The organism is Bartonella sp. B10 (assembly GCF_053794435.1).
The window spans coordinates 288,356-749,728 of the sequence record NZ_CP200030.1; the positions used below are offsets into that span (position 1 = coordinate 288,356).

The following is a 461,373-nucleotide window of genomic DNA, read 5'->3' on the forward strand; positions in this document are numbered from 1 at the left end:
CGATCCCATCACGATCAACACCACGAAGCAACGCACCAATATTATCACCCGCTTGCCCCTGATCTAAAAGTTTGCGAAACATTTCAACTCCTGTGACAGTCGTCTTAGAAGTTGGACGAATTCCGATAATCTCGATTTCTTCACCAACCTTAATAACACCACGCTCAACACGACCTGTAACAACAGTTCCACGACCAGAAATCGAAAAAACATCCTCTATCGGCATCAAAAATGGCTGATCAACTGGACGCTCCGGTGTCGGTATATAATTATCAACTTCACTCATCAAAAGACGAACTGCATCTTCACCAATACTTTTATCTGTATCTTCAAGAGCTGCCAACGCAGAACCCTTAACTATTGGTATATCATCTCCTGGAAAATCATATTTTGACAAAAGCTCACGAACCTCAAGCTCAACAAGCTCCAAAAGCTCAGCATCATCAACCTGATCAACTTTATTTAGAAAAACAACAATCGCTGGAACACCAACCTGACGTGCCAGCAAAATATGCTCACGCGTTTGAGGCATTGGGCCATCAGCTGCAGAAACAACCAAAATAGCACCATCCATCTGAGCAGCACCTGTAATCATGTTTTTAACATAATCCGCATGACCTGGACAATCAACATGCGCATAATGCCGGCTCTCTGTTTCATACTCAACATGCGCCGTAGAAATAGTGATTCCACGTGCACGTTCCTCCGGTGCCGCATCAATCTGGTCATACGCTTTAAATTCACCAAAATATTTTGTAATTGCTGCCGTTAACGAAGTCTTACCATGATCAACATGACCAATCGTACCTATATTAACATGCGGCTTCGTACGTTCAAACTTGCTCTTTGCCATCGCTGTCAGTCTCTTGTTTTGTTAGCACTTAGGAAACAGGCCTACAGAAATAAATCAAAATAGCCTAATACATAAGCCAAATTATTGCAATTATATGACGAAAAAATCTGCCTAATTTATGATAGAAGATTTTTTCCATCACGGTACATAATTAACCATCGAAAGCCACCTGGAGCGGGTAGCGGGAATCGAACCCGCATATTCAGCTTGGAAGGCTGCTGCTCTACCATTGAGCTATACCCGCATATCACGTACTAATTCTTCTTTGATGAATGGTGGAGGGGGTTGGATTCGAACCAACGTAGCATACGCAACGGATTTACAGTCCGCCCCCTTTAACCACTCGGGCACCCCTCCATTACATCAGCATAATTGCACAATGAGGCTTCACAACAACCAAACTTTGACTACCTACTTAATTCAAACTGGCTGCTGGGCGGTTATGACGATTAGTATCGTATCTGTCAACAAAATAAATACAATTCTGTATAAATTTTCTTCCTAAATATTAAAAATCTTTTATCATAGCTTTTTTCTAGCCACTTTTAGCATAAATCAGCTATAAACGAAAATATGAAAGAAAAAATATTTAAAAATTCTCATAATGCTCGTTCACATAAGCGATATCATAATACAAGAAACCTTTTTGCTCCATCTGTGACACATACGAAGCAAAAAATAGCCCCGTTAAAACAGGAAATAATTCGTCTTTATGGTATCCATTCAGTTCATGAAGCTTTGCAAAATCCTCAAAGAGTTTGTGAACGCCTCTATACTACACCAAATGCCTTAAAACGGTTAAATATACGCGAATCAGATTTTCCTTGTTCTGTCGTATTATGCTCACCCAAGCAACTTAATGCACTCGTCGGAAATGATGCAGTGCATCAAGGCGCTGTTTTAGAAACTAAACCTCTAAAACCATGTCAATTATCTGAACTAACAAATACTAATCTCATTGTTGTAATAGATCAAATTACCGATCCACATAATGTTGGTGCTATTATACGTTCCGCGGTCGCATTTCAAGCTGGAGCACTCATCACCACTTATCGTCACTCACCTAAAGAAAGTGGTGTATTTGCGAAAGCAGCTTCTGGGGCTTTAGAATTAATTAATTACATCACTGTTCGAAACCTTACTCAGGCTCTACATGAACTACATGAAGCAGGTTTTATTAGTCTTGGACTCGACTCAGAAGGTGATTTACCTCTAGAAACAGCATTGACAGGAAAAAAAATTGCACTTGTCTTAGGAGCAGAAGGAAAAGGTCTACGCAAAAAAACAAAAGAAACAGTCTCTGCACTAACACGACTTGATGTGCCCGGTGTAATTAAATCACTAAACGTTTCAAATGCTGCAGCAGTAGCACTTTATGCAGCTCATAAATATCTTAGACTATAATTTTTGATTCGCTCCGTTCTATATCAAAAAAACCAACCAATAAAAAACCCGAAAAAAGACCACCCATATGAGCTTCCCATGCTATTGAGATATTAGATATTTCAAACACAGACGAGGAAATACCTACAATAAAATTAACAACCAACCATACACTAAGATAAACAAATATAATCTTTGAGCAAAGCGCTTGTTTGATGGGTAATAAAGGTCCAAAAAGTCTTTTATTTTGCATGCCAATATCAAAATTTATAGGAAAACCATAACGCGCAATAGCTCCCATCATTCCAGAAATTGAACCTGACGCTCCAACAAGAGAGATAGTACTATCTTGATGCAATACAAAATAAGTTAAAGAAGAAACAATCGCCGTTAATACCCAAAAAATTAAAAAACGTAAACCTCCAAAATATCTTACAAAAAGAGACCCAAAAACCAAAAGCCAAACCATATTAATAGCAATATGCTCAAAATTACCATGCATGAATGAATAGCTGACAGTAGTATAGCAAAATGCTAAAGGTTCATTCTTGAATAACACTGGTGTAAATGAAAAAAATTCAAGACTTTTAATATAGAGTGGATTAGAAAAGAAATATGTAGGAATAAAGTAAATACAAAAACAAAACGCTATCAAAATAGTGATAATAAGCGGAACATTCAACAACGTCTCTCTAGGCTTTTCTGGTAACAGTAAAATATTACTGTATTGATTATCAGAACTTTTCATTGCATAAATCTCATACTCTTCATGGATATTGATAATTCTATACGAAAAAAAGATATGTCAGTCTTTATACCCTAAACGTCCCTTCAATCCATCTCATGAATGCTATTTTTTATATAAGTAAACACCTATTATCTTGGATAAAACACCCTATTAAACAAAAATCGATAACATTACCCATAAAATTACCACACAAAGATAAACTTAAATTAAGATTATTAAATTGGATGAAATCTATTTTTATCAATAAGATATCATTAAAACCTATCGACATCCCCCCTAACGAAGCAACAATATCTAATCAAAAGAAGAATAAAAAATAACCATAATCCAGCATATAACTTAATACGAAAGTTACTTATGGTGCAAGAAGTGAAATCTTTACTTGCAGTCCTTTAGCCACACATCATAAACAGGATGCTCAATGGCATTCAAGCCAGGGCTGTCTGCAAACATCCACCCCGTAAAGATACGCCGTACTTTTTTATCCAACGTCACTTCATTTACTTCAATAAAACCAGTTGTATGAGCTGGCTCATCCTTAGAACTTGTATAGCACACTCGCGGCACTACCTCTAAAACACCATACTGGTAAACTTTACCTAAAGAAACTTCAAAACGAGTCGTCCGACCAGTAATTTTATCAAGGCCTGCAAAAACAGCAATCCCATTGCTAACACGCTCGCATTGTACTCCACCAGTTGAAGACAAAATCGCTGCAATCCCTATGAAATAAATACAAAAAAAACGCCGAATGCCTGACAATAAAAGAAACCTCATAATATTAAACCGATTATATCAAAGAGGAATTTTAGCTATAATTCACAGCAAAACACTTCATTTGTTAGGTGACCACGCATCATAATCTTTATGCACACAAGGACGCTCCCTATTGTGAACAATCGATCCTCTTGCCCGATAAGCTTTATTTGTTCCCGTCATATTTGCAACATGAGGCTTTTCCCATTTATATGGTTTATAACATTCCTGCGTAGGTGGTATATCACAACGATGATGTATCCAGCCATGCCAACCTGGCGGGATAAAAGAAGCCTCAGAATAATCTTTATAAATTACCCAACGACGCGGATAACCATCTTTATGGTAACCACCTTCATAATAAACATTTCCAAACTGATCCTCCCCTATGCGCTTACCATTACACCATGTAAAAAAACGCGTATTGATAGTATTACCATTCCACCATGTAAAAACCTGCTTAAAGAAACCAGCCATACCATATTCCATTGTTTAATATTTTTACAGGATAGATCACCGAAACAAATCCACCACGGATTAAAAATAAAAAAACACCTGTAAGCTTAATGCCCACCCAATCTAATGAAAGATATCATATTTGTAACATTTTCTCTACCATATAATATTAATCTATACCAATTTTTATCTTAACCAGTTTATTAACAGTTTGAGGATTTGCTTTACCATCTGTCGCCTTCATTACCTGTCCAACAAACCAGCCTACTAAAGAAGGTTTTTGTTTTGCCTGCATAACTTTATCGTAGTTCTTGGCAACAATTTCATCAACAGCTTCTTCGATAGCTTTGATATCCGTTACCTGCTTCATATTACGCTCTTCAACAATTTGACGTGGATCGCCACCTTCATTCCAAATAATTTCAAAGAGATCTTTGGCAATTTTTCCGGAGATTGTTCCTTCTTTAATAAGATCAATAAGTTGTCCTAATTGATCTGGTAACACTGGAGACTCTTCTATGTCACGATTATCTTTATTTAAAGCACCTAAAAGATCATTAATGACCCAATTTGCAACCATTTTCCCATCACGCCCATGCGCCACTTTTTCAAAATAATCAGCGATTGCTTTTTCTGTTACAAGAATAGAAGCATCATATACAGTCAATCCCATATCCTTGATAAAACGCTCTTTTATATCATCAGGTAATTCTGGCAATTCAGATGCTAAAGCATCTACAAAGTCTTGATCAAATTCCAATGGTACAAGATCAGGATCAGGAAAATAACGATAATCATGTGCTTCTTCTTTTGAACGCATGGATCGCGTTTCACCTTTAGCAGCATCAAAAAGTCGAGTTTCTTGATCTATTACACCACCATCTTCTAAAATTGCAATTTGGCGACGTGCCTCATACTCAATCGCTTGACCAATAAAGCGAATAGAATTAACATTTTTTATCTCACAACGCGTTCCAAAATTTTCACCAGGTCGACGAACTGATACATTGATATCTGCACGCATAGAACCTTCATCCATATTACCATCGCAAGTTCCTAAATAACGAACAATCGTACGTAATTTTGTCATATAGGCTTTTGCTTCATCTGATGAACGCATATCAGGTCTGGAAACAATTTCCATGAGAGCTACACCAGAACGATTGAGATCTACAAAAGACATTGTGGGATGATGATCATGCACCAATTTCCCTGCATCTTGTTCGAGGTGCAGCCTCTCTATCCCAACTTCAACATCCTCAAACTGCCCATTTGAATCTGGACCAATAGATATAATAACTTTCCCCTCACCTACAATTGGATATTGAAATTGAGAAATCTGATATCCCTGTGGCAAATCTGGATAAAAATAATTTTTACGATCGAAAACAGATCTAAGATTAATCTTAGCCTTTAATCCTAAACCAGTTCGAATCGCTTGGCGAACACACTCATGATTAATAACAGGAAGCATACCAGGCATAGCTGCATCAATAAGCGACACATTATTATTTGACTCAGCGCCAAATTTTGTTGATGCACCCGAAAAAAGTTTTGAATTCGATATGACTTGCGCATGAACTTCCATGCCAACAACAACTTCCCAATCACCTGTTACTCCAGAAATAAAACGCTTAGAATCAGATGTACGCGTATCAACGATTTTCATTGCCAATCCATTATCAATATTAAAAGTAAGCTTAATGGCCAGTTTAAAACCACTATCAAGTGCAAGCCTAGAATATAAATTTAATAAAATAACCCTATTTTACCTAGCTTATTTTTTGGCAAAAATATTAACTTTTTTTAGCTGATTTCTTTTTGTCTGAAACTTTTCCCGTGCTTTCTCTTTTGACTGTAGATTTTTTATTAGTTGTTTTTTCTTCAATTAAATCCGATTCATCATATTCTTTCATTAACTCTTCAACCGTTACTTCTTTATCTGTAATTTGTATCTGCGTTAGTAAATAATCAATGACTTTTTCTTCAAAAATTGGAGCACGCAAATTTGCAACGGCTTCTGGTGTATTACGGAAAAAATCCATAACCTCTTTCTCTTGCCCAGGATACTGTCGAACTTGATCAAAAACTGCTGCCTTTAGTTCATCTTCACTTATTTTGATACCAACCTTCATCCCGATCTCAGAAAGCACTAAACCAAGACGAACGCGACGCTGTGCAAGTGTATGGTATTCTTCTCGCGCTTTCTCTTTCGTAACACCCTCATCTTCAAAACTACTACCAGCATTCTTTAAATCATCATTAACCTGAGTCCATATATTATTAAATTCAATTTCCAAAAGCCCTTCAGGAACCTCAAAATTATAATCAGCATCTAAAGAATCAAGAATTTGACGTTTAATTTTCTGACGTGTTACAAAACCATACCGGCTTTCAATTTGTTCCCGAACAGCTTCACGCAAGCGATCCAGAGATTCTAAACCAAGTTTTTTAGCTGCTTCATCATCAATCTTTAATTCATCCGGTTTTTGGATAGCTTTAACAGTAATATCAAATTCGGCCTCCTTACCAGCTAAATGTGCTGCACTATAATTGTCAGGAAATTTAACAGAAATTGTTGCTGTATCACCCGCTTTCATGCCAACTAATTGCTCCTCAAAACCAGGAATAAATTGTTTTGATCCAAGAATGAGTTGCGCATCACTATCTGCTCCACCCTCAAATGGGACACCCTCCAGTTTCCCCAAATAATCTATTATAATACGATCACCTTCTTCAGAAAAACCATCTTTTAGTGAATAACTACGAGTAGAAGAAAGGACATGCTCTATTTGCTCATTAATCTCCTGTTCAGGAACAGATACAATCTCACGGATAACTTCAATATTTCCAAAATCTTTAATTTCAAATTTTGGTAAAACTTCATACTTTAAACTGAAAATAAAATCAGCCTTTCCATCCAAAATTTTTTCATCTTCAACCACATCAATTTGTGGCTGCATTGCTGACCGCTCATTACGATCTGCTAAAACAGAATAGGGAGCATCACTAACAATCTTATTTAGAATTTCTGCCATAAAAGACTTACCGTACATTTTTCGTAAGTATTCAGAAGGCACTTTACCAGGACGAAAACCATTAATCTTTACCTTACTTTTAGTATCATCCAATCGTTCATGTAACTTTTTTTCTAAATCTTTTGCTGGAATCACGATCTTAATTTCGCGCTTCAGTCCTTCATTAATCATCTCAGTAATCTGCATCAAATAACCTTCATTTTCCTGAAGAGAGAGATAAACCCACTCTGATAATAACCACATTTAAACATTTGAGTGTTAAATCACCACGAAGCGGCCTTCCAGACACACAAAAACAATAGTATTCGAGGAATTCTTTTGGTGCGGATGGAGGGACTCGAACCCCCACGGTCTCCCGCCAGAACCTAAATCTGGTGCGTCTACCAATTTCGCCACATCCGCTCAAACCTATAAGCTAACAACCTCATATTAAGCGGCGTTTCTATACCATTAATTAGAGAAAAAAAGCAAACAAATATATTTTAAATATTAAAATACATACTATACTTAAAAAAATCTATGCTTTTCAGATACGATTGATTCTTTTAAAAGTAAATTATGTTAAATAAGTCTAATACTCCTATTCATGTCATTGGCGGTGGTCTTGCAGGCAGTGAAGCAAGCTGGCAAATTGCCCAGTCGGGAATTCCTGTTATTTTACATGAAATGCGGCCAAATAAAAAATCTGATGCCCATAAAACAGATAAACTTGCGGAACTCGTGTGTTCAAATTCGTTCCGTTCTGATGATTCATTAACAAATGCTGTAGGTTTATTACATACAGAATTGCGATTAGCAAAATCCTTAATTATGAAAGCTGCAGATTCCAATAAAGTGCCAGCAGGAAGCGCACTAGCTGTTGATCGTGATGAATTTTCCAAAACCGTTACTGCGGCACTCGAAAACCATCCTCTTATAACTATAGAACGTGCTGAAATTCGTGAACTTCCTGCAGACTGGCACCACATTATTATTGCAACTGGTCCCCTTACCTCTTCAGTTTTTGCTCAAGCAATACAAAAAATAATCGGTATAGAAACGCTATCTTTTTTTGATGCTATCGCGCCTATTATTTATACTGATAGCATTAATATGGAAGTTTGTTGGTATCAATCCCGCTATGATAAAATCGGACCCGAAGGAACAGGAAAAGATTACCTTAATTGTCCTCTTAATAAAGAACAATATGAAACATTTGTTCAAGAATTAAAACATGCAAAAAAAACAGAATTCCGCGACTTTGAAAAAATACCCTATTTTGATGGATGCTTACCAATCGAAATTATGGCCGAACGGGGACTTGAAACCCTGAGGTATGGTCCTATGAAACCAACAGGGTTAACCAACGCTCATCATCCTGCAATGAAAACTTATGCTGTTGCTCAATTACGGCAAGACAACAAGCTTGGAACCCTTTATAATATGGTCGGTTTTCAAACAAAATTAAAATACAGTGAACAAATTCGTATTTTTAGGATGATCCCCGGTCTTGAAAAAGCAGAATTTGCACGCCTTGGAGGACTTCACCGCAATACTTACCTAAACTCACCAACTATTCTCGATAAGACACTCCGTCTAAAACAAAGACCTCAAATACGTTTTGCTGGACAGATAACTGGGTGTGAAGGTTACGTAGAATCATCTGCTACAGGACTTCTGGCTGGACGTTTTGCCGCAGCTGAGTATAATCGCGACCACCCTTCCCTACCACCAAAAACTACAGCTCTTGGATCTCTCTTAAACTATATTACTGGCGGACACATTGTAGTTGAAGACACAAAAAGACAATCTTTTCAACCGATGAATATTAATTTTGGACTTTTCCCACCTATTGATTCTACCGATTACTCAACAAAACACTTATCAAGCAAAGAAAAAAAATTAGCAAAAAAACAATTTATCACCACCAGAGCAATAAACGATTGCATTCAATGGTTAACAAATAACGAGAAAAGCAGTTCTTAAATTAATTATTGTTTACTGAATCCTTACAGGATACACGCTACTTACTTCCAGTTTATCAAAAAGACCTCAACGCGACACACAGAAATAAAAACAATACTAAATTCCTATGACGTTACCTAATTTGATCGACAAGTACAATACAAACCTATCATTTATAATAAAAATCTATGCGTATAGTACTTTATTTGAACTGTAAAAATACCTTTAAAAACATACACTATGACATTTAATGCAAAAAGTAAGTACAAAACACCCCTGAAAAAACCCGCTTATAAATAAGCCGGGTTTTTTTAACATGATTCATATTATTTTTTATTAACAGCCTCTTTAAGACTTTTCCCCGCAGAAAACTTGGGAACAGAACGTGCTGGAATATCAATTTCAGCACCAGTTGAAGGATTACGCCCCTTTGTAGCAGCACGATGAGAAACTTCAAAAGAACCAAAACCTGGAAGACGAACATCACCTCCTGAAGCCAAAGCTTCTGTAACAGAAGCAATAAAAGCATCAACAACAGAGCCAGCTTGCCCCTTCGAAACACCTGCCTTTTCAGCAACAGAGCTTACTAATTCACTTTTATTCATTGAATATTTCCTTTCCCTATATTACTGGGTAACACCATTTACCCCGTTACCAATCAGTTTATTGAAAAGTACAACAAACAGAAGTCTTATTTTTATCCAAAGAATCGTTTTCTCAGCAATAATCACAGTTATTCACGGAATTTTTTATTTTTTTACTAAATAAACAAAACAATATCCATCAAAACAACTCCTATTACCTCTGAAAATGCAACTAAAAATTAAATAATGAATCAGTGTGAAATCTGTATTCCTCCATTATCACCCTCTGTTCTGACCGTTGTCGCGACCGAAGAAGGCTCTGTCCATTCAATAGCATCAGGAAAACGGACTAAAGCATGTTTAAGAACTTCACTTACATGATTTACTGGAATAATTTCCATATTATTTTTAACATCATCGGGAATATCAATCAAATCTTTTGCATTTTCTTCAGGGATAAGAACCTTTTTTATCCCACCGCGAAGAGCTGCAAGGAGTTTTTCTTTCAATCCACCAATAGGCAAAACACGACCACGTAAAGTAATTTCTCCAGTCATCGCAATATCTTTATGCACAGCTATACCTGTTAACACTGAAACAATTGCCGTCACCATCGCAATCCCAGCGGACGGTCCATCCTTTGGCGTAGCACCTTCTGGAACATGAACATGAATATCCCGTTTATCAAAAAGTGGTGGCTCAATACCAAAATCGACAGCACGAAAGCGCACATAAGAAGCTGCAGCAGAAATTGACTCCTTCATGATATCACGCAAATTCCCAGTTACAGTCATCTTACCCTTACCTGACATCATGGCACCTTCAATAGTTAATAATTCTCCACCAACCTCAGTCCATGCAAGCCCAGTAACAATACCAACCTGATTTTCTCCTTCAACTTGACTATAACGATAACGCTTAACACCTAAAAAATCACCAATATTATTTTCTGTAATTTTTACAGATTTTTGATGAGCCTTTACAATTTTTGTAACCGACTTCCGTGCCATTTTCATCAATTCACGCTCAAGATTACGAACACCCGCTTCACGAGTATAAAACTGGATAATTGATCTTATCGCATCATCAGAAACACTAAACTCTCTTTTAGACAGACAATGATCTTTCAACGCCTTTGGTAAAAGATGCCGCTTAACAATCTCCATCTTTTCACACTCAGTATAGCCAGCAATACGAATAATTTCCATGCGATCCATTAACGGACTAGGAATATTAAGCGTATTCGCTGTTGCAACAAACATAACATCAGAAAGATCATATTCCACTTCTAAATAATGATCAATAAATGTGCCATTTTGTTCAGGATCTAAAACTTCTAACAAAGCTGATGAAGGATCTCCACGAAAATCTTGGCCAATTTTATCAATTTCATCAAGCAAAAAAAGTGGATTAGATTTTTTAGCCTTTTTCATAGACTGAATAATTTTTCCAGGCATAGAACCAATATACGTTCGACGATGTCCACGAATCTCCGCTTCATCCCGAACACCACCTAATGAGATACGAACATACTCACGACCCGTTGCTTTTGTAATGGAACGTGCAAGAGACGTTTTTCCAACACCAGGAGGACCAAGTAAACAAATGATGGGACCCTTTATTTTTGATGCTCGACTTTGCACTGCTAAATACTCAACAATTCTCTCCTTAACTTTTTCAAGACCAAAATGCTCATTGTCCATGACCCTCTCAGCAAAATTCAAATCATTCTTAATCTTTGATTTTTTACCCCAGGGTATTGCTAAAAGCCAATCAAGGTAGTTACGTACAACCGTTGCCTCCGCAGACATAGGTGACATATTGCGTAATTTCTTGAGCTCTGCCACAGCCTTTTCATGTGCTTCCTTAGAAAGTTTTGTTTTTGTGATGCGTTCTTCTAATTCTGACAATTCATCACGACTATCATCACCCGCTCCTAACTCTTTTTGAATAGCCTTCATCTGTTCATTGAGATAGTATTCTCTTTGATTCTTTTCCATTTGCCGTTTAACATGTGAACGAATACGCTTCTCAACTTGTAAAACGGAAATCTCTCCTTCCATGAAAGATAAAACACGCTCAAGACGGTCACGGATAGGAAGCAAAGCTAACATTTCTTGTTTTTCTGAAAGTTTAATCACTAAATGTGAAGCAATAGTATCAGCTAATTTAGAAGGATCATCAATCTGACCAATTGCATTAACAACTTCAGGAGAAATTTTCTTATTTAGTTTTACGTAATTCTCAAAATAAGAAATTACGGATCGAGAAAGAGCCTCAATCTCAACCTCATCTTCCCTAAGCTCCTCCGTAACGGTTGCAAAAGCCTGATGATAATCCTCATTTTCAGTAAATTGGCTGATTTTTGCACGTGCAGTACCTTCGACAAGAACCTTTACAGTTCCATCGGGAAGCTTTAAAAGTTGAAGAACATTGGCAAATGTACCAATATCATAAATATCCTCTGATTTTGGATCATCATCAGAAGCGTTTTTTTGCGTGACCAACAGTATTTGCTTATCGGCTGCTATCGCCTTTTCAAGAGCACGAATTGATTTTTCCCGTCCCACAAAAAGTGGAACAATCATATGTGGAAAGACAACAATATCACGAAGAGGTAAGACAGCATAAAGTCCATCCATTACCTCATCTGTTTTTTCATCAATATATTGCATAATTGTCCTTTCTGGAACCTACGATCTATCCACTGCACATACCTGCCTTCAAAGATACACTAATCCCTTACAATGCATGAAATGGTAACTACAAACACGCAAATCAAGCATTATATCCCTAATGATCAAAAATACATACCATCAAATTAAGTTCACTACTAATATTCATACTATAAACAGTCACGCCGATACATTTTCTTTATCTTCTGCACGTTCTGAATAAATGTAAAGAGGACGAGCCTTCCCATCAACAACATCACTTGAGATAACCACTTTTTGAACACCTTCAAGAGCTGGAAGCTCAAACATAGTCTCAAGAAGTATCTTCTCCATAATTGAACGTAAACCGCGCGCACCAGTTTTACGTTCAATCGCCTTCTTGGCGATAACCCGTAAAGCATCTTCATGAAATGCTAACTCAACATTCTCCATCTCAAAAAGGCGCTGATACTGCTTAACCAATGCATTTTTGGGTTTCGATAAAATTTGAACAAGAGCACCAACATCCAAATCTTCCAAAGTAGCCACAATGGGAAGACGGCCAATAAACTCTGGTATCAAACCAAACTTTACAAGATCTTCAGGTTCTAAATCACGAAAAATTTCACCGACACAACGTTCATCAGGCGCTTTAACAGTAGCAGAAAAACCGATAGAAATTCTTTCACCACGTCCTGAAATAATTCGCTCCAAACCAGCAAAAGCGCCTCCGCAAATAAATAAAATATTTGTTGTATCAACCTGAAGAAACTCTTGCTGCGGATGCTTTCGCCCACCTTGCGGAGGAACAGAAGCAACTGTCCCTTCCATAATTTTTAACAATGCCTGCTGAACACCTTCTCCTGAAACATCTCTTGTAATAGAAGGATTCTCAGCTTTACGAGAAATTTTATCAACCTCATCAATATACACGATACCGCGCTGCGCGCGTTCAACATTATAGTCCGCAGATTGAAGAAGCTTCAAGATAATATTTTCAACATCCTCCCCCACATATCCTGCTTCCGTTAAAGTAGTCGCATCTGCCATCGTAAAAGGCACATCAATAATGCGCGCTAATGTTTGTGCTAAATAAGTTTTACCACACCCTGTTGGACCAACAAGAAGAATATTTGACTTTGCTAACTCTATATCATTGCCCTTAGATTGATGCGCAAGCCGTTTATAATGATTATGTACAGCAACGGAAAGAACTCGTTTTGCATGCCGCTGACCAATAACATAATCATCAAGAACTGTTATAATTTCTTGTGGAGTAGGAATACCATCACGAGCCTTAATCCCAGAAGATTTATTTTCTTCACGAATAATATCCATGCAAAGCTCTACACATTCATCACAAATAAATACCGCAGGCCCTGCAATGAGCTTACGCACCTCATGCTGACTTTTGCCACAGAACGAGCAATAGAGAGTATTTTTTGTTTCGCCCCCACTATTGCTAATCTTGCTCATTTTACTTTCCTTTCACCACGATATATTAAGTATTTCATCTTTCCAAATGAAACCTTTCATAATGTCAACCTCAAAGACATACACGAAACTACGCACGTCATAGTATCTCTAGGTGCTTTTTGTTATTTTCGCGATATTTTCTACAAAACTCTCTATTTAAACTATCTGTCTTTTCTATAAAAATTCTTAATCTTTTTCTTCTTCTTCGGTCTCTGCACGATATTGTATAACATCATCAACCAAGCCAAATTGTTTTGCTTCCTCCGCTGTCATAAAATGATCACGATCAAGAGTTCTCTCAATAACATCGTAGTCCTGACCTGTATGCTGAACATAAATTTCATTTAAACGCTGTTTCATCTTTATAATATCTTGTGCATGCCGTTCAATATCTGAAGCTTGACCTTGAAAACCACCTGACGGCTGATGCACCATAATACGGGCATTTGGCAATGTAAAACGATGACCCTTCGCTCCAGCTGTTAAAAGTAATGATCCCATAGATGCTGCCTGCCCCATACAAAGTGTAGAAACAGGAGGGCGAATAAACTGCATAGTATCATAAATAGCCATACCAGAAGTCACTACACCACCGGGTGAATTAATATAAAGGCTAATTTCTTTCTTAGGATTTTCTGCCTCCAAGAAAAGCAATTGTGCACAAACTAGCATTGCCATCCCATCTTCGACAGGACCGTTAATAAAAATAATCCGCTCTTTCAAAAGACGGGAAAAAATATCATAAGCTCGCTCGCCGCGATTAGTCTGTTCAACAACCATAGGAACAAGACTCAATGCTGTTTTCATTAGATCACTCATACTTTTTTCTTTCATTCATATAAGAATCACTCATTACACATTCAATGCTTTTTGTCATAAACCAATACTGTCCTCTTATACAAATTACAACCAACACTCTTCAAACAAGATTAAAATCCTATCAAACGTGAATCCGCAAGCAACCCAATACCAAAGACTAAATCAAAATATATTCAGCCTCTTACCCAATCCAATAACAAAAAATCTTCTTTTCCTTGTGCTTCATGCAAAAAATACACTACTAGCTAATTGCGAAATACTATCACTCCTAAATATTGTAATTTCAAGATTTCTTGGTAAAATCTGTTTTTTTCTTCTTTAACCAAAATGACATTCGAATGCGACGCATTAAATCCTAATCAATCATGGATAATTTCTATACCTGCTCAATAATTCTGAAACATCACTATAATAGGATTATCAAATAGTAAATAAAGTGCAAAAATCCCCATTTTTACAGAATTTCTTACTGTAAATCAAATTCCACTGATATCTGGATGCAAATGCTTAACTAAGCCAACACATGTATCCAACCCAATATCTTACCGATATCTCATCAAGATAATACAAAAAAAATCTAAAACTTTAACAACCATACCCCCCCCTTATTTATAATCAAAAAAAACGAATCAAGACGATAAATCACTAAACGCGGCAAAATTGATTCGTTCTTATACAATTCAACAAAAACAGGAAATTTTTCTATTTCATCATGAATGAAAATCTTAACTTCCTATCTAATCCTAACCATCCAGAACAAATAAAATTAATCTTAATTATCCATTGTACAAAAAGTACAAACAATGAATATATCAAAAATATTCTAAACTAACGCGAAACAATTGTTCAACATCGCGAACACTATCAGCAAGAGCAAAAATCACTATCCGATCACCAGGCAAAATATGCGTAGTTGCCGAAAGCTGTATTATTGTATTATTGCGATAAATTGCACCAATCCTTAAACCATGAGGTAAATTGATATCTGACAATGATTTACCAACCAAAGAAGACGTTTGCATCACTTCAGCCTCAATAATTTCCGCCTGACCATTAAAAACTGAATGAACAGCACGTATACGCCCACGGCGCATGTGTTGTAAAACTTTCGATATAGTAACACTATGGGGATTAAGATACGCATCTACACCAACCGCACGACTAACATCCTGATAAGCAACATTATTAATCAATACCATATTGGATCTGCATCCTAATCTTTTAGCAATAATAGCACTTAAGAGATTAACTTGATCTTGATTAGTCAATGTAATCATTAAATCAGCTTGATCAATACCAGCTTCTTGAAGAATTACTGGATCCAATACATTGCCACATAAAACAGTCGTTTTTTCGAGTTGATCAGCAATTGTAAGCGCTCTTTCTTTATGCGATTCTATAATTTTTAACCTTAATTTATGCAAACGCTTTTCAATGGACTGAGCAACATAGAGACCAATGTGACCGCCCCCTGCAATAATCATACGATGTGCATCCTGTTCTTTATGGCCAAAAAGCCCAACTGCACGACGCATCTGATCTCGAGCTGAAATAAGATAGGTCACATCACCAACGCGTAATTGCGTCTCTGAATGTGCTATCATCAACTCTGATCCACGTTTAATAGCAGTGACTGTTGTTCGAAGGTCTGGAAAAAGCTCTGTCAACTGACGCAAAGGAGTATTAATAACTGGACAATCCTCCATACATTCTAAAGCCAAAGCGACAATATCATCATTACAAAAATAAAGAACATCTATTGCACCAGGCAAAGCAATACGACGCAAAACCATCTCCCCAACTTCAATTTCTGGGGAAATAACCATATCAATAGGAATGTTCTCTCTGGTAAAAAGCGTTTTATAACATGGTTCTAAATAAGATTGCGAACGAATACGTGCTATCTTTGTTGGAATATTGAACAATGAATGCGCTACCTGACAAGTTACCATATTGACTTCATCAAATAAAGTCACTGCAATCAACATATCAGCTTTATCTGCACCAGCAGCTAAAAGTACCTCAGGCCGTGAACCATGACCTACAAAACCCCTAACATCTAACGTATCGCTAATTTTTTCAACTAGTTTTGTTTCAATATCAATAACAGTAACATCATGATTCTCAGCAGCAAGACGCTCCGCTATCCCATAACCTACCTGTCCTGCTCCACAAATAATAACACGCATACTCTAAGAAACTCCAAGCGTTTTTAGCTTACGGTGCAAAGCTGAACGCTCCATACCTATAAATTCAGCTGTGCGCGATATATTCCCACCCAAACGCCCAATCTGTGCCATCAAATACTTTTTCTCAAATAATTCTCGCGCTTCACGCAACGGTAAATCCATTATACTTTCGTCTGTGTTTATCTGAAAGCATGGTAAAGTATCATTTACTTCTTTAGGAAGAAATTCTGCTGTTATTGGCCCATCACCTTCACGCGCAAGAATAAGAAGACGCTCAACATTATTGCGTAGTTGTCGTACATTACCAGGCCAAGCATGCGCTTGCAAAATAGCGATAACATCATCACTAATACTACGCGGCTTAATACCAACTTGCTGTGATATTGTTTTAACAAAATGTCTTACAAGCTCTGGAATATCTTCACGACGCGCTGAGAGTGGTGGAATAACAACAGGAACAACCGAAAGACGATGAAAGAGATCTTCTCTAAAACACCCGTCAGAAATGAGATTTTCAAGATTTTGTGCCGTTGAAGAAATCACACGAACATCTACTTTTACACGTTTCGTACCACCAACCCTTTCAAAAGTCTGACTTGTCAATACTCGAAGAATCTTACTTTGAGTTTCACGTGGCATATCGGCAATTTCATCAATATATAATATACCACCATGAGCTTCTTCTAATGCACCTATCTTACGTTCACCATCATCCCTTTCGTTACCAAATAACTCTATTTCCATTCTTTCTGGAGTAATCATTGCCGCATTTATTACAACAAACGGCCCATTTGAACGCGCTGAAAGCGCATGAATAGCACGCGCTACCATCTCTTTTCCTGCACCTGAGGGGCCAGTGATCATAATACGACTATTGGTAGGTGCTACTTTTTCTATGGTGTGACGTAAATGTCTCATAGCGGAAGATGTTCCTATCAATTCCGGCGTCTCGTTTGAACGCTTTCGTAATTCTGATATCTCGCGTTTTAATTTTGAGTTTTCAAGAGTACGTTCAGCAACCAATATAAGCCGATCAGCTTTAAAAGGCTTTTCAATGAAATCATATGCTCCTCGTTTTATAGCAGAGACAGCAGTTTCAATATTACCATGACCAGATATCATGACCACTGGAAGGGTTGGATATCGTGTTTTAATTTCATCAAGCAACGCTAAACCATCAAGATGACTTCCTTGTAACCAAATATCTAAAAAAATTAACTTTGGAATACGCTCACTAATTTGCGATAATGCTTCATCGGAATTGCATGCAACACGCGTTTCATAGCCTTCATCATCTAGAATACCGGCAACAAGCTCACGAATATCAGCTTCATCATCAACAATCAGGATATCTGATACCATCTTATCCCCCTATCTTATGATTTATAGCTTGTGCAATAATATCTTTTTCAGCCCCATCTGCAGGAAATACCAGACGAATCATTGCGCCACGACCGTAATAAAAACTCTTCGGTGCATCATGCAATTCCATATAACCACCATGATCTTCAATGACTTTTCGTACAATGGCTAATCCAAGCCCTGTACCCTTTTCTCGCGTTGTTATATAAGGTTCCAACAATTTTTGCCTTTGCTCTTTAGGAAGCCCCTTTCCGTTATCAATAATATCCACAATCAAGCATCCTTCTTGGTGATAAGAACGGACAAGAATATGACCGTGAATGCCCCCCTCTCTTGCAACTGAATCAATAGCCTCGCTTGCGTTTTTGATAACATTACAAAAAGCTTGAACAATGAGACGATTATCAAATGCACCGATAAGTGGTATATCTCCCAAATCTTGCTCAAAATAAATATCATGTCGGGTGACTTCTATCAAGAAACATGCTTCACGTAGTAATCCACGTACATCTAAAATACGCATTTTAGGTTTAGGCATGCGAGCAAAAGAAGAAAATTCATCAACCATACGCCCAATATCGCCAACTTGCCGAATAATCGTATCAATACATTGATCAAAAACTTCCCGATCCTTAGTAATAACTTTATTGTAACGTTTACGAATACGTTCAGCCGATAATTGAATAGGTGTAAGTGGATTTTTGATTTCATGCGCAATACGGCGTGCAATATCTGCCCAAGCTGATGAACGCTGTGCTTCAACAAGATCTGTAATATCATCAATCGTTAAAACCCAAGATTGTCCCTGCCCATCATCACCTTCCTTTGTAACTTGCACATTACAAACACGTTCTTGTCCAGCAACACTTAAACTCACCTGTTCACGATGATTTTTCTTACCTAATGAACGCGCAAATTTAAAAACCTGACCAATTTCAGTGCTTAATGATAAAAGACTATGTCCAATAACTTGTTCAGAACGAATACCAAACATGGCTTCAATAGAACGATTAATAATTGTAATATTTCCATTGTTACCGATTCCAGCTACACCCGCTGTTACACCAGACAAAACAGCTTCAGAAAAACGTCGCCTCTCATCAATTTGATCACGAACCGCAATCAATTCATTGCGTCGACTCTTTAATTCATTTACCATATAATTAAAGGTTTTTGACAATTGTCCAATATCACCATCTCTTGCACGCACTGGCACAAAAACTTCCATATTCCCAGAAGCTACATCATCAGCAGCACTAATCAGAAGACGAATAGGACGTACTAAGCGCTCAGCGACGGCAATACCAGACCAGATAGCTGACAAAAACAAACTAAAAAAAAGGCATAAATAAAGCATACCAAATGCAATCTGCATTGGCAAACGATTTTCATTTAAATCGCGATAATGATCGGTATTAGCTTCTGTCAAACGTAAAGCAGATAAAACATCCTTATCAACGTCACGTACCAAATACAAAAAGGTATTTGGAATATTGGTAAATTTTAAAATAATTCCAAAATAATCGTGAATCCCTGGTTGAAAAAAAAACGGCCTAGCTCCTGTTGCTCGTTCAATAAGATTGGATGGTGGAATGGGCAATTTATCCTCATCACCAAGATCGCTCGATATAAAAATAGTTCCGCTCGAACTTAATAAAAACGCACCACGGAGATTACGCCCTGCAGCGTGACGCGTCAATTTTATTTTATATTCTGCAGGATTACGCTCTAAAAGTTTTTTATTATCAAGTACAAACGCCATAGCATAAGATAAATTTTTCAAATTTTGAAGCATTTCATCTGCATAAGCATTCGCTAAATCTATAGAAGAATTAACAATTTGCCGAGTTGTGGTATTAAACCATCTATCAAGACCTAAATTAAGTGCAGGCCCAGATACAAGAGCAATAGCAACAGCGGGTACTGTTGCAACCAACACAAACAAAGAAATAAGACGAACGTGCAGACGTGACCCAGCCCGTTTTGACCGCCACGCACGAATAATGGGAACCATTTCATAAAAGACGATTACTATAAGTCCCAAAACCCAAATGCTATTAATCCCTATAAGAATCAGTGTTACAGTTCTACTAGGAACAACAGGAGTTAATCCAATAAGAATAATAAATGATATAGAAGCTGTTAGCAAAGCTAGTACAATAATTGTGATACCTAAAAATGTATACACTTTACTTAAACGATAAAAATCATCGTTATAAGTTTCTTTATCTATGTCTTTTAAATTTACCACGTATGTCATCTTCATGATTAGCTTACGTTACTTTATTACTATCTCATTATCTCCATATAACTCCTTGTAACAAAAATTGACAATACTGATACTGCATTTAAAATACAGCCAATCTAGCAACTAAAGAAAAAACTTTTATATTTTTCAGAATATCTTTAAACTTAGAGTGTATTCAATGATACCTACATAGGAGGTGAAATGCGATTAACTAGACAGACAAATTATGCCTTCCGGATGCTAATGTACTGTGCAGACAATGAAGAATCTTTAAGCCGTATTCCAGACATTGCTAAGGTTCATGCCATTTCTGAGCTTTTTTTGTTTAAAATTCTTCAACCACTCGTCGAGGCAGGTTTTGTAAAAACTGTACGGGGACGTAATGGTGGCATAAAATTGGCTAAGCCTGCAGCGGAAATTTCGGTAGCAGATGTTGTAAAAGTAACAGAAGATAACTTTTCAATGGCAGAATGTTTTGATACTGAAGAACCTAACTGCCCGCTAATTCATTTCTGTGGCCTAAATTCTACACTGAAAAAAGCATTAAATGCTTTTTTTGATGTGTTATCAATGACATCGATTGCTGATTTGCAACAAACATCCCTTCGAAACCAATTAAAAATTAAAAACCACAAAATAATTAACTAAGATAATATAATTAAGGAGATTAAGTATTTCTATTGCAGCGATAATACTAGCCGCTGGACGTGGTGAAAGGGCGGGATTCCTACAAAAAACTCCTAAACAGTATCAACTTTTAGGCCAAAAGCCGGTTATTTATCATACCGTGCGTTGTTTTTGGCAACATCCGGCCATCACAACTATAATTTTAGTTATTCATCCAGAGGATCATAAAATCTGTGAAAAAGCTATAGCTGATTTCAAAGAGTGTGTCACAATTGTTGAAGGAGGTGATACACGTCAAATATCTGCTTTATGTGGGCTTCATGCACTCAAAGATATAAAGCCAAAATATGTTCATATTCATGATGGTGCACGCCCCTTCGTCGAAAATAAACTTCTTGAACAAATCCACACCACTGTTAACCATAAAGAAGGTGTTCTCCCCACCCTAACCATCCCTGATACCCTCAAACGTGTAAATAATACACACCATGTTTTAGAAACAATTCCACGCACTAATATTTGTAGTGCACAAACTCCACAATGTTTTCCATTTGATCGTATCTTAGCTGCCCATGAAAAAGCGATGCAACTCTGTAAACACGATTTTACTGATGATGCAGCAATTGCCGAATGGTTTGGTATCCCTATGCGTACTGTTCCTGGAAGCCATAACAATATAAAAATTACATGGCAGGAAGATTTTGATACTGCACATTTATATCTCCAGAAAAAAATGCAAATATTTCCCGATATTCGAACCGGAAATGGTTATGATGTTCACTCATTTGAAGAGGGAACTTTCATTACACTATGTGGAATAAAAATTCCTTTTCATAAAAAATTAAACGGACATTCAGATGCTGACGTTGCTATTCATGCACTAACAGATGCCCTTCTTGCTACTCAAGGTGCAGGAGATATTGGCACACATTTTCCTCCTTCTGATCCTCAATGGAAAAATACATCATCAGAAATTTTTCTACGTCATGCTCTCGATATTATTAAACAAGCACGAGGCCGTATTGCCAATATTGATATCACAATTATCGCCGAAAAACCTAAAATTAGTTCTTATCGTTATACAATGATAAATAACCTTATGAATATACTTGCAATTTCATCCGATAGAATCTCCATCAAAGCAACAACGAGTGAAAAGCTTGGATTCATTGGTCGTGAAGAAGGTATTGCTGCTCTTGCAACTGCCTCTGTCCTTTATCCAGGAGAAATTCCCATATGACGTATTTTTGTGAGAAGCAAGCAGATGAAGTTCTTAAAATGTGTCGCCAAAAAGATTTACTTTTAACAACTGTTGAATCTTGTACAGGAGGGCTCATTGCTGCAAATCTTACGAATATTGCAGGATCATCAGATGTTCTGGATTGTGGATTTGTCGTTTATTCAAATGAATCTAAAACACGCCTTGTCGGCGTATGTGTTGAACTTATAAAAACATACGGTGCAGTTTCAAAAGAAGTTGCCATTGCAATGGCTGAGGGAGGATTAAAACATTCTCAAGCACAAATTGCAGTTTCTGTAACAGGAATTGCAGGACCTAGAGGAGAATGTCCTAACAAACCTGTTGGACTTGTACATTTTGCAGTTGCTTACAAAAAACACGATACCGTGCACAAAGAGATGTACTTTGGAAATCTTGATCGCAATGCTATCCGCTATGCAACTGTCGAAAATGCTTTAAAAATGATTCTAATATCTCTTCAATAATTACGTACTACATAAAATTTCTATATCCCACACCATAACAATCACGCTTCATGAAATGGAAATACTTGTCGTGCAACAAAATCATACTATCGGAGAACCATAAATACGACGAGCACGCATTTCAAAAGCATCAGTAAATTTATGAAAAGCGACATCAAACATTGATCCCATCACTAATCCAAGAATTTTGCTTTTAAATTCATAATCAATAAAAAATTCTACATTGCATGTATTTGTATTCCCAATGTGATGAAATACCCAACGATTTTCAAGGTATTTAAATGGACCATCAATATATTTAACCTCTATCACATTTTCTTGCGGCTGGAGAAACACTTGGGTTGTAAAAGTTTCTTTGATAACCTTGTAGCCAACTGTCATATCAGCAATAAGCAGTGTCTTATCCCCACTTTCTTTCCGAGAACGTACTACTAAAGCATCACACATAGGTAAAAATTCAGGATAACGTTCGATATCTGAAACAAGATCGAACATCTCACGAGCACTATGAGCAACTTTCCGATATGTTGTAAAGGCTGGCATAACTATCTCTGCAGTGCAAATTTCTCATCACGCGCTTTTTGCAAAATTTTGAAATCATCTCCTGCATGATGAGACGAACGAGTCAGAGGATTGGAAGCCATATGTAAAAAGCCCTTTGCTTTACCAATCTTAGCAAAAGATTCAAATTCTTCAGGAGAAACAAAACGAACAACAGGATGATGTTTTCGTGTAGGCTGCAAATATTGCCCAATTGTCATAAAATCAACATCAGCTGAACGTAAATCATCCATTAATTGAAGAATTTCATTTCGTTCTTCTCCAAAACCAACCATAATTCCTGATTTTGTGAATATTGTCGGGTCAAGTTCTTTTACGCGCTGCAATAACCGAATGGAATGAAAATAACGAGCTCCTGGACGAACTTTTAAATATTTAGATGGAACCGTTTCTAAATTATGATTGAAAACATCAGGCTTAGCAGCAACAACAATCTCTAAAGCACCATCTTTATGGCGAAAATCAGGAGTAAGAACTTCGATTGTCGTTTTAGGAGACTCCTGACGAATAGCATAAATAACTTTTGCAAAATGCTTGGCACCGCCATCAACAAGATCGTCACGATCAACAGATGTAATTACAACATGTTTCAACCCCATCTGTGCAACAGCATCCGCTACACGTTTTGGCTCATTATCATCAACTGCAAGTGGAATACCTGTTGCAACATTGCAAAACGCACAAGCCCGCGTACATATCTCACCCAAAATCATGAAACTGGCATGCCGCTGGCTCCAACATTCACCAATATTTGGACATCCTGCTTCCTCACACACAGTCACCAATTTATTGGTGCGCACAATATTATGTGTTTCCTTATATATTTGCGATGTTGGTGCTCTTACACGAATCCAATCTGGCTTTTTCTGAACACTTGTATCTGGACGATGTGCCTTTTCAGGATGACGCAAACGTCTGTTAGTAACCCTATCAACGACCGTAACCATTCAAATTCCTACCCTGTAAATACGGAATTCTGGTAAAAAACCACAAAACACAAGATCTTTTATACAACTCAGACGTTAAGCATTTAACACTTGACCATATGCATCTAACACGCTTTCTTTCATCATTTCCGACAACGTCGGATGTGGAAAGACAGTATGCATCAATTCTTTCTCCGTTGTTTCAAGATTCATAGCAATAACAAAACCTTGAATCAGTTCTGTTACCTCTGCTCCTACCATATGCGCACCGAGAAGCTGTCCCGTTTTTTTATCAAAAATAGTTTTAACTAATCCGTAATCTTCACCTAAAGCAATAGCCTTACCATTAGCTGAAAAAGAATAACGACCAATACGTATATCATAACCAGATTCTTTTGCCACTGCTTCTGAAAGTCCTACAGAAGCTACTTGTGGTGTGCAATATGTACATCCTGGAATTTTTTTCTTATCAAGCGGATAAACATTCTTCAAACCTGCAAGATGCTCAATGCATATCACGCCTTCTTCTTCTGCTTTATGTGCCAACATAGGAGGACCAGACACATCACCAATAGCATAAATACCATCCACTCCTGTCCAACTCCATTCATCAGTTACAATACACCCATGATCAGTTTTTATACCTAATGATTCCAATCCAAGATTTTCAATATTACCCTGAACTCCAACAGCTGATATCAGCCGATCGGCTGTGATTGCTTCTATCTTTCCATTAACTTCAATGTATGCAGTAATAGAATTTGAATTTTTTTCAACTTTTGTAATTTTTGCTTCTGTAAGAATGCGAATGCCTTTTTTTTCTAATTGTTTACGAACAAATGTTGAAATTTCAGTATCTTCAGCTGGCATAATGTGAGACATCATTTCAATAACCGTTACATCAGAACCCATATCATGGTAGAAGGAAGCAAATTCAATACCAATTGCCCCAGATCCCATCACCACAAGAGACTTTGGTATTGCGCGTGGAATCATGGCCTCAAAGTAAGTCCAAATAAGCTTTCCATCTGGCTCAATACCAGGAATAACGCGAGGACGTGCACCAGTTGCAATAATTACGTGCTTTGCTTGATAAATTCCCTCTCCTAATGTTCCTTTAGGTACTGAATTTTGTGGCTGCATAATTTCCTTAGATGATGGAGAAACCATAATTTCTGTAAGCTTATCTTCCTTAGTTTTCCCAGTGAATTTTGCCTCTCCCCAAATAATGTCAATTTTGTTTTTTTTCATAAGAAAATTAACACCAGCATTTAGACGCGCTGAAACACCGCGTGAACGAGCTACAACATCTTTAATATCTACTTCAATTGAACCGCTAAGCCTTACTCCATAATCTTTCGCATGCTCTACAAAACACTTTATTTCTGCTGAGCGCAAAAGCGCCTTCGTTGGAATACAACCCCAATTCAAACAAATTCCACCCAAATGTTCACGTTCAATTATCGCAGTCTTGAAACCACACTGCGCTGAACGGATTGCTGTTACATATCCGCCAGGCCCTGAGCCAATCACAATCACATCATAAAGATTTGCCACAGTAACTTCTCCATGAATACAAAAACTCACACTCTCTTCTTTAATCTCAAGATCAACAACTTAAACATATAGAAATCTCTTGTCTCTTACTTAAACTTTACATAAACACCTTTACAAAATAAGAAGAGAGATAACACTGCCGTTTTTCTTATGTTAACATGTTACTTTTACAACATACAGTGATACAGAATATCTCTAAACAGCTTAAATTAGCATTGCTAATGGATTTTCAATCACTTTCTGAAAAGTTCGAGCAAGCTCTGCTGCCAATGCACCATCAATAGCACGATGGTCAACAGAAAGTGTAACGGACATAACCGTTGCAACTGTTAGTGCACCATTCTTAACAACTGCACATTGTTGTCCTGCACCAACTGCAAAAATCGTTGCATGCGGTGGATTAAGAATAGCAGAAAAACTTTTTACACCGTACATCCCCATATTTGACACAGCCGTTGTTCCACCCTGATACTCCTCCATTTTTAACTTATGCTCACGTGCACGCTTTGTATAATCCTTCATCTCACTAGAGATAATTGACAAAGATTTCTCCTCTGCATGACGAATAATGGGCGTAATTAATCCATTCGCAACAGAAACAGCAACACCAACATCACAGTGTTTGTGATGCAGTATTCCACTTTCAAGCCAAGATACGTTAGCATCGGGAACAGATTTCAAAGAAAGAGCTACAGCTTTAATCACCATATCATTAACTGAAATCTTATAAGCAGGCTTTAAGCCTTCCTGCGTTTCAACTGTTGGAACAGCGGCATTCAATTGTGCACGTAACTCCAATAACGCATCAAGTTCACAATCTACTGTCACGTAAAAATGTGGTACTTTTTGCTTTGATTCTATTAAACGTTTGGCAATCGTCTTACGCATACTACCATGAGGTATTATTGTATATTCATTCTCCTTAAAGAGTTTCAACATCTGTGCCTCAGAAATATCTGAATTTGCGGTATGTACATTTTGTGATAAATGAAAATCTCTTGAAATACCACCACTCACAGCTTGCTCTACATCGCGTTTAATAATACGTCCACGCGGACCGCTGCCAGAAATAAATGATAAATCGAGTCCTTCTTGAGCTGCTAATCGCCGTGCCAAAGGAGATGCAAAATGACGTGTATTCCCTTTATCCGGCTGTACTAATTGCTTATCTGATGATAAAGGAACTAGCTGTTCCACTTTCAAATCTGATTCTATCGTACTTTGTAGTTCTTTATTCTCAAAAGAAGAAGCTTCTTCTTCTACAACTTTAACAGCTTCGGCTAAATCCTCCCCCTCTTCTGCTAAAATAACAATTAAAGCATTAACTTTAACTCCCTGTGTTCCCGCAGGAACGACAATTTTAGCAACTATTCCTTCATCCACAGCTTCCACTTCCATTGTTGCCTTATCTGTTTCAATTTCAGCAATAACATCACCGGCGGAAACCTTATCTCCTTCTTGAATATTCCATTTTGATAAATTCCCTTCTTCCATAGTAGGAGAAAGCGCGGGCATTGTAATCTTGATAGGCATAGTGCCTCCTTCCGTCATGCTTTGTAAGTCACAGCCTTAACGGCCTCAACAATTTCACCAATGCTGGGCAAAGCTAACTTTTCAAGATTTGCAGCATATGGAAGAGGAATATCTTTGCTAGCAATTGTAGCAACTGGCGCATCAAGATAATCAAATGCCTGTTGCATAACACGTGTTGCTATTTCAGTACCAACAGATGACTGAGGATATCCCTCCTCAATTGTTACCAAACGACCTGTTTTTTTAACTGAAGCAAGAATTGTTGGAAGATCCATAGGACGAATTGTTCGTAAATCAATCAATTCAACATCAATACTAAGTTTCTCAATTTCTGGCAATGCTTGAACCGCATAGTGCATCCCAATCCCACACGCAACAATCGTCACATCCTTACCAAATTTATGAATACGCGCCTTACCTATAGGTAAAACAAAATCATCTACTTCAGGAACATCAAATTTTTGACCATATAAAATCTCATTTTCGAGGAAAATAATAGGATTATCATCACGAATAGCAGCCTTTAACAAACCTTTTGCATCGGCAGCACTATACGGCATAATGACCTTAAGACCCGGCACATGACTATACCATGCAGCATAACATTGAGAATGCTGAGCACCAACACGCGCAGCCGCGCCATTGGGACCACGAAAAACTATTGGTGTAGACATTTGTCCACCAGACATATAACGGGTTTTTGCTGCTGAATTAATGATCTGATCAATTGCCTGCATAGCAAAATTAAATGTCATAAACTCAACAATAGGACGTAACCCTCCAAACGCAGCACCAACAGCCAACCCAGCAAAACCGTGTTCTGTGATTGGTGTATCAATAACTCGTCGCTCACCAAATTTTTCTAATAAACCTTGGCTAACTTTATAAGCACCTTGATATTGCGCTACCTCTTCCCCTAATAAGAAAACTGTCTCATCACGCTGCATCTCTTCAGCCATAGCTTGATTAAGCGCTTCACGCACCGTCATTGTAACCATTTGCGTTCCCGCTGAAATACCTGAATGAGGAGTAATATCAAAAGAGTGAGATTCCGATATTGAAGAAAAAAGAGAAGTATCATCCTTATCAAATTTTTTATGAAAATTTAAAGAATCAGTAGCGTGTGAAATATCCTCAGCACCTTCACCATCCTCTAACAATACCGCAATAACAGTATTAACTTTTACACCTTCAGAACCTTCAAGAACAAAAATTTTACCAATAGTACCCTCATCAACAGCTTCCACTTCCATCATTGCTTTATCAGTTTCAATTTCAGCAATAACATCACCAATACTAACCTTATCACCTTCTTTTTTGAGCCATTTAGATAATTTTCCTTCTTCCATCGTTGGAGAAAGTGCCGGCATCAAAATATTAATAGACATTGCTTTCCTCGCATCAAACTAAAACATCAGTATAGAGCTCAGAAGCATCTGGCTCTTGATCACTTTGCGCAAAATCCGCCGCATCAGCAACAATCGCACGCACCTCTTTTTCAATAGACTTTAAATCGTCTTCACTTGCCAAATTTTGTTTTAGAATCCGATTCTTTACCTGATCAATAGGATCATGCTCTTCTTTTATTTTCTGAACCTCTTCCTTTGATCGATATCTTGCTGGATCAGACATAGAGTGACCGCGATAGCGATAAGTCTGCATATCAAGAATAATTGGCCCTTTACCAGAACGTGCCCAAGCAATGGCTTCATCAGCAGCTCCTTTAACTGCTCGCACATCCATACCATCCACAACTATACCTGGAATTTCAAAAGAAAGACCACGACGAGAAAAATCAATATCTGCAGACGCACGTGCAACAGATGTCCCCATAGCGTACTGATTATTTTCAATAATGTACACAACCGAAAGTTTCCAAAGCGAAGCCATATTAAAACTTTCGTAAACCTGTCCTTGATTTGCAGCACCATCACCAAAATAAACAAGCGTTACATTATCTTTACCAAGATACTGATTTGAAAATGCTAAACCTGAACCAATTGGAACCTGCGCACCAACAATACCATGCCCACCATAAAAATTTTTTTCTTTAGAAAACATATGCATCGAACCGCCCTTCCCTTTAGAAAAGCCACCTCGACGTCCTGTTAACTCAGCCATAACACCGCGCGGGCTCATACCAACCGCTAACATATGACCATGATCACGATAAGACGTAATAACCTGATCACCTTCTTTTGTTGCCTTCATTGTTCCAACGACGACAGCTTCTTGCCCGATATAAAGATGGCAAAAACCACCAATAAGACCCATACCGTAAAGTTGTCCTGCTTTTTCTTCAAAACGACGAATCAAAAGCATTTCTCGATAAGCATCCATTTCCTCTTTTTTTGTAAAATTAGCTACTTGTGCTATTCTGGCAGCATTTGATAATGTAGGGTGCACCACCGATGAAGATTTTTTTTTTAGCCGTTCTGCCATATTAAACTCCCTTTCACGATTATCTAGGAATAACCCCTACAAACAGAAGTTACAAGCATTATAAATCAACTCAAAAAATACCACAGACAATTGTTTTAGAATGCTTTTTTAAAATTAAATGATTTTAACTAACTTTTAATATCATCGAAAGGAATTAAAATTGTTAATTCATTTGGCATGGAAAAATTCAAATTCCTCCGAACATATTCATCCAGCATATCCTTCTCAATGTGCCCATCACGCAAAAGAGAAATACGCTTTTCAATGAATATCCGTTCAGCTTTTACATTATGAAGCTCTCCTTCCAACTCAGCAATATGCTTATTAACCTCATTGCATGAATACAAACCATATTCACCATGAAAAACATGATACGTGAAATATCCTACAATTCCCACCGTCATGAGTGGAAGCATAAAGCGCACGCTCGCCGACTTTCGTTTTTGCTTTGTCCACATAAAATAGCACAATCCCTCGAATAGCACAGTCTTTAAATTCTAATTAACTGTACAAATCTTCCACTAACACCTCATTACCAAATACCAAAACTAAAATAAATAGATGCCATAATCCAATACCTTTAACTACAACAAAAGTAGACTATGTTATTTATTTGTTTATACTTTATGCTACACTATGCAATAAAATCACTAATTTGTGATTTTATTTCCATTTTTTTCCGAAAATTTTCCAGCTATAATGGTTATAAAATCGACAATTGCCCAAATTCCAGTAACAAGCAATCCAATAACTGATAAAGACAGAACAAGCATTAACGTACCAGTCCAAACTTTACCAACCATAAAGCGATGAATACCAAATACACCAGCAAACCAACAAATAAGCGCCAACATCACTTTTGATTGTTCTGATCCTTGTCGTAACAATGGAAAAACAGAATTGACAGTATCACCTTCACACACAAAATCAATGACATCACCAACTTTTGGTGGATTTTTTCCTAACCAATCCCAAATCGCAAACTGATAACGTTTATCATCATCACCTGAAACAAGATAAGTACCTTGATCTTGACTAATAATTATACCTCTCATCTTCAATCACCTATGAAACAGTCATTTTTTATCTTTAATAAAATAATAAAATTTGATAATTTTAAAAATACATTGTCTATTCTCAACAATCACCCATGATGCAAGCCACCTGCATAACAAGCTTGATCTCCTAACATTTCCTCAATACGAATAAGCTGATTATACTTTGCCAACCTATCAGAACGTGCAAGCGAACCAGTTTTAATTTGCCCACAATTCGTTGCAACTGCTAAGTCTGCAATAAAATCATCCTCAGTTTCACCAGAACGATGAGATATAATGGTACGATAGCCCGCTTTATGAGCTATTTCTACGGTATTTAGCGCCTCACTCAACGTGCCAATTTGGTTAACTTTAACAAGAATAGCGTTAGCAGCACCTCTTTTAATACCATCACATAAACGTGCAGAATTCGTCACAAACAAATCATCACCAACAAGCTGACATTTCTTGCCAATTAAATCTGTAAGAATCTTCCAGCCTTCCCAATCATCCTCAGCCATTCCATCTTCAATCGTAATAATAGGATAATTATCAATAAGCTGATCTAAATATTCTGCCTGTTCTTGCACACTACGACATATTCCCTCACCTTCATAAAAATATGACCCATTTTTATAAAACTCCGTTGCAGCACAATCTAAACCAAGAGCAATTTGCTCACCTGGTTTATATCCACATAAAACTATAGATTCCATAATAAAATCAATTGCTTGCTTAGCATTTTTAAATTGAGGTGCAAACCCACCTTCATCACCAACGCTAGTATTATGACCAGAAGCTTTTAGACGTTCTCTTAATGTATGAAAAATTTCAGCACCGTAACGGACTGCTTCCTTAAACGTGGGTGCCCCAACAGGAATAATCATAAATTCTTGAAAATCAATTGGATTATCGGCATGCACGCCACCATTAATAATATTCATCATTGGTATCGGAAGAATATGTGCTTGCGTACCACCAATATAACGATACAAAGGCAAACAAGATGATTCCGCTGCAGCCTTTGCAACAGCCAACGAAACACCCAAAATGGCATTAGCACCAAGACGTGCCTTATTAGGTGTTCCATCTAAAGCGATCATTGCTTGATCAACATCGATTTGATTTCTTGCATCCCGACCACGAAGTTCTTCGAAAATCTCACCATTTACCGCCGAAACCGCTTTTTCAACCCCCTTACCTTGATAGCGCACACCCCCATCACGACGTTCTACAACTTCATGCGTACCAACCGATGCCCCAGAGGGAACAACAGCACGACCGAAAGCACCGTTTTCCAAATGAACATCAACTTCTACAGTTGGATTCCCACGGCTATCAAGCACTTCACGCCCGATAATATCTACAATTACAGCCATAAAACCTTCTTTACTTAATAAAAATACCCACCCACTTTAAATACCATACGACAAAAATCCTTTATAATTACATATCTAATTTATTTTTTTGACAGATAATAAAATTTTATTAAAACTTTAGAAAATCTTTGTAAATTATCAAACTTAATCATACCACATCTCTAATACGATAAATCATCTAGATCCTCGTGCTTTTTTCAATAAATAATTTATGAATTATAATAATCTACTCTGTTTCACAGCAGCCTCGATAAAAGAAGAAAAGAGAGGATGTGGATTAAATGGACGTGATTTTAATTCTGGATGATACTGAACACCAATAAACCACGGATGATCTGTATATTCTATAACTTCTGGCAAAGCACCATCCGGAGACATCCCAGAAAAAATCAAACCACACTGTTCCAGCTTATCTTTATAATTTATATTCACTTCATAACGATGACGATGACGCTCACAAATCCTTGTCATCCCGTAAATTTGAGCAACATGACTCCCTTCTGTTAATTCAGCAACGAAAGCACCAAGCCTCATTGTCCCACCAAGATCTCCATATTTTTTACGCTCCTCAAGAATACCCTCTCTACACCATTCTTTTATTAAACCTACAATTGGATTATTTGTTTCACAAAATTCACTTGATGAAGCATTCTCGATATGCGCCAGATTACGCGCAGCCTCTATACAAGCCAACTGCATTCCAAGACAAATACCAAAAAATGGAATTTTACGCTCCCTCGCAAATTGAATTGCTTGAATTTTTCCTTCTGCACCACGTGCTCCAAAAGCACCAGGAACCAAGATTCCATGGACTTTTTGTAAATATAACGAAGGATCTTCTCTTTCAAAACACTCAGCTTCAATCCACTCAATATTAACTTTTACTCTATTAGCCAATCCACCATGCACAATCGCTTCAGTAAGGGATTTATAAGCATCTTTTAAGCCCGTATACTTTCCAACGACTGCAATTATCACCTCCTTTTCAGGATGATGAATCCGATACGTAATATCTTCCCAATGATCTAATTTCGGCTTAGGTGCGGAATTAATCCCAAAAGCAGAAAGAACTTCTGAATCTAAACCTTCTTTATGGTATGCTATCGGAGCATCATAAATTGTTGAAACATCTAATGCTTGAATAACTGCACTCGTTCGAACATTACAAAAAAGTGATAATTTGCACCTCTCTGTTTCTGGAATAGGCCGATCTGTACGCACCAACAAAACATCGGGAGCAATACCAATTGACTGCAATTCTTTAACGGAATGCTGTGTCGGTTTGGTTTTTAATTCACCGGCACAAGAAATATAAGGCATCAATGTAAGATGCACATACACAACACTATGCCTCTGTAATTCATTGCGCAACTGGCGAATCGCTTCAAGAAAAGGCATTGCCTCAATATCACCAACTGTTCCACCTATTTCACACAAAACAAAATCAAACTCTTCATTCCCCGTAGTAATGAATCTTTTAATTTCATCCGTAACATGAGGAATAACCTGAACAGTTGCTCCCAAATAATCACCACGTCGTTCTCGTTTAATAATATTGCTATAAATACGTCCCGTCGTAATGCTGTCTTGGCCATTCGCAGAACGCCCGGTAAAACGCTCATAATGACCAAGATCAAGATCTGTTTCTGCACCATCTTCAGTTACAAATACCTCACCATGTTGATAAGGTGACATAGTACCTGGATCAACATTCAAGTAAGGATCAAGCTTACGAAGCCGCACACGATATCCTCGAGCTTGCAACAAAGAAGCCAACGCTGCTGCCGCAATACCTTTTCCGAGAGAAGAAACTACTCCACCAGTAATAAAAATATAACGTACCATGAGGCTAAGGTAATAAGCAGTTTATAATGATTTTTCCAGTAAAAAAATATAAAAAATAGTTTTTCTTTCACAAAATAAAAAAGGTGAAAAATCACCTTTTTTATTTTAAAACCCATACTATTTTGTACTGTCATCAGAAACTTACTTTTTAGGCAAAAGCGGAACTGGACTTTCGATTACCGGAACTGTAGATTTGTTTTCTTCATGAGCTGGAACAGCAATACTATCTGACTGCTCTAAAACAGAAGGGGTAGATTCACTATTTGACAATGGTGCAATTTCTGCATTACCCTGATTTACAGGATCTTTTTCTGAGCTAATTGGAATGCGCTTAAGAATATCAGAATTCGATATATTCCCAACAACAATAAGCCCAATAGACACTGCAAAAAAACAGATTGCTAAGATAGCAGTTAAACGAGTCAATGCATTTTTGCTGCCGCGCGTCTTCATGAGTCCTGAACCACTGCTAACACCAAGACCGCCACCTTCTGAAGGCTGAATCAATACAACACAAACCAAGGAAATAACAATTAAAAAATGAATAACAATGAGTACTGTTTGCATAAATCCTGCTCTTTAAAATAACTAATTGTAATTGTTTACACATAAATTGCACACAATCCAAGGGGGATGAAGAAAGATTCCCCCAATTATAGTTTACGACAAACATCGCAAATAGTTAAAAAATCTACTGCTTTTAAGCTTGCTCCACCTATCAAAGCACCATTAACATGAGCAATACTCAAAAGTTCAAAAACATTGGATGCTTTTACTGATCCACCATAAAGTAAACGTATATTTTTTCCATTATCACCAAAACGAGAGAACATCTTATGACGAATAAAACCATGCACTTCCGCAATATCTTCTAAAGTAGCTGTATTTCCTGTACCTATAGCCCAAACCGGTTCATACGCAACAATTACATTCCTTTCTGTTGTACCATCAGGTAAGGATTTTTCAAGTTGCTGTGTGAGAACATCCAGAACTTTATTATTTTTGCGTTCCCCCAATGTTTCTCCGATACAAACAAGAGCAACAAGGCCTGCTCGCCATGCTGCTTGCACTTTTGCACAAACAACCGCATCACTTTCATGATACACTGTGCGACGTTCCGAATGTCCAATAATGACATAATCCGCCCCTGCTTCTTTAAGCATAAAAGCTGAAATATCTCCAGTATAAGGACCACTATCAGTAAAATGGCAATCTTGCCCTCCCAAAAGAAGATTTTCACCATTCAGTGTATCAAAAGCACGTGACAAAAGCGTTGCTGGAACACAAATAAGTGCTTCAAATAAACGGCCTAAATCAGAACTAACACCAGAAGCAATAGCGCGCAATTCTCCAAGAGAATCACCGGTTCCATTCATTTTCCAATTTCCGGCAATCAAAGGACGACTATTTGGTGCCATATTTCTACTCCCAAAGCTATCATAACATTGTTTTTATCTTTAGGTATCAAATTATAAAACGAAAGCAATCCTTTAAGCTTGCATATTATGGATCTTTATTGCAAATACAAAATCACTGCTTTGATGATAATTATACCAACAAATGGAGTTGAACGATGCTTGACATCATAAGAAATGCCAAAGATTCTTGGATTGCTAGAATTTTTCTTGCTATTTTGCTCCTATGCTTCATCCTTTTATGGGGTGTACCACAGTTACACACAAAAAGTGAAAAAGACCTTATCACTTCTGGAAAATCCACAGTAACTATCGATGATTATCGTCTTGCACTCGCTGATGAAAGTTTACATTTGGCACTTGCTTCTCATCTTGGACGAATGCTCACACCAAATGAAATACAGGAGTACAGGATTCCAGCTTTTGTTTTCAGTAAGTTACAACAAAGTGTACTCCTTGATGAACAAGTACGTAAAATGAAGATTAATCTTTCAAAAGACGAAATAGCTCGTGTTATTGGTGCAGATCATATATTTCAAAAAAATGGAATCTTCAGCAAAGATTTATTTCGTAATTATCTTCAACAATTGAATATCAGTGAAAGTAATTTCCTTAATTATTACACCAAAAAAGAGAAGCGTAGTCAGCTTATTTCAGCTTTACTTTCTGGAATGAAAGCACCTGATTTCTTTTATAAAGCGCTTTCTCTTTACCAAGAAGAAGCCCGTATCGCTGATTATCTTGTTATTGATCTAAAAGAAAAAAATAAAATTGCTGATCCCGATCAAGAAACATTACAAAAATGGTTTAATACTCATAAAAGTGAATTTCGTTCTCCAGAATACCGTACTGTTTCTTTGTTGCCTATAACACCTTCTGAGTTTATAAAATTAAAAGATATCTCAACAGATGAGGCTAAAGCCTACTATACTCAAAACGCTTCACATTTTATAGCTCCTGAAAAGCGCACAATTGAAGAATTGCAATTCCCTACACGTGAAGCCGCTGATAACGCAGCAAAAAAAATAGCTGATGGATTAAGCTTTGATGACTTAGTGAAAGCTGAAAAAAAGACTCTCAAAGATATAAAAAAGGGACCTCTAGCAGAAAATGAACTTCCTAGCTATCTAGCATCTGAAATATTTGAACTTAAACAAGATCAAATCAGTGGTGTAATCAACGATTTAAAAGGTCCTGTTATCGTTCGTGTTACACATATTACACCCCCTAGTTCTATTCCCTTTGAAAGTGTAGAAGAAAATATTCGCCAAACACTTGCTCAAAGCCGTGCTATGGATAATATACGTAATAATTATATGGCAATTGAAAACGCTCGTTTTGAAGGTGCTTCTCTCAAAGAGCTTGCCAACCAATATAAATTGCCTCTACGTACCGTAACAATTGATAAAACAGGAAGAACAATCGAAGGTATAATGCTTACAGATTTACCTCAAAAAGATACTTTACTAAATGCTATCTATCAATCAAAAGAAGGAGTTGATCTTGACCCTCTTTCCCTAGAAACAGGTGGATATCTTTGGTACACAGTAGATACGATAATCCCTGCCCGTGATAAAATCCTTGAAGAAGTCAAGAAAGATGCTATCAACAAATGGAAAAGTGAAGAAATTCAACGTCTTCTTGATGAAAAAGCCAAAAATATTCTCAAACAGCTTACTGATGGAAAGAATCTTGCTTCTCTAGCCCATATGCTTGGCGTAACACAACAAACAACAAAAGCTCTACGGCGCCAAGATTCATATGAAATATTTGGGGATGAGGGTGTTAAAGAACTATTTTCTGGCCCAAAAGGTCATTATGGCATAATAAAAAATTCGACTACAACAAGCCGTATTATTTATCAAGTAAAGGAAGTAACAGCACCAAAAGATATCACCTCTGACATCATTCCACCTAATGTCCGTGCAAATATAGACATGATAATAAGAGAAGATTTAAAGCTAGGAATGCTGCAATTTGCAAACAAAGAACATCCTCTAAAAATTAATGGTGCTAACTATAATCAAATTTTCGATATTCTTCATTAAAAATGTTGTAAATGACTTAGAGAAGTTATTTTATAAATCGTAATCAATACGTTACATAAAAGCTATGATAATAAAGTATTAAGTAAAAGTTCAAATACAATAAAGAAAGTTAGTACAAATTTTATCTAACTTCGTCATAGCTATTTTTAATTTTAATACGAGCAAGTCCATGCATATTTTAAGGATTTCTCTTATTTTTGATAATACTATTTTATTCTTACAATATTTTTGGAATATTACCTCTCATTGCTGCTCTTGTTATCAACCAATAGCGGTAAAGTAACGGTAACGTTGAATTCTCTTGAAAAACTGCAGCACCCAACTGTACTGCTTTCTGGAGAGATGCAGGCATAATTGCTAGCGGCAGAAATGCTGGCTTAAGCAGCTTAGGCAAATTAATGAAATGATCATAAAATTTTATATAATGATCTCGCGATAACGCAACCATAGCTTCAACAATATAGCGCTTTTTTTCATCATTGATACGATTAGACTCCAATTCTTCCCGATTAACCCCTAAAGCCTTTAGCATATCAGTAGGTAAATAATATTGATATCTTGGTTGCATAAATGACAAAAGACGTAATATACCGCTTAGTACTTGAGCAATTCCTCCATGTTCACAAACATTTGTAAAATTTTGTGTAGCTTCAGAAGCACGAGAATCCAATATTTGACAAGAAAGCTGCAAAATTATACCCGCTGTTTCTTTACAATAAGCTTCGAGGTCGTGAATCGTTTCTATAGAATTATGGTAAAGATTTAAAATCTGTGCATCACAATAACGCAAAAAAGAATTCTTAGGTAAATTAAAAAGAGTAATTGCTGTAAATAAATCATTCAAAATCGGATTTCTTCCACTATTTTGCACATCAATATTAATGATAGAATCATACCACCAACGCAATCGGATCTCTCCAATAAGAGGATCATGCACACTCTCTCGAATACGAGAAATTTCCGCATTAAAAGCGTAAAGAGCAGCCAATGCTATGCGCTTTTTTTTAGGTGCAAATAAAACCGATATGTAACGATCACGATCTGTAGCACGTAGAATATCAAGACAATAAGGAAGAAAATTTATCATTCTATTGTACTTATGAACCTCATTTTTAATAATTATTTATTTATATTTTTTAACATAAAGAAAAAAAATAAAACCAAAGAAATGATATTTTGAAACTTCCCATACAGTAGATAATGAATGAAAAATCCTTGTTTAACGATATTGTTATTCCTGACTATTTTCACTTCTAAAAAAGAAAAACCGTTTACAATTTCTTTTATCTCTCATCACAATAATTAAATATCAACACATACTTATATTTAATATCTTTATGAACGCATACTATTAAAAATGCTTATAAATAATAATATGTCTCAGGATACTCCTTGAAAAAGTATGTTGGCTCTCAAAGAATGAACTTTCTTAGACATAAACCAAACCAACCATGCATTCATACGAAAATTTTGAAATTTATATCAAGAAGGTTTTACATATCCCACCTAATTTTCTCTAAAAATTTTTGGATTGACAGAGACTTTTTTTAGAAAAGCTAAAACAATCTAGTCTTTTTTGCTAAAAAAAAACAACATTGCAAAAATGAAAGCTACACATCTTTTTTACTTAGTTAATATCATATCTAAACACTAACTCTGTTACTCAGAAAATACAATTATCCCGATACTGTAAATTGTGAAATTTTACATACCGAACAAATTAGAATTTTTAGTATTAAAAATTATCATATGCGTTTGAGAGATACCAGCGGTTCACTTAAGCATATGAACAATATGCATTAACTTTCAATGCTTCTGTAAAACCTTGTTGTAAACACTAACTTTTTCAAATCATTTCAAAAATAGATGTCAAAAATTTTATTTCGTAGCAATATTCAAGATCCTTATCTTACAGATTCTATAAAATATGCTGTACTATCAGACAGTGCTATAAACAGATTATTTGATCATTTTGACTGCTGCCTTAAAAAATTCAAATTTTCATGAGTGGACAAATTGTTGATATAATAGTTGTTTCTATGTTATATTGGAGAGATAGTAACCATGAGAAGGAAAGTCTAAAAGCGGGTGGAGAATAATCTGAGAAGATCTTTAAAAATATTAAACACGAAAGTGCTCTCTTTATAAGAGACAGTCTAATTGATAAGACTGAAATGAGTGGTATTATCATTCCTCGTTTAATTTGCCAGAAGCAACACGAGAGACAGGTCGTATTCTCCCCGCTGCCATTATTGTACATTTACTATTAAATAGATTTACTCCTGAATCTATAATATAAAGCGCAAATATACATCCATGCATTATTTTTTAATCACTGCCCAAAAAAATCTATAAAATCTAAATATGTTGTACCATTCCATACTTTATAAGTATTCTCATATAAAGATTAGCAACAAGAATATCATAATGCTTGAAGAATGATTTCATCTGTTTTATTCGTGAGTAGATCAATCATAAGAAAAAATACCAATGCCAAACCAGAATCAGTATGCAATTTCATATAAAGAACTCCTAAATTTTTATAAAGAAAGTGGTGCTGATGCCGTATTAACCGATGTACCTATTGACCGCTTCAGTAAAATTTCTTCTTCAGAAAAAAAATTAAAACAGGCCATTAATATTGGCAATCATCAACACATACAATCAGATACAAATCAACTTAATCGTATACTGCATAATCCTGATACCACGCAGCGTTCGCTTTCAACTATAGAGCTATCTGCTATAGAGATGGCAAAAAATGCGAATACACTTGACGAATTAAAATCTGCTCTTCTAGCTTTTAATGGTTGTTCACTAAAACTAACAGCTAAGAATACCTGTTTTGCAGATGGAACGGCAGGAAGTCCGATTATGCTCATTGGCGAAGCACCAGGACGTGAAGAAGATATACAAGGTATTCCCTTCGTAGGAAAAGCAGGTATTCTTCTTAATAAAATACTGGAAGCAATCGGTCTTACAAGACAAAATGTTTATATAACAAACACTATTCCATGGCGTCCGCCAGGAAATCGTACACCAACACCAAGAGAAATAACCTTATGCCGCCCTTTTGTTGAACGACATATTCAATTAGCCAATCCTCGTGTTCTCATAGCATTAGGGGGAGTCGCTACACAATTTCTTACTGGATCTCAGAGTGGAATTATCAGAACAAGAGGAAAATGGTTTATTTATGGACAAGAAGGGGAAGAAAAAATACCCGTTATGCCAACCTTTCACCCTGCATATCTTTTACGAACCCCTAGTCAAAAAAAGCTTACATGGATGGACTTTCTAGAAGTAAAAAACCATCTTAATAACATTTTGTAATTACTTAATTTTTTATTGCTTAAAAATATAAATACTTTTTTAATCATTCATACTCTTACTACAATCAGGAAAAATTATGAAACAACCAACAATACCCATTTATCGTCTAGAAGATTATCAACCCACCCCTTACACTATTCCAGAAACACATCTTCACTTCTGTTTAGAACCGACAAAAACCCGTGTAACAGCAACACTGTTAATTAAAGCACGTCACAATACAAAAGAGATGACACCTCTTGTGCTTTCTGGTGATGATCTTCGATTAATTTCTGTTTCTATTAATGGTGAGACATTGGATAAAAATGCTTATAAAAGCACTCCTTCACTCTTAGAAATTACCACTTTACCAACAGTTCCGTTTACCTTGCAATTGGTTACAGAATTAAACCCTAAAAGTAACCGCCAACTTATGGGGCTTTACCTTTCAAACGGCGTCTATTGCACACAATGCGAAGCGGAAGGCTTTCGTCGTATTACTTATTTTTATGATCGCCCAGATGTTCTTTCTACCTATACAGTAAAAATTGAAGCAGATTCTCAGACAATCCCCAACTTGCTTTCCAATGGTAATCTTGTTGAAACTGGACATCTTGATAATAACCGCCATTTTGCTGTTTGGGAAGATCCTCATCCAAAACCATCCTATCTCTTTGCTTTAGTTGGTGGAAACCTTGATAAATTAGAAGATCAGTTTATCACTAAATCCGGCCGATGTGTCAAACTTGGTATCTATGTTGAAAAAGAGAAAACTAAAAGAGCAATCTATGCAATGGATGCACTCAAACGTTCTATGCAATGGGATGAAAAGTATTTTGGACGCGAATATGATCTTGATATTTTCAATATTGTTGCTGTTTCCGATTTTAATATGGGTGCAATGGAAAATAAAGGACTCAATATCTTTAATGATAAGTATATCCTTGCTGACCATGAAACAGCAACTGATCAGGATTATAGAAATATTGAACGCATCATTGCGCATGAATATTTTCATAATTGGACTGGCAATCGTATTACCTGTCGTGATTGGTTTCAACTTTGTTTAAAAGAGGGATTAACCGTTTATCGTGACCAAGAGTTTTCTTCGGATCACAATGTGCGCAGCCTGCAGAGAATTGAAAATATAAAAGCATTGAAAGCTACACAATTTGTCGAAGATGCAGGCCCTCTTTCCCATCCTGTACGCCCTCGCCAATACAGTCAAATTAATAATTTTTATACCACAACTATTTACGAAAAAGGCGCTGAAATTGTCCGTATGGTACAGACTATTTTAGGCTCTGCTCTGTTTCGCAAAGGTATGGACCTCTATTTTCAACGCCATGATGGAAAAGCTTGCACGATTGAAGACTTTATTGCATGCTTTGCTGAAGTTTCAGGGCAAGATTTCTCACAATTCATGCTGTGGTATGAACAAGCAGGTACACCTCATGTAGAAATCGATACCCACTATAGTGATGGTGTTTTAACAATTCATGCAAAACAATATATTCCTGAAACGCCACAACAAAATATCAAAAAACCTATGGTCATCCCCATTTCTTTTGGGCTTTTAGGACATAATGGAGAGTCATTAACCTATGAGACTGATACAGACATTCAATCAGATATTATGCTTTTATCCAAAGAAACTCAAATTTTCACTCTAAAGAAATTACGCGAAAAACCTGTTTTATCACTTCTGCGAGATTTTTCTGCGCCTATAATTCTGAAAACTCCATTGAGGGAAAGTGAACTTATCTTTCTTGCTAAAAATGATAGTAATCAAGTCAATCGCTGGCAGTCACTTAACCATCTGATGATGCAAGCCATGGTTCAAGTCATTCAAAATACAACACAAACAAAAGAAGCTATGCCCTCTGCTTTGCTAGAATTGATTGAAACCATCATTACAGATGCAAGTCTTGAACCTGAATTTCGTGCATTTTGTTTAAATTTACCGAGCGAAATTGAGCTTGCTCATACACTCGGTGAAAATATTGATCCAGATCGTATCTACTATGTACGAAAGCAATTTTTATCGTCTATCGCAGACACTCATAAAGAACTCTTCACAAAAATTTATGAACAAATGCATATAGAAGAACCTTATTCACCAAACGCTGAACAAATTGGCAAACGAGCATTACGGAATATTGTTTTAGACTATCTTTCTATTGCGGAAAATGAACCAAACCGTGCTGCTACACAATATGCAGTAGCTGATAATATGACTGACAAAATGGCCAGTATAAATACTTTGGTACAGCGCTTTTACAAAAGCAAACAAGCACAAAACGCCTTAAATGATTTTGAAAGCAGATATCGGAATGACCCCTTAATTATGGATAAATGGTTTTCTATTCAAGCAATGGTTGCTGAATCATCAACCCTCGATAACATTAAAAGACTTATGCAACATTCGCTTTTTTCGCAAGATAACCCCAATCGTGTACGTGCCTTAATTGGCGTTTTTGCATCCAACAACTTAACAGGATTTAACAGAGTTGATGGTGCATCATATTATTTTCTTTGCCAACTTATTTTGGAAATTGATAAAAAAAATTCACAGCTTGCTTCGCGATTATTAACAATGATGCGTTCTTGGCGACAATTAGAACCTATTCGGAGACAAAAACTTGAAACTGCATTAAAAACGATTGAATCATCTCCCAAATTGTCAAGCGATGTCGCAGATATCATAAATCGTATACTTGCTTAAAATAAAAAATATTTTGTAATCAATATATTATAGTATTTCTTATAAAATTAACTGTCTTTTTAGAAATAGTAAACTCAGAAACAGAGAATTTAAACCTGTTTCTGAGTTGATCGTTGTAGTGCGTTTTTATTTCCATATTCTACACTCACAAAAGTAAAATTGCTTTTTGTAAAAAAAAGACTGGACAGAAGACTCTCGTTTTGATTCATTACTCTTACGAGGTTATTATGAATACCGAAGCAGTTTTTCAGTCAAATTATTCCATAATTAGAGGAACTAACAATGGCTAAACTGGACGCATACAATGCGCCAACAAAGATGCATACCGCTTCAAAAGCACGCACTAAAAATCATAAAGTGCGGACAACATATATAAATATGCTTTCTGGTTTAATCTATAAAAAGCTTTTATTTGTTGAACCTTGGTTACGACGTTCTATTCCGTTTATCATTGTTATATTCCTTGTTGTTTTAGCAGCAATTCGTTTCATATCGATCTATGATTTGCGCCATACAATTGATAAAAACGCGCGCTCTTCAATTACTCTCCTGAACTCTTATATTACCAATATAATTGATCATAACTTACTTGCCGATGCTCAGCAAAAAAAAGCTTCCATTCTTTCTCATAACTATTTGCAAAATATCATTACAAGTTCCATTAATAAAGGCTTGATCAGTACCAATACCATTATCGCTATAGTAGATCAAAAGGGTAATGTCCTAGCATCATCCAGTTCACAAATAGTTTTAGGAAAACCCTTACAAGATTTTATTTATGATAATATTTCTTTACAGTCTCTAGAGAAATACGCTGAAGTAACACAAATCACGATAGGAAGAGATACTCCTGCTTTCGCTGTATTTAGAAAAACAAAAAATGGACAATACGGGGTATTTATCGGTGAAAAAACGCAACATACCTACACAGAATGGCGTAAAATTTTCTCGTTAAATATGACCCTGTTCCTAGGAACTACTGGTGTTATTTTGGTTCTTCTATATGCCTATTATAATCAAATTATACGAGCGCATAATTCAAACATAATTTCAGAAAAAATTCAAAATCGCATTGATATGGCGATGATGCGTGGACGTTGTGGATTGTGGGATTGGAATATAGCAAATGGACGTGTATACTGGTCACGAGCAATGTACGAAATGCTCGGTTATGTCCCTCAAGATGCATTGCTGTCAATTTCCCAAATCACTGCTATTATCAACCCAAATGATGCTAATTTTTTTGATCTTGCTCAGGAACTAATGAGCGGTAAAAAAAAGCATATTGATATTAATGTCCCCATGCGTCATGCAGATGGCCATTATATATGGATGCGGATTCGTGCTGAAGTTACAGAAGAAGAAGAAGAACCCCATTTAGTTGGTATTTCCTTCGACATTAGTGAACAACGTCAATTTGCTGAGAAAACAGTGCAAGCTGATCTTCGTATTCGTGATGCAATTGAAAATATTTCAGAATCGTTCGTATTGTGGGATTCAGAAGAACGTTTGGTTATGTCTAATAGCAAATTTTGTGAATATGCAGCGATCCCTAAGCAGAATCTACAATCTGGTATTCAACGCGCAACTGTTGAAGCCATGGCTCGCCCTGCTATCAGTGAATATCTCCTAAAAGAAGATGATGGTACTGGTAACATAACAAGTATTCGTAAAATTGCAGATGGTCGTTGGCTTAAAATCAACGAGCGACGCACTCAAGATGGAGGACTAGTCTGTATTGGTACTGACATTTCTGAACTTAAGCAACAACAAGAAAAATTTCAAGATAGTGAAAGGCGCTTCTTTTCCTTCATTCAAGAACTTAAACGTGCACGAGGAAATGCTCAGCAGCGTGCAACAGAGGTTGAAAAACTTAACAAAAGTCTCAAAGCTGAAAAGGAGCGTGCTGAAAGTGCTAACAAAGCTAAATCAGAATTTTTAGCTAACATATCTCATGAATTACGCACTCCACTTAATGCCATTCTTGGATTTTCAGACATCATGTTACAAGCTACTTTTGGTCCTCTCGGTTCACAACGCTATAAGGAATATATGCATGATATTTACAGTTCAGGAACACATCTTCTAGCTCTTATCAATGATATCCTTGATATGTCCAAAATCGAAGCAGGAAGATTTACTCTTAATCTAAAAAATATTAATCTTGAGCCTATCATTCACGAAACAGTACGAACACTTATGCCACAGGCTCAAGAAAAAAATATTTCTGTTACAACCAACATTTCTTCAGAACTGCATACCGAAGTTGATTGCCGTGCCATGAGACAAATTTTTCTTAACCTTATTTCTAATGCTATTAAATTTACACCTTCCGGTGGAAGTGTTAATATTTATGCTGTCCAGAAAAAGAATCATCTTATTTTTAAAATTAAAGATACGGGTGTCGGTATCCCTCAATCAGCAATTAAAAAACTCGGACAACCTTTCGAACAAGTTGAAAATCAATTTACTAAAACTCATACAGGTTCTGGCCTTGGACTGGCTATATCACGCTCTCTGCTAGAACTGCACAAAGGAAAACTTGAGATTACCTCCAAAGAAATGAAGGGTACAACTGTAACAATTACAATGCCAATCCAACAAAACAAATCCTAAAAAAGACATTACCATTCTTATAGCGATAGCCATGTATCGCTATTAACTATCGAAATAAATTAGACTAATTTTACCTATTTTTTCAAACATCATAATTTGTTTTAACTTAACGTAAAAACCATTATTTGCAACGTCAATGTCAATATTGCAAACAGAAGCAGCAGAAGAGTTTTATTGAAATAAAAAAAGTAGTAAATATAACCTTCTATTTTACAATTAATTAAAAATTTTTAAACCACATCGATATATATATCCATTATTTTATAGTTAAAACCTACATAAGGATATCTTGTATACATAAGAACAATACTTTTCATTATCAAAAACTAACTTTTAAAATAAACTACTTATTTTATAATTTTATTGTTATTTTTTAATATTTATATTTTATATACTTTTATTTCTATATATTACTATAGTATTTCTTGATTTTTATCTAGAAACTAAATAGAAATTTTATGATAAACTTATCATAAAATTGTAGTTTGACGCATTTAAATTTTCATAATTTGTACAAAAATTGAACGAACTAACTGTCCTGTTTCCTCAATCAATTGTTCAACACGAAGCAAATCAGGTTCCCCGACACTACTCAACAAAAGATCGCTTAATCCAGGTGGCATATCATCAGGATTAAAAGTATCATTTAAGCAAAGTCTTATGATTTGGCTTAAATTTGTATATAAATCATAGGCATGATGTAAATCAGAAATAGATGATGGACTAAGAAAATTAGAAGGTAAATGCGCCAAGATATCAGCTGTAGTTGCTCCAATTTTGAACTCGATTACATGAGTAATAAGAGCAAATTGGGCAATGAATTCTAGATCCATAATACCCCCAATCATAGTTTTCAAATCCCATAAATTTTCTGGAGGTTTTTCTTTTTCAATCAAAGTACGCATTTTACATACCGCTTTTGCTACGTCCATCTTATTACGAGAAAGAGCAATAATTGCACAAATTTCATTTTCTACCTTTTGTATAAAATCAGGATCTCCAGCAATGCCTCGTGCCCTCGTTAAAGCCAAATGCTCCCATATCCATGCTTCCTTATAATAATATTTTTTAAAAAATTGAAAAGAAACAGCAACAGGTCCCTTATTACCTAATGGCCGTAATCTTAAATCAACCGCATAAAGGATACCTTGATTTGTAGGAGTAGATAAAGCTGCAACAAGACGTTGTGTCAAACGAGTATAATATTGAGAAATATAGAGAGGTTTTTCTCCATCAGATATTTCTGCATCCTCATCATGTTCATAAAGAAAAATAAGATCAACATCCGAACCAGCAGTTAATTCGTGACTTCCAAGTTTACCCATACCTAGAATGCCAACACGTCCTCCTTTAATACAACCATGGAGACGAGAAAACTCTTCTTGAACTGCAGTAAATGTTTTTGCAATCATAAGATCCGCAAGCGCAGTAAATGCAAAACCTGCTTTGTCTCCCCTAATTGCGCCATTTAAAATCCTAATTCCAATCAAGAAACGTTGTTCATCAGCAAAACCCCTTAAATGATTGAGGATTTCTTCATAAGAGACTACACCTTCAAGAAAATATTTTTGTTGATTTTCTAGATAAGTTTTTGTTGGCAATTTTAAGAAAATTGTTGGATCTAGCATTCCATCGAATACGTGTGGTTTACGTGTGATAATTTCTGCAAGACGCGGAGCAGCTCCCATAATAAGCACCAACATATCCAAAAGAGACGGATTAGACTGCAATAGACTAAAAAGCTGAATCCCAGAAGGTAGACCCTGTAAAAAATTATCAAAACACAACATTGCTTCATCTGCTCGTTTAGTCGCGCCAAAAGCTTTTAAAAGTGCAGGTGTCAAAGCTGTTAATCTTTCACGTGCTTCAACAGATTGAGTAGCTTTATAACGCCCACAATGTAGTGTCCGCATAATACGACAAATATCACTTGCCCTTTTAAAGCCTAAACACTCCAATGTTATCAATGTCTCTGGATCATCTTCTTCACCTGTAAAAACTAAATTACCGATCTCTAAGCCAAGTTCTTTCTCATTCTCAAACAACGCTGCATAGTGTTTTTCAACAATCTGCAGCGTTTTCAACAAATCTCTAATAAAGCAACTATTATCGTGATACCCCATTAAATATGCAACACTCATGAATTGAGAAACATCATTTGGCAAAAGATGCGTTTGTTCATCTGCAAGCATTTGAATACGGTGTTCTACATTCCGTAAAAAGGCATAACTTTTTATGAGACTGTCTCTAGTTTCTTTACTTATCCAACCAAGAGTGTGAAGCTCTGCTAACATTGCAACTGTCTTACGCCCGCGTAATTGAGGAAAACGCCCACCAGCAATTAGTTGTTGTGTTTGCACAAAAAACTCAATCTCACGAATACCACCTCGCCCCAATTTTATATTATGACCATAGGCAGAAATTTGATTATAATTTTTATATGCGTGGATTTGTCGCTTGATTGAATGGATATCAGCAATAGCAGCATAATCCAAATACTTGCGCCACACATAAGGAGAAAGCTCTCTGAGAACATTAAAACCAGCTTTTTTATCACCAGCTACTGGACGTGCTTTAATCATAGCTGCACGTTCCCAATTTTGACCACGACCTTCATAATAACGTAATGCAGTTCTAACCGGCAATGCCAAAGGAGTTGAAGCTGGATCTGGCCTAAGACGAAAATCAAGACGAAAAACATACCCATCCACAGTACGTTCTTGAATGATACGAATCAATCGACGTACCATTTTAGAAAATATATCTATGCTCTCATGAATATTATCAATATGTGGTGACATATCATCAATAAAAACAATGAGATCAATATCAGAAGAATAATTCAGTTCCCCTGCCCCTAACTTGCCCATACCCAAAATGATTAAACCACAATCTTTTTCCGGATCATCTCGACTAGATAAACTGATTTTGCCTTGATCATGCGCTTCTCTTAAAAGAAAACGTAAAGCTACACCCAATACCACTTCACCTAAGCGGGTCAACCAAGCACATGAAACTTCATAATTAAAAACACCTCCCAAATCAGCTAACGCAATAAGAGTATGTGCTTCTCGTTTCTTGCATCTTAAAACTGCCATCAATGAAGCTTCATTAATAGAAGCATTTTTATCTATGAGCGCAATATCATTTATAATTTCGCCAAGCCTTGTTTCTATATCAACATTTAATAAAGTATCGAGATACGATGGATTAGCAATCAAAACTTCGCGCAGAAAAGGCGATAAGGTCATGACCGCATTTATGAAATCAATCTGTTCTCCCTTGTCTGCAATATAAGAAGCTAACGATACTAAATTTTCTTTTCTCGCTTGTTCTTCGATGTCTTTAAGCCATCGAAAACCGTTCTCACCAATGGGACGTAAAGGAAGAAGCTTTATTTTTAAAAAGCATTTTTCATTCACACTCCCTTGAAAAGAAATTTCATTTTTTATTTTATTACATTAAAATTCAAAGGAACAAATAATCATTTCGTATACACGTATATAAAATAGAAAAACACACCTTTAGGGAAATAATAAAATAGCTCTAAGACCTGGATTTGCATCTTCAAGAAGTAATTCACCTCCGTGAAGTTTCATAACAGCCTTTGCGATACTTAAACCAATTCCAAAACCTGGCTGTGTACGACTTTCTTCAAGACGAACAAATCGTTCTGTTACTTTTTCACGTTTATCCTCTGCAATTCCTGGACCATTATCACTAACAACAACCAACAAATGTTCACCATAATATTCCATAGATAAGTAAACCTCTGCATTTCTTTCACCTTTAGATGCATATTTAATGGCATTATCAATGAGGTTAAAAATTGATTGCGCAATAAGCTCACGATTGAGCTTAATCTCTTTATCAAATGTATCTCCTAGCTGAAGTAAAACACCTGATTCTTCAGCAAAAGGTTCATAAAGCTCAACTGCATCTTCAAGAATCAACTTCATATTCATAATCTCAAGATTCTCAATGGCTCTGCTGGCTTCAATACGTGAAATCATTAAAATAGCATTAAAAGTACGAATAAGCTGATCTGCCTCAACAATAACACCATCAAGTGCCCGCCGATATTCAAGCACTGTCTTTTTCCCCGAAAGAGCCTCTTCAGCCCGATTTCTAAGACGCGTCAATGGTGTTTTAAGATCATGAGCAATATTATCTGATACCTGATGTAAACCAATATTTAATTCTTCAATCTGGTCTAACATCACATTAAGATTAGCTGATAATCGATCAAATTCATCACCTACTCCGGAAACAGGTAAACGCCCACTAAAATCACCTTCCATCAAGCGCTTTGATGCATCTGTTACATGGTCAATTCTCTGTAATGCCCGTCTGCCGACAAAAAACCATATTAATAAAGCACCTCCAACCATTGCCGCAAGAGCGATCATAATTGCCTTACGAATAACCGCTATAAAACGTTCCGGTTCATCTAGATCACGCCCTATAAGGATTTTCATAGCATTAGGCAAATCAACAATAATTGCTAAAGCACGATGTTCACTTGTTTGCCCATGTTCTCCAAAACGCGAATATAAAAAAGAGCTAGAAAGAAAGCCATTATGATTCAAAAGGCCAAGCTCAATACCTGCAACATTCCCTGCTAAAATACGTCCCATAGGATCAGTAACAAGATACAGAAAAGCACCTGGTTGCCGTGAGCGATAATCAATAGTGCGCATTAATAAAGATAATCCACCATAATGATAAGCGCTTTCAATACGCCCTAGTTCTTCACGTAAAGCCTGTTCGGTTTGTTTGGTTAATAATGAAGCAGAAAATGCCGTTATATAAATAAAAAGCCCTGCTGCAACTAATCCAAATAGCAAAATATAAAGCGCTGAAAGCCTTAACGCTGTTGTGCGCATCATATTAATCAAACGATTCATATTTTATTATCTGGTTCTTTCAGCATATATCCAGCTCCACGTATAGTATGTAAAATTGGTACATCAAAATCTTTTTCAATTTTTGCTCTCAAACGGGATATATGAACATCAATCACATTTGTTTGCGGATCAAAATGATAATCCCAAACATTTTCTAAAAGCATAGTACGTGTCACGACCTGACCAGCATATCTCATCAAATACTCTAATAAACGAAACTCACGTGGTTGTAATAGAATATTCTTATCGCCACGTTTCACCGTATGAGCTAACCGATCAAGCTCAAGATTGCCCACACAATAAATAGTTTCCGCTTCTTTAGGATTTTTACGCCGCTGTAGAACTTCAACACGAGCAAGAAGCTCAGAAAAAGCATAAGGCTTTGTTAAATAATCATCACCCCCTGCACGTAAACCCGCTACACGATCATTAACCTGTCCTAAAGCTGAAAGGATAAGAGCTGGTGTTTCATTACCTTTAGCACGCAACTCAGAAATGATAGAAAGACCATCACGATGCAGAAGCATCCGATCAACAACCATAACATCATAATTTTCCGTATCAGCTAAAGCATATCCTGTATCTCCATCATATGCTACATCTGCTGAATGTCCTGCTTCCCAAAAAGCTTTTTCGAGATAACGCCCTGTCTCATAATCATCTTCGATAACGAGTATCTTCATAAAACGTTTCTCCGTCATTTCGTGAAATTAGGTGGTAAGACAAAGGCCTACAAAACCTCTGTCTTACTATTAACTAAATGTTATTTTTTTACAATTGGAAGAGCAACGAAACGATTCTGATCATCTGTTCGCACTTGCAAGAGTATAGCATTTCGTCCTAACTTTTGTGCATTCTTGATCGTATCAGTAATATCAGATACCTTTTTAATAGGTTTATTATTAACCGTTACAATTACATCACCAGGTCGTATTCCCTTATCTGCAGCATCTGAATTTGAATCTACATCAGTTACAACTAACCCCAAACCATCCTCAGCAAGAGTAACAACTAAACCATAATCTTCCAATGTTTCATCTGAACTGCCGCGCTTGCTTGGATTTTTTGCACCGTCTTTTGTATCTTCATCTTCAGGCATCGGATCAAGTTGAACCTTTATGTTATCTTCTTTACCAGATCTCCAAATACCTATGGTTGCTGTTTCTCCTGGTTTAATCGTTGCAATACGCTTTGCTAAATCACGTACATCATTAATCTTCTCACCATTTACTGAGATAATCACATCACCTGTTTTGATACCAGCCTTTGCTGCTGGTCCCTTCAAATGATCAGTAATCAAAGCACCTTTTGCTTCTTTTAAACCAATTGAGTCAGAAATTTCCTTCGTCACAGACTGAATCTTAACTCCAAGCCAACCTCGTTGAACTGTACCTTTTTCAATAAGCTCGTTTACAACTTGTTTTGCTATCCCAGCTGGAATAGCGAAAGCAATCCCAACATTTCCCCCAGAAGGAGAAAAAATTGCTGTGTTAACCCCTACAACCTTTCCATCAAGATTAAAGGTTGGACCGCCAGAATTTCCTCTATTAACAGCTGCATCAATTTGAATAAAATCATCATAAATCCCAGCACCAATCTCACGTCCACGTGCTGAAACAATACCCGCTGTTACAGTTCCACCAAGACCAAATGGATTACCGATAGCAACAACCCAATCACCAACATGAAGCTTTGAATCATCACCAAACTCAACATATGAAAATTTTCTTTTCTCATTTACTTTTAGTACTGCAAGGTCGGTTCTCTGATCTGTTCCAATAAGTTTTGCATTAAGTTCTGTTCCATCACCTAAAACAACAACGTAACTTGTTCCATCAGAAATAACGTGATTATTGGTAACAATATAACCATCAGACGATATAAAAAATCCCGATCCAAAAGCTACAGGGTTGAGTTTACGTGAACGCGATGAAGGTTTGTTACTCGGCCGACTGCGATCATAAAATTCTTTAAAAAACTTTTTCAAAGGATGTTGCTCTGGTAATTGATCAATACCAGGACTACTAAAGAAATCGCTGAAAAATCGTTCTTCTTTCTTTCTATCACTCTTCACCTGCACTGAAACAACAGCAGGTTTTACTTGAGCAACAACATCTGCAAATCCTGGTTGTTGCACTAATGAAGTAAATGCAGAACTTGCATTAGCCTCTGTTATCAACAAACTTGATCCACATCCACCAAAAAACAGTGCACTTTCTAAAACCGCAGAAAAACTTACTGCGATTAATGTTGTAAAGAAAGTTTTTTTAACCATTTCATATATGCTCCTATTCAGTAATATTTTTATCCCAACTTTACTCAATTATAAAATAGTGGACATTACCGTTTTCTGTCTAAATTATTAAAGTTTTGTAAGGTTAGATAAAAAATTGATAATAATCATAAATAAAAATAGATAACAAATTGAAATATATTAATTTTTATTTATAAATACTTATTTTAATTTTTTCTTCAGCTGTTTTTCTTTATCAGAATTTACCTCGATTATTTTTTGTATCCGTGTCGTTTCGCTTGGAAAAATATGATTGTGAAACCAAGCATTATAATGATCAGGGGTGATAACCATAAAAACCATGTTGTTCTGTTAAATGGCGGTTTCAATAAAATAAATTCACCATATCGCTCAACAAGAAAATCAATAACTTGCTGATTACTATCACCCATTTTTAATCGTTTACGGATTAAAATCCGTAAATCGCGTGCCAATAAAGCATCGGAATCATCAATCAATTGGTTTTGGCAAACTGGACAACGAAAATATGATGAAATATCACGTGCACGAGATTCAAGATCTGGATCTGTCAAAACTTCATCTGGCTCCACTGCTATCGCTAATGGTAAAGAAAAAATAGTGATTAAGATAAATAAAGCCAAAAACAGTACTTTTTTCATCTAAATACCTTTTCAGAAAATTTAAATCGGGAAGCTACATGTTGATGTAACCCAATACGAAACAAATAACTAAAAAGAGAAAAACATCCACCCATAGCCATCATTAACGCACCTAACCAAACACAAATGACATAAGGCTTCCACCATATATGCACAACAAGTCCTTTATCATTTATTCGTCCTGGAACAATATATAATTGGGATAAACCATGACTTTGAATACCCACTTCTGTCGTTGATGTATTCCGACTTAAATAAAGTCTTTTTGATGCTATCATGTTACGCACCACGTTCTTATTTTCATATATTGTAAAGTTAAACTCCATTGTAGAATAATTTGATCCAACACCCTCATGAACCTTGACGAAACAAACAGTCTTATCAGCTATTTTTACCATATCTCCTATCTGCATGGTTAGAATACGCTCTTGCGAAAAAGTCGCAACACAAATAATACCGAATAATGTAACTCCTAACCCCATATGCGCTATTGCAGCACCAAAAAATGGCCATGGCAATCCAATAAATCTCTTAATACGCACCGACAAAGCTGTCTTGTGATATCCACTCTTTCCCCAAAGATCAGCTAAGCTACCTAATACAACAAAAACTGAAAGTCCAATTCCAAAAATTGCAAAAATATCACGTAAAGATGTTGCGTAATATGTTATAAAACAAGCTACAAAGGATAATGCAAAAACAAGCCACAATCGTTCAAAAACAGCAAAAAAATCGCCACGTTTCCATGCCATCATTGATCCAAATGGAGCCAATAACGATAAGAGCATCATCAAAGGCCCACAGGAAAGATTAAAAAATGTGGCACCTACAGAAATTCTTTTTCCAGTTAATATTTCAATAAAATAAGGATAAAGCGTACCAATCAATACTGTTAACGTTATTGTTATAAACAATAAATTATTTAAAATAATAAAACCTTCACGCGAAATTGGCTGAAATAATCTACCTGTTTTCAAAATAGGTACTCGCAAAGCAAAGAGAATAAAAGCCCCTCCCATGAAAAAGAGCAAAATAGCAAGAATTGCCCATCCACGAGCTTGATCAATAGAAAAACTATGAACAGACATTAAAATACCAGAACGAACAAGAAAAGTTCCCATAAGAGAAAGAGAAAACGTAAAAATAGCTAAAAATACAGTCCAATTTTTCAATGTATTTCTCTTTTCAAGAACGAGAGAAGAATGTAAAAGGGCCGTTCCTGATAACCATGGCATAAATGCAACGTTTTCAACTGGATCCCAAAACCAATAACCACCCCATCCTAATTCATAATAAGCCCAATAAGATCCAACAACGATACCCAGTGTTAAAAAAATCCAAGACAAGAGAATCCAAGGACGAACCCAACGTGCCCAAATTTTATCAACATGTCCTGTAATTAACGCAGCTATTGCAAAAGAAAAACAAACCGAAAAACCTACATTTCCTAAATAAAGAAGTGGTGGATGAATTGCTAAAGCAATATCCTGTAAAAGAGGGTTAAGATCATTTCCCTGAAACGCCGGTGGACTAACACGTAAAAACGGGTTGGATACAAAAAGAACAAATAAAAGAAAAGAGCTTATAATCCAACTTTGGCAAATTAAAATTAAGGTTCTAGTCTGTACAGGTAAATGTTGGCTAAACAACGCCAGCAATGTACTAAAAAAAGCTATAATAAAAACCCATAATAACATAGATCCTTCGTGATTACCCCAAATACCAATGATTTTATAAAGCATTGGTTTTTCTGAATGAGAATTCTCAACGACATTCAAAACAGAAAAATCAGATACTATATAGGCATAAACAATAATCACTAAAGATAACAATACCAATATGAAAGTCATATATGTTAAGGGGATCACTGTTTGCATCAATGAACGCTCCCTCAACAAAATACCCACAACAGGTAAAAACGCCTGCAATAAACTCATTGCAAATGCTGCAGCTAAAAAAATATGACCCAATTCAATGAGCACGACCGAATTATTTCTCCACACTGTAATGTTTTTTTAAACGATCAGCTGTTTCTTTAGACATATAAGTTTCATCATGTTTTGCTAAAATACGTGTGCCTATAAAAAAACCCTGCTTATCAAAATATCCTTCAACGACAACACCCTGACCTTCACGAAAAAGATCTGGAAGTATACCACTGAAAATAACTTTTTCATGCTTTATATTATCAGTTACAAAAAATATAACTTCCCTCTCTCCAATGTATTCAACGGTTCCTTTTTTAACAAAACCGCCTAAGCGCAAAGGGCGTCCCATAGAAATATCTTCTCTTGTAATTTCAGATGGCATTCGGAAAAAACTCACTGCATTACGCATTGCATACATGACAAGGCTTGCTGCAATGATCATCACGAAAAAGCACAATAAGATCATGAGAAATTGCTTTTTTTTCCGTTGCCTTAAAATAATTTCCAACGAATAAGAATTTTTTAAAAAATGACTGTTCATAAACTATCTACGAAAACTCTTTATTATAAAGATGTTGTACAAACATTAATTTACCGTTCATATAATTTATTTTTTTAAAAGCTTTGCATATAGGTGAAAACGCTTATCAAATATCTCCACTATCTGCTTGAAACTCCTAGAGTTAACAATCTTAAGCTAAATATCACAACTTTCTAAGCATGCTAATCAGATAAATCACGTAACTGGACTATCATTGCTTTAACCTGCGATCGTCCTGTAAGATTCTCAGGCATTGTATCAAGAAAATTTTGTAAAAATTGCGCTGCTTGCGTAATTTTACCTTCTTGGCGTAATGCATCAGCTAACAATAAACGAGGATAAAAATCGTGTGGAGCCAAATCTGCTGCTTTCTGAAAAGCGCGCTGCGCTTCTTGAGTAATCACTCCCCCTTCATAACCAACCAATGCCAAGCCGTACCCCACAAGTCTTGGAGCTGATTCTCCATTCAAGCGAAGGGCATCCAAATAAATGTTTACTGCATTCTGAAAATAGCCTTCCTCAAGATATCCTACTGCCAATGAATCTGCTAACTTGCCATCATTTGGTGTACGAAAAAAAAGTACTTGCAGACGAACAAGCTGTTCATTTTTGCTAAGCGTATTAGGATCCTTATTCATTAATTCGCTAAAAAAGTAACTTTTAACTCCTACATTTCCTGTTCGATTGTAGATATACAATGTTGTAAAAAAAACGAATAAAACACCAAGAATTTTAAGAGTACGTATATTTTTACAGTGCGTGCCAGACCTGTCATTTTCAACTGAAAATATATGATTTTTGTAAATGTCAATGACCGAAATTTGCTTATCTTTCTTTAATCGACAGCTAAAATATAGAAAAAGCAAAAGTGTAACAAAGATTAACAACAGCATATTACCTTGATACCAATACAAACATCAAAAGACATAGCCAATCATCTGCCTCATTTATTAAAATTACGCTGCAAAATAATAAAAAATTATTTTCATGGCATCATAAAATTGATTGTCAATTTCTCTAATATACCCAAAAGCATACAAAAATTTTACTTTTATATTCTAATTGCGGTCAGATACACTCTCCAAACCCTAGAATTATTTCCTTCTTTGCAAATTGTATGCAAAAATACTACTCATTCTTACAAACTAGAATGTACGCTATGTGTAAAAAGAAAATATCTTTACCGTCTTGGTAACAAAACTTTTGCACATAACCCGCCTAAATTAGAACGCGATAAGAAAAAACTTCCACCATACTCATTAACCATATCTGAAACAATCGCTAGCCCCAAACCTGTCCCCGGTTTACTTTCATCAAACCGACGACCTCTTTGTAAAGCTTCCTCAATTTGTTCTTCCGTTAAACCACAACCATCATCTTCTACAAGGATACTAAAAAATTTTGCTTCTTCAACATTTTCTTCTAAGCAACAGGAAATCAAAATTTTTGTATGAGACCACTGAGCTGCATTCTCAACTAAATTCCCTACAACCTCTTCTAAATCCTCTTTTTCACCAGAAAAAACAATATCATCAACATCCATGACAAATTGAAATTTTTTCCCAAGATGAAGCTTTTCCATAACCCGTACCAAATGATTAATAACCCTACGAACAGGTGTGTGATAAACGATACTGTCACATTGCGCTGCAATCCGAGCGCGCTTTAGGTAATGACTTATCTGTGCCTGCATGATTTCAGTTTGCTCTCTCAATAAAATAGCCTGATCTCCACACATCTTATCAACTTCATTCATAATAACTGATAAGGGTGTCTTCAATGAATGAGCGAGATTACCAACCTGCGTACGAAACCGCTCAATAATACGTTGATTGTTATCAATGAGAGCATTCATTTCTTGTGCCAACGGCATAACTTCACTCACTAAATTCGTATTCACATAATTAACCCTATCCTCACGAATATCATTCAGTGTTTGTCGAATAAGCCTCAATGGTTGAAAACTAAAAAAAATGATAGCAATGTTGATAAGAACACTGCCTATGCCAAAACTCCAAAGAAAAATTTGCAAAGTTCGCTTAAATTCTTGCACTTGTGCATGTGCTTCATCTATATTTCCAATAAGACGGAATCGAGCAATATGATTTTGATTGTCGAGAACAACATCACTCTCAATTACTTGTAGCTTCTGTCCCTTTTTTCCCTTTATTCGATAAGAGCGAAAAAATTTATTATCAAAAGGTACATCGGCATCGCTTGGTGAAAATATTTTCTCAATTCCTAGTGATGGGGATGTAATTCTTCCTTGTATATTAGATGATATAGCAACTACTTCCCAATACCAACCTGATGTTGGATCTGAATAACGAATATCATCAATCCCAGAACTTCCTCTTAAATTCCCCTCAGGTGATACAACTACTGTTGCAATAAGACTATAAAGATGAGCAAAAAGGATACGCTCCAAACTTTGTTCACTTGAGCGCTGATAAAACAAAATACTGACTGCAGAAATCGATGAAAGCGAAATAATGACCCATAATGTCGATAAGATCATAACACGCAAACTAAGAGATCTACCGATGAGAAAAAAAATCTTCCCAAACCGGCTTTTGTTTTTCAAAATTCTCATTGATCACCTGACAATCTCACTCGATAACCCATTCCGCGAATAGTCTCAATCAAATCCACCCCGAGCTTTTTACGCAACCGTCTTACAAAAACTTCAATTGTATTTGAATCCTTATCAAAATCCTGATCATAAAGATGTTCAATTAGCTCTGTTCTTGAAACTACCCTATCACAATGATGCATGAGATACGACAAAAGTCTGAATTCATATGAAGTTAATTTAACCAACTGACCATCAACAAAAACGCGGGAGGTTTTTGTATCCAACAACACTTTACCGCAGCATAATGTACTCGTTGCATGACCTGCAGCTCGACGGATCAACGCACGCAAACGTGCCATCACTTCTTCTAAATGAAACGGTTTAACAACGTAATCATCAGCGCCTGCATCAATACCAAGAACTTTATCAGACCAACGATCTCGCGCTGTCAATATTAAAACAGGCATAAAATATCCTTCTTTACGCCATCTTTCAACAACACGAATTCCATCTAAACGTGGCAAACCAATATCAAGAATCACAGCATCATAAGAATCCGTGCTTCCCAAGAAATAAGCCTCTTCACCATCAAAAGCACTATCCGAAACATATCCAGCACTTTTTACAGCTTCCGCTAATTGATGATTGAGATTCCGATCATCTTCAACAATTAAAATACGCATCACACATCTGCCAAGCACTAATCAGCAGGAACAAAAACTTCAACACGGCTCAATTTTTTACCTTCACGAGCAGGCAATACAACCACAACCAAACACATGTCTTTTCCATCTTGAACAACAGGCGTTGAACGAACCAACACTCCACTCTTTTGAGCAGCAACCTCTTTACCAACTTCAGCACACTCGGAAGCTAATACAGACTCTGCTCCAAAAAAGAGTGATATTATCATAAACAAGGAAACTTTTTTTATCATAGATATTCCATAATCCATTCTATATGAACATAGAGTGAACGACATTTCTATGTCTATTAAACATAGCACACGCAACAAAATTTTTTCTTCGTGGGATAATATAATCAACGGATGGTACCCTAAATTTTAATAATTTCAAAACAAATTTCTTCAGAGATTATACAATAATTTGAAGAGATAATTTTTAAACAAACCATAAAATGAACTTTTTACCTTTCATTACTATAGTCAAAAAGTACTCTTATCCCATATAAGAATTACAGATTCGTTTGGTTGCATCATTTTGCCATAGGCCTCAATTAAATGTTTGATTTTTTTAAAAAAAATAAAGCACAAAACAACAAGCCATTTCAGAGCCCTGCACTCATTGAATTAGATGCACGATTGGACACAGCAATTTATCGTATCCGATCTACTAATAATTGCTTTTGGAAGAAAGCAAAAATTATTTCACAATACTTTCATATACGAGGATGGAAACGATTTATAATCGAAATTCTTAATGAAGCACTAACATTAGGATTGATAGGTTTTACTCTTTTTACCATTGTAGGCATTTCCGTTTTTGAATTAACCAAAAAAGACTGGTATTCACCCCAAAATTTTTCCATTCTTTTTTTAGATCGGTATGGCAATCCCATTGGTCACCGTGGTGCACTACCAGCAATGTCTGTTCCTGTTGAAGAGATGCCAGATTATGTTATTAAAGCAGTTCTCGCAACAGAAGATCGTCGTTTTTTCGATCATTGGGGCATTGATTTGCATGGTCTTGCACGAGCAATTTCACAAAATATGCAAGCTAATAGCGTGGTTCAAGGTGGTTCAACTCTTACACAACAACTAGCTAAAAATTTATTCTTAACAAATGAAAGAACTATAATACGTAAAATAAAAGAAGCTTATCTTGCTCTATGGTTAGAAGCTAACTTAAGCAAAAAGCAAATTTTACAACTTTATCTTGATCGTGTATACATGGGAGGAAATACTTTTGGAATTGCAGCAGCTGCGCAATTTTATTTTGGTAAAAATATACGCAACGTATCTCTTAGCGAATCCGCTATGCTAGCAGGACTATTCAAAGCTCCAACAAAATATGCTCCCCATAATAACTTACTTGCTGCCCAAACACGAGCCAACGTCGTACTTTCTAACCTTGTCAACAGTGGATTCATGACTGATAGCCAAATTATCAACGCTCATCGCCACCCAGCTAGTGCTATTATAAAAATAAAAAATAATCAGCCTGACTATTTTCTTGATTGGGTGTTCGATGAAGTCAAAAAAATTAATAACCAACTTCCAAATCAGACTTTGATTGTTCAAACAACTCTTGATCCAGACATCCAAAAAGTAGCAGAAGAATCAATAGCGTACCATTTACACCAATATGGTCAACAGTATCGTGTCACACAAGCAGCTACCGTCATTATTGATAATAACGGAGCCGTATGTGCAATTGTTGGAGGACTGGATTATAATAAAAGCCAATTCAACAGAGCGACACAAGGTGGACGACAACCTGGTTCTTCATTCAAACCTTATGTTTACGCAGCAGCAATGGAACGCGGTCTATCTCCTTCAACAATAGTTCTAGACACCCCTATTAACTGGGGAGGTTGGTCACCAAGAAATAACTCAGGTCGTTATCTTGGTAAAATAGATTTAGCAACTGCTTTAGCTTTTTCCATCAATACAGTACCTGTTTATATCACATATCAATATCTTAATCGTGATACCCAGCCAATCATAAATCTAATCAAAAATATGGGTATTAGTGCTCATATATTATCGCACAAAACTATGATTTTGGGGACATCCAACATGACTCCAATGGATCAAGCTACTGGTTTTAATGTCTTTGCTAATGGAGGTATGTCTGGAAATCGCCATGGTTTCACACAAATTAGAACAACAAATGGACATGTTGTATGGGATTTAGAATATAATGGAAATAAACCACATCGAGTTATCAGCAAACAATCAGCAGCTTATATGAACCAAATGATGGTTGGTGTTACAACACGGGGTTCTGGAAAACGTGCTTCGTTACCAATGACCCTCGTTGCCGGGAAAACTGGAACATCACAAGCCTATCGTGACGCGTGGTTTGTTGGCTTTACAGGTAATTATACTGGAGCCGTGTGGATGGGTAACGACAACTACTCACCAATGAATCGTGCTTTTGGTGGCGGTGTACCAGCTATGATATGGCATCGTATTATGCTTTATGCACATAAAAATATAATGCTCAAACAGCTCCATGGTGTCAAAGATTCTATTCTCCCTTATCAACCGCCAATATTCTCTTCACATAATGATTCTGACATCATGTCCAAAATATCTCATACACTTTCACCTGAAACAGTAAATGTCGTACAATTAATTAATAAAGACCTGAAAGACCTATCTATAATTTCTTCAAAGATGAAAACTATTAGAACAACACTTTAAATTCAAGATATTCTGTAATGCTCCTTAATATAGTTATCTCCTTTCTAATCTCTATTTTTTCTATTTTATGTGGAATCTTGAGTGTTGATTATATGCTCAACTCCTTTAACAACTTTGGGAAATTTACAATTGGCGAATGGAGCGCTTACCCACAAATAGGAACAACCGATGCTGATCCATACACCAAAGCGCGTACAGCCAAGCGAGGCGACATTTCATTCGGACGAACTGAAGTTCTAATTTTTCAAATCTGGAAAGATAACAACGGACATCCGTTATATTCCGATTGCCACTATTTTCTCAAAGGACACATTCCCGAGGCGCGTCTTTTTACCCTTTACACAGCAGACAAATCCCTTAAACCACATACTGCATCTAATGAAATACCTTTTGAACTCTATACAGACAATATTACCTATGAAAGCGATGGCTCACTACACATAAACATATCACCAACAGCAAAAACCGGCAACTGGCTCGCAACAGGCAGCAAAAAAGAATTTGGACTTATTCTAACTTTATATGATACTTCAATCACTTCCGCAACAGCATTAAAAGAGCTTACTATGCCATCCATAAAACACATTCCATCGGGAAAAAACTGTGACTAGATTCATTTATATTGCGCTTCTTGCAATAATCGGCGCTATTATTGTTCATATTTGTGTTTTATTTTTGATCCCCTATTACGTTCAAAATAATATATGGATACAGCTTAAAAAATCGGGAGATTTTTATCAATTTGTAGACTTGAGTCCTAGTAATCATATTCAAAAAACTCACGATCCATTTTTTCTTCTTAAAGTCTGCAGATTTAATCTCGAAAATGGTCCTGTTCATTTAATGACTTCAAAAACAACACAATTTTGGTCATTGTCAACCTACACACGTGAAGGAATTATTTTTTATAGCCTTAATGATCGAACAGCACCCAATGCTACACTCGATATTATCATTGGAAAGCCTATACAAATAATCGAACTAAAAAAGTCAAAATCCAAAAATGATAATAACTCAGTTTTAGTCGCTAAAAATTTTAATGAAGGTTTCGCTATCTTACGCGTCTTCGCTCCTTCTTTACTTGCAAAAAAAGAGAGCGAAGCTTTTCTTTCATCTGCAACATGTCGCATCTTCAATAGATGAAATAACACTAATTTCTGACTATACAACGAATCTATTTTTATAAAAGCATTCGACAATATATAAAAAGCAATTTTCAATTATTATATACTAAACATAATAACTGAAACAGAACCATTGTTCTAATTTAAAATATTTTAATTATTTCATAAAAATATCATACAATGCTTTTATTAAAATACAAATTTAAGATAAAAGTATTATAGGATAATGAATATATTTATATAACGATAAAATAAAAAGATGACAAATGTTATATAAAAACCATATAATATCCAGTAAAAACCATACATTCATATGAAATATAATAAACAAGAGTAAGCACTATAAATATTTATAGAAAAAAGTTCATACAAACCGCAAATATTATTATTTAAGTTTATTTCTATATAATACAACAACAATCTATGAGATCTTATCCATCACGTTAGTAAATTCATAGAAACATAGCAATCACTCATATCAAGTTAGTGAATAAAATTATCGAAAATTTATATAGCACACAATATCCTTGATACTGCGAATAAGTGCTTTACCTTTGTCATAAAATGAGGAGCTTTTTATCAAATATACAATATAAATAAAATCCTTCTTATAGTTTGTTGTTCAGGAAAAGAGAACGTAATGAAGAAAAAATATATCCAATTAATCTCAAGGGCAGCGGTATGGTCTCCCCGTTTTGGTGGATTGGCATTTTTGATCTTATTATTTTCAGTGCTTTTACAACGCTTTTCTGTAATTAGTGTAGTTGATCTTATGATTTTGATAGCAATATCTGCTTGTTGTGTTGCTGTTTCTCTTTTTCTTTCTGTAAAAGCCCTTTATAGTTTATGGACAGAGGGCGCTAGAGGTGGAATGAAAGCCTTAAAGGGTATTATTTATTCCTTAATAACTGCCGTACCATTAATATTACTTTTGGGATTTTGGTTTGCTTTACCAGCTATTTATGATGTTTCTACTGATACACAGAGACCTCCATCTTTTTTTCGTACTATACGTCCAAGTGATGCTTTACCACTCAAGAGTGTTTTAAACGAACAAGCAACTCTACAAATGTCAGAATGGCCTGAAATATCAGGACGTCGTTATGATGAATCACCTGACAGCATCCACAAATCAGTGCTTAATGTTTTAGCATCTTATGATTGGCCTGTTGTTGCTCAAAGGAAATTTAAAGGTAAAGAAAACGAATTTTATATCGAAGCCATAGCAAAAACTTTTTATCTTGGTTTAATTTCAGATATTGTTATTCGTTTAACTGATGAAGGAGATACGACTTTTGTTGATATGCGTTCTGCTTCACGTTATTTATCAAGGGATTTTGGTACAAATGCTACTTTTATTATCAATTTTATGGATGCGCTTGATACAGAAATAGCATCACTTCCTCTTTCTAAGGATGATAAATAACATACAGAACAGCAAGCAATATTTGGCTAACATATTATTTTAAATAAGTTTTAGGATGTACAAAATAAATAAACCAGCTATAATTATTAAAACCTATGAAGGATCTCTATATAAGAAAAATGTTCGTAAAGGTATTTACACTATCATAGGCTTCAACTGGCATAACTGTTTCCTTTTTATGAGCTTTCCTATAGAAAACAACAAATGCGATGCAAGTAAAAAATTAACACACAAATCTGAAAAGTTAGTAGCACGCGTATAGTGAACACAGAGACGACAATTTTGTGAGTAAAAATACTGTTTATGTTATACCTCGGAAAATATAATACCTCGTATCAAAACAATTGATGAAAAACTGCTAGAAATAGAAGCAATGAAAAAATTATTAATGGAATTGGAATAAATAAAGAAACAATTTGACATAAGCAGGGAAATTTAAAAATCACTTGTATACTTTAATCTTACAAACTTTGGCTGGGGTACCTGGATTCGAACCAGGGAATGCCGGTACCAAAAACCGGTGCCTTACCGCTTGGCTATACCCCAAAAAAGAATACACTAAAAACTTTATTTGCACCTTATAGCGATTCCTACGATTGTGCGCAACATCTGAAAATCAAAGCCTTTACTTTTTTATTACAAATTCTTATTCGTACCACAATGATACAAATTGTAATCAGCACGCAAATTCATGACTCCACTCAAAACAAACTCTCACCCCCAAACAGTTGTTTTGCAATTCTTTGTACTTTGCTATTTCGTTTATTCATTTCAGTAATAATATAGAATGCAGATTCTATTTTTATTTTACTGATGTGTTTCAATGTCTTATCGTTAACTATAACTCAATTATAGATTCTTTATTATACAAATCTAAACTATGCAAACACAATAACGAAAATTTAAAGACTTTATATATTGTTGATTCTTTACCTTCTTTGCTCTCTTATTGTGTAATATACGACAAAAATAACGTAACTATCACTGTGAATTTTATTTACCCGATACGAACAAACCATCAGACATCATTCTCTTTACATAAAGATGCAATAGTCTATGCAAAAATAATCTAACAATTTTTCTAAAAACAGAATTGTGTAAATCAACAATGTTTTATTAATTAAGTGTATTTCAGAAAAGTTACCTCACAAATAGATAATTATTAAAATGAAATTGATCCGAACAGACATTCAATATTTGCTTTTAGATACCATAAATGGCAAATTAAGATTATGGAGTAAGCTTAACAATTAGAATCGAGGAGATTTTTAAATGGCTTTTGAATTAGCTGAATTGCCTTACGATTATGATGCCCTTTCACCTTACATGTCACGTGAAACACTTGAATATCATCATGATAAGCATCATCTCGCTTATCTTACTAATACCAACAATTTTGTAAAAGAATTAGGCTTAGAAAATGATAGCCTTGAAAATATTATTAAAAAAAGTTTTGGGAATAACATTAGTTTATTTAATAATGCATCTCAATGCTACAATCACCACCATTTTTGGAATTGGATGAAAAAAAATGGTGGTAATCAAAAGCTTCCTGAAAAATTAGAAAAGGCTATCAATTCTGATTTAGGCGGATATGATAAATTTCGCACTGACTTTATTGCTACGGCCTGTGCTCAATTTGGTTCGGGATGGGCGTGGGTCGCTGTTAAAAATGGCAAGCTTGAAATTCTAAAAACATCTAACGGTGAAAATCCTTTAATTTATGATGCTCAACCTATTCTTGGAATTGATGTATGGGAACATTCCTATTACATTGATTATCGTAATGCGCGTTTAAAATATGTTGAAGCTTTCGTGGATAATTTAATCAATTGGGATTATGTTTTGAAACTTTACGAAGATTGCGGATTTTAAAATATCTATATAGTCTTTCATAAAAAAATAAGGGCTCCATAATCTAACGATCGTGGAGCCTTATAACTTAATAAGAAGGGAAGATCATATTAACAGCAGTTTTTTCCCGCTATTTTTAAGATATACGCGTAAATATATGCGATCTCTTCCAATTTTGAAAATCGTCCAGCTGCACCTGCATGACCTGAATCCATATTAGTGCGTAATAAGATTTCGTTATCATCCGTTTTTAATTCGCGTAATTTTGCCACCCATTTTGCAGGCTCCCAGTAAGTAACACGAGGATCAGTTAATCCTGCAGTCACAAGAATAGAGGGATATTTTTGAGCTTTAATGTTATCGTAAGGTGAATAAGAGGAAATAAAATTATAATCTTCTTGTGATTCAAGAGGATTCCCCCATTCAGGCCATTCCGGCGGCGTTAATGGCAGCGAAGCATCTAACATTGTTGTTAAAACATCAACAAAAGGTACATTGGCTACTATGCTAGCGAAGTCCTGTGGAGCTATATTCGCAATAACACCCATCAACATTCCTCCCGCTGAGCCACCGTGAGCGATAAGTCTATCATGGGCAGTAAATTTATTATCTACAAGATATCGTCCACAAGCAATAAAATCTGTAAATGTATTGTATTTAAATAGGTGTTTTCCCTTCTCATACCATTCAACTCCTTTTTCTTTTCCTCCACGAATATGAGCAATCGCATAAATAAAACCTCTATTAACTAGAGAAAGTACATTGCTATTGAAGCTGGCAGGAATAGAAATACCATAGGCACCATAACCATAAAGTAAACAAGGTGCACTACCATCAAGAATAGTAGTTTTACGATAAAAAAGTGAAATAGGGATTTTTTCACCATCGTCCGCGACTGCTGAAATACGTCGTGTTACATACTCGTCTTTATTATGCCCTGAAGGAATTGTTTGCGTTTTTAAAAGTATTCGTTTGCGGCTTTTCATCTCATAGTCAAAAACCTGATCAGGTGTTGTCATAGATGAATAAGAAAAACGAAAAGTGTGGCTATTATACTCTGCAGCTCCTTGTAAACCTAAAGAATAAGCTTCTTCTGTAAAAGCAATAGAATGAATTTGTTTCGTGGTGCGATCCATTACGTTTATACGAGGAAGCCCTTCAAAACGTTCAAGCCAAATAAGAAAATCTTGGTAAGCATCATGAGATATTATCAAATGCCCGAGTTGGTGTGGTATACATTCAGACCAATTCTTTGATTGTGGCGATGTATACGGTGCCACCATAATTTTAAAATCTTTCGCATTATCTATATTGGTAAGAATATAAAAAACATCGCCACCTTCTGTAAGTGAATATTCAACACCCTTTTGTCGTTTCCGTACACATTGTGGAGCAGCAAGGGGTAATTCAGCAGGGATAATCCAAATTTCTGACGTTTCATGATCATGAATATTAATATAAATAACGTCATTCAGCTTAGAACCACTTACATATAAGAAAAATCCTGGATTATCTTCATGAAAAATAAGCCTGTCCTGTGATTGATCTGTATTTAATCTATGATAATAGAGTTTAGAAGGTCGATGATTTTCATCCATCTTAGTATAGAAAAAACCTTCAGATTTAGCATCCCATACAATTTGTCCAGATGTATCAGTAATTGTATCAGAACAGTCAGATAATGTTTCTAAATTACGAATTTTAGCTATGTAAAATTCCGATCCTTTATCATCATAGGTCCATACAACATGTGTATGATCAGGAGATTCTTGAACTGAGCCAAAATTGAAATATTCTTTTCCTTCAGCTAAAATATCACCATTAAGGTAAACATTTTTTTCGTCTCCATTCCTTAATGTACGAAAATAATGCGGCTGCTGCCCTCCAGTAACATAAGAGAATCCATAAGCAAAAGGTCCATGTTTTACAGGAACAGAACTGTCATTTTCTTTGATACGATTTTTCATTTCGGAAAAAAGCAAATTTTGTAATATTTTTGTATCAGCCATTTTGGCATCTTGATAAGCATTTTCTTGTTCAAGATAATATCGAATATTTTCGTCAAGACAGCTAGGATTTTTAAGAATATCTTGCCAATTAGATGCACGCAGCCAGTGATATGGATCATCACGACATATGCCATGATGCGTTTCTTTATAAGCAATTTTTAATGCTTTAGGAGGAAGTGATGAAGATCGAGTCATATATAATCCTGTATAATCCTACGTTAAAAGATGTGGATGGTTTCGTTTATATGTTGGAATTATTTCCCTTATGCAATAGGTAAGATTTGCAAGTTTTACTTACTTGCACAAACATAACTGAGGTAATTTTAGCAGTTACACTGTATACTTCTGTTCATCATAAACCGTAAATATTTCGTTATATAAACATCATGCCATCCTAATAAATGGATCAAGTAAATTTAACCTTTTGGTCGCAGAGTTAAATTCTTCTTCTGAACGGAGACATTAGGTATGAAGCATATACAGTAAAATGTATTTAGGATGGTGCTGTTATAGTCTAAGGAGAGAGAGAAACTTTCAATACTGTACTAATATGTGACAGTGTGCCGTTTTAGTATTATTTTTTATGACATTCTATATCTGTAATATACATTATAGTTTTTTGTTCTGCTTGCAACACTTTTACTTGGTTTAAAAAATTTGTCTAAGTGCCTTTTTACATTCAAAAAACATCATTTTCTTGCATCGAAGTTTGAATTTCGTAAAAAAATACTAAAATTATTATATTGTAAATACATAAAATAATTTTTTTTTTTTTGTGTATTACAGTTTTACATTTAATATTTTTATTTATAAGTTATTTATAAAATAACTATTTCTATACTATATTATGTTTTTATACATAATATATATATGAAAAATACTTTTATTTAAAAATAAAGATAGTTTTTTTGTTTATTATATATTATGACAAAAAAGAGGAATTTGTTTGATTTTTTTGTGTTTAAGCGATTTTATAAAATAATTGAATTGACAAAAAAGATTTTTGTACAATATGAAACTTACATGCATTAGCTCTCTTTATAACGAGATGAATGCGGATTATATCTCGATTTTAAATTAAAGGAAACAAGAATGGAACATCATCCAGTCTTAGAGACTGAAAGCAATTTAGTTATTACATTAGTTGCCGATATTGTTGCTGCTTACGTGAGTAATAATTCGATCCGACCGACTGAAGTTCCAAGTTTGATTGCTGATGTTCATGCTGCTTTTCTTAAGGCAGGCAATATGGAATTGACAGAAGTTGAAATTGAAAAGCAAAGACCTGCTGTTAACCCGAAGCGTTCGGTTTTTCCAGATTATTTAATTTGTCTTGAAGATGGAAAGAAATTTAAATCCTTAAAACGTCATCTTATGACACATTATGGGATGTTACCGGATGAGTATCGTGAAAAGTGGCAACTGGACAGTTCTTATCCTATGGTTGCTCCTAATTATGCAAAAGCACGTTCAGCTTTAGCAAAGGAAATGGGACTTGGACGTAAAAGTCAGCGGAAAAAAAACAAATAATTGCATTTACTTTACTTAAAGTACTTATGCTGAGTATATACAAAATATTTTTTTTAATAAGTTTGACGTGTATATTTCTTATGAAGCACTTAGATAATTTTACTGTAAAAGTCTCTGCCGTTCACAAAAAACTCTCGTTACGAATTCGTTCAATAACTGATCTAAGACCGTTTGATCTTTGTGGTGTGAGGTTTTCATTTAAACCGAGTGTTTGAAGAAGCCCCTCTGCATCAGCGCTACGAATTTCAGAGGCTTTTTTACCTGAATAAAAAGTAAAAAGAATATAAATGAGTCCGCGCACAATTTGGGTATCAGAATCACCTTGAAACGTTAATATTGGATTTTCAAAATTATCACGAGAAGATACAAGCCATACTTGGCTAACACAACCGGGTACCTTGTTTTCGTCGTTTCGGGCACTTTCCGGAAAGGGTGGCAGTTCATTTCCAAGTTCAATTACATAACGGTAACGATCTTCCCAATTATCCAAAAGAGAAAAATTTTCTATAATATCATCGATAGTTTCTGCCATAACCCCAGTCCTACCCTGTTTTGCTAGTCATATTAATGCATTTTGTTGACAGATAAACGCTCATTCTTTTCAGTATGAAGCTAATCATAAACTCTTGTTTAAAAATAATGTCATATGATTCTATTTTTTCGCAGCAGCTTTTGTACATTCATTTTAAGAGACATGTTTTCAGGTTGAGCCATATTCTTATTACCAAATATATGACCAAGATACTCGTAAGCTGCTTTCGCACCATGACGAGCACGTTCACCAAGTGAATTTAAGAAAGATTTGCCAATTTTGCAGGTTTTTGTAAGACGTTCACAAAATGTTCCTAATTCATTAATGGTCTCCTTAAAAGCAATAATAACATCATTCACTGCTGTATCATTATCTCTTTGAATAACAGAGTGATCACCACTTGGCATTTCTATAAAAAATGAAATGACAACAAAGATAAAAAATAAAAAAAATGATAATTTAATCGAAAAGCGTATCATAGGTAATCATTGTGCTGTAATTACAAATAAAACAAAAGCGGTAGCCTATGCGTTTCTTCTTTATAAAAGATTTATAAAAGTGAAATTTTTTATAATTAAGCATTATTTTGTCGGATTTGATCATTGCCCATGCTGTAAAAATACACGATGCAATCACCACAGACAGAACATTTTCTCTCTTCATTAGAAACTGGACGTCCTTTAAATACCGCTGTACAATTATATAGATATAATAAGAAAATTGTCTACCATATTATAGATATAAAAAAAACAGCTTCAATTGAAATTTATTGAATATTAATAGCAATACGTGATGATGAATTGTGAGAATTATGTTAAGTATCCCATTACGCAAGAATATAAGGTTATGTATGTAAAATATTTGAGAAAGGTGTAGCTCTCGTTAATTTTGCAGTGCTATAGTCAATTTGACTTCAAATGCATTCCCTGAATATATGCATAAGGAATGGTATAATAAGAATGATATATATACTATCATTTAAATCATCATAAAAATTGATTATATATAATAGTATAAAAGTCCATTTATACGTACTAAAGATGCATAAAAATGCGAGATAAAAAGAAATTAATGAAAGATATTATTGATTTATAACCTTATCTATTAAGGTCAAAGTTTTATTTGTTAGCAATTAAAAAATAGATAACAATGGCGTGATATACCTTTCTTTATACTAAAAATCAGAACAATTTGTGTTAGTTTTTTAGAAAAAAATGTAGTTGAAAAAAAATAATGGCAAAAAAACGAAAAACGCATAAAATCAAAACTGCAAAAAAGCGAACACAGAAGAATATTATTATAGCATTTTTTCTCATCAGTTGTCGTTTACTTTTTTGGATAGCAAAACGAATTTATATTCACACACGTAAAAACGCTTTATTGGTCATTGGATTATTTCTTTTCGCTATTAGTTTTGGGTTAATTTCATTTAACGCTTTATTTTTGCAAACAAAAATATCTCACAATGTATACACTGAAATGGAATCAAAATCCGTTTCTAGCACAGGAAAAAATTCTACTTTACCTCCAAAAGAAGAAAAATTTCAACCAAATACCCATATGGCTTCTTTGCTTATTCCTAACAATTTGCGTAAAAACTCATCTTCAAATTCTTTTTCAGAACATATATTAAAAATACAAAAAAAATTAGCAAAATTAGGGTTTTACGATGGCCCCTTGGATGGAGTGGAAGGACCTAAAACTCGCCGAGCCATAACATTATGGAAAAAACAACATGCTAATGAAATGCAACACAGTATTTTACCCAAAACTACAACAGATGATACCATCATATTAATTCAGCATAGTAAAACAAAAAATGATACAATGAAGACAAACAATCCGCTTCATTCAGAAGAAGACGTTTTAGAACCTCTTGTTGCAGACATTATACAAGTACAAAAGGCCCTACGTGCTTTCGGTAATCCAGAAGTGACTGTCACAGGTATAGAAGACAGAAATACAATATATGCCCTAAAACAGTTTCAAAAAATGTTTAACCTTCCTATAACGGGTAAAATTAATCGTACAGTTTTAATAAAAATGCGCGAAATTGGTTTGTTGAATTGAAGACAACATCTTATCCTATAAAAACTAGATCAGGATATAAACAAAATGCCATTCGTATCTCATCTATCAAACATATACAATCAGCAAGATATCACAAATATCCTTTCCCCTTTAGCCAAATAAATAAAAAAGGGTTAACTTTATTCTACATATTGCAAACACCATATTAGTGAAAATACCTCAAACTCCTGATGTTTTTTTTGCGATTGCTGATTGTGCTGCAGCTAAACGAGCAATCGGAACTCGAAAAGGAGAACATGAAACATAATCTAGATTATTTTCTTCACACAAATTGATGGAAGCAGGATCACCTCCATGTTCACCACAAATTCCTAATTTAATTTTTCTACGCTGTGATCGCCCACGCTGCGCAGCAATAGAAATAAGTTCCCCTACTCCATCACGATCAATTGATACGAAGGGATCTCGTTCTAAAAGTCCTTTTTGAAGATAAGTCGTTAAAAATGAAGCTGCATCATCACGTGAAATACCAAAAGTGGTTTGCGTCAGATCGTTTGTTCCAAATGAGAAAAATTCTGCAGTTTCTGCAATTTCATCTGCCCGAAGAGCTGCCCTTGGGAGCTCAATCATGGTTCCAACCATGTATTGAATATCTCTTCCCTTTTCCTTCATCACCTGATTAGCAACCTGATCAATATGAGATTTTACGAAATCTAATTCGGATTTAAGCGCAACAAGTGGCACCATAATTTCAAGCATAACAGGAGATCCAGATTTTAGAAAAGCTTCAGCAGCAGCTTCAAAAATTGCCCGTGCTTGCATTTCCAAAATTTCAGGATAAGTAATAGCTAAACGGCACCCACGCAAACCAAGCATAGGATTAAATTCATGTAACTGCTGAGCGCGCTCAGCAAGTGTCTCAGAAGAAACCTCCATAGCTGTCGCAACATCAAGAATTTCTGCATCTGTTTTTGGCAAAAATTCATGTAATGGTGGATCTAATAGGCGAATAGTAACAGGTAAACCGCACATAATTTCAAATAATTCGGTAAAATCTGAACGTTGCATAGGTAAAAGCTTATCCAACGCTTTTCTACGTCCGCTCTCATCATTACTTAAAATCATTTCACGCATAGCAGTAATACGTTCACCAGAAAAAAACATATGTTCCGTACGGCAAAGACCAATCCCTTCAGCACCGAAAGAACGCCCCATACGTGCATCAGATGGTGTCTCCGCATTAGCACGAACTTTTATACGCCGTATCCCATCAGCCCACTCCATCAACTTTGAAAAATCTCCACAAAGCTCAGGTTGCAACATGGCAACTTTCCCCTTGAAAACCTCTCCACTTCCACCATCAATCGTAATGATATCACCTTTTTTAAAACTTTCTCCTGAAGCGAACATTGTATTTGTGTTATAATCAATTCGTACACTACCTGCACCAGAAATACACGGTTTTCCCATACCACGTGCAACAACAGCAGCATGACTTGTCATGCCACCACGTGTTGTTAAAATCCCTTCTGCAGCATGCATACCATGAATATCTTCAGGACTCGTCTCTATACGCACTAAAATAACTTTACGTCCGTCTGCAGATGCAGTTTCTGCTTCTTCTGAAGTAAAAACAATTTCACCAGTTGCTGCCCCAGGTGAAGCAGGTAAGCCGTGTGCAACAACGAAACGTGTTGCCTTTGGATCAAGCGTTGGATGTAAAAGCTGATCAAGCGATTTTGGATCAATGCGCATCACCGCCTCCTCAGAACTTATCAATCCTTCCTCAACCATTTCAATCGCTACCTTTAAAGATGCACGTACTGTTCTCTTTCCCGAACGAGTTTGCAAAATCCACAATTTACCCCTTTCAATGGTAAACTCGAGGTCTTGCATATCCCGATAATGCTGTTCAAGATTCTGTGCAACTTGACATAATTTTAAAAAAGCTTCTGGCATAATTTTCTCTAAGGACGGCTTATTTGAATTTGCAATCATGCGTGCCTTTTCCGTAATATTTTGAGGAGTTCGAATACCTGCCACAACATCTTCACCTTGTGCGTTAACCAAAAATTCACCATAAAGCTCTTTTTCCCCTGTCGACGGATTGCGTGTAAAAGCAACACCCGTTGCTGAATCTTCACCCATGTTGCCAAACACCATTGCCTGTACATTAACTGCTGTTCCCCAGCTTTCAGGAATATTATGTAAACGACGATAAGTGACCGCACGTGCTGTCATCCAACTTGAAAAAACTGCTCCAATTGCACCCCACAATTGTTGTTCAGGATCTTGTGGAAAAGGTTTTCCTGATTTTTCTTCGATACAGGACTTATAAGAAACAATAACATCTTTCCAATTATCTGCTGTCATTTCCGTATCGATATCATAACCATTACGCACTTTTATCTCATCAATGATTTCTTCAAAATACGAATGATCCAATCCCAAAACAACATTAGAATACATTTGAATAAAACGACGATAACTATCATAAGCAAAGCGCTCATTATTGGATTGTAAAGCAATTGCTTTCACAGTATCATCATTCATACCAAGATTGAGTACTGTATCCATCATCCCTGGCATAGAAGCTCTAGCTCCTGAGCGCACAGCAAGCAAAAGTGGCTTTTTTTCGTCACCAAATTTACGCCCTGTTTGTTCACCAATATATTGAATTGCTTGTTTAACAGCTTCCTGTAATTCTTTTGGGTATGACTTGTTGTGTGCATAGTAAAAATTACACACTTCTGTTGTAAGAGTAAATCCGGGAGGCACGGGTAAGCCAAGATTACTCATTTCAGCTAAATTAGCTCCCTTTCCGCCAAGAAGATTGCGTTTACTTGCACTCCCTTCGGCATTGCCATCACCAAAACTATAAACCCACTTTATCATCGTATAATGCCTCCCATATCAGTATCAAAGCATCATTTGATCAAAATCAACCATCAAAAAGCGCTAATAACAAAAAGCAATGATCCAATTAAAATTGACTAAGCCAAAGAAAGTATCACTTCATAACACACAAAATGATTCCTCTTCAGAAGGCAAAGTGATAACCACAGATATAAACACCCACCTTCTGAAGAGAGGTTTTAATTTTTAAGAAAACTATCAATTACTGAAAAGAAAGATTCTACAGACATCATACCTTCATATTTATTTCCATTGATAAAAAAGGTAGGAGTTCCTGTAACACCGAGCTCTTTTCCACGCTCAAAAGAAGCATTAACCTCATTTAGAATCGACTGATTTTTCAAGCAAGAATTAAAACTTTCATCTGTAAAGCCTGCCATTAAACCAATTTTTTTCAATGGGGTAAGAACATCTTGCTCCCAAACCCACTCATTTTGTTTTTGAAATAAAACTTCTATTAAAGGGAAATAACGATCTTCTGGTGCACACCGTGCCAACATAAAACCAGCAGTTGCTCGAGGATCAGAAGCAAAATCTCGGAAAATAAATTTTACTTTTCCTGTTTTTATATATTTTTTACGAATTTGAGGAAATACATAATTATAAAAATGCGCACAATGAGCACATGTCAATGAAGCATATTCAATAATTGTTACTGGTGCATTCTCTTCCCCCTCAACCCTATCCTTAACCTTACCTACTCGAAGAAGCTTAGCCATATCAACTGTTGAAATCGTTTTTACTGTAGATAAAGTAGTGGTTGCACCAGTTTGCGTAATCGCCATTAGGAAAAGAATTATCGTAAAAGGCAAAAAAGAGCGAAAATTTATCATAAATAATACTTTTCTTCCGTTTTTTTAAATACAAGAATAAATATTTGCTTAATATACTAATATCTAACAAACATGTAAAATATCTTGCTTTATTTATTATTTTTTTCTGCAAAAATGCAACAACCAAGTTTATAAAGTGAGTGACGCAAACTGTCATTTTCAATTTCTTCAAGCATTTTTCCTATGTATTCCTTATCCTTCTCACTAGGAACTAATTTCATAGGCGGATGATCTGTAAAAACAGATATACACCTTTGCTCAATCTTTATGCGATCGATAGCGATATACCCAAAAAAAACATTAATTCTATGGAGTAACTCACTTGTTTCATGCATCAACTTTAGTGCCGCTCTTCCCTCACAAGCCACAACAAGCGTAGCAGGTTGAAAAGTTTCATATTGATTTGCATAACGATTCCAAATAATTCTAAGAGGGATTGTATATTCACCGATATCATGGCCTATAATTTGTGACCAATACTCTATAAGAGCTACATTAATACCAGTTCTCTTGCGTAAAACAGGATCCAGTATTTCAGATACCATCTCAGAAATATGATAAAATCGCTGCTCTTGAAATTGTTTACCCATACTTGTAGATCATCATCAAATCATTTATCAGATTATAACATTTTTGCCGTTGTAAAAGCTGTTATTCTAGAAAATTACTAAAATATTAACAGAATATGACATTTAGCTAATAAAAGATCTTGCAATTTAAAATTTCAAAACAAACCATAAATCGCAAAATAAATATTTTTCTTTTACATTTTATATCTTCTATGGTTGAGAATGATCATGAATGAAATTTCTTCACGTCTCCTTTCTTGGTATGATCAGAAACATCGAAATTTACCATGGCGTATTACTCCTCAAGAACAAAAGCAAGGTATTCTCCCAGATCCCTATCAAGTGTGGCTATCTGAAGTCATGCTTCAACAAACAACTGTTAAAGCTGTTAAACCTTATTTTAAAAAATTTCTAAAACTTTGGCCTGATCTTTCTTCTTTGGCTAAAGCCTCACAAGATGATATCGTAAAGGCATGGGCTGGACTTGGCTATTATTCACGCGCGCACAACCTTAAAAAGTGTGCTCAAAAGCTTATTGAAGATTATAGAGGACAGTTTCCACAGACCTTAAAACTATTGCAAACTTTACCAGGTATTGGGAATTATACTGCTGCAGCGATAGCTGCAATTGCTTTTAATCACCCTGTAGCTGTTGTTGATAGTAATGTAGAGCGTATTATAACTCGCTTATTTGCTATAACCTCAGCATTACCCAAAGCAAAAGCTGAAATTAAAGAAAAAACACAAAAAATTACCGCACTAGATCGCCCTGGTGACTTTGCCCAAGCTATGATGGACTTAGGAGCCACAATTTGTATACCGCGTAAACCACTTTGTTTACTCTGCCCTCTTCAAAATTTATGTAGGGCAGAAAAAACGAAAACAACAGATTTATTCCCAATCAAAGCTCCTAAAAAAAAGCGCCTTCTAAAAACTGCTGCTGCTTTTGTCGTCCTTAATCAAAATGGACAAATTTATTTAGAAAAACGACAAGGTAAAAAACTACTCGGCGGAATGACCCAAATTCCCAATAATATTGGAATAAATCACGAAAACGGTCTCCAAAATGCACCCTTTTCTGCTAATTGGCAATTTAAAGGACAGATTACGCATATTTTCACACATTTCTCTCTAAAACTTGATATTTACTATATCAATGATGTTCATAAAATTCAGCATAAGAACGGATGGTGGTGTGATATTGAGCGTCTCTCCGAAGAAGCACTCCCAACTGTCATGAAAAAAGCTATATCCATGGTGATACCTAATGCTTTCAGATTCAAATAGCTATCTTTCTGAAAACATGAAATATTCATGTAAATCTGACTTAGTTATCTATCATAAAATGCCAGTTTTTAACATCTGTGAACGTATTACCGTTCTTAAATCATCTATTAACCTCAGTTGTCCATTTTCCTCATAATGCCAAAATGTCCAACCATTACAGCTTTGCGAATTTTGAGCTTTTCGTCCCATTGCATGGATAGAACCAGCTGCACCGTCATACATGAGAGTACCATCAGCTCTCACAATAGCAGATACTTTCTTTTTTCGATCATAAAGAATTTCTCCAGGATAAAGTAAACCTGCTTCAAGCAAACTATTAAATGCTACACGAGGTTCTGATTTTTTTTTGTCCCAAATTGCTAACTCTGGTTGATTCAGAGGCTTAATTGCAGCAATCCTCTCACACGCTGCATCAATGTAGTGTTGCTCACGTTCAATACCCACAAAATCACGCCCAAGAAGTTTGGCAACGGCACCTGTCGTTCCCAAACCAAAAAATGGATCAAGAATAACATCACCTGGTTTACTAGAAGCCATAATAATACGAGCTAACAACGTTTGTGGCTTTTGTGTTGGATGTAACTTACGACCCGCTTCATCTTTTAAACGCTCCGCCCCCGTGCAAAGAGGAAAAAGCCAATCTGAACGCATTTGTACATCATCATTTGCGGCTTTTAAAGCATCATAATTAAATGTATACTTTTTATCCTTTTTATCTCGAACAGCCCAAATAAGCGTCTCATGGGCATTTTGGAACCGACGTCCTCGAAAATTAGGCATCGGATTATTTTTGCGCCAAATGATATCGTTCAGCAACCAAAAACCTAAATCTTGTAATGCCGTACCAACTCGAAAAATATTATGATAAGATCCAATAACCCAAAGAGTGCCGTTAGGCTTCAATACACGACGACAAGCAAGCAGCCACGCACGTGTAAAGGCATCATAAGCAGCAAAACTTTCAAATTGATCCCATTCATCATCAACCCCATCAACAACTGAATGATCTGGACGATATAAAGTACCATCCAATTGCAAATTATAGGGAGGATCCGCAAAAATCATATCAACTGAATGTTTGGGAAGTTTTTCTAATACTGCAACACAATCTCCCTTGAAGATTTTATTGCGCCACGGCATTAATGAAGAAGTATGAACTAAATCTTTTTGGAGCTGAATAACTGTCATAAAATACCCAACAAAATTAACCAAAATACCCTTATAATCGGAATGATTTATAGGTCTGCATTGCTGTTGTATATTTACAAAATAGAGTAAATGTATCGTTAAGCTTATTCAAAATTAATACTTTTTCTGCCTTTTCAGACAAAAATGAAGCAATTTAACACTGATAAATCCTTATTTTTCTTTCCTTCAGTGTATTGTTCACTTATTTTGATTCATTAGATTAGGTTTTAGAATCATTTTCAACGCATATCTTTATGACAATAAAGTTTTCTCTACACTCTCTTCATGCACATTCTTGAACTATAATAATACATAAAGGAATATCTCATGCCTCAAATAGATCTCATTATTTTTGATTGTGATGGAGTTTTGGTAGATTCTGAATATCTTGCAGCAGAAATCGGATCTCAATTACTTAAACAAGTGGGATATGAAATATCACCAGAAGAATTAAGTAAGAGGTATACTGGATTGATTTTTCTTGATATTCTTAAAAAAATTGAACAGGAAATGAAAAAACCAATTTCTGCTCATCTAATCGAGAAAATGTCAGATCTTTTTCGGACAAAAATAAAGACTGATCTGCGTGCCATCAATGGCATAAGAGAAGCAATAGAAATTATTCAATCTCGCTATCCTTACTGTATCTGCTCTAATGCAGCCAGCAAAGACATAAAAGAGATGCTTACAATCGTTGATCTCTATGATCTATTTGATGATAAAAATAAAATATTTTCTGCACCTGAAGTTGCAGCGAAAAAAACTAAGCCTGCCCCTGATGTTTTTCTTTTTGCTGCACAACAATTGCATGCAAAACCAAAAAACACCATTGTCATAGAAGACTCTATTCACGGAGTACATGCCGCAATAGCAGCAGGCATGCGCGTCGTTGGTTTTACAGGAGGATCTCACAGTTACTTTGGTCATTCCAATATACTGGTAGACGCTGGTGCCGAAACATCCATCACCAAACATGCCCATTTACCAGAGGTTATAGAAGCAATGACAGTATGGCAAGATCTATCATAGAAAAATCATCCGAAATATACCTTATCTTAGAAATTTTCTCAGTGATATTTTTACCAAAATGTTTCTATATTGATCAAAGCGTATTTAATAATGGCTAAGATGCGATTGCATCTACTACATACAATAAACAGCCCATATATAGTGTTATTATGATCAGTGAAATTTTCACTTCTATCCAATTTGATCTCTATCTATTATAAGATAACTGCAAAATTTATTTCTAATCAAAAGCACGACTTGTAAGAAAATACCATCTAGACAAAACTATATAAATAAAATTTAAGTATTTTATTAAACCATTAATTAATTAGCATACAACAATTTTCATGTTTTTTCTCAATTAGATATTAAATTTAGTATTCATAAATTAATACTGACAACGTTTTGCAACAAAACTTACAAAACAATTATATATCTGAATATATAAAATAAGATCGTTTGTATTTATTTTTTTACTATCATTAAAATTTATCAAAAATAATATACTACGTACATATTTCGACCTTATAAACAATAATTAACAGATAAAATAATTCAAAATATAGCATAAAAAGGTAACAAATAATCCATTTCAAAATTCCATATAGGATTACACACTATTAACTAATTTGTATAACTTCACTTTGAAAGTTTTTTCATAAATTTTACTCACCATTTATAATAGAAAAATAAATATAATATCATTATGTATTTTTATTATTTACTATTAATACATAATGATATATATAGGTAATGTATGCTGTGAGTACTTTTATATCTTTTTAGTGTATTTACTGAATAAAGTTATACAGTTTCTTATCCACATTAAAAACAAAAAAAATATTTGAGGTTAAACTATGATTAAAATATTTAAAAATTATACATTAAGTGTTTTTATGACAATGACTTTATTTTTCTCACATGTTGTGAGTACTAATGCAAATCATTTAAACAACAGTTATCAACGCGTGGATTCTTTTATTTCTGCAATAAAACAGGAAAGAAGTAGAGCGATGAGTATAGCAGCTCTTTATGTTCCAAGTTTAAATTATGGAGTAGAGAATGAAACTGCCACTGAAGGAAAAATTGAAAAAGTATTTGAGCCTGTAACAATAGGGGCTTTTGGTTTCGGAATTGCTGCTGGATACGGGGCAACTACTGTAGGTGCATTCATAGGATGGGTAATAGCAAAAATAATCCAACTGATCCGTGCTGCCCACGCTTAAGTTTGGAAATCTATAAAATAAGATCTTTTAGTATAAAATATCCAAATACAACACTATTATGTTTTATAAAAAACATAATGAATTAATCTACCGCAAACAACGAGGATCTTGAACAATTCCTCTTTTTTCAATGTGTTCACTGATTCTACTTATGTTATTTGCTCATTCAACTAAATTTAAAAAATATTTTAAGGTAAAATTATGTTTAAAATACTTAAAAACAACGTATTAGCTATTTTTATATCAATCACTTTTTTTCTCTCACAAATTATAAACGTTAATGCAAATTATTCAAAAAATAACACTCATCAAAGTGATATTCTTGCCCTCGTAATGGAACAGAGCAGTAATAAAGCAAAAAATATAGATACTCTCTATGTGCCAAATTTAGATTACGGAGTAGAGAATGAAGCTGCTATTGAAGGAAAAATTGAAAAAGTATTTGAACCTATCACAATAGGAATTTTTAGCACAATGGGAGCGTTTGGTACTGGCTTTTTGACCGGATCTGTTATGGCAGCCGTAAGCGCATTAATCGGATGGGCAATAGGTATAATTAAAAAAGCTCAATCAAAATAATTAAAATCAGGTATTCTTTTATTTTTAGAATAGCACGCTAAACTGCAGCCTACCTCAAATAATTGGGTGGGCTGTTTTTATGCTTTTTATACATAATTTCTTTATACTTCTAACAGCACCATATGACAAAAGACACAATATATTGGCATGATATCAGCATGAAAATTGATAATGTATACTAAGACGCACAGCATACGTGCACAACACTACTAGATCATAAATAAACCGATAACGTAGACATACTGCACATTACATTTGGGAAATAATGGATCACGATGCAGCTATCTAATTACACGAACAATGGAAAATAAGCAGTAAACAAATTAAATTTTGCAAAAAAAATCTTTTAAAAACGCTGCCCCATACACTAATTTCAATACTCATAAAAATAAATTAACAAATTTTTACTCATTTTATAATTTTAATTTTGTTAAAAACATAAAATATACAATTTCATCAATTCGCCAAAAATAAATGAAAGAAAAAATTTATGAAATATATAAGCACTAGAGGTGAAGCCCCTGCATTAGGATTTACTGAAACTATCATGGCTGGATTGGCTAGTGATGGAGGCCTTTATCTTCCAGAAAAGTTTCCTCAATTCTCATTCGATGCATTACGATCGCTCCGCGGACAATCTTACGCGTCAATCGCTAAAACTATCCTTTGGCCTTTTGTAAATAATGAAATTGAATATACACATTTTGAAAATATAATTACTGAATCTTATGCCAATTTCCACCATCCTGCAATTTGTCCATTACAACAGACTGGATTTAATGAATTTATCCTTGAGCTTTTTCATGGTCCTACTTTAGCGTTTAAAGATATCGCAATGCAATTTCTTTCTAGGCTAATGGATTACATTCTTACTCCCCAAAATAAACGCACAACAATTATTGGAGCCACATCAGGTGACACAGGTGGTGCTGCGATACAAGCTTTTGCTGGAAAAGAATACTCAGACGTTTTTATTTTGTTTCCAAAAGGGCGCATATCCTCCATTCAGCAACGGCAAATGACCACCAATCATAGCAATAATATCCACGTAATAGCCATTGAAGGAAATTTTGATGATTGCCAAAAACTTGTAAAGGCAATGTTTAATGATCATAATTTTCGTAAAAAAAGAGCACTTTCAGGAATTAATTCCATAAATTGGGCACGAATCATGGCTCAAATTGTTTATTATTTTTCATCGGCACTTTCTCTAGGCGCCCCTGATAGATCTGTCTCATTTACTGTTCCTACCGGAAATTTCGGTGATATTTTTGCAGGTTATGTTGCTGCCCGTATGGGGTTACCTATTGCACAACTTGTTATTGCAACAAATGATAATGATATCCTAGTCCGTACATTAACCAGCGGAGTTTATGAAACACGACCTATAGCTCATACAACATCACCCTCTATGGACATTCAAGTATCATCTAATTTTGAACGCTTGTTGTTTGAAAGCAGTGATCGCAATCCAGAGTGGATCCGCAATGCTATGAAAAACCTGAAAAAAAAAGGACGTTTTAATCTTTGTGAAAAACAGCTCAAAAATATTCGTTCTCTATTTTCTGCTGGGAAAAGTAGTATAGCTGAAACAGCGCAAATAATTGATGATGTTTACAAGGAAAGTGGCTATATTGCCGACCCACATACAGCTGTTGCCCTTAAAGTAGCTCGTGAAAACAAGAACCAACATATTCCAATGATTATCCTTGCTACAGCTCATCCTGCAAAATTTCCTGATGTAATCAACAGTTCCTATAATATTAATACACCATGGACATCTCATCTGAATAATTTGATGGAATACGAAGAACGCTTTATAAGTCTTGCTAATAATGAAAAAATAGTAAAAGATTATATTTCCTTAAAATCACGTGCATCTTATTAAAATGAGCTATAGTAATTCAAATCAAAAGTATTCCAATACCTTCATAATAAGGCATTGGACTTATTTAATGGAGTCGTAAACAATGGGTGTAGATATCAGTCGCCTTAGTAATGGTTTGACTATCGCCACACATACCATGCAGCAAATTGATAGCGTAGCACTTGGAATATGGATTAAAGTTGGTTCACGCAATGAAACCCCTGCACAACATGGTATAGCCCATCTTCTGGAACATATGGCTTTTAAGGGAACAGAAAACCGTACAGCTTTTCAAATTGCGACTGATATTGAAGATGTTGGCGGTGAAATCAATGCCACAACCAGTACCGAAACAACCGCCTATTTTGCACGTGTACTCAAAAACGATGTACCGCTTGCTATTGATATTCTTGCTGATATTTTGATGTATTCAAAATTTGATGAAGATGAATTAGAAAGAGAAAAGCAGGTAGTTTTTCAGGAAATTAGTGCTATTCGTGATGTTCCTGATGATATTGTTTTTGATCATTTCACTGAAACAGCCTTTCGTCATCAAGCGTTTGGTCGCTCTATTTTAGGAACACCCAAAACAATTCAATCATTCACATCTGATCACCTCTATAATTTCATGAATGAACAATATAGTGCGGATCGTATGATTGTAGTTGCTGTAGGGTCTATACAGCATGAAAGTTTCTTGCAAGAAGTTAAAAACCGCCTTAGCACTTTTCGTCCTCATTCAACAGCACCTCTTGCTAATCTTGCGAATTATGTTGGCGGTGATTTTCGTGAATATCGTGATTTAATGGATACGCAGGTTGTTCTTGGTTTTGAAGGACGCGCTTATCATGCGCGTGATTTTTATGCTGCTCAAATTCTTTCAATTATTCTTGGCGGGGGCATGTCATCACGTCTTTTCCAAGAAGTAAGAGAAAAACGTGGATTATGCTATTCGATTTATGCTTTTCATTGGGGATTTTCAGATACCGGACTTTTTGGAATTCATGCTGCCACTGGACAAGAAAAGCTAATGGAGCTGCTTCCCGTAATTCTTTCTGAACTCTCTAAAATGAGCAAAAACATTCATATCAATGAACTTAAACGAGCACGTGCGCAGTATCGTGCAAACCTTACGATGTTACAGGAAAATCCATCGTCTCAGGCACATCTCATTGCTCGACAAATCCTTCTTTACGGTCGACCGATTCCAATCTCAGAAACAATTGAGCGTTTAGAACTTATCACTCTCGAAAGATTAACTGATTTAGCTGATCGTCTTTTCATCAATTCTACTCCGACATTGGCAGCTATCGGGCCTGTTGGATCCCTTATAAATTTTGATGATTTAACATCAACTCTTTCATCCAACATAAAATAAACTTAAATAAAGTTTTTCAACAACTTTAGCACGTGGTTTTTATATAAAAATGCTTTTCAATAACGATTTTATAATAACATACACATATGATTTGATAACGAGATTTTCCATAACAAATCTTTATTATCAAACAAAATTTTGAAAATATTTCTTAAAGAGGTGCACAAAACTATCCAATTAACGCTTCATGTGATGAAGATTTTTATTCATAAAAATCTGCGAAATCTAAAAGCTAATATTTTAATTTTATCCTACCAGAATGTTAAATCCCATAAATTTCAAATTTTATTGAGATAAACGCATATTTTATCTATCTTTAATATAAAATCGTGTAACTTTTTCAAAAAATCATGATAACCGCTTATGTATATAGAATAAATTATAAAATATAAACGTATTCTTTATTAAAATCTAAATTAAAATTAAACACCCTAAATTGAGAGTGAGACATTGTGACGAGTTTGCGTAAAATAATTAATATAATTTTTATCGTAGCAGTTAGTTCTTTTGTTCACCCTATATCAGCACAGGCAATCGAACCAGTTAAAATTTCTTCTCAGGATGCTGTTCTTGATCTTTCAAAAGCGATCGAAATTCATCATACAAATAATCCTATCTTTCAAACAAGTACAGCACCAAGATCAGATGGTGTTGTATGGCGTATTGAAGTACAGGCAAAAAGTGAAAAATTTTCTGGAAATTGGGCAGTATTTTCTCTTGCAAATCCAACAGACGAACAAATCGATCGCCTTATTGTCGCTCCACATTATCGCATGGTTCGTTCCGGACTTCTTTGGCCTGACTTAGGATCAGCACGTATTCAATCTATCACTCCAAGTGAAGGTTTTTCGCTCGATCGTCAAGCTAGTGCAAACTCGGATATCTTTCGTATTACACTTAATCCCGGTGCTATTGTTACATTTGTTGCCGAGCTTAACTCTGCAAATCTACCACAAATCTATTTATGGCAACCTGAAGCCTATAAAGATGCAATAAATTCTTATACACTGTATCATGGTATTCTTCTTGGTATATCAGGTCTCTTAGCGCTTTTATTAACTGTTCTTTTTGTAGTTCGGGGAACCAGCCTTTTTCCTGCAACAGCTGCTATTGCTTGGGCAGTTCTTTTTTACATTGGTATTGACTTTAACTTTTTAAACAAATTCTTTGCAGTTACATTAACAACGCAACCAATCTGGCGCGCTGGTACAGAAGTAGCGCTTGCTGCTACACTCTTGGTTTTCACTTTTACCTATCTATGTCTTAATCGGTGGCACTATCATTTTAGTTATGGTGCCATAGCATGGATCATGGCTCTTTGTGCTCTGGGCGCATTTTCTATTTATGATCCAACGAAGGCAGCTGGTATCGCCCGTCTATCATTTGGCTTTACTACCATAATTGGCATATTTTTAATCAGCTATTTCTCGGTTCGAAGTTATGATCGTGCAATCATGCTAATCCCAACATGGTTGCTCATTAGCCTTTGGTGTTTCGGAGCCTATGCTTGCATAGAAGGGTATTTAGACAATGATATTACTCAAACGGCCTTAGCAGGTGGATTAGTACTCATTGTTCTTCTCATCAGCTTTACTGTCATGCAACAAACTTTTTCCCATAACTCTTTTCATGAAGGAATCTTTTCTGATCTTGAACAACAAGTCCTTGCAGCAAAGGGAGCTGAAAATATTATTTGGGACTGGAACGTTGAACGTGATCAAATTATTGTTCATCCAGACATAGCAACCACCTTTGGTATTGAATCTAAAAAATTTAATGGCTCCATGCACAATTGGATTTCATCTTTGCACTATGATGATCGTGAGCGTTTTCAAGCCATATTAGATATCATTCTTAAAAATAAAAAAGGACGTATTGATCAAATTTTTCGTCTTGCTTCTGGTGGTGGTTATTATCACTGGTTTTCTCTTCGTGCTCGCCCAGCCATGCAAAAAGATGGGAAGATTACGCGTGTTATTGGAACCATGGTCAATATTACCAATCACAAAAAAGCTGAAGAACGCTTATTGCATGATGCAATTCATGACAGCTTAACTGGTCTTCCTAATCAGCAAATTTTCTTCGATAGACTGCAAAATTATACCTCTTTAGCTAAAGCAAATATCAAAATTAAACCAACCGTCTTTATGATTGATTTTGATAATTTTCGTCAAATTAATCATGAATTAGGCATAGCTGTTGGTGACACTGTACTACTCATAATTGCACGCCGCTTGAGCCGTCTCATTAGCTTTCAAGATACCTTATCTCGCCTGTCTGCAGACCGTTTTGCAATCATTTTACTCAGTGAAAATGAACCACAGAAAATTGCAGCATTTGCAGATCATCTGCATAAAACAATCTCAGCACCTATTTCACTTTCAGAAAAAAAAATAACACTTTCAACATCAATCGGATTAGTTACGTGGAGTGAAAGTAGATTGACTGCTAAAGATATTTTTAATGATAGCGAATTAGCAATGATTCGCGCAAAACAAATGGGTGGCAATCGTATTGAGCCTTTTCGCCCTAATTTTCGCACTTTAGGTCTCGAACATAACAACATGGAGCAAGAAATTCATTATGCTATAAAGCGTAATGAATTAAAAACCCTGTACCATCCTATTCTTAATTTATCAAATGGACAAATTATCGGTTTTGAAACGATTATAGAATGGCATCATCCAAACTATGGAAATTTAAATATCCATGATTTTATAAATATAATCGAAAATGAGAAAATCGTTATAGATTTAGCGCAATTCATCATAGATAATGCTGTTATAAATCTCACAAACATACAGGAAAAATTTTACCAACAATCTTTCTTTATTTCAATTAATTTACCAAGCACAGAAATGATTCATCCCAACTTCATAAGTCAACTGCGCTCTACCCTACTTCGCTATCCACTAAATAAAGGACGCTTGATGATAGAAATATCTGAGTCTGTCCTTAGAAAAAATCCTGAACAATCAGCACATTTTTTTGAACAAATTAAAGCACTAGGAATGAATCTTGCATTAGATAATTTTGGAACAGGTTATTCGGCACTTTCTTATCTTATCCGTTATCCGTTCGACATGGTTAAATTAGATCGTTCACTCATTTCCATCGATTTACCTAAGAAAAAACTTGTTCTCAAATCTATCATAAAAATGGCAACAGATCTTAATTTAGAAATAATCGCGGAGGGTGTTGAAAACGAAAAAGAAGCTATCTTTCTACGTCAAGAAGGCTGTAAATATGTCCAAAGTACACTCGTTACTAAGCCAATTGCTATTGAAGAATTAATCACTCTCGTTCACAATCACTTCCCTTATAAAACTAAAACACAGTAAATTAGACATTTTAGAACATAAACTTTGAAAAATAAGAAAGCTCTTTATGCATGACCCATTTCAGAAACAAGATAGGTTGGATTAATTCCCATTCTGGCTAAGCTTTCATCATATTTATGATTTAAATCACTTTCAAAAAGGAAACTGGGTGACGTCGGGCTAATAAGCCAGCCATTTGTAGAAATTTCTGCCTCAAGCTGTCCTGCTTTCCACCCAGCATAACCCAATGCTACAAGTGCATGTTGAGGACCTTGTTCACAGCTAATAGCTTTTAATACATCAATAGTTGCAGTGAAGTAAATTTTATCTGCAACAGGAACAGTTGCTTCACAAGCATAATCATCTGAATGGAGCACAAAACCGCGTGAAGGATCCACAGGCCCACCATAGCGTACGGGAATTTTCTTTATTGGCTCAGAAAGATATTTTTTTTGAACTCCATCGATTACCCCAAGATGAAGCAAAAACTCTGGAAAATCAATATGATGTAATTGATTAAGAATAATTCCCATAGCACCAGCATCAGAATGTGCACAAACATAAATGACAGAGCGAATAAAGCGCTTATCACTCATCCCAGGCATTGCTATGAGCAATTGTCCACTTAAAAAGCCATCACGCTGCTTCATAAATTTGTTGTTCTCCATAACCTAGATATCAAAACTCAATTTTGCTGATATAAAAAACGCAAATCTTCGTAAATCTACAAAGAATCTCGACTATCTTCCATAAAAAACTTTATTTATTTTAAGCTTAATATTTATAATTTTAAAATTACTCATACTATCTAAGAAAGAACAGAACGAAGTCATATCCTATTGTAATATAAATACAATTATATCAAATTAGATATAAACTATCTATTCCTAGAATAAGAAATGTTCTTACTGAAATTGTACCAAAACGATCCTAAAATGCATATCAACGTAATCCAAAAGATTAAATTTTAGAACCATGTTTAAACTTGAATCAACAGATCCTTTATAAAACTTCTCATTTTACACTACTGTTTTACAAAACCTAAAATAATTAATCATTATATTATAATAACTAAAAATTATATTGCTATTTAGTATTTCTAATTCACAAAAATTTAGATGACTCCTAAATTTTTTGATTATAGAATAGGCATGTTTTTTGTTAACCGTATTTTTCCCATCTGCTTTAACAAAAACAAATACCAAAATTATTCTAGCTTATACAACACATCACGAATTCAAAATAAGTGCTAAAAAAGCTATGAAGGAAAGCTCCCATTTTCACGATATTCAGTAATTGCTCGACGTGCAAGTGCATCCGCACGCTCATTATCTGGGTGGCCAGCATGACCTTTTATCCAATGCCATCTAACAATATGACGAGAACAAGCACTCTCAAGATTTTGCCATAATTCAATGTTTTTAACAGTTTTTTTTGATGTAGTACGCCAATTATTCTCCTTCCAGCCTTTAATCCATAAAGATATTCCGTTGCGTACATAAACTGAATCCGTATAAAGATCGACTAAACAAGATTCTTTCAGTGCTTTTAACGCATAAATGGCTGCCATCAATTCCATTTGATTGTTGGTTGTGCACACTTCTCCACCGTAAAGCTCACGTTCACGACCATTCCAGCGTAAAATCGCACCCCACCCTCCAATTCCTGGATTACCTGAACAAGCACCATCTGTATAAATTTCAACGACTTTTTGTTTATTTAACATAAAATTCAAAAACCAAATTCACTTAGTGAACATATATTACTGAAAAAACAAAGCTTGTGCCAATATTCCCATGGATCTTTTTTCACTACAAAACTATCAGATGGTGTATTAAACCAATCGTAAAGACGTGTAAGTAAAAAGCGTAAAGCAGCACCACGCGCTAACACAACAATCCCATGTAATTCTAAGGGTACTAATGGCCTAATTTTTTGATAACTTTCCAATAATCTACGTGCTTTAGTCAAATTATAGGAATAATCAGACTCAAAACACCAAGCATTCAAACAAATGGCTAAATCGTATGCAAAAAAATCATTACAAGCAAAATAAAAATCTATGATACCAGAAAGACGATTGTTCAAAAAAAATACATTATCAGTAAATAAATCAGCATGAATGACGCCTGTTGGTAAATTTGACGGCCAATTCTTTTCTAAAAAAAATAACTCTGCGTCAATTTTTTTTCCAAACTCATTTAGTAAAGGATTTTTAATTGTTTGGCAACGCTCCCATAATGACTTCCACTCCACAATAGAAAGAGTATTCCTGCGACTAAACCTAAAATCTTGTCCTGCTAGATGCAGTTGTGCCAAACCAGTACCCACTTCACAACAATGATGTACATTTGGTTGACAAACCCACCCCCCTTCCAAAAAACTAATAATAGCCGCAGGACGTCCTCCTAATTCACCAATAATAAGTCCATCATTGCGAATCACAGGTTGAGGGCAAGAAATTCCTCGTTGTCCTAAATGCTGCATAAGTTTACAAAAAAAAGGCAAATCATCCTTCAAAATACGCTTTTCATAAAGCGTTAAAATAAATCTTCCTGCTGTTGTATGAAGCATAAAATTTGAATTTTCGATGCCTTCTGCTATACCTTGATAAGATAGAAGCAAACCTATTGAATAATGCGTTAAAAACACCTTCAAATCATTTTGGTCAATCTCAGTATAAACTGCCATTAATCTGCTTTCATTTTCAGCATTTGTGCATCATGATCCTTGCTCATTACTGTATTAACTTTACCATTAACAAAAGCCATATCTTCAGAAGTTAAAACAGCATCACGTAATTCACGGTTAACTAAAAAACTTTCCGTTTCTACGGCAGTTTCAGCTAATTCTATCTTAACATCATAGCGCATACGAAAAGCCGTAATAATGTCATCAACAATAATTTCAGGAGCAGACGCCCCAGCTGAAAGACTAACAACTGAAATGGAACCCAAATGATCAAAATCAATTTCATTAACATGTTGAACTAAAATAGATCGACGTGCACCGAATCTTTTAGCAACCTCTACCAAGCGTCGTGAATTGGATGAGTTCGGTGCACCAACAATCAAAAATAAATCACTTCCTAATGCTGCAGCTTTAACAGCATTTTGTCTATTCGTGGTAGCATAGCAAATTGATTCAGCAGCCGGTGCTTTCAATGCAGGAAAGCGTCTTTGTAACACATTAAGAATTGCTGCCGTATCTTCAACAGAAAGTGTCGTTTGCGTTACAAAACCCAATTTATTTGGATCATCTGGCTGGTAATGCAAGGCATCTTCTACTGTCTCAATCAACGTAACAGATCCCTTTTCAAGCTGTCCCATTGTTCCTATAACTTCAGGGTGACCAGAATGACCAATCAATATAACATGACAGTCATGGCGCCTGTGTCGTATGGCTTGTTTATGAACCTTAGAAACAAGTGGGCATGTGGCATCAAGATAAAACAAATTATAACGATGCGCTTCTTCTTGTACAGATTTTGGTACACCATGAGCAGAAAATACGACAGGTTGACCCCGGTGCTCTTCTGGAATTTCATCAAGTTCTTCTACAAAAATGGCTCCACGCTGCTGCAATCCCTCAACCACATAGTGATTGTGTACAATCTCATGGCGAACATACACTGGAGCACCATATTTTTTTAATGCAAGAAGAACAATCTGAATAGCGCGATCAACTCCTGCACAAAAACCACGCGGACTACAAAGACGCATTGTTAAAGGAGGAAGCGCAGACATAAATTATCCCTAATATCTATAACTTTGATCACATATTCAAAAAAATTGCAGCCATCCACTACACCTGCGCAAGCAAAACCATTTCAAGTTCGCTCTTTAAATTTGATGTACTAGCGAATAATAAAATGCCAAACAAGAGATTCAACCAAAAGTACCCCAAATATAGCAGCCAAATAAAATAACGAAAAGAAAAAAACCTTTCTTGCCAACACAATAGTTGCTTCCGGTGTATCAGCTTTCCACAAACGATAGACAAAATAAACAAAAACAACACTCAAAATTGTCGAAAAAATACCGTAAAAAATCCCAGCCAATCCGATAATAGAAGGCCCAATAGCACATATTGTCATAAGAATAGTATAAAACAATATTTGCTTTTTTGTTGAATATTCACCTCGTACATTAGGCATCATAGGAATGCCTGCTGCATCATAATCAAGCGATGAAAATAAAGAAAGAGACCAAAAATGCGGTGGAGTCCACATAAAAATAATTAAAAACAACAAAAAGCTATCAATGCTCACTGTACCCGTTGCAGCTGCCCATCCAATCATTGGGGGAAAAGAGCCAGAAGCACCACCAATCACAATATTATGCGGTGTGATACGTTTTAACCAAATCGTGTAAATAACTACATAAAAGAAAATCGTGAAAGCGAGAAAAAACGCCGTAAACCAATTAATAAAAATCCCCATAACAAAAACTGAAAGCAAAGAAAGGGATAAACCAAAAGCAAATGCTCTGCCACGACTAATTTTACCAGTAGGAATAGGACGATTTTTGGTACGCTTCATAACCGCATCAATATCGGCATCATACCACATATTAAGTGCTCCCGCACCACCACCACCCACAGCGATACATAAGATCGCTAAAAAAGCATAAAATGGATTCATAGAAACTGGCGATACAACCAATCCCACTAGCGCTGTAAAGACAACAAGTGACATAACCCGTGGTTTTAATAATATGATATAATCATAAACACTAGATTTTGGTGGGATGGATTTACCATTTACAGCCGACAACTCTCCTGAAACAGACATTCCACTCAAAAACCTTTCCTATTTCTACCATTCACAAGCAAACAACTGCAGCATGAGGGGGAATAACCAACTAATACAATTGAGCTCCTGAAAACAGGCACAATATATCCCTCATACGTATCAACTCAAAATAGACGAAAATTTTTACAACAAAAATATATTTTTTCAACATACATTGTTTTCTGAATTAAAAATGTTTCGTAAAAACAAAATGCACCTCACGGATATATTATAAAAAAATGTTAGAAGATTTATTTTCTATAAAAGGCTATCTTTTTTTACTTTTATCTTTTATTTCATGAGCATAGATTAATGTGTTTTTGTAGATATTGGTTTTATGTTATAGTACCAGTTCAAAAATTCACTTTTAGGAAAAATCTATGCACAAGAGCGCTCTATTTAGAGTAATATTTTCTACAGCACTTTGTGAACTGCTAACAAAATTTTTTTTTATTAGTACAATTTTTTACGCACTTTATCAAGTTCTCATAAATGATGCTGTTGCACAAACATCCAAAACACAAAATATTCCACACCCACAAACATATGGTTCATGGATAAAAATTTGTTCTCTTCCACCAGGTACACCTAACATACAATGTGAAGCCGTGCAAAGCATCAGTATACAAGATCGCCATGATATTAATCTCCGTATTATGTTTTATAAATTACCAAAAAATCAAGGAGCTTTGATGCGAGTTGTTGTTCCAATTCGAGTTGAATTGCGTCTTGGTGTGGGTATTAAAATTGATGATAAAGAGATAGGAAAAATGGAATATCGTCGTTGCCTTGGCGATAATTGCGTTGCTGAAGCTATTCTTAAAGATGATATTCTTAAGTTTTTTTTAGAAGGTAAAATGGCTACTTATTTTATCTTTACAACTCCCGAGCAAGGAATCGGAGGAATCGTCAACCTGCATGGACTCAAGGACGCATATAACGCCTTACCACAATAATAAAAATCATTCTCAAACATTGAATAATGAATACATTAAATAGCTGTCTTTTTGTGATTTATTAAATAAAGTAAATGAAATATTTTCCAAGAATAAGTAAAAATAGGATAACGACTATGAAATCTCTGGTTGATCGTTTTGATATCTCCCCCGCTAAAGTGCAAGCACTTGTAAAAGAAACTCTCCACAAAGCTGATGATGGTGAACTTTACCTAGAATACACAGAAAATGAAGTACTTTTATTTGATAATGGTCAACTAAAAAATGGTTCATTTAATAAAGATATAGGATTTGGTCTACGCGTCGTTGCGGGAGAGGCTACAGGATATGCACACTCTGGAGAACTATCAGCTGCTGCACTCAAACGAGCCAGTGAAGTTGCTAAATCCGTTACCTATAATAGTTATGTAGGATCTTACAGCGCAGCTCCTCAACAAACAAACAAAAAACTCTACAAACCAAACAGTCCTCTCAATGATCCATCATTTGAAGAAAAAAGTATGCTTTTGCAAAAAATTGATGCTTACTTACGTAAAAAAAATGATAAATTACATCAAGTTACTGTTTTTCTTTCTGGTTCACTACAACACGTTGAAATTTTGCGTGCTGATGGATGCCTTATTCGTGATATTCGTCCTCTAGTACGACTTTCTATATCTGTAGTTGTAATTGATGGCAATCGACGCGAAAATGGTTTCTATGGATGTGGTGGACGACAAGAATTTAGCCAATTCATTAGCGAAGAAAATTGGAAAAAAGCTGCAGATGAAGCTTTACGCATGGCTTTAGTCAATTTAGAAGCAGAAAGTGCACCGGCAGGAACCTTCGATGTTGTATTGGCAAATGGATGGCCTGGAATCATGCTTCATGAAGCTGTTGGACATGGCTTAGAAGGTGACTTCAATCGCAAAAAAACATCTACTTTTTCCGGACTTTTAGGTCAACAAGTTGCAGCCAAAGGTGTAACAATCGTTGATGATGGTACCATTCCTGAATGTCGTGGTTCTATCACTGTTGATGATGAAGGAACACCATCAGGTCGAAATATTCTTATTGAAGATGGAAAACTCATTGGTTTTATGCAAGATAGGCTAAATGCTCGACTTATGGGGGTTCATCCAACCGGAAATGGACGACGCGAATCTTATGCGCATATACCAATTCCGCGAATGACGAATACGATGATGCTAGGGGGTGACAAAACACCTGAAGAAATTATATCCTCACTAAAAAATGGCATCTATGCTGTTTCATTCGGTGGAGGACAAGTCGATATAACTTCAGGGAAATTTGTATTTGAATGCACCGAAGCTTATCGAGTCGAAAATGGAAAAATTGTAACACCAATAAAAGGTGCAACCATTATAGGAAACGGACCAGAAGCTATGAAACGTATCACATTAATTGGTAATGACAGCAAACTTGACAATGGTGTGGGCATGTGCGGAAAAGCTGGACAAAATGTCCCTGTTGGAGTAGGACAGCCTCATCTACGAATTAATAATATGACGATTGGTGGAACAGCACTTTCATAAAACTGATCAAACATGCCTAATTAGAAGTTTTTAATATCTTGCGAATAAGCTAAAGTTTCCAGCCTGTTTTTGCTGCATTTTTGCTCAAAACAGAAATAATTTCAACATGTGGTGACCATAAAAATTGATCAATCGGTATAATTTTTTCTATTTGATAACCACCTGCAACGAGAATAGATAAATCACGGGCAAACGTGGCAGGATTGCATGAAATAGCTATTATACGTGGAATTGTTGTCTTAGCTAATTCACGTACCTGTTCTTCTGCACCAGCCCGTGGAGGATCAAAGACAACGCTATCAAAACACTTAAGTTCTTTCACAGAAAGTGGATAACGGAAAAGATCACGTTTTTCACAAGTTACTGTTTTCAAACCAGTGGCAAAACGTGCTGCACGATTTAAATTCGCTAATGCGGCTCCATTACTCTCTATAGCATGAACATTCATCTTTTTAGCCATACGCAAAGTAAAAGTTCCCACACCTGAAAATAAATCAACAGCATTCTTTGCTCTTTTTAAATGATTTAAGATAATATTGCTCATGATCTTCTCTGCTTCAACAGTTGCCTGAAGAAAAGCACCAGAAGGAAGCTCAACACGAACATCTCCGAAGTAAATGAATGGCCTTTTTTGTTCAACTAAGATTTCACCTTCAATAGATAGACGTATAATCCCACAAGAAAGAGCTGCTTTAATCACTTTTTGACGAATAAAATCATCTCGTAAAACACAACCATTCAAAGAAACATCTAAACCATTCTCAACAGACGTTATCGTAACATGAAAACGTTTATCATCATTACTCAAAAGAGCACAAAGCATCCTAATAGCATCTAATTTAGATATAATCTCTGGACACGTAATTGGACATTCCTCAATAGCGACTACATCATGAGATAGATGATTATTGAAACCAAGACTATGTTTTTTCTGAATTCGAGATGATGTTAAGGTAACTCGTCGGCGACTATAATACCCACATTCAACTAAAGGCGAAACAGCAACATTAAGCCTAAACCTTTTCAGCATATCAATGACCAACTGCCGCTTCCAAGAACGGTAAAAATCATCATGCCAATGCTGCAGCATACATCCTCCACATTTCTCAAAATGTTTACAAGCAGCATCAATACGTTCTAATGATTTTTCTTTTAACGCAATAAGTTTCCCATATTTTCCATGAATAACAATGCTAACAACTTCTCTTGGTAAAGTAAAAGGGATATGAACAAAACCATTCAAAGTTTTAGCAACACCATGACCGTTCTCGCCAATATGATCAATGATCACGTCACTGCCCACTCTTTTTTTCTCCGAATAACAAATATTCTAAGTTGCCATCACTACCAGTAATAGGTGAAGGAATTAAACCCTTTGCGGTCCAGTCCATTTGAGTATCCAGCCAATAAAAAAGATCTTCAGCTATTTTTTTGGCCATTGATGGATTTTTCAATATTCCTCTCTTACCAATACCATCTCGACCAATTTCAAATTGAGGTTTTACTAATAAAACTGCTTGAGCCCCTTTTTTAGCGAAAGATAAAGCAGAAGGTAATGCAAGCTTAAGAGAAATAAAACTAACATCAGAAACTATTAAATTAATATCTCGACCACCTAAATGTTCTTGTTTTAAATCTCTAACATTTAAGCCTTCTAATAGTGTTATTGCACTATTATTAGATAAGCACGCATCAAACTGATTATGACCAACATCAATGGCAATAACATGTGCCGCGCCACGTTCCAAGAGTACCTGTGTAAAACCACCCGTTGATGCACCAATATCAAGAGCAGTTATGTTAGCCGTTACAATCGGAAATGCATCAAGCGCACCAATTAATTTTAACGCTGCCCGTGAAACATAATTCTTTACAGGATCGCAAACTGTGATTTCTGCATCATCAGAAATGGTTTGTCCAGCTTTAAAAACTATTTTATCATTAACCTTCACTGTTTGCCGCATAACTGCATCTCGTGCCCGTGAACGAGTAGTAAAAAAATTTTTTTCAACTAAAAGAACATCTAATCTTTTCTTAATAGCCATTTTATACTCGTATTTTTCGTACTGGCCGAATTTTATGTCCTAATGTATTCAAAACAGTATTAATTATACCATTTGCATCAAGTCCAATACATGAAAGAACTTTCTCTGGAGAACCATGATTTAAATATTCGTCAGGAAATTTTAGTGTGCGAACTTTTAAACCATGCTCTAATAGCCCTTCTTGTGCTAAAAATTGTAATAAATGCGCTCCAAATCCACCTATTGCTCCTTCTTCAATCGTCACTAATACTTCATGCTCACGTGCCAGACTACGCATCAAAACCTTATCCAAAGGCTTCGCGAATCGTGCATCTGCAACAGTTGTAGATATTCCCTCTGCCGCTAACTGATCAGCTGCTAACAATACTTCAGATAATCGTGTTCCAAAACAAACTAAAGCAACCTTACTCCCCTCACATAAAACACGTCCTTTACCAATCTCTAGCAAATCACCTCTCTGTGGCAAATTCATTCCAAAACCTTCACCACGTGGGTAACGAAAAGAAATTGGCCCTTGATCATAAGCAGCAGCCGTGCGTACCATATGCATAAGTTCAACTTCATCAGAAGGAGCCATAACAATAAATTCAGGAAGAGCTGTTAAAAAAACAATATCAAAGCTTCCAGCATGCGTTGCGCCATCTGCTCCAACAAAACCAGCTCGATCAATTGCAAAACGTACCGGTAATTTTTGAATCGACACATCGTGAATAATTTGATCGTAAGCACGCTGTAAAAAAGTAGAGTAAATTGCAACAAAAGGCTTATAACCTTCACAAGCAAGACCTGCAGCAAAAGTGACAGCATGCTGCTCAGCAATACCAACATCGAACATCCTATCGGGAAACTTTGCAACAAAAGAATCAAGACCTGTTCCAGTTGGCATAGCGGCTGTTACACCAACAATTTTATTATCATGCATTGCTTCTTCCACTAAAGCTTTGGAAAATACTTTTGTATAAGGAAGAACATTACTTTGTGTCTTAACCTGCTGGCCTGTTACAACATCAAAACGGTTAACACCATGATATTTATCATATGATGCCTCCGCCGGTGCATAACCTTTACCTTTGTGAGTTACCACATGTACTAAAACAGGACCACTGGGATATTCACGAACATTTTTTAAAATAGGCAATAGATACCCTAAATTATGACCATCTATAGGTCCAACATAGTAAAAGCCAAGCTCATCAAATAAGGTTCCCCCTACTAAAAGCCCACGTGCAAATTCCTCTGAACGACGTGCTTTATCAAAAAAGAACTTTGGCAATTTCTGACTTAAGACTTTTATTTGTTCACGCAAATTTCGATAAGAAGGACGGGAAACTAACCGTGCGAGATGAGCGCTCATAGCACCGGTAGGGGGTGCAATAGACATATCATTATCATTAAGGATAACAATTAAACGTGCATCCAAGGCACCAGCATTATTCATTGCTTCATAAGCCATACCAGCAGACATAGCACCATCACCAATCACAGAAATGATGTTACGTTTTGTCTCTGCTTTCAAAGCACTCGCTACTGCCATACCAAGGCCAGCAGAAATAGAAGTAGAAGAATGACCAGCACCAAATGGATCATAAATACTTTCTGAGCGCTTTGTAAAACCGGACAATCCTCCATCTTGTCGTAAAGTACGAATTCTATCTCGACGACCAGTTAAAATTTTATGAGGATAAGTTTGATGCCCAACATCCCAAATAATCCTATCATCTGGTGTGTTAAAAACATAATGCAAAGCAATCGTTAATTCAACAACGCCAAGTCCAGCACCAAGATGCCCCCCTGTTACAGAAACAGCATCAATTGTTTCTGCTCGCAATTCATCAGCCAACAGCATCAAGTCAGATTCAGGCAATGCCCGCAAATCTTGTGGTAAACGAATACGATCAAGCAATGGCGTTAATGGCCGAGACAAAAAAAAACCCCTCGTATTATTAAGATAATGAAATAGTAGGCACAAACTTTATCTTGTTTTCTCCATAGTGTGGTGTATTTTTCATTGAAATACCTACCTCTTTAAAATTGCCTACAGATTTTACCATTTTAAACTCATTTTATAAGAAAAACACTTATAAAATCTATTTTTATAAATGTAATTACCTTACCCTTTTTCACGCTATAAACATAGAGAAATTCTTTAATATTATTCTGGATCAAGCGGTTCTACACCTTCTGGACAACCTGAATCTGAAAGCTGAATTTTTTCAACTTTAGCTTCAGCTGCTTTTAATAGCCTGTCACAATGGTTTTTGAGAGCTTCACCACGCTCATAAATATCAATTGATTTTTCTAATGGAACATCTCCACGTTCTAAATTTTCAACAATTCCCTCCAATTGCTTCAACGCTTCTTCAAAACTCAACGAAGAAATATTCTCCTCTTGCAATCCTTGTTTCATATCATCCTCACAAGATATCTGTTCTAGATATACTAATGCCAAAACCTTCTAAACCGATATAGTGACGTTCTTTAGGAGCATAAACAATAACAGAGCTAATCCCTAAATGTTTTAAAATTTGTGCCCCCAAACCAATTTGACGCCATTCTTCTTCCCGTTCGATCGCCTGCACATGACTTTCTAAATTTTCTGTCACCATTTTCTGATTACTAACATTTAATGAGCAACCAACACCTACAGATCCTTCACGCAAGTAAACAAACACACCACGTTTCTCTTCTTCTACCATACGCCGCATAACAGTTATAATATCTGAAGATTGACCAAAAACATCATTCATAATATTTTCACGATGCAAATGCACGGGGATATTCTCGCCGTCACGAATATCACCAAAAACAATTGCGACATGTTGAACTTTTTCCCAAGGAAGCTGATAACTTTGAACGATGGCTGGCCCTACTGATGTCTTAATACGCATTTCTCCAACATGCCTGATCAACATTTCTTTACGCTGACGATAAGCGATAAGATCCGCAACTGTAATTACATGAAGCTGATGATCTTGTGCAAATTTTATAACCTCATCTCCATGTTTAACAGTGCCATCATCATTAACTAATTCACTAATAACACCAACCGGAGGCAAACCAGATAATTTACATAAATCAACAGCTGCTTCAGTGTGCCCAGAACGCATGAGAACCCCTCCGTCATGCGCAATTAAAGGGAAAATATGTCCTGGACGAATAAAATCATTAGCGTTAGCATTTGAATTAGCAAGATTACGAACTGCCAATGTGCGATCATGTGCAGAAATCCCTGTTGTTATCCCATGTTTAAAATCAACAGTAACAGTAAATTGAGTCTGGTGTATTGAATCATTATCTATCACCATAGGAGAAAGACTAAACCTTTGCGCTTCTTCTTTTGGCATAGGAGCACAAACAATGCCCGTTGTATGGCGAATAATAAACGCCATCTGTTCTTCTGTACAACGAGCAGCTGCAACAGTCAAATCACCCTCATTTTCACGACCATCATCATCCGTGACTACAACAATTTCACCGCATTCAAAAGCCCGAATCGCAGAAACAATTTTTTTTTGATCATACATCATTATTTGCCTTTTGAATCAACCAACCTGACCACGGTGCCTTAAATAATGATCAGCGATAGCACAAGCAACCATCGCTTCACCAACAGGAACAGCCCGAATCCCCACACACGGATCGTGACGCCCCTTCGTTACAACATTTACCTCATTGCCACCAGCATCAACTGAGCGACGAGGAATTAAAATTGATGAAGTTGGCTTAACAGCAAAACGTACAATAATCGGCTGTCCATTTGATATCCCACCTAAAACACCACCAGCATGATTTGACAAAAAAAGTGGTTTCCCATCACTGCCTATCTGCATTTCATCTGCATTTTCTTCACCTTTTAAGCGAGCAACCGCAAACCCATCACCAATTTCAACACCTTTAACCGCATTAATAGACATTAATAACGATGCAATATCCTGATCGAGCTTCGCGTAAATAGGAGCTCCTAAGCCAACTGGAACATTCTCCGCAACAATCTCAACAATAGCTCCAACTGATGAACCCGCCTTACGTACCTCATCTATATAATTAGAAAAAATGGGCACTGTTTCTGGATCAGGTGTAAAAAAAGGATTATTATTAACCTCTGCCCAATCCCAACGATCACGATTGATATTGTGAGGACCAATCGCTATCACAGCTCCACGCACGGTTAAATTAGGAACAACTTTACGCGCAAGAGCGCCTGCTGCGACACGTACAGCAGTCTCACGTGCTGAAGCACGACCTCCTCCACGATAATCACGAATTCCATATTTTGCATTGTAAGTATAATCTGCATGACCTGGGCGATATTGATGAGCTATCGTATCATAATCCTTAGAACGTTGATCTGTGTTGCGAATCAACATTGAAATGGGGGTTCCCGTTGTCACAAACGTCGTCTCATTATCTTGAAGCATAACCCCTGACAGCACCTCTACGTGATCCAGTTCTTGGCGTTGTGTTGTATATTTTGACTGTCCTGGTTTCCGTTTATCAAGATAAAATTGAATTTCTGCAAGAGTGAAAACAATTCCTGGAGGACAACCATCAATAACGCAACCAATAGCGGCGCCATGACTTTCACCCCACGTTGTCACACGAAATAAATGACCAAATGTATTATGCGACATAAAAAGCGACCTATTTTTTCTTCAAATACACGTGATTACAATATATATAAAGTCGCATGTAAAATAATTTTATCCAAAGCTGCGCTGCTATTAACTGTTTTAGCGGCAATCAGATTGTTGTAAATAGGTAAAATCTTACGAACTAAATCCTATTCTTTAACAACAGAAATATCTGGAGCATCAACAGCTTTCATACCTATAATATTATAACCTGAATCTACATGATGCACTTCACCTGTAACAGAACGTGATAGATCTGAAAGAAAGTAAAGAGCAGAATCACCTACCTCTTCAATTGTCACTGTACGACGCAGAGGAGCATTATATTCATTCCATTTTAAAATATAACGAAAATCACCAATACCTGAAGCTGCTAATGTTTTAATCGGTCCTGCGGATACAGCATTAACACGGATATTTTTTGGCCCCAAGTCTACAGCTAGATATTTTACACTAGCCTCAAGGGCTGCTTTAGCGACTCCCATTACATTATAATTAGGAACCACTTTTTCTGCACCATAATAGGTTAGAGTTAAAATTGAACCACCATCTGGCATTAATCTTTCTGCACGCTGAGTAACAGCTGTCAGAGAATAAACAGAGATATTCATTGTCATCATGAAGTTTGATTCACTAACGTCCACATAACGACCACTTAATTCCTCTTTGTCAGAAAAACCAATAGCATGAACTAAAAAATCAAGTTTACCCCATTGTTTCTCTATTGTATTAAAAACTGCATCAATGGATGCACTATCAGAAACATCACAATGACCGCAAACAACACCCTTTACTTCTTCAGCTAAAGGCTCAACACGCCTTTTCATTGCTTCACCTTGATAAGTGAAAGCAAGCTCCGCTCCTGCAGTACTAGCTGCTTTAGCTATACCCCAAGCAATAGAGCGATTATTCGCCAACCCCAAAATTAAACCACGCTTGCCGCACAACAAACCATTACCATTAGCCATTAGCACTAGCCTCACCACCATTAGAAATCAACATCACTTACTTGCCTATGACATAGCTTAACTTTTTCTTCAAGTAATTGGTTTTAAATCAGGTAAAAACTACGATTTTTTATAATCAAAAAGATGTTAACCTTTCTGCATTTGAAAAAACTGTTCTAATGCAATATCACCGCCTTCTGGCAACATGATACGAACATGCACATAAAGGTCATCTCTTGTACCGTTTTTTAAACGAAGACCTTTCCCTTTCAGACGCAAAACACGATCAGAACTCGACCATGCAGGAATAGTTAAAACTACGCGTCCCTCCAAAGTCTCAACCTCTTCTTTTGCTCCTAGAACAGCATGTTTAAGGGGAACTGGCAAATCAAAATGGAGAGCTCTTCCCTCAACTCGAAATCGAGGGTGCTTCTGAATATGAATAGTGACTAACGCATCTCCTGCCTTTGCGTAAGACGACTCTTCTCCTTGACCTTTTAAACGAATAGTTTGTCCATCTTCAATATAATCTGGAAGCTTAATTTTCAATTTTTTTCCGTTCGGAAAAACAGCTTCCACTTTTTCTGCACCAAGCATCTGCTCCAATGTTACTGTGAGATTGGCACGAACATGAGCTCCTTGTGAAGAATGATTATATTGCGAAGAATGTGAAAACCCCCCACTTTTCCCAAATAGATCACGAAAAATATCGCCAGCATCAAAATTTACACCACCTGAAGAACCAAAATCAAATCCTCCTGTCTCTCCTGAAAAAGGATTGTGTCTATTTCTAAAATTTCTACCGGTACCATAAGATTGATAAAGCGGTTTTCCTTCCATATCAATTTCGCCGCGATCAAATTGTGCTCTTTTGTCTTTATCACCTATAATTTCATAGGCTTGATTAATTTCAGAAAACCTTTCTTTAGCCTTTGCATCATCCGTATTGTGATCTGGATGATATTTCTTAGCTAATTTTCTAAATGCAGATTTAATCTCTTGCGGTTTCGCAGTGCGATCCACACCTAGAACCGTATAGGGATCACGCATATTGTCCTCTTTTCAAGCTTTTCGTTTTTTAAATATCAATTGATACGTTTTCCAATATCATCTACATCTTTATCAGTCATTGTGTAGAATAATTTTTCTCCATATTATATTACATGCCTACAAAAGAAATAAAATAGATATTTATACATTTAATATAGTTCATTGCATTCTCTGCTCAAGATAAATTAAAACAATATAGGGATACATGACGACATTTTCTTTTAAAATAAGAAGATACTACCAATTTATTTTTTTATGAAAAAATAAATCACAAAATACATCTGTAACGCTCACTGATATTCGGAGAAATTATGAGCAACAAAATACAAACAGAAAATGATTTCACGCAAATGCAAGAACCTTTTACGCTTTTTGCAAATTGGCTAGAAGAAGCAAAAAATAGCGAAATTAATGACCCAAACGCCATGGCATTAGCAACAGTTGACGAAACAGGCTTACCTAACGTGCGCATAGTTCTCCTGAAAGATTTCAGCCTACAAGGCTTCGTTTTCTACACTAACTATAAAAGCTGCAAAGGACAGGAAATTTTAAAATCAATGAAAGCATCTTTAGGTTTTCACTGGAAATCGCTCCACCGTCAAGTCAGAATTAGAGGAATTGTCAAAAAAGTTAGTGCTCAAGAAGCAGATGCATATTTCCAATCTAGACCACATGGCAGCCAAATCGGTGCGTGGGCATCCCAACAATCTCAACCACTAGAAGATCGTTCTATTCTCGAAAAGTCAATCGCTAAATATACAGCATATTATGCAGATGAAAATATTCCACGCCCACCTTATTGGTCTGGCTTTCGAGTCCAACCCCTTTCTATAGAATTTTGGCGTGACCGTCCATTTCGTTTGCACGATCGTATACTTTTTACACGTAATTCTACTAAACACACCCAATGGAAAAAGCAAAGGCTTTACCCTTAATCCTCAAATTCTAAAATATAAAAACCTTTTCCTTCATAACCATAAAATGATCATCTACCATATAATATTAGATTGTCGTTTCAGTCTAAATCAAAGAAATATATTATTTGCTCAACACTGTGGCTGAACAATAATTTTTTTACTCCTATACCATCCAAATAGAAGCTATAATTATGAAATTATGCGAACGAAAACAAATTCTTTCGCAAAAATTTAGTAAATTGAGAGCAAAATACAGAAGGTTGAAATATATCCTATATATTATGATCCTGCTAAAGTAGATAAAAATCAGACAATTTTGATTTGATCTAGGGTAATATACCAAACAATAGTTTGTTTATAGCAATCTATAACATTCAATAAAAAGGCAATCTAAGATTGTAACAAAAAATTTTAACCATAGAGTGCTAACAGATTTTTTTGGAGTCACGTACACGTGATTTTATCGTTTATGTTATTGTTCCTAAGCTACAGGATGAAGTGCCATCCATATACCACCACACACCAAGCCAGCAAAAATTAAAAAACCAACGACAGAATTAGATTTAAAGAGCTTTAAGCATTGAGAACTGTTATCTATATCAATGACTTTAATTTGAATAAACATGTGGATACTTGCAACAAAAAGACCTAAAAAGCTTAAAATAGGGACCTGCGCCAAATAAAATGCCAAACCGACTAACATCACAAAACCACTATACAAAAATACTAGCGCACGCTTAGTACCCTTACCAAAAAGAAGTGCAGTTGAACGTACACCAACAGTGGCATCATCCTCCCTATCTTGATGCGCATAAATTGTATCATATCCTATTGTCCATAAGATTGATCCTAAATAAAGCAAGACCGGCGCTAAACTCAAACTTCCATAAACAACTGCCCATCCCATTAAAGCTCCCCAATTAAATGCTATACCTAAAAAAAATTGTGGCCAATATGTAACGCGTTTCATAAAAGGATAAACTGCAACCGCTACCAATGACGAGATTCCTAAAAAAAAACTAAATATATTAAATTGCGATAAAATACCTAAGCCAACCAAACATTGTACCAATATAAAGATTTTTGCCTGAAACCGACTCACATGACCTTTCGGTAATGGTCGAGAACGTGTTCGCTCTACCTGAGAATCAATTTTATGATCAATAAGATCATTCCAAGTACACCCTGCACCTCGCATAGCTATAGATCCAAGAAGAAAAAGGAAGATATACCAAAACCAATTAATCAACGCAGATAAAACAGGTAATTGAAGCATTTCATCAGAAAGAAAAGCCATAGTTGTTGACCAAAAACAAGGCCACATTAATAGCTGCCATCCAACGGGCCTATCCCAACGTGCTAATTGAGCATAAAACCACAAAGAACATGGGAGCAAATTATAGACCCATTGTCTAGAAGATGCATCCATAATCTGCCTCTGATTCTCACAGGATTGAATACGTACAGTATTTTTACTTTTTTTCATCAAATGGTTTCACCTTTAGTCTTACGATAAAAGCATTGCATTCTTATGACAATAAAATTAATTTAATCATTTTTGTAATAGGAACAAATATGAATATTCTTCTTATCGGCTCAGGTGGACGAGAACATGCTTTAGCATGGAAAATAGCCACATCACCACTGCTAACAAAATTATATTGTGCTCCTGGAAATCCTGCAACGATGGAATTTGGTGAAAATGTTGATTTAAACATTGATGATCACTCTCTCATTATTGATTTTTGTAAAATACATTCTATCGACCTTGTAATTATTGGACCAGAAGCACCATTAGTTGCAGGTATAACTGACTCCCTTAATAGCGCTAACATCTGTGTATTTGGCCCCACTCAAAAAGCAGCTCGATTAGAAGGTTCAAAAGCTTTTACAAAAGATTTATGCCGTAAAAATAATATCCCTACAGGAAATTACCAATGCTTTAATGATGCTTTAAAAGCAAAAAACTATATTCGTCAACAGGGTGTTCCTATTGTTATCAAAACTGATGGTTTAGCAGCTGGCAAAGGTGTTGTTGTAGCAACAACAACAGAAGAAGCATTTAATGCTGTTGATTCGTGCTTTAAAAACATGTCCGATAATACAGAAAGAAAAATCGTTGTAGAATCCTTTCTCCAAGGTGAGGAAGTAAGCTTTTTTTGTCTTTGTGATGGTAAAATTGCCGTTCCGTTTGGATCTGCACAAGACCATAAACGTGTTGGTGATGGTGATACTGGAGCAAATACCGGTGGCATGGGAGCTTATTCACCAGCTCCTATCATGACTCCAGAAATGGTTGATCGTACTCTAAAAGACATTGTTGAACCGATTCTTTTGAGCATGCGAAAAATGGGAACCCCTTTTAGAGGCATTCTCTTCGTCGGATTAATGATAACGCAAAAAGGACCTGAATTAATTGAACTTAACGTACGATTCGGTGATCCAGAGTGTCAAGTTTTAATGATGCGCCTAAAAGATGACATTTTGCCAATTCTTTTTGCAGCAGCTCAAGGAAATCTTGAAAACAAAACTATTCAATGGTCTGAAAAAACTGCTTTAACTGTTGTTATGGCTGCAAAAGGTTACCCAAATACCCCTCAAAAAGGAACAATTATTCGTAATATCGGTAAAGCAAATGCTCTCCCTGATGTAAAAGTTTTTCAAGCTAGTACAGCATTACGCAATGGAGAATTAGTTGCTCATGGTGGACGAGTTTTAAATATAACAGCGACAGGAAAAAACGTCACACACGCACAAAAACGAGCTTATGAAGCTGTTAATTGTATAGATTGGCCAGAGGGGTTTGTTCGCCATGATATTGGATGGCGAGCCATTGAACGAGAAAAATCAGTTCTTTAAATTCTCTCTTCCATGACTTTACAATTTCACAAGATGGCGTGATGCTCATAAAATTACGCCATTCATAGCAATCACAAAATAGAAAAAAGTGAACTATCCTAGCATAAAATTACGATCACAACTACCTGATCATTTATTGTCAAATCTATCTAAAACGCATTTGTTCATTGCTGTTCATAATTTTTTTTGCTTACTAATCTTAAAAAAATGCGAATAACCTCTAATGAACTATCATCTGTACGATACATAAAAAAACCAATTCGCACAAATATTATTGCAGTACGATTCGATTAGCAATTATCAAACGCAATCCCAATGGATTACCATAACGAAGCAAAAAGTGTTTTCGTTTGGAATATGACGTCATGCAAAAAAAACGACGCAAATCAGCATGATCTTTTACAACTATAACGCTATTATCTTCATTGATCATAAGCATGGGAAGGCTATAAATATCTGCCCATAACCGCCAGTCCAGAAGAACATTATGTAAATCCCTAGAAACTAAAAGTGGAATACAAGCTTCTTTATCTGTATGAAACAACTCTAACGCAACAGCTCTTTCTCCTGCAATAGTTTTCACGGTGCGTGCTGCAATCCCTTTGAAATCATAAGCTGGCACTAAACGCGATAAGCTTGAAGGAGTATCCGTTTTAAAAAGAACACCATGTTCACTTAACAAACAAACCATCTGATTGCCTGTTTTCAGTGAAATATACGTCGTTGTATGTGGCAGATGGCACGGATCTAGCCGAAATTCGATCCCAATTTTTGCTTGATCAACGCATTGATTAGCCATATCAAAGTGTCCCAATTTTATTTTAACAACATATACCCTCTAATAGTTTGTCTCTATTGAATTATTAAAAGATTAAATAAAAAACAACTAGTTTCTTTTTTGATTATTGAAATCTAAACAAAAATACGTAAAAAAGCTTACTGTTCTTTGATTATAATATTTTTCCAGGATTCATAATTCCTAAAGGATCAAGTATCTTCTTAATGTCTTGCATAATGTCTAACGCAACAGGTGATTTGAAAACGCGAAGTTCCTTACGCTTAAGCTGACCAATTCCATGCTCAGCAGAAAATGCACCATGATAACGCATCACTAACCTGTGAATGCAGTAATTCATTCGTGACCTTAGCTGCAAAAACTCCGAAGCATCAGCTTTAATGGGCTGTATAACATTATAATGCAAATTACCATCACCCATATGACCGAAACAGACTACCCGTGCACCTGGAGCAATATCTTCAACAACAAGAGATGCGTCATTGATAAAATTAGGAATGGAAGCAACAGGAACCGCAATGTCATGCTTAATGGACACTCCTGCTAACTTTTGTGCATATGACATACTTTCACGCAATTGCCAAAAAAAATCTTGCTGTTTTAACGATTGAGCAATAACCGCATCTTCTACAATAGCACTCTTTAGAGATTCTTCCAAAATCATCCTTAATACCGATAATGCTTCACTATCACTCCGCAACGATGAAATATCAATCAATACATACCATTCATGCTCACGTTCAAATAAAAATCTCTCATACATTTCATAATTTAACGCAATCTGTAAACTTAGTTTTCCCATAATCTCAAAACCAGTCAACATCTTCTCACTATAGCATTGAGCAAGAGATAAAAACTCTAAAGCTTTGGATGGACTGCGTAAACCTACAAACGCAACAGCTCTTCCTTTTGATTTTGGAAAAATCTTTAAAACTGCTGCAGTTATAATGCCTAAAGTGCCTTCTGCACCAATAAACAGATTTTTCAAATCATAGCCACTATTGTCTTTCTTCACAAAACGTAAATCATCTAAGATACGGCCATCAGGCAAAACAACTTCTAAGCCAAGACAAAGTTCACGCATATTTCCATAAGCTAAAACAGCTGTCCCTCCAGCATTAGAGGAAAGATTTCCTCCTATCTGGCATGATCCTTCAGATCCCAAAGAAAGAGGAAAAAAACGACCTAATTCATCTACCGTTTTCTGTAAATTATGTAAAACAACACCCGCCTCCACTACAGCAAAATTACCTTCAAGATTAATACATCTAATTTTGTTCAATCGTTCCATGGATACAATAATGCTTTTACCATGTTCATCAGGCTGTTGTCCTCCAACAAGACCTGTATTTCCCCCCTGAGGAACAATCGGTGTGCGCGTTTGACTGGCCAATTGCATAATCGATGATACTTCTTCCGTTGAAGATGGTCGTAAAAGCAACGGTGTTTTTCCATGAAAAAGTCCACGCTCTTCGAGTAAATATGGTGCAATCAATACCTGATCAGTTATAGCATGTGCAGCACCGACAATGTTTCTAAAGCGCTTAATCAAATCATGCTCCATTTTTATTTCTCCCTTGGAGCAGCAGCTCGTATTAAACGATCATTAATGGCCTCACCCAATCCATATGAGGGAATAGACTCTACCGCGATACACTTCACTCTAAGTGAATCCAATCGCTTCATATATTGAAATAAATGATATGCGGCCTCCTCCAATTGTCCACGTTCACTGAGATTTAAAACAGAAACAGCGTTTTCAACACCCATAACACGTTTAGGACCAAATGCTAAAAGTGCTTCTCCACTTTCCACCTTTTGTACATTCAAACGAACATCAGTATTTGGTGCATAATGTGACTTTAACATACCAGGTGCTTCAATAGCCGCTATCTGATCTTGCCGTTTCAGCAATTTTCCTGCAATTTTTTCAATTTTTTCAGCAGAGAGTCCTCCAGGACGCAAAAGATAAACATTTTCATCACAAACCTTGATAATCGTTGATTCAAGCCCTATTTTGGAAACACCACCATCAAGAATTAAAGGAACAGATGACCCTAAAGATGCAAAAACAGCATCAGCTGAAGTAGGACTCAAGCGTCCTGATCGATTTGCACTCGGAGCAGCCAAAGGTCGACCTAAACACTGTATAACTTCCACGAAACTACTATCTGGAAAACGAACGGCTAATGTATTAAGACCAGAAGTGGTTAAAGAATGAATATTATGACGTGCCTTTAAAGGTAAAACAAATGTCAAGGGACCTGGCCAAAATATTTCCATTAATCGGCGTGAAAGGCAATCAATTTCAACATAGCATTCAGCCATATTGATGCTGCTTACGTGCACAATAAGAGGATTAAATTCTGGTCTCCTCTTTGTAGAGAAAATAGAAGCTATCGCCTTCCCATTGGTTGCATCTCCTGCTAATCCATAAACAGTTTCTGTTGGCAGAGCTACTAACTTTCCCTGCTCAAGAAGTGTGACTGCCTTTTTTATAGAAACACTATTGAGAGGAAGAATTGTCATGATATATCATTCCTATATCGCTCTCTAATTGGCGCAAAACTATAACGATGCAATCCCATAACTGGCCCATATTTATCAAGAGAAACACGATGCTCTAACGTTGCATAACCTACGTGTTTTTCTAAACCATAACCTTTATAAACCTGCCCAGCACATTCCATCATCCGATCACGCGTTACCTTAGCTATAATGGATGCTGCCGCAATTGAAACTGAACGCTGATCACCTTTAATCAAAGAAATTGCTGGACACGACAGATGAGAGGGAATATCGCGCCCATCAACTAGTGCATATTGAGCTGAAACTGCTAATCCCGTGATACAGCGATACATTGCTTCTAAAGTTGCTTTGCGGATATCAGATTTATCAATCGTATGAGCACAAAGACTAGAAATCGAAACTGCTAACGCATTATGCAAAATCTCACAATAGAGTCTTCTACGTTGTTGTATAGACAGTTTTTTTGAATCATTCAATCCATCCGGAATATGGTCTTTATCTAAAATAACTGCAGCTACTACGACAGGTCCGGCTAAAGAACCACGCCCCACTTCATCCACACCTGCGATGTGAAAGAAGCCTTGTTTCTGTAAATCTAATTCGTACGAAAAATTTGGCTTAAGTGGCAAATTAAACACATTTGAGAAATTATTGATACAACGAGACATAACCCATTGTTGCACCACTGCCTATTTTTCACAAGCCCCACAACAAAAATATCTTATCTAAAGTATATTCATAGCATCCATGAAAACACAAGATTCAAAAAATATCTAACAGAGATAGATTCTTTTGAATTTTATCCAATGTATATTCCATGTTAGCATATAAATAAGATAAAATCTTTTATTTTATACTATCAACTTTATGATCTTCCTAAAGTTATGATAGGCTTAACAAACCAGTCTGGGTGCATTGATTTAATAAAGACAGCTGCCTTCTGTGCTGATTCTTTATCTTTAAAAATACCAAAACAAGTCGCACCAGTCCCAGACATACGAGAAAAAAGAGAGCCACTCTCATCCAATGCATGTAAAACATCGGATATTCGAGGTGCAATTTTTAATGCAGGGACAAAAAGATCATTACGTGTTTCTTGTAATGCTTCAACCAATGAATAAACCGTCTTGAAAGCCGCTGGATCAATTTTCAGAGAAGGATGATCATGTTTCTCCAAGATCCTAAAAACAGATTTTGTTTCAATGTATTGACCATGATTAACCAATACCATTGCAAGCGAGCAAGCCTCTTTTAGCCGCGTTATATCTTGCCCAATTCCTTTAACAAAAAGCGGCTGCTTGTATTCCAAAGCAAAAAGACACATTGGTACGTCAGCACCAAGCACTAAACTCATTTCTGCTAATTTTTCACAAGAACAATCAATATCCCATTGCCGACGCAACATACTTAAAACACCAGCAGCGTTACCAGAACCACCACCTATTCCAGAAGCAATCGGTAAGACTTTAATAAGTTGGAAAAAAGTATGACTAGCATGTTCAGGAAATGTCTTACACATAAAATCATGTGCACGCACAACCAAATTTCTCGTATCAGAAGCTAGCTTATCTGCAAAAGGACCTGTTACAATAAACCGATCACGACAAAAAGGCATACATCTTAAATAATCACCGCTGAGACTAAAATAGACCAAACTTTCTATTAAATGATAACCATCAGAGCGCTGCCCTACAACATGTAAAGCTAAATTCAACTTAATTGGCGTAAATACACAAGAGAAACCTTTGAACGCAGATTGTACATCCAATATCATCTGACGTAATATCTACCAGTAAAAGAATCTTTTACCAATGTTCCTCTCGGATCGACATGCGACCTATCTTTCACATCAACATACTTCAATTGCTTCTTAACCAAACAACAAATGTAATAAATTGTAATACAAATCAAACTAAAGGCAATCACCCGCGTCATCTTAGATCTTGTTCCTTTTAACAACCACTCTTAAGTAAAATCATCAATTAAAATTTAACACACATCAAATCACTATTCCAATCATAAACCATAACGCTGCCAAAGTGCCCGCTCTTCCGCTGCTATTAATGCACTGTTGACAGCTGTATAAGCTGTATTAGCAACAATTCCTGAAGGCATTTTTGGTCCTAAAAGACTCTTTGGAGGAGTAATTAAGCGAAGTTTTGTATCACGACCAAATCGCTCTTTAATAACAGATCGTACATCATTTAACCCATCAATTAAACCAAGTTCAACACCTTTCTTTCCACTCCAAAACATTCCTGTAAAAATATCTGGATCATCTGATAATTTCGCTGCGCGCCTCTCTTTAACTAAATCGATAAAAGTTTGGTGAACCTCAAGTTGTAGAGATTTTAAATGTTCAACACCCATTTTTTGTTCTGGCTGAAATGGATCTAACACAACTTTGTTTTTTCCAGCCGTATAAACACGACGCTCTACGCCAATTTTTTTTAAAAGCTCAGGAAAACCAAAAGAAGCCGAAACAACCCCAATAGAACCAACAATCGAAGCAGGATCAGCAAAAATTTCATCTCCCGCACAAGCAATCATATAACCACCCGATGCAGCTATATCTTCAACAAAGACAAGAACATGTTTCTTTTTTTCCTCTGCCAAACCACGAATACGCTTAAAAATAAAATGTGATTGCACAGGCGAACCACCGGGAGAATTAATAACAATAGCAACAGCCGGCGCTTTTCTATGAGAAAAAGCCCTATCTAAAAGATTTGCACACCTACCCAACGAAAGCGTACGTGTTATCGATGAAGCTGAATCCATAATCGCACCATGAAGGCGTACTACCGGAATTTCAGGTTTACTGGAATAAAAAGAATTTGGAATAAAATTTTTGATAGCGTCAATCAAAATGAAATTTCCTTATAATGTTTTGTAAAATTTAACGAGTAATGGAAACAAAAGAAGAGCATAACTGTATAAAACAGTACCAATGAAAATCTAAATCATAAGCTATAACTTGTCACTAAAAATTAAAACCTCTTTTGAAACAATTAAATGCCTAATTTTAATTTAAATAATAAACTGGAAAACACAAGATATCACTTAAAAAGTTCCCACAAGCTTATACGCCCATTATTAATTGCATCAACCTGTGGAGAAAAAGCATGACCATCACCTTCATGCATAACCAACCGTGGCAATATAGATAACGCTGCTCGACTTCCCCGTTTTGCATAAAACAAAATACGAATTGCGGCCGTTGCAGCGCGCGCATGAATAGGAATGAGGCAAATATTACCAAAACGCCCCTCCAAAGCATGCAAGATATCAGTCAGTGATTGTGGGCGTGCAATTAACCCAAGATATCCACCCGGTTTAACAATTGCTGCTGCACTCCGCAACCAATTGTTAAACATTTCCTCAGGCATAACATGAGCTTCAAACTTTTGCTCATCAGGTGTTTTGCGATCTGTAGGATTGTTGAAAGGCGGATTCATAATCGCAAAATCAAAAACATTATCGGCCAATCCTGCCTCTAGTCGATCCTTACCTCTAAAGGCAACATCTGCTTTTAATAAGCAAATTCGGTTAGAAAGTCTTTCATTTTGTTTTAGCATCAGCGTTTTTTTAGCATAAGATACCATAAAATCTGATCGTTCAACCAATGTTACATGAACATTTGAGCAACGCGAGGCAACCGCTAATCCAGCAGCACCAGCACCAGCACCTAAATCAACAACCTTACCTTGAAAATTACTGGGAACCAAACCCGCTAACAACATAGCATCCATACCAGAACGATGACCACGTAAACGTGGTTGAACTAAATAAAACCCTCCGTGATGAAACCCATCAACTGTTTCATCATTATTATGACTCATTACTTTATCCATTTAAAAGCTTAAAGATCATCTCTATAATTTATACTTTCAACTCATAATCTTAAAAAATTTATTTCAATTTTTTACCATAAGTTCATGATACCGACACCACCTAAGTATAAAAAATACCCCTTATAAATATCATGCAAAATTTACGTTTCAAAGTAATATATCAAGACTTGTATCAAATGTCTCTCCACTTTATGCTACAGAAAAAGTAGAAATTATATATATTATTGCAATACTCTAGGAGTAAACATATTGAATGCTACCACACAATCGGATCAAACGGGAAATGAGCAAATTTCTCTTCAATCCCTTATCAATCTTACCAAAAATGACATGGAGCATGTGAATCAGCTTATCCTCTCTATGGCAAATTCAGACGTTGTAATGATCCCTGAAATTTCCAACCATCTTATTTCATCAGGTGGAAAAAGGTTACGCCCAATGATAACATTAGCGTCTGCTCATATGTTCGGCTACCAAAATGATGGACATATAAAACTCGCAACAGCAGTTGAGTTTATGCATACAGCAACTTTGTTACACGATGATGTAATCGATGAAAGTAATCTACGACGAGGAAAATCTACTGCACGAATGATCTGGGGAAATCAGGCAAGCGTACTTGTTGGTGATTTTTTGTTGGGACAAGCTTTTAAAATGATGGTAGATGTTGGATCTATAGAAGCGCTCTCTGTCTTAGCAAATGCTGCTGCAATAATTGCTGAAGGAGAAGTGATGCAACTTTCTGCTACAAAAAATATAGAAACTAGCATTTCAGATTACCTAAAAATCATCAATGCAAAAACGGCTGCACTTTTTTCAGCGGCTGCAGAAGTTGGACCAATCATTGCTGGTTCTGAACATGAAAAACGTTTTTCATTACGCGAATATGGATCATTATTAGGTTTAGCTTTTCAATTAATTGATGATGCACTAGACTATGGTGGAACTGCTAAAAATCTAGGAAAAAATATAGGTGATGATTTCCGAGAAGGTAAAATTACAATGCCTGTTATTTTAGCATATAAACGAGGAAATACTGTAGAAAAAAAATTCTGGAAACAAGCTATTGAAAACGGTCAAAACAATGATGAAGCCTTTACGCACGCACAACACCTAATAGAAAAATATGAAGGCCTCACAGATACGATAAAACAAGCATGCACCTATGGAAAACGTGCGACTGATGCTCTCTCTTCAATGGAAAAAACCCCTGCCCAAAATGCTTTAATCGAAGCTGTTAACTTTTGTATTTCTCGTGTAAACTAGTTAGTGGCAAGAATAATAGTATTTTGCAAATAAGTGATTGGGTATGATTTATAATCTATACAATCTATTGATTATCTTAAGAAGGATTCGTTCTATGCACAGTACAGCAGTATACCGCTTTTTTACTTTTTTGATAGCGAGCATTGTACTGATGTTACTACCCACCTACAACAAAGTTTATGCTGCCATCAGTACAAATTCATTTACAGGCGCCTATTTAGCTGGAAGAGTAGCAAACCACGAAAATAAAACAGATCTTGCTATAGATTATTTTAAACAGGCGCTCACTTATAAACCTGATCATATTGAAGCACAAATAGAAATCCTTGAAGCTATGCTGTCCACAGGTACCTTTAAAGAAGCTGCCAAGCAAGCCAAAAAACTCAAAGAGCAAGGTATTATAACTCCTTTTGTTTCCTTAACTTTATCAGTAGATAATCTCATTAAAAGAAACTACCAAAATGTTAAGCCTCTTCTACAACTGAAAGCCCCCCTGCTACCAATAACCCAATCTCTGAATTAATCAGTGCTTGGGCCACTTTTGGATCTGGGCACCAATCTCAAGCAATCTCTGATCTTGAAAAAATGCAAAGCTCTGCTTGGTATAATACTTTCTTACATTACCATCTTGCACTCATGAATGACCTAGCAAATCGTAAACAGGATGCACAAAAATATTTCGCTCAGGCATTCAATAACCCACAAAGCCATATTATATCTCCTATCACCTATGAACATATTATCATAGCCTATGCCTCATTCCAATTGCGGCATAAAATGCGTAATCAAGCTATTCAGATTCTCAAGCATGGTGAACAGACTCTCCCAAGAAGAAACCTACTTAAAAATATCAGGGAAAAAGTTGAAAAAGGTGGTTTCCTAGAAAGGACAATTCAAACAGCTCAGCAAGGAGCAGGTGAAGTATTATATAATTTTGGAACAATTCTCAACTATAATAACTCAGAGCAAATTGCACGTATTTTCAATCAATTATCTTTAATCTTAAATCCTAAAAATGATGCGACATTATTTCAATTAGCAAATATTTCCATTAGACTAAATGATCCAAATCGTGCAATTAAATTTTTCCGTTCTTTACCTCCTAGCTCATTTTATTATAAGTTTGGGCAGTTACAGCTAGCACACACTCTCGCAAATAACAGCAATCCCAATGAAGCTATAAAATTACTCACATTATTAAGGAAAAAATTTCCTAATGATCGCCATATTTTGATGGCTTTAGCAGCTATTTATATGCAAGAAAATAAATTTTCTGCCGTTGTCCAAATTATGGATAATGCTATTGCACGTATAAAAAATTTTCAACAAGATGATTGGAAACTCTTTTATCAACGTGGAATTGCCCTTGAGCGTTTGCAGCAATGGCCAAAAGCCGAAATTGACCTACGAAAAGCGCTTGATTTTTTTCCTGATCAGCCACAAGTACTTAATTATCTAGGCTACTCACTTATTGATCGTAATCAAAATCTTGAAGAATCATTCCGTATTCTGCAAAAAGCCTCTGCATTACAACCACAAAATAGCCATATCTTAGATTCTTTAGGATGGGCTTATTATAAACTTAAGCAATACAATAAAGCTGTTCAGATATTGGAAACTGCTATAAAATTACAACCCGAAGATCCAATATTAAATGATCATTTAGGTGATGCCTATTGGAAAATTGGACGAAAACGTGAAGCAATATTTCAATGGAATCATGCAATTGATGAAGAAGCAGAAAATTCTAAAACAATCCAAAAAAAATTGAAATTTGGCTTGCAATAAATAACGATACTTGACCATAATCATACGAAACAATAGACAGTAATGAAATTCTTTTAATCTCCATATGTTGATCAAATATTTTAAAGAGTGCACAAGGTAAAAATGCCTAAATATCTTAACCCTAAACGTTCTTTTCAAGGTCTTATATTGACTTTGCAAAATTATTGGGCTCACTATGGGTGCGCAATTTTACAACCTTATGATATGGAAGTTGGAGCTGGAACTTTTCATCCATCTACAACACTGCGTGCATTAGGACCAAATCCTTGGAAAGCAGCTTATGTACAGCCGTCTCGTCGCCCAATAGATGGACGATATGGTAAAAATCCAAATCGTTTACAGCACTATTATCAATTTCAAGTTCTTATCAAACCTTCTCCTCCAAATTTGCAAGAGCTTTATATAAAATCATTGCAAGCCATCGGCCTTGATGCAAAACTTCATGATATTCGCTTTGTTGAAGATGATTGGGAAAGCCCAACACTCGGGGCTTGGGGACTTGGATGGGAATGCTGGTGTGATGGAATGGAAATCTCTCAATTTACTTATTTTCAGCAAATTTGTGGTATTGATTGCGCTCCAGTTTCAGGAGAAATCACATATGGACTTGAACGTCTAGCCATGTACATCCAAGGTATTGATAATGTCTATGATCTTAACTTTAATGGTTTAGATGGAAAAAATAAAATAAGTTATGGAGATATTTTCCTACAAACAGAACAGGAATATTCATACTATAATTTTGAATTTGCGGATACCAAATTACTGCATCAACATTTTATCGATGCAGAATGCGAATGTATCGCACTTCTTGAAGCTGGAAAACCAAATAATAAAAATAACGTACATCGATGTGTTTTTCCAGCTTATGATCAATGTATTAAAGCCAGTCATATTTTTAATCTTTTACAGTCCCGTAGCGTTATTTCTGTAACAGAACGACAAAGTTACATTCTTCGTGTTCGTGATCTTGCACGCCGCTGTGGTGAAGCATTTTTACTTACTGAAGCTGGTCAAATTTGTAATAAAAGAGAATCTTAATGTCTAATCTCCTTCTTGAACTTTTCAGCGAAGAGATCCCTGCTTGTATACAGAGAAAAGCTGCTGCCGATCTCAAAAAATGTATTACAGATCAACTTGTAAATGCAGGTTTAACCTATGAATTTGCTCGTGAATATTGGACACCTCGTCGTCTTACATTAGACCTACGTGGTCTTTCTATGTTCTCAAAAGATATCTATGAAGAACGTAGAGGTCCCAGTACAAAATCACCACAGCACATGATTGATGGCTTTTTACGTGCAACAGGACTCCATGATATTTCTGAAGCTCACATTGCACATGACAACAAAAAAGGTGACTTTTATATTGCTAAAATCACTAAAAAAGGCCGAAATGCAGAAGAAATTATTGCAGATATTATACCGAATATTATCCGCAACTTTCCATGGCGAAAATCTATGCGTTGGGGTGAAGATTCAGCAAAAAGTGGAGCACTGAAGTGGATTCGATCCTTGCAAAATATTCTCTGTGTCTTCGGACCAGAAATTGGTGAAACACATGTTGTGTCCTTTACAATTGGTTCCCTTAAAAGCAACAATCTGACCTACGGTCATCGTTTTTTAAGTGATGGAAAACCTATACAAATCCGCCGTTTTGATGACTATATCGCCAAGCTGGAAGCCAATAAAGTCATTCTAGATGCAGAAAGGCGCAAGAATATCATATTAGCAGATGCTCAAAATCTCTGCTTTGCAAACAACCTAGAACTGGTTCAAGATGATGCTCTTTTAGAAGAAATTTCGGGACTTGTTGAGTGGCCTGTTGTTCTTATGAGCAGTTTCAACAAATCCTTTCTTGATATGCCACCAGAAATTATTCGCTTAACAATTCGAGCTAACCAAAAATGCTTTGTAACTCGCAAACAAGGCGAAAAAACTAAACTTTCTCATCATTTCATTCTTGTCTCTAATATTCTTGCAAGCGATGATGGCAAAGAAATTTCTAAGGGAAATAGCAGAGTTGTATGTGCTCGCCTTTCTGATGCACTCTATTTTTGGCAAACAGACCAACATAATTTACCAGATATAAAATACTTAAACTCCTCTGCTAAAAAGTTTGATCTGGATTTGAACAAACCTCTTGATCAAAGAATGGCACGACTTGATCATTTGAATGTCATTTTTCATGAAAAATTAGGAACACAAGGTGCAAGAATAGAACGTATAGCTGCTTTAGCGCAAAAAATTGCACCTTTTGTACAAGCAGATCCTCTATTAGCTCGACGGGCAGCAATACTCGCAAAAGCTGATTTACAGACAAAAGTTGTTGGTGAATTTCCTGAATTACAAGGATTAATAGGGCGAAAATATGCACTTCTTCAAGGAGAAGATATTCGCGTAGCTGAAGCAATCGAGGATCATTATAAACCTCGAGGATCTACAGATAGCACCCCACAAGAGCCTATTGCTATAACAGTTGCTCTAGCTGATAAAATCGATACACTCGTTGGTTTTTGGCTCATTAATGAAAAACCAACGGGTTCAAAGGATCCCTATGCATTAAGACGGGCAGCATTAGGAGTTATTAAACTCGTGCTATTGCATGACTGGACAATCAATCTTACACCAATTTTTAACGTAGCAATAAATCTTTTTTTACAGCAAAAAATCAAACACACAACATCCTTAAAAAAAGAACAACAATTGCACAATATATTTCCTGACAAAACAGGACATATTTTATCAGATCTTTTGTGTTTTTTTCATGAACGCCTAAAAATTTACCTTAAAGAGCAAGGTGCTCGTTATGATGCGATTGAAGCAATCTTAAACAAGGATACTGATGATTTTTTATTGGCTGTACGTCGTATCGAATCACTAATCGCCTTTATTAATACAGACGATGGAAACAATTTTTTAGCTGCTATAAAACGTACAGTAAACATTCTTGAGAATGAATTCCAAAAAGGTACAACAATCACAAATGAAGTTGATCCTGAATTATTTATTGAAGCAGAAGAAAAACAACTCTATAAAAAAATTATTGAAGTAGAAGAAAAAGTTGAGAACTACATAAATACAAAAAGTTTATCACTTTTACTAAATACTCTGATACCACTTGGAGAATGCATAAATATATTTTTTGAAAAAATATTAATCAACGATAACAATTACAATGTCCGCACCAACCGGTTGGCTCTTCTTAAGCGTATCTGCAATACAACACAAGCAATCGGAGATTTTTCAAAAATTGTAATCTGAAATCTGACATTCTATCAATAATTAAGAACAATAAAAATTAAGTTTTATATTCTTTAGTTCTCTTGTCATTAATTATATCTAAGAATATTATAGAATAACCTATCCTCGTAATTTAGATAACTCCCAAACATACAACAGCAGTATTAATTATCATTACAAAACAACTAATACAAAAATCTCTATTAGTATTGAAATACAATAAAATTACCTAAAATGATCTTTTTAAACTTACCCAATAATCATTAATTAAGGTATGCTTTCATTTTATTAAGAGACTCTTCAGCAATAGATTCCTTAATGAGCTTGCAAGCTTTTTCAGAATTTAATTCTTGCGCAATAAGCGTACACGCAGCAGAAACTGCTAAATCTATCGCAGATGAAGAAACCATACGTACAGCATCAACTTCTGCCTGAGCAATTTTCTGTTCTGCCAATTTATTGCGATTCCTTACATACTCTTCTGCTTTTATACGAGATTCAGCGATAATAGATTCAACCTCATGTTTAGCTGCAGCAATAATCTCTTGTGCATCCCTTTCTGCTTCTGCATGCTTACGCTGATATTCGGCTAGCATTTCCTGTGCCTCTTCACGAAGACGAAGAGCTTCATCAAGTTCATCCTTTATACGCTTTGCCCGCGCATCAAGATGACTCACAGCCATCTTAGGAATTTTGAAATAAACCAAAAGAGTTATAAAAATAACTAACCCAACGAATGCCCAAAAAGTATCGGTCATCTTTTTAATCCTCGGCAATCTGCAGCTTTAATAGCTGAATTAACAGAATCTTTACCAACATCAACAGCAATTAATTTTTTTACAATTTCAATAGCTAACTCTTCGGCAATTAAGCCAACATTTTGCATAGCTTTATCCCGAATCTTTGTTATTTGTTTTTCAGCATCTGCTAGCTTTTTCTCTAAGCTTGCTTCAATTTCTTTTCGCTCCATTTCGGCTTTTTCTTTTATCTCTTCACTAGCAGTCTGTGCCATAACGTGAGCCTGTAAACGAGCTTCCGCTAATTTCTGCTCGTAAGTTTCAACAACAACACATGCTTCCTGCTTCATACGCATTGCCTGATCTAAATCAGACGCAATCCGGTCTTTGCGTGTTTCAATAACACCACCAATACGCGGCACAATTACACGAGAGATAAAAAGATAAAAAAGCCCAAAAGAAACTGATAACCAAAAAAGATGCGAACCAAAATGCACAAAATCAAAAGGCGGAAATACACGATCTGCACGTCCTGCCACATTAGTTATATGCCCCATAGTTGTTTCAGTGATATTTGCATAAGCGCTGGAAACAAACATCTTCTTTTATCCTTCAAATAACTTATTAAGACCCTCTATTGCCAATGACGACTTAGCTAATATTCTTGTCATCAAAAATTAAAAGGATATATTTATTTTCATGCAGAAAACAAACATACCCTTTTGAAGATGATTAAACTGCAAAAAGAAGTAACAACGCAATCAGTAATGAAAAAATACCCAAAGCTTCTGTAACAGCAAAACCAAAGACTAAACGACCAAATTGACTATCTGCTGCTGATGGATTTCGTAACGCACCAGAAAGATAGTTACCAAAAATATTTCCAAGGCCTAAAGCTGTCCCTGCCATACCAAAACAAGCAAGACCAGCGCCAATATATTTTGCTGCAAGCACCAATTCCATATTATTCTCCTTTGAAGCGAAATTGCACTATTTGGCGGAAAACCGCCAGTTTTATTAATGTCCCGGATGAACTGCATCATTAAGATACATACAAGTCAAAACTGTAAACACATAAGCCTGAAGGAATGCAACCAAAAACTCAAGAGCAGTAATCGCTACAGTCATGATAAGCGGTAAAATTGAACCACCAACGCCCATAATTCCTACTCCGATCATTGAGACAATAAAGCCAGAAAATACTTTAAGGGTAATATGACCAGCAAGCATATTAGCAAAAAGACGAAGTGAAAGACTTATAGGGCGAGAAAAAAAAGAAATAACCTCAATCATAGTAACAAGAGGTAAAATTACAACAGGCACACCACTAGGAACGAACAATTTCAAAAAACTCATCCCATGTTTATAAAAACCATAAACAATCACCGTTAAAATCACCAACATAGCCAATGCAAAAGTAATCATAATTTGAGAAGTAATCGTATAAAAATAAGGGAAAAGACCAATAAAATTAGCAAGCAAAATAAATGTAAACAGAGAAAAAACCAAAGGAAAAAATTGCATGCCCTGCACGCCAGATGATTCCCGCAAAGTTGATGCTACAAACTCATATGCCATCTCTGAAACGGATTGCATCCGTGTCGGAACTAACCCACGACTCGACGAGGAAATAAAGAGAAAGACAGAAGCTACAACAACAGTAACCACTATAAAAAACGATACGTTTGTAAACGACAAATCCATATTTCCTATAGAAATATTAATTAACCGTGAAACCTCAAACTGATGAATAGGATCTGGAGCGTGCGATGTCACTTCAACCTCATTTACCGAACCTCTTATTGGCTCTTTTGATCTTGGCGCGATGCGCCACTTTGTCTAAATTTACTGGGGGCAATGTACCCCACAGAACGAAGAATACTTAATGTGCCAGAAGCAAATCCAAGAAAAAGGAAAAATACCAATCCCCACGGCAATGAACCTACCAGCTTATCGAACCCTAATCCCAACACGACACCAACAATAATGTTCGCAAGAAACTCGCTAGACAGCTTAACAGCACGTGCCATCCCTCCTTTTAACTCTTCCTCCTTCTTTTCAAACCTCTTTTTTTCTAACGCCTCTTTGCGCATCAAAGATGAAACTAAATTCCTACTACAATACCTAAAATCCCCTGAAGAAAAACTATTTCTTTGATTTTTTCCTTCAGTCTTTTTTGGGGGTACGATGGGATCGCTATCCCTTGCCATATATAATTGATTCCTTAATTAAAAAGCAAAGTTAAAACTCATCCAAAAAACTTGCATAGCATATTGTTACAGAATTTATTCGTCAAGTCGCCAAAAGAAATTTATCGCATAAAAATCTGTACTAAAATTTTATTAACTTCAGCTATTAATACATCCAAAGTAACCACTATAACCCGCTAACGATATATTACTGCTTCAATCTTAGACCACTATATATATCTTTATGTTATAACTCTAAAAATATACTAAGAAAATATTCACAACAGCAAATCAGAATCAAGTATAAATTTAAATACCGTATTTTCTGTAATTTAAGATAATAAAAGTTTTCTCTACACAATTAATTAGCAGTAATTCGTGAAAAAGCTTACTAAAAAACTAATCCTAGAATGCAAATTTATGCATTTTTCAAATAGAAAATTCATCTTTTTTTAGAGCGTGCTACAAAAGGATTATCATCTGTTCGTAATGATATACGAATTGGTACACCCAGCATATCAAATGCATTGCGCAATTCATTAGAAAGATAACGTAAATAAGATTGGGGCATGGCTTCTGATCGTGAGCAAGAAATAACAAACCCAGGAGGACGTGTTTTAACCTGTGTCATGTATTTAATCTTAAGCCGACGCCCAGAAACCACAGGAGGTGGATTATGTGCAATCACAGTTTCGAGCCATCGATTCAATCTGCCTGTGGAAATACGACGATTCCATACACGATGCATCATTATAACATTTTCCATAAGCTTATCAATCCCTTGACCATATTGACCTGATAAAGGGACAGCTCTTAAACCACGAACCTGAGGAAGAAGGCGAGCACACTTTTCATGTAAATCAAGTAATTTTATTTGACAATTTTCAACAAGATCCCACTTATTAAAGGCGATAATAGGAACGCGTCCCTCACGAATCACAAGATCAACAATTTGTAAATCCTGCTTTTCAAAAGGTGCCATCGCATCAAAAACAATCACTACTACCTCTGCAAAACGAATTGAACGCAAAGTATCCGCAGCAGAAAGCTTTTCTAATTTTTCTTGAATTTTCGATTTTCGACGCAAACCTGCGGTATCAAAAAGTTTAATGTGACGACCGCGCCATTCCCAATCTACAGAAATGGAATCACGAGTGAGCCCAACTTCAGGCCCCGTTAATAAACGATCTTGTCCCAACATTTTATTTATAAGAGTTGATTTTCCTGTGTTTGGGCGCCCAGCAACCGCAATTTGAACAGGCTTATTTTCATCGTAGATAATTCTTCCTTCTCCCAAATCATCTACATCACCACCATTAGATACAAGCCGCTCTACAATATGTTCATCTTCATTTTTATTCTCAAAAATTCGATCTCCTCCAATAATATTCATAATTGCATCATGAAGATCTGTAAAACCTAAACCATGTTCAGCAGATATTGAGCAAGGCTCACCCAAACCTAATGACCATGCCTCATGTTCATACCCTATTGCTACTTTTGATTCTGATTTATTGGCAACAAGTACAATCGGCTTTCCTGACTTACGAATCAGCGAGGCAAAATTTAAATCACTTGGAGTTATTCCAATCTTTGCGTCAAACATAAATAAAATAATATTAGCTTCATCTATAGCAGCTTTTGTATGAAAACGCATACGACCTTCAAGCGTATTATCGCACGATTCTTCTAATCCAGCAGTATCAATTACATCAAATCGCAGATCTTGCAGCCTGGCTGTATGGACACGTCGATCACGCGTTACACCCGGTTTATTATCAACTAAAGCTAACTTCAGCCCAACCAAACGATTAAACAAAGTTGACTTGCCAACATTAGGGCGACCGACTATAGCAATGGTAAGGCTCATCCATTCATCCCTTATTTGCCTTACCCTCAGCTTGAATAAGCTCAAGCATAATTTGTGCTCGATCGGTTATCTTTGATCCTAAAATACCTTCTGCAGAAATTTTCTGAAAATAAGAAACTGCATCACCAATCTTATTTGCTTTATAAGCCGCTAACCCCAAAGCTTCTCTGGCCAACGCACGCATAGGGCTAACATCATCTGCCATATCTCCAACGCGTTTTCTGACATCTTCTAATGTCCCTTTATCAACCAAAATATAAGCTGCTCGAATTTTTGCAACTTCTCGCAAAATTTGTGGTGCCCTTTCATCAGCTGCAACAGAGTCAAATATCTCCACAGATTTAACAGCATTACCTTGTTCCATTAATAAAGTAGCCTCACGCAAACGAGCAAGGAAAGGGTATCCTCCAAAATTAGTTGCTTTAACATTCTCTAATTGCTTTATCGCTTCATCAAAATTACGTTTATCCGCAAAATTAAGACCTTTTATAAACATATCACCAACATAACCAGCTTTCTTTATTTGCTCATGATGGTAAATTTGATAAATAGCTATTACTGATACAAAAGTTATAACTGCAACAACAACAAAAAGTCCATAACGTCTCCAAAAAGCAAGAGCTTTTTCCTGACGAAACTCCGCATTAACCTCAGCAATAAAACTATCATACGACATATCATCATACCTTAAAGAAAAATCTAATTCTTATACTTTTATTCACAAATGAACAAAAATGGTAGCCCTAATTAGCTAAATATCTTTAAACTGTTAACTTACCAATTTAAAATTAATGTGTATTCACGCAATTAAATTTCTGCAACAACATCAATTAAAAATGATGCAAATACCCTATATAGCTTTTATGTATTTTGAAATTTATCTAAATAAAAATCATCACTTCCTTAATTTTTAATATGGTATAATTATTGACAATTCTGATAATGCTATCTGTAATTTTACAAAAATGTATATACACTTATACGATCGGTAAAGACTTTAAGAACAATTATTACATTGCACTTTTTTTAATTTCCTACTACCTAACCACAATAAATAAGCCAATTTTAAACAAGCTATAATAAAAAATACAGCTAAATTTTCATAACTAAAAATAACCGAAGCCAAATAAGCAATTATGACTATTATGCAAAAATTTTAGATATATTCTGTTATAATGGCCAAATCCACATGAGCATTGGGATAGCAACAATGACTACTAATAATGCTAATGGAGCACCAAAACGTGGATAATCACTAAAACGGTATCCTCCTGGTGCCATCACAAGCATATTACTTTGATGTCCAATCGGTGTAAGAAATTCACATCCAGCACCAATCGCAACAGCCATAAGAAAAGCTTCAGGCTTGTAGTGCAAAGAATGAGCAAAACTTGATGCGATTGGTGCTACCATCATCACTGTTGCTGCATTATTCAAAAATGGCGTTACCAACATCGCTGTAACTAACATGAGTGTTAATGCACCAGATGGAGGCAAAAATACTGCTAATTGACTAAGCCAGTAACCTATAAGATCTGTACATCCCGTTTTCTCTAACGCTTCGCTGACCGGAATAAGAGCTGCTAATAATACCAATATTTTTCCATCTAATGCCTGATACAAATCACGCGCTGGTAAAACCCGAAAAATAACCATAGCAGCAGCTGCAAAAAAGAAAGAAAACGCCACTGGCATAACCTGAAAAGCCGTACAAATAATGGCTACAAATAAAATAGCTAAAGATACAAGACCATGTCGTAAATTACCAAACATAATATTGCGTTTTGCTAAGGGCAGACACTTCAATTCCCGTAACAGATTCGGAATAACTGCATCCTGCCCCTGCAAGACAATTACATCTCCAAGACGGAAAATAATATCGCCAAGCCTCCCTCGTACTCTTTCATGCTGACGACTTAACGCAAGCAAATTTACATCATAACGATCAAATAACAAAAGCCCTTTTGCACTGATACCAATCAGAGGAGAATTATGCGTAATGACCGCCTCAACAATATTAACATCGCTGTCTTTATCGCCAGGAGAAATGGTGCGACCAGTAGAAAATTCTAAACGTGCTGAATTGATGACGCTATCTAGCCCAGTATGTGAACCTTCTAGCAAAATAATATCGTTTTCAGAAAAAACAAAATCTGGTAATGGAGAAATAGATACTTTACTTCTAATTATCTGAATCACCATAACCTCACCACCTGACGGCTTAACGAGATCAATAATAGTTTTTCCTATAATCGGCGAATTCGTTGGAATACGTACTTCCGAAACGTAATTACGAATATCAATAGCATCATCAAATGATACACCTGAACACACACGAACAGGTAAACGCCAAGAAAAAAATACCAAATATAATGCGCCAACAGTAGCAATTGCCGCACCAACCGGCGTAAAATCAAACATGGTAAAAGGAGTTCCTGCTAAACGTTCTTGCATAGCAGAAATAACGACATTAGGAGAAGTTCCTATCTGTGTCATGAGACCACCTAACAAAGAACTAAATGCCATTGGCATCAAAAAGACAGAAGGCGAAACTTGTGAACGACGAGCAAATTGAAAAGCTATTGGAAGCATAATAGCCAAAGCACCAATATTTTTAACAAACATTGATAAAAACATTACAGAAATAACTAAAAAAGCCAATTGAAGACGAACAGATTTCACATCTGGCCATATCCGTTGGATGATAAATTCCATTATACCAGAGCGCGATACAGCCGTACTGACAATAAACACACTCCCCACAATAATAACGATATCGTTGCTAAAACCATTAAATGCCTCTTTCGGACTAACCAGGCCAACAGCGCATGCAATCAATAATGTACAAACAGCAACAAGATCGTAACGGTATCGATCCCAAATGAAAACGATCATCATAAAACCAATGATAGAAAAAGCCATTATTTGATCTTCTGTCATAACACCTATCTCTCCCATTAGCCTGATGAAGAACAACGCACCTTTTGCTTTTTAACCGTTCCTATAAAACTCGACAAGATACAAGAGAATATGGATATATTTTAAAGGGCAGTCTATCAAAGTGATAAACAAAATCATAATTAGATCCTACTTCTCCATTTACCATAGTAATTTTTTTATAGAATATTAAAATCAAAGAAAATTGGTGACTGTTAATAAAAGCATATTGAAAAAAAAAATAAAATGACTCTACATGCAAAAGAAGATAAAAATGGATAGTTTTTGAACTTATGCATGTCATATCTGAGCCTTTGGTGTTGCTTAGAGAAATTTATCTAAACTCTCACATCGAGTTATAAAAATGAAAAAGAAAATGATGATCAAATTTAACGATATGCACCAAAGTAACCTAAAGTATTGGCTAACATATATTGTTGGATTTGTTGCTGTTTTAGGAATCATAATTGTCAGTGGTTTTTACATAGCAAAGCCTCATCTTAATAATTTTGTAAAACGAGAAATAGCCCGCCGTTCTATAAAGGCAGAGACATCTGAAGTCAGCATCGCAGGCAAAATAAACTTGACGAATGTTATTATACAAATTCCTAATAACGTATCTCTAAAAATTGGCGCAATTTCAGCTCGTCCTCCGCTTTACTTTATTCCAGGAACTTTTACACTGTATAACGTTGATTTAAAGTACAATGATACTCATGTACAGATTCCTAAAATTTCTATTAATGGCGTATCTTTAAAAGGAAAAAATAACACTGTTGCATCTAACCTTTTGCAATCAATCATGCGGTTCAGATTCTCATCAATTATTGCACCAAATGTACTGCTTTCTATAGAGAATAAGAATAAACTAACCCAAAAAGTTATAATAAAAGATTTTCATCTTTCTGGCTTTAAAAATGGCCATATTCGTTCCATCGGTTTCAAAAACATGGATCTTAGAATAAGTGCAGCAAATAATACTAAACAAATGTATGTAACAGCAAAAAGCAGTACAGTAAAAGCTTGTGATATTGATATCATGTATGCCTATTCTATCATTTCTGGAAAAAGAGGTACCACCAATAAAGGAGAAACAGTTACTGGTTCTGTTTTTCTAGAAGATGTAATGGTCAATGTTTCTAAAGGAACGGAAAAAATCTCTTTTTCTCTTGGAAAATTTAAAACATCTGGCTTGAAAATGAAGCCATTCAAACAAACACCTGAAAAACTCATTGCAGCTTATCTTAATGCAATAAAAGAAAATGATCAGACCACAAAAAAAATAGCACAAAATGCTATTATCATAAACACTCTGCTTGCCATTACCTCAGCTGATGCACAACTGAATAAAGTTTCCATTAATGCACCACAACTAAATGCAACACTCAATTCATTCCAATTTGAACCAAGGCAATGGGAGCAACTTATACCTAAAAAGATTCTTCTCTCCCTCGATGAGGTTTCAGTTTTTCCCAAAAAAATAGAAAGAAAAGAATTAGATTTTCTCAAAAACATGAACTTGGAACGACTTGATTTTTCAGGAAAACTTGATCTTTTTTACGATGAAAAAAAACGTATACTCTTTCTTAATGGAATATCCTTCAACATAAAAGGTATTGGCTCTGGAGAAATATCAGCTGAAATTATTGATGTTGATCAAAAACTCTTCTCCGGTCAAAAAGATGAGATGATTGCTACCTCTCAAAATGTTGGTATCACAAAAATTGATCTACGCTATACAGATGCTGGTTTCATCGATAAGCTTTTTTCTTATCTTGCACAAAAACTAAACGACGAAAAACATGATCTTAAAAAAGAACTGTATAACAATTTCTATCTTATAATGACACAAAGCCCAAAAATTTTATTGAAAAATCATGATAAAGCTGAAAATATTTCAAAGTCCCTCGGTGAATTTTCTAAAAATCCACAAACATTAATAATTAAAATAATAGCGAAAGATAGCAAAGGTCTTACAATGGCTGATTTCAAAACCATCTTACAAAACGATCTTTCTAATGCTCTTAACAAAGTAAATTTAACCGTCAAGAGTAACTCATCACCCTAAACAATACCTCACACTTTTTACAAAGTGATGATCCTGTCCAATAATCATAATCTTTATTCCTATTTTTTCTTTTATATACGATGTAATAAAGTATCATACGTAGAGGTTTACGTAAAAAATATTATTAGAAAAATTGTCGATACTTGGAGTTGTTTATGTCTAATTCATCCTCAAATCGCGTACCTAATCGAGCTTCTCGTGCTACCAATAAAGCACTTTCTGCTATTGAGCGGTTTCTCCATATCGAAGCTCTCAGCGGTATTATCCTTTTACTAGCAGCAGCTTCTGCACTTACTTTTGCTAATTCTCCATACTCTTCTCTTTATGAAAATTTTTGGCATACACCCCTCGGTTTCAATTTTGGTCAATTTACCCTCTCATGGGACTTACACTTCTGGGTAAATGATGCTCTCATGACCGTTTTTTTCCTTGTAGCAGGAATGGAAATTAGGAGAGAAATTCACGAAGGCGCTCTTGCCAACTTTAAACAAGCAATTTTACCAATTGTAGCCGCAATAGGTGGAGTGTGTCTTCCTGCAATTATTTATCTTAGCTTTAACTTAAATGGTGAACACGCGTATGGTTGGGCAGTACCAACGGCTACAGATATTGCATTTGCTCTAGGTATTCTTGCTCTTCTTGGAAAAAAAATTCCTTCTAACCTCCATATTATTCTCTTATCTCTAGCAATTATCGATGATATCATTGCTGTTCTAATTATTGCGTTCTTCTATTCAACAAACTTTGATCATAACGGTTTAGCTATTGCAGCATCAGGTATTGTATTAGTGTTATTCTTTCAGTGGATTGGACTGGCATCAGCGTGGCTTTACATTTTACCTGGAGCAATCATTTGGTGGGGATTAATGGTAACAGGTGCTCACCCATCACTTGCTGGTGTAATTTTGGGTATGATGACTCCAGTTTTTCCTACCCGTACTCTTGTAGCTCCACTAACAGTACTCAGTAATGCAATGCAAATTCTTCAAGAGAAGAATCCTAAAACGGATATGCATCATATCTCGACAGCATTAAAGAAAATGCGTAGAGGACAACGCGATATAATAGCACCAGTAATACGCATTCAAAAAGCATTGCACCCATGGGTTGCATATATTGTGATGCCAATTTTTGCCTTTGCAAATGCGGGAGTTAGTTTTGCAAACTTTGATCTTTCCTCTGATAAGTCATTCTGGATTGTTCTTGGTATTATTATTGGTCTATTTGTTGGTAAACCTTTAGGTATTATTACAGCTAGCTATCTAGCAGTAAAATCAGGACTATGTCGCTTACCTCCTAATACGACATGGGCAGGTGTATTGCTTATTGGACTTTTAGCGGGAATTGGCTTTACAATGTCCATTTTCGTTTCAATGCTTGCTTTTAAAGACATTATTTTACTTGACTCAGCAAAAATTGGTGTACTTGGTGGATCTGGTTTATCTGCTCTTATAGGCCTTGGATATGGGATCATATATATAAGATGCAGCAAAAGAATACATAAAAATTCCAGCCAGACCTAAAAATAAATTACTTTGACTGTGTTATTTTAACCTTTTAAGGATGATTTAATTTGTTTTATTGTCTATGGCTATTTCATAATTATAGAAATAAATATAAAAGATATTCATACATCTTCATTATTTCATTGATAGACAAATAGAAGAACCTAGCACCTTTAAAAATTTACTAAATTCTCTCTATGGATAAAGATGAACTAGAGTGCTGTATGATTCACATAAAATTCTATTGACCATTATATGCTTACATCATCCATATTTTAATTTGCTAATATAAATGGATGGTGTACATTAAAGTGATCAACAAACAAAAAATACATAGCGAGTTGTCCATAGATAATCAGTTCATCACGATTGTAAGGATGTGACTTAAGGAACCTTAATCTTATCGTGATTCAACCATGCAAATTACCGTTTTCATAACAAAAATATCCAAAATTTGGTGCATTCCCCTTAATTGAGCATATTTTCTTTACTTATAAAAGCCATATACACTCATTAAAAGTACGAAACTAAGCTATGGAACCAAAAAATTCTAAACAATCATTACACGCAAAACACCAATAGAAGACACTTCGATAAATGATACGATGCAGAATTACGCAAATAATTCAATGAAATTAAATATGTGAGACTTTAAAGCTTAGATTCTGCATTCGTAAAACTATCCCTGCGTAACAAGCAAATCTGGATCGACGTAATCAATTTTTATCTTCCCAATAAACACTTATTATGTAAAATTCTTTATTCTCTTTTATCTACTGTATCCCATATCACTTAGAGTAAAAATGCTTACCCCTTATCAAGTCCATAAACAGCGTGTAACGTTCTTACCGCAAGTTCAGTGTAAGCACTATCAATCAAAACAGAAATCTTAATCTCTGAAGTCGTTATTGCCTGAATATTAATACCCTTTTCAGCCAAAGCCTTAAATGCTGTAGCTGCAACGCCTGCGTGGCTGCGCATCCCAATACCAATAACAGAAATCTTTGCAAGACCATTTTCAAATTGAATAACATCAAAACCAATTTCTTTATGATTTTTTTTAAGAAGTGCAACAGCTTTGTCTACATCAATTGATGGTACAGTAAAAGTCATATCAGTTGTTGAACCATCTTCAGATATGTTCTGTACAATCATATCAACATTAATACGCTCTTCAGACAAAGGACCAAAAATCGCTGCTGAAATACCCGGACGATCTGAAAGTCTCCGTAACGAAATCTGCGCTTCATCTTTGGCAAAAGCAATACCAGTAACAGTCTGTTGTTCCACGATTTCATCCTCATTGCAAATAAGTGTTCCAGAAGAATTAATTTGATCATCCATACCTAAAGCATTGGGATCTTCAAAACTTGAGCGTACGAAAGTACGTACTTTATGAACCATAGCTAATTCGACAGAACGAACTTGTAAAACTTTAGCCCCAAGAGAAGCCATTTCAAGCATTTCTTCAAAAGCCACTTTTGGTAAACGGCGTGCCTTAGGTTCTATACGTGGATCAGTTGTATAAACACCATCAACATCTGTATAAATCACGCAGTAATCGGCCTGTATAGCTGCAGCTATTGCAACAGCACTTGTATCAGATCCACCTCGTCCCAAAGTAGAAATCCGATTATCTGGAGATAAACCTTGAAAACCAGCAATAACTGCTACCTGACCTTCTTGAAAACTCCGTATTAAAAAAGATCCATCAATATCTGTAATTCGCGCACCACCATGTGCATTATCAGTATAAATAGGAATTTGCCAACCAAGCCATGAACGAGCATTTACTCCTATTGATTGGAGTGTAAGTGCCAATAAGCCTGATGTAACCTGCTCACCAGAAGAAACAATCACATCATATTCGTAAGCATCCTCATGCATTGATGCAGTATCACGTGTCCACTGAATAAGCTCATTGGTTTTACCAGCCATTGCTGATACGACAACTGCAACCTCATTGCCTGCATCTACTTCCCGCTTGACATGCCGCGCAACATTATGAATACGTTCAATATTTGCCACAGATGTCCCACCAAATTTCATGACAATACGTGCCATCAAAATACTCTTACCTTTATGTTTCTTATCTCAAATGACAATGAAAATAGAACTTTGCTATCATATCAATTAGCTATCTTACCGACATACTCAATATCTATCATTTACGCAAGTCCATCATATTTATCTTAATTTATCCTTGACTTTAGAAAAAATTCGTCTGACTTGATTATTAAAAAATAAAAGGAGAGCGACATGGTAAATGAAATGGATACCACCATTGATCAAAGCGAAATTGATCGTTTTTCACGTATTGCTGCTGAATGGTGGAATCCACAAGGAAAATTTCGGACACTTCATAAATTCAATCCAACACGCATTGCCTACATTAAAGAAAAAATCTGCTTAGTATTTGGTCGCAACCCTGTATTACCCATACCTTTTGAAGGCTTAAGGATCCTAGATATCGGCTGTGGAGGTGGCTTATTATGTGAACCAATGGCGCGTCTTGGTGCTATAGTCGTAGGAGCTGATGCCGCACAAACTAACATTGAAGTTGCAAAAATTCATGCAGCCAAAAGCGGACTTTCAATTGACTACCGTACAACTACGGCAGAAATATTAGCTGACGAAGGAGAACAATTTGATGTAATTCTTAACATGGAAGTTATTGAACATGTTGCCGACGTTAACTTGTTTATATCAGCCACAGCAAAAATGCTCAAACCACAAGGAATCATGTTCGTTGCAACACTTAACCGCACGTGGAAAGCATGGGCATTAGCTATCATAGGTGCTGAGTACATCCTACATTGGCTTCCTAAAGGAACTCACAACTACAAAAAGTTTATAAAACCTCAAGAACTCAAAAACTTCCTATCAAAAAACGCTCTAACTGTCATTGATGAGACTGGTATTACCTACAGCCCATTATATGACAGCTGGAATCGTTCAAAAGACATGGATGTCAACTATCTCATTCTGGCACAACGAACTTGAATGGAATACACGATACCGCGTAACTACTGCATACCTTGTAACAAGGCATTAAGTTTACCCTCAGCATCTAAAGCGTATAGGTCATCACAACCTCCAACATGATAATCACCTATAAAAATTTGTGGAAATGTATTACGCCCATTTGCCTTCTGTACCATTTCTTGACGAAGAGAAGTTGATGCATCAATATCCGTATATTTTACGCCCTTTCTATCAAGTAAATCACGCGCTTTCGTGCAATAAGGACAATCAGGACGTGTATAAAGTGTTATTTCTTTCATAATATTACCCTCCAGTGTTTTTTAAATACAGCAAATCTTCGCATAGCAAACTTTTAATGACTTTTCAAGAATCAGAGGAAATAGGAACTTCTCCTAAAGCCCGTGAAAATGTTAACACATCAACCTGCCGCGCACCTGCATGTTTTAATGTTGCAGCCGCCGCTGTAGCTGTCGCACCTGTTGTGAAAACGTCATCAATTAATAAAATAGAACATCCCTTTAGATATTTTTTAATCTTACAAGGTACCTCAAAAGCATTCAATACATTAATTTTTCGTGCCTTAGCAGATAAACTAGCCTGTGGACATGTATGTCGACAACGTACAAGCCAGCCAGGCTTGAATTTCTTTTTCTGTGTTGCCGCAATATAACGAGAAAGTTCAGCAGATTGGTTATAACGCCGATCCAAAAAACGACGAAAATGCAAAGGAACAGGAATAATCACATCACAATCATAAATAATCTCGCGCCCAGCAAATGCCATCCAATTAGCCATAAAAGATGCACATTCTACATGATCACCATATTTCAATCGTGCTACCAAAGCTTGCGCTACCCCTTTATGAACAACAGCCGAACGAACCCGTGAAAAAGGGAGAGAAGTTTGAATAGCTTCACCACTAAGAAAACCATCTCCCATATCGCAAGCAAAAGGAATCCCCATCACAGGGCAATAAGGTTTTGTGATAAATTGAAGGCTTTTCCAACACTCAGAACACACCGTGCCATAGGCAGAAACCATTTGCTTACATCCAGGACAAACCGATGGATACAGAGCTGCTATCAAGTACTCAATAAACCTACGTAATACATTTCGCCATTTAAAGTCACATATTGAAAACATAACATAATCAATTTAAGTTTTTACAACTTTCCTTTGTAAAAAAATTCCCTTCACATTTTTAAATTTATAAAGTCTAATTCCTTTAAAAGATCTTACCTTTTATAAATCTATTTTTCTCGTCCATCATAAACTTGATATCGCTCACGCAAAAATGAACCTTTTTAAAACATACTACATCATAGATCGAAAGTATTCAACAACATGTCGTATCCTTTAATTTTTGATCATAACCGTATTGAACAATTCCGCAAACGTGCTTTCCAAAAAGCAAGAAAAGGACACGACTTTTTACTGTTCCATACGGCCGAAGATCTTTATAAACGTCTAAGTACTGTTAATCGCCTATTTACCTTAGGCTTAGATTTACACAGTCATACGGAACTTGCTACACAGGCTTTGATGAAATCTGGTAAAGTCAGTTCCATAGAACGCGTTGAAACAGATATACTTTATCAGAGTTGTGAAAAAAAATTTCATTTGCGTCATAGAGAATTTCTTGATTTTCCTCAACACTATTGTGATCTCGTTGTCTCGCTTCTTTCATTACAGCTAACAAATGATACTCCTGGTGTTCTCAGTCAAATAAAAAATATCCTACAACCAGACGGTTTATTCCTTGCAGTTATGGCCGGAGCCGGCACATTGAGAGAATTACGCGAAAGTTTAATACAAGCTGAAAGCGAAATTTATGGTGGAGTTAGTCCAAGGATTTATCCCTTTGCTGATATTCGTGATGTCGGAGCTCTTTTACAGCGCGTTGGCTTTGCTTTACCTGTCGCCGACGTCGAAGAAATCACTGTACGCTACAATACAATGTTTGACCTCATACATGACATTAGAGCTATGGGTATGCAAAACGCACTTATTAATCGTTCACGACGACCTGTATCCAAGCGCTTTTTTCTCCGTGCAGCTGAAATCTACGCAAAACGATTTAGCGACTTTGACGGACGCATTCGCGCACATTTTTCGTTTATATGGCTATCTGGGTGGGCTCCTGACTAAAATCAATAAAAATAAAGGAACTATAGTCTAAACATATAAATCATTTCTTTAAAATATTTTGATCTGTTGTACGCAACATCTGACTCGTCATAGTTCCAGCCAACATGGAATCACTTACGTTCAGAGCTGTGCGTCCCATATCAATTACAGGATCGATAGAAATGAGTACAGCAACCAAAGAAACAGGGAGCCCCATAAGTGGTAATACAAGCAATGCTGCGAAAATAGCACCACCACCAACACCAGCAACACCAATAGAACTCAATGTTACGACACCAACAAGAGTAGCAATCCAAGTAAAATCAAAAGTATTGATACCCAAAGAGGGTGCTATCATAGCAGCAAGCATCGCTGGATAAAGACCTGCACAACCATTCTGCCCAATCGTTGCCCCAAAAGAAGCTGCAAAACTTGCAATTGATTGTGGAACACCAATCCACTGCGTTTGTGCCTCAATATTCAAAGGGATACTCGCAGCACTTGAACGACTACTAAAAGCAAATGTCAGAACAGGTAAAACTTTTTTGAAAAAGCGAAATGGATTAATTCCTGATATGCTTAGTAATATGCCATGAACACAAAATATAAGAATAATACCAACATAAGAAGCAACAATAAAAATAAATAATTTAAAAATATCTTCAACTTTTGAGGTAGCTCCTACCTTCGTCATGAGCGCAAAAATGCCATAAGGTGTCAAAGCAATCACAAGACGTACTAACCGCATAATCCAAGCTTGTATAACCTGAATAAATGACAGAGCTTGATCTCCTTTATCTGGATCATCTTTCTTTAAAAGAGTAACCGCAGCCCCTAAAAATGCCGCAAAAATAACAACGCCAATAACTGATGTAGGCTTAGTCATACTTAACTCAGCAAACGGATTTTGGGGAATGAATGATAAAATTATCTTTGGAACACTCATACTCTCAAGCTGAGAAAAATGAGTTCCAAGAATAGCGGATACATCTTCTCCCTCATGCACCAAACCATTCGCTGTTAATCCAAACAAGTTAACTACTAAAACACCAATCAATGCTGAAAGAGCAGTTGTAAAGAGCAATATTGAAATTGTTATAATACTAATTTTGCCAACAGCATAAACAGAATGCAAATGAGCTACTGCTGAAACGATAGAGATAAACACCAATGGTATAACAACCATTTGCAATAAAAGTATATAGCCATCTCCAACAATGTTAAACCATTCAATGGATTTTAAAATAATGAGTTGATCCTCAGCATAAACAACCTGCAAAACGCTTCCAAAAATAAAGCCAAGAGTAAGACCCAATATAATACGCAGTGAGAGACTCAATTTCATTCTCTCACTTCGAGCAAGCCACAACAAAAAAATAACAAATAAAAATAAATTGATAAAAAAATTAAATGTCATTGTTTATACCTGTTATCGTTATGTGTGATATTTTAAAATAATGTATCATTCAAACTTGATACATAATAGCTGAAAACAAAATATGAAGTTTGCTATACTTTTTTAAAAAATCATTATTTTCTTAAATTATAGGTTAAAATAAAATTTTTTATATATTAAAAAATGTTTTTAAAACATAAACAATGAAATGAAATAATTTTTTTAACAGGAAATAAAATACAAATAACTCTTATTAAATTCAATGCAAAGTGATACAATACAAATGTATTGCAATGATGATTAAGTAGTTAGCTGTGCAGAAATAGGAAAATCTTCAACGATAATTATAATATTTGAAGATTCTGTTTCGAAAAAAATTGCCTAGAACCCTTCTTATCATGAGTATCTAATGAAACACAACTTCTCATCATTTATGAGCAGTATTTCCTTTTTATCGAAAAATTAAAGAAGAAGACTTTTTAATGCCTGAACCAACGGCTTATCAGCACCAAGCATAGGATATTTATCAAGATCACCAATAAAAACCCACTGTAATTTTTGCCCTTCTCGTCCTTGCACAATACCTTCATAATGGTAACAAAGATATAATGGCATTAAAAGATGGAATGTTTCATAAACATGACTCGCGAATGTCAAGGGTTGTAAATTACTCGGTTGCACATGAATGCCAAGTTCTTCCTCTAATTCACGAATCAATGATTCTTCCGGGGTTTCACCTTGCTCAATTTTGCCACCAGGAAATTCCCAAAAACCAGCCAATGATTTTCCTTGCGGCCGTTCAGTAAGCAAAACACTATTATCTTCATTTAACAGTGCACATGCAACGACAAGAAGAAGTGAATTTTTTGTACGCATGCTAACCTCCGAAAGGAATAAAAATCAAACGACTTACCACCACAAAAAAGGACATACAGGTGCTACAGATCAAACCTATAGTATATTGATTAACTTCTGTAATCGCCATTGATAGCAACGTACTCCTTCGTCAAATCACAAGACCAAACTGTTGCCTTACCACTTCCTAAACCGATATCAACACGAATTGTAATATGTTTACCTCGCATATAGGCGCTAATTTCTTCTTCACTATACTTGGGATCACGTTCACCATTTATGGCCAAACAATGTTCACCAAACCAAATCGTTAACAGATCACGATCAACTTCAACACCTGCTTTACCAACTGCCATAACTACCCTTCCCCAATTGGCATCTTCACCAGCAATTGCTGTTTTTACAAGCGGTGAATTCGCAATTGATAGAGCGATAGTCTTAGCATCACTGTCTGTTATAGCACCAATAACGCTAACCTCAATTAAATGACGAGCACCTTCACCATCACAAACGACCTGCAATGCAAGATCATGTAAAAGCCCATTCAATTGCTTTAAAAATACCTCATAACGTAAATCATCTTTATTCGTGAGGTATGGAAGACTACCTTTTGCTTTTCCTGTCGCAAACATCATAAGTGTATCTGATGTTGAAGTATCGCTATCCACAGTAATCGAATTGAAAGACCCCTGAACTGCTTCTGATAACATAGACTGAAGTATGTCTGAAGAAATTGCTGCATCGCTCACCACAAAAGACAGCATTGTTGCCATATCTGGTGCAATCATACCAGCACCTTTCGCAATACCGTTAATGGTAACAGTTACCCCCCCACAATCAAATTTTCGCGTAGCAAGTTTTGGAAATGTATCAGTCGTCATAATGGCCTTTGCAGCCTCCAACCAATTACCTTCTTCTGCTGTCTTCACCATATTTGGTAAAAGATTCACAATACAGGTTGCGTCCATTTGTTCACCAATAACACCTGTAGAAGCTATAAAAATCTCATTTTTTTTAGCATTTAAAATATCCGCTGCAGCGTGTACTATCGTATCTGTTGTTTGCTTTCCTTTTCGTCCTGTAAAAGCATTTGCATTCCCAGAATTAACAACAATACCTCTAGCAGACCCATGAGAAAGCGATATGCGACAATGATCCACAGGAGCAGATGGGCACTTTGAGCGTGTAAAAACACCTGCTACACTTACTAACTCATCAAATACAATTAAAAGAAGATCCGTACGATCTTTATATTTAATCCCAGCTTCAGCAGTAGCCAACCGCACACCAGATAATGGTGGAAGTTCTTGTATTGTTGATGGAAACAAAGGAAATATTTTTAAGTTCACGGTATTTTTTCTATAAAAATGAATAAAATTTATTCCAATTATAAATTACTTTTAACAGGTAATTTCTGGGCTTTTTGAATAAAACTAACATATCAAATAGCCCAGTTTCGAAAGATACTACTCTGTTTCTTCCTCATTGGATGTATCACTTGGAAGCGGCATCTCATTTTTACTCAGAGACTGCATAAGTTTTTCAACGCTAGAATCTGGATATTTTACATCTATATTGCCGCGCAAACCAACAATAAGTGTTTGGTAGCGCTCTTTTATCAGCTGTGTACGCAATATCTCTTTAATATCATCAAAGACAGGAGGTTGTTTCAAACGACGATCTTCAACCTTAATAACATGCCAACCAAAAGGACTTTCCACAGGCTTTTTAGTGTATTCTCCGACTTTCAAACCAAACGCGGCATCTTCAAATGGTTTAACCATTTGACCATGGCTAAAATAACCAAGATCACCTCCAACAGTAGCAGATCCATCTGTTGAACTCTTTTTTGCAACCTCTTCAAATTTATCGCCCTTATTTAGACGTTTAATGATATCCTCCGCCTCTTTTTTGGTTTTGACCAAAATATGACGTGCTTTAATCTCATCCTCTTTTGGTAAGGAAGACACTTCTTTATCATAAAGGGCCACCAAATCAGCATCGATAATTTTATCAACAATCATCTGCTTAAAATAAAGTTGTTGCAGAACATTATCACGCATAACTGCCATACGTTTATCATAAGCTTCTGTTTTATCTATTCCTTTACTAATTGCTGCTTTAGCAAGTACTTGCATATCCAAATAGGCTTTTAAAACCATTATACGACGTTGTTCATCAGAAAGGCGCGCCAAATTAGGATTTATTTCGATCGCTAACTCATCTAATTGCCCTGCTGTTATATCTTTCCCATCAACAATTGCCATAACATGAGAGGGCGAAATTACTTTTTCAGAATTTTTTTCTTCAGTCTTTAAATTATTCGATTCAGGCAACACAGACTTCACACTTTCTTGGCATACAGCCTCCAAACTCGTGCTCACCAATAAAGTTGATGCTAAAAACAGCGTGATAAAGTTGAATTTCATAAATACACTCCTTACAATAAATACATGTACAAGTTTAAAATAAATATATGTTCAAAATTCCAATTTTGTTTACCATAACACTTTAATCTCTAAACATAAGATAAATAATTTGGTAATTTTATTAAAAAACACAAACTTTTCCTGTAATTTTTTATCTATCTTATTTCATGATTCTAAAAAATACGGTAATAATGTTATGGTTATACCCGAGCACTCCATAATATATCAGCTAAACAGCATTACTTAAGTTGACACGACGCACTTAACTCCTTATTTTTACTTTAAAATCGAAATGAAGAATTATGCGCCAACAGGTGTAGTGGCGTCATGTGCATCTCGTTGATTATATAAAACACTCTTGGGAATGCGAAGCATAGGGATAATATATGAAGCATCCAAATGTAGTGATAGCAAATAAAAGAAAGGGCCAGGAATGGTCAATTTAGGTGTCTTTGCACGTAAATTTTTTGGTTCAGCGCATGAGCGATGCCTCAAAGCTCTTTACCGGAAAGTTGTACAAGTTAATGCTTTAGAAGAACAATTTCAAAAGTTCAGTGATGCGCAACTGCATCAAAAAACCGACGAATTTCGTAAACGAATAGCCAAAGGTGAAACGGTCGACTCTCTGCTACCAGAGGCTTTTGCAACTGTCCGTGAAGCAGCAAAGCGTGTTTATGATATGCGTCCTTTTGATGTACAGCTCATTGGTGGAATGGTGCTTCATAATCGAGGTATTGCAGAAATGCGTACCGGAGAAGGTAAAACATTAATGGCCACGCTTCCAGTTTACCTCAACGCATTGGAAGGAAAAGGCGTTCATGTTGTTACAGTAAACGACTATCTTGCTAGCCGTGATGCTGAAACGATGGGAAAAATTTATAATTTTCTAGGATTAACAACCGGTGTGATTCTACATGAGCTCGATAATGATGCTAGACGAGCAGCTTATGCATGTGACATAACTTACGCTACAAATAATGAATTGGGTTTTGATTATTTACGTGACAATATGGCTTTCGATCATAACCAAATGGTTCAGCGTGGGCATCATTACGCGATTGTTGACGAAGTTGATTCCATCCTTATCGATGAAGCGCGTACCCCCCTTATTATTTCTGGTCCGTTAGAAGATCGCACAGACTTTTATAATCTCATTGATACATTTATTCCTTCCTTAACTCCAGAAGATTATGAAATCGACGAAAAACAAAAGACAACCACCTTTACTGAAATTGGCACTGAAAAAATTGAAAAAATGCTTGAACAGGCCGAATATCTAAAAGGTGAAAGTCTTTACGACATAGAAAATGTTGCTATCGTCCATCATGTCAATAATGCACTGAAAGCTCATAAACTATTCGCTCGAGACAAAGATTACATTGTACGAAATGGTGAAATTGTTATTATTGATGAATTTACAGGTCGTATGATGCCAGGAAGACGTTATTCCGAAGGACTTCATCAAGCACTAGAAGCCAAAGAGCATGTTGCTATTCAACCAGAAAGTCAAACATTATCTTCAATCACGTTCCAAAATTATTTTCGTATGTACAACAAATTATCAGGTATGACTGGTACAGCAACAACAGAAGCTGAAGAATTTGGTAATATCTATGGTCTTGATGTTATTGAAATACCAACAAATTTACCAATACAGCGTCGTGATGAAGATGATGAAATCTATCGAACAGCAGAAGAGAAATATCGTGCCATTGTGCGTGATATTCGTCAGGCACACGAAAAAGGACAACCCATTCTTGTTGGAACAACTTCTATTGAAAAATCAGAACAATTAGCAGAACGCTTACGAAAAGAAGGTATCACTGATTTTAGAGTTCTAAATGCACGCTATCATGAACAAGAAGCGTACATTATTGCGCAAGCTGGTGTTCCTGGGTCTTTAACAATTGCAACCAACATGGCTGGTCGCGGTACAGATATACAGCTTGGCGGCAATGTCGAAATGCGTATTAGACAGGAATTACAAGATATTCCTGAAGGAGAAATACGATCTGCAAAAATTGAAGAAATTAAAAAAGATGTTAAACATCTTAAAGAAAAAGCATTAGCTGCTGGTGGTCTTTACGTTATTGCTACTGAACGCCATGAGAGTCGTCGTATTGATAACCAACTCCGTGGACGTTCTGGCCGCCAAGGCGATCCTGGTCGCTCAAAGTTCTTTCTCTCTCTTCAAGATGATCTCATGCGTATTTTTGGCTCCAATCGTATGGATGGCATACTGCAAAAGTTGGGATTGAAAGAAGATGAAGCCATCATCCATCCATGGATCAATAAAGCTATCGAAAAAGCTCAGAAAAAAGTTGAGGCACGAAATTTTGAAATTCGTAAAAATTTATTAAAATACGATGATGTGATGAATGATCAAAGAAAAGTTATTTTTGAACAGCGCATGGAAATCATGAACGCAGACGATTTAACTGAAATGATCTTTGAGATGCGTAATGAGGTAATTGAAAATCTGGTAGAAGCTTATATTCCATCTGGAACATATTCTGAAAAATGGGACGTAAAAACTCTAAAAGAAGAAATTTTCTACCTTTTTAATCTTGATCTTCCAGTAGAAGAATGGGCAAAAGAGGATGGAATTGCTGAAGAACAGATTTTGGAACGTATATCAGATGCTGTTACTGAGCTTGAAAAGGAACGAACTGAGCGTTATTCTCCAGAGATTATGGCTTACTTCCATAAAGCTGTATTACTTGAAACTATTGATGCTTTATGGCGTGAACATTTAGTAAATTTGGACCATTTACGTTCAGTTGTTGGTTTTCGTGGTTATGCACAACGGGATCCTCTTAATGAATATAAGACAGAGTCTTTTGAACTTTTTCAAGCTATGCTCAGAAATCTACGCAGAAATGTTACTTCTAAACTTATGCGTTTCGAAATCATTCAGCAACCGGCAGAGCCATTAATACCAAATCAAACTAGCATTGATCATTCTACCTTTGATGATCAAAATAGAAAAAATAAATCAACTTTGTGGATACAATCACAAGAGAATAATGTCGTGAATCATGAAAATCGTAATCCAAACGATATAAATACATGGGGAAAAGTTGGACGCAATGAACGGTGTCCTTGCGGTTCAGATAAAAAGTATAAACACTGTCATGGAGCCTTCATCTAAAAAGCAAATTAATTAAGATGAATAAAAAACAAAATTATGAGAAAGAATTGCGTATTGCAGGTTTAAGAATAACACGTCAAAGACGTGTTATTCTTGATATTTTGGCTACAACAAATGATCATCCAAACGCATTTGAGATTTTTCAGCGTGCCAACAAAGTAGATTCTAGTATTTCATTATCAACTGTTTATCGAACAATGAAGATATTAGAAGGAAATGGAGCAATTTATCGTCATACCTTTAGCGGCGGCCCATCTCGATTCGAGCAAGCATATGGACAACACCATGACCATCTCATCGACGTGGATACAGGACAAGTTATAGAATTTCAATCTGATGTCATCGAAACCCTACAAGAAGAAATTGCTGAATCTCTTGGCTATGAAATCATTCACCATCGTCTTGAAATTTATGGAAAAAAACGAAATTCTTAAAATGATATCCTTATACATGTAACGAAGAAATCGTTTACAAAAATTAAACCTTGTACAGATTTACCTCAAAATTTTATAGTTTTCATTGGCAAGAGTGCTTTTCTGCTTTATCACCTCTCTTATCACACGATGGTGTAATACCACCAATTACTAATATTATAACAAAATTAGGCCGATATAGTCATGATTTCTTTGCCACAAGATCGTATGAAAAAGCTCGAAAAGCGCTTCAAAATAATTGAAAATCAAATGGCTGGAAGCCCTAATGCTGAAACTTATGTAAAATTAGCTTCTGAATATGCAGAATTAGAAACTATCGTTACACCGATAAAAACATTAAATTCTCTATATAAAGAGAAAGAAGACCTTAAAGCCATCATTCATGATACGCAAACAGATACGGAAATGCGTCATTTTGCCCAAGAAGAATTGCTACTATTATGTCAAAAAGTTGAAAAACTTGAGCAAGAACTTCAAATTCTTCTTTTACCAAAAGATGTGGCTGATGAAAAAAGCGCTATTGTTGAAATTCGAGCGGGAACAGGTGGATCAGAAGCAGCACTTTTTGCTGGAGATCTTTTCCGCATGTACGAACGTTATGCTAATACTCGTAAATGGAAAGTTGAAATTATTTCCATCAGTGATGGTGAAGTTGGCGGATATAAAGAAATTATTGCTACAATTTCAGGAAAAGGTGTATTTTCTAAGCTGAAATTTGAATCAGGCGTTCATCGCGTACAGCGCATCCCTGAAACAGAAACAAATGGACGTATTCATACATCAGCCGCTACAGTTGCAGTTCTTCCAGAAGCAGAAGAAATTGATATTGAAATTCGTCCCGAAGATATCCGTATCGATACAATGCGTGCGTCAGGCGCAGGTGGGCAGCATGTAAATACAACGGATTCAGCTGTACGTATCACCCATATTCCAACGGGAATTATGGTCGTACAAGCAGAAAAGTCACAGCACCAAAATCGAGCACGAGCACTTCAAATTTTGCGAGCACGTTTATTCGATATAGAGCGGCAAAAAGCAGAACGCGAACGCTCAGAATCTCGAAAAACTCAAGTTGGCTCCGGTGATCGATCAGAGCGTATTCGAACTTATAACTTCCCACAAGGACGCGTCACTGACCATCGTATTAACCTTACCTTATACAAACTTGATCGTATCATGGAAGGAGATCTTGATGAACTTATCAATGCACTTGTATCTGATCACCAAACCGCGCTCCTCACTGAAATGGACAGTAATGAATGAATGATTATTCTCTCAACAATATTATTCGAAAAACGCAAGAAAAATTGTACACTCATGGAATCCTTGAAGCCAATGCCAATGCAAAAATACTTGTTGAGTGGATAACAGGTACCAATGCGTCTGACAGACTTCTACGCCCAGATATACGCTTATCTTCTGAGCAAATTGTGCAATTAAAAGAAGCTATTAAAAGGCGCATTTCCGGTGAACCCGTGTACAGAATAATAGGAAAACGGGACTTTTATGGCATATCCTTTGAGTTATCTCAAGATACCTTAGAACCGCGTCCTGATACAGAAACCCTCATAGATCTTGTTTTGCCATTTTTTATCAAACATGTAGAAAAATCTCAAAAAACAACACTGCTTGATATGGGAACAGGAAGCGGTGCAATTGCAATTACAATTTTAAAAAAAATTCCTCAATCCTATGCAGTAGCAGTTGATATTTCTGAAGATGCTCTAAAAACAGCCACAAAAAATGCGAACAATGCGAAAGTCATACATCGCTTTACACCTCTTCTCAGTAATTGGTTTGATTCTGTCACAGATAGGTTTGATTTTATTATTTCAAATCCACCCTATATTCCAGAAGAAGATATTAAATATCTTGCAAAGGAAGTACGTCTATATGATCCATTACGTGCCCTGATCGGTGGAAAAGATGGTCTTGATTTTTATAGAAAGCTTGCTAATGAAGCAGCAAATCACTTAAAAGAAGAAGGATATGTTGCTGTTGAAATAGGCCACTCTCAAGAAAAAGAAGTCCGCAAGCTGTTTGAAAAAAATCACTTTCAGTGTTTAGAAGTTCGTAAAGACCTAAGTGGTATACCTCGTGCCCTTCTTTTTACATACAATCTTTAAAATTCCCAATCATCATCTGTGGTAGCGACTGCCTTGCCAATGACATAAGAAGAACCAGCGCCCGAAAAGAAGTCATGATTCTCATCAGAATTTGGTGACAAAGCTGCTAAGATAGCTGGATTGACCCGACAAACCTCGGGCGGAAAGAGAGATTCAAAACCAAGATTCATCAAAGCCTTATTAGCATTGTAATGAAGAAAGATCTTCACATCTTCTGTCACACCAATAGCATCATAAAGATCTTCAGTATATTTGCACTCGATATTGTAAAGATCAAAGAGCAAATTGAAAGCAAAATCTTTAATTTCTTGCTTTTTTGCTTTATCAAGCTTTGAAAACCCTAATTGAAATTTATAGCCTATATAATAACCATGCACAGCTTCATCACGAATAATAAGTCGAATTAAATCAGCTGTATTGCTTAACTTAGCACGACTCGCCCAATACATGGGTAGATAAAAACCTGAATAAAATAAAAAACTTTCAAGTAAAGTAGAAGCAATTTTTTTCTTTAATGGATCATTTGCTTCATAGCGCTCGAGTATTAGTTTAGCCTTTTTTTGCAAATGAATATTTTCTTCTGACCACCTAAAAGCATCATCAACCTCTACCGTTGAACACAAAGTTGAAAAAATAGAAGAATAAGAACGTGCATGTACTGCTTCCATAAACGCAATATTGGTCAACACCGCTTCTTCATGCTCTGTTATTGCATCAGCCATAAGAGAAATCGCTCCTACAGTATTCTGAATTGTATCCAGAAGAGTTAATCCTGTAAAAACACGAATCGTTAGCTTGCGCTCTTCTTCCGTTAAACTTTCCCATGAAGGGATATCATTGGAAAGTGGAACCTTTTCCGGCAGCCAAAAATTTCCAGTTAAACGATTCCAAACTTCAAGATCTTTTTCATCATGCAATCTATTCCAATTGACAGCACAAACAACAGGATTTTTGGTCGTAATCTTTGTCATACTGGGATCTCCTATAGACTGCACGAAACACAGCCATCCACCTCTGTTCCACTCAACGCCATTTGCCGCAATCGTATATAGTAAATACTCTTTATACCCTTTTTCCAAGCATAAATTTGAGCACGATTAATATCGCGTGTAGTAGCTGTATCAGAAAAAAACAATGTTAATGAAAGACCTTGGTCAACATGTTGTGTAGCTGCGGCATAAGTGTCAATAATTTTTTCAGGACCAATCTCATAAGCATCCTGATAAAAATTTAAATTTGTGTTATTCATGTAGGGAGCGGGATAATAAACACGCCCAATTTTTCCTTCTTTACGAATCTCAATCTTTGAAACAATTGGATGAATAGACGATGTTGCGTGATTAATATAAGAGATAGACCCTGTAGGTGGCACTGCCTGAAGATTACGATTATAAAGCCCGTATTTAACAACCAATTCTTTAAGTTCTTGCCAATCCTTTTGATCAGGTATAATAATATTATTACGTGCAAAAAGCTCTTGCACAATTGAAAATTGTGGTTTCCATTCTTTTTCAATATATTTTGAAAAAAAACTGCCATCCGCGTATGTTGATTTTTCAAATCCTGCAAACATTTCTTGACGTTCGCGTGCAATCAAATTAGAGGCACGTATTGCATGATACGTTACAGTATAAAAATAAATATTTGTGAAATCAATCGCTTCTGGAGACCCATAATAGATCTGTTCGCGCGCCAAAAAGCCATGCAAATTCATTTGTCCTAAACCAATAGCATGACTTTCAGCATTGCCTTTTGCAATAGAAGGAACACAAGCAATATCGCTCATGTCGGAAACAGCAGTAAGAGCACGTACTGCAACTTCCACTGTTCGCCCAAAATTGCTATTTTCCATTGCTTTTGCAATATTCATTGAACCAAGATTACAAGATATATCACTCCCAACAGTACGATAAGTTAAATCCGTTTCTAATTCGCTTGCTTCACTAACTTGCAAAATTTCTGAACATAAATTGCTCATACTAATACGACCAGCTATTGGATTATTTCTGTTAGCGGTATCTTCAAATAAAATATATGGATAACCTGATTCAAATTGAATTTCTGCTAATGTCTGAAAAAAGACACGTGCATTTATTTTCTTTTTACGAATCTTCGCATTATCAACAAAAGATCGATAATGTTCTGTTAAAGAAATATCACTAAAAGGCTTTCCCATGACACGCTCAATATCATAAGGAGAAAACAGATACATATCCTCATTATTGCGTGCAAGCTCGAAGGTAATATCAGGAACGATCACACCAAGAGAAAGAGTTTTAATCCTAACTTTTTCATCAGCATTCTCGCGCTTTGTATCTAAAAACTTCATAATATCCAAATGATGCGCATGCAAATAAACAGCACCTGCACCTTGCCGCGCCCCAAGTTGATTTGCATAAGAAAAAGAATCTTCCAATAGCTTCATTACAGGTAAAACACCTGAGGACTGATTCTCTATTTGCTTTATCGGTGCCCCTGATTCTCGCAAATTAGTTAAACAAAGTGCAACACCTCCACCGCGTTTTGAAAGCTGTAAAGCTGAATTGATAGAACGACCTATTGACTCCATGCTATCTTCAACCCGCAATAAAAAACATGATACCAATTCACCGCGTTGCTTTTTTCCTGCATTCAAAAATGTTGGCGTTGCAGGTTGAAAACGACCTGTAATAATTTCATCTACAATGCTCTCAGCAAAATCCTCATTCCCTCGTGCTAGATACAAAGCCACAAGACAAACACGATCTTCATAACGCTCAAGGTAGCGCTTTCCATCAAAAGTTTTCAGGGTATAACTAGTATAATACTTAAATGCACCTAAAAAAGTAGGAAAGCGAAACTTAAATGCATAAGCACGTTTAAAAAGCTTTTTGATAAAAGAAAAATCATAAAGCTCAAATAAAGCTTTTTCATAATAACCCTCCTCTATCAAGTAATCTATTTTCTCCTTGAGATCATGAAAAAAAACTGTATTTTGATTAACATGCTGGAGAAAATACTGCCGTGCTGCAAGTCGATCCATATCAAACTGAATACAACCATCCTCATCATAAAGATTAAGCATTGCATTCAGCGCATGATAATCTGTAATTTGATCTGGCTTCTTCAACTGTTCTATACTGATTGCTTCCAAAATCTTTCCAATCCATTTTTGACACAGGTAACATCTTCATTGGTTCCGCGTAATTCAAAACGATAAAGGCAAGGAACTAAACATTTTTCAGCAACAATTTTACTAGCTAAATTATAATTGCGACCAAAATTACGATTGCCACCACCGATGACACCACGAATTAATTTTCGATTCTCGACTTCATTAAGAAAATGAATAACTGCTTTTGGTACAGCCATCCTACCTTCACCATCTGCATACGTGGGAATGACCAACACATAAGGCTCATTAACTAGCACAGATGGTTTTCTCTTATCAATCTTGAAAAGTTGTTGACCAAAAAGCCGAGAAACGAAATGTTCAGTATTACCCGTAACACTAGAATAATAAACAATGAGCCCCATTAACCACAAAGACCATTAATTATATCTGGCCTAAAACCAGACCAATGATTTTCACCATAAACAACTACAGGAACTTGACGATATCCAAGAGATTGAACAAAATTATACGCTTGTTCATCACGAGAAATATCAACAACATGATAATCAATACCTCTAACATCAAAGGCACGGCGAGTCGCATCGCATTGGACACAAGATGGCTTGCTATAAATAGTGATAAGCATTCTCTTCAACCTCTAGTTCAAATAACGTATAACTTCCTGAACATAATCCAAATTTTCATGTTCTCAGTTAAATCATCAAAAATCATTACGAAAATAAACAATTATCCTACAATTCATAATGGTAAATTTCCCTCATTATAAAAAATTGCCTACTCGTATTGCACCGCTTTTGCCTTTCATAAAAAAAACTAAAGACCCAAAATAACGACCCAAACAGCCGCTTTCCAATATTTCAATTTTCCGTTTTTTTTGACGAAAGAGCCACCCTCACTCATCTAAAAGAACATCCTTAGTGAGAAGGCCACTTTGCTCTGTATTCAATACAATTATTTTTTCTACTTACATAATGAAAAAAATCTAAACATCAAGCGAAACACACTGTACCCTAAACCTGTGCTTAATCTAGAATCACCAATAACCTCCCCTGATACCGTTCCAACATCTGCCAACTGCTATAGTACTACATGTAGTACTATAGCAGTTGGCAGATGTTGGATTATAGTATATACACACACTATCTCGTCAAGAAAAATTCAATTACTATTTTGAATTTTCCACGGTCTTCTTATTAAGTTTTTTATCCCGAAAACACCCACAAATATATGTAACTGTATAACATTTTATTGACATACGTAATTATATAACATAACTATTCAGAATGGAACGTAGGAGGTAATATAAGTTACATGAGTCTTCATTTTGATAAAGCAATACTAGGCTACATGAGTAAAGTAGTAATAAAGAGCTTTTCGGCAAAATTAACAACTGGCTCGTTAGTCGCAGTAACAGGTGATAATGGCTCTGGAAAATCTACGCTTCTGAAAGCCATTGCTGGCTTAATAAAACCCATTAGTGGTAAAATTATAAAACCAAAGAGGAACCGTATTGCCTATCTTGCTCAGCAATGTGAGATAGACCGCACATTTCCTATTGATGTGCAAACACTCATCAAGACAGGATTGTGGTCTTTTTGTGGATTATGGAAAAATAGGCGTCCTTATGAATACAAAATTCAAAACGCACTCGAAATGGTTGGGCTTACAACACTTGCTACCCAATCACTTGGTATGTTATCAAGCGGGCAATTGCAACGTGCCCTCTTCGCACGGATTATTGTACAAGATGCTGATATTATTTTACTTGATGAACCTTTTAATGGTTTGGATTATAATACCCAAAAAGATCTTCTTGCGTTGATCACTCACTGGCAACAGCAAGGAAAAACAATTTTGACATCATTACATGATTCTTTTATTGTACGAGAACATTTTCCCCAAATGATCCAAATTAACAAACAAAACGCCTTTTATGAAAAAACAACGTGTTTTTTTGATAAAAGTGCTCGTCACATTATGTCATCTTTTGCATACGACTCTTTTCCTGTCAATTCTCCAAACAAATATTTTTCTGTCTGTGATTCTAGCTATATTGGATCGTAATACGTGTACGCATTTTTCTTTGCACCCTTTGTCGATTTTCATTTTATGCAAAATGCTCTCATAGGCTCATTTTTTCTGTCAATTAGCGCCTGTCCCATCGGGGTATTTTTGATGCTACGCGGAATGAGTCTAACGGGAGATGCTATATCCCACGCTATTCTTCCCGGCGTTGCAGTTGCTTTCCTTTTTTACGGTTTTTCTCTCATATTTATGACGCTTGGTGGTATCTTAGCTGGCATCATCGTTGTGATAGCAACTGCCGCGATTTCACGAAATAGTATCCAAAAAGAAGATGCATCAATGACCGTATTCTACCTTATTGCACTTGCAATAGGTGTAACTATTGTTTCGCTTAAACATTCAGCTATTGATATGCTTCATTTTTTATTTGGTTCAGTACTAGCTATTGATACAGGAGCTCTTTATTTAATAACAATTATAATGGTCATCACATTAAGCAGTTTATGTATTTTTTGGCGTGCTCTTGTAGTAGAAAGCTTTGATCCTTTATTTTTTAAATCACTCTCTCCATTAAGCAAATATATTCATATATCATTGCTTAGTCTTGTAGTATTAAACCTAGTCGGCGGTTTTCAATCGTTAGGAACATTACTTTCTGTCGGCATTATGATGATTCCAGCCATTACAGCTCGTTTTTGGCTTTCACGCTTGGGTCCTATTTGCATACTATCCATCTTCTTTGGAATCATTTCTAACATATGTGGCTTACTTCTTTCTTTTCATTTATCACTTCCCTCTGGTCCTTCTATTGTTATTGTCGCAGGACTTATTTACCTTATTTCCTGTATCATAAGTCCACGCGGACTCATTGTAACATGGTTTCCACATCTTCTTTACACTCATCTCTCTATTTTGAGGAAATAATATGCTTAAATTAGTTCAAAAATTTGTTTTTCTAGGAGCTTTTTTATTACTGCCATTTTATACTTCCGCGCATAATGCACATGATAAGCTTAAAGTTATCGCAAGCTTTTCTATCCTTGCAGATTTAATAAAAAATGTAGGAGGAGAGCACATTTCTTTAACCACTCTTGTAGATTCTAATGCTAACACTCATACTTATGAGCCTACTCCACGTGATGTTAAAGATCTTAAAAATGCTCACATTATTTTTATTAACGGACTTCATTTAGAAGGATTCATTAATAGACTCATAACAGCAAGTGATACAAAAGCGCTTCTTGTTGAAGTAAGTAGAAACATTTCCCCCTTAAAATTAAAAATCATGGAAGTGATGTCCAACATTATCACCACCACAGCAATATTGATCCACATGCTTGGCTAACCATCCCTAATATCAAAATTTATGTCAAAAACATCGCTACTGCTTTATGTGAAATTGATCAACAGTCATGTATAAATTATAGTAAAAATGCTGACATTTACATCCAAAAACTCGATAAAATGCAAACAATTATTACCAAACAGATTGCTACTATTCCTCAAGATAAGCGTACGATTATCACATCTCATGATTCTTTTGGCTACTTTGCTCAAGAATATGGATTTACTATACTTGCACCTCAAAGCACTTCAACAGAATCTGAAGCAACAGCAGCCGATATTGCCAAACTTATCAAACAAATTAAAACTAAGAAAGCAGCCGCACTTTTCATTGAAAGTATCTCTAATCCCCGCCTTATAGAACAAATTTCAAAAGAAACAGGTTTAAAAATTGGTGGAACCTTGTATTCTGATTCATTATCAGACGAAACTGGACCCGCAGCAACTTACCTAGATATGATGGAACACAATGTTAACACCATCGTCGATACAATAAAAAACGCTATAGTCTATTAAGTCATTTAGGTGGAATAAAAATAATTTTCTTTAAGATTATCGTTTAAGATCACAAAATAAATCAACAAAAAACTGAACATTTCTTTAAGGAAAACCATAAATTAGAACATTATAATTTTTGCGACTGAATATATCTGCTTTTTGTGTTTTTTAGATTAATTTTTATTCTTACTATTTGAAAAATCTTAATTCTTTTATCAAAGATTTGTTACAAATTTACTAAAATATGATAGCTATCACAAAGGAAACTAACTAAATTTAAACAAATTTGTTTGACCTTTTTGTACATCATGTTTAAATGGATCAGCATACTTCTGAAATAAAACTGTCATGGTATATTTATGTGTAATACTATAAGGAAGAACTCTGCGTTCCATAACTTCAGAAAGGGTGAACCATGAATCGTCTTTACCTTTTTATAGCGATGTCTATAGTCGCTGTTATCATGACAACGCCAAGTTTGGCGCAGACAGAGATCAGCTTTTGGCATTCTATGAGCGGAGAATTAGGAAAACAAACCGTAAGTCTTATTAGTGACTTTAATGCAAGCCAATCTGAATACAAAATTGTTCCTTCGTTTCGTGGTGAATATGAAGAAGGTATGATTTCGCTTATTGCAGCATTTCGTGGCAATCAACATCCGGTTCTTGTCCAAATCTATGAAATTGGTACAGGAACTATGATGGCTGCTAAAAGTGCAGTATATCCGATTTATCAACTTATGGCTGATACAAAGCAAGAATTTGATACTGAAGATTACTTGCCTGCTATTAGTGGTTATTATTCAGATATTCATGGACGTATGTTGTCTATGCCATTTAATGCTTCAACACCAATCCTTTATTATAACAAAGATATCTTTAGAAAAGCAGGACTTGATCCAGAACAACCACCTAAAACATGGCAAGATATTGAAGATTTTTCAAAAAAAATTCTATCGTCTAAAGCAGCAAATTGCGGTTTCACAATGGCTTATGCGTCACAATGGATTGGCATAGAAAATTTTTCAGCGCTACACAATATTCCATTTGGAACAAAAGAAAATGGCTTTGTTGGTCTTGATTCCGAACTTACATTTAATGGACCTTTACAAGTGCGTATGTGGACTGATCTAAAAAAATGGTCTGACCAAGGTATTTTCCGCTATGGCGGACCTTCTGGAGCATTAGACGCAACGCCAATGTTTATGGCACAAAATTGTGCAATTTTTATGCAATCTTCAGGATCCCTAACTGGAATCGTCTCTGAAGCTAAATTTGATGTTGGATTTGGTATGTTGCCCTACTATAGTGATATAGAAGGAGCGCCTCAAAATTCAATTATAGGAGGAGCTTCTATTTGGGCATTAAGAGGTCATACTCCTAAAGAATACGCAGGTGCAGCAGCTTTCCTAAAATTTCTTTCGGAAGCAGATAACCAAGCAAAGTGGCATCAAAAAACAGGCTATCTGCCAATTACAAAATCCGCTTATAAACTGAGTAAAGAACAACATTTCTATGATAAAAATCCAGGTGCAGATATAGCTATCAAACAAATTGATCTCAATCTTCCGACAATTAACTCAAAAGGAATAAGGTTCGGTAATTTACCACAAATTCGTTCTCTTCTCGATCAAGAATTTGAGGCTGTTCTCAGTGGCTCAAAGACGCCATCAAATGGATTGGATGAAACAGTCCAACGTGGTAATAAACTTCTCCGTGAATTTGAAAAAGTGAATAATTAAACTTCCATGATTTCTATTTAAAATTAGAAAACTTAACCTAAAAATTGATTTTTTTCAATTTTTCTCCCGTTTCTTTCCCGATATTTTTTATTAAAGAATCATAAAAATGCAAGAAAAATATGCATATTTTAAAAATAGCCTGCTTCCTTATTGGCTACTTTTTCCTCAGCTTGCAGTCACTTTTCTATTTTTTCTGTTGCCTGCTATCCAAACAATAAAATTGTCTTTTGAGCGCGAAGATCCCTTTGGTTTTACAACAACATTTATCGGATTTGAAAATTATGTAGCCGTGTTTTCTGATTCTGTTTATATAAAATCGTTACTTACAACCGCAATATTTTCCGTCTCCGTTACCGTCGTTGCGATGACAATATCACTTCTTTTAGCTGTCTCTGTTGATCGTGTCATTCGTACACAAAAGTTTTATACAATGCTTTTGCTCTGGCCTTATGCTGTTGCTCCCGTACTATCAGGTATTCTGTGGTTATTTATTTTTCATCCTGCTATTGGAATTTTTCCTTTTCTCCTTGAAAAAATAGGGGTTGTTTGGAATCATCGTATTAGTGGCACTCAAGCAATGATTCTTATTGTAATTGCCGCTAGCTGGCAGCAAATCTCTTACAATTTTCTTTTTTTTCTCGCGGGTCTTCAGTCTATTCCACGCTCTCAAATAGAGGCAGCAGCAATAGATGGTGCTAGTCCTTTTAAACGGTTTTGGACTGTGATCTTCCCGCAAATTTCACCAACAACCTTTTTTCTTCTTATTACTAACATTCATTACGTTATGTTTGATACATTTGGTATTATTGACAACATAACTGCTGGCGGACCAGCGCGTGCGACAAATACACTTGTATATAAAATTTATGACGATGGCTTTAAAAATCAAATAATGGGTATGTCAGCAGCGCAATCAACAATATTAATGCTGATTGTTATTGTCTTAACATTTATCCAATTTCGCTGGATTGAACGTCGCGTACAATATTAGGAGAAAAATCATGGTGGAAAATCGACCGATTTTGAAATTTATGACCCATTTCATCCTAATTGTCGGTATTATCACTATATGTTTTCCAGTTTATGTTGCTGTTATTGCTTCAACACATAGTTCAGCTTCATTTAATGCAGCAACACTCCCTCTCCTACCAGGGAAATATGCCATCGAAAACTATACAATAATCTTTAGTGATAAGCTTGTGCAACTTGGTCTTCCACGATTGGGACCACTTTTAGTAAACTCATTTATTATGGCATTTGGTATTAGTATTGGAAAAATTATTATTTCACTCTTCTCTGCTTATGCAATTGTCTATATGCGCTTTCCTTTCCGAAAAACCGCTTTTGCCCTTATTTTTGTTACATTGATGCTTCCTGTAGAAGTCAGAATTATTCCCACATATGCTGTAGTAGCTAAATTAGGCATGATAAATACCTATAGTGGAATGATTATTCCACTTATAGCTTCAGCAACTGCTACATTTTTGTTTCGTCAATTTTTTCTAACTGTTCCAGATGAACTCTTAGAAGCTGCACGTGTTGATGGAGCAGGACCTTTTAAATTTTTTAAGGATATCCTTCTACCTCTCAGCAAAAGTAATATTGCCGCTTTATTTATTATCATGTTCATTTATGGATGGATACAATATCTCTGGCCTCTTATTGTTACAACAGATCAAAATCATCAAACTATTCTTGTTATTTTAAAACAGCTTATCGTTGAATCACTTCAGCATGATCCTCAGTGGAACATTCTAATGGCAATATCAATCGTTGCCATGATACCCCCTGTTTTAATAGTCATCTTTATGCAGCGGCTTTTTATTAAAGGCCTCATCGAAACGGAGAAATGATTGTGGCCATAATTCAATTATCAAATATAAAAAAGCAATATGAAAACGATGTTTTGATCTTTGATGATTTAAATTTAACTATAGCTGATCGTGAGCTTATTGTACTTGTTGGTCCATCAGGATGTGGAAAATCAACTATATTGCGCATCATTGCCGGACTTGAACAAGTTACCTCAGGTGATCTTTATATTGATAATGAACGCATTAATGATCGTGAACCGGCTGACCGTGATATTGCTATGGTTTTCCAAAATTATGCACTCTACCCACATATGACGGTTCGTGGAAATTTAGAATATGGCTTAAAAAACCGAAAAACTCCAAAAGAGGAAATTAAGAAAAGAGTAACACATGCCGCAAAACTTTTACAAATAGAACCATTTCTAGACCGTAAACCACGGCAATTATCAGGAGGTCAAAGACAGCGTGTTGCAATGGGTCGCGCTATTGTGCGCCAACCACGCGTCTTTCTCTTTGATGAACCACTTTCAAATCTTGATGCAAAATTGCGAGCGCAAATGTGTATTGAGATTAAAACACTACAGCGTTCTTTAGGAACGACTAGTCTCTATGTCACCCATGATCAATTAGAAGCAATGACGCTGGCTGACAGAATAATTGTCATGAATAAAGGACAGATAGAACAAATAGGAACTCCTATGGAAATTTATGATAATCCAGCAACAATCTTTGTAGCTGAATTTATTGGTTCTCCTCAGATGAATTTTATTGATCGTCAAATTCTAGAACAATCTTTGGGTAATTCATTTCCTTATAATAAAGATACTGATATTTTAGCGTTTAGACCAGAAGAAATCCTTTTAGGTGAACATCCAGACAAAGGGCATGTTTTTCATACACAAGTTGAACTTATAGAGCCTGTTGGAAAAAGATGTCATGTCTTAACACGTTGGAATGATACCATCCTTACTATTGAAATCAGAGAGCGCCTTACAGATGGCTGTGGACAAAAATTAAGCTTTACTGTTGCTGATAAGAGCTTTCATACTTTTAATAAAAAAACAGGAAAAAGAACATAGCACTACCGTAAAAGCTTGGATTCAATCAACTTATTTGACCAATGAGCTTTTTACCAATTTTTTAATTTTGTAAAAGAGTATAATCTCCCTACAAACTGGCACAACTTTCATATTTACTAATTTTAGTATTTGATATTACTCTAAAATTTAAGCTGTTTATGAAAATAACATTCTCAATCCCCTTCTCCTTTATTGATCTATCTCAAAACATTTTTTCTAATTTAAAATGAAATTATTTGAGACAAGCGAAGTGCTTCAATATCAAAGATGTACGATTCAGAAAAAAATTATAATTTATATTTAAATATAGACGTACTACCATGTAAGTGTGCAGAAAGATACTGTTACTTCTGTGATCTTAATTGTAAGGCAAGATCCGGCTGATCTGTTGTAATATAATGTACTTGTGTATTAAGCCAATGTGATAATCGAGATATTCCGTTTATTGTCCACACACCCACAGTAAATCCAGAATCAAGTGCACGTTCAATAAAATCCTGTGAAACAGCAGATCCATTTAAGCTTAGATCAGAATATCCTAAGCTCCTCCATTCAGAAAAATGGCGACATATATTATCTTCAAAGCTGTCAATACATGGACCAGATGGTATTCCTGCTTCAATGAAGGGACGGAGACTATTGGGATCAAAACTGATTGCAGAAACCCGTTTTTCTAAATTCCGACTTTTTACTAACGCAAGTGCTTTTTGAGATAAAATATATTCACGCTCAACTTCACCACATGTTTTTATTTCAAGATGCAGTGCAACATTGGTTGGTTCCAATAAATTAAGTACCTCTTCTAATAAAGGTGGAGCCTCCGCACTCCCTTTTACACAAAGTTGTTTACATGTTGTGTTATCAATATCATGAATGTATCCCTTTTTTCCAACCAATTGTTCCATATAAAAATCATGAAAGACAACTACTTCACCGCTTTTAAGAAGATGAACGTCACATTCAATCTCATCAACCCCTAATGCAATTGCATGACGAAATGCAGAAAGTGTATTTTCAGGATAAAGACTAGCCCCACCACGATGGGCAACAATTTTTTGCTTAGACATGTAAAACTTTATACTCTTAAATTATAAATGGTATTAGCCAAGATACGATTAAATAATGGCCCTTAAAAATTGTAACAGATAACAACAATTTTTTAAAAAATTCCATCCATTTAATGATTTCCTCAAAAATTAACTCTAAACTGTATAACACTCTCTAATTTTTGACATAGAATTATTCCCACTCAATAGTCCCAGGAGGCTTTGAAGTTATATCATACACAACGCGATTAATCCCTCTAACTTCATTAATAATACGTGCTGCTGTCTTTCCTAAAAATTCCATATTATACGGATAAAAATCGGCGGTCATGCCATCTACAGATGTTACAGCGCGAAGCGCACACACAAACTCATAGGTGCGTCCATCTCCCATAACACCAACAGTCTGAACAGGAAGCAAGACAACAAAAGCTTGCCAAATTTCATCATAAAGATTCGCTTTACGGATTTCATCAAGATAAATAGCATCAGCTTCACGCAAAATTTCTAATTTTTCACGTGTAACCGCGCCCGGACATCGAATTGCAAGACCTGGGCCTGGAAAAGGATGACGTTTGATAAACTGCTCAGGTAATCCTAACTCTCTTCCTAAAGAACGAACTTCATCTTTAAACAACTCACGCAGTGGCTCTACAAGTTTCATATTCATTCGTTCTGGTAACCCTCCCACATTATGATGGCTTTTGATAGTTACCGACTCACCAATAACCGACACACTCTCAATCACATCTGGATAAAGAGTCCCCTGTGCTAAAAATTCTACACCCCCCATCTTTTTAGTTTCTTCTTCAAAAACTTCAATAAAAAGACGACCTATCGTTTTACGTTTTTTTTCTGGATCTGTTTCACCTGCTAAAGCATCAATAAATATATTGGCAGCATTAACATGAATAAGTTCTATATTATAATGATCTCGGAATAATGTAATAACTTCCTCAGCTTCATTTTTGCGCATCAACCCATGATCTACCAAAATGCATGTTAGCTGATTTCCTATTGCTTCATGAAGGAGAACAGCAACAACCGATGAATCGATACCACCTGAAAGACCGCAGATAACACGATTTTTTCCAACTTTTTTCCGTATATCATCAATAGCTTTATCACGATAAGCAGCCATTGACCAATTACTTTTAAGTCCAGCAATTTTCTGAACAAAATTTTGTAATAACTTTGTACCATCTGGTGTATGTACAACTTCAGGATGAAACTGCACTGCATAAAAATGGCGCTTTTCATCAGCAATAGCAGCATAAGGAGCACCATTTGATGTTCCGATAACGTGAAAACCTTTTGGCAAAGATGTTACACGATCACCATGACTCATCCATACTTGATAACAAGATCCTTTTTCCCAAACTCCACGAAAAAGTGCACTATCCTCCTTCACTTCTAGAACAGAACGACCAAACTCACGTTCATGACCAGCCTCAACTGTTCCTCCAAGTTGAACACACATAACTTGTTCACCATAACAAATTCCAAGAATTGGAATACCAGCCTCAAAAATTTCCATCGGAACACGCGGAGATTCATCATCAAGAGTTGAATGAGGACTACCAGATAAAATAACAGCTTTAGGCTTCATTCGTTTAATACATTCTGAAGCAAATTGAAACGGAATAATTTCAGAATAAATACCCATTGCTCGCACCCGCCGCGCGATTAATTGTGTTACTTGCGAACCAAAATCAATAATAAGAACAGTGTCTAAATGTGATACGCTCATAGAAAACCAATCAGTAATTGCTAAAAATTAATAAATGAGATTTATTATTCAATCTTTCTCTTTTCACAAGCCACTTAGCATGAAAAAAATATTATTTTTATAACATGCGCAATAAAAATAAAAATTAATGCTTTTGTTGCAAAATAGACAAAAAAAATCCATCTGTTTTTGTTGCTGCCGGTGATAAAGTAAGTCCATAATTTGAAAATATGGGGTGTACAGTCGAAGAACTAAAATGTTTTTTCCAAAGTTCTCGCATATTTATTGGATAAAAATTGGAATATTTTTGAAGAAATTGAGAAATTTGCTCTTCATTCTCATTAATAAAAAGAGAACATGTAACATAAACTAAACGCCCATTCGGTTTCAAGTAATCCAATACTGAATTCAAAATAGCACTCTGCTCTGTTTGACGCCGCTTTACCTGTTCCGGTGTCAAACGCCACTTTGCATCTGGACGACGACGCCATATTCCCGTACCACTACATGGAGCATCCAACAAAACGACATCCATCTGACCTATTAAAGATTTTAATTCTTCTATATGCCCACGTATCTGTACATTACGAACACCAGCTCGTCGAAGGCGATCAAAAATAGGAGCCAAGCGAACTTTGTCTAAATCGTAAGCATAAATTTGTCCTCGATTATTCATATCAGCGGCTAACGCTAATGTTTTTCCACCAGCTCCAGCGCAATAATCTAACACCTGCATACTTGCTTTTGCTTCTACAAGGTGAGCAACAATCTGAGATCCCAAATCCTGTATTTCAAAATGTCCCTTTTGAAAAGCAGACTCAACCTGAACATTAGGATGACGACACAACCCTTCAATTGGTGCAATTCTTAAAGCTTTCCGAAACCATGGAAAAGATTGAATTTTAATTTTTGCTAGTTTCCTAAGCACCTTCTCTGGCGTTGCCTTTAAATTATTCACACGCAAATCTAAAGAAGGACGTGTTGCTAATGCAGCAGCTTCAATTACCCAATTATCAGAAAATACAGGACGCAGATAAGCTTGACACCATTGAGGAATATCACCACGAATATAGTCTGGAGCATCAACTAATTGTCGTTTTTGCCATGATTGACGCTGCTTAACTCCTAATAATTGTGGTAAAAATCTATCCCCTTCTAATGCGCCATCAACTTGTTCAAGCGTCATCTCTCCAGTATCTAATAAAGCACCGAAAACAACGTCCTGAATATCATCACTATCCATACGCCATTGTAAAGAATGACGTCGTCTTAAGACGTCATAAACTATTGTACCAATTGCCGAGCGATCACCTGCACCAGCAAAGCGATGAGAAATACCCCAATCTTTCAAAGCTTCACCTGCAGGACGATGCCGAATTTCTATCTCTTTTAAAATATCTATTGCAGCCTGCAAACGACCACCCAATCGCATTTATTTCTCCCATCGAATTTTTAAAAATTCTAAATAATCCTGACCATGCTTTTTTGCACTGTTCAATCTCTTCATCTTATAATTACTACTTTCTACCATTCTACAGCGCATAGGGTTTTATTTTGTATTACAAGGCCAGATACTATCCTCAAAATATCTCTACCATAGTGATTAATCCATAAAATCCCATAACCACCACATACAATAGCCATTCAATGGACTCATAGGATGGCATTCAACATCGAATATCTCAGATTATAAAAATACTGCCTCCCTTAAAATACAGAAAAACACGTTAATCAATGGCTACACAAATTGATCTCGTTACAAAGAAAACATAAAGTAACTTTTTAGAAAATTCTTGGAACTCCTGTTTGTCATAACCGTTTTTACCGCACTGGCTACCTATGCCAGATTATTTAAAAGGAGAAAACAATGAACACTTACAATAATGAAAAAACAATTTCATCTAAAAACCGCTATAATACAATACCCTCACACAATGGAAAGAAATCCGTCCAAGGTGATCCGACTAACACTCGCCAACGTGCGTCAAAAACAGGGCGAAAGACTGTAAAAAGTTAATCTTATTGAATTTCTAACAATTTACAGAAGGAATTGGAACATCAATTTCCAATTCTTTCCTTTTTCATTTTTAAACAATTACAAATAAATTATAAAAAGAAAAAAATGATAATTTTAATACATTTTTTTAGTTTTTGTACTTTGTTTGAAGAAGTTATAAACTTTTACAGTTTTTCATATCAAACAGGACCACGATAGTTTGGACTTTCTCGTGTAATAGCTACATCGTGAGTATGGCTTTCGTGAAGCCCAGCATTAGTAATACGAACAAACGTTGCTTTTTCACGGAATTCCGTTAGATCCTTTGCTCCAACATAACCCATCGAAGCACGTAATCCACCAGCAAGCTGATGCAAAACCGATGCTATCGGCCCCTTATAAGCAACCTGACCTTCAACACCTTCAGGAACCAATTTAAGCATATCACGAACTTCATCTTGAAAATAACGATCCGCAGACCCTCTTGCCATCGCACCAACTGATCCCATGCCACGATATGCTTTAAAAGATCGCCCTTTATACAGGTAAACTTCACCAGGACTCTCCTCTGTACCAGCTAAAAGAGAACCAATCATAGCAGCACAAGCTCCACCTGCTAAAGCTTTAGCAAAATCACCTGAAGCTTTTATGCCACCATCAGCAATCACAGGAATTCCTGCTACATCAGCAACTTCTGCAGCACTCATAATGGCAGCAAGCTGAGGTACACCAACACCTGCAACAATTCGCGTTGTACAAATAGAGCCAGGACCAATACCAACTTTTACTGCATCCGCACCACTATCAATCAAAGCCTGCGTTGCTTGAGAAGTTGCTACATTACCAGCAACAACAGCTGTAGAAGGCGCCATCTTTTTAATACACTCAACTGCTTCTAACACACGCTGAGAATGCCCATGAGCCGTATCAATAACCAACACATCAACGCCTGCCTCAATCAATCGTTCTGCACGCTCAATCCCGTCATTCCCGACACTACTTGCTGCTGCAACACGCAACCGCCCCTGAGAATCTTTAGTAGCATTTGGATTTAATTGTGCCTTTTCAATATCTTTGACCGTCACCAAGCCAACACAGCGATTTTGCTGATCCACAACCAACAATTTTTCAATACGGTGATGATGCAAAAGGTATTTTGCCTCATCTAGTTGAACATTTTCACGCACTGTGATTAAATTTTCATGCGTCATTAATTCATAAATTTTTTGTTTTGGATTTGATGCAAAACGCACATCCCTATTCGTCAAGATACCAACAAGCCGCCCAGCAATCTCACCTTCAGTACCATTTTCAACAACTGGAATACCTGAAATACCATGAGAACGCATCAAGGATTTTGCCTCTTCAAGTGTAGCATCCGGCCCAATCGTTACTGGATTAACAACCATACCAGATTCAAATTTTTTTACTTGACGTACTTCTTCAGCCTGTTCTACAGGAGACATATTACGATGAATAACCCCAAGACCACCAGCTTGAGCCATAGCAATTGCTAAACGTGACTCTGTCACAGTATCCATGGCAGCAGAAAGTAGCGGCAAATTTAGCTCAATATCGGCTGCAATACGTGTCCTGAGATCTACTTGGCTAGGCATAACAAGAGAATGACCAGGCTGCAAAAGCACATCATCAAAAGTCAGTGCTAGCGCACCCGTACTTGTTTCAACAATTTTTGCCATAGCCAAATTCCTTTAACACTAAAACACCGCTAGGCGTTCTCAAATACAACTGCGGTTTTTATAAATTACGAATTGGCGATGAATTATGCCATGCTACGAACAAAATGAAAAGGGAAATTAAGAAGTTTTTTAATTTTTAACATGTAATTCGTCGTCTCTATAATTGCGATTCAATAGGTAACCAACTTATCAATTTTGCAAACGCACGGCGCCAAAAACTGCTATCTGGTTCATGATCAGTGCTATACTGTTTTTGATTTTGGATAAAATCCCAATAGATACGGTTCTTCTCACCAATACGGAGACTATAACTCATTTCACCAGTTGTCTCCTCAGAAAACAGCAAATCCAACCGAGCAATAATCGGTGCACATTCAAAAAGTATACCCATTTCTGTATTTAATGAAGCTGATCGAGGATCAAAGTTAAAAGATCCAACAAAAGCGGTTTTACGATCAACTAAAAAAGCTTTGGTGTGCAAACTAGCCCTACTTGATCTAAATAATCGAATACCGTGAGCATCTCCATTCGATTTTAGCTCATAAAGCTTAACACCACTTTTCAACAAATCTTTACGATATGGTACATAACAACCATGCACAAGTGCCACATCAGTAGCTGATAAGGAATTAGTAAGAATTTTGACGTCAACACCCTTTGCAACCAGATCACCAAAGCCCTGCATTCCAACTTTACCAGGAATAAAGTAAGGTGATGTGATTTGAACTGTTTTTTTAGCATTCATAATAACATGTGAGAGTACTTTCGTAAGCCAGTTTTCTGCTTTTTTACGCAATGCTTTTTCTGGAGGATCAGAAAGAACAACAATCTTATCTGCTAAAAATAACCGCCTTCCTATCTGAATAAAATATTCGAAATTAATATGCGCATTGATATAATCAAGATAAACTTTTGCAGCCTCAGAATTACGAAATTCTTGTAACTTATCCTTCCAATAGAGAAGGTCACTTGCACTTCTAGGAGTAACTAACGTACGAATTGGTAAAGCTACGGCGCTATTCCAAAACTCATCAAAGACGGTTTCCACCTTTTTAACCGAAGGGCCAATTAACATCAAATCCAAATCTCGAAAATGCGATTCTTTACCTGCATCAAAGTAAGAATCTGCAAGATTTCGTCCTCCCACAAAAGCCACTCGACCATCTACAATAAAGGCCTTATTATGCATTCTGCGTGTTACAATAAATGCCCGCAATATCATCTCTAAACCACGACGAAACCCACCCTTACGTGATCGTCTTGGATTAAACATTCTTACCTCAATATTTGGATGTTTATCCAATGCAATATAAGCTGGATCATGTGCCTGAGCATTGATGTCATCCAAGAGAAGGCGCACTCGAACGCCTCGGTCAGCAGCAATAACTACTTCATTTAACAACAAACGACCCGTTAAATCATCGTTCCAAATGTAATACATCAGGTCAAGACTACGCCCAGCTTGCGCGGCTCCTATAGCACGAACACAAAACGCTTCCAGATTACTAGTAATGAGTGAAAGGGCATCTTTATCAACCCCTAATCCATATGCTTTCTTGGCTAATTGACTTACCATACGATCAAAATTGGTTTCATCTTTCTTAATAGCAAGCGCGTAAGAACACTCTCCACGAGCATTTTTAGCAAAACGACCGTATGTATAAACTGCCAACACAGATGCAATAAAAAAGAATATAATAGATACAATAACAATCTGTAACATAATCTCAGAAAATTAATTTTCTATTTTTACACAACCGTACTATCATAAATACGAATTACAATTCTAAGTAAGTTATTCCATCCAAAAAAATACAGAATACTATCATTTGCTTAATATAATACAAAAATAGCATAGCAACCTATAATTTTAGTAATAGTACTAAAAAATATAAAAACATCCCTACTAATTTTACAAAAATTTAGATAAAAGACGTCCTATGATGACTACTTTATGTTTCACTGAATTTACAAAACAACTCCCACCAACAAAGAATCATAATAAATGATACTCTTTGAAATTATTCCAATATCTCTGTTTTTCTATAAAAATCTACTATTCTTTGCCGAATAACCGCACATATCTCAAATGGAAACATGGGAGACATAGTAGATATTCTTATACTCTTAGCTATTTGTCTCCCCTCATTCCCTCCATTTTTCGATAAAGCGTTGAGCGTCCGATACGAAGACGGCGGGCTACTTCACTCATATGCCCTTTATAATGTTTAACTGCTTTCTCAATAATATCACGTTCCATATCAAAAAAAGTACGGACATGCCCATCGGCGCCCAAAAATTGTAAAGACTCTTTCTCATGACGCTCTTGAACATCACTATCTATGATATTTGGAGTACCTACTGATGAATTTCCCATTAATTGTGGAAAATCTCTAACCGTCAATAATGGCCCATTACTAAATAAAACTGCACGAAATAGACAATTCTCCAGCTCAATCCAATTACCAGGCCAATCATACTGCATAAGCAATGAAAGAGCTGATCCTGCTAAGCCATGCACATGCGATCGCCCTGTTTCAGCGATAATGTGATCAATCAAACGCTGTGCAATGTCTGAAAAATCATCCCTCAATTCTCGTAAAGCAGGCACATTAACAGATAATTGAGAAAGCTGTTCAAACAAATTATGTAAAAACAAGTCTTCTTTAACCAAATCTGCAAGCCGTGATGTTGAAATAGCAATGACTCGAAAGGAAGAAACCTTATCTTTTTGAGCATTTTCTCTCTCTTGAAGGTAACGTGAAAAACGTTTTTGCTGTATAGGCTCAAGTCTATCAACATCACACAAACAAAGTGTTCCTTTTTCAAGAGAAGAAGCCAACGGTAAAAATTCTTCAAACCACTGGCGATTTTCTTCTTCTGGATCGACAATAGCCGAACATTGAAAGCGAATAAAATTTCCTCCAGACAATGAACTTTCATGATGGATAATACGAGCTAATGTTTCACGACCAGTTCCAACTTCACCTTCTATCAAAAGATTCCGTACCGAATCTGCAGCTCTCTTCGACTGCTCCAAAACTATCTGCATTGCTTTACTTTTTACATAGAGATCAGAAAATCCTAAAATATTTTTATTTTTGCGCTGCGTATAATAGACCTCTCTCTCTAATGCAGAGATAAAAGCAAGAATATCCAAAGTGACTCTCAATCGTAACGGCGTGACTGGATAAATCCAATAATCAATAGCTCCAGCTGTTAAAGCCTTTTGGAGTAATTCTTGGTTATCTTTTTGTGCTATTAAAACAACAGGAACAGAAACACCAGCAACCCTGATCATTTTAATCAAATCACTCACATTTAAATCACTTAGAACGACATCAAGAAGTGTAAGCATGATATTTTTACGTCTGTGTAAAAGATCAATTGTACGTAATCCATTTTCTGCTTCAATAACACGATAACCAAGGACACGAAGCATAGCAGAAAGCTCTATACGCCTTCCATAGTCCTCACTTGCGACAAGAACGGGACCAACCATAACTTTAACAATCTCCTTTGAGATCATTCAGCTGCTTAATGTAAGAATTGTTGTAAACCATAAGAATATATCTCACCTCTTGTGCTTCACGTACGAGCTTCATCAAGCTGTTAATAAAATACAACATTAAGGCATTTTTTTCTATTTTTTTTGCTTTTTCATTTATTTCAGTTAAAATTCTTATATTGACTAATGAAATAATGTAACAATGTTATGAGAACTAAAAAAGAGTAATCAAAATTAGAGCAAAACGAATGAAACAAACCTACCGTGTTATATGTCTTATTATCACCGCTTTAGCATTAGTCGCTTGTGGCTTCTCACAATATTACGGGCAAAATATACCGACTGGAATTGACGGTGAATGGATCGATGAAAATGGTATTATTTCTTCTTTTCGCGATGGTGTCTTTGAAACAAGAGCAGCGGATACACAAGAAAAGCTATCAGAAGGTACGTATAATTATGTTGGTGTACAACGTGTAGAAATTGAAATACGCTCAATTTTACGTGGAACGATATCTCGGGTGAGTTGTGCAATATCATATAACTCAACGCAGCTTTTATGCACGTCATATGCAGGATCACAGTTCTTCCTTAAAAGGAGAATTTAAATAAAAATCAGATCTGCTGTAAGAGCGTGTAACGTGCATTAATGACGTGAAAAAGAGCATTGTTTGAGATGGCCTTTTTTGTGTGTACAATATCCATCTTTTTCTGGTGATCACACTAACAAATTTCTCTTACAACAAAAATTTCATTCTTAATGTTGGACTCAATATTCAACCAAATAATAAAAATTTTACGCGATAGAGTAACTAATCAGCTCAAATAGCACTCACTCAACCATATTTTCTTAAAACAATACCCATAGACTCATTCATAAACCATACTTTGCGTGATTCGAAGAATCTTATCATCAAAATTATAAATTTATAAATCTGCTGTCATAAAGCCATACGTTGCTAGAAAAAAGGGTTAACGCACCTCTCATTGCCAATTGCATATTTATCGTGTCCAGTAATAAAAATAAAATGCTCAACATCGTCTTCACATTCTTCATCTGCAACCCATCATACTACCTTCTTATAAACGACAATTATCATTTTTTAAAAGATTGTTTTTGTGACAAGAAAAAAATAAGTACAACAACCAGATACGTAAAATACTACCCCCAAAGCTTTATGCACTGTATTAACTCATCATATAACACATTTACTGCATTTATTATATATTTTCACTAAAATGTTTAAAGAGTGTGTTATCATTTTAATTGATCGCAAATATCTCCTTCAAAGCAAATAGTACATCCTAGCGTTTTTTGTGCACTTGACAACATCATAAGATAAACCAAATACAAAAATGAAACAACCACACACTACAACACTTAAACCTTAATGGAATTTTTAAAATGCAACAAATAAAATTTAGGGATTTTCTTTCTTCAAGAAAATTTATAAGTGGAAGATTCTCTATCATTAGTTTGTACACTATTTTTTCCATTTTTTTAGTGTTTTTTATACCACTTTCACACGCTGAAAATGGCTTTCAACTCTGGATTAAAGAGTTTAAAAAAACAGCTATAGCCAACAATATTTCACCATCTACATTCGATGCAGCTTTCCAAACAATCACTACCATTGATCCAGAAGTTTTAAAAAGAGCAGGACATCAACCAGAATTTGTGGATCCTTCGTGGCAATATTTCGACAATCGCATCCATAATACTGCAATTGCAGAAGGACAGCGTCAAGCTCAAAAATGGAAAACATGGCTTGATCAAATTGAAAAACGTTTTGATGTTGACCGCAATATTCTCCTTGCTATTTGGTCAATAGAAAGCAATTATGGAAGAGTTTTAACAAATAAAAACATAATGCGAGATACTATTCGCTCGCTTGCAACCCTAGCTTATGCTGATCAAAAACGTGCAAAATATGCACGCACACAGCTTATTGCTGCTATGAAAATTCTGCAGAGTGGTGAAATTGATCGTTCTCAACTTGTTGGATCTTGGGCAGGTGCACTGGGACATACACAGTTTATTCCAAGTAGTTACCTCACTTATGCTATTGACATGGATGGAGATGGACGACGTGATATCTGGACATCTGTTCCAGATGCTCTTGCTGCTGCTGCTAATCTTCTTCACATAAATGGCTGGCAATCCAATATCCCTTGGGGAGTAGAAGTAACATTACCACAGGAAAAAAATCTTCCAAATGATTGGCTTTCCTTTGAGCAATGGGAAAAATTAGGAGTAAAAAACGCAAATGGATATCCTTTTCCTTCACCATCTGAATTAGCAATGTTAAAATATCCAAGTGATTCAGAAGGACCTGTATTTTTGGTAACAAAAAACTTCTTTGTTATTAAACGCTATAATAATGCAGATCGTTATGCTTTCGCCGTTTCTATTCTAGCTAATTATATTGCTGGGCATCCGAAATTAATTCAAGATTGGAAACGACCATTTAAGCCTCTCACTCTAGCAGAATGTAAAGAACTGCAATCTCGCTTAATCGCACTTGGATATTATGAAGGAAAAGTTGATGGAAAAATCGGCACTGCCTCTAGAAAAGCAATTAAAGCTTTTCAATTGCACCACAATTTAGAAGAAAATGGATATCCAAGCTATGAAATTCTTTCTCTCCTGCGAAAACAATAATCTGGAGTAAAATTCTTGTCTCATCTTTACCAGATTTATTTTATTTTTTTTCTTTTCTCTACTTTTATTCTCATTGTAGTACCCCAAAATCCAAGCAAGGCAGCAAATTTTTTTGAATCATTTTTTAAATTTAAGAAACAAGAACAACAACCGAAAATTACAGAACAAAAAATATACAACCCTAAAAAAAAGATCACAGTACAAAAACCTGCACAACATATCAAAAAAGAAAATGCAAAACGCATTCTCGTTATAGGTGATTTTGTAGCTTACGCTGTCGCTGACGCACTCGAAAAAACTTTTATTTATAATGATAACATTATCATTATAAACGGTACTGTACCGTCTTCTGGCTTAGTTCGGACTGATCACTATTCTTGGAAAAGCAACATTTCTGAACTCATTGATAAGAATAAACCCGACTCTATTATTTTAGTGATAGGTGCCAATGACAATCAACCCATAACAATATCTAATGAAATTCTAAGTACATCTCAACCAGAATGGATAAACACCTATAAACAAAGAATTACAGAAATAACTGAAATCCTTAATAATTCTGGAACACCGTGGATATGGATGGGTCAACCTTCCTTTGAGAATAACAATTTAACACAAAAAATGCGAATCTTTAATGAACTTTACAAAAATGCAACAAAATCAGCAAAAGGATATTTTATCGATATTTGGAGTGGATTTACTGATACACAAGGTAAATTTTCTTTTTCAGGGTATGATATCAATGGAAAACTAGTAAAGCTTCGCACCAATGATGGTATTAACTTTACCTCTGAAGGAAAGAAAAAGCTTGCCTCTTATTTTAACAGTAAATTAAAAATTATGTTAAATTTTCATCTTCTTTCCCATGAAAATGTACATTCCACTAATACAGAAAATAAAAAATTTATACAAAATTTTAATAGTATTGAACGTCAACCTCCAATGAGCCTTGATGATATGGCACAACAAAATACCAGCTTAATAGACAAAGAGGATCTAAGCTTCACAAAAAAACCATGGTCACCATCAAATGGTTACCAAGTAGATCGGGCTGATAATTTTTCTATTCCATAATATTTTTCAAAATTTAGAGTACGACATCTTCGACCAATCAAGAACCAAATGAAATAGAAAATTATTTTCTATATGGCCATGATAAATTGGAAAGGCTTGTGTAAATTTCAATTATAATAACAGAGTATAATGGTATGGTAATAAACCATACCATTCTTATGTTTATAATCCACGTTTTCGAATCATTGCCTCTGGTGAAGGTAAACGTCCTCGAAAATCCTTATAAAGTTCCTCTGGATCACGACTTCCTCCAGCAGAATAAATAAAACGCTTTAGCCGATCAGCAAGCTCTAAATTAAAAACATCATCTGTTTCTTCAAAAGCCTGAAAAGCATCAGCATCAAGAACTTCAGACCACATGTAAGAATAGTAACCAGCAGCATAACCGTCACCCGAAAATATATGCGTAAAATGTGAGGGACGATGACGCATAATAATTGCGTCGGGCATTTTTAACTTTTCTAATTCTTGATGCTCAAACATTACAGGATCAGTTACTTTTTTGCCTTGATGAAAAGCCATATCCACTAAAGCTGATGAAATAAATTCAACCGTAGAAAAGCCTGCATTAAATATCTGTGCTGATATAATCTTATTTATCAATGATTGTGGCATAGGAAGACCGGTTTTAGCATGTGTAGCATAAGATTTTAAGACCTCTGGTACGGTTAACCAATGTTCATACAGTTGGGAAGGTAATTCAACAAAATCACGTGGAACTGATGTTCCAGCAACAGATGGCCATGTTATATCAGAAAGCAAACCATGCAATGCATGCCCAAATTCGTGAAAAAGCGTGCGCGCATCATCAAGTGACAAAAGAGCGATATTTCCTTTAGGAGGTTTAGCAAAATTACAAATATTATAAACGATAGGCTTTTGTTCTGTATCCAATTTATGCTGCGATCGTAAACTGCTCATCCATGCACCAGACCGTTTTGAAGAGCGTGCGAAATAATCACCTATAAAATATCCAAGCAAACTTCCATCAGATTTTTTAACTTCCCATAAACGCGCATCAGAATGCCAAAGTTTGATATCACTTTTCTCTTCAAATGAGATTCCAAAAAGTTTTTTTGCTACTGCAAAAACTGCTTCAATCATGCGCTCAAGCTGAAAATAGTGTTTAACCTCAGACTCATCGAAACAAAACTTTTCAGCTCGCAATTTTTCAGCATAATAACGCCAATCCCAAGCTTCTAGAGATTCATTGCTACCGTAATTTTTTGCAAAATTCTCCAATTCAACCTGTTCGGCAGCAGCTTTAACTCTTGCTCGTTCCCAGACAGGCATAAGCAAATCCATAACTGCATCAACACTCTTTGCCATAGTATTGTCAAGTTTTAAATCCGCGAAAGACTTGTATCCAAGCAGTTTAGATTTTTCATCTCGAAGCGCAATAATCTCTACAATAATTTCTCGATTATCATTATCGTTGTTATTTTCACCACGTTTAGACCAAGCTTTGAATACAACTTCACGCAAATCACGACGATGAGAAAATTTTAAAAAAGGTTCAACAATTGAGCGTGCCAACGTTAATGCATAAGCTTCATCATTACCTCTTTCTTGAGCAATTTCCTTCATTACAGCAATGAGGTCATCAGGCAAACCAGACAAATCTTCTTGTTTTAAAAATAAAACCCATGCAGCTTCATCTTTTAAAACATGTTGAGCAAAAGTAGCGTTTAAAAGGGCAAGCTTTTCATTAATTTCAACAAGCCGTTTTTTGCCTTTTTCATCAAGTTTTGCACCATTGTGAATAAATTTTCTCCACCATAATTCGAGTACGCGCGTTGTTTCTTTATCATACACGCCTTTCTGCGACTGTTTATAGAGAACATCTATTTTTGCAAATATCCGAGCATCCATCATAATTTTTGAATAATAACGAGAAAGCTTCACAACAAATTCTTGCTCTAACTGATGAATTAGCGCATTACTGTGAGCTCCTGAACGCAAGAAAAATATTGAACATACACAATCAAGCGCCTTACCAGCCAGTTCAAATGGTTGCAAAAAATTCTTAATTGTTGGTTGTTCTTTTACTATTGCAATTGCTTCTACTTCTTCTTCTGCTTCTTTAAGTGCTTGTTCAAAAGCGGGTTTAAAGTCGTCATCACTCATTGAAGAAAAATCAGGAAGCCCTGAATATTCTTTCCAATCCAGCATTGCTATTTTTGTCATAATATTTATACAGCTCCATTACGAATTTAAAAGGCAACAACTACCTTCATGATATCAACTGATTATACTGTATAATTATCTAATTTGCTTTAAAATAACCCTTCAAACTTGTATTTTTATAAAAGAAATATAAAAACAACTTTATCGTAGAAAAATAAACAAAAACTCCTACACGTTTAATGCAGAAATTGTTTATAGCCTACAATCTATCCTTGACTTTATTTTCGATATTAACAATTGAAAATATAATTGAGAGGGATTTTTAAGTCTTCCATAATTTTTAATTCACCTGAATTCATAATTATCCAACCCTTTAGAAGGTGCTTTATCATGACTGAAATCAAAACGACCTTCGACTTCAACAGCTTTTCTCCTGAAACTTTCGCTGAAGAATTAAAAAATCGGCATTTTGCTGACTCAATTGATATTATCAATGATCTTGATATTATGGAACGCGTAACTGTTCTTAGTCTCTTACCTCTTGATTATACTATTGAACTTTTCGATAAACCAGAGCTTGAACAACCTGCATCTATTCTTGAACTTCTTCCTGTAAATCGTTCTGTTGACATTCTTGATGGCATGTCTGCAGATGCTGCTGCAGACGTCTTTCAGGAAATGAATAAAGAAACCCGCACACGACTTTATACCTTACTCAAACCTTTAACACGAGCCGAACTTAAAAAACTTACCAGTTACCCCAATCATACAGCTGGTGCATTAATGACAACAGAATTTATTGCCGTTCCAGCAAACTGGACTGTAAAAAAAACTCTAGATCACATCCGCGAAGTCGAACGAACTCGCGAAACAGTTTATACAAGTTATGTTATTGATCCCAAAACAGGTACCCTTCTCAAAGCTGTTTCACTCCGTAACCTTATTCTTGCTTCATCTGATCAACAAATTCTTAATGTTCCTACACATGATGCACCCATCACGATATCACCCTTCACAGATCATGAAGATATTGCTCGTCTTTTCCAACGTCACGACCTTCTCTCTGTACCAGTCGTTGATGAGAGTAACCATGTTATCGGGATTGTCACCGTCGATGACGTCCTGGATGCTATGGTTGATGAAATGAGTGAAGATGCTTATAAATTTGGTGGTATGGAAGCTCTTAATAAACCATATATGCAGATCAACTTTTTTGGAATGATGAAAAAACGCGGTGGCTGGCTTTCTCTTCTCTTTATCGGCGAAATGTTAACAGCCAGCGCCATGCAATATTTTGAAACAGAGCTTGAAAAAGCCATTATTCTTACACTGTTCATCCCTCTTATTATGAGCTCAGGGGGAAATTCTGGCTCACAAGCGACATCTCTTATTATTCGTGCACTGGCTTTACGTGAGCTCACACTCAAAGACTGGTGGAAAGTTATCATTCGTGAAATCCCAACAGGGATATCTTTAGGTCTTTTACTGGGAATTATTGGAGTTATGCGCATTATTATTTGGCAACAGCTAGGCATATATAACTATGGCGAACATTGGGTTGCTGTTTCTATGACAGTAGGTATAGCTTTGGTTGGAATTGTTATATTTGGTTCTTTATCCGGATCTATGCTTCCTTTCATTCTTAAGGGTTTAAAATTTGATCCAGCAAGTGCTTCTGCTCCCCTTGTAGCAACATTAGTGGATGTCATGGGTATTGTAATTTATTTTTCTGTCGCCTCCTTTATTTTGTCTGGAATCTTACTCTAACATACAAAATGAAAACATATATCATGATGATGTAATCAGAGATATTTTCTTCACAAACAGAGATATTTTCTTCACAAAAAAGCAAATTACACTCTTTATTTTATCAATATAACCGCATAAGAAACGTCTTAACTATAAAACTTTCAGGCAATTTTTTTTAAACTAACTAAATATCAGAAACCTTACTTAGATACTTTACCATAAAAACAGCTCTTCCTCTTCCAAAATTGTAAAAAAACATGTACAAGGTTTCTTTTGGTCGGAAGGTAAAGATGAAAAGGCTTTATCTAGTATGGAATTTCGTTAAACAAAAAGAAGAGATTTTATGCAATTGCGTAACATTGCCATCATTGCTCATGTTGATCATGGGAAAACAACACTCGTAGATGAGCTTCTTAAGCAATCAGGAAATTTCCGCGACAATCAGCGTACAAGTGAACGCATGATGGATTCAAACGATATTGAAAAAGAACGCGGAATTACAATTCTAGCAAAAGTAACATCTGTTGTTTGGAAAGATACTCGGATCAATATTGTTGATACGCCAGGTCACGCCGATTTTGGTGGAGAGGTCGAACGTATTTTAAATATGGTAGATGGGGCAATTGTGCTTGTTGATGCAGCTGAAGGTCCCATGCCACAAACAAAATTTGTCGTTGGCAAAGCATTAAAAGTAGGGTTACGTCCTATTGTAGCTATTAATAAAATTGACCGACCTGATGCACGCCCCGATGAAGTCATTAACGAAGTTTTTGATCTTTTCGCTGCCCTTGATGCAACAGATGAACAACTTGATTTTCCTATTCTTTATGGATCAGGCCGCGATGGATGGATGGCCGAAACTCCCGAAGAAAAAAAAGATCAAGGATTGGGTCCTTTGTTTGATCTGGTGCTTCGCCATGTCCCTTCTCCTACCGTAGCTGAAGGACCATTCCGAATGATTGGAACTATTCTTGAAGCAGATCCGTTTCTTGGAAGAATTATTACGGGACGTATTCATTCTGGATCTATTAAACCAAATCAAAATGTCAAAATTCTTGGGCAAGACGGAAAGCTCTTGGAAACTGGACGTATTTCAAAAATTTTGGCGTTTCGTGGACTAGAACGGCAACCAATTGGAGAAAGTGTTGCCGGTGATATCATCGCAATTGCAGGTCTACAAAAAGGTACCGTTGCTGATACTTTTTGTGATCCCTCAGTCAATGAACCGCTTACTGCCCAACCAATTGACCCTCCTACTGTTACTATGAGCTTTCTAGTCAATGATAGCCCCCTTGCTGGAACTGAAGGTGATAAAGTAACAAGCCGTATTATCCGCGATCGCTTATTCAAAGAAGCAGAAGGAAATGTAGCTCTTAAAATTGAAGAATCAGCTGACAAGGATTCTTTTTATGTTTCAGGACGAGGAGAGTTGCAACTTGCAGTCCTCATCGAAAATATGCGTCGTGAGGGATTTGAACTCAGTGTTTCGCGTCCACGAGTTGTTATGCAAAAAGATGAAAATGGGATAACTCTCGAACCAATCGAAGAAGTTATGATCGATGTTGACGAAGAGTACTCAGGGATTGTTGTTCAAAAAATGTCTGAGCGTAAAGGAGAAATGGTTGAACTTCGTTCCTCTGGAGGGAATCGTGTACGCCTTGTTTTTTACACACCAACTCGAGGACTTATTGGATACCAATCTGAGCTTTTAACTGATACACGAGGTACAGCAGTTATGAATCGCCTTTTTCATGCTTACGAACCTTATAAAGGAGACATTAGTGGTCGTGTCAATGGCGTTATGATTTCAAATGATACCGGTGAATCTGTTGCTTATGCTCTTTTTAACCTTGAAGACCGTGGACCTATGATAATCGATGCTGGTGTAAAAGTCTATCAAGGTATGATAATTGGTATACATTCACGTGATAACGACTTAGAAGTAAATGTCTTAAAAGGAAAAAAGCTGACCAATATGCGTGCTTCTGGAAAAGATGAAGCCGTAAAATTAACCCCTCCTATCAAAATGACATTAGAACGCGCCTTATCATGGATACAAGATGATGAACTAGTAGAAGTAACTCCCAAAAATATTCGTTTACGCAAACTCTACCTCGATCCCAATGAACGAAAACGTTTTGAAAAAACACGCTCATCAATTTAATGCTAATTTTGTAATTTCCCCGGTAAACTGTTTCATTGTAACTTTCTTAATCATGCTCCTGAAAGGATATTTATATGAATATTAAGGAAATACCTGTTGGTAAAAATCCACCAGAAGATGTTAATGTCATCATTGAAGTGCCTATTGGTGGTCAACCAATAAAATATGAAATGGACAAAAAATCTGGGGCGCTATTTGTGGATCGTTTTCTTTATACATCGATGGTTTACCCTGGAAATTATGGTTTTGTCCCACATACTCTATCAGAAGACGGTGACCCAGTTGATGTTCTTATTTGTAATACCCGTCCACTCATTCCTGGTTGTGTTATCAATGTCTGTCCCATTGGTGTCCTGATTATGGAAGACGATGGTGGTAAAGATGAAAAAATTATTGCTATCCCTACTCCAAAATTAACGCAACGATATATCAATGTTCACAATTTTACTGATCTTCCTGAAATTACATTAAAGCAAATTGAGCATTTCTTTAAACACTATAAAGATCTTGAACTTGGAAAATGGGTCAAAATTGAAGGTTGGAATGATAAAAATTTTGCACATGAATTGATTAAGAAAGCTATTGAACGCAACAAAGGATTATAACTACTTAGCAAAATAAAGCCTGTTTTCTAAACAGGCTTCGCTCTTATGCTTATTTATGTAAATATACAACACCTATAAAGATTGTAATATATTACTCAGTCTTTCTAAACATCCGGAAAAATGAACTCGTTTGTAACGTGATGTCAAGCCGCTTTTAAGAGAAATATAAGAAGATGGAATTTTCCATTGCTTTGATAAAAATTTAATTAATGCTTTATTGGCTTTCCCATCTTCAGGAACAGTGCGAAGACGTACAATTAAATACTGCCTTCCATCATCCCTGTACTCAATTCCCACTATTTTATCAGTTGAAGACTTAGGAATCAAGTATACAGACAAAACCAAACCACTTGTATAAACTTGATGAAGCATATTAACTTAACCAATGTAATATTCCTATAAGTATATATTCACATAAGTATACCACATAAAAGTACGAATAAAATAAATCAATATGAACACTATAATAGGTGAAATATCAATTGGTCCAAGATCTGGCAAAATCTTTCGAATACGCCCCAAAACTGGCTCTGTAACACGATATAAAAAATTTCCTACCAAAACGATAAAACGATTGCGAACGTTTATAATATTAAATGTATAAAGCCAAGAAAAAACAACACTTATAACTAATACATAAATGTAAATACTGAAAATCAGATCAATTGTCTGAAATAATGCATAAACCATTCTTCTTCCCTCTTTTAAACAATGAAATAGAGGAATACATAAAAGACATTTGTCAAGATGACTATTTTTATCGAATGCTGATTTTATAACCTTACACGTTCGTGTTTTTGTACAAACAGAAAATGCAAGCATCAGATTTTATCTCTATATCGTAATAATAGATGAAATAGCCAAACTGACAAATATCAAAATAAAAAAATAACTTCAAACAAAAGACGGCCTTTTAAGGCCGTCTTTACTTTATTTAAGATCATTTCTGCAAAGCAATTAGACGGTTAAGCGCATTGCTAAAACCAGCTAACTGAACAAACAAATCATTCAAAGCTGGTTCACCTGGAGCAGCAACTGTCATAGCCAATTTCAAATGCTTTCCTGCACGTAGAGCAGCTACAAAATCCTTATCAAAAACTATTGGAACAAGACAACCTGTTGGTGCACAAGTCCGAATACCAGTTTCAATAACAGCTTTACCTTCATCCACTTGTAAACGAACTGGCTTGGAAACCAAAATACCAAAAGGAACCGTCAAACTACCAGATACAACACCATCTGCATTGAGAACAATATTCATAGCCAAAACAACGCGATCTTGGTTATTCACTTCTTGACGATGCATAAAGCAAACCCTTTTATCCTCTTGTATACCACAGTTAATGCTCCATAAACCATAGGTTTCAGTCAAAGAAGAAGCACCATTTGGTAAAGAAGCTGATGCAGACTTTGCCGCAGTCGCGGACTTTGTTGTCGCTGCAGGCTTCGTTGCAGCCAAATTTGAATCTAATGCAAATGCTGAAGAAGACATACCCAAGAGAGTAAAAATTACAATCAAACTGAATAAATTTTTCATTTTATATTCCAATTCTCTATATAGATAACGAGAGCTACCTTTATTTTAACAATCATGCATAAATATTATACACAAACATAAAACATCTTAGTAAAAAAACAGTGTTTTAAAAGTATATATACTTTATAGATTTTTCATGCTACCTCGAAATTCGCTGACAACTTTTATATAAACATTCTTTTTAAAAGAAATAACAATTGAAGGTAAAATTTCCATATCAACCCATTTCCACTGATCAAACTCTGCTGTATTACCATCTGGTGGTGGATTGATTGCAATTTCGGAAAGCTCTCCTGTAAATTGAAAAGAAAACCATTTTTGCATTTGTCCACGATATCTATTCCTCAACACACATCCAATGAGCTCCTGTGGAAAATCATAATAGAACCAATCCCGTGCTTCCTTAATCAGCTTTATTGATCGGATACCTGTCTCTTCATAAAGCTCTCGACGTGCTGCATCCAGTGGCTCTTCATTCTCATCAACTCCTCCCTGAGGGAGCTGCCAAAGAGAAGATGTTTCATTATTCGCAGAATTACACGTTACTAAGCGACGCCCAACCCAAACTTTACCCTTATCATTAAACAAAAGAATCCCTACACCTTTTCGGTAAGGAAGAGTTTCAAAATTAACAGTTGTATCCATTAAATTATTACTCAAAAATCGTAAGCTGTATATCTTTTTCTACTTTAAAATATCTTTGTTAGGATCTGGTGGAAATGCTGCATGTGCCATCTCACCTCGTAAAAGTTTATAAGCCTCATTTAACTGAATATCATCTTTGGGATCTTGTGGAATAAAAGCAGCTGAACCAGATCCTTTATTGTTTTCTCGTTTCCCTTTGATATGACCTTTTAATTCAGATTCACCAAGTTTTACATCATGACTCTTGTATTCTTCAGGTAATGGTTGCTCTACAATAATATCTGGCGTGATCCCAGTCCCTTGAATCGAAGTACCAGCCGGCGTGTAATAAAGTGCGGTTGTTAAACGTAAAGCACCATTTTCACCTAAGGGAATAATTGTCTGAACAGATCCCTTACCAAAGGACTGTGTACCTAAAATCGTAGCACGACGATGATCTTGTAATGCACCTGCAACAATCTCAGATGCACTCGCCGAACCACCATTAATTAGTACGATAAGGGGCTTTCCGTTGATGATATCTCCTGGCTTAGCATCAAATCTCATCACATCATTCTTTTTTCGTCCACGAGTCGATACAATTTCACCCTTATTAAGAAAAGCACTTGAAACACTAATAGCCTGATCTAAAAGCCCACCAGGATTAAGCCGCAAATCAAGAACATACCCCTTTAGCTTAGCCGCAGGAATTTTAGACTGAATATCCTTAATTGCAGACTGAAGATTTCCAAAAGTCTGCTCAGAAAATTGAATGAGTCTTAAATATCCAATATCACCCTCAACACGATATTTAACCGCTTTTACCTTGATGATATCACGAACAACTTTAATCTCAAACGGTTTATCAACACCAGAACGAATAATTGTCAATGTAATCGGTGTTCCAGCAGCACCTCGCATCTTATTGACAGCTTCATTCAGTGTTTGACCATTCGTCTGTACACCATCGATTTTTGAAATGAGATCCCCAGCCAAAATTCCTGCTTTTGAAGCAGGCGTATCATCCATAGGAGAAACAACTTTAATTAAGTTTTTTTCCATAGTCACCTCAATACCAAGACCTCCGAATTCTCCTTTAGTAGAATCTCGCATATCTTTAGCTTCTTCAGCATTCATGTAAGATGAATGTGGATCAAGCGATGCAAGCATACCATTGATAGCACTTTCAATGAGTTTTTTATCATCTGGAACCATCACATACTGCATACGTACCCGCTCAAAAATATCACCAAAAATAGCTAACTGTTTATAAATATTACCTTCGCTATTTGCAGCTACAGACTGCATCGCAATCATTGAACTGGCGCCGAAAAACGCCCCAGCTACCAAAAAAATAACTTTACGAATCATTTTGGTTCCTTCCCAATTTTGCAGTCCTCCACCAAAGATCTGGATTTATAGGTTTACCTTGTTTTCTAAATTCAATGTAAAGAATTGGATTACTTTTGCCTATATCGAGTGCAATACTGTTCGCAACAAATTGCATCCCCATCGTGCCAAGAGGCTCACCTGAAAGAACAAACTGCCCTTGAGTCACATTAATTTTGGACATTCCAATAAGAACAATATGATAACCACTTCCAACCTTGAGAATAATTAACTGTCCGTAAGAACGAAATGGTCCAGCAAAAGCAACAAGAGCATCAGTAGGGGCTATAACAACAGCTTCTGACTCTGTTTCAATCATTTCACCAAAACGTGCAATCTGCGAACTATTATTAAAGTGTCGAACCCTCTTTCCTGAAACAGGAAAAAGTAAAGAACCTCTTTGATTTTCAAAATTGCGCAGTTCTAACAATTGTAAACTTTTCCGTACTTGTATTGATACATCAGAACCAAACTGTGACTGACGGTCAAGTTCCAAAATTAATTCTTCCAAAGACTTAGCTTTTTTAGCGAGAGCAATATTTTTCTGTTGCTGCTCTATAAGCTCTTTTTCTGAGCGTTTTTGTAATTTTGCCTTTTTGTCTAATAAAAGCTCTAAACGCTTTCGCTGTTCCGCTTGATTCTGCATTTTAATCTTTAAAGTCGTATATTCCGTAGTAATTGAGTTGCTCAAATTGGTCAACTCCCTAAAATTAGCTGTCAAATCCTGTGTTTTTTCTTGCATTTCGAGAATGATAGCTCCTAATAAAATAGAACTGCGCACAGATGCCAACACATTCTCAGGACGCACCATAAGAGCAGGAGGCGGATTAAAACCTATACGTTCTAAGATAGCAAGAACCTTCGCAAATTCATCTCTACGTTCTTTTAAACTTTGGTGCACTTGTGCTTGCTTTTTGAGCATTTTTTCAAGATTTTCTTCCCTTTCAGCAATATTATTTGCTATAGTAAGTTCTTCTTTAGCAGCTTTTATTAATGCATCAGTTAAAATGCGTTGATCCTTCTTTAAACGCTCAACTTGATCAGCAAGAAAAGCAACGCGTTCACGCGAAACAGAGATACTTTGGCGAATTTCTGTCAATGCTTTATGTGTTATCCCGAGACCAATTGTATCTTCAGCATGAGATACAGACAAGAAAAAAAACACGCTCAACGCCAGCACAACAATCATCACGCATTTCTCATACGAGCATCGCACTTTATTCATGAAGAAGCTTCTTCATTTTTTCAACCATCAATCTCTATCACATAAATTAAAAATGCTTTAAACTATGTCATTTATCTAAAACTATATTAATAAATAGCATTAATAAAAATAAAAATTATGCAAAAATATTAAACACGATGGTAAGGATGATTACTGGCAATTGTCATAGCCCGATACAATTGCTCTATAAGCAATATACGTGCAATTTGATGTGGCCATGTCATAAAACCAAAAGATAAAACAAAATCAGCGCGGTTTCTTACTCGTTCATCGTGTCCATCAGGCCCTCCCAAAGCCATTACTACGTCACGAACACCTTCATCACGATAAGACCTTAACTTTTCAGAAAAAGCACACGATGAAATCGACTTTCCGCGCTCATCTAATACAATTAATTGACACTTTTCAGGCAAAAACTCTATAAGCCTCTTTCCTTCTTCTTCCATGCGTTTACACGCCGTTTGAGCACGACTTTCTGATATTTCTTGTAATGTTTTAAAATAAAACCCAACAACCCGAGAGCACTTAGAAAAACGATCTAAATAATGGTGAACCAACTTATGTTCAGCTCCACCCTTCATACGACCAACAGCAAAAATAGAAATTTGCATCTTAATGATCCCCAAAGAAAACAGACTTTGTATTATCTAAATCCGGAGCAAAAAACATTTTTTCTAAATTATAAAAGAAACGAATTTCTGGACGAAAAATATGAACTAAAATATCACCAGTATCAATCAATACCCAATCACTATTAGAAAGCCCTTCAACACTAACTCGACCATACCCAACATTCTTCCAAGTGGATAATAAATTATCAGCAACAGCAGATACATGACGCCGCGACTGTGCCGAAGCTATAACAATATAATCAGCTAAGGATGACTTATCCTGAATATTAATGGAAATAATATCTTCCGCTTTTGTATCTTCTAAACTTTTGAGAATAACTTTTAGACCACAAGCTACCGAAAAGACCTTTTTTTCTTCTGAAAATACAACATTATTAGAATATTTTTTTGATAAGTTTTCCAGGTTAGCATCCTTTCTTATTATTTAAAACACAAAAAATTGCTTAAAGAGATTTGCAAAATCTTATAAAATATTCAAGAAAAATTATTCCTCTTCAAACGAAGATCTGTTGAAGACTGAAAAGACAAGAGCCCATGTAAATAAGTCCAAGCCGGTGGTTTCATAAAAGGTAATCGTATACTTTCTCTCTCATCCAAACGAAAATTACGGTATCTATGTGCCATAGGAAAAGAAAACGCTGACATACCCACAGAAGGACGATCAATAACTGCAATAGGGAGCATAAGTACAATGTCACGCCACCTATACCAATGATGAATTGTAGCAAAACTATCTGCACCAATAACCCATACAAAATGCACCCCTCTACAACGCGTAAGAATATAAGAAATCGTATCCACTGATACAGTACTTCCTATAGCACATTCAAAACCCGTTACACGAATCTTTGGATGATCAATGAGTTCAGAACTCAATTGCATTCTTTCATCCAAAGACAGTAATTGTGTACAATTTTTTAAAGGATTCCCTGGAGTAACCATCCACCACAATTGATCAAGACGTAAACACCGAATTGCAATTTTTGCAACAAGAAGATGTCCTGCATGCGGCGGATTAAAAGACCCACCAAAAAGACCAACTACGCTGGACTTTTCAACATAAGGCATACGATGCTTCCATGGAAAAAATGGATTCTTCAAGGCCGAACCTGTCCACTCCCTTTAATATGGTACTGAAACGATGTCAGCTGTTCAACACCTATGGGACCACGCGCATGCATTTTTCCCGTCGCGATACCAATTTCTGCTCCAAAACCAAATTCACCTCCATCAGCAAATTGTGTAGATGCGTTATGAAGCAAAATAGCCGAATCTAAATGATTAAAAAATGTCTTCACCACTCTCATATCCTCAGCAATAATTGATTCAGTATGTCCTGATGAATAACGTTTAATATGAGCAATGGCTCCCTCAATACCGTCAACTGTTTTAACAGAAAGAATTGCATCAAGATATTCATGCGACCAGTCTTCTTCAGATGCTAATTTGACATTTTGCATAAACAAAATAACATCTTCTGTTGCACGAATTTCACACCCCTTTTTCTGTAAAGTCGTCAGTACAGGAAGAAACTTTTTTAGCGCTTGGCGGTCAATTAAAACTGTCTCAACGGCTCCACAAACACCCGTCCTCCGCAACTTTGCATTCACAACAATATTACACGCCATATCTAAATCTGCCGACTGATCAATGTAAATATGGCAAATCCCCTCTAAATGCGCAAAAGTAGGGACACGTGCATCAGACTGAACACGTGCAACAAGATTTTTTCCACCACGAGGTATAATCACATCAATCGTACCATCCAATCCCTTGAGCATCTCTCCAACAGCACCACGATCTGTAGTTTTAACCATTTGAATGGTATCTTTAGGGAAATCGGCCCGCTCTAATCCTTTTACCAATGCTGAATGGAGAGCGTGGGCAGAATGAAAGCTAGCCGAACCACCACGTAAAATTACCGCATTTCCAGCTTTCAAGCATAAGGCACTTGCATCAATTGTAACATTTGGCCGGCTTTCATAAATGACTCCAATTACACCAAGAGGTGTACGCACGCGGCTTATATGAAGCCCATTTGGACGCGTCCATTCGTCTATCACTTGTCCAACGGGATCTGGCAAATAAGAAATTTGGCGAACACTATCTATAATTGCACGCAAACGAAATTCATCTAATTTGAGCCTATCAATCATCGCTGCTCTCAAATTATTTTGAGCAGCATTCTCTAAATCTCGACGATTAGCACATAAAATCTTATCTGAATAAGATTCTAGACTCAGAGCTATCATTTCCAGTGCTTTATTCTTTTGTTCAGAAGAAACAACTGTAAGCCTCGAAGCAGCACTACGTGCCCTTTTTCCCATATCCTTCATTTGTTCTTCTAAAATCATACAACCATCCATTCCCTAAAAGCAGAAAAGAAAATACACGATAACTTTTTAAGCAGAATCGATCAAGCAGCGCAAAACCATATCATTACGATGTACCATAGAAGAACGTGCTCCATACCCAAGTATAGATTCAATTTCCTCGCTTTTACGCCCCATAATGCGTACAGCTTCATCTTTACCATAACCCACAAGTCCACGAGCAATTTCAATCCCATTTTTATCAACAATTGCAACCGTATCCCCACGATTAAAGATCCCATCAATCGCAATAACCCCTGCAGCTAACAATGACTTTCCAGACTTAAGTGCCCTAACTGCTCCCTGATCAATGGTCAAAATACCCGATGGATCTAAATGGCCAGAAATCCAAGTTTTCCAAGCGTTAACAGGCTTTTCACTGGCAGCAAAAAAGCTTCTACGTTCTCCTTTGTCAATCGCCGCAAGAGGATTCATACGCTTGCCAGACGTAATAATCATAGCTGTTCCGGCGGAGTTTGCTATTTTCCCAGCATCAAGTTTGGTCTTCATCCCTCCTCGTGAAATTTCTGAAGTAGACGCATCCGCCATTTTTTCGATATCATTCGTAATTGATGCAATAAAGGGAATAAATTGAGCCGTTGGATCACGATGAGGAGACTTCGTATAAAGACCATCAATATCTGATAAAAGTATCAAAAGATCTGATCCCATCATCGTTGCAACACGTGCTGCCAAACGATCATTATCACCATAGCGAATTTCACTGGTAGCAACAGTATCATTCTCATTAATGACAGGCACCGCTCCAAAACGCAAAAGAACATTAATCGTAGCACGTGCATTGAGATAACGTCGTCGCTCTTCTGTATCAAATAAAGTGAGCAAAATTTGACCAGTTTTTAATCCATATCGAGCAAGTGCATCACCATATGTTTTAGCTAACTCAATTTGCCCCAAAGCAGCACACGCCTGACTCTCTTCTAATTTCAATGCCCCTTTAGGAAGATTTAACAACATCCTCCCTAAAGCAATAGCTCCTGAAGACACCAATAGAACTTCAACACCCTTTTTATACAGCTCAGCAACATCTTTTATTAAACTATCAAGCCATTTATCCCGTAAACCTGTCTGATGATCAATCAAAAGTGCAGATCCAATCTTAATCACAATGCGTTTATAATGTGCAAGCTCTTTTAATCCAACTGCCATCTTAGTCAATCCTGCTCTCTATAGACATCTTCTTTGCGTGCCATTTCAATAACATGTGCACCAGCACGCAGTACATTTTCTAAACCTTCACGACTAAACGCAGAAAACATCATAACAGACTTACCGGTTACTTTTTGCAAAATATTTTGTTTGGCTTTGCGCTCTTCAATCGAGAGAACATCGATCTGACTTAAAGCGACAATTTCAGTCTTATCACTCAGATTATTTCCGTATGCTTCAAGTTCATTACGGATAGTATGGTATGCTTTTTCTACATTCTCCTCTTGAGCAGAAATTAAATGGAGTAGTACACGACAACGTTCTACATGCCCTAAAAAACGATCCCCAATCCCTACACCTTGGTGTGCACCTTCAATCAAACCAGGAATATCAGCAAAAACAAACTCACGAGCATCAATACGTGCAACCCCAAGATGAGGATGTAGAGTGGTAAAAGGATAATCTGCAATTTTTGGTTTTGCAGCTGTTACTGACGCTAAAAAGGTTGACTTTCCAGCATTAGGCAAACCAATAATGCCCCCATCAGCAATTAATTTCAAACGTAACCACAATGTACGTTCCTCCCCAGCTAAACCTGGATTTGCACGGCGGGGCGCCCGATTTGTAGATGTTGTGAAATGAAGATTTCCAAACCCCCCATTACCTCCTTTTGCAAGACGGTAACGTTGTCCAATTTCTGTTAAATCACAAATCAACGTTTCATTATCTTCTTCAAAAATCTGCGTTCCGACAGGAACTTTAAGGATGATATCATCACCCTTTTCACCTGTCATATTACGTCCTTTTCCATGCCCTCCTGTTTTTGCTCTAAAATGCTGCTGATAACGATAATCAATCAATGTATTGAGACCATCCACAACAAGAGCAAAAACATCACCACCACGTCCTCCATTACCCCCATCCGGACCTCCAAATTCTATAAATTTTTCACGACGAAATGATATTGCTCCCGCTCCTCCATTACCAGAACGAATATAGACTTTAGCTTGATCAAGAAATTTCATAAGAACACTCACTGAGGAATCAAATTCCTCTATCTTCATCTATAGATAATACATCCATTGTATTAATTTTTCATCATCTACAAAAGATAAAATAATTATCTTCCTTCTTTTTTTCCTTTAAACTCAAGGGCTAGAAGATAAAGTTCAACTGATTCTGCTCGACTTGCAGCTGGCTTAACATGATGAACTGTTTTAAAATTCTGTTTCAACGTAGTAAGAAGAGTATTTTCTGCTCCTCCTTGAAAAGCCTTTGCTAAAAAATGTCCTCCAAATTTGAGAACTGAAAGAGCAAAATCAGCAGCAGCTTCACATAAATAAATTGTTCTTAAATGATCTGTTTGACGATGACCCGTTGTCGGTGCTGCCATATCAGAAAGAATTACATCTGGTTTTTTTCCTAAAGCATCAATTAATTTCTTTGGTGCATCTATATGCAGAAAATCCATTTCTAACACAACAACTCCAGGTAATGGATCTACATGTAAATAATCAATACCAACCACACTGGGACTTTGAAGATTTGATTCTACTATATGTGAAGCTACCTGACACCATCCACCAGGTGCAGCTCCCAAATCAATAATACTTTGACCTTTTTTAAGAAATTTATAACGTTCATTAATTTCGATAAGCTTATAGGCAGAACGCGAACGATAGCCATCTACTTTTGATCGATGTACGTAAGGATCGTTCAAATGCCTTTCTAACCATCGCCGTGATGACGCTTTAATGGTTCCTGCTTTTTTCTTCACGTGTTGATATAATCTATGTGATCCAGAACCGCCAGTCGGTGTTTTTGTCATTTTTTTCATAATTATTCATTATCTCCATATTCTAGGAAAATACTAACGCTCGAAGCTTTTTCCTTTTTTATGACGAAACCACACACCATCACGCAACATAAGATCTATCAAAATTCCTTCTCTTAATCCACGATCAGCAACTCTTAATCGCTGACTAGGCCAAACTTCTCGAATAGCATCTAAAATAGCACATCCAGCCAAAACTAAATCTGCTCTATCTCGTCCAATACAAGGATTAGTTATTCGTTTTTGTATGTCCCATGATAGTAAACGCTTTGTCATGAGAGTAATGTCTGCATTATTCATCCAAATGCCATCAACCTGATTCCGATCATAACGCTCTAAATTGAGGTATATTCCTGCTAAAGTCGTAATCGTTCCAGAAGTTCCCAAAAGATGGAATCGTGACCCTTGAGCTAAAGCTCCTAGTTTATAACGATCTGAAAAGTTGTTTAAAAACCCCCGCACATAGCTTTTCATCTCTTCAAAGTCATCTAAACTAACATCGTTGCCCCCAAAACGTTCAGCAAGCGTGACAACCCCAACAGGAAGAGAAGTCCAAGCTGTAATTTGTTCTGCTAAACACAAAGAACGTTTTTGAGAAACATCAAGGAGTGCAATTTCTGATGATCCACCCCCAATATCAAACAACACAAGCGCATCAGTATCTGGTTCAATGAGCGTACCACACCCTGAAACAGCAAAACGTGCCTCCGTTTCCCGATCAACAATTTCCAATTCAAGCCCAGTCTCATCTAAAACACGCTGAATAAAATATTTGCCATTTTTAGCTGAGCGACAAGCTTCTGTAGCAACAAAACGATAGCGCCTAATTTGCCTTTGTTTTAGCTTTAAACAGCAAACTTTCAATGCTTCAATTGCTCGATCCATGGCTTGTGTATTAAGAAAACCGCTATTTACTAAACCTTCTCCTAACCGTACAATACGTGAAAAAGTATCAACGACTCGAAAATACCCAGGTTTACTAGGAGATGCAATAAGAAGACGACAGTTATTCGTTCCCAAATCAAGTGCTGCATAAAGAGGTGAAGAAACAGATATTTTGTGACCTTTTATTTTGCTACCTGCTCTTATCCTACAAGTTCTATTCGATCGCATAGGCGCTTGTTTCTTTTTCCAATTTCTTTTGCACAGCTGTTGCTTCACATCAACATGAACCGAATACCCCCCTGTCTGCAATAATGCAGAATGATCATCTTTATTATCATCATGACAATCACATAATTGTTCTATGTTAGTACCATATTCCCTCCCTTGCTTCGGCTCTTTTGAACCATAATCTAACGAAGTCATTTTTCCTTATCCTTTGAGTATTTTTTTCCTCAAATAATCCAAACACAAAAACCATTTTTTAATTATTAAAGCTACACATAACAACCCTGCGTTCAATTAACAATATCAAGAAAATATTATCTATTTTTCTATCATCAAGATTTTTTAAGATATCATCATCCAAGATTAAATTTCTAAAAAAATTTTACTGCGATAGTAGCTCTCTTAAAAGATTTTGAACTATCAATTAGTCGTTTATGGTGACATGTATTTTTATGATCTATCAGCCTTTGTTTGTATAACTTACGTTGAACAAAAATGTGAGAAACTTAATTGTATTTTATATTCACAAAATGTTCATTAAGCGAAACAAACTACTTCTATATTTGATCTCGAAGTCTCTAACCGTTTAGATTTTAAAATACAACACAACGAATTATGTAATAGTAATCTTACTAAAAATTACCTACACATTCTATCTCTGTAAAGAATAAAGTGCTTCACTCAATCCTTTAAACGAAACAACGAAAGACAATACTCCTCCCCCTTTAATCTTATAGGAAATGCGTACATTTTTGCCCTGCTCTATGTATTGGCTTAAAATTGGTTCTACAAGCGATTGCGCTAAGCAAACAGTTTGATTACATTGTGTATAGTCAATTAGAATAGTTTTGCTAACATCATCCACGACCATTTTAATAGGAACACTCGTGTCGGCTTGTGGCAATGTCCGAAAAAGCATCACGGCTTGACCGTTTTTTGTAGCAACAAGAGACCAACTAAAAATAGTATTATCCTCTTGGTCTCGAACAGTCTGCGTTACATTACATATACCTTGCTTAAGTGATTGTTGCTCATCACAAATCAAAGTCCAATTATGAAATTGTGTAATTACTCTACGTACTTCACCAGGAGCTCCACTAGGAACGGATAATCGTGGTGGATGCAATGTGTAAATATTATTTCTTTCACCCGCAAAGCTATCACCATTCCCCAAGAAGACAAGAGTAAAAAGAATCTTTATTAAAAGATTTCGATTTTTTATAATCGTATTACTTTTTTCTATCGTCATTTTAATCTTAGGGTAATTCCTGCACCGACACCTAAGTGACGTCCCGCACTGGTTATAGATAGGTTGGAGCGAAGATTCCCATCTTCAGATGTATAACCAGCACCAAGAGCAAATGCATATTGACCACGCCATAAACCACCACCAACAGAAAGACTCAAAGATCCAGGTTCATCATAATAACGCAAATTAGAAACCGCCAGACTAATTGCTGCTGCTTGTCTTGCTTCCCTCTTACTATCTTCAATACTATAACTGAACTCTTCAAACTTCATATCTGCATATGATTTAACCTCATTAACACTATTCTTAACCTGCGTATCCGTGTACTTTTGGGCATCTTGAAGAACAAAATCCATCTGTTGTTTGGTGTAATCATATAACTGACCACCATTTACTGCTTCTTTCGAACCTGAAGCAATCTGACCGTCAGAAACATTGTCAATTAACACAGGCTCACTTTCATTTCCACCAACTAAAGCGATGCTATTAATCTTATTTCCATGCTCATCTTTATCATAATTAACAACCTCATGCTTAACTGAATTTTCTATATCTTGTACCTGCTTAACAAGAATATCAATCCCGCCTGTAATTTCTTGGTAAAGGCTGGAAATAGAGCTATTCATCCCCGTAAAAGCTTCAGCAACCGTCTTATAATTCTTATCTTCGGTCTTGCCATCGGCATTAACAATTTTAAGATGAAAAGTTGGAGCTATCCATTGGCTATCTTCACCATACCCAGAACCACCACCCAAATATTGGGAAAACTTTTCCGTTAGATCATAAATCTGTGATCCATTAATCGCATCGGTAGAAATTTTACTGAGAGAACCAGCTTCAAGATATGTAATCTTACTATTGCTTTTTTCATCCCCATGACGTGCAACAAAAGCTTCATCAGAACTACTCCACAATACGCTATTCTGATTGATGCTTCCCGTAAGCTTCTTTTCTACATCGGTCAGAGATTTATCAATCCCTGAAAAGGCTGAACCAAAATCATTATATTTTTCACCATTGATTTCATAAGTTGGTGCAACTCCTGTAAGCAAATTGACACCACCACCAAAAAATTGCGATGCATTATCAGAAAGCGTTTTCACCTGATCTGTGACGCTCTTAACATTCTCATTGGTCGTAAAAAGCTGTGATCCATTAATCGCATCTGTGGAATTTTCACTGAGAGAACCAGCTTGGACATTATGCAGAGCAACCGCTCCACTATTTCCTTTACCCAACGTAATACTATTATAATTAACAGCATTACCCTTTTCCGAACTCTTATCGTAATAAACTGCTGCTTCAGTTGCAGTCGTAAGCCCACTAATACGGTTATTGAAACTACTATCAAGACTCTTTATACCAGCATCTAATTGCTGCTTATTAATTGCATCATTGTCAGATGTTGCATCTGCTACACCAGAAAGTCTCCGTGCTTGACCGGACTTATTCGCTATTGTAATTTCATCTCCATCCTGGGACACACCAATTGTGATAGAATTACCGCTAGCATCCTGTTGAATAGGAAGAGATTTAACAGTTTGGGATAGCTTGTGAATACCATCATTAAAATTCTTGGCACTATCATCAAGCTGCTTCTTATTAATAGCGTCATTATCAGATGTTGCGTCTGCTACACCAGAAAGTCTCCGATCTTGACCAGACTTATTCGCTATTGTGATTTCTGTACCTTCTTTCCTATCTCCAATTGCAATAGCTGCAGAACCATCATCAAACTGAATAAAACTACCAATACCATCCTTCGTATCTTGATAAAGATTTACGGCAGAGCTACTCGCGCCCGTAAAAGCATCGGCAACCGTCTTATAAGTCTTATCTTCAGCCTCTCCACCAGCATGAACAATTTTAAGATGGAAAGTTGGAGCTATCCATTGGCTATCTTCACCATACCCAGAACCACCACCCAAATATTGGGAAAACTTTTCCGTTAGATCATAAATCTGTGATCCATTAATCGCATCGGTAGAAATTTTACTGAGAGAACCAGCTTCAAGATATGTAATCTTACTATTGCTTTTTTCATCCCCATGACGTGCAACAAAAGCTTCATCAGAACTACTCCACAATATGCTATTCTGATTGATGCTTCCCGTAAGCTTCTTTTCTACATCGGTCAGAGATTTATCAATCCCTGAAAAGGCTGAACCAAAATCATTATATGTTATACCATTAACTTCATACGTTGGTGCAACTCCTGTAAGCAAATTGACACCACCACCAAAAAATTGCGATGCATTATCAGAAAGCGTTTTTACCTGATCTGTGACGCTCTTAACATTCTCATTGGTCGTAAAAAGCTGTGATCCATTAACAGCATCTGTAGAATTTTCACTGATATCACCAGCTTTGACATTATGCAGAGCAACCGGTCCAGAATCTTTTTTACCCAACGTAATACTATTATAATTAACAACATCACCCTTTTCTGAACTCTTATCATAATAAACTGCTGCTGCTGTGACAGTCTTAAGCTCATCAATATTGCCGCTTACACTGCTATTAAGGCTCTTAATCTGATCATCAAGCTGCTTCTTATTAACTGCATCATTGTCAGATGTTGCATCTGCTACACCAGAAAGTCTCCGTGCTTGACCGGACTTATTCGCTATTGTAATTTCATCTCCATCCTGGGACACACCAATTGTGATAGAATTACCGCTAGCATCCTGTTGAATAGGAAGAGATTTAACAGTTTGGGATAGCTTGTGAATACCATCATTAAAATTCTTGGCACTATCATCAAGCTGCTTCTTATTAATAGCGTCATTATCAGATGTTGCGTCTGCTACACCAGAAAGTCTCCGATCTTGACCAGACTTATTCGCTATTGTGATTTCTGTACCTTCTTTCCTATCTCCAATTGCAATAGCTGCAGAACCATCATCAAACTGAATAAAACTACCAATACCATCCTTCGTATCTTGATAAAGATTTACGGCAGAGCTACTCGCGCCCGTAAAAGCATCGGCAACCGTCTTATAAGTCTTATCTTCAGCCTCTCCACCAGCATGAACAATTTTAAGATGGAAAGTTGGAGCTATCCATTGGCTATCTTCACCATACCCAGAACCACCACCCAAATATTGGGAAAACTTTTCCGTTAGATCATAAATCTGTGATCCATTAATCGCATCGGTAGAAATTTTACTGAGAGAACCAGCTTCAAGATATGTAATCTTACTATTGCTTTTTTCATCCCCATGACGTGCAACAAAAGCTTCATCAGAACTACTCCACAATATGCTATTCTGATTGATGCTTCCCGTAAGCTTCTTTTCTACATCGGTCAGAGATTTATCAATCCCTGAAAAGGCTGAACCAAAATCATTATATGTTATACCATTAACTTCATACGTTGGTGCAACTCCTGTAAGCAAATTGACACCACCACCAAAAAATTGCGATGCATTATCAGAAAGCGTTTTTACCTGATCTGTGACGCTCTTAACATTCTCATTGGTCGTAAAAAGCTGTGATCCATTAATCGCATCTGTGGAATTTTCACTGAGAGAACCAGCTTGGACATTATGCAGAGCAACCGCTCCACTATTTCCTTTACCCAACGTAATACTATTATAATTAACAGCATTACCCTTTTCCGAACTCTTATCGTAATAAACTGCTGCTGCTGTGACAGTCTTAAGCCCACTAATACGGCTATTGAAACTACTATCAAGACTCTTTATACCAGCATCTAATTGCTGCTTATTAATTGCATCATTGTCAGATGTTGCATCTGCTACACCAGAAAGTCTCCGTGCTTGACCGGACTTATTCGCTATTGTAATTTCATCTCCATCCTGGGACACACCAATTGTGATAGAATTACCACTAGCATCCTGTTGAATAGGAAGAGATTTAACAGTTTGGGATAGCTTGTGAATACCATCATTAAAATTCTTGGCACTATCATCAAGCTGCTTCTTATTAATAGCGTCATTATCAGATGTTGCGTCTGCTACACCAGAAAGTCTCCGATCTTGACCAGACTTATTCGCTATTGTGATTTCTGTACCTTCTTTCCTATCTCCAATTGCAATAGCTGCAGAACCATCATCAAACTGAATAAAACTACCAATACCATCCTTCGTATCTTGATAAAGATTTACGGCAGAGCTACTCGCGCCCGTAAAAGCATCGGCAACCGTCTTATAAGTCTTATCTTCAGCCTCTCCACCAGCATGAACAATTTTAAGATGGAAAGTTGGAGCTGTCCATTGACCATCTTCACCATACCCAGAACCACCACCCAAATATTGGGAAAACTTTTCCGTTAGATCATAAATCTGTGATCCATTAATCGCATCGGTAGAAGTTTTACTGAGAGAACCAGCTTCAAGATATGTAATCTTACTATTGCTTTTTTCATCCCCATGACGTGCAACAAAAGCTTCATCAGAACTACTCCACAATATGCTATTCTGATTGATGCTTCCCGTAAGCTTCTTTTCTACATCGGTCAGAGATTTATCAATCCCTGAAAAGGCTGAACCAAAATCATTATATTTTTCACCATTGATTTCATAAGTTGGTGCAACTCCTGTAAGCAAATTGACACCACCACCAAAAAATTGCGATGCATTATCAGAAAGCGTTTTCACCTGATCTGTGACGCTCTTAACATTCTCATTGGTCGTAAAAAGCTGTGATCCATTAATCGCATCTGTGGAATTTTCACTGAGAGAACCAGCTTGGACATTATGCAGAGCAACCGCTCCACTATTTCCTTTACCCAACGTAATACTATTATAATTAACAGCATCACCCTTTTCTGAACTCTTATCGTAATAAACTGCTGCTGCTGTGACAGTCTTAAGCCCACTAATACGGCTATTGAAACTACTATCAAGACTCTTTATACCAGCATCTAATTGCTGCTTATTAATTGCATCATTGTCAGATGTTGCATCTGCTACACCAGAAAGTCTCCGTGCTTGACCGGACTTATTCGCTATTGTAATTTCATCTCCATCCTGGGACACACCAATTGTGATAGAATTACCGCTAGCATCCTGTTGAATAGGAAGAGATTTAACAGTTTGGGATAGCTTGTGAATACCATCATTAAAATTCTTGGCACTATCATCAAGCTGCTTCTTATTAATAGCGTCATTATCAGATGTTGCGTCTGCTACACCAGAAAGTCTCCGATCTTGACCAGACTTATTCGCTATTGTGATTTCTGTACCTTCTTTCCTATCTCCAATTGCAATAGCTGCAGAACCATCATCAAACTGAATAAAACTACCAATACCATCCTTCGTATCTTGATAAAGATTTACGGCAGAGCTACTCGCGCCCGTAAAAGCTTCAGCAACCGTCTTATAAGTCTTATCTTCAGCCTCTCCACCAGCATGAACAATTTTAAGATGGAAAGTTGGAGCTGTCCATTGACCATCTTCACCATACCCAGAACCACCACCCAAATATTGGGAAAACTTTTCCGTTAGATCATAAATCTGTGATCCATTAATCGCATCGGTAGAAGTTTTACTGAGAGAACCAGCTTCAAGATATGTAATCTTACTATTGCTTTTTTCATCCCCATGACGTGCAACAAAAGCTTCATCAGAACTACTCCACAATATGCTATTCTGATTGATGCTTCCCGTAAGCTTCTTTTCTACATCGGTCAGAGATTTATCAATCCCTGAAAAGGCTGAACCAAAATCATTATATGTTATACCATTAACTTCATACGTTGGTGCAACTCCTGTAAGCAAATTGACACCACCACCAAAAAATTGCGATGCATTATCAGAAAGCGTTTTTACCTGATCTGTGACGCTCTTAACATTCTCATTGGTCGTAAAAAGCTGTGATCCATTAATCGCATCTGTGGAATTTTCACTGAGAGAACCAGCTTGGACATTATGCAGAGCAACCGCTCCACTATTTCCTTTACCCAACGTAATACTATTATAATTAACAGCATTACCCTTTTCCGAACTCTTATCGTAATAAACTGCTGCTGCTGTGACAGTCTTAAGCCCACTAATACGGCTATTGAAACTACTATCAAGACTCTTTATACCAGCATCTAATTGCTGCTTATTAATTGCATCATTGTCAGATGTTGCATCTGCTACACCAGAAAGTCTCCGTGCTTGACCGGACTTATTCGCTATTGTAATTTCATCTCCATCCTGGGACACACCAATTGTGATAGAATTACCGCTAGCATCCTGTTGAATAGGAAGAGATTTAACAGTTTGGGATAGCTTGTGAATACCATCATTAAAATTCTTGGCACTATCATCAAGCTGCTTCTTATTAATAGCGTCATTATCAGATGTTGCGTCTGCTACACCAGAAAGTCTCCGATCTTGACCAGACTTATTCGCTATTGTGATTTCTGTACCTTCTTTCCTATCTCCAATTGCAATAGCTGCAGAACCATCATCAAACTGAATAAAACTACCAATACCATCCTTCGTATCTTGATAAAGATTTACGGCAGAGCTACTCGCGCCCGTAAAAGCATCGGCAACCGTCTTATAAGTCTTATCTTCAGCCTCTCCACCAGCATGAACAATTTTAAGATGGAAAGTTGGAGCTGTCCATTGACCATCTTCACCATACCCAGAACCACCACCCAAATATTGGGAAAACTTTTCCGTTAGATCATAAATCTGTGATCCATTAATCGCATCGGTAGAAGTTTTACTGAGAGAACCAGCTTCAAGATATGTAATCTTACTATTGCTTTTTTCATCCCCATGACGTGCAACAAAAGCTTCATCAGAACTACTCCACAATATGCTATTCTGATTGATGCTTCCCGTAAGCTTCTTTTCTACATCGGTCAGAGATTTATCAATCCCTGAAAAGGCTGAACCAAAATCATTATATTTTTCACCATTGATTTCATAAGTTGGTGCAACTCCTGTAAGCAAATTGACACCACCACCAAAAAATTGCGATGCATTATCAGAAAGCGTTTTCACCTGATCTGTGACGCTCTTAACATTCTCATTGGTCGTAAAAAGCTGTGATCCATTAATCGCATCTGTGGAATTTTCACTGAGAGAACCAGCTTGGACATTATGCAGAGCAACCGCTCCACTATTTCCTTTACCCAACGTAATACTATTATAATTAACAGCATTACCCTTTTCCGAACTCTTATCGTAATAAACTGCTGCTTCAGTTGCAGTCGTAAGCCCACTAATACGGTTATTGAAACTACTATCAAGACTCTTTATACCAGCATCTAATTGCTGCTTATTAATTGCATCATTGTCAGATGTTGCGTCTGCTACACCAGAAAGTCTCCGTGCTTGACCGGACTTATTCGCTATTGTAATTTCATCTCCATCCTGGGACACACCAATTGTGATAGAATTACCGCTAGCATCCTGTTGAATAGGAAGAGATTTAACAGTTTGGGATAGCTTGTGAATACCATCATTAAAATTCTTGGCACTATCATCAAGCTGCTTCTTATTAATAGCGTCATTATCAGATGTTGCGTCTGCTACACCAGAAAGTCTCCGATCTTGACCAGACTTATTCGCTATTGTGATTTCTGTACCTTCTTTCCTATCTCCAATTGCAATAGCTGCAGAACCATCATCAAACTGAATAAAACTACCAATACCATCCTTCGTATCTTGATAAAGATTTACGGCAGAGCTACTCGCGCCCGTAAAAGCTTCAGCAACCGTCTTATAAGTCTTATCTTCAGCCTTTCCACCAGCATGAACAATTTTAAGATGGAAAGTTGGAGCTGTCCATTGACCATCTTCACCATACCCAGAACCACCACCCAAATATTGGGAAAACTTTTCCGTTAGATCATAAATCTGTGATCCATTAATCGCATCGGTAGAAGTTTTACTGAGAGAACCAGCTTCAAGATATGTAATCTTACTATTGCTTTTTTCATCCCCATGACGTGCAACAAAAGCTTCATCAGAACTACTCCACAATACGCTATTCTGATTGATGCTTCCCGTAAGCTTCTTTTCTACATCGGTCAGAGATTTATCAATCCCTGAAAAGGCTGAACCAAAATCATTATATGTTATACCATTAACTTCATACGTTGGTGCAACTCCTGTAAGCAAATTGACACCACCACCAAAAAATTGCGATGCATTATCAGAAAGCGTTTTTACCTGATCTGTGACGCTCTTAACATTCTCATTGGTCGTAAAAAGCTGTGATCCATTAATCGCATCTGTGGAATTTTCACTGAGAGAACCAGCTTGGACATTATGCAGAGCAACCGCTCCACTATTTCCTTTACCCAACGTAATACTATTATAATTAACAGCATTACCCTTTTCCGAACTCTTATCGTAATAAACTGCTGCTGCTGTGACAGTCTTAAGCCCACTAATACGGCTATTGAAACTACTATCAAGACTCTTTATACCAGCATCTAATTGCTGCTTATTAATTGCATCATTGTCAGATGTTGCATCTGCTACACCAGAAAGTCTCCGTGCTTGACCGGACTTATTCGCTATTGTAATTTCATCTCCATCCTGGGACACACCAATTGTGATAGAATTACCGCTAGCATCCTGTTGAATAGGAAGAGATTTAACAGTTTGGGATAGCTTGTGAATACCATCATTAAAATTCTTGGCACTATCATCAAGCTGCTTCTTATTAATAGCGTCATTATCAGATGTTGCGTCTGCTACACCAGAAAGTCTCCGATCTTGACCAGACTTATTCGCTATTGTGATTTCTGTACCTTCTTTCCTATCTCCAATTGCAATAGCTGCAGAACCATCATCAAACTGAATAAAACTACCAATACCATCCTTCGTATCTTGATAAAGATTTACGGCAGAGCTACTCGCGCCCGTAAAAGCATCGGCAACCGTCTTATAAGTCTTATCTTCAGCCTCTCCACCAGCATGAACAATTTTAAGATGGAAAGTTGGAGCTGTCCATTGACCATCTTCACCATACCCAGAACCACCACCCAAATATTGGGAAAACTTTTCCGTTAGATCATAAATCTGTGATCCATTAATCGCATCGGTAGAAGTTTTACTGAGAGAACCAGCTTCAAGATATGTAATCTTACTATTGCTTTTTTCATCCCCATGACGTGCAACAAAAGCTTCATCAGAACTACTCCACAATATGCTATTCTGATTGATGCTTCCCGTAAGCTTCTTTTCTACATCGGTCAGAGATTTATCAATCCCTGAAAAGGCTGAACCAAAATCATTATATTTTTCACCATTGATTTCATAAGTTGGTGCAACTCCTGTAAGCAAATTGACACCACCACCAAAAAATTGCGATGCATTATCAGAAAGCGTTTTCACCTGATCTGTGACGCTCTTAACATTCTCATTGGTCGTAAAAAGCTGTGATCCATTAATCGCATCTGTGGAATTTTCACTGAGAGAACCAGCTTGGACATTATGCAGAGCAACCGCTCCACTATTTCCTTTACCCAACGTAATACTATTATAATTAACAGCATTACCCTTTTCCGAACTCTTATCGTAATAAACTGCTGCTTCAGTTGCAGTCGTAAGCCCACTAATACGGTTATTGAAACTACTATCAAGACTCTTTATACCAGCATCTAATTGCTGCTTATTAATTGCATCATTGTCAGATGTTGCGTCTGCTACACCAGAAAGTCTCCGTGCTTGACCGGACTTATTCGCTATTGTAATTTCATCTCCATCCTGGGACACACCAATTGTGATAGAATTACCACTAGCATCCTGTTGAATAGGAAGAGATTTAACAGTTTGGGATAGCTTGTGAATACCATCATTAAAATTCTTGGCACTATCATCAAGCTGCTTCTTATTAATAGCGTCATTATCAGATGTTGCGTCTGCTACACCAGAAAGTCTCCGATCTTGACCAGACTTATTCGCTATTGTGATTTCTGTACCTTCTTTCCTATCTCCAATTGCAATAGCTGCAGAACCATCATCAAACTGAATAAAACTACCAATACCATCCTTCGTATCTTGATAAAGATTTACGGCAGAGCTACTCGCGCCCGTAAAAGCTTCAGCAACCGTCTTATAAGTCTTATCTTCAGCCTTTCCACCAGCATGAACAATTTTAAGATGGAAAGTTGGAGCTGTCCATTGACCATCTTCACCATACCCAGAACCACCACCCAAATATTGGGAAAACTTTTCCGTTAGATCATAAATCTGTGATCCATTAATCGCATCGGTAGAAGTTTTACTGAGAGAACCAGCTTCAAGATATGTAATCTTACTATTGCTTTTTTCATCCCCATGACGTGCAACAAAAGCTTCATCAGAACTACTCCACAATACGCTATTCTGATTGATGCTTCCCGTAAGCTTCTTTTCTACATCGGTCAGAGATTTATCAATCCCTGAAAAGGCTGAACCAAAATCATTATATTTTTCACCATTGATTTCATAAGTTGGTGCAACTCCTGTAAGCAAATTGACACCACCACCAAAAAATTGCGATGCATTATCAGAAAGCGTTTTCACCTGATCTGTGACGCTCTTAACATTCTCATTGGTCGTAAAAAGCTGTGATCCATTAATCGCATCTGTGGAATTTTCACTGAGAGAACCAGCTTGGACATTATGCAGAGCAACCGCTCCACTATTTCCTTTACCCAACGTAATACTATTATAATTAACAGCATTACCCTTTTCCGAACTCTTATCGTAATAAACTGCTGCTTCAGTTGCAGTCGTAAGCCCACTAATACGGTTATTGAAACTACTATCAAGACTCTTTATACCAGCATCTAATTGCTGCTTATTAATTGCATCATTGTCAGATGTTGCATCTGCTACACCAGAAAGTCTCCGTGCTTGACCGGACTTATTCGCTATTGTAATTTCATCTCCATCCTGGGACACACCAATTGTGATAGAATTACCGCTAGCATCCTGTTGAATAGGAAGAGATTTAACAGTTTGGGATAGCTTGTGAATACCATCATTAAAATTCTTGGCACTATCATCAAGCTGCTTCTTATTAATAGCGTCATTATCAGATGTTGCGTCTGCTACACCAGAAAGTCTCCGATCTTGACCAGACTTATTCGCTATTGTGATTTCTGTACCTTCTTTCCTATCTCCAATTGCAATAGCTGCAGAACCATCATCAAACTGAATAAAACTACCAATACCATCCTTCGTATCTTGATAAAGATTTACGGCAGAGCTACTCGCGCCCGTAAAAGCATCGGCAACCGTCTTATAAGTCTTATCTTCAGCCTCTCCACCAGCATGAACAATTTTAAGATGGAAAGTTGGAGCTATCCATTGGCTATCTTCACCATACCCAGAACCACCACCCAAATATTGGGAAAACTTTTCCGTTAGATCATAAATCTGTGATCCATTAATCGCATCGGTAGAAATTTTACTGAGAGAACCAGCTTCAAGATATGTAATCTTACTATTGCTTTTTTCATCCCCATGACGTGCAACAAAAGCTTCATCAGAACTACTCCACAATATGCTATTCTGATTGATGCTTCCCGTAAGCTTCTTTTCTACATCGGTCAGAGATTTATCAATCCCTGAAAAGGCTGAACCAAAATCATTATATGTTATACCATTAACTTCATACGTTGGTGCAACTCCTGTAAGCAAATTGACACCACCACCAAAAAATTGCGATGCATTATCAGAAAGCGTTTTTACCTGATCTGTGACGCTCTTAACATTCTCATTGGTCGTAAAAAGCTGTGATCCATTAATCGCATCTGTGGAATTTTCACTGAGAGAACCAGCTTGGACATTATGCAGAGCAACCGCTCCACTATTTCCTTTACCCAACGTAATACTATTATAATTAACAGCATTACCCTTTTCCGAACTCTTATCGTAATAAACTGCTGCTGCTGTGACAGTCTTAAGCCCACTAATACGGCTATTGAAACTACTATCAAGACTCTTTATACCAGCATCTAATTGCTGCTTATTAATTGCATCATTGTCAGATGTTGCATCTGCTACACCAGAAAGTCTCCGTGCTTGACCGGACTTATTCGCTATTGTAATTTCATCTCCATCCTGGGACACACCAATTGTGATAGAATTACCGCTAGCATCCTGTTGAATAGGAAGAGATTTAACAGTTTGGGATAGCTTGTGAATACCATCATTAAAATTCTTGGCACTATCATCAAGCTGCTTCTTATTAATAGCGTCATTATCAGATGTTGCGTCTGCTACACCAGAAAGTCTCCGATCTTGACCAGACTTATTCGCTATTGTGATTTCTGTACCTTCTTTCCTATCTCCAATTGCAATAGCTGCAGAACCATCATCAAACTGAATAAAACTACCAATACCATCCTTCGTATCTTGATAAAGATTTACGGCAGAGCTACTCGCGCCCGTAAAAGCATCGGCAACCGTCTTATAAGTCTTATCTTCAGCCTCTCCACCAGCATGAACAATTTTAAGATGGAAAGTTGGAGCTGTCCATTGACCATCTTCACCATACCCAGAACCACCACCCAAATATTGGGAAAACTTTTCCGTTAGATCATAAATCTGTGATCCATTAATCGCATCGGTAGAAGTTTTACTGAGAGAACCAGCTTCAAGATATGTAATCTTACTATTGCTTTTTTCATCCCCATGACGTGCAACAAAAGCTTCATCAGAACTACTCCACAATATGCTATTCTGATTGATGCTTCCCGTAAGCTTCTTTTCTACATCGGTCAGAGATTTATCAATCCCTGAAAAGGCTGAACCAAAATCATTATATGTTATACCATTAACTTCATACGTTGGTGCAACTCCTGTAAGCAAATTGACACCACCACCAAAAAATTGCGATGCATTATCAGAAAGCGTTTTTACCTGATCTGTGACGCTCTTAACATTCTCATTGGTCGTAAAAAGCTGTGATCCATTAATCGCATCTGTGGAATTTTCACTGAGAGAACCAGCTTGGACATTATGCAGAGCAACCGCTCCACTATTTCCTTTACCCAACGTAATACTATTATAATTAACAGCATTACCCTTTTCCGAACTCTTATCGTAATAAACTGCTGCTTCAGTTGCAGTCGTAAGCCCACTAATACGGTTATTGAAACTACTATCAAGACTCTTTATACCAGCATCTAATTGCTGCTTATTAATTGCATCATTGTCAGATGTTGCGTCTGCTACACCAGAAAGTCTCCGTGCTTGACCGGACTTATTCGCTATTGTAATTTCATCTCCATCCTGGGACACACCAATTGTGATAGAATTACCACTAGCATCCTGTTGAATAGGAAGAGATTTAACAGTTTGGGATAGCTTGTGAATACCATCATTAAAATTCTTGGCACTATCATCAAGCTGCTTCTTATTAATAGCGTCATTATCAGATGTTGCGTCTGCTACACCAGAAAGTCTCCGATCTTGACCAGACTTATTCGCTATTGTGATTTCTGTACCTTCTTTCCTATCTCCAATTGCAATAGCTGCAGAACCATCATCAAACTGAATAAAACTACCAATACCATCCTTCGTATCTTGATAAAGATTTACGGCAGAGCTACTCGCGCCCGTAAAAGCTTCAGCAACCGTCTTATAAGTCTTATCTTCAGCCTCTCCACCAGCATGAACAATTTTAAGATGGAAAGTTGGAGCTATCCATTGGCTATCTTCACCATACCCAGAACCACCACCCAAATATTGGGAAAACTTTTCCGTTAGATCATAAATCTGTGATCCATTAATCGCATCGGTAGAAGTTTTACTGAGAGAACCAGCTTCAAGATATGTAATCTTACTATTGCTTTTTTCATCCCCATGACGTGCAACAAAAGCTTCATCAGAACTACTCCACAATATGCTATTCTGATTGATGCTTCCCGTAAGCTTCTTTTCTACATCGGTCAGAGATTTATCAATCCCTGAAAAGGCTGAACCAAAATCATTATATTTTTCACCATTGATTTCATAAGTTGGTGCAACTCCTGTAAGCAAATTGACACCACCACCAAAAAATTGCGATGCATTATCAGAAAGCGTTTTCACCTGATCTGTGACGCTCTTAACATTCTCATTGGTCGTAAAAAGCTGTGATCCATTAATCGCATCTGTGGAATTTTCACTGAGAGAACCAGCTTGGACATTATGCAGAGCAACCGCTCCACTATTTCCTTTACCCAACGTAATACTATTATAATTAACAGCATCACCCTTTTCTGAACTCTTATCGTAATAAACTGCTGCTGCTGTGACAGTCTTAAGCCCACTAATACGGCTATTGAAACTACTATCAAGACTCTTTATACCAGCATCTAATTGCTGCTTATTAATTGCATCATTGTCAGATGTTGCATCTGCTACACCAGAAAGTCTCCGTGCTTGACCGGACTTATTCGCTATTGTAATTTCATCTCCATCCTGGGACACACCAATTGTGATAGAATTACCGCTAGCATCCTGTTGAATAGGAAGAGATTTAACAGTTTGGGATAGCTTGTGAATACCATCATTAAAATTCTTGGCACTATCATCAAGCTGCTTCTTATTAATAGCGTCATTATCAGATGTTGCGTCTGCTACACCAGAAAGTCTCCGATCTTGACCAGACTTATTCGCTATTGTGATTTCTGTACCTTCTTTCCTATCTCCAATTGCAATAGCTGCAGAACCATCATCAAACTGAATAAAACTACCAATACCATCCTTCGTATCTTGATAAAGATTTACGGCAGAGCTACTCGCGCCCGTAAAAGCTTCAGCAACCGTCTTATAAGTCTTATCTTCAGCCTCTCCACCAGCATGAACAATTTTAAGATGGAAAGTTGGAGCTGTCCATTGACCATCTTCACCATACCCAGAACCACCACCCAAATATTGGGAAAACTTTTCCGTTAGATCATAAATCTGTGATCCATTAATCGCATCGGTAGAAGTTTTACTGAGAGAACCAGCTTCAAGATATGTAATCTTACTATTGCTTTTTTCATCCCCATGACGTGCAACAAAAGCTTCATCAGAACTACTCCACAATATGCTATTCTGATTGATGCTTCCCGTAAGCTTCTTTTCTACATCGGTCAGAGATTTATCAATCCCTGAAAAGGCTGAACCAAAATCATTATATGTTATACCATTAACTTCATACGTTGGTGCAACTCCTGTAAGCAAATTGACACCACCACCAAAAAATTGCGATGCATTATCAGAAAGCGTTTTTACCTGATCTGTGACGCTCTTAACATTCTCATTGGTCGTAAAAAGCTGTGATCCATTAATCGCATCTGTGGAATTTTCACTGAGAGAACCAGCTTGGACATTATGCAGAGCAACCGCTCCACTATTTCCTTTACCCAACGTAATACTATTATAATTAACAGCATTACCCTTTTCCGAACTCTTATCGTAATAAACTGCTGCTGCTGTGACAGTCTTAAGCCCACTAATACGGCTATTGAAACTACTATCAAGACTCTTTATACCAGCATCTAATTGCTGCTTATTAATTGCATCATTGTCAGATGTTGCATCTGCTACACCAGAAAGTCTCCGTGCTTGACCGGACTTATTCGCTATTGTAATTTCATCTCCATCCTGGGACACACCAATTGTGATAGAATTACCGCTAGCATCCTGTTGAATAGGAAGAGATTTAACAGTTTGGGATAGCTTGTGAATACCATCATTAAAATTCTTGGCACTATCATCAAGCTGCTTCTTATTAATAGCGTCATTATCAGATGTTGCGTCTGCTACACCAGAAAGTCTCCGATCTTGACCAGACTTATTCGCTATTGTGATTTCTGTACCTTCTTTCCTATCTCCAATTGCAATAGCTGCAGAACCATCATCAAACTGAATAAAACTACCAATACCATCCTTCGTATCTTGATAAAGATTTACGGCAGAGCTACTCGCGCCCGTAAAAGCATCGGCAACCGTCTTATAAGTCTTATCTTCAGCCTCTCCACCAGCATGAACAATTTTAAGATGGAAAGTTGGAGCTGTCCATTGACCATCTTCACCATACCCAGAACCACCACCCAAATATTGGGAAAACTTTTCCGTTAGATCATAAATCTGTGATCCATTAATCGCATCTGTGGAATTTTCACTGAGAGAACCAGCTTGGACATTATGCAGAGCAACCGCTCCACTATCTCCTTTACCCAACGTAATACTATTATAATTAACAGCATTACCCTTTTCTGAACTCTTATCGTAATAAACTGCTGCTTCAGTTGCAGTCGTAAGCTCACTAATACGGCTATTGAAACTGCTATCAAGACTCTTTATACGAGCACCTAATTGCTGCTTATTAACTGCATCACTATCACTTTGCGCATCTGCTACACCAGAAAGTCTCCGCGCTTCTCCTGATTTACTAGCGATTCTGATTTCATCGGTTTCTTTCGTATTGCCAATGACGATAACACCAGAATCATCCATTTCAACAAGGTTTTTTGCATCCATATAGCTTTTTAATGATTTTAACTGCGCAACATTGACTGCATCAGTATCTTTACTACCAGCTGCCACCCCCGTAATCTGCCGACTATATTTCTTTGAAACACCACCTACACTAACTGCAGCCAATGTACTTTTCCACACATGATCATCATCTTTTTTCTCAGTACCAGTTACAGGATCATATCCAGACACACCAGCATCAACATCAGCAACAGAGTGAGATCCTATTGCGACACTGTCTTTCTTCAGTGCTTCGGAATAAACACCAAGAGCAGTAGCATTTTCCTCAGATGCGGTTGCAATCCCACCTAAAGCAACTGCAGAATCCTTACTTGCCTCAGACCCTACACCGATGGCAATACTTACCTTACCACTTGCAAGCGCAGAAACACCAAAAGCTTGCGCCCCCCCAGCTTTTGTAGTTGCCCCCGCATTAAATGCTGTTGAATAATTACCTGATGCATAAGCACCACAACCAGTTACAAAAGAATAGATACCAAAGGCTCTAGGCTGAACATTGCTAAAACCACCTGTTTTAATCCCTATATGACCAGCGCCAAATACAGTACCACCATTATCAAACTGACTATCACTCTTATCCATAGTACCATAAGGATGATAGCGAATAATTTCCCCGTTTTCACGAAATCTCTCAACCTCCATGTTTTCAAGAAATCTCTGATATTGCTCTTGCGCAGTTATTGCCGGGTATCTTATCCGACCTCCACCAGTGTTGCGGCGCTCCAAATCATTCTCAGTACTTCCCGATCCACGACCAGCAACATAATCTACACCACAATAAAACGCATGACCATTAAAGACAATACTTCCATGACTCCCATACTCATATCCTGAATCATTTCCGCTTTCACCGATATTCACACTCCACTTTCCATCAGTGAAAACCCACCTTTCACCAATTATAGCAACATTTGCAGCAAAAATAGGAGAAACACTCGATAAGAGCGTGCCCATCACCGTCCCAAATGAAATAGCTTTAGCAAAATTTGACCTAGAAAAAAAATAACAACCCTTTAAACTGCTTCCTTTTAAAGTGTAATATAATTTTTTCATAGTGAATTTCCCCCAATTAAAATACATTTTAAACACGAAAAAGACATATTTTAACTCTAAGCTGCCTTTGTCATGGCTGATTGTGCTTTAATTTTTTTCTTAATTATAATTTTGCATTGCTTCATTGTATGATTTTACGCGGTGAATTTTTAAATCGATGATTAAGAATTAGTTTTCACAAGGACATAAAAAAGACATATTCTTCATTAAGCTGAAGTCATGGAGTTGTTTTACAAGTGGCATGATAAGGTTACTTTTTAAGGTGTTTTATTTTGAAAATGAGTCACAGAAGTTTGTAAATAAAGGCAAAATTCGGTTGTGTTTGTAATATAGAGGGCGGTTATTTAGTATAATCTTAAAATTTCGTGGCTCTCCTCCATGTTAAGGTTAGGTTATTTAATGTTCTCTTATGGTTGAAGAAATCATTTGCTTGTTTTTTAAGATTTTGTTTTCTTTTCAAGATATTTTATAACTATGGCTATTTTCTACCTATAAGGTATTCAGAAAAATAGCAAGAAATAAAAATATAATAGGCATTGTAACAACTTTATAAAAAGTGTTGTATAGAGTAGTGGTGGTTATTTCATTGGGAGTAAATTGTTGGTTGTTTTATGTAAAAAACTTCCACCTTTATTTTGTTAAACGAAGGCGGAAATTTTGTTAAAAAATGGTGCTTTTAATTAATTAATGCAGCGTTAAATTAAATCTCACTCCTGCACCCCAATGTCCTTCTGAACCTGTGACAGATAAGTTAGAACGGATATTTCCATCTTTAGATGTATAACCAACACCAAGAGCAAATGCAAATTGGATGCGGACAAACCAATTGCCGCTGCTTGTCTTGCTTCTCTCTTACTATCTTCAATATTATAACTTAATGCTTTAAATTTTGTATCATTCTCAAATAATCCAAACACAAAAACCATTTTTTAATTATTAAAGCTACACATAACAACCCTGCGTTCAATTAACAATATCAAGAAAATATTATCTATTTTTCTATCATCAAGATTTTTTAAGATATCATCATCCAAGATTAAATTTCTAAAAAAATTTTACTGCGATAGTAGCTCTCTTAAAAGATTTTGAACTATCAATTAGTCGTTTATGGTGACATGTATTTTTATGATCTATCAGCCTTTGTTTGTATAACTTACGTTGAACAAAAATGTGAGAAACTTAATTGTATTTTATATTCACAAAATGTTCATTAAGCGAAACAAACTACTTCTATATTTGATCTCGAAGTCTCTAACCGTTTAGATTTTAAAATACAACACAACGAATTATGTAATAGTAATCTTACTAAAAATTACCTACACATTCTATCTCTGTAAAGAATAAAGTGCTTCACTCAATCCTTTAAACGAAACAACGAAAGACAATACTCCTCCCCCTTAATCTTATAGGAAATGCGTACATTTTTGCCCTGCTCTATGTATTGGCTTAAAATTGGTTCTACAAGCGATTGCGCTAAGCAAACAGTTTGATTACATTGTGTATAGTCAATTAGAATAGTTTTGCTAACATCATCCACGACCATTTTAATAGGAACACTCGTGTCGGCTTGTGGCAATGTCCGAAAAAGCATCACGGCTTGACCGTTTTTTGTAGCAACAAGAGACCAACTAAAAATAGTATTATCCTCTTGGTCTCGAACAGTCTGCGTTACATTACATATACCTTGCTTAAGTGATTGTTGCTCATCACAAATCAAAGTCCAATTATGAAATTGTGTAATTACTCTACGTACTTCACCAGGAGCTCCACTAGGAACGGATAATCGTGGTGGATGCAATGTGTAAATATTATTTCTTTCACCCGCAAAGCTATCACCATTCCCCAAGAAGACAAGAGTAAAAAGAATCTTTATTAAAAGATTTCGATTTTTTATAATCGTATTACTTTTTTCTATCGTCATTTTAATCTTAGGGTAATTCCTGCACCGACACCTAAGTGACGTCCCGCACTGGTTATAGATAGGTTGGAGCGAAGATTCCCATCTTCAGATGTATAACCAGCACCAAGAGCAAATGCAGATTGACTGCGCCATAAACCGCTACCAACAGAAAGACTCAAAGATCCAGGTTCATCATAATAACGCAAATTAGATGCTGCCAAACCAATCGATGCGGCTTGCCTTGCTTCCCTCTTACTATCTTCAATACTATAACTTAACGCTTCAAACTTCATATCTGCATATGATTTAACCTCATTAACACTATTCTTAACCTGCGTATCCGTGTACTTTTGGGCATCTTGAAGAACAGAATCCATCTGTTGTTTGGTGTAATCATATAACTGACCACCATTTACTGCTTCTTTCGAACCTGAAGCAATCTGACCGTCAGAAACATTGTCAATTAACACAGGCTCACTTTCATTTCCACCAACTAAAGCGATGCTATTAATCTTATTTCCATGCTCATCTTTATCATAATTAACAACCTCATGCTTAACTGAATTTTCTATATCTTGTACCTGCTTAACAAGAATATCAATCCCGCCTGTAATTTCTTGGTAAAGACTGGAAATAGAGCTATTCATCCCCGTAAAAGCTTCAGAAACCGTCTTATAAGTCTTATCTTCGGTCTTGCCATCAGCATTAACAATTTTAATCGTGAAGTTTGGAGCTGTCCATTGACCATCTGCACCATATCCCGCACGACCATCCAAATAGTGCACAAATTGTTCAGTTAAATCATAAATCTGCGATCCATTAATCGCATCGGTAGAAGTTTTACTGATAGTACCGGACGCAAGATATGTAATCTTACTATTGCTTTTTTCATCTCCATGGCGTGCAATAAAAGCTTTATCAGCATCACTCCACAATACGCTATTCTGATTGATGCTTCCCGTAAGCTTCTTTTCTACATCGGTCAGAGATTTATCAATCCCTGAAAAGGCTGAACCAAGATCATTATATTTTTCACCATTGATTTCATAAGTTGGTAAAACTCCTGTAAGCAAATCTGCACCACCACCAAAAAATTTGGATATATTGCCAGAAAGACTACTCACATCATCTGTAACAGCCTTAACATTCTTATTGGTCGCAAAAAGCTGTGATCCATTAATCGCATCTGTAGAATTTTCACTGATATCACCAGCTTTGACATTATGCAGAGCAACCGGTCCAGAATCTTTTTTACCCAACGTAATACTATTATAATTAACAACATCACCCTTTTCTGAACTCTTATCATAATAAACTGCTGCTGCTGTGACAGTCTTAAGCTCATCAATATTGCCGCTTACACTGCTATTAAGGCTCTTAATCTGATCATCAAGCTGCTTCTTATTAACTGCATCATTGTCAGATGTTGCGTCTGCTACACCAGAAAGTCTCCGTGCTTGACCGGACTTATTCGCTATTTTGATTTCACTACCATCTTGCTCCCCTCCAATTGCAATAGAATTGCCAGAAGCATTTTGTTGAATAGGAAGAGATTTAACAGTTTGGGATAGCTGATCAAGATTATTTTCAAGTCCCTTAATATTTTCATCAAGCTGCTTCTTATTAACTGCGTCACTGTCACCTGTTGCATCTGCTAAACCAGAAAGCTTCCGTTCTTGTCCGGAATTATTCGCTATTTTGAGTTCAGTGCTATCATGCCCGCTACCAATTGCAATAACAGAAGAATCACCATCAGTCTGAATAAGACTACCAATCCCGCCTGTAATTTCTTGGTAAAGGCTGGAAATAGAGCTATTCATCCCCGTAAAAGCTTCAGCAACCGTCTTATAATTCTTATCTTCGGTCTGTCCATCAGCATGAACAATTTTAATCGTGAAGTTTGGATCTGTCCATTGGCTATCTGCACCATATCCCGCACGACCATCCAAATAGTGCACAAACTTTTCCGTTAAATCATAAATCTGTGATCCATTAATCGCATCGGTAGAAGTTTTACTGATAGTACCGGACGCAAGATATGTAATCTTACTATTGCTTTTTTCATCCCCATGGCGTGCAATAAAAGCTTTATCAGCATCACTCCACAATAAGACATTCTGATTGATGCTTCCCGTAAGCTTACTTTCTACACCAGAAATAGATTTACCAACCCCAGAGAAAGCAGAAACAAGATCATTATATTTTTCGCCATTGATTTCATAAGTTGGTGCAACTCCTGTAAGCAAATTGACACCATTACCAAAAAATTGCGATGCATTATCAGAAAGCGTTTTCACCTGATCTGTGACGCTCTGAACATTCTTATTGGTCGCAAAAAGCTGTGATCCATTAATCGCATCTGTAGAATTTTCACTGATATCACCAGCTTTGACATTATGCAGAGCAACCGGTCCAGAATCTTTTTTACCCAACGTAATACTATTATAATTAACAACATCACCCTTTTCTGAACTCTTATCATAATAAACTGCTGCTGCTGTGACAGTCTTAAGCTCATCAATATTGCCGCTTACACTGCTATTAAGGCTCTTAATCTGATCATCAAGCTGCTTCTTATTAACTGCATCATTGTCAGATGTTGCGTCTGCTACACCAGAAAGTCTCCGTGCTTGACCGGACTTATTCGCTATTTTGATTTCACTACCATCTTGCTCCCCTCCAATTGCAATAGAATTGCCAGAAGCATTTTGTTGAATAGGAAGAGATTTAACAGTTTGGGATAGCTGATCAAGATTATTTTCAAGTCCCTTAATATTTTCATCAAGCTGCTTCTTATTAACTGCGTCACTGTCACCTGTTGCATCTGCTAAACCAGAAAGCTTCCGTTCTTGTCCGGAATTATTCGCTATTTTGAGTTCAGTGCTATCATGCCCGCTACCAATTGCAATAACAGAAGAATCACCATCAGTCTGAATAAGACTACCAATCCCGCCTGTAATTTCTTGGTAAAGGCTGGAAATAGAGCTATTCATCCCCGTAAAAGCTTCAGCAACCGTCTTATAATTCTTATCTTCGGTCTGTCCATCAGCATGAACAATTTTAATCGTGAAGTTTGGATCTGTCCATTGGCTATCTTCACCATATCCCGCATCACCATCTAAATAGCGAACAAACTTTTCCGTCAAATCATAAATCTGTGATCCATTAATCGCATCGGTAGAAGTTTTACTGATAGTACCGGACGCAAGATATGTAATCTTACTATTGCTTTTTTCATCCCCATGGCGTGCAATAAAAGCTTTATCAGCATCACTCCACAATAAGACATTCTGATTGATGCTTCCCGTAAGCTTACTTTCTACACCAGAAATAGATTTACCAACCCCAGAGAAAGCAGAAACAAGATCATTATATTTTTCGCCATTGATTTCATAAGTTGGTGCAACTCCTGTAAGCAAATTGACACCATTACCAAAAAATTGCGATGCATTATCAGAAAGCGTTTTCACCTGATCTGTGACGCTCTGAACATTCTTATTGGTCGCAAAAAGCTGTGATCCATTAATCGCATCTGTAGAATTTTCACTGATATCACCAGCTTTGACATTATGCAGAGCAACCGGTCCAGAATCTTTTTTACCCAACGTAATACTATTATAATTAACAACATCACCCTTTTCTGAACTCTTATCATAATAAACTGCTGCTGCTGTGACAGTCTTAAGCTCATCAATATTGCCGCTTACACTGCTATTAAGGCTCTTAATCTGATCATCAAGCTGCTTCTTATTAACTGCATCATTGTCAGATGTTGCGTCTGCTACACCAGAAAGTCTCCGTGCTTGACCGGACTTATTCGCTATTTTGATTTCACTACCATCTTGCTCCCCTCCAATTGCAATAGAATTGCCAGAAGCATTTTGTTGAATAGGAAGAGATTTAACAGTTTGGGATAGCTGATCAAGATTATTTTCAAGTCCCTTAATATTTTCATCAAGCTGCTTCTTATTAACTGCGTCACTGTCACCTGTTGCATCTGCTAAACCAGAAAGCTTCCGTTCTTGTCCGGAATTATTCGCTATTTTGAGTTCAGTGCTATCATGCCCGCTACCAATTGCAATAACAGAAGAATCACCATCAGTCTGAATAAGACTACCAATCCCGCCTGTAATTTCTTGGTAAAGGCTGGAAATAGAGCTATTCATCCCCGTAAAAGCTTCAGCAACCGTCTTATAATTCTTATCTTCGGTCTGTCCATCAGCATGAACAATTTTAATCGTGAAGTTTGGATCTGTCCATTGGCTATCTTCACCATATCCCGCACGACCATCCAAATAGTGCACAAACTTTTCCGTTAAATCATAAATCTGTGATCCATTAATCGCATCGGTAGAAGTTTTACTGATAGTACCGGACGCAAGATATGTAATCTTACTATTGCTTTTTTCATCCCCATGGCGTGCAATAAAAGCTTTATCAGCATCACTCCACAATAAGACATTCTGATTGATGCTTCCCGTAAGCTTACTTTCTACACCAGAAATAGATTTACCAACCCCAGAGAAAGCAGAAACAAGATCATTATATTTTTCGCCATTGATTTCATAAGTTGGTGCAACTCCTGTAAGCAAATTGACACCATTACCAAAAAATTGCGATGCATTATCAGAAAGCGTTTTCACCTGATCTGTGACGCTCTGAACATTCTTATTGGTCGCAAAAAGCTGTGATCCATTAATCGCATCTGTAGAATTTTCACTGATATCACCAGCTTTGACATTATGCAGAGCAACCGGTCCAGAATCTTTTTTACCCAACGTAATACTATTATAATTAACAACATCACCCTTTTCTGAACTCTTATCATAATAAACTGCTGCTGCTGTGACAGTCTTAAGCTCATCAATATTGCCGCTTACACTGCTATTAAGGCTCTTAATCTGATCATCAAGCTGCTTCTTATTAACTGCATCATTGTCAGATGTTGCGTCTGCTACACCAGAAAGTCTCCGTGCTTGACCGGACTTATTCGCTATTTTGATTTCACTACCATCTTGCTCCCCTCCAATTGCAATAGAATTGCCAGAAGCATTTTGTTGAATAGGAAGAGATTTAACAGTTTGGGATAGCTGATCAAGATTATTTTCAAGTCCCTTAATATTTTCATCAAGCTGCTTCTTATTAACTGCGTCACTGTCACCTGTTGCATCTGCTAAACCAGAAAGCTTCCGTTCTTGTCCGGAATTATTCGCTATTTTGAGTTCAGTGCTATCATGCCCGCTACCAATTGCAATAACAGAAGAATCACCATCAGTCTGAATAAGACTACCAATCCCGCCTGTAATTTCTTGGTAAAGGCTGGAAATAGAGCTATTCATCCCCGTAAAAGCTTCAGCAACCGTCTTATAATTCTTATCTTCGGTCTGTCCATCAGCATGAACAATTTTAATCGTGAAGTTTGGATCTGTCCATTGGCTATCTTCACCATATCCCGCATCACCATCTAAATAGCGAACAAACTTTTCCGTCAAATCATAAATCTGTGATCCATTAATCGCATCGGTAGAAGTTTTACTGATAGTACCGGACGCAAGATATGTAATCTTACTATTGCTTTTTTCATCCCCATGGCGTGCAATAAAAGCTTTATCAGCATCACTCCACAATAAGACATTCTGATTGATGCTTCCCGTAAGCTTACTTTCTACACCAGAAATAGATTTACCAACCCCAGAGAAAGCAGAAACAAGATCATTATATTTTTCGCCATTGATTTCATAAGTTGGTGCAACTCCTGTAAGCAAATTGACACCATTACCAAAAAATTGCGATGCATTATCAGAAAGCGTTTTCACCTGATCTGTGACGCTCTGAACATTCTTATTGGTCGCAAAAAGCTGTGATCCATTAATCGCATCTGTAGAATTTTCACTGATATCACCAGCTTTGACATTATGCAGAGCAACCGGTCCAGAATCTTTTTTACCCAACGTAATACTATTATAATTAACAACATCACCCTTTTCTGAACTCTTATCATAATAAACTGCTGCTGCTGTGACAGTCTTAAGCTCATCAATATTGCCGCTTACACTGCTATTAAGGCTCTTAATCTGATCATCAAGCTGCTTCTTATTAACTGCATCATTGTCAGATGTTGCGTCTGCTACACCAGAAAGTCTCCGTGCTTGACCGGACTTATTCGCTATTTTGATTTCACTACCATCTTGCTCCCCTCCAATTGCAATAGAATTGCCAGAAGCATTTTGTTGAATAGGAAGAGATTTAACAGTTTGGGATAGCTGATCAAGATTATTTTCAAGTCCCTTAATATTTTCATCAAGCTGCTTCTTATTAACTGCGTCACTGTCACCTGTTGCATCTGCTAAACCAGAAAGCTTCCGTTCTTGTCCGGAATTATTCGCTATTTTGAGTTCAGTGCTATCATGCCCGCTACCAATTGCAATAACAGAAGAATCACCATCAGTCTGAATAAGACTACCAATCCCGCCTGTAATTTCTTGGTAAAGGCTGGAAATAGAGCTATTCATCCCCGTAAAAGCTTCAGCAACCGTCTTATAATTCTTATCTTCGGTCTGTCCATCAGCATGAACAATTTTAATCGTGAAGTTTGGATCTGTCCATTGGCTATCTGCACCATATCCCGCACGACCATCCAAATAGTGCACAAACTTTTCCGTTAAATCATAAATCTGTGATCCATTAATCGCATCGGTAGAAGTTTTACTGATAGTACCGGACGCAAGATATGTAATCTTACTATTGCTTTTTTCATCCCCATGGCGTGCAATAAAAGCTTTATCAGCATCACTCCACAATAAGACATTCTGATTGATGCTTCCCGTAAGCTTACTTTCTACACCAGAAATAGATTTACCAACCCCAGAGAAAGCAGAAACAAGATCATTATATTTTTCGCCATTGATTTCATAAGTTGGTGCAACTCCTGTAAGCAAATTGACACCATTACCAAAAAATTGCGATGCATTATCAGAAAGCGTTTTCACCTGATCTGTGACGCTCTGAACATTCTTATTGGTCGCAAAAAGCTGTGATCCATTAATCGCATCTGTAGAATTTTCACTGATATCACCAGCTTTGACATTATGCAGAGCAACCGGTCCAGAATCTTTTTTACCCAACGTAATACTATTATAATTAACAACATCACCCTTTTCTGAACTCTTATCATAATAAACTGCTGCTGCTGTGACAGTCTTAAGCTCATCAATATTGCCGCTTACACTGCTATTAAGGCTCTTAATCTGATCATCAAGCTGCTTCTTATTAACTGCATCATTGTCAGATGTTGCGTCTGCTACACCAGAAAGTCTCCGTGCTTGACCGGACTTATTCGCTATTTTGATTTCACTACCATCTTGCTCCCCTCCAATTGCAATAGAATTGCCAGAAGCATTTTGTTGAATAGGAAGAGATTTAACAGTTTGGGATAGCTGATCAAGATTATTTTCAAGTCCCTTAATATTTTCATCAAGCTGCTTCTTATTAACTGCGTCACTGTCACCTGTTGCATCTGCTAAACCAGAAAGCTTCCGTTCTTGTCCGGAATTATTCGCTATTTTGAGTTCAGTGCTATCATGCCCGCTACCAATTGCAATAACAGAAGAATCACCATCAGTCTGAATAAGACTACCAATCCCGCCTGTAATTTCTTGGTAAAGGCTGGAAATAGAGCTATTCATCCCCGTAAAAGCTTCAGCAACCGTCTTATAATTCTTATCTTCGGTCTGTCCATCAGCATGAACAATTTTAATCGTGAAGTTTGGATCTGTCCATTGGCTATCTGCACCATATCCCGCACGACCATCCAAATAGTGCACAAACTTTTCCGTTAAATCATAAATCTGTGATCCATTAATCGCATCGGTAGAAGTTTTACTGATAGTACCGGACGCAAGATATGTAATCTTACTATTGCTTTTTTCATCCCCATGGCGTGCAATAAAAGCTTTATCAGCATCACTCCACAATAAGACATTCTGATTGATGCTTCCCGTAAGCTTACTTTCTACACCAGAAATAGATTTACCAACCCCAGAGAAAGCAGAAACAAGATCATTATATTTTTCGCCATTGATTTCATAAGTTGGTGCAACTCCTGTAAGCAAATTGACACCATTACCAAAAAATTGCGATGCATTATCAGAAAGCGTTTTCACCTGATCTGTGACGCTCTGAACATTCTTATTGGTCGCAAAAAGCTGTGATCCATTAATCGCATCTGTAGAATTTTCACTGATATCACCAGCTTTGACATTATGCAGAGCAACCGGTCCAGAATCTTTTTTACCCAACGTAATACTATTATAATTAACAACATCACCCTTTTCTGAACTCTTATCATAATAAACTGCTGCTGCTGTGACAGTCTTAAGCTCATCAATATTGCCGCTTACACTGCTATTAAGGCTCTTAATCTGATCATCAAGCTGCTTCTTATTAACTGCATCATTGTCAGATGTTGCGTCTGCTACACCAGAAAGTCTCCGTGCTTGACCGGACTTATTCGCTATTTTGATTTCACTACCATCTTGCTCCCCTCCAATTGCAATAGAATTGCCAGAAGCATTTTGTTGAATAGGAAGAGATTTAACAGTTTGGGATAGCTTGTGAATACCATCATTAAGATTCTTGGCACTATCATCAAGCTGCTTCTTATTAATAGCGTCATTATCAGATGTTGCGTCTGCTACACCAGAAAGTCTCCGTTCTTGTCCGGAATTATTCGCTATTTTGAGTTCAGTGCTATCATGCCCGCTACCAATTGCAATAACAGAAGAATCACCATCAGTCTGAATAAGACTACCAATCCCGCCTGTAATTTCTTGGTAAAGGCTGGAAATAGAGCTATTCATCCCCGTAAAAGCTTCAGCAACCGTCTTATAATTCTTATCTTCGGTCTGTCCATCAGCATGAACAATTTTAATCGTGAAGTTTGGATCTGTCCATTGGCTATCTTCACCATATCCCGCATCACCATCTAAATAGCGAACAAACTTTTCCGTCAAATCATAAATCTGTGATCCATTAATCGCATCGGTAGAAGTTTTACTGATAGTACCGGACGCAAGATATGTAATCTTACTATTGCTTTTTTCATCCCCATGGCGTGCAATAAAAGCTTTATCAGCATCACTCCACAATAAGACATTCTGATTGATGCTTCCCGTAAGCTTACTTTCTACACCAGAAATAGATTTACCAACCCCAGAGAAAGCAGAAACAAGATCATTATATTTTTCGCCATTGATTTCATAAGTTGGTGCAACTCCTGTAAGCAAATTGACACCATTACCAAAAAATTGCGATGCATTATCAGAAAGCGTTTTCACCTGATCTGTGACGCTCTGAACATTCTTATTGGTCGCAAAAAGCTGTGATCCATTAATCGCATCTGTAGAATTTTCACTGATATCACCAGCTTTGACATTATGCAGAGCAACCGGTCCAGAATCTTTTTTACCCAACGTAATACTATTATAATTAACAACATCACCCTTTTCTGAACTCTTATCATAATAAACTGCTGCTGCTGTGACAGTCTTAAGCTCATCAATATTGCCGCTTACACTGCTATTAAGGCTCTTAATCTGATCATCAAGCTGCTTCTTATTAACTGCATCATTGTCAGATGTTGCGTCTGCTACACCAGAAAGTCTCCGTGCTTGACCGGACTTATTCGCTATTTTGATTTCACTACCATCTTGCTCCCCTCCAATTGCAATAGAATTGCCAGAAGCATTTTGTTGAATAGGAAGAGATTTAACAGTTTGGGATAGCTGATCAAGATTATTTTCAAGTCCCTTAATATTTTCATCAAGCTGCTTCTTATTAACTGCGTCACTGTCACCTGTTGCATCTGCTAAACCAGAAAGCTTCCGTTCTTGTCCGGAATTATTCGCTATTTTGAGTTCAGTGCTATCATGCCCGCTACCAATTGCAATAACAGAAGAATCACCATCAGTCTGAATAAGACTACCAATCCCGCCTGTAATTTCTTGGTAAAGGCTGGAAATAGAGCTATTCATCCCCGTAAAAGCTTCAGCAACCGTCTTATAATTCTTATCTTCGGTCTGTCCATCAGCATGAACAATTTTAATCGTGAAGTTTGGATCTGTCCATTGGCTATCTTCACCATATCCCGCATCACCATCTAAATAGCGAACAAACTTTTCCGTCAAATCATAAATCTGTGATCCATTAATCGCATCGGTAGAAGTTTTACTGATAGTACCGGACGCAAGATATGTAATCTTACTATTGCTTTTTTCATCCCCATGGCGTGCAATAAAAGCTTTATCAGCATCACTCCACAATAAGACATTCTGATTGATGCTTCCCGTAAGCTTACTTTCTACACCAGAAATAGATTTACCAACCCCAGAGAAAGCAGAAACAAGATCATTATATTTTTCGCCATTGATTTCATAAGTTGGTGCAACTCCTGTAAGCAAATTGACACCATTACCAAAAAATTGCGATGCATTATCAGAAAGCGTTTTCACCTGATCTGTGACGCTCTGAACATTCTTATTGGTCGCAAAAAGCTGTGATCCATTAATCGCATCTGTAGAATTTTCACTGATATCACCAGCTTTGACATTATGCAGAGCAACCGGTCCAGAATCTTTTTTACCCAACGTAATACTATTATAATTAACAACATCACCCTTTTCTGAACTCTTATCATAATAAACTGCTGCTGCTGTGACAGTCTTAAGCTCATCAATATTGCCGCTTACACTGCTATTAAGGCTCTTAATCTGATCATCAAGCTGCTTCTTATTAACTGCATCATTGTCAGATGTTGCGTCTGCTACACCAGAAAGTCTCCGTGCTTGACCGGACTTATTCGCTATTTTGATTTCACTACCATCTTGCTCCCCTCCAATTGCAATAGAATTGCCAGAAGCATTTTGTTGAATAGGAAGAGATTTAACAGTTTGGGATAGCTGATCAAGATTATTTTCAAGTCCCTTAATATTTTCATCAAGCTGCTTCTTATTAACTGCGTCACTGTCACCTGTTGCATCTGCTAAACCAGAAAGCTTCCGTTCTTGTCCGGAATTATTCGCTATTTTGAGTTCAGTGCTATCATGCCCGCTACCAATTGCAATAACAGAAGAATCACCATCAGTCTGAATAAGACTACCAATCCCGCCTGTAATTTCTTGGTAAAGGCTGGAAATAGAGCTATTCATCCCCGTAAAAGCTTCAGCAACCGTCTTATAATTCTTATCTTCGGTCTGTCCATCAGCATGAACAATTTTAATCGTGAAGTTTGGATCTGTCCATTGGCTATCTGCACCATATCCCGCATCACCATCTAAATAGCGAACAAACTTTTCCGTCAAATCATAAATCTGTGATCCATTAATCGCATCGGTAGAAGTTTTACTGATAGTACCGGACGCAAGATATGTAATCTTACTATTGCTTTTTTCATCCCCATGGCGTGCAATAAAAGCTTTATCAGCATCACTCCACAATAAGACATTCTGATTGATGCTTCCCGTAAGCTTACTTTCTACACCAGAAATAGATTTACCAACCCCAGAGAAAGCAGAAACAAGATCATTATATTTTTCGCCATTGATTTCATAAGTTGGTGCAACTCCTGTAAGCAAATTGACACCATTACCAAAAAATTGCGATGCATTATCAGAAAGCGTTTTCACCTGATCTGTGACGCTCTGAACATTCTTATTGGTCGCAAAAAGCTGTGATCCATTAATCGCATCTGTAGAATTTTCACTGATATCACCAGCTTTGACATTATGCAGAGCAACCGGTCCAGAATCTTTTTTACCCAACGTAATACTATTATAATTAACAACATCACCCTTTTCTGAACTCTTATCATAATAAACTGCTGCTGCTGTGACAGTCTTAAGCTCATCAATATTGCCGCTTACACTGCTATTAAGGCTCTTAATCTGATCATCAAGCTGCTTCTTATTAACTGCATCATTGTCAGATGTTGCGTCTGCTACACCAGAAAGTCTCCGTGCTTGACCGGACTTATTCGCTATTTTGATTTCACTACCATCTTGCTCCCCTCCAATTGCAATAGAATTGCCAGAAGCATTTTGTTGAATAGGAAGAGATTTAACAGTTTGGGATAGCTGATCAAGATTATTTTCAAGTCCCTTAATATTTTCATCAAGCTGCTTCTTATTAACTGCGTCACTGTCACCTGTTGCATCTGCTAAACCAGAAAGCTTCCGTTCTTGTCCGGAATTATTCGCTATTTTGAGTTCAGTGCTATCATGCCCGCTACCAATTGCAATAACAGAAGAATCACCATCAGTCTGAATAAGACTACCAATCCCGCCTGTAATTTCTTGGTAAAGGCTGGAAATAGAGCTATTCATCCCCGTAAAAGCTTCAGCAACCGTCTTATAATTCTTATCTTCGGTCTGTCCATCAGCATGAACAATTTTAATCGTGAAGTTTGGATCTGTCCATTGGCTATCTGCACCATATCCCGCACGACCATCCAAATAGTGCACAAACTTTTCCGTTAAATCATAAATCTGTGATCCATTAATCGCATCGGTAGAAGTTTTACTGATAGTACCGGACGCAAGATATGTAATCTTACTATTGCTTTTTTCATCCCCATGGCGTGCAATAAAAGCTTTATCAGCATCACTCCACAATAAGACATTCTGATTGATGCTTCCCGTAAGCTTACTTTCTACACCAGAAATAGATTTACCAACCCCAGAGAAAGCAGAAACAAGATCATTATATTTTTCGCCATTGATTTCATAAGTTGGTGCAACTCCTGTAAGCAAATTGACACCATTACCAAAAAATTGCGATGCATTATCAGAAAGCGTTTTCACCTGATCTGTGACGCTCTGAACATTCTTATTGGTCGCAAAAAGCTGTGATCCATTAATCGCATCTGTAGAATTTTCACTGATATCACCAGCTTTGACATTATGCAGAGCAACCGGTCCAGAATCTTTTTTACCCAACGTAATACTATTATAATTAACAACATCACCCTTTTCTGAACTCTTATCATAATAAACTGCTGCTGCTGTGACAGTCTTAAGCTCATCAATATTGCCGCTTACACTGCTATTAAGGCTCTTAATCTGATCATCAAGCTGCTTCTTATTAACTGCATCATTGTCAGATGTTGCGTCTGCTACACCAGAAAGTCTCCGTGCTTGACCGGACTTATTCGCTATTTTGATTTCACTACCATCTTGCTCCCCTCCAATTGCAATAGAATTGCCAGAAGCATTTTGTTGAATAGGAAGAGATTTAACAGTTTGGGATAGCTGATCAAGATTATTTTCAAGTCCCTTAATATTTTCATCAAGCTGCTTCTTATTAACTGCGTCACTGTCACCTGTTGCATCTGCTAAACCAGAAAGCTTCCGTTCTTGTCCGGAATTATTCGCTATTTTGAGTTCAGTGCTATCATGCCCGCTACCAATTGCAATAACAGAAGAATCACCATCAGTCTGAATAAGACTACCAATCCCGCCTGTAATTTCTTGGTAAAGGCTGGAAATAGAGCTATTCATCCCCGTAAAAGCTTCAGCAACCGTCTTATAATTCTTATCTTCGGTCTGTCCATCAGCATGAACAATTTTAATCGTGAAGTTTGGATCTGTCCATTGGCTATCTTCACCATATCCCGCACGACCATCCAAATAGTGCACAAACTTTTCCGTTAAATCATAAATCTGTGATCCATTAATCGCATCGGTAGAAGTTTTACTGATAGTACCGGACGCAAGATATGTAATCTTACTATTGCTTTTTTCATCCCCATGGCGTGCAATAAAAGCTTTATCAGCATCACTCCACAATAAGACATTCTGATTGATGCTTCCCGTAAGCTTACTTTCTACACCAGAAATAGATTTACCAACCCCAGAGAAAGCAGAAACAAGATCATTATATTTTTCGCCATTGATTTCATAAGTTGGTGCAACTCCTGTAAGCAAATTGACACCATTACCAAAAAATTGCGATGCATTATCAGAAAGCGTTTTCACCTGATCTGTGACGCTCTGAACATTCTTATTGGTCGCAAAAAGCTGTGATCCATTAATCGCATCTGTAGAATTTTCACTGATATCACCAGCTTTGACATTATGCAGAGCAACCGGTCCAGAATCTTTTTTACCCAACGTAATACTATTATAATTAACAACATCACCCTTTTCTGAACTCTTATCATAATAAACTGCTGCTGCTGTGACAGTCTTAAGCTCATCAATATTGCCGCTTACACTGCTATTAAGGCTCTTAATCTGATCATCAAGCTGCTTCTTATTAACTGCATCATTGTCAGATGTTGCGTCTGCTACACCAGAAAGTCTCCGTGCTTGACCGGACTTATTCGCTATTTTGATTTCACTACCATCTTGCTCCCCTCCAATTGCAATAGAATTGCCAGAAGCATTTTGTTGAATAGGAAGAGATTTAACAGTTTGGGATAGCTGATCAAGATTATTTTCAAGTCCCTTAATATTTTCATCAAGCTGCTTCTTATTAACTGCGTCACTGTCACCTGTTGCATCTGCTAAACCAGAAAGCTTCCGTTCTTGTCCGGAATTATTCGCTATTTTGAGTTCAGTGCTATCATGCCCGCTACCAATTGCAATAACAGAAGAATCACCATCAGTCTGAATAAGACTACCAATCCCGCCTGTAATTTCTTGGTAAAGGCTGGAAATAGAGCTATTCATCCCCGTAAAAGCTTCAGCAACCGTCTTATAATTCTTATCTTCGGTCTGTCCATCAGCATGAACAATTTTAATCGTGAAGTTTGGATCTGTCCATTGGCTATCTGCACCATATCCCGCACGACCATCCAAATAGTGCACAAACTTTTCCGTTAAATCATAAATCTGTGATCCATTAATCGCATCGGTAGAAGTTTTACTGATAGTACCGGACGCAAGATATGTAATCTTACTATTGCTTTTTTCATCCCCATGGCGTGCAATAAAAGCTTTATCAGCATCACTCCACAATAAGACATTCTGATTGATGCTTCCCGTAAGCTTACTTTCTACACCAGAAATAGATTTACCAACCCCAGAGAAAGCAGAAACAAGATCATTATATTTTTCGCCATTGATTTCATAAGTTGGTGCAACTCCTGTAAGCAAATTGACACCATTACCAAAAAATTGCGATGCATTATCAGAAAGCGTTTTCACCTGATCTGTGACGCTCTGAACATTCTTATTGGTCGCAAAAAGCTGTGATCCATTAATCGCATCTGTAGAATTTTCACTGATATCACCAGCTTTGACATTATGCAGAGCAACCGGTCCAGAATCTTTTTTACCCAACGTAATACTATTATAATTAACAACATCACCCTTTTCTGAACTCTTATCATAATAAACTGCTGCTGCTGTGACAGTCTTAAGCTCATCAATATTGCCGCTTACACTGCTATTAAGGCTCTTAATCTGATCATCAAGCTGCTTCTTATTAACTGCATCATTGTCAGATGTTGCGTCTGCTACACCAGAAAGTCTCCGTGCTTGACCGGACTTATTCGCTATTTTGATTTCACTACCATCTTGCTCCCCTCCAATTGCAATAGAATTGCCAGAAGCATTTTGTTGAATAGGAAGAGATTTAACAGTTTGGGATAGCTGATCAAGATTATTTTCAAGTCCCTTAATATTTTCATCAAGCTGCTTCTTATTAACTGCGTCACTGTCACCTGTTGCATCTGCTAAACCAGAAAGCTTCCGTTCTTGTCCGGAATTATTCGCTATTTTGAGTTCAGTGCTATCATGCCCGCTACCAATTGCAATAACAGAAGAATCACCATCAGTCTGAATAAGACTACCAATCCCGCCTGTAATTTCTTGGTAAAGGCTGGAAATAGAGCTATTCATCCCCGTAAAAGCTTCAGCAACCGTCTTATAATTCTTATCTTCGGTCTGTCCATCAGCATGAACAATTTTAATCGTGAAGTTTGGATCTGTCCATTGGCTATCTGCACCATATCCCGCATCACCATCTAAATAGCGAACAAACTTTTCCGTCAAATCATAAATCTGTGATCCATTAATCGCATCGGTAGAAGTTTTACTGATAGTACCAGCTTGGACATTATGCAGAGCAACCAGTCCAGAATCTTTTTTGCCCAACGTAATACTGCTATAGTCAACAGCTCCATCTTCTGAGAGTTTATCGTAAAAAACTGCAGAAACCTTTATTTTTTCAAGTTCATCAATACCGCTATCAATACGATGACTTGTACTCTCATCAAGACTCTTTATACGAGCATCTAATTGCTGCTTATTAACTGCATCACTATCACTTTGCGCATCTGCTACACCAGAAAGTCTCCGTGCTTCTCCTGATTCACTAGAGATTCTGATTTCATCGGTTTCTTTCGTATTGCCAATGACGATAATACCAGAATCATCCATTTCAACAAGGTTTTTTGCATCCATATAGCTTTTTAATGATTTTAACTGCGCAACATTGACTGCATCAGTATCTTTACTACCAGCTGCCACCCCCGTAATCTGCCGACTATATTCCTTTGAAACATCACCTACACTAACTGCAGCCAATGTACTTTTCCACACATAATTACCATCTTTTTTCTCAGTACCAGTTACAGGATCATATCCAGACACACCAGCATCAACATCAGCAACAGAGTGAGATCCTATTGCGACACTGTCTTTCTTCAGTGCTTCGGAATAAACACCAAGAGCAGTAGCATTTTCCTCAGATGCGGTTGCAAGCCCACCTAAAGCAACTGCAGAATCCTTACTTGCTTTAGACCCTACACCGATGGCAATACTTACCTTACCACTTGCAAGCGCAGAAACACCAAAAGCTTGCGCCCCCCCAGCTGTTGTAGTTGCCCCCGCACCAAATGCTGTTGAATAATTACCTGATGCATAAGCACCACAACCAGTTACAAAAGAATAGATACCAAAGGCTCTAGGCATAACATTGCTAAAACCACCTGTCAGCGGCGACATATAACCGCCATCGGGCTGTGTAGTACCATCACCAGTCTTAGATGCCTGCTTATCCATAGTACCATAAGGATTAGAGTTACCAAAACTCTTGTTTTCAAGAAATCTCTGATATTGCTCTTGCGCAGTTATTGCCTCGGGTGATGGATTCACACCTATGTCGTCTTCGGAAAGAGTACCCTTAACAATTTCAGCTCCACGACCTGCAACATAATCTACACCGCAATATTCACTATCGCCAGCAAAGACAATACTTCCATGACTCCCATTTTTATATTTTGAGGTACCCGCACCCCCGCTCTGATCCTCCCCCCCTATTATAGCAACATTTGCAGCAAAAATAGGAGAAACACTCGATAAGAGTGTAGCCATCACCGTCCCAAATGAAATAGCTTTAGCAAAATTTGACCTAGAAAAAAAATAACAACCCTTTAAACTGCTTCCTTTTAAAGTGTAATATAATTTTTTCATAATGAATTTCCCCAATTAAAATACATTTTAAACACGAAAAAGACATACTTTAACTCTAAGCTGCCTTTGTCATGGCTGATTGTGCTTTAATTTTTTTATTAATTATAATTTTGCATTGCTTCATTGTATGATTTTACGCGGTGAATTTTTAAATCGATGATTAAGAATTAGTTTTCACAAGGACATAAAAAAGACATATTCTTCATTAAGCTGAAATCATGGAGTTGTTTTACGAGTGGCATGATAAGGTTACTTTTTAAGGTGTTTTATTTTGAAAATGAGTCACAGAAGTTTGTAAATAAAGGCAAAATTCGGTTGTGTTTGTAATATAGAGGGCGGTTATTTAGTATAATCTTAAAATTTCGTGGCTCTCCTCCATGTTAAGGTTAGGTTATTTAATGTTCTCTTATGGTTGAAGAAATCATTTGCTTGTTTTTTAAGATTTTGTTTTCTTTTCAAGATATTTTATAACTATGGCTATTTTCTACCTATAAGGTATTCAGAAAAATAGCAAGAAAAATATAATAGGCATTGTAACAACTTTATAAAAAGTGTTGTATAAAGTAGTGGTGGTTATTTCATTGGGAGTAAATTGTTGGTTGTTTTACATAAAAAACTTCCACCTTTATTTTGTTAAACGAAGGCGGAAATTTTGTTAAAAAATGGTGCTTTTAATTAATTAATGCAGCGTTAAATTAAATCTCACTCCTGCACCCCAATGTCCTTCTGAACCTGTGACAGATAAGTTAGAACGGATATTTCCATCTTTAGATGTATAACCAACACCAAGAGCAAATGCAAATTGGATGCGGACAAACCAATTGCCGCTGCTTGTCTTGCTTCTCTCTTACTATCTTCAATATTATAACTTAATGCTTTAAATTTTGTATCATTCTCAAATAATCCAAACACAAAAACCATTTTTTAATTATTAAAGCTACACATAACAACCCTGCGTTCAATTAACAATATCAAGAAAATATTATCTATTTTTCTATCATCAAGATTTTTTAAGATATCATCATCCAAGATTAAATTTCTAAAAAAATTTTACTGCGATAGTAGCTCTCTTAAAAGATTTTGAACTATCAATTAGTCGTTTATGGTGACATGTATTTTTATGATCTATCAGCCTTTGTTTGTATAACTTACGTTGAACAAAAATGTGAGAAACTTAATTGTATTTTATATTCACAAAATGTTCATTAAGCGAAACAAACTACTTCTATATTTGATCTCGAAGTCTCTAACCGTTTAGATTTTAAAATACAACACAACGAATTATATAATAGTAATCTTACTAAAAATTACCTACACATTCTATCTCTGTAAAGAATAAAGTGCTTCACTCAATCCTTTAAACGAAACAACGAAAGACAATACTCCTCCCCCTTTAATCTTATAGGAAATGCGTACATTTTTGCCCTGCTCTATGTATTGGCTTAAAATTGGTTCTACAAGCGATTGCGCTAAGCAAACAGTTTGATTACATTGTGTATAGTCAATTAGAATAGTTTTGCTAACATCATCCACGACCATTTTAATAGGAACACTCGTGTCGGCTTGTGGCAATGTCCGAAAAAGCATCACGGCTTGACCGTTTTTTGTAGCAACAAGAGACCAACTAAAAATAGTATTATCCTCTTGGTCTCGAACAGTCTGCGTTACATTACATATACCTTGCTTAAGTGATTGTTGCTCATCACAAATCAAAGTCCAATTATGAAATTGTGTAATTACTCTACGTACTTCACCAGGAGCTCCACTAGGAACGGATAATCGTGGTGGATGCAATGTGTAAATATTATTTCTTTCACCCGCAAAGCTATCACCATTCCCCAAGAAGACAAGAGTAAAAAGAATCTTTATTAAAAGATTTCGATTTTTTATAATCGTATTACTTTTTTCTATCGTCATTTTAATCTTAGGGTAATTCCTGCACCGACACCTAAGTGACGTCCCGCACTGGTTATAGATAGGTTGGAGCGAAGATTCCCATCTTCAGATGTATAACCAGCACCAAGAGCAAATGCATATTGACCACGCCATAAACCACCACCAACAGAAAGACTCAAAGATCCAGGTTCATCATAATAACGCAAATTAGAAACCGCCAGACTAATTGCTGCTGCTTGTCTTGCTTCCCTCTTACTATCTTCAATACTATAACTGAACTCTTCAAACTTCATATCTGCATATGATTTAACCTCATTAACACTATTCTTAACCTGCGTATCCGTGTACTTTTGGGCATCTTGAAGAACAAAATCCATCTGTTGTTTGGTGTAATCATATAACTGACCACCATTTACTGCTTCTTTCGAACCTGAAGCAATCTGACCGTCAGAAACATTGTCAATTAACACAGGCTCACTTTCATTTCCACCAACTAAAGCGATGCTATTAATCTTATTTCCATGCTCATCTTTATCATAATTAACAACCTCATGCTTAACTGAATTTTCTATATCTTGTACCTGCTTAACAAGAATATCAATCCCGCCTGTAATTTCTTGGTAAAGGCTGGAAATAGAGCTATTCATCCCCGTAAAAGCTTCAGCAACCGTCTTATAATTCTTATCTTCGGTCTTGCCATCGGCATTAACAATTTTAAGATGAAAAGTTGGAGCTATCCATTGGCTATCTTCACCATACCCAGAACCACCACCCAAATATTGGGAAAACTTTTCCGTTAGATCATAAATCTGTGATCCATTAATCGCATCGGTAGAAATTTTACTGAGAGAACCAGCTTCAAGATATGTAATCTTACTATTGCTTTTTTCATCCCCATGACGTGCAACAAAAGCTTCATCAGAACTACTCCACAATATGCTATTCTGATTGATGCTTCCCGTAAGCTTCTTTTTTACATCGGTCAGAGATTTATCAATCCCTGAAAAGGCTGAACCAAGATCATTATATTTTTCACCATTGATTTCATAAGTTGGTAAAACTCCTGTAAGCAAATCTGCACCACCACCAAAAAATTTGGATATATTGCCAGAAAGACTACTCACATCATCTGTAACAGCCTTAACATTCTCATTGGTCGCAAAAAGCTGTGATCCATTAACAGCATCTGTAGAATTTTCACTGATATCACCAGCTTTGACATTATGCAGAGCAACCGGTCCAGAATCTTTTTTACCCAACGTAATACTATTATAATTAACAACATCACCCTTTTCTGAACTCTTATCATAATAAACTGCTGCTGCTGTGACAGTCTTAAGCTCATCAATATTGCCGCTTACACTGCTATTAAGGCTCTTAATCTGATCATCAAGCTGCTTCTTATTAACTGCATCATTGTCAGATGTTGCATCTGCTACACCAGAAAGTCTCCGTGCTTGACCGGACTTATTCGCTATTGTAATTTCATCTCCATCCTGGGACACACCAATTGTGATAGAATTACCGCTAGCATCCTGTTGAATAGGAAGAGATTTAACAGTTTGGGATAGCTTGTGAATACCATCATTAAAATTCTTGGCACTATCATCAAGCTGCTTCTTATTAATAGCGTCATTATCAGATGTTGCGTCTGCTACACCAGAAAGTCTCCGATCTTGACCAGACTTATTCGCTATTGTGATTTCTGTACCTTCTTTCCTATCTCCAATTGCAATAGCTGCAGAACCATCATCAAACTGAATAAAACTACCAATACCATCCTTCGTATCTTGATAAAGATTTACGGCAGAGCTACTCGCGCCCGTAAAAGCATCGGCAACCGTCTTATAAGTCTTATCTTCAGCCTCTCCACCAGCATGAACAATTTTAAGATGGAAAGTTGGAGCTATCCATTGGCTATCTTCACCATACCCAGAACCACCACCCAAATATTGGGAAAACTTTTCCGTTAGATCATAAATCTGTGATCCATTAATCGCATCGGTAGAAATTTTACTGAGAGAACCAGCTTCAAGATATGTAATCTTACTATTGCTTTTTTCATCCCCATGACGTGCAACAAAAGCTTCATCAGAACTACTCCACAATATGCTATTCTGATTGATGCTTCCCGTAAGCTTCTTTTCTACATCGGTCAGAGATTTATCAATCCCTGAAAAGGCTGAACCAAAATCATTATATGTTATACCATTAACTTCATACGTTGGTGCAACTCCTGTAAGCAAATTGACACCACCACCAAAAAATTGCGATGCATTATCAGAAAGCGTTTTTACCTGATCTGTGACGCTCTTAACATTCTCATTGGTCGTAAAAAGCTGTGATCCATTAATCGCATCTGTGGAATTTTCACTGAGAGAACCAGCTTGGACATTATGCAGAGCAACCGCTCCACTATTTCCTTTACCCAACGTAATACTATTATAATTAACAGCATTACCCTTTTCCGAACTCTTATCGTAATAAACTGCTGCTGCTGTGACAGTCTTAAGCCCACTAATACGGCTATTGAAACTACTATCAAGACTCTTTATACCAGCATCTAATTGCTGCTTATTAATTGCATCATTGTCAGATGTTGCATCTGCTACACCAGAAAGTCTCCGTGCTTGACCGGACTTATTCGCTATTGTAATTTCATCTCCATCCTGGGACACACCAATTGTGATAGAATTACCGCTAGCATCCTGTTGAATAGGAAGAGATTTAACAGTTTGGGATAGCTTGTGAATACCATCATTAAAATTCTTGGCACTATCATCAAGCTGCTTCTTATTAATAGCGTCATTATCAGATGTTGCGTCTGCTACACCAGAAAGTCTCCGATCTTGACCAGACTTATTCGCTATTGTGATTTCTGTACCTTCTTTCCTATCTCCAATTGCAATAGCTGCAGAACCATCATCAAACTGAATAAAACTACCAATACCATCCTTCGTATCTTGATAAAGATTTACGGCAGAGCTACTCGCGCCCGTAAAAGCATCGGCAACCGTCTTATAAGTCTTATCTTCAGCCTCTCCACCAGCATGAACAATTTTAAGATGGAAAGTTGGAGCTGTCCATTGACCATCTTCACCATACCCAGAACCACCACCCAAATATTGGGAAAACTTTTCCGTTAGATCATAAATCTGTGATCCATTAATCGCATCGGTAGAAGTTTTACTGAGAGAACCAGCTTCAAGATATGTAATCTTACTATTGCTTTTTTCATCCCCATGACGTGCAACAAAAGCTTCATCAGAACTACTCCACAATATGCTATTCTGATTGATGCTTCCCGTAAGCTTCTTTTCTACATCGGTCAGAGATTTATCAATCCCTGAAAAGGCTGAACCAAAATCATTATATGTTATACCATTAACTTCATACGTTGGTGCAACTCCTGTAAGCAAATTGACACCACCACCAAAAAATTGCGATGCATTATCAGAAAGCGTTTTTACCTGATCTGTGACGCTCTTAACATTCTCATTGGTCGTAAAAAGCTGTGATCCATTAATCGCATCTGTGGAATTTTCACTGAGAGAACCAGCTTGGACATTATGCAGAGCAACCGCTCCACTATTTCCTTTACCCAACGTAATACTATTATAATTAACAGCATTACCCTTTTCCGAACTCTTATCGTAATAAACTGCTGCTTCAGTTGCAGTCGTAAGCCCACTAATACGGTTATTGAAACTACTATCAAGACTCTTTATACCAGCATCTAATTGCTGCTTATTAATTGCATCATTGTCAGATGTTGCGTCTGCTACACCAGAAAGTCTCCGTGCTTGACCGGACTTATTCGCTATTGTAATTTCATCTCCATCCTGGGACACACCAATTGTGATAGAATTACCACTAGCATCCTGTTGAATAGGAAGAGATTTAACAGTTTGGGATAGCTTGTGAATACCATCATTAAAATTCTTGGCACTATCATCAAGCTGCTTCTTATTAATAGCGTCATTATCAGATGTTGCGTCTGCTACACCAGAAAGTCTCCGATCTTGACCAGACTTATTCGCTATTGTGATTTCTGTACCTTCTTTCCTATCTCCAATTGCAATAGCTGCAGAACCATCATCAAACTGAATAAAACTACCAATACCATCCTTCGTATCTTGATAAAGATTTACGGCAGAGCTACTCGCGCCCGTAAAAGCTTCAGCAACCGTCTTATAAGTCTTATCTTCAGCCTCTCCACCAGCATGAACAATTTTAAGATGGAAAGTTGGAGCTATCCATTGGCTATCTTCACCATACCCAGAACCACCACCCAAATATTGGGAAAACTTTTCCGTTAGATCATAAATCTGTGATCCATTAATCGCATCGGTAGAAGTTTTACTGAGAGAACCAGCTTCAAGATATGTAATCTTACTATTGCTTTTTTCATCCCCATGACGTGCAACAAAAGCTTCATCAGAACTACTCCACAATATGCTATTCTGATTGATGCTTCCCGTAAGCTTCTTTTCTACATCGGTCAGAGATTTATCAATCCCTGAAAAGGCTGAACCAAAATCATTATATTTTTCACCATTGATTTCATAAGTTGGTGCAACTCCTGTAAGCAAATTGACACCACCACCAAAAAATTGCGATGCATTATCAGAAAGCGTTTTCACCTGATCTGTGACGCTCTTAACATTCTCATTGGTCGTAAAAAGCTGTGATCCATTAATCGCATCTGTGGAATTTTCACTGAGAGAACCAGCTTGGACATTATGCAGAGCAACCGCTCCACTATTTCCTTTACCCAACGTAATACTATTATAATTAACAGCATCACCCTTTTCTGAACTCTTATCGTAATAAACTGCTGCTGCTGTGACAGTCTTAAGCCCACTAATACGGCTATTGAAACTACTATCAAGACTCTTTATACCAGCATCTAATTGCTGCTTATTAATTGCATCATTGTCAGATGTTGCATCTGCTACACCAGAAAGTCTCCGTGCTTGACCGGACTTATTCGCTATTGTAATTTCATCTCCATCCTGGGACACACCAATTGTGATAGAATTACCGCTAGCATCCTGTTGAATAGGAAGAGATTTAACAGTTTGGGATAGCTTGTGAATACCATCATTAAAATTCTTGGCACTATCATCAAGCTGCTTCTTATTAATAGCGTCATTATCAGATGTTGCGTCTGCTACACCAGAAAGTCTCCGATCTTGACCAGACTTATTCGCTATTGTGATTTCTGTACCTTCTTTCCTATCTCCAATTGCAATAGCTGCAGAACCATCATCAAACTGAATAAAACTACCAATACCATCCTTCGTATCTTGATAAAGATTTACGGCAGAGCTACTCGCGCCCGTAAAAGCTTCAGCAACCGTCTTATAAGTCTTATCTTCAGCCTCTCCACCAGCATGAACAATTTTAAGATGGAAAGTTGGAGCTGTCCATTGACCATCTTCACCATACCCAGAACCACCACCCAAATATTGGGAAAACTTTTCCGTTAGATCATAAATCTGTGATCCATTAATCGCATCGGTAGAAGTTTTACTGAGAGAACCAGCTTCAAGATATGTAATCTTACTATTGCTTTTTTCATCCCCATGACGTGCAACAAAAGCTTCATCAGAACTACTCCACAATATGCTATTCTGATTGATGCTTCCCGTAAGCTTCTTTTCTACATCGGTCAGAGATTTATCAATCCCTGAAAAGGCTGAACCAAAATCATTATATGTTATACCATTAACTTCATACGTTGGTGCAACTCCTGTAAGCAAATTGACACCACCACCAAAAAATTGCGATGCATTATCAGAAAGCGTTTTTACCTGATCTGTGACGCTCTTAACATTCTCATTGGTCGTAAAAAGCTGTGATCCATTAATCGCATCTGTGGAATTTTCACTGAGAGAACCAGCTTGGACATTATGCAGAGCAACCGCTCCACTATTTCCTTTACCCAACGTAATACTATTATAATTAACAGCATTACCCTTTTCCGAACTCTTATCGTAATAAACTGCTGCTGCTGTGACAGTCTTAAGCCCACTAATACGGCTATTGAAACTACTATCAAGACTCTTTATACCAGCATCTAATTGCTGCTTATTAATTGCATCATTGTCAGATGTTGCATCTGCTACACCAGAAAGTCTCCGTGCTTGACCGGACTTATTCGCTATTGTAATTTCATCTCCATCCTGGGACACACCAATTGTGATAGAATTACCGCTAGCATCCTGTTGAATAGGAAGAGATTTAACAGTTTGGGATAGCTTGTGAATACCATCATTAAAATTCTTGGCACTATCATCAAGCTGCTTCTTATTAATAGCGTCATTATCAGATGTTGCGTCTGCTACACCAGAAAGTCTCCGATCTTGACCAGACTTATTCGCTATTGTGATTTCTGTACCTTCTTTCCTATCTCCAATTGCAATAGCTGCAGAACCATCATCAAACTGAATAAAACTACCAATACCATCCTTCGTATCTTGATAAAGATTTACGGCAGAGCTACTCGCGCCCGTAAAAGCATCGGCAACCGTCTTATAAGTCTTATCTTCAGCCTCTCCACCAGCATGAACAATTTTAAGATGGAAAGTTGGAGCTGTCCATTGACCATCTTCACCATACCCAGAACCACCACCCAAATATTGGGAAAACTTTTCCGTTAGATCATAAATCTGTGATCCATTAATCGCATCGGTAGAAGTTTTACTGAGAGAACCAGCTTCAAGATATGTAATCTTACTATTGCTTTTTTCATCCCCATGACGTGCAACAAAAGCTTCATCAGAACTACTCCACAATATGCTATTCTGATTGATGCTTCCCGTAAGCTTCTTTTCTACATCGGTCAGAGATTTATCAATCCCTGAAAAGGCTGAACCAAAATCATTATATTTTTCACCATTGATTTCATAAGTTGGTGCAACTCCTGTAAGCAAATTGACACCACCACCAAAAAATTGCGATGCATTATCAGAAAGCGTTTTCACCTGATCTGTGACGCTCTTAACATTCTCATTGGTCGTAAAAAGCTGTGATCCATTAATCGCATCTGTGGAATTTTCACTGAGAGAACCAGCTTGGACATTATGCAGAGCAACCGCTCCACTATTTCCTTTACCCAACGTAATACTATTATAATTAACAGCATTACCCTTTTCCGAACTCTTATCGTAATAAACTGCTGCTTCAGTTGCAGTCGTAAGCCCACTAATACGGTTATTGAAACTACTATCAAGACTCTTTATACCAGCATCTAATTGCTGCTTATTAATTGCATCATTGTCAGATGTTGCGTCTGCTACACCAGAAAGTCTCCGTGCTTGACCGGACTTATTCGCTATTGTAATTTCATCTCCATCCTGGGACACACCAATTGTGATAGAATTACCACTAGCATCCTGTTGAATAGGAAGAGATTTAACAGTTTGGGATAGCTTGTGAATACCATCATTAAAATTCTTGGCACTATCATCAAGCTGCTTCTTATTAATAGCGTCATTATCAGATGTTGCGTCTGCTACACCAGAAAGTCTCCGATCTTGACCAGACTTATTCGCTATTGTGATTTCTGTACCTTCTTTCCTATCTCCAATTGCAATAGCTGCAGAACCATCATCAAACTGAATAAAACTACCAATACCATCCTTCGTATCTTGATAAAGATTTACGGCAGAGCTACTCGCGCCCGTAAAAGCTTCAGCAACCGTCTTATAAGTCTTATCTTCAGCCTTTCCACCAGCATGAACAATTTTAAGATGGAAAGTTGGAGCTGTCCATTGACCATCTTCACCATACCCAGAACCACCACCCAAATATTGGGAAAACTTTTCCGTTAGATCATAAATCTGTGATCCATTAATCGCATCGGTAGAAGTTTTACTGAGAGAACCAGCTTCAAGATATGTAATCTTACTATTGCTTTTTTCATCCCCATGACGTGCAACAAAAGCTTCATCAGAACTACTCCACAATACGCTATTCTGATTGATGCTTCCCGTAAGCTTCTTTTCTACATCGGTCAGAGATTTATCAATCCCTGAAAAGGCTGAACCAAAATCATTATATGTTATACCATTAACTTCATACGTTGGTGCAACTCCTGTAAGCAAATTGACACCACCACCAAAAAATTGCGATGCATTATCAGAAAGCGTTTTTACCTGATCTGTGACGCTCTTAACATTCTCATTGGTCGTAAAAAGCTGTGATCCATTAATCGCATCTGTGGAATTTTCACTGAGAGAACCAGCTTGGACATTATGCAGAGCAACCGCTCCACTATTTCCTTTACCCAACGTAATACTATTATAATTAACAGCATTACCCTTTTCCGAACTCTTATCGTAATAAACTGCTGCTGCTGTGACAGTCTTAAGCCCACTAATACGGCTATTGAAACTACTATCAAGACTCTTTATACCAGCATCTAATTGCTGCTTATTAATTGCATCATTGTCAGATGTTGCATCTGCTACACCAGAAAGTCTCCGTGCTTGACCGGACTTATTCGCTATTGTAATTTCATCTCCATCCTGGGACACACCAATTGTGATAGAATTACCGCTAGCATCCTGTTGAATAGGAAGAGATTTAACAGTTTGGGATAGCTTGTGAATACCATCATTAAAATTCTTGGCACTATCATCAAGCTGCTTCTTATTAATAGCGTCATTATCAGATGTTGCGTCTGCTACACCAGAAAGTCTCCGATCTTGACCAGACTTATTCGCTATTGTGATTTCTGTACCTTCTTTCCTATCTCCAATTGCAATAGCTGCAGAACCATCATCAAACTGAATAAAACTACCAATACCATCCTTCGTATCTTGATAAAGATTTACGGCAGAGCTACTCGCGCCCGTAAAAGCATCGGCAACCGTCTTATAAGTCTTATCTTCAGCCTCTCCACCAGCATGAACAATTTTAAGATGGAAAGTTGGAGCTGTCCATTGACCATCTTCACCATACCCAGAACCACCACCCAAATATTGGGAAAACTTTTCCGTTAGATCATAAATCTGTGATCCATTAATCGCATCGGTAGAAGTTTTACTGAGAGAACCAGCTTCAAGATATGTAATCTTACTATTGCTTTTTTCATCCCCATGACGTGCAACAAAAGCTTCATCAGAACTACTCCACAATATGCTATTCTGATTGATGCTTCCCGTAAGCTTCTTTTCTACATCGGTCAGAGATTTATCAATCCCTGAAAAGGCTGAACCAAAATCATTATATTTTTCACCATTGATTTCATAAGTTGGTGCAACTCCTGTAAGCAAATTGACACCACCACCAAAAAATTGCGATGCATTATCAGAAAGCGTTTTCACCTGATCTGTGACGCTCTTAACATTCTCATTGGTCGTAAAAAGCTGTGATCCATTAATCGCATCTGTGGAATTTTCACTGAGAGAACCAGCTTGGACATTATGCAGAGCAACCGCTCCACTATTTCCTTTACCCAACGTAATACTATTATAATTAACAGCATTACCCTTTTCCGAACTCTTATCGTAATAAACTGCTGCTTCAGTTGCAGTCGTAAGCCCACTAATACGGTTATTGAAACTACTATCAAGACTCTTTATACCAGCATCTAATTGCTGCTTATTAATTGCATCATTGTCAGATGTTGCGTCTGCTACACCAGAAAGTCTCCGTGCTTGACCGGACTTATTCGCTATTGTAATTTCATCTCCATCCTGGGACACACCAATTGTGATAGAATTACCACTAGCATCCTGTTGAATAGGAAGAGATTTAACAGTTTGGGATAGCTTGTGAATACCATCATTAAAATTCTTGGCACTATCATCAAGCTGCTTCTTATTAATAGCGTCATTATCAGATGTTGCGTCTGCTACACCAGAAAGTCTCCGATCTTGACCAGACTTATTCGCTATTGTGATTTCTGTACCTTCTTTCCTATCTCCAATTGCAATAGCTGCAGAACCATCATCAAACTGAATAAAACTACCAATACCATCCTTCGTATCTTGATAAAGATTTACGGCAGAGCTACTCGCGCCCGTAAAAGCTTCAGCAACCGTCTTATAAGTCTTATCTTCAGCCTTTCCACCAGCATGAACAATTTTAAGATGGAAAGTTGGAGCTGTCCATTGACCATCTTCACCATACCCAGAACCACCACCCAAATATTGGGAAAACTTTTCCGTTAGATCATAAATCTGTGATCCATTAATCGCATCGGTAGAAGTTTTACTGAGAGAACCAGCTTCAAGATATGTAATCTTACTATTGCTTTTTTCATCCCCATGACGTGCAACAAAAGCTTCATCAGAACTACTCCACAATACGCTATTCTGATTGATGCTTCCCGTAAGCTTCTTTTCTACATCGGTCAGAGATTTATCAATCCCTGAAAAGGCTGAACCAAAATCATTATATTTTTCACCATTGATTTCATAAGTTGGTGCAACTCCTGTAAGCAAATTGACACCACCACCAAAAAATTGCGATGCATTATCAGAAAGCGTTTTCACCTGATCTGTGACGCTCTTAACATTCTCATTGGTCGTAAAAAGCTGTGATCCATTAATCGCATCTGTGGAATTTTCACTGAGAGAACCAGCTTGGACATTATGCAGAGCAACCGCTCCACTATTTCCTTTACCCAACGTAATACTATTATAATTAACAGCATTACCCTTTTCCGAACTCTTATCGTAATAAACTGCTGCTGCTGTGACAGTCTTAAGCCCACTAATACGGCTATTGAAACTACTATCAAGACTCTTTATACCAGCATCTAATTGCTGCTTATTAATTGCATCATTGTCAGATGTTGCATCTGCTACACCAGAAAGTCTCCGTGCTTGACCGGACTTATTCGCTATTGTAATTTCATCTCCATCCTGGGACACACCAATTGTGATAGAATTACCGCTAGCATCCTGTTGAATAGGAAGAGATTTAACAGTTTGGGATAGCTTGTGAATACCATCATTAAAATTCTTGGCACTATCATCAAGCTGCTTCTTATTAATAGCGTCATTATCAGATGTTGCGTCTGCTACACCAGAAAGTCTCCGATCTTGACCAGACTTATTCGCTATTGTGATTTCTGTACCTTCTTTCCTATCTCCAATTGCAATAGCTGCAGAACCATCATCAAACTGAATAAAACTACCAATACCATCCTTCGTATCTTGATAAAGATTTACGGCAGAGCTACTCGCGCCCGTAAAAGCATCGGCAACCGTCTTATAAGTCTTATCTTCAGCCTCTCCACCAGCATGAACAATTTTAAGATGGAAAGTTGGAGCTGTCCATTGACCATCTTCACCATACCCAGAACCACCACCCAAATATTGGGAAAACTTTTCCGTTAGATCATAAATCTGTGATCCATTAATCGCATCGGTAGAAGTTTTACTGAGAGAACCAGCTTCAAGATATGTAATCTTACTATTGCTTTTTTCATCCCCATGACGTGCAACAAAAGCTTCATCAGAACTACTCCACAATATGCTATTCTGATTGATGCTTCCCGTAAGCTTCTTTTCTACATCGGTCAGAGATTTATCAATCCCTGAAAAGGCTGAACCAAAATCATTATATTTTTCACCATTGATTTCATAAGTTGGTGCAACTCCTGTAAGCAAATTGACACCACCACCAAAAAATTGCGATGCATTATCAGAAAGCGTTTTCACCTGATCTGTGACGCTCTTAACATTCTCATTGGTCGTAAAAAGCTGTGATCCATTAATCGCATCTGTGGAATTTTCACTGAGAGAACCAGCTTGGACATTATGCAGAGCAACCGCTCCACTATTTCCTTTACCCAACGTAATACTATTATAATTAACAGCATTACCCTTTTCCGAACTCTTATCGTAATAAACTGCTGCTTCAGTTGCAGTCGTAAGCCCACTAATACGGTTATTGAAACTACTATCAAGACTCTTTATACCAGCATCTAATTGCTGCTTATTAATTGCATCATTGTCAGATGTTGCGTCTGCTACACCAGAAAGTCTCCGTGCTTGACCGGACTTATTCGCTATTGTAATTTCATCTCCATCCTGGGACACACCAATTGTGATAGAATTACCGCTAGCATCCTGTTGAATAGGAAGAGATTTAACAGTTTGGGATAGCTTGTGAATACCATCATTAAAATTCTTGGCACTATCATCAAGCTGCTTCTTATTAATAGCGTCATTATCAGATGTTGCGTCTGCTACACCAGAAAGTCTCCGATCTTGACCAGACTTATTCGCTATTGTGATTTCTGTACCTTCTTTCCTATCTCCAATTGCAATAGCTGCAGAACCATCATCAAACTGAATAAAACTACCAATACCATCCTTCGTATCTTGATAAAGATTTACGGCAGAGCTACTCGCGCCCGTAAAAGCATCGGCAACCGTCTTATAAGTCTTATCTTCAGCCTCTCCACCAGCATGAACAATTTTAAGATGGAAAGTTGGAGCTGTCCATTGACCATCTTCACCATACCCAGAACCACCACCCAAATATTGGGAAAACTTTTCCGTTAGATCATAAATCTGTGATCCATTAATCGCATCGGTAGAAGTTTTACTGAGAGAACCAGCTTCAAGATATGTAATCTTACTATTGCTTTTTTCATCCCCATGACGTGCAACAAAAGCTTCATCAGAACTACTCCACAATATGCTATTCTGATTGATGCTTCCCGTAAGCTTCTTTTCTACATCGGTCAGAGATTTATCAATCCCTGAAAAGGCTGAACCAAAATCATTATATGTTATACCATTAACTTCATACGTTGGTGCAACTCCTGTAAGCAAATTGACACCACCACCAAAAAATTGCGATGCATTATCAGAAAGCGTTTTTACCTGATCTGTGACGCTCTTAACATTCTCATTGGTCGTAAAAAGCTGTGATCCATTAATCGCATCTGTGGAATTTTCACTGAGAGAACCAGCTTGGACATTATGCAGAGCAACCGCTCCACTATTTCCTTTACCCAACGTAATACTATTATAATTAACAGCATTACCCTTTTCCGAACTCTTATCGTAATAAACTGCTGCTGCTGTGACAGTCTTAAGCCCACTAATACGGCTATTGAAACTACTATCAAGACTCTTTATACCAGCATCTAATTGCTGCTTATTAATTGCATCATTGTCAGATGTTGCATCTGCTACACCAGAAAGTCTCCGTGCTTGACCGGACTTATTCGCTATTGTAATTTCATCTCCATCCTGGGACACACCAATTGTGATAGAATTACCGCTAGCATCCTGTTGAATAGGAAGAGATTTAACAGTTTGGGATAGCTTGTGAATACCATCATTAAAATTCTTGGCACTATCATCAAGCTGCTTCTTATTAATAGCGTCATTATCAGATGTTGCGTCTGCTACACCAGAAAGTCTCCGATCTTGACCAGACTTATTCGCTATTGTGATTTCTGTACCTTCTTTCCTATCTCCAATTGCAATAGCTGCAGAACCATCATCAAACTGAATAAAACTACCAATACCATCCTTCGTATCTTGATAAAGATTTACGGCAGAGCTACTCGCGCCCGTAAAAGCTTCAGCAACCGTCTTATAAGTCTTATCTTCAGCCTCTCCACCAGCATGAACAATTTTAAGATGGAAAGTTGGAGCTATCCATTGGCTATCTTCACCATACCCAGAACCACCACCCAAATATTGGGAAAACTTTTCCGTTAGATCATAAATCTGTGATCCATTAATCGCATCGGTAGAAGTTTTACTGAGAGAACCAGCTTCAAGATATGTAATCTTACTATTGCTTTTTTCATCCCCATGACGTGCAACAAAAGCTTCATCAGAACTACTCCACAATATGCTATTCTGATTGATGCTTCCCGTAAGCTTCTTTTCTACATCGGTCAGAGATTTATCAATCCCTGAAAAGGCTGAACCAAAATCATTATATTTTTCACCATTGATTTCATAAGTTGGTGCAACTCCTGTAAGCAAATTGACACCACCACCAAAAAATTGCGATGCATTATCAGAAAGCGTTTTCACCTGATCTGTGACGCTCTTAACATTCTCATTGGTCGTAAAAAGCTGTGATCCATTAATCGCATCTGTGGAATTTTCACTGAGAGAACCAGCTTGGACATTATGCAGAGCAACCGCTCCACTATTTCCTTTACCCAACGTAATACTATTATAATTAACAGCATCACCCTTTTCTGAACTCTTATCGTAATAAACTGCTGCTGCTGTGACAGTCTTAAGCCCACTAATACGGCTATTGAAACTACTATCAAGACTCTTTATACCAGCATCTAATTGCTGCTTATTAATTGCATCATTGTCAGATGTTGCATCTGCTACACCAGAAAGTCTCCGTGCTTGACCGGACTTATTCGCTATTGTAATTTCATCTCCATCCTGGGACACACCAATTGTGATAGAATTACCGCTAGCATCCTGTTGAATAGGAAGAGATTTAACAGTTTGGGATAGCTTGTGAATACCATCATTAAAATTCTTGGCACTATCATCAAGCTGCTTCTTATTAATAGCGTCATTATCAGATGTTGCGTCTGCTACACCAGAAAGTCTCCGATCTTGACCAGACTTATTCGCTATTGTGATTTCTGTACCTTCTTTCCTATCTCCAATTGCAATAGCTGCAGAACCATCATCAAACTGAATAAAACTACCAATACCATCCTTCGTATCTTGATAAAGATTTACGGCAGAGCTACTCGCGCCCGTAAAAGCTTCAGCAACCGTCTTATAAGTCTTATCTTCAGCCTCTCCACCAGCATGAACAATTTTAAGATGGAAAGTTGGAGCTGTCCATTGACCATCTTCACCATACCCAGAACCACCACCCAAATATTGGGAAAACTTTTCCGTTAGATCATAAATCTGTGATCCATTAATCGCATCGGTAGAAGTTTTACTGAGAGAACCAGCTTCAAGATATGTAATCTTACTATTGCTTTTTTCATCCCCATGACGTGCAACAAAAGCTTCATCAGAACTACTCCACAATATGCTATTCTGATTGATGCTTCCCGTAAGCTTCTTTTCTACATCGGTCAGAGATTTATCAATCCCTGAAAAGGCTGAACCAAAATCATTATATGTTATACCATTAACTTCATACGTTGGTGCAACTCCTGTAAGCAAATTGACACCACCACCAAAAAATTGCGATGCATTATCAGAAAGCGTTTTTACCTGATCTGTGACGCTCTTAACATTCTCATTGGTCGTAAAAAGCTGTGATCCATTAATCGCATCTGTGGAATTTTCACTGAGAGAACCAGCTTGGACATTATGCAGAGCAACCGCTCCACTATTTCCTTTACCCAACGTAATACTATTATAATTAACAGCATTACCCTTTTCTGAACTCTTATCGTAATAAACTGCTGCTGCTGTGACAGTCTTAAGCCCACTAATACGGCTATTGAAACTACTATCAAGACTCTTTATACCAGCATCTAATTGCTGCTTATTAATTGCATCATTGTCAGATGTTGCATCTGCTACACCAGAAAGTCTCCGTGCTTGACCGGACTTATTCGCTATTGTAATTTCATCTCCATCCTGGGACACACCAATTGTGATAGAATTACCGCTAGCATCCTGTTGAATAGGAAGAGATTTAACAGTTTGGGATAGCTTGTGAATACCATCATTAAAATTCTTGGCACTATCATCAAGCTGCTTCTTATTAATAGCGTCATTATCAGATGTTGCGTCTGCTACACCAGAAAGTCTCCGATCTTGACCAGACTTATTCGCTATTGTGATTTCTGTACCTTCTTTCCTATCTCCAATTGCAATAGCTGCAGAACCATCATCAAACTGAATAAAACTACCAATACCATCCTTCGTATCTTGATAAAGATTTACGGCAGAGCTACTCGCGCCCGTAAAAGCTTCAGCAACCGTCTTATAAGTCTTATCTTCAGCCTCTCCACCAGCATGAACAATTTTAAGATGGAAAGTTGGAGCTGTCCATTGACCATCTTCACCATACCCAGAACCACCACCCAAATATTGGGAAAACTTTTCCGTTAGATCATAAATCTGTGATCCATTAATCGCATCTGTGGAATTTTCACTGAGAGAACCAGCTTGGACATTATGCAGAGCAACCGCTCCACTATCTCCTTTACCCAACGTAATACTATTATAATTAACAGCATTACCCTTTTCTGAACTCTTATCGTAATAAACTGCTGCTTCAGTTGCAGTCGTAAGCTCACTAATACGGCTATTGAAACTGCTATCAAGACTCTTTATACGAGCACCTAATTGCTGCTTATTAACTGCATCACTATCACTTTGCGCATCTGCTACACCAGAAAGTCTCCGCGCTTCTCCTGATTTACTAGCGATTCTGATTTCATCGGTTTCTTTCGTATTGCCAATGACGATAACACCAGAATCATCCATTTCAACAAGGTTTTTTGCATCCATATAGCTTTTTAATGATTTTAACTGCGCAACATTGACTGCATCAGTATCTTTACTACCAGCTGCCACCCCCGTAATCTGCCGACTATATTTCTTTGAAACACCACCTACACTAACTGCAGCCAATGTACTTTTCCACACATGATCATCATCTTTTTTCTCAGTACCAGTTACAGGATCATATCCAGACACACCAGCATCAACATCAGCAACAGAGTGAGATCCTATTGCGACACTGTCTTTCTTCAGTGCTTCGGAATAAACACCAAGAGCAGTAGCATTTTCCTCAGATGCGGTTGCAATCCCACCTAAAGCAACTGCAGAATCCTTACTTGCCTCAGACCCTACACCGATGGCAATACTTACCTTACCACTTGCAAGCGCAGAAACACCAAAAGCTTGCGCCCCCCCAGCTTTTGTAGTTGCCCCCGCACCAGATGCTGTTGAATAATTACCTGATGCATAAGCACCACAACCAGTTACAAAAGAATAGATACCAAAGGCTCTAGGCTGAACATTGCTAAAACCACCTGTTGCATACCCAATATGACCAGCGCCAAATATAGTACCACCATTACTAGACTGACGATCACTCTTATCCATAGTACCATAAGGATGATAGCTGATAAACCTCCTGTTTTCAAGAAATCTCTGATATTGCTCTTGCGCAGTTATTGCCGATTGTCTTATCGGACCTCCACCAGTTTTGCCGCGGTCAAGATCATTCTCAGTACTTCCCGATCCACGACCAGCAACATAATCTACACCACAATAATACGCATGACCATTAAAGACAATACTTCCATGACTCCCATACTCATATCCTGAATCATTTCCGCTTTCACTGATATTCACACTCCACTTTCCATCAGCGAAAACCCACCTTTCACCAATTATAGCAACATTTGCAGCAAAAATAGGAGAAACACTCGATAAGAGCGTGCCCATCACCGTCCCAAATGAAATAGCTTTAGCAAAATTTGACCTAGAAAAAAAATAACAACCCTTTAAACTGTTTCCTTTTAAAGTGTAATATAATTTTTTCATAGTGAATTTCCCCAATTAAAATACATTTTAAACACGAAAAAGACATACTTTAACTCTAAGCTGCCTTTGTCATGGCTGATTGTGCTTTAATTTTTTTCTTAATTATAATTTCGTATTGCTTCATTGTATGATTTTGCGCAGTGAATTTTTAAATCGATGATTAAGAATTAGTTTTCACAAGGACATAAAAAAGACATATTCTTCATTAAGCTGAAATCATGGAGTTGTTTTACGAGTGGCATGATAAGGTTACTTTTTAAGGTGTTTTATTTTGAAAATGAGTCACAGAAGTTTGTAAATAAAGGCAAAATTCGGTTGTGTTTGTAATATAGAGGGCGGTTATTTAGTATAATCTTAAAATTTTGTGGCTCTCCTCCATGTTAAGGTTAGGTTATTTAATGTTCTCTTATGGTTGAAGAAATCGTTTGCTTGTTTTTTAAGATTTTGTTTTCTTTTCAAGATATTTTATAACTATGGCTATTTTCTACCTATAAGGTATTCAGAAAAATAGCAAGAAATAAAAATATAATAGGCATTGTAACAACTTTATAAAAAGTGTTGTATAAAGTAGTGGTGGTTATTTCATTGGGAGTAAATTGTTGGTTGTTTTATGTAAAAAACTTCCACCTTTATTTTGTTAAACGAAGGCGGAAGTTTTATTAAAAAATAGCGCTTTTAATTAATTAATGCAGCGTTAAATTAAATCTCACTCCTGCACCCCAATGTCCTTCTGAACCTGTGACAGATAAGTTAGAACGGATATTTCCATCTTTAGATGTATAACCAACACCAAGAGCAAATGCAAATTGACTGCGCCATAAACCGCTACCAAATGCAATACTTAATTTTCCAGGCGTGTCATTATAATGCAAATTGGATGCGGCCAAACCAATTGCCGCTGCTTGTTTAGCTTCTTTTCGTATACTTTCTAAACCATAATTTAAAGCGTTAAACTTCATATCTGCATATGATTTAACCTCATTAACACTATTCTTAACCTGCGTATCCGTGTACTTTTGGGCATCTTGAAGAACAGAATCCATCTGTTGTTTGGTGTAATCATATAACTGACCACCATTTACTGCTTCTTTCGAACCTGAAGCAATCTGACCGTCAGAAACATTGTCAATTAACACAGGCTCACTTTCATTTCCACCAACTAAAGCGATGCTATTAATCTTATTTCCATGCTCATCTTTATCATAATTAACAACCTCATGCTTAACTGAATTTTCTATATCTTGTACCTGCTTAACAAGAATATCAATCCCGCCTGTAATTTCTTGGTAAAGACTGGAAATAGAGCTATTCATCCCCGTAAAAGCTTCAGAAACCGTCTTATAAGTCTTATCTTCGGTCTTGCCATCGGCATTAACAATTTTAATCGTGAAGTTTGGAGCTGTCCATTGGCCATCTGCACCATATCCCGCACGACCATCCAAATAGTGCACAAATTGTTCAGTTAAATCATAAATCTGCGATCCATTAATCGCATCGGTAGAAGTTTTACTGATAGTACCGGACGCAAGATATGTAATCTTACTATTGCTTTTTTCATCTCCATGGCGTGCAATAAAAGCTTTATCAGCATCACTCCACAATACGCTATTCTGATTGATGCTTCCCGTAAGCTTCTTTTCTACATCGGTCAGAGATTTATCAATCCCTGAAAAGGCTGAACCAAGATCATTATATTTTTCACCATTGATTTCATAAGTTGGTAAAACTCCTGTAAGCAAATCTGCACCACCACCAAAAAATTTGGATATATTGCCAGAAAGACTACTCACATCATCTGTAACAGCCTTAACATTCTCATTGGTCGCAAAAAGCTGTGATCCATTAATCGCATCTGTAGAATTTTCACTGATATCACCAGCTTTGACATTATGCAGAGCAACCAGTACAGAATCTCCTTTACCCAACGTAACACTGCTATAGTCAACAGCTCCATCTTCTGAGAGTTTATCGTAAAAAACTGCAGAAGCATTTATTTTTTTAAGTTCATCAATACCGCTATTAATACGATGACTCGTACTCTCATCAAGACTCTTTATACGAGCATCTAATTGCTGCTTATTAACTGCATCACTATCACTTTGCGCATCTGCTACACCAGAAAGTCTCCGCGCTTCTCCTGATTCACTAGAGATTCTGATTTCATCGGTTTCTTTCGTATTACCAATGACGATAACACCAGAATCATCCATTTCAACAAGGTTTTTTGCGTCCATATAGCTTTTTAATGATTTTAACTGCGCAACATTGACTGCATCAGTATCTTTACTACCAGCTGCCACCCCCGTAATCTGCCGACTATATTCCTTTGAAACATCACCTACACTAACTGCAGCCAATGTACTTTTCCACACATGATCATCATCTTTTTTCTCAGTACCAGTTACAGGATCATATCCAGACACACCAGCATCAACATCAGCAACAGAGTGAGATCCTATTGCGACACTGTCTTTCTTCAGTGCTTCGGAATAAAAACCAAGAGCAGTAGCATTTTCCTCAGATGCGGTTGCAAGCCCACCTAAAGCAACTGCAGAATCCTTACTTGCCTCAGACCCTACACCGATGGCAATACTTACCCTACCACTTGCAAGCGCAGAAACACCAAAAGCTTGCGCCCCCCAGCTTTTGTAGTTGCCCCCGCATTAAATGCTGTTGAATAATTACCTGATGCATAAGCACCACAACCAGTTACAAAAGAATAGATACCAAAGGCTCTAGGCTGAACATTGCTAAAACCACCTGTTGCATACCCAATATGACCAGCGCCAAATACAGTACCACCATTACTAGACTGACTATCACTCTTATCCATAGTACCATAAGGATGATTGCGAAGAACTTCCCTGTTTTCAAGAAATCCCTCAACCTTCATGTTTTCAAGAAATCTCTGATATTGCTCTTGCGCAGTTATTGCCGGGTGTATTATCGGACCTCCACCAGTTTTGCGGCGGTCCAAATCATTCTCAGTACTTCCCGATCCACGACCAACAACATAATCTACACCACAATAATACGCATGACCATTAAAGACAATACTTCCATGACTCCCATACTCATATCCTGAATCATTTCCGCTTTCACTGATATTCATAATCCACTTTCCATCAGTGAAAACCCACCTTTCACCAATTATAGCAACATTTGCAGCAAAAATAGGAGAAACACTCGATAAGAGCGTGCCCATCACCGTCCCAAATGAAATAGCTTTAGCAAAATTTGACTTAGAAAAAAAATAACAACCCTTTAAACTGCTTCCTTTTAAAGTGTAATATAATTTTTTCATAATGAATTTCCCCAATTAAAATACATTTTAAACACGAAAAAGACATATTTTAACTCTAAGCTGCCTTTGTCATGGCTGATTGTGCTTTAATTTTTTTCTTAATTATAATTTTGCATTGCTTCATTGTATGATTTTACGCGGTGAATTTTTAAATCGATGATTAAGAATTAGTTTTCACAAGGACATAAAAAAGACATATTCTTCATTAAGCTGAAATCATGGAGTTGTTTTACAAGTGGCATGATAAGGTTACTTTTTAAGGTGTTTTATTTTGAAAATGAGTCACAGAAGTTTGTAAATAAAGGCAAAGTTCGGTTGTGTTTGTAATATAGAGGGCGGTTATTTAGTATAATCTTAAAATTTCGTGGCTCTCCTCCATGTTAAGGTTAGGTTATTTAATGTTCTCTTATGGTTGAAGAAATCATTTGCTTGTTTTTTAAGATTTTGTTTTCTTTTCAAGATATTTTATAACTATGGCTATTTTCTACCTATAAGGTATTCAGAAAAATAGCAAGAAAAATATAATAGGCATTGTAACAACTTTATAAAAAGTGTTGTATAAAGTAGTGGTGGTTATTTCATTGGGAGTAAATTGTTGGTTGTTTTATGTAAAAAACTTCCACCTTTATTTTGTTAAACGAAGGCGGAAGTTTTATTAAAAAATAGCGCTTTCAATTAATTAATTCAGTGTTAAATTAAATCCCGCTCCTGCACCCCAATGTCCTTCTGAACCTGTGACAGATAAGTTGGAACGGATATTCCCATCTTCAGATGTATAACCAACACCAAGAGCAAATGCAAATTGACTGCGCCATAAACCGCTACCAAATGCAATACTTAATTTTCCAGGCGTGTCATTATAATGCAAATTGGATGCGGCCAAACCAATTGCCGCTGCTTGTTTAGCTTCTTTTCGTATACTTTCTAAACCATAATTTAAAGCGTTAAACTTCATATCTGTATATGATTTAACCTCACTAACACTATTCTTAACCTGCGTATCCGTGTACTTTTGGGCATCTTGAAGAACAGAATCCATCTGTTGTTTGGTGTAATCATATAACTGACCACCATTTACTGCTTCTTTCGAACCTGAAGCAATCTGACCGTCAGAAACATTGTCAATTAACACAGGCTCACTTTCATTTCCACCAACTAAAGCGATGCTATTAATCTTATTTCCATGCTCATCTTTATCATAATTAACAACCTCATGCTTAACTGAATTTTCTATATCTTGTACCTGCTTAACAAGAATATCAATCCCGCCTGTAATTTCTTGGTAAAGACTGGAAATAGAGCTATTCATCCCCGTAAAAGCTTCAGAAACCGTCTTATAAGTCTTATCTTCGGTCTTGCCATCAGCATTAACAATTTTAATCGTGAAGTTTGGAGCTGTCCATTGACCATCTGCACCATATCCCGCACGACCATCCAAATAGTGCACAAATTGTTCAGTTAAATCATAAATCTGCGATCCATTAATCGCATCGGTAGAAGTTTTACTGATAGTACCGGACGCAAGATATGTAATCTTACTATTGCTTTTTTCATCTCCATGGCGTGCAATAAAAGCTTTATCAGCATCACTCCACAATACGCTATTCTGATTGATGCTTCCCGTAAGCTTCTTTTCTACATCGGTCAGAGATTTATCAATCCCTGAAAAGGCTGAACCAAGATCATTATATTTTTCACCATTGATTTCATAAGTTGGTAAAACTCCTGTAAGCAAATCTGCACCACCACCAAAAAATTTGGATATATTGCCAGAAAGACTACTCACATCATCTGTAACAGCCTTAACATTCTTATTGGTCGCAAAAAGCTGTGATCCATTAATCGCATCTGTAGAATTTTCACTGATATCACCAGCTTTGACATTATGCAGAGCAACCGGTCCAGAATCTCCTTTACCCAACGTAACACTGCTATAGTCAACAGCTCCATCTTCTGAGAGTTTATCGTAAAAAACTACAGAAGCATTTATTTTTTTAAGTTCATCAATACCGCTATTAATACGACTATCAATACGATGACTTGTACTCTCATCAAGACTCTTTATACGAGCATCTAATTGCTGCTTATTAACTGCATCACTATCACTTTGCGCATCTGCTACACCAGAAAGTCTCCGCGCTTCTCCTGATTCACTAGAGATTCTGATTTCATCGGTTTCTTTCGTATTACCAATGACGATAACACCAGAATCATCCATTTCAACAAGGTTTTTTGCGTCCATATAGCTTTTTAATGATTTTAACTGCGCAACATTGACTGCATCAGTATCTTTACTACCAGCTGCCACCCCCGTAATCTGCCGACTATATTCCTTTGAAACACCACCTACACTAACTGCAGCCAATGTACTTTTCCACACATAATCACCATCTTTTTTCTCAGTACCAGTTACAGGATCATATCCAGACACACCAGCATCAACATCAGCAACAGAGTGAGATCCTATTGCGACACTGTCTTTCTTCAGTGCTTCGGAATAAACACCAAGAGCAGTAGCATTTTCCTCAGATGCGGTTGCAAGCCCACCTAAAGCAACTGCAGAATCCTTACTTGCTTTAGACCCTACACCGATGGCAATACTTACCTTACCACTTGCAAGCGCAGAAACACCAAAAGCTTGCGCCCCCCCAGCTGTTGTAGTTGCCCCCGCACCAAATGCTGTTGAATAATTACCTGATGCATAAGCACCACAACCAGTTACAAAAGAATAGATACCAAAGGCTCTAGGCATAACATTGCTAAAACCACCTGTCAGCGGCGACATATAACCGCCATCGGGCTGTGTAGTACCATCACCAGTCTTAGATGCCTGCTTATCCATAGTACCATAAGGATTAGAGTTACCAAAACTCTTGTTTTCAAGAAATCTCTGATATTGCTCTTGCGCAGTTATTGCCTCGGGTGATGGATTCACACCTATGTCGTCTTCGGAAAGAGTACCCTTAACAATTTCAGCTCCACGACCTGCAACATAATCTACACCGCAATATTCACTATCGCCAGCAAAGACAATACTTCCATGACTCCCATTTTTATATTTTGAGGTACCCAAACCCATACTCTGATCCTCCCCCCCTGTTAGAGCAACATTTGCAGCAAAAATAGGAGAAACACTCGATAAGAGTGTAGCCATCACCGTCCCAAATGAAATAGCTTTAGCAAAATTTGACCTAGAAAAAAAATAACAACCCTTTAAACTGCTTCCTTTGAAAGTGTAATATAATTTTTTCATAATGAATTTCCCCAATTAAAATACATTTTAAACATTAAAAAAACACATTTTAACTCTAAGTTATGTTTATTATAGTGAATTGTGCTTTGATTTTTTACAGTATGGTTTTGTGCGGTGATTTTTTAAAATTGATGATAAGGAATTATTTTTTACAAAGACATATTCTGCGTTAAATTCACGCTATGGTAGTATCTTAAGAATGGCATGGTAAGGCAAATCATGGTTAGGGTGTTTTGTTTCGGAAATAAGTTACACAGCTTGACAAACAAGGTAAGATTTGATCACTTTCGTAGTGTATAAGGTGATTATTTCATAGTTTTTAGTATAATTATTTAAGATCCCACGGTCCTTATCCGTGTTAAGACTAGCTTATTGAGCTTCTTTGTGCAATGCAGAATAAAAGAAGTTGTGTTCTTGCAAACAATGATTTTCTTTTAAAGATACTTCGCAACCACAGTTATTTTCTACGTACAAAATATTTAGTGAAATAGCAAGAAAAATAATAGTGTTCTAGTTTTGAAAAATATACAGATGTTGAAATAACCTCATAAAAAGTGTTGCAAATAACGATGTTACAATGATGGTTATTCTTGTGTATTGAGGTAAATTACCTATTGTTTTACATAAAAAACTTCCACCTTTATTTTTTTAAACAAAGGCGGAAGTTTTATTAAAAAATAGCGTTTTTAATTAATTAATTCAGCGTTAAATTAAATCCTACTCCTGCACCCCAATGTCCCCCTGACGTTGTAACAGATAAGTTAGAACGAATGTTTCCACTTTCAGATGTATAACCAGCACCAAGAGCAAATGCAGATTGACTACGCCATAAACCGCTACCAAATGCAATACTCAATTTTCCAGGTGTGTCGTTATAACGCAAATTAGATGCGGCAAGACCAATCGCTGCTGCTTGTTTAGCTTCTTTTCGTATATTTTCTACACCATAATTTAAAGAATTAAACCTCATGTCTGTATATCTTTTAGACTGATCAACAGCATCATCTATAGCATCAACAACAATATTATTTACACGCCGATCCGTATAATTCTTTGAATTATCAAGAATTATTTGCATCTGCTGTTCAGTATAATCATGTAATTGACCACCATTTACCGCTTCTTTCGAATCTGAAGCAATCTTACCGTCAGCAACATTGTCAATTAATACAGGCTCACCTTCATCACCACCTTTTAAAGTGACTTTATTAGTTTTTTCGCCATCCTCACTTTTGTCGTAGACAACCACCCCATCAACAATACCATTGTATTTATTTTCAATATTATCAACTCTATTACTAATATTAGTAACCGTCGTACCAATATCATGGATCGCGTTTGAAAAAACATCAACTTTTTTGTCAATGTGATTAACCCGCTGTTCAACATTTGTAACACGCTCATTCGTTTTCCAAAGTTGTCCACCATTGACTGCATCCGTAGAATCTCGTTGCACTTTACCATCAGCTACATTGATAATCTTCTTCGCTCTACCGTTACGATTAGCATCGTAGGCTCCTTTGCTCTGATTCCAAAGTAAAACGTCTTCATTATTAACTTTGTTTTTAATCTCAGCAATACGATTATTTACGTGCAATATACTGTTGTTAACACCCTCAAATGCTTCAGCTACGTTAGAATAATTTATCTTCCCACCAACAGCACCACCAACATCAACTTGAACAACCTTAAAATTAGGATTTGTCCATTGTCCATTTTCATATTTGGCACCACCACCAAAATACTGAGCAATCTGATCACCCATAAGATAAAGCTGATTTCCTGTAATAGCATCCATTGAACCAAAAGAAATTTCTCCATCCGAAAGGTATGTAATCTTACTTTTTTTCCTCTCTTCTCTTGTTCCATGAAGCGCGACAAACGCACCACTGTCCTCGTTCCACAATAAAGCATTGTTAGAAAGATGATCAATTTTATCAGTCAAATTATCGTTTACATATTTGGCATAACTGTAAACACTCTTAACACTCAAATCAAGTGTTACCAAAGAATCAGAAACATTATTAATAATCTTCGGAACCATCGTACCATCCGTAGAAATGCTGGTTACATTATATTGCGGATTAAAAAACTTACCCTGCCTAAATTCTGCACCTCCACCAAAATATTGCGCAACATCTTGGAATATTGCATGCATCTGACCACCGTTGATTGCATCATTTGATCGTGCCTCAATCATACCATCTTTTACATTATGGAGAGCAACTGGTTGTACATGATTATTAAGACCTAAAGTTACACTTTCATAATCAACAACACCACCCGCCTTTTTGTCGTATAAAACCGCAAAAGCATTAACACCTTGGATATCTGTAATAATCTCAGTAATATTTGCAATTTCTTCATCAAGTTGTTCTTTATTAACAGCTTCATCATTGTTTTTAGCAGCTTTCACGCCAGAAATTGTACGAGCCTCACTTGAAGAATTTTTGATATTAATTTCAGTTCCATCTGTTGCACTTCCGATTGTAATAGGAGCCGTCTCATCTTTCTGCTCAACAAGTATCAATTTTCTCATAGCTTTCAATTGTGCAACATTTACTGCATCAGTATCCTTACTTCCCGCTGCTACTCCTGTAAGCTGTCGCGTTATATCAAGATCAGCATCACCAATACTAAAAGCACCCGCAGTACTCTTCCACACAATATCAGCATCACCAGCTATTTGTTTTGTATCATTCCTTATAGGATCATAACCCAAAACGCCATGTTCAGTGGTAGAGCGAGATCCCCCTCCCACAGCAACACCATCTTTAGCTGATACCTGAGCACCTGCACCAATCGCAATTGAATTAAATGTTTCAGCATAACTATGAGCACCTATAGCAATTGCATATTCATCCTTTGCTGTTGCTTGTCCACCTCGTTGTCCATTATCTTCGTCGTCTAAAGGAGCAGCACTACCTATTGCAATAGCCCCCTTAGCTTTGGCTGAAGCCTGCAAACCTACAGCAATTGCATAATCCACAGTTGCTGTTGCTTTAGTACCTAAAGCAATACTGCTTTCACCCCTAGCAACCGCAAGCCCTCCGATAGCAACTGTAGAATCTCCTGATGCTTCCGATCCAACACCCATAGCAATACCTGCCTTACCACTTGCAAGGGCAGAAACTCCAAAAGCTTGTGCCCCCCCAGCCTTTGTCGTAGCACCTGCGCCAAACGCGGTAGAATAATTACCCGATGCATAAGCTCCACAACCGGTTACAAAAGAATAAATACCATAAGCTTCTGGCAAAACATCACTTGAACCACTAGTCAGACTTCCCATATAACCACCATTATTAGTCGTTACACCATCACTTTGCCAAGTAGCCTTCTGCATCATCGTTCCATAAGGATTACGTCCACTAAACTCTTTGTTTTCAATAAATCTATTATATTGCTCCTCTGCAGTTATTGGGCTAGCTGTATTCGATGAACCGCCACGATCCACAACTTTATCCACACCACAATAATTATCATCACCGGCAAAAACAATACTTCCATGACTTCCATAAAGATAAACCACATCGGTACCATTTGTACTTTGAGTATTTCCTCCTGTTATAGCAAGATTTGCAGCAAAAATAGGAGAAACATTTGACAAAATAATCGCCATCGCTGTTCCAAAATACATAGCTTTAGTTAAATTTTGTGTTGAATATAATTTTTTCATAAGAACCTCCTCCAACAGAGCTCAACATCATCAAAACGCGCAAAAACACCCGCAGCAAAACTTCATTGTTTGCGCACAAAAAAAACCAATAAATAAAGATAAAACTCATCCCTTACGGATACCGATGCTCACTACGGTATCATCCTAAAATCTCTGTAAAACATTGAATCTAGAAAAGGCCCCAATCCTTTTAACCAAAGGAATCTAAACTAAAAAAACAGACCACTTCAAAAATACTATATAACCCTCATTCAAAAACATCGCTCTTTATTATCCTAACAAGAGCAACTCCTATTACAGGACAATTTGATATTTCAGATAAAGCGCATAAGCAAAAGGGCAAGGGTACAAAAAATAATTTTTTATTAATTCAAAAAATACATCCCAAGAATACTTAAATATGAGTGATATCCTACAGCATCTTACCATAAAGTTTATGGATACTACACGGATCTCTTTATTACTAGATCTGCCCTTACCCACATACCACAGCTCTCAACATTATTTTAATAAGATAATCAGAAACACATAAACCATAACCACGCCTCATCGAACGCATAACAATCCGTGTTGATAAAATATCAATTATCGATTGACGTAAATCATCAATATAAATGACTTCGAAAGTTAAAATGGCTCCATGAAGCGCAAAAACACCATTATCACCAAAGGCCATCGCAATATTCTTTAGCCCACAACTCTCAACCCTATTGTTTAAAGTGGGATTGGCGTGGAAAATTTCTTCAACTTCCCATGCTAAGTGATCAACACAGCGCGCACCACCTTTCTCTGTTGCATAACATTCAACATCAACTGTTAAAATACGCCGCCGCAATCCATGAGCATGCCCATCTTCCAGTGTTTCATTTTGCGTAGACACGTTAATGGCAGGCATGATCTCAATGGAAAAATTAAAATCCCGCATATTGAAAACACGCTCACCAGCTGCCGTCTTCGCTGCCTTTATCAACGCAACAAATATCTCTCTTATCGTCTCTCTCGGCTGCATAAACGCTCCTGTTATTCAACATTTATCCTTTTTTTGAAGTTGGTATCATATTACGATACCAAAAGAACGAATAAAGGTGTTTTGGTGATTGAATCCTTTGCTGATAAGCGGTGTAAAGATCTTTTGAAAGGCAATCCACCAAAAGGCTTTCCCACGAATCTATTGCGGATAGCCCAAAGGAAATTATTTATGCTTGATAAAGCGGTTGATCTCAGAGATTTACGTAGCCCTCCTGGCAATCATCTCGAAGCATCGAAAGGTAGTCGACAAGGACAATATTCTATCCGTATTAATGATCAGTTTCGTATTTGTTTTGAATGGCGTTCTAATGGCGCTTATGAAGTTGAAATCGTAGATTATCATTGATCTATAGGGGATCGAGATGAAAAATTATATAGCTATTCATCCCGGAGAAATTTTACGAGAGGAATATTTAAAAGAATATTCCCTTTCTGCTTATGCTCTTGCAAAAGCATTAAATATTCCACGGACTCGGATAGAACGTATTGTTGCAGAAAATAGTCCAATAACCCCTGATACAGCACTAAGATTAGCCTATTTTTTTGATACAACAGCTGAATTCTGGCTTAATATGCAAGCTGCTTACGACGTCAATGTTTTGCAATCAGAAAAAGCAGAAGAATTTTCTAAAATAGATAAGTTTAAATGTGTGCTTTAATTATCCTCCCGCCTTAATGACGGGAAGATATAAGCTTCGTGATAAGGTTAAGCCACTTTCTTAATCAGACTTTCTAAATTTTGGTTATATGCTTTCAAAAAAGAATCCATACCTCGAGGAAACTCTGAATCTCCAAAGTCTGTGAGAACCACTAAAAGCTTAACAATATGCGCATCTTTCTTGATCTTTGAAACCAGAGCTTTTTCTACTACGTTCATGGTATTGACTATAGCAGTACACTCCTCATCTTCAACACTACCACGATTGCAAAGCTTAAATAACACCAACCACAGATCACATAAAGAGTCGATATCAGTATTCATTGTATATCTCCGTGGATTTGTTCTCTTAAATACGCCAAGCCTTTTGCGGTAATCTTGGTTGAAGGCAGGATCTTTTCTGTTCCATCAGATTTTTGAATCGTGATCGTAGGGCAATCCATGAGGCCTTTCTTGATCTTATCCTGATAAGGCAGTAACGGAGATCCCGGAGCACGACGATAAACCCAATCATTCCCACGCAAATAATTCGTTAGATCTTTTGGTCGTACCTCCAGTACCTTGGCTGCTTCTGTAAGACCAAACAGACCATCAGAGCGGGTTAAACCTTCAAGTGCTTCTGCTTTTGGTTTGAGTGCAGCGATGATTGTATCTTTACGCTCATTTTCATCTTTTAAATGCGTTAAAACACCGAGCATTACTTCAGGACTGGAGTAGTCGATCGATTGGATATGAGATTGCTTTATCTCGCCTCTACGCCATGCAACAAATAGCTTAATAAGCATATAACGGACTTGAGAAGATTTTTCTGTATTCGATTGAGAAGATTTTTCTGTATTCGATAATGTCGCAATCAATAATGCTTGCTCTTCGTTAAGCCAATATTCTGTTACGTTATTGCCTTTTATTACGTGCGCCACGGTGGCGCACGTCCCAAACCTTTCTATTTCTTTCATATTTCTTGCGATTAATTTTCTAACGTCACGTGTACGAACAAACTCTAATTTTTCTGCTAAATCCACATCGCGAACACGGGGCTCGTTTTCGATTTCTCTTAATTTGATTAATTTGTCTTTATTGATAGATAAGTATGTGCTATTGTCTATGGTGATTAACCTCTTTCAGGTTGATTAAATGTGAAGCGTTAGAGCAGGTTTTTGCGGACTTATGCTCTAGCGCTTTTTCTTTTTTGAGAATGTTAATTATTTCAGATGAAAGAGAGCGATCATTCTCTGTCGCCCTATCAAACAACCACTCCTTTAATGTATGTGGCATATTTATTTTATATTGGATCGTTTTCATTTTACCTCCTATGCACATATTTAGTACCAAAAAAGTACCTTGTGTCAAGTGCATTTTAGGTATATTTTAGGTGCATGACAAAAAAAGATCGTGTGCAATTTAAATTTCTCATTCCAGTTGAACTAAAAAATCAATTGGAAGAGTTTGCTGAAGCAAACCACCGTAGCCTTACGGGCGAAATTCTTTCTCGTTTAGAGGAGTCTGTCCGCACTACCCATCTACGGGCAATGGACTCAAAAGATCTCCCAACGCGCATGAGACAATCACGTTGTGAATAAAAAATAATAAAGCTTGATGCCACACATTCCCATCAGAGCGTGTTAAACCTTCAAGCGCTTCTGCTTTTGGTTTGAGTTCAGCGATGATCGTATCTTTACGCTCATTTTCATCTTTTAAATGGTTTAAAACACCAAGCATTACTTCAGGACTGGAGTAGTCTATTGGTACTGATGATACTTGCTTTGCGCGCCGTTCGCATTCAATAAAGTACTGCCGTGCTTGCTTGCCTTTTTCATTACGCTCAACCATGGAAAGCTCTTTCGCCATGTCGAGTGAAAGATGGTATTCTATCGCTCTTCCACCGTTTTCTAAAATTTTAGAAAACGCCATAAAATCCCGATTTTTTCGAAAACCATATTCTTTGATGCGATTTTTAATCCAGTCTGCAAATTTTGATGTAACTTCCAAAAACGCATGCAATTCACGCGCATTCACTGTTTGGACAGTTTCCTGTCCAACCGTTTGTTCTGTGATTTCTATGAGATCGTTCATGATGAACTCCTTGTTGTAAATTGTTTTTGATTGACACTCTAAAGAGAGTGCCGGGTGCTCAAAAACACGGCAACAAGCCCGTCGTTACACTTTTCCCTGAAAAGGGTATTGTATAGCGTAACCACACCCGACAAAGCCATTGTACACGTGCAGTGTATAATGAGTCAAAGCTTTTAATGTGCGAGAAAAGATTGTTTCGGCAACCCATCCGCTTGTTGTTTTAAGGCGTTTTTGAAGCACCTGATTCGAGAATAGACATACTTTTTCTATATTGTCAACAAATAAAGTAAGATTTTTAAGATAGAGATATATTATTATTTTCCCTCCCGCAAAATCAGCTTATACATTCCGGATTCTGAAGCTTTCACATCTGCCACAATGAAATGCTCTTGAAGGGTATTTCCAGTGTTTTCAGAAGACATAACAATGACACTATCCTCAAGCTTTGGCGGCAATCCGCCAATGTCATTGATATAAACATCAAGTTCTTTTCTTGGGATTGTCGTGAATGTTCTACCGCCAGCTTCCGATTCTGAATGCTTGATGCCATAAATCGCTGTAATACGGAAAGATCGCCCTGTTTCCTTTCGTGTATAAATGATGGGCTGCCCAAAGGTATTGCGTACATCTTTCACCATTTGCTTGAGCAGCCCATGCCATAACATCTTATTTTTCCCCTATAACGGCCTTAAAGAGCATTTCAGGACGTGTGCAAATATAAAGAGGATAGCTGTACACTTCAGGCTTGACCCATGCGTTACGATCGTGATCAACTATCAACATAGTGTAAAGAGGCTTCCCAACCGTATTAACAAAGTCTAGACTTTCCCCTGGAGCAAAGGTTTTCTGGAACACACCAGGTGCATCAACGGGAAAGAACTGACATTCATCAGGCTTAATCCCTATTGCACGTTTTGTCCCAGCTTTAGCGCTAACGTTGTAATTGTGAATGCTTCGATAATTAATAAAAGTTACCCCAGCAAAATCAAAACTTCCAAAGCTGCCTGATCCAATAGCATTTGGTGTTGCAACACCCCCTGCACTATTCAATGTCTGTGCCAAGGCTGTATTTAAATAGGTTTCACGAATAGTTTTGTGGTTTTTTAATTTGGAAAAGAATTCATTTCCGCAAAGACCAACAATTCGTGAACGATCCGTAAACGCACCCTTTGAAGCCTCAATCATTTTCATAATGACTTGATCAACGTGGTCAGCAACATTTGTCTCATCTTTGTTCAATTTAAAATCAAGTGGCTTTGGTGGTGTAATCTCCCATTCCTTATACCAATCAACAATCACTGATCCATCAGCATCGAGAACAACACCTTGAATAGCCCCAAGCTGCATATTTTCCCATGTCAATTCAATTTCAGAAATAAGCTTTTTTTGTTTTTTAGCGATATATTTCATCGCACTCTCAAGTTGATCCTCTGTTCCAAATTCTCGACGATTTTGGATTTCTTCTGCTTTCACCGTGTCACTTTTGGCAATACGGGTTGTCCGAAAAAACCGCAGATTGCGGCCACTTCTGTCAGCTTCTGCCAAAGGTGCACCACGTTCACTTGTTTGGATCAACGACAACGTATTGTCGCGTCTCTCAATCCCAACCACGGTTGTGCTTGTTTCAACGTCCTCAAAAAGATTAAGAGAGCTAATGAGACTGGGCTTAAACTCGTAGTTTTCAATCGCTTTCATCATTGTTGTCGCTGAGAAAGCGTCGTGTTTAAAGAAATTCATATCCATGTACGCATTCTCCTATCGCAATATAATTTTATTTTTTTCTTCCAAAGAGTGAATAGCCGCTCGCTTTTGCTCGTCTGTAATTGCATTCGGCCATATCAACTCAGAAGCTTTCACAGTACATAAACGCGCCGTAATCACTGCACGCCGATCTGTTTTTGTCGCATCAACATTGGCATAAGCAATGCCTGCTGGCACTCCACTACCATCTGAAGCTGAGGGACGAAGTGGTACATATTTGCCCGTTGCAGTTACCATACCCATGACAGTTCCTGCCGTAATTTCCGCACCTGATGCAAAGATGACCTCTTCCTGTGATAAATCGGAATCATAACGCCCGAGATAAGCGCTATCACGCACACCTTCACAAAAAATATTACTCATTTTATTTCCTTCCACCCACTGCTTTCCAAGCTGTTTCCCATTTTGCATTCATTTTTGCCTTGCTATTCCCACCATCATTCGGGGCATAAGCTGACACTTTCAAAGAAGCGCTTTTGTTAGAAGCATCTGTCAAAATGATATGACGTGCTTTATCTAAGCTCATACCGTTTTTAATAGCTTTTACTGCATCAAAAGAAACGCCTAAGCGCCCTGCTTGTTTTTCAAGATTCATTAAGGCGCGTGCGCGTTTTCTTTCTTGTTCACGCACGGCTTGAATGTTTTTACGCGTATCTTCCTCATCTGCATCCTCGTCTTCTTCGTCCTCTTCATCAAAATCTTCGACGTTAATGTCGATGTCGTCTTCCTCTGTGAGATCGATGGTCTCTTCTTCGTTATCTTCTTTGATAGTGTCTTCTTCGGCGCGATATTTTGTGCGTGCCATGTCTTCGTTCCTTCTTCTGTTGGTGTTGAGGGTAATTTTATGGAATCCATCAAGGCTTCCAAAGTCTGCGCAAATGTGCCCTGCGCATCTGCTAAGCCAAGCTCTACAGCTTGAGTTCCTATGAAAGTTTCTGCCTTAGTCTCTCGAATTGCAGCAGCACTCATTGGTCTGCTTTGTGCAACTAAATCGACAAACATGTCGTAAAGCAGCGCACAGTCTGCTTGCATTTTTTCAAGTGCCCTATCGCTCAAGGGTTCATGAGAGTTGCCATGAACTTTGTGGTCTCCTTCAAAGACAAAAGTCCATTTATGACTATTTTTTTCATCTGCACGGGATTGATCAAGATGCGCACAAACAACACCAATCGAACCAACAACACCCGTACGTGCAACCCAAATTTGCGACGCAGCACAGGCAAGAGCGTAAGCCGCAGAGCACGCAAACTCATTGGCATGAGCCCAAATGGGTTTGTTATATGCCTGTGAAAGCGTGCGGAACTCTTCAACCAAATCGAATACACCGCCCGCTTCACCACCGCCACTGTCAATATCCAACAAAACAGCGTGAACATCAGGCTGATCAATAGCTTCACGAAAAGAAGCCGCCAAACCTTCATAGGAAGTCAGTCCTGATAGAGCACCAAGCCACGCCCCACGGCGCACAAGCGTGCCATGAACGGGGATAATAGCGACATTGTTTTGTACAACATAAGCTTCAGGGGGTCTGAAAGCCGCTGCATTACTTCCCGAAAAAGCTCCAATCGCAAACTTCTCTCCTTCAAAAAGACGGGGAGCAAGAGCATTGAGAATAATATCAAGCTTTGTAGGAGCAAGCATATGCGGAACGCCGAAAAGCCGTGATGCCAAAAACGGCAAATCAAGGTTACTCGCCATGTGTATGTCCATCGCTGCCTTGATTACTCTCGTAGTCACCGTTAGAATCTTCGGCATCAACTACTCTATGAGCAGCAGAAGGATCGACTATATCAGTGTCAAAGGATAACCCACGTGCTAAAGCATCTTTGCGCTCTTCCTCAAGCTCAGAATGAATGCTGTCAATATCAAAACCACGTTCAGCAAGCGCCATACGTCGTGTTTTTAACCCTGCTCGAATTTCTTCTTTTTCTGCCGAAATATCCTTGAGTGGATCAATCATTTCGAGTGGTGGTGCAAAGCTTTCACATTGTATCCATGGCAAATAATTGTCTTCCCAGCCTGGCAGATCAACACATCCACCAAGCACCGCCATTTCAACAAAACGTTCCCAAACAATGCGATTAAATTGAAAGGCAATAATATGCTCGCGCCATTGTTTGACGTGGCGTCTAAATTGAATGATCGATGTACGCACATTGGAAAAGTTTCCCCGCGTTACATCACCTGTCACAACAGCATAGGGCATGTTGAGAGCTGCACAAATTTTTAAAGTATTGTGAAATTGGAAAGGCTCATAAGATCCTCCAACCTCTACGGGGTTGGAAAATTTGATGTCTGTGCCCTCTGCCATTTCTTGGATTACACCTGACTCAATGATAATAGAAGGGGCTGTTTGCTTTCCTTCCTCACTTTCTTCATGATTATCAGCCGCATACGCGTTACTAGCATTAGAATTAGAGCACGTAATAAACCCCGCGAAAAGAGCAGCCGTTCTTTTTCTATCAATCTCGGCATCATCATAAGCCTCAAGCTGAAAAATCTTGACTAAACTGCGCGTGACTTTTGGAGAACCACGCAATTGACCAGCAATACGCCTTTCTTTAACGTGGATCACCATTTCAGCAGGAATTCTTACACGCTCTTAATTTCCAAATACTCCATTTTGTGGATTGCTATCATAAGGATGATGCCTCCAAAAATGGTACGCAACACGCTTCCCACTAGCATTAAACTCAATCCCCATGCGAATATAGTTGCCTTCAATTTCCGCAACCCCATTATAGGCTAAATCAAGCATTTCTGCGGGATAAATTTGCAACTGAAGAGGCACACCGGAACGCCCATAAAGGTCAACGTAGTGCAACCTCACAAAACATTCGCCCGTTAAAAAAACTTCCCGAGCAATCGTTGCTTGAAGACCATAAAAGTTTGCATCTTCATCATAATCAGCCTCATCAACCCATTGCCACCAAAGATCAAGAAGCTGCTTCTTTTCTTTCTGAAAACCTGCAATTTTCGGATAAGGCTTAATTCCATCACTAACCGCTGCCGAAACCCATTCTTCTGTTGCAGAACCATAAAGGGCTTCATTATCATAGAGCCATCTTGACCGGGCAATAACGGTATCACCTGCTTCTTCAATTGCTTTATTGATATGTTTTTTTTCAGGATTTAACCCTCTCATTCGACGACTGCGACTTGCAGCTTCAAAAGGCGGATTATGATTGCCAGAAAGACTAAAAAAATCCGTTATTTTACTTAATAATCCAGCCATTAATAACCTCGCCTCGCATCAATATAGAAAGCACGAGAGCTGCCACGCCCTTCAAACTCTGCTATTTGCTTATCCAGAATTGCAAGTGCTTTGCGTAACTCTTCAACAGAGCGGTTTCCAACTTGTTTGTCACCGTGACGCACAAACTGTGCCCCTGAATAAAGAGTCTCCTCAAGTTGCTCTCGCTTTCTTTTTAATTCTGCAATTTTTTCGCCTTTGCTCTTCAATGGATTTAAATTCTCACTCATAAAATATCCCACTCTCTTTGCATGTAAGGATTGACTGATCTCCTTAGTTGTTTCCTTTGAGGCTGTGTTGGCTGAAGCTGTCCTGAAAAAGACGTCGCACTCTCTGAAAATGCCTCAACAGTTTGAAGACTTGCCAAGCGCTTTTCTAAGATATCGACTTCTTCACTAAGGTTCAGACCCGCTGAAATCAGACCTTGTAAAGCCGCGTAAGCATAGACGCGGCAATCCAAAGCCTCGTTTCTGGCTTTTTCACTTTTTTGCCATTCTATTCGCTTAAAGCCTTTGAAATATTGGATGACTTTTCTTTCAGCAGTCAATTGCTCGAAATATTCTTGATCAAGATTTATATGAAAGTGCGTTGCACCAGCACCTGACGCTTCAGAACCCGATTTTCTAAAACGTGCCGTAATAATATCTTTGGCAGCATCAACCCCTATCATATAAAGATTAATCTGCCCCTTATTATTTTTGCTAGGACGACGTGGCCAGACCGCACGCCATCCCGCCTGACCTTTCACCCCCCATATGCGCCTTCCCTCACGAGGACGCACATAATTATAAACAGCCTGTGTGTGACTGCCTCCTGTATCAATACAAGCAGCCGTGATCCTTATGCCATTTTTGTAACCTTGATGTGGCCAGCGTTTGGCAAGATATCCATCTAACTGATCCCAAACCTCAAAGGAGGACGGATCACCGAGGATGACTTGATAATCAATATTCCAGCTTTCTTCACCCCGTCCCCAACCGACAACTTCCAATTCTAACCGATCATTTTGCACATCGATACCCGCTGTTAACAACACAGCTTGCGACGGTGCAATGGGGTAATCTTCACGCCGTGCATAGAGGCTCTCAGGATCAATAACTTCACCCGTTTTATCTTCCCAAGGTTCTCCAAGAACAGTATTGATAAAAGGCTGCAAAAGCGCAGGATCCTCTTTCGCATTTAAAAATTCTCGTGCACACTCTCCCCACGTCAACCATGGAGAGTAAAGTGCTGAAATGTGATAAGAACGCAAATTCGGTCGGCTTGACTCACTCGTAGGAACCCAGCACGCGCCTCTCTCTTCAGACATCAAATCTGCTTTTCGATGCTCGGCATGTTCATGGCCACAATGGGCACAAACAAAAACAGCCTTTTCTGGAGACCCTTTTGGCCACTTAATTTGCGACCAAACAATCGGCTGTAACACACCGCACTCATCACAAGGCACATTGTAATATCTCTGATCACCAAGCACAAAATCCTTGGCTATACGGCTTGTATCACGGTGTGTTGGTGTGGACAATTTAAAAATCTTTCTTTGGACAAAAGTCGATGTGCGCTTTTCAGCAATCACGACTGGATCACCTTCATTATCCACGCTCAAAGGATAAGCATCGACCTCATCCAAAATCAAATAACGAATAGGCATCGAGCGAAGCCCAGCAGCACTGTTGGCTCCCGTAAGCATAAACGCACCGCCGGCAAACTCTTTCGAAAACATCGTATTTCCACTATCGCGCGCGCGGGCGGGAGCGATGCGTTCACTTAAAGCAGGACTTGCTGTAATCATCGGATCAAGACGAGTCTTCGATAGTTTCTTCGCTGTCTCAACAGTCGGCATCACGTAAAGTGCAGGCCCCGGACTATAATGAATAGCATAGCCGCAAAAATTCAGTCCCGCTTCCGACATGCCAACCTGCGCACCTTTCATTACAATGGTTGTTTCAATCGGCACGTAAGAAGAAAGATTATCCATGATTTCGCGCAAATAGGGGGTACGCTTCGTTCTCCAAAGCCCAGGCTCAGCACTTGCTACCGTGCTCAGATATCTATTTTTATCCGCCCATTCTGAAACCGTGTAAGGTGGATCGGGTTTTCGAGCTTCATTGGCATGTGAAAAAAACTCTCTGACCGCGCGATCATCCATGCTTCACTCTTCATTATTCAGGAGCGCTAGGATCATGAAAAGGAACCGGGATATGAATTGCCTCAAGCAAAGCTTTTCTCATGTAATAATCAATGGCACCGACAAGGCTAGCTGCATCACATCCTACTTGAGCAGCGATGCTGGCTCCGAAACGATGAGGAAAATTCAGCATCGCATCACGATGCGCTTTTCCGAATTCACGTGCTGCCTTTTTCATTTCCTCTCGATCAACTGTTGTTTCACGCAGCCGCTCCAACGCAATCTGTTCGCTTTCAAGCGCAACTTGCATTCTCTTCAGCTTGATTTCGTATTCACTCGCTCCATCTGCAGAGTCTTTTTTAATTTTTGCACAAGGCTGACCAGCAGATGCTAAAAATGATTGAGATCGCTTTGTGGGATTCTTGCCCCATATGGCTCTTGCAACAGCTTCATTAACTGAACCATCCGCAAAAATCGCCTCATCAAATTTGCCAGTTTTAAAGCGAGAAACAACCGCATTCGCAGACACACCCATTTTCTTGGCAAACGAACGAACAGATATCCCTTGCCGACCTTTCTTATTCATTGAATATTTACCCGTTCTGAATAACTTATAGGAATTATTGTACAGCCTGTGCATTAAAATCAGTTGTTTTCAATGACTTATGTGTACAATGCACAGTCATTTTTAAAATTCTGTCGCTAGCGATAGGTCGCGCTGTCCTGCCCCGCAACAGACCCACTCCGCTGAGAAGTACCTTTTGCATTGATTTTATTGATTTTTTTCTGAAAAAAGCGAAACATCATCGATAATCTTGTCTTTAAAATTACGATCACAGCATACAGCATATAAATATCACTTAAGAGTGTGCTTTAGCCTTATTCTTGGCAGCATATTCCTGACGAGCAAGTTGTATCTGTATATTTTTGGTTAATCTTTCATTGGCATGTTGTACAATAAAATGTGCAATCTCTGGCTTAGACATGACTTCTGCAATGGAGACCCCTTCCTGTTTTACAATGGGGAATTGATCTCCTCCAGCTCTTTGGAACACATTTCCCCCTCCTCTCCTTAAATTAACACGCTTGGGAAATTTTCCACCTTTTATAAAGCCATGAGGTAAAATCTTTCTTGCTCCAAACATTGTGTAAATCACACCGCGCTTTGTTTCTTTTGCCTTAAAAAACTTAAGCGGTAATGATGTGCCTGAACCAATAATATCTGCTTCAGGAAATTTTGCCGTTGCCTTTGTTTTAACGTAAACACCTTGCTTCACGCGTTTTGATTTTGCTGATGAAACTTCAGAAACTTTTCTTTCTATAAAACGCTCAACCTGCTTTGCTGCAGTGTTTACAGCATTACGAAGTGCCCAATTAAGACGTGGTGCTTGAAGACTGGTGAAACTATCCTCAACCTGCTGAAGATACCATTTTTGATGAATTGTGAACTTCAAATGCTAAGCTTTCTTTTTAGAATCCGTTGATGGCTTAGAGGCTTTAACCGTTTTAAATTTTTCGGAAACGATTGTTTCTGCGGATTCTTGCTTGCTTACCTTTGTATCCTCTTTTTGCTCATCAAGCTGTTGTCCTGTACTAGCAGCAACACATTCCTCCTCCTGATAAAGCTTTGCAGCATTAGCCCGTTTAAGACGAGCATAAACTTGATGAGAAACCTCAACGAATGGATTATCTGAAGTTGAAGACTCAAAACGAACGACGTCTTTGTTATCACCTAAAACGCACATTGGTTTAGTGATTACTATTTTCATAGTCACTCCTTTTGTAGGATTATTTAATGACAGAATTAATGACACGACAGGTCAATTATTGGATTTTATTATTTGAAAAAAGAAACAGCCAGTTTTCCTAAGAAAACCAAGCTATACAGCCACATTAAAGGCTTAATATTTTATCAATTTTTGGGGATACTTTTTGAATTTTGGACGCAATAAAACCAATGCAGCGATGTTATTAAATACGATTTTTTATACTATGTCAACACAAAAATATAGATCTTGTGTTCATTTGTTTTTTATTCCTAAATTTAGTGTTTAAAAAACCAAAAATAGAGAAAAATTTATGTAAGAAATGTTGATAATTTGGCAAGCACTTCATTGATAATCGTGGGAGAAACCGTTTCCATTTTCTTTCCTTTACGCGCTCTTATATCAAGGGCACGTGGTTGGTCACAGCGTACCACACCTGTTGTGCACAATCCCGATCCCATCAATGAGACAGCAAAACCTGCTGTTCTGGCAAAACTTCCTCCACTTGTAATGGGTAAAACAATGGGTGTTTCCGTTACACGATTAAATGCCTCTGGTGATACAATCAGCACTGGACGCATCCCTTTTTGCTCACAGCCTAAAGCCGGATCAAGTGACACTAACCAGATTTCACCCCGCTTCATCACAAGAGCTCTCGACCAACAGGCTGAACATCAAGCCACTCTTTGTCCTCATAAGAAAAATCAGCCAAAGGATCACATTGAGCTAATAATTCATCAAGAGTGTAACTGGGAAATGCTTGTGGCTTTACCACCAAAAGTCCATTATCAATAGCTAATCCAACTTCGGTATTTTCAGAAAAATTAAGGACATCGAGCAATGCAGGTGGTATAGAGAGCATAACCGACCCTCCAACTTTACGTAATCTTGTTGTGTGCATAAGATGTTCTCCTTAAAATGTTATATAAAAATATAACACTTACTCTCCTATTATTCAATGGCCTGTCATGCTTTTACGAAAAATAGCAGCGAAAAATTCACTTTTTACCGTCTTCATCAAAATATTTATGGAGAGCATTAAGAACAATACGCAATGAATTAACAAGATACTGTAGTGCAGCATAAAGATTATGCTGTCTATAGAGGACCTGTGTCTCTTTTACGATTTCTTGTATATTTAAAAACTGTTTTTCCGCAAATTTAACCCATTTTTCCCTTGCCTCACCATCAGAAGTTGTAGGCACTTCATCATAAATAGCACTCGGCAAACCTTTTGCGCATAAATAATCGTTTCTAACTTCAAGATATTTCTGTGCAGCATCATACTGATCTTGGCTAATGCCTGATGGGTCTTGTCCATATCCGAGCAAACAAAGTCGCCCAATATATGTGCTAGAAAGGGGATTTTTTGCTTCTTCCACAGTCAAGCCAAAGTGCTTAGCACGCATTTCAATTATTAATTTATTAACTGGTTCACGAGGCATTTTCGCACGTAAAATACGACCATTTGGTTCTCTCAGACATCCCTTAATCCGTGGTCGTCCACGTTTTGCATGTTTTTTCTTTTTTGCCATATTTTTTTAATCAAAATGGAATGTCATCATTAACAGGTGGTTTATAATCAGCAGCGCCTGAAGCAACAGCATAACTTTGAGCAATGACAGAGGAAGATTGATCTTTTTTCGTATCAAGCAAATACAACTCACCTTTAAACTGTGGCAAAATCACTTCTGTCGTATGGCGATCAATACCTTTGTTATCTTGCCATTTACGTGTCTGTAAGCGCCCTTCAACATATACCTTGCTGCCTTTTTTAAGATATTGAAGGGCAACTTTTGCAAGATGAGGATTGAAAACTACAACGGAATGCCATTCTATTTTTTCTATTTTCTGATTGGTGTTTTTGTCTTTATAGCTCTCTGAAGTTGCCATACTAAAATTAACCACCTCAGCTCCAGAAACCATTGTTCTGCTTTCGGGATCAGCACCAAGACGTCCGATTAGCATGACTTTATTGACCATATTCTCATTCCATTCAATTTGCGATTTTAATGATCAATATTGTAACATAAATTACTTTCTTTTCAAAGAGATATCATTATTTATTAACTTATAACATTATGTTTTTCTGCTTGTGATAATTTTTCAATATTTTTGTTAATCTCATCGATGAGAGGTTCAAGATTCAGAACTGTGCTGGGAACTTTACCTCCATGGATCCATGCTTTCACTTGTGCTTTGGTACTAAAATCTGTTTTCTCTGGCACATCATAGTACTGATAACCTTCAAACTCTTCATATTCTCTGGTACCATCTTCATGTTGGTAAAGGTTATAAAAATACTCAGCACACCCAAGCCCCCAAGGCACATGCCCAACAGCTGTTGCCACAAACTTTTTTTGTATTGGCTGTTTACGTTTTGTTAAGAACAGATGTTTTAAAAATTGCATCGATTAATCCTTAATTTAATCATATTGTTTATTTGCCTCAAATTTGACCATACAAAGCGATTTATTAATTTCGTAGTATTTAAAAAAAAATTGTAAATCGCTCTGTAAGGTGCCATTTTGTCGATTTAAACGCATGTCTATCCCAAAAGCAATCTCAACTTTCATTGTTTTTCTATCTATTCAACGCTCTTTAAAGCCCCTCTAAGCTCTTTTCTAAACTCTTCCATACGTTCTATCGTCACCGGCGTGCCCTGTTCTTTGATCTCTTCTTCAAGCATTCCAAGAGAAGTCATGACAGAATCACAATTCGATCTGACATCTCTTTCAAGCTTTTCACAGTAAAGACGAAAATCAGCGCTCGATGGCATAAACGTCGTGCTTAAACTTTCCGCTTTCTCTTTCAAAACATCCTTGGTAGCTTTTTGAAGTGCCCAACTACTAATCCCATCAAGAGAATAAAAATACGCAAGTGCTGTCGACTTTTCATCCGCGCCAAACTGACTCTTCAGCCCACCAGAAAGAACCGAAAATGCCGTTTTAATCTCGTTTTCACCGGCTGTCTGCCTAAGCACCAATAACGCATCATTGATGAGAGATGTAGCCATTTTCATTTCCGTTGCAGAGGGTTTTTGTCCCTTCTTCCAATGCAGCGGGAAGGTATTCGTCTTTCGCGAATAAAAATTCGTACGCACTACCGCTATCCTTGATATTGGACATGTGCTGTGCAACGCGATAACCCCATCCACGTTGCTGCTCTGCTGGAGAATCGCTTTGTTTTGCATAATTGTTTCCTATTTTTCTGTTGCCATAATTTTTTGAGTTTCTAATCCAATTACGCCACGTTGCTGGCCAATCACGCTTGGTAGCGTCTTTTCCTGTCTTGGCACGCCAATAATCTCGGAATTTTTCCATCTCGACTTTCACGCACTCTGGAGATAATCCCTCCTGAATGGCAAAAGCGTAATCAGGCTCGAAATCATCAGGCAATCGACAACCACGATCAGTTTTAAATCGTTTGACTTTTTGAAAAACGTTCCCTTGCTCGTGAATGAAAGATGATTTCACAGCGCTTGTGATTTCTGAAACATTGCTGCTTGCATCCAGTGAAATTTCATCGTGAGCTGAAAGCCTATTGAATGCATCACTGCCTTTTGGCCCGTGAATGGGAAGATCAGTTTCTGAATTCTCAGCTCCCATTTCTTTTTCTTTTTTTGCTAACACGATAGTGTTAGTTTTTTTATTTTTATTTATATTTTTATTTTCTTTTAGGGGGGTGTGGGGGGATCTTTTCTTTTCTTTTTGTTCACCATCATGCTTAATACCGTAAGCATCATGCTTAGCATCATTAAGCATACCGTAAGCATCATGCTTAGTATCATCAAGCATACCGCAAGCATCATGCTTAGCATCAATTTTATGTTGTGCCCATCTTGCTTGCGCTGCTTTCTGTGCTCTTTCTGATAATCTCTTTGACCGAGATGTCTTTGATACCTTCTCTAAACTCTCATTAGAATTGTTAAGTTCTTCTTCAACTTGTGCACTCCATAACTTTCCATTTTCTAATTGAAGAATTAATTTTTTTCGAATGAGTTTTTCTAATGATTTTTTAAAAGTTTTCACTGAGCAGCCAACAAAGCGTGCTAAAATAGAAGTGTCATCATAAATCGGTTCACAGGCACGATACATGAGAGCTGTGAGTGTACTATAAGTAGCTTTCTCTGCTGCGTCAGTGCCGGCAAAATCCATAATCCATTCTTGATAAAAATTACGTACCCAGGGTAATTTACTGGACATCTGTCCCCCCTTCTTTCTTTAAATATAAAATTGCTAAAGCATCTGCTTCATTATCATCTTGCGGTGCGTGCCCTTTGTCACACATCGCCTTTATCATTTCTTCTTTTGAAGCGTTCCCCTTCCCTGTTGTCGCTTTCTTAATTGTGCCAACAGGAATGCCTTCATAAGGAATTGTGTGATGCTCACACCACGCTGTTAAGGTCGCTAACAAGCCACCATAAATATGAGCAGCATCAGTGCCCACATGACGGCGTACCTCTTCAAAATACACCGCATCAATTTGACCTGCTGCCATCGTGATTTCTGAAAGCCACTGCTTAAACCGCAAATAACGCATTCCCCCACCTTCAAAACGGCGTGATTGAAAATTGGCTATTCCACTCGTTATGTGACCATAAGTGCCACAGATCGCCCAACCTGTCTTGGTACCTAGATCAAGGCAAAAAATAGTTTGTGAAGAACTCATAATCCCCCCCTAAGGCTGTTACATATTTACATGAACACTATGACAGAGCATGTCATGATTGGCCCTCTTGCAAAAATGTTTTTGAAAAAATACCCTTTCGCTGATTCTAAAAAAGCGAGGGGAAGCACAATGCATGATTGGATGGGTACACTTTTTACTGGTTTTGTATCATTTGTTGTATCGCTTTCAGTGACACTTGTATCACTTGTAGTAACACTTATTGTGAGGAACAAAGACCGCAAAGAGGCAGCCAAAATCCGCACAAATGATTTAGCAAGAGCTGCAAAAAATAGAGAAGAAGATCGAGAGTGGGTAGCAAAACAATTTACAGAAAGCCAAAAACAAACAGAAGCTCTTAAAGAACAGGCTGAATCGACAAAGAGTCTTGCTGAATTGTCACAGCAACATGTTAAACTTTTATTAGATAACAAAAAAGTACAGGACTTGGGTTTACCACTGGTCGCATATATAGAAAAAGTGTATTTCCCAACAGTGGACAATTGGAAAGTCCTTCGCTTGAAGATAGAGAATAAAGCAGATGCTGCAATCCAGCTTTTAAGTATAAAGCTAAAAGATGATTCTCGCTTTATTCTTGGATATGAAATATACCGGCACGAGCCTAAAAGACCCCTTAGAACAATCCGATCACCATATATGGATCCTATAGATATTTGTGCTTCTGATGCTGTTCCTCTTTTTGCTGTTGATAAAACGCAAAAGAGAGAATTCATACCCCCCGCCACTTGGAAAAAAACAAAGAATTTTCGAACAGGACAAGAAATTAATTTTGATTTTTCCATACATCCCCACAAAAACGTAAGCCTCTTTATTTCGCTAGCTGCGCGCGAAGAAGATATACAAGACAGAGTTACTTTACTCATTACTCATACATCCCCACTGCAACCAGAAATAACAATGACTGTAACTGTAAAAACCAACCTCATAGACTTTAAGAAAGTGGATGAACTCATTTAGTAAACATGTTGAATGTACGATTTATGAATTTGATTTCTTTTTTTCTTTTTTCGATGAGCTGATCCCTTAGGCTATTAAGCTCATTTTTGACTATAACCATAAAAAAGACCAGCTCACTTAAGCGATCAAAAGATAACAAATCTCTAGAAAAATAATTGTCAAACCAAGCAGTAAAAGCTTGCGTAAACACAGATAAAAACCATTGGTTAAAATCATCATACGGATATAATGTAAAATAACTTCTATCATCATTCTCAAAGATACTGTGCAGCGTATAGAGAATAAAACTGGTTGATGGAAAATATGACATTACTTGACAAGATGGTTCATTAAGCGAATGAGCATTATAACACATATCGCTCTGTTCAATCTTATTAATAAGGTCGATCAGCTGGGCTTTACTTATAGTGATCTGATGCTGATTATTTTCCATCTCTACTCTTTCTAGTGCAGTTTATTCAAGTGTGTGAATTGTGTTGTTTTGACGTGCTACGCTGTTGGCATGTCTTCACATGAACAGGGGAACCGTTAACAAAAGAGGTCCTTGGAGGTAACTTCCCTATCTCCATCAAACCTTGCAAACGCTCAGGATAAAAGAAATCCTCAGGGCGCAAGTCAATGTTGTGTTGACGAGCATAGTTTAAAAGCTTCACCTGATATTTAGCCGGAATGATCCCACCCTTACCTTCTCGTTTTTCAAAAGGATAAGCCCATTTTCTAACCACAATAACATTGCGATTAATGATATTCGCAACCTTATGATATCCACCAAGATATGTAATTATAAGTTTTGCTGTTTCTGTATAAGTTTTTATCATAGTCATCAAAATACGATATAAGGAACATTTAGTTAATACGATAAACGTATTTTTATGTTTTTTAATATTGTAAGATTTTTAAAAATGATAAATAACTCAAGTATGGTTAAACAAAGAGAGCTAAAAATTTGGATAAAGCGAGAACTCGATAAAATGGGCCGTGGCAGCCAAGCAAAACTCGCAGCCCATCTTGGAGTACGCAGACCAGCTATATCTAATATTGTCAATCTTGACCCTAATAAAGAAATGAGAGACGTTAAGGCTGATGAGCTTGTTAAAATTATGGAGTTTTTTAAGGATTCTTCGCCTGTCTCCGGATTTTGTTCTGATGATTTTCTTTATTTGTATTCTCAGGCAAATGATTCTGAAAAAAAAATTGTCGAGGATCTTTTAAAATCTTTGCTCGCAGCACGAAATCTATAAAAGCTATTTTTTCACTTTCAGTTAATTTATTTAACATTACAGATAGTTGTTCATTTCTTTCACGGTCCAACATAAATTCCCCATTTAAACTTTAAGATAATAAATAATTATGTGGATTATAAATATAAAAAATATGTTTATCGTATTTTTTTCTTGACATTTAATTACGAAAAACGTATTTTATTTTTATAAACTAAACAGAATTAATTGCTAAGAGGCGTAATGGAGGGGAAATTATGAAAAAGCCACTATTTATAAACTAAGATGAAATTCTGCTCGTGATGGGTCGCGATGAGCTAGACAGTATGGCGCAATCAGGACCATTCTACGAAGAAAACGATATTATCGACTTTATTAATAACGTTGATAACGCTGTTCAAATTTTCCGCATTGAACCAGCAACCAACCGTTGTGAAGATATCTCAGAAGAGGTTGCCGAATTTCATATTAAAAATCATGAAAATCTATGCTTTGAAAATGAAATATTTCACGACTTTATTCTAAACAGCGAAGCATATCATAATTTGTTAGATGAAGTCGCTAGACAAGAATATGAAGATGCGATGTATGGCACTTACGAAGTGCAACACCGCTTACGCCTTTCTGACGTAATCTAACAGCGTTTGAGAAAACGCCCTTTCCAATTCAATCAATATAAAACCCTCAATGACAAGCTTCTTGCTATTCAGCGCAATGAATACTGGAATTTATAATGCATAATCTTATAACCATCACAAAAAACACTGTTGATAATAAAACTGTTCAAACGGTAAACGCGCGTGAATTGCACGCGTTTTTGGAAGTAGGAAAAGATTTTTCAAATTGGATCAAAGATCGTATCAATAAATACAGCTTTATAGAAAACCAAGACTTTATAAAAACAAAAAATTTGCGATCGCCAAATCTGGCGAGCACAAAATCTAGAGCTGTTATTGCAATAGATTATCACCTTACCTTAAACATGGCAAAAGAACTTTCCATGGTAGAGCGGAATAATAAAGGCAAACAAGCACGACAATATTTTATAGAGTGTGAACGGCGTGCAAAACAAATAGCAGCACCTCAGATCGATTACTCGAGTCCTAAAGCAATGATTGGTTTTTTGAAACATCTACAAGGACAGATAGAACAGAAAGACACGACCATTGCTGAACTCAAATCAAAAGCAACGGCATTAGAAAGCTTAACCCGCTCTGATGGTTTATTGGGTCTTACAGAGGCAGCAAAAGTTTTGGAAGTGAGGCCAAAGGATCTCATCGATTATTCGCGTGAAAATGATTGGATTTACCGGCGTGCTTCGGGATCTCCATTGTTGCCTTATCAGGACAAGATCAAGAAAGGTTTGATGGATTGCCCTACGATTACGATTCAAAGATCCGATGGAACAGAAAAGGTTTTACCGTCAACCAAAATCACTACAAAAGGCATCGGCATTCTTTCTCAAGAGATAAAAAGACAAAACATACATTAAAAGGATCTTAAATGACCAATTCCCCATTAACAATTATGGCGCAAAAATATGGTTTCTCCTATGATGAGTTCCGAAAAACAATTATCAAAACTTACATCAATCATAACTTTTCTGACGAAGAGTTTGCTGCCTTTATCTCTGTGGCCAACTGTTACGATCTTAATCCGCTAACAAAAGAAATCTACGCACTTCCCAAAAGAGGTGGAGGAATTATACCTGTTGTTTCTATTGATGGGTGGATTAAAATTATTAAATCGAATCCAAACTTTGATGGCATGACCTTCCAAGATCAACTCGACAATAGTGGCAATTTGGTTGCTATCAAATGTGCAATACGTTTAAAAAACATTCAAGACCCTATAGAGGTCACCGAATATTTATCAGAATGCAAACAAAAAACGGATACTTAGCAAAAATACCCTGCACGAATGTTACGCCATAAAGATACCATACAATGCGCACGGTATGCTTTTGGGTTTTCCGGCATTTATGAGGAAGACGAAGCCGCACGCATTAACGGCACAAACAATAGCGCACACAGCCAGCTTATTTCAAATGAACTTCTTATACAAATTCAAAACTTGATGAATCAAACAGAAACACCAGAAGAAAATGTGCTGTCTTTTGCAAAAGTACAAAACCTAATGGATATGTCTGATTTGCAAGCGCAAACTGTTTTAGAAGGTTTGAAGAGAAAACTATATTTGCAAATAAGCAAAGCACAACAATCCTTACCATCACAAGAACAGCAAGACGCTTTTATACAAGATGTCGAATATGATCCAATCCAGCAAGAACAATCAGCGACGGTGTGATATGGAACAAAGAACAGCAGAATGGTTTCAAGCACGGTTAGGCAAAGTTACAGCTTCAAACATTTACAGTGTTATCAGTAGAACAGCAAAAAACTTACCGACGAGCAAGTATGATGATTACAAAATCAAACTCATGACGGAACGCTTAACAGGAGAAATCAGCTCACATTACGAAACTGAAGACATACGGTGGGGCATTGAACATGAGAATGCTGCCATCGAAGAATATAGCTTCATTTATGATACCAATGTAACAAGATGCGGGTTTATTCAACATCCAACAATTGAAATGGCAGGTGCAAGCCCTGATGGTCTTATTGATGAGCACGGATTAGTGGAAGTCAAATGCCCAAGATCAGCAACCCATCTACGCTTCTTTATCGATGATAAAATCAAGCCTGAATATCTTGCGCAAATACAATTTCAAATGGCTTGTACAGAACGAAAATGGTGTGATTTTGTAAGCTATGATCCACGCTTCACTGGCCAATCATCATATTTACGTCTCAAAATACGCCGTATCCACCGCGATGAAGAACAGATTGCACACATCAATAAAGCTGTTGAAGCTTTTTTAGCAGAGATAGAACAAAACATGACGCAGATATTGACACAAGCCGCTTAACACTATGGGGGTGCTTCTTCCCCCTCCTTTAGCACCCCCGCCCCCTTGTATAACAACTTTTTATTAAATGCGTGATCCACGCCACAGACAAAGTGCATTCAAAATTAGGAGATAAAACATAGCTTATCGCCTACCCACCATAACACAGCCAGCAATTGCTCGTGCCCTAAGAGAAGCGAAAAAACAAGGCTGCGAACTAATAGAAATCAAGCCTACGGGAGAATTATTCATTCATCTCAATAAAACCATCCCACACAAAACGACAAGGAATACTTATAGTATTGACGATTTTCCCCCACTTGAAAATGAACAAGAAGAATATAGTACCAACCAATCCTGTCCCTCTGTTGATGGTATAAAGTTTTAGTCATGCCAAAACGTCGTCCACCGCACCTTGTGCGTGAATGTACCCGTCATGGTAAGGTCATATGGTATGTACGTATTGGTCATGGATCACGGTTTCGAATTGACGGAACCTATGGAACACAAGAATTTGTTGATAATTACACACTTCCCATCAAAGAAGCACAAAACGGTTCCTCAAAAATCGTAAAGCGCTCTAGACTTACAGAAGAGTCTTTCGATTGGTTGTTACATCAGTATTTGCAAAGTATGCAATGGCATAATCAATCAGAATCTACCAAAAAAGTGAAATACAGAATCCTGAGTAATGTTTCTAAACACATTGGTGATCGCGCATATAAAAGCATAGAGAAGAAACATATCCTTGACGCTGTAGATAGAAGACGCGACACCCCCGCAGCCGCAAAACACTTTTTGACTTCTTTAAACGGTCTCTTTAATTGGGCAGTTGATAATGCTCTTTTAAATAGAAATCCTGCATTTAATATAAAAGCACCAAAATCTCTTAACAACGAGGGATTGTTACCATGGCTAGAAGAGGACATAGACAAATATTATAATAGATGGGTACATGGTACACATGAGCGGGTCTGGGTTGATGTTCTTCTTTATACGGGACTGCGCCGTGGTGACGCCGTTCGTATCGGATGGAAAGATGTTAAAGATAATATTATTCACTTAAAAACAGAAAAGAGCCAATTCAAAACAGATGTTTTTCTTCCAATTTTGCCTGAACTCGCAGAGACTCTTAAAATTGGTCCCGTAGGTGATGAAACATTCATTTGTGGCAAAAACGGAAATAAACTCGTCAAAAAAAGTTTTGGTAATCTGTTTCGTGAAGCATGTAACGCAGCGGGTATTAAAAAATCAGCGCACGGATTGAGAAAATTAGCAGCAACGCGTGCTGCTAATGCAGGCGCCACAGTTTCTCAAATGAAAGCACTTTTCGGCTGGACTGAAGATAAAATGGCATCGCTTTATACGAAAAGTGCTGACCGCAAAAAGCTTGCTCTAGAGGCAATCAAAAAACTTCAAAAAGGTTCGGGATAGGCAACAAAATAAGTTAAAAGAATCAATGGAATCAAAATTCCCTAACTTTTATGTAACTTATTGATTTTACTTATATCTGGCGGAGAGAGAGGGATTCGAACCCTCGATATGGTTTCCCATATACACGCGTTCCAGGCGTGCGCCTTCAACCACTCGGCCACCTCTCCTAGAGATCCGCACTATACTCAGAAAGAAATAACGTGCAAGCTTAAACTGTATACTCAAAATTAAAAAATGAATTAATTTACCCAAAATAACATATGATGCCTATCGAACAATAACGTATCCCCTATTTTCAAGAAGCAGCTTTTTCCTTGGATAAATACCAAGAGTAAAATAACTAGATTGTCAGAAAGTCAATAACTTAACATCCATCTGTACTGCTCCTTTTACATTTGTTGAAGAATCGAGAAATCAAGTGCTACTAACAACCAAGTTTGCTGAATTACCTAATATAATCAGTAAAATGGGTTGTTGTATTGATATCTTGTTCCCAATACTGAAATACACTTCACGAAAATCATAAATTTCATTCCAGCTCACTGAATCTGAATGCAATTGTTTCATCTAATTGAAAAATTGCCTAGAATTTCAACCCACTAAAATTTCCTGTTCCCTTAAATCACTACCAAGGGCACGTACAGCTTGCGCAGTTTCACACTGTAACGCTTTTTTTGCTAAAACTCTCATATCTTCAAAACTATGCGCCTGCAAACACGATTTTACTGATGCTATATCACAGGATATCATAGAAAGTTCATTAATCCCCAATCCAGTTAAAATCATTGCTGCAAAAGGATCTCCAGCCATACTGCCACATACACTAACCCAACACTCATGTTTTTCTGCCCCTTTAATGGTTTGATAAATCATGCGCAAAACTGCTGGATTCAAGCTATCAGCTTCAGATGTAAGATAAGGATTTTTCCTATCAACTGCCATTGTATACTGAGTTAAGTCATTTGTTCCAATAGAAAAAAAATCAACATAAGCACTTAAAACATCCGCCATAATAGCCGCTGCTGGAACTTCAATCATAATACCAAATTTTAATTTTGGTGCACCTATATCACTCTGAATTTCTTCCGCAATCTTTTTCATAACGATAATCTCTGAAACAGACATAACCATTGGAAATAGAATCCATAGATTTCCCCCCTCTTTTGCAGCCTTATATAGAGCGCGTAACTGCGGAACTAAAAGATCACGCCGACACAGTAAAAGCCTTGTCCCCCTAACTCCTAAAAAAGGATTGTCTTCTTTAAATAAATTCAAATGTGTAACTTGTTTATCTCCACCAATATCAAGTACACGAATAATCAATGGCTTATCTCCAACAGCTGCAATCATCTCCCTATATGCATGAAATTGTGCCTCTTCATCTGGGGTATTAAGACTATCTAAAAACAAAAATTCTGTACGCATTAATCCAATGCCTTCAGCCCCAAAATCTAGTGCAATAGGAACCTGATGTGCATAATTAACATTGGCCATAATACGAATCCTTTGACCATCCGTCGTTTGCGCTGGCAATTTACACATACGTACTTCACTGCTACGCCTTTGCATAGCAATACTCATCTGTTTTTTAGCATCTTCGATATCTTCAAGAACAGGATCAAGATAAATGAATCCATTATCGCCATCAATAATAGCTTGAATATTACACTCAACTGTTAAAACATCAGTGCCTAAAGCCACAACCATCGGAATACCAAGAGTACGTGCTAAAATAGCTGTATGAGACATGGGACCTCCCCATGCAGTTGCCAATCCCAGCACTTTCGTACAATCTAGCTGAGCGGCATCAGATGGAGATAAATCATCTGTAACAAGAATAATGCCACACGGAATATCACTTAAGAAAAATGATCTATAAGATGGATTAATTTCACCTAAAACACGACGACCAACATCAACTAAATTAACAGCACGCGCCTCTAATAAAGGATCATCTGCTTTAGAAAACATATCTGCAAGCTGTCGAACTGCTCTATCCCAAGACCAATCCACACCATGACCTTCAGATATGAAACGATAAGCCTGATCTGTCAAAATTTCATCTTCAAGCAAAACCATTTGCGCAGAAAAAATCGCAGCAGAATCCGGCCCCATGCGATTTGTAATATCATCAACGACCAATGCCATTTTATGCTTTGTTCTTTTAAGAGCATTGTCAAGACACGCAACACCAGTTGCAAAATTAACTGGTCGATCCATTATAGCAAAATCATCCTGCCTTAAAACAAAAATCTTGCCAGTAGATAATCCTGGGCTTGCTCCAACACCAAGAATACCTTTTTTTTCAGAACGCGGATACCAACCATGAAAAGCTTTTGTTTGAGCTTCTATTCCTCTCATTACATATTTTTCACTGATGCTAACTTTCTTAACAACAGAAATTACATCCTGAAGTAATTGAATACCTTCTGCAGCATCCGTTGAAAAGATCAGAACATCACCATTTTTTGCTCCCAACTGCAATAACCCAACTAAATTTTTCATTTCAACGGCATATCGACCATGTCGAACTCTAATAGGACTCTGAGCTTTTTTTGCAAAATCAACCCAAAGAGAAGCTGGTCGTGCATGAAGACCGCTTGGATAATCTAAAATCCATTCTTGACACACCGAAAGATCACCAGTAAGAGTTTTCCCCATCTTCGCATCTTTACTAAAAATAGTTGCAGTAATTTAATTTATCTATGGTCGTTAAAAAGATTTCAATCTGTACTTTAGTCAAATAAAGGATATTTTTTTTTCAAATCTAAACGCAGCAATCTTAATGGACTGCCATTTTTGTAGTTAAACATAACTTATCTTCATCCTACCTCCAGCATTATTTGAAATACATGTAATAGAAAAAGCGTTGACTATAATAAAATTGCGGCTACACAACTATATCCATCTGCATACCCATAAATATATATACAAAAAAACAATAACCTCGACAACCAAAACCAATAATAGCTCCGCAAACAACTTTGATCTCTCAATTTCTTAGAAGAAAATACAAATAAGGCAATAAAATGAAACACATGCTGTTGACTTAAATTTACTCTCTATCGTCATATAAGCAAGATTTATTTTTAAAATGCGCAAAAGTGAATAAACCAGGAAAGCATCCACACTGTAGCTAACCGCACCCAGACTGTTTCAATATCTTTGAATTAGCCTTCCTTAATATATAATTTTGTAAGTTTATTTTTTCCCTAGCACCCAGCATTCTATGAGCTGTCTTAATAAATGTTCCCAAACTTTAATTACGATATACCTCTCTATTATTAAAACGGTTAATTTAATGAATCCATCACCATCAACTAAAAAATGTTGTAACTGTTACGACAACTGTAAAAAACAACAAACTAACTTACTTTTATTAAAATGATCACACAAATTTCTTCATAAAATTTTTTACAATTCTTAAAAAATAAATTGCCTAGAATATTTTTATAGAAAATCCTCTTATTGTGATCACACAGCAATTTACTTGCAAACCAAAGCATGACATCAATGTCTTTTAAATAAATAAAATATAAAATCGATTTTTAGCTACTTAAGGGAAATATCTTCTCCAGATTCTGTTCTGTTAATTTCATGTACATTTCCTCCATATTCATTATACAGTGGATTGTAAAAAAAAAGAAAGGTAGCTCTCTACCTTCCTTCCAATACTAAATAAAGGTTAAAAACCAAAATTCAATGTAGCAGCTTGCTTACTGAAAATAATTAAACTACTTTGCCACATCCGCTACAGGGATAACGGAGACATACGAGCGATTGCTAGCCTTCTTACGAAAAGAAACTGTTCCATTTGATAATGCAAAAAGGGTATGATCCTTCCCAATACCAACATTGTCACCAGGGTGCCAGCGTGTACCGCGCTGACGAACAATAATATTTCCAGCAACCACAGCCTCACCACCAAATTTCTTAACACCAAGACGTTTTGATTCTGAATCTCGACCATTGCGCGAGGAACCACCAGCTTTCTTATGTGCCATGGATATTCTCCTTTAATCTTTTTTACTATTCTATGCTACATCCGATGCATTCTGAGACACCACCTCTTCTGTTTTCATTTTTTTGGTAGTATTCTTAGTAGAAGCAGCAGATTTCATTGCCTTTTTTGTTTCTTTTAGCGCAGCATCATCATTTTTAATTGACTTCGTATTTATTTTTTTTGGTTTTAAACCATCAGTTAAAATTTCTAAAATACGAATGGTAGTCAATTCTTGGCGGTGACCACGAGTACGTTTTGAATTCTGGCGACGGCGTTTCTTAAACGCGATAACCTTACGCGCACGTCCCTGCTCTACAATCTCAGCTGTAACTAAAGAACCAGAGACAACGGGTGAACCAACAACCACATTGTCCTCTTCTCCAATAATCAATACATCATTGAACTCAACAACGTCACCGGTATTACCAATAATTTTTTCAACTTTCACTAGTTGGTTAGCACAAACACGATATTGCTTACCACCAGTTTTAATGACTGCGAACATTTTTGATCCTTTCGTTCAATCCAGCTCTTATCTTACTTCTACCTTAATAATTAAGAGAAAATAGGCTGCTTTTTATCAGTCGTAATAGGCTAAAAAAAAGAGGTTAGAAAAATTCTCAAAATACAAAAACGCACAAACCTACCTGCGTTTGCATTCTATAAAATATATGACGGAATTTCCATTCTCTGTCAATAAAGTCCCACAAAAAAGCAAAAAATGGTTGTAATAAAAATAATAGAAAGCTATTGATCTTTTATAGATTTAGTATGGTAGATTTCCATTTTATTTAATGTGGAGAGATGGCTGAGTGGTTGAAAGCATCGCACTCGAAATGCGACATAGGGGCAACCCTATCGGGGGTTCAAATCCCTCTCTCTCCGCCAGATTATCCGTTCGTTTCGTTAAAGTGATATTTGTAAAAATGTATCTATTTTGTACATTGCATCTAAACATGAACCAGTCCACAGACGTACAACTTAGGCATTTTCCATTGTTTAAAATATGATAAAATTTTATAGGCAATGACAAACAACATTTCTTCAGAAACACGTCTCCCAGCAATTTCTTAACACACACCAGGGCAACAGCGATACTATCCCAAAGCAGTAACGCACTAAGCGCCACACTACTTTTACAAACTCAAAATAGCATGTTTTTTTAAACTTGAAAAAGCTATCTTAAAGGCTTTTTTATTTCAAATCAATATGACATTTTGAATTATTATTGATAATGAAACTCACACTACTGAAAACCGTAGAATTACGGCACAATCAAGCAATATAGCACAATAGCCACCGTATAAATACCGAACAATTCCATTTTTAGCAATCTCACATATCTATCTCTGCTCCATAATCAATACACAAACTGGTTTAAAGTGCTTTAACAAAAATACTGATATATTATACGGACAATTAGTTACAGATAGTACATCGTTATCTCTATTACAAATTAATGTACCCCGAATATATCTTGATTGCCTTGCGCAAATCAAATCGTGTGATTAATTATTACTAATATTATTTTTATTGTTAAATCAATAAGTTAACCATATGGTTTATATAAAAGCATTATACTTGATAAAATATCATCATAGTTTTTAAACATATTTCAAACAGAAATGTGTGATTTTCCAATAGGTAAAATTTCTATTTTAGCAAGTTTTACTTGCAATTCACCAACGAAACGATTAGGAATTCCCATGTCTTAAAAAATAAAATATGGGGATATGCACCCGTAGCTCAGCTGGATAGAGCACCAGACTACGAATCTGGGGGTCAGGAGTTCGAATCTCTTCGGGTGCGCCATTTCATTAAGGCAATAACCAATGTGTTAGCTGTTTTTTTAAATTCACCTGATAATTTTCCTTTTGCCATACTACTAGAAATCATGTGTCCGAAGGAGTTTATTACGCAGCAATGTGGAAAATGTGCTCCTCAAGAATCTTAAAACAAACAGTAATTTGTGATAAAATTGAATAAAAAATTGTTAAAAGTACTTAATTAGAAATTTTCAAGATTCTTATTTTTAAACACCTTTAAAGATTCTAGAAATCATTTTGTTCAGAATCACTCCCATTCATCTTTTTAGGGAATCTATTTCATAATAAAAGGTCTATTTAATTGCGATCATCTGCCGATTCTATCAGGATTATTTAAGGCAATAAAATTTAAAAATCAGAAAACCTTAACATCATGGGACAATAACTGAAAACACTAACATCCAAAAAATAATATGAACTAAGTGTTTAGCACTCTGTTTTATCATTCACCTTCTATTCATTACATAAAATTCTCTTTGGATCTACTCCATATTTGTTATCCATACGCTTTCCATTTTTTAAGATAAGATAAAGAGACAAAACAATTCTAAAACATATAACCAATATCAAAAAAAGATCAAAAAAGATACTTCTCATTAAATAAGCCAAAGATCCATCCATTTCTGTTGGATCACCTAAAAACCCCATTACCAACCAAGGCACATAAATAGGGATCAACCAAAAACCTGAATGACCCAAATCATGCAATCGTCTTGCTGAAACAGAAAGCTCTGGTATCAGTAATACATGATAAATCACATACAACAAAACTGTGAAACCAATATTCGGTTCAGGAAGTATAAACGCAAATATTTTAGGCTGTTTTGCAAAAAACCATACAGGTGATGCAATAATATGCGATGCAAACAAAACCCAAACATACTCAGAACGTATTGCACGTCCTCTCCAGTTAAATGAACGTTTTAACCCATAATAAATCCACCAAAATCCACTGTACCATTTCAATCTTTGCATCTTATTCAACGTCTTTTCACTTAATTAAGCTTTTAACTTTCCTTGACAAATTAGGTATTTTCCACAATTCATGCATTGATGTAGTGACAAAACTAATACCCCCTTCCTACAGCCGCCTCTTACTCCCTTTAAAATATCTCTAAAGTTAACGATAAAGAAGATATTCCCTTGTATAATCTGATTTAATGGATTTTTTTTGTCCAAGTAATTTCTTACAATTCAATAGCTTTCTAAACCCACCGAATTAACTCACAAAAACAGTTCAAATGGATAACACCCATTGCTAAAAACCTCAGCACACCAATCATTCACAGTTTGCAATCATGCAATCTGTCTTGTTTTAACAAACAACGGACACACTCTTGAACTGCAATCAAACGATTCTCCATAATATACTACGTATAATATACAAAATGATAAATACTTCAAGATCAAAAGATCTTAAGGCAGTATGATAAATTGACAATAAATTAGTTCATTTTTTAGCACACCATTTAGCCTCCAACTTAATTATCTATCTGCACTAATGATGAATATTCATATTATCAATCCTCGCCTTTTTCCTGTGGTACACCACACCACAATACGTGCAATCAATATATTTATGTGATATGAAGCGCTATATTATATTTTTATACCATGTTTTACTGTTTGATCCCAACAGCATACGATCTGTTCGTTCTCAAAACAAAGTTTGAAAGATTACCATCATGATTAAGACAGACATTGATATTGCACGTAATGCTCAGAAACGTCCTATCACTGAAATTGCACAAAAAATTGGTATATTACATAAAGATCTCATTCCTTATGGACATGACAAAGCAAAAATTTCTTCCGAATACATAAAATCGCTTCATAAAAATCCAAACGGTAAACTTATCCTAGTCACGGCCATCAATCCTACACCAGCAGGAGAAGGAAAAACAACAACAACTATTGGATTAAATGATGCACTCAATCTCATTGGTAAAAAAACAATAGCAACTCTACGAGAACCATCTTTAGGACCCTGCTTTGGTATAAAAGGTGGTGCTGCTGGAGGTGGTTATGCCCAAATTATACCAATGGATGATCTTAATTTACATTTTACTGGCGATTTTCATGCAATTACAGCAGCCCACAATCTTCTTGCAGCGATGATAGATAATCATATTTACTGGGGAAATAGTCTAAATATTGATCCACGTTGCATTGTTTGGAAGCGTGTTATGGATATGAATGACCGCACATTGCGTGATATCGTTATTTCATTGGGAGGAATTACCAATGGTTTCCCACGTCAAACGGGATTTGATATTACCGTTGCGTCAGAAGTTATGGCTATTTTTTGTCTCTCTGAAAATCTTGAAGATCTCACACAAAGACTAAAGAAAATTATCGTTGCCTATCGTTATGATAAAACACCTGTTACCGCTGCTGATCTTAATGCAGAAGGCGCCATGACTGCTCTTCTCAAAGATGCAATACAACCAAATCTCGTACAAACAATTGAAAACAACCCCGTTCTTGTCCATGGAGGACCCTTTGCCAATATTGCTCATGGCTGCAATTCAGTTATTGCAACAAAAACAGCCTTAAAACTTGCAGATTATGTTGTTACTGAAGCGGGATTTGGATCCGATCTTGGTGCTGAAAAATTTTTCAACATTAAATGCCGTCAAGCTAATATTATACCAGATGTTGCAGTCATTGTTGTCACAATTCGCGCGTTAAAAATGAACGGTGGTATTGCTAAAGATGATTTAGCAATCGAAAATGTTTCTGCTTTAAAAAAAGGGACAGCCAATCTTTTACGACATATAAAAAACATGGAATACTACAATATACCTTGTGTCATTGCTATCAACCATTTTGAAACTGATACCGACGCTGAAATAAGCACATTACAAAAAATAATTGCAACAACTGGACACGATGCTGTTCTCTGTACACATTGGAAACAAGGTGGAAAAGGTGCCATAGAACTTGCACAAACACTGGTTACTCTCATCGAAGAAAAAAAAGGACACTTCAAAGTACTTTACTCAGATAATCTTCCGCTTATTCAAAAAATCAACTATATTGTAACAAATTTATATGGTGGACGTGGAGCAATCATTCCGGATCATATTGTAAAGCAACTTGAGAAGTGGGAAAAAGAAGGCTATCGTGAATACCCAGTCTGTATAGCAAAAACACCCTATTCTTTTTCTGCTGATCCTAAAAAACACGGTGCTCCCGTTGATTTTGAGATTCCCGTACGAGAAGTTCGTCTTTCCGCAGGAGCAGGTTTTATCGTTGCTATTTGTGGAGACGTCATGACCATGCCTGGCCTACCACATACACCCATCGCTGAAAAAATTTATCTTGATAAAAATAATGAAATTCAAGGGCTATCATAACCTTATAACCAGTAAATACATCATCAATTATAAAAAGCTATTTACTATAAAAAGAATATAGTTTTTTAAAAGCAATATAGACAAACACCATATATATGTGATATGTATCTCACAAGTGTTACTATGTTATATTAACTAATTTAGGTGTTGATGTCCATTTTGAATATTTTTTAAAATGTGCATCTGAGAAAAAGTGGGGTTTCACTCGCTGTTTGTGAAATCAAAGCAAAGCAGGATAGATCGTGCAAGTACTCGTTCGTGATAATAATGTGGATCAAGCGTTGCGTGCGCTTAAGAAAAAGATGCAGCGTGAAGGCATTTTCCGTGAAATGAAAATGCGTGGGTATTATGAAAAACCATCAGAAAAGCGTGCCCGTGAAAAAGCTGAGGCTGTTCGTCGTACACGTAAGCTTGCTCGTAAGCGTGCGCAGAGAGAAGGTCTTATCGGCAATGGTCGAACTGTTGCTAGTAGATAATCTATTGTTATGATGCATCATTAAGCAACATGAGTAGCAATGTAGGTGTGCTATTAGTGTGTTTTTATGCTTGTGGGATGATAGCAGAAGTAATATTTTTTGTATATTTTTCAGTTTTTTGAGAAAAGCAAGGTAATTGCAAATTGAGTTTTGCTCTTATTTTTTTAGATGGTATTTGAGCATTGAGAGATCGTCTTGTCAATTAAGGTTGCATCCTTTGTAGAAAACGCTAAGAGTTAGGTAAGGATGATTTTTTTATTTGTTTTGAAAATTTGAATTTAGGAATGTATCTAAGATAAGACAGCATCCACTTATACAGTGAGTATTAACTACGAGAGCAAGATGGTCATTGTATCAATAAGAAAGTTATATGCAAATACTAAATACTTAAAATGTCGAAAAATAGAGCTTTGCATAAATAGATGAATATTTCAAGAATGGGTTAAAGGATTCATTGTGTAAGAGCATATGCTTATTTTCAAAGGTCGTTTATTCTATTAAGAAGTGAACTTTTCTTTCTTCAAAGATCCTAATCTTAATAAGCATATTCTATAAATATTGGTTCTACGGATTTATTCCAAATAGAGTGGTAAAAAGATAAAAATTTCTCAGCATCTGTTTGCCCTATTGCAATAACTTCTTCCAAGGGAGCCAAAAAATTTGTCTCATCAACACCATTTTTGTCATATTTTCTACGATTTTTTAAACCTTTGTGTGAAATAGCAACAGCTTGACGCGCCAATTCTAAAATTATAGTCTGACGAAAAGGCGTTCTCAATCCCTCTTTAGGGACACGATTGCGCATATCCAAAACCTCTTCAAAACACCAATCTTTTGTCAAAGCTTCTGCCTCGTTAAGTGCTTCACTATCATATAGAAGTCCAACCCAAAAAGCTGATAATGCACAGATACGCTTCCAAGAACCACCGTCGGCACCTCTCATTTCTAAAAACCGTTTTAAACGTACTTCAGGGAACAAAGTCGATAAATGATTAACCCAATCTCCTATATTAGGCATTGAATTTTCAATCTTCCCTCTTAATGCTCCATTCATAAACTGTCGGAAAGTTATAGCTGTGCAATCATAATAGTGCCCATCGCGCACAACAAAATACATTGGCACATCAAGTGCCCATTCAACATAATCTAAAAAGCCAAAATTCTTAGAAAAGACAAAAGGAAGAACTCCAGACCTCTGATTATCTGTATCACACCAAATTTTAGAGCGCCAAGACAAAAAGCCATTGGGACGTCCCTCAGTAAAAGGTGAACTAGCAAACAATGCTGTAGCAATAGACTGCAGCTTCATTGATACTTGCATTTTTCGCCGCATATCAGTTTCAGATGAAAAATCAAGGTTAACTTGAATAGTCGATGTTCGGTACATCATATCAAGACCACTTTGACCAACTTTTGGCATATAATTGGACATAATCTGATAACGTGACTTAGGCATTCGCGGAGTTTCAGCTAATGTCCACTTTGGACTAGCACCAATGCCTAGAAAACTTATGCCCAACGGCTCTGAAACTTTCTTAAGCAAAGATAAATGCTTCATCACCTCACGGTAAGTGTGGACAATCGTTTTCACTGGTGCACCAGATAATTCGAATTGTCCTCCAGGTTCCAAAGAAATAGCACCTTGATCAACTGGCCCTATGAGCCCGATAATGTTCTCTTTATCAAAAATAGGTTTCCATCCCAAAACTCTTTGCATACCCTCTAAAAGTGCACGAATTCCCCTCTCACCTTCATATGGAACAGGATAAAAACTATCTATATAGAACGGAAATTTTTCATGCTCTGTACCAACCCGCCATTCATTTTCTACTTTGCACCCCCCTTGGAAGTAGCTGACCAAGGAATCTAAGTCATAAATTTCACTTTCATCAGTTATATCAAGTGCCATAAATTGTTTTATCCTATCATTAATTTTATCACTTCACCTAAATGGTTTATAATAACTTTTCAAACTTCTCAATCAATTGACCAATCCCCTACAGTAGCATTAAGAAGAGCTAAAGCAGCAACAGCTGCAGTATCAGCACGTAAAATACGTGAACCTAATGAGATAGGAACCACAAAAGAATGTTTTTTTAAAAATTTTCTCTCTTCTTCACTAAACCCACCTTCTGGACCAATGAGAACGCCAAATGCTGTAATTGCGTATTTTTTTAAACAAGATAATGAATGACGCGATTTGTGCGCTTCGTCACAAAAGAACAAAGGCTGCGTCTCATTCCATCCTGCTAAAAGTTCTGTTAATGACACAGCCGGTACACATTCAGGAAGAGATAAAATGCCACACTGTTCAGATGCTTCTATAACATTAGCATTCATGCGCACCATATTAACACGAGTAACTTGTGTGTGATGTGTTACGACAGGCTGCAGAACAGATACCCCCATTTCTACAGCTTTTTGTACCATGTAATCCAGACGAGCGCTTTTGAGTGGAGCGAAACAGTAAGTAAGACTTGAAGGAGCTGTTTGTAATCTTTCTTGATGTGTAAGCTGAACAACAACAAATTTTTTCTTAACAGCAATAAGTTTAGCAAGCCACTCGCCATCTTGTCCATTAAAAAGCAAAATCTCTGCTCCTTCTTGCATACGTAACACATGTACAAGATAAGAAGCTTGCGCACCCTCTATTTTTATTTCTTCATTCAAAAAAAGTGGCTGTCGAATAAATAATCTTTTAAGTTTATAATTTATGCGCATAAAAAAATTCTGCCAGAGATAACTACGATCGTCAAGAAAATGAAAAAGATACATAATAACAAAATCGTACCTATGGGACTATAGAATTTTTTTAGCTTTATGAGATAATAATGGAACAAATGGAATGTTAAGTGATTCTGTTCCCAAATAAATGAATTTATAATGATATATCATGCACAACCATATTCAGTAAATATTGTATAATTGGAGAGAAAACATGTCTGCTAAAAAAGCTGCAGTTATCACTGTCACCACTATCCTAGCTTTTATTGTTCTTACTATAGGAATCGGCTCTGTTGGAGCAGATGGAAAGCACACAATCTCCGAAGATGGTTATGGAATTTCTTCTCAAATTCAATAAATGCATGTGCTACCATACTTTATAGCATTTTATATTCGTAAAATGCTCGCCGAATAATATAAATTGATGTTTTTTAGATGCATTCAAAATATGGAACGTTCTCGTGTAAAATATATAAGGCTTCCACTCACCGCTATACACATTAAACAATTGTAATCCCATCGTAATGTCATCTTAAAACCTCATTTAAATATCCCTTGGATGTATTATAAGGCATCATTATTCATTAAACATGTTTTTTTAATCTTGTATATATCATTCAAATCCCCATAAATCTGGATAGAAGACATCTCAATGCTGTTTCATACAGTGATAAAGGAGCTCTGACTGACCAAGAGTCTATAAATGCCTATCTAGCCTGCAGTAGGATTTCATTTAGCCTTCATCAATAGTGTGATATTATCAATTTATGATGCTAATATAACATTTTAAGAAAAATATTTTAGAATGAGAAAAAAGAATCAATTATGTGAATCATGTAATTAATTGCACATGATAACTCATACATGTGCTCTAATCCTGCTTCTGCTAAACAAACACCAACTGTATCCCTTGATAAAAACAGTAAAATGAAAATACCAAATCTAGCAAACTAATCAAAATTATTATTCTAGCCACAAACGCCCCTTTATGCTTGCACCTTTAGAACAAACAAATTAAGGACGAAACATTATAAAAAACTTTTGATAATCTTAAAATCTGTAATATATCGATCCAATATATTATTTTTGCCCTTATACAAAATTTATTGGAATAGCAGCGTTGCCGCTTCCTAACGAGGAGGTTATTGTAAATTATTCCGAAGAATAAAAAATATACAGTACTATAGAAATATCCTTACCATTTTCAAACCAACATTATTACAAAGTTTTATTGAATTGTCAGTAAATACTTTAAAAAAAAACAAACCGCCCTACTAAAAGGATCTCTCCCATGGACAACATTATAGATGGTACAAAACTCGCTGAAGAGATTATTGTAAAAGTTAAGGATGAAACAAAAAAACTTTTCAACAACTATAATATACAACCTGGTATCGCCGTTATCATTGTTGGAGATGACCCCGCAAGCCATGTATATGTCTCATCAAAAAGTAAAAAAGCTGAAGAATGTGGTTTTTTTTCAAAAAAGCATATCCTTTCCAAAGAAATACAAGAAAAAGAACTCCTTAAACTCATTGAAACCTTAAATTCTGATCCTAAAATCCACGGTATTTTGGTTCAACTTCCTTTACCTGCTCACATTAATACAAACAGCATAACGCAAGCTATAGATTTTCAAAAAGATGTCGACGGTTTTCATTACGTAAATGTAGGAAAACTTGCAACAAATGCACTTGAAAATGCGATTATTCCCTGCACACCAGCTGGCGCCATGATGATGATTGAACGACTATGCGGAAAAGACTTATCGGGTCTTGACGCTGTTGTTGTTGGGCGCTCAAATATTGTAGGAAAGCCTATGGCTGCCCTCTTAACAGCAGCTAATGCTACTGTAACTATTGCGCATAGTCGTACTCATGACCTTGATGATGTATGTCGCAGTGCTGATATTCTAGTAGCTGCCGTAGGCCACCCACAAATGATTAAAAAAGACTGGGTTAAAAATGGTGCCATTGTTATTGATGTTGGCATTAACCGCATTGAGTCACCAGAAAAAGGTGCAAAAAAGACACGTCTTGTTGGTGATGTCGATTTTGAAGAAATAAAAGGAAAAGCTGCCGCCATCACACCCGTTCCAGGAGGAGTTGGACCTATGACGATCGCCATGCTAATGGTTAACACACTTAAAGCTACCGCTCTATCTCATAATCTGCCCATACCAAAATTCTGAAGGTAATACACATTTTTATCACATTCATATCACTCTTTTATATTTGTGCCATCGTAACAGATAGACTTTGATCTACGCAATTAATTAATGGACACAAAAAGGTTATACCAAACATTGCATTTATTATTTTAAAGATCTAGCTAACAAACAATTTAGATAAATTTATACTAAAAATTGATACAAAACGATCGTAAACTCTTTGCATAACTAGCAGCAATTTCTTTTAAAAATGTGATGATCACTCCTTATTTATGTGCATATCTTGTTACCAAAAGAGATTACGCATCTTCTGTACCCATATCATGTTTTGTTTCACTTATTTCATTTTCTGAAGGAGACCAATAGATCTGGACAAGACTATGAGCATGACGCAAAACCGCTCTAACAGGCATTTCTATTTCAGATCCATCCTGACAAACTTCTTCAAAAAAATCACGCTTCCTAAAACCTTCAAAATGAAGAATAATAGAGCGAGATTGTATTATAACTGGCAAAGTCAATGTCAGTCTTGGTTCAAGAACACTTTTTGAATGAATAGGTAAAACGAGCGCCTGCGTTTGAATATCGATCGCTTGCTTTAAACGATCAGCATCAGGAAAAAAGGAAGCAGTATGTCCATCAATACCCATTCCCAAAACAACAACATCAAATGGTTTAGGCAAAGTATTTATGCGATTAGCTGCTGAAAAAGCAGAAAGCTCAACAGTAATTGCTTTATGATAAAGCCCCACAAAACGCGCTTTTGCTGCAAAATTTTGCAATAAGTAACGCCGAACGATATGTTCATTTGAATGCTCATGATTAACAGGTACAAAACATTCATCAACCAAGGTTATGATAATATTTTTCCAATCAATATCTGCTTTAGATAAATAATGAAAAAACAGTTCTGGCGTTTTTCCACCAGAAACTGCTAGAATTGCTTGTTTACGCTCTAGGACAGATATACTAAGCTCTGCTGCAACTCGATCAGCCAATGCCAAAGCTAAGGTAGTAGGAGTTTCAAAATTTAAACGGTCAATACTCATTTTGTGCATCATAATCGCTCTAAACTAAGTGGTTCTACATACACCTATCACATTTTATTAAAATGTCTGAGGTAGAAAACTTCTACGAACCATACGCTATATCTATGAAGCCTCTTTACTGCAACCAATCCTTCAAGAATTGAATCAATTAAACACCAACCAATTTCAATTTCATCACGATGTACAAATAGTATTTTATCTTCACAAATAACACTTATAAACAAGTGTTTATAAGCATCAAAACTACACTACTCACAGACAATGAAATATTATGAAACTACATATCGCTAGAATTTTGATCATTAACAACTACTGAACATCTTCATTAGAGTGGACATAAACAATCAGATAATTAGACAAATTTTATTAACCATAGACATATTTATTTTTCTACTCGAGTATGAAAATTCAATTAAAAACGATCCATTAAGGAAAACCAGTGCATTGCTAAAAGTATAAGCGGATAACGCAAAAATCTTCCTCCTGGGAAAGATGAAATTTTTAAATCTCGAAAACATTCAAAACGCTCATGCTTTCCTGTCAACCACTCAGCGTATAATTTTCCCATAAAGGGAGCAAGCATGACTCCATGCCCAGAGTAACCGCCGCAATAAGTGATACCAGAAGAAAGTTGGCGGACATAAGGCATCCGTTCAACTGTGATCGCAACCGTTGCTCCCCAACAATGAGTCAAATTTATAGATTGTAAATGAGGATAAATTTCAACAATCTGCCGTCGTATACGCTCGTCTAAATTCGTAGGGTGTTTATTATCATAGCTTTCTACTCCACCAAATAATAAGCGATTATCAATGCTTTTGCGAAAATAACGAACCATAAAACGGGAATCATCTACTGATTCGTTTCCTAAAAGAATCGTATTATGCTTTGATAATGGTTCAGTTGCGCCGATATAAGAGCGGATAGAAACAATATTTCTCTTAACAAAAGGCTGAAGCCCAAGCTGATACGCATTGGTCGCCAATAAGACATGCTCAACTGTTACATTGCCGTGTTCTGTTCGCACTACACGGTATCTACCATTGCTCTCTATCGCAGTTACGTGTGTTTTCTCATAAAGTTTAGCGCCAGCATTTTTTGCTTGTTGTGCCAACCAAACAACCAATTTTAAAGGATTTATATGACCAGTGTCCGCATCATAAATACCGCCATGATAAAAAGATGAACCAAGCCGTTTAGATACTTCATCCCTATCCATAAAAGTGAGTCCATAGTATCCATAACGCTGCATCGTCTCAACATGCCTTTGATAAAATATTACCTCACGCTTTTTATGGATAACAGAAAGCTGTCCCGCCATAAAATCGCTATGACAATCAGGATTAGCACACCAAGATAAAATATCCTTTTTGGCTTCTTCAGCTAAATCAAACAGCGCTTTACTTCGTTCAAACCCATATTTTTTCTCCAGCGTTTCTACCCATTGTCGCTGACCTGTTCCTAATTGACCGCCATTGCGCCCCGAAGCACCATCACCAAAACGTGAAGCTTCAAACAAAACAACATTAACTCCAGCTTTAGCTAAATGATAAGCAGCCGAAAGGCCTGTAAATCCCCCTCCAACAATAACTACATCACATTGTATCTGTTCACAAAAAGATGGATAATTGGGACGCTCTTCTAAAGTATCTTCATACCAAGAAATTCCTGGAGAAATGGGATTATAATCAATCATATTGATAAAACTTAAACGTTAAGTAAGAGATATTCACGTTCCCACGAGCTAATAACTTCCATAAAAGTCTCAAACTCTTGTCGTTTAATTGCAGCGTAAGTACTTACAAACATATCTCCTAAAATAGCACGTATATCTGTATCTTGCTCAAATAAATTAACAGCCTCAATGAGTCCACGAGGTAATTCAATGTTATCAGAATTTACACTATTTGTTGTGGGTGCATCTGGCTCAATCTTTTGCTGCAAACCAATGAGACCACAAGCTAAGGAAGCCGCAAGCGCTAAATAAGGATTAGCATCCGATGATGGAAGCCTATTCTCAACGCGCCGTCCCTGTGGAGCAGAACGTGGCACACGAAAAGCTGTGGTACGATTATCATACCCCCATCGTAAATTAACAGGAGCAGAAACATTAGGCATAAGACGCCGATAAGAATTTACATAAGGAGCAAGCATCACAAGCACTCCAGCCATATGTCTTTGCAATCCACCAATAAAGTGATAAAAATAAACACTTTCTTTACCATCCTTATCAGTAAAAATATTACTATTCGTTTTTTTATCAATAATCGATTGATGAATATGCATCGCGGATCCAGGTTGACCTTGAATAGGTTTGGCCATAAAAGTTGCATACATATTATGCTTAAGTGCTGCTTCACGAATTGTTCGTTTAAACATAAAAACCTGATCAGCCAATTCAATCGGGTCGCCATGACGTAAATTAATTTCAAATTGACTAGCTCCTTCCTCATGAATGAGTGTGTCAATTTCTAACCCTTGTTCTTCCGAAAAATGATAAATATCATCAATCAGATCATCAAATTCATTTACACCAGCAATCGAATACCCCTGCCCACCACCAATTGAACGCCCAGAACGGCCAACTGGAGGAACTAAAGGATAATCTGGATCAGGATTTTTTTGAACCAAATAAAACTCAATTTCTGGAGAAACGACCGGCTTTAAATCCATTTGAGTATAAAAATTCACCACTTTTCGTAAAACATTTCGCGGCGTATAATCAACAATCTGCCCATTTTGATACACAAGATCACAAATTACTTGTGCGGTAGGAGCATCTTCCCATGGAACAATACTCAATGTTGAAAGATCAGGTTCAAGACGTAGATCACCATCTGTTTTTGGATACTCAAAACCATGGCCATCTTCAGGATAATTTCCTGAAATTGTCGTCATAAAAACTGCTGAAGGCAATGCTAATGATGTCTCTGATATAAATTTTTTAGAAAGCATCATCTTGCCACGCGCCACACCTGCTTGATCAGGTGTAATACACTCAATATCTTCTACACCTCGAAAGGAGAGCCACTGCGAAACTTGCTCCCAATTATTTACGCCACGTAAATTTTTAAGAAAACCAGAAACGGGCTCCAAGCCTTTGCTTTTCATATGTTCACCATTTTTAACAGCCATAGTATACCAACTCACAAAAACAACAAAGCCCCATACACATCATGTATGAATGCTACTCAAAAATTTTATCAGCTTAATTTTAAAAATAGCACAGCCCTTATCAAGGTAAATACACCCTGCAATCACTATACGCTGCTTATTATATTCAACATAGTGAAAAATTGGTACGGTTGGTGGGATTTGAACCTACGACCTCTGGTGCCACAAACCAGCGCTCTAACCAACTGAGCTACAACCGCATAAAAGTCAGTGCCTAACAATTATCTACCATTTGGTAAATCTTCAACCCTCTACCATTGTGACATAAGGAAGATCAGAAGAGTTTGCAAGCCCCTTAAAAAGAATCCTGTATTTTTTGTTAAAAAAATCGTTTTATCATAAAGGAAGGGCGCGTTTTGCCCAATAATCAACAGTATGATCACGATAAGCTTGTATATTATCCACACCATCTTGCTGCATAAGTCGCAAAATCTCCTCTAGAATAGTTACAATAAGATTCGGACCTTCATAAATCATGCCACTGTACAGTTGAACTAAATCTGCACCAGCTTTAATTTTCTCCAAAGTTGTTTGTGCATCTTTTACGCCACCAACACCAATGATTGCAATCTCTTTACCTAATTTTTGACGCATTTTTGCAAGAGCAATAGTAGAGCTCTCGAAAAGTGGACGTCCAGAAAGCCCTCCTTCTTCGTTACAAGATGTATTATCCATCAATCCTTTGCGTGAAACAGTAGTATTAGAAATAATTAAACCATCAAAATCAGAAAATTTTATCTCTTCAGCAACATCATCCAGTTCCTTATCTGATAAATCAGGAGAAATTTTTAAAAAAATTGGAATGGAGAATCCATGCTTTTTCTTTTGTTCACTGCGTGCTTGTGAAATTGCATTAATCAAGATGTGTAAACTTTCCCTAGCTTGTAGAGCGCGTAAACCCGGCGTATTGGGTGAAGAAATATTAACTGTAAAATAATCAGCAACATCATAAAAACAGGCAATACCAGCAGTGTAATCATCAATTTTGTCAATCGTATCTTTATTGGCACCAATATTAATACCTATAATGCCGAGACGTTTACACGCACGAATCCTGTTGTAAATGATTTTATGGCCATCATTATTGAAGCCCATTCTGTTAATAATCGCTTCATCTTCTCTTAAGCGAAAAAGCCGTGGCTTAGGATTTCCAACCTGAAATTTTGGCGTAACTGTACCAATCTCAGTAAAACCAAATCCTAAACGAAAAACAGAATCAACAACCTCCGCATTTTTATCGAAACCTGCTGCAAGACCTATAACATTTTCAAATTTAAGACCAGCAACAGTCACACATAAACGCCCATCAACAACCTTTTGACAACGGTTTAATCCACTATTCAGCCCAATAATCGCTAAACGATGCGCATGCTCTGGATCTAACATAAATAAAGCGGGACGACCAATACAACGAAAAAAAACCATTAATCTCTCTCCACAACATAAAACGATCCATTACACTTTACTTCAACTTTTTAACACAAATCACCAATATTAAAGATAACATACTATCCAAATAAAAACGTAAAAATACTATACGTGCATGGTATAATCGCTAATCATGCCTACCCATAGAGTTATTGACCCCCCCTATGGAGAGGAAAAAAATATTAAAACATCTCCTTTCTACTGTTTATAATAACTGCTCAGAAAAAGATCTTTCCACTCTTTAAAAGACTTTCTTTTCTTTCTTAATTGTTCAAACATTAAAACTTAAAATAATCCATTAACACAGTTAACAAATAATCTGTAAAGTATGTACCATTTTTAAAAGAATATTATCCTAACAGTCTCGAAATGATTTTATAAACTAAGCATAATTTTTGATTTTTAGTTAAGAAATAGAACAGATACTATTCTTTATGAATTTTATTCGATTCTGAAATATCAAGTCTATATATAAACTCTTAAACGTATTATAATACTTCTAGAAAAGAATTTTAATATTTGTACTATAACGCCAGCAAGAAAATAAAAACTGCCCTTTCCCTTTCTATTAAAAGCGATAATTAGAATTACCATATATCGAATACATAGACAGGAAAAAGTAATGCTTAAAGAGTTTAAAGAATTTGCCTTAAAAGGAAATATGATTGATCTTGCGATTGGTGTTATTATAGGAGGTGCTTTCGGAGGACTAGTCAATTCAATTGTTAATGATATTTTTATGCCAATCATTGGCCTGATCACAGGCGGAATTGATTTTTCTAATATGTTTATTCAGCTTGCTGGTGAAAAACAAGCTACATTAAGCGCGGCCAAAGCAGCCGGTGCAACCATTAGCTATGGTAATTTTATAACTTTACTCATCAATTTTCTTATTATTGCGTGGGTTCTTTTTCTATTTGTTAAAGGCATGAATAAAGTACGCAGAAAACAAGAAGAACAGGAAAGTCCAAAAGAAATGTCTCTAGAAGAAAAACTGCTATCAGAAATCAGGGATTTATTAGCCAAGAAACAGTAAATTTATATTTGGTATTACCCATGGAATACGGGAAAAAACATTTCAACAGTTGTCCCATAATTAGGTTTTGAAAATAATAAAAATTGACCACCACTCTCTTCTACCATAGCTTTACATATTGGAAGCTCTAAACCGCTTTTGATAAAAATTCTATCACTGAATCGGCCGTCTTTGCACTCTACTTGACCATAGGGCTGCATCACCTGTATAATCTCTTTGTTGCTCATGCCTGTACCGTTATCACTCACCGAAATCTTCACTCTCTCTTTTTTTCCGTAAGAAACATGGACAATAATTCGCCCACCCGACGGTGTAAAACGAATAGCATTGGAAAGAAGATTCCACATAATTTGCCGCAATATCTGTTGCGATACACAAATGAATGGCACATGAACCGGCGCAACAATACGCATGATAATACCGTTATGATTAGCCCGTGTCTCAAGAAAATCCATGCTAGCACGCAAACAAGATATTACATTACATGCTTCAGCCATGAGGGATGAATTTACCCCGATATCTGAATTAGAATGATTTGTTTTTGAGCACTCGAGTAATCGATTAACCAATGATAACATATATTTTCCTGATGATATAATATCACGTAAATACCCACGATGACGCTCATTCTCTATCAAACCACAATGCCTATCCCTCATAATTTCTGCAAAATCAATGAGAGCATTCAGAGGTGTCCGCATTTCATGTACAACCCCAACCATTTTATTCTCTTCTACTTTTTTATCTAAAAGAACTCCTTCCGTCATATCGTGCAGCATAACAGCATAACTGCCTTGTTGTGCCAAAGGCACAATCATTACAGAAATCGCTACCTTTTTATGACTTTTCGTTACTAAATAAACCACCTTGCTACGATTAAAAACATTACTTTTTCCTTGTACACGGATTGAGTGAAAATATTTTTCAACCAAAAATCGACTTTGCAAAGTAAATAATGATGATAATGGCTGAGCCAACAATTCATTGATTTCATAGCCAGTTAATACTAAGGCAGCACTACTAGCTGATTGAATGAACCCTTGTTCATCTAGCCACAAAACACCATCAATAGACGCATCCAATAATGATAAAACTACTGCTGGCTCTTTTATGAGAGCTTGTTCTATAACACTTATGGGCAATGCCTGTGCACATGGCAGATTAACTGCTGTTTCTTCAATAAAATGCTCGTCCCCTGAAACTGAATGTAAATCACCACGTAACCGCTCTGCAATTTCACGAAAAGCTAAACGCTCTGCTTCTGAAAGACTCAACGTTTTTGTATCTGAGGTTCTATCTTTTTCTTCTTGTATTTTTTCCTGCATTTTCAAAACACCAAAGCCACGACCACCACAAGATACTGTTTGACAACAAAAATTTGCAAAGAAGAAAGTTTAATATAAAGCTAATTTGAACAACTAGCAGAATTTATCGAACAATCCGTTCATTCTAAGGCAAAGCTTCTTCAATGCAACTACTAAATACCTGATACTATCTATCGTGAGCTTGACCAGAAAATTCATGAAAATTAAATCCTAAAATATAAAAAATATAAGCTGAACACTTAACTTACTCTTTCGAAACATTACAAAATCAGCTATTCTTAGTCCATATTTTAAGTAAAGTGGTGCGAAAAAACCACCACAAACTGAGAAAATTTTTGTCTACCATTCAGCTTATTTTCGTTTCAATAGCGTACATACAATCGAGAAATTTGCCAATTGTGACTTCAATCAAAAAATGCAAATAGCATCCTACCTAACTTAATAATATCGTTAAAATTTATAAAAAATAAAGCTTTGAACACTTCTCAATCAATGAACAAAAAATTACAACAATTCTTATAAAATAAATCAAGCATTAACCTTTCACTAACTACAGTGACGCATCCTTGAAATCATACTGCTTATTATTGTCCTCATGGAGCAAAATTTCACGTTTACCAACATGATTAGCAGCTCCAACAATACCTTCTTCTTCCATTCGCTCAACAAGGGAAGCAGCCTTATTATAACCAATAGAAAGACGCCGCTGAATATAAGACACTGAACATTTTTTATCACGCATGACAATTTTAACAGCTTGCATATAAAGTTCATCACCATCACCGTTAAGATTTTCTTCTACAGCATTTCCGACAACCGAATTAACAGATTCTATATCTTTATTATCATCTTCACTATTCGTCACTGTTGCTAAATAATCAGGTTTTCCTTGTATTTTAAGATGCGCAACTACAGACTCAACTTCTTCATCAGAAACAAAAGGCCCATGAACACGAATGATGCGCCCACCACCAGCCATATGAAGCATGTCTCCCTGACCCAAAAGTGTTTCAGCACCTTGTTCTCCTAAAATTGTACGGCTGTCAATTTTTGATGTTACCTGAAAAGAAATACGGGTAGGAAAATTCGCTTTAATCGTACCCGTAATAACATCAACAGAAGGCCGCTGTGTTGCCATAATAAGATGAATACCCGCAGCACGCGCCATTTGCGCTAGACGCTGAATAGCATTTTCAATTTCTTTACCAGCTACCATCATAAGATCAGCCATTTCATCAACAATAACCACAATATAAGGAAGCTGTGTCAAATCCATCGCTTCTTCATGATAAAGAATTTCTCCACTTTCCTTATCAAAACCCGATTGCACGGTACACACGATTGTTTCGCCTTTTTCTGCTGCAAGCGAAACCCGTGCATTAAAACCATCAATATTACGCACGCCTAATTTAGCCATTTTACGGTAACGCTCTTCCATTTCACGCACCGCCCATTTTAAAGCTGTAACAGCTTTCTTGGGATCAGTCACAACAGGCGTTAAAAGATGTGGAATACCATCATAAACAGAAAGTTCTAACATTTTAGGATCAACCATAATCAAACGACATTGCTTTGGGGTCATTCGATAAAGAATTGATAAGATCATCGTATTAATCGCTACAGATTTTCCTGATCCTGTTGTCCCTGCAACCAATAAATGTGGCATTTTAGCTAATTCTACAATTACAGGCTGACCATTAATCCCCTTCCCCAAAGCAAGAGCTAATTTAAATTGACTTTCTCGAAAAGAGCTGGATTGGATTAATTCACGTAAATAAACTGTTTCACGGACTGTGTTTGGCAACTCAATCCCGATAACATTGCGTCCAGGAATTACAGCAACACGTGTAGAAATAGCAGACATAGAACGAGCAATATCATCAGAAAGACCGATAATACGAGATGATTTTACCCCAGCTGCAGGCTTAAATTCATACATTGTCACCACTGGCCCTGGATGAACGTGAATAATTTCACCCTTAATGCCAAAATCTTCCAAAACCTTTTCCAAAAGCTCGGCATTACGCTCCAATATTTCGCGTGTAATAATCGTTCCGCCATGAAACACAGGCTCCTGCAACAAATTGATCGGAGGAAATTCATAAGTACTGTAATCAAAGGATTGAAAATTTGACATAAGAGAAGAATTACAATTTCCTACTCCCAATGGTACACTAGTAGCTTGCAATGCTTTGCTCGCTACTTTCATAACTGAAAAATCTGCTGATTTTTTTTTCACATCTCTTGTTGTATAACTTTCAATATTACAGGACTTATTGGTTACTGTAGTAGCTCCTACATCACCTAAAGTATCAGAAGAATCTCCAACAACACGCTCAGAATTACATATTTGAATTTCTTGAGCGGCATCACTTTTTTCATACCCTGAATCAGAAATTTGTTTTGTTCCTCGAATACCATTGGTTGAAGATTCTGATGCAATTGAATCGTAAAATTTGGGAAAACGGTATTCAAGAATACGGTAAAGAGTAGTAATTGATTCATTAAAGGTAGAAGTTGTATCTAATATAACCTCATCACTCTCGGAACCAAGAAACGTCGCATTTTTTTTTGAAATTTTAGTAGCAACCTGTTCTAATATAAAAGGTTCACACTCAAAAAACGCATCATCAGATAGATGAAAAGTAGATTTTGTTTTTTGCTCTACGTTTTTTATCGATAACTTATGCTTCCCCTTATCTTCCTCAATCAGAGTGCTATCTTTCTCACTCATAGTTCTAACAGTCTTCCGTGATAACTGTCTTAGAACTGTTGAATCGCAAAACGACTCTTTTTTATTCTCATTATTCTTAACCGATCTAGAATTAATTTCTCTTTCTGTTGATTTTGAGTTTGTTGTTTTTTTATTCAAGTGTTTAATGTTTGTAAGCTTTTTCCGCTCTTCCTCTGAAAAAATTTTAAACTTTTTTGCAAAAATTGGATCAGTTTCTATGCGACGCCGCAAAATTTCAACTTCTGGTGTTCGCGTAAAACGCACATTTTGTCCAAGAGTGAAAGCCTTTTTCCATACTTCCGGATAGGAAAAGATCTCTGTAACCTTAGTAGATGAATTTTCTCTTGATTTATCCTCCGCACCCTCATCAGAAAGAAAAAACGTAGAAATGGATGTTTTTTTCAAATTATGCATGATACCCAACAAAATTATAGCAACGAGAACAATCGCTTCTTTCAAAAGAATGCATAAAGATTATAGTATGAAGGTTAATAACCTTTTGCTGGAAACAACTTTTTAATGAAAAAAATTGCCTATAAGCGCTGCTTTCTCCCAATACTTCCTACGTAAATTGTAAAATGCATAATACCGTATAGTTACACTCCATCACAAAAATGACAGAAACATCACCGATCATCCTCTTTTTTCCTATGTTATACAAATAATTTTCCTACAACTTTCCATTATCCACCACTGAAAAATGGTTCACTTTCATCACCCTTTATGAGATTGTTCTTGTTATTATCGTTATAAAAGGTGTAAATGATATACAGAATTTATAGCAAAAAATGGGAAATAGGCGGAGATAGGCTATGTTGAATAAAAGGAAATTTTATATCAATGGTCTATGGGATGATCCAAATATCCCTCATGATCTTCATGTTATTGATCCATCAACAGAAGAAGCCTGTGCCGTCATTAGCCTTGGTAACACAAGAGATGTAGATAAAGCAATTAGTGCTGCTAAAAAAGCTTTTCAAAACTGGAAAATGACCCGACCAAGCGAACGTCTTAGCTTCGTTGAAAAAATTTTAGAGATCTACGAAAAACGCTCTGAAGATATAGCTAAAACCATTTCCATGGAAATGGGAGCGCCTATTGATATAGCGCGCAATGCACAAACTGCCGCTGGTAGTTATCATATTCTTAACTTTATAAAGGCTTTCAAAAAATTTTCATTCCAAGATGTTTTAATAGAAGGCAACACGCAAGCAATTCTTCACTATGATCCTATCGGTGTCGTTGGATTGATTACTCCATGGAATTGGCCAATGAACCAAATAACTCTTAAAGTTATCCCTGCTCTATTGACTGGCTGTACTATGGTATTAAAACCCTCTGAAATTGCTCCTCTTTCTGCTATACTTTTTGCAGAGATTTTAGATGAAGCGGCTCTACCTGCAGGCGTTTTTAATTTAATAAATGGAGATGGTGTTAATGTCGGCTCTTACCTATCTACTCATCCAGATGTACAAATGATAAGTTTTACTGGATCAACCAAAGCAGGAAAAGCTATTTCTAAGAACGCTAGCGACACTTTAAAACGAGTATGTCTCGAACTTGGAGGCAAAGGAGCTAATATCATCTTTGCTGATGCCGATGTAGATGCTATTAAACGTGGTGTACAACATTGCTTTCATAATAGTGGACAAAGCTGTAATGCCCCAACACGCATGCTTGTAGAACAAGCCATTTATGACAAAGCTATAAGAAAAGCCAAAGATATTGCCGAAAAAATAAAAGTTAACTCAAGCCATCAAGTAGGAGATCATATTGGTCCCGTAGTATCAAAACAACAGTATGATAAAATTCAAGCGCTTATACAATCCGGAATTGATGAAGGAGCAACTCTTGTTGCAGGTGGGACCGGTTTACCGAAGGGAATGGAACGTGGTTACTATGTCCGTCCAACAGTATTTGCAGATGTAAAACCTAATATGCGCATTTTTCGAGAAGAAATATTTGGTCCAGTCCTATCAATTATTCCTTTTAGTACAGAAAATGAAGCTGTAGCCTTGACCAATGCAACAGAGTATGGTCTCACAAACTATATACAATCACAAGATCAAAGCAAATGTCGTCGTATCGCCGCGCAAGTACGATCTGGTATGGTAGAAGTTAATGGACATAACTTACCCGATGGCAGTTACTTTGGAGGAGTAGGATCTTCTGGACGTGCTCGTGAAGGTGGGCTATGGGGAATTAAAGAATTTTTAGACACCAAAGCAATTTCATATTGGTAAAAAAAATCTTATTAAAAACTTAATAGGAATCCTGAAGTGACACAATGGATAACAGGTGAAGATTCTCTTGGGCAAAGACTTGATCAGTGGCTTACTAAACAATACCATAATGAGATGTCACGTTCGCGTTTGCAAACCCTTATCCGTGAAGGATACCTCAAAATTGATGATCAATTAATAAAAGAACCAAAAACAAAATTAAAACCCAATCAAATGATTAAATTGACAATGCCTGCACTTAATGATGCAGAACTTAGCGGTGAAGATATTGCATTGGATGTTCTATTTGAAGATGATCATATCATTGTTATTAATAAGCCAGCAGGTCTCGTTGTTCATCCTGGCAATGGTAATTGGGCTGGAACATTAGTCAATGCCCTTATCTATCACTGTAGTGGTAGTTTATCTGGTATCGGAGGCGTTAAGCGCCCAGGCATTGTTCATCGTCTCGATAAAAATACAAGCGGTGTCATGGTTATCGCAAAAAATGATCCTGCTCATAAAAACCTTAGCACTCAATTTGCGGATCATGGGCGCACTGGAGCTTTGGATCGACGCTATCATGCCTTGATTTGGGGATCTCCCAGCCGTAATATCTCAACAATCAATGCACCTCTTGGACGCTCTCCCCATAATCGAACAAAACAAGCTGTTGTCCATAACAAAAATATTCATGCTCGTAACGCTATTACACATTTTACTGTACTTGAAAAATATGGCACCTGTGCAGACACAACATCTTGCGCTAGTCTTATAGAATGTCGTCTAGAAACTGGACGAACACATCAAATTCGTGTTCATATGGCTTATATCGGACACCCACTTATAGGTGATACTGTTTATGGCAATGCTTTTAAAACAAAATTAAATACACTAAATCCCAAAATTCGAAGCATAGTTGATCAATTCAATCGACAGGCACTTCATGCAACGTGTCTTACCTTTGAACATCCTGCTACATGTGAAATCATGTCTTTCTCCTCACCACTTCCCCAAGATATGGCTGAACTCATAGATTATTTTAAAGAAATGAATTGAAACTTTTGCCTTTTTCATAACTTCATAATAAAATTATATTTATACAATATCTCTTTTTGAACAAAATTAAAAATTATGATAACATGCAGCATTGCAAAAGATAGTCATGTAATGTCTGGAAATAGAATTCGCCTTATCAGGGAATTCATGCAAAAGGAGGGTGCTATATGGCCCATATGAATTTACTATCAGTAACAATAGGTGATGGAGGACTGAATCGTTATTTAGAGGAAATTCATCGTTTTCCGATACTTCAACCAAGCGAAGAGTATATGTTAGCCAAGCGTTACCGCGAACATCATGATCTGAAGGCTGCGCATAAATTGGTCACTAGTCATTTGCGCTTAGTATCTAAGATTGCGATGGGATATCGGGGTTATGGATTACCCATCGGAGAAGTTATTTCAGAGGGAAATATCGGGCTTATGCAGGCTGTTAAACGTTTTGAACCAGAGCGCGGATTTCGCCTTGCAACTTATGCGATATGGTGGATTAAGGCATCAATTCAAGAGTATGTGTTACGATCTTGGAGTTTGGTAAAAATGGGAACAACCGCAAATCAAAAGCGATTGTTTTTCAATCTTCGTAAGTTAAAAAGCAAACTTCAGGCACTTGACAATGGTGATCTTAACGCAGAACAGGTTAAAGAGATCGCGACTAGATTAAATGTTACTGAGAGTGAAGTAGTGTCAATGAATCGTCGGCTAAGTGGTGATACTTCACTCAATGCGCCTCTACACACAAAAGAAGGTGAAAATAGCGAGTGGCAGAATTGGTTAGTTGATGATTCCGATAACCAAGAGCAGATTTTGATAGAACAAGATGAATTAGAGAATCGTCGTTCTATGTTGGTGCACGCTATGAATAATTTAAATGAGCGCGAAAAGCGTATATTTAAAGCTCGTCGTCTGAGCGATGAGCCGCTTACCCTAGAGGAACTCTCAAGTGAATTCAACATAAGTCGGGAACGCGTAAGACAAATCGAAATGCGCGCATTTGAAAAAGTGCAGCAATCCGTTAAAGCTTCTGCTTTATCCAAAAAACAGATTGTGTCTGCACACTTGTGACATCAATTGAGTAAGACAACACATATATCAATTTCATATTTTCGATGTGGTCTTGTGAGTTCCTGTGTGGGGGGGGGTGTAGTTTTTTATCTAACCTTGCATTATTACTCTTTCTTTTCATCAATAACCGTTAGTTTATCTTGTTGTGCAAGCCATTGTTCAAGCACTTCGTTAAAGATAGTTTCACCTGTTGATCCTTTTGTAAAGGTTAGTTCGTTTGTGCGCCCATTTTCATCAGTTAACACCACGTGTATCCAATTTAATTCTTGCATAAGTTGTAAATTTTGATTCAGAAATGGATTATTACCACTTAGCGCAATCAGAAAAAAATTATCGTTAATCTTTGCTACAACAGTATTTTTTAAAGCTTGTCCAATTGATTGTTCACTTAACTTAAAAGTCAGTTCCTTAATATTACTTATAGCGTGACCAGAAAACTTATCAGAAAGAGTAAAAATAAGATCTATAATATACGCAGCAGGAAAAGATCTATCAGTATTACGACGTAAAGTTAACTGTAATGATAACCCTTTATCTGGAATTGTTATATCACCCCGTATAATTGATTCTTCTAGAGCACCATTAATATTGGACTCCTTCACAAGTGACCACCGTACACTACCCGTTGCCACTTTTTCTGCATCATAACTCGTACGTTCTTGATATAAAACAGCTTCACCTAATTGTTTAATTGATTGAAAATTAGTAGTAACAGCTGTTGCTTTTCCTTCTCCATTCGAAGAACTTGCCATTTTCTCTAAACCGACATCGACCTCACTTCCATCCTCTAATAAGCGTTGTGTTAATTTTTGGTTAACAGAAAATGGTCTTGATAACACACTAGAAACTTGAGATTTTTCCTTTGATAATTGACCACCGTTTAACACAAGTATATATTTACAAATAAGATAAATACCGATGATCAAGATCATAAAACTGATTAAAATAGCAGCACCCATCGCGATACGCTTCTGCATTGACGGCCGATTTGCACGCCGCAAAGCCTGAGAAAAAATATGCGAAACAATGTGAAAATTATCAATTTGCGCAATAGCCGCTGAAGTAGAATCTTTTAAGATATCTGAACCAACATGTTGAGAAGCTAAATGATGAAAATTCATATTGACAGGCTCCGCATCTGGAACACCTAATGCAGAAAGTTCATTAGATGTCGCACTATCCTTTAAATTTGTAACGGAGAACTCTTGTTTTTTTTCTGTTACCAAAACTGAAACACTATCATCTCGTGACAATGCAGCGTTTTTTGTATTTTTGTCATTTACTTCAAAAACATCTGTAAATTGCCACCCAACTGCTGAAGAAAATAACTTTTTTTCACCTTCCCGATATTCTGTTTCAACATTTGTAATAGCATCTCGCAAAATCTGTCTTTGTTCATTTGCTATCGTCGGTGGTATTGCTGCTTCTACAAATTGATATTCTAGTGTTTCGATAGCTCGTTTATAAATTCGCTCACGCACTTGTGGTGTAATATTACTTTGTGCATTAATTGTTTTTTTTAAAATTCCAACGAAATCTACCATATCTTATATAATCTTTCTTAAACTAAGGAAAACCCTAGTTTCAAGGCAAAAACATATTCATTGTAACCTTTTAAATTGATTATTATGTATATTGATATAACTGTCGCCACATTCTAAGATGAATGTAGAAAATAAACAATATTATTTTCTATTTCACTTTCATTAGCTTCCAAAGCTCTATTCGTGTAAAAATATAGAAAAGATAAAGACAATCTTTAATCTAAAAAGGGATTAGTAACAAGGATTGTATCGTTACGCTCAGGGCTGGTGGATAATAAAGCTACTCTTGCATTAGTTAATTCTTCAATATAGCGTATATATTTGATTGCCTGATCCGGTAACTCTTCCCATTTAGATGTGTGTGCTGTTGTTTTTCTCCAACCTTCCATTGTCTCATAAACTGGCTTCACACGGGCTTGATCTCTCATAGAAGAAGGTAAATAATCGATTCTTTTACCATCCAGTTCATAACCAACACAAATTTTAATTTCATCCAACTCATCTAAAACATCAAGCTTTGTTAGTGCTATACCCTTAACACCGCAAATGACTACCATTTGGCGGACTAAAACAGCATCAAACCAACCACATCGGCGCTTTCGACCAGTTACAACGCCAAATTCATTCCCACGCGTTCCTAAAAATTCACCAATCTCATTAATCTGCTCTGTTGGGAAAGGCCCTTCTCCAACACGTGTTGTATAAGCCTTTGCAATACCCAAAACATAATGAATTGAGCCAAGCCCCATACCTGAACCAGTGAAAGCTTGCCCAGAAACTGTATTAGACGACGTTACATAAGGATAAGTTCCAAAATCATTATCAAGCAACGCACCTTGCGCACCTTCAAAAAGAATGCGCTTCTTCATCAGATAACTTTTATTTAAAAGACGCCATGTACAATCCATAAAAGGTAGAATCTCATCTGCTACTTGCATTAATTCATCATAAAGCGCTTTAGAGTCAATCTCTGCAACACCCATTCCACGACGTAAAGCATTATGATGTCCCAAAAAACGTCCAATTTTTTCCATAAGTGTATCAGATTCTGCTAAGTCCATAACTCTGATGGAGCGACGACCCACCTTGTCTTCGTAAGCAGGACCAATGCCACGCTTTGTCGTACCAATTTTTAAGCCTGAAAAACCACTTTCCCGTATTACATCAAGATCACGATGCACAGACAGAATCAAAGGAGCATTCTCAGCGATACGTAAAATTTCTGGTGTAATCTTCACACCCTGTTCACGCAGTTTTCTTAATTCCGAAACAAAATGATGAGGATCGACTAAAACACCATTACCGATAATTGACAACTTCCCACGAACTACACCAGATGGTAAAAGAGACAATTTATAACTAATTCCATCAATAACCAATGTGTGACCTGCGTTGTGCCCGCCCTGATATCTCACAACTATGTCCGCCTGCTCTGATAACCAATCTACAATTTTACCTTTGCCTTCATCACCCCATTGTGTGCCGACAACTACTACATTGGCCATAATTTTCTCCGCCATATTTGGTCAAATAAAACCAACATTCAAAAATAAGTGCTTCCTTATAACGAAACCTTATAGCAAGTGCGACTCCTCATTTAAACTTTTTTCCAATCCTAATGTTATTAAATTTACATCTTCATAATAACTAAAGATAAATAACCAAAACATAAAATGTGTTTGCATTCTAGATTAGAGACTTTTGATACAGATAAGATCGTGGTTATTGTTTTTGCCAAAATTAAATAAACAATGAAATGATATCATCATTTTCCATATTACAAAAATCTGCGTTATAAAAATTATCTAGAGCTGAGCTTTTTCAACCTGAAATGCCCACTCGAGCCATCCCGTTAACAATTCAAGATCAGAAGCCTCAATTGTTACACCAGTCCAAATTCGAAATCCCAGAGGAGCATCTCGATAAGAACCAATATCATAAGCAATACCTATATCATCAAGGCGATTCACTATCGCTTTTACAAATGATACCTGCATTTCTCTATCCAAAGCAGCGATAACCGGATCCACAATTATTAAACAAACAGAAGTATTAGAACGTATTTCAGGATCTTTTGCCAAATATTCCAACCAGGGTGTTCTGCGGACAAAAGAATCAATTACAGAAAAGTTTTTATCAACTCGCGCCCTTAATGCCTGCAAACCACCTAGTGATTTCGCCCACTTCAATGCATCAAGATAATCTTCAACACAAAGAAGAGAAGGTGTATTAATTACCTCTCCCTTAAAAATATTTTCGTTCAATTTTCCATTTTTTGTCATACGGAAAATTTGAGGTATAGGCCAAACAGGAACATAATTCTCAAGCCGCTCAACAGCATGAGGACTTAAAATCAATATACCATGTGCTGCCTCACCTCCTAAGACCTTTTGCCATGAAAAAGTAACAACATCTAATTTTGAAAAATTCAAATTTTGTGCAAAAGCGGCTGATGTTGCATCACAAATTGTCAAACCTGCTCGCTTATTTGGAATAAAATCTGCATTAGGAATACGCACACCTGAAGTCGTTCCATTCCATGTAAAAACAACATCACGATCAAAATCAATTTGTGTTAAGTCTGGCAATTCACCATAAGGAGCTTCAAATAGACGTACATCAGAAAGCCTTAATTGCTCAACAACATCAGCAATCCAACCTGATCCAAATTTTTCCCAAGCTACCATATCAACACCACGTTCACCTAATAACGACCACAGAGACATCTCAACAGCGCCAGTATCTGAAGCAGGAACAATACCTATACGATAATCAGAAGGTACTTCAAGGACTTCTCGAGTTAGATTAATGGTTTCGGCCAGTCTCGATTGGGCTATTTTAGATCTATGTGAACGACCACATAATGCATTTTTTAGAACTTCAACAGTCCATCCTGGTCTCTTGCTGCAAGGACCTGAAGAAAAATTCGGATTATTTGGACGACAACTTGGTTCTTTTAACATTATCATTACCGTTACTCTCCCCTTTATAGATGACTTGATAAATGATTTGCATTTCCTTCAAGAAGGATACATTATTGTAGATAATTATAAAAACCGTCTTTCATACAAATATCATGGATATTTTCTGTTGCTCTGGTAAGATAAAAATCCGTGAATCCCCTGTAAAAATATTCTAATGCGTCAAATTTCTTGATTAATTTTTTAAAATGAATTGCACATACTATCACAACGCTAGAGAACAGCATAAAAATCATAATAGCATTAACGCATAGCGCTATGTGCTATCAAGTTGATTTTATAGAAAAAGCGATTATCGTACATAAAATGCAAAGATAAACTTATAAAAAATCGATTATTTTTTTATTGAAGGCTAGACAGAGAAAATTTTAATGTTATAACCGCACACGCTTCACGTGTTATGTGAAAGATGCCCAGATAGCTCAGTTGGTAGAGCAGCGGACTGAAAATCCGCGTGTCCGTGGTTCGAATCCGCGTCTGGGCACCACCTATTTACCCATTGTATTAATGTGTATGTGTTTTGTATTTGCCTTTTTATTTTTAGACCGTTTTGAATTTGTAATTTATAATTTACATAGTTTTATCTAATTTGATGTACATTATTTTAAGCATATACTGGTAAGCTTTTTCTTCCATATAATTGCTTTACCTAACTGATAAAGATTTGAAGTTTTGTGAACTGCACTCTTCATAAAAGTAGAGAGTTTAAAAATCTTTTATTGATTTCATATACCTTTTTAAAGATTAAAAAATATAATTTTTCATACCACTTCTATAACATATTATAAATGAGATTTTTTTTAAACTGTCTTAATATTTCAAATTTTCTTCATTACCAAGGAGCAAAGCATCAAAAATCGCGGCTTTATCACAATCATTAAAACTTAACACAAAATAATCTCAGATATCTTTGAGGATGCATATAACATTGACAAAACCATCTGTATTGTAATTACATGTAAAACGGTAACTCTTCTGGAGATAATACAGTAAATTCAAATAAAATCTTTGAATCAAACAAATTTAGTTACATATACTAAAAAATTATACAAAAAAGACCAGATTGTATATACACACCATATATTGATGCATATACAATCTGAAATTTTATACAAATAGTAGGATAGTAAAATCTTAAAGTTATTCTTAAAAATTTAAATACACCTTAAGACACACTTAACATTCTTACTGCATTAAACATAAGATAAAAACAATATACGCCACTTTACCAATTAAATATGGATAATACAGAAGCATATAAATACTGTCCTAATTTAGCGTACACAAGTCTTGCCTTCAAAAACATAAATTTTACATTTCTCCAAAATACACCATGATCACTCGGATGAGTGGATATAACAACTTTACTTAATAAAGAATTAACCTGTTTATAAAAAAATGAATCTGGCGTAGAAACAGAAGGAGACATTAACATAGATGTTTCTTCGTGGATGATAACACGATCAGATGCTTTCACACCAGAACAAAAACCTAAAATGATAGCACATACAACAAAAAAATATCTTATACTCATAGCCTTACTTCTATAATTTATCTTCTCAATAACAATACATAATGTATGTATACATAAAACCATTATGTATGTCTATAGAATAAATAACATATTTATAAGAAATATTCTTATTATATTAGAATATTACTATGAATATAAAAAATATTATAGACCAATTATTCACCATCATTCAAAATCTAAAGAAAATGTCACGCAAGCCTATCATTTTCTGATGTTAAAGAATAATACTGATTGAATTATAAAAGAACAACACTCTGTACAACTTTAATTTAACATATCGCCTAAATTTTCATCCTTGAAATTATTTTCAATGAAGCATAACAAAATTACCCACACAGCTTATCAATAATATTTTGTTTATTAATATCTATATAGCTCAATAAAACAATTACACAGACGTCATTATACTCCTTTCTTGTGTAATCATTCAGATAACGCAAATATTGTCACCTGACATATTCCTTCTTATTAAAAGACCAATAAATTAAGGTGAAGAACTTCATTATGCTATCATTGTTATCTTTAAATGTATCGTAATTATAAAACCTCATTCAAATTTAAAATTACCCTTTTCTTGATACAATAAGAGGAATAGATTTTTTAATTGCAAGCGCAATAGAGGACGCAATAAACACTTTCAAACAATCACCAATTATAAAACCTAATGAACTCATAAAAGCTGTTAACAAAGAAACTTTAGAGATGTAAGCCATCCACGGAACTCCGAAAAGGTATACCACCCCTATACCACCTACGGCATTTATTATAAGCAATGTAATAAAATTTAATTTCCGCCAAAATAACTCAACCATAAATCCGATAAAAAACGCAGCAAATGGATAACCAATCATATATCCACCACCAACACCTAAAAAAACACCAATACCTCCACGTCCACCGGACAATAGAGGAAATCCAATAGCAACAAGCACAAGAAAAAGAATTGAGGCTAAAGCTCCTCTTTTTGCCCCGAGTATAGATCCTGCTAACATTGGCCCCATAGACTGAGCTGTGATGGGAATCCCAAGAAAAATAGGAAGATAAATAGGAGGAAAAAGGCCTAAAACTGCGTAAATAGCTGCAAACAAAGCAATGTAAGTTAGATCTTTTGTGTTCATTCAACTACCCCTTCACTGTGAATGTTTTTATTACCATTAAACTTTAGTATCCGTATCACTATCATAAGATCGTGCATCTAAAGCTTCAGCTACCTCTGAAGCCATATTTATGGTGCGTATAATAAGAGGCATCGCAAGAGCAAAAATATTGGTCTCAAATCCACGTGCCCGCTGTGCTTCTCGCACTTCATTAAACTTATCACTAATGACAGGTATAAACCTTATCGCCATAGATAAAGTTGTACTTAACCTCGACGGATTTAAACCAAAACACCTAAAAGGCTTAAATCCCGCTTCAATTGTACTTACCATATCTGAAACTTTTGTCGTTAGAGAAACAAGTGAGGCTAACAAAATAAGAATGATAAAGCGTAATACAACCTCAACCCCTGCAAACCAACTGTTAAAAATAACCTGAAAGGTCAATATAACTATTAAAAATAAAATCATCGACTTAAACTGCTTTAACACATTACTGAAAGGAATACTAGCAACTCCATACAATAAAGCCACAAAAAATAAAAATATTGAAAGAATAATTATCGATGAAACTACAAATACAACGGTTGCACATACAATAAACAGCAACAACTTAATTTCTGGCCTAAGCCTATGGACAAAAGTATCTCTTGGAAGATATAAACTTATCATAACATTTTTCTTACATATTCTTTTATTGCAACAAAAGGTACATCATCAACAGCTATCTCTCCTTTATCAAAGACAAGCACCCTATCAAAATTTCTAAGAAATTCCAAATCATGTGATACAACAATCACTGTTTGTGGTAATTCCTCTATAACCTGCGTAACACGATGCTTGTTTCGCAAATCAAGTAATGTTGTCGGCTCATCAAAAATAATATAATCTGGTTTCATTGCCACAACACCCGAAATAGCAACTAATTGTTTTTGTCCGCCACTTAACAAGTGAACTGCATAATTCCTAAAAGCTTGGAGATCGTAGAGCTGTAAAATTTCATCTACACGCTCCTTAATTTCATCTTTACTAAGTTTTAAATTTTTGAGACCAAAAGATAAATCTTCTTCTACTAATGGTAAAACAATTTGATTATCGGGATTTTGAAAAACAAATCCTACTTTGCGCTTTACTGCTTTTGCATCATTCTTTGTATCAAGCCCATCAACGCTTACAAAACCATTTGATGGTAATTGTAGCCCATTGATAAGACGAACAAATGTACTTTTCCCTGAACCATTTGCACCAATAATCGCAATTCGTCTTTCAGTCAGCTTTACAGTGATATTCCTTAAAACGCACAAATCATCAAAGACTTGCGTCACCTTATCAAATTTTATAAGCCCCAAGATTTATTCCAATCAATACTTTAATTATCTCTTCCAGCATTATCCCTTAAGTCTATAACCTAAAAGCAAAAGCAAATACCATAGAGGCATAATAATAACTACCAAACTCATATCAGGCATCTGTACAGGGATGTATGACTCAATAAATGTTGTCTTTATTCCTATAATATCAAAGAGTTGAGTCATTAATCCATTTTGTCCAAAACCACTTATAAACATAACAAAAAATAGCAAAGCAAGAAAACCAAGGCAAAGATAGTTAGCATAAGGATATAAACCAAATTCATATGTAAACGCTTCTTTTCTACCCTTATAGGCTTTTCGAAACTTTAAATGAACAATCACAATAATATTCCAAGTAATAACCGCCGCTGCAGTTGCAAGAGCCATGACTCGCATGAAACTATTATCCGGAATAAAAACATTAACAACGATAATCATCGCAGTACAAACAGATGAAAAAAGGATAGCAACATAAGGAACACGAGCAGTACTAAGTCTACTAAAAATACGTGGTGCATTTTTTTGTATAGCTAAACTGTAAAGCATACGACCATTGGCATAAATACCACTATTGTAGACTGAAATAGCAGCCATAATAACCACAAAATTCAAAATATGACCAGCCGCCGGAACTCCTATGGTCTCAAAAATTGTAACAAAAGGACTGCTATTTTTCTCAATCATATTCCACGGACTCATCATCATAATAATGCTAATAGAACCAATATAAAAAACTATGATCCTCCACATAACCTTATTAATAGCAGATGGGATTGTTTTTTCTGGATTTAGTACCTCGCCAGCAGTAATACCAATAAGTTCTGTTCCGCCAAAAGAGAACATGACCATGCAAGTAGCAAAAACAACACCCATTGCACCATAAGGAAAAAAACCACCATGATCCCAAAGATTGTAAATACTCACTTGATTTCCATACCTCCCTGTAACGATGATAAAAAAACCAAAGATAATCATACCAACAACAGCAGCTACCTTAATTAAAGAAAAACAAAATTCAAATTCTCCATAAAAACGAACATTAAGCAAGTTGATTAATGTAACCAACAAAAAAATAACAAAAGATGACTTCCAATGGTCGACGAAAACCCAATGATCAAGATAAAATCCGATAACTGTAAGTTCAGTCATACTGACTAGAATATAAAGAAACCAGTAATTCCATCCTGTTACAAAACCAGCTAAACTTCCCCAGTATTTATAAGCGAAAAAACTAAAAGTGCCGGAAACTGGTTCTTCTACTGACATCTCACCAAGCATTCGCATGATGAAATAAACGATAAGTCCTCCAAAAAGGTAAGCTATAATGGTGGAAGGACCAGCTAATTGTATAGATTCGGTTGATCCATAAAAAAGACCCGTTCCAATAACACCTCCCAAAGCGATCATTTGAACGTGGCGATTTTGAAGGTTACGCTTTAATGTATTGTGCTGTTCTTCAAACATTATCCCCTCTTTCTTTTTATTATTCTTGTTGCGTTTAATCAAAATTTTTACTGAAAAAACAATTATAATCTTTATACATCTTTTTCAAAATAAATTATAAAAACGAACGTAACTTTATTTTTTTGTCATAATGCAACTACTGGCTTCTTTATATGTTATGCAAATACTCCGTTAAATTGATAGAAAAAATATGCTCCGTCTTTTACTTAAATTAATGGCTTTTATTTTTATTACGCTAACAATTATAGCATTAGCCATCGACAGTACGCACTCTGTGAGAGCATCACATTGGACGATAACGCCTCTCAACAAAATATTAGTAACCCTCTTACAGACAGATATCTACAGTCTTAACCAGTTTATACATAAAACAATTCCGCCCATTTTATCTTCGACTTTTATAACTTTTACTTGTTTGCCAGTATGGTCCATACTTGGTGCCTTAGCAACAATACTTTGGATCTTGAGTTGCGAAAAACAAAAGCCTTTTCATAAAATTTCTTACGGACAAGAAAAATATGTTTGATATTTATAAGATACTTATAAGATCCATTATACCATACATACTGACATTCTTAGAGAACCTTGTCTTATTAAAATAACTACAAAAACATTTCGTTTATCAGAAAAATCAAGAGTACCTCATGATCGCTGCTAAAGAAATACACAACGAGATCATTTTTCTTAATTAAAAGTATGCAGCCTCCAATATTTAATATGATCATAAAGATATTTTATCGGTACTTTATAGTATCAAGCTTATCCATCTTAGCTTTCGTCAACCACTCTCATTGCTTTAATGATTGCCTTATCTGATATATTTATCGAACAAAATGTATACTTGCTTTTGGGTATTCTTTTGGCTATTACCATCAGACTGACTTCTATTTAATTAATGTAAAAGCTTATAGCCGCATTAGCTCAGTTGGTAGAGCACATCATTCGTAATGATGGGGTCGCTGGTTCGAAACCGGCATGCGGCACCATTTTGTTTTTTCAAAGTACTTTTAATAGGCTCTAAAGGAATCTTCAAAGAGCCTTAAAATCCTCTTAAATGAATATTGTTTTCTTTTCCTAAAAAGTATTATTTAGACAGCCTTCTCCCCACAAGCTATAATGATGATGCAAACGCTGCGTGGGACCCTCAAAACCCGTTCAGTAATTAACCTGTCGTTGTTGCCCTTGAGCGCAATCAAAGTAAAAAGCTTTAATGGTTGCCGTATTGGGTGCTATGTACCTTCGGAAAGCTCTCATAGCGCAACCAAATGTCTTATTTTGCGTACTCTCTTCCGTGTTTTGATAAACACCAATCCCACCTTACTGCATCAGTAAAACTGCCCGCGCCCACTCTGGCAATAAAGAGATGTGAATTTCGACAATAGAGCGAAAAGTTCCTTTAACATTACGTATTAATTCGCTTTTATGGATCCATGTAGTCGCTAAAATTTTACGCACCCCCCCCATCACATACTCTTCAGCAACTCTGGCAGGGCTCATGCAGCTAATTCTGCAATGCTAAACCATTCTTTCATAGCTGCCCCCACCTAATCTGCACAGGTGTAGCACGCATGGCTTTTAACTGCGTAGCAATCTACCGTTGCTCTTGCTGGAGCCTCGCAAGCTCTGCTAACCGTGCTTCACCCCCTTGCAACAACAATAAACCATCTTCACTCACAACAAACCTCATCCCACAGCCAAAACGCTCCCGTAGCCCGCATAAAGGCTTTAAAACGCAGCAAAAAAATATCCACCTGCTTACTTTCAGCTACATAAGCATCCAAACTCGCCTTACTTAAATAGCCAATTCCCAAATACTGCGCCATGCATTCAGCAATCACACTCCGTTCAAATGAGCATTCACGCAAAGCTTTAGCCATGAAACGTTTCATATGTGAGCGAAATCACTCTAAATCAATCTGAGCAACCGGCTCCCAACAAGGGAAAATAGGCTTTTGGAAAAAATCAAGCTATTGCGGTTTGGGCACTTTCATGCGTGCACCTCTACCGACTGCCCATCAAGATAATCACAAAAACATGCACGTGTCTTGACATCCGCTCTTTGCAAAACACCCAACAATTGAACAAAAATCCGTTCCTGTTCATTGATGTGAGGTGGCGTATAATGCCATTGACCAAATCAACAACCCGCCGTAAATTCCCCTCAACCTGTAGCAAAGCAATCATCACCCGCCGCTGTGCAATCAGCTCTATCTTCGCTAGCTGCAACAATTGTGCTTGATTATCTGCCAATTCCGTATCACGCAGAGCTGTACGCAATTCTGGCTGTAAATGCTAAGCAATTTTCATTAAATAATGCACTGCACGTTTGGATAGACCAATGCGATCCGCTACATGTTTAGCAAAAGGGTAAACGTTACCCAGTTACTCACCATCATACAATTGTGCAAACATTGCACTATTTCTCATCAGCAAATCCAAATGCAATATTTGCACTATCACCGATCAAAGGGGCAGCTTGCTCCAATTGCTCTTTTTTGGCTTTATATTGATTACTACCATCCCCTCCCCGCTGCATTTTCCATGCTTTTTCTTCCATAAATCGCGATAAGTTTGCACAAAAAGCGCACGATTTATCACCGATAATTCATTGCGAAAAAGACTTTCTGCTACCTCTAAAAGTGCGGTATTCTCTTTATAAGACTGCATCACAATGGCGTTAATTTGATCGTAATCCAAAATCTCAGCAGCGCGTAAACGATGCGCACCAGCAATAAGGGTATAATTGCCCCCTTTAGCATTGGAGGGTGTGACATACAGTAATCGAATTCACCAACCCCTCTCGCGCCATAGATTGCGCAATAGCCTTGGCATGCTCATCATCTACAGGGCGAATGCGCTCAGGCACAACAATAAGATCAAGATTAAGTGTTTGAAACTGTGCCATCACGCTGCCGCCTTTCTGATCTCTTGTAAAAACAAATCCTGCACACGCTTTGCCCATTTGTGATAAGCTTTGGCAAAAACAGGCTCTGCTAAACGGCGATTAATCACTTGGAGAGATAAAGAAAAGAAGTCTGTTGCCGCTCTCGCATAGCGACAATACGTCATCGTAGCACCCCAAACTGATAATGAAAAAAATGAATGGCAATCTGCCACGCTAACATCGCATCAAATAAATGATGCGGCGGGTCGATAATATATCGTACAGGTAAATGGCAAAAACTGCTTTGTACAACCTTATAACAACAAGCAAGCATCGTTTCTAATCGCTCAACTTCTGAGTAAGGTTGGCAATAGCACGTTCAGCTTTTTCATTAGGCCATATCCAAGTGTTTTTAACGCTGGATAACGGTATTTTATAGGCTTTCGTAAGCAAGAAATATCCAAACATAGAATGATCTAAGATGAAGAGTTTTAAAAATTTAACAGTTCATGATTATTTAGGTGATGACATTAGAAGTACTTTATTTTTCTCTTTTGCAAAGATATTCGATGGAATAAGCCTGCTTTAACTTTGCTATGTAATCCTATGCAAAATCAAACTGACCTGTGTCATCCAGATAAGATTAGACCTTTTAGTGTACGAAAAAATAAACACACCAGTCAATTAAAATAAACGCATTATTTGAGAAATTATAATTTAAGTTTCATAAAGGATATTGACTTATTTAATCATGCTAAAGAAACTATTTAAGAATATAGATTTAGAATTAATATTGCTAAATTTTATACAAACCTTCCCGATCCAATTGAAACTCACTTTTGATACAAAAGTGTATAGAAAAAGCATTAAGGAAGTAATAAAAATTGAATCAACATGTCAAATGGACAAAACAAACAACAATAATATTGGCCATTATTCAACAAAATATCCTCCAGATACCTTTGTAACAAAGATTATGACAAACGTACATATTTCTCATAAACATATTAAAAATGGCACACAAATACTTTTTATGAGTAATACTCTCTTTTCCGAAAAGAAGGCATAGGAGCAATTCTTTATCCAAAAAAAGCATTTGGACGTGCTAAATTCTCGTGAGTGATTTCTTTAATTGCGCGTACACCAGTTAATGTCATAGCTACCCGCATTTCATTAGCAAAAAGATCAAGGAGGTGTGCAACACCTTTCTCACCCGCGGCTGCAAGCGCATAAACAAAAGCACGGCCAATCATAACAGCATCAGCACCTTGTGCTATCATGCGTATAACATCAAGGCCAGAACGAACACCAGAATCAACTAAAATAGTTAAATCACCCTTTACAGCCTCTGCAATCACTGGCAATGCTCGCGCAGTGGACAATACACCATCAAGCTGACGCCCACCATGATTGGAAACAACAATACCATCAGCACCAAATTGTACCGCTTCTCGCGCATCTTGTGGATCAAGAATACCTTTCAAAATCATTTTTCCTTTCCAAAAATCCCGAATCCATTGTAGATCAGACCAACCAATTGATGGATCAAAATTTGCACCAAGCCAACCGATATAGTCTTCCAATACGATCTTTTTTTGGAGGTAGGTAGAAACATTTCCAAGATCATGTGGACGCCCCATGACACCAACATTCCAAGCCCAATGTGGATGAAAAATAGCCTGTAAAATACGACGTAATCCAGCATACGGTCCAGACATACCTGAGTGGGCATCACGATAACGTGCACCGGGAACAGGCATATCAACTGTAAAAACCAATGTACGTACACCAGCTAACCAAGACCGCTCTAGAACATCACGCATAAATCCACGATCTTTGAGAACATAAAGTTGAAACCAAAATGCGCTTCCAACCTCTGCTTGTATTTCTGCAATAGGGCAAACTGAAACAGAAGATAGTGTAAAAGGAATGCCTTTTGCTACCGCCGCACGTGCAGCTTTTACCTCACCACGACGCGCATACATGCCAGTTAGCCCAACGGGTGCAAGAATAATCGGTAGATTGAGTGTTTGATCAAAAAGCTTAATTGAAAGATCAACCTCACCAACCTTTTGCAAAATTCTTTGACGAAGTGCAAGTCCCTGAAGATCCGTACAATTACGTCGCATAGTTTCCTCAGCATAAGCCCCGCCATCAATATAGTGAAAAAGAAAAGGGGGAAGCCGACGCTTTGCTGCTCTGCGGTAATCAAATGTTGAGGAAATAATCATGACGGTACCATTGTTCCTGAATGAAAAACGAAAATATCATAAAACCAATAAGCCCTAATCTACACGCCTCTTATTGGATGCTCCAAGAGAAGCCTCCATTCAGTAGATTCAAGTAAAAGAGATTGCAACTAAAAAATTAACCCGTGAAAACAATGTCTTTATTTCTCTTTTTCAGATTAAAAACCTTGTAGCACTTGGCCTCACATTATTAATGCACAAATGCATACGTTGTTCATATGTATTCAAGAGAATTGAGGCATTACAGCCTTTGTGATTAAGCTCTATCTAGGATAAGATTACTTGTTCACTTTTAATTTCAAAGTAATGCCCTCTGCAAAATATATTGTTAGTTATTGAATATAACCCTCATCAAAATAAAAAAGGCAGTTTTGATGAAAGCTAATTTATTGAAACATACATTTACGATTCATGTAGGGTAGTCTAAATAACTTTAAATATCAGAACATATTACATATAAAATTTCTACTTTAATTAAACAATTTTATAGTCATAATTGCAAATTAATTGTACCCAAATGGTGCTGCTTAGTAGAGTTGTCCAAGTAGTAATTGGAATAAATATTCTATATATTAATAATGACAAATTAAAAAGATGTTTGTTTTTTTAACTGTTACTGCACTGTAGTAAAAAAACTCTTTGTCTGCACTTAAATAACACCCTATGCAAGACAAAATCACGATCTTTTCATTGAAATTTTCAAAGTAGAGTGAGTGATAGCAACTAACCTAGCATATTCAGTTCAAGAAATAAATAAACCACTATAATATCATATCCGTAGGAGATTGAAGTATTCCCTTCGCCGGAAATATTTTTTGCAATATCAAGGCTAATGTTTTCAAATTTACTTAAAATGCTTAGACAACTTTAATCCCTGTGCTTGATAATGCGATCCCGCATCATGCCCATAAAGTACCGACGGTCGATTAAGCATATGCTCATACACTAAACGACCAATGATCTGACCATGCTCCAAGATAAATGGAACTTCATGGCTGCGAACTTCCAAAACTGCTCTCGATCCTTTTCCACCTGCCTCCATATGCCCGAATCCTGGATCAAAAAAACCTGCATAATGCACCCTAAACTCACCAACTAAGGGATCAAAGGGTATCATTTCAGCTGCATAAAGCGGAGGAACATGGATAGCCTCTTGCGAGGATAAAATATAAAACTCATCAGGATCAAGGACTAATTCCCTTTGACCACGATCCAAAATAGGTTCCCAAAAGTCTAAAACATGCGCAACGGCTCGTTGATCAATATCAATAACACTTGTGTGGTGCTTGCCACGATAACCCACAAGCCCATTCTCATCCCCCTTTAAATTAATAGAGAGCCCAATACCACCATCATTAATATGAGGCATATCACCCGATATAAGTTTTTCGTTTTTGTGTAAAATGTACAGTTCCCTTTCATTTAAATAACTTTTCCCTTTACGAAACCGAAGCTGAGATAAACGCGAGCCAGTACGCACCAAAACCGGAAATGTACGGGGACTAATTTCAAGATAAAGTGGGCCATGATAACCTGCACAAATTTTGTCAAACTCCTGAGCATTATCTGTAATCACACGTGTAAAAATATCCAATCGCCCTGTGGAACTTTTGGGATTGGCTACTGCAGATAAAATTTTTGGTAAAGCTAGACCTTCTAAAAGGGGAACAATATAAACGCAACCCGTTTCTAATACCGCTCCATCCTGTAAATCAAATTCATGCAACTTTAAACGTTCGAGTTTGTCCAAAACCTTTGTATTAAGTCCCGGCATAAAAGAAGCACGGACACGATAGGCTTTGTTCCCTAAACGGAGATCAAGACTTGCCGGTTGTATCTGTGATGCATCAAACGGAAACAGCGCCTTAAGAACACCATTATCAATTAAATCCTGTATATCACTATCTGCCAAAATACCGCTCATGCGCACCATATATCCTACTTTCCATCTTTAATGTGCTTCTTTTACCTAGACAATTGATTTATGAAAACTGTTTTCAACAGATAAAAATCACCCCCTATCAAACACACTAATCAATATGCTATCATAATCAACAGTAGGATACTACAAACAATGAAATTACGTTCGATAAAATATCTTTGAAAATCAATACAACCATTTTAAGGATAATACCCTTTTCACTCTCATTCTCCTTGAATGTTGAGTAAATAGTGTTATCATCATCTAAATTTTAATGCCTACAAAGATCCTGCCAGGATTTATTATGATAATACACCATCTCAGCGAAAATATTATTAATCAAATTGCTGCTGGAGAAGTTATTGAACGTCCAGCAAATGTTGTCAAAGAACTAGTTGAGAATGCTATTGATGCTGGGGCAACCCGAATCGAAATTGTTACAGCAAATGGCGGAAAAAATTTTATAAAAGTAAGTGATAATGGCTGCGGTATTCCTGCAGATCAATTAACGTTAGCAGTTTCTCGCCATTGTACCTCAAAAATTACCGATGATGTGCATAACATATGCTTCCTTGGTTTTCGAGGAGAAGCTCTACCTTCTATCGGTTCTGTTGCTAAACTTAAGCTAACTTCACGAACACAGAATGCTGACAGTGCCTCTGAAATTATTGTAACAGCAGGGAAAATTGTAGGACCAAAACCAGCGGCCTCCAATCCTGGAACTATCGTTGAAGTTCGCGATCTCTTTTTTATCACTCCAGCGCGGTTAAAGTTTATGAAAACTGATCGAGCTGAAATGAATGCTATCACCGACATGATTAAACGAATTGCTATTGCATTTCCACATATCCGCTTTTCTCTGTCGGGTTCAGATAGAAGTTCCATAGAACTGCCCGCTACAGGAAATAATACACAAGGACAATTACAGCGTATCACGCAAATTATGGGAAAAGAGTTCGCTCCCAATAGCATAGAGCTTAATGCTGAGCGTGAAACCATCCGTTTAACTGGGTTTACTTGCCTACCATCCTTCAACCGTAGTAATAGCCTTCATCAATTTGCTTATGTTAACGGCCGCCCAGTCCGTGATAAATTTCTCTGGGCAGCAATCCGAGGAGCCTATGCCGATGTCATGGCTCGAGATCGTTATCCTGTATCTATTATTTTTATTGATCTACCACCTGCTGATGTAGACGTTAACGTGCACCCAACCAAAGCCGATATACGATTCCGTGATCCAGGGTTAATTCGTAGCTTAATCATTCGAACAATTCATGAAGCATTGCATAAAACTGGTATCCGTCCCACTTTAAAAAACTCTGAAGCAATGCTGGCTGCATTTCAGACATCGCAGCTGTTGGAAACTTTTAAGAGCACTCACAAACCTTTTTCTAATAACCTACAGAACCATCATTTTGCAGCAACAGATACATCAATGGTTCACAAACCTCTAAACATTACGAGCCATCTTGATTTAAGAGAGAATAACAAACCTATTATGGAGCATTTAAACACACCAAGCAGTGATATTTGTACTACAGATATGGTACCATCGTCAGAGGAACTCCATTATCCACTGGGAGCTGCTAGAGCACAAATCCATAAAAACTATATTATCTCCCAAACCCAAGATAGTTTGATAATTGTTGATCAGCATGCTGCGCATGAAAGATTGATCTACGAAGCACTCAAAAATGCACTTTATTCCAAACCTATTTCATCACAGCTGTTGCTTATCCCTGAAATTGTAGAACTGGCTGAAGAAGATGCAGTATGCCTTTTAAATCACAAAGATACTTTACAAAAATTTGGCTTGAGAATAGAATCATTTGGGCCTGGTGCAATCGTTGTGCGCGAAATACCCGCTATGTTAGGCAACATCAACGTACAAGCCCTCATTAAGGATCTTGCAGATGAAGCAGCTGAATATGATACTACGAATAATTTAAAAGCAATGCTTGACTATATTGCAGCAACTATGGCTTGTCATGGCTCAATAAGGTCGGGGCGCATTTTGCATCACGAAGAAATGAACGCACTATTACGACAAATAGAAGAAACCCCAAACACCAGCACATGTAATCATGGACGTCCGACTTACATTGAACTTAAACTAGCTGACATAGAACGTCTTTTCGGCAGAAAATAATCTTTCACTAACTATTTGATAAAAAATATTTTTTTAAATTCATTATAAACTTTATGAAATATCTCGTGGCGTTTTGTTTGAATCATCTCTTATAAAAATAGAAAAGGAGTATAAAGAATGTTTTCCAATAATGAACGCGAAGCAAAAATTCATTATTCCAATAATGGATATAAAATTATAGAATATGGAACCTATACACTGTGTGCTGTTAGTGGACAAAAAATTCCCATAGATGATCTGAAATATTGGAATCATCACCGTCAAGAAGCATATGCCAGCTGTGAAATCTCCTATAATCGCGAACTTGAATGTAATGCATATCTAAGAAATTTGTTACAAGCACAGAAAAATAACTAACCAAAACCATCAAGACTAATGTTTGCCTTAAAATTAAAAATTGTAAATCAAGTAAAACGTTTTCGTTTTGCAAAACGAACCATAACTTCTTCAAGCAACATGCGACAAAAATCTGCTTGAGCAAAATCGACCTTAACGTCAAATACAACAAGATTTTTTAAGTCTGTTTGCACGCGACTGGCTTGTATGCGTGTATAGTCCTTAGCAGTTGTAGCTAACCATAGGTTTTGAGTTTTAGCTTTTTGCGCAAGATTTTTTAAATCAGAATCCGTAAAAAAATAATGATCTGGATAAGAATGAGCTTGCACAATATGACCAGATAGTTCTTTAATTGACGTAAAAAATTTATCTGGATTTCCAATACCAGCGAATGCTAAAAATAATTTTCCTGCAACCTCATCAGATACTAATGATTTTAAATGAGCACGATGCAAAGGCTTTCCAGTACAAGTGACAAGATAGGTAACTTTATCATAAACGTCTGAATGACCAATCAACAAAACACTATCCATAAACAAAAATTGTGTTTTTAACGGTGCACGCAAAGGCCCTGCTGGGAAAACAGCTTCATTACCAAAACCACGCATTGCATCTACGACAAGTAACGCATAATCCATATAAAGACGACGACTTTGAAACCCATCATCCATTAAGATGAGATTACATCCTTCTTCTTTAAGTCGTTTCGCAGCTGCATAACGATCATGTGATATGGCAACAACAGCATGTCGTGCAAGTAAAAGAGGCTCATCACCAACATCGCGTGCATTATCACATTTTTCATTTACGAGATGCACCCCTTTCACTTTTCCACCGTAACCACGTGATACAACACCAGGTACTAACCCCAACTCTTTAGCTACTTGAGCAAAAGCAATAACAACAGGTGTTTTACCCGCACCACCTAATGTAAAATTACCAACACATAAAACTGGAAGATCAATAACAGGTGGCTTTTTTGCCATACCACAATGTGCAAAATAACCATATAACCAAGAAACTGGCTCTAATAAAAAACGAAAAAAACTTTTATCTTTCCACCAAAAATGAGAAGCGCTATGCATATCAGCTCCTATGCTGAATTAAGCTTGTTTGTATCACAAGCGGTTGCAAAAATGGATCAAGAAACTTTAATGTGCGCTCTAGTGCACTTGCCATGCCTGTTGCTACTTCATAAGCCTTATCAACCATTTCTAGCCGTAATGCTTCATTTGTTAAAAGCCTATAAACCTGAATAGCAAGCTGTTTTGTATCTTGAACCATGCATGCAGCATTACACTGTAAAAATTGTTCAAACATTTCTTGAAAATTCGAGACGTGAGGCCCCGTTAAAATAGCTGAACCCAGCAAAGCGAATTCTAATGGATTGTATCCACCATATCCACACAACGATTTACCAACAAAAACAATTTTTGATAAGCGTAAGAAAAGTCCTATTTCTCCTACCGTATCTCCCCACAAAATATCTGTATTTATATCTGGAATAGAGTTATTGCTTCTACGAATAAAACGAAAACCCCTATCACCACAAATCTTTATAAAATCTTCTGAACAATCAGGATGACGAGGTACAATAATTGTCAATAAATCCGGTAAATAATTTTTAAGAATTTTATGAACTTCACAAGCAACCTGCTCTTCTCCTTCATGAGTTAAAACAGCTGCCCAAACTGGACGATTACCAATAGCATTACGATAACGTTCGAGTAATGCTTTATCTTCAACTAAAAAAACATCACTTTTTAGATTGCCAGAAAACGCAACAGACTTTACCCCAAGGGTATGATAATAAGCGACATCTCTTTCATTTTGACCAATAGCCATGTCGATATGCTTAAAAATATGTCTAGCAAAAACGTTACGTTTTTGCCAAGCCTTAAAAGAGTATTCAGACATATGAGCATTAATCAGAATCTGTGGAATGCACATTTTTGCAAGTTCTTTAATACGTAGAGGACAAATTTCTGATCCACAAGTCAGTGCTAAATCAGGCTTCCAATGATCAATAAAACGACACACTGCTGCATCTAAATCCAATGGAGCATATTGATGAATTAACTGATTCCCAAAATACTTTTTTACAAAAGAAGAAGATATCATAGTATCAGTTGTCAATAATATATTGATTTTCAATGATAAAATATAATTAATAAGTGAAACAAGAGCAAGCGTTTCACTCACACCAGCCGCATGCAACCAAATTAATGGACCTTGTGGGCGCATTTGCCGACTTTGACCTAAACGCTCTTTTTGGCGACCACGCTCTTCTTTTCCACGTACAGCACGAAATAATAAATAAAAAGGTATCACAGGACGTAAAAAAAAACCAATCATTCGATAAACTGAAAAAGCTGCGCGCACCTTTAATTCCATAATTTAAAATTACCTCATTCACATACTTTGAGACTTCTGTAAGCGTTTTTTATTAAATGATTCATCTATATCTATTTGTTGCATACACTTTCTTCTAGGAAACACCATTCCGTAGTCGAGAAGAACCAAATCTCAAAAAGGACAAAAAAATTGTAGTTCTATCTCATGCTGTTTTTTAAATTTTTTCCCAGTAAAAAACATTTATACAAAATACAATAGAGCAAGCAGATAATTTGGATAACACCTTTCCTAAATTTACGTGCTTTTCCATACAAGATATCCATAATCATAGCTATATTTTTACCAAATTTAAGAGTACTTCCGAGTGCGAATAGCACTCACAATTGTACGTCCTAAATTCTTCTCAAATTGTGTATTATTAACTTCTGTGTCAAAAAAAAAATAAAAAAACACAATAACAATTCCTTCACTCGAGAATAAAGAAACGATTTAGCAACATGTTCACCATGAAAAAAATTGACAATCAATGAATCACAAACACTATATACCTTTGTAGTATTATTTAGACTGTGTAACTGCGGATTTATTCAATATATCCCATGAATAAAATATAAATAATCTGCTACTACCAACACGATAGAAACCTATACAAAACAACATTCTTAATTAGTGAATAAAATTCCTCTTACCAAAAACATTGTAAAGTACTTTCCTTTTTGTTCTGAATTATTTTCACCCGCCTAGATATCAAACTAAGCATACTTTATCTTCGCTACACTATACATAACCACAGAAACAATGCTTAAATTCATGATATATTCCCTGTTTCAGGATCGAAAAACCTATGTAAATCTACGACATAATAACGTTTTAGTGCATTATCTACACTGCTTTGCGCTTTTGCATGCCATGCTTCTTGAGCTAATTGATAATTTGGAAAGATACCAACTACATCTAAATCATCAAGATTCTTAAACTGGTGACTGCTAAGATTTTTTAACTCCCCACCAAACACAAGATATAAATACTGTTTTTTATCTTTAACTTCAGTCATATACGCCTCATTACCATTAGAAATCATAGTGCATTTTTATGTGATTAAACTAACTTTGCCTGACGAACAACATCTATCATATTTTGACAGCAACTATTTTTACCAGCAATTAAAAATCCATATTGATGAGATTCACCCCCGTAAGAAATAAAAGATGAATCCATAGATAGAAAACATCCTCCACATTCCTGTAAAATAAGATCAGCAGCAGCAATATCCCATCCATGACAATTAGGACGAACCAATACAAGATCGATTTCATTCTGAGCAACAAGAACAATGCGATATGCAAGAGAAGGGATGTAATGGTAAAAACTGACTTGATCACAAAAATCACTTGGCAATTTTTTAGCTACTGATCTATCGAGTGAGATTTTATACTTACGATTAATTTGCGATGCTAAAATAGGAAGTTCTATTCCATTTAATGTCGCCCCTCTTCCAGCAACAGCCGCATAAACATCGCCTTGGGCAGGACATTGTAAAACACCCACAATAGGACGCCCATTCTCAACAATAGCAATCGAAACACACCAACAAGCATTTCCAGAAAGAAAGCCACGAGTCCCATCGATAGGATCAACCACAAAATAACGCTCATAAACACGTTGTTCTCGATTATCCTTTGTCTCTTCTGAAATCCATCCGTAGTCTGGGCGTGCCCCAAGAAGTCTCTCTTTCAAAAATTGATCAACTGCAAAATCTGCCTCACTAACCGGCGAATTACCATCTTTGATCCAAACATCCAGCTCACATCCAAAATACTTCATCGCCAAATTTCCAGCTTCTTGACCAATGTTAAGCAAAAGACTTAGATCAGAAGAATGATGCGCTTTACTTTCCTGCAAGTGTCATCCCTTCAATTAATAATGTTGGAGCAGATATACCATAACGCCGATCAATATCATTCGCAGGTGTTAAGTGTGCTAACATATGGAGCAAATTAGAACCGAGCGTCACTTCACTAACGGGATAAGCAATTTCACCGTTTTCAATCCAAAAACCAGAAGCACCACGACTATATTGACCTGTAACAAAATCAATACCATGCCCAAATAATTCAGTTACATAAAAACCACTCCGCAAATCTTTTATCATGTCTGAAGGTGATACTAAACCAGGTTCAATAAAAAAATTAGTATTCGCTGGTTGAACAAGTGATGACGAACGCATACCATGACCATTAGTTTCTAAACCCAATTCGCGAGCTGAAGATGAAGAAAGAAGCCAATGTTTTAAAATACCATTTTCAATTATATTCAATGTTTTTCCTTCTACCCCTTCTCCATCAAAAGGACGAGAAAAATTTCCACGTAATCGTAAAGGTTGATCTGTTACATTAACATCAGGCTTCATAACTGTTTTGCCTAAAAAATTTTGTAGAAGACTGGTTTTACGAGCAACCGAAGCTCCATTAACCATACATGCAATATGCCCAGCAATTCCACGAGCTGTACGCGGATCAAAAACAATATCAGCAACCCCTGTAGCAGCACGAACTGCTCCTAAACGCCGGACAGCACCCAATCCCGCATTTCTACCTACAATTTCTGCTGCTTCTAAATCAGAAAAATGTAAGGCAGTTGTATAATCATAATCCCGCTCCATTTCTGTACCTTCACCAGCCAGTGCACTGCAAGAACGTGAAAAATAACTGGATCGGTAAGCTCCACAAAATCCATCGCTTGTTACAAGAATAAACCCACTACGACCATAACTTGTTGAAGCTCCACCAGAATTACTCACCCCTTTAACACCAAGGGCTGCTGCTTCCATCTTTAAAGCATCCTCTGTTAAAAAATGACTGTTTGGAACAAAATTATCAAAAAGATCAAGATCCTTAGGATGCGTAACTAAACACTCTTTATCTGCTAGACCTTCAAATAAACTGTCAGGAGAAGCTTTAGCCATCGCGATAGCACGTTCTACCAGTTCCTGCGGAGAATCTGCTAAATTAGCAGAAACACTGGCTACTTTCTTGCCAACAAAAACTCTTAATGTAAAATCATCGCTCTCTGAAGCTTCTGTTGACTCCACTTTTCCTAAGCGAACCGATATACGAGTAGAATGCGTACTAATAACAACAGCATCAGCGGCATCTGCTCCAGAACACCTTGCTGATTCAACCAACGACGCGGCTTTATCAATCCGGCTTTTATCAGTCATTATAGGCTCCCTTTTACGATGCATATAAGATAAGAAATCTGGTAAATTTATACAAAAACATAACGCTTATACACCTATCAACAAAAAATATTTCTTAATACCGTACAAACAAATTTCTAATATCTCCATACTTGCTTATTTTCTACATCTTCTTAACACACATACCTCGTAAGATATTCTATAAATTCAAAAAACGATCATCAAAATATCATCTCTATAGTCAACATTAACAAAAATAACCAAATCGTCCTATTACTATTCAACACCAATGAAAACAATTTCCTCCTGATATTACTAGGTGCCTTACTCATAAAAAATATATAAAATAATCCATACTCCTCTACTAGATATAAAAAAATCTCCCTTGAATGGAAAAATTATAATCGAAGCCTATAAATACGTATTACCGTATCACCATAAAAACGTTCATCATCTATGTAAAATGCATCAGGTAAACGAATAATAGCATTTTTCTTTTCCTCAAGCACGAAGAGTGTATCGGTTTTTGCCCACCCTCCCTTCAAAGCTTCTACGAAAGCACGCTCACCTAAACAATACCCATATGGAGGATCTGCGCAAATAACGTCAAACGGGATCATTGTTCCAATATTTCCAAGTTTTGTTGCATCACGACGCAAAATTCGTCCAATTGACTGTAATTCAAGAGCTTCAAGATTTTTCTGAATCAACCCACGCCCCCTAACTGAATTTTCAACAAAAACAGCAGCCTTTGCACCCCGTGAGAGTGCCTCAATGCCTAAAGCACCAGTACCAGCAAAAAGGTCAAGAATACGCTTGTTAACCCAAAATTGTTCTTTTCTGCTAGCAAGAATATTAAAAAGACTCTCACGAGTACGATCACTCGTTGGACGAATCGACTGATCAATAGGCGCAAACAAAACACGCCCCGCAAATTTACCGCCGATGATCCGCAAATAACCCTCTCATTATAACCTTTATGTTTTTACGCCACCACTATAAGGCTTATACCGTTTTATAGAATTATCATATAATCCCGCCTCTCGTAATCCCGCCTCTCGCTTATTCTCAAAAGAACTATCGTTACTACTATATTTCGCAGACTTACATTCTTTCTTTAAAAAATGATCCTTCTTGCTATAAGCACGAACTTCACTAAAAGATGGCGCTTTTCTTCGTCTTTTATCAAAACTAGTTCCTTTGTCTCTTTGTAGCTTACCTTCCAGTGGCTGTTCCTTACCTTTACGAAAAAAGGATTGCTTTTCAAATAAATCATCCTTACAAGCATGGTGATTGTCTTTACTATGGAACGATTTCTTATGCACACTCTTTGGACGTGCACCAGGAGCCATCCAAACATTAGAACGACGAAAGTGCGACGAAAAACGCTCAGCTCCTTCATCTTCTTTTTTACTTTTACGTATCAATTTCTCATCTAGTTTCGTGCTTAATCGTGCTTTACCACGATCAATAAAGACACCGTGCCGTTTATGCTTTACACCTCCCCCACTCGAAGAAATCCAACAATCCTTTGTAATCGGAAGAGTTTGATTATTTTGTCTTTCTAAAACAGCTGTAGAATTTGAAAATGGCTTAAGAATAGGAGCATCAAAATCTGCATTAGCTTGCGTAATCAGACGCTCACCCAATTGATCACGCAACATCCTACCCTTTATCTCACGAATTTCTCCTACTTCCAAGTTAGATAAATGAAATGGACCGTAAGACACACGAATTAAACGATTAACCAATAATCCTAATGCACCTAAAACATTCTTTATTTCACGATTTTTTCCTTCACGCAAAGCCAAAGAAAGCCATACATTCGCTCCTTGTTCACGCTCAATAGATGCATCAATCGAACCATAAAAAACACCGTTAATTGCAATACCATTTTTCAGGTTATCAAGCGCACTTTGCTTTATCCTTCCATGAGCACGAACCCGATATTTACGCACCCATCCCGTCACAGGAAGCTCCAATATACGTGCTAAACCACCATCATTCGTTAATAGCAAAAGCCCTTCTGTATTAATATCAAGCCTGCCAACAGAAAGAACACGAGGCATACCTTTCGGCAAACTACTAAATACTGTTGGCCTACCCTCAGGATCACGGTTAGTTGTGACAAGTCCTACTGGCTTATAATAAAGCCATAACCGAGTTCTTTCCATAGGAGACAAAGGTTTACCATCAACTGTAATAATATCAGAGCGAGTAACATTAAAAGCAGGCGTCGTTACAATTGTCCCATTAACAACAACACGACCTGCGATAATCATCATCTCTGCATCACGACGTGACGCAACACCGGCACGCGCCAATCTTTTAGCAATCCGCTCATTCTCACTGTTTTCATTCATTTATTATTTACACCAGCCTCTTTCCAAAATTTTGTAAATTATTCACACATACCACACCGCTTATCCCCAAAAATGGGAGTAACACAATCATTGAGCATTTTCTATCCTTTGGCAGCAATAATACACCTGTTTACTTGCAAGTTGGTTTTAAACACTTTAAAAAGCCGTAATATTATCTTTGTTATAAAATGGTGATAGCTCACTAACTTTATGGCATCTTTTTTATGAAAGATGCTACCGTAAAAAGAACACTACATGACTTTGACCCCCATGGAAATAGCCCTTTTGGAAGCGCAATGGGCAGCAAAAAAAGATGAAATCCCCGTAGGAGCCGTCATTACACGCAGAAAAACAATCATTGCACGTGCTAGTAACTGCATAAAAGCTGCATACGATCCTACAGGACATGCGGAAATTCGTGTTATCCGTATGGCTTGTGAAACGTTACACAGCGAAAGACTTCATGATTGCGATCTTTACGTAACACTTGAGCCTTGTGCTATGTGTGCTGCTGCCATTTCATTTGCGCGCATACGGCGCCTTTACTATGCAGCAAACGACCCCAAAGGTGGTGCTATCGAACATGGACCACGCTTTTATCAACAACCAACCTGTCATCATAGGCCTGAAGTCTATTCCGGTTTTAAGGAACAAGAAGCCTCTAAACTACTTAAAGATTTTTTTATACAAAAGCGATGTTAAAGACAATCCTTGTGCCTATATACCACCCTTTCGAACCAAATACCCCTCTCTAAAAACCTACTAATTCTTTTAACTACATCCTACTTTTAAAGAAGTTTTTTTGTTACACTCTTTTAATACTATGTTCTTACCTTATTGGCTAATATAAGGGTAACTCTTGCAGATTGATGATAACTTAAAGTATCCCAAAAAAGGTGAAGCTATAGACCTTTTACATTATTCCCTTTTACAATGGGAAATATTGCTATTGTTGTTTTATATCTCACTGCAAAATACCTTCTGAACTATTCATATCTGTGTACTCATTAGCTGATAATTCTTAAAAAAATTGCACTACAACCCATATCTCGCTTCAATATTGCCATTCCACTCAAAAAACATCTTTTTAGGATGATCATAAATCGTGTTAAGATCAAAATCAGAACACAAGTTTTTAATAAGATTATTATCATTATGTATCAACATTAACAAAATAAAGCTAAAAATATCTTCAAAAGAATAAGACCACCTTACCTGTATACCGCCGATAAAAAAAGACAAATCATTCTCGGCTAAAGCACACAGTTAGAGTACGTATTCAAACTATTTTTACTTTACTTTTTTCGCTGCTTTTTCACTTTTTTCAAAATACAGTTGATTAACCTTTCCATAATTTACTGCCATCGCAGAAAACCAGACTCATTAACGACAAAATTAACATAGTAATATGGACACATATGTTGTTTATAATTCTACATCTTTCTGCCTGATCTAGAACGCTTAAATTTTACCAAGCACCTGTAATTCCCGCAAAGCAGCTGCATCGCGAGCAGATACATCAGGATAATCTGGATCATTCCCAACATCTTGTGTATAACGCCATGATCGAGCACATTTTGTACCAAAAGCCTTACTTGAACATACGCCAACACCTTCAACATCGTTTAAAACAAAGGCATCAGAAGGAGGTACGTCTTGAATAATTGTCAGAGCACTCGTGATACAAATTTCTGCCATATCCAAATTTTCTAGCGCTTCCAGCAAAACCGGATTAGAGATAAATACAATAGGCGCCGCCTCCAAAGATGACCCAATATTCTTACTAGCTCTCTCAAGCTCTAAAGCGCCAGTCACAACTTTACGCACCTGCCTAACTTTTTTCCAGCGCTCAGCCAAAGACTTGTTTTGCCATTCTTGCCGCACGGATCGAAACTGCTCTAAATGCACAGAGCAGCTTTCTGGATAACGCTCCAACCAAGCTTCTTCCATTGTAAAAGGCAACATCGGAGCTAACCATGTTACCATTCTCTCAAAAACCTCACGAACAACCTGTAAAGAAGCTTTACGTTTTTTTGACGAAGGTGCATCACAATAAAGAGAATCTTTACGAATATCAAAATAAAACGCCGATAATTCAATGATTGAAAAATCAAGCAACGCACGCATAACCTTTTTAAAATCAAAATCATTATAAGCTTGATTAATCAACTGATCCAATTCAAAAAGCCTATGCAATATAAATTTTTCAAGATCAGGTAATACACGATAAGGTATTTCTTCTCTTTCATCATGCGCTAGAGTTCCAAGCATCCAGCGAATTGCATTACGCAGTTTACGATACGAATCTACATTAGTTTGAAGAATTTTTTGACCTAAACGCTGGTCCTCCCAATAATCTGTCGTCATAACCCAAAGACGAAAAATATCTGCACCGGATTTTTTAATAATATCCTGCGGAACAACAGTGTTCCCTAAGGATTTAGACATTTTCTTACCATTCTCATCCAAAGTAAAGCCATGCGTAATCACCGTTTTATAGGGTGCACAAACGCGCGTACCACAGCTTTCCAAAAGAGAAGACTGAAACCATCCACGATGCTGATCAGATCCTTCAAAACAAACATCAGCAGGCCATTTTAAGTCAGCTCTATCTTCTAGTACAAAACTATGGCTTGCTCCAGAATCAAACCAAACATCAAGAATATCGCGAACCTGAACCCAAGATTCATGCATACGTTCACCTAAAAAACGTTCACGAGCCCCTTCTGCGAACCATGCATCTGCCCCTTCAGATTTAAAAGCCCTTAAAATACGCTCATTTACTCGCTCATCTTTAAGAATAATACCATCTTCATTCACAAAAATACAAATTGGAACTCCCCAAGCACGCTGACGAGAAAGAACCCAATCAGGACGATCTTCTATCATAGAAGACAAACGATTTTGACCAGAAGGTGGTACAAAACGTGTCATTGAAACAGCTTTCAAAGCCCGACTGCGTAAAGTTGAACCATCTCCAAGATCTTTATCCATTGAAACGAACCATTGCGGCGTATTACGAAAAATGATCGGTTTTTTTGAACGCCAACTGTGAGGATAGGAATGTTTTAAACGACCGCGTGCAAATAAGCGATCTGATTTAATTAAAGCGTTAATAACCTCTTTATTAGCATCACCCATTTTACCATTATCATCAATAACGCGCGCAGCTCCCCCTTGACGATCGGGCCCGAAACCAGGAGCATCTTTCGTATAAAAACCAGCATCATCAACAGGAAATGGTATAGAAAAATCAATACCTGCCTGTTCCAATATAAGCTTAGAGGCATTCCAAATTTCAAAATCTTCACGACCATGACTAGGTGCTGTATGAACAAAACCCGTACCAGCATTATCTGTCACATGCGCACCATCAAGCATTGCAATCTTATAATTATAACCTCCTGCTAAACCTTTAAGTGGATGCGAAAGAACAAGAGCTTTCAGCTCGTTGGCAAGAACAGCACGCAAACGCTTTAAAACAAGCTTCGCTTTTTTTGCACAACTCACGGCTAAAGCATCAGCAAAAAGAAGTCTTTCTCCAACTTGAGGACCAAAATCATTTTCTGTGCTTTCAACTTCATAAATACCGTAAGAAATCTGCGAAGAGTAACTAACCGCACGGTTCCCAGGAATTGTCCATGGAGTTGTTGTCCAAATTACAACATAAGCACCATATAAATCACTAGAATTTGCTTCAAAAACAGGAAATTTAACCCAGATAACCTCCGATTCATGATCATGATACTCAATCTCTGCCTCAGCCAAAGCTGTACGTTCAACAACAGACCACATCACAGGCTTTGAACCACAATAAATTTGATCTGACATAGCAAATTTTATCAGTTCACCCGCAATGCATGCTTCTGCATGAAAAGCCATTGTTGTATAGGGAGTGCTAAAATCCCCAATAACACCAAGGCGTTTAAATTCTTCACTTTGAACAGTTATCCAATACTGTGCAAATTCACGACATTCTTGACGAAATTCATTAAGAGGCACATCATTCTTATTTTTGCCCTGTGCACGATATTTTTCTTCAATTTTCCATTCAATCGGAAGTCCATGGCAGTCCCAACCAGGTACATAATTGGCATTAAAACCACGCATCTGAAATGAACGAACAATCACATCCTTTAAAACTTTGTTAAGAGCATGCCCAATATGAATATTACCATTTGCATACGGAGGACCATCATGGAGAATATAAAGCGGACGATCTTTTGCTTGCTGACGTAATTGAGCATAAAGATTCATATCTTCCCACCGTGCTATCAGCTCAAGTTCCTTTTGTGGTAACCCCGCTCGCATAGGAAAATTTGTTTGTGGTAAATAAAGAGTTTTTGAATAATCCATTGTTTCATTTTTCATAGTCATTATGAAATATTCCCGTCCACTTTCATGACTTCATTGTTTGCATAACTTCCTTAAACCCTGCAATTTTGGTTTTTTGATCCATGGGAAAAACTGAAATGATCATTGGTATTAAGCAGAGATTAAGAAGATATATTATAACGTTGCATACGCTTTATCATGAAACTATTAAGAAAGAAAACCCTCAAATAATCCTATCAAAAATAAAGGCTCTACCTAAGGTAGAGCCTCTTAGCAATCTAATCTTACCAAAAATCAGAATTTATAAGCTACACCAACACGGAAATCATTGGTTTTGTACCTAATTTCAAACTTTTCTTTTGCAAACTTCTTTTTACCAAAGTCTGAATAACGATATTCTGCACGCACTGTAATATTATCAAGTACTGCGAAATCAACACCACCACCAACGGTATAACCAACCATCATTTTTGTTTCATCCACCACATCCTTGGCAGAAACCTTATCCGCATCCAATTTTTCAGATGCCATCAATGATGGTATCGACAAAGTATCCTGAAATTGTGTATAAGCAATACCACCTGCAACATAAGGCATAATGCGATCAGCAGCAAAACCAACACGTACCCGTGTAGCTCCAGCCCAATTTTGTTTTAAAGTATGATTTAAAGTTCTAAATTCATCATTATCCAAACCAAAAGCAGTAGCCATCTCTGGAATTTGCTTTGCTGCATACACTCCATTTTTTCCTACATCAGACACATTTTGTACATTACTTCCAGTTACATTTCGTGCGCTATATTGATGACCGCTGTGCCCAGCTCCACTGGACGCACCATACGAATGACCATGGGGAGAACCACTCTGTCCGCCACTCGGAGTGCCAGAACTACTACCACCACTATGCCCAGCATGCAAATGTCCTTGAGAAAGAGCATGCGGCTTTTCATTCGCACTACCTTGACCAGCTCCATGATGTCCACTATGCGAATAACTGGAACCCCTAGTTGTACTTATTCCACTGACAATCCGCTCTGCTGATCTACGAGCTCTTGCTACTGCATTGTCTTTTATAGCGTTACCGGATATAGAATCACTTGTCAAAATAGTCTTTGTGTGCTTTTTATCAGACCAAATGAAATCTGTATCAACACCAAGAACAAAACTATCACCGAGATCAACATTACAACCTGTGTAAAGTCCACCTACAAAACCTGAAAGGCTAGGTAACAAGTCCTTACTCAGTGGGATAGGTTTATCTTTATAGATAAAACTCATATCAATCTTACTTGAAAAACCACCAGCTTGGCCACCAATATAAAAGCCTGTCCATGTAAAATCAGGTACTACAATAGCTGGTTGAGAAGCGGTCACTGGACGATGAGAAACCACAACATCAGCAGCCTGAGCCGCGGAAGCCGTAATCAAAGAAAAAACAGATGCTGCTATTAAACGTTTCGTATTCATAAATTATCTCCAAATATCCAAAACGGACTATATATAAGGCATCCTATTTTAAATATCTGTAGTAAAAATGATACAACTATAAAAAAAATAAAGCCCTGCTCTTAGCAGGGCCTCTTAACAACTTATTTTATACTCAATTAGAATTTATAAGCTACACCAACACGGACATCATTGGTTCTATATTGAAATTCAACTGGATACTTTTTGAATTTCTTTTTACCAAAATCTGAATAACGATATTCTGCACGCAACAAAATATTGTCAGTCATTGCGAAATCAACACCACCACCAACGGTGTAACCAACCATCGTAGCTCTATCATCAGATTCCTTAACAGAGACCGGCTTACTATTCCCTTCTTTTTTCTTTCCTAAAGATAAATAAGAACCTTGCATCTGTGCATAAGCAACACCACCAGAAACATAAGGCATAAAGCTGTTGATAACTGCAAAACCAACACGTGCACGCGTTGCACCAGACCATCTTTCTTTATAAGCAAACTCTTTGGACAATATATCGCCCTCAGCAAATTCATCAGCCTTCGCTAATGTAATACCTGCTCTTCGAACTTGTGCATTCCAATCCCTAACATCATCACCAGCAGCAAGAGATCTGGAAGAATCTATCTTTTTGTCTTCTCTACCAGCCCAAACTGCATCTGTTTCCACACCGAAAACAAAGTTACTTCCCAATTCTACGTTGAAACCTCCATAAACTCCACCCATAAAACCAGAAGGACGAGGTGTCTTGTCTTTACTCAAAACTGCAGGATCTTTTGCAGTAACCTTACTTGAAAAATTACCTACCTGACCACCAACATAAAAACCTGCCAAAGACAATGCAGATACATCAATAGCAGGTGCCGTAACAACTGGAGATGCCGCCTCACGAGGGGCCATAACATCTGCAGCATGCACCACAGAAGCCGAAATTAAAGAGATGAAAGATGTCATCATTAAATATTTTATATTCATAAGTTTTGCTCCTAATTAATCCGCGTATAATTACACGGCTATATAAAAAAATCTGTAGTAAAAATGATACAATCATAAAAAAAACAAAACTCTGTTGCCAACAGAAATACTTAACAATTGAATTTTGCAGCAAATTAAAATTTATAAGCCATACCAACACGGAAATCATTGGTCTTATATTGGAACTCAGCATTATCATTTTTGAATTTCTTTTTACCAAAATCTGAATAACGATATTCTGCACGCAACAAAATATTGTCAGTCATCGCGAAATCAACACCACCACCAACGGTGTAACCAACCATTGTGGTTGTATCATTTAATACCTGAGCAGATCTTGTTGCAGTTACAGGATCATCAGCATGTTTCCTTACTCCCATAAGCGTAAAGATACTATTCATCCGCGCATAAGAAATACCGCTAGAGACATAAGGCATAATATGACCAGCAGTTGCAAAACCAACACGCAGCCGCGCAGCACCAGACCATTTCTCTTTATAAGATAAAAAACCAACCTCTGAATCTTCCTGTGTAAATTCATCATCATAAATCAAGCAAACGCCAGCTTTTCTAAATCGTGCATTAAAATCCTGAGCCGCAGGATCGTTGTCAAGATCTCTTGTAAAAACCGTTTTTATACTTTCCTGATTAGCCAAAATTGCATCAGTTTCAATCCCAAAAACGACATTACGTCCAAGTCCTATATTGTAACCTGCATAAAAGCCACCTATAACGCCTGAAGGAAAAGGTGTCTTGTCTTTACTCAACAACCCAACTTCTTTATTAAAATTATTGATCTTAACCTTACTTGAAAAATTACCTACCTGACCACCCATATAAAAACCCAACCAAGAAAATGCAGGTACAATAACAGATGGAGCCGTAGAAAAATCCGCAGACTGTACGATAGAGACTGAAGTCAAAGAAATAATAAAAATCATAAGTAAACATCTTACATTCATATTTTTTCTCCTAGCCAATTTATAAATATTACAACTATGCAACTATTTACAAAAAAATATGTAGCAAAAATAACACAATTATAAAAAAAATAGAGCTCCGCAAAAAACGAAGCTCCCTAGGAATTTGATTTTACAGCAAAACTTATAAATTTAATCTTGTCACAAATCAGAATTTGTAAGCTACACCAACACGAAAATCATTAGTCTTGTAGCTAATTTCATGTGTATCATGTGCAAATTTCTTTTTACCAAAGTCTGAGTAACGGTATTCCGCACGCATAATAACATTATCAGCCATTGCTAAATCAACACCAGCTCCCAAAGAATAACCAACAAGCGCCTTTGTTTCATCTGACAACTTACCAGAAGCAATTACATGATCCTTATCTTTTTGTGTTACCGATATCGACAGGATATCTTGAAGACGTGCATAAGCAATACCACCAGCAATATAAGGCATAATACGATCGGCAGCAAAACCAACGCGTACTCGTGTAGCACCAGCCCACTTACCTTTAATAGTCAAACTGCTAGCTCGTTTATCACCATCTTTAATTGCGTCTTTGATAACATTAATTCCTGCATCTTTTAATATCTTCTCAACATATCCCACATTATTTTGAGAAATTGTATATGCTTTCCCCACCTTAGTATCGTCTTTATCAGACCAAACGATATCTGTATCAACACCTAGAATAAGGCCGTTTCCAAGATCAACATTAGAACCTGCATAAAAACCGCCTATAAAACCTGATAATTTAGGAAGAAGATCTTCGCTAATCATCATGCTACTGTCTTTGTTGAGAATATCCATGCCAACTTTGCTGGAAAAACCACCAATCTGACCACCAAAGTAAAAACCTGTCCACGAAAAAGTAGGGGCGACAATAACTGGCGCAACTGGTGATGGCTCTCGTTGAAGCATAATATCCGCAGCATTTGCCACAGACGCTGAAATAAAAGCAAAAGCAGAAGCTGTCATTAACCATTTTCTATTCATCATTTTTCTCCAATAGCTGATATTTGAACATACAGCCTCATATAGCGCTCAAGTTACAGATATCTGTAGCAAAAATAACACACTCATAAAAAAATGGAAAATCCGCTTTAAATATAAACAACTACCAAAATCATATAAGATCGCAACATGACCTTCAAAAACGAACACACACCCGAACTATCTTAACTCATTTTTGAAATGTAATATACAGTCCTGTGTTAATCATTTTTTAATACAATTTAATATTTTCCATACGCCTCCTAATTCTCAAAATAGTTTTTACACTGTGAAATAAATGAAAAAGCTGCTTTTTGCATTCTGTAGCTAAACCAATTTACTCAAACTACCACAAACACACATCATCTCCTAAAACAAGAAGCACGGTAAAAACAAATCCGCTCCTCTGGACCCTACCAACTATCACGAGTAGAATAATGCTCCTTGGAGCGGACTCTCCATTTGTTAAAAGATAATTTAATATTTATTAAAAAATCATAGGAACTCGTGTAGATAACTTAGGTCGCCCTATTTTTTGTTTAGATTTTTTAGAGCTTTTTTTAGAAGAATACGCTACAGGAGTCAGATCAGAAGATACCTGTGAATTTTTACCAGCAATATTGAAAAAATTCTTCTGAAAACTTTCAGAAGAGACAGTAGAAACTGCACCAAGCATCAATCCTTTAGCTGCCACAAGACTGGTTCCTTGAGCAACATAAATCATAGCAACAACAGAAACTGTAATAAGATATCTCATATTCATAGACTTACCTTTCTATTTAATATCCATAATGTATTTAAGATAGCGCTCAATTTGAAATTTCCATAAAAAATTGCAATTATTATAGATAAAAAAATTAAAGGCCCTTGCTAAAATAGAGCTCTGTAATACTTTGATTCAAAATCGATGAAATTTTTTAGATGCGCTAACACAAAAAGTACTGATTTGCTCAATTAATGAAGACACGACGCACATTTGTGTGTAAATCAAACTACACGTGGATATCCAACTCATTTCTCTAGCAAAAGCACTTTATACTGCAATACCTCATCTCAATTCTAGTCGCATAACACATACTTTACATTAAATGTAGGATCTACCATCTGCATTCCATAAGCATGCCAAGATATCCATAACGTGCATATATTCTATCCTATTATCAACAATCTTCCTAATCCTCATTTAAAAAGCAAACTTATAAATTCAGCTATGCGCAAAAATATCAACATCTGGCCATCCCAAAAGATCAAGCTTTGCCCTCATAGGCAAAAATTGAAAACATGTCTTCGCAATATCTTCTCGTTCTTCACGCTTTAAACGTTCCTCAAATACGCTTTTTAAACGATGTAAATACAAAACATCCGACGCGGCATATTCAATTTGCGCGCGCGACAACGTTTCTGCTGCCCAATCAGATGATTGCTGCTGTTTAGAAATATTAATATTCAATAACTCACCGCAAATTTCCTTCAATCCATGACGATCCGTGTAAGTACGGGTAAGTTTTGAAGCAATCTTTGTACAAAAAACGACATCTGACATAACACCAAATGTATGCGCTAAAATAGCAAGATCAAAACGTCCAAAATGGAATATCTTAGTAATCTCATTATCTTGAAGCAATTTAACCAAATTAGGAGCACTTTTTTGCCCTTTAGCAATCTGAATAATATCAGCAGTACCATCTCCAGGAGACAGCTGAACAACACATAAACGATCACGATATGGTTGCAACCCTAAAGTTTCAGTATCAACTGCAACAGCATCAATTTTATAATGATCCAAATTTGGTAAATCACCTTGATGAACACGAATCTCTGCCATCTATACTCCTATTTTTGCTAAAGTTGTAAGGATACGCGCCCAAGATCGCTGCCCCTTATGAAATGATTTTAAATTATACTTCTCATTAGGTGAATGAATACGATCATCAGCTAATGCAAATCCAATTAACACAGTTTCCATATTAAGAATTGATCGAAAATTCCCCACAATTGGAATAGAACCACCCATAGCAGTTAATAAAGCTGGAGTTTCCCACTCTTGTGATAACGCATCTTTTGCTGCTTCAATAAAAGGCGAATTATAGGGAAGTTGAATAGCTGAAGAAGCACCATGTTCTTTAAATGTAACTGTACAATCAGTAGGAACAATGCGACGTACATAATCACGAAAAATCTGGCGTATTTTTTCTGGATCTTGTTTATGCACCAAACGAAAAGAAATCTTTGCACTCGCTTTAGACGGAATAACTGTCTTGATCCCCTCACCTTCATAGCCACCACTTATACCATTAACTTCTGCTGTAGGACGAGCCCATATTTGTTCTAAAATACTCCTTCCCTTTTCACCAGAAGAAATAGAAAGACCTACAGGGCCTAAAAACGTCCCAGCATTGCAATCAAGCTCATTCCATGATTGTAAAATATCTGAAGGTGTTTCTTCTACACCATCATAAAATCCAGGAATAGTTACACGCCCCTCTTCATCATGAAGTCCACCCAAAATTTTAGCTAAAATACGAATAGGATTAGCAGCAGCACCTCCGAAATAACCGGAATGTAAATCACAATTTGCCGCTGTAATAATAACCTCTTCTCCTACAATACCTCGAAGGCCAACAGCAATTGCTGGTGTGTCCGCATCCCACATTGATGTATCACAAACTAATGCACAATCAGCTTTCAATTCATCAACATTTTCGTTTAAAAAAGGAACAAGTGAAGAAGAACCACTTTCCTCCTCACCTTCTAATAAAATGGTAACTTTTAAAGGAAGCTGGCCTGTCTCATTCTTAAATGCGCGACATGCTTCAATAAAAGTCATGAACTGTCCTTTGTCATCTGAAGCACCACGAGCGCAAATGACTTTTTCGCCATTTCGCACTTTTAAAGCAGGTTCAAATGGATCATCTTCCCATAAATGCAATGGATCGACAGGTTGAACGTCATAATGCCCATAAAAAAGTACATGCAAACAATTATCTGAAGGACCTGGATGATGTCCAACAACCATTGGGTGACCAAGTGTATCACGACGTGAAACATCAAAGCCTATACTTTTTAAATCTTCTACTAGCCAATCAGCTGTTTTACTGCATTCGTCATTATAAGCTGAATCCGTAGAAATTGATTGAAAACGTAAAAGAGAAAAAAGACGATCCAGGCTCTTTTCTATATTCTTATCGATATGTACTAGCACTTTATTTAACATTAAGAACCTCTTAATCTTCAGAAAACTGTACCCGTGACTTTAAGCCCGTTATAAGATTTTACAAGATACCTTATTCATTTTATTTACTTTTGACACTGTGGACAGTAAAAACTTGAACGTCCAGATTGTAAAATACGCATAATAGGCACCCCACATCGCAAACATTCCTTACCTTCTCTTCCATAAACAGAAAAAGAGTGTTGAAAATAACCAAGAGAACCATCTGCATGCACGTAATCACGCAAAGAAGATCCTCCAGAAAAAATTGCTTCAGCAATCACATCGCGTATATTTTGCACTAGACGCTCCACACACTCGCATGAACGCATATTTTTTAGCGCTAATGTAAATGCACTGCGCCGTGGTGATAGGTGGCTACGCCAAAGTGCTTCACATACATAAATATTTCCAAGACCAGCAATAATAGACTGATCAAGTAAAGCTGTTTTAAGAGATGCTTTTTTATTGGCAAAAGCCTTTTGTAAATAAGTAGCAGAAAATACATTACTCGTAGGCTCGAGTCCTAACTTCTTTAAAAACGGATGCTCATATAGTTTCACTGTATCAGTTAAATGCATAAATCCAAAACGACGAGGATCGTTGTAAACCAAACAATAAGCTTGACCATTCCTTGCTTGAACATTCATGATAAGATGATCATGTATAGCCAATTTTCCTGCCGAAAAAGATTCTTTTCTTAAAACATAATCCTCTATACGCCAAGATCCTGACATGCCTAAATGACTCAAAATTGTTTCATTCTGTGAAAGATGAAACAATAAATATTTCGCACGTCTGCCAAGTCCTAAAATAACTCTCCCTACAAGACGCTCAGAAAACGCTTCTGGAAAAGGAAACCTTAAATCCTGACGATTAAGTGTTACAGATAAAATTTTCGCATCAGTCAGAACCGGATCAAGCCCACGACGTACTGTCTCTACTTCAGGAAGCTCAGGCATCCATAGTCCCAATGATTAAATATTTGTAAACAAAATTTCGTTGAAAATACAACAATTCTTAAGCCCACTCACCCTTGCGAAATACGGGAACTTTTGTACCATTTGGCATTATACCATCTATGTCAATTTCACATGATCCAATCATCCAATCAATATGGATCATACTTTTATTACCACCACGAGCAGCAATCTCCTCTGCTGTCAACGATGCACCATCTAAAAAACACTTGGAATAACACTGCCCTAGAGCAATATGACATGCAGCATTTTCATCAAATAATGTATTATAAAAAAGGAGATCACTCTGAGAAATTGGAGAAGAATGTGGAACAAGAGCAACCTCACCTAATCGGCTCGCCCCCTCATCACTTTGCAAAACCTGTCGCAAAACTTCTTGCCCCATCGAAGCACGTGCATCAATAATACGCCCTGCCTCAAAACGCATCTCAATATTATCAATCAGCGATCCTTGATAAGAAAGGGGCTTTGTTGAACGAACAAAACCATCAACCTTGTAAGCATGAGGAGTGGTAAAAACTTCTTCCGTTGGAATATTAGGATTGCACACAATACCATTTTGAGCAACTGATGCACCCCCATGCCACTCATGATCATCTGCAAGACCAACCATGAGATCAGTACCTGGACCCATAAAATGCAAAGCAGAAAAACGTTGTTCATTAAGCCAAGATGATCGTTGCCTTAAAGTCGCATTATGAACAGCCCATACATGGACTGGATCACCCTCTATAACACGTGAAGCAGAAAAAATTGCATCAGCTAATTTTTTAATCGCCTCATTAAGCGGTAAAGAAGGAAACATTGCTGCAGCCCATCCTGCTGTTGGATAAGCAACAATCGACCAATTCATAACAAAATTAGATATTTTTTTAAGAGCAGGCTGATAAGCTACAGAAGTAGCCTTATTCAAACGTGCAACCTTTTGCATATCTTGATTAGAAAGCAAAAAAGGATCATCACCAACAACAGCCAAACGCGCAGCTCCACCTTCAAAAGCTTTGGCTATTCCATCATAAAGCCAGGAAGGTGCACAATCAAAACTGCTAGTATGTGCATTTTCAAAGCGTGTAAGTGATAACACATCATCACTAAAAAGTGGTGTAACTACACCAGCACCAATTTTATAAGCATGATGCGCAATGCGCCGAACCAATGGTAATGCTGTAACCGGAGAAGTCAAAACAAGATCCTGCCCTTCTTGTAAATTGATCCCTACTTTTACCGTAAGTTCTGCAAGACGATCAAGCATCTCAGGCGAAATTGCTTCATGGGCTTCGAGATACATCACCAATATCCTTTTTTAGTTATGAAAAATTACCGACTTTTATGCTTTTCTTCTAACATTGCAATAATCAAATTTAACTGATTTTGTGAAGGCACAGCATATGCTATAAATGTTTTGGTTTCATTTCTCTTATCTGCACGATGAGGTGCACGCGTAGGGATAGGAATTTTTTCAAGTTGCGCAACAATAAAAGGCATATTATGCGCGTTTTGTATTTTCTTTTCTTTTGTTTCTATATTTACTACGCTTAAACCCATAGAATCCAGCGCGTTACCAGAACGTTCTTGAGCAAAAGCATAAGCAACATCATAGGGACGATTATTAGCGGGGACTTGAAGCGATCCGTCATGCGCTCGTTTTTCATAAAATGCATTACCCCCTGCGATACGCACATAATGCATGTTTTTATAAGGGAAAGATAAACCTGCAGTATGAAAAAACATAGCATTTTTAACCTTTTTATCCCTTTCTCCGCGCAAAACAGCATCCGCTGCTTCTTTAACACGAGCAACAGATGCAGACTCAGTCATAGGACGTATCAACACACCGGGAGCAAACTGTTTATATTGACCAACAACACCACAAATCGTTTTTGGATAAGCAGTTGAATTAACGCGATTCATAACAACTGTTCCAACTGCAATCATTCCTTCACGACTTGTACGATTTGATTCAAAATACATCGCTCGCATAAGACATTGACGCTCTGTTAATGGATATGCCACTGTTTCCATTTTATCGTTATTATTTACTTTTTTGATACGGAAGTGATCTGAAGTACAACTCACAACAACTAACGGTGCCACACAACATATAATAAAAACAGTCCAAAAATCTTTCTTCATCTTATACAATACGTTTTATACAACACATTCCTATAATTCCAAAATCTTCAAGATTTAAATGAATTCTAAATACATTTTAAAAGAAAATACACGATTAACTGTTACCACTTAGTAAATTTTTGATACAGGCAGCGATTAAAAAGCACTTATGCAAAATGAAAAACTAAAATTCTTCATCCAAAGCCTTTATTATTTCATAAATCGCACAAATTCAATCAATCTTGCTATTATTAATAAATCCTCTACGAAATATTACGCTTTTAAACATCATCCAATAACTTGTGTGCACAAAACCAAGAATTAAAAAATTTTAATGCTACACTTCAAAGATCTACTCGTTTCTTTATCATTGCTCATAACATACACACCATGCCTCTGCTTCAGTTATAGTATAAAAAAATCATCAATATTTCTTATCTTTCATAACAAAAGCATTTTATATATGTTTTAAAGCCATAGCTTTAATCTGTTTTCTTGTCATCTACTACAACTTTATACGTAAGATCATCACGAGGACGCTCAGACACCATATGATAACCTGTTATAATATAATGTAGCGTTTCAGCGATATTGGTAACATGATCACCAATTCGCTCAATATTTTTTAGACAAAAGAGTAAATGCGTACAAGCCGTGATATTACGCGTATCTTCCATCATATAAGTTAGAAGCTCACGGAAAAGAGATGTATATAAAGCATCAATTTTCTCATCACGTTCACGTACTGCATCAACACGATTCAATAAATGGTCAGTGTAAGCGCTTAATACTTCCTTTAACTGATCGAGAGCTAAAGCTGTGATTGTTTCAAGACTACGATAAAAAGCTGCAGATTGACGTATTTCTGAAATAACAACCGCACGCTTAGCAATATTTTTAGCCATATCCCCAATTCTCTCAAGATCAGAAGAAATTCGGATAGCCCCAACAATTTCACGTAAATCAACAGCCATAGGTTGGCGTTTACAAATAATAGTGATCGCTTTCTCATCAATATCGCGTTCTGCTTCGTCCAAAAATAAATCATCAGTAATAACTGCAGAAGCAAGTTGAGAATCATTGCACACTATCGATGCCACAGAACGTTCAATCATTCCTTCTGCATGGTCTCCCATTGCAGTAATCTTTGCTTTCAAATATTCTAATTCTGCGTCATAAGAACGGACAGTATGGTTCATAGACATATCCTATACTCCTAAATTTGCCTATCCAAAACGCCCAGTAATATAATCTTGCGTATATTTCTCTTGCGGTGATGTAAATATCATTTCAGTTGCACCAACTTCTACTAAATTCCCTAAATGAAACATAGCAGTATACTGAGAAACACGTGCCGCCTGCTGCATTGAATGTGTAACAATGACGATTGTATAATTTTTCCGTAACGCATCAATAAGCTCTTCAATACGTGCTGTTGCAATTGGATCAAGAGCGGAACAAGGCTCATCCATCAAAATAACTTCAGGACTTACTGCAATAGCACGCGCGATACATAAGCGCTGTTGTTGTCCCCCTGATAAACTTGTTCCTGCCTCATGAAGACGATCTTTTACTTCTTCAAATAAACCCGCCTGCCTTAAGCTTTTTTCAACCACATCATGCAATTCAGCACGCGATTTTACTAAACCATGAATGCGTGGACCATAAGCAACATTCTCAAAAATAGATTTCGGAAAAGGACTAGGCTTTTGAAAAACCATCCCTACACGCGCACGCAATTCTACGACATCAATCCGCGAATCATAAATATTTTCTCCATCTAAGGTAATAAGACCTGTTATTTTAGCTCCTTCAATCGTATCATTCATGCGATTAAAACAACGCAAAAAAGTTGATTTTCCACAACCTGAAGGACCAATCAAAGCAGTGACTTGATGCTCAGGGATATCAAGAGTAATTCCATGAAGTGCTGCTTTGTCTCCATAAAAAACCTTCACATCCTGACCACGCATTTTAATCTTCATTGTAGAACTCATCTTACTTTAAGATACAAACCTTATAGAAGTTACCATCGCCGTTCAAATCGTCGACGTAAAAAAATAGCAAAAACATTCATAACAGCGAGAAAAAACATTAGTACTATAATAGCACCTGACGTCTTTTCAACAAAAGCGCGCTCTGCTTCCCCAGCCCACATGAAAATTTGTACAGGCAAAGCTGTTGCTGGATCCATTGGTGTAGTAGGAATATTCGCAACAAAAGCAACCATTCCAATCAAAAGCAAAGGCGCCGTTTCACCCAATGCCTGAGCAACACCAATAATTGTACCAGTTAAAATACCAGGCGCAGCCAAAGGAACAACATGATGAAAAATTACTTGTGTTTTTGATGCTCCCAATCCTAAAGCCGCCTCACGAAGAGAAAGAGGAACAGCTCGTAAAGCAGAACGTGTCGCAATAATAATTGTTGGTAGAGTCATAAGAACTAATACAAGACCACCAACCAAAGATGCTGAACGCGGCAACCCAAAAAAATTAATAAAAACAGCTAGCCCTAAAAGACCAAAAACAATCGAAGGAACAGCAGCAAGGTTATTGATATTCACCTCAATAAAATCTGTAAATTTATTTTTGCTTGAATATTCTTCAAGATAAAGAGCTGTTGCTATCCCAATGGGGAGTGCAATAATCAAAACTATAGCGATCATGTAGAAAGAACCAATTATCGCAACACCTAATCCCGAAGTCTCAGCACGACTTGAAGCACCAAATGTAAAAAAACCAAAATTGAATGTTTGATAAAATGTACCATCATGAGACAAGCGTTGCATCCATTCTATCTGGCGATTGGAGACCTTGCGTTTTTTTTCTGATACATGCAGATTTATGTGCCCTTTATACGCAGAATCAATGTCTGCTGCTGCTAAGACTTTTATATTTTGTGTTGTTCCAATCAGCTTTGGATTTTTTGCTATGATATTACGCAGCTGAACGCGTACACTGCTCGAAAACATTCGGCTAACATCCCGCAATGATGCTTCATCGTTTTTATCTATATCAAGCTTTTTTACTAAAGCATTACGAACAAGAAGTGGATAATTTGCAGTTATTAACACCTGTGGATTTATCTCACGTTGACCACTTGGATCAATAATTTTTTCATCCAAATAAACCGGTAATATCATTTCACTGTGAAAAAAAGCTGTATATCCTTGACTAATAATAGACAATAAAAGAGTAGATAAAAAAAACAGACCAATAAAAATGGAAATAAAACCATATATGCGAAAACGACGTTCAGCCCAATATCGACGTTTAATACAAATATTGCGACGATGCGAAAAAAAAACCTCGTTCATTCATATTGTTCCCGATATCTACGCACAATGTAAAGAGCAAAAATATTTATAAAAAGAGTTATAATGAATAATGTCATCCCTAACGCAAAAGCTACGAGAGTTTGTGGAGAATTAAACTCAAAATCACCCGTTAATTGATTAACAATTTTAACTGTCATTGTAGTCATTGATTCAAATGGATTAAGGGTTAAATTTGCTGCAACACCTGCTGCTAAAACTACAATCATCGTCTCCCCAATCGCACGTGATGCTGTTAATAAAATTGCTCCAATAATCCCTGGAAGTGCTGCTGGTATAACCACTTTTTTAATCGTTTCAGATTGTGTTGCTCCTAAACCATAAGACCCTTCACGTAAAAAACGTGGGACGGCTGTAATAACATCATCTGATAAAGAAGAAACAAAAGGAATCAACATAATTCCCATTACTAAACCAGCTGTTAAAACACTTTGCGCCATGATAAAACCAACACCACCAGAAAGAGCAACAGAGAGATCTCGTAAAAATGGTCCTACAATTTTTAAGGCAAAAAAACCATAAACAATTGTTGGAATACCAGCGAGAATCTCCAACAAAGGTTTTACAACTGACCGAAATCGAGTAGACGCGTATTCAGCCATATAAATAGCAGAAAATAATCCAATAGGAACAGCAAACAGCATTGCTACGAATGCAATATAAATCGTACCTGCAAGAAGCGGTATTAAACCAAATTCTCCCATATCATTGCCTGAACCACTCACTGAAAAACGCGGATTCCAAACTGTTCCAAAAAAGAAATTTGAAAAAGATACAGACTGGAAAAAACTTATCGTTTGAAAAAACATGGAGAGTGCTATGCCTACCGTTGTCAAAATAGCAACTATGGATGCGCAAATTAACCCTATAACAATGAAACCCTCAACTTTATTACGCGCACGCTGACTAGGAGTAATTTGCATAATACCACAAACAAAACCACACAACGCAATTATAAATTGTAAACCATAGCCAACAAAGTGCAATTTTTTAGAAGAAACGTGCCATGAATGTGCTATCCCTAATACATAAGCTGGTGCTTCACTAGATAAAAAAAACCCCTTTGCAAGTAATTGTTCCCGTACTTCTTCATATGAAGAAGCAAAAAGGTCGCCTTCAAAATGATGAATAATTTTAGCTAGACCGCAAACAGTTCTCCAAACAAAGTCATGATTACTAACATCTGTCACTTGTGTATTATGCGTCCTAACCTCTTGTGAAGCGCTGTACTCCAAATAAGTTGCACTTCCATAATCCCAAAAAATTAAGAAAATAAGGACTGGAATAACAGTTATCAAAAATGTCCACCAGCCATGATAATACGCACGAGAATGCATCCTGTATTGTGCATATTCAAGGTATCGTGCCCGCATATAAGAGATATAAAAGCCAACGAAACCAAAAATTAACAACAGAAAAATAATGAAGAAAATGCGCATGTCATCTTTCAATTTTTACAAAACAGCAATCCAGAAAACTATCGTACTACAAATTTAGAAAATTATTTCAAATTTATAACTGTCCCAGCAGAAAAAGCAGAGCGCTGCGCCTGTCGTTTTTTTTCAGAAGCAACAACTAAACCATATTCAGCTAATGGGCTATCAGGACCAATCATCTCATCTGAAAGAAAAAAGTTAACATACTCTCGCAAACTTGGAATAATACTTAAATGTGCTTTTTTAACATAGAAAAACAGTGGACGAAAAACAGGATATTCACCGCTAGAGATTGTTTCAAAGGTTGGCGAAAAACCATCAATATCCGCAACTTTTAGCTTATCAGCATTATTTTCATAAAAATACAAACCAAAAACACCAACCCCTGTTTTATTAGAATTTAGACGAGCAAATGTTTCAGAATAATCGCCATCAATATCTATGACCTTTCCATCTCTACGTACAGAAACACAAGCAGAATGTATTGCCTTGTCATCCATCCCTAAAGACTTCATTGCATCAACTGCTCCACTAGCCTTACAGCCAGCAGCAAGCAATTTTTCCTCAAAAACTTCACGCGTTCCATGTTTTTCTCCTGGAATATAAGCTGCTATCGTCCAATTAGGAAGAGTATTATTAACAGAATTCCATTTTGAAACTCTATTTGATTGCAATTTACCATTTATAATAACCTGAGCAGCTAGTGCCCTATAAATATCGACTGACTGTAATTTCCAATGAGGACCATTAACATCCGTTGCCACAACAACACCATCATACCCAATGAATATTTCCTCAACATCTTTTACACCGGCATCAAAGCAAGATTGCAACTCACTTGGTCTCATTGCTCGAGAAGCATTAACGATATCAATAGTACGCTCCCCAATACCTTGACAGAACTCCTTAATACCAGCGCCTGAGCCACCTGACTCAATAACTGGAACCTTAAAATGAGGGTAAATTTCTCCAAATATCTCCGCAACAATTTTTTGATAAGGTAAAACTGTAGATGAACCAACAATCTGAATCTGGTCACGTGCATTACCAATATTCACTGACAGCACAGCCACGAAAACCAATCCCACTCCAATAGATAACAATCTGCTCATCCATAAACTCCCTAAAATGTGAGATAATGTACTATATGATGACATAAATTTTAATTCACATTTACAGTATGATAAAATATAAAAAGCGACATTAGTAACTTTTTTAGAAAAACCATATGTGGCTCGTGGTTTAAACAAATTTAATTTGAACGTTTCAATTCAATGATGTCCCAGAAAAGATTGGCAATATCTGCTCCACCAAAGTGTTTAATTTCACGAATTCCTGTAGGAGATGTAACATTAATCTCTGTTATATAATCTCCAATAACATCAATGCCTACAAGAAGGAGACCCCTTTCCCGCAAAATTGGACCAATACGTTCGCAAATCTCATAATCACGTTTTGTTAAATCAGTATTTTCTGCACGCCCCCCAGCATGCATATTAGAACGAACATCCATTTCTGCCGCAATCCGATTAATTGCTCCAACAGGCGTACCATCAAGCAAAATAATCCGCTTATCTCCTTTTCGTACTGAATCCAAATAACGCTGAACAATAAAAGGCTCACGATAACTTTGTGTAAACATTTCTAAAAGCGATGCAAAATTGCGATCATCCTTTTTCAAATGAAACACCCCCATCCCTCCATTACCATAAAGTGGCTTAATAATAATATCGCCAAACATAGCTCTAAAATCTGTTATTTCCTCAATATCTTTCGTAATTAACGTTTCTGGCATTAAATCAGAAAATTCAGTCACAAAAATTTTTTCTGGACTATTGCGTACCCATATCGGATCATTCACGACAAGCGTTTTAGGATGAATGCGTTCTAATAAATGAGTTGTAGTAATATAATTAAGATCAAAAGGTGGATCTTGGCGTAAAAGAACTACATCCATATCCGTCAATTCTGTACGTACAGACTTACCTAATTGATAATGGTCTCCCTCTTCATCACGCACTGTTAATGATTCTAGTCGTGCAATCACACAACCATCACGCATAGATAAACAGTTTGGTGTATAATGGAAAAGAGAATATCCACGTTCTTGTGCTGCCAAAGCAAGTGAAAATGTTGTATCTCCTTGAATTTTAAGTGTCGAAACATGATCCATTTGAATGGCAATTTTCATAAATAAAACCTCCATATAGCTGACGGTAGACTAGCTGATACGCTAAAATTTAGTAAATAATAAAGGAACTATGGCAGTAGAAAACTCATGATACAAGACAACGCAAGCTCAAGGCAGCACGTATTCTTATTGTTTTACTAATAATTTCGGTATTTTTGTTCAAACCTATCTGACTACTATAAGCCTTAATATCCTTAGAATCACTGATTAGAATATTTTTGGAAGCGCTCATACCTTACAAAGGTAAGAATTATTACCATCATTGTCTATTCTTAAATTTGTTAACTTTAAGAACTACTCTAACATGTGCTGCAAACAAAATCACTCCCATAAACTACTCATTTTACAACATTAAACTGTAAATTCTTTGCAACTAATCTATTGTAGATAATTGATAATATTTTTTATACCCCCTAAGAATAAATTAAACGATTATAGGTAATAAATGCTGTAATTAAAATACCAATGAGTACCAAAATAATCAGTAAAATATTCCAGAGAATATAGGATACTGTTTTTATTGTATCTTCTAATATAATCTGACTCCGTCAATCTTAAATTAAGCCATTCTGATAATTTTGTAAAAAACAAATTATAATAAAAAACTCATAACCCATCGTACTTCTTATTAATGTAGATACTTTTGATATAAGTTAATTTGATTCATGATCTTTATTATCCCCTGGCAGAGGAACAGGATTATCAGATAAACTACGTAAATAAAGCAAAAGATCAGCCCGATCTTGATCATTTTTTATCCCACGAAAAGACATAATTGTTCCCGGAAATGCTCCACGCGGTGATTGCAGATAACGATCCAAAGTCATAAAATCCCATTTTTTATCAGAATTTGCACGTAATGCCCGTGAATAAGTAAACCCCTCTTCTGCCAAAAAAGGACGATTAACTATCTCCCAAAGCGCTGGACCAACGCGACCAGATTCATCACGCCCAGAGGTATGGCATATAGCACATTGACGAAAAATCTTACGTCCATTCTCAAAACTTCCTTGTTGAAGGCGGTCATTCAACGACAAAAAAGGATCAGATATTTTCTGTTCCTCCTTAAGAGTATCGTTTTCTTCAATTTTATGAAGATATTGGATAGACGAAGAACCATCGTAGCCCTTATCACTGAGTATAAAGATTCCAACCAAAACAATCAGCAAAAATAGACAAATGCAGATAAAATAAAAAACTGTCAAGCGTTTCATAAAAATCAAAAAATTAGCATTTTCATTATATTTTTTAATCTAATCTCTTTTTTATAATACACAACATTATAAATGCATCACACACAGCATTTGGAACTTTACGATTATTTTTGAACCGATTATTTTCTACCTATATAGGCTCCAGCCATTCATCCTCCAAAGCACTTACTTAAAATCTCTGTCGAATCAATAACTATTCATGATGCTGAATAAACGAAAAGCTAACTGAGCCATACTATTGTCACACTGGCTCATAACAATATAGATAAAATCGTTACAGCTTATATACACAAATACATCATAAACACATAGCAATCATAAATCTGGATCTTATCGCATTTATAAAGTTTAATCCACATTAGCCCTAAACGACATTATAATACAATTTTGAATGCGCAAAATAATCTGCCAGAGATAACTCATCATAAAATGGTTAGTACCTTACAATTAAAATTATCTAGTGCTCGTAACAAATCTGCATTTTGTACTCTGATTCATTCAAACTCACTTCATCTGTAAATTTTTTCATGGTAATTTAGCGGCATCTAAATAAGACAATTCTCCCATTTCTAAATCCATAAACGAATCTCAGAAATTAGCATATTCTAAGAAAAGTGATAAAATCTAAAAACATTTACAATCCTCTGGATAAGAACTAAGAAACAATGTTCTCTCATTCTTCCTATATTTTTTATTTCTTAACTTGATTTTTCATTCTAAATTGACAATATGGTTTTGGGAGGTTGGTGATGGACGAACCGCTCGCCAACTGGGTCAGGTCTGGAAAGAAGCAGCCCCAACGAGTTTTGGTGCGGGTCATTGTACCATCCTCCTACCTTACCCGCTTGCTAAACGGATCATATTTTTGTTATTATTGAATGTAACATGCCAAATTATGGCAGCATCTGTGTATAATTGAGTAAAAGAACTTATTGTGTTTAGATATGATCTTATTCTTTATTAGAGAACAAATTTATTGAGAAAAAATCCTTTTACATTAGAGTACAATGAAAGGCCTGCCTTTGTATCATTAAAATGTACTCAAAAGAGATTCAAAATTGAAATCGTTAATGGAAAATATGTTGGTAGAAACAACCTATCGCGTTCTTGCTCGAAAATACCGCCCTCAAAATTTCTCTGACCTTATCGGTCAAGAAGCTATGGTACGCACCCTCACTAATGCTTTTGAAACAGGACGCATTGCACAAGCATGGATGCTAACAGGAATTCGCGGAATAGGTAAAACCACAACAGCGCGTATTTTAGCACGTGCATTAAATTACAAAACAAAAGATATAGACCAACCAACTACCGTATTAAATACACTTGGTGAACATTGCACACAAATCATAGAAGGACGCCATATTGATGTTATTGAAATGGATGCAGCTTCACATACGGGCATTGATGATATTCGTGAAATCATTGAGCAAATATGTTATCGTCCTGTTTCTGCACGTTATAAGGTTTATATTATTGATGAAGTACACATGCTATCAACACAAGCATTCAATAGCTTATTGAAAACACTTGAGGAACCACCACAGCATGTGAAATTTATTTTTGCAACGACAGAAATTCGCAAGGTTCCCATTACTATTCTTTCGCGTTGCCAGCGTTTTGATCTACGGCGTATCGAATCTGAAATGTTGATAAAACATTTACACCAAATCGCTAAATACGAAAAAGTAGAAGTAGACAATGAAGCACTCGCTCTGATTGCCCGTGCTGCAGAAGGATCTGTACGCGATGCATTATCTCTCTTTGATCAAGCAATTTCTTATAGCAATAGCAATATAAGTGCTGTTACAGTACGTGCAATGCTAGGATTAGCTGATCAAGCACGTATTATTGACCTTTTTGAATTTATCATGAAAGGCAATATTGTAGATGCATTGCATGAATTACACTATCAATATAACGCTGGTGCTGACCTCCTTGCTATATTGACAGAATTAGCCAATTTTAACCATCTAGTTACACGTTTACGCCTTACACCAAATATAGCAGAGGATTTCTCTCTTACTGAAGATGAGCGTTTAAGAAGCTTAAATTTTTCACAAAAACTTTCCATTCCTATTTTATCCCGAAATTGGCAAATATTGCTGAAAGGTATACAGGAAGTTAGTCAGACTACGCTTCCGCTTCAAGCAACCGAAATGTTATTGATTCGTCTTGCTCACACAGCCGATTTACCAACTCTTAATGAAGCTTTAAAAAGGCTGCATCAAGATAGCATACCGCTTACAATCATCCCACATTCTTCTCATCAAAAATCCACAAAAGCTAGTAATACGACAAAGGTAGTAGATGCATATTCCCATTCTTCTTCACAAATTTCAAACACACCACAAAATCAGACAGATTTAGAAGCATCCTTTAGAAACCAATTAGATGGCTCTTTACAAACAGAGGATTCATCAAAGATTCGAACTCTTAAAGATACAGAATCTTCTGAAATGATAAAGACACTTGAAATGTCTTATTCTATTGACTCTTCTAAAAATATTACAGATTTCCCAGATTTTTCTAAGCAAATAACAGAGGATATAACTGAACAAAAAACCATAACTATTGATTCTTTGCACGATATCATTGAATTAGCTGAACGGTGTAATGATATTCCTTTGAAATTATTTGTGAAAGAATTTGTGCATCCTGTTGCTTTTGAACCAAATCATATCACCATAAGACTTGCTGAAAATTCTCCACATTCACTTGTACGTGATATAGAAAAGATGTTGTCCCAATATACCGGACAACGCTGGACTATAACCCTTGTCAATGAAGGAGGAGGACCAACACTGCATGAAGAGGATGAAGCGGTTCGAAAAATTCTTTTTTCCAATGCGCAAGCAAATCCTGATATTATAAAAATACTCAATCATTTTCCAAAATCAAAAATTGTTGATATTCGCTTGAAGACACAAGCAAATGATCTTGATTTACTCCCTGATACCTTTAAAAATGAAGTCTATATTAATGATGAATAAGGATTCTTTCCTATGCTTGACATGATGAAAAAAGCTAAAGAAATGCAAGAAAAGATGCAACGGATTCAAGAAGAGATGGCTGAGATACAAGCGACTGGAACCGCTGGTGGTGGGCTTGTTAGCATCACTTTAAACGGTAAAAATACCATAACAGCGATCAAAATTGATTCTTCATTAATTAAACCTGAAGAAGCTGAAATTCTAGAAGATCTCATTATGGCAGCTTATAATGAAGCAAAAACAAAAATTGAAATGGCTATTACAGAAAAAACCCAAAGCATAACAGCAGGATTACCACTCCCATCAGGTTTTAAATTCCCGTTCTAATAAATCGGATTTTATTTAATCTTTTGGAATAATAGTATGTCTAAACACATTGTCGGACCTGAAATTGAACGCCTTATTCAGCTGTTAGCACGAATACCAGGTCTTGGTCCGCGTTCAGCACGCCGTGCTGCACTCTACCTAATCAAGAAAAAAGAAATATTACTAGAACCGTTGGGAACTGCCATACAAGTGGCTGCAGATAAAGTTGGTTTTTGTTCTGTTTGTGGAAATGTCGATACAGATGATCCTTGTTCAATTTGTAAAGATCCTCGACGTGATGATACAACAATTATTGTTGTTGAAGATGTTGCTGATCTTTGGGCTCTTGAACGTGCAAGAATTTTAGCAGCACGTTATCATGTATTAGGTGGAAGACTTTCTCCATTAGATGGAATAGGTCCTGATGAGCTTAACATTTCTTCTTTAATACAGCGTGTTGTAAATAATCCAATAACAGAGATTATTTTAGCTGTTAATGCTACTATCGAAGGACAAACAACGGCCCATTATATCACTGATCAACTATCTAAGTTTTCTATTAAAATCACCAGACTTGCTCATGGAGTGCCAGTAGGAGGTGAACTAGATTACCTTGATGATGGAACTTTGGCTGCAGCTTTGCAAGCAAGAACAAGTTTTTAGAATTATTTTCTACTTATCTAGTATCTCTTCTTTTTTATCATAGTTCTTTTATATGAGAAAAAAATTTAAAATGATGCTTAAGAAAAACCTATCCTTTGTAAAAGAAATGTTTCAATTATCCATAAATTTAGCAAGACTGATCTATTTGTGTTGATATAATCAATGCTCATGCACCTACATATTACAACTACAATTTTTAATTTATACAAAGCATTGACATATTTCCGTGTCAGTTGCTTTATATCTGTTTTAGACCTCTCTTTATTTTGCTTTTGCCATTTTTATACTCAATTATGAATTTATTTTACTGTCATGATGCCTATCCACCTTAGTGAATTTATTCATGCAAATAAAAATAGTAAAAAAATACAGTAGGGCTTTTATTCATCATATTATTCCATTAGAATATTCTTATGCTTATCCTTGCCATAGACACTGCTTCGATTTATTGTGCTGTTGCACTTGTTCATAATAAATCTACTGTTGCATGTATTAAAGAACGCATGGATAGAGGACATGCCGAGAAACTTATTGGGTACATTGCACAAATTACTGACAAAGCCAATATAACTTTTAATCAAATTGATCGTATTGCTGTTAACGTTGGTCCTGGATCTTTCACAGGTATACGTGTGGGTGTTGCAACAGCAAGAGCTTTAGCACTAGCACTAAAAATACCATCCATTGGGGTAAGCGCACTTGAAGCATTAGCAGCACAAATAACCAATAAAACCGCCACATCGGCAATTTCTGTTGTAATTGAGGCAGGTCGATCTATGTTCTACCATCAAAATTTTAATGCAGACCTCATACCTTTGGATTACCCTAGCTTAAAAACAATTGAAAATATTATAGAAAATTTACCACAGCCAACTAGACTAACTGGTCCAGCAGCTGATATCATTGCTCTACACATTAAAAACAATAAGATAAACAGAAAAATCATCCTAGACAAAATTGCATGTGAGGCAGCTGATATTATAAATTATGCCTATCTGGCAGCAAGCAAACAACCACACGATCCACCCTGTCCACTCTACTTACGCAGTGCTGATGCAAAAAAACAAACTACCTTTGCTTTACCACGAAAAAAATAATGGCCAAGTTTTTATTAAGAGAAAAGAATTTTAGAATTTCTCCACTCAAGACCAGTGATAGTAGTCTTCTCCACCAAATTCATCAACAGTGTTTTATCTTTTCTTGGGATAAACAGGCGTTTGATGATTTTTTAAAAGATCCCTATATTTTTGGATACAAAGCTTATTTCACTGGTAAACATGATCAAATTTTAGGCTTTTGTCTGTGCCGTCTCATTCTTGATGAAGCAGAAATAATAACAATCACTGTCCATCCTCATTTCCGCAGACAAGGAATTGGTAGTTTACTCATCAATAGTACATTTCGCCATCTTCATAATGAACGTGCTGTAAAATTATTCCTAGAAGTAGAAGAAGCTAATCTTTCTGCCTTAAGACTCTATAAACGTTTTGAATTTCAAAAAATTTCTAAACGCCCTGCCTACTATCAATCCCAAAATGGATACATAGATGCAATTGTCATGCAAAAAACTTTTGAGCAAATAGATTGAGATTTGAGTAAAAAATGTTTAAATGTGCACTATGAAACAAGTTAATTCTAAAAATGCTCTCCCTGTTACTCCTAAAAAGGTTTTTATAAAAACCTATGGATGTCAAATGAATGTTTATGATAGCCAACGAATGAGTGATAGTCTTAGTTCACAGGGTTATGTTGCTACACAAACACCACATGACGCTGACCTTATTCTTGTTAATACTTGCCATATTCGTGAAAAAGCAGCAGAAAAGCTGTACTCTGATCTTGGTCGCTTGCGAATTATGCGTCAAGAACGTACACCTGATAAACCTTTAATGATCGGTGTTACCGGTTGTGTTGCACAAGCTGAAGGAAATGAAATTTTACGCCGTGCACCAACCGTAGATCTTGTCATTGGTCCACAAATGTATCATCGTTTGCCAGACTTATTAAAACAGGCTAAAGAAGGAAAGAAAATCGTCCAAACAGATTACGCTGTTGAGGATAAATTTGCCCATTTGCCGCCTCATAATAAACATGCTGTAAAAAAGCGTGGTGTTAGTGCGTTTTTAACAGTACAAGAGGGCTGCGATAAATTTTGTACCTTTTGCGTTGTTCCTTATACACGGGGTGCAGAAATATCACGTCCTGTTGAACAAATTAGTGACGAAGCCCGTCAACTCATTGACGCTGGTGTTAAAGAAATTACGCTACTCGGACAAAATGTAAATGGTTGGCACGGACAAAATGCTAATGGACAAACTTGGCGCCTTGGAGATCTTCTTTATCATCTCGCTAAACTTAATGGTTTAGAGCGTCTGCGCTACACAACTAGCCATCCACGCGATATGGATGATAGTCTTATTGCTGCACACCGCGATCTTGATATACTAATGCCTTACCTGCATCTTCCCGTTCAATCAGGTTCTGATCGTATTCTAAAAGCTATGAACCGCCAACACAAGAGTATTCATTATCTTAATCTCATAGAAAAAATTCGTGCTGCACGACCTGATATTGCTTTTTCAGGTGATTTTATTGTAGGATTTCCGGGAGAAACAGACGAGGATTTTGAAGAAACCATCAAACTTGTTAAGCAGGTGGAGTATAGTTCAGCCTATTCTTTCAAATATTCACCTCGACCTGGAACAGTTGGTGCAACCATGAAGAATCATATTGATGAGCCTGTAAAAAATACCCGCCTTCAATGTTTACAAGCTCTTCTTCTTGATCAACAAAATGCCTTTTTACGCTCTAAAGTTGGTCAGACAACCAATGTTCTCATTGAAAAATCCGGCCGTCACTCTGGACAAATGGTAGGACGCTCACCTTGGTTGCTACCTGTTGTGGTCGATACAGAAGCCCCTATTGGTACTGTTATGACAGTTCATATTAAAGATGCAAGTTCAAATAGTTTTATCGGTGAAACAGTAAACATGTAAACACACCTTTGATACCTTTCTAATGTCTTGTACACAATATAGATTTTAGAAAATTATCTAAGTTTAAAAGGAAGTGATCGCACCTAAAATTTATACTTTATGAAACAAATATTACTTTTATGAAGTTTACCCCTGAAAATATTTAAGACTCAATCAATATGGGAGAACAGGTTGAAAGCTTCAACCGAAAAACTAAGACGCATTAAAGAAAAAGTAAGTACGTCAGACATTAACCACGTTGTTTTCATTTTTGAAAATAACAAATATGCGAAAGCAGTTTTTGGTAAACTTGATGAGAATCTTTCTTATCTTGAGAAAAAGCTTAATCTTAGTATTTATCCACGCGGCAATGAAATTTCAATCTATGGAAAAACTGCTGACACAAAGCATGCACAATATATATTACAACAGCTTTATGAACTTGCAAAAACACGTAAAGAGCTCACTTTATCAGATATAAAAGAAGCGGCTACCATGATAAATCTGTCACAAGAACAGCAAGAATCGCAAACAACAATTAAACCTGTAACAAAACGTATACATGCACAATTGAGTACCCGTAAAAAGATAATCCACGCTAAAACACCTGCGCAAGACGCATACATACGTGCAATGGAGCATAATGAACTTGTTTTTGGTGTAGGACCCGCAGGAACAGGAAAAACGTATCTTGCTGTTGCATACGCTGCAATGCTACTAGAACAAGGTATCATTGAACGAATTATCTTATCACGTCCTGCCGTTGAAGCTGGAGAACATCTTGGATTTCTTCCCGGAGACCTCAAAGAAAAAGTTGATCCATATTTAAGACCGCTTTATGATGCTCTCTATGATATGATGCCAATCGAAAAGGTCGAACGTATTTTGGCTTCTGGTGTCATAGAGATTGCTCCTCTTGCTTTCATGCGTGGACGAACACTTTCTCATGCAGTTGTCATTCTTGATGAAGCACAAAATACTACACGTATGCAGATGAAAATGTTCCTTACACGCCTTGGAGAAGGAACACGAATGGTTGTCACTGGCGATATAAGCCAAATTGATTTGCCCACAGGACAAAAATCAGGTTTAATGGAAGCAATACGCCTTCTCTCCAATATAGAAAATATTGCAATAATTCATTTTGATGAAAAAGATGTTGTACGACATCCCCTTGTCGCCTCTATTGTTCGCGCTTACGATAGTGATTCTTGTGTGCAAAACAAAGAAATACCACTTTCATACCCATTATAAAAAAAGTGAATTTTATTTATCATGATTGCTATTGATATAACCATTAAAAGTCCTCAGTGGAATGATAAAAAAATGCTTTATAATATCACCGAAAAAGCATTAACAGCTACGATGCATCATATTGCATTAGAAAATATTGTAAGTGAAGTAAGCTTGCTTTTTACAGATAACAAACATATAGCACAAATTAATGCTCAATGGCGCAATCAAGATAAACCAACCAATGTGTTATCTTTTCCTGCTTTTCCTGTTAAAGCTGGACAACCTCCAGGGCCGATGCTCGGCGATATCGTTATTGCACAAGAAACTGTTGCGCTTGAAGCAAAAGCAGAAGGAAAATCATTTCAGGATCACCTAACACATATGATTGTTCATGGTACCCTCCACCTCCTTGGCTATAATCATGAAACAAGTGATGAAGCTCATAAAATGGAAAGGCTTGAAAGAGAAATTCTTCAAAAGCTTTCCATAAAAGATCCCTATACTGAGTTGTCATAAAATGATAAAATTTAAAGCATCTCGTATATCTGTTATAAAAAGGAAATTTAGAATATTTTAGAATCATGGCAGACAAAGTTAATGTACAAAGTAATAGTCAAACACCTTCTGGTATTGAAGAACATCCTCCTAAACAAACAAATAATACGGAAAAATATTCCCTGATAAATCATTTATTCTCGTTTTTACGTAGTCGTAATTATACATCGCTGCGTGATGATCTTACCGTTGCGCTAGCAACAGATAATAAAAAAGATGCAGATCTATTTTCACCTGAAGAACGTATTATGCTTCATAATATCTTACGCTTGCGCGAAGCGCGCATTGATGATGTCATGATTCCACGTTCTGAAATTAAGGCATTGGAAATAAACACCTCTCTTGGAGAAGCTCTTAAATATTTTGCAAGGATTGGTCATTCTCGCATACCTGTCTATGCGGAAACATTAGATGACCCATGGGGCATGATTCACATTCGCGATATCCTTAATTATATAACTCGATTTATTACTAAATCAGCGAAAACTACACAAACATCTGATTTGCTTAAATTAAACCATACAGATTTGCATATTCCAATTGGTAAATTAGATTTAATTCGAAAGGTTCTCTTCGTTCCCAGTTCTATGCTAGCAAGCAAATTATTAACACGTATGCAAGCTACACGAACACAAATGGCTTTGGTTATAGATGAACACGGTGGTACAGACGGTTTAGTTTCTATGGAGGATATTGTCGAATTAGTTGTTGGTGACATAGAAGATGAACATGATAATGTTGATAATGCTATTGTGCGCGAACTCAATGATAAATGGCTTGTTGATGCGAGAACTGAATTAGAAGATGTGGAAAAAGCTCTTGGCCCTGATTTTATCGTAGGAGAATATGGTGATGAAGTTGATACTATTGGTGGCCTAATTGTTTCCATTCTGGATCGCATTCCTGCAAAAGATGAAGTTATTGACGCCATACCTGGTTATCGATTTCGCATTTTAGAAGCGGATAAACGCCGGATTAAGCTATTGCACATTTTTCGCATTCCAGAAAATGAAAATTTTAAGAAAAATGCTACTGTTGAAGAATAGCCAAGCGTTTTTTAGTAACTTCATACTACTTTTACTTTCTGTTACGGACTGGAAACGGCAGGTATTTGTTTTTGTATGTGGTGCATTTACATCTTTTGCGCTTCCACCTTTTTATTTAACACCTATCTGCTTTTTAACTTTTCCTATTTTTGTTATTTTGCTCGATGGAATAAGTACTATTCAGAACAATAAGAAACGCCTTCTAACCTATACTCTAAGCTGTGGAATTTTTGGCTTTGGTTATTTTATTTGCAGCCTTTGGTGGTTGAGTAATGCTCTGTTAACAGACCCTGTTACTTTCGGTTGGATGATACCATTTGCTATTTTTGGTCCTCCTATCTACCTTTCTCTTTATTGGCTTGTTGCTGGCTTTATTGTTGGTTTATTATGGACAAAGGGAATATCACGCTTCTTTGTTTTAGCTTTTGCGCTAGGATTAGTAGAATGGTTACGTGCCATTCTCTTCACTGGATTTCCATGGAATGCTCTTGGTTATACAGCAATGCCAACCCCTATGCTCATGCAATCTAATGCAATCATAGGGCTGTATGGAATGAACATTCTTGTTGTTTTAGTTTACAGTTTACCTACTGTTTTATTAACCGATGAAAAAAAACTATCAGCACTTTCTATTTGCTTATCACTTATATTATTCCACAGTGGTTTTGGATTTTATCGCCTCAATACCGCACCTGATATAACTGACTATAAAAAAAGTAATTATTGGGTACGCATCATACAGCCTTCTATCCAACAAGACTCAAAACTGAGCAATACTACACCAGAAGATATATTTTCTACCCATATAAACCTGAGTGTAATGCCAACAAATGATCAAGATCCACAACCTGACTTTATCATATGGCCAGAAGCATCTATTCCTTATATCTTCAATAATTCACCTGCTCTCACAGAACGCATTTCATCCTTTCTCAAACCTGAACAGTGGGCTATTGTTGGTGCCGTGCGCATGAGCAATGATTCTTCCAATACTAAAGCTCAGTATTTTAATACCATTGTAGTTATTAATGCCAATGGTGATATTCTTAATACTTCAGATAAATTGCACCTAGTTCCTTTTGGTGAGTATCTTCCTTATCAAAACTTGTTTAATAAAATTGGATTACGTGCTCTTTCTGATAATATTGGTGGATATAGCGCTGCTAGCGTACGCAAAACTGTCATAATACCAAACGGTTTTTCTTACCTTCCATTGATTTGTTATGAAGCAATATTCCCAAATGAAATGACTTTTAAAGGTCCCTCTCCTCAAGCAATGATTAACGTAACAAATGATGCGTGGTTTGGAGCGACACCTGGACCATATCAACATTTTCAACAAACACAGCTTCGTGCAGTTGAATTGGGAATTCCCCTTATACGAGCAGCCAATAATGGAATATCGGCTGTCATTGATTCTTATGGACGAATCGTTGTAGCTCTTAAGCAGAATGCTGTTGGTGTTATTGATTCGCCGATTCCACCACCGATTACCCCTTTATGGAGCAACGAATACAGAATATTCTTCACTTTTATCTTATTCATTCTTATGCTACTGTGTCGCGTCAGTTTTGGTTTTACAAAACGATTTAAATAATCGGGTGCCCGTGTACGATGTTATGCGTACCAGTAACATTGGGAAGAAATATTACATATTATCTAGTTGTATGATAGATCGGCTTCACATAAATCTGATATTGGTTTGGAAGTAAGGTGCTGAAAATAAAGAGTTATATTATGACCGAAACAAAAAAAAAACCTGATCCTATAGATATCTACGTCGGAACCCGTATTCGTTTGCGTCGTAATATTTTAGGACTAACCCAAGAAAAATTGGGGGAAAAACTTGGTGTCACTTTTCAACAAATCCAAAAATATGAAAAAGGTATAAACCGTATTGGCGCCAGTCGCCTTCAGGCAATTGCAGAAATTATGGATGTACCTGTCTCTTATTTTTTTGACAAAGGAATCGGTACCCAGCATGTTGAAGGCTTTGCCGAAAATGATAGCAATTTTATAGATTTTTGCTCAAGTAGTGAAGGAATCCAGCTCATGCGAGCCTTTACTAATATATCTGATGTTAAAGTGCGTCGAAAAATCATTGACTTGGCAAAAGCACTTTCTGAAGAAGACCTGACAAACAAGCTATAAAACAATAATATATCTTTTCTCTCTATCACCTCATAAATTAACATTGACGATTTACCATAATATTTGCAAATAGAGGTAACTTTCACAAACAACTAATCCAGAGTGTTGGTTTTTTTTTTTGAAGGAGCTCCTATGCTGTATCAAGATTATCTTTTTACCAGTGAATCAGTATCGGAGGGACACCCTGATAAGATTTGTGATCGTATTTCTGATGAAATCGTTGATATGGTCTATAAAGAAGCTAAAAAAACTGGTACCGATCCGTGGTTGGTACGCATCGCTTGCGAAACTTTAGTAAGTGTAAACCGCGTTGTTATTGCGGGTGAAGTGCGTGTCCCCGATACACTTTTAAAAAGAAATAAGAATAGGGAGTTTATCTATGACGAAACTGGATTCCCACTCATTAATCCCACTCGATTTCGTGCGGTAGCGCGCCGTGCTATTCGTGCAATTGGTTACGAACAAGCAGGTTTTCACTGGAAAACCGTTAAGATTGATGTCCTTTTGCGCCCTCAATCAGCTGATATTGCAAGAGCTGTTGATAATGCCGCGGATCGGTTTGGAGAAGAAGGAGCAGGTGATCAAGGAATTATGTTCGGATATGCTTGCCGTGAAACACCAGATTTTATGCCCGCACCCATTTATTATGCACATAAGATTCTAAAATTGCTATCTGCAGCCCGTCATAAAAAGGAAGGAGAAGCTAGAAAATTAGGACCAGACGCAAAAAGCCAAATAACAATACGGTATAAAAATGGAAAACCAATTGAAGTAACATCTATCGTTCTTTCAACACAGCATTTAGATGAAAGTTGGGATTCAAATAAAGTACGCACAGTAGTTGAACCTTATATTCGTCAGGCCTTGCATGATATTCCCATTTCTAATAAATGCAGTTGGTATATTAACCCAACAGGAAAGTTTGTTATCGGTGGTCCAAGAAGTGATGCAGGATTAACGGGACGTAAAATCATCGTTGATACTTATGGAGGAGCTGCTCCCCATGGTGGAGGAGCTTTTTCAGGAAAAGATACAACAAAAGTTGATCGTTCTGCAGCTTATGCTGCACGCTATCTAGCTAAAAATATTGTTGCAGCTGATTTAGCGGAGCGATGTACCATTCAACTGTCTTACGCAATCGGCATTGCACAACCTTTATCTATTTACATTAATCTTCATGGGACAGGAAAAGTCGATGAAAGTGTTCTTGAAGCTGCAATCCGTAAAATAATGGATCTTTCACCTACAGGTATTCGCAAACATCTTGGCCTTAATAAACCTATTTATACAAAAACAGCTGCTTACGGTCATTTTGGACGCAAACCAAAACGTGATGGTTCATTTTCATGGGAAAAAACTGATCTTATTCAAGCACTTAAAACAACGATTAAAACATTATGATTGTACATAACGCACGTGCATGTAAATCTTTTTTTGGTCGCAGACAAGGCAAACGGCTAAGGGATCATCAACTTGCACGTATAAAAACGCTTCTTCCAACCTTTAACATTGATTTAAATAACCCTCCCCCTTCAGATTTAACATCCTTATTTTTTAGCAAAGTAAAAGAAGTTCGTCTAGAAATTGGTTTTGGTGGAGGTGAGCATTTACTCCATGAAATGGAATATTTTCCACAAACCGGATTTATTGGTATAGAACCCTTTGTCAATGGAATAGCAAAAATATTAATGTCCATTGAACAGCATAAACAGCACCAAGCTCGTCTTCGCCTTTATAATGATGATGCCGTACATCTTCTTGATTGGCTTCCAGATGCATCACTTGATGGAATAGATCTCTTTTACCCTGATCCATGGACAAAAAAAAGGCATTGGAAACGGCGCTTCGTTAATACAAAAAATCTTAACCGTTTTGCTCGAGTTCTCAAGACAGGAAAAAAATTTCGCTTTACTAGCGACATAGAAGATTACGTAAACTGGACTATATACCATTGTACACAACATCACAGCTTTGAATGGGCAGCAACAACCCCTAAGGACTGGAAAAATCCTTATCCTCTATGGCTAAGCACTCGCTATGAAGCAAAAGCTTTACGCGAAGGACGCACTCCCACTTATCTTACTTTTATTAGAAAATAAACAATAAAGCGCTTTTATTATAAACAGCTTGAAAAATTTTAAATTTAAGGGTATCAACAGGTAAGTTCTCGGTTGTGTGATGAGGAGTGGGTTGTTGGGATCCGCTCTTTTTTAATGTCATAAAATCAACGAGACAAATTTGGATAAGATATATGAACAAAACTGAAATAATAAGCGATATCGATGAACCACGTCTGTTTGAAGAAAATGGCGTTGAAGCACACGTTGCTGCTCTTATTATACCATTGCTTAAGCCCTTAGGTTTTCGTTTGGTTCGTGTAAAACTCCTTGGCTTAAATGGCGTGACACTTCAAATCATGGCTGAACGCGTTGATGGCTCCATGACAATAGAGGACTGTGAAACTGTTAGTCGAACTATTTCACCCCTCCTTGATGTACAGAATATTATTGAACGTCAATATCATTTAGAAATATCATCTCCTGGAATTGATCGCCCGTTGGTAAGAAAATCTGATTTTTTACATTGGCAAAATCATATTGTGAAAATTGAAACAAAGATGACAATTGAGGGGCGCCGCAAATTTCGTGGAATACTTGCAAATATTACACAAGATGGCTTTACCCTAAATTATGATAAAGCTACTCATAGTGAAGCAATGTGTGTTTCTATTTCTTTTGACAACATCATCGATGCGCATTTGGTACTCACCGATGATCTTATTAACGAAACATTGAGAAAAAATAAAAATTTAAGTCAACAATTAATTTCCGAAAATAATTCTAACGTCTCAAAACAGGCGCCAAATTAAAAGAATTAATATCACTGGGATCAATGCCAATTATATGGCGCAAAAAAGGAGAAAATTGATGGCTATAAGCGCTAACAAGCTTGAAATTCTGCAAATTGCGGATGCTGTTGCACGTGAAAAGTCAATTGACCGTGAAATTGTCATTTCTGCAATGGCCGATGCCATTCAGAAAGCAGCACGTTCTCGTTATGGTCAAGAGACCAATATTCGTGCTGAAATTAATTCCAAAACAGGTGAAATTAAATTACAACGTCTGCTTAAAATTGTAGATATTGTTGAAGATTATACAACTGAAATTTCTTTGTCCGATGCTCTTAAACGCCAATCGGATGCAAAGATTGGTGATTTTTTTTCTGATCTCTTACCTCCCATGGATTTTGGGCGTATTGCAGCACAGTCTGCTAAACAGGTAATTGTACAAAAAGTACGTGATGCAGAACGTGATCAACAATATGAAGAATTCAAAAATAAAATTGGTGAAATTGTTTCTGGTACGGTAAAACGTGTAGAATATGGCAATGTTATCGTTGATTTGGGGCGTGGTGAAGCTATCGTACGGCGTGATGAATTAATTCCGCGTGAATCTTTTCGCTATGGAGATCGTATTCGTGCTTTTGTTAGTGATGTGCACCGTGAACCACGGGGGCCTCAAATTTTCCTTTCACGTACGCATCCCCAATTTATGGTGAAACTTTTTACCATGGAAGTCCCAGAAATTTACGATGGTATCATAGAAATTAAATCCGTTGCCCGTGATCCAGGTTCACGTGCTAAAATTGCTGTTGTTTCACGCGATGGTTCAATTGATCCTGTTGGAGCTTGTGTAGGAATGCGCGGAAGTCGTGTTCAAGCCGTTGTTGCAGAGTTACAAGGCGAAAAAATTGATATTATTCCTTGGTCACCAGATGCTGCAGTATTTATTGTTAATGCGCTACAACCTTCCGAAGTTTCCAAGGTTGTCCTCGATGAAGATGCAGAGCGTATTGAAGTCGTCGTACCCGATGATCAACTCAGCCTTGCTATTGGTAGACGTGGACAAAATGTTCGTTTAGCTTCACAGCTCACAGGATGGAATATCGATATCCTAACGGAACAGGAAGAATCTGAAAATCGTCAAAAAGAGTTTACTGAGCGCAGTAAATTATTCATGGAATCTTTAGATGTCGATGAAATGATCGGTCAGGTTATGGCATCAGAAGGATTTTCTTCTATTGAAGAAATTGCTTATATCAATATTGAAGAAATCGCTTCTATCGATGGTTTTGATCATGAAACTGCAGTAGAAATCCAGAGCCGTGCACGTGAATATCTAGAACACAAAGAAAAAGAGCTTGATGAAAAACGCAAAAAACTTGGTGTTTCCGACGAATTAAGAACACTTCCTGGAATGACAAGTGCTATGTTGGTTGCAATTGGTGAAGATGGTGTAAAAACAATGGAAGATTTTGCAGGATATGCAGTCGATGATTTAGCCGGATGGAGAGAGCGTAAAGAAGGTCAAGTACAAAGCTTTTCTGGTATTCTTACCCCTTTTGATATTACACGTTCCGATGCAGAAGCTATGGTTTTAGCTGCACGTGTACAAGCAGGATGGATAGACAAAGATGATCTCGTTAAAGAAAGTCTTGCAGAAAATCAAGAAATCGATAATTTGAATGTGGATCATTGCTAAATGAATGAACGAACCTGCATTGTCACAAAAAAAAATGCCCCAGCAAAAGCGATGATTCGTTTTGTTGTTGATCCAAACAATCGAATTATACCTGATCTAAAATGCAATTTGCCTGGACGTGGCGTATGGATCTCTGCTCACCATTCGATTATTGAGAAAGCGATAAAACAGAAATCCTTTAACAAGAGTTTTAAAACAGATGTTGAGGTTGCATCGAATCTTGCGCAAATTGTAGATTTACTTTTGCTAAAGTCTGCGCTTGGAAGCTTTTCTATGGCGCGAAAAGCAGGTGCCGTTGTTACAGGAATGGTGAAAGTTAGTGAAGCTATTCGCTCTGATCAAGTCATTCTTGTGCTACACGCTAAAGAAGCTACGGAAGATGGAAAACGAAAAATTTTACAAGCAATTCATACAATACAACAACAAAAAAATCGGAATATAAAAATACTGTCTTTGTTTACAAGTAGTGAAATGAGTGTGGCTTTTGGAGCAAATCCTGTAATGCATGCAGCCTTATTGAACAAGAATGCTGCAGAAGGATTTCTCAAAACGATATACAAACTCATTTCTTATCGTGACGACAAGCACAATCATCCCGATGAGATGACGGCACAATCCGTGAAGGAAATACAATGAGTGAAAATAATAGTGATAAAACAACGATAAAGAGGACACTGACTTTAAAACGGTCAATCTTGGAAACAAGCGCAGTTAAACAAAATTTAAGCCATGGCCGCACGAAAGCTGTGGTTGTCGAAACCAAAAGGCGTAAAATTACACGCTCTGATGAAAAATCTGAAATAGCACAGCCAATTACTAAACCGCACGTGGCTCCTCAACGCTCTAAACCAAGATTCAAAGAGGCAAAGCTGAGTGAATCTGTGACAAAAAATAACCTCTCATCAGCTGAAATGGAAGCGAGGTTTCGTGCACTAGAAGAAGCACATATCCAAGAAAAAATAATACGTGAACAAGCTGAAGAACAAGAAAGACAGGATAGAGAACGAGAAGAAAGCTTACAGCAAACAGTTGAAGAAACAAAAGTAGATCTAGAAAATGAAAGTCCAGAAATACATGATCTGCCCATTTCTTCTCCTATTTCTTTAATAGAAGCTATAGATATTCCTATAGATATCCCTGTTACGCCTAAAAATCCAACTATGATTGAAAAGCGTAAAATAGATGACAATAAGGATGATGACAAACCTAGCCGACGTGCTAACCCTGCTAAATCAGAAATGCGTGCACCTAAAGTTATGAAAAGTTCTGATGAGCGGCGTCGTGGAAAAATTACCCTCAATAGCGCATTAGATGAGGAAGGTAGTGCACGTGGGCGATCTATGGCTGCTATGCGTCGCAGACAGGAAAAATTTAAACGTGCACAAAATCAAGAACCAAGAGAAAAAATTTCTCGTGAAGTTATTCTGCCTGAAACTATTACTATTCAAGAACTTGCACAGCGTATGGCTGAACGTTCTGTTGATGTGATTAAATTTTTAATGAAACAGGGACAAATGATGAAACCCGGCGATGTTATTGATGCAGATGTCGCGGAGCTCATTGCCGTAGAATTCGGCCATACCGTTAAACGTGTTTTAGAATCTGACATAGAAGAAGGCATCTTTAATATAACTGATAATCCTCAAAAGATGCAACAACGCCCACCGGTCGTAACAATTATGGGTCATGTTGACCACGGAAAAACCTCCCTTCTTGATGCAATTCGAAAAGCAAATGTTGTTTCTGGTGAAGCGGGTGGTATTACACAGCATATTGGTGCTTATCAAGTAGAGCAAAATGGTCAAAAAATTACTTTTATTGATACACCTGGGCATGCTGCCTTTACGGCAATGCGTGCTCGTGGAGCTCGTGTTACAGATATTGCTGTTCTTGTCGTAGCAGCTGATGATAGTGTCATGCCGCAAACAATTGAATCAATCAATCATGCAAAAGCAGCTGGTGTGCCAATTATTGTAGCCATCAACAAAATTGATAAACCAGCCGCTGATGCACAAAAAGTGCGCACAGAACTTCTGCAACATGAAGTATTTGTTGAGTCTATGGGTGGAGAAACTTTAGAAGTTGAAGTTTCTGCCAAGACTGGTCAAAATCTTGATAAACTTCTTGAAGCTATTCTCCTGCAAGCTGAGATTCTTGACTTAAAAGCAGATCCTAAACGAACAGCAGAAGGTGTTGTCATTGAAGCAAAATTAGATAGAGGTCGTGGATCTGTTGCAACAGTTCTTGTTCAAAAAGGCACATTGCATCCCTCCGATATTATTGTTGCTGGTAATGAATGGGGTCGTGTACGTGCCTTGATTGATGATCACGGACGCCATATCAAAGAGGCCGTCCCGTCTACGCCTATAGAGATTTTAGGTATGCAAGGAACACCTCAAGCTGGTGACCGATTTGCAGTTGTTTCTCATGAAACAAAAGCACGAGAAATCGCTGAATATCGTCAAAGATTAGCACGAGACAAAGCTGTAGCACGGCAAACTGGTTCTCGTGGTTCTCTTGAACAGATGATGACTAAACTACAAACCACTGGTGTTAAAGAATTTCCTCTTATTGTTAAAGGAGATGTGCAAGGGTCAATTGAAGCAATCTCTTCAGCATTAGAAAAACTAGGAAATGAGGAAGTGCGTGCACGAATTGTGCATTCTGGTGCTGGAGGTATCACTGAAAGTGATATTTCTCTTGCTGAAGCTTCAAATTCTGCTGTGATTGGCTTTAATGTTCGAGCTAATAAACAAGCGCGTGCTTTAGCCAAAACACAAGGAATTGAGATCCGCTATTATAACATCATCTATGATCTTGTAGATGATATAAAAGCAGCAATGTCAGGATTACTTTCACCAGAGCAACGTGAAACATTCCTTGGGAATGCTGAAATTTTAGAAGTATTTAGCATTACAAAAACTGGAAAAGTTGCTGGATGTCGCGTTACAGAAGGTAAAATAGAACGAGGAGCAGGTGTTCGCCTTATTCGTGATAACATTGTTATTCATGAAGGAAAACTCAAAACACTCAAACGCTTTAAAGAAGAAGTTAATGAAGTACAAAGTGGTCAAGAATGTGGCATAGCATTCGAAAATTATGAAGACATGTGTGTAGGAGACATCATTGAAACCTTCCGTATCGAACATATCAACCGCACATTATAAAATAATTTAGTAACTTTATCCTATATAGAATGAGAAAAGTTATTGAATTTCACATGCAGTATCTCTGTTCTTTCTTATTCCTTAAGATTGTGAAAAAAGAGCACCTGTAATAAAGGCAAGATTTTATGAAAAATGCAGAGCCATCACACAGACAATTAAGGGTAGGAGAACAAGTTCGCCATGCATTGGCTTATATACTACAGAAAGGTATTTTACTTGATGACATTTTAAAGGATGTGATAATTTCTATCTCTGAAGTACGCATGTCACCGGATCTAAAAATTGCTACCTGCTTTGTTTTTCCTCTGAGCACTCTGAAGAATAATTCTCATACCGATATCATTAATATTTTAAATAAACATAGCCGTTTTATTCGTGGAGAAATAAGTCATTCATTGAGGCAGATGAAATATATGCCTGAATTACGTTTTCGATTGGACAGCAGTTTTGACAATTTTGCAAAAATTGATGATCTTCTTCGCTTACCTGAAGTAGCGCGTGATCTTCGCCATAATGATGAATTTGAGGATTAAACACATGACACGGCAACGTAAAAGAAAAGGCCGTCCCGTTTCTGGGTGGGTAATATTTGATAAACCCAAAGGAATGAGATCAACAGAAGCTGTTTCACAAATTAAGTCGCTGTTTAATGCACAAAAAGCTGGACATGCTGGTACACTGGATCCGCTGGCGTCTGGTCTACTACCAATTGCATTAGGTGAAGCAACTCAAACTGTTCCCTATGTTATGAGAGGCATAAAAACTTACCGTTTTCACGTTTCTTGGGGAGAAGAGCGTACAACAGATGATTTGGAAGGTGAAATTACTAAAACATCTACCAAACATCCAACACAAGAAGAAATACTTGCCCTTCTTCCTAAATACACGGGTGTTATTTTTCAAATCCCCCCACAATTTTCCGCAATCAAAATCAGCGGCAATCGCGCCTATGATCTGGCACGTAAAGGTCAAGTCGTTGAAATTTTACCACGCAAAATAGAAATCAAAACTTTTAAATTAATAGAAACCTCTACAAAGAAATATTCTGTCTTTGAAGTAACATGTGGAAAAGGAACCTATGTGCGATCCTTAGCGCGCGATATGGGACGTGATCTCAATTGCTATGGATATATTTCTGATTTAAGACGAACTGCAGTAGCACCCTTTTGTGAAAATGATCTTGTCACATGGGATGATTTAAAAGCAGTATCAACCGATACAAGCATCATCAATGAAGATGATTCTATTCCAAAAAAAAACTTTGCAACACTTGATAAACTATTAATTAAAACAGGCGCTGCACTAGATTGTCTCTCTCACTATACCCTTAACACACACCAAGCAAAACAAGTAATAAAAGGCAACCCAGTATTTCTTAATGATTATAATGAACTGATCGATGAAGATGAAGTTTGTGTCATTTATGAAAACCAACTTCTTGCTATAGGTTCTCTTGATAAAAAGCAATTTAAACCAAAGCGGATTTTTACACTTTAACAAATAACTTCTAACAACAATGTCTTATACAAGAAGAGATTATTACATTGACCAATAAAGTAATTTTATTTCTACTATCTTATACATCTGATTTTTATAATCAAAGTAAGTGATCGCTAGAAGACTTTAAATGCATTTCATTGATCTGCGGGATCGTTTGCCGTTCAATCATACGGTGTACTCTTATACCGTTAGGTGCATAATTCAAGTTCTGTAAATGCCTATTTACCTCTGCATCCGCTTTTGTGCGACGGTGGTTATGGCGCAAATAATCTACCCACGTTGGCATATGATAAGCTTCTGTCCAACATTCAGGCTTTTCAAGGTCACGTAAAAGAACCCATTGGCGAGCACCATCACGTAAACGAATATGACGACGACGTGTCATAACTTTAAGAAATTCTTCCAGATCATTTTCGTGAATTTGATAATCAATCATAATCATGATTGGACCACTTCGTGCTTTTAAATCAAGCAAAAGCTCTGGTTCTCTAAAATGGTCAAGCGGATCAAGATCTATCTGTGGAATTTCATGAACTTTAAGTTTTATCCCTATAAGAGCTCCAAAAACCAAAAATACAGCACAAACACTCAACGCAATAGTCGGAGAATAACCATCAGCTAATATACCCCAAATTGCACTTCCAATGGCCATGCCACCATAAGATGCAGTTTGATAAAGCGCTAAAGCACGTGCAACAACCCAGCGTGGTGTAGAAAGCTGTACAGATGTATTAAATAAAGATAACGCTAAAACCCAACATAATCCAGCAGGAAACAAGACAAGATGGCTTATAATCAATGAACGACTTATTGCTAAAAAAAAGCAAGAACAAGCAAAACCAATAAATGCGCCTGAAATAACCATTTCTGAACTAAAATAATGACGTACATATGCATTAATAAAACCAGCTGTAATTGCGCCTAAACCAAAACAACCAAGCAATGTGCCGTAAAGAATGGCGCTTCCTCCAAGGATTTTATGCACAATAACCGGCAATAGCGCTAAAATAGAAATCGCTCCAATACCAAATAGGAACGCTCTAACCATAATATTGAGAAGGTTAGGTGACATTATAACATAACGCAAACCATCTGCAACCGCCCCAAAGAGTCTTTCCCGTGGCAATATATTGTGTTTATAGCTAGGCTTCCAAAGAAATAAAGCAACAATTAAAGGAATATAACTTATCACATTAAACAAAAAAGCTGCTGTTATACCAAAAACAGCAATTACAATACCACCGATAGCAGGACCTATACTGCGCATCAAATTAAAGCCAACACTGTTTAAATTAACAGCAGCAGGAATATTCTCTCTGCTTACAATATCACCTATTGTTGCTTGCCAAGAAGGGTTATAAAAAGCGTTTCCACATCCAATCAAAAACGCCAAGAACAACAAAATCAAGGGTGTTAGAAATTCCATATAGGATAAAATAACTAAATTAATTGATACAATCATCGTCATAATCTGTGCATACAACATAATTTGACGCCGGTTAAAATTATCAGCTAATGCCCCTGCCATCAAAGACAATATCACAAGCGGTAAAGTTGTAGCACTTTGAACAAACCCGACCATAGAATGAGAAGAACTAATCAACGCCATCAACCAACCTACTCCGATTGCCTGTATAAGCCCCCCTAAATTAGACACAAGCGTGGCCGACCACAAATTTCGAAATGTTGAATTATGAAAAAGTTTTAATATTGAAATGCTCTGCATCTTTTGCTCCAAACCGGTATTCTATAAATTTTGTTACCATACATACGCTATGCAAAGCAGCAATCTTTGTATAATCAAGGAATGCACAATTTTTTGGAAAGCTCTCATAAAATAGCTTAAAAATCAATATTTCAAAATTAAACCACTCATAAAAGAAGATTCTCAAGGTGCTTTCAAGGACTAGCATTTTAATCTTCTTTCCTATATAAACACCAAAGCAAGTGAGAGTATTCAGCTCTTCTTGTTTTTTCGTTAACCCCTGCTGAACGACATCTTGGCTGTGGGGATTTTTGTGTTTCTTTGTTTTTTGAAAGGATAATATGATGTCGATTACAGCCGAACGCAAAAAAGCTCTTATCGCAGAATACGCAAACAATGCCAGTGATACCGGATCACCAGAGGTGCAAGTCGCTGTGCTCTCTGAACGTATTTCTAATTTAACTAATCATTTTAAATCTCACAAAAAGGATAACCATTCTCGCCGTGGTCTTTTAAAGATGGTATCTCAACGCCGCCGTCTTCTTGATTACCTCAAAGACAGTGACCAAAATCGTTATCAGATACTTATCGAAAAGTTAGGTTTACGTCGCTAAAAGGAAAGTGGATGGATTGATATTTTTATAAAAATCTTCTCATTTATCTCAGTTTGCTGCTTTTAGTTAAAATTGATAATAACCGTCATGGGACAAAATTGTTGGTTGTTTCGCATTTGAATTACAATGTATTTCCTCTTTTTTCAAAAAACAAAAATGTTTTGTTATTTTGCCCATGACTTTAAAATATGCCGCATACAACTGGAATATGAACACTGGCTATTAAGGATAAAAAATGTTCAAAACACACAAGGTAGAAATTGAATGGGCCGGCCGGCCTCTTACCCTCGAAACAGGGAAAATAGCGCGTCAAGCTGATGGTGCAGTAATTGCTACCTACGGTGAAACCATTGTTTTAGCAACCGTTGTGTCAGCAAAAAGCCCAAAACCAGATCAAGATTTTTTCCCACTCACTGTCAATTATCAAGAAAAATCTTATGCTGTTGGTAGAATACCCGGTGGCTACTTCAAACGTGAAAGCCGACCAACTGAAAGTGAAACACTAATTTCACGTTTAATTGATCGCCCAATTCGTCCTCTCTTCGCTGATGGTTATAAAAATGATACGCAAGTCATAGTTTCTGTTATACAGCATGATCTAGAAAATAATCCTGATATCCTTGCGATTATTGCGTCTTCTGCTGCATTAACTCTATCAGGTGTCCCTTTTATGGGTCCCATTGCTGGTGCTCGTGTCGGTTACTGCAATGGACAGTATATTCTCAATCCTCATATAGATGAAATGCCTGAATCAAAACTTGATCTTGTCGTTGCTGGAACAGAAAGTGCTGTATTGATGGTTGAATCAGAAGCACAGGAATTGCCAGAAGATATAATGTTGGGCGCTGTTATGTTTGGCCATAAAAGCTTTCAACCTGTTCTTGACGCCATAATAAAACTTGCTGAAGTTGCTGCAAAAGATCCACGTGATTTTATTCCAGAAGATCTATCCGATCTTGAAAAAGCTATGCTAGAAATGGCAGAACAAGACATACGAAAAGCTTATACAATCACTGATAAACAGGAACGTTATGCTGCGATTGATGCTATTAAAACAGAAGTTATCAGTAAATTTGCACCAGAAATGGAAGAAGACTGTAAATTTAGCGTAGATCAGGTTGCAACTGTCTTTAAACAGTTGCAAGCAAAAATTGTTCGTTGGAATATTCTTAATACAGGAAAACGTATTGACGGGCGGGATCTTTCGACAGTACGTCCAATTCAATCAGAAGTTGGAATTTTACCTAGAACACATGGATCAGCACTCTTTACACGTGGAGAAACACAGGCAATTGTTATTGCCACATTAGGAACTGGTGAAGACGAACAATATATTGATTCCTTAACAGGAATGTATAAAGAAACATTCCTACTACATTATAACTTTCCGCCATTTTCCGTTGGTGAAACAGGACGTATTGGTTCTCCAGGTCGCCGCGAAATTGGGCATGGAAAATTGGCATGGCGTGCCATTCATCCTATATTACCAACGAAAGAATCTTTTCCTTATACTATTCGAGCTGTTTCAGAAATTACTGAATCAAATGGCTCTTCTTCAATGGCAACTGTTTGCGGAACTTCACTAGCACTGATGGATGCCGGTGTTCCTTTAACATCTCCCGTCGCAGGTATTGCTATGGGCTTAATTAAAGAAGGTGATCATGTTGCTGTTTTATCCGACATTCTAGGAGATGAAGATCATCTAGGTGACATGGATTTTAAAGTAGCGGGTACAAAAAATGGTATTACTGCTTTACAAATGGATATAAAAATTGATGGTATTACCGAAGAGATTATGAGGACCTCGCTTGAGCAAGCAAAATGCGGGAGAATCCATATTCTTAACGAAATGGCCAAGGCTTTAACCAGCGCACGCAATGAACTCAGTGAATTTTCACCACGCATAGAAATTATGAATATTTCTGTTGATAAAATCCGTGATGTTATCGGCTCCGGAGGGAAAGTAATACGAGAAATTGTAGAACAAACCGGAGCTAAAATTAATATTGAAGACAATGGAACAATTAAAATTGCATCTACCGATGTTAAGACCATCGAAGCAGCTAAACGCTGGATCCATTCAATTGTTGATGAGCCTGAAATCGGTGTTATATATCAAGGAACAGTTGTAAAAATTGCAGAATTTGGAGCGTTTGTGAATTTTTTTGGATCACGAGACGGGCTTGTCCATATATCCCAACTTGCATCAGAACGTGTTGCAAAAACAACTGATGTTGTTAAAGAAGGTGATAAAGTTTGGGTAAAATTAATGGGATTTGATGAACGCGGTAAAGTTCGATTATCGATGAAAGTTGTCAATCAACAAACTGGTAAAGAAATTACTGGCAATGATCCAATAAAAATAGAGCAAGAAAATAGCACTGATGAAAAGGATCAATCTGAAAAAAGGCGCCGCCGTAAGAAAAAAGAAGAGTGATCTTTCTATCTTTTGATAAAATAACAATGCCATTCCGATGTGGATATGGCATTTTTCTTTGAAAGAACCATGAGTGTTGTTATTTTTACCTTTTAAAAACCATGAACTTCCACATCCAAATCTAAACCAACATTGGTTGAGTTTTGGTTTAACTGAAATCCCTGCGACAGAATGGATACAAAACTTAGAAATTATAGCACCCTGGCGACCAGATTTTTTAAAATTTACTGACGCTCAATTTCGCTGTTCTACTAAAATAAACCAAGCTTTAACTTATGATGGTGCACTTTTACAACTAAGCAAATACCGTGGTTTTAACCAAAATTGTTTTCTTGATTTATTAGAATGCATCAAACCAGGTGGATGGATTGTCATTGGTGGAAGTAAAACTTCCGGAGCTGTTTCAATGATGAAATGGGTTCAATCAATTGTTCCCATCACTGATAAATTATCCAAAAGTCATGGACTTGTATTCTGGCTTCAAGTCCCACAACAAGTAGATAGACAAAATATCGCATGTTTGCGCTCACCACCGCTTAATTTTGAAAATAAATTTCAAACTATGTCTGGAATGTTTTCACACGGTCGCATAGATCCAGGATCCGCAGCACTTGCGTTACATATACCCAAAATCGTTTTTGGGAAAACAGCAGATTTTGGTGCTGGCTGGGGTTTCCTTGCTTACACCGCACTAGAAAAAAGTGAAAAACTCACCGCCCTAGATCTCTATGAAGCTGACTATAACGCCTTAGAAGCCGCCAAGACACATATAAAATGTATAAAATCTCCTCTTCCAATTAATTTTTATTGGCTTGACCTTGTACATGAACCAATCACCCAACTGTATGATACTATCATTTCAAACCCACCGTTTCACATGCAACAAACTACCGACGTTTCACTGGGTAAGAATTTTATCATAAAAGCCGCAAAACACTTAAAGCCAGGTGGAAATCTTCTGCTTGTTGCTAATCGTCACCTTCCTTATGAGGCATTATTAAAAAATACCTTCCGCACAATATTGATACACGAAGAAACTTATAGTTTTAAAGTTATTGAAGCACGCTGATATGTGAAAACATAAGCAATCACTCTAGAGAATGAAACGTGAAAGATCGATATCAGCAGCAAGATCTCCTATCGATTGTCTCACATAAGCAGCATCAACTTTAAATGATGTCCCAGCTTTATCAGGTGCAGTAAAAGAAATCTCATCCAAAACGCGCTCCATTACAGTTTGTAAACGACGTGCTCCTATATTTTCAATCCTTGCGTTTAAATCCACAGCGATATCCGCTAAAGCATCAATCGCATCATCGGTAATTTCTAAATGAACTTCTTCCGTCGCCATTAAAGCAATATATTGCTTAATTAAACTTGCTTCAGGTTCGGTAAGAATACGCCGTAAATCCTCTCTTGTTAAAGCATTTAACTCCACACGGATAGGTAAACGCCCCTGAAGCTCTGGCAATAAATCAGATGGCTTAGCTACATGAAACGCACCTGAAGCGATAAAAAGGATATGATCTGTTTTAATTTGCCCATATTTTGTAGCAATCGTTGTTCCTTCAACCAAAGGTAAAAGATCTCGCTGAACCCCCTCACGTGAAACAGTAGCGCCAGCTCCACCATCTCGAGTTGCGATTTTATCAATCTCATCAATAAAAACAATTCCGTCATTTTCAGTAACACGTAATGCTTCTTGAATAATTTGATCATTATCAAGAAGTTTTTCAGATTCGTCATCAATTAGTGGCTTAAAAGCATCCTTCACTGTTGTTTTGCGGATCTTGGTACGACTACCCATTTTGCCAAAAATATCTGACAAATTCATGATCCCCATTTGTGCACCAGGAATACCAGGAATCTCAAAGGTAGAAGCGCTGCTGGTATTATTGTCAGTTACTTCAATTTCAATTTCTTTGTTATCCAACTCACCTTCACGTAATTTTTTGCGAAAACTATCACGGGTAGCAGAGCTTGCTGTTTTACCAACAAGAGCATCTAAAACGCGCTCTTCAGCATTAATGTGAGCCTTTGCTTGTACCTCACCCCGTTTCTTTTCGCGCACGAGGGAAATGGCAATCTCAACAAGATCACGAATAATTTGTTCAACGTCACGCCCAACATAACCAACTTCAGTAAACTTGGTAGCTTCTACTTTCACGAAAGGTGCTCCAGCAAGTTTTGCCAATCGACGAGCTATACCCGTTTTACCGACACCTGTCGGCCCTATCATTAAGATATTTTTTGGCATAACTTCTTCACGCATTGGACCATCCAGCTGCTGTCTACGCCACCGATTACGCAATGCAATAGCAACAGAACGTTTTGCATCATTTTGACCAATGATAAAACGATCAAGTTCAGAAACAGTTTCACGAGGGGAAAATACAACACACATTCAAATAGCTTTCTCTAAAGAAGATAACTCCGTATCCAATGTTTCAATTACGAAATTATCATTTGTATAAACACAAATTTTAGCGGCAATATCTATAGCTTTACGAGCAATAGTTTCTGCATCCATATCCATATCCATAAGTGCCAACGCTGCTGAAAGAGCAAAATTTCCTCCAGAACCAATTGCCATAACCCCATCTTCGGGTTCTAATACATCACCAAGTCCCGTTAGAGCTAAAGTTACTTTCTTATCAGCTACAAGCATCATTGCTTCCAGACGACGCAAATAGCGATCTGTTCGCCAATCTTTTGCAAGTTCTACACATGCACGCATAAGCTGATCAGGGTATTGCTCAAGCTTTGTTTCTAATCTTTCTAATAATGTAAAAGCATCTGCCGTAGCACCTGCAAAACCAGCAACAACGGCCCCACCTTTTCCAAGGCGACGCACTTTGCGGGCATTTCCTTTCATAATTGTTTGACCAAGTGAAACTTGACCATCACCAGCCATCACTACCTTGCCATTTTTTCGTACAGTAATAATAGTCGTACCATACATTATGTCAGGCTTATGTTCTGTCATAAGGAAGCTCCTTAATATTGATTTCTTTTCATAAAACGTAAAATCCCAATTACTACCGCCTTTATATTTAAGAATATATACAGCAAAACACAACGATTAAGCACAACTCAATTTGTTGAAATAAAAAAATGATATTATTGTTGTCAATGCAAATTGTTGTTAAATAACTTATTGTAAATAGTTTTCATCTCTAAAGGAAAAATTATGAAAAGAATAGCCATAGGAACATTAGGAGGGACAATTGCAATGGCTGCTGACAATTTTGGTCAAATGCAACCGACTTTAACTGCAGATTTACTAATAAAAAGTGTTCCTAGCTTAAATAAAGTAGCAGATATTTATACGCAAACATTAACACAATTACCCAGTGGATCTTTATCTTTTAAAATTCTATTTGAAGTAATAGAATGGGCAATACAACAAATAAAAGCTGGCGCACAAGGTATTGTTTTAACCCAAGGAACTGACACATTAGAAGAAACAGCTTTTTTTCTTTCCCTTTACTGGAATAAAGTTGAACCACTTATTGTAACTGGCGCTATGCGTTTACCATGCGAAGCAGGTGCTGACGGGCCCGCGAACATTCTCGCGGCAACTCGCGTTGCTGCTCATCCACAAAGTCAAAACAGAGGCGTTTTAGTTGTGATAAACGACACAATTCATTCACCTTACTGGATTCAAAAAAGTCATGCCACAAAAATTGAAACATTTCAATCAGGTCTAGCAGGTGCCATAGGAACCATTTTAGAGAAAAAATTGATTTATTTCAATGATAAAAATTTCTTCCCTAAGATTTTTAAACTCCCCCAAAACTATAATCATCAGGTTGCCCTTCTGTATTCTTCCTTATCCTCTGATACAGAATTAGTAAAATTTTGCCTTGAAAGTGGATATTATGCAGGCTTAGTCATTGCTGGCTTCGGTACAGGTCACTGCAGCTTCCAAACAGCAGACATCGTGCGACAATACGCACAAAAATTCCCCATTATCATTGCTAGTCGTTGTTGTAACGGCTCAACAACCCGTGTAACTTACGGATATAAAGGCTCAGAAACTGATATGATTGCTTCTGGTGTTCTTATGTCTGGTTATTTATCAGCCGTAAAAGCACGTTTACTTTTATGGGCTTTTTTGGCACAAGGCTTGTCATTGGAGCAAATTAGTGCATGCTGGAATACTTGGACTATTAGCTAACTAAGAATTATCTACTATTGTAAAGAAAAAATATGCAAAAATAACTTACCCCATCTGTCCATTACTTATTGTATTGCTAAAATTAACAAACTCTCAATCGCTAAAAATGACCGATATGACTATATCAAAAATTGATCAAGAAAGTGATCTGATAAAGCCCATTTTTGATCGATATTCACCCTACAGTGTTTTTACTGCGCAAGAGTGGTCTCAATTTCGTGCGGATACACCACTCACTTTGACCTTTGATGAAGTTAAACGTTTACGCTCAATCGATGATCCAATTGATCTTGAAGAAGTACAACGTATTTATCTTTCCCTATCGCGCCTATTGTCGTGCCATGTTGAAGCAGTGCAAGAACTTTTTCAAAAACGTCAGCAATTTTTACATAAAGAAGGTGCAAGAAAAACTCCCTTTATCATTGGAATTGCCGGCTCTGTCGCAGTAGGTAAATCAACCACTGCTCGCATTCTTCAAGAACTTTTGAAACGTTGGACATCTAGTTTTAAAGTTGACTTGATTACAACCGATGGTTTTCTCTACCCTAACGCTGTATTACAAAAAAAAAATCGTATGGATCGTAAAGGATTTCCTGATTCTTATGACATCAAAAAATTGCTTAACTTCCTTTCCGCTATAAAAGCCGGTGTCGGCAATGTTAGTGCTCCACTTTATTCTCATATAACCTATGATGTTTTGGAAAATCAAAAAATTATTATTGATCGCCCTGATATTTTGATTGTTGAAGGTATTAATGTACTACAAGTTAGTGATCTTCCTAAAGATGGAAAAGTTATTCCTTTCGTTTCAGACTTTTTTGATTTTTCAATCTATGTAGATGCAGAAACAGAAGTGATTCGTCGGTGGTATTTGGAGCGTTTTAAACGTTTTCGTAAAACATCTTTTCAAAATCCTGAATCTTATTTTCACCGTTATTCTCTAATCAATGAAGAGGAAGCTTCTAAAATTGCCGATAATCTTTGGCAAACAATCAATCTAAAAAATTTACAAGAAAATATACTACCAACAAGACCGCGATCTAATCTCATTCTACGAAAGGGAAAAAACCATTTGGTAGAATATGTTGCACTTCGAAGGCTATGAGGATCATAATATGCATTTACACCAAGTTAATTTTACGTCAACACGCACAGACGACAGTTATCCCATCTTTTTGGTAAACCCTAAAATTATTGCTGATTTATCGCTTGATGCATCAACAAAAACATGGATGAAAATTAATGATTTCACAGGTAAAGCAGGGCAAATATTATTCATTCCTCATCAAAATGGACAATTAAAAAAAATTTTATTTGGAATCGGCAATGGTGATGAACCCTTTATCACTGGACTCCTTGCCAAACAACTTCCTCCTGGAAATTGGCATCTGGAAGGACCAGCCGCAAATGAAATAAATTCTTATCTTGGACTAGCACTTGGAAGCTATCAATTTAATCGCTATCGCCGCAACCCTTCTCCAAAAGCATTATCAATCTACGTGCGTAATACAATTGATATCAATGAACTTCAACGAATTTACGAAACTGTTTTTTTGGTTCGTGACCTCATTAACACTCCAGCCAATGATATGAATCCTGATACTCTTGAAAAAATCGTATATCAACTTGGAGAAACTTATAACGCCCATACTACAAGTATTCGTGGAGATGAACTTTTAACACAAAATTTTCCAATAATTCACGCTGTAGGCAGAGCCAGCAATATTGCACCACGTCTAATTGAACTGCACTGGGGGCAAGAAAGTCATCCTAAAATAACATTAGTTGGTAAAGGCGTAACCTTCGATACTGGAGGGTTAGATATTAAATCAGCCAGTAATATGTTATTAATGAAAAAAGACATGGGAGGAAGTGCACATGTTTTAGGACTAGCTAAACTTATTATGGATGCTAAATTGCCTTTCCGTTTACGTGTTCTGATTCCAGCTATTGAAAATGCAATTTCTGCGAATTCCTACCGACCGGGCGATATTCTACAAAGCCGTAAAGGATTGAGCATTGAAGTTGGCAATACGGATGCTGAGGGGCGACTTATCCTTGCCGATGCACTTACCTATGGTGATGAAGAAAGCCCTCAATTCATGCTTTGTATGGCTACTTTAACAGGAGCTGCTCATATAGCATTAGGACCAGATCTTCCTGCATTTTATTGCAATGACCCGATATGGGCTCAACAAATTTCTGAATCCGCCCACTCTGTTTCCGATCCTCTCTGGCAAATGCCACTCTGGAAACCTTATAAAGAAATGATGTCCTCACAAATCGCTGACCTTAATAATATAACTGGAAATAATTTCGCTGGATCCATAATTGCAGCTTTATTTCTTAGCTGCTTTGTTGAAAAATCCGAATATTTTGCTCACTTTGATCTGTATGGATGGGTTCCAAAAGAAAAACCAGGACACCCTGTTGGTGGCTCTGCACAAATTATTCGTGCCCTTTATAACTTTTTTAAAAATAAAACATAACACAAAATACCCACAAAGATAGACAATTTTGAGCGTTTAGAAATAATTGCTGAGCACCTTAAATTTTGACCTTATATTTTGATTTAAGGATAAAAGAACCCTGCTAATGCAGTTGTTATTGTCCTATTCCTATATAAAAGGTAAAAAAGATGATTGATAAAGACTCAAAATTGTATGCACTCAGAGACAATCTACCAGATCAACATCTTGAAACAAAAATTACAACCCAACGCTTTGTTCCAGGTGAAAAAAAACGCGTTAATACAGCTGTTGCTGGATTGTTTAAAGAAAACAATAAAAAAAGCCAAAGACAAACAGAATGCTTATTAGGAGAAGAACTCTTAATCTTTGAACAAGGAGAAACCATGTCATGGGTTCAATCGCTTAAAGATGGTTGTGTAGGTTATATTGATACAATGATTCTCTGCTCATCAACAATAAAACAAACCCATATTGTTTCAGTACCACGCACATTTCAATATTTACAAGCTGATTTACACGGACCAATGGAGTGTCCCTTATCCATGGGAAGCAAAGTCAGTGTTGTGAATGAAACTGAAGTCCGTGGTACAATGTATTCTATCCTTGAAAATGGAAAAGCTATTATTACCCATCACCTTAGTCCTATCGGGCAAGTATTCAAAGATTATGTTACAGTTGCAGAGACTTTTATTCACACCCCTTACCTTTGGGGTGGTGTCAGTGGTTTTGGAATTGATTGTTCTGGGCTAGTACAACTCTCCATGATGATGACTGGGAAAATGGTCTTACGCAACACTGCACAACAAAAAACTATAGGTATAGCACTCACAGATAGTGACAAACTTCAACGAGGCGACTTAATTTTTTGGAAAGGCCACGTTGCCATTATGATTGATCATGAAAACATTATCCATGCAAATGGCTTCTCTATGAATGTTATGATTGAACCACTGGAAGAAGCAGTTACTCGTATAGCTAAAAAGAACCAATATCCTGTAGCAAAACGTCGACCAACACAAGAAACATGATCCACACCACGAATATGGTGTACCTAACCAACATTCTTCGATGTTTTTACATCAATATCTATTTGAACTACTGGCAATAATACAAAGCATAAATATTACTGATCTCATATACAATGAAAAGATCCCTTCAACTGTATAGATTGATTCATATCAAATGGAATAAATTAATTAGCTTATTTTTAGACCTTTTTCAAAAATCATTCAAAAATTTTTACACATTTTGTGATACAATAAATGAACTCTATAACTCACTACTTAACTTTTATTAAGGCATCTCATAATTATATGCGAACTACATAAATAAGCCAAATAAACATCAAAAAGTTCAAATTTTTTTTCCTTACTTATTCCATTATTATTGCAATAATTCCTCCGTTGTTTAGATCTCTTTAACTAGCGGTGTGTTATAGCTTGAGCAAGTATAAATCCTCTCCTCCCAATCTTAGATTATCAATATACAGAAACAAAGAGATAAGAGGTTTAAGTGTGCAATATTTTAAATGGTTTCAATTTTTAAGATCTGCGTCATGTATTTTAATAGCGAGTGTATTTGTATTTGGTTACCCTCATTTTTTGCATTCACAAACACTCAATAAAAATTTAGGATCCAGCGGTTTACCGCTCCCACGATTTGCTTCGATTAAGCCTGTGCGCGTTAATGTTCGTGCTGGGCCAGGTAGCAATTATTCTATCGTTTTTACTTACCAAAAACAGGGTTTACCTGTTGAAATTATTCAAGAATACGATCAATGGCGTAAAATACGTGATGCCGAAGGAGATGAAGGGTGGGTGTACCAATCTCTTTTATCTGGTAAGCGAACCGCCATAACTATTCCGTGGCAAAAAGACAAAACAAAAAGGCTAATACTGCGTAAAAATCCAACAGACAACGCAGAATTTGTAGCAGAAGTAGAACCCAATGTCATCGGTGATATTCGTCAATGTGATAGACACTGGTGCGAAATAAATATCCGTAATACTCGTGGATGGCTCCATCAACCCCAATTATGGGGGGTCTATCCCGATGAAAAAATTAACAAATCATGAATTTTCAACCCAATATACTCGATTGCTATTCTTTACCGAATTTCCTAATTTCTATAGTTTAGGTTTGGGTTACATTTTTGGCTTTAACCGAATTATCAAATCAACGTGCGAAATTTCCATACCATCTGGTGGTTGAGGCAAATTTTTAATAATAGGGGAATCTTCTAAATCACAAGGAATATCCATAATACGATTTTCACCTTCAATATAAAAATGATAGTGATCAGAGGTATTTGTATCAAACCAAGTTTTTGAACCCTCTACGGCAATAATTCGTAACAATCCTGCTTCTGTAAATTGGTGGAGTGTATTGTAGACTGTTGCTAAAGATACAGGAACCCCCGACTTAACTGCCTCTTCATACAGATCTTCAGCAGCAATATGACGGTTACCTTGAGAAAAAATCATATGAGCAAGCTCTAGTCGCTGGCGCGTCGGCCGTAAACCATTTTGACGTAAACGTTTTTCTAACACAGACATGGAATGATAATTTATAACCTTCCCACATTCTTTCACGAAAAACTCCTCTTCATTAAATCCTAAATCGTCTGTCCTAACCGACATGCCGCAGACTTCATTACATTTTCACTCAAATAAGGTCAAAATTTTACAAAATAAGAATAATATACGATACAATCTTTGTATTCTATTTTAAATAGCTTCTTGCATAAAATACATAAAAAAGGGGGCTTTATCATTAAAATTATATAAAATCATTTCCCTCTCCTTCAAATTTGCTCTAAAAGTAGTTTATGGGAGAAGCACAGAAGTAAAAATATACGCAAATAGATGGAATGACAATGGTTGAACAAAAATCTTGCTACACTTATGAAGAACTTCTAAGCTGTGCTCGCGGCGAAATGTTTGGTAAGGGTAACGCACAATTGCCTGCACCACCGATGTTAATGATTCATAGAATCACTCAAATCAGTGAAACTGGTGGTGAATATAATAAGGGGATGGTTCGCGCTGAATTTGACATTACTTCAAACCTATGGTTCTTTGACTGTCACTTTATGGGCGATCCTGTCATGCCAGGGTGTCTCGGTCTAGATGGTATGTGGCAGTTAACAGGTTTTTTTCTTGGTTGGTTAGGAGAACCAGGAAAAGGAAGGGCTATATCAACAGGCGAAGTTAAATTATCAGGTATGGTAACTCCACAAACAAAACTTCTTAAATATGGAATAGATTTTAAGCGGATACGACGTGGAAATTTGGTCTTAGGAATAGCTGATGGATGGGTGCAAGCAGACGGAGAAATCATCTATAAAGCCAGCGATTTGCGCGTTGCATTATTCAAAGAAGACTAAACATTATTTCCACTAAATTAAAGACATTTTGTTATTCTATAAGAAACAAGGAGGTATGGATGCGTCGAGTTGTTGTAACCGGAATGGGAATTATCTCCGCGATTGGAAATAATCCCCAGGACGTTTTAACTAGTTTGTATGAAGCAAAATCTGGGATTTCTTACGCGCCCCAATACGCTGAATTAGGCTTCCGTAGTAGAGTTTATGGCAAACCTGATGTTAATATAGAAGAATTGATAGATAGACGAGCTCTGCGTTTTCATGGACGTGGAACTGCTTGGAATCACATTGCTATGGATCAAGCGATTGCGGATGCAGGTTTAGAACCTCATGAAATATCAAATGAACGCACAGGTATCATTATGGGCTCCGGAGGAGCTTCAACGCAATCAATCGTTGAAGCTGCTGACATTACACGACAAAAAGGTCCAAAGCGCATTGGCCCTTTTGTTGTACCTAAAGCAATGAGTTCTACTGCATCTGCAACGCTTGCAACTTTTTTTAAAATTAAGGGAATTAACTATTCAATTTCTTCAGCGTGTGCTACGTCTAATCATTGCATCGGAAATGCCTATGAAACGATACAATATGGTAAGCAAGATCGTGTCTTTGCAGGTGGCTGTGAAGATCTAGACTGGACATTGTCTGTTTTATTCGATGCTATGGGCGCTATGTCTAGCAAATATAATGATGTACCAGAAAAAGCTTCACGCGCCTACGATGTAAATCGTGATGGATTTGTGATTGCTGGTGGGGCTGGTGTTCTGGTTCTTGAAGAACTAGAACTCGCCCAAGCACGCGGTGCAAAAATTTATGGAGAAATTATTGGTTATGGCGCTACATCCGATGGACACGATATGGTTGCTCCATCTGGTGAAGGAGCAGAACGTTGCATGCGTATGGCACTTTCAACTGTTCATAATAAAATTGATTATATTAATCCCCATGCAACAGCAACACCTGTTGGAGATCCCCCCGAGATAGAAGCGATCCGTCGTATTTTTGGTACAGGTGATCAATGCCCGCCAATTTCTGCTACGAAATCTCTCACTGGTCATTCTTTGGGTGCAGCAGGAGTTCAAGAAGCAATTTATACACTGTTAATGATGAATCATAATTTTATTTGCGAAAGTGCCCATATTGAAGAACTTGATCCGGCTTTTGTTGATATGCCAATTGTTCGTAAACGCCGTGATTGTCAACAACTTAATACTGTATTGTCAAATACATTTGGCTTTGGAGGTACTAATGCAACACTCGTTTTCCAACGATATCCATAAACAAAAGTTCTTGGCTGGTTAAAATAAAGCACGGTCTACGGAGAATAATATGAAAGGTTTGATGGAGGGCAAACGCGGCCTTATTATGGGGGTTGCAAATGACCATTCAATTGCTTGGGGTATTGCATGCCAACTAGCAAAAGCAGGAGCTGAATTAGCATTTACCTATCAGGGAGATGCTTTCGGAAAACGTGTTCAACCATTAACAGAAAAACTAGGCTGCAAATTACTACTAGAGTGTGATGTTGAAAAAATTGGAAGTATCGATCATGTCTTTGAATGTCTTGAAAAAGAATGGAAAACTATTGATTTTATTGTTCATGCCATTGGTTTTTCAGATAAAGCTCAACTCAAAGGACGGTATGTTGATGTGACGACACGCGAAAATTTTAATCGCACGATGATTATTTCAGCTTATTCCTTTACAGAAATTGCACAACGTGCTGGTAAACTTATGCCCAATGGAGGAGCACTTTTAACACTAACTTACGGAGCTTCACAGAAAGTTGTACCTAATTACAATGTTATGGGTGTTGCTAAAGCTGCGTTAGAAGCCATGGTGCGCTATTTAGCAGCGGATTTTGGTTCCCAAAATATCCGAGTTAATGCAATTTCAGCTGGTCCTGTTAGAACTTTAGCTGGAAATGGAATTGCATCTGCGCGTGCAATTTTTTCTTATCAACGCCGTAATTCACCTCTACGCCGTACTGTAAACATTAATGAAATAGGAAAATCTGCTCTTTACCTACTCTCTGATTTATCATCAGGTGTTACTGGTGAGATTCACTACGTTGACTCTGGCTACAATATTATGTCTATGCCAATACTTGAAGAATTAAAACAAAGCGAAAAAATTCATGGAGAATAATTATATACCAAATACAAAAAAGTTAATTGGTATGTCATCTAGAAATATCTTGCATACTTTCTGAAATATAAATGTCGTAACTGATTAAGAATATAGCCCATTTAAAAATATACAATGTAGCTGATGACCAAAATTTAAGCCATATGATGTAAAAAACTAGCTTATATGCATTTGTCAATCCGTAAAAGAAATAATATTTTACCTAATGATAAATATATTCTGTTTTGTAAATCTATTATACCAGTGTCTCTCACGCATTTGAATAGCTTAAAAGCGTATTGGATTGTGCTCCTCATCTTTGGGATCACGACTAAGTAATGTATTAGATGCTTCAAATACACTTTTACCACAATATAAGACTTGATAAATTTGCTCTGTAATTGGCATTTCTACCCCGATACGCCGTGCTAATCTACGCACTTCCTTAGTATTTAAATAACCTTCAACAACTTGACCAACCTGTTTCTCTGCTGCTTCTTTATCTATTCCTTGGCCAAGTAATATTCCAAAACGGCGGTTACGAGACTTGTTATCAGTACATGTCAAAACAAGATCACCTAAACCTGTCATTCCCATAAACGTAGCAAGATCAGCACCCATAGCAATGCCTAAACGACTAATTTCAGCTAATCCTCGTGTGATTAAAGCTATTCGAGCATTCGCACCAAATTCCATACCATCTGATATTCCTGCACCTATAGCAATGACATTTTTAACTGCTCCACCTAATTGAACACCTATCATATCTTCATTTTTATAAACTCTAAAATTTTTATCACTATGGAAAAGTTGTTGTAGTTCTTTACTAAATTCAGCATTAGAAGCTGCTACTGTAATTGCGGTCGGCAAACCGATAGCAAGTTCTTGAGCAAAAGTTGGCCCAGAAAAAACAGCCAAAGGAATTTGTTCACCTAGAATCTCACGAGCAACTTCATGTAAAAGACGTCCTGTTCCATGTTCTAGACCTTTTGTTGTCCAGATAATACGTGAGTGTTTACTCAAATAAGGTGTAATATTGCACAACACCTGACGAAATGCATGGCTTGGAACAGAGATTAATATATTACGACTAGTTGTTATAGCAGCTTCAAGAGAAACTTCAGGTAATACATTGTCAGGAAATTTAATATCAGGCAAAAATGCCTGATTACAGCGATATTCCTGTAATTCTCTGATATGTTGAGGATTATATCCCCACAATAAAACACGATAACCATTACGAGCAAGAGCAATAGACAATGCAGTACCATAAGAACCTGCACCAATAATTGTCATTGAAACGGTATTCATTAAGCTTCCTGACAGTTATAATTGTATATCATCGTTACAAACATCTTCAAGAAAAGATATATTTCATATAAACTCACAGAATCTAAAACATCACCTACCGTCACTTCATTTTATACAACGCAAGTGGATCTCTTTAAGATCTTTATGATTATTTGCACACTATATAAATGGCTGTTAACCATGAACTAAAATTAAAACTTCACCAAGTTACCCATGATTTCCCTTAATTTAGTACAAAAATACACCAGAAATCAGGTACCATCTAAACAATTTGCCTATCAGCACTCTTTATCTGAAAATTACTGTACAGGCATTTCTGTATCTGATAACGCCTCTGAAGGAGCTTGTATATCAGAGAACTTTTCTACAGGTATTTCTGTATCCGATAATTCTCTCTCTGATACAGAGCCATCTATTTCTAATATTTCTGATTCAATAATACGCCCTGAACCACCCATCATATTGTAATTCAAACGCCACATAGCCCACCACGTGCCTCCAATAATGATGAAAACACACATAGCTGTAAACAACAAGGCGCTTAGATTCCATTTTGCATCTGGACCATCATTCACATGCAAAAAGAAAATAATCTGCACTATAATTTGAATAAGCGCCATTCCAATAAGATACATAACCTTTGTACTAATTAACCAGCTTTCCATCATTCCATACATCACAGGAATAAAAGAGCCTAACGTAAAAAATACAGCTAGAATAAAACCAATTAAATAGGAACTAATACTGGAGCTATGTGTCTCATTATGCGTATTCATTATAGGAATCCTAACAGATAAACCATGGTAAAAACACCAATCCAAACAATATCAAGAAAGTGCCAAAAAATCGAAAGACATGTCAAGCGTGTCTTATTATCACGATCCAAGCCATTGCGATGCAGATGCAAAAACATAACAATCATCCACAATAAACCAACTGTCACATGAATTCCATGAGTTCCAACCAAAGCAAAAAATGCTGACCAATAAGCAGATAAAACTTCTTTCCCAAAAGACTGTACTCCTGTTGCAGGATCAATACCAGCATAAGCACTTGGATCGTAATAAAATACCTCACCCAAAAGCTCATGGAATTCATATACTTCCATCCCAATAAAACAAAGACCAAGAGCAAAAGTAAACGCCATCCACGAACGCACACCAACGAGATTACCCCTATGTGCTTGTATCATAGCAATTCCATAAGTAATTGAAGAAAATAATAAAATGATAGTTTCAACTAAAACAAAATTGAGATTAATAAACTCATTACCAGCCTTACCTCCACCATAAGAAGCAGAAAAGACAGAAAAACTTGAAAAAAGTGTAGAAAACAGTATCAAATCTGAAAGGATGTAGATCCAAAAACCAAATATCATTATAGAACTGCTATCGTGGTGATGCTCATTTACATGAGCATTACCTGTTATCGTCGCACTCATACTCTTACTCCTTGTTCTTTAAGAACAGCTGTAAAATTATCCTCTGTCTTCTGTACCTCTTCAGCTGAAATATAATAACCGTGATGATCCCCTGTTAACGAATGATACACAAGTATTGCAACAAACCCAATTGATCCAATCGCAACTAACCACCAAATATGCCAAACAAGCGCAAAACCAACAATTAACGAGAAAAATCCTGCAATAATTCCAGCTGATGTGTTTGATGGCATATGAATCTTTGAAAATCCACTTATTGGACGTTGATAACCTTTCTTCTTCATATCCCAATAAGCATCTTCAGCCTGCACCTCTGGAAGTATTGCAAAATTGTAAGAAGGAGGTGGTGAAGAAATAGACCATTCAAGCGTACGCGTATCACCCCAAGGATCATTCAACGTTACTGGTAATTGCCCCTTATGCTTAATACCGTACCAAATTGCCAAAATAATTTGCAGCATAAAACAAAGAATACCAAGCAAGATAATAAAAGCACCTAGTGCAGCAATGATAAACATGGGCTGCCAACTAGGCTCCATGTAGTGTTGAAGACGGCGCGTTGCTCCCATCAAGCCAACCATATAAATCGGGAAAAAAGCAAGGTAAAAACCAACAAACCAACACCAAAAAGACGCGATACCCAGTAAGCGATTCGGTTTATAACCAAAAGCCTTTGGAAACCAAAAAGCTAGCCCAGCTAAATAGGCAAAAACAACACCTCCAATAATTGTATGGTGAAAATGAGCTACCAAAAATAGCGAATTATGGAACTGCCAATCAGCAGGTACAATAGACAATAAAACACCTGTTAACCCCCCACCAACAAACGTAAAGACCATCCCCATACACCAAAGCATTGGAGGTTCAAAACGAATTCGACCTTTATACATAGTCAGCAACCAATTAAAAACTTTTACGCCTGTTGGAATCGAAATAATCATTGTAGCAATACTAAAAGCAGTATTCACAGCTTCACCCCCACCCATTGTAAAGAAATGATGCCCCCAAACAAGAAGTGAAAGAATTGAAATAACCAGTATTGCCCATATCATTGAATTATAACCAAAAAGACGCTTTGAAGAAAAAGCCGGTACAATTTCAGAAACAATTCCAAAAGCAGGAACAACTAAAACGTAAACTTCTGGATGACCAAAAACCCAAACATAGTTAATCCATACCATTGGATTTCCACCAGCAACATTAGTAAAAAAATTCATGTTCAAATAACGATCGCACGCCAACAACGCAAGTGTTACAGACAATACAGGATAAATGACTAAAATGAGAATATTGCTGACAAAAGCGCTCCAACAAAATATAGGCATCCTCATCATTGTCATCCCAGGAGCACGCATTTTAATGATAGTTGCAACAAAATTAACTGAACCCATCGTTGTCGCAATACCAGAAAGCTGAAGTGACCACAGATAATAATCTACACCTGTATCTGGACTATTTTGCAATCCTGAAAACGGTGGATACATTAACCAACCGCCACGACCAAAATTACCAATACCAAGAGAAATATTAAGTAACATTGCTCCTGCAACAGTAATCCAAAACCCCAAATTATTTGCAAATGGAAACGCAACATCACGAGCACCAATCTGCAGTGGTACTAAATAATTAAAAAGACCAAATAAAATCGGCGTAGCCATAAAGAAAATCATAATGGTGCCGTGAGCTGAAAAAATCTGATCAAAATGATCAGGTGGTAAATAACCTGCCGCTTCACTCCCGAGAGCAAAAGCTTGATGTGTCCGCATCATAATTGCATCAGCAAAGCCACGAACAAGCATTATAATTCCCAGAATGATATACATAATGCCTATGCGTTTATGATCGACTGTTGTAATCCAATTGCGCCACAAAACTCCCCACCATCCAAGTGCTGTCAAAGCAACAACAGTAACTAAGCCAACCAAAACAATCGCGATACACGTATATAAAACAATTGGCTCATGTGAAAGTGCATGAAAAGCACCCGCTGTAGGATCTGTAAGTCTTCCAAACATTTCTCAACCCATATAAAACGAATTCCAGTTTAAACGAAACCTTATTTAAAAAAAGGATTTTTTCTTGATCAATGCTCTAAATAACACCAGGATCAAAAACAGAACAAAGTTCACCCCAAAGTGTTTGGGCTGCAGCACGCTTCATTAAATCTTCATTACAAACCGTATTTTCATCAACACATCGATTGACAATGCGATAGTAAAGTCGTTTCTCAACAGGTGCAAAATAACGAACTTCAGCATCTTTTTCCTTTGCAGCAATATCACCCATACGAGGCGCCACAGAAAGCTGACGATATGACTTTCGATCAAGTACTTGACCACCAGCACGAGCTTTAACAACCCAATCTTTAAAATCTTGCAAAGACACAGAATGCCATTGAAATCGCATGCCTGCAAAACCATCACCACTATAATTCGCTGAACTCCCCTGAAATACTCCTTTTTCATCAGCTAGTAAGTGTAATTTTGCACTCATCTGGGGCATAGCATAAAGAACTGTACCCAGTTTTGGTACCCAAAAGGCATTTAAAGAACTCTCTGATGTCAACTGCAACAAAACTTGGCGACCTTCGGGTGCGTAAATCTCATTAATCGATGCAATATTGTATTCAGGATAAATGAATAACCATTTCCAATCAAGAGCGACAGCATCCACCTGTAGCGGTTTTCCTTCACCAGCTATTTCTACCGGAAGAGAATTTGCAGGGTTCAGTTTATAAGTATAATAAGCTGTCAATGAACCTAAAACCATTATGATGGCGATTGGAACACCCCACATAAAAGCTTCAATTTTATTTGAATGCCCCCAATCAGGCAAATAATCCGATGTTGTATTCGATGCGCGATATTTGATGGCAAAAAACACCACACTAACCATTACTGGAATAACAACACAAAGCATAATAAAAATACAAACAACAATCAAAATGAGCTGTTGACGCGCAACATACCCTGCTGGCTGAAAAACATCAACTTTACAACTGGATAAAAGCAATAACATACCCAAAATCATGAGCATTCTTATTGGCTTAACAAAATTTCTCATTCTGATTTATCCCATAATACATACCAAAATTGTCATCAATATACCCGACAATACCTTCACATAAGCTACCTGCTCAAAAATAACTATAAAGTCAACTCAAATACTTCAATCAACATTATACAATCTTTCCCTTTCTATATCAAATTTAAGTTGCTTAGCAATATATTCAAGCGCAAAATAATACCCCCTACTGCCACACCCAACAATAACTGCATCCACACCGGCAGAAACATAAGATTGATGACGAAAACTCTCACGCTTATAAATATTGGATAAATGAACTTCTACTATGGGTCCAGAAAACATTTTTAAAGCATCAAGAATTGCAACAGATGTGTGACTATAAGCAGCTGGATTAATAATTAATCCAGCACTCACTCCAATTGCTGCCTGTATCCATTCTACCAATTGACCTTCACAGTTACTTTGATAAAAATGTAATGTCATACCAAATCTTGTTACACATTCTCTGCAAAATTGTTCAATATCTTCTAGAGTTTCAGTGCCGTAAATTTCCGGTTCACGTCTACCAAGAAAATTTAAATTAGGGCCATTTAAAACTGTTATAATTTTAGACATAGGTGTACATCTCTTTCTCGATCTTACCTTAGTAGTAAAAAAATTCTAAACATATTTATGGCTGTGATAAAACTCCATCTTTAATCTCAAAAAATTCTGCCCGTCCTTTTAAAGCATTAAACAAAGTGCGATCTGTTCCTGTCATAAATGTTTGCCCACCTAAATCATCAAGAATATCAAATAAAGCAGCACGCCGATAAGAATCAAGATGTGCAGCCATTTCATCAAGAAGAAGAATGGGCGCCTTATCTGACATCATACCTGTTAAACGCGCATGGCATAAAACCAAACCTATCAATAAAGCTTTTTGCTCACCTGTTGAGCAAGATGTCGCAGCCATGTTTTTATCAGCATAAAAAACTTGAAAATCTGTGCGATGAGGGCCTTCTAATGTTCGCCCAGCAGCGCGATCTATAGCACGATTTTTCTGTAAACGATCATAAAATTGCTCTTCAACCTCAACTGCTGATACTTTGCCAAGCGCTGTTTCTAAAAAACCATCAATTTGCAAAAAAGCCCGTGGAAACGGTGTATAAATTGACGTTTTTGCAAACATATCATTCAAAAGCCGAATAACATCTATACGCGCTGCAGCAATAGCTGTTGCTAGTTCTGCCATCTGGGTTTCTAGAGCATCAAACCAAGCACAATCTTTATTTCCGTCTAAAAACAAACGATTACGCGCACGCATAACCTTATCATAATCTACTATACGGCGACCATGTAACGGATCAATAGCTACAACCATACGATCCAAAAAACGGCGACGCTCAAGAGAAGAACCTGTAAAAAGACCATCCATAGAAGGAGTCAAAACACTAATGTGGCAATAATCCGTTAAGCAATCACTTATCTTATTCACACCATTAATATGTACTTTTCGACTGTTATCATTCATCTCCAAAGCTGTACCAATATTCACTTCGCCATAAAGAGTACATTGAAGACGAGCAAATATAACAAATCCTTTCCCCGCACCATCTGCAAAACTAATATCGGAATAAGCCGCACGCCGCAAACCACGACCAGGAGAAAGAAAAGACAGCGCTTCTAAAATATTAGTCTTGCCAGCACCATTATGACCAGTAAAAACCACATGCTGACCTGAAAAATAAATATTAAAAGAATAATAATTGCGATAACGTGATAGTTTTAGCTGCCTTACTGACACTTTGTGCACATGGCCAGCCATGCACTGCAAAACAATTGCTCCTAAACGCGAATAGGCATCAGCACGTAAAGCGCATCTGCATTATCATTATCACGAATCAAAGCTGGAGACCCAGCCCCACCAAACATAAAAACAACATCATCACTCAAAAGTTGTCCAGTAATATCCAAAAGATAACGCGAATTAAATCCTATCTCAAGCGGATCAGATGTATAAGTTGCGGCTAATTGATCTTCTGCACTCCCTGAACTAGGATTATTAACGATGAGTCTCAATTGTCCATGCTCCATTACTAACTTCACAGCACGTCCACGATCACTTAAAATAGTTGAAACACGATCAACTGCAGAAGAAAAATCCTGCCTGTTTACAATTAACTTTTTATCATTCCCAATAGGGATAACACGTTGGTATTCTGGAAATGTTCCATCAATTAACTTTGATGTAAAAACGACAGATCCCACAGAAAAACGAATCTTTACTTCTGAAAGCTCTATACACACATCACTCTCAACTTCTTCCGAAAGTAGCCTCTGCAATTCTCCTACAGCTTTACGAGGAATAATTATACCAGGCATACCATCAATCTCCGAAGGAGCTTCCATATCAACCTGTGCTAAACGATGACCGTCAGTAGCAACTAAACGAAGCTTTAAAACACCATCCTCAACAACATGAAAATAGACACCATTAAGATAATAACGAGTCTCATCAGTAGAAATTGCAAATTGTGTACACTCAAATAAACGCCTTAAACTCGATGCTGGTATAGAAAAACAGTAACCAAACTTACCTGGAAGAGATTCTGGAAAATCTGTCTTAGGAAGGCACTGAAGCTGAAAATTAGAGCAACCAGAAATAACAGACATTGTACCTGCTTGACTCATATCAACCGATAATACAACCTCACTTCCACCAGAAAGCTTCCTAACTATATCGTACAATAAATGCGCTGGAACGGTTGTTGCTCCCGCTTGTTCAATATTCGCCTTAAAAGATTCTGTAATCTCTAAATCAAGATCCGTTGCTTTCAACTGCACACTACCATTATCTGCATCAATCAACACATTTGATAGAATGGGAACAGTATTACGCCGCTCAACCACGCGATGAACACGACTAAGAGACTTGAAAAGCTGATTACGATCAACTGTAATACGCATAAAAATCCTCGTTATAATTTACTAGGAACTATAGGAATTATAGCAATTAAAAACAACAGATCATTAAAAAAATCGTCTACCAAACTGTATTTAATCTCTGCTCAAATAGCAAGTAACTACTGCATAAACAAAACAGACATCTTTATTCATTATTCACGATACTCTCCACAAATAAGAGGACAAACCAAAAACACTATGCAGCTTGCTCTCCAATCAACCGCTTAAGCAATTCAAGCTCTTTAGCCAGTGTCTGATCATCACAAACCAAATCTTCAATTTTACGAACAGCATGCAAAACTGTTGTGTGATCACGCCCTCCAAAACGACGCCCTATCTCTGGCAATGAGCGAGGTGTTAATATTTTTGCCAAGTACATAGCAACTTGCCGTGGCTTTACGACCGTACGAGTTCGACGATTAGACAACAAATCCTGCTTAGAAACATTATAATGACGCGCGACCGCACGCTGAATTTCTTCGATCCGAATACGCTTAGGCTCCCCTGAACGTGTTAAGTGACCCAATAATTCATCAATCCTCTCTAAAGATAAATCAGATTCGAACGACTGACGGAATAGTAACTGATTAAATGCCCCCTCAATATCGCGCCCAGATCCCAAAACTGTTTTAGCAATATACTCCAAAACATCATCAGGGATTGTAACCATACTATCATCTTGTTGCGCTACCTGTAATCGTTGACGCAGCATCTTCAAACGCATTTCATAATCTGGCGTTTCAATTTCAAGAGCTACTCCTCCTTGAAGACGGGAGCGAACACGAAGATCAAGAGATTCTAATTCTGCTGGTTGACGATCAGCAGCTACAACAACTTGCTTTGCACTATCTAGTAACATATTAAGCAAATGACAAAATTCATGCTGTATCGACTTCCCTTGTAAAAATTGCATATCATCAATAATCAAAAGATCAATATCGCGAAGTTGTTCTTTAAAGGAAAGAGCATTATTATCACGGATAGCCGTTGCAAAACGCCACATAAAATACTCAGCCGTCAGATAAATAACTCGCGTAGGAATTAAACGCTTTAGCGCAGCAGAAGCAATAGCTTGAAGCAAATGTGTTTTTCCTAAACCAACCGATGCATGAATAAAAAGAGGATTAAACCGCAAAGCACTTTTATGCCCTTCTGCAATCGAACGTGCAGCAGCTAAAGCTACACGATTAGAAGAACCCTCAACAAAACTTTCAAAAGTATAGCGAGAATCAAGCGGTGAACCAAAAACCCCTGTTTGAGCATCTTTAACTGAATTCTCAGCATAACTCTTAACAAAAGATGAAGGTGTTAACTCTTCTACAACAACAGAATCTGCACTAGATCCGCATATTGCACTTTTTGAAACGCGATTCATGCTGCGAACTATAACTTCAACACGAAGAATCGATGAATTTTCCTGTTTCCACAAACTGGTCAAAAGAGAACCATAATGATTGTTAATCCACGAACGTAAAAATGCTGTAGGCACAGAAAGCTTCACGAGATTACGGTTATACTCCGCAAGCTTTAAACGACCGAACCAACTCGTATAAGCTTCGATTCCAACCTGAGCCTTTAGTTGCGCCATCACACGCGCAAAAGCTGCGGAACCTTCCTCCTCTGAGACAATTGGATGCTCAACAGAAGCATTATTTCCAACTAACTCACTTATATCTGTCGTCATTTTATTGTTTATTATTCCCTCTGTCGACAGAACATCTACTGAAACCCTTTTAAAGGAACTAGCTTTAGAGTTCAATTTATCCACCATCTTTCATCCCGATAAAAAACCAAAATCTTGTCCCACCAAAAAGCTAAAATTAACTTAGCACAAGCAAGAACACCCTACCCCAAAAGATCATTAATCCCCCCCTAGGATACCTCATTACAACCCCACCAACAAAGATGGCCAATAACATTTACCTGTACTAACGGCATGATATCTAGAAGAAAAAACATACCAACCAGGAAAACCGAAAAACGCATTAGAAAACCTATACAACACGAGGTTTTATACAACCCACAAGCTAAAGCAACTTATACCCAACACAGAACAATCAACTGAGAAGCCTTATGTATTTAGTTTCCATTAGAGAGCATACAAAACAGCAGAGGTAAAATGCAAGAGGTCAAAATAAAATCAAAAGCCAATAAAAAACTGCTATAAATCTTCCAATGTAAAAAAAAATGAGAAAAATAATTGATTCAATTCATTTTTTTTTTACAAATTTACCAATAATAAATAATTTATTCATATTGAAAAAAAAAATAAAAAAAGCTTGACAAAAAAGACTCGGTAAAAATCCACAGAGCTTGTGGATAACCGTCAAAATTCTATGCATTAGCCCTATCTTTTACCAAAAAAATTGCCAGATTATTTCTTCTCTCAGGAGATTTGAGTGCTATTTAAAATAACAGAAAAAAGCCAGTACCCAAAAGGATACCAGCGTGATTCTTAAATAAAATAAAAAAGCTTAATTGCTAAGAGCCTTCAAACGCTTCGCTAAACGTGACACTTTACGCGCCGCAGCATTTTTATGAAAAACACCTTTAGAAACCGCACGCATAATCTCAGGTTCAAAATCCTTAAATGCAACTTCCGCAGATGCTCTATCGCCACCTGCTAAAGCATCATCCAATTTACGCATAAAAGTACGAACGCGCGAACGGCGAGCCCTATTAATCTGCGTACGCACAGCAACTTTACGCACAGCTTTTTGAGCAGAAGATGTATTCGCCATAAATATCTCTCTCTTTCAATTTATTGATAGAAACAACATGAATAGCATCTCTATCAACAAAAAAATCTAAGCAAAACTGAAAAACTCCTAATAAATTAGGATTTATAACGCAATCATAAAGCCAACGTCAATTGAATTCTCAGAGATGAGCATAAAAAACTTTGATCAATTCTTGGATATCCAACCTCATAGTGAACAAACACACCCAAACGGACAAACATAATTCACCAATAATTTATATTGCCAAATTACGCAAAACATACTGCAAAATGCCACCATGATGTAAATAATCTAGCTCGTCTTCAGTATCAACACGACACAATAATGGAATAGCTTTTACCGTTCCATCAGCAAAAGCAACTGTTGCTACTGTCTTTTGACGAGGTTTTAAATCATGAATCCCTTCAATCGTTACCTTTTCATCTCCTTTTAAACCAAAAGATCGCCAGCTTTCTCCCGACTCAAACACAAAAGGCACAATCCCCATACCGACAAGATTAGAGCGATGAATTCGTTCAAAAGACTGAGCAATCACCGCTTTTATACCAAGAAGATTAGCACCCTTAGCAGCCCAATCTCGGGAGGATCCATTTCCATACTCAATACCAGCAAAAACAACGAGCGGAACTCCTTCCCGCTTGTATGCCATCGCTGCATCATAAATAGCTTGTTCCTCTCCTGATGGATAATGAACTGTATAGCCTCCTTCACGACCATTCTCTCCTAGCATAAAGTTCCGAATACGAATATTGGCAAAAGTCCCACGCATCATAACTTCATGATTCCCACGACGAGTTCCATATTGATTAAAATCAGCTGCTTTAACACCATGCTCAATCAAATATTTTCCAGCAGGAGAATCAATTTTAATAGAACCAGCAGGAGAAATATGATCTGTTGTTATTTTATCACCAAATAAACCCAAAATCCTCGCATCCTTAATATCTGATAACACATTAGGAATTTTCTGCATATCATCAAAATAAGGCGGATTACGAACATATGTTGATTGCTCATCCCAAGAATACGTAACACCCGTGGGAGCCTGAACTTTTTGCCAATTTTCATCCCCCTTAAATACATTTGCATATTTTTCAACGAAAATCTTCCGTGTAACATTCTTTTCAATAACTTCTTGTATTTCTCTAGAAGTTGGCCAAATATCTCTTAAGTAAACTGGCTTACCATCTGAGTCTTCACCAATAGGATCCGTAGCTAAATTTTTACGCACTGTCCCTGCCAAAGCGTGCGCAACAACTAACGGTGGAGAAGCTAAATAATTTGCCTGCACATCAGGTGATACACGTCCTTCAAAGTTGCGGTTTCCTGAAAGAACAGCAGAAGTAATTAAACCATTATCATTAATCGTCTTAGAAATAGCTGGTAATAAAGGACCAGAATTTCCAATACATGTTGTACACCCAAAACCTACTAAATTAAATCCTAGTGCATCTAGATCTTTTTGAAGACCTGAATTGAGAAGATAAGCTTCAACCACTTGAGAACCAGGAGCAAGAGAAGTTTTAACCCATGGCTTACTCTTAAGACCTTTCGCCACAGCATTACGTGCTAAAAGACCTGCAGCAATGAGAACGCTTGGATTTGATGTATTTGTACAAGAAGTAATAGCCGCAATCACTACATCACCATGACCAAGTTCATACTCTTCACCCTCAACTCTATAACGACTATCTTTTCCAACAGTCTTTTTATAGTCATTGGCCAATGCAGCATCAAAACCCTGCCCAACACTTTCTAATGCAACACGTCCTTCAGGGCGCTTAGGACCAGCCATAGAAGGTACGACACTCCCCATATCTAATTCAATTATATCACTAAAAACAGGATCGACTATCATTTCGTCATGCCACATCCCTTGTGCTTTAGAATAAGCCTCAACCAAAGCGATTCTATGTTCATCGCGCCCTGTCATATTAAGATAACGAACAGTTTCCTTATCAATTGGAAAAAAACCACATGTCGCACCATATTCAGGCGCCATATTCGCAATTGTTGCCCGATCAGCCAATGTCATATGCTCCAAACCAGGACCAAAAAACTCAACAAATTTACCAACCACACCTTTTTTTCGCAAAATTTGTGTAACCATCAACACTAAATCAGTAGCAGTCACACCTTCCTTAAGCATTCCTGTCAAACGAAAACCAATCACTTCAGGTAATAACATAGAAACAGGTTGCCCTAACATTGCTGCCTCGGCTTCAATACCACCTACACCCCAGCCTAAAACTCCCAAACCATTCACCATAGTTGTATGTGAATCAGTTCCCACACACGTATCAGGATAAACCGTCGGCTTCTCCCCCTCATCCTTAATCCACACACATTGTGCTAAATATTCCAAATTAACCTGATGACAGATTCCTGTTCCTGGAGGAACAACACGAAAATTTCGAAACGCTTGCTGTCCCCACTTAAGGAAACGATAACGTTCACCGTTGCGCTCATATTCACGTTCAACATTTTCATTAAAAGCCATAGGATTACCAAAATTATCAACGATAATCGAATGGTCAATGACTAGATCAACAGGAATTAAGGGGTTTATTTTCTCAGCATTATCTCCGAGTTTGACCATAGCGTCACGCATCGCAGATAAATCAACAACTGCAGGAACACCTGTGAAATCTTGCATAAGAACACGCGCAGGGCGATAGGCAATTTCTGCACCCGCACTGCCTTTATCATCTAACCACTTAGCTACGTTTAAAATGTCCTCTTTCTTAACTGTGCGACCATCTTCAAACCGTAATAAATTTTCAAGAATAATTTTCATCGAAAATGGTAAACGCGAAACACCTTTTAGCCCATTTTTTTCCGCTTCTATCAAGCTGTAATAAGTATATTTTTTGCCACCAACATCTAAAATTCTGCAACAATTAAAGCTATCAACTCGAGACATAACTATCCACCCTCACACTACAAACCATCCAATTTCCCAGAATGAATATACAAACCGTGATTCAAGGTCACAGCCCGAACGTGGATGAAGTCACCTCCACCATCCATTTTCCCCTTTACCTTTATTATCAGTAAATTTAGAAATCGGCGCTAAAAATTGTTCTACACCGGAATATGTGTAACATATGATTTATAAAACTATTCCTAGAACTATTCTAGATACAATTACATAAAAAATGTATTTTTTTGTCTTATAATGAGATAAATATCATAAAAAAGGTGAAACAGGAAATCATATGGTGTTATCTGGTAAAGATTTGGCAGCACATAGAAACGAAGAAATTCTGTTTCAAGATCTTTCTTTCTGTTTATTCCCACATCAACTTATGACAATAACAGGTTCGAATGGTATTGGAAAATCTACATTATTGCGAATCATCGCTGGTCTTCGTGAAGCTGCAGAAGGTCACGTAATACTTAAGAACAACGACAAATTATACCCTGTAGCAACTGCATGCCATTATTTAGGCACACAAAATGCTATGAAATCTTCTTTATCTGTCATTGATAATTTACAATTTTGGGCATCATTCTATGGACAACCTCTACGTCACCCACATGAGGCTCTTGCAGACATTGGTCTTTCTGATCTTGAACATTTACCCTTCAATGTCCTATCAACTGGGCAAAAGAGACGTGTAGCCATTGCCCGCCTTTTGCTATCTTACCGTCCCATTTGGATTTTGGATGAACCAACATCTGGACTTGATCACCCCTCTCAAACTACCCTGACCAATCTTCTCCAGACTCATCTCAACTACGGCGGAATGATTATTGCGGCAACCCATAATCCCCTTGGAATTCCAGAAAACAACAAAATTGCTTTAGAAAATTTTTTACCTCCTAGGAGAGAATAAAATGAAAGCACTATTTTGGCGTGATTTTAGATTGACTTTAATACCACAAGCTTCTTCATTAACAGGCCTTTTATTTTTTATCGCTGTGATTGTGATAACTCCCTTTTCTATCGGATCAGATCCAGAAATTCTTGCACGAATAGGTCCAGGAATATTATGGTTTGGAGCCCTTCTAGCAGGACTTCTAAATCTTAACAAACTGTTTCAAGTGGATCGTGATGATGGAAATCTTGACCAATTCATCCTCTTTGGGCAACGACAGAGCTTAACACTTATTGTATTAATAAAGTGCCTTGCGCATTGGGCAGGAACTATGCTTCCTCTCATTTTTGTAACCCCTATTTTGGCGTTGATGCTCAATTTAGATGCAACGATAACCTTTACAACAATACTTACCCTCTTATGCGGAACACCCGCTCTCATTTTTATAGGTGCTATTGGAGCTGCATTAGCAATATCATTACTGCATAGCACTCTTCTTATTTTCATCATTATCTTGCCGTGGGTTATTCCAATCATAATTTTTGGCGTTGCAGCTGCAACATCCCCAACAAATCCAAATGCTTCTTTTCTAACTTCCTTGGCTCTTCTAGCTGCTTTTTCTCTCATCTTAAGTCTTTTTAGCTCTTTTATTACAGCTGTCATACTCAAATATTTATGCGAATAATAAAAGATGATTGCCACACAACAAAAGTCCGCTTATTGTAAATTCATGAACAGAATGTCTCATAAGCATAAAATTGAACCGTTCCCTACAAGCCTAACTTGGTTCATGAAAATAAGCAGGATTGTTTTACCGTGGTTAACTGGAATGACATTGTGCTTTCTTATCATGGGGCTTGTTTTAGTGATGTACTCCCCTGATGATTATCAACAAGGAATCACTGTTAGGATTATGTACATTCATGTACCATTTGCATGGTTATCAACATTCTGTTATACAATAATAAGTGTCGCTGCGCTAGAAAGTCTGATTTGGAAACATCGTCTTGCTGATGTAGCACTAAAATGTGGGGCACCTATTGGTGCAATCTTTACGGCTTTAGCTTTGGTAACAGGGGCGCTTTGGGGAAAGCCTACATGGGGAACATGGTGGGTATGGGATGCACGACTAACATCAGTTTTGATCCTATTTTTTGTTTACCTTTCCATTGTCACTCTTTCTCGCTCTTTCGATAACAAAGTAACAGCTGCGCGTGCCACAGCAATTCTGACGCTCATTGGATTCGTCAATATTCCCATTATAAAATTTTCTGTTAATTGGTGGAATACACTCCATCAACCAGCATCTCTTTTACGTTCAGGAGGCATAACAATTGACTATGCCATGTTATGCCCACTCATAACGATGATATTGTGTTTTACTCTTATGTTTATTGTTTTATACCTAATGTCCATGCAGAATGAAATCACAGCTCGTCATATTCAAATTCTTCAAATCAAAGAAACTCATTGTGCACAACACGCAGATTCTTCATCATGTTCAGATTAAATAACATACAAAGTAGCATTTTAGGGAATTTATCTCAGAAAATCGATCTTTTTCTTACTACCCTTTGCCATGAGCAAATTGTTATTTTAAGCTATATAATTTCCGCAATTTCTCTTGTTTGTCTTATAGGATACATCCTTCGCAAAAATATGCACCAAAAAAAAATTTTGCGACAGTTGAAAGAAAAAGAACAACTCTGGAAAAAAAAATATAATGAAAAACACCCCTACCGTACTTAAAAAATATGCCTTTTTCTATTTTATTGGGAATTTTTAAACTATTTTTTCTTTTTCTTCTTAATTGTATTTTTTTCAATTTTGTAGAGAAACAATATCTCAACAATGCTTATCTTATCTTCAATCTATTCACTGAAAGATCCATCCTATAAATTAATCTTCCTTTGCCTTAACACAAAAACAATTAAAATTACCATGCAATATTAATTAATTTTTAGGAACTGGGCTTTTACCTTATAGCGAAAGCACAACCTTGGTCTTACTGAAATTGATTGCACAGATAACAGAGGGGATACCTAAAACTTTCTGACCATTTTTAATAATCTTCTCGATTCAACGCTATAGGTCACACAGAAACCAACTTAGGAGCACACAAATCACCGAAAACTTAATCTTCATTCTAAATATCTTATCTCCCCAAACATAGCAAATTTATCAAAAAGCTTCTTGACTGACTAAATGTACGTCCTAGCAAAATGTCCTTCTAATAGCGGATTATATACTCAAACTGAAATCTAATGACAAAGTAAAAAATCTCACACAGACTAGAGAGAATACTATACTCTTACCCGCTTTCTCTCAGATATTGGCTGAAAGGCTACTTTGGCATGAAAATCACAATAAGGACCATTTTCACCTGAATCGGCGCCACAAAAATGAAAATCCGGTAACAAGGGATCTCCAACAGGCCACCTACACGTATTTTCACTCAACTGCAAAAGATTAAGATGGCGTGACATAGGTACAACAACATTTGATTTTTCAGATATATCAGTTTCTGTCACATCCTCAGCTACAAATTCCATCTTTAAAGCGGTTGCCCCAACACTACAAGACGCAGTACTCGATGGCAATGCAACAGACGCTGTACGACGCACCTTTGCAGTAGATGTATTCACATCTGCAAGCGTCTTTTGTGCACGTGACACTACCTGCGCCACCTTGCCTCGACCCTGTAATTTTAGCCGGTGTACCTTACCAATTACTGCATTCCTACTTACCCCACCCAATCGAGCTGCAATTTGACTTGCACTTAAACCCTCACTCCAAAACTTCTTCAAAAGTTCAACACGTTCACATGTCCAACCCATAACCAGCACTCCATTCCGATCATCTTTTTGAGATCCGCCCTACACACTTTCAAACATCCCAATCATATTCTTAATTGAGCCAAACTAAAGGGTGTTTATACATTAATTTGAGCGCAAAAATTCCACTCAATTTCCGAAATTTACAAACTGAAACACAACCTCTCTTGCTAGTTTAAACTACAATATGTATTGTCTCCATGACAAGAGTCTTTCACTGCTTGAAGAGTCTATTTAAAATGTTTTCCCCAACTTGCAAACTAATTACAGGTCAAACTGCCATTTATACTTGAGATTTTTTATACAAATATATCCTACGTAAAACCTTAATTGACTTTTAGTCAATTAATGCACTAGTTTGTTATGATGAGATGTATATTATCTCTACCTCTATAGATTCAGCAGCATTTTGTTTATTGTATTGCAGAACTTAAAACATGAAGGAAATAATGATGAACTCCACTGCTATACAGCCACTTTACAAATGCTTTACTCGACGAGATCTACATTTCAAACAAGGTGAGGGTGTATGGCTGATTTCTGATAAAGGAGAACGTTATCTTGATTTAACATCTGGTATTGCCGTAAATGTCTTAGGACATGCTCACCCAAAACTAGTCGATGCTCTTAAAACACAAGCAGAAAAACTGTGGCATGTTTCCAATCTTTTTCAATCACCAGAACAAGAAAAACTCGCGGAACGTCTTTGTGCAAATAGTTTTGCTGATAAGGTTTTTTTCTGCAATTCTGGTGCTGAAGCATTGGAATGTGCCTTTAAAACGGCTCGACGCTATCACTATACATCTGGTCATCCAGAACGTATTGAAATTATTACATTTGAAGGTGCATTTCATGGACGCACACTCGCAACACTTTCTGCTACAGGAAAAGAAAAATATCTTGAGGGTTTTGGACCAAAGGCTAGCGGATTTATTCAAATTCCTTTTTTTGATGAAGTTGCTTTGCATAATGCCATTAATCAAAATACCGCAGCTATCCTTATCGAACCCATCCAAGGAGAAGGAGGGCTGCGAACGGTATCTAATGAAACTTTGAAACTTTTACGTAAAGTATGTGATGATAATAATCTCTTACTGATTTTAGACGAAGTTCAAACTGGCATCGGACGTACAGGAAAACTTTTTGCTTATGAATGGAGTGATATCACGCCTGATATCTTAACTCTTGCAAAAGGTATTGGGGGAGGATTTCCACTAGGAGCTTGTCTTGCAACAAACCGAGTTGCCCGAAGTATGACACCTGGAACCCATGGCTCAACTTTTGGAGGAAACCTGCTTGGTATGGCTGTCAGCAACAGTATCTTTGATGTTGTCTTAGACACGAATTTCCTTCATCATGTTCAACACATGGGACATAAACTAAGAGAAGGCCTTTTAGCTATTCTTGACGTTTATCCTGATATTATTTGTGCCATTCGAGGCATCGGTTTAATGATAGGAATTCAATGTGTGATCCCTCAAGATGAAGTCATTCATGAACTTGAAAATGAATATGTTTTAAGTGTCGGTTCTAGCAATAATACTGTACGCTTATTACCCCCTCTTATCATCACTGAAAAAGAAGTATGTGAAGCATTATATCGTATCGAAAAAGCAATTACCCGTCTATCACACATAAACAAAAAAAGACCAATATCATAAACATGACACATTCTCTTCATCACTTCACCGACTTATCCGTATTAACTCCACACATGGCACGGGTTATTGTCGATTATGCAAAAACTCTCAAAGCAACTTTCAAAGAAGGAAAAGGTTTAAAACCCTTTGTTGGCAAAACATTAGCAATGATTTTTGAAAAACCATCTACACGAACCCGTGTTTCATTTGATGTTGGTATGCACCAGCTAGGTGGACACACGATAATGCTAACAGGTTCAGAAATGCAGCTTGGTCATAGTGAAACCATAGCCGACACAGCGCGCGTTCTATCACGTTTTGTAGACGTCATTACACTGCGAACAACAAAACATAATAGGATGCTTGAATTAGCACAATACGCACAAATTCCCGTCATTAATGCACTTACCGATGATACACACCCTTGCCAAATTTTAGCAGATATCCTAACTTACGAAGAACATCGCGGACCAATTTATGGAAAAGTATTCGCGTGGATGGGAGATGGCAATAATGTGCTTCACTCCTTAATAGAAGCTGCAGCTCTTTTTGGCTTCCATCTTCACATTGCTACTCCAAAAGGCAGTGAACCGCAAGAAAAATTTGTCCTATGGGCACGTGAACGAGGAGCGAACATTATGCTCACCCATAATCCACAAAATGCTGCAGAAAATGCTGACTGCATTATAACCGACACATGGATTTCTATGGGACAAGAATTTCGTGCCCGTAATCATACTATTTTTCAACCTTATCAAGTTAATGAAGCTTTAATGAAATTAGCAAAGCCCAATGCTCTTTTCATGCATTGTCTTCCTGCTCATCGGGGTGAAGAAGTTGTTGATACCGTTATAGATGGGCCAAATTCTGTTGTTTTTGATGAAGCAGAAAACCGCCTTCATACTCAAAAAGCAATTCTTTCCTGGTGTTTACAAGATACATTTTTATCAAAACAATAGTTTGTAAAATAAATCAGAAACAAAAAAATATGAATGGAAAATATGAAAAAAATAAAGAAGAAACCATTTGCAATCAATCTTTTTTTAATGAAGATGATGTCGTTATTCCTTTTCAGGTCGAAGAGCTTAATATTCGTGGACGAGCTGTACAACTTGGAGAAACTTTAAATTCTATTCTCACAAGACACCAATATCCTGAACCTGTTTCTTACCTTCTAGCAGAAGCTTTAGTTTTAACTGTTTTGCTTGGAACTTCCATAAAACTTGAGGGAAAATTTATTTTACAAACTCATTCTAATGGTCCGGTTAACATGTTGGTGTGTGATTTTTCTCCTCCCTCTAGTTTGCGTGGTTATGCTCGTTTTGATGAAGAAAAGCTCAAACAAGCGATAGCCAAAAATCAAACATCCTCAGAAATACTTCTTGGAACAGGAACTTTAGCCTTCACTATCGATCAAGTCCCTTATACGCAACGCTATCAGGGAATAGTTGAATTAAATGGATCAAATTTACAAGAAATTTCCCGTACCTATTTTGATCAATCAGAACAAATCCCTACTGATATCCGTCTAGCAGTTGCTGTTTTGATCAATCGCGACTCACAAGGAAAATCACAGACAACTTGGCGAGCAGGAGGTATTTTGACCCAATTTTTACCTCAATCATCACATCATAATCAGACATATAGCTTCCTCCAAAAAACAGAACAAATTAAAACCCATTCCCAACTTGAAAATCAATGGCAAGAAGCAACAGCATTGACTGCAACTATTGAAAATTCGGAACTAACAGATCCACAAATCAGTAGCAAGCAGCTGCTATTTCGCCTTTTTCATGAACAAGGCGTCAAGGTTTTCAATCCTATTTTTATCGTAGATCGGTGCTCGTGTTCACACGAAAAAATTAAAGAAATATTGGAAAAATTTCCCGCTAATGAACGTTCCCAACTAATAGAAAATCAATACATTTCAGTTACATGTGAGTTTTGCTCAACAATCTATCGTTTTAAACCACAAGAACTTTCAAGCGAAAAAACATGACGAGCACTCTTTATAGAAAACAATACTAATTGTATCTAACATCCATTTTACCACGCTATTGATGTCTAACAGTGAACTTACACCAACAACAGAATATTTTGCTTATCTTTCTCCTCAGAATTCACAAACACCCAACTACCCGCAACAACAGCAACTTTTTACAAAATTGCTATAGTTGAGTCATTATCTATAAAAATTACATATAACCACGCAAAGTATCACAAAAAACTTCTTATTCTTATACATTTTCTGAAAAAATATCGCTTACACAATACCGATCTGCGACTCGACCAACATTGGAATTGATACAACTAAACAGCATAATACTCCTTTCCCTTACATAACACGACGCAATCGAACATAAAGTGCACCACCACCACCATGATGGCAAGCAGCTTTCTCAAAAGCATGAACATAATATCGAAAAGCCGGCGTTGATAACCAACGAGGTATAAACTTAGCTAGAGCACCATCACTCCCATACGATTGACCTTTGCCTGTTATCACAAGCACATAACGAAACCCTTTGTTCTGAGATGACTGTAAAAATTCTTTCAAGAAAAAATACGCCTCCTCTTGCGTATAACCATGAAGATCAAGACAAGCTTCTATAGGATAGTGGCCTTTGGCCATTTTACGACGTGTAACACGATCGAAAAAATAAATTTCGTGACATTTTACAGCCATCTCCTTTTTTCTTTTAACCGTTATTAACCTTTGTTGATTTTCCTGAGAATAAGGAAAGGACTGTGTTACATTCTGTTTTTTACTAATATTTGCTGTATTTTCTGAAATAGAAGAATGCAACTTACCATGAAGAGGTATTGTAGTACGACAAACCATCTCCCACAAAAGACGATCCTGAGAAATTAACGAATCTCTCTTTTGTCTCCATTCGCCATTGGCCATTTAAATCATAAATCTCTAATAAATTTCCTTGATATGATTCTATGACAACATGCTCTAGCTTTCATCTTCTGTTGCAAAAAGTCTCCAATTTGGATCCGGAGATAAGCTATTGCGAACAAAGGTCCAAACATCTTTAACTTCTACAATTGTATTAGGATCGCCATCTATACATTCTTCCTGTTTATTGTAACTCACAGAAATCATTTCACTAACAATACGAACAGTTAAAAATGCTTCCTTTTCTTGCATTGCTGCTGAAATAAACTCAACTTTATTAATCCCAACAAAAGTAAATTGAACTCTTTCATTATTTTCTTCACGTTGCTCAATAACTGCACAAAAATTCTCAAAAACATCTGGAGAAAGCAATTTCCTCAGTTGATCACGATCACCTTTAGCGAAAGCTGTTACAATCATTTCATAAGCAACTTGAACACCCTTTATGAAAAATTGAGGAGAAAAACTAGAATCACTCCGGCGAATAGCCCGTAAACCTTCATTCAGCGCACTCCCTGCTGACGCAATCGCATCAATTTCACTAAAATCACTCTTGTGCGAATTGACTTTATGAGGGAACGAAACAACATTATCTGTCGTTTCTGCATCAATATGTTTTTTAGAATTACCGGAATAAGGATCAAAGGGAGGTTTTTCAAAACCAATCCGTTTTCCTAACACATTACGGAGTTGCACAAAAACAACAACCATAATAACGAGAGCTACGACAAGTACAACATCAAATTCCATAGGCACTGTCAATCTCCAAACTCAAAATGATCTATAATAAACATTGCAGTCAATATCATTTATCAATAAACATGTAAAATAAGGAATCTATTATTCAAATTATTTTTATAAACCCTTAATTGTAATTCACAAAGGATAGCTCTTATAATTTTCTATAATAAGCTTTAAGAAGGGAATCTTCATGTGATAAAATCTTATCCTATAAATCTACGCTTTTTTGTCATTATTGCTCTCGGTGTTCTCTTAGTTGAAATTGCTGGTTTTATTTTTGTTGGAGAAGAAATTGGAATTTTAGCAACTTTGAGCTTGGTTGTTTTAACAGCAATAATAGGAATTATTTTGTTGCGAATTAAAGGACTCAACCTTCTAAGCAATATACAAAATAATTTTCTCCAAGGATATCCAATAGAAAATTATGTCATCAATGATATTTTAATCATTATTGGTGCGATTTTACTTATTTTTCCTGGCTTTGTAAGTGATATTTTAGGAATATCACTTCTTATAAAACCAATCCATACTATTGTTTGGTATTTCTTTTCATCATTTAGCAACAAAAACAATACCTACACAAGAAACGATGCCCACACTAAAAATGAATCTACAGAAATAATTGAGCTTAAAACAGAAGATAACAAAATCTATGGTTTTAAAGAGTCACCTTGGAATAAAAAATAATACAGGTAAGAAGAGCATTTCTTGCAACCATTTGCAGGACGTGATAACCGATCTATTTTTACGATTTAAAATAGAAATACATATCATTTGATGAGAGGTTTGTAGTATGGCTGCAAGTGAAATTAACAACAATAGCGAAGAACCAATCTTCGCTGTATTAACTCAATATTTAAAGGATTTCTCGTTTGAGAACCCAAATGCTCCTAGTTCATTGCGTCCACGCGAAAAGGCACCTCAAATCGACATTAGCATTAACGTTAACGCTAACCCCATTGAAGATGACAATTATGATGTTGTCTTATCTCTCTCAGTCAAAGCTAACGATAACACTGAAACGTTGTTTCATGTAGAACTGATCTACGGTGGTGTTTTCCATATTAAAAATATCCCACAAGAACATATAATGCCACTGATTTTTATTGAATGTCCACGTCTTTTGTTTCCATTTACGCGACAAATTATATCCGATGCTACCCAAAACGGTGGTTTTCCACCTTTGTGGATTGATCCAATTGATTTTGCAGCTCTGTTCCAAAAACGCATTGCTGAAGAACAAAAAAATAATCAAAAGCAACCGTCTTAAGAATTTGTTTTTTATTATCAAAAAGGCCATGAAACATCCGTGGCCTTTGTTTATTTAAATTTTTTTTGTATAGTCAGCAGTTAATATAGCAATACTGATAACATCTGTTGTTGTTTCTACTAAATAGCACAATTTAGAAAAATAGCTTTAATCCAATTAAAACATGGCTGACAGTAGTTTTTTCAGCAAACTTTTGCAAAATTTATTAATTACAAAATATACATGATACCTAAGTACTATTAATAATATTCATGGATGCTGTTAATCCTAGAAATAGATATTGCTACATAAGCACTTACTACTCCAAATTTTTATAAACATAAAAGACGGATGCTTACATCACTTATTCTTCTTCACTTGTTGCAAAAACAATTTGTTTTGATTTTTATCGAATATAATTATGAGCACCATGCATTGCAGAAGAAACGATATCAAATCTAGCGTTTAAATCACGTCCATAAGCCTCTAAATCATCAATATGCTTTCGTGCTACACCGCTTTGCATTGCAGCTTTTGCTACCGCAACGGAAACAACAGAAAGCAAACGAGGATCAAATGGAACAGGAATGATATAATTTGGACCAAATTTAAACTGTTTTCCACTATAAGCTTCCACAACACTATTAGGTACTTCTTCATGCGCTAAAGCTGCAAGAGCTCTTGCAGCAGAAATTTTCATGTCTTCATTGATAACAGATGCACGTACATCAAGCGCACCTCGAAATATATAAGGAAAACAAAGAACATTATTAATCTGATTCGGATAATCTGAACGACCTGTCGCAACAATGGCATCATTACGCACTCTCATAACTTCTTCTGGTGTAATTTCTGGATCAGGATTAGCCATAGCAAAAATAATTGGATTAGATGCCATAGAATCTACCATTTCAGGAGTAATCACACCTTTTGCAGAAACACCAAAAAATATATCAGCACCTTCCATAGCTTCGGAGAGAGTGCGCTTATCCGTTCGAACAGCATGAGCAGATTTCCACTGGTTCATCCCATCTTCACGACCTTCATAAACAACGCCTTTCGTATCACATAATATGATATTTTCAGAGCAAAATCCCATCGCCTTAATAAGTTCAATACAAGCAATTCCTGCAGAACCAGCACCATTACAGACTAACCTTGTATTTTCCATATTTCGCCCAGTTAAATATAAAGCATTTATTACACCAGCCGCTGCAATAATTGCTGTACCATGTTGATCATCATGAAATACAGGAATATTCATTATCTCACGTAAACGACTTTCAATTATAAAACACTCAGGCGCTTTAATGTCTTCAAGATTAATACCACCAAAAGAAGGCTCTAAATGACGTACTAGATTGATAAAACTTTCTGTATCATTCGTATCAATTTCTAAATCAATAGAATCAATATCTGCAAAGCGCTTAAAAAGCACTGCTTTCCCTTCCATTACCGGCTTAGATGCCAACGCACCTAAATTACCTAATCCCAAGATAGCGGTTCCATTTGATATAACAGCTACAAGATTGCCCTTTGCTGTATAATCGTAAGCCAGCTCAGGATTCTGAGCGATTGCCTTAACCGGAACAGCAACACCTGGTGAATAAGCAAGTGCTAAATCATGTTGCGTCGCCATAGGCTTTGTTGCAACAATTTCAAGTTTTCCAGGTCGACCACGACTATGAAAATCCAGAGCTTCCCACTCACTGTCGCTGTAAACCATTTGATGCATTTTATGATCCTGCTCACGGTTTTTCATCTTACTTAATTTTCTCCAAAATAGTGTAAATTCTGCTCGATAATGCGTGTCCATGACCTGATTTTAAAATTTGATTCATCCACATGAAATCGTTATGCTCACTTTACTAGACCTGATCATGCGTCTTAAGTTCAGAGATAATGAAGATAAGCACTGAAGTAAACAAAAAATGGCACGAAAGCCTCTATTAAAAGGGAAAAGCGCGCAAAAATGGATAATAAAATTAACCACAAAAATAATCTAACCCTACCACCTACGACTTTCTCCCCTCCCCATCCAGAACGCCTTACACCTATGATGGAGCAATATATAGAAATAAAAGCCGTTAATAATGATTCGCTGTTATTTTACCGTATGGGTGATTTTTACGAATTATTTTTTAATGATGCCATTGAAGCTGCTCAAGCCTTAGGAATCACACTCACAACACGCGGTAAACATTTAGGTGAAGAGATTCCTATGTGTGGTGTCCCCGTCCATGCTGCAGATGATTATTTACAAAAACTAATTTCCTTTGGATATCGTGTTGCTGTTTGTGAACAAATAGAAGATCCAGCAGAAGCTAAAAAACGCGGAGCAAAGTCTGTTGTACAACGCAATGTCGTTCGACTTGTTACACCTGGAACAATAACAGAAGAAAAACTCTTAGATCCAACGCGTGCAAATTATCTCATGACTCTTTCCCGCATTAAAACCAGCGATGGAGAAGAATTTTCACTTGCATGGATCGACATCTCAACAGGTATATTTCGTGTAACGGAAAGCCATCATGAAAAACTTCTAACAGACATTATGCGTATAGATCCACAAGAAATTATTGTATCTGACTCCTTTTTTCATGATGAATCCTACAAATCACTTTTTAATGCTCTCGGTCGTATCGTCACACCTCAACCAGCTAGTCTTTTTGACACAATGACAGCTGAACGCGATATTTGTAGTTATTTTAAACTTTCAACCCTTGAAGGTATCGCTGATTATTCACGTCTAGAGCTTTCTGCAATTACTGCTGCCATCCGTTATATCGAAAAAACACAAATTACTCATCGTCCTCCACTCATGCACCCCGAACGACAAAATGAAAATGCTACTCTTTTCATTGACGCTGCAACTAGGCTAAGTCTTGAACTTGTTCGAACTACATCAGGACAGCGCGATGGCAGCTTACTAAAAGCTATCGATCGCACCGTAACAGGAGGTGGATCACGCCTTCTCATTGATCGCTTAATTGCTCCCCTAACCACACCTGCAGCTATTGATAAGAGATTAGATTCAATAGAGTTTTTTCTTCGAAATACGTCCATTACGGAAGCTATACAGCTTATTTTAAAAGGGGGGCCAGATATGCCCCGTGCAGTTTCACGTTTAGCTCTTAATCGAGGAGGACCACGTGATATGGCAGTAATTCAGCGTGGCTTTGAAATTATTCATGAACTTAATCAAGTTTTTAACAATGAACTACTTCCTCAAGAAATAAGTGACATACAACAAGTTTTTTTAAGTTTACCTACTGCTTTGCATTATCATTTAGAACAAGCTTTAGCCGATGACCTCCCACTGCTTAAACGTGATGGTGGTTTTATTCGCCCTCATTATAATAAAGAGCTAGATGAAATACGTGCTCTACGTGATGAATCCCGCCGTGTTATTGCGGAACTTCAAGCACAATATGCCAAGGAAACAAATATTAAAACACTTAAAATAAAGCACAACAACATTCTTGGTTACTTCATTGAAGTGACCAATTTGCAAGCGTCTGCTCTCACAGATACCCCACAAGCAAAAGCACGTTTTATTCACCGACAAACAATGGCAAATGCAATGCGCTTTACCACCACAGAACTTGCAGAACTAGAAAGTCGTATTGCCCATGCAGCTAATCACGCAATGACACTTGAATTAGAAATCTTCGAAACTCTTGTTAATGAAATTACCGCACAGGTTGATTTCATTCGCAAAGCTGCTGAAGCACTTGCTATTTTAGATGTATCCGTTGCTTTAGCTAAATTAGCTGAAGAACAAGGATATTGTCGTCCAAAAATTGATCATTCGCTTACCTTTCATATCACCGCAGGACGCCATCCTGTTGTAGAACAAGCTTTACGGAAGCAAGCAGCAGAACCATTTGTTGCTAATAACTGCGACCTCTCTGTGCAAAAAAATCATCAATACGCAGCTATTTGGTTATTAACAGGTCCAAACATGGGAGGAAAATCAACTTTTTTACGACAAAATGCTCTTATTGCTATTATGGCACAAATGGGTTCCTTCGTCCCAGCATCTTCAGCTCATATCGGTGTTGTTGATCGCTTATTTAGCCGCGTTGGCGCTTCTGATGACCTTGCTCGTGGACGCTCAACTTTTATGACGGAAATGGTTGAAACTGCAACAATTCTTAATCACGCCAGTAGTCATTCTCTTGTTATTCTTGATGAAATCGGGCGCGGTACATCAACCTTTGATGGACTTTCAATTGCTTGGGCAGCGGTTGAATATCTTCATGAAGTCAATCGCTGTCGCGCTATTCTAGCTACGCATTTTCATGAAATGACAGCACTTACAGATAAGCTTGATCGCCTCCATAATGTAACGATGGAGGTTAAAAATTGGAATGGAGATATAATTTTTCTCCATGAAGTCATAAAAGGAGCAGCTGATCGATCCTACGGCGTACAGGTCGCAAAGCTTGCTGGACTTCCTGCAGAAGTTATTACCCGCGCTACAGATGTTCTACACCAATTAGAGAAAAGTGAAATGGCGTACAACGGACATAAATTAATTGATGATTTACCACTCTTTTCCCTTAAAGCAACATCCTCCATAAATAAAGAAACAAACAAATGCTGTGTGCTTCACGAAGCTTTAAAAAACATTCATCCCGATGAACTTTCCCCTAAAGAAGCTTTAGAAAAACTTTATTGCCTCAAACAACTCGAAAAGAAATAATTTCTCTATAATAAATCAAAGACTATACTCTCTACCTTCGCCCTTTTTTATAAAATTTTACCAGTAATGATTCGGGCATACCATTCTCAACTAACAGAAATCAGTTCAGGATATTGTAAAAAAGACACACAAAACCCCTGTTAATCTGTTACAAAAATTCTTTTATTTCAATCAAGCATTACGCACTGCACCCTTTGCAGCAGAAGTCGTTGTTGCAGCATATGCTCTTAGAGCCTTGGAAATTTTGCGCTTACGCTCCTCAACTGGTTGCCAAGCTGCTTTTCCTTTCTCTTCCATTTTGGTACGACGACGAATAATCTCAACGTCATCAACCAACATATGAATGGTGCGATTAGGAATATCAATTTCTATTATATCCCCCTCTTCCACTAAAGCAATTTCTCCTCCCTCAGCTGCCTCTGGTGAAATATGACCTATAGAAAGCCCTGAAGTTCCCCCTGAAAAACGACCATCTGTCACAAGTGCACAAACCTCTCCCAACCCTTTAGATTTAAGATAACTCGTTGGATAGAGCATCTCTTGCATACCTGGTCCACCACGTGGACCTTCATAACGAATTAAAATAATATCACCTGATTTAATTTTATCCGTCAAAATCGCTGACACAGCTGAATCTTGGCTTTCAAAAATTCTTGCTGGACCTTGAAAGGTTAAAATTGACTGATCAACACCTGCTGTTTTCACAATACAACCATCTTTTGCAAGATTTCCATAAAGAACAGCCAACCCTCCATCTTGCGAATAAGCATGCTTAACATCGCGGATTACACCTATTTCACGATCAAGATCAAGAGTATCATAGCGGCAAAATTGGCTAAAAGCCGTCTGTGTAGGAATACCACCTGGTGCTGCACGATAAAATTCATGAATTATTGGCTCATTGGTTTGTTTTACATCCCAACGATAAAGAGCCTCTTTCATTGTTTTTGCATGAACTGTGTGAACAGATGTATCAATGAGTCCTGCTGCATCCAATTCACCTAAAAGTCCCATAATACCACCGGCACGATGAACATCCTCCATATGTACATTAGCAACAGAAGGTGCAACTTTGCACAAAACAGGAACATGACGCGAAAGACGATCAATATCATTCATGGTAAAATCCACTTCTCCTTCTTGTGCAGCCGCTAAAAGATGCAAAACAGTATTAGTTGATCCTCCCATAGCAATATCAACGGTCATTGCATTTTCAAATGCTTTACGCGATGCAATAGAACGTGGTAAGGTAGTCTCATCTCCTTTCTCATAATAACGCTTCGCTAATACAACAATCTGTTGTCCAGCTTCTTCAAACAGCATTTTACGATCTGCATGTGTTGCCAGCATTGACCCATTTCCGGGAAGGGAAAGCCCTAATGCCTCAGTCAAACAATTCATAGAATTAGCTGTGAACATTCCCGAACAAGATCCACATGTAGGACACGCAGCACGCTCTATTTCAGCGACTTCTTCTTCTGAATTATACTCGGAAGCCGCAGCAATTATTGCGTCAACTAAATCCACAGTAAGATTCTGACCTTTCCATTTAATCTTTCCTGCTTCCATAGGACCACCTGAAACAAAAATTGTTGGAATATTCAATCGCAAAGCAGCCATTAACATACCAGGTGTAATTTTGTCACAATTAGAAATACAGACAAGTGCATCAGCACAATGAGCATTAACCATATATTCAACAGAATCAGCAATAATTTCACGTGAAGGCAAAGAATAGAGCATGCCATCATGACCCATAGCGATTCCATCATCTACAGCAATCGTATTAAATTCCTTTGCAACACCACCGGCAGCAACTATTTTTTGTGCCACTAATTGTCCAAGATCTTTTAAATGGACATGCCCAGGTACAAATTGTGTAAAAGAATTCGCAACAGCAATTATAGGTTTACCAAAATCCGTTTCTTTCATCCCTGTTGCACGCCAAAGACCACGAGCACCCGCCATATTGCGTCCATGAGTTGAGATTCTTGAACGATAAGAAGGCATTATTTTCTTCCTCAAAATAATTTTATCTTTCCTGTTGTGCTGTAACCAAATCCTAAAAGCAAGAACTCTAACATTAAAATAAAGAAAAATGCCTCTTAATTAAAATATTTCAAATCACAAAACTTCGGACAGTATATCATTGCCTATATTAAACAAAGGTTTTTATTAAATTGTTTATGATATTACTTTTCTCTATTCACTGTAGCTATAAGTAGAAAACTGCTTATTTATTTTTTACAAAATACAGTGAGCGAAAATACACGATATTATGAAATTTTTAGATCTGCAAGGAAAAAAATATCGCAGCCCCCTATCATCTTTTGACCGTCACAGAAATCTTACTTAACTACTAACATCTTTAAACATAAACGTGCTAGCCAAACAAAATATTCTGATCTTTTTGGTGGAGCTAAGCGGGATCGAACCGCTGACCTCTTGCATGCCATGCAAGCGCTCTCCCAGCTGAGCTATAGCCCCACAAAAACAGAAATGTAATCTGAGAGAAATTTTGTAAAACAGGAAAAATTGAAGATCAAGAAAAATTTATCTTCTTGCTTTTCTTAAACATCGTCATCGTCAGAAACATTACCTACAAAAATATCAGTGACATCATCATCCTCATCATCTTCATCGTGAGATAAAAACGTATCATCATCATCACCAAGATCCACATCACTATCTCCCAAATCAGGAAGATCATCATCTTTAGAATCATCAACATCTTCTTCAAGTAGCATAAAAGCTGACTTTTCAAGCGCTGTATCAAGCTCTTCAGCATCAACTTCTTCTTCATTACTCGCTTCAGCTGCAGCAACCTCGAAATAAGAACGTGGATAAGAAATTCCTGTATAAGGCGACACAATAGGATCGCGATTAAGATCATAAAATTTCTTTCCCGTTTCTGGATCAACACGTTTAGTTCCAAGCTCTTGTTTTGCCATGAATTGTGCCTCTTTGGTTAATTATATTCCATTAAAAGACGAACTTTACGGTGCTTAATCAAAAGATAATGCTTTTGTCAAAGATAAATACATAATTCCACATGGATTTCTTCATGACGCGTTCCAAAGCATGTGCTAAAGAAAAAGTTAAATTCAATAAAATTTTAACAAAATTAAATAAAATTTCTATGCAAAAAGCAATACCTATAACCGCTTATAAATCTAAAAACCTTTCTGGAAAAATTAAAATACCGGGAGACAAATCTATTTCCCACCGATCTCTTATATTAGGAGGATTAGCAAGTGGCGAAACATCTGTTTACGGATTACTTGAAAGCGATGATGTTTTAAATACAGCTGCTGCTATGCAAGCTATGGGAGCCTGTATTCATAAGAAAAATGATCTCTGGATTATTCGTGGAACTGGTAATGGCTGTCTCTTAGCTGCGCAAAAACCCTTAAATTTTGGTAATTCTGGAACTGGTGCCCGCTTAATTATGGGAATGGTTGGCCCTTATCATATGAAAACAACTTTTATTGGTGATACCTCTTTATCCAAACGCCCTATGGGACGTATTCTAGACCCATTGCGTTTAATGGGTGTCGAAATTGAAGCAACCCATAACAATCATCTCCCTTTAACGCTTTATGGTCCCAAAATGGCAAATCCAATTTGCTACCGTATTCCAATGGCTTCTGCACAAGTTAAATCAGCAATCCTACTTGCTGGACTCAATACTGCTGGCACTACAACTGTTATTGAATCAGTTCTTACCAGAGATCATACAGAAAAAATGTTAAAGGCGTTTGGTGCTGAACTTGAGATAGAGATAGATGCAAAAGGCACACGTTTCATCCATCTCAATGGCCAGCCACACCTTACTGGACAAACTATTAATGTTCCAGGCGATTTTTCTTCTGCAGCTTTTCCACTTATTGCATCTCTTCTCGTAGAAAATTCTGATGTTATCATTGAAAATGTGCTTATAAACAACTCTCGAGCAGGTCTTCTCGAAACATTGTGGGAAATGGGAGCTAAAATTGAATTATTGAATCAACGCAAAACAGGTGGAGAAAATGTTGCTGATCTACGAGCTCAATCATCCGTGTTAAAAGGCGTCACTGTACCTAAAGCACGAGTGCCATCGATGATTGATGAATATCCAGCTTTAGCTGTGGCAGCAGCTTTTGCTGAAGGCAAAACAGTTATGCTAGGACTTGAAGAATTGCGCGTTAAAGAATCAGACCGATTATCCTCTATTGCTCAAGGATTAAAAATTAATAACGTTCATTGTGAAGAGGGGCTAGATTTTCTTATTGTTCATGGAAAAAGTTTAAAAAAGGAACTGGGAGGTGGACATGTCATAACCCATTGCGATCATCGAATTGCTATGTGCTTTCTTATTTTTGGGTTAGCATCAGAAAAACCTGTTACTATTGATGATAAACGTATGATAGCTACCAGCTTTCCAGAATTTATTCCTTTCATGCAGAAACTTGGAGGAAAAATCTATTGAAACCCTTTATCATTGCAATTGATGGACCAGCTGCATCAGGCAAAGGAACGTTAGCACGCAGAATCGCTGCTCATTATCATCTTCGCCATTTAGATACCGGTCTCACCTATCGCGGCGTTGCCCACGCACTCTTACGGCAAAAATTATCTCTCGATGACAAAAAAAATGCCATCGCTTATGCCATGGAACTCGATTTTAATACTTTAAATCCAGACATTCTTTCTTCTAATGAACTTGGTGAAGCAGCTTCAAAAATAGCAACCGTACCAGCTGTACGCAAAATTCTTGTCGAAAAACAGCGTAATTTTGCTAAAACTTTACCAGGAAGTGTACTCGATGGACGTGATATTGGAACCGTCGTTTGTCCAGATGCAGATGTCAAACTTTACCTCTTAGCCAATGCTCAAACACGCGCAAAACGTCGCCATCAGGAAATTTTAAAAAAAGGAATCCAAGCAAATTATAATGAAATCCTTGCCAATATTGAGCGCCGAGACAATCGCGATATAACCCGTAAACAGAGCCCGCTAAAACCAGCAAAAAACGCCTACTTGCTTGATACGTCAGAATTGAGTATAGAAGCAACATTCATGGCTGCATGCACTTTAATTGACCCTGTCATAAATAATCATGCAGCGAAGTGAATTCATCAAGGTAATTTTTAGCCTAGCGCTAATTTTTCTTTATTATGTTTAAGAAAAAAGGCAAAAAGTTAACTAATATCAACACTAACCCAGCGCTTATACCTTTTACAATGAAGGTGTGTATCAGGAGTTCTTATGTCACAATATAATCCTACAACAGCGGATTTTGAAACCCTTTTAATGGAATCTTTTCGAACCAATGATCTCAATGAAGGATCCGTTGTCAAAGGTCGTGTCATCGCAATCGAAAAAGACATGGCTATTATCGATGCTGGCCTTAAAGTCGAAGGACGTATCCCACTTAAAGAGTTTGGCACTAAAGGAAAAGATGGGTCCCTGCAAGTCGGTGATGAAGTTGAAGTTTATATTGAACGTATTGAAAATGCTATGGGTGAAGCCGTTCTATCCCGTGAAAAAGCACGTCGCGAAGAAAGCTGGATCCGTCTGGAAGAAAAATTTAATGCTGGTGCACGCGTTGACGGGGTTATCTTTAGTCAAGTAAAAGGAGGCTTTACTGTTGATCTTGATGGTTCTATTGCTTTCTTACCTCGCAGCCAAGTTGATATTCGTCCCATTCGTGATGTTTCACCATTAATGCATAATATACAATCTTTTGAAATTTTGAAAATGGATCGTCGCCGCGGTAATATTGTTGTCTCACGTCGTACTGTATTAGAAGAAAGCCGAGCCGAGCAACGTTCAGAAATCGTGCAAAATCTTGAAGAAAACCAAATTGTTGAAGGTGTTGTAAAAAATATAACTGATTACGGCGCTTTTGTTGATCTTGGTGGCATTGATGGTCTTTTACATGTCACAGATATGGCGTGGCGGCGTGTTAATCATCCATCTGAGATTCTCACTATTGGACAGACTATTAAAGTTCAAATTATTCGAATTAATCAAGATACGCACCGTATTTCTCTTGGAATGAAACAGCTTGAAAGTGATCCTTGGGAAAGCATCAGTGCCAAGTATCCTGTTGGTAAAAAAATTACTGGTGCTGTTACCAATATCACAGATTATGGTGGTTTTGTTGAAATTGAGCCAGGAATTGAAGGGCTAATCCATATTTCTGAGATGAGTTGGACAAAGAAAAATATTCATCCTGGAAAACTTTTATCCACATCACAAGAAGTAGAAGTGGTTGTTCTTGAAATTGATCCTTCTAAACGGCGTATATCTCTTGGCTTAAAGCAAACATTTGAAAATCCATGGGTAGCTTTTGCTAATAAATTTCCTGTAAATTCACAAATCGAAGGAGAAGTGAAAAACAAGACAGAGTTTGGTCTTTTTATTGGTCTTGAAGGTGACGTTGATGGTATGGTTCATCTTTCTGATCTTGATTGGAATCGTCCTGGTGAACAAGTTATTGATACTTACAACAAGGGTGATATCGTTAAAGCTGTGGTGCTTGATGTTGACATCGAAAAAGAGCGCATCTCTCTTGGAATAAAACAGCTTTCCAGCGATAAAGTTGGAGAAGCAGCGGCATCTGGTGAGCTACGTAAAGGTGCTATCGTGACGTGTGAAGTGACCTCAGTTAATGATAATGGCATTGACGTAAGATTGATTGATCACAATCTTGAAACAATTATCCGTCGTGCTGATTTGGCTCGTGATCGTGATGAACAACGCCCTGAGCGTTTTGTAATTGGTCAAAGAGTTGACGCTCGGATTACAGCATTTGATAAAAAAACGCGTAAAATTTCAGTATCTATTAAAGCTTTAGAAATTGCAGAAGAAAAAGAAGCCGTTGCTCAATATGGGTCAACAGATTCGGGAGCTTCTCTTGGTGATATTCTCGGTGCAGCTTTGAAAAAGCAAGAACAAGATTAATAATTTTATAATATCGAACTCAGGTCGCTTATTATTTAGCGGCCTTTTTTGTTCTTCAAAAAAACTAAATGATTTACGTTGAATAACATCCAAAATATTTTTATGAGGTATCTTTCTCTCCAATAAACAGCTGTTCATTAAAATTATAAATCACAGAATATAACTCATAATTAAAATGTAACCTCTATAGAAAAATCTTATTTCCTACATATGAATGAGGAAAAGAGAGGTGTGGTGCAATGCTATTGAAGCAATCACATAAAATTTATTCCCAACACCACTGATGCCAGCAATCTCACTGTCAAAAATGATAAAAATATTTTTTACTATTGCTCAAAGCTATAGAGTTGTTATAGTTCCTGCATTCCTTACGATGATCACATTGATGCATCGCAATTTAAAATTTTACTTAACTGAAAGAGAAAGGGTTATGAATCATACGGATATAGCGAAACGAGTTTACAATCATACTTGGAAACTTGATCCAATTGTCCGTTCACTTCTTGATACGGATTTTTATAAGCTTCTTATGGTACAAATGATTTGGGGACTTTATCCGAATGTAAATGTTAACTTCTCTCTCATAAACCGTACAAAAACAATACGTCTTGCTGATGATATTGATGAAAGTGAATTGCGTGCTCAACTCGATCATGCGCTTAGTTTGCGCTTTACTAAAAAAGAAATGATATGGCTTGCTGGTAACGCATTTTATGGACGCAAACAAATTTTCGAACCCGATTTCCTTCATTGGCTCGAGCATTTTCAATTACCTGAATATGAGCTAACCCATAAGAATGGCCAATACATCCTTCATTTTTATGGTCCGTGGACTCACAGTTCCATGTGGGAAATCCCTGCCCTTACTATCATAAGTGAATTACGTTCACGTGCTGCTATGAAAAATTTGGGGCGTTTTGCGCTTGATGTACTTTATGCTCGTGCTAAAGCAAAAGTGTGGCATAAAATTGAGCGTCTCAAAAAATTACCTGATATAAAAATATCTGACTTTGGAACAAGACGTCGTCACTCTTTTTTATGGCAGCGCTGGTGTATTGAGGCATTAAAAGAAGGTATTGGTAATTCTTTTATGGGGACTTCTAACGTCCTTCTTGCTATGGATACAGATTTAGAAGCTCTTGGTACAAATGCACATGAATTGCCCATGGTAATTGCTGCACTTACAGATAACGATAATGAATTGCGTCAAGCACCTTACAAAGTTCTACAAGATTGGAATCGTTATTATGGCGGAAATCTTTTAATCGTTTTACCTGATACCTTTGGTACAGAAGCATTTTTACGAAATGCACCAAATTGGGTAGCTGATTGGACAGGTTTTAGGCCTGACAGTGCTCCCCCCATTGATGGTGGTGAACGTATTATAAAGTGGTGGAAAAAAAATGGAAAAGATCCACGCGAAAAATTGCTAATTTTTTCTGATGCACTTGATGTAGATACAATCGAAAAAACCTATCACCACTTCCATGGTAAAGTACGCATGAGTTTTGGATGGGGCACAGATCTTACCAATGACTTTGCAGGCTGTGCACCTAAAGAAATTGCAACCCTTGATGCTCTTTCTCTTGTTTGTAAAGTCACCCATGCCAATGGCCGGCCAGCTGTAAAACTTTCGGATAACCCTGAAAAAACTATCGGCGATCCACAAGAAGTACAACGTTATGTTAACTTTTTCGGTAATGGGTAACAGATTCCTAGACTCCAAAAAGCCTAATTATTAAATTATATTGCACAAAATAGAAATCAAGAACTACAAAACTGGTGACTTCTCTATAAGTAAGACACTGCTGTTCTTATCATTCTTAACACATGAAAATCCCATCCCCATATAAATGACTTTTCATTACTCATAATAAACAGTGTCACGAATGTTCTATTCACTTGTTTGTGATATATTTTTTTCTAATTAAATCGCTTCATAAGCATACTATTTCATCTAATGAATATACGATTCACCTATGCCATAAAATAATGTACCAGAATAATATGCGTCCAAATATATAAACATTACCTCTAAAGCTTTATAACGAAACTTCTCTATTATCATGAAGATGGACGTGTTATAATATAGATAGCCATTGATAGTAGTATAGCTGCAACAAATAGAACAAGCCATAAAACAGGATGTGCTATCACCAAAAATGATACAAAGCCACAAGCCATACTCACTATAATAAAAACTTTCATAAGTGGTAGGATGGCTCTTTTTTCCTCCCATGTTTTAATAAGCGGACCAAAAATTCGGTGATTACATAACCAACCATGAAAACGCGGTGATGAACGAGAAAAACACCATGATGCAGCTAATAAAAATGGCACAGTTGGCATAATAGGTAATATAAAACCTATAACCCCCAATACAACCATTGCCCAACCAATTATAGAATAACCAATACGCAAAGAGTGAGATACCTGAAAATATTTTTTCATCCTTTAGTGCCATTTCTATTTACGCAGAATTATTATACATCCCCCTATTTTTCATAAACTTTAATACACATCCACCACCCCAACAGTACCTCATCAGCAAAAGCATTGCTGATGACTGTTTTTTTAAAGCATAGAATAACCTAGTAATGTGACAATCATCCAAAATTTTTCAAGCAATCAAGACAAATTTTTAGGAAATCCCCCAAAAAGGCTGCAGAATAAATCAATGCAGCCTCTTAATCATGAATGCAGCATTGTGGGGGGGGAGAAAACAAAAAAACTGCACCCATTTGCCAGACACCTGGAGGAAAATAATCTAGCATTCTGTTGTTTAGTTAAAATACGCATGATAGACAATACATAAAAATGCATGTCTGATATGCATAAATATTGCACTTAAATTTCTTGAATCGTAATGCGCCTTAAGAAAATAAACATAAAAATAGCAATAAATATTAGCGTTAAAATCAACACAATTGTGGAAGCAGAATCAGATCCTATAAATAAACTTAAATAAATCCCTAAAAAACCAGAAATAGCTGCAGCAATCATGGCAACCACCAACATAAAAGAAAATCGCTTAGTAATAAGATAAGCAATCGTTCCCGGTGCTATCAATAAAGAAATAACTAAAACAATTCCAACAGCTTTCAAGGCTGCAACAATAGTAAGCGAAATCATTGTTAAAAGAATATAGTGGAGTAGTGATATTCGTAATCCCATTGCACGACCTTGAACTGGGTCAAAAATATATAACATAAAATCACGCCACTTTGCTCCTAAAATAAAGGTCACAGCAGCAGAAATTATTGCTGTTTGTGTAATATCAAGCCAGTTGATACCTAAGAGATTACCAAATAAAATATGATTCAAATCCACGCTGCTATAAATAGCTGTTGCCAAAACAAGTCCCAAACCAAACATAGACGAAAAAACAATACCCATAACCGTATCTTGCTTTATACGACTATTACTTCCCAAAAAACCCGTAACAATTGCACAAAACATACCTGCAACGAAAGCGCCGCAAGCAATCAAGGTCATCGTAACATTGGCTGGTACCAAATTCTGAAACCAAGTAAATGGCAAAGAAGATAAAAATGTTATTGCCCATGGTGTTGCCATATAACCAAGAACCACACCAGGAAAAACTGCATGGGAAATTGCATCCCCCAAAAGCGCCCACCCCTTTAAAATAAGAAAACAAGAAAGCATTGCCATTGGAACAGCAAGGATAATAACAATAATTATACCCTTAACTATAAAAGAAAACTGAAAAGGAAGAAGTAATTGATCCATCACGATATCATGACACCTTTTCTAGCTGCTTTTATACGTAAACGCACAGCAATGAAACCGTATTTAGGAGCAAAAATAAAAGCTAACATAAATATAAATGCCTGAAGAAGCACCACAACACCACCAGTTTGTGCATTCAAAAAATAGCTAACATAAACACCAAATATACTTGTGAATGTTCCAATCATAACAGCAATAATCAAAATATTTGAAAAACGATCACTTAAAAGATAGGCTGTTGCCCCTGGAGTCACAACGAGACAGATAACCAAAAACGCTCCAACTGTTTGCATAGCGGCAATAGTACAAGCTGCAAGTAATGTAAAAAAAAGGATCTTTAAGAACTTTACATTCAACCCAATAGCACACGCATGCGTCTCATCAAATAAAGAAATTAATAAATCTTTCCATTTCAAAAATAATACAAGCAAAGAAAAAAAACTAATAAAAGCCAACTGTAGAATATCTGATGAACTTACTGATAAAATGTTCCCAAGAACGATCGTATCAATATTAACAGCCATTGGTTTTAAAGATTTAAGAAATAATCCAAAAGCAAAAAATGAAGAAAAAATTAAACCAATAATAGCATCTTCTTTCAGTTTTGTTCGATGATTTAAAAAAAGCATCACTGCCGCTGCAAGCCCACCAGAAAAAAAAGCTCCAAGAGAGAAAGGTAAACCTAAAAGGTAAGCTCCTGCCACTCCCGGCACAATAGAATGGGAAAGTGCATCGCCAATCAGCGACCAACCTTTCAACATTAAAAAAGCAGAAAGAAAAGCACAAACACATCCAACTAATCCTGAAACCCACATCGCATTAACCATATATTGATAGCTCATGGGTTCAAGCAACCAAGAAATCATGTAACATGCTCCATATTTTTAGTATGATCAGGAACCAAAAGCTTTTCTCTTTTTATGAAAACATCACTTTTTTTTGTATCGTGAAGCTCAAAAATATGGTGATGTAAAGCACCACCAAAAGTCTTCTCAAGATTTTTTTGTGTAAAAACTATTTCTGTTAATCCAGCCGCTAAAATAGTTTCTTTTATTAAGATAGTATGATCACAAAATTCACGAACAGAGCTTAAATTGTGAGTAGAAACCAATATAATAGTGTCCTCTTTACGCAAATCTTGCAACAAAGAAATGATCTTATTTTCTGTTGTAATATCAACTCCTGTAAATGGCTCATCTAATAAGATAGCTTTCGCTTGCTGCGCAAGAGCGCGAGCAAGAAAAACACGCTTCTTTTGTCCACCAGAAAGTTCACCAATTTGGCGCTTAGCAAATGCCAGCATATCGACACGTTCTAATGCAAAATGAACAGCTTTGTAATCCTGCTTCCGTGCATAACGAAAGAAATTCATGTAACCATACCGACCCATTAGAACAACATCTTCAACAAGAACAGGAAAATTCCAATCAACATCTTCGCTCTGAGGCACATAAGCAACAAGATTTTGTTTCAAAGCCGCTTCAACTGGCAAACCAAAAATGCAAATTCTTCCCTTAGAAGGTCGTACAAATCCCATAATAGACTTAAATAATGTAGATTTGCCCGAACCATTAATGCCAATCAACGCCGTAATAGAGCCCGTCGGAATTTTAAAACTGACTTCACGTAAAGCTGTATGTCCATTACGATACGTTACAGTTACCCCTTGAGCAAATATTCCAGTTTCAATCATTAATTTTTTATTCCATCTGACAGAGCATTCGCAATCCGTGTACTTGTGACTCGTAATAAATCAATGTAGGTTGGTACCTCACCATTTTCCTCACTCAAAGAATCAACGTAAAGAACACCACCGTATTTAGCTCCTGTTTCCTTCGCAATCTGCTTAGCAGGCGCCGCAGAAACCGTACTTTCAGAAAAAACTGCTTGAATATGGTATTTTCTCACCATATCAATAACATGCTTAACTTGTTGTGGTGTTCCCTGCTGATCAGCATTAATTGGCCAAAGATAGAGTTCTTTTAGATCAAAATCACGAGCGAGATAACTGAATGCACCTTCACTAGTCACAAGCCAGCGCTTTTCTTCTGGCAATACTCCCAATTTAGCCCTTATTGGATCAATCATTGATCGAATTTTTTGCTTATAGATTTCAGCATTTTCTCTATAAGTAGCAGAATGCTCAGGATCATATTTTATAAAAGCATCACGAATATTATCAATATAAACCAAAGCTGAAACGGGAGACATCCAAGCATGAGGATTTGGTTCACCACTAAAAGGACCCTCACCAATTTTAATCGGCATAATACCTTCTGAAACAACGACGCTTGGAACATCCCTTATGTTTTGAAAAAATTTTTCAAACCAAAGCTCTAACCCCAACCCATTCCATAATATAAGATTTGCTCCCTGCGCACGCATAAGATCACGAGGCGTTGGCTGATATTCATGAATTTCAGCACCTGGTTTGGTGATTGATTCAACCTCAGCAACATTACCTGCAATATTCCGTGCCATATCAGCAATGACAGTAAAAGTCGTAACAGCCTTAAATTTGCTAGAACATAAAGCTAAATCAGATACAAAAAAAATAATACTCCCAAAAACTGCCGCAAAAAACATCTTTATATTCATATGTTCCCTCTTTATTGCTAATGATTTGCATTACCATTTAGAGATAGCAACTATCTTTTATTTTTGCAATAAAGGATTTTGACTAAAAGAATAATTTTTTAAGTTATTTTGAAATATATTTTTGCGCCTTAAAAAAGCTTTTAAAAAAATAACCTAATTTTAGAAACAACTTTTGCAAAAAACTTTATAAATTTTGAATATTTAAAAATTAAGGGAGTATTTAAGAATACTCCCTACTTCATAAAATAATTTAAGTATAATATACTCAACAGCGTAAACGCGCACCCGTCATTTTTGTAACACTTTTTACCACTTTCAAAGTAAGCTCTTCTAGATCCTCATCGGTTAAAGTCCGCTCAACAGGTTGAATAGAAATCTCAATTGCAATAGATTTTTTATCTTCGCCAAGCGCTGAATCTTCAAAAATATCAAAAACCTGTACTGAATGAATAAGCTTTTTATCCGCTCCACTCGCAGCACGGATAATCAAAGAGGATGCTATCGTTTTATCAACGACAAACGCGAAATCACGTCGCACCATTTGAAAAGGTAATAATTTCAAAGGAGAACGACTTTTTATTGTCTTTTTCTTTGATTCTGGAATCCGATCAAGAAAAATTTCAAATCCACATAAAGGACCGCCAACATCTAATTCCTCTAATGTTGCAGGATGAAAAGCACCAAAAAAACCAAGAATCACCTTTGATCCAAGCTTCATAACACCCGAACGACCTGGATGATACCAATTAGGTGCCCCAGTTTCAATTTGCACCTTGCCAATATCTACACCGCACGCTTCTAAAACAGCCAATGCATCTGCTTTAGCATCAAAGACATCAACAGCTACAACATTACCATTCCAAAAGCGTCCTGCTCCCTCAAATCGTTCTGTTCCACGACGAACACCACCAACAACACGTTGCTGTTTATCGGGTGTATCATCTTCATAGATACTGGAAACTTCAAACAAAGCAATATCTGGAAAACCACGATCAGCATTCCTCTGTGCTGCCATAAGCAAACCAGGCAAAAGAGAAGGACGCATTACTGACATATCCGCAGTAATAGGATTTACCAATTTCAGCTGTGCCTGACCTCCTCCAAAAGCAAATGCCTGATTTTCAGAAATAAAGGACCACATTACAACTTCCTTCATACCACGACACACTAAAGCTAAACGAGCAGTACGTGAACGAATTTGCGCACATGTTAAAACTTGACTCCTTCTTTCTGCACTATTTTTTAATGGGATAGGTTTAATTTTATCCAATCCATAAACCCTCATAACCTCTTCCACTAAATCAGCTTTACCAGCAATATCATGACGCCATGTTGGTACTTTAACTGTAGCTACATCTCCTTCATCTTCAACGCAAAATCCAAGCTGTGTCAAAATAGTAATTGCTTGTTCACGTTCTATTTCTAAATGTGTTAAACGTTTAATTTCAGAAAAAGGAAAGGTAATCTGTTTGATTGCTGGCTTCTGATAACCAACGATCTTCGTCTTTGATACCTTACCACCACAAAAACGTAAGACAAACTCTTTTGCAATCTTAAGCCCTGTTTCCATAAAATCAGGGTCAACACCCCGTTCAAATCGATAACGTGCATCACTAATAATTCCTAATACACGACCTGTCTGTGCAATGCTTTGTGCATCCCAAAGTGCTGATTCAATAATAACGCGACGTGTCGTCTCATCACAGCTTGTTCTTTCACCACCAATAATACCAGCAATCGCAACGATCCCCTCTTCATCTGCAATAATGCAATCTTTGCTCCCCAAATTATAGATTTTTCCATTAAGTGCCTGAAGGCATTCACCTTCACGACCACGACGTACAATTAAACTCCCCCTAATCTTATCTGCATCAAAAACATGAAGTGGGCGACCAAGGTCAAAAGTTATATAATTGGTTATATCAACCAAAGCGTTCACTGGTCTCAAACCAATTGCACTTAAACGCTGTTGCATCCACTGTGGCGACGCGCCATTTTTCACATCACGAATCTCACACCAAGCAAACCCTGTGCATAAGGATCTATCTCGTGAAAAATCCAGAGAAACTTGAACCGTAGGTTCAAAAAAAATAGCAAACTGTGGTAACGATAATTCCTTTAATTGCCCAATTCCAGTAGCAGCCAAATCACGAGCAATTCCACGAACACCTGCACAATCAGAACGATTAGGTGTCAAACCAATATCAATTACAGGATCATTTAAACCCGCGTAAGCTGCAAATTCAACTCCAATAGGTGCATCTTTTGGTAATTCTATAATCCCGTGATGCTCGTCTGATAACTCAAGCTCCGCTTGTGAACACATCATCCCAAAACTTTCAACACCACGAATTTTGCCTACAGATAATGTTACATCAAGTCCGGGCACATAAGTACCTGGCAACGCAAGAACACCAACAAGCCCAACACATGCATTTTGTGCCCCACATACAACTTGTACAGGTGTGCCAGATCCCATATCAACCGATAAAACTTGTAATTTATCTGCATTAGGATGTTTAATTGCTGTTAAAATCTTTGCTATAATAAAACCTTTTAAAGAAGAACGGTCATCAACATGCTCAACCTCAAGGCCAATAGCTGTTAGTTTATCGCAAATCTCATTCAAAGATGCATCTGTTTCTAAGTGATCTTTCAACCAAGATAGTGTAAATTTCATTCTAAAACCTCACATAAAGACTGTGATAAGATCACACATTGCTTAAACCAGAAAAAAAAGCAGGCATATCAAAGTAACGAAAACCATAATGATCTAACCAACGCAAATCAGCATCAAAAAAAGCACGCAAATCAGGCATGCCGTATTTTAACATGGCAATACGATCAATGCCCATTCCCCATGCAAAACCCTGATATTCATCAGGATCTAAACCAACATTTTTCAATACATTAGGATGTACCATTCCACATCCCAAGATTTCTAGCCAATCACATCCTTCCCCAAACCTGACTTCTGAACCAGAACGATCACACTGGATATCTACTTCCATAGACGGCTCAGTAAAAGGAAAAAAAGATGGACGAAAACGCATATTCACAGAAGGAACTTCAAAAAAATCTTTACAAAAAGTTTCATGAACCCACATCATGTGTGCAATGGTGGAAACCTTATCAATAACAAGACCTTCTATTTGATGAAACATTGGCGAATGGGTAGCATCCGAATCCATACGATAAGTTTTTCCAGGTATGATAATGCGTATGGGTGCCTGTTTCTTTTCCATCGTACGAATTTGTACGGGTGATGTATGGGTACGCAATAATTTTCGCTCTCCCATTTTATCAGTATCAAAAAAAAAGGTATCATGCATTTCGCGAGCTGGATGATCTTTAGGAAAATTCAATGCAGTGAAATTATAATAATCTGTTTCAATATCTGGTCCCTCAGCAAGAGAAAACCCCATATTCATATAAATAGCTGTAATTTCTTCAATCACCTGTGAGATAGGATGAATACGGCCTCGTTCTATAGGTGAAGAACGAACAGGCAAAGTTACATCTACAGTCTCTCTAGAAAGGCGCTCATCTATTGCCTGACGCTTGAGAATATCACGCTTTTGCGCCCATAATTCTAAAACACGATTTTTTAGTCCATTAAGAGCCGAGCCAACCTTATGACGCTCTTCAGCATTCATCTTTCCTAATGCTTTTAATTTTTCAGAAATACTACCCTTTTTTCCCAAAGCTGCAACACGCACTGCTTCAAGTGCCTGTTCGTCACTGGCAGCTTCTAAAGCTAAACAAATATCCTGTTCTAAACGCTCAATATCGCTCATATTTTCTGCCTATTTTTGAATAAAAAAAAACCCGCACTAGAAATAACCAGTACGGGATCCCGAATAAATAAATGCTTTAAGAGAACACAACTGGCTTACTTGACAGCGCCTTCAAAAGCATTAGGCGTTGTATCTTTCAAATACTCCAAAGCCTTCTTTGCAGAAGCAACCAAAGCAGAAAATGTTGCAGACTCGTGAACTGCTATATCGGAAAGAATTTTACGATCAACCTCAATACCGGCTTTCGATAAGCCATCAATAAAACGCCCATAAGTCAAGCCTTCTGCGCGAACAGCTGCATTAATCCTCTGAATCCACAAAGCACGAAAAGTGCGTTTCCTATTTTTACGATCACGATAAGCATACTGCTTTGAACGATCAACAGCCGCTTTAGCTGCACGGATAGTGTTTTTACGCCTACCGTAAAAACCCTCAGCCTGTTTAAGGACTTTTTTGTGCTTAGCATGAGCCGTAACACCTCTTTTTACACGCGCCATGTCACTATCTCCTAAAAATCAAAATGCAAAACTTAAAGGCTATTAGGTAAATAACACTGAACAACTTTTTTAGCATCTTGCTCAGCCAAAATCATCATCCCACGCGCATCACGAATAAATTTATTCGAACGTTTAATCATGCCGTGACGTTTGCCTGCAGCTGCTGCCTTTACCATACCTGACGCAGTAATTTTGAACCGCTTTTTAGCGGATGATTTGGTCTTCATCTTGGGCATTTTGCTACTCCATATCTCTAGATTCAATCAAGCTGACCAAAGCCTGAACAAGCACCTGAACAGCCACGGCATGCCCTGCCGGACGGTTCCAACAATGTTTTCATAAGCTAGTATACACAAAATAGCAAGACTGTATCAAAAAAAAATCGGTGCTCCATTGCCTTGGATTTCTACCAAAGGTGCTGGAATTGCATTTGTTTTGATGGATGCTTTACATAAATCAGCAATAATGCACTGTACGCATTGTGCTTTACGTGCTTGACAAACATAGCGACCATGTAAAACAAGCCAATGATGAACGTGACGAAGATAATGGGATGGTACAATCTTGAGCAAATTTTCTTCAACCATCTCTGGTGTTTTGCCAGGTGCTAAACCAAGACGATTTCCAAGGCGAAAAATATGCGTATCTACTGCAATAGTAGGCTTGCCAAAAGCAATATTCAAAACAACATTAGCAGTTTTTCGCCCCACACCAGGAAGTGACATAAGCGCCTCAAGATCATTAGGTACTTTACTACCATAATGATCAATTAAAAATCTGCAAAGCGCGTAAATATTGCGAGATTTCGCACGCCAAAGACCAATTGTACGAATATGACGTGCAATTTCTTCTTCTCCCAATTTAACCATTTTTGCCGGTTTATCCGCAAGGCGAAATAATTCTTTTGTAGCTTTATTAACGCTAACATCTGTAGCTTGGGCTGAAAGAACAACCGCAACTAAAAGAGTAAAAGTATTTGTATAAATGAGATCACTTTTGGGAGTGGGACGTTGAATAGAAAAACGGCGAAATATCTCTGCAATTTCATCTTCTCTATATAATATTTCAGAAACTCTTTGTGCATTTAATAATTTTATTGTTTTCTGAATCATTTAACTCTCCCATCTTCTCCCTTGAAGTTCCCACTAATGCTCGCCATATTGAGAAAAACACAGCAAACGCTTTTTCGAGATTTGATCAAATAGCCGCTTTGAAGAGGATACGCACTAATGACATATGTGACGCCTTTCTCCAATCCCCTTCTTTTAGGATTTGAAGCAGTAGAGAAAATATTGCAACGTATTGGTAAAGCTGATGAAGCATATCCAAGCTATAACATTGAACGTTTACATAAAAATGATGACGCAAACCATATTCGTATAACCTTGGCCGTTGCTGGATTTAAGGTCAATAACCTCAGCATCTTACTAAACGATAATCAACTTATCATTCATGGTAAACAAACAGATAGCCAAAATCACCAATATTTATATCGTGGGATAGCTGCACGCCAATTTCAACGCACCTTTGTTCTTGCTGAAGGAATGCACGTAACAAATGCCGAGTTGAAAAATGGTCTCTTATCGATTAACCTATACAAACCCAAATCAAAGAAACAAATGAAGCAGATTCCTATCAAAGTCAAGACATAAAGGAACAATGAAATGGAAGAGTATAAACAAAACTTGTTATTGCAGGACATGACTTACTCTGATGCAGGAAAGGTTGCCTATTTAAAGAAAGTTTGCACAGATGACCTAGCTAAAAACTTTCCAGATCTTCCACCAATGACCCCAGGTATTACAATATGGGCACTTTTTGGTGAAACAGGTTATCCAATTATTTTATCCGATGAGCGCTCTATTGCTCTTGCTGGAGCTGACGATCATGAATTACAAATTGTAACTTTACACTAGACCACCTAACAAAAAATAATCAGAATATCGTCATAAACTCTGCTGGCTGTGCTTAATAGAACATAACAGTAAATATCTTCCTATATGGATAAATCGAAGAAAATTTAGGCGTCAGGGTGTTGTGACTGTTTTCAATCGAAAAGGTGCAGCTATTCTTTGACTTAAGATATATCTATATACCATAAACCTTTTGAAGTAATAGCGTTTATTCTTTTTACTTTTTTATACAAAGAATATTCGTTGATTCCTGTTATTTTATGTATGCTCATTATCAATTTTCCATACTATCGGTTCCGTATTTTGTTTTCTACAAAAGCTTCTATATTCCTACATACATAGAAAAAATCTTTATAGTCTAGATTTACCCAATCTGCATAACCCCAAAAACTACACCCACAAATTCAAATTGTAAAAAATTATACCATAAAGCTAATTCCACGATATATCTTATCCAATTTAGATTATATGTGTTCATCATTATTCTTAACGACGCCCACATGTCTTTAATTGCTGTTCATAGCGTTTAGACATTACTGCCATACGCTGTGCTGCTTTTGTAATGGATATTGTTGCATGACCCCTGTTACGCGCATAAGCGCTATGACCCATATGATAGTTTAAATAAAGGCTATAGGCATCATCAAACCTAACACCATTACGTTGAACACTTTGACGATGATACCAAGCAACAAAATCAGCAGCATCTGCAAAATTGGTACGCTTTGCAAAAGATTTTCCTGTAGAGCGAAGATACATCGCCCATGTACTGTCCAGTGCTTGAGAATAACCATACGCTGTCGACCTATGCTTCCATGGAATAAAACCAAGCAATTTTGTACGTGGAGGACGTGCATCACGACGAAAACTTGATTCCATATTAATGGTTGCAAGAATGATAGGCATAGGAATTCCATGACGCATTTCTGCGCTTTTGGAAGCCTTCTCCCAATTATCAAAAAAACCATCTTTTTGAGCCAAAACAGCACAAGCATTATCTGTGTACATGGGAGGAGTTGTCGCGCATCCTCCTAAAAAAAACACCAATGCTCCCAAAAACAAAAGGTGTCGCATATTTTCTATTCCTTTCATTGGGAAATACACAAGCCATAGGTACTAAAAAATTATTACCAATCAATAAAAGATTGGCTTAAACTTATTGCACAGAGAGGCTTACTTATTCCTCATCATCAACAAAACACACTGTTTGTGACTGAGTTTGTGGTTAGACAGAATCCTCCATCTGCGTTGAGATAGAATCGTTTAATTCGAAGGCCTCAATACGACTGGCACGTTTCATAATTTTAGAGGATGATACTAAAATTGCTTCAATATCTTCACCCACTTTGTAAAAATGCTTCTGCAAAGCACGAATACGTGCATCCATTCGTTCAAAATCTTCCATAAATTTTGCTATTTCCAACTGAATTAAATGCGCTTGTTCGCGCATACGAGCGTCCTTAATAATTGTTTGTACAACTTGGACAGACAACATCAATAAAGATGGCGATACAATAATTACGTGCGCTCGGTTAGCTTTTTGCACAACCGACTCAAAATTTTCATAGATGGTTGCAAAAATCGACTCTGATGGCACAAAAAGGAAAGCTATATCATGTGTTTCCCCAGGAATCAAATATTTTTGTACAATATCACGAATATGGATCTCCATATCTGTACGAAATTGTCGTTCTGCCTCTTGACGTTCTTGAGATGATGATGCTTTACGTATCATATTCCAAGCTTCAAGAGGAAATTTCGCATCAACAACAAGAGAGGGTGCTTTATTAGGCATATGAATGAGACAATCTGGTCGCTTTCCATTTGAAAGAGTTGCTTGAAAAACGTAAGAATTAGCTGGCAAAGCATCAGCAATAATTGCTTCCATACGTCCCTGACCAAAAATACCTCGGGTTTGCTTATTACTAAGAATGTCCTGTAGCTGAACCACTTGTCCTGTAAGAGACTGAATATTATTTTGCGCTGCATCAATCACCGCTAACCGTTCTTGTAAACGAGTCAAATTTTCATAAGTAGATTTAGTTTGCACTTGGAGAGTTTGATTCACATTGCTTGTCATCACATTAAGCTGCTCACGAATAGACTGGTTTAATTCAGCTTGCCTTTGACCAAAAATCTCTACTATTGCTTGCATACGCCCTTGCATTTCGGCTTGCGTTTTCAATAATGTTGCCATCTGCGTTTGCGCTTCACAAGCACGTTCAGCTATTTCATTTTCTAAAAGTGCCTTTTTTCGATTAAACTGAATCAGTATAAAAAATACTAAACCAACCAGTAAAAGCAAAACTATCAGTTTAGCAAAAGAATCGCCCAAAAGTATGTCAACTTTTTGCAAAGATGATAAAGGATCTATTCTTTGTTTTTCTAACCAATCATCCATTATTGCTCATCCAAATAAAGAAAAAACGAATCAAAAATGCAAATAATATAATGATCTTATCGTAAAAAAGCGCGAGAATCTGTTATTCAATGTTGACCCATAACAAACCATTGATTAGTCTGCACTTATGTCAATTAAAACGTTAATTACATTACCTGATCAAATTTTACGACAAGTGTCTAAACCAGTAGAGCAGATTGATTCAACTATTCAAAAGCTCGCTGATGATATGTTGGATACGATGTATAGTGCTCAAGGAATTGGCTTAGCCGCCATTCAAATTGGCGTACCAGTACGTATGCTGGTCATTGATATTGCTGAAAAAAATACTCCTAAAGATCCACTTATTGTTATTAATCCGGAAATTTTATGGCTCTCGGATGAACGCAGTATTTTTAACGAAGGCTGCCTTTCCATTCCTGAGTATTACGCAGAAGTTGAGCGTCCTAAATGCCTACGCGTTCGCTATAGAAATCACGAAGGACAACAAACAGAAATGGAAGCAGATAATCTCTTGGCAACTTGTTTACAACACGAAATTGATCATTTAAATGGCCAACTTTTTATTGATCATATTTCAAAAATTAAGCGCGATATGGTGATACGAAAATTTAAAAAACGTGCAAAAGAAAAAACCGTGAAGGAAGCAATTTTATAATGGCATTACGGTTAAGCTTCATGGGAACTCCTGATTTTTCTGTGCCTATTTTACAGGCTTTGTTGGACGCAGGACATGATATTGTAGCAGTTTATAGTCAACCTCCTCGCCCAGCAGGGCGCCGTGGTCTTAAACTTATCCCTTCACCTGTTCACAATGCAGCAAAAGAAAAATCAATTCCTGTTTTTACTCCTCAAACTCTCAAAACAGCTGAAGAACAAGCCCACTTTACAGCACTCTCCATTGACGTTGCTATTGTCGTAGCCTACGGATTACTTTTACCGAAAACCATTCTTGCAACACCTCGCTTTGGTTGTTTTAATGTGCATGCATCATTATTGCCACGCTGGCGCGGTGCCGCACCTATACAGCGTGCGATAATGGCTGGTGATCAAGAAACAGGCATAATGATAATAAAAATGGATGAAGGGCTAGATACAGGACCAATTGCTCTATCCCAATCTACCCGCATAACCGATAATACTACAACCGCCGAACTTGCAGATACACTTTCACATATGGGAGCAAAACTTATCGTGAAAGCTTTATCAGCTCTTGAAAAAGGCCAGCTTAAGCTCACTCCGCAACCACTAGAAGGAATTACCTACGCCTCAAAAATCAAAAAAGAAGAAACTCAAATTGATTGGACACAATCAGCGACATGTATTCATAGGAACATCCGTGCTCTCTCTCCTTTTCCTGGTTGCTGGTGTGAAATGATTATAGGAGGAAAACAACAGAGAGTAAAAATTCTTGGAAGTCGTTTAGCAACAGGGCGCTCGCTAGAAATTGGTCGAATAGAACCAGATAGTATGATTATCCATTGTGGACAGGGACGCCTTGAAATAACCCATCTTCAAAGGTCTGGTGGAAAAATTCTTGATAGCTCAACATTTTTACACGGATCTAATATTTCTGCTGTCTTTTGATATGCCACGTTTTAAACTCACTATTGAATATGATGGTTCAAATTACGCGGGATGGCAACGTCAAGAAAATCTTCATACTATACAAGGTGCCATTGAACAGGCTATTTTTCGCTTTAGCGGCCAAAAACTAACCGTTATGACTGCCGGCAGAACTGATGCGGGTGTGCATGCCACAGGACAAGTCGCTCACATTGATTTTGAAAAAAACTGGCATACCCATACTATACGCGATGCGATCAATGCCCATTTACAACAGCAAGGTGAAAACATTTCTATCTTAAATGTACAAAATGTTCCCGAGAGCTTTCACGCACGTTTCTGTGCAACTAAGCGCCATTATCTTTTTAAAATTCTCAATCGCCGCTCACCACCAGCTCTAAATATCAAACGTGTATGGTGGCTACCAAAACCCCTCAATGCCGAAGCTATGCACGAAGCTGCGCAAAAACTCGTAGGACGGCATGATTTTACCACTTTCCGATCGATTCACTGCCAAGCTAAAAGCCCCATTCGTACTCTTGAACGCTTAGATGTACAAAAAAAAGGTGAAGAAATTCTCCTTTATGCACAAGCTCGTTCTTTTCTTCATCATCAGATCCGTTCATTTGTAGGAAGTCTCATGGAAGTTGGTATTGGGCGCTGGACAGTACAAGATCTTGAAGCAGCTCTCCATGCCAAAGATCGTATACGCTGTGGTATGGTCGCCCCCCCCTCAGGACTATACTTAACAAAAGTTGATTACTAACTGTGTCCGATAAAAGTTGCTTCCTAAAAAGTTATTGAGCGAGTCTATAGAAGGAACGAATGTTCTCAAAAGCTTCCGCAGCTGTGTTAACAAATATCATAAGAGAAAGATCAGAAGGAGAAATTGTACCTTGCGCGGATAAATATTCAAAATTGATCACTTTGCTCCAAAATTCCTCGCCAAACATGAAAATCGGAACACGCTTCATACGCCCCGTTTGAATTAAAGTTAATGCCTCAAACAACTCATCTAGAGTACCAAACCCTCCAGGAAAAATAGCTAATGCTTTTGCTCGCATTAAAAAATGCATTTTTCGCATCCCCAAATAATGAAAATTAAAACACAAATGTGGAGTCACATAAGGATTAGGCGCTTGCTCATGAGGTAAAACAACATTCAAACCAATCGTTGGTGCACCAACATCAACAGCACCGCGATTTCCGGCTTCCATTACTCCAGGACCTCCCCCAGTGACAACCACAAATTCGCGATACTCAGTTGTAGCAGAATAGCATGAGCACAAACGCGCAAATTCTCTTGCTTCACTGTAATAATGCGACATAGCATGCAAATTTTTCTTTTGGGTTTCATTTTTTGCTGCCCATGCTTCTTTACCAGGTTCAGGAATACGCGCACCACCAAATAAAACGACTGTCGATTGAATACCATTTTCTTTAAGTATTATTTCCGGTTTTAAAAATTCTAGACCAATGCGTTGTGAGCGTAATTCAGAACGCATCATAAAATCCTGATCAATATAAGCTAAACGGTAAGTAGGTGAGTGCACCTGTGATACATTGGAAACTTTATATACCTGCTGTATTGCTTCACTTTTATGAAAACATGAGCCCTCACTCTTTTTTTCTTTTTTCATTTTTCTTATACCCTTTCCTATACGCTTCCTGTATGCTAATCGTTTTATTGACTGAAAACATTTCTTCACGTAAGTTGTGATAGAATAAATCTTGAAGCTTTCAACCTGTTTAACAGAATTTTAAATATGACCGATCTTGCGCAACTTGAAATAATTATTGAAAAAGCCTTCAATAACCACGATTCCATCAATACCACGACAAAAGGCGAAATCCGTGACAGTGTTGAACATGTATTAAACCTTCTCGATCAAGGTAAAGTGCGCGTTGCTACACGGAAAAAAGACGGGCAATGGTATGTACACCAATGGTTGAAAAAGGCTGTTCTTCTCTCCTTTCGCCTTAATTCTATGCATATTATTCCAGGTGGAGCAAACAAAACATATTGGTGGGATAAAATACCTTCAAAATTTTCAGGTTGGCAAGAAGATGATTTTAAAAACGCTGATTTCCGTTCGGTTCCTGGAGCAATTGTGCGCCATTCTGCCTATATCGCGCCAAATGTTATATTAATGCCCTCCTTTGTAAATCTTGGAGCTTTTATTGATGAAGGAACAATGGTTGATGCATGGGCTACCGTTGGTTCATGTGCACAAATTGGTAAACATGTGCATCTTTCTGGTGGTGTCGGAATTGGAGGCGTTTTAGAACCACTACAAGCAAATCCAACAATTATTGAAGATCATTGTTTTATAGGTGCACGCTCTGAAATCGTTGAAGGTTGTATTATCCGTGAAGGTGCCGTTTTAAGCATGGGAGTTTTTATTGGAAAATCAACAAAAATTATCGACCGGACAACAGGAGAAATTTTTATAGGTGAAGTACCAGCATACTCTGTTGTTGTACCAGGATCACTTCCTGGAAAGCAATTACCAAATGGCGAACAAGGTCCTAGTCTTTATTGTGCCGTTATTGTCAAACGAGTCGACCAAAAAACACGAGAAAAAACATCAATTAATGATCTGTTGAGAAACTAAAAAGTATTTTTTAAGAATCTTAATTGATAAACAAAATGTACAAAGTAGGTTGACTAGTAAAAAACATCTCTCTTTTCTTGTTATTTGCTCATTTTGAGCGCCTGAATAAAAGCAGATTGCGGAATTTCTACCTTTCCAAATTGCCGCATTCTTTTTTTGCCCTCTTTTTGTTTTTCTAAAAGTTTGCGCTTACGCGTAACATCGCCTCCGTAACATTTAGCTGTTACATCTTTACGCAAAGCACGAATTGTCTCACGAGCAATAATTTTACCACCAATCGCTGCCTGAACCGGAATCTGAAACATATGTTGAGGAATAAGATCTTTTAATTTTTCACACATAGAGCGCCCACGCCTTTCTGCTATGCTGCGATGCACAAGAATTGACAAAGCATCAATACATTCTCCATTAACTAAAATAGACATTTTAACTAAATCACCCTCAGAATATTCAGTCATTTGATAATCAAAGGAAGCATATCCCTTAGAAATTGACTTTAAACGGTCATAAAAATCGAAAATAACTTCATTTAAAGGCAAATTATATGTCACCATAGCACGTGTCCCAACATAGGACAAACTAACCTGCACTCCGCGCCGTTCTTGACAAAGCTCTAGGATAGCTCCAAGATAATTATCAGGTGTCATAATTGTTGCCCGAATCCATGGTTCTTCAATGGAAGAAATTTTTACAACATCTGGCATATCTGATGGGTTGTGCAACTCCTTAACAGAACCATCATTCATATTCACACGATAAACAACAGAAGGTGCTGTTGCAATTAAATCTAAATTAAATTCACGCTCTAACCGTTCCTGAATAATTTCAAGATGAAGAAGCCCTAAAAAACCACAACGAAAACCAAAACCTAAGGCAGCTGATGTTTCCATTTCAAAGGAAAAGCTAGCATCATTCAAACGCAATTTTCCCATAGCTGCGCGTAAATCTTCAAAATTGGCTGCATCAACTGGGAACAGTCCACAAAAAACAACTGGTTGAGCAGGTTTAAAACCAGACAACGCATCTTCACAAGAGCGGCGTTCTTCAGTAATAGTATCCCCAACCCGTGTATCAGCAACTTCTTTGATAGAAGCTGTTATAAAACCTATTTCCCCTGGTCCTAACTCATCAACCTGAATCATTTTTGGGGTAAATACCCCAACTCGCTCCACTGGATATTTCGCTCCTGTACCCATCATACGGATGGTTTGGCCTTTTTTTAATACACCATCAATTACGCGCACCAAAACAATAACACCAAGATAAGCATCATACCAACTGTCAACTAACATTGCCTTTAATGGCTTGGTAATATCACCAGTGTGCGGAGGTGGCAATTGTGTTACAATCGCTTCCAAAACATCAGAAACTCCCAAACCTGTTTTCGCTGATATTTCTACTGCCTGAGATGTATCAATACCAATTACATCTTCAATTTGTTCTTTAACACGCTCAGGTTCCGATGCTGGAAGATCAATTTTATTGAGTACAACAACTAACTCATGAGAGTTATCAATAGCTTGATAAACATTTGCTAATGTTTGCGCTTCCACACCTTGGCTCGCATCTACTACCAGCAATGAACCTTCACAAGCTGCCAATGAACGCGACACTTCATAAGCAAAATCAACATGACCCGGTGTATCAATAAGATTTAAGATATAGGTCTCACCATCATTTGCTTTATAGCACAAACGGACTGTTTGTGCTTTAATTGTAATCCCACGTTCACGCTCAATATCCATAGAATCCAGAACTTGTTCTTTCATCTCCCGTGTCTCAAGGCCACCAGTTATCTGGATGAGGCGATCAGCCAGAGTTGACTTCCCGTGATCTATGTGAGCTACAATAGAAAAATTACGTATGTTATTGCGATCTACAGTCATACAGCGCGATTTAGCAAAGAATAACACAAAACGCAAAGACCAATTATACACTTTTGACAATCTGTAACAGAATAAAGGTCGGTTATTCCCGAAGAAATCGCTTCTCATAACCTATAAAAAAATGAAAATTATATATCATCAACCAAGCAAAATACTTTATAAAGTGATTAAATATTCTCTTATTTTTCTCATCTCAGCTTAAATTATCACCAACGCCCTTATTTTCTATAATATCAAAAATTGCATACAGCTTAATCTCTTAGACCTACACTCTGTGCTTCCTTTTCACTTGTATACCACAACCTACTCTACCAACTTAAAAAAAAACATTAATTGACTACCTTGAAGATTAAAATCTTTAAAGCATATCTTATCCTCTCTAAAAAGAATCATAAATATGGATAACCCCAACAAACAGCTCCCATTTCAGAAGAACTATCATTAAAATTATTGTTGCTGAGGAAGTAAATTAGTCGCGTCTTTGAATAAATTTATCTTTCTTACGCCATTGTGAAGGCTGCAATTCAGACACGATAATCCCAATCAAAATAAACAAACCACCTAATAACGCTAAAGGAGATAAATACTCTCCAGCCACACGCCCAACAATACCAGCCCATACAGGCTCACCCGCGTAAATGATTGCTGCACGAGTAGGTGAAACGGATTTTTGTGCCCAATTCATAGTCCATTGGATCACTGCGCTCATAAACGCCAATCCCATACCAATATTCAACCATACCCATGAAAATGCAGGCATACTTTCCCCGACCAAAGGCATACAACAAAATGAAAAAAGGCCAGCAAAAAATAACTGTACAATCGTAATGCGACGACTATCAACCTTATTAGCAAAAAGCCCAATTAAAATAATCTCTCCAGCAATAGCCAAAGCACCTAACAAAGTAAGAATTTCACCTTTTGAGAAATCAATACCTTTTCCTCCTCCTCCGGAAACAAACATAAGTCCAGTAAAAGCAAAAATAATACCAATCCA

342 protein-coding genes, 11 tRNA genes, 1 other RNA gene and 18 pseudogenes (2 of these 372 only partly in view) are annotated in these 461,373 nt (G+C 37.0%); 132 read left to right on the forward strand and 240 right to left on the reverse strand.

Annotated features, from left to right (window positions below; genetic code table 11):
* From tuf to V3565_RS01275, 3 genes are all read right to left on the reverse strand, one after another.
* On the reverse strand, positions 1 to 853 hold the 5' portion of the coding sequence (gene tuf, locus V3565_RS01265; RefSeq protein ID WP_455478221.1) for an elongation factor Tu. Its footprint begins 323 nt before the window's first position; 853 of the gene's 1,176 nt are visible here — the first part of the coding sequence; its start codon is at positions 851 to 853; its stop codon lies beyond the left edge, outside the window.
* Between the two features lie 170 nt (positions 854 to 1,023).
* Positions 1,024 to 1,097, reverse strand: a tRNA-Gly gene (locus V3565_RS01270).
* Positions 1,098 to 1,126: 29 nt separating this feature from the next.
* Positions 1,127 to 1,210: transfer RNA gene (locus V3565_RS01275), tRNA-Tyr, on the reverse strand.
* Between the two features lie 216 nt (positions 1,211 to 1,426).
* On the opposite strand from V3565_RS01275, the gene V3565_RS01280 reads away from it, so the two are divergent.
* Positions 1,427 to 2,257 (forward strand): TrmH family RNA methyltransferase, encoded by an 831-nt coding sequence (locus V3565_RS01280; RefSeq protein WP_455478530.1) that lies wholly within the window; start codon positions 1,427 to 1,429, stop codon positions 2,255 to 2,257.
* Here the strand turns inward: V3565_RS01280 and V3565_RS01285 are convergent.
* From V3565_RS01285 to V3565_RS01310, 6 genes are all read right to left on the reverse strand, one after another.
* On the reverse strand, positions 2,247 to 2,984 hold the full coding sequence (locus V3565_RS01285; RefSeq protein WP_455478531.1) for a rhomboid family intramembrane serine protease: 738 nt from the start codon (positions 2,982 to 2,984) through the stop codon (positions 2,247 to 2,249). The genes V3565_RS01280 and V3565_RS01285 overlap by 11 nt on opposite strands.
* A 378-nt stretch (positions 2,985 to 3,362) precedes the next feature.
* Positions 3,363 to 3,761 carry a DUF2155 domain-containing protein gene (locus V3565_RS01290; RefSeq protein WP_455478532.1) on the reverse strand — a complete coding sequence of 133 codons (399 nt, stop codon included), beginning with the start codon at positions 3,759 to 3,761 and terminating at the stop codon, positions 3,363 to 3,365.
* A 57-nt stretch (positions 3,762 to 3,818) separates the two neighbouring features.
* Positions 3,819 to 4,217, reverse strand: a complete 399-nt coding sequence (locus V3565_RS01295; RefSeq protein ID WP_455478533.1) for an NADH:ubiquinone oxidoreductase subunit NDUFA12 — start codon at positions 4,215 to 4,217, stop codon at positions 3,819 to 3,821.
* 148 nt (positions 4,218 to 4,365) lie between these two features.
* On the reverse strand, positions 4,366 to 5,865 hold the full coding sequence (gatB, locus tag V3565_RS01300) for an Asp-tRNA(Asn)/Glu-tRNA(Gln) amidotransferase subunit GatB (protein WP_455478534.1): 1,500 nt from the start codon (positions 5,863 to 5,865) through the stop codon (positions 4,366 to 4,368).
* A gap of 127 nt (positions 5,866 to 5,992) precedes the next feature.
* Positions 5,993 to 7,420 (reverse strand): trigger factor, encoded by a 1,428-nt coding sequence (gene tig / locus V3565_RS01305; RefSeq protein ID WP_455478535.1) that lies wholly within the window; start codon positions 7,418 to 7,420, stop codon positions 5,993 to 5,995.
* A gap of 133 nt (positions 7,421 to 7,553) precedes the next feature.
* A tRNA-Leu gene (locus V3565_RS01310) sits at positions 7,554 to 7,636 on the reverse strand.
* A 156-nt stretch (positions 7,637 to 7,792) separates the two neighbouring features.
* Between V3565_RS01310 and trmFO the strand changes: the two genes are divergently transcribed.
* Complete coding sequence (gene trmFO / locus V3565_RS01315) at positions 7,793 to 9,199, forward strand: methylenetetrahydrofolate--tRNA-(uracil(54)-C(5))-methyltransferase (FADH(2)-oxidizing) TrmFO (protein ID WP_455478536.1); 1,407 nt, start codon at positions 7,793 to 7,795, stop codon at positions 9,197 to 9,199.
* A 305-nt stretch (positions 9,200 to 9,504) separates the two neighbouring features.
* Here trmFO and V3565_RS01320 read toward each other — a convergent pair whose 3' ends face one another.
* The 7 genes from V3565_RS01320 to V3565_RS01350 all read right to left on the reverse strand — a co-directional run bounded on the left by V3565_RS01320 (position 9,505) and on the right by V3565_RS01350 (position 20,528).
* A complete protein-coding gene (locus V3565_RS01320) occupies positions 9,505 to 9,783 on the reverse strand; it encodes an HU family DNA-binding protein (protein ID WP_455478537.1) in 279 nt (92 codons plus the stop codon).
* 230 nt (positions 9,784 to 10,013) lie between these two features.
* On the reverse strand, positions 10,014 to 12,437 hold the full coding sequence (gene lon, locus V3565_RS01325) for an endopeptidase La (protein ID WP_455478538.1): 2,424 nt from the start codon (positions 12,435 to 12,437) through the stop codon (positions 10,014 to 10,016).
* A gap of 180 nt (positions 12,438 to 12,617) precedes the next feature.
* Positions 12,618 to 13,892, reverse strand: a complete 1,275-nt coding sequence (gene clpX / locus V3565_RS01330; RefSeq protein ID WP_455478539.1) for an ATP-dependent Clp protease ATP-binding subunit ClpX — start codon at positions 13,890 to 13,892, stop codon at positions 12,618 to 12,620.
* A gap of 186 nt (positions 13,893 to 14,078) precedes the next feature.
* A complete protein-coding gene (gene clpP / locus V3565_RS01335) occupies positions 14,079 to 14,711 on the reverse strand; it encodes an ATP-dependent Clp endopeptidase proteolytic subunit ClpP (RefSeq protein WP_455478540.1) in 633 nt (210 codons plus the stop codon).
* 812 nt (positions 14,712 to 15,523) lie between these two features.
* Entirely contained in the window at positions 15,524 to 16,900 is a 1,377-nt protein-coding gene (gene trkA, locus V3565_RS01340) for a Trk system potassium transporter TrkA (RefSeq protein WP_455478541.1), read from the reverse strand.
* 3 nt (positions 16,901 to 16,903) lie between these two features.
* Positions 16,904 to 18,262, reverse strand: coding sequence for a nitrogen assimilation response regulator NtrX (gene ntrX / locus V3565_RS01345; RefSeq protein ID WP_455478542.1), 1,359 nt, complete (start codon positions 18,260 to 18,262; stop codon positions 16,904 to 16,906).
* A 1-nt stretch (position 18,263) separates the two neighbouring features.
* Positions 18,264 to 20,528: an ATP-binding protein gene (locus V3565_RS01350; RefSeq protein WP_455478543.1), complete on the reverse strand. Its 2,265-nt coding sequence runs from the start codon at positions 20,526 to 20,528 to the stop codon at positions 18,264 to 18,266.
* A gap of 183 nt (positions 20,529 to 20,711) precedes the next feature.
* Here V3565_RS01350 and rirA point away from each other — a divergent pair, with 183 nt between their 5' ends.
* Genes rirA through V3565_RS01365 form a run of 3 tightly spaced genes read left to right on the forward strand, consistent with a single transcriptional unit; the run spans position 20,712 to position 22,862 of the window.
* On the forward strand, positions 20,712 to 21,158 hold the full coding sequence (rirA, locus tag V3565_RS01355) for an iron-responsive transcriptional regulator RirA (RefSeq protein ID WP_455478544.1): 447 nt from the start codon (positions 20,712 to 20,714) through the stop codon (positions 21,156 to 21,158).
* Between the two features lie 25 nt (positions 21,159 to 21,183).
* Entirely contained in the window at positions 21,184 to 22,377 is a 1,194-nt protein-coding gene (locus tag V3565_RS01360) for a bifunctional 2-C-methyl-D-erythritol 4-phosphate cytidylyltransferase/2-C-methyl-D-erythritol 2,4-cyclodiphosphate synthase (protein ID WP_455478896.1), read from the forward strand.
* A complete protein-coding gene (locus V3565_RS01365; RefSeq protein WP_455478545.1) occupies positions 22,374 to 22,862 on the forward strand; it encodes a CinA family protein in 489 nt (162 codons plus the stop codon). Before V3565_RS01360 ends, V3565_RS01365 begins: the two co-directional genes overlap by 4 nt.
* 81 nt (positions 22,863 to 22,943) lie before the next feature.
* On the opposite strand, the gene V3565_RS01370 is transcribed toward V3565_RS01365, so the two are convergent.
* The 12 genes from V3565_RS01370 to tpiA all read right to left on the reverse strand — a co-directional run bounded on the left by V3565_RS01370 (position 22,944) and on the right by tpiA (position 35,560).
* Positions 22,944 to 23,405: a type II toxin-antitoxin system RatA family toxin gene (locus tag V3565_RS01370; protein ID WP_455478546.1), complete on the reverse strand. Its 462-nt coding sequence runs from the start codon at positions 23,403 to 23,405 to the stop codon at positions 22,944 to 22,946.
* A gap of 2 nt (positions 23,406 to 23,407) precedes the next feature.
* Complete coding sequence (gene lipA, locus V3565_RS01375) at positions 23,408 to 24,370, reverse strand: lipoyl synthase (RefSeq protein WP_455478547.1); 963 nt, start codon at positions 24,368 to 24,370, stop codon at positions 23,408 to 23,410.
* Between the two features lie 75 nt (positions 24,371 to 24,445).
* Positions 24,446 to 25,906 carry a dihydrolipoyl dehydrogenase gene (gene lpdA / locus V3565_RS01380; RefSeq protein ID WP_455478897.1) on the reverse strand — a complete coding sequence of 487 codons (1,461 nt, stop codon included), beginning with the start codon at positions 25,904 to 25,906 and terminating at the stop codon, positions 24,446 to 24,448.
* Between the two features lie 204 nt (positions 25,907 to 26,110).
* The gene (locus V3565_RS01385) at positions 26,111 to 27,439 is read right to left on the reverse strand and encodes a pyruvate dehydrogenase complex dihydrolipoamide acetyltransferase (protein WP_455478548.1); all 1,329 of its coding nucleotides are present in this window, start codon (positions 27,437 to 27,439) and stop codon (positions 26,111 to 26,113) included.
* A 14-nt stretch (positions 27,440 to 27,453) separates the two neighbouring features.
* The gene (locus V3565_RS01390) at positions 27,454 to 28,827 is read right to left on the reverse strand and encodes a pyruvate dehydrogenase complex E1 component subunit beta (RefSeq protein WP_455478549.1); all 1,374 of its coding nucleotides are present in this window, start codon (positions 28,825 to 28,827) and stop codon (positions 27,454 to 27,456) included.
* A gap of 13 nt (positions 28,828 to 28,840) precedes the next feature.
* Positions 28,841 to 29,881 carry a pyruvate dehydrogenase (acetyl-transferring) E1 component subunit alpha gene (pdhA, locus tag V3565_RS01395; RefSeq protein ID WP_455478550.1) on the reverse strand — a complete coding sequence of 347 codons (1,041 nt, stop codon included), beginning with the start codon at positions 29,879 to 29,881 and terminating at the stop codon, positions 28,841 to 28,843.
* A 128-nt stretch (positions 29,882 to 30,009) separates the two neighbouring features.
* Entirely contained in the window at positions 30,010 to 30,339 is a 330-nt protein-coding gene (locus tag V3565_RS01400) for an FtsB family cell division protein (protein ID WP_455478551.1), read from the reverse strand.
* 192 nt (positions 30,340 to 30,531) lie between these two features.
* Positions 30,532 to 30,936: an NINE protein gene (locus V3565_RS01405; RefSeq protein WP_455478552.1), complete on the reverse strand. Its 405-nt coding sequence runs from the start codon at positions 30,934 to 30,936 to the stop codon at positions 30,532 to 30,534.
* 89 nt (positions 30,937 to 31,025) lie between these two features.
* Positions 31,026 to 32,297 carry a phosphopyruvate hydratase gene (gene eno / locus V3565_RS01410; RefSeq protein WP_455478553.1) on the reverse strand — a complete coding sequence of 424 codons (1,272 nt, stop codon included), beginning with the start codon at positions 32,295 to 32,297 and terminating at the stop codon, positions 31,026 to 31,028.
* A gap of 216 nt (positions 32,298 to 32,513) precedes the next feature.
* Positions 32,514 to 34,142: a CTP synthase gene (locus tag V3565_RS01415; RefSeq protein WP_455478554.1), complete on the reverse strand. Its 1,629-nt coding sequence runs from the start codon at positions 34,140 to 34,142 to the stop codon at positions 32,514 to 32,516.
* Between the two features lie 141 nt (positions 34,143 to 34,283).
* The gene (gene secG / locus V3565_RS01420; protein WP_455478555.1) at positions 34,284 to 34,709 is read right to left on the reverse strand and encodes a preprotein translocase subunit SecG; all 426 of its coding nucleotides are present in this window, start codon (positions 34,707 to 34,709) and stop codon (positions 34,284 to 34,286) included.
* A gap of 86 nt (positions 34,710 to 34,795) precedes the next feature.
* Positions 34,796 to 35,560, reverse strand: coding sequence for a triose-phosphate isomerase (tpiA, locus tag V3565_RS01425; protein WP_455478556.1), 765 nt, complete (start codon positions 35,558 to 35,560; stop codon positions 34,796 to 34,798).
* Positions 35,561 to 35,715: 155 nt separating this feature from the next.
* On the opposite strand from tpiA, the gene V3565_RS01430 reads away from it, so the two are divergent.
* Positions 35,716 to 37,605 (forward strand): peptidyl-prolyl cis-trans isomerase, encoded by a 1,890-nt coding sequence (locus V3565_RS01430; protein ID WP_455478557.1) that lies wholly within the window; start codon positions 35,716 to 35,718, stop codon positions 37,603 to 37,605.
* Between the two features lie 217 nt (positions 37,606 to 37,822).
* Here the strand turns inward: V3565_RS01430 and V3565_RS01435 are convergent, their stop codons facing one another.
* Positions 37,823 to 38,692, reverse strand: coding sequence for a phytoene/squalene synthase family protein (locus V3565_RS01435; protein ID WP_455478558.1), 870 nt, complete (start codon positions 38,690 to 38,692; stop codon positions 37,823 to 37,825).
* Positions 38,693 to 40,095: 1,403 nt separating this feature from the next.
* On the opposite strand from V3565_RS01435, the gene V3565_RS01440 reads away from it, so the two are divergent.
* The 3 genes from V3565_RS01440 (at position 40,096) to V3565_RS01450 (ending at position 46,258) form a co-directional block, all read left to right on the forward strand.
* Entirely contained in the window at positions 40,096 to 40,938 is an 843-nt protein-coding gene (locus V3565_RS01440) for a uracil-DNA glycosylase (RefSeq protein ID WP_455478559.1), read from the forward strand.
* Positions 40,939 to 41,014: 76 nt separating this feature from the next.
* On the forward strand, positions 41,015 to 43,642 hold the full coding sequence (pepN, locus tag V3565_RS01445) for an aminopeptidase N (protein ID WP_455478560.1): 2,628 nt from the start codon (positions 41,015 to 41,017) through the stop codon (positions 43,640 to 43,642).
* A gap of 282 nt (positions 43,643 to 43,924) precedes the next feature.
* On the forward strand, positions 43,925 to 46,258 hold the full coding sequence (locus V3565_RS01450; RefSeq protein ID WP_455478561.1) for a PAS domain-containing sensor histidine kinase: 2,334 nt from the start codon (positions 43,925 to 43,927) through the stop codon (positions 46,256 to 46,258).
* Positions 46,259 to 46,752: 494 nt separating this feature from the next.
* Here V3565_RS01450 and V3565_RS01455 read toward each other — a convergent pair whose 3' ends face one another.
* The 11 genes from V3565_RS01455 to V3565_RS01505 all read right to left on the reverse strand — a co-directional run bounded on the left by V3565_RS01455 (position 46,753) and on the right by V3565_RS01505 (position 60,059).
* Positions 46,753 to 49,680 carry a bifunctional [glutamine synthetase] adenylyltransferase/[glutamine synthetase]-adenylyl-L-tyrosine phosphorylase gene (locus tag V3565_RS01455; RefSeq protein WP_455478562.1) on the reverse strand — a complete coding sequence of 976 codons (2,928 nt, stop codon included), beginning with the start codon at positions 49,678 to 49,680 and terminating at the stop codon, positions 46,753 to 46,755.
* 102 nt (positions 49,681 to 49,782) lie between these two features.
* Positions 49,783 to 51,165, reverse strand: a complete 1,383-nt coding sequence (locus tag V3565_RS01460; protein WP_455478563.1) for a sensor histidine kinase — start codon at positions 51,163 to 51,165, stop codon at positions 49,783 to 49,785.
* On the reverse strand, positions 51,162 to 51,848 hold the full coding sequence (locus V3565_RS01465; RefSeq protein ID WP_455478564.1) for a winged helix-turn-helix domain-containing protein: 687 nt from the start codon (positions 51,846 to 51,848) through the stop codon (positions 51,162 to 51,164). The genes V3565_RS01460 and V3565_RS01465 overlap by 4 nt, the downstream gene beginning before the upstream one ends.
* Before the next feature lie 80 nt (positions 51,849 to 51,928).
* Complete coding sequence (locus V3565_RS01470) at positions 51,929 to 53,440, reverse strand: Do family serine endopeptidase (RefSeq protein ID WP_455478565.1); 1,512 nt, start codon at positions 53,438 to 53,440, stop codon at positions 51,929 to 51,931.
* Positions 53,441 to 53,670: 230 nt separating this feature from the next.
* Complete coding sequence (locus V3565_RS01475) at positions 53,671 to 54,078, reverse strand: cytochrome c-type biogenesis protein (RefSeq protein WP_455478566.1); 408 nt, start codon at positions 54,076 to 54,078, stop codon at positions 53,671 to 53,673.
* A complete protein-coding gene (locus tag V3565_RS01480; RefSeq protein WP_455478567.1) occupies positions 54,075 to 56,060 on the reverse strand; it encodes a heme lyase CcmF/NrfE family subunit in 1,986 nt (661 codons plus the stop codon). Before V3565_RS01480 ends, V3565_RS01475 begins: the two co-directional genes overlap by 4 nt.
* A 7-nt stretch (positions 56,061 to 56,067) precedes the next feature.
* Positions 56,068 to 56,547 carry a cytochrome c maturation protein CcmE gene (gene ccmE / locus V3565_RS01485; RefSeq protein WP_455478568.1) on the reverse strand — a complete coding sequence of 160 codons (480 nt, stop codon included), beginning with the start codon at positions 56,545 to 56,547 and terminating at the stop codon, positions 56,068 to 56,070.
* 182 nt (positions 56,548 to 56,729) lie between these two features.
* Positions 56,730 to 57,440 carry a tetratricopeptide repeat protein gene (locus V3565_RS01490; protein ID WP_455478569.1) on the reverse strand — a complete coding sequence of 237 codons (711 nt, stop codon included), beginning with the start codon at positions 57,438 to 57,440 and terminating at the stop codon, positions 56,730 to 56,732.
* A 287-nt stretch (positions 57,441 to 57,727) separates the two neighbouring features.
* A complete protein-coding gene (locus tag V3565_RS01495; RefSeq protein WP_455478570.1) occupies positions 57,728 to 59,140 on the reverse strand; it encodes an ATP-binding protein in 1,413 nt (470 codons plus the stop codon).
* Positions 59,137 to 59,805: a response regulator transcription factor gene (locus tag V3565_RS01500; protein WP_455478571.1), complete on the reverse strand. Its 669-nt coding sequence runs from the start codon at positions 59,803 to 59,805 to the stop codon at positions 59,137 to 59,139. The genes V3565_RS01495 and V3565_RS01500 overlap by 4 nt, the downstream gene beginning before the upstream one ends.
* Before the next feature lie 17 nt (positions 59,806 to 59,822).
* Positions 59,823 to 60,059 (reverse strand): hypothetical protein, encoded by a 237-nt coding sequence (locus V3565_RS01505; RefSeq protein ID WP_455478572.1) that lies wholly within the window; start codon positions 60,057 to 60,059, stop codon positions 59,823 to 59,825.
* 303 nt (positions 60,060 to 60,362) lie between these two features.
* On the opposite strand from V3565_RS01505, the gene V3565_RS01510 reads away from it, so the two are divergent.
* The 4 genes from V3565_RS01510 to V3565_RS01525 all read left to right on the forward strand — a co-directional run bounded on the left by V3565_RS01510 (position 60,363) and on the right by V3565_RS01525 (position 65,060).
* A complete protein-coding gene (locus tag V3565_RS01510) occupies positions 60,363 to 62,510 on the forward strand; it encodes a transglycosylase domain-containing protein (protein ID WP_455478573.1) in 2,148 nt (715 codons plus the stop codon).
* 17 nt (positions 62,511 to 62,527) lie between these two features.
* Positions 62,528 to 63,121, forward strand: coding sequence for a DUF1214 domain-containing protein (locus tag V3565_RS01515; protein ID WP_455478574.1), 594 nt, complete (start codon positions 62,528 to 62,530; stop codon positions 63,119 to 63,121).
* A complete protein-coding gene (locus V3565_RS01520; protein ID WP_455478575.1) occupies positions 63,114 to 63,653 on the forward strand; it encodes a DUF1254 domain-containing protein in 540 nt (179 codons plus the stop codon). The genes V3565_RS01515 and V3565_RS01520 overlap by 8 nt, the downstream gene beginning before the upstream one ends.
* Positions 63,654 to 64,274: 621 nt before the next feature.
* Positions 64,275 to 65,060 (forward strand): DUF1499 domain-containing protein, encoded by a 786-nt coding sequence (locus V3565_RS01525; RefSeq protein ID WP_455478576.1) that lies wholly within the window; start codon positions 64,275 to 64,277, stop codon positions 65,058 to 65,060.
* A gap of 471 nt (positions 65,061 to 65,531) precedes the next feature.
* On the opposite strand, the gene V3565_RS01530 is transcribed toward V3565_RS01525, so the two are convergent.
* Positions 65,532 to 65,606: transfer RNA gene (locus V3565_RS01530), tRNA-Gln, on the reverse strand.
* 726 nt (positions 65,607 to 66,332) lie between these two features.
* Here V3565_RS01530 and V3565_RS01535 point away from each other — a divergent pair.
* Entirely contained in the window at positions 66,333 to 66,935 is a 603-nt protein-coding gene (locus V3565_RS01535) for a superoxide dismutase (protein ID WP_455478577.1), read from the forward strand.
* Positions 66,936 to 67,024: 89 nt separating this feature from the next.
* Here the strand turns inward: V3565_RS01535 and V3565_RS01540 are convergent, their stop codons facing one another.
* Positions 67,025 to 69,118, reverse strand: coding sequence for a S9 family peptidase (locus tag V3565_RS01540; protein WP_455478578.1), 2,094 nt, complete (start codon positions 69,116 to 69,118; stop codon positions 67,025 to 67,027).
* 897 nt (positions 69,119 to 70,015) lie between these two features.
* On the opposite strand from V3565_RS01540, the gene V3565_RS01545 reads away from it, so the two are divergent.
* Positions 70,016 to 70,453 carry a MucR family transcriptional regulator gene (locus V3565_RS01545; RefSeq protein ID WP_455478579.1) on the forward strand — a complete coding sequence of 146 codons (438 nt, stop codon included), beginning with the start codon at positions 70,016 to 70,018 and terminating at the stop codon, positions 70,451 to 70,453.
* Positions 70,454 to 70,574: 121 nt separating this feature from the next.
* On the opposite strand, the gene V3565_RS01550 is transcribed toward V3565_RS01545, so the two are convergent.
* Positions 70,575 to 70,985 carry a SufE family protein gene (locus tag V3565_RS01550; protein WP_455478580.1) on the reverse strand — a complete coding sequence of 137 codons (411 nt, stop codon included), beginning with the start codon at positions 70,983 to 70,985 and terminating at the stop codon, positions 70,575 to 70,577.
* Between the two features lie 110 nt (positions 70,986 to 71,095).
* Positions 71,096 to 71,464: a DUF5330 domain-containing protein gene (locus V3565_RS01555; protein ID WP_455478581.1), complete on the reverse strand. Its 369-nt coding sequence runs from the start codon at positions 71,462 to 71,464 to the stop codon at positions 71,096 to 71,098.
* 964 nt (positions 71,465 to 72,428) lie between these two features.
* Between V3565_RS01555 and V3565_RS01560 the strand changes: the two genes are divergently transcribed.
* On the forward strand, positions 72,429 to 73,055 hold the full coding sequence (locus V3565_RS01560; protein ID WP_455478582.1) for a peptidoglycan-binding domain-containing protein: 627 nt from the start codon (positions 72,429 to 72,431) through the stop codon (positions 73,053 to 73,055).
* Positions 73,056 to 73,235: 180 nt separating this feature from the next.
* Here the strand turns inward: V3565_RS01560 and ppdK are convergent, their stop codons facing one another.
* The 3 genes from ppdK to V3565_RS01575 all read right to left on the reverse strand — a co-directional run bounded on the left by ppdK (position 73,236) and on the right by V3565_RS01575 (position 77,355).
* Entirely contained in the window at positions 73,236 to 75,911 is a 2,676-nt protein-coding gene (ppdK, locus tag V3565_RS01565; protein WP_455478583.1) for a pyruvate, phosphate dikinase, read from the reverse strand.
* A gap of 200 nt (positions 75,912 to 76,111) precedes the next feature.
* The gene (locus tag V3565_RS01570; RefSeq protein WP_455478584.1) at positions 76,112 to 76,765 is read right to left on the reverse strand and encodes a DsbA family protein; all 654 of its coding nucleotides are present in this window, start codon (positions 76,763 to 76,765) and stop codon (positions 76,112 to 76,114) included.
* An 89-nt stretch (positions 76,766 to 76,854) separates the two neighbouring features.
* Complete coding sequence (locus tag V3565_RS01575) at positions 76,855 to 77,355, reverse strand: DUF721 domain-containing protein (protein ID WP_455478585.1); 501 nt, start codon at positions 77,353 to 77,355, stop codon at positions 76,855 to 76,857.
* A gap of 207 nt (positions 77,356 to 77,562) precedes the next feature.
* Here V3565_RS01575 and mutY point away from each other — a divergent pair, with 207 nt between their 5' ends.
* The gene (gene mutY, locus V3565_RS01580; RefSeq protein ID WP_455478586.1) at positions 77,563 to 78,621 is read left to right on the forward strand and encodes an A/G-specific adenine glycosylase; all 1,059 of its coding nucleotides are present in this window, start codon (positions 77,563 to 77,565) and stop codon (positions 78,619 to 78,621) included.
* Positions 78,622 to 78,672: 51 nt separating this feature from the next.
* Here the strand turns inward: mutY and V3565_RS01585 are convergent, their stop codons facing one another.
* Positions 78,673 to 79,761, reverse strand: a complete 1,089-nt coding sequence (locus tag V3565_RS01585; protein WP_455478898.1) for a DNA methyltransferase — start codon at positions 79,759 to 79,761, stop codon at positions 78,673 to 78,675.
* 375 nt (positions 79,762 to 80,136) lie between these two features.
* Between V3565_RS01585 and V3565_RS01590 the strand changes: the two genes are divergently transcribed.
* From V3565_RS01590 to V3565_RS01615, 6 genes are all read left to right on the forward strand, one after another.
* Complete coding sequence (locus V3565_RS01590; protein ID WP_455478587.1) at positions 80,137 to 80,838, forward strand: HAD family hydrolase; 702 nt, start codon at positions 80,137 to 80,139, stop codon at positions 80,836 to 80,838.
* Between the two features lie 836 nt (positions 80,839 to 81,674).
* Positions 81,675 to 82,043 (forward strand): hypothetical protein, encoded by a 369-nt coding sequence (locus V3565_RS01595; RefSeq protein WP_455478588.1) that lies wholly within the window; start codon positions 81,675 to 81,677, stop codon positions 82,041 to 82,043.
* 201 nt (positions 82,044 to 82,244) lie between these two features.
* On the forward strand, positions 82,245 to 82,622 hold the full coding sequence (locus V3565_RS01600; protein ID WP_455478589.1) for a hypothetical protein: 378 nt from the start codon (positions 82,245 to 82,247) through the stop codon (positions 82,620 to 82,622).
* Positions 82,623 to 83,112: 490 nt separating this feature from the next.
* Positions 83,113 to 84,510 (forward strand): threonine synthase, encoded by a 1,398-nt coding sequence (gene thrC, locus V3565_RS01605; RefSeq protein ID WP_455478590.1) that lies wholly within the window; start codon positions 83,113 to 83,115, stop codon positions 84,508 to 84,510.
* 82 nt (positions 84,511 to 84,592) lie between these two features.
* Positions 84,593 to 85,867: a M16 family metallopeptidase gene (locus tag V3565_RS01610; protein WP_455478591.1), complete on the forward strand. Its 1,275-nt coding sequence runs from the start codon at positions 84,593 to 84,595 to the stop codon at positions 85,865 to 85,867.
* Positions 85,868 to 86,319: 452 nt separating this feature from the next.
* Complete coding sequence (locus V3565_RS01615) at positions 86,320 to 89,208, forward strand: EAL domain-containing protein (RefSeq protein WP_455478592.1); 2,889 nt, start codon at positions 86,320 to 86,322, stop codon at positions 89,206 to 89,208.
* A gap of 44 nt (positions 89,209 to 89,252) precedes the next feature.
* Here V3565_RS01615 and V3565_RS01620 read toward each other — a convergent pair whose 3' ends face one another.
* The 5 genes from V3565_RS01620 to cyoE form a co-directional block, all read right to left on the reverse strand.
* Positions 89,253 to 89,837, reverse strand: a complete 585-nt coding sequence (locus V3565_RS01620; protein WP_455478593.1) for a YqgE/AlgH family protein — start codon at positions 89,835 to 89,837, stop codon at positions 89,253 to 89,255.
* 608 nt (positions 89,838 to 90,445) lie between these two features.
* A complete protein-coding gene (gene rnhA / locus V3565_RS01625; RefSeq protein ID WP_455478594.1) occupies positions 90,446 to 90,913 on the reverse strand; it encodes a ribonuclease HI in 468 nt (155 codons plus the stop codon).
* Between the two features lie 5 nt (positions 90,914 to 90,918).
* Positions 90,919 to 91,878 (reverse strand): homoserine kinase, encoded by a 960-nt coding sequence (locus V3565_RS01630; protein WP_455478595.1) that lies wholly within the window; start codon positions 91,876 to 91,878, stop codon positions 90,919 to 90,921.
* Complete coding sequence (gene ispH / locus V3565_RS01635; RefSeq protein WP_455478596.1) at positions 91,878 to 92,933, reverse strand: 4-hydroxy-3-methylbut-2-enyl diphosphate reductase; 1,056 nt, start codon at positions 92,931 to 92,933, stop codon at positions 91,878 to 91,880. Before ispH ends, V3565_RS01630 begins: the two co-directional genes overlap by 1 nt.
* 110 nt (positions 92,934 to 93,043) lie before the next feature.
* The gene (gene cyoE, locus V3565_RS01640; RefSeq protein WP_455478899.1) at positions 93,044 to 93,979 is read right to left on the reverse strand and encodes a heme o synthase; all 936 of its coding nucleotides are present in this window, start codon (positions 93,977 to 93,979) and stop codon (positions 93,044 to 93,046) included.
* A gap of 380 nt (positions 93,980 to 94,359) precedes the next feature.
* Here cyoE and V3565_RS01645 point away from each other — a divergent pair, with 380 nt between their 5' ends.
* Positions 94,360 to 94,935: an invasion associated locus B family protein gene (locus V3565_RS01645; RefSeq protein WP_455478597.1), complete on the forward strand. Its 576-nt coding sequence runs from the start codon at positions 94,360 to 94,362 to the stop codon at positions 94,933 to 94,935.
* 116 nt (positions 94,936 to 95,051) lie between these two features.
* Positions 95,052 to 96,470, forward strand: coding sequence for a metalloprotease TldD (gene tldD, locus V3565_RS01650; RefSeq protein ID WP_455478598.1), 1,419 nt, complete (start codon positions 95,052 to 95,054; stop codon positions 96,468 to 96,470).
* Positions 96,471 to 96,519: 49 nt separating this feature from the next.
* Here tldD and V3565_RS01655 read toward each other — a convergent pair whose 3' ends face one another.
* From V3565_RS01655 to V3565_RS01690, 8 genes are all read right to left on the reverse strand, one after another.
* The gene (locus tag V3565_RS01655) at positions 96,520 to 97,773 is read right to left on the reverse strand and encodes a class I SAM-dependent RNA methyltransferase (protein ID WP_455478599.1); all 1,254 of its coding nucleotides are present in this window, start codon (positions 97,771 to 97,773) and stop codon (positions 96,520 to 96,522) included.
* Positions 97,763 to 98,515 carry a TlyA family RNA methyltransferase gene (locus tag V3565_RS01660; RefSeq protein WP_455478600.1) on the reverse strand — a complete coding sequence of 251 codons (753 nt, stop codon included), beginning with the start codon at positions 98,513 to 98,515 and terminating at the stop codon, positions 97,763 to 97,765. Before V3565_RS01660 ends, V3565_RS01655 begins: the two co-directional genes overlap by 11 nt.
* Before the next feature lies 1 nt (position 98,516).
* Positions 98,517 to 100,439, reverse strand: a complete 1,923-nt coding sequence (gene dxs / locus V3565_RS01665; protein WP_455478601.1) for a 1-deoxy-D-xylulose-5-phosphate synthase — start codon at positions 100,437 to 100,439, stop codon at positions 98,517 to 98,519.
* A 228-nt stretch (positions 100,440 to 100,667) separates the two neighbouring features.
* Complete coding sequence (locus V3565_RS01670) at positions 100,668 to 100,922, reverse strand: exodeoxyribonuclease VII small subunit (protein ID WP_455478602.1); 255 nt, start codon at positions 100,920 to 100,922, stop codon at positions 100,668 to 100,670.
* A gap of 7 nt (positions 100,923 to 100,929) precedes the next feature.
* Entirely contained in the window at positions 100,930 to 102,042 is a 1,113-nt protein-coding gene (gene ribB, locus V3565_RS01675; RefSeq protein ID WP_455478603.1) for a 3,4-dihydroxy-2-butanone-4-phosphate synthase, read from the reverse strand.
* Positions 102,043 to 102,057: 15 nt separating this feature from the next.
* Positions 102,058 to 103,146, reverse strand: a complete 1,089-nt coding sequence (gene aroC / locus V3565_RS01680) for a chorismate synthase (RefSeq protein ID WP_455478604.1) — start codon at positions 103,144 to 103,146, stop codon at positions 102,058 to 102,060.
* A 149-nt stretch (positions 103,147 to 103,295) separates the two neighbouring features.
* Positions 103,296 to 104,114, reverse strand: a complete 819-nt coding sequence (gene fabI, locus V3565_RS01685) for an enoyl-ACP reductase FabI (protein WP_455478605.1) — start codon at positions 104,112 to 104,114, stop codon at positions 103,296 to 103,298.
* Positions 104,115 to 104,240: 126 nt separating this feature from the next.
* Positions 104,241 to 105,143, reverse strand: a complete 903-nt coding sequence (locus tag V3565_RS01690) for a DnaJ C-terminal domain-containing protein (RefSeq protein ID WP_455478606.1) — start codon at positions 105,141 to 105,143, stop codon at positions 104,241 to 104,243.
* 311 nt (positions 105,144 to 105,454) lie between these two features.
* Between V3565_RS01690 and pdxH the strand changes: the two genes are divergently transcribed.
* Positions 105,455 to 106,078, forward strand: a complete 624-nt coding sequence (gene pdxH / locus V3565_RS01695; RefSeq protein WP_455478607.1) for a pyridoxamine 5'-phosphate oxidase — start codon at positions 105,455 to 105,457, stop codon at positions 106,076 to 106,078.
* Positions 106,079 to 106,541: 463 nt separating this feature from the next.
* Here the strand turns inward: pdxH and ubiA are convergent, their stop codons facing one another.
* Positions 106,542 to 107,546, reverse strand: a complete 1,005-nt coding sequence (ubiA, locus tag V3565_RS01700) for a 4-hydroxybenzoate octaprenyltransferase (protein ID WP_455478608.1) — start codon at positions 107,544 to 107,546, stop codon at positions 106,542 to 106,544.
* An 89-nt stretch (positions 107,547 to 107,635) separates the two neighbouring features.
* Between ubiA and purD the strand changes: the two genes are divergently transcribed.
* Positions 107,636 to 108,919, forward strand: coding sequence for a phosphoribosylamine--glycine ligase (gene purD, locus V3565_RS01705; RefSeq protein ID WP_455478609.1), 1,284 nt, complete (start codon positions 107,636 to 107,638; stop codon positions 108,917 to 108,919).
* 271 nt (positions 108,920 to 109,190) lie between these two features.
* On the opposite strand, the gene V3565_RS01710 is transcribed toward purD, so the two are convergent.
* The 7 genes from V3565_RS01710 to V3565_RS01740 form a co-directional block, all read right to left on the reverse strand.
* Complete coding sequence (locus V3565_RS01710; RefSeq protein WP_455478610.1) at positions 109,191 to 109,718, reverse strand: DUF6101 family protein; 528 nt, start codon at positions 109,716 to 109,718, stop codon at positions 109,191 to 109,193.
* A gap of 151 nt (positions 109,719 to 109,869) precedes the next feature.
* Entirely contained in the window at positions 109,870 to 111,279 is a 1,410-nt protein-coding gene (locus V3565_RS01715) for an FAD-binding oxidoreductase (protein WP_455478611.1), read from the reverse strand.
* A gap of 2 nt (positions 111,280 to 111,281) precedes the next feature.
* Positions 111,282 to 112,244 (reverse strand): L-threonylcarbamoyladenylate synthase, encoded by a 963-nt coding sequence (locus V3565_RS01720; RefSeq protein ID WP_455478612.1) that lies wholly within the window; start codon positions 112,242 to 112,244, stop codon positions 111,282 to 111,284.
* Positions 112,241 to 112,912, reverse strand: a complete 672-nt coding sequence (locus V3565_RS01725; RefSeq protein ID WP_455478613.1) for a ribonuclease HII — start codon at positions 112,910 to 112,912, stop codon at positions 112,241 to 112,243. The genes V3565_RS01720 and V3565_RS01725 overlap by 4 nt, the downstream gene beginning before the upstream one ends.
* A 197-nt stretch (positions 112,913 to 113,109) precedes the next feature.
* A complete protein-coding gene (locus tag V3565_RS01730) occupies positions 113,110 to 114,018 on the reverse strand; it encodes a 4-(cytidine 5'-diphospho)-2-C-methyl-D-erythritol kinase (protein WP_455478614.1) in 909 nt (302 codons plus the stop codon).
* A 242-nt stretch (positions 114,019 to 114,260) separates the two neighbouring features.
* Positions 114,261 to 115,112, reverse strand: coding sequence for a S49 family peptidase (locus tag V3565_RS01735; protein WP_455478615.1), 852 nt, complete (start codon positions 115,110 to 115,112; stop codon positions 114,261 to 114,263).
* Positions 115,113 to 115,303: 191 nt separating this feature from the next.
* Positions 115,304 to 116,086: a tRNA1(Val) (adenine(37)-N6)-methyltransferase gene (locus V3565_RS01740; RefSeq protein WP_455478616.1), complete on the reverse strand. Its 783-nt coding sequence runs from the start codon at positions 116,084 to 116,086 to the stop codon at positions 115,304 to 115,306.
* A 261-nt stretch (positions 116,087 to 116,347) separates the two neighbouring features.
* Between V3565_RS01740 and V3565_RS01745 the strand changes: the two genes are divergently transcribed.
* From V3565_RS01745 to glyS, 4 genes and pseudogenes are all read left to right on the forward strand, one after another.
* Positions 116,348 to 117,364, forward strand: a complete 1,017-nt coding sequence (locus tag V3565_RS01745) for a polyprenyl synthetase family protein (RefSeq protein WP_455478617.1) — start codon at positions 116,348 to 116,350, stop codon at positions 117,362 to 117,364.
* 94 nt (positions 117,365 to 117,458) lie between these two features.
* Positions 117,459 to 119,152: pseudogene (locus tag V3565_RS01750) on the forward strand (tetratricopeptide repeat protein).
* 102 nt (positions 119,153 to 119,254) lie between these two features.
* Positions 119,255 to 120,193 carry a glycine--tRNA ligase subunit alpha gene (locus V3565_RS01755; protein ID WP_455478618.1) on the forward strand — a complete coding sequence of 313 codons (939 nt, stop codon included), beginning with the start codon at positions 119,255 to 119,257 and terminating at the stop codon, positions 120,191 to 120,193.
* Entirely contained in the window at positions 120,193 to 122,415 is a 2,223-nt protein-coding gene (glyS, locus tag V3565_RS01760; RefSeq protein WP_455478619.1) for a glycine--tRNA ligase subunit beta, read from the forward strand. Before V3565_RS01755 ends, glyS begins: the two co-directional genes overlap by 1 nt.
* Before the next feature lie 242 nt (positions 122,416 to 122,657).
* Here glyS and V3565_RS01765 read toward each other — a convergent pair whose 3' ends face one another.
* From V3565_RS01765 to V3565_RS01800, 8 genes are all read right to left on the reverse strand, one after another.
* Positions 122,658 to 123,152, reverse strand: a complete 495-nt coding sequence (locus V3565_RS01765) for a F0F1 ATP synthase subunit B (protein ID WP_455478620.1) — start codon at positions 123,150 to 123,152, stop codon at positions 122,658 to 122,660.
* Positions 123,149 to 123,730: a F0F1 ATP synthase subunit B gene (locus V3565_RS01770; protein WP_455478621.1), complete on the reverse strand. Its 582-nt coding sequence runs from the start codon at positions 123,728 to 123,730 to the stop codon at positions 123,149 to 123,151. The genes V3565_RS01765 and V3565_RS01770 overlap by 4 nt, the downstream gene beginning before the upstream one ends.
* 133 nt (positions 123,731 to 123,863) lie before the next feature.
* Positions 123,864 to 124,094, reverse strand: coding sequence for a F0F1 ATP synthase subunit C (locus V3565_RS01775; protein WP_455466470.1), 231 nt, complete (start codon positions 124,092 to 124,094; stop codon positions 123,864 to 123,866).
* 54 nt (positions 124,095 to 124,148) lie between these two features.
* Entirely contained in the window at positions 124,149 to 124,907 is a 759-nt protein-coding gene (locus V3565_RS01780) for a F0F1 ATP synthase subunit A (RefSeq protein ID WP_455478622.1), read from the reverse strand.
* Positions 124,908 to 124,930: 23 nt separating this feature from the next.
* Positions 124,931 to 125,341 (reverse strand): AtpZ/AtpI family protein, encoded by a 411-nt coding sequence (locus V3565_RS01785; RefSeq protein WP_455478623.1) that lies wholly within the window; start codon positions 125,339 to 125,341, stop codon positions 124,931 to 124,933.
* 421 nt (positions 125,342 to 125,762) lie between these two features.
* The gene (gene der / locus V3565_RS01790; protein WP_455478624.1) at positions 125,763 to 127,190 is read right to left on the reverse strand and encodes a ribosome biogenesis GTPase Der; all 1,428 of its coding nucleotides are present in this window, start codon (positions 127,188 to 127,190) and stop codon (positions 125,763 to 125,765) included.
* A 4-nt stretch (positions 127,191 to 127,194) separates the two neighbouring features.
* On the reverse strand, positions 127,195 to 127,866 hold the full coding sequence (locus V3565_RS01795) for a DUF2659 family protein (RefSeq protein ID WP_455478625.1): 672 nt from the start codon (positions 127,864 to 127,866) through the stop codon (positions 127,195 to 127,197).
* A 494-nt stretch (positions 127,867 to 128,360) separates the two neighbouring features.
* A complete protein-coding gene (locus V3565_RS01800) occupies positions 128,361 to 130,130 on the reverse strand; it encodes an SLC13 family permease (RefSeq protein ID WP_455478626.1) in 1,770 nt (589 codons plus the stop codon).
* A gap of 376 nt (positions 130,131 to 130,506) precedes the next feature.
* On the opposite strand from V3565_RS01800, the gene V3565_RS01805 reads away from it, so the two are divergent.
* Both V3565_RS01805 and nhaA read left to right on the forward strand, forming a co-directional pair.
* A complete protein-coding gene (locus V3565_RS01805; protein WP_455478900.1) occupies positions 130,507 to 132,195 on the forward strand; it encodes a hypothetical protein in 1,689 nt (562 codons plus the stop codon).
* Positions 132,196 to 132,350: 155 nt separating this feature from the next.
* Positions 132,351 to 133,718 carry a Na+/H+ antiporter NhaA gene (gene nhaA, locus V3565_RS01810; protein WP_455478627.1) on the forward strand — a complete coding sequence of 456 codons (1,368 nt, stop codon included), beginning with the start codon at positions 132,351 to 132,353 and terminating at the stop codon, positions 133,716 to 133,718.
* Positions 133,719 to 134,507: 789 nt separating this feature from the next.
* Here nhaA and V3565_RS01815 read toward each other — a convergent pair.
* Positions 134,508 to 135,764 (reverse strand): aspartate kinase, encoded by a 1,257-nt coding sequence (locus V3565_RS01815; RefSeq protein ID WP_455478628.1) that lies wholly within the window; start codon positions 135,762 to 135,764, stop codon positions 134,508 to 134,510.
* A gap of 195 nt (positions 135,765 to 135,959) precedes the next feature.
* Here V3565_RS01815 and ubiG point away from each other — a divergent pair, with 195 nt between their 5' ends.
* Positions 135,960 to 136,703 (forward strand): bifunctional 2-polyprenyl-6-hydroxyphenol methylase/3-demethylubiquinol 3-O-methyltransferase UbiG, encoded by a 744-nt coding sequence (ubiG, locus tag V3565_RS01820; RefSeq protein ID WP_455478629.1) that lies wholly within the window; start codon positions 135,960 to 135,962, stop codon positions 136,701 to 136,703.
* A gap of 23 nt (positions 136,704 to 136,726) precedes the next feature.
* Here the strand turns inward: ubiG and grxC are convergent, their stop codons facing one another.
* A complete protein-coding gene (grxC, locus tag V3565_RS01825; RefSeq protein WP_455478630.1) occupies positions 136,727 to 136,984 on the reverse strand; it encodes a glutaredoxin 3 in 258 nt (85 codons plus the stop codon).
* 64 nt (positions 136,985 to 137,048) lie between these two features.
* Positions 137,049 to 137,833: pseudogene (locus V3565_RS01830) on the reverse strand (ComF family protein).
* 196 nt (positions 137,834 to 138,029) lie between these two features.
* Between V3565_RS01830 and V3565_RS01835 the strand changes: the two are divergent.
* Entirely contained in the window at positions 138,030 to 138,833 is an 804-nt protein-coding gene (locus V3565_RS01835; protein ID WP_455478631.1) for a methyltransferase domain-containing protein, read from the forward strand.
* 40 nt (positions 138,834 to 138,873) lie between these two features.
* Here V3565_RS01835 and V3565_RS01840 read toward each other — a convergent pair whose 3' ends face one another.
* The 4 genes from V3565_RS01840 to V3565_RS01855 form a co-directional block, all read right to left on the reverse strand.
* Positions 138,874 to 140,229 (reverse strand): cation:dicarboxylate symporter family transporter, encoded by a 1,356-nt coding sequence (locus V3565_RS01840; RefSeq protein WP_455478632.1) that lies wholly within the window; start codon positions 140,227 to 140,229, stop codon positions 138,874 to 138,876.
* A 441-nt stretch (positions 140,230 to 140,670) separates the two neighbouring features.
* Complete coding sequence (mutT, locus tag V3565_RS01845) at positions 140,671 to 141,084, reverse strand: 8-oxo-dGTP diphosphatase MutT (protein WP_455478633.1); 414 nt, start codon at positions 141,082 to 141,084, stop codon at positions 140,671 to 140,673.
* Positions 141,085 to 141,173: 89 nt separating this feature from the next.
* Entirely contained in the window at positions 141,174 to 142,412 is a 1,239-nt protein-coding gene (gene argJ / locus V3565_RS01850; RefSeq protein WP_455478634.1) for a bifunctional glutamate N-acetyltransferase/amino-acid acetyltransferase ArgJ, read from the reverse strand.
* A 117-nt stretch (positions 142,413 to 142,529) separates the two neighbouring features.
* Positions 142,530 to 143,492 carry a peptidylprolyl isomerase gene (locus V3565_RS01855; RefSeq protein ID WP_455478635.1) on the reverse strand — a complete coding sequence of 321 codons (963 nt, stop codon included), beginning with the start codon at positions 143,490 to 143,492 and terminating at the stop codon, positions 142,530 to 142,532.
* A gap of 433 nt (positions 143,493 to 143,925) precedes the next feature.
* On the opposite strand from V3565_RS01855, the gene secA reads away from it, so the two are divergent.
* The 4 genes and pseudogenes from secA (at position 143,926) to prmC (ending at position 149,203) form a co-directional block, all read left to right on the forward strand.
* Positions 143,926 to 146,643 carry a preprotein translocase subunit SecA gene (gene secA, locus V3565_RS01860; protein WP_455478636.1) on the forward strand — a complete coding sequence of 906 codons (2,718 nt, stop codon included), beginning with the start codon at positions 143,926 to 143,928 and terminating at the stop codon, positions 146,641 to 146,643.
* Positions 146,582 to 147,077: pseudogene (locus tag V3565_RS01865) on the forward strand (Fur family transcriptional regulator). The gene secA and the pseudogene V3565_RS01865 overlap by 62 nt, the downstream one beginning before the upstream one ends.
* A 183-nt stretch (positions 147,078 to 147,260) precedes the next feature.
* The gene (prfA, locus tag V3565_RS01870; RefSeq protein WP_455478637.1) at positions 147,261 to 148,340 is read left to right on the forward strand and encodes a peptide chain release factor 1; all 1,080 of its coding nucleotides are present in this window, start codon (positions 147,261 to 147,263) and stop codon (positions 148,338 to 148,340) included.
* Complete coding sequence (prmC, locus tag V3565_RS01875) at positions 148,337 to 149,203, forward strand: peptide chain release factor N(5)-glutamine methyltransferase (protein WP_455478638.1); 867 nt, start codon at positions 148,337 to 148,339, stop codon at positions 149,201 to 149,203. The genes prfA and prmC overlap by 4 nt, the downstream gene beginning before the upstream one ends.
* Here prmC and nrdF read toward each other — a convergent pair.
* From nrdF to nrdH, 4 genes are read right to left on the reverse strand one after another with little or no spacing between them, the layout of a single operon-like run.
* Positions 149,200 to 150,174 carry a class 1b ribonucleoside-diphosphate reductase subunit beta gene (nrdF, locus tag V3565_RS01880; RefSeq protein WP_455478639.1) on the reverse strand — a complete coding sequence of 325 codons (975 nt, stop codon included), beginning with the start codon at positions 150,172 to 150,174 and terminating at the stop codon, positions 149,200 to 149,202. The genes prmC and nrdF overlap by 4 nt on opposite strands.
* Before the next feature lie 11 nt (positions 150,175 to 150,185).
* On the reverse strand, positions 150,186 to 152,336 hold the full coding sequence (gene nrdE, locus V3565_RS01885) for a class 1b ribonucleoside-diphosphate reductase subunit alpha (RefSeq protein WP_455478640.1): 2,151 nt from the start codon (positions 152,334 to 152,336) through the stop codon (positions 150,186 to 150,188).
* Positions 152,318 to 152,719 (reverse strand): class Ib ribonucleoside-diphosphate reductase assembly flavoprotein NrdI, encoded by a 402-nt coding sequence (nrdI, locus tag V3565_RS01890; RefSeq protein WP_455478641.1) that lies wholly within the window; start codon positions 152,717 to 152,719, stop codon positions 152,318 to 152,320. Before nrdI ends, nrdE begins: the two co-directional genes overlap by 19 nt.
* Positions 152,719 to 152,943: a glutaredoxin-like protein NrdH gene (gene nrdH / locus V3565_RS01895; protein WP_455478642.1), complete on the reverse strand. Its 225-nt coding sequence runs from the start codon at positions 152,941 to 152,943 to the stop codon at positions 152,719 to 152,721. Before nrdH ends, nrdI begins: the two co-directional genes overlap by 1 nt.
* A 686-nt stretch (positions 152,944 to 153,629) precedes the next feature.
* On the opposite strand from nrdH, the gene V3565_RS01900 reads away from it, so the two are divergent.
* The 7 genes and pseudogenes from V3565_RS01900 to V3565_RS01930 all read left to right on the forward strand — a co-directional run bounded on the left by V3565_RS01900 (position 153,630) and on the right by V3565_RS01930 (position 160,819).
* Positions 153,630 to 154,382 (forward strand): ABC transporter ATP-binding protein, encoded by a 753-nt coding sequence (locus V3565_RS01900; RefSeq protein WP_455478643.1) that lies wholly within the window; start codon positions 153,630 to 153,632, stop codon positions 154,380 to 154,382.
* A gap of 3 nt (positions 154,383 to 154,385) precedes the next feature.
* Positions 154,386 to 155,267, forward strand: coding sequence for a metal ABC transporter permease (locus tag V3565_RS01905; RefSeq protein WP_455478644.1), 882 nt, complete (start codon positions 154,386 to 154,388; stop codon positions 155,265 to 155,267).
* 1 nt (position 155,268) lies between these two features.
* Positions 155,269 to 156,203 (forward strand): annotated as a pseudogene (locus V3565_RS01910) (metal ABC transporter solute-binding protein, Zn/Mn family).
* Between the two features lie 397 nt (positions 156,204 to 156,600).
* Positions 156,601 to 157,926: a sn-glycerol-3-phosphate ABC transporter substrate-binding protein UgpB gene (ugpB, locus tag V3565_RS01915; protein WP_455478645.1), complete on the forward strand. Its 1,326-nt coding sequence runs from the start codon at positions 156,601 to 156,603 to the stop codon at positions 157,924 to 157,926.
* A 106-nt stretch (positions 157,927 to 158,032) separates the two neighbouring features.
* Positions 158,033 to 158,917: a sn-glycerol-3-phosphate ABC transporter permease UgpA gene (gene ugpA, locus V3565_RS01920; RefSeq protein ID WP_455478646.1), complete on the forward strand. Its 885-nt coding sequence runs from the start codon at positions 158,033 to 158,035 to the stop codon at positions 158,915 to 158,917.
* A 10-nt stretch (positions 158,918 to 158,927) separates the two neighbouring features.
* Entirely contained in the window at positions 158,928 to 159,779 is an 852-nt protein-coding gene (ugpE, locus tag V3565_RS01925) for a sn-glycerol-3-phosphate ABC transporter permease UgpE (RefSeq protein WP_455478647.1), read from the forward strand.
* A 2-nt stretch (positions 159,780 to 159,781) separates the two neighbouring features.
* Positions 159,782 to 160,819, forward strand: coding sequence for a sn-glycerol-3-phosphate import ATP-binding protein UgpC (locus V3565_RS01930; protein WP_455478901.1), 1,038 nt, complete (start codon positions 159,782 to 159,784; stop codon positions 160,817 to 160,819).
* A 344-nt stretch (positions 160,820 to 161,163) separates the two neighbouring features.
* Here V3565_RS01930 and V3565_RS01935 read toward each other — a convergent pair whose 3' ends face one another.
* The 3 genes from V3565_RS01935 to V3565_RS01945 form a co-directional block, all read right to left on the reverse strand.
* A complete protein-coding gene (locus V3565_RS01935; protein ID WP_455478648.1) occupies positions 161,164 to 161,886 on the reverse strand; it encodes a glycerophosphodiester phosphodiesterase in 723 nt (240 codons plus the stop codon).
* 172 nt (positions 161,887 to 162,058) lie between these two features.
* Entirely contained in the window at positions 162,059 to 163,615 is a 1,557-nt protein-coding gene (guaA, locus tag V3565_RS01940) for a glutamine-hydrolyzing GMP synthase (protein WP_455478649.1), read from the reverse strand.
* A 124-nt stretch (positions 163,616 to 163,739) separates the two neighbouring features.
* Positions 163,740 to 165,026 carry an RsmB/NOP family class I SAM-dependent RNA methyltransferase gene (locus V3565_RS01945; protein WP_455478650.1) on the reverse strand — a complete coding sequence of 429 codons (1,287 nt, stop codon included), beginning with the start codon at positions 165,024 to 165,026 and terminating at the stop codon, positions 163,740 to 163,742.
* 435 nt (positions 165,027 to 165,461) lie between these two features.
* On the opposite strand from V3565_RS01945, the gene V3565_RS01950 reads away from it, so the two are divergent.
* Positions 165,462 to 165,611, forward strand: a complete 150-nt coding sequence (locus V3565_RS01950) for a hypothetical protein (protein ID WP_455478651.1) — start codon at positions 165,462 to 165,464, stop codon at positions 165,609 to 165,611.
* Positions 165,612 to 165,790: 179 nt separating this feature from the next.
* On the opposite strand, the gene guaB is transcribed toward V3565_RS01950, so the two are convergent.
* From guaB to V3565_RS01965, 3 genes are all read right to left on the reverse strand, one after another.
* A complete protein-coding gene (gene guaB / locus V3565_RS01955; RefSeq protein WP_455478652.1) occupies positions 165,791 to 167,290 on the reverse strand; it encodes an IMP dehydrogenase in 1,500 nt (499 codons plus the stop codon).
* Between the two features lie 157 nt (positions 167,291 to 167,447).
* Entirely contained in the window at positions 167,448 to 169,013 is a 1,566-nt protein-coding gene (locus tag V3565_RS01960; RefSeq protein WP_455478653.1) for a phospholipase D-like domain-containing protein, read from the reverse strand.
* Positions 169,014 to 169,421: 408 nt separating this feature from the next.
* Positions 169,422 to 170,792, reverse strand: a complete 1,371-nt coding sequence (locus V3565_RS01965) for a sigma-54-dependent transcriptional regulator (protein WP_455478654.1) — start codon at positions 170,790 to 170,792, stop codon at positions 169,422 to 169,424.
* 254 nt (positions 170,793 to 171,046) lie between these two features.
* Here V3565_RS01965 and V3565_RS01970 point away from each other — a divergent pair, with 254 nt between their 5' ends.
* From V3565_RS01970 to V3565_RS01980, 3 genes are all read left to right on the forward strand, one after another.
* On the forward strand, positions 171,047 to 171,406 hold the full coding sequence (locus V3565_RS01970) for a hypothetical protein (protein WP_455478655.1): 360 nt from the start codon (positions 171,047 to 171,049) through the stop codon (positions 171,404 to 171,406).
* A gap of 797 nt (positions 171,407 to 172,203) precedes the next feature.
* Positions 172,204 to 173,460 carry a lytic murein transglycosylase gene (locus tag V3565_RS01975; protein ID WP_455478656.1) on the forward strand — a complete coding sequence of 419 codons (1,257 nt, stop codon included), beginning with the start codon at positions 172,204 to 172,206 and terminating at the stop codon, positions 173,458 to 173,460.
* A 15-nt stretch (positions 173,461 to 173,475) separates the two neighbouring features.
* Complete coding sequence (locus V3565_RS01980; protein ID WP_455478657.1) at positions 173,476 to 174,534, forward strand: SGNH/GDSL hydrolase family protein; 1,059 nt, start codon at positions 173,476 to 173,478, stop codon at positions 174,532 to 174,534.
* A 162-nt stretch (positions 174,535 to 174,696) separates the two neighbouring features.
* Here the strand turns inward: V3565_RS01980 and V3565_RS01985 are convergent, their stop codons facing one another.
* Complete coding sequence (locus V3565_RS01985; protein WP_455478658.1) at positions 174,697 to 176,721, reverse strand: M3 family metallopeptidase; 2,025 nt, start codon at positions 176,719 to 176,721, stop codon at positions 174,697 to 174,699.
* 330 nt (positions 176,722 to 177,051) lie between these two features.
* Between V3565_RS01985 and mgtE the strand changes: the two genes are divergently transcribed.
* From mgtE to ppa, 3 genes are all read left to right on the forward strand, one after another.
* Positions 177,052 to 178,428 carry a magnesium transporter gene (mgtE, locus tag V3565_RS01990; protein WP_455478659.1) on the forward strand — a complete coding sequence of 459 codons (1,377 nt, stop codon included), beginning with the start codon at positions 177,052 to 177,054 and terminating at the stop codon, positions 178,426 to 178,428.
* 325 nt (positions 178,429 to 178,753) lie between these two features.
* Positions 178,754 to 180,574: a translational GTPase TypA gene (typA, locus tag V3565_RS01995; protein WP_455478660.1), complete on the forward strand. Its 1,821-nt coding sequence runs from the start codon at positions 178,754 to 178,756 to the stop codon at positions 180,572 to 180,574.
* Between the two features lie 74 nt (positions 180,575 to 180,648).
* The gene (ppa, locus tag V3565_RS02000) at positions 180,649 to 181,179 is read left to right on the forward strand and encodes an inorganic diphosphatase (RefSeq protein WP_455478661.1); all 531 of its coding nucleotides are present in this window, start codon (positions 180,649 to 180,651) and stop codon (positions 181,177 to 181,179) included.
* A gap of 72 nt (positions 181,180 to 181,251) precedes the next feature.
* On the opposite strand, the gene V3565_RS02005 is transcribed toward ppa, so the two are convergent.
* The 28 genes and pseudogenes from V3565_RS02005 to V3565_RS02140 all read right to left on the reverse strand — a co-directional run bounded on the left by V3565_RS02005 (position 181,252) and on the right by V3565_RS02140 (position 261,826).
* Positions 181,252 to 181,551 carry a DUF167 domain-containing protein gene (locus V3565_RS02005; RefSeq protein WP_455478662.1) on the reverse strand — a complete coding sequence of 100 codons (300 nt, stop codon included), beginning with the start codon at positions 181,549 to 181,551 and terminating at the stop codon, positions 181,252 to 181,254.
* A gap of 24 nt (positions 181,552 to 181,575) precedes the next feature.
* Complete coding sequence (locus V3565_RS02010) at positions 181,576 to 181,869, reverse strand: YggT family protein (protein ID WP_455478663.1); 294 nt, start codon at positions 181,867 to 181,869, stop codon at positions 181,576 to 181,578.
* 250 nt (positions 181,870 to 182,119) lie between these two features.
* A complete protein-coding gene (locus V3565_RS02015; protein WP_455478664.1) occupies positions 182,120 to 182,716 on the reverse strand; it encodes an invasion associated locus B family protein in 597 nt (198 codons plus the stop codon).
* Between the two features lie 123 nt (positions 182,717 to 182,839).
* Positions 182,840 to 183,361 carry an RNA pyrophosphohydrolase gene (locus V3565_RS02020; RefSeq protein WP_455478665.1) on the reverse strand — a complete coding sequence of 174 codons (522 nt, stop codon included), beginning with the start codon at positions 183,359 to 183,361 and terminating at the stop codon, positions 182,840 to 182,842.
* 39 nt (positions 183,362 to 183,400) lie between these two features.
* The gene (locus tag V3565_RS02025) at positions 183,401 to 184,711 is read right to left on the reverse strand and encodes a S41 family peptidase (protein ID WP_455478666.1); all 1,311 of its coding nucleotides are present in this window, start codon (positions 184,709 to 184,711) and stop codon (positions 183,401 to 183,403) included.
* Positions 184,701 to 185,982: pseudogene (locus V3565_RS02030) on the reverse strand (murein hydrolase activator EnvC family protein). The gene V3565_RS02025 and the pseudogene V3565_RS02030 overlap by 11 nt, the downstream one beginning before the upstream one ends.
* 100 nt (positions 185,983 to 186,082) lie before the next feature.
* Positions 186,083 to 186,565 (reverse strand): 23S rRNA (pseudouridine(1915)-N(3))-methyltransferase RlmH, encoded by a 483-nt coding sequence (rlmH, locus tag V3565_RS02035; protein WP_455478667.1) that lies wholly within the window; start codon positions 186,563 to 186,565, stop codon positions 186,083 to 186,085.
* A gap of 1 nt (position 186,566) precedes the next feature.
* The gene (gene rsfS / locus V3565_RS02040; protein WP_455478902.1) at positions 186,567 to 187,010 is read right to left on the reverse strand and encodes a ribosome silencing factor; all 444 of its coding nucleotides are present in this window, start codon (positions 187,008 to 187,010) and stop codon (positions 186,567 to 186,569) included.
* Positions 187,011 to 187,060: 50 nt separating this feature from the next.
* Positions 187,061 to 187,654, reverse strand: a complete 594-nt coding sequence (locus V3565_RS02045; RefSeq protein ID WP_455478668.1) for a nicotinate-nucleotide adenylyltransferase — start codon at positions 187,652 to 187,654, stop codon at positions 187,061 to 187,063.
* 29 nt (positions 187,655 to 187,683) lie between these two features.
* Complete coding sequence (locus V3565_RS02050) at positions 187,684 to 188,940, reverse strand: glutamate-5-semialdehyde dehydrogenase (protein ID WP_455478669.1); 1,257 nt, start codon at positions 188,938 to 188,940, stop codon at positions 187,684 to 187,686.
* Positions 188,941 to 188,988: 48 nt separating this feature from the next.
* Complete coding sequence (proB, locus tag V3565_RS02055) at positions 188,989 to 190,128, reverse strand: glutamate 5-kinase (RefSeq protein WP_455478670.1); 1,140 nt, start codon at positions 190,126 to 190,128, stop codon at positions 188,989 to 188,991.
* A gap of 5 nt (positions 190,129 to 190,133) precedes the next feature.
* Positions 190,134 to 191,153 (reverse strand): GTPase ObgE, encoded by a 1,020-nt coding sequence (gene obgE, locus V3565_RS02060; RefSeq protein WP_455478671.1) that lies wholly within the window; start codon positions 191,151 to 191,153, stop codon positions 190,134 to 190,136.
* 95 nt (positions 191,154 to 191,248) lie between these two features.
* On the reverse strand, positions 191,249 to 191,965 hold the full coding sequence (locus V3565_RS02065; RefSeq protein WP_455478672.1) for an RlmE family RNA methyltransferase: 717 nt from the start codon (positions 191,963 to 191,965) through the stop codon (positions 191,249 to 191,251).
* A gap of 33 nt (positions 191,966 to 191,998) precedes the next feature.
* Positions 191,999 to 193,270 carry a Ppx/GppA phosphatase family protein gene (locus tag V3565_RS02070; RefSeq protein WP_455478673.1) on the reverse strand — a complete coding sequence of 424 codons (1,272 nt, stop codon included), beginning with the start codon at positions 193,268 to 193,270 and terminating at the stop codon, positions 191,999 to 192,001.
* 454 nt (positions 193,271 to 193,724) lie between these two features.
* Positions 193,725 to 194,321: an invasion associated locus B family protein gene (locus tag V3565_RS02075; RefSeq protein ID WP_455478674.1), complete on the reverse strand. Its 597-nt coding sequence runs from the start codon at positions 194,319 to 194,321 to the stop codon at positions 193,725 to 193,727.
* Positions 194,318 to 211,822 carry a YadA-like family protein gene (locus tag V3565_RS02080; RefSeq protein ID WP_455478675.1) on the reverse strand — a complete coding sequence of 5,835 codons (17,505 nt, stop codon included), beginning with the start codon at positions 211,820 to 211,822 and terminating at the stop codon, positions 194,318 to 194,320. The genes V3565_RS02075 and V3565_RS02080 overlap by 4 nt, the downstream gene beginning before the upstream one ends.
* Positions 211,823 to 212,506: 684 nt before the next feature.
* Positions 212,507 to 212,718: pseudogene (locus V3565_RS02085) on the reverse strand (YadA-like family protein); the annotation flags it as partial.
* Between the two features lie 429 nt (positions 212,719 to 213,147).
* Positions 213,148 to 213,743, reverse strand: a pseudogene (locus V3565_RS02090) (invasion associated locus B family protein).
* The gene (locus V3565_RS02095; RefSeq protein ID WP_455478676.1) at positions 213,740 to 231,193 is read right to left on the reverse strand and encodes a YadA-like family protein; all 17,454 of its coding nucleotides are present in this window, start codon (positions 231,191 to 231,193) and stop codon (positions 213,740 to 213,742) included. The pseudogene V3565_RS02090 and the gene V3565_RS02095 overlap by 4 nt, the downstream one beginning before the upstream one ends.
* Before the next feature lie 679 nt (positions 231,194 to 231,872).
* Positions 231,873 to 232,084, reverse strand: a pseudogene (locus V3565_RS02100) (YadA-like family protein); the annotation flags it as partial.
* 429 nt (positions 232,085 to 232,513) lie between these two features.
* Positions 232,514 to 233,110 (reverse strand): invasion associated locus B family protein, encoded by a 597-nt coding sequence (locus tag V3565_RS02105; RefSeq protein ID WP_455478674.1) that lies wholly within the window; start codon positions 233,108 to 233,110, stop codon positions 232,514 to 232,516.
* Positions 233,107 to 250,584 (reverse strand): YadA-like family protein, encoded by a 17,478-nt coding sequence (locus V3565_RS02110; protein ID WP_455478677.1) that lies wholly within the window; start codon positions 250,582 to 250,584, stop codon positions 233,107 to 233,109. The genes V3565_RS02105 and V3565_RS02110 overlap by 4 nt, the downstream gene beginning before the upstream one ends.
* Before the next feature lie 683 nt (positions 250,585 to 251,267).
* Entirely contained in the window at positions 251,268 to 253,007 is a 1,740-nt protein-coding gene (locus tag V3565_RS02115; RefSeq protein ID WP_455478678.1) for a YadA-like family protein, read from the reverse strand.
* A 57-nt stretch (positions 253,008 to 253,064) separates the two neighbouring features.
* Positions 253,065 to 253,175 (reverse strand): annotated as a pseudogene (locus V3565_RS02120) (hypothetical protein); the annotation flags it as partial.
* Positions 253,176 to 253,177: 2 nt separating this feature from the next.
* Positions 253,178 to 253,888, reverse strand: a complete 711-nt coding sequence (locus tag V3565_RS02125; protein ID WP_455478679.1) for a hypothetical protein — start codon at positions 253,886 to 253,888, stop codon at positions 253,178 to 253,180.
* A gap of 679 nt (positions 253,889 to 254,567) precedes the next feature.
* Complete coding sequence (locus V3565_RS02130; protein ID WP_455478680.1) at positions 254,568 to 257,141, reverse strand: YadA-like family protein; 2,574 nt, start codon at positions 257,139 to 257,141, stop codon at positions 254,568 to 254,570.
* Between the two features lie 694 nt (positions 257,142 to 257,835).
* Positions 257,836 to 260,817 carry a Vomp family autotransporter gene (locus V3565_RS02135; RefSeq protein ID WP_455478681.1) on the reverse strand — a complete coding sequence of 994 codons (2,982 nt, stop codon included), beginning with the start codon at positions 260,815 to 260,817 and terminating at the stop codon, positions 257,836 to 257,838.
* Positions 260,818 to 261,292: 475 nt separating this feature from the next.
* A complete protein-coding gene (locus V3565_RS02140) occupies positions 261,293 to 261,826 on the reverse strand; it encodes a hypothetical protein (protein ID WP_455478682.1) in 534 nt (177 codons plus the stop codon).
* An 84-nt stretch (positions 261,827 to 261,910) separates the two neighbouring features.
* On the opposite strand from V3565_RS02140, the gene V3565_RS02145 reads away from it, so the two are divergent.
* The gene (locus V3565_RS02145) at positions 261,911 to 262,192 is read left to right on the forward strand and encodes a type II toxin-antitoxin system RelE/ParE family toxin (RefSeq protein WP_455478683.1); all 282 of its coding nucleotides are present in this window, start codon (positions 261,911 to 261,913) and stop codon (positions 262,190 to 262,192) included.
* Positions 262,193 to 262,208: 16 nt separating this feature from the next.
* Positions 262,209 to 262,505 carry a HigA family addiction module antitoxin gene (locus V3565_RS02150; RefSeq protein WP_455478684.1) on the forward strand — a complete coding sequence of 99 codons (297 nt, stop codon included), beginning with the start codon at positions 262,209 to 262,211 and terminating at the stop codon, positions 262,503 to 262,505.
* 47 nt (positions 262,506 to 262,552) lie between these two features.
* On the opposite strand, the gene V3565_RS02155 is transcribed toward V3565_RS02150, so the two are convergent.
* The 3 genes from V3565_RS02155 to V3565_RS02165 are packed head-to-tail and all read right to left on the reverse strand — an operon-like array spanning position 262,553 to position 263,806.
* Positions 262,553 to 262,828, reverse strand: a complete 276-nt coding sequence (locus V3565_RS02155; protein ID WP_455478685.1) for a hypothetical protein — start codon at positions 262,826 to 262,828, stop codon at positions 262,553 to 262,555.
* Positions 262,825 to 263,610, reverse strand: a complete 786-nt coding sequence (locus V3565_RS02160; RefSeq protein WP_455478903.1) for a phage antirepressor KilAC domain-containing protein — start codon at positions 263,608 to 263,610, stop codon at positions 262,825 to 262,827. The genes V3565_RS02155 and V3565_RS02160 overlap by 4 nt, the downstream gene beginning before the upstream one ends.
* A complete protein-coding gene (locus V3565_RS02165) occupies positions 263,600 to 263,806 on the reverse strand; it encodes an Arc family DNA-binding protein (RefSeq protein ID WP_455478686.1) in 207 nt (68 codons plus the stop codon). The genes V3565_RS02160 and V3565_RS02165 overlap by 11 nt, the downstream gene beginning before the upstream one ends.
* Positions 263,807 to 263,880: 74 nt before the next feature.
* Here V3565_RS02165 and V3565_RS02170 point away from each other — a divergent pair, with 74 nt between their 5' ends.
* Entirely contained in the window at positions 263,881 to 264,084 is a 204-nt protein-coding gene (locus V3565_RS02170) for an Arc family DNA-binding protein (RefSeq protein ID WP_455466795.1), read from the forward strand.
* 28 nt (positions 264,085 to 264,112) lie between these two features.
* On the opposite strand, the pseudogene V3565_RS02175 reads toward V3565_RS02170, so the two are convergent.
* The 20 genes and pseudogenes from V3565_RS02175 to V3565_RS02270 form a co-directional block, all read right to left on the reverse strand.
* Positions 264,113 to 264,577 (reverse strand): annotated as a pseudogene (locus V3565_RS02175) (antA/AntB antirepressor family protein); the annotation flags it as partial.
* Between the two features lie 314 nt (positions 264,578 to 264,891).
* A complete protein-coding gene (locus tag V3565_RS02180) occupies positions 264,892 to 265,242 on the reverse strand; it encodes a head-tail joining protein (protein WP_455478687.1) in 351 nt (116 codons plus the stop codon).
* A 1-nt stretch (position 265,243) separates the two neighbouring features.
* Entirely contained in the window at positions 265,244 to 266,320 is a 1,077-nt protein-coding gene (locus tag V3565_RS02185) for a major capsid protein (RefSeq protein WP_455478688.1), read from the reverse strand.
* Between the two features lie 12 nt (positions 266,321 to 266,332).
* The gene (locus V3565_RS02190; protein ID WP_455478689.1) at positions 266,333 to 266,701 is read right to left on the reverse strand and encodes a head decoration protein; all 369 of its coding nucleotides are present in this window, start codon (positions 266,699 to 266,701) and stop codon (positions 266,333 to 266,335) included.
* A 1-nt stretch (position 266,702) separates the two neighbouring features.
* Positions 266,703 to 266,969 carry a hypothetical protein gene (locus V3565_RS02195; RefSeq protein WP_455478690.1) on the reverse strand — a complete coding sequence of 89 codons (267 nt, stop codon included), beginning with the start codon at positions 266,967 to 266,969 and terminating at the stop codon, positions 266,703 to 266,705.
* Positions 266,933 to 268,036, reverse strand: coding sequence for a S49 family peptidase (locus V3565_RS02200; RefSeq protein WP_455478691.1), 1,104 nt, complete (start codon positions 268,034 to 268,036; stop codon positions 266,933 to 266,935). Before V3565_RS02200 ends, V3565_RS02195 begins: the two co-directional genes overlap by 37 nt.
* Positions 268,026 to 269,573, reverse strand: a pseudogene (locus V3565_RS02205) (phage portal protein). The gene V3565_RS02200 and the pseudogene V3565_RS02205 overlap by 11 nt, the downstream one beginning before the upstream one ends.
* Entirely contained in the window at positions 269,573 to 269,821 is a 249-nt protein-coding gene (locus V3565_RS02210) for a phage head-tail joining protein (RefSeq protein WP_455478692.1), read from the reverse strand. The pseudogene V3565_RS02205 and the gene V3565_RS02210 overlap by 1 nt, the downstream one beginning before the upstream one ends.
* Positions 269,818 to 271,737, reverse strand: a complete 1,920-nt coding sequence (locus V3565_RS02215) for a phage terminase large subunit family protein (protein WP_455478693.1) — start codon at positions 271,735 to 271,737, stop codon at positions 269,818 to 269,820. The genes V3565_RS02210 and V3565_RS02215 overlap by 4 nt, the downstream gene beginning before the upstream one ends.
* Positions 271,738 to 271,750: 13 nt before the next feature.
* Positions 271,751 to 272,302 (reverse strand): hypothetical protein, encoded by a 552-nt coding sequence (locus V3565_RS02220; protein WP_455478694.1) that lies wholly within the window; start codon positions 272,300 to 272,302, stop codon positions 271,751 to 271,753.
* A gap of 274 nt (positions 272,303 to 272,576) precedes the next feature.
* On the reverse strand, positions 272,577 to 273,170 hold the full coding sequence (locus tag V3565_RS02225) for a hypothetical protein (RefSeq protein ID WP_455478695.1): 594 nt from the start codon (positions 273,168 to 273,170) through the stop codon (positions 272,577 to 272,579).
* A gap of 3 nt (positions 273,171 to 273,173) precedes the next feature.
* On the reverse strand, positions 273,174 to 273,485 hold the full coding sequence (locus V3565_RS02230; protein ID WP_455478696.1) for a hypothetical protein: 312 nt from the start codon (positions 273,483 to 273,485) through the stop codon (positions 273,174 to 273,176).
* A gap of 308 nt (positions 273,486 to 273,793) precedes the next feature.
* On the reverse strand, positions 273,794 to 274,126 hold the full coding sequence (locus V3565_RS02235) for a type II toxin-antitoxin system PemK/MazF family toxin (protein ID WP_455478697.1): 333 nt from the start codon (positions 274,124 to 274,126) through the stop codon (positions 273,794 to 273,796).
* Positions 274,126 to 274,383, reverse strand: coding sequence for an AbrB/MazE/SpoVT family DNA-binding domain-containing protein (locus tag V3565_RS02240; RefSeq protein WP_455478698.1), 258 nt, complete (start codon positions 274,381 to 274,383; stop codon positions 274,126 to 274,128). Before V3565_RS02240 ends, V3565_RS02235 begins: the two co-directional genes overlap by 1 nt.
* Before the next feature lie 97 nt (positions 274,384 to 274,480).
* Positions 274,481 to 275,017, reverse strand: a complete 537-nt coding sequence (locus V3565_RS02245) for a hypothetical protein (protein ID WP_455478699.1) — start codon at positions 275,015 to 275,017, stop codon at positions 274,481 to 274,483.
* A gap of 10 nt (positions 275,018 to 275,027) precedes the next feature.
* On the reverse strand, positions 275,028 to 275,465 hold the full coding sequence (gene ssb / locus V3565_RS02250) for a single-stranded DNA-binding protein (protein WP_455478700.1): 438 nt from the start codon (positions 275,463 to 275,465) through the stop codon (positions 275,028 to 275,030).
* An 83-nt stretch (positions 275,466 to 275,548) separates the two neighbouring features.
* Positions 275,549 to 275,893, reverse strand: a complete 345-nt coding sequence (locus V3565_RS02255) for a hypothetical protein (RefSeq protein ID WP_455478701.1) — start codon at positions 275,891 to 275,893, stop codon at positions 275,549 to 275,551.
* A 176-nt stretch (positions 275,894 to 276,069) separates the two neighbouring features.
* Positions 276,070 to 276,498, reverse strand: coding sequence for a hypothetical protein (locus V3565_RS02260; RefSeq protein WP_455478702.1), 429 nt, complete (start codon positions 276,496 to 276,498; stop codon positions 276,070 to 276,072).
* Positions 276,476 to 277,687 (reverse strand): DUF1376 domain-containing protein, encoded by a 1,212-nt coding sequence (locus V3565_RS02265; protein ID WP_455478703.1) that lies wholly within the window; start codon positions 277,685 to 277,687, stop codon positions 276,476 to 276,478. Before V3565_RS02265 ends, V3565_RS02260 begins: the two co-directional genes overlap by 23 nt.
* Positions 277,677 to 278,153: a crossover junction endodeoxyribonuclease RuvC gene (locus tag V3565_RS02270; protein ID WP_455478704.1), complete on the reverse strand. Its 477-nt coding sequence runs from the start codon at positions 278,151 to 278,153 to the stop codon at positions 277,677 to 277,679. The genes V3565_RS02265 and V3565_RS02270 overlap by 11 nt, the downstream gene beginning before the upstream one ends.
* Before the next feature lie 30 nt (positions 278,154 to 278,183).
* Here V3565_RS02270 and V3565_RS02275 point away from each other — a divergent pair, with 30 nt between their 5' ends.
* The gene (locus V3565_RS02275; RefSeq protein ID WP_455478705.1) at positions 278,184 to 279,128 is read left to right on the forward strand and encodes a hypothetical protein; all 945 of its coding nucleotides are present in this window, start codon (positions 278,184 to 278,186) and stop codon (positions 279,126 to 279,128) included.
* Here V3565_RS02275 and V3565_RS02280 read toward each other — a convergent pair.
* On the reverse strand, positions 279,121 to 279,561 hold the full coding sequence (locus V3565_RS02280; protein ID WP_455478706.1) for a hypothetical protein: 441 nt from the start codon (positions 279,559 to 279,561) through the stop codon (positions 279,121 to 279,123). The two genes, V3565_RS02275 and V3565_RS02280, sit on opposite strands and share 8 nt — an antisense overlap.
* A gap of 25 nt (positions 279,562 to 279,586) precedes the next feature.
* A complete protein-coding gene (locus tag V3565_RS02285; protein ID WP_455478707.1) occupies positions 279,587 to 279,952 on the reverse strand; it encodes a hypothetical protein in 366 nt (121 codons plus the stop codon).
* A gap of 48 nt (positions 279,953 to 280,000) precedes the next feature.
* Here V3565_RS02285 and V3565_RS02290 point away from each other — a divergent pair, with 48 nt between their 5' ends.
* The 7 genes and pseudogenes from V3565_RS02290 to V3565_RS02320 all read left to right on the forward strand — a co-directional run bounded on the left by V3565_RS02290 (position 280,001) and on the right by V3565_RS02320 (position 284,693).
* The gene (locus tag V3565_RS02290; protein WP_455478708.1) at positions 280,001 to 280,369 is read left to right on the forward strand and encodes a helix-turn-helix domain-containing protein; all 369 of its coding nucleotides are present in this window, start codon (positions 280,001 to 280,003) and stop codon (positions 280,367 to 280,369) included.
* Positions 280,370 to 280,650: 281 nt separating this feature from the next.
* Positions 280,651 to 280,986: a hypothetical protein gene (locus V3565_RS02295; RefSeq protein ID WP_455478709.1), complete on the forward strand. Its 336-nt coding sequence runs from the start codon at positions 280,651 to 280,653 to the stop codon at positions 280,984 to 280,986.
* 95 nt (positions 280,987 to 281,081) lie between these two features.
* On the forward strand, positions 281,082 to 281,840 hold the full coding sequence (locus V3565_RS02300; protein WP_455478710.1) for an antA/AntB antirepressor family protein: 759 nt from the start codon (positions 281,082 to 281,084) through the stop codon (positions 281,838 to 281,840).
* An 11-nt stretch (positions 281,841 to 281,851) separates the two neighbouring features.
* A pseudogene (locus V3565_RS02305) lies at positions 281,852 to 282,655 on the forward strand (recombinase RecT).
* A gap of 1 nt (position 282,656) precedes the next feature.
* Complete coding sequence (locus V3565_RS02310) at positions 282,657 to 283,280, forward strand: lambda exonuclease family protein (protein WP_455478711.1); 624 nt, start codon at positions 282,657 to 282,659, stop codon at positions 283,278 to 283,280.
* Positions 283,281 to 283,398: 118 nt separating this feature from the next.
* Positions 283,399 to 283,647, forward strand: coding sequence for a hypothetical protein (locus tag V3565_RS02315; protein ID WP_455478904.1), 249 nt, complete (start codon positions 283,399 to 283,401; stop codon positions 283,645 to 283,647).
* A 2-nt stretch (positions 283,648 to 283,649) separates the two neighbouring features.
* Complete coding sequence (locus tag V3565_RS02320) at positions 283,650 to 284,693, forward strand: tyrosine-type recombinase/integrase (RefSeq protein WP_455478712.1); 1,044 nt, start codon at positions 283,650 to 283,652, stop codon at positions 284,691 to 284,693.
* 77 nt (positions 284,694 to 284,770) lie between these two features.
* On the opposite strand, the gene V3565_RS02325 is transcribed toward V3565_RS02320, so the two are convergent.
* The 4 genes and pseudogenes from V3565_RS02325 to rplU form a co-directional block, all read right to left on the reverse strand.
* Positions 284,771 to 284,860: transfer RNA gene (locus V3565_RS02325), tRNA-Ser, on the reverse strand.
* A 424-nt stretch (positions 284,861 to 285,284) separates the two neighbouring features.
* Positions 285,285 to 287,412: pseudogene (gene ptsP, locus V3565_RS02330) on the reverse strand (phosphoenolpyruvate--protein phosphotransferase); the annotation flags it as partial.
* A 1,015-nt stretch (positions 287,413 to 288,427) separates the two neighbouring features.
* Positions 288,428 to 288,697: a 50S ribosomal protein L27 gene (gene rpmA / locus V3565_RS02335; RefSeq protein ID WP_455478713.1), complete on the reverse strand. Its 270-nt coding sequence runs from the start codon at positions 288,695 to 288,697 to the stop codon at positions 288,428 to 288,430.
* Between the two features lie 30 nt (positions 288,698 to 288,727).
* On the reverse strand, positions 288,728 to 289,201 hold the full coding sequence (gene rplU / locus V3565_RS02340; protein WP_455478714.1) for a 50S ribosomal protein L21: 474 nt from the start codon (positions 289,199 to 289,201) through the stop codon (positions 288,728 to 288,730).
* Positions 289,202 to 289,494: 293 nt separating this feature from the next.
* Between rplU and V3565_RS02345 the strand changes: the two genes are divergently transcribed.
* Positions 289,495 to 289,584 (forward strand) — tRNA-Ser (locus V3565_RS02345).
* 847 nt (positions 289,585 to 290,431) lie between these two features.
* Positions 290,432 to 290,508, forward strand: a tRNA-Arg gene (locus tag V3565_RS02350).
* Positions 290,509 to 290,975: 467 nt separating this feature from the next.
* Here the strand turns inward: V3565_RS02350 and V3565_RS02355 are convergent.
* Entirely contained in the window at positions 290,976 to 291,497 is a 522-nt protein-coding gene (locus V3565_RS02355; RefSeq protein ID WP_455478715.1) for a DUF805 domain-containing protein, read from the reverse strand.
* A 710-nt stretch (positions 291,498 to 292,207) separates the two neighbouring features.
* Here V3565_RS02355 and V3565_RS02360 point away from each other — a divergent pair.
* Both V3565_RS02360 and rpsU read left to right on the forward strand, forming a co-directional pair.
* On the forward strand, positions 292,208 to 293,881 hold the full coding sequence (locus V3565_RS02360; RefSeq protein WP_455478716.1) for a formate--tetrahydrofolate ligase: 1,674 nt from the start codon (positions 292,208 to 292,210) through the stop codon (positions 293,879 to 293,881).
* Positions 293,882 to 294,123: 242 nt separating this feature from the next.
* Entirely contained in the window at positions 294,124 to 294,357 is a 234-nt protein-coding gene (rpsU, locus tag V3565_RS02365; RefSeq protein WP_455478717.1) for a 30S ribosomal protein S21, read from the forward strand.
* 535 nt (positions 294,358 to 294,892) lie between these two features.
* Here rpsU and V3565_RS02370 read toward each other — a convergent pair.
* Together V3565_RS02370 and V3565_RS02375 are read right to left on the reverse strand one after the other, a co-directional pair.
* A complete protein-coding gene (locus tag V3565_RS02370; RefSeq protein WP_455478718.1) occupies positions 294,893 to 296,266 on the reverse strand; it encodes a glutamate--cysteine ligase in 1,374 nt (457 codons plus the stop codon).
* A gap of 68 nt (positions 296,267 to 296,334) precedes the next feature.
* Positions 296,335 to 297,078 (reverse strand): 16S rRNA (uracil(1498)-N(3))-methyltransferase, encoded by a 744-nt coding sequence (locus V3565_RS02375; RefSeq protein WP_455478719.1) that lies wholly within the window; start codon positions 297,076 to 297,078, stop codon positions 296,335 to 296,337.
* A gap of 217 nt (positions 297,079 to 297,295) precedes the next feature.
* Between V3565_RS02375 and V3565_RS02380 the strand changes: the two genes are divergently transcribed.
* Positions 297,296 to 297,439 carry a hypothetical protein gene (locus tag V3565_RS02380; RefSeq protein WP_455478720.1) on the forward strand — a complete coding sequence of 48 codons (144 nt, stop codon included), beginning with the start codon at positions 297,296 to 297,298 and terminating at the stop codon, positions 297,437 to 297,439.
* Positions 297,440 to 298,372: 933 nt separating this feature from the next.
* Positions 298,373 to 299,272, forward strand: coding sequence for a bifunctional methylenetetrahydrofolate dehydrogenase/methenyltetrahydrofolate cyclohydrolase FolD (gene folD / locus V3565_RS02385; protein WP_455478721.1), 900 nt, complete (start codon positions 298,373 to 298,375; stop codon positions 299,270 to 299,272).
* A 278-nt stretch (positions 299,273 to 299,550) separates the two neighbouring features.
* Here folD and pgl read toward each other — a convergent pair whose 3' ends face one another.
* The 6 genes and pseudogenes from pgl to V3565_RS02415 all read right to left on the reverse strand — a co-directional run bounded on the left by pgl (position 299,551) and on the right by V3565_RS02415 (position 304,899).
* Positions 299,551 to 300,309, reverse strand: a complete 759-nt coding sequence (gene pgl / locus V3565_RS02390; RefSeq protein ID WP_455478905.1) for a 6-phosphogluconolactonase — start codon at positions 300,307 to 300,309, stop codon at positions 299,551 to 299,553.
* A 38-nt stretch (positions 300,310 to 300,347) separates the two neighbouring features.
* Positions 300,348 to 300,527, reverse strand: a pseudogene (locus V3565_RS02395) (hypothetical protein); the annotation flags it as partial.
* Positions 300,528 to 300,712: 185 nt separating this feature from the next.
* Positions 300,713 to 301,996, reverse strand: a complete 1,284-nt coding sequence (locus V3565_RS02400; RefSeq protein ID WP_455478722.1) for an NAD(P)/FAD-dependent oxidoreductase — start codon at positions 301,994 to 301,996, stop codon at positions 300,713 to 300,715.
* 11 nt (positions 301,997 to 302,007) lie between these two features.
* Complete coding sequence (locus V3565_RS02405) at positions 302,008 to 303,435, reverse strand: glutamine synthetase family protein (protein WP_455478723.1); 1,428 nt, start codon at positions 303,433 to 303,435, stop codon at positions 302,008 to 302,010.
* Between the two features lie 162 nt (positions 303,436 to 303,597).
* Positions 303,598 to 303,674 (reverse strand) — tRNA-His (locus V3565_RS02410).
* Positions 303,675 to 303,810: 136 nt separating this feature from the next.
* Positions 303,811 to 304,899 (reverse strand): quinone-dependent dihydroorotate dehydrogenase, encoded by a 1,089-nt coding sequence (locus V3565_RS02415; protein WP_455478724.1) that lies wholly within the window; start codon positions 304,897 to 304,899, stop codon positions 303,811 to 303,813.
* A 625-nt stretch (positions 304,900 to 305,524) separates the two neighbouring features.
* Between V3565_RS02415 and mscL the strand changes: the two genes are divergently transcribed.
* The gene (gene mscL / locus V3565_RS02420; RefSeq protein WP_455478725.1) at positions 305,525 to 305,938 is read left to right on the forward strand and encodes a large conductance mechanosensitive channel protein MscL; all 414 of its coding nucleotides are present in this window, start codon (positions 305,525 to 305,527) and stop codon (positions 305,936 to 305,938) included.
* Between the two features lie 14 nt (positions 305,939 to 305,952).
* On the opposite strand, the gene V3565_RS02425 is transcribed toward mscL, so the two are convergent.
* Positions 305,953 to 307,263 carry a sensor histidine kinase gene (locus tag V3565_RS02425; RefSeq protein ID WP_455478726.1) on the reverse strand — a complete coding sequence of 437 codons (1,311 nt, stop codon included), beginning with the start codon at positions 307,261 to 307,263 and terminating at the stop codon, positions 305,953 to 305,955.
* 550 nt (positions 307,264 to 307,813) lie between these two features.
* Positions 307,814 to 310,411, reverse strand: coding sequence for a DNA translocase FtsK (locus V3565_RS02430; RefSeq protein WP_455478906.1), 2,598 nt, complete (start codon positions 310,409 to 310,411; stop codon positions 307,814 to 307,816).
* A gap of 398 nt (positions 310,412 to 310,809) precedes the next feature.
* Between V3565_RS02430 and V3565_RS02435 the strand changes: the two genes are divergently transcribed.
* The 3 genes from V3565_RS02435 (at position 310,810) to rpoH (ending at position 314,345) form a co-directional block, all read left to right on the forward strand.
* Complete coding sequence (locus tag V3565_RS02435; RefSeq protein WP_455478727.1) at positions 310,810 to 312,240, forward strand: aldehyde dehydrogenase family protein; 1,431 nt, start codon at positions 310,810 to 310,812, stop codon at positions 312,238 to 312,240.
* Positions 312,241 to 312,276: 36 nt separating this feature from the next.
* The gene (locus V3565_RS02440; protein WP_455478728.1) at positions 312,277 to 313,278 is read left to right on the forward strand and encodes an RluA family pseudouridine synthase; all 1,002 of its coding nucleotides are present in this window, start codon (positions 312,277 to 312,279) and stop codon (positions 313,276 to 313,278) included.
* A 167-nt stretch (positions 313,279 to 313,445) separates the two neighbouring features.
* Positions 313,446 to 314,345 (forward strand): RNA polymerase sigma factor RpoH, encoded by a 900-nt coding sequence (rpoH, locus tag V3565_RS02445; protein WP_455478729.1) that lies wholly within the window; start codon positions 313,446 to 313,448, stop codon positions 314,343 to 314,345.
* Between the two features lie 104 nt (positions 314,346 to 314,449).
* Here rpoH and V3565_RS02450 read toward each other — a convergent pair whose 3' ends face one another.
* From V3565_RS02450 to V3565_RS02460, 3 genes are all read right to left on the reverse strand, one after another.
* On the reverse strand, positions 314,450 to 315,889 hold the full coding sequence (locus V3565_RS02450) for a hypothetical protein (RefSeq protein ID WP_455478730.1): 1,440 nt from the start codon (positions 315,887 to 315,889) through the stop codon (positions 314,450 to 314,452).
* 215 nt (positions 315,890 to 316,104) lie between these two features.
* Positions 316,105 to 317,394, reverse strand: a complete 1,290-nt coding sequence (locus V3565_RS02455) for an adenylosuccinate synthase (protein WP_455478731.1) — start codon at positions 317,392 to 317,394, stop codon at positions 316,105 to 316,107.
* 300 nt (positions 317,395 to 317,694) lie between these two features.
* A complete protein-coding gene (locus V3565_RS02460; protein WP_455478732.1) occupies positions 317,695 to 318,858 on the reverse strand; it encodes a phosphoserine transaminase in 1,164 nt (387 codons plus the stop codon).
* 423 nt (positions 318,859 to 319,281) lie between these two features.
* On the opposite strand from V3565_RS02460, the gene V3565_RS02465 reads away from it, so the two are divergent.
* Positions 319,282 to 319,357: transfer RNA gene (locus V3565_RS02465), tRNA-Phe, on the forward strand.
* A 738-nt stretch (positions 319,358 to 320,095) separates the two neighbouring features.
* Here V3565_RS02465 and V3565_RS02470 read toward each other — a convergent pair.
* From V3565_RS02470 to V3565_RS02490, 5 genes are all read right to left on the reverse strand, one after another.
* A complete protein-coding gene (locus V3565_RS02470; protein ID WP_455478733.1) occupies positions 320,096 to 320,404 on the reverse strand; it encodes a hypothetical protein in 309 nt (102 codons plus the stop codon).
* Between the two features lie 563 nt (positions 320,405 to 320,967).
* Positions 320,968 to 321,522: a biotin transporter BioY gene (locus V3565_RS02475; protein WP_455478734.1), complete on the reverse strand. Its 555-nt coding sequence runs from the start codon at positions 321,520 to 321,522 to the stop codon at positions 320,968 to 320,970.
* A 36-nt stretch (positions 321,523 to 321,558) separates the two neighbouring features.
* Positions 321,559 to 322,173 (reverse strand): energy-coupling factor transporter transmembrane component T family protein, encoded by a 615-nt coding sequence (locus V3565_RS02480; RefSeq protein ID WP_455478735.1) that lies wholly within the window; start codon positions 322,171 to 322,173, stop codon positions 321,559 to 321,561.
* The gene (locus tag V3565_RS02485; protein ID WP_455478736.1) at positions 322,170 to 322,850 is read right to left on the reverse strand and encodes an energy-coupling factor ABC transporter ATP-binding protein; all 681 of its coding nucleotides are present in this window, start codon (positions 322,848 to 322,850) and stop codon (positions 322,170 to 322,172) included. The genes V3565_RS02480 and V3565_RS02485 overlap by 4 nt, the downstream gene beginning before the upstream one ends.
* A gap of 39 nt (positions 322,851 to 322,889) precedes the next feature.
* On the reverse strand, positions 322,890 to 324,317 hold the full coding sequence (locus V3565_RS02490; protein WP_455478737.1) for an amino acid permease: 1,428 nt from the start codon (positions 324,315 to 324,317) through the stop codon (positions 322,890 to 322,892).
* A 190-nt stretch (positions 324,318 to 324,507) separates the two neighbouring features.
* Between V3565_RS02490 and V3565_RS02495 the strand changes: the two genes are divergently transcribed.
* Complete coding sequence (locus tag V3565_RS02495) at positions 324,508 to 324,843, forward strand: hypothetical protein (protein ID WP_455478738.1); 336 nt, start codon at positions 324,508 to 324,510, stop codon at positions 324,841 to 324,843.
* 384 nt (positions 324,844 to 325,227) lie between these two features.
* A tRNA-Thr gene (locus tag V3565_RS02500) sits at positions 325,228 to 325,303 on the forward strand.
* 331 nt (positions 325,304 to 325,634) lie between these two features.
* Here the strand turns inward: V3565_RS02500 and V3565_RS02505 are convergent.
* The 4 genes and pseudogenes from V3565_RS02505 to V3565_RS02520 form a co-directional block, all read right to left on the reverse strand.
* The gene (locus V3565_RS02505) at positions 325,635 to 325,814 is read right to left on the reverse strand and encodes a hypothetical protein (RefSeq protein WP_455478739.1); all 180 of its coding nucleotides are present in this window, start codon (positions 325,812 to 325,814) and stop codon (positions 325,635 to 325,637) included.
* Between the two features lie 97 nt (positions 325,815 to 325,911).
* Positions 325,912 to 326,263: pseudogene (locus V3565_RS02510) on the reverse strand (hypothetical protein); the annotation flags it as partial.
* A gap of 41 nt (positions 326,264 to 326,304) precedes the next feature.
* Positions 326,305 to 327,222: pseudogene (locus V3565_RS02515) on the reverse strand (ParB N-terminal domain-containing protein).
* Positions 327,222 to 327,535, reverse strand: a pseudogene (locus V3565_RS02520) (hypothetical protein). The pseudogenes V3565_RS02515 and V3565_RS02520 overlap by 1 nt, the downstream one beginning before the upstream one ends.
* Positions 327,536 to 327,952: 417 nt before the next feature.
* On the opposite strand from V3565_RS02520, the gene V3565_RS02525 reads away from it, so the two are divergent.
* Positions 327,953 to 328,270: an Eco47II family restriction endonuclease gene (locus tag V3565_RS02525; RefSeq protein ID WP_455478740.1), complete on the forward strand. Its 318-nt coding sequence runs from the start codon at positions 327,953 to 327,955 to the stop codon at positions 328,268 to 328,270.
* A 10-nt stretch (positions 328,271 to 328,280) separates the two neighbouring features.
* Here V3565_RS02525 and lldD read toward each other — a convergent pair whose 3' ends face one another.
* Both lldD and V3565_RS02535 read right to left on the reverse strand, forming a co-directional pair.
* The gene (lldD, locus tag V3565_RS02530; protein ID WP_455478741.1) at positions 328,281 to 329,432 is read right to left on the reverse strand and encodes an FMN-dependent L-lactate dehydrogenase LldD; all 1,152 of its coding nucleotides are present in this window, start codon (positions 329,430 to 329,432) and stop codon (positions 328,281 to 328,283) included.
* Positions 329,433 to 330,294: 862 nt separating this feature from the next.
* Positions 330,295 to 331,383 carry a 2'-deoxycytidine 5'-triphosphate deaminase gene (locus V3565_RS02535; RefSeq protein ID WP_455478742.1) on the reverse strand — a complete coding sequence of 363 codons (1,089 nt, stop codon included), beginning with the start codon at positions 331,381 to 331,383 and terminating at the stop codon, positions 330,295 to 330,297.
* Positions 331,384 to 331,675: 292 nt separating this feature from the next.
* Between V3565_RS02535 and mutL the strand changes: the two genes are divergently transcribed.
* Positions 331,676 to 333,520 (forward strand): DNA mismatch repair endonuclease MutL, encoded by a 1,845-nt coding sequence (mutL, locus tag V3565_RS02540; protein ID WP_455478743.1) that lies wholly within the window; start codon positions 331,676 to 331,678, stop codon positions 333,518 to 333,520.
* Between the two features lie 117 nt (positions 333,521 to 333,637).
* Positions 333,638 to 333,877 carry a DUF2093 domain-containing protein gene (locus V3565_RS02545; protein ID WP_455478744.1) on the forward strand — a complete coding sequence of 80 codons (240 nt, stop codon included), beginning with the start codon at positions 333,638 to 333,640 and terminating at the stop codon, positions 333,875 to 333,877.
* Between the two features lie 47 nt (positions 333,878 to 333,924).
* Here the strand turns inward: V3565_RS02545 and lpxK are convergent, their stop codons facing one another.
* The 7 genes from lpxK to V3565_RS02580 form a co-directional block, all read right to left on the reverse strand.
* On the reverse strand, positions 333,925 to 334,941 hold the full coding sequence (gene lpxK, locus V3565_RS02550) for a tetraacyldisaccharide 4'-kinase (RefSeq protein WP_455478745.1): 1,017 nt from the start codon (positions 334,939 to 334,941) through the stop codon (positions 333,925 to 333,927).
* A 1-nt stretch (position 334,942) separates the two neighbouring features.
* Positions 334,943 to 336,253, reverse strand: a complete 1,311-nt coding sequence (waaA, locus tag V3565_RS02555) for a lipid IV(A) 3-deoxy-D-manno-octulosonic acid transferase (protein WP_455478907.1) — start codon at positions 336,251 to 336,253, stop codon at positions 334,943 to 334,945.
* 766 nt (positions 336,254 to 337,019) lie between these two features.
* Complete coding sequence (locus tag V3565_RS02560) at positions 337,020 to 337,265, reverse strand: DUF4170 domain-containing protein (RefSeq protein WP_455478746.1); 246 nt, start codon at positions 337,263 to 337,265, stop codon at positions 337,020 to 337,022.
* A gap of 44 nt (positions 337,266 to 337,309) precedes the next feature.
* Entirely contained in the window at positions 337,310 to 338,113 is an 804-nt protein-coding gene (locus V3565_RS02565) for a 3'(2'),5'-bisphosphate nucleotidase CysQ (RefSeq protein ID WP_455478747.1), read from the reverse strand.
* A complete protein-coding gene (locus V3565_RS02570) occupies positions 338,100 to 339,431 on the reverse strand; it encodes a TldD/PmbA family protein (protein ID WP_455478748.1) in 1,332 nt (443 codons plus the stop codon). The genes V3565_RS02565 and V3565_RS02570 overlap by 14 nt, the downstream gene beginning before the upstream one ends.
* A 377-nt stretch (positions 339,432 to 339,808) precedes the next feature.
* On the reverse strand, positions 339,809 to 340,366 hold the full coding sequence (rsmD, locus tag V3565_RS02575; protein ID WP_455478749.1) for a 16S rRNA (guanine(966)-N(2))-methyltransferase RsmD: 558 nt from the start codon (positions 340,364 to 340,366) through the stop codon (positions 339,809 to 339,811).
* A gap of 21 nt (positions 340,367 to 340,387) precedes the next feature.
* The gene (locus tag V3565_RS02580) at positions 340,388 to 341,773 is read right to left on the reverse strand and encodes a pseudouridine synthase (protein WP_455478750.1); all 1,386 of its coding nucleotides are present in this window, start codon (positions 341,771 to 341,773) and stop codon (positions 340,388 to 340,390) included.
* Between the two features lie 255 nt (positions 341,774 to 342,028).
* On the opposite strand from V3565_RS02580, the gene V3565_RS02585 reads away from it, so the two are divergent.
* Positions 342,029 to 342,475 (forward strand): nucleoside deaminase, encoded by a 447-nt coding sequence (locus V3565_RS02585; RefSeq protein WP_455478751.1) that lies wholly within the window; start codon positions 342,029 to 342,031, stop codon positions 342,473 to 342,475.
* A 759-nt stretch (positions 342,476 to 343,234) separates the two neighbouring features.
* Here V3565_RS02585 and ileS read toward each other — a convergent pair.
* The 18 genes from ileS to V3565_RS02675 form a co-directional block, all read right to left on the reverse strand.
* Positions 343,235 to 346,150: an isoleucine--tRNA ligase gene (gene ileS, locus V3565_RS02590; RefSeq protein ID WP_455478752.1), complete on the reverse strand. Its 2,916-nt coding sequence runs from the start codon at positions 346,148 to 346,150 to the stop codon at positions 343,235 to 343,237.
* Between the two features lie 252 nt (positions 346,151 to 346,402).
* Positions 346,403 to 347,575: an outer membrane protein gene (locus V3565_RS02595; protein ID WP_455478753.1), complete on the reverse strand. Its 1,173-nt coding sequence runs from the start codon at positions 347,573 to 347,575 to the stop codon at positions 346,403 to 346,405.
* A 137-nt stretch (positions 347,576 to 347,712) separates the two neighbouring features.
* Positions 347,713 to 348,549 carry an outer membrane protein gene (locus V3565_RS02600; protein ID WP_455478754.1) on the reverse strand — a complete coding sequence of 279 codons (837 nt, stop codon included), beginning with the start codon at positions 348,547 to 348,549 and terminating at the stop codon, positions 347,713 to 347,715.
* Positions 348,550 to 348,683: 134 nt separating this feature from the next.
* Positions 348,684 to 349,511 carry an outer membrane protein gene (locus tag V3565_RS02605; protein ID WP_455478755.1) on the reverse strand — a complete coding sequence of 276 codons (828 nt, stop codon included), beginning with the start codon at positions 349,509 to 349,511 and terminating at the stop codon, positions 348,684 to 348,686.
* A gap of 166 nt (positions 349,512 to 349,677) precedes the next feature.
* A complete protein-coding gene (locus V3565_RS02610; RefSeq protein ID WP_455478908.1) occupies positions 349,678 to 350,511 on the reverse strand; it encodes a porin in 834 nt (277 codons plus the stop codon).
* A gap of 484 nt (positions 350,512 to 350,995) precedes the next feature.
* Positions 350,996 to 351,271 carry a hypothetical protein gene (locus V3565_RS02615; RefSeq protein WP_455478756.1) on the reverse strand — a complete coding sequence of 92 codons (276 nt, stop codon included), beginning with the start codon at positions 351,269 to 351,271 and terminating at the stop codon, positions 350,996 to 350,998.
* Between the two features lie 441 nt (positions 351,272 to 351,712).
* Positions 351,713 to 352,333 (reverse strand): ribonuclease D, encoded by a 621-nt coding sequence (locus V3565_RS02620; protein WP_455478757.1) that lies wholly within the window; start codon positions 352,331 to 352,333, stop codon positions 351,713 to 351,715.
* Positions 352,334 to 353,722 (reverse strand): dipeptidase, encoded by a 1,389-nt coding sequence (locus tag V3565_RS02625; RefSeq protein WP_455478758.1) that lies wholly within the window; start codon positions 353,720 to 353,722, stop codon positions 352,334 to 352,336. It lies immediately after the preceding gene.
* Between the two features lie 83 nt (positions 353,723 to 353,805).
* Positions 353,806 to 354,681, reverse strand: a complete 876-nt coding sequence (gene mutM / locus V3565_RS02630) for a bifunctional DNA-formamidopyrimidine glycosylase/DNA-(apurinic or apyrimidinic site) lyase (protein ID WP_455478759.1) — start codon at positions 354,679 to 354,681, stop codon at positions 353,806 to 353,808.
* 58 nt (positions 354,682 to 354,739) lie between these two features.
* On the reverse strand, positions 354,740 to 355,987 hold the full coding sequence (locus V3565_RS02635) for an aminopeptidase (RefSeq protein WP_455478909.1): 1,248 nt from the start codon (positions 355,985 to 355,987) through the stop codon (positions 354,740 to 354,742).
* 29 nt (positions 355,988 to 356,016) lie between these two features.
* On the reverse strand, positions 356,017 to 356,832 hold the full coding sequence (locus V3565_RS02640; RefSeq protein WP_455478760.1) for a cell wall hydrolase: 816 nt from the start codon (positions 356,830 to 356,832) through the stop codon (positions 356,017 to 356,019).
* A 461-nt stretch (positions 356,833 to 357,293) separates the two neighbouring features.
* Positions 357,294 to 358,016 carry a phosphate signaling complex protein PhoU gene (gene phoU, locus V3565_RS02645; protein WP_455478761.1) on the reverse strand — a complete coding sequence of 241 codons (723 nt, stop codon included), beginning with the start codon at positions 358,014 to 358,016 and terminating at the stop codon, positions 357,294 to 357,296.
* 21 nt (positions 358,017 to 358,037) lie between these two features.
* The gene (pstB, locus tag V3565_RS02650) at positions 358,038 to 358,796 is read right to left on the reverse strand and encodes a phosphate ABC transporter ATP-binding protein PstB (RefSeq protein ID WP_455478762.1); all 759 of its coding nucleotides are present in this window, start codon (positions 358,794 to 358,796) and stop codon (positions 358,038 to 358,040) included.
* 41 nt (positions 358,797 to 358,837) lie between these two features.
* Complete coding sequence (gene pstA, locus V3565_RS02655) at positions 358,838 to 360,130, reverse strand: phosphate ABC transporter permease PstA (RefSeq protein WP_455478763.1); 1,293 nt, start codon at positions 360,128 to 360,130, stop codon at positions 358,838 to 358,840.
* Positions 360,127 to 361,587 (reverse strand): phosphate ABC transporter permease subunit PstC, encoded by a 1,461-nt coding sequence (gene pstC / locus V3565_RS02660; protein WP_455478764.1) that lies wholly within the window; start codon positions 361,585 to 361,587, stop codon positions 360,127 to 360,129. The genes pstA and pstC overlap by 4 nt, the downstream gene beginning before the upstream one ends.
* A 62-nt stretch (positions 361,588 to 361,649) precedes the next feature.
* Positions 361,650 to 362,696 carry a substrate-binding domain-containing protein gene (locus V3565_RS02665; RefSeq protein WP_455478765.1) on the reverse strand — a complete coding sequence of 349 codons (1,047 nt, stop codon included), beginning with the start codon at positions 362,694 to 362,696 and terminating at the stop codon, positions 361,650 to 361,652.
* A 140-nt stretch (positions 362,697 to 362,836) separates the two neighbouring features.
* Positions 362,837 to 363,775, reverse strand: coding sequence for a glutathione synthase (gene gshB, locus V3565_RS02670; RefSeq protein WP_455478766.1), 939 nt, complete (start codon positions 363,773 to 363,775; stop codon positions 362,837 to 362,839).
* A gap of 653 nt (positions 363,776 to 364,428) precedes the next feature.
* The gene (locus V3565_RS02675; RefSeq protein WP_455478767.1) at positions 364,429 to 364,989 is read right to left on the reverse strand and encodes a c-type cytochrome; all 561 of its coding nucleotides are present in this window, start codon (positions 364,987 to 364,989) and stop codon (positions 364,429 to 364,431) included.
* Positions 364,990 to 365,727: 738 nt separating this feature from the next.
* Between V3565_RS02675 and ffs the strand changes: the two genes are divergently transcribed.
* The 20 genes from ffs to truB all read left to right on the forward strand — a co-directional run bounded on the left by ffs (position 365,728) and on the right by truB (position 386,119).
* Positions 365,728 to 365,825, forward strand: an RNA gene (gene ffs, locus V3565_RS02680) — signal recognition particle sRNA small type.
* Positions 365,826 to 366,059: 234 nt separating this feature from the next.
* Positions 366,060 to 367,982: a DNA polymerase III subunit gamma/tau gene (locus tag V3565_RS02685; protein WP_455478851.1), complete on the forward strand. Its 1,923-nt coding sequence runs from the start codon at positions 366,060 to 366,062 to the stop codon at positions 367,980 to 367,982.
* A 12-nt stretch (positions 367,983 to 367,994) separates the two neighbouring features.
* On the forward strand, positions 367,995 to 368,309 hold the full coding sequence (locus V3565_RS02690; RefSeq protein WP_455478768.1) for a YbaB/EbfC family nucleoid-associated protein: 315 nt from the start codon (positions 367,995 to 367,997) through the stop codon (positions 368,307 to 368,309).
* Between the two features lie 36 nt (positions 368,310 to 368,345).
* The gene (gene recR / locus V3565_RS02695) at positions 368,346 to 368,951 is read left to right on the forward strand and encodes a recombination mediator RecR (protein ID WP_455478769.1); all 606 of its coding nucleotides are present in this window, start codon (positions 368,346 to 368,348) and stop codon (positions 368,949 to 368,951) included.
* Positions 368,952 to 369,364: 413 nt separating this feature from the next.
* Positions 369,365 to 370,048: a tRNA (adenosine(37)-N6)-threonylcarbamoyltransferase complex dimerization subunit type 1 TsaB gene (tsaB, locus tag V3565_RS02700; protein ID WP_455478770.1), complete on the forward strand. Its 684-nt coding sequence runs from the start codon at positions 369,365 to 369,367 to the stop codon at positions 370,046 to 370,048.
* Positions 370,048 to 370,539 (forward strand): ribosomal protein S18-alanine N-acetyltransferase, encoded by a 492-nt coding sequence (gene rimI / locus V3565_RS02705; RefSeq protein WP_455478771.1) that lies wholly within the window; start codon positions 370,048 to 370,050, stop codon positions 370,537 to 370,539. Before tsaB ends, rimI begins: the two co-directional genes overlap by 1 nt.
* Positions 370,540 to 370,570: 31 nt before the next feature.
* The gene (miaB, locus tag V3565_RS02710) at positions 370,571 to 371,947 is read left to right on the forward strand and encodes a tRNA (N6-isopentenyl adenosine(37)-C2)-methylthiotransferase MiaB (RefSeq protein WP_455478772.1); all 1,377 of its coding nucleotides are present in this window, start codon (positions 370,571 to 370,573) and stop codon (positions 371,945 to 371,947) included.
* A 171-nt stretch (positions 371,948 to 372,118) separates the two neighbouring features.
* A complete protein-coding gene (locus V3565_RS02715) occupies positions 372,119 to 373,180 on the forward strand; it encodes a PhoH family protein (RefSeq protein ID WP_455478773.1) in 1,062 nt (353 codons plus the stop codon).
* Between the two features lie 21 nt (positions 373,181 to 373,201).
* On the forward strand, positions 373,202 to 373,678 hold the full coding sequence (gene ybeY / locus V3565_RS02720) for an rRNA maturation RNase YbeY (RefSeq protein ID WP_455478774.1): 477 nt from the start codon (positions 373,202 to 373,204) through the stop codon (positions 373,676 to 373,678).
* 65 nt (positions 373,679 to 373,743) lie between these two features.
* Positions 373,744 to 374,763, forward strand: coding sequence for a hemolysin family protein (locus V3565_RS02725; protein WP_455478775.1), 1,020 nt, complete (start codon positions 373,744 to 373,746; stop codon positions 374,761 to 374,763).
* Positions 374,726 to 376,360, forward strand: coding sequence for an apolipoprotein N-acyltransferase (gene lnt, locus V3565_RS02730; RefSeq protein ID WP_455478776.1), 1,635 nt, complete (start codon positions 374,726 to 374,728; stop codon positions 376,358 to 376,360). Before V3565_RS02725 ends, lnt begins: the two co-directional genes overlap by 38 nt.
* A 140-nt stretch (positions 376,361 to 376,500) precedes the next feature.
* Entirely contained in the window at positions 376,501 to 376,914 is a 414-nt protein-coding gene (locus tag V3565_RS02735) for a helix-turn-helix domain-containing protein (RefSeq protein WP_455478777.1), read from the forward strand.
* A gap of 132 nt (positions 376,915 to 377,046) precedes the next feature.
* Positions 377,047 to 378,315, forward strand: coding sequence for a methionine adenosyltransferase (gene metK, locus V3565_RS02740; RefSeq protein ID WP_455478778.1), 1,269 nt, complete (start codon positions 377,047 to 377,049; stop codon positions 378,313 to 378,315).
* Entirely contained in the window at positions 378,312 to 379,013 is a 702-nt protein-coding gene (locus V3565_RS02745) for a tRNA (guanine(46)-N(7))-methyltransferase TrmB (RefSeq protein WP_455478779.1), read from the forward strand. The genes metK and V3565_RS02745 overlap by 4 nt, the downstream gene beginning before the upstream one ends.
* A gap of 152 nt (positions 379,014 to 379,165) precedes the next feature.
* Positions 379,166 to 379,783, forward strand: coding sequence for a ribosome maturation factor RimP (gene rimP, locus V3565_RS02750; protein ID WP_455478780.1), 618 nt, complete (start codon positions 379,166 to 379,168; stop codon positions 379,781 to 379,783).
* A gap of 58 nt (positions 379,784 to 379,841) precedes the next feature.
* On the forward strand, positions 379,842 to 381,455 hold the full coding sequence (gene nusA / locus V3565_RS02755) for a transcription termination factor NusA (RefSeq protein WP_455478781.1): 1,614 nt from the start codon (positions 379,842 to 379,844) through the stop codon (positions 381,453 to 381,455).
* Positions 381,456 to 382,091 (forward strand): RNA-binding protein, encoded by a 636-nt coding sequence (locus V3565_RS02760; protein ID WP_455478782.1) that lies wholly within the window; start codon positions 381,456 to 381,458, stop codon positions 382,089 to 382,091. It begins immediately after the preceding gene.
* Positions 382,088 to 384,622, forward strand: a complete 2,535-nt coding sequence (infB, locus tag V3565_RS02765) for a translation initiation factor IF-2 (protein WP_455478783.1) — start codon at positions 382,088 to 382,090, stop codon at positions 384,620 to 384,622. The genes V3565_RS02760 and infB overlap by 4 nt, the downstream gene beginning before the upstream one ends.
* A gap of 125 nt (positions 384,623 to 384,747) precedes the next feature.
* Positions 384,748 to 385,155: a 30S ribosome-binding factor RbfA gene (rbfA, locus tag V3565_RS02770; RefSeq protein WP_455478784.1), complete on the forward strand. Its 408-nt coding sequence runs from the start codon at positions 384,748 to 384,750 to the stop codon at positions 385,153 to 385,155.
* Positions 385,156 to 385,159: 4 nt separating this feature from the next.
* The gene (truB, locus tag V3565_RS02775) at positions 385,160 to 386,119 is read left to right on the forward strand and encodes a tRNA pseudouridine(55) synthase TruB (protein WP_455478785.1); all 960 of its coding nucleotides are present in this window, start codon (positions 385,160 to 385,162) and stop codon (positions 386,117 to 386,119) included.
* 100 nt (positions 386,120 to 386,219) lie between these two features.
* On the opposite strand, the gene V3565_RS02780 is transcribed toward truB, so the two are convergent.
* Entirely contained in the window at positions 386,220 to 387,848 is a 1,629-nt protein-coding gene (locus V3565_RS02780) for an MFS transporter (protein ID WP_455478786.1), read from the reverse strand.
* Complete coding sequence (locus V3565_RS02785) at positions 387,814 to 388,194, reverse strand: hypothetical protein (RefSeq protein ID WP_455478787.1); 381 nt, start codon at positions 388,192 to 388,194, stop codon at positions 387,814 to 387,816. The genes V3565_RS02780 and V3565_RS02785 overlap by 35 nt, the downstream gene beginning before the upstream one ends.
* Between V3565_RS02785 and rpsO the strand changes: the two genes are divergently transcribed.
* The 3 genes from rpsO to V3565_RS02800 all read left to right on the forward strand — a co-directional run bounded on the left by rpsO (position 388,172) and on the right by V3565_RS02800 (position 391,947).
* Positions 388,172 to 388,441: a 30S ribosomal protein S15 gene (rpsO, locus tag V3565_RS02790; RefSeq protein ID WP_455478788.1), complete on the forward strand. Its 270-nt coding sequence runs from the start codon at positions 388,172 to 388,174 to the stop codon at positions 388,439 to 388,441. The genes V3565_RS02785 and rpsO overlap by 23 nt on opposite strands.
* A 235-nt stretch (positions 388,442 to 388,676) precedes the next feature.
* A complete protein-coding gene (pnp, locus tag V3565_RS02795) occupies positions 388,677 to 390,878 on the forward strand; it encodes a polyribonucleotide nucleotidyltransferase (protein WP_455478789.1) in 2,202 nt (733 codons plus the stop codon).
* A 73-nt stretch (positions 390,879 to 390,951) separates the two neighbouring features.
* Positions 390,952 to 391,947: a methyltransferase gene (locus V3565_RS02800; RefSeq protein WP_455478790.1), complete on the forward strand. Its 996-nt coding sequence runs from the start codon at positions 390,952 to 390,954 to the stop codon at positions 391,945 to 391,947.
* A 24-nt stretch (positions 391,948 to 391,971) separates the two neighbouring features.
* On the opposite strand, the gene hslU is transcribed toward V3565_RS02800, so the two are convergent.
* Both hslU and hslV read right to left on the reverse strand, forming a co-directional pair.
* Positions 391,972 to 393,282: an ATP-dependent protease ATPase subunit HslU gene (hslU, locus tag V3565_RS02805; RefSeq protein ID WP_455478791.1), complete on the reverse strand. Its 1,311-nt coding sequence runs from the start codon at positions 393,280 to 393,282 to the stop codon at positions 391,972 to 391,974.
* Positions 393,283 to 393,864: an ATP-dependent protease subunit HslV gene (gene hslV / locus V3565_RS02810; RefSeq protein WP_455478792.1), complete on the reverse strand. Its 582-nt coding sequence runs from the start codon at positions 393,862 to 393,864 to the stop codon at positions 393,283 to 393,285.
* Between the two features lie 204 nt (positions 393,865 to 394,068).
* Here hslV and V3565_RS02815 point away from each other — a divergent pair, with 204 nt between their 5' ends.
* The 5 genes from V3565_RS02815 (at position 394,069) to V3565_RS02835 (ending at position 399,604) form a co-directional block, all read left to right on the forward strand.
* Positions 394,069 to 395,058 carry an asparaginase gene (locus V3565_RS02815; protein ID WP_455478793.1) on the forward strand — a complete coding sequence of 330 codons (990 nt, stop codon included), beginning with the start codon at positions 394,069 to 394,071 and terminating at the stop codon, positions 395,056 to 395,058.
* A 160-nt stretch (positions 395,059 to 395,218) separates the two neighbouring features.
* Positions 395,219 to 396,163: a type I pantothenate kinase gene (coaA, locus tag V3565_RS02820; protein WP_455478852.1), complete on the forward strand. Its 945-nt coding sequence runs from the start codon at positions 395,219 to 395,221 to the stop codon at positions 396,161 to 396,163.
* A 10-nt stretch (positions 396,164 to 396,173) separates the two neighbouring features.
* Entirely contained in the window at positions 396,174 to 397,547 is a 1,374-nt protein-coding gene (locus V3565_RS02825; protein WP_455478794.1) for a leucyl aminopeptidase family protein, read from the forward strand.
* A gap of 149 nt (positions 397,548 to 397,696) precedes the next feature.
* Positions 397,697 to 398,557, forward strand: a complete 861-nt coding sequence (locus V3565_RS02830; protein ID WP_455478795.1) for a C40 family peptidase — start codon at positions 397,697 to 397,699, stop codon at positions 398,555 to 398,557.
* Positions 398,558 to 399,043: 486 nt separating this feature from the next.
* The gene (locus V3565_RS02835; RefSeq protein ID WP_455478796.1) at positions 399,044 to 399,604 is read left to right on the forward strand and encodes an SH3 domain-containing protein; all 561 of its coding nucleotides are present in this window, start codon (positions 399,044 to 399,046) and stop codon (positions 399,602 to 399,604) included.
* Between the two features lie 69 nt (positions 399,605 to 399,673).
* Here V3565_RS02835 and irrA read toward each other — a convergent pair whose 3' ends face one another.
* Positions 399,674 to 400,168: an iron response transcriptional regulator IrrA gene (gene irrA, locus V3565_RS02840; protein WP_455478797.1), complete on the reverse strand. Its 495-nt coding sequence runs from the start codon at positions 400,166 to 400,168 to the stop codon at positions 399,674 to 399,676.
* A 236-nt stretch (positions 400,169 to 400,404) separates the two neighbouring features.
* Here irrA and fabA point away from each other — a divergent pair, with 236 nt between their 5' ends.
* From fabA to fabI (V3565_RS02855), 3 genes are read left to right on the forward strand one after another with little or no spacing between them, the layout of a single operon-like run.
* The gene (gene fabA, locus V3565_RS02845; RefSeq protein ID WP_455478798.1) at positions 400,405 to 400,914 is read left to right on the forward strand and encodes a 3-hydroxyacyl-[acyl-carrier-protein] dehydratase FabA; all 510 of its coding nucleotides are present in this window, start codon (positions 400,405 to 400,407) and stop codon (positions 400,912 to 400,914) included.
* Between the two features lie 59 nt (positions 400,915 to 400,973).
* Positions 400,974 to 402,194: a beta-ketoacyl-ACP synthase I gene (gene fabB, locus V3565_RS02850; RefSeq protein ID WP_455478799.1), complete on the forward strand. Its 1,221-nt coding sequence runs from the start codon at positions 400,974 to 400,976 to the stop codon at positions 402,192 to 402,194.
* Between the two features lie 49 nt (positions 402,195 to 402,243).
* Complete coding sequence (fabI, locus tag V3565_RS02855; protein ID WP_455478800.1) at positions 402,244 to 403,062, forward strand: enoyl-ACP reductase FabI; 819 nt, start codon at positions 402,244 to 402,246, stop codon at positions 403,060 to 403,062.
* Positions 403,063 to 403,329: 267 nt separating this feature from the next.
* Here fabI (V3565_RS02855) and gpsA read toward each other — a convergent pair whose 3' ends face one another.
* The 11 genes from gpsA to acnA form a co-directional block, all read right to left on the reverse strand.
* Positions 403,330 to 404,352 (reverse strand): NAD(P)H-dependent glycerol-3-phosphate dehydrogenase, encoded by a 1,023-nt coding sequence (gene gpsA, locus V3565_RS02860; RefSeq protein WP_455478801.1) that lies wholly within the window; start codon positions 404,350 to 404,352, stop codon positions 403,330 to 403,332.
* 299 nt (positions 404,353 to 404,651) lie between these two features.
* Positions 404,652 to 405,128 (reverse strand): cytochrome o ubiquinol oxidase subunit IV, encoded by a 477-nt coding sequence (cyoD, locus tag V3565_RS02865; RefSeq protein WP_455478802.1) that lies wholly within the window; start codon positions 405,126 to 405,128, stop codon positions 404,652 to 404,654.
* On the reverse strand, positions 405,128 to 405,793 hold the full coding sequence (locus V3565_RS02870; RefSeq protein WP_455478803.1) for a cytochrome c oxidase subunit 3: 666 nt from the start codon (positions 405,791 to 405,793) through the stop codon (positions 405,128 to 405,130). Before V3565_RS02870 ends, cyoD begins: the two co-directional genes overlap by 1 nt.
* Positions 405,790 to 407,808, reverse strand: coding sequence for a cytochrome o ubiquinol oxidase subunit I (gene cyoB, locus V3565_RS02875; RefSeq protein ID WP_455478804.1), 2,019 nt, complete (start codon positions 407,806 to 407,808; stop codon positions 405,790 to 405,792). Before cyoB ends, V3565_RS02870 begins: the two co-directional genes overlap by 4 nt.
* A gap of 76 nt (positions 407,809 to 407,884) precedes the next feature.
* On the reverse strand, positions 407,885 to 408,856 hold the full coding sequence (gene cyoA / locus V3565_RS02880; RefSeq protein WP_455478805.1) for a ubiquinol oxidase subunit II: 972 nt from the start codon (positions 408,854 to 408,856) through the stop codon (positions 407,885 to 407,887).
* A 105-nt stretch (positions 408,857 to 408,961) separates the two neighbouring features.
* Positions 408,962 to 409,435, reverse strand: coding sequence for a type II 3-dehydroquinate dehydratase (aroQ, locus tag V3565_RS02885; RefSeq protein ID WP_455478806.1), 474 nt, complete (start codon positions 409,433 to 409,435; stop codon positions 408,962 to 408,964).
* Between the two features lie 55 nt (positions 409,436 to 409,490).
* Positions 409,491 to 410,627 carry a DNA replication/repair protein RecF gene (recF, locus tag V3565_RS02890; RefSeq protein WP_455478807.1) on the reverse strand — a complete coding sequence of 379 codons (1,137 nt, stop codon included), beginning with the start codon at positions 410,625 to 410,627 and terminating at the stop codon, positions 409,491 to 409,493.
* A gap of 20 nt (positions 410,628 to 410,647) precedes the next feature.
* Positions 410,648 to 411,769 (reverse strand): DNA polymerase III subunit beta, encoded by a 1,122-nt coding sequence (gene dnaN / locus V3565_RS02895; protein WP_455478808.1) that lies wholly within the window; start codon positions 411,767 to 411,769, stop codon positions 410,648 to 410,650.
* Between the two features lie 193 nt (positions 411,770 to 411,962).
* Positions 411,963 to 413,537 (reverse strand): chromosomal replication initiator protein DnaA, encoded by a 1,575-nt coding sequence (dnaA, locus tag V3565_RS02900; protein ID WP_455478809.1) that lies wholly within the window; start codon positions 413,535 to 413,537, stop codon positions 411,963 to 411,965.
* A gap of 703 nt (positions 413,538 to 414,240) precedes the next feature.
* On the reverse strand, positions 414,241 to 414,507 hold the full coding sequence (gene rpsT, locus V3565_RS02905) for a 30S ribosomal protein S20 (protein WP_455478810.1): 267 nt from the start codon (positions 414,505 to 414,507) through the stop codon (positions 414,241 to 414,243).
* 235 nt (positions 414,508 to 414,742) lie between these two features.
* On the reverse strand, positions 414,743 to 417,430 hold the full coding sequence (acnA, locus tag V3565_RS02910; RefSeq protein WP_455478811.1) for an aconitate hydratase AcnA: 2,688 nt from the start codon (positions 417,428 to 417,430) through the stop codon (positions 414,743 to 414,745).
* 295 nt (positions 417,431 to 417,725) lie between these two features.
* Here acnA and ccmA point away from each other — a divergent pair, with 295 nt between their 5' ends.
* Genes ccmA through ccmD form a run of 4 tightly spaced genes read left to right on the forward strand, consistent with a single transcriptional unit; the run spans position 417,726 to position 420,077 of the window.
* A complete protein-coding gene (gene ccmA / locus V3565_RS02915; protein ID WP_455478812.1) occupies positions 417,726 to 418,346 on the forward strand; it encodes a heme ABC exporter ATP-binding protein CcmA in 621 nt (206 codons plus the stop codon).
* Between the two features lies 1 nt (position 418,347).
* Positions 418,348 to 419,013 (forward strand): heme exporter protein CcmB, encoded by a 666-nt coding sequence (ccmB, locus tag V3565_RS02920; RefSeq protein ID WP_455478813.1) that lies wholly within the window; start codon positions 418,348 to 418,350, stop codon positions 419,011 to 419,013.
* Between the two features lie 45 nt (positions 419,014 to 419,058).
* On the forward strand, positions 419,059 to 419,838 hold the full coding sequence (locus tag V3565_RS02925; RefSeq protein ID WP_455478814.1) for a heme ABC transporter permease: 780 nt from the start codon (positions 419,059 to 419,061) through the stop codon (positions 419,836 to 419,838).
* Positions 419,826 to 420,077 (forward strand): heme exporter protein CcmD, encoded by a 252-nt coding sequence (gene ccmD / locus V3565_RS02930; protein WP_455478815.1) that lies wholly within the window; start codon positions 419,826 to 419,828, stop codon positions 420,075 to 420,077. Before V3565_RS02925 ends, ccmD begins: the two co-directional genes overlap by 13 nt.
* A 554-nt stretch (positions 420,078 to 420,631) precedes the next feature.
* On the opposite strand, the gene V3565_RS02935 is transcribed toward ccmD, so the two are convergent.
* Positions 420,632 to 421,165 (reverse strand): GcrA family cell cycle regulator, encoded by a 534-nt coding sequence (locus tag V3565_RS02935; protein WP_455478816.1) that lies wholly within the window; start codon positions 421,163 to 421,165, stop codon positions 420,632 to 420,634.
* Between the two features lie 449 nt (positions 421,166 to 421,614).
* On the opposite strand from V3565_RS02935, the gene V3565_RS02940 reads away from it, so the two are divergent.
* Genes V3565_RS02940 through V3565_RS02950 form a run of 3 tightly spaced genes read left to right on the forward strand, consistent with a single transcriptional unit; the run spans position 421,615 to position 424,801 of the window.
* On the forward strand, positions 421,615 to 422,823 hold the full coding sequence (locus V3565_RS02940; RefSeq protein ID WP_455478853.1) for an acetylornithine transaminase: 1,209 nt from the start codon (positions 421,615 to 421,617) through the stop codon (positions 422,821 to 422,823).
* 2 nt (positions 422,824 to 422,825) lie between these two features.
* Positions 422,826 to 423,761, forward strand: a complete 936-nt coding sequence (gene argF / locus V3565_RS02945; protein ID WP_455478817.1) for an ornithine carbamoyltransferase — start codon at positions 422,826 to 422,828, stop codon at positions 423,759 to 423,761.
* 29 nt (positions 423,762 to 423,790) lie between these two features.
* Complete coding sequence (locus tag V3565_RS02950) at positions 423,791 to 424,801, forward strand: Hsp33 family molecular chaperone (protein ID WP_455478818.1); 1,011 nt, start codon at positions 423,791 to 423,793, stop codon at positions 424,799 to 424,801.
* 336 nt (positions 424,802 to 425,137) lie between these two features.
* On the opposite strand, the gene V3565_RS02955 is transcribed toward V3565_RS02950, so the two are convergent.
* Complete coding sequence (locus V3565_RS02955; protein WP_455478819.1) at positions 425,138 to 425,710, reverse strand: Smr/MutS family protein; 573 nt, start codon at positions 425,708 to 425,710, stop codon at positions 425,138 to 425,140.
* Positions 425,711 to 425,764: 54 nt separating this feature from the next.
* The gene (locus V3565_RS02960) at positions 425,765 to 426,457 is read right to left on the reverse strand and encodes a Tim44/TimA family putative adaptor protein (RefSeq protein WP_455478820.1); all 693 of its coding nucleotides are present in this window, start codon (positions 426,455 to 426,457) and stop codon (positions 425,765 to 425,767) included.
* Positions 426,458 to 426,640: 183 nt separating this feature from the next.
* Here V3565_RS02960 and V3565_RS02965 point away from each other — a divergent pair, with 183 nt between their 5' ends.
* Together V3565_RS02965 and secB are read left to right on the forward strand one after the other, a co-directional pair.
* Positions 426,641 to 427,135, forward strand: coding sequence for an FxsA family protein (locus V3565_RS02965; protein ID WP_455478821.1), 495 nt, complete (start codon positions 426,641 to 426,643; stop codon positions 427,133 to 427,135).
* Positions 427,136 to 427,241: 106 nt separating this feature from the next.
* Entirely contained in the window at positions 427,242 to 427,718 is a 477-nt protein-coding gene (secB, locus tag V3565_RS02970; protein ID WP_455478822.1) for a protein-export chaperone SecB, read from the forward strand.
* 388 nt (positions 427,719 to 428,106) lie between these two features.
* On the opposite strand, the pseudogene V3565_RS02975 reads toward secB, so the two are convergent.
* Positions 428,107 to 429,459, reverse strand: a pseudogene (locus V3565_RS02975) (malic enzyme-like NAD(P)-binding protein); the annotation flags it as partial.
* 210 nt (positions 429,460 to 429,669) lie between these two features.
* On the opposite strand from V3565_RS02975, the gene mutS reads away from it, so the two are divergent.
* Positions 429,670 to 432,405 carry a DNA mismatch repair protein MutS gene (mutS, locus tag V3565_RS02980; protein WP_455478823.1) on the forward strand — a complete coding sequence of 912 codons (2,736 nt, stop codon included), beginning with the start codon at positions 429,670 to 429,672 and terminating at the stop codon, positions 432,403 to 432,405.
* A gap of 171 nt (positions 432,406 to 432,576) precedes the next feature.
* On the opposite strand, the gene ilvD is transcribed toward mutS, so the two are convergent.
* The 3 genes from ilvD to V3565_RS02995 form a co-directional block, all read right to left on the reverse strand.
* Positions 432,577 to 434,415, reverse strand: coding sequence for a dihydroxy-acid dehydratase (gene ilvD / locus V3565_RS02985; protein ID WP_455478824.1), 1,839 nt, complete (start codon positions 434,413 to 434,415; stop codon positions 432,577 to 432,579).
* A gap of 401 nt (positions 434,416 to 434,816) precedes the next feature.
* Positions 434,817 to 434,892 (reverse strand) — tRNA-Ala (locus V3565_RS02990).
* An 83-nt stretch (positions 434,893 to 434,975) separates the two neighbouring features.
* The gene (locus V3565_RS02995; protein ID WP_455478825.1) at positions 434,976 to 435,356 is read right to left on the reverse strand and encodes a TIGR02300 family protein; all 381 of its coding nucleotides are present in this window, start codon (positions 435,354 to 435,356) and stop codon (positions 434,976 to 434,978) included.
* Between the two features lie 188 nt (positions 435,357 to 435,544).
* On the opposite strand from V3565_RS02995, the gene aroA reads away from it, so the two are divergent.
* The 4 genes from aroA (at position 435,545) to pncB (ending at position 441,061) form a co-directional block, all read left to right on the forward strand.
* Complete coding sequence (aroA, locus tag V3565_RS03000; RefSeq protein WP_455478854.1) at positions 435,545 to 436,873, forward strand: 3-phosphoshikimate 1-carboxyvinyltransferase; 1,329 nt, start codon at positions 435,545 to 435,547, stop codon at positions 436,871 to 436,873.
* Positions 436,870 to 437,517 (forward strand): (d)CMP kinase, encoded by a 648-nt coding sequence (gene cmk, locus V3565_RS03005; RefSeq protein WP_455478826.1) that lies wholly within the window; start codon positions 436,870 to 436,872, stop codon positions 437,515 to 437,517. The genes aroA and cmk overlap by 4 nt, the downstream gene beginning before the upstream one ends.
* 135 nt (positions 437,518 to 437,652) lie before the next feature.
* Positions 437,653 to 439,353: a 30S ribosomal protein S1 gene (gene rpsA / locus V3565_RS03010; protein ID WP_455478827.1), complete on the forward strand. Its 1,701-nt coding sequence runs from the start codon at positions 437,653 to 437,655 to the stop codon at positions 439,351 to 439,353.
* Positions 439,354 to 439,783: 430 nt separating this feature from the next.
* Positions 439,784 to 441,061 carry a nicotinate phosphoribosyltransferase gene (gene pncB, locus V3565_RS03015; protein WP_455478828.1) on the forward strand — a complete coding sequence of 426 codons (1,278 nt, stop codon included), beginning with the start codon at positions 439,784 to 439,786 and terminating at the stop codon, positions 441,059 to 441,061.
* 356 nt (positions 441,062 to 441,417) lie between these two features.
* On the opposite strand, the gene V3565_RS03020 is transcribed toward pncB, so the two are convergent.
* The 10 genes from V3565_RS03020 to nth form a co-directional block, all read right to left on the reverse strand.
* Entirely contained in the window at positions 441,418 to 441,804 is a 387-nt protein-coding gene (locus tag V3565_RS03020; RefSeq protein ID WP_455478829.1) for a YbaN family protein, read from the reverse strand.
* Between the two features lie 396 nt (positions 441,805 to 442,200).
* Entirely contained in the window at positions 442,201 to 443,106 is a 906-nt protein-coding gene (locus V3565_RS03025) for a metal ABC transporter permease (protein ID WP_455478830.1), read from the reverse strand.
* Positions 443,103 to 443,969, reverse strand: a complete 867-nt coding sequence (locus V3565_RS03030) for a metal ABC transporter permease (protein ID WP_455478831.1) — start codon at positions 443,967 to 443,969, stop codon at positions 443,103 to 443,105. Before V3565_RS03030 ends, V3565_RS03025 begins: the two co-directional genes overlap by 4 nt.
* Entirely contained in the window at positions 443,966 to 444,796 is an 831-nt protein-coding gene (locus tag V3565_RS03035) for a manganese/iron ABC transporter ATP-binding protein (RefSeq protein WP_455478832.1), read from the reverse strand. Before V3565_RS03035 ends, V3565_RS03030 begins: the two co-directional genes overlap by 4 nt.
* Complete coding sequence (locus tag V3565_RS03040) at positions 444,796 to 445,701, reverse strand: metal ABC transporter substrate-binding protein (protein WP_455478833.1); 906 nt, start codon at positions 445,699 to 445,701, stop codon at positions 444,796 to 444,798. The genes V3565_RS03035 and V3565_RS03040 overlap by 1 nt, the downstream gene beginning before the upstream one ends.
* A 265-nt stretch (positions 445,702 to 445,966) precedes the next feature.
* Complete coding sequence (gene pheT, locus V3565_RS03045) at positions 445,967 to 448,381, reverse strand: phenylalanine--tRNA ligase subunit beta (RefSeq protein ID WP_455478834.1); 2,415 nt, start codon at positions 448,379 to 448,381, stop codon at positions 445,967 to 445,969.
* Positions 448,382 to 448,412: 31 nt separating this feature from the next.
* Positions 448,413 to 449,498 carry a phenylalanine--tRNA ligase subunit alpha gene (pheS, locus tag V3565_RS03050; protein ID WP_455478835.1) on the reverse strand — a complete coding sequence of 362 codons (1,086 nt, stop codon included), beginning with the start codon at positions 449,496 to 449,498 and terminating at the stop codon, positions 448,413 to 448,415.
* Between the two features lie 95 nt (positions 449,499 to 449,593).
* Positions 449,594 to 449,995 (reverse strand): 50S ribosomal protein L20, encoded by a 402-nt coding sequence (rplT, locus tag V3565_RS03055; protein ID WP_455478836.1) that lies wholly within the window; start codon positions 449,993 to 449,995, stop codon positions 449,594 to 449,596.
* Positions 449,996 to 450,027: 32 nt separating this feature from the next.
* Complete coding sequence (rpmI, locus tag V3565_RS03060) at positions 450,028 to 450,231, reverse strand: 50S ribosomal protein L35 (protein WP_455478837.1); 204 nt, start codon at positions 450,229 to 450,231, stop codon at positions 450,028 to 450,030.
* 135 nt (positions 450,232 to 450,366) lie between these two features.
* Positions 450,367 to 451,107 (reverse strand): endonuclease III, encoded by a 741-nt coding sequence (gene nth / locus V3565_RS03065; protein WP_455478838.1) that lies wholly within the window; start codon positions 451,105 to 451,107, stop codon positions 450,367 to 450,369.
* 117 nt (positions 451,108 to 451,224) lie between these two features.
* Between nth and V3565_RS03070 the strand changes: the two genes are divergently transcribed.
* Together V3565_RS03070 and V3565_RS03075 are read left to right on the forward strand one after the other, a co-directional pair.
* Positions 451,225 to 451,647 carry an Hsp20 family protein gene (locus V3565_RS03070; protein WP_455478839.1) on the forward strand — a complete coding sequence of 141 codons (423 nt, stop codon included), beginning with the start codon at positions 451,225 to 451,227 and terminating at the stop codon, positions 451,645 to 451,647.
* 12 nt (positions 451,648 to 451,659) lie between these two features.
* On the forward strand, positions 451,660 to 451,911 hold the full coding sequence (locus V3565_RS03075; protein ID WP_455478840.1) for a BQ00720 family protein: 252 nt from the start codon (positions 451,660 to 451,662) through the stop codon (positions 451,909 to 451,911).
* A 483-nt stretch (positions 451,912 to 452,394) separates the two neighbouring features.
* Here V3565_RS03075 and V3565_RS03080 read toward each other — a convergent pair whose 3' ends face one another.
* Both V3565_RS03080 and V3565_RS03085 read right to left on the reverse strand, forming a co-directional pair.
* On the reverse strand, positions 452,395 to 452,982 hold the full coding sequence (locus V3565_RS03080) for a transglycosylase SLT domain-containing protein (protein ID WP_455478841.1): 588 nt from the start codon (positions 452,980 to 452,982) through the stop codon (positions 452,395 to 452,397).
* A 151-nt stretch (positions 452,983 to 453,133) separates the two neighbouring features.
* A complete protein-coding gene (locus tag V3565_RS03085; RefSeq protein WP_455478842.1) occupies positions 453,134 to 454,309 on the reverse strand; it encodes a DNA recombination protein RmuC in 1,176 nt (391 codons plus the stop codon).
* A gap of 127 nt (positions 454,310 to 454,436) precedes the next feature.
* Here V3565_RS03085 and def point away from each other — a divergent pair, with 127 nt between their 5' ends.
* Genes def through truA form a run of 3 tightly spaced genes read left to right on the forward strand, consistent with a single transcriptional unit; the run spans position 454,437 to position 456,641 of the window.
* Positions 454,437 to 454,967 carry a peptide deformylase gene (gene def, locus V3565_RS03090; RefSeq protein WP_455478843.1) on the forward strand — a complete coding sequence of 177 codons (531 nt, stop codon included), beginning with the start codon at positions 454,437 to 454,439 and terminating at the stop codon, positions 454,965 to 454,967.
* Complete coding sequence (fmt, locus tag V3565_RS03095; RefSeq protein WP_455478844.1) at positions 454,967 to 455,896, forward strand: methionyl-tRNA formyltransferase; 930 nt, start codon at positions 454,967 to 454,969, stop codon at positions 455,894 to 455,896. The genes def and fmt overlap by 1 nt, the downstream gene beginning before the upstream one ends.
* A 1-nt stretch (position 455,897) precedes the next feature.
* The gene (gene truA, locus V3565_RS03100) at positions 455,898 to 456,641 is read left to right on the forward strand and encodes a tRNA pseudouridine(38-40) synthase TruA (RefSeq protein WP_455478845.1); all 744 of its coding nucleotides are present in this window, start codon (positions 455,898 to 455,900) and stop codon (positions 456,639 to 456,641) included.
* Positions 456,642 to 456,672: 31 nt separating this feature from the next.
* Here the strand turns inward: truA and V3565_RS03105 are convergent, their stop codons facing one another.
* Positions 456,673 to 457,515 carry an LOG family protein gene (locus V3565_RS03105; protein ID WP_455478846.1) on the reverse strand — a complete coding sequence of 281 codons (843 nt, stop codon included), beginning with the start codon at positions 457,513 to 457,515 and terminating at the stop codon, positions 456,673 to 456,675.
* A 126-nt stretch (positions 457,516 to 457,641) separates the two neighbouring features.
* Between V3565_RS03105 and dapD the strand changes: the two genes are divergently transcribed.
* The gene (gene dapD, locus V3565_RS03110) at positions 457,642 to 458,490 is read left to right on the forward strand and encodes a 2,3,4,5-tetrahydropyridine-2,6-dicarboxylate N-succinyltransferase (RefSeq protein WP_455478847.1); all 849 of its coding nucleotides are present in this window, start codon (positions 457,642 to 457,644) and stop codon (positions 458,488 to 458,490) included.
* An 80-nt stretch (positions 458,491 to 458,570) separates the two neighbouring features.
* On the opposite strand, the gene lepA is transcribed toward dapD, so the two are convergent.
* Together lepA and V3565_RS03120 are read right to left on the reverse strand one after the other, a co-directional pair.
* Positions 458,571 to 460,376, reverse strand: coding sequence for a translation elongation factor 4 (lepA, locus tag V3565_RS03115; protein ID WP_455478848.1), 1,806 nt, complete (start codon positions 460,374 to 460,376; stop codon positions 458,571 to 458,573).
* A gap of 469 nt (positions 460,377 to 460,845) precedes the next feature.
* Positions 460,846 to 461,373 carry the 3' portion of a DMT family transporter gene (locus V3565_RS03120; RefSeq protein WP_455478849.1) on the reverse strand. It continues 387 nt past the right edge of the window, so 528 of the gene's 915 nt are visible here — the last part of the coding sequence; its start codon lies off the right edge, out of view — the gene reads right to left on this strand; its stop codon occupies positions 460,846 to 460,848.

What these genes read in the sequence shown, in the direction of transcription:
- V3565_RS02070 (WP_455478673.1), bottom strand. Translation starts at nt 193,270, where the DNA reads ATGACTTCGTTAGATTATGGTTCAAAAGAGCCGAAGCAAGGGAGGGAA.
- V3565_RS03030 (WP_455478831.1), bottom strand. Translation starts at nt 443,969, where the DNA reads ATGATTTCTTGGTTGCTTGAACCCATGAGCTATCAATATATGGTTAAT.
- V3565_RS02745 (WP_455478779.1), top strand. Translation starts at nt 378,312, where the DNA reads ATGATTGTACATAACGCACGTGCATGTAAATCTTTTTTTGGTCGCAGA.
- V3565_RS01545 (WP_455478579.1), top strand. Translation starts at nt 70,016, where the DNA reads ATGGAACATCATCCAGTCTTAGAGACTGAAAGCAATTTAGTTATTACA.
- V3565_RS01590 (WP_455478587.1), top strand. Translation starts at nt 80,137, where the DNA reads ATGCCTCAAATAGATCTCATTATTTTTGATTGTGATGGAGTTTTGGTA.
- V3565_RS02230 (WP_455478696.1), bottom strand. Translation starts at nt 273,485, where the DNA reads ATGAAAATAGTAATCACTAAACCAATGTGCGTTTTAGGTGATAACAAA.
- guaB (WP_455478652.1), bottom strand. Translation starts at nt 167,290, where the DNA reads ATGGCAAAAATTGTTGAAACAAGTACGGGTGCGCTAGCACTGACTTTT.
- V3565_RS02045 (WP_455478668.1), bottom strand. Translation starts at nt 187,654, where the DNA reads ATGCCTTATGTTGAAAAGTCCAGCGTAGTTGGTCTTTTTGGTGGGTCT.
- V3565_RS02940 (WP_455478853.1), top strand. Translation starts at nt 421,615, where the DNA reads ATGAACTCCACTGCTATACAGCCACTTTACAAATGCTTTACTCGACGA.
- rimI (WP_455478771.1), top strand. Translation starts at nt 370,048, where the DNA reads ATGGCCAAGTTTTTATTAAGAGAAAAGAATTTTAGAATTTCTCCACTC.
- secG (WP_455478555.1), bottom strand. Translation starts at nt 34,709, where the DNA reads ATGCAAACAGTACTCATTGTTATTCATTTTTTAATTGTTATTTCCTTG.
- V3565_RS02270 (WP_455478704.1), bottom strand. Translation starts at nt 278,153, where the DNA reads ATGAGTTCTTCACAAACTATTTTTTGCCTTGATCTAGGTACCAAGACA.
- V3565_RS02490 (WP_455478737.1), bottom strand. Translation starts at nt 324,317, where the DNA reads ATGTTTGAAGAACAGCACAATACATTAAAGCGTAACCTTCAAAATCGC.
- V3565_RS02065 (WP_455478672.1), bottom strand. Translation starts at nt 191,965, where the DNA reads ATGAAAAAAATGACAAAAACACCGACTGGCGGTTCTGGATCACATAGA.
- V3565_RS02435 (WP_455478727.1), top strand. Translation starts at nt 310,810, where the DNA reads ATGTTGAATAAAAGGAAATTTTATATCAATGGTCTATGGGATGATCCA.
- V3565_RS01715 (WP_455478611.1), bottom strand. Translation starts at nt 111,279, where the DNA reads ATGGAGCATGATTTGATTAAGCGCTTTAGAAACATTGTCGGTGCTGCA.
- V3565_RS02295 (WP_455478709.1), top strand. Translation starts at nt 280,651, where the DNA reads ATGGGTCGCGATGAGCTAGACAGTATGGCGCAATCAGGACCATTCTAC.
- recF (WP_455478807.1), bottom strand. Translation starts at nt 410,627, where the DNA reads ATGGCTGGCCATGTGCACAAAGTGTCAGTAAGGCAGCTAAAACTATCA.
- rpmA (WP_455478713.1), bottom strand. Translation starts at nt 288,697, where the DNA reads ATGGCACATAAGAAAGCTGGTGGTTCCTCGCGCAATGGTCGAGATTCA.
- V3565_RS02235 (WP_455478697.1), bottom strand. Translation starts at nt 274,126, where the DNA reads ATGAAGCGGGGTGAAATCTGGTTAGTGTCACTTGATCCGGCTTTAGGC.
- irrA (WP_455478797.1), bottom strand. Translation starts at nt 400,168, where the DNA reads ATGTCGGTTAGGACAGACGATTTAGGATTTAATGAAGAGGAGTTTTTC.
- V3565_RS02245 (WP_455478699.1), bottom strand. Translation starts at nt 275,017, where the DNA reads ATGGCAAAAAAGAAAAAACATGCAAAACGTGGACGACCACGGATTAAG.
- V3565_RS01500 (WP_455478571.1), bottom strand. Translation starts at nt 59,805, where the DNA reads ATGCGTATTTTAATTGTTGAAGATGATCGGAATCTCAATCATCAATTA.
- V3565_RS02240 (WP_455478698.1), bottom strand. Translation starts at nt 274,383, where the DNA reads ATGCACACAACAAGATTACGTAAAGTTGGAGGGTCGGTTATGCTCTCT.
- dapD (WP_455478847.1), top strand. Translation starts at nt 457,642, where the DNA reads ATGACCGATCTTGCGCAACTTGAAATAATTATTGAAAAAGCCTTCAAT.
- fabA (WP_455478798.1), top strand. Translation starts at nt 400,405, where the DNA reads ATGGTTGAACAAAAATCTTGCTACACTTATGAAGAACTTCTAAGCTGT.
- miaB (WP_455478772.1), top strand. Translation starts at nt 370,571, where the DNA reads ATGAAACAAGTTAATTCTAAAAATGCTCTCCCTGTTACTCCTAAAAAG.
- V3565_RS02220 (WP_455478694.1), bottom strand. Translation starts at nt 272,302, where the DNA reads ATGAATAAGAAAGGTCGGCAAGGGATATCTGTTCGTTCGTTTGCCAAG.
- secB (WP_455478822.1), top strand. Translation starts at nt 427,242, where the DNA reads ATGGCTGCAAGTGAAATTAACAACAATAGCGAAGAACCAATCTTCGCT.
- V3565_RS02320 (WP_455478712.1), top strand. Translation starts at nt 283,650, where the DNA reads ATGCCAAAACGTCGTCCACCGCACCTTGTGCGTGAATGTACCCGTCAT.
- V3565_RS02955 (WP_455478819.1), bottom strand. Translation starts at nt 425,710, where the DNA reads ATGGCCAATGGCGAATGGAGACAAAAGAGAGATTCGTTAATTTCTCAG.
- ileS (WP_455478752.1), bottom strand. Translation starts at nt 346,150, where the DNA reads ATGACTATGAAAAATGAAACAATGGATTATTCAAAAACTCTTTATTTA.
- ubiG (WP_455478629.1), top strand. Translation starts at nt 135,960, where the DNA reads ATGGTAAATGAAATGGATACCACCATTGATCAAAGCGAAATTGATCGT.
- V3565_RS02150 (WP_455478684.1), top strand. Translation starts at nt 262,209, where the DNA reads ATGAAAAATTATATAGCTATTCATCCCGGAGAAATTTTACGAGAGGAA.
- truA (WP_455478845.1), top strand. Translation starts at nt 455,898, where the DNA reads ATGCCACGTTTTAAACTCACTATTGAATATGATGGTTCAAATTACGCG.
- V3565_RS01400 (WP_455478551.1), bottom strand. Translation starts at nt 30,339, where the DNA reads ATGTGGACAAAGCAAAAACGAAAGTCGGCGAGCGTGCGCTTTATGCTT.
- tpiA (WP_455478556.1), bottom strand. Translation starts at nt 35,560, where the DNA reads ATGGCACCAAATAGTCGTCCTTTGATTGCCGGAAATTGGAAAATGAAT.
- V3565_RS01730 (WP_455478614.1), bottom strand. Translation starts at nt 114,018, where the DNA reads ATGATATTGGATGTACAATCTGCGTTCAAAGGTTTCTCTTGTGTATTT.
- V3565_RS01510 (WP_455478573.1), top strand. Translation starts at nt 60,363, where the DNA reads ATGTTTGATTTTTTTAAAAAAAATAAAGCACAAAACAACAAGCCATTT.
- rplT (WP_455478836.1), bottom strand. Translation starts at nt 449,995, where the DNA reads ATGGCGCGTGTAAAAAGAGGTGTTACGGCTCATGCTAAGCACAAAAAA.
- V3565_RS02405 (WP_455478723.1), bottom strand. Translation starts at nt 303,435, where the DNA reads ATGGCTGTTAAAAATGGTGAACATATGAAAAGCAAAGGCTTGGAGCCC.
- V3565_RS02950 (WP_455478818.1), top strand. Translation starts at nt 423,791, where the DNA reads ATGAATGGAAAATATGAAAAAAATAAAGAAGAAACCATTTGCAATCAA.
- V3565_RS03105 (WP_455478846.1), bottom strand. Translation starts at nt 457,515, where the DNA reads ATGAAAAAAGAAAAAAAGAGTGAGGGCTCATGTTTTCATAAAAGTGAA.
- V3565_RS01950 (WP_455478651.1), top strand. Translation starts at nt 165,462, where the DNA reads ATGAACACTTACAATAATGAAAAAACAATTTCATCTAAAAACCGCTAT.
- V3565_RS01765 (WP_455478620.1), bottom strand. Translation starts at nt 123,152, where the DNA reads ATGACCGATACTTTTTGGGCATTCGTTGGGTTAGTTATTTTTATAACT.
- V3565_RS01600 (WP_455478589.1), top strand. Translation starts at nt 82,245, where the DNA reads ATGTTTAAAATACTTAAAAACAACGTATTAGCTATTTTTATATCAATC.
- V3565_RS02525 (WP_455478740.1), top strand. Translation starts at nt 327,953, where the DNA reads ATGCTAAAGAAACTATTTAAGAATATAGATTTAGAATTAATATTGCTA.
- V3565_RS01540 (WP_455478578.1), bottom strand. Translation starts at nt 69,118, where the DNA reads ATGACTCGATCTTCATCACTTCCTCCTAAAGCATTAAAAATTGCTTAT.
- V3565_RS01840 (WP_455478632.1), bottom strand. Translation starts at nt 140,229, where the DNA reads ATGACATTTAATTTTTTTATCAATTTATTTTTATTTGTTATTTTTTTG.
- tldD (WP_455478598.1), top strand. Translation starts at nt 95,052, where the DNA reads ATGAAATCTCTGGTTGATCGTTTTGATATCTCCCCCGCTAAAGTGCAA.
- V3565_RS01970 (WP_455478655.1), top strand. Translation starts at nt 171,047, where the DNA reads ATGAAACAAACCTACCGTGTTATATGTCTTATTATCACCGCTTTAGCA.
- hslU (WP_455478791.1), bottom strand. Translation starts at nt 393,282, where the DNA reads ATGTGTGTTGTATTTTCCCCTCGTGAAACTGTTTCTGAACTTGATCGT.
- V3565_RS02290 (WP_455478708.1), top strand. Translation starts at nt 280,001, where the DNA reads ATGTTTTTTAATATTGTAAGATTTTTAAAAATGATAAATAACTCAAGT.
- ugpE (WP_455478647.1), top strand. Translation starts at nt 158,928, where the DNA reads ATGGTGGAAAATCGACCGATTTTGAAATTTATGACCCATTTCATCCTA.
- V3565_RS02360 (WP_455478716.1), top strand. Translation starts at nt 292,208, where the DNA reads ATGATTAAGACAGACATTGATATTGCACGTAATGCTCAGAAACGTCCT.
- V3565_RS02735 (WP_455478777.1), top strand. Translation starts at nt 376,501, where the DNA reads ATGACCGAAACAAAAAAAAAACCTGATCCTATAGATATCTACGTCGGA.
- V3565_RS01440 (WP_455478559.1), top strand. Translation starts at nt 40,096, where the DNA reads ATGCCAAACCAGAATCAGTATGCAATTTCATATAAAGAACTCCTAAAT.
- V3565_RS01475 (WP_455478566.1), bottom strand. Translation starts at nt 54,078, where the DNA reads ATGAAAAAAGTACTGTTTTTGGCTTTATTTATCTTAATCACTATTTTT.
- V3565_RS02400 (WP_455478722.1), bottom strand. Translation starts at nt 301,996, where the DNA reads ATGATTGATTATAATCCCATTTCTCCAGGAATTTCTTGGTATGAAGAT.
- V3565_RS02200 (WP_455478691.1), bottom strand. Translation starts at nt 268,036, where the DNA reads ATGGCGAGTAACCTTGATTTGCCGTTTTTGGCATCACGGCTTTTCGGC.
- V3565_RS02370 (WP_455478718.1), bottom strand. Translation starts at nt 296,266, where the DNA reads ATGGCACTTGATATAACTGATGAAAGTGAAATTTATGACTTAGATTCC.
- tig (WP_455478535.1), bottom strand. Translation starts at nt 7,420, where the DNA reads ATGCAGATTACTGAGATGATTAATGAAGGACTGAAGCGCGAAATTAAG.
- V3565_RS02570 (WP_455478748.1), bottom strand. Translation starts at nt 339,431, where the DNA reads ATGACTGATAAAAGCCGGATTGATAAAGCCGCGTCGTTGGTTGAATCA.
- V3565_RS02460 (WP_455478732.1), bottom strand. Translation starts at nt 318,858, where the DNA reads ATGATAATGTTAAAAGAACCAAGTTGTCGTCCAAATAATCCGAATTTT.
- V3565_RS01985 (WP_455478658.1), bottom strand. Translation starts at nt 176,721, where the DNA reads ATGACAAAAATAGCAATGCTGGATTGGAAAGAATATTCAGGGCTTCCT.
- pheT (WP_455478834.1), bottom strand. Translation starts at nt 448,381, where the DNA reads ATGAAATTTACACTATCTTGGTTGAAAGATCACTTAGAAACAGATGCA.
- V3565_RS01960 (WP_455478653.1), bottom strand. Translation starts at nt 169,013, where the DNA reads ATGTTACAGATTGTTATTGTATCTATTATATTCTTTTTTATTGCATCT.
- V3565_RS02725 (WP_455478775.1), top strand. Translation starts at nt 373,744, where the DNA reads ATGGCAGACAAAGTTAATGTACAAAGTAATAGTCAAACACCTTCTGGT.
- V3565_RS01785 (WP_455478623.1), bottom strand. Translation starts at nt 125,341, where the DNA reads ATGGCAAGGGATAGCGATCCCATCGTACCCCCAAAAAAGACTGAAGGA.
- V3565_RS01620 (WP_455478593.1), bottom strand. Translation starts at nt 89,837, where the DNA reads ATGAAGCAGCGTGATGGCTTTTTAAGTGGACAATTGCTCATAGCAATG.
- V3565_RS01555 (WP_455478581.1), bottom strand. Translation starts at nt 71,464, where the DNA reads ATGATACGCTTTTCGATTAAATTATCATTTTTTTTATTTTTTATCTTT.
- fmt (WP_455478844.1), top strand. Translation starts at nt 454,967, where the DNA reads ATGGCATTACGGTTAAGCTTCATGGGAACTCCTGATTTTTCTGTGCCT.
- V3565_RS01465 (WP_455478564.1), bottom strand. Translation starts at nt 51,848, where the DNA reads ATGAAGATACTCGTTATCGAAGATGATTATGAGACAGGGCGTTATCTC.
- V3565_RS02535 (WP_455478742.1), bottom strand. Translation starts at nt 331,383, where the DNA reads ATGGTGCGCATGAGCGGTATTTTGGCAGATAGTGATATACAGGATTTA.
- V3565_RS01495 (WP_455478570.1), bottom strand. Translation starts at nt 59,140, where the DNA reads ATGAGAATTTTGAAAAACAAAAGCCGGTTTGGGAAGATTTTTTTTCTC.
- V3565_RS02300 (WP_455478710.1), top strand. Translation starts at nt 281,082, where the DNA reads ATGCATAATCTTATAACCATCACAAAAAACACTGTTGATAATAAAACT.
- V3565_RS02665 (WP_455478765.1), bottom strand. Translation starts at nt 362,696, where the DNA reads ATGAGCAGATTGTTATCTATTGGAGTGGGATTGGTTTTCGTGGCTGTG.
- V3565_RS02355 (WP_455478715.1), bottom strand. Translation starts at nt 291,497, where the DNA reads ATGCAAAGATTGAAATGGTACAGTGGATTTTGGTGGATTTATTATGGG.
- V3565_RS01610 (WP_455478591.1), top strand. Translation starts at nt 84,593, where the DNA reads ATGGGTGTAGATATCAGTCGCCTTAGTAATGGTTTGACTATCGCCACA.
- V3565_RS01835 (WP_455478631.1), top strand. Translation starts at nt 138,030, where the DNA reads ATGTCGTATCCTTTAATTTTTGATCATAACCGTATTGAACAATTCCGC.
- prmC (WP_455478638.1), top strand. Translation starts at nt 148,337, where the DNA reads ATGAATGATTATTCTCTCAACAATATTATTCGAAAAACGCAAGAAAAA.
- V3565_RS02020 (WP_455478665.1), bottom strand. Translation starts at nt 183,361, where the DNA reads ATGGATACAACTGTTAATTTTGAAACTCTTCCTTACCGAAAAGGTGTA.
- tsaB (WP_455478770.1), top strand. Translation starts at nt 369,365, where the DNA reads ATGCTTATCCTTGCCATAGACACTGCTTCGATTTATTGTGCTGTTGCA.
- V3565_RS01575 (WP_455478585.1), bottom strand. Translation starts at nt 77,355, where the DNA reads ATGGGTAAACAATTTCAAGAGCAGCGATTTTATCATATTTCTGAGATG.
- rpmI (WP_455478837.1), bottom strand. Translation starts at nt 450,231, where the DNA reads ATGCCCAAGATGAAGACCAAATCATCCGCTAAAAAGCGGTTCAAAATT.
- V3565_RS01800 (WP_455478626.1), bottom strand. Translation starts at nt 130,130, where the DNA reads ATGACAGAAGATCAAATAATGGCTTTTTCTATCATTGGTTTTATGATG.
- cyoD (WP_455478802.1), bottom strand. Translation starts at nt 405,128, where the DNA reads ATGAATACGCATAATGAGACACATAGCTCCAGTATTAGTTCCTATTTA.
- pgl (WP_455478905.1), bottom strand. Translation starts at nt 300,309, where the DNA reads ATGCACAAAATGAGTATTGACCGTTTAAATTTTGAAACTCCTACTACC.
- V3565_RS01290 (WP_455478532.1), bottom strand. Translation starts at nt 3,761, where the DNA reads ATGAGGTTTCTTTTATTGTCAGGCATTCGGCGTTTTTTTTGTATTTAT.
- clpP (WP_455478540.1), bottom strand. Translation starts at nt 14,711, where the DNA reads ATGAGTGATCTAATGAAAACAGCATTGAGTCTTGTTCCTATGGTTGTT.
- V3565_RS02015 (WP_455478664.1), bottom strand. Translation starts at nt 182,716, where the DNA reads ATGAAAAATTTATTCAGTTTGATTGTAATTTTTACTCTCTTGGGTATG.
- lldD (WP_455478741.1), bottom strand. Translation starts at nt 329,432, where the DNA reads ATGATTATTTCCTCAACATTTGATTACCGCAGAGCAGCAAAGCGTCGG.
- hslV (WP_455478792.1), bottom strand. Translation starts at nt 393,864, where the DNA reads ATGACAGAACATAAGCCTGACATAATGTATGGTACGACTATTATTACT.
- pncB (WP_455478828.1), top strand. Translation starts at nt 439,784, where the DNA reads ATGAATCATACGGATATAGCGAAACGAGTTTACAATCATACTTGGAAA.
- V3565_RS03040 (WP_455478833.1), bottom strand. Translation starts at nt 445,701, where the DNA reads ATGAATATAAAGATGTTTTTTGCGGCAGTTTTTGGGAGTATTATTTTT.
- pstB (WP_455478762.1), bottom strand. Translation starts at nt 358,796, where the DNA reads ATGAAGATTAAAATGCGTGGTCAGGATGTGAAGGTTTTTTATGGAGAC.
- V3565_RS02010 (WP_455478663.1), bottom strand. Translation starts at nt 181,869, where the DNA reads ATGGTTTATGCATTATTTCAGACAATTGATCTGATTTTCAGTATTTAC.
- V3565_RS02280 (WP_455478706.1), bottom strand. Translation starts at nt 279,561, where the DNA reads ATGGAAAATAATCAGCATCAGATCACTATAAGTAAAGCCCAGCTGATC.
- V3565_RS02110 (WP_455478677.1), bottom strand. Translation starts at nt 250,584, where the DNA reads ATGAAAAAATTATATTACACTTTAAAAGGAAACAGTTTAAAGGGTTGT.
- V3565_RS02585 (WP_455478751.1), top strand. Translation starts at nt 342,029, where the DNA reads ATGACTTTGACCCCCATGGAAATAGCCCTTTTGGAAGCGCAATGGGCA.
- V3565_RS02075 (WP_455478674.1), bottom strand. Translation starts at nt 194,321, where the DNA reads ATGACGATAGAAAAAAGTAATACGATTATAAAAAATCGAAATCTTTTA.
- V3565_RS02635 (WP_455478909.1), bottom strand. Translation starts at nt 355,987, where the DNA reads ATGTATCTCGAAGCCCATGAAGCAATTTCGCCTGAGATGCTTGATCGT.
- aroA (WP_455478854.1), top strand. Translation starts at nt 435,545, where the DNA reads ATGCAAAAAGCAATACCTATAACCGCTTATAAATCTAAAAACCTTTCT.
- V3565_RS02165 (WP_455478686.1), bottom strand. Translation starts at nt 263,806, where the DNA reads ATGAAAACGATCCAATATAAAATAAATATGCCACATACATTAAAGGAG.
- V3565_RS02190 (WP_455478689.1), bottom strand. Translation starts at nt 266,701, where the DNA reads ATGAGTAATATTTTTTGTGAAGGTGTGCGTGATAGCGCTTATCTCGGG.
- V3565_RS02470 (WP_455478733.1), bottom strand. Translation starts at nt 320,404, where the DNA reads ATGAGTATAAGATATTTTTTTGTTGTATGTGCTATCATTTTAGGTTTT.
- mutY (WP_455478586.1), top strand. Translation starts at nt 77,563, where the DNA reads ATGAATGAAATTTCTTCACGTCTCCTTTCTTGGTATGATCAGAAACAT.
- V3565_RS02620 (WP_455478757.1), bottom strand. Translation starts at nt 352,333, where the DNA reads ATGGCAGAGATTCGTGTTCATCAAGGTGATTTACCAAATTTGGATCAT.
- V3565_RS02870 (WP_455478803.1), bottom strand. Translation starts at nt 405,793, where the DNA reads ATGAGTGCGACGATAACAGGTAATGCTCATGTAAATGAGCATCACCAC.
- V3565_RS01855 (WP_455478635.1), bottom strand. Translation starts at nt 143,492, where the DNA reads ATGAAATTCAACTTTATCACGCTGTTTTTAGCATCAACTTTATTGGTG.
- V3565_RS02455 (WP_455478731.1), bottom strand. Translation starts at nt 317,394, where the DNA reads ATGGCCAATGTAGTAGTTGTCGGCACACAATGGGGTGATGAAGGCAAA.
- ppdK (WP_455478583.1), bottom strand. Translation starts at nt 75,911, where the DNA reads ATGATAAAGTGGGTTTATAGTTTTGGTGATGGCAATGCCGAAGGGAGT.
- V3565_RS02480 (WP_455478735.1), bottom strand. Translation starts at nt 322,173, where the DNA reads ATGATAAGTTTATATCTTCCAAGAGATACTTTTGTCCATAGGCTTAGG.
- glyS (WP_455478619.1), top strand. Translation starts at nt 120,193, where the DNA reads ATGTCTAATCTCCTTCTTGAACTTTTCAGCGAAGAGATCCCTGCTTGT.
- dnaA (WP_455478809.1), bottom strand. Translation starts at nt 413,537, where the DNA reads ATGGTGGATAAATTGAACTCTAAAGCTAGTTCCTTTAAAAGGGTTTCA.
- ppa (WP_455478661.1), top strand. Translation starts at nt 180,649, where the DNA reads ATGAATATTAAGGAAATACCTGTTGGTAAAAATCCACCAGAAGATGTT.
- V3565_RS03070 (WP_455478839.1), top strand. Translation starts at nt 451,225, where the DNA reads ATGACATATGTGACGCCTTTCTCCAATCCCCTTCTTTTAGGATTTGAA.
- V3565_RS01975 (WP_455478656.1), top strand. Translation starts at nt 172,204, where the DNA reads ATGCAACAAATAAAATTTAGGGATTTTCTTTCTTCAAGAAAATTTATA.
- recR (WP_455478769.1), top strand. Translation starts at nt 368,346, where the DNA reads ATGTCTAAACACATTGTCGGACCTGAAATTGAACGCCTTATTCAGCTG.
- mutS (WP_455478823.1), top strand. Translation starts at nt 429,670, where the DNA reads ATGGATAATAAAATTAACCACAAAAATAATCTAACCCTACCACCTACG.
- V3565_RS02505 (WP_455478739.1), bottom strand. Translation starts at nt 325,814, where the DNA reads ATGAGCCCTGCCAGAGTTGCTGAAGAGTATGTGATGGGGGGGGTGCGT.
- V3565_RS02260 (WP_455478702.1), bottom strand. Translation starts at nt 276,498, where the DNA reads ATGGCTACATCTCTCATCAATGATGCGTTATTGGTGCTTAGGCAGACA.
- V3565_RS01770 (WP_455478621.1), bottom strand. Translation starts at nt 123,730, where the DNA reads ATGTTTGTTTCCAGCGCTTATGCAAATATCACTGAAACAACTATGGGG.
- aroQ (WP_455478806.1), bottom strand. Translation starts at nt 409,435, where the DNA reads ATGTCTAAAATTATAACAGTTTTAAATGGCCCTAATTTAAATTTTCTT.
- V3565_RS01595 (WP_455478588.1), top strand. Translation starts at nt 81,675, where the DNA reads ATGATTAAAATATTTAAAAATTATACATTAAGTGTTTTTATGACAATG.
- V3565_RS02415 (WP_455478724.1), bottom strand. Translation starts at nt 304,899, where the DNA reads ATGGTTTTTTTTCGTTGTATTGGTCGTCCCGCTTTATTTATGTTAGAT.
- mscL (WP_455478725.1), top strand. Translation starts at nt 305,525, where the DNA reads ATGCTTAAAGAGTTTAAAGAATTTGCCTTAAAAGGAAATATGATTGAT.
- V3565_RS02180 (WP_455478687.1), bottom strand. Translation starts at nt 265,242, where the DNA reads ATGTTATGGCATGGGCTGCTCAAGCAAATGGTGAAAGATGTACGCAAT.
- ssb (WP_455478700.1), bottom strand. Translation starts at nt 275,465, where the DNA reads ATGGTCAATAAAGTCATGCTAATCGGACGTCTTGGTGCTGATCCCGAA.
- V3565_RS02450 (WP_455478730.1), bottom strand. Translation starts at nt 315,889, where the DNA reads ATGGTAGATTTCGTTGGAATTTTAAAAAAAACAATTAATGCACAAAGT.
- V3565_RS01690 (WP_455478606.1), bottom strand. Translation starts at nt 105,143, where the DNA reads ATGCGTGATCCCTATACGGTTCTAGGTGTGGATCGCACTGCGAAACCG.
- V3565_RS01805 (WP_455478900.1), top strand. Translation starts at nt 130,507, where the DNA reads ATGATCAAATTTAACGATATGCACCAAAGTAACCTAAAGTATTGGCTA.
- V3565_RS01645 (WP_455478597.1), top strand. Translation starts at nt 94,360, where the DNA reads ATGCACAAGAGCGCTCTATTTAGAGTAATATTTTCTACAGCACTTTGT.
- ccmA (WP_455478812.1), top strand. Translation starts at nt 417,726, where the DNA reads ATGGTGTTATCTGGTAAAGATTTGGCAGCACATAGAAACGAAGAAATT.
- V3565_RS02130 (WP_455478680.1), bottom strand. Translation starts at nt 257,141, where the DNA reads ATGAAAAAATTATATTACACTTTCAAAGGAAGCAGTTTAAAGGGTTGT.
- V3565_RS01505 (WP_455478572.1), bottom strand. Translation starts at nt 60,059, where the DNA reads ATGATAAAAAAAGTTTCCTTGTTTATGATAATATCACTCTTTTTTGGA.
- V3565_RS01815 (WP_455478628.1), bottom strand. Translation starts at nt 135,764, where the DNA reads ATGGCACGTATTGTCATGAAATTTGGTGGGACATCTGTGGCAAATATT.
- V3565_RS02380 (WP_455478720.1), top strand. Translation starts at nt 297,296, where the DNA reads ATGTCTGCTAAAAAAGCTGCAGTTATCACTGTCACCACTATCCTAGCT.
- V3565_RS01660 (WP_455478600.1), bottom strand. Translation starts at nt 98,515, where the DNA reads ATGGCTATTAAGAAAAGATTAGATGTTCTTTTAGTTGAAAAAAATTTT.
- ntrX (WP_455478542.1), bottom strand. Translation starts at nt 18,262, where the DNA reads ATGGTATCAGATATCCTGATTGTTGATGATGAAGCTGATATTCGTGAG.
- V3565_RS01720 (WP_455478612.1), bottom strand. Translation starts at nt 112,244, where the DNA reads ATGACAATTCTTCCTCTCAATAGTGTTTCTATAAAAAAGGCAGTCACA.
- rpsT (WP_455478810.1), bottom strand. Translation starts at nt 414,507, where the DNA reads ATGGCGAATACATCTTCTGCTCAAAAAGCTGTGCGTAAAGTTGCTGTG.
- V3565_RS01405 (WP_455478552.1), bottom strand. Translation starts at nt 30,936, where the DNA reads ATGAGAGGTATAATTATTAGTCAAGATCAAGGTACTTATCTTGTTTCA.
- V3565_RS01740 (WP_455478616.1), bottom strand. Translation starts at nt 116,086, where the DNA reads ATGAGTCATAATAATGATGAAACAGTTGATGGGTTTCATCACGGAGGG.
- gpsA (WP_455478801.1), bottom strand. Translation starts at nt 404,352, where the DNA reads ATGAATACCGTTTCAATGACAATTATTGGTGCAGGTTCTTATGGTACT.
- V3565_RS02105 (WP_455478674.1), bottom strand. Translation starts at nt 233,110, where the DNA reads ATGACGATAGAAAAAAGTAATACGATTATAAAAAATCGAAATCTTTTA.
- dnaN (WP_455478808.1), bottom strand. Translation starts at nt 411,769, where the DNA reads ATGCGTATTACAGTTGATCGTAATCAGCTTTTCAAGTCTCTTAGTCGT.
- V3565_RS01570 (WP_455478584.1), bottom strand. Translation starts at nt 76,765, where the DNA reads ATGATAAATTTTCGCTCTTTTTTGCCTTTTACGATAATTCTTTTCCTA.
- V3565_RS02375 (WP_455478719.1), bottom strand. Translation starts at nt 297,078, where the DNA reads ATGCGCATAAATTATAAACTTAAAAGATTATTTATTCGACAGCCACTT.
- phoU (WP_455478761.1), bottom strand. Translation starts at nt 358,016, where the DNA reads ATGTCTATGAACCATACTGTCCGTTCTTATGACGCAGAATTAGAATAT.
- aroC (WP_455478604.1), bottom strand. Translation starts at nt 103,146, where the DNA reads ATGTCGCATAATACATTTGGTCATTTATTTCGTGTGACAACGTGGGGT.
- ybeY (WP_455478774.1), top strand. Translation starts at nt 373,202, where the DNA reads ATGATTGCTATTGATATAACCATTAAAAGTCCTCAGTGGAATGATAAA.
- V3565_RS01365 (WP_455478545.1), top strand. Translation starts at nt 22,374, where the DNA reads ATGACGTATTTTTGTGAGAAGCAAGCAGATGAAGTTCTTAAAATGTGT.
- V3565_RS02760 (WP_455478782.1), top strand. Translation starts at nt 381,456, where the DNA reads ATGAATGAACGAACCTGCATTGTCACAAAAAAAAATGCCCCAGCAAAA.
- V3565_RS02625 (WP_455478758.1), bottom strand. Translation starts at nt 353,722, where the DNA reads ATGTTAAATAAAGTGCTAGTACATATCGATAAGAATATAGAAAAGAGC.
- rlmH (WP_455478667.1), bottom strand. Translation starts at nt 186,565, where the DNA reads ATGCAAATTTCTATTTTTGCTGTTGGTCGTATGAAGGGTGGAGCTGAA.
- V3565_RS01725 (WP_455478613.1), bottom strand. Translation starts at nt 112,912, where the DNA reads ATGTCTCGTTGTATCAATAATTTCTCAAATGTGTTTAATTTGCCACTT.
- ugpB (WP_455478645.1), top strand. Translation starts at nt 156,601, where the DNA reads ATGAATCGTCTTTACCTTTTTATAGCGATGTCTATAGTCGCTGTTATC.
- cyoA (WP_455478805.1), bottom strand. Translation starts at nt 408,856, where the DNA reads ATGAGAAATTTTGTTAAGCCAATAAGAATGCTCATGATTTTGGGTATG.
- obgE (WP_455478671.1), bottom strand. Translation starts at nt 191,153, where the DNA reads ATGAAATTTCTTGATCAAGCTAAAGTCTATATTCGTTCTGGTAATGGA.
- V3565_RS02285 (WP_455478707.1), bottom strand. Translation starts at nt 279,952, where the DNA reads ATGACTATGATAAAAACTTATACAGAAACAGCAAAACTTATAATTACA.
- rpsO (WP_455478788.1), top strand. Translation starts at nt 388,172, where the DNA reads ATGTCGATTACAGCCGAACGCAAAAAAGCTCTTATCGCAGAATACGCA.
- eno (WP_455478553.1), bottom strand. Translation starts at nt 32,297, where the DNA reads ATGGCTGTAATTGTAGATATTATCGGGCGTGAAGTGCTTGATAGCCGT.
- pstC (WP_455478764.1), bottom strand. Translation starts at nt 361,587, where the DNA reads ATGCGCATTTTCTTCATTATTTTTCTGTTGTTAATTTTTGGTTTCGTT.
- ilvD (WP_455478824.1), bottom strand. Translation starts at nt 434,415, where the DNA reads ATGCCTTCTTATCGTTCAAGAATCTCAACTCATGGACGCAATATGGCG.
- V3565_RS01285 (WP_455478531.1), bottom strand. Translation starts at nt 2,984, where the DNA reads ATGAAAAGTTCTGATAATCAATACAGTAATATTTTACTGTTACCAGAA.
- V3565_RS01965 (WP_455478654.1), bottom strand. Translation starts at nt 170,792, where the DNA reads ATGGTTGGTCCCGTTCTTGTCGCAAGTGAGGACTATGGAAGGCGTATA.
- V3565_RS02690 (WP_455478768.1), top strand. Translation starts at nt 367,995, where the DNA reads ATGCTTGACATGATGAAAAAAGCTAAAGAAATGCAAGAAAAGATGCAA.
- V3565_RS01585 (WP_455478898.1), bottom strand. Translation starts at nt 79,761, where the DNA reads ATGCCGTGGCGCAATAAAATCTTCAAGGGAGATTGTGTTGCAGTATTA.
- ccmE (WP_455478568.1), bottom strand. Translation starts at nt 56,547, where the DNA reads ATGAACAGTCATTTTTTAAAAAATTCTTATTCGTTGGAAATTATTTTA.
- V3565_RS03080 (WP_455478841.1), bottom strand. Translation starts at nt 452,982, where the DNA reads ATGCGACACCTTTTGTTTTTGGGAGCATTGGTGTTTTTTTTAGGAGGA.
- V3565_RS01385 (WP_455478548.1), bottom strand. Translation starts at nt 27,439, where the DNA reads ATGCCTATCAAGATTACAATGCCCGCGCTTTCTCCTACTATGGAAGAA.
- fabB (WP_455478799.1), top strand. Translation starts at nt 400,974, where the DNA reads ATGCGTCGAGTTGTTGTAACCGGAATGGGAATTATCTCCGCGATTGGA.
- V3565_RS02080 (WP_455478675.1), bottom strand. Translation starts at nt 211,822, where the DNA reads ATGAAAAAATTATATTACACTTTAAAAGGAAGCAGTTTAAAGGGTTGT.
- V3565_RS02815 (WP_455478793.1), top strand. Translation starts at nt 394,069, where the DNA reads ATGAAAAGAATAGCCATAGGAACATTAGGAGGGACAATTGCAATGGCT.
- V3565_RS01320 (WP_455478537.1), bottom strand. Translation starts at nt 9,783, where the DNA reads ATGAATAAAAGTGAATTAGTAAGCTCTGTTGCTGAAAAGGCAGGTGTT.
- V3565_RS01415 (WP_455478554.1), bottom strand. Translation starts at nt 34,142, where the DNA reads ATGGTACGTTATATTTTTATTACTGGTGGAGTAGTTTCTTCTCTCGGA.
- V3565_RS02125 (WP_455478679.1), bottom strand. Translation starts at nt 253,888, where the DNA reads ATGAAAAAATTATATTACACTTTAAAAGGAAGCAGTTTAAAGGGTTGT.
- ubiA (WP_455478608.1), bottom strand. Translation starts at nt 107,546, where the DNA reads ATGAAAAAAAGTAAAAATACTGTACGTATTCAATCCTGTGAGAATCAG.
- pdxH (WP_455478607.1), top strand. Translation starts at nt 105,455, where the DNA reads ATGAGCAACAAAATACAAACAGAAAATGATTTCACGCAAATGCAAGAA.
- mgtE (WP_455478659.1), top strand. Translation starts at nt 177,052, where the DNA reads ATGACTGAAATCAAAACGACCTTCGACTTCAACAGCTTTTCTCCTGAA.
- nrdI (WP_455478641.1), bottom strand. Translation starts at nt 152,719, where the DNA reads ATGGGGCTCATTGTTTATTATTCTAGTGTTACGGGTAATACTGAACAT.
- V3565_RS01535 (WP_455478577.1), top strand. Translation starts at nt 66,333, where the DNA reads ATGGCTTTTGAATTAGCTGAATTGCCTTACGATTATGATGCCCTTTCA.
- pstA (WP_455478763.1), bottom strand. Translation starts at nt 360,130, where the DNA reads ATGAACGAGGTTTTTTTTTCGCATCGTCGCAATATTTGTATTAAACGT.
- V3565_RS01945 (WP_455478650.1), bottom strand. Translation starts at nt 165,026, where the DNA reads ATGCGATTGGGTGGTCGTTTGCAGGCTGCAATAGATATTTTAAAAGAG.
- secA (WP_455478636.1), top strand. Translation starts at nt 143,926, where the DNA reads ATGGTCAATTTAGGTGTCTTTGCACGTAAATTTTTTGGTTCAGCGCAT.
- lipA (WP_455478547.1), bottom strand. Translation starts at nt 24,370, where the DNA reads ATGGTTACGGTCGTTGATAGGGTTACTAACAGACGTTTGCGTCATCCT.
- V3565_RS02780 (WP_455478786.1), bottom strand. Translation starts at nt 387,848, where the DNA reads ATGCAGAGCATTTCAATATTAAAACTTTTTCATAATTCAACATTTCGA.
- V3565_RS02140 (WP_455478682.1), bottom strand. Translation starts at nt 261,826, where the DNA reads ATGCAGCCGAGAGAGACGATAAGAGAGATATTTGTTGCGTTGATAAAG.
- V3565_RS01370 (WP_455478546.1), bottom strand. Translation starts at nt 23,405, where the DNA reads ATGCCAGCCTTTACAACATATCGGAAAGTTGCTCATAGTGCTCGTGAG.
- clpX (WP_455478539.1), bottom strand. Translation starts at nt 13,892, where the DNA reads ATGAGCAAGATTAGCAATAGTGGGGGCGAAACAAAAAATACTCTCTAT.
- mutM (WP_455478759.1), bottom strand. Translation starts at nt 354,681, where the DNA reads ATGCCTGAGCTTCCTGAAGTAGAGACAGTACGTCGTGGGCTTGATCCG.
- V3565_RS02095 (WP_455478676.1), bottom strand. Translation starts at nt 231,193, where the DNA reads ATGAAAAAATTATATTACACTTTAAAAGGAAGCAGTTTAAAGGGTTGT.
- infB (WP_455478783.1), top strand. Translation starts at nt 382,088, where the DNA reads ATGAGTGAAAATAATAGTGATAAAACAACGATAAAGAGGACACTGACT.
- V3565_RS02155 (WP_455478685.1), bottom strand. Translation starts at nt 262,828, where the DNA reads ATGAATACTGATATCGACTCTTTATGTGATCTGTGGTTGGTGTTATTT.
- V3565_RS01350 (WP_455478543.1), bottom strand. Translation starts at nt 20,528, where the DNA reads ATGAAGATGACATACGTGGTAAATTTAAAAGACATAGATAAAGAAACT.
- V3565_RS02185 (WP_455478688.1), bottom strand. Translation starts at nt 266,320, where the DNA reads ATGGATATGAATTTCTTTAAACACGACGCTTTCTCAGCGACAACAATG.
- trkA (WP_455478541.1), bottom strand. Translation starts at nt 16,900, where the DNA reads ATGCGTGTTATTATTTGTGGAGCAGGACAGGTAGGTTATGGGATAGCG.
- V3565_RS02215 (WP_455478693.1), bottom strand. Translation starts at nt 271,737, where the DNA reads ATGGATGATCGCGCGGTCAGAGAGTTTTTTTCACATGCCAATGAAGCT.
- V3565_RS02610 (WP_455478908.1), bottom strand. Translation starts at nt 350,511, where the DNA reads ATGAATAGAAAATGGTTAATGACAGCTTCTGCTTTTGCTTTTATTTCA.
- V3565_RS01755 (WP_455478618.1), top strand. Translation starts at nt 119,255, where the DNA reads ATGCCTAAATATCTTAACCCTAAACGTTCTTTTCAAGGTCTTATATTG.
- proB (WP_455478670.1), bottom strand. Translation starts at nt 190,128, where the DNA reads ATGGCAGTTGGATTAAAAGAGCTTGCACATTATAAACGCATTGTGATT.
- acnA (WP_455478811.1), bottom strand. Translation starts at nt 417,430, where the DNA reads ATGTCTCGAGTTGATAGCTTTAATTGTTGCAGAATTTTAGATGTTGGT.
- V3565_RS01490 (WP_455478569.1), bottom strand. Translation starts at nt 57,440, where the DNA reads ATGCTGTTGTTAATCTTTGTTACACTTTTGCTTTTTCTATATTTTAGC.
- fabI (WP_455478605.1), bottom strand. Translation starts at nt 104,114, where the DNA reads ATGGCTAATGGTAATGGTTTGTTGTGCGGCAAGCGTGGTTTAATTTTG.
- rimP (WP_455478780.1), top strand. Translation starts at nt 379,166, where the DNA reads ATGAACAAAACTGAAATAATAAGCGATATCGATGAACCACGTCTGTTT.
- V3565_RS02995 (WP_455478825.1), bottom strand. Translation starts at nt 435,356, where the DNA reads ATGGCAAAACAAGAGCTTGGAACTAAACGTGTTGATCCAGAAACGGGA.
- V3565_RS01430 (WP_455478557.1), top strand. Translation starts at nt 35,716, where the DNA reads ATGCTTGACATCATAAGAAATGCCAAAGATTCTTGGATTGCTAGAATT.
- V3565_RS01795 (WP_455478625.1), bottom strand. Translation starts at nt 127,866, where the DNA reads ATGTCGTATGATAGTTTTATTGCTGAGGTTAATGCGGAGTTTCGTCAG.
- V3565_RS03020 (WP_455478829.1), bottom strand. Translation starts at nt 441,804, where the DNA reads ATGAAAAAATATTTTCAGGTATCTCACTCTTTGCGTATTGGTTATTCT.
- V3565_RS03085 (WP_455478842.1), bottom strand. Translation starts at nt 454,309, where the DNA reads ATGGATGATTGGTTAGAAAAACAAAGAATAGATCCTTTATCATCTTTG.
- gatB (WP_455478534.1), bottom strand. Translation starts at nt 5,865, where the DNA reads ATGAAAATCGTTGATACGCGTACATCTGATTCTAAGCGTTTTATTTCT.
- V3565_RS02595 (WP_455478753.1), bottom strand. Translation starts at nt 347,575, where the DNA reads ATGAATACGAAACGTTTAATAGCAGCATCTGTTTTTTCTTTGATTACG.
- fabI (WP_455478800.1), top strand. Translation starts at nt 402,244, where the DNA reads ATGAAAGGTTTGATGGAGGGCAAACGCGGCCTTATTATGGGGGTTGCA.
- rbfA (WP_455478784.1), top strand. Translation starts at nt 384,748, where the DNA reads ATGAAAAATGCAGAGCCATCACACAGACAATTAAGGGTAGGAGAACAA.
- purD (WP_455478609.1), top strand. Translation starts at nt 107,636, where the DNA reads ATGAATATTCTTCTTATCGGCTCAGGTGGACGAGAACATGCTTTAGCA.
- pepN (WP_455478560.1), top strand. Translation starts at nt 41,015, where the DNA reads ATGAAACAACCAACAATACCCATTTATCGTCTAGAAGATTATCAACCC.
- V3565_RS02560 (WP_455478746.1), bottom strand. Translation starts at nt 337,265, where the DNA reads ATGACTGAAGTTAAAGATAAAAAACAGTATTTATATCTTGTGTTTGGT.
- V3565_RS02600 (WP_455478754.1), bottom strand. Translation starts at nt 348,549, where the DNA reads ATGAATATAAAATATTTAATGATGACATCTTTCATCTCTTTAATTTCG.
- thrC (WP_455478590.1), top strand. Translation starts at nt 83,113, where the DNA reads ATGAAATATATAAGCACTAGAGGTGAAGCCCCTGCATTAGGATTTACT.
- V3565_RS02425 (WP_455478726.1), bottom strand. Translation starts at nt 307,263, where the DNA reads ATGCAGGAAAAAATACAAGAAGAAAAAGATAGAACCTCAGATACAAAA.
- guaA (WP_455478649.1), bottom strand. Translation starts at nt 163,615, where the DNA reads ATGAGCGTATCACATTTAGACACTGTTCTTATTATTGATTTTGGTTCG.
- V3565_RS01435 (WP_455478558.1), bottom strand. Translation starts at nt 38,692, where the DNA reads ATGATAAATTTTCTTCCTTATTGTCTTGATATTCTACGTGCTACAGAT.
- V3565_RS01390 (WP_455478549.1), bottom strand. Translation starts at nt 28,827, where the DNA reads ATGTCTATTAATATTTTGATGCCGGCACTTTCTCCAACGATGGAAGAA.
- nrdH (WP_455478642.1), bottom strand. Translation starts at nt 152,943, where the DNA reads ATGCTTATCACTATTTATAGCAAGCCATCTTGTGTCCAATGCGATGCG.
- V3565_RS01670 (WP_455478602.1), bottom strand. Translation starts at nt 100,922, where the DNA reads ATGAAACAAGGATTGCAAGAGGAGAATATTTCTTCGTTGAGTTTTGAA.
- V3565_RS02675 (WP_455478767.1), bottom strand. Translation starts at nt 364,989, where the DNA reads ATGAAACGCTTGACAGTTTTTTATTTTATCTGCATTTGTCTATTTTTG.
- pnp (WP_455478789.1), top strand. Translation starts at nt 388,677, where the DNA reads ATGTTCAAAACACACAAGGTAGAAATTGAATGGGCCGGCCGGCCTCTT.
- nusA (WP_455478781.1), top strand. Translation starts at nt 379,842, where the DNA reads ATGGCTATAAGCGCTAACAAGCTTGAAATTCTGCAAATTGCGGATGCT.
- V3565_RS02830 (WP_455478795.1), top strand. Translation starts at nt 397,697, where the DNA reads ATGATTGATAAAGACTCAAAATTGTATGCACTCAGAGACAATCTACCA.
- V3565_RS01515 (WP_455478574.1), top strand. Translation starts at nt 62,528, where the DNA reads ATGCTCCTTAATATAGTTATCTCCTTTCTAATCTCTATTTTTTCTATT.
- V3565_RS02640 (WP_455478760.1), bottom strand. Translation starts at nt 356,832, where the DNA reads ATGAAGAAAGATTTTTGGACTGTTTTTATTATATGTTGTGTGGCACCG.
- V3565_RS02605 (WP_455478755.1), bottom strand. Translation starts at nt 349,511, where the DNA reads ATGAATGTAAGATGTTTACTTATGATTTTTATTATTTCTTTGACTTCA.
- def (WP_455478843.1), top strand. Translation starts at nt 454,437, where the DNA reads ATGTCAATTAAAACGTTAATTACATTACCTGATCAAATTTTACGACAA.
- V3565_RS03035 (WP_455478832.1), bottom strand. Translation starts at nt 444,796, where the DNA reads ATGATTGAAACTGGAATATTTGCTCAAGGGGTAACTGTAACGTATCGT.
- V3565_RS01470 (WP_455478565.1), bottom strand. Translation starts at nt 53,440, where the DNA reads ATGGTTAAAAAAACTTTCTTTACAACATTAATCGCAGTAAGTTTTTCT.
- V3565_RS01900 (WP_455478643.1), top strand. Translation starts at nt 153,630, where the DNA reads ATGAGTCTTCATTTTGATAAAGCAATACTAGGCTACATGAGTAAAGTA.
- V3565_RS02170 (WP_455466795.1), top strand. Translation starts at nt 263,881, where the DNA reads ATGACAAAAAAAGATCGTGTGCAATTTAAATTTCTCATTCCAGTTGAA.
- V3565_RS02275 (WP_455478705.1), top strand. Translation starts at nt 278,184, where the DNA reads ATGAACACTATGACAGAGCATGTCATGATTGGCCCTCTTGCAAAAATG.
- rplU (WP_455478714.1), bottom strand. Translation starts at nt 289,201, where the DNA reads ATGTTCGCAGTCATTAAAACTGGTGGTAAGCAATATCGTGTTTGTGCT.
- V3565_RS01710 (WP_455478610.1), bottom strand. Translation starts at nt 109,718, where the DNA reads ATGGCTAATCAATGCGTTGATCAAGCAAAAATTGGGATCGAATTTCGG.
- V3565_RS02135 (WP_455478681.1), bottom strand. Translation starts at nt 260,817, where the DNA reads ATGAAAAAATTATATTCAACACAAAATTTAACTAAAGCTATGTATTTT.
- V3565_RS02475 (WP_455478734.1), bottom strand. Translation starts at nt 321,522, where the DNA reads ATGAACACAAAAGATCTAACTTACATTGCTTTGTTTGCAGCTATTTAC.
- V3565_RS02580 (WP_455478750.1), bottom strand. Translation starts at nt 341,773, where the DNA reads ATGAATGAAAACAGTGAGAATGAGCGGATTGCTAAAAGATTGGCGCGT.
- V3565_RS02925 (WP_455478814.1), top strand. Translation starts at nt 419,059, where the DNA reads ATGAACAGAATGTCTCATAAGCATAAAATTGAACCGTTCCCTACAAGC.
- V3565_RS02935 (WP_455478816.1), bottom strand. Translation starts at nt 421,165, where the DNA reads ATGGGTTGGACATGTGAACGTGTTGAACTTTTGAAGAAGTTTTGGAGT.
- lnt (WP_455478776.1), top strand. Translation starts at nt 374,726, where the DNA reads ATGAAAATTTTAAGAAAAATGCTACTGTTGAAGAATAGCCAAGCGTTT.
- prfA (WP_455478637.1), top strand. Translation starts at nt 147,261, where the DNA reads ATGATTTCTTTGCCACAAGATCGTATGAAAAAGCTCGAAAAGCGCTTC.
- mutL (WP_455478743.1), top strand. Translation starts at nt 331,676, where the DNA reads ATGATAATACACCATCTCAGCGAAAATATTATTAATCAAATTGCTGCT.
- cyoB (WP_455478804.1), bottom strand. Translation starts at nt 407,808, where the DNA reads ATGTTTGGAAGACTTACAGATCCTACAGCGGGTGCTTTTCATGCACTT.
- ccmB (WP_455478813.1), top strand. Translation starts at nt 418,348, where the DNA reads ATGAAAGCACTATTTTGGCGTGATTTTAGATTGACTTTAATACCACAA.
- V3565_RS02545 (WP_455478744.1), top strand. Translation starts at nt 333,638, where the DNA reads ATGTTTTCCAATAATGAACGCGAAGCAAAAATTCATTATTCCAATAAT.
- nhaA (WP_455478627.1), top strand. Translation starts at nt 132,351, where the DNA reads ATGTCTAATTCATCCTCAAATCGCGTACCTAATCGAGCTTCTCGTGCT.
- ccmD (WP_455478815.1), top strand. Translation starts at nt 419,826, where the DNA reads ATGTTCAGATTAAATAACATACAAAGTAGCATTTTAGGGAATTTATCT.
- ribB (WP_455478603.1), bottom strand. Translation starts at nt 102,042, where the DNA reads ATGATGTATGATCAAAAAAAAATTGTTTCTGCGATTCGGGCTTTTGAA.
- trmFO (WP_455478536.1), top strand. Translation starts at nt 7,793, where the DNA reads ATGTTAAATAAGTCTAATACTCCTATTCATGTCATTGGCGGTGGTCTT.
- ugpA (WP_455478646.1), top strand. Translation starts at nt 158,033, where the DNA reads ATGCAAGAAAAATATGCATATTTTAAAAATAGCCTGCTTCCTTATTGG.
- V3565_RS02255 (WP_455478701.1), bottom strand. Translation starts at nt 275,893, where the DNA reads ATGCAATTTTTAAAACATCTGTTCTTAACAAAACGTAAACAGCCAATA.
- rpsA (WP_455478827.1), top strand. Translation starts at nt 437,653, where the DNA reads ATGTCACAATATAATCCTACAACAGCGGATTTTGAAACCCTTTTAATG.
- V3565_RS01280 (WP_455478530.1), top strand. Translation starts at nt 1,427, where the DNA reads ATGAAAGAAAAAATATTTAAAAATTCTCATAATGCTCGTTCACATAAG.
- V3565_RS03075 (WP_455478840.1), top strand. Translation starts at nt 451,660, where the DNA reads ATGGAAGAGTATAAACAAAACTTGTTATTGCAGGACATGACTTACTCT.
- lpxK (WP_455478745.1), bottom strand. Translation starts at nt 334,941, where the DNA reads ATGCATAGCGCTTCTCATTTTTGGTGGAAAGATAAAAGTTTTTTTCGT.
- der (WP_455478624.1), bottom strand. Translation starts at nt 127,190, where the DNA reads ATGAGCCTTACCATTGCTATAGTCGGTCGCCCTAATGTTGGCAAGTCA.
- V3565_RS02025 (WP_455478666.1), bottom strand. Translation starts at nt 184,711, where the DNA reads ATGATTCGTAAAGTTATTTTTTTGGTAGCTGGGGCGTTTTTCGGCGCC.
- pdhA (WP_455478550.1), bottom strand. Translation starts at nt 29,881, where the DNA reads ATGGCAGAACGGCTAAAAAAAAAATCTTCATCGGTGGTGCACCCTACA.
- metK (WP_455478778.1), top strand. Translation starts at nt 377,047, where the DNA reads ATGCTGTATCAAGATTATCTTTTTACCAGTGAATCAGTATCGGAGGGA.
- V3565_RS01775 (WP_455466470.1), bottom strand. Translation starts at nt 124,094, where the DNA reads ATGGAATTGGTGCTTGCAGCAAAATATATTGGCGCTGGTCTTGCTTGT.
- V3565_RS01550 (WP_455478580.1), bottom strand. Translation starts at nt 70,985, where the DNA reads ATGGCAGAAACTATCGATGATATTATAGAAAATTTTTCTCTTTTGGAT.
- grxC (WP_455478630.1), bottom strand. Translation starts at nt 136,984, where the DNA reads ATGAAAGAAATAACACTTTATACACGTCCTGATTGTCCTTATTGCACG.
- V3565_RS02210 (WP_455478692.1), bottom strand. Translation starts at nt 269,821, where the DNA reads ATGAGTGAGAATTTAAATCCATTGAAGAGCAAAGGCGAAAAAATTGCA.
- V3565_RS02265 (WP_455478703.1), bottom strand. Translation starts at nt 277,687, where the DNA reads ATGTCCAGTAAATTACCCTGGGTACGTAATTTTTATCAAGAATGGATT.
- pheS (WP_455478835.1), bottom strand. Translation starts at nt 449,498, where the DNA reads ATGAGCGATATTGAGCGTTTAGAACAGGATATTTGTTTAGCTTTAGAA.
- nth (WP_455478838.1), bottom strand. Translation starts at nt 451,107, where the DNA reads ATGATTCAGAAAACAATAAAATTATTAAATGCACAAAGAGTTTCTGAA.
- V3565_RS01525 (WP_455478576.1), top strand. Translation starts at nt 64,275, where the DNA reads ATGAAGAAAAAATATATCCAATTAATCTCAAGGGCAGCGGTATGGTCT.
- cyoE (WP_455478899.1), bottom strand. Translation starts at nt 93,979, where the DNA reads ATGTCTGTTTCAGGAGAGTTGTCGGCTGTAAATGGTAAATCCATCCCA.
- V3565_RS01630 (WP_455478595.1), bottom strand. Translation starts at nt 91,878, where the DNA reads ATGGCAGTTTATACTGAGATTGACCAAAATGATTTGAAGGTGTTTTTA.
- V3565_RS02960 (WP_455478820.1), bottom strand. Translation starts at nt 426,457, where the DNA reads ATGGAATTTGATGTTGTACTTGTCGTAGCTCTCGTTATTATGGTTGTT.
- rirA (WP_455478544.1), top strand. Translation starts at nt 20,712, where the DNA reads ATGCGATTAACTAGACAGACAAATTATGCCTTCCGGATGCTAATGTAC.
- mutT (WP_455478633.1), bottom strand. Translation starts at nt 141,084, where the DNA reads ATGCGTACAAAAAATTCACTTCTTCTTGTCGTTGCATGTGCACTGTTA.
- V3565_RS01450 (WP_455478561.1), top strand. Translation starts at nt 43,925, where the DNA reads ATGGCTAAACTGGACGCATACAATGCGCCAACAAAGATGCATACCGCT.
- rpoH (WP_455478729.1), top strand. Translation starts at nt 313,446, where the DNA reads ATGGCCCATATGAATTTACTATCAGTAACAATAGGTGATGGAGGACTG.
- typA (WP_455478660.1), top strand. Translation starts at nt 178,754, where the DNA reads ATGCAATTGCGTAACATTGCCATCATTGCTCATGTTGATCATGGGAAA.
- V3565_RS02430 (WP_455478906.1), bottom strand. Translation starts at nt 310,411, where the DNA reads ATGCATAATTTGAAAAAAACATCCATTTCTACGTTTTTTCTTTCTGAT.
- V3565_RS02310 (WP_455478711.1), top strand. Translation starts at nt 282,657, where the DNA reads ATGGAACAAAGAACAGCAGAATGGTTTCAAGCACGGTTAGGCAAAGTT.
- V3565_RS02005 (WP_455478662.1), bottom strand. Translation starts at nt 181,551, where the DNA reads ATGCTTCATCAAGTTTATACAAGTGGTTTGGTTTTGTCTGTATACTTG.
- gshB (WP_455478766.1), bottom strand. Translation starts at nt 363,775, where the DNA reads ATGAAAATTGCCATTCAAATGGATCATGTTTCGACACTTAAAATTCAA.
- truB (WP_455478785.1), top strand. Translation starts at nt 385,160, where the DNA reads ATGACACGGCAACGTAAAAGAAAAGGCCGTCCCGTTTCTGGGTGGGTA.
- ispH (WP_455478596.1), bottom strand. Translation starts at nt 92,933, where the DNA reads ATGTCTGCGCTTCCTCCTTTAACAATGCGTCTTTGTAGTCCGCGTGGT.
- V3565_RS02495 (WP_455478738.1), top strand. Translation starts at nt 324,508, where the DNA reads ATGCTCCGTCTTTTACTTAAATTAATGGCTTTTATTTTTATTACGCTA.
- folD (WP_455478721.1), top strand. Translation starts at nt 298,373, where the DNA reads ATGGACAACATTATAGATGGTACAAAACTCGCTGAAGAGATTATTGTA.
- V3565_RS01460 (WP_455478563.1), bottom strand. Translation starts at nt 51,165, where the DNA reads ATGAATCGTTTGATTAATATGATGCGCACAACAGCGTTAAGGCTTTCA.
- V3565_RS02825 (WP_455478794.1), top strand. Translation starts at nt 396,174, where the DNA reads ATGCATTTACACCAAGTTAATTTTACGTCAACACGCACAGACGACAGT.
- lepA (WP_455478848.1), bottom strand. Translation starts at nt 460,376, where the DNA reads ATGACTGTAGATCGCAATAACATACGTAATTTTTCTATTGTAGCTCAC.
- V3565_RS01295 (WP_455478533.1), bottom strand. Translation starts at nt 4,217, where the DNA reads ATGGCTGGTTTCTTTAAGCAGGTTTTTACATGGTGGAATGGTAATACT.
- V3565_RS02685 (WP_455478851.1), top strand. Translation starts at nt 366,060, where the DNA reads ATGGAAAATATGTTGGTAGAAACAACCTATCGCGTTCTTGCTCGAAAA.
- lon (WP_455478538.1), bottom strand. Translation starts at nt 12,437, where the DNA reads ATGCAATATATTGATGAAAAAACAGATGAGGTAATGGATGGACTTTAT.
- V3565_RS02615 (WP_455478756.1), bottom strand. Translation starts at nt 351,271, where the DNA reads ATGAATATGAGATATCTTATTACAGTTTCTGTTGTTGCTATGATTTAT.
- V3565_RS01935 (WP_455478648.1), bottom strand. Translation starts at nt 161,886, where the DNA reads ATGTCTAAGCAAAAAATTGTTGCCCATCGTGGTGGGGCTAGTCTTTAT.
- rnhA (WP_455478594.1), bottom strand. Translation starts at nt 90,913, where the DNA reads ATGTTAAATAAACAAAAAGTCGTTGAAATTTATACAGATGGTGCTTGT.
- nrdF (WP_455478639.1), bottom strand. Translation starts at nt 150,174, where the DNA reads ATGACAAAGATTACGACCAAAAATCCTGTTGTTTGTGCTGTCAATTGG.
- V3565_RS02050 (WP_455478669.1), bottom strand. Translation starts at nt 188,940, where the DNA reads ATGATTTTAGAAGAACAAATGAAGGATATGGGAAAAAGGGCACGTAGT.
- argF (WP_455478817.1), top strand. Translation starts at nt 422,826, where the DNA reads ATGACACATTCTCTTCATCACTTCACCGACTTATCCGTATTAACTCCA.